The 452660-nt window shown below is 70.8% G+C and carries 437 protein-coding genes, 1 tRNA gene and 1 pseudogene (2 of these 439 running past the window's edge); 210 read left to right on the top strand and 229 right to left on the bottom strand.

Translation table 11 applies throughout. From position 1 onward, the window contains the following. From gyrA to dnaA, 7 genes are all read right to left on the bottom strand, one after another. Positions 1–2318 carry the 5' portion of a DNA gyrase subunit A gene (gene gyrA, locus ACIRSS_RS21705; RefSeq protein ID WP_400897372.1) on the bottom strand. 241 nt of this gene lie to the left of the window's left edge, so 2318 of the gene's 2559 nt are visible here — the first part of the coding sequence; it begins with the start codon at positions 2316–2318; its stop codon lies off the left edge, out of view. A gap of 50 nt (positions 2319–2368) precedes the next feature. Next, complete coding sequence (gene gyrB, locus ACIRSS_RS21700) at positions 2369–4336, bottom strand: DNA topoisomerase (ATP-hydrolyzing) subunit B (RefSeq protein WP_400897370.1); 1968 nt, start codon at positions 4334–4336, stop codon at positions 2369–2371. Between the two features lie 197 nt (positions 4337–4533). Further along, entirely contained in the window at positions 4534–5172 is a 639-nt protein-coding gene (locus ACIRSS_RS21695; protein WP_400897368.1) for a DciA family protein, read from the bottom strand. Between the two features lie 109 nt (positions 5173–5281). Beyond that, on the bottom strand, positions 5282–6436 hold the full coding sequence (gene recF / locus ACIRSS_RS21690) for a DNA replication/repair protein RecF (protein ID WP_400897366.1): 1155 nt from the start codon (positions 6434–6436) through the stop codon (positions 5282–5284). Positions 6437–6446: 10 nt separating this feature from the next. Then, entirely contained in the window at positions 6447–7337 is an 891-nt protein-coding gene (gnd, locus tag ACIRSS_RS21685; RefSeq protein WP_372667564.1) for a phosphogluconate dehydrogenase (NAD(+)-dependent, decarboxylating), read from the bottom strand. A gap of 33 nt (positions 7338–7370) precedes the next feature. Then, on the bottom strand, positions 7371–8504 hold the full coding sequence (gene dnaN / locus ACIRSS_RS21680) for a DNA polymerase III subunit beta (protein ID WP_400897364.1): 1134 nt from the start codon (positions 8502–8504) through the stop codon (positions 7371–7373). A gap of 846 nt (positions 8505–9350) precedes the next feature. After that, a complete protein-coding gene (gene dnaA, locus ACIRSS_RS21675) occupies positions 9351–10961 on the bottom strand; it encodes a chromosomal replication initiator protein DnaA (RefSeq protein ID WP_400897362.1) in 1611 nt (536 codons plus the stop codon). 576 nt (positions 10962–11537) lie between these two features. On the opposite strand from dnaA, the gene rpmH reads away from it, so the two are divergent. From rpmH to ACIRSS_RS21630, 9 genes are all read left to right on the top strand, one after another. After that, complete coding sequence (rpmH, locus tag ACIRSS_RS21670; protein ID WP_003082934.1) at positions 11538–11681, top strand: 50S ribosomal protein L34; 144 nt, start codon at positions 11538–11540, stop codon at positions 11679–11681. 21 nt (positions 11682–11702) lie between these two features. Continuing rightward, positions 11703–12137 (top strand): ribonuclease P protein component, encoded by a 435-nt coding sequence (gene rnpA, locus ACIRSS_RS21665; protein WP_400897360.1) that lies wholly within the window; start codon positions 11703–11705, stop codon positions 12135–12137. A gap of 5 nt (positions 12138–12142) precedes the next feature. Next, positions 12143–12478, top strand: coding sequence for a membrane protein insertion efficiency factor YidD (yidD, locus tag ACIRSS_RS21660; RefSeq protein ID WP_400897358.1), 336 nt, complete (start codon positions 12143–12145; stop codon positions 12476–12478). A gap of 5 nt (positions 12479–12483) precedes the next feature. After that, the gene (gene yidC / locus ACIRSS_RS21655) at positions 12484–13608 is read left to right on the top strand and encodes a membrane protein insertase YidC (RefSeq protein WP_400897356.1); all 1125 of its coding nucleotides are present in this window, start codon (positions 12484–12486) and stop codon (positions 13606–13608) included. 27 nt (positions 13609–13635) lie between these two features. Beyond that, a complete protein-coding gene (locus tag ACIRSS_RS21650; RefSeq protein ID WP_400897354.1) occupies positions 13636–14199 on the top strand; it encodes a protein jag in 564 nt (187 codons plus the stop codon). A gap of 62 nt (positions 14200–14261) precedes the next feature. After that, on the top strand, positions 14262–14798 hold the full coding sequence (locus ACIRSS_RS21645; protein ID WP_400897352.1) for a DUF6886 family protein: 537 nt from the start codon (positions 14262–14264) through the stop codon (positions 14796–14798). 146 nt (positions 14799–14944) lie between these two features. Beyond that, positions 14945–15628 (top strand): 16S rRNA (guanine(527)-N(7))-methyltransferase RsmG, encoded by a 684-nt coding sequence (gene rsmG, locus ACIRSS_RS21640; RefSeq protein ID WP_400897350.1) that lies wholly within the window; start codon positions 14945–14947, stop codon positions 15626–15628. A 77-nt stretch (positions 15629–15705) separates the two neighbouring features. Next, positions 15706–16632 carry a ParA family protein gene (locus ACIRSS_RS21635; protein ID WP_400897348.1) on the top strand — a complete coding sequence of 309 codons (927 nt, stop codon included), beginning with the start codon at positions 15706–15708 and terminating at the stop codon, positions 16630–16632. After that, a complete protein-coding gene (locus ACIRSS_RS21630; RefSeq protein ID WP_400897346.1) occupies positions 16629–17627 on the top strand; it encodes a ParB/RepB/Spo0J family partition protein in 999 nt (332 codons plus the stop codon). Before ACIRSS_RS21635 ends, ACIRSS_RS21630 begins: the two co-directional genes overlap by 4 nt. Positions 17628–17760: 133 nt before the next feature. Here ACIRSS_RS21630 and ACIRSS_RS21625 read toward each other — a convergent pair whose 3' ends face one another. Continuing rightward, on the bottom strand, positions 17761–18705 hold the full coding sequence (locus tag ACIRSS_RS21625) for a D-alanine--D-alanine ligase (protein ID WP_400897344.1): 945 nt from the start codon (positions 18703–18705) through the stop codon (positions 17761–17763). A 26-nt stretch (positions 18706–18731) separates the two neighbouring features. After that, a complete protein-coding gene (locus ACIRSS_RS21620; protein ID WP_400897342.1) occupies positions 18732–20051 on the bottom strand; it encodes a PLP-dependent aminotransferase family protein in 1320 nt (439 codons plus the stop codon). A gap of 210 nt (positions 20052–20261) precedes the next feature. Between ACIRSS_RS21620 and ACIRSS_RS21615 the strand changes: the two genes are divergently transcribed. Next, entirely contained in the window at positions 20262–20906 is a 645-nt protein-coding gene (locus tag ACIRSS_RS21615; RefSeq protein ID WP_284743442.1) for a GNAT family N-acetyltransferase, read from the top strand. Positions 20907–21115: 209 nt separating this feature from the next. Here ACIRSS_RS21615 and ACIRSS_RS21610 read toward each other — a convergent pair whose 3' ends face one another. From ACIRSS_RS21610 to murJ, 7 genes are all read right to left on the bottom strand, one after another. Then, a complete protein-coding gene (locus tag ACIRSS_RS21610) occupies positions 21116–22264 on the bottom strand; it encodes an N-acetylmuramoyl-L-alanine amidase (RefSeq protein WP_400866069.1) in 1149 nt (382 codons plus the stop codon). Positions 22265–22539: 275 nt separating this feature from the next. Continuing rightward, positions 22540–22863 (bottom strand): thioredoxin, encoded by a 324-nt coding sequence (trxA, locus tag ACIRSS_RS21605; RefSeq protein ID WP_378191855.1) that lies wholly within the window; start codon positions 22861–22863, stop codon positions 22540–22542. A 35-nt stretch (positions 22864–22898) separates the two neighbouring features. Further along, a complete protein-coding gene (gene trxB / locus ACIRSS_RS21600; protein WP_400897339.1) occupies positions 22899–23891 on the bottom strand; it encodes a thioredoxin-disulfide reductase in 993 nt (330 codons plus the stop codon). A gap of 77 nt (positions 23892–23968) precedes the next feature. Then, a complete protein-coding gene (locus ACIRSS_RS21595) occupies positions 23969–24763 on the bottom strand; it encodes a hypothetical protein (protein ID WP_400897337.1) in 795 nt (264 codons plus the stop codon). Further along, entirely contained in the window at positions 24760–25383 is a 624-nt protein-coding gene (gene sigM / locus ACIRSS_RS21590; RefSeq protein WP_400897335.1) for an RNA polymerase sigma factor SigM, read from the bottom strand. Before sigM ends, ACIRSS_RS21595 begins: the two co-directional genes overlap by 4 nt. Positions 25384–25414: 31 nt before the next feature. After that, positions 25415–27004, bottom strand: coding sequence for a hypothetical protein (locus ACIRSS_RS21585; RefSeq protein ID WP_400897333.1), 1590 nt, complete (start codon positions 27002–27004; stop codon positions 25415–25417). A gap of 81 nt (positions 27005–27085) precedes the next feature. Continuing rightward, entirely contained in the window at positions 27086–28807 is a 1722-nt protein-coding gene (gene murJ / locus ACIRSS_RS21580) for a murein biosynthesis integral membrane protein MurJ (RefSeq protein WP_400897607.1), read from the bottom strand. Positions 28808–29215: 408 nt separating this feature from the next. On the opposite strand from murJ, the gene ACIRSS_RS21575 reads away from it, so the two are divergent. After that, complete coding sequence (locus ACIRSS_RS21575) at positions 29216–29827, top strand: hypothetical protein (protein ID WP_400897331.1); 612 nt, start codon at positions 29216–29218, stop codon at positions 29825–29827. Positions 29828–29950: 123 nt separating this feature from the next. On the opposite strand, the gene ACIRSS_RS21570 is transcribed toward ACIRSS_RS21575, so the two are convergent. Both ACIRSS_RS21570 and ACIRSS_RS21565 read right to left on the bottom strand, forming a co-directional pair. Then, the gene (locus ACIRSS_RS21570) at positions 29951–32107 is read right to left on the bottom strand and encodes a DUF6049 family protein (RefSeq protein WP_400897329.1); all 2157 of its coding nucleotides are present in this window, start codon (positions 32105–32107) and stop codon (positions 29951–29953) included. Next, positions 32104–32658 carry an NUDIX hydrolase gene (locus ACIRSS_RS21565; RefSeq protein WP_196425812.1) on the bottom strand — a complete coding sequence of 185 codons (555 nt, stop codon included), beginning with the start codon at positions 32656–32658 and terminating at the stop codon, positions 32104–32106. Before ACIRSS_RS21565 ends, ACIRSS_RS21570 begins: the two co-directional genes overlap by 4 nt. Positions 32659–32757: 99 nt before the next feature. Between ACIRSS_RS21565 and ACIRSS_RS21560 the strand changes: the two genes are divergently transcribed. From ACIRSS_RS21560 to ACIRSS_RS21550, 3 genes are all read left to right on the top strand, one after another. Further along, a complete protein-coding gene (locus ACIRSS_RS21560) occupies positions 32758–34200 on the top strand; it encodes a CCA tRNA nucleotidyltransferase (RefSeq protein ID WP_400897327.1) in 1443 nt (480 codons plus the stop codon). Positions 34201–34302: 102 nt separating this feature from the next. Further along, positions 34303–35640 (top strand): sensor histidine kinase, encoded by a 1338-nt coding sequence (locus ACIRSS_RS21555; RefSeq protein WP_400897325.1) that lies wholly within the window; start codon positions 34303–34305, stop codon positions 35638–35640. 12 nt (positions 35641–35652) lie between these two features. Next, entirely contained in the window at positions 35653–36495 is an 843-nt protein-coding gene (locus ACIRSS_RS21550) for a class I SAM-dependent methyltransferase (protein ID WP_400897323.1), read from the top strand. Here ACIRSS_RS21550 and ACIRSS_RS21545 read toward each other — a convergent pair. From ACIRSS_RS21545 to ACIRSS_RS21520, 6 genes are read right to left on the bottom strand one after another with little or no spacing between them, the layout of a single operon-like run. Further along, positions 36482–38389, bottom strand: a complete 1908-nt coding sequence (locus ACIRSS_RS21545; RefSeq protein WP_400897321.1) for a TNT domain-containing protein — start codon at positions 38387–38389, stop codon at positions 36482–36484. The two genes, ACIRSS_RS21550 and ACIRSS_RS21545, sit on opposite strands and share 14 nt — an antisense overlap. A 36-nt stretch (positions 38390–38425) precedes the next feature. Further along, entirely contained in the window at positions 38426–41260 is a 2835-nt protein-coding gene (locus ACIRSS_RS21540) for an ADP-ribosylglycohydrolase family protein (protein ID WP_400897319.1), read from the bottom strand. Between the two features lie 16 nt (positions 41261–41276). Then, on the bottom strand, positions 41277–43520 hold the full coding sequence (locus ACIRSS_RS21535; RefSeq protein WP_400897317.1) for an ADP-ribosylglycohydrolase family protein: 2244 nt from the start codon (positions 43518–43520) through the stop codon (positions 41277–41279). After that, on the bottom strand, positions 43521–44936 hold the full coding sequence (locus ACIRSS_RS21530) for a TNT domain-containing protein (protein WP_400897315.1): 1416 nt from the start codon (positions 44934–44936) through the stop codon (positions 43521–43523). Beyond that, positions 44933–45367, bottom strand: a complete 435-nt coding sequence (locus ACIRSS_RS21525) for a hypothetical protein (RefSeq protein ID WP_400897313.1) — start codon at positions 45365–45367, stop codon at positions 44933–44935. The genes ACIRSS_RS21530 and ACIRSS_RS21525 overlap by 4 nt, the downstream gene beginning before the upstream one ends. Continuing rightward, entirely contained in the window at positions 45367–48828 is a 3462-nt protein-coding gene (locus ACIRSS_RS21520; RefSeq protein WP_400897311.1) for a toxin glutamine deamidase domain-containing protein, read from the bottom strand. Before ACIRSS_RS21520 ends, ACIRSS_RS21525 begins: the two co-directional genes overlap by 1 nt. Positions 48829–48858: 30 nt before the next feature. On the opposite strand from ACIRSS_RS21520, the gene ACIRSS_RS21515 reads away from it, so the two are divergent. Next, positions 48859–49452, top strand: coding sequence for a hypothetical protein (locus ACIRSS_RS21515; protein WP_400897309.1), 594 nt, complete (start codon positions 48859–48861; stop codon positions 49450–49452). Between the two features lie 675 nt (positions 49453–50127). Further along, positions 50128–50715 carry a hypothetical protein gene (locus ACIRSS_RS21510; protein WP_400897307.1) on the top strand — a complete coding sequence of 196 codons (588 nt, stop codon included), beginning with the start codon at positions 50128–50130 and terminating at the stop codon, positions 50713–50715. Positions 50716–52548: 1833 nt separating this feature from the next. Here the strand turns inward: ACIRSS_RS21510 and ACIRSS_RS21505 are convergent. The 3 genes from ACIRSS_RS21505 to ACIRSS_RS21495 form a co-directional block, all read right to left on the bottom strand. Continuing rightward, positions 52549–52872 (bottom strand): WXG100 family type VII secretion target, encoded by a 324-nt coding sequence (locus ACIRSS_RS21505; protein WP_400897305.1) that lies wholly within the window; start codon positions 52870–52872, stop codon positions 52549–52551. Beyond that, positions 52872–53405: a YbaB/EbfC family nucleoid-associated protein gene (locus tag ACIRSS_RS21500; RefSeq protein ID WP_400897303.1), complete on the bottom strand. Its 534-nt coding sequence runs from the start codon at positions 53403–53405 to the stop codon at positions 52872–52874. Before ACIRSS_RS21500 ends, ACIRSS_RS21505 begins: the two co-directional genes overlap by 1 nt. A 142-nt stretch (positions 53406–53547) precedes the next feature. After that, complete coding sequence (locus tag ACIRSS_RS21495; RefSeq protein ID WP_400897301.1) at positions 53548–54840, bottom strand: MFS transporter; 1293 nt, start codon at positions 54838–54840, stop codon at positions 53548–53550. Positions 54841–55043: 203 nt separating this feature from the next. Between ACIRSS_RS21495 and ACIRSS_RS21490 the strand changes: the two genes are divergently transcribed. Beyond that, entirely contained in the window at positions 55044–55625 is a 582-nt protein-coding gene (locus ACIRSS_RS21490) for a YqgE/AlgH family protein (RefSeq protein ID WP_167379639.1), read from the top strand. Here ACIRSS_RS21490 and ACIRSS_RS21485 read toward each other — a convergent pair. Next, positions 55622–56041, bottom strand: coding sequence for an SdpI family protein (locus ACIRSS_RS21485; RefSeq protein WP_400897299.1), 420 nt, complete (start codon positions 56039–56041; stop codon positions 55622–55624). The genes ACIRSS_RS21490 and ACIRSS_RS21485 overlap by 4 nt on opposite strands. Positions 56042–56106: 65 nt before the next feature. Here ACIRSS_RS21485 and ACIRSS_RS21480 point away from each other — a divergent pair, with 65 nt between their 5' ends. From ACIRSS_RS21480 to ACIRSS_RS21465, 4 genes and pseudogenes are all read left to right on the top strand, one after another. Continuing rightward, complete coding sequence (locus tag ACIRSS_RS21480; RefSeq protein ID WP_400897297.1) at positions 56107–57267, top strand: esterase-like activity of phytase family protein; 1161 nt, start codon at positions 56107–56109, stop codon at positions 57265–57267. Positions 57268–57421: 154 nt separating this feature from the next. Beyond that, the gene (gene leuS / locus ACIRSS_RS21475; RefSeq protein WP_400897295.1) at positions 57422–60262 is read left to right on the top strand and encodes a leucine--tRNA ligase; all 2841 of its coding nucleotides are present in this window, start codon (positions 57422–57424) and stop codon (positions 60260–60262) included. Positions 60263–60508: 246 nt separating this feature from the next. Further along, positions 60509–60845: pseudogene (locus ACIRSS_RS21470) on the top strand (integrase core domain-containing protein); the annotation flags it as partial. A gap of 39 nt (positions 60846–60884) precedes the next feature. Continuing rightward, complete coding sequence (locus ACIRSS_RS21465; protein ID WP_400897293.1) at positions 60885–61622, top strand: 3-oxoacyl-ACP reductase family protein; 738 nt, start codon at positions 60885–60887, stop codon at positions 61620–61622. On the opposite strand, the gene ACIRSS_RS21460 is transcribed toward ACIRSS_RS21465, so the two are convergent. The 5 genes from ACIRSS_RS21460 to ACIRSS_RS21440 form a co-directional block, all read right to left on the bottom strand. Further along, positions 61619–62356 carry a TetR/AcrR family transcriptional regulator gene (locus ACIRSS_RS21460; protein ID WP_400897291.1) on the bottom strand — a complete coding sequence of 246 codons (738 nt, stop codon included), beginning with the start codon at positions 62354–62356 and terminating at the stop codon, positions 61619–61621. The two genes, ACIRSS_RS21465 and ACIRSS_RS21460, sit on opposite strands and share 4 nt — an antisense overlap. 72 nt (positions 62357–62428) lie before the next feature. Continuing rightward, positions 62429–63055 (bottom strand): DUF3558 domain-containing protein, encoded by a 627-nt coding sequence (locus tag ACIRSS_RS21455; protein WP_400897289.1) that lies wholly within the window; start codon positions 63053–63055, stop codon positions 62429–62431. Beyond that, positions 63052–63453 (bottom strand): hypothetical protein, encoded by a 402-nt coding sequence (locus ACIRSS_RS21450; protein ID WP_400897288.1) that lies wholly within the window; start codon positions 63451–63453, stop codon positions 63052–63054. Before ACIRSS_RS21450 ends, ACIRSS_RS21455 begins: the two co-directional genes overlap by 4 nt. Then, positions 63450–64193: an ESX secretion-associated protein EspG gene (locus ACIRSS_RS21445; RefSeq protein ID WP_400897287.1), complete on the bottom strand. Its 744-nt coding sequence runs from the start codon at positions 64191–64193 to the stop codon at positions 63450–63452. Before ACIRSS_RS21445 ends, ACIRSS_RS21450 begins: the two co-directional genes overlap by 4 nt. After that, positions 64190–65581: a hypothetical protein gene (locus tag ACIRSS_RS21440; RefSeq protein ID WP_400897286.1), complete on the bottom strand. Its 1392-nt coding sequence runs from the start codon at positions 65579–65581 to the stop codon at positions 64190–64192. The genes ACIRSS_RS21445 and ACIRSS_RS21440 overlap by 4 nt, the downstream gene beginning before the upstream one ends. 178 nt (positions 65582–65759) lie before the next feature. Between ACIRSS_RS21440 and ACIRSS_RS21435 the strand changes: the two genes are divergently transcribed. From ACIRSS_RS21435 to ACIRSS_RS21415, 5 genes are all read left to right on the top strand, one after another. Continuing rightward, complete coding sequence (locus ACIRSS_RS21435; RefSeq protein WP_400897285.1) at positions 65760–66284, top strand: YbaB/EbfC family nucleoid-associated protein; 525 nt, start codon at positions 65760–65762, stop codon at positions 66282–66284. A 23-nt stretch (positions 66285–66307) separates the two neighbouring features. Continuing rightward, complete coding sequence (locus tag ACIRSS_RS21430) at positions 66308–66622, top strand: hypothetical protein (protein WP_400897284.1); 315 nt, start codon at positions 66308–66310, stop codon at positions 66620–66622. A gap of 3 nt (positions 66623–66625) precedes the next feature. Further along, a complete protein-coding gene (locus tag ACIRSS_RS21425; RefSeq protein ID WP_400897283.1) occupies positions 66626–67783 on the top strand; it encodes a WXG100 family type VII secretion target in 1158 nt (385 codons plus the stop codon). Next, entirely contained in the window at positions 67780–68901 is a 1122-nt protein-coding gene (locus ACIRSS_RS21420) for a hypothetical protein (protein ID WP_400897282.1), read from the top strand. The genes ACIRSS_RS21425 and ACIRSS_RS21420 overlap by 4 nt, the downstream gene beginning before the upstream one ends. A 258-nt stretch (positions 68902–69159) precedes the next feature. Continuing rightward, positions 69160–70029 carry a ribokinase gene (locus ACIRSS_RS21415; RefSeq protein ID WP_400897281.1) on the top strand — a complete coding sequence of 290 codons (870 nt, stop codon included), beginning with the start codon at positions 69160–69162 and terminating at the stop codon, positions 70027–70029. Here ACIRSS_RS21415 and ACIRSS_RS21410 read toward each other — a convergent pair. Beyond that, complete coding sequence (locus ACIRSS_RS21410; protein WP_400897280.1) at positions 69974–70393, bottom strand: hypothetical protein; 420 nt, start codon at positions 70391–70393, stop codon at positions 69974–69976. The two genes, ACIRSS_RS21415 and ACIRSS_RS21410, sit on opposite strands and share 56 nt — an antisense overlap. A 395-nt stretch (positions 70394–70788) precedes the next feature. Here ACIRSS_RS21410 and ptsP point away from each other — a divergent pair, with 395 nt between their 5' ends. Then, positions 70789–72417 carry a phosphoenolpyruvate--protein phosphotransferase gene (gene ptsP, locus ACIRSS_RS21405; RefSeq protein ID WP_400897278.1) on the top strand — a complete coding sequence of 543 codons (1629 nt, stop codon included), beginning with the start codon at positions 70789–70791 and terminating at the stop codon, positions 72415–72417. A 266-nt stretch (positions 72418–72683) separates the two neighbouring features. Next, positions 72684–74096 carry an MFS transporter gene (locus ACIRSS_RS21400; RefSeq protein ID WP_400897276.1) on the top strand — a complete coding sequence of 471 codons (1413 nt, stop codon included), beginning with the start codon at positions 72684–72686 and terminating at the stop codon, positions 74094–74096. 73 nt (positions 74097–74169) lie between these two features. Here ACIRSS_RS21400 and ACIRSS_RS21395 read toward each other — a convergent pair whose 3' ends face one another. The 5 genes from ACIRSS_RS21395 to ACIRSS_RS21375 form a co-directional block, all read right to left on the bottom strand. Beyond that, on the bottom strand, positions 74170–74826 hold the full coding sequence (locus tag ACIRSS_RS21395) for a DUF1707 domain-containing protein (RefSeq protein ID WP_400897274.1): 657 nt from the start codon (positions 74824–74826) through the stop codon (positions 74170–74172). Positions 74827–75224: 398 nt separating this feature from the next. Next, a complete protein-coding gene (locus ACIRSS_RS21390) occupies positions 75225–75491 on the bottom strand; it encodes a hypothetical protein (protein WP_400897272.1) in 267 nt (88 codons plus the stop codon). Positions 75492–75949: 458 nt separating this feature from the next. Continuing rightward, positions 75950–76609: a response regulator gene (locus ACIRSS_RS21385; RefSeq protein WP_400897270.1), complete on the bottom strand. Its 660-nt coding sequence runs from the start codon at positions 76607–76609 to the stop codon at positions 75950–75952. Continuing rightward, complete coding sequence (macS, locus tag ACIRSS_RS21380) at positions 76606–77742, bottom strand: MacS family sensor histidine kinase (RefSeq protein WP_400897268.1); 1137 nt, start codon at positions 77740–77742, stop codon at positions 76606–76608. The genes ACIRSS_RS21385 and macS overlap by 4 nt, the downstream gene beginning before the upstream one ends. Further along, positions 77739–78980, bottom strand: a complete 1242-nt coding sequence (locus ACIRSS_RS21375) for an AI-2E family transporter (protein ID WP_400897266.1) — start codon at positions 78978–78980, stop codon at positions 77739–77741. Before ACIRSS_RS21375 ends, macS begins: the two co-directional genes overlap by 4 nt. Positions 78981–79212: 232 nt before the next feature. Between ACIRSS_RS21375 and ACIRSS_RS21370 the strand changes: the two genes are divergently transcribed. Both ACIRSS_RS21370 and ACIRSS_RS21365 read left to right on the top strand, forming a co-directional pair. After that, on the top strand, positions 79213–80139 hold the full coding sequence (locus tag ACIRSS_RS21370) for a hypothetical protein (protein WP_400897264.1): 927 nt from the start codon (positions 79213–79215) through the stop codon (positions 80137–80139). 208 nt (positions 80140–80347) lie between these two features. Then, positions 80348–83563 carry a beta strand repeat-containing protein gene (locus ACIRSS_RS21365; protein WP_400897262.1) on the top strand — a complete coding sequence of 1072 codons (3216 nt, stop codon included), beginning with the start codon at positions 80348–80350 and terminating at the stop codon, positions 83561–83563. A gap of 184 nt (positions 83564–83747) precedes the next feature. Here ACIRSS_RS21365 and ACIRSS_RS21360 read toward each other — a convergent pair whose 3' ends face one another. Together ACIRSS_RS21360 and ACIRSS_RS21355 are read right to left on the bottom strand one after the other, a co-directional pair. After that, positions 83748–84518 carry a dioxygenase gene (locus ACIRSS_RS21360; RefSeq protein ID WP_086675409.1) on the bottom strand — a complete coding sequence of 257 codons (771 nt, stop codon included), beginning with the start codon at positions 84516–84518 and terminating at the stop codon, positions 83748–83750. A gap of 68 nt (positions 84519–84586) precedes the next feature. Further along, entirely contained in the window at positions 84587–84967 is a 381-nt protein-coding gene (locus tag ACIRSS_RS21355) for a MarR family transcriptional regulator (RefSeq protein ID WP_400897260.1), read from the bottom strand. Positions 84968–85034: 67 nt separating this feature from the next. Between ACIRSS_RS21355 and ACIRSS_RS21350 the strand changes: the two genes are divergently transcribed. Then, positions 85035–85487: a MarR family winged helix-turn-helix transcriptional regulator gene (locus ACIRSS_RS21350; RefSeq protein WP_372667503.1), complete on the top strand. Its 453-nt coding sequence runs from the start codon at positions 85035–85037 to the stop codon at positions 85485–85487. Here ACIRSS_RS21350 and dnaB read toward each other — a convergent pair. The 12 genes from dnaB to ACIRSS_RS21290 form a co-directional block, all read right to left on the bottom strand. Then, positions 85484–86899, bottom strand: coding sequence for a replicative DNA helicase (gene dnaB, locus ACIRSS_RS21345; protein WP_400897604.1), 1416 nt, complete (start codon positions 86897–86899; stop codon positions 85484–85486). The two genes, ACIRSS_RS21350 and dnaB, sit on opposite strands and share 4 nt — an antisense overlap. Positions 86900–87401: 502 nt before the next feature. Continuing rightward, complete coding sequence (locus ACIRSS_RS21340) at positions 87402–88193, bottom strand: ESX secretion-associated protein EspG (protein ID WP_400897258.1); 792 nt, start codon at positions 88191–88193, stop codon at positions 87402–87404. Between the two features lie 86 nt (positions 88194–88279). Further along, positions 88280–89632, bottom strand: coding sequence for a hypothetical protein (locus tag ACIRSS_RS21335; protein ID WP_400897256.1), 1353 nt, complete (start codon positions 89630–89632; stop codon positions 88280–88282). Position 89633: 1 nt separating this feature from the next. Beyond that, on the bottom strand, positions 89634–90236 hold the full coding sequence (locus ACIRSS_RS21330; protein ID WP_400897254.1) for a DUF3558 domain-containing protein: 603 nt from the start codon (positions 90234–90236) through the stop codon (positions 89634–89636). Then, the gene (locus ACIRSS_RS21325) at positions 90233–90586 is read right to left on the bottom strand and encodes a hypothetical protein (RefSeq protein ID WP_400897252.1); all 354 of its coding nucleotides are present in this window, start codon (positions 90584–90586) and stop codon (positions 90233–90235) included. Before ACIRSS_RS21325 ends, ACIRSS_RS21330 begins: the two co-directional genes overlap by 4 nt. 128 nt (positions 90587–90714) lie before the next feature. Further along, on the bottom strand, positions 90715–91173 hold the full coding sequence (gene rplI, locus ACIRSS_RS21320; RefSeq protein ID WP_257926071.1) for a 50S ribosomal protein L9: 459 nt from the start codon (positions 91171–91173) through the stop codon (positions 90715–90717). 14 nt (positions 91174–91187) lie between these two features. Continuing rightward, the gene (gene rpsR / locus ACIRSS_RS21315) at positions 91188–91436 is read right to left on the bottom strand and encodes a 30S ribosomal protein S18 (protein ID WP_003098744.1); all 249 of its coding nucleotides are present in this window, start codon (positions 91434–91436) and stop codon (positions 91188–91190) included. 43 nt (positions 91437–91479) lie between these two features. Then, positions 91480–91992, bottom strand: coding sequence for a single-stranded DNA-binding protein (locus ACIRSS_RS21310; RefSeq protein WP_400897250.1), 513 nt, complete (start codon positions 91990–91992; stop codon positions 91480–91482). A 17-nt stretch (positions 91993–92009) separates the two neighbouring features. Then, on the bottom strand, positions 92010–92336 hold the full coding sequence (gene rpsF, locus ACIRSS_RS21305; RefSeq protein WP_176173898.1) for a 30S ribosomal protein S6: 327 nt from the start codon (positions 92334–92336) through the stop codon (positions 92010–92012). 102 nt (positions 92337–92438) lie between these two features. Next, complete coding sequence (locus ACIRSS_RS21300) at positions 92439–93296, bottom strand: hypothetical protein (RefSeq protein WP_400897602.1); 858 nt, start codon at positions 93294–93296, stop codon at positions 92439–92441. 114 nt (positions 93297–93410) lie between these two features. After that, on the bottom strand, positions 93411–94313 hold the full coding sequence (locus ACIRSS_RS21295) for a hypothetical protein (RefSeq protein ID WP_400897248.1): 903 nt from the start codon (positions 94311–94313) through the stop codon (positions 93411–93413). 121 nt (positions 94314–94434) lie between these two features. Then, entirely contained in the window at positions 94435–95235 is an 801-nt protein-coding gene (locus ACIRSS_RS21290; protein ID WP_400897247.1) for a hypothetical protein, read from the bottom strand. A gap of 114 nt (positions 95236–95349) precedes the next feature. On the opposite strand from ACIRSS_RS21290, the gene ACIRSS_RS21285 reads away from it, so the two are divergent. Then, the gene (locus tag ACIRSS_RS21285; RefSeq protein ID WP_400897245.1) at positions 95350–96123 is read left to right on the top strand and encodes a deoxyribonuclease IV; all 774 of its coding nucleotides are present in this window, start codon (positions 95350–95352) and stop codon (positions 96121–96123) included. Here the strand turns inward: ACIRSS_RS21285 and ACIRSS_RS21280 are convergent. Both ACIRSS_RS21280 and ACIRSS_RS21275 read right to left on the bottom strand, forming a co-directional pair. Then, positions 96120–97670: a glycosyltransferase family 87 protein gene (locus ACIRSS_RS21280; protein WP_400897243.1), complete on the bottom strand. Its 1551-nt coding sequence runs from the start codon at positions 97668–97670 to the stop codon at positions 96120–96122. The genes ACIRSS_RS21285 and ACIRSS_RS21280 overlap by 4 nt on opposite strands. A 49-nt stretch (positions 97671–97719) precedes the next feature. Beyond that, on the bottom strand, positions 97720–98778 hold the full coding sequence (locus tag ACIRSS_RS21275; protein WP_400897241.1) for an ROK family protein: 1059 nt from the start codon (positions 98776–98778) through the stop codon (positions 97720–97722). 55 nt (positions 98779–98833) lie between these two features. On the opposite strand from ACIRSS_RS21275, the gene ACIRSS_RS21270 reads away from it, so the two are divergent. Then, positions 98834–99877, top strand: a complete 1044-nt coding sequence (locus tag ACIRSS_RS21270; RefSeq protein WP_400897239.1) for a Gfo/Idh/MocA family oxidoreductase — start codon at positions 98834–98836, stop codon at positions 99875–99877. Between the two features lie 42 nt (positions 99878–99919). Here the strand turns inward: ACIRSS_RS21270 and ACIRSS_RS21265 are convergent, their stop codons facing one another. From ACIRSS_RS21265 to ACIRSS_RS21250, 4 genes are all read right to left on the bottom strand, one after another. Continuing rightward, positions 99920–102277: a transglycosylase domain-containing protein gene (locus tag ACIRSS_RS21265; RefSeq protein WP_400897237.1), complete on the bottom strand. Its 2358-nt coding sequence runs from the start codon at positions 102275–102277 to the stop codon at positions 99920–99922. A 78-nt stretch (positions 102278–102355) separates the two neighbouring features. Continuing rightward, positions 102356–104809, bottom strand: a complete 2454-nt coding sequence (locus ACIRSS_RS21260) for a transglycosylase domain-containing protein (protein WP_400897235.1) — start codon at positions 104807–104809, stop codon at positions 102356–102358. Between the two features lie 149 nt (positions 104810–104958). Next, positions 104959–107418, bottom strand: a complete 2460-nt coding sequence (locus ACIRSS_RS21255; RefSeq protein WP_400897233.1) for a transglycosylase domain-containing protein — start codon at positions 107416–107418, stop codon at positions 104959–104961. A 340-nt stretch (positions 107419–107758) separates the two neighbouring features. Beyond that, positions 107759–108157, bottom strand: a complete 399-nt coding sequence (locus tag ACIRSS_RS21250; RefSeq protein WP_400897231.1) for a DUF5318 domain-containing protein — start codon at positions 108155–108157, stop codon at positions 107759–107761. 245 nt (positions 108158–108402) lie between these two features. Between ACIRSS_RS21250 and ACIRSS_RS21245 the strand changes: the two genes are divergently transcribed. From ACIRSS_RS21245 to ACIRSS_RS21230, 4 genes are all read left to right on the top strand, one after another. Further along, positions 108403–108948: a PadR family transcriptional regulator gene (locus ACIRSS_RS21245; RefSeq protein WP_086679623.1), complete on the top strand. Its 546-nt coding sequence runs from the start codon at positions 108403–108405 to the stop codon at positions 108946–108948. A gap of 72 nt (positions 108949–109020) precedes the next feature. Then, a complete protein-coding gene (locus ACIRSS_RS21240; RefSeq protein WP_400897229.1) occupies positions 109021–110109 on the top strand; it encodes an inositol-3-phosphate synthase in 1089 nt (362 codons plus the stop codon). A gap of 91 nt (positions 110110–110200) precedes the next feature. Continuing rightward, the gene (locus ACIRSS_RS21235; RefSeq protein WP_400897227.1) at positions 110201–110731 is read left to right on the top strand and encodes an RNA polymerase sigma factor; all 531 of its coding nucleotides are present in this window, start codon (positions 110201–110203) and stop codon (positions 110729–110731) included. Then, positions 110728–111426: a hypothetical protein gene (locus ACIRSS_RS21230; RefSeq protein WP_400897225.1), complete on the top strand. Its 699-nt coding sequence runs from the start codon at positions 110728–110730 to the stop codon at positions 111424–111426. Before ACIRSS_RS21235 ends, ACIRSS_RS21230 begins: the two co-directional genes overlap by 4 nt. On the opposite strand, the gene ACIRSS_RS21225 is transcribed toward ACIRSS_RS21230, so the two are convergent. Next, positions 111419–112057: an HAD family hydrolase gene (locus ACIRSS_RS21225; RefSeq protein WP_400897223.1), complete on the bottom strand. Its 639-nt coding sequence runs from the start codon at positions 112055–112057 to the stop codon at positions 111419–111421. The genes ACIRSS_RS21230 and ACIRSS_RS21225 overlap by 8 nt on opposite strands. Positions 112058–112123: 66 nt before the next feature. Between ACIRSS_RS21225 and ACIRSS_RS21220 the strand changes: the two genes are divergently transcribed. From ACIRSS_RS21220 to ACIRSS_RS21200, 5 genes are all read left to right on the top strand, one after another. Continuing rightward, positions 112124–112582 (top strand): MarR family winged helix-turn-helix transcriptional regulator, encoded by a 459-nt coding sequence (locus tag ACIRSS_RS21220; RefSeq protein WP_400897221.1) that lies wholly within the window; start codon positions 112124–112126, stop codon positions 112580–112582. Continuing rightward, the gene (locus ACIRSS_RS21215; RefSeq protein WP_400897219.1) at positions 112572–113789 is read left to right on the top strand and encodes an MFS transporter; all 1218 of its coding nucleotides are present in this window, start codon (positions 112572–112574) and stop codon (positions 113787–113789) included. The genes ACIRSS_RS21220 and ACIRSS_RS21215 overlap by 11 nt, the downstream gene beginning before the upstream one ends. A 100-nt stretch (positions 113790–113889) precedes the next feature. Next, complete coding sequence (locus tag ACIRSS_RS21210; protein ID WP_400897217.1) at positions 113890–115953, top strand: PhoX family protein; 2064 nt, start codon at positions 113890–113892, stop codon at positions 115951–115953. A gap of 87 nt (positions 115954–116040) precedes the next feature. After that, entirely contained in the window at positions 116041–117648 is a 1608-nt protein-coding gene (locus ACIRSS_RS21205) for an SdrD B-like domain-containing protein (RefSeq protein WP_400897215.1), read from the top strand. A gap of 13 nt (positions 117649–117661) precedes the next feature. Beyond that, positions 117662–118339 (top strand): SDR family oxidoreductase, encoded by a 678-nt coding sequence (locus ACIRSS_RS21200; RefSeq protein WP_400897213.1) that lies wholly within the window; start codon positions 117662–117664, stop codon positions 118337–118339. Here ACIRSS_RS21200 and ACIRSS_RS21195 read toward each other — a convergent pair. The 3 genes from ACIRSS_RS21195 to ACIRSS_RS21185 are packed head-to-tail and all read right to left on the bottom strand — an operon-like array spanning position 118336 to position 122110. Beyond that, positions 118336–119643 (bottom strand): amidohydrolase family protein, encoded by a 1308-nt coding sequence (locus ACIRSS_RS21195; protein ID WP_400897211.1) that lies wholly within the window; start codon positions 119641–119643, stop codon positions 118336–118338. The genes ACIRSS_RS21200 and ACIRSS_RS21195 overlap by 4 nt on opposite strands. 23 nt (positions 119644–119666) lie before the next feature. Next, entirely contained in the window at positions 119667–120317 is a 651-nt protein-coding gene (locus ACIRSS_RS21190) for a response regulator (protein WP_400897209.1), read from the bottom strand. Further along, positions 120314–122110 (bottom strand): sensor histidine kinase, encoded by a 1797-nt coding sequence (locus ACIRSS_RS21185; protein WP_400897207.1) that lies wholly within the window; start codon positions 122108–122110, stop codon positions 120314–120316. Before ACIRSS_RS21185 ends, ACIRSS_RS21190 begins: the two co-directional genes overlap by 4 nt. A gap of 174 nt (positions 122111–122284) precedes the next feature. Between ACIRSS_RS21185 and ACIRSS_RS21180 the strand changes: the two genes are divergently transcribed. Both ACIRSS_RS21180 and ACIRSS_RS21175 read left to right on the top strand, forming a co-directional pair. Then, positions 122285–122986 (top strand): ABC transporter ATP-binding protein, encoded by a 702-nt coding sequence (locus tag ACIRSS_RS21180; RefSeq protein ID WP_400897205.1) that lies wholly within the window; start codon positions 122285–122287, stop codon positions 122984–122986. Then, a complete protein-coding gene (locus ACIRSS_RS21175) occupies positions 122983–125232 on the top strand; it encodes an FtsX-like permease family protein (protein ID WP_400897203.1) in 2250 nt (749 codons plus the stop codon). The genes ACIRSS_RS21180 and ACIRSS_RS21175 overlap by 4 nt, the downstream gene beginning before the upstream one ends. A 40-nt stretch (positions 125233–125272) precedes the next feature. Here ACIRSS_RS21175 and trmB read toward each other — a convergent pair whose 3' ends face one another. The 6 genes from trmB to ACIRSS_RS21145 form a co-directional block, all read right to left on the bottom strand. Further along, positions 125273–125968: a tRNA (guanosine(46)-N7)-methyltransferase TrmB gene (trmB, locus tag ACIRSS_RS21170; RefSeq protein ID WP_400897201.1), complete on the bottom strand. Its 696-nt coding sequence runs from the start codon at positions 125966–125968 to the stop codon at positions 125273–125275. Between the two features lie 9 nt (positions 125969–125977). Then, on the bottom strand, positions 125978–126547 hold the full coding sequence (locus ACIRSS_RS21165) for a hypothetical protein (RefSeq protein WP_400897199.1): 570 nt from the start codon (positions 126545–126547) through the stop codon (positions 125978–125980). A 156-nt stretch (positions 126548–126703) separates the two neighbouring features. Next, complete coding sequence (locus tag ACIRSS_RS21160) at positions 126704–127459, bottom strand: hypothetical protein (RefSeq protein ID WP_400897197.1); 756 nt, start codon at positions 127457–127459, stop codon at positions 126704–126706. Beyond that, positions 127456–128364: an ABC transporter ATP-binding protein gene (locus ACIRSS_RS21155; protein ID WP_400897195.1), complete on the bottom strand. Its 909-nt coding sequence runs from the start codon at positions 128362–128364 to the stop codon at positions 127456–127458. The genes ACIRSS_RS21160 and ACIRSS_RS21155 overlap by 4 nt, the downstream gene beginning before the upstream one ends. Positions 128365–128444: 80 nt before the next feature. Continuing rightward, entirely contained in the window at positions 128445–129194 is a 750-nt protein-coding gene (locus ACIRSS_RS21150; RefSeq protein WP_400897193.1) for an ABC transporter permease, read from the bottom strand. A 17-nt stretch (positions 129195–129211) separates the two neighbouring features. Next, the gene (locus ACIRSS_RS21145; protein ID WP_400897191.1) at positions 129212–130150 is read right to left on the bottom strand and encodes an ABC transporter ATP-binding protein; all 939 of its coding nucleotides are present in this window, start codon (positions 130148–130150) and stop codon (positions 129212–129214) included. A 197-nt stretch (positions 130151–130347) separates the two neighbouring features. On the opposite strand from ACIRSS_RS21145, the gene ACIRSS_RS21140 reads away from it, so the two are divergent. Together ACIRSS_RS21140 and ACIRSS_RS21135 are read left to right on the top strand one after the other, a co-directional pair. Continuing rightward, the gene (locus tag ACIRSS_RS21140; protein ID WP_400897189.1) at positions 130348–130935 is read left to right on the top strand and encodes a TetR/AcrR family transcriptional regulator; all 588 of its coding nucleotides are present in this window, start codon (positions 130348–130350) and stop codon (positions 130933–130935) included. Next, positions 130932–131843: an SDR family NAD(P)-dependent oxidoreductase gene (locus ACIRSS_RS21135; protein ID WP_400897187.1), complete on the top strand. Its 912-nt coding sequence runs from the start codon at positions 130932–130934 to the stop codon at positions 131841–131843. Before ACIRSS_RS21140 ends, ACIRSS_RS21135 begins: the two co-directional genes overlap by 4 nt. Here the strand turns inward: ACIRSS_RS21135 and ACIRSS_RS21130 are convergent. Both ACIRSS_RS21130 and ACIRSS_RS21125 read right to left on the bottom strand, forming a co-directional pair. After that, entirely contained in the window at positions 131840–132496 is a 657-nt protein-coding gene (locus ACIRSS_RS21130) for a response regulator (RefSeq protein ID WP_400897185.1), read from the bottom strand. The genes ACIRSS_RS21135 and ACIRSS_RS21130 overlap by 4 nt on opposite strands. Then, on the bottom strand, positions 132493–133647 hold the full coding sequence (locus tag ACIRSS_RS21125; RefSeq protein WP_400897600.1) for a sensor histidine kinase: 1155 nt from the start codon (positions 133645–133647) through the stop codon (positions 132493–132495). Before ACIRSS_RS21125 ends, ACIRSS_RS21130 begins: the two co-directional genes overlap by 4 nt. A gap of 206 nt (positions 133648–133853) precedes the next feature. Here ACIRSS_RS21125 and ACIRSS_RS21120 point away from each other — a divergent pair, with 206 nt between their 5' ends. From ACIRSS_RS21120 to ACIRSS_RS21070, 11 genes are all read left to right on the top strand, one after another. Continuing rightward, positions 133854–135362 (top strand): dynamin family protein, encoded by a 1509-nt coding sequence (locus ACIRSS_RS21120; RefSeq protein ID WP_400897598.1) that lies wholly within the window; start codon positions 133854–133856, stop codon positions 135360–135362. Positions 135363–135421: 59 nt separating this feature from the next. Continuing rightward, the gene (locus ACIRSS_RS21115) at positions 135422–136069 is read left to right on the top strand and encodes a hypothetical protein (RefSeq protein WP_400897183.1); all 648 of its coding nucleotides are present in this window, start codon (positions 135422–135424) and stop codon (positions 136067–136069) included. Between the two features lie 46 nt (positions 136070–136115). Further along, on the top strand, positions 136116–136508 hold the full coding sequence (locus ACIRSS_RS21110; RefSeq protein ID WP_400897181.1) for a nucleotide exchange factor GrpE: 393 nt from the start codon (positions 136116–136118) through the stop codon (positions 136506–136508). Next, entirely contained in the window at positions 136505–138343 is a 1839-nt protein-coding gene (locus ACIRSS_RS21105; RefSeq protein ID WP_400897179.1) for a dynamin family protein, read from the top strand. Before ACIRSS_RS21110 ends, ACIRSS_RS21105 begins: the two co-directional genes overlap by 4 nt. A 104-nt stretch (positions 138344–138447) precedes the next feature. After that, complete coding sequence (locus tag ACIRSS_RS21100; protein WP_400897177.1) at positions 138448–139149, top strand: hypothetical protein; 702 nt, start codon at positions 138448–138450, stop codon at positions 139147–139149. 349 nt (positions 139150–139498) lie between these two features. Continuing rightward, a complete protein-coding gene (locus ACIRSS_RS21095; protein ID WP_400897175.1) occupies positions 139499–141322 on the top strand; it encodes a phosphoenolpyruvate carboxykinase (GTP) in 1824 nt (607 codons plus the stop codon). Between the two features lie 81 nt (positions 141323–141403). Then, positions 141404–142279: a TIGR03621 family F420-dependent LLM class oxidoreductase gene (locus tag ACIRSS_RS21090; protein ID WP_400897173.1), complete on the top strand. Its 876-nt coding sequence runs from the start codon at positions 141404–141406 to the stop codon at positions 142277–142279. Positions 142280–142293: 14 nt separating this feature from the next. Next, on the top strand, positions 142294–143175 hold the full coding sequence (locus ACIRSS_RS21085; RefSeq protein ID WP_400897171.1) for an LLM class F420-dependent oxidoreductase: 882 nt from the start codon (positions 142294–142296) through the stop codon (positions 143173–143175). Beyond that, positions 143172–143777, top strand: a complete 606-nt coding sequence (locus ACIRSS_RS21080) for an ATP-binding cassette domain-containing protein (RefSeq protein WP_400897169.1) — start codon at positions 143172–143174, stop codon at positions 143775–143777. Before ACIRSS_RS21085 ends, ACIRSS_RS21080 begins: the two co-directional genes overlap by 4 nt. Continuing rightward, complete coding sequence (locus tag ACIRSS_RS21075; protein ID WP_400897167.1) at positions 143771–145048, top strand: hypothetical protein; 1278 nt, start codon at positions 143771–143773, stop codon at positions 145046–145048. The genes ACIRSS_RS21080 and ACIRSS_RS21075 overlap by 7 nt, the downstream gene beginning before the upstream one ends. Before the next feature lie 30 nt (positions 145049–145078). Next, the gene (locus ACIRSS_RS21070; protein ID WP_400897165.1) at positions 145079–145657 is read left to right on the top strand and encodes an EndoU domain-containing protein; all 579 of its coding nucleotides are present in this window, start codon (positions 145079–145081) and stop codon (positions 145655–145657) included. Here the strand turns inward: ACIRSS_RS21070 and ACIRSS_RS21065 are convergent. From ACIRSS_RS21065 to ACIRSS_RS21055, 3 genes are all read right to left on the bottom strand, one after another. After that, positions 145654–146469: a GNAT family N-acetyltransferase gene (locus ACIRSS_RS21065; protein ID WP_400897163.1), complete on the bottom strand. Its 816-nt coding sequence runs from the start codon at positions 146467–146469 to the stop codon at positions 145654–145656. The genes ACIRSS_RS21070 and ACIRSS_RS21065 overlap by 4 nt on opposite strands. Before the next feature lie 9 nt (positions 146470–146478). Then, complete coding sequence (locus ACIRSS_RS21060; RefSeq protein WP_400897161.1) at positions 146479–146751, bottom strand: helix-turn-helix domain-containing protein; 273 nt, start codon at positions 146749–146751, stop codon at positions 146479–146481. A 113-nt stretch (positions 146752–146864) separates the two neighbouring features. Continuing rightward, positions 146865–148484, bottom strand: coding sequence for an alpha/beta hydrolase (locus ACIRSS_RS21055; RefSeq protein ID WP_400897159.1), 1620 nt, complete (start codon positions 148482–148484; stop codon positions 146865–146867). 188 nt (positions 148485–148672) lie between these two features. Here ACIRSS_RS21055 and ACIRSS_RS21050 point away from each other — a divergent pair, with 188 nt between their 5' ends. Both ACIRSS_RS21050 and mctP read left to right on the top strand, forming a co-directional pair. Then, complete coding sequence (locus ACIRSS_RS21050) at positions 148673–148951, top strand: DUF3311 domain-containing protein (protein WP_400897157.1); 279 nt, start codon at positions 148673–148675, stop codon at positions 148949–148951. Next, positions 148948–150603, top strand: a complete 1656-nt coding sequence (gene mctP / locus ACIRSS_RS21045) for a monocarboxylate uptake permease MctP (RefSeq protein ID WP_400897156.1) — start codon at positions 148948–148950, stop codon at positions 150601–150603. The genes ACIRSS_RS21050 and mctP overlap by 4 nt, the downstream gene beginning before the upstream one ends. Here mctP and ACIRSS_RS21040 read toward each other — a convergent pair. After that, the gene (locus tag ACIRSS_RS21040; RefSeq protein ID WP_400897154.1) at positions 150600–151193 is read right to left on the bottom strand and encodes a hypothetical protein; all 594 of its coding nucleotides are present in this window, start codon (positions 151191–151193) and stop codon (positions 150600–150602) included. The two genes, mctP and ACIRSS_RS21040, sit on opposite strands and share 4 nt — an antisense overlap. 32 nt (positions 151194–151225) lie before the next feature. On the opposite strand from ACIRSS_RS21040, the gene ACIRSS_RS21035 reads away from it, so the two are divergent. Next, entirely contained in the window at positions 151226–151801 is a 576-nt protein-coding gene (locus ACIRSS_RS21035; RefSeq protein WP_400897152.1) for a peroxidase-related enzyme, read from the top strand. Here the strand turns inward: ACIRSS_RS21035 and ACIRSS_RS21030 are convergent. The 4 genes from ACIRSS_RS21030 to ACIRSS_RS21015 form a co-directional block, all read right to left on the bottom strand. After that, the gene (locus tag ACIRSS_RS21030; RefSeq protein ID WP_400897150.1) at positions 151774–152727 is read right to left on the bottom strand and encodes a GNAT family N-acetyltransferase; all 954 of its coding nucleotides are present in this window, start codon (positions 152725–152727) and stop codon (positions 151774–151776) included. The genes ACIRSS_RS21035 and ACIRSS_RS21030 overlap by 28 nt on opposite strands. 226 nt (positions 152728–152953) lie before the next feature. Then, positions 152954–153115, bottom strand: a complete 162-nt coding sequence (locus ACIRSS_RS21025) for a hypothetical protein (protein WP_400897613.1) — start codon at positions 153113–153115, stop codon at positions 152954–152956. Between the two features lie 223 nt (positions 153116–153338). Then, positions 153339–154529, bottom strand: a complete 1191-nt coding sequence (locus tag ACIRSS_RS21020; RefSeq protein ID WP_400897148.1) for an AAA family ATPase — start codon at positions 154527–154529, stop codon at positions 153339–153341. 154 nt (positions 154530–154683) lie between these two features. After that, a complete protein-coding gene (locus ACIRSS_RS21015; protein WP_400897146.1) occupies positions 154684–155418 on the bottom strand; it encodes a MerR family transcriptional regulator in 735 nt (244 codons plus the stop codon). Between the two features lie 178 nt (positions 155419–155596). On the opposite strand from ACIRSS_RS21015, the gene ACIRSS_RS21010 reads away from it, so the two are divergent. After that, the gene (locus ACIRSS_RS21010; RefSeq protein WP_400897144.1) at positions 155597–156136 is read left to right on the top strand and encodes a DoxX family membrane protein; all 540 of its coding nucleotides are present in this window, start codon (positions 155597–155599) and stop codon (positions 156134–156136) included. A gap of 48 nt (positions 156137–156184) precedes the next feature. Here ACIRSS_RS21010 and ACIRSS_RS21005 read toward each other — a convergent pair whose 3' ends face one another. Next, positions 156185–157474: an acetyl-CoA C-acetyltransferase gene (locus tag ACIRSS_RS21005; RefSeq protein WP_400897142.1), complete on the bottom strand. Its 1290-nt coding sequence runs from the start codon at positions 157472–157474 to the stop codon at positions 156185–156187. A gap of 92 nt (positions 157475–157566) precedes the next feature. On the opposite strand from ACIRSS_RS21005, the gene ACIRSS_RS21000 reads away from it, so the two are divergent. Further along, positions 157567–158901: a 3-oxoacyl-ACP reductase gene (locus ACIRSS_RS21000; RefSeq protein ID WP_400897140.1), complete on the top strand. Its 1335-nt coding sequence runs from the start codon at positions 157567–157569 to the stop codon at positions 158899–158901. Between the two features lies 1 nt (position 158902). Further along, complete coding sequence (locus tag ACIRSS_RS20995) at positions 158903–159736, top strand: MaoC family dehydratase (RefSeq protein WP_400897138.1); 834 nt, start codon at positions 158903–158905, stop codon at positions 159734–159736. Here ACIRSS_RS20995 and ACIRSS_RS20990 read toward each other — a convergent pair. Further along, positions 159728–160384, bottom strand: a complete 657-nt coding sequence (locus ACIRSS_RS20990; protein ID WP_400897136.1) for a TetR/AcrR family transcriptional regulator — start codon at positions 160382–160384, stop codon at positions 159728–159730. The genes ACIRSS_RS20995 and ACIRSS_RS20990 overlap by 9 nt on opposite strands. A 126-nt stretch (positions 160385–160510) precedes the next feature. Between ACIRSS_RS20990 and ACIRSS_RS20985 the strand changes: the two genes are divergently transcribed. Together ACIRSS_RS20985 and ACIRSS_RS20980 are read left to right on the top strand one after the other, a co-directional pair. Then, positions 160511–161173 (top strand): SCP2 sterol-binding domain-containing protein, encoded by a 663-nt coding sequence (locus ACIRSS_RS20985; RefSeq protein ID WP_400897134.1) that lies wholly within the window; start codon positions 160511–160513, stop codon positions 161171–161173. A gap of 9 nt (positions 161174–161182) precedes the next feature. Further along, the gene (locus ACIRSS_RS20980; RefSeq protein ID WP_400897132.1) at positions 161183–161794 is read left to right on the top strand and encodes an SCP2 sterol-binding domain-containing protein; all 612 of its coding nucleotides are present in this window, start codon (positions 161183–161185) and stop codon (positions 161792–161794) included. 90 nt (positions 161795–161884) lie between these two features. Here the strand turns inward: ACIRSS_RS20980 and ACIRSS_RS20975 are convergent, their stop codons facing one another. Next, entirely contained in the window at positions 161885–162352 is a 468-nt protein-coding gene (locus ACIRSS_RS20975; protein WP_400897130.1) for an FxsA family protein, read from the bottom strand. Between the two features lie 68 nt (positions 162353–162420). Here ACIRSS_RS20975 and ACIRSS_RS20970 point away from each other — a divergent pair, with 68 nt between their 5' ends. Beyond that, positions 162421–163596 carry a hypothetical protein gene (locus tag ACIRSS_RS20970; protein WP_400897128.1) on the top strand — a complete coding sequence of 392 codons (1176 nt, stop codon included), beginning with the start codon at positions 162421–162423 and terminating at the stop codon, positions 163594–163596. Here ACIRSS_RS20970 and ACIRSS_RS20965 read toward each other — a convergent pair. The 5 genes from ACIRSS_RS20965 to pdhA all read right to left on the bottom strand — a co-directional run bounded on the left by ACIRSS_RS20965 (position 163593) and on the right by pdhA (position 169819). Beyond that, positions 163593–165539 carry an ABC transporter ATP-binding protein gene (locus ACIRSS_RS20965; protein ID WP_400897127.1) on the bottom strand — a complete coding sequence of 649 codons (1947 nt, stop codon included), beginning with the start codon at positions 165537–165539 and terminating at the stop codon, positions 163593–163595. The two genes, ACIRSS_RS20970 and ACIRSS_RS20965, sit on opposite strands and share 4 nt — an antisense overlap. Before the next feature lie 20 nt (positions 165540–165559). Then, entirely contained in the window at positions 165560–166144 is a 585-nt protein-coding gene (locus ACIRSS_RS20960; RefSeq protein ID WP_400897596.1) for a TetR/AcrR family transcriptional regulator, read from the bottom strand. 123 nt (positions 166145–166267) lie between these two features. Continuing rightward, positions 166268–167605 carry a dihydrolipoamide acetyltransferase family protein gene (locus ACIRSS_RS20955; RefSeq protein WP_400897125.1) on the bottom strand — a complete coding sequence of 446 codons (1338 nt, stop codon included), beginning with the start codon at positions 167603–167605 and terminating at the stop codon, positions 166268–166270. Between the two features lie 16 nt (positions 167606–167621). Beyond that, positions 167622–168614 carry an alpha-ketoacid dehydrogenase subunit beta gene (locus tag ACIRSS_RS20950; RefSeq protein ID WP_400897123.1) on the bottom strand — a complete coding sequence of 331 codons (993 nt, stop codon included), beginning with the start codon at positions 168612–168614 and terminating at the stop codon, positions 167622–167624. After that, positions 168614–169819, bottom strand: coding sequence for a pyruvate dehydrogenase (acetyl-transferring) E1 component subunit alpha (gene pdhA, locus ACIRSS_RS20945; RefSeq protein ID WP_400897121.1), 1206 nt, complete (start codon positions 169817–169819; stop codon positions 168614–168616). The genes ACIRSS_RS20950 and pdhA overlap by 1 nt, the downstream gene beginning before the upstream one ends. A 370-nt stretch (positions 169820–170189) precedes the next feature. On the opposite strand from pdhA, the gene ACIRSS_RS20940 reads away from it, so the two are divergent. Continuing rightward, positions 170190–171611, top strand: a complete 1422-nt coding sequence (locus tag ACIRSS_RS20940; RefSeq protein ID WP_400897119.1) for a M20/M25/M40 family metallo-hydrolase — start codon at positions 170190–170192, stop codon at positions 171609–171611. On the opposite strand, the gene ACIRSS_RS20935 is transcribed toward ACIRSS_RS20940, so the two are convergent. Beyond that, positions 171608–172168 (bottom strand): TetR/AcrR family transcriptional regulator, encoded by a 561-nt coding sequence (locus tag ACIRSS_RS20935; protein WP_400897117.1) that lies wholly within the window; start codon positions 172166–172168, stop codon positions 171608–171610. The two genes, ACIRSS_RS20940 and ACIRSS_RS20935, sit on opposite strands and share 4 nt — an antisense overlap. 84 nt (positions 172169–172252) lie before the next feature. Between ACIRSS_RS20935 and ACIRSS_RS20930 the strand changes: the two genes are divergently transcribed. Then, on the top strand, positions 172253–173257 hold the full coding sequence (locus tag ACIRSS_RS20930) for a hypothetical protein (protein ID WP_400897115.1): 1005 nt from the start codon (positions 172253–172255) through the stop codon (positions 173255–173257). On the opposite strand, the gene ACIRSS_RS20925 is transcribed toward ACIRSS_RS20930, so the two are convergent. The 3 genes from ACIRSS_RS20925 to ACIRSS_RS20915 are packed head-to-tail and all read right to left on the bottom strand — an operon-like array spanning position 173254 to position 176706. Next, positions 173254–174096 (bottom strand): transglutaminase domain-containing protein, encoded by an 843-nt coding sequence (locus tag ACIRSS_RS20925; RefSeq protein WP_400897113.1) that lies wholly within the window; start codon positions 174094–174096, stop codon positions 173254–173256. The two genes, ACIRSS_RS20930 and ACIRSS_RS20925, sit on opposite strands and share 4 nt — an antisense overlap. Further along, complete coding sequence (locus tag ACIRSS_RS20920) at positions 174093–175040, bottom strand: alpha-E domain-containing protein (protein WP_400897111.1); 948 nt, start codon at positions 175038–175040, stop codon at positions 174093–174095. Before ACIRSS_RS20920 ends, ACIRSS_RS20925 begins: the two co-directional genes overlap by 4 nt. A 10-nt stretch (positions 175041–175050) precedes the next feature. Continuing rightward, positions 175051–176706: a circularly permuted type 2 ATP-grasp protein gene (locus ACIRSS_RS20915; RefSeq protein ID WP_400897594.1), complete on the bottom strand. Its 1656-nt coding sequence runs from the start codon at positions 176704–176706 to the stop codon at positions 175051–175053. A 148-nt stretch (positions 176707–176854) separates the two neighbouring features. Here ACIRSS_RS20915 and ACIRSS_RS20910 point away from each other — a divergent pair, with 148 nt between their 5' ends. The 4 genes from ACIRSS_RS20910 to ACIRSS_RS20895 all read left to right on the top strand — a co-directional run bounded on the left by ACIRSS_RS20910 (position 176855) and on the right by ACIRSS_RS20895 (position 181708). Continuing rightward, complete coding sequence (locus ACIRSS_RS20910) at positions 176855–177679, top strand: transporter substrate-binding domain-containing protein (RefSeq protein ID WP_400897109.1); 825 nt, start codon at positions 176855–176857, stop codon at positions 177677–177679. A gap of 93 nt (positions 177680–177772) precedes the next feature. Further along, positions 177773–178576, top strand: coding sequence for an amino acid ABC transporter permease (locus tag ACIRSS_RS20905; RefSeq protein ID WP_400897107.1), 804 nt, complete (start codon positions 177773–177775; stop codon positions 178574–178576). Beyond that, complete coding sequence (locus tag ACIRSS_RS20900; RefSeq protein WP_400897105.1) at positions 178573–179331, top strand: amino acid ABC transporter ATP-binding protein; 759 nt, start codon at positions 178573–178575, stop codon at positions 179329–179331. Before ACIRSS_RS20905 ends, ACIRSS_RS20900 begins: the two co-directional genes overlap by 4 nt. Before the next feature lie 61 nt (positions 179332–179392). Further along, the gene (locus tag ACIRSS_RS20895) at positions 179393–181708 is read left to right on the top strand and encodes an oxidoreductase (protein WP_400897103.1); all 2316 of its coding nucleotides are present in this window, start codon (positions 179393–179395) and stop codon (positions 181706–181708) included. Positions 181709–181755: 47 nt separating this feature from the next. On the opposite strand, the gene ACIRSS_RS20890 is transcribed toward ACIRSS_RS20895, so the two are convergent. Next, on the bottom strand, positions 181756–182331 hold the full coding sequence (locus tag ACIRSS_RS20890; RefSeq protein WP_400897101.1) for a hypothetical protein: 576 nt from the start codon (positions 182329–182331) through the stop codon (positions 181756–181758). A 165-nt stretch (positions 182332–182496) separates the two neighbouring features. Between ACIRSS_RS20890 and ACIRSS_RS20885 the strand changes: the two genes are divergently transcribed. The 3 genes from ACIRSS_RS20885 to ACIRSS_RS20875 all read left to right on the top strand — a co-directional run bounded on the left by ACIRSS_RS20885 (position 182497) and on the right by ACIRSS_RS20875 (position 186931). Continuing rightward, complete coding sequence (locus tag ACIRSS_RS20885; protein ID WP_400897592.1) at positions 182497–184311, top strand: NHL domain-containing thioredoxin family protein; 1815 nt, start codon at positions 182497–182499, stop codon at positions 184309–184311. Between the two features lies 1 nt (position 184312). Next, a complete protein-coding gene (locus ACIRSS_RS20880) occupies positions 184313–184645 on the top strand; it encodes a GroES family chaperonin (RefSeq protein WP_400897099.1) in 333 nt (110 codons plus the stop codon). A 393-nt stretch (positions 184646–185038) separates the two neighbouring features. Beyond that, entirely contained in the window at positions 185039–186931 is a 1893-nt protein-coding gene (locus tag ACIRSS_RS20875) for a VanW family protein (RefSeq protein ID WP_400897590.1), read from the top strand. Between the two features lie 4 nt (positions 186932–186935). Here the strand turns inward: ACIRSS_RS20875 and ACIRSS_RS20870 are convergent, their stop codons facing one another. Together ACIRSS_RS20870 and ACIRSS_RS20865 are read right to left on the bottom strand one after the other, a co-directional pair. Then, positions 186936–187643, bottom strand: coding sequence for a leucine-rich repeat domain-containing protein (locus tag ACIRSS_RS20870; protein ID WP_400897097.1), 708 nt, complete (start codon positions 187641–187643; stop codon positions 186936–186938). Next, complete coding sequence (locus ACIRSS_RS20865) at positions 187640–188479, bottom strand: helix-turn-helix transcriptional regulator (protein WP_400897096.1); 840 nt, start codon at positions 188477–188479, stop codon at positions 187640–187642. Before ACIRSS_RS20865 ends, ACIRSS_RS20870 begins: the two co-directional genes overlap by 4 nt. 110 nt (positions 188480–188589) lie before the next feature. On the opposite strand from ACIRSS_RS20865, the gene ACIRSS_RS20860 reads away from it, so the two are divergent. Further along, positions 188590–189969: an MFS transporter gene (locus tag ACIRSS_RS20860; protein WP_400897094.1), complete on the top strand. Its 1380-nt coding sequence runs from the start codon at positions 188590–188592 to the stop codon at positions 189967–189969. Here the strand turns inward: ACIRSS_RS20860 and ACIRSS_RS20855 are convergent. From ACIRSS_RS20855 to mug, 5 genes are all read right to left on the bottom strand, one after another. After that, positions 189959–190252: a GlsB/YeaQ/YmgE family stress response membrane protein gene (locus ACIRSS_RS20855; protein WP_400897092.1), complete on the bottom strand. Its 294-nt coding sequence runs from the start codon at positions 190250–190252 to the stop codon at positions 189959–189961. The two genes, ACIRSS_RS20860 and ACIRSS_RS20855, sit on opposite strands and share 11 nt — an antisense overlap. Positions 190253–190399: 147 nt before the next feature. Next, on the bottom strand, positions 190400–190675 hold the full coding sequence (locus tag ACIRSS_RS20850) for a GlsB/YeaQ/YmgE family stress response membrane protein (protein ID WP_400897090.1): 276 nt from the start codon (positions 190673–190675) through the stop codon (positions 190400–190402). A 134-nt stretch (positions 190676–190809) separates the two neighbouring features. Further along, the gene (locus tag ACIRSS_RS20845; protein WP_400897088.1) at positions 190810–192645 is read right to left on the bottom strand and encodes an acyl-CoA dehydrogenase; all 1836 of its coding nucleotides are present in this window, start codon (positions 192643–192645) and stop codon (positions 190810–190812) included. Positions 192646–192783: 138 nt separating this feature from the next. Beyond that, positions 192784–193569 (bottom strand): response regulator transcription factor, encoded by a 786-nt coding sequence (locus tag ACIRSS_RS20840; protein ID WP_400897086.1) that lies wholly within the window; start codon positions 193567–193569, stop codon positions 192784–192786. Positions 193570–193832: 263 nt separating this feature from the next. Beyond that, entirely contained in the window at positions 193833–194387 is a 555-nt protein-coding gene (gene mug, locus ACIRSS_RS20835; protein ID WP_400897084.1) for a G/U mismatch-specific DNA glycosylase, read from the bottom strand. Between the two features lie 27 nt (positions 194388–194414). Between mug and ACIRSS_RS20830 the strand changes: the two genes are divergently transcribed. Further along, positions 194415–195089: a class I SAM-dependent methyltransferase gene (locus ACIRSS_RS20830; RefSeq protein ID WP_400897082.1), complete on the top strand. Its 675-nt coding sequence runs from the start codon at positions 194415–194417 to the stop codon at positions 195087–195089. A 378-nt stretch (positions 195090–195467) separates the two neighbouring features. Further along, a complete protein-coding gene (locus ACIRSS_RS20825; protein WP_364448178.1) occupies positions 195468–195644 on the top strand; it encodes a hypothetical protein in 177 nt (58 codons plus the stop codon). Here ACIRSS_RS20825 and ACIRSS_RS20820 read toward each other — a convergent pair. Further along, positions 195585–196211 (bottom strand): VanZ family protein, encoded by a 627-nt coding sequence (locus ACIRSS_RS20820; protein WP_400897080.1) that lies wholly within the window; start codon positions 196209–196211, stop codon positions 195585–195587. The two genes, ACIRSS_RS20825 and ACIRSS_RS20820, sit on opposite strands and share 60 nt — an antisense overlap. Positions 196212–196500: 289 nt before the next feature. Between ACIRSS_RS20820 and ACIRSS_RS20815 the strand changes: the two genes are divergently transcribed. The 5 genes from ACIRSS_RS20815 (at position 196501) to ACIRSS_RS20795 (ending at position 201113) form a co-directional block, all read left to right on the top strand. Then, positions 196501–196977 (top strand): GNAT family N-acetyltransferase, encoded by a 477-nt coding sequence (locus ACIRSS_RS20815; protein WP_400897078.1) that lies wholly within the window; start codon positions 196501–196503, stop codon positions 196975–196977. 53 nt (positions 196978–197030) lie between these two features. Then, positions 197031–198110: a Gfo/Idh/MocA family protein gene (locus tag ACIRSS_RS20810; protein WP_400897076.1), complete on the top strand. Its 1080-nt coding sequence runs from the start codon at positions 197031–197033 to the stop codon at positions 198108–198110. A gap of 51 nt (positions 198111–198161) precedes the next feature. Further along, entirely contained in the window at positions 198162–198941 is a 780-nt protein-coding gene (locus ACIRSS_RS20805) for an alpha/beta fold hydrolase (protein WP_400897074.1), read from the top strand. Positions 198942–199054: 113 nt separating this feature from the next. Then, positions 199055–200749, top strand: a complete 1695-nt coding sequence (locus ACIRSS_RS20800) for a bifunctional metallophosphatase/5'-nucleotidase (RefSeq protein ID WP_400897072.1) — start codon at positions 199055–199057, stop codon at positions 200747–200749. Between the two features lie 37 nt (positions 200750–200786). Next, complete coding sequence (locus tag ACIRSS_RS20795) at positions 200787–201113, top strand: MmcQ/YjbR family DNA-binding protein (RefSeq protein ID WP_400897070.1); 327 nt, start codon at positions 200787–200789, stop codon at positions 201111–201113. Here the strand turns inward: ACIRSS_RS20795 and ACIRSS_RS20790 are convergent. Both ACIRSS_RS20790 and ACIRSS_RS20785 read right to left on the bottom strand, forming a co-directional pair. Continuing rightward, on the bottom strand, positions 201103–201639 hold the full coding sequence (locus ACIRSS_RS20790; RefSeq protein ID WP_400897068.1) for a GNAT family N-acetyltransferase: 537 nt from the start codon (positions 201637–201639) through the stop codon (positions 201103–201105). The genes ACIRSS_RS20795 and ACIRSS_RS20790 overlap by 11 nt on opposite strands. 8 nt (positions 201640–201647) lie before the next feature. Then, positions 201648–202025, bottom strand: a complete 378-nt coding sequence (locus tag ACIRSS_RS20785) for a nitroreductase family deazaflavin-dependent oxidoreductase (RefSeq protein WP_400897066.1) — start codon at positions 202023–202025, stop codon at positions 201648–201650. Between the two features lie 87 nt (positions 202026–202112). On the opposite strand from ACIRSS_RS20785, the gene ACIRSS_RS20780 reads away from it, so the two are divergent. The 4 genes from ACIRSS_RS20780 to ACIRSS_RS20765 all read left to right on the top strand — a co-directional run bounded on the left by ACIRSS_RS20780 (position 202113) and on the right by ACIRSS_RS20765 (position 204899). Continuing rightward, complete coding sequence (locus ACIRSS_RS20780) at positions 202113–202763, top strand: hypothetical protein (protein WP_400897064.1); 651 nt, start codon at positions 202113–202115, stop codon at positions 202761–202763. 97 nt (positions 202764–202860) lie between these two features. Then, positions 202861–203211, top strand: coding sequence for a YciI family protein (locus ACIRSS_RS20775; RefSeq protein WP_400897062.1), 351 nt, complete (start codon positions 202861–202863; stop codon positions 203209–203211). After that, positions 203208–204395: an RNA polymerase sigma factor gene (locus ACIRSS_RS20770; RefSeq protein ID WP_400897060.1), complete on the top strand. Its 1188-nt coding sequence runs from the start codon at positions 203208–203210 to the stop codon at positions 204393–204395. Before ACIRSS_RS20775 ends, ACIRSS_RS20770 begins: the two co-directional genes overlap by 4 nt. A gap of 111 nt (positions 204396–204506) precedes the next feature. Next, a complete protein-coding gene (locus ACIRSS_RS20765; RefSeq protein WP_400897058.1) occupies positions 204507–204899 on the top strand; it encodes a nuclear transport factor 2 family protein in 393 nt (130 codons plus the stop codon). 47 nt (positions 204900–204946) lie between these two features. Here ACIRSS_RS20765 and ACIRSS_RS20760 read toward each other — a convergent pair. Continuing rightward, positions 204947–205017, bottom strand: a tRNA-Gly gene (locus tag ACIRSS_RS20760). 110 nt (positions 205018–205127) lie between these two features. Here ACIRSS_RS20760 and ACIRSS_RS20755 point away from each other — a divergent pair. Continuing rightward, positions 205128–206321, top strand: a complete 1194-nt coding sequence (locus ACIRSS_RS20755; RefSeq protein WP_400897056.1) for an oxygenase MpaB family protein — start codon at positions 205128–205130, stop codon at positions 206319–206321. Between the two features lie 23 nt (positions 206322–206344). Continuing rightward, on the top strand, positions 206345–206926 hold the full coding sequence (gene dcd / locus ACIRSS_RS20750) for a dCTP deaminase (protein WP_086671086.1): 582 nt from the start codon (positions 206345–206347) through the stop codon (positions 206924–206926). On the opposite strand, the gene ACIRSS_RS20745 is transcribed toward dcd, so the two are convergent. Continuing rightward, positions 206923–208119 carry an FAD-dependent oxidoreductase gene (locus tag ACIRSS_RS20745; protein WP_400897054.1) on the bottom strand — a complete coding sequence of 399 codons (1197 nt, stop codon included), beginning with the start codon at positions 208117–208119 and terminating at the stop codon, positions 206923–206925. The genes dcd and ACIRSS_RS20745 overlap by 4 nt on opposite strands. A 73-nt stretch (positions 208120–208192) precedes the next feature. Here ACIRSS_RS20745 and ACIRSS_RS20740 point away from each other — a divergent pair, with 73 nt between their 5' ends. From ACIRSS_RS20740 to ACIRSS_RS20730, 3 genes are all read left to right on the top strand, one after another. Next, the gene (locus ACIRSS_RS20740; RefSeq protein WP_400897052.1) at positions 208193–208663 is read left to right on the top strand and encodes a MarR family winged helix-turn-helix transcriptional regulator; all 471 of its coding nucleotides are present in this window, start codon (positions 208193–208195) and stop codon (positions 208661–208663) included. Between the two features lie 116 nt (positions 208664–208779). Next, on the top strand, positions 208780–213183 hold the full coding sequence (locus ACIRSS_RS20735) for a hypothetical protein (protein ID WP_400897050.1): 4404 nt from the start codon (positions 208780–208782) through the stop codon (positions 213181–213183). Between the two features lie 154 nt (positions 213184–213337). Then, positions 213338–214033 (top strand): CAP domain-containing protein, encoded by a 696-nt coding sequence (locus ACIRSS_RS20730; RefSeq protein WP_400897048.1) that lies wholly within the window; start codon positions 213338–213340, stop codon positions 214031–214033. 4 nt (positions 214034–214037) lie between these two features. Here the strand turns inward: ACIRSS_RS20730 and ACIRSS_RS20725 are convergent, their stop codons facing one another. The 3 genes from ACIRSS_RS20725 to ACIRSS_RS20715 form a co-directional block, all read right to left on the bottom strand. Continuing rightward, positions 214038–215045 (bottom strand): cation diffusion facilitator family transporter, encoded by a 1008-nt coding sequence (locus ACIRSS_RS20725; protein ID WP_400897046.1) that lies wholly within the window; start codon positions 215043–215045, stop codon positions 214038–214040. A 16-nt stretch (positions 215046–215061) separates the two neighbouring features. Further along, positions 215062–215520, bottom strand: coding sequence for a DUF742 domain-containing protein (locus ACIRSS_RS20720; protein ID WP_400897044.1), 459 nt, complete (start codon positions 215518–215520; stop codon positions 215062–215064). Between the two features lie 238 nt (positions 215521–215758). Next, positions 215759–217972, bottom strand: coding sequence for a (Fe-S)-binding protein (locus ACIRSS_RS20715; protein ID WP_400897042.1), 2214 nt, complete (start codon positions 217970–217972; stop codon positions 215759–215761). 165 nt (positions 217973–218137) lie between these two features. Here ACIRSS_RS20715 and ACIRSS_RS20710 point away from each other — a divergent pair, with 165 nt between their 5' ends. Genes ACIRSS_RS20710 through ACIRSS_RS20695 form a run of 4 tightly spaced genes read left to right on the top strand, consistent with a single transcriptional unit; the run spans position 218138 to position 219958 of the window. Further along, a complete protein-coding gene (locus ACIRSS_RS20710) occupies positions 218138–218467 on the top strand; it encodes a DMT family transporter (protein ID WP_400897040.1) in 330 nt (109 codons plus the stop codon). Beyond that, positions 218464–219024, top strand: a complete 561-nt coding sequence (locus ACIRSS_RS20705) for a TetR/AcrR family transcriptional regulator (protein WP_400897038.1) — start codon at positions 218464–218466, stop codon at positions 219022–219024. Before ACIRSS_RS20710 ends, ACIRSS_RS20705 begins: the two co-directional genes overlap by 4 nt. A 25-nt stretch (positions 219025–219049) precedes the next feature. After that, positions 219050–219496 (top strand): cyanase, encoded by a 447-nt coding sequence (cynS, locus tag ACIRSS_RS20700; RefSeq protein WP_155548134.1) that lies wholly within the window; start codon positions 219050–219052, stop codon positions 219494–219496. Between the two features lie 27 nt (positions 219497–219523). Then, complete coding sequence (locus ACIRSS_RS20695; RefSeq protein WP_400897036.1) at positions 219524–219958, top strand: GNAT family N-acetyltransferase; 435 nt, start codon at positions 219524–219526, stop codon at positions 219956–219958. Here the strand turns inward: ACIRSS_RS20695 and ACIRSS_RS20690 are convergent. The 3 genes from ACIRSS_RS20690 to ACIRSS_RS20680 all read right to left on the bottom strand — a co-directional run bounded on the left by ACIRSS_RS20690 (position 219936) and on the right by ACIRSS_RS20680 (position 221567). Then, positions 219936–220106, bottom strand: coding sequence for a DUF397 domain-containing protein (locus ACIRSS_RS20690; protein WP_400897034.1), 171 nt, complete (start codon positions 220104–220106; stop codon positions 219936–219938). The two genes, ACIRSS_RS20695 and ACIRSS_RS20690, sit on opposite strands and share 23 nt — an antisense overlap. A gap of 1 nt (position 220107) precedes the next feature. Next, on the bottom strand, positions 220108–220947 hold the full coding sequence (locus ACIRSS_RS20685; protein ID WP_400897032.1) for a helix-turn-helix transcriptional regulator: 840 nt from the start codon (positions 220945–220947) through the stop codon (positions 220108–220110). An 86-nt stretch (positions 220948–221033) separates the two neighbouring features. After that, positions 221034–221567: a YbhB/YbcL family Raf kinase inhibitor-like protein gene (locus ACIRSS_RS20680; RefSeq protein ID WP_400897030.1), complete on the bottom strand. Its 534-nt coding sequence runs from the start codon at positions 221565–221567 to the stop codon at positions 221034–221036. Between the two features lie 170 nt (positions 221568–221737). Between ACIRSS_RS20680 and ACIRSS_RS20675 the strand changes: the two genes are divergently transcribed. The 7 genes from ACIRSS_RS20675 (at position 221738) to ACIRSS_RS20645 (ending at position 228680) form a co-directional block, all read left to right on the top strand. Then, a complete protein-coding gene (locus tag ACIRSS_RS20675; protein ID WP_400897028.1) occupies positions 221738–222508 on the top strand; it encodes a DUF4097 family beta strand repeat-containing protein in 771 nt (256 codons plus the stop codon). A gap of 30 nt (positions 222509–222538) precedes the next feature. Beyond that, positions 222539–222772 carry a hypothetical protein gene (locus tag ACIRSS_RS20670; protein ID WP_400897026.1) on the top strand — a complete coding sequence of 78 codons (234 nt, stop codon included), beginning with the start codon at positions 222539–222541 and terminating at the stop codon, positions 222770–222772. 67 nt (positions 222773–222839) lie between these two features. Next, the gene (locus tag ACIRSS_RS20665; protein ID WP_400897024.1) at positions 222840–224321 is read left to right on the top strand and encodes an alpha/beta hydrolase; all 1482 of its coding nucleotides are present in this window, start codon (positions 222840–222842) and stop codon (positions 224319–224321) included. 146 nt (positions 224322–224467) lie between these two features. After that, a complete protein-coding gene (gene dnaK, locus ACIRSS_RS20660) occupies positions 224468–226336 on the top strand; it encodes a molecular chaperone DnaK (RefSeq protein ID WP_400897022.1) in 1869 nt (622 codons plus the stop codon). Beyond that, positions 226333–227040 (top strand): nucleotide exchange factor GrpE, encoded by a 708-nt coding sequence (gene grpE / locus ACIRSS_RS20655; RefSeq protein ID WP_400897020.1) that lies wholly within the window; start codon positions 226333–226335, stop codon positions 227038–227040. Before dnaK ends, grpE begins: the two co-directional genes overlap by 4 nt. Positions 227041–227070: 30 nt before the next feature. After that, entirely contained in the window at positions 227071–228249 is a 1179-nt protein-coding gene (dnaJ, locus tag ACIRSS_RS20650; protein ID WP_400897018.1) for a molecular chaperone DnaJ, read from the top strand. Between the two features lie 5 nt (positions 228250–228254). Continuing rightward, positions 228255–228680 carry a heat shock protein transcriptional repressor HspR gene (locus ACIRSS_RS20645; RefSeq protein WP_400897588.1) on the top strand — a complete coding sequence of 142 codons (426 nt, stop codon included), beginning with the start codon at positions 228255–228257 and terminating at the stop codon, positions 228678–228680. A gap of 50 nt (positions 228681–228730) precedes the next feature. On the opposite strand, the gene ACIRSS_RS20640 is transcribed toward ACIRSS_RS20645, so the two are convergent. From ACIRSS_RS20640 to ACIRSS_RS20615, 6 genes are all read right to left on the bottom strand, one after another. Further along, a complete protein-coding gene (locus ACIRSS_RS20640; RefSeq protein ID WP_400897016.1) occupies positions 228731–230284 on the bottom strand; it encodes an ATP-binding cassette domain-containing protein in 1554 nt (517 codons plus the stop codon). 368 nt (positions 230285–230652) lie between these two features. Continuing rightward, on the bottom strand, positions 230653–231183 hold the full coding sequence (locus ACIRSS_RS20635) for a DUF305 domain-containing protein (RefSeq protein ID WP_400897014.1): 531 nt from the start codon (positions 231181–231183) through the stop codon (positions 230653–230655). Then, the gene (locus ACIRSS_RS20630) at positions 231180–231935 is read right to left on the bottom strand and encodes a lytic polysaccharide monooxygenase (protein ID WP_400897012.1); all 756 of its coding nucleotides are present in this window, start codon (positions 231933–231935) and stop codon (positions 231180–231182) included. Before ACIRSS_RS20630 ends, ACIRSS_RS20635 begins: the two co-directional genes overlap by 4 nt. Positions 231936–232080: 145 nt before the next feature. Further along, positions 232081–232797 carry a dienelactone hydrolase family protein gene (locus ACIRSS_RS20625; protein ID WP_400897010.1) on the bottom strand — a complete coding sequence of 239 codons (717 nt, stop codon included), beginning with the start codon at positions 232795–232797 and terminating at the stop codon, positions 232081–232083. A 54-nt stretch (positions 232798–232851) separates the two neighbouring features. Next, a complete protein-coding gene (locus ACIRSS_RS20620) occupies positions 232852–233955 on the bottom strand; it encodes a globin domain-containing protein (RefSeq protein WP_400897587.1) in 1104 nt (367 codons plus the stop codon). Between the two features lie 351 nt (positions 233956–234306). Then, positions 234307–235482 (bottom strand): globin domain-containing protein, encoded by a 1176-nt coding sequence (locus tag ACIRSS_RS20615; RefSeq protein WP_400897008.1) that lies wholly within the window; start codon positions 235480–235482, stop codon positions 234307–234309. Between the two features lie 235 nt (positions 235483–235717). Here ACIRSS_RS20615 and ACIRSS_RS20610 point away from each other — a divergent pair, with 235 nt between their 5' ends. The 4 genes from ACIRSS_RS20610 to ACIRSS_RS20595 all read left to right on the top strand — a co-directional run bounded on the left by ACIRSS_RS20610 (position 235718) and on the right by ACIRSS_RS20595 (position 241362). Beyond that, the gene (locus tag ACIRSS_RS20610; RefSeq protein WP_400897006.1) at positions 235718–236203 is read left to right on the top strand and encodes a MarR family winged helix-turn-helix transcriptional regulator; all 486 of its coding nucleotides are present in this window, start codon (positions 235718–235720) and stop codon (positions 236201–236203) included. Between the two features lie 100 nt (positions 236204–236303). Continuing rightward, on the top strand, positions 236304–237491 hold the full coding sequence (locus tag ACIRSS_RS20605) for an MFS transporter (RefSeq protein ID WP_400897004.1): 1188 nt from the start codon (positions 236304–236306) through the stop codon (positions 237489–237491). A 96-nt stretch (positions 237492–237587) separates the two neighbouring features. Then, on the top strand, positions 237588–240182 hold the full coding sequence (clpB, locus tag ACIRSS_RS20600; RefSeq protein WP_400897002.1) for an ATP-dependent chaperone ClpB: 2595 nt from the start codon (positions 237588–237590) through the stop codon (positions 240180–240182). A 430-nt stretch (positions 240183–240612) separates the two neighbouring features. Further along, positions 240613–241362 (top strand): hypothetical protein, encoded by a 750-nt coding sequence (locus ACIRSS_RS20595; RefSeq protein WP_400897000.1) that lies wholly within the window; start codon positions 240613–240615, stop codon positions 241360–241362. Here the strand turns inward: ACIRSS_RS20595 and ACIRSS_RS20590 are convergent. Next, entirely contained in the window at positions 241359–242018 is a 660-nt protein-coding gene (locus tag ACIRSS_RS20590) for a hypothetical protein (protein WP_400896998.1), read from the bottom strand. The genes ACIRSS_RS20595 and ACIRSS_RS20590 overlap by 4 nt on opposite strands. A gap of 71 nt (positions 242019–242089) precedes the next feature. Between ACIRSS_RS20590 and ACIRSS_RS20585 the strand changes: the two genes are divergently transcribed. From ACIRSS_RS20585 to ACIRSS_RS20535, 11 genes are all read left to right on the top strand, one after another. Further along, positions 242090–242857: an SDR family NAD(P)-dependent oxidoreductase gene (locus ACIRSS_RS20585; protein WP_400896996.1), complete on the top strand. Its 768-nt coding sequence runs from the start codon at positions 242090–242092 to the stop codon at positions 242855–242857. 75 nt (positions 242858–242932) lie between these two features. Continuing rightward, positions 242933–243667 carry an ABC transporter ATP-binding protein gene (locus ACIRSS_RS20580; RefSeq protein ID WP_400896994.1) on the top strand — a complete coding sequence of 245 codons (735 nt, stop codon included), beginning with the start codon at positions 242933–242935 and terminating at the stop codon, positions 243665–243667. Then, entirely contained in the window at positions 243667–246114 is a 2448-nt protein-coding gene (locus ACIRSS_RS20575) for an ABC transporter permease (protein ID WP_400896992.1), read from the top strand. The genes ACIRSS_RS20580 and ACIRSS_RS20575 overlap by 1 nt, the downstream gene beginning before the upstream one ends. 27 nt (positions 246115–246141) lie before the next feature. Further along, positions 246142–246705, top strand: coding sequence for an orotate phosphoribosyltransferase (gene pyrE / locus ACIRSS_RS20570; RefSeq protein ID WP_400896990.1), 564 nt, complete (start codon positions 246142–246144; stop codon positions 246703–246705). Between the two features lie 80 nt (positions 246706–246785). Continuing rightward, the gene (locus ACIRSS_RS20565) at positions 246786–247340 is read left to right on the top strand and encodes an RNA polymerase sigma factor (RefSeq protein ID WP_400896988.1); all 555 of its coding nucleotides are present in this window, start codon (positions 246786–246788) and stop codon (positions 247338–247340) included. Next, complete coding sequence (locus ACIRSS_RS20560; RefSeq protein ID WP_400896986.1) at positions 247331–247897, top strand: Asp23/Gls24 family envelope stress response protein; 567 nt, start codon at positions 247331–247333, stop codon at positions 247895–247897. Before ACIRSS_RS20565 ends, ACIRSS_RS20560 begins: the two co-directional genes overlap by 10 nt. Next, the gene (locus tag ACIRSS_RS20555; protein ID WP_400896984.1) at positions 247894–248250 is read left to right on the top strand and encodes an Asp23/Gls24 family envelope stress response protein; all 357 of its coding nucleotides are present in this window, start codon (positions 247894–247896) and stop codon (positions 248248–248250) included. Before ACIRSS_RS20560 ends, ACIRSS_RS20555 begins: the two co-directional genes overlap by 4 nt. Further along, entirely contained in the window at positions 248247–248558 is a 312-nt protein-coding gene (locus ACIRSS_RS20550) for a hypothetical protein (protein ID WP_400896982.1), read from the top strand. The genes ACIRSS_RS20555 and ACIRSS_RS20550 overlap by 4 nt, the downstream gene beginning before the upstream one ends. 69 nt (positions 248559–248627) lie before the next feature. Beyond that, entirely contained in the window at positions 248628–249053 is a 426-nt protein-coding gene (locus ACIRSS_RS20545; RefSeq protein ID WP_400896980.1) for an Asp23/Gls24 family envelope stress response protein, read from the top strand. A gap of 292 nt (positions 249054–249345) precedes the next feature. After that, positions 249346–249738: a DUF2784 domain-containing protein gene (locus ACIRSS_RS20540; RefSeq protein WP_400896978.1), complete on the top strand. Its 393-nt coding sequence runs from the start codon at positions 249346–249348 to the stop codon at positions 249736–249738. Between the two features lie 14 nt (positions 249739–249752). Beyond that, positions 249753–250409, top strand: a complete 657-nt coding sequence (locus tag ACIRSS_RS20535) for a TrmH family RNA methyltransferase (RefSeq protein WP_400896976.1) — start codon at positions 249753–249755, stop codon at positions 250407–250409. On the opposite strand, the gene ACIRSS_RS20530 is transcribed toward ACIRSS_RS20535, so the two are convergent. Both ACIRSS_RS20530 and ACIRSS_RS20525 read right to left on the bottom strand, forming a co-directional pair. After that, entirely contained in the window at positions 250410–251387 is a 978-nt protein-coding gene (locus ACIRSS_RS20530) for a cellulase family glycosylhydrolase (RefSeq protein WP_400896974.1), read from the bottom strand. An 82-nt stretch (positions 251388–251469) separates the two neighbouring features. After that, on the bottom strand, positions 251470–253605 hold the full coding sequence (locus tag ACIRSS_RS20525; RefSeq protein ID WP_400896972.1) for a molybdopterin-dependent oxidoreductase: 2136 nt from the start codon (positions 253603–253605) through the stop codon (positions 251470–251472). A 51-nt stretch (positions 253606–253656) separates the two neighbouring features. Between ACIRSS_RS20525 and ACIRSS_RS20520 the strand changes: the two genes are divergently transcribed. Then, the gene (locus tag ACIRSS_RS20520; RefSeq protein WP_400896970.1) at positions 253657–254679 is read left to right on the top strand and encodes a glycoside hydrolase family 76 protein; all 1023 of its coding nucleotides are present in this window, start codon (positions 253657–253659) and stop codon (positions 254677–254679) included. On the opposite strand, the gene ACIRSS_RS20515 is transcribed toward ACIRSS_RS20520, so the two are convergent. The 4 genes from ACIRSS_RS20515 to ACIRSS_RS20500 all read right to left on the bottom strand — a co-directional run bounded on the left by ACIRSS_RS20515 (position 254644) and on the right by ACIRSS_RS20500 (position 258785). Further along, on the bottom strand, positions 254644–255165 hold the full coding sequence (locus ACIRSS_RS20515) for a GNAT family N-acetyltransferase (RefSeq protein ID WP_400896968.1): 522 nt from the start codon (positions 255163–255165) through the stop codon (positions 254644–254646). The two genes, ACIRSS_RS20520 and ACIRSS_RS20515, sit on opposite strands and share 36 nt — an antisense overlap. 26 nt (positions 255166–255191) lie before the next feature. Next, positions 255192–256694 carry a hypothetical protein gene (locus ACIRSS_RS20510; RefSeq protein ID WP_400896966.1) on the bottom strand — a complete coding sequence of 501 codons (1503 nt, stop codon included), beginning with the start codon at positions 256692–256694 and terminating at the stop codon, positions 255192–255194. Between the two features lie 120 nt (positions 256695–256814). Next, positions 256815–257678 carry a LacI family DNA-binding transcriptional regulator gene (locus ACIRSS_RS20505; protein WP_400896964.1) on the bottom strand — a complete coding sequence of 288 codons (864 nt, stop codon included), beginning with the start codon at positions 257676–257678 and terminating at the stop codon, positions 256815–256817. 69 nt (positions 257679–257747) lie between these two features. Then, complete coding sequence (locus ACIRSS_RS20500; RefSeq protein ID WP_400896962.1) at positions 257748–258785, bottom strand: LacI family DNA-binding transcriptional regulator; 1038 nt, start codon at positions 258783–258785, stop codon at positions 257748–257750. Between the two features lie 107 nt (positions 258786–258892). Between ACIRSS_RS20500 and ACIRSS_RS20495 the strand changes: the two genes are divergently transcribed. The 8 genes from ACIRSS_RS20495 to ACIRSS_RS20460 all read left to right on the top strand — a co-directional run bounded on the left by ACIRSS_RS20495 (position 258893) and on the right by ACIRSS_RS20460 (position 265650). Further along, the gene (locus ACIRSS_RS20495) at positions 258893–259909 is read left to right on the top strand and encodes a substrate-binding domain-containing protein (protein WP_400896960.1); all 1017 of its coding nucleotides are present in this window, start codon (positions 258893–258895) and stop codon (positions 259907–259909) included. Next, on the top strand, positions 259906–260895 hold the full coding sequence (locus ACIRSS_RS20490; protein WP_400896958.1) for an ABC transporter permease: 990 nt from the start codon (positions 259906–259908) through the stop codon (positions 260893–260895). The genes ACIRSS_RS20495 and ACIRSS_RS20490 overlap by 4 nt, the downstream gene beginning before the upstream one ends. Next, positions 260892–261701 (top strand): ATP-binding cassette domain-containing protein, encoded by an 810-nt coding sequence (locus tag ACIRSS_RS20485; protein WP_400896956.1) that lies wholly within the window; start codon positions 260892–260894, stop codon positions 261699–261701. Before ACIRSS_RS20490 ends, ACIRSS_RS20485 begins: the two co-directional genes overlap by 4 nt. 36 nt (positions 261702–261737) lie before the next feature. Then, positions 261738–262571: a PfkB family carbohydrate kinase gene (locus ACIRSS_RS20480; RefSeq protein ID WP_400896954.1), complete on the top strand. Its 834-nt coding sequence runs from the start codon at positions 261738–261740 to the stop codon at positions 262569–262571. After that, positions 262568–263203, top strand: a complete 636-nt coding sequence (locus ACIRSS_RS20475) for a nucleoside/nucleotide kinase family protein (protein WP_086862402.1) — start codon at positions 262568–262570, stop codon at positions 263201–263203. The genes ACIRSS_RS20480 and ACIRSS_RS20475 overlap by 4 nt, the downstream gene beginning before the upstream one ends. Beyond that, positions 263200–263940 carry an SDR family oxidoreductase gene (locus tag ACIRSS_RS20470; protein WP_400896952.1) on the top strand — a complete coding sequence of 247 codons (741 nt, stop codon included), beginning with the start codon at positions 263200–263202 and terminating at the stop codon, positions 263938–263940. Before ACIRSS_RS20475 ends, ACIRSS_RS20470 begins: the two co-directional genes overlap by 4 nt. A 72-nt stretch (positions 263941–264012) precedes the next feature. Next, positions 264013–265053 carry an isopenicillin N synthase family dioxygenase gene (locus ACIRSS_RS20465; RefSeq protein WP_400896950.1) on the top strand — a complete coding sequence of 347 codons (1041 nt, stop codon included), beginning with the start codon at positions 264013–264015 and terminating at the stop codon, positions 265051–265053. A gap of 183 nt (positions 265054–265236) precedes the next feature. After that, on the top strand, positions 265237–265650 hold the full coding sequence (locus tag ACIRSS_RS20460) for a VOC family protein (RefSeq protein ID WP_400896948.1): 414 nt from the start codon (positions 265237–265239) through the stop codon (positions 265648–265650). Between the two features lie 401 nt (positions 265651–266051). Here ACIRSS_RS20460 and ACIRSS_RS20455 read toward each other — a convergent pair whose 3' ends face one another. The 4 genes from ACIRSS_RS20455 to ACIRSS_RS20440 form a co-directional block, all read right to left on the bottom strand. Next, positions 266052–266720, bottom strand: a complete 669-nt coding sequence (locus tag ACIRSS_RS20455; protein ID WP_400896946.1) for a DedA family protein — start codon at positions 266718–266720, stop codon at positions 266052–266054. Between the two features lie 130 nt (positions 266721–266850). Further along, on the bottom strand, positions 266851–267672 hold the full coding sequence (locus ACIRSS_RS20450) for a YceI family protein (protein ID WP_400896944.1): 822 nt from the start codon (positions 267670–267672) through the stop codon (positions 266851–266853). Then, positions 267669–270260, bottom strand: a complete 2592-nt coding sequence (locus ACIRSS_RS20445; protein WP_400896942.1) for an MFS transporter — start codon at positions 270258–270260, stop codon at positions 267669–267671. The genes ACIRSS_RS20450 and ACIRSS_RS20445 overlap by 4 nt, the downstream gene beginning before the upstream one ends. Further along, on the bottom strand, positions 270257–270787 hold the full coding sequence (locus ACIRSS_RS20440) for a MarR family winged helix-turn-helix transcriptional regulator (RefSeq protein ID WP_400896940.1): 531 nt from the start codon (positions 270785–270787) through the stop codon (positions 270257–270259). Before ACIRSS_RS20440 ends, ACIRSS_RS20445 begins: the two co-directional genes overlap by 4 nt. A 185-nt stretch (positions 270788–270972) precedes the next feature. Between ACIRSS_RS20440 and ACIRSS_RS20435 the strand changes: the two genes are divergently transcribed. Further along, entirely contained in the window at positions 270973–271398 is a 426-nt protein-coding gene (locus ACIRSS_RS20435; protein WP_400896938.1) for a PPOX class F420-dependent oxidoreductase, read from the top strand. A gap of 58 nt (positions 271399–271456) precedes the next feature. Next, the gene (locus ACIRSS_RS20430) at positions 271457–272848 is read left to right on the top strand and encodes an FAD-binding oxidoreductase (RefSeq protein ID WP_400896936.1); all 1392 of its coding nucleotides are present in this window, start codon (positions 271457–271459) and stop codon (positions 272846–272848) included. A 348-nt stretch (positions 272849–273196) separates the two neighbouring features. Here the strand turns inward: ACIRSS_RS20430 and ACIRSS_RS20425 are convergent, their stop codons facing one another. The 4 genes from ACIRSS_RS20425 to ACIRSS_RS20410 all read right to left on the bottom strand — a co-directional run bounded on the left by ACIRSS_RS20425 (position 273197) and on the right by ACIRSS_RS20410 (position 276146). Beyond that, positions 273197–273901, bottom strand: a complete 705-nt coding sequence (locus ACIRSS_RS20425) for a DedA family protein (RefSeq protein ID WP_400896934.1) — start codon at positions 273899–273901, stop codon at positions 273197–273199. 45 nt (positions 273902–273946) lie between these two features. Continuing rightward, positions 273947–274306 carry a hypothetical protein gene (locus ACIRSS_RS20420; RefSeq protein WP_400896932.1) on the bottom strand — a complete coding sequence of 120 codons (360 nt, stop codon included), beginning with the start codon at positions 274304–274306 and terminating at the stop codon, positions 273947–273949. 24 nt (positions 274307–274330) lie between these two features. Continuing rightward, a complete protein-coding gene (gene nagA / locus ACIRSS_RS20415; RefSeq protein ID WP_086671800.1) occupies positions 274331–275482 on the bottom strand; it encodes an N-acetylglucosamine-6-phosphate deacetylase in 1152 nt (383 codons plus the stop codon). Between the two features lie 91 nt (positions 275483–275573). Beyond that, positions 275574–276146: an RNA polymerase sigma factor gene (locus ACIRSS_RS20410; protein ID WP_163046624.1), complete on the bottom strand. Its 573-nt coding sequence runs from the start codon at positions 276144–276146 to the stop codon at positions 275574–275576. Between the two features lie 189 nt (positions 276147–276335). On the opposite strand from ACIRSS_RS20410, the gene ACIRSS_RS20405 reads away from it, so the two are divergent. Beyond that, positions 276336–276620, top strand: coding sequence for a YciI family protein (locus tag ACIRSS_RS20405; RefSeq protein WP_400896930.1), 285 nt, complete (start codon positions 276336–276338; stop codon positions 276618–276620). Here the strand turns inward: ACIRSS_RS20405 and ACIRSS_RS20400 are convergent. The 6 genes from ACIRSS_RS20400 to ACIRSS_RS20375 form a co-directional block, all read right to left on the bottom strand. Then, complete coding sequence (locus ACIRSS_RS20400; protein WP_400897584.1) at positions 276615–277553, bottom strand: PDR/VanB family oxidoreductase; 939 nt, start codon at positions 277551–277553, stop codon at positions 276615–276617. The two genes, ACIRSS_RS20405 and ACIRSS_RS20400, sit on opposite strands and share 6 nt — an antisense overlap. Before the next feature lie 50 nt (positions 277554–277603). Continuing rightward, positions 277604–278461, bottom strand: coding sequence for a metal-dependent hydrolase (locus tag ACIRSS_RS20395; protein WP_400896928.1), 858 nt, complete (start codon positions 278459–278461; stop codon positions 277604–277606). Further along, the gene (locus tag ACIRSS_RS20390) at positions 278458–279930 is read right to left on the bottom strand and encodes a flavin-containing monooxygenase (RefSeq protein WP_400896926.1); all 1473 of its coding nucleotides are present in this window, start codon (positions 279928–279930) and stop codon (positions 278458–278460) included. Before ACIRSS_RS20390 ends, ACIRSS_RS20395 begins: the two co-directional genes overlap by 4 nt. Positions 279931–280011: 81 nt before the next feature. Next, positions 280012–280488, bottom strand: a complete 477-nt coding sequence (locus ACIRSS_RS20385; RefSeq protein ID WP_400896924.1) for a pyridoxamine 5'-phosphate oxidase family protein — start codon at positions 280486–280488, stop codon at positions 280012–280014. 2 nt (positions 280489–280490) lie between these two features. Further along, positions 280491–281402: an SDR family oxidoreductase gene (locus ACIRSS_RS20380; RefSeq protein WP_400896922.1), complete on the bottom strand. Its 912-nt coding sequence runs from the start codon at positions 281400–281402 to the stop codon at positions 280491–280493. Positions 281403–281474: 72 nt separating this feature from the next. Then, positions 281475–282383: an aldo/keto reductase gene (locus ACIRSS_RS20375; RefSeq protein ID WP_400896920.1), complete on the bottom strand. Its 909-nt coding sequence runs from the start codon at positions 282381–282383 to the stop codon at positions 281475–281477. A 63-nt stretch (positions 282384–282446) separates the two neighbouring features. Here ACIRSS_RS20375 and ACIRSS_RS20370 point away from each other — a divergent pair, with 63 nt between their 5' ends. Further along, a complete protein-coding gene (locus ACIRSS_RS20370) occupies positions 282447–283271 on the top strand; it encodes an LLM class F420-dependent oxidoreductase (protein WP_400896918.1) in 825 nt (274 codons plus the stop codon). 153 nt (positions 283272–283424) lie between these two features. Next, on the top strand, positions 283425–284456 hold the full coding sequence (gene fbaA, locus ACIRSS_RS20365) for a class II fructose-bisphosphate aldolase (protein WP_400896916.1): 1032 nt from the start codon (positions 283425–283427) through the stop codon (positions 284454–284456). A 51-nt stretch (positions 284457–284507) separates the two neighbouring features. Here fbaA and ACIRSS_RS20360 read toward each other — a convergent pair whose 3' ends face one another. Genes ACIRSS_RS20360 through ACIRSS_RS20350 form a run of 3 tightly spaced genes read right to left on the bottom strand, consistent with a single transcriptional unit; the run spans position 284508 to position 286378 of the window. After that, the gene (locus ACIRSS_RS20360; RefSeq protein WP_400896914.1) at positions 284508–284912 is read right to left on the bottom strand and encodes a type II toxin-antitoxin system VapC family toxin; all 405 of its coding nucleotides are present in this window, start codon (positions 284910–284912) and stop codon (positions 284508–284510) included. Further along, positions 284905–285183, bottom strand: a complete 279-nt coding sequence (locus tag ACIRSS_RS20355; protein ID WP_400896912.1) for a type II toxin-antitoxin system Phd/YefM family antitoxin — start codon at positions 285181–285183, stop codon at positions 284905–284907. Before ACIRSS_RS20355 ends, ACIRSS_RS20360 begins: the two co-directional genes overlap by 8 nt. A 22-nt stretch (positions 285184–285205) precedes the next feature. Beyond that, positions 285206–286378: a hypothetical protein gene (locus ACIRSS_RS20350; RefSeq protein WP_400896910.1), complete on the bottom strand. Its 1173-nt coding sequence runs from the start codon at positions 286376–286378 to the stop codon at positions 285206–285208. Positions 286379–286614: 236 nt separating this feature from the next. Here ACIRSS_RS20350 and ACIRSS_RS20345 point away from each other — a divergent pair, with 236 nt between their 5' ends. Continuing rightward, positions 286615–287025: a DUF3151 domain-containing protein gene (locus tag ACIRSS_RS20345; RefSeq protein WP_400896908.1), complete on the top strand. Its 411-nt coding sequence runs from the start codon at positions 286615–286617 to the stop codon at positions 287023–287025. 42 nt (positions 287026–287067) lie between these two features. Here the strand turns inward: ACIRSS_RS20345 and ACIRSS_RS20340 are convergent, their stop codons facing one another. Continuing rightward, a complete protein-coding gene (locus ACIRSS_RS20340) occupies positions 287068–288282 on the bottom strand; it encodes a lipase family protein (protein WP_400896906.1) in 1215 nt (404 codons plus the stop codon). 88 nt (positions 288283–288370) lie between these two features. Between ACIRSS_RS20340 and ACIRSS_RS20335 the strand changes: the two genes are divergently transcribed. Then, complete coding sequence (locus ACIRSS_RS20335; RefSeq protein ID WP_372667316.1) at positions 288371–289015, top strand: TetR/AcrR family transcriptional regulator; 645 nt, start codon at positions 288371–288373, stop codon at positions 289013–289015. On the opposite strand, the gene ACIRSS_RS20330 is transcribed toward ACIRSS_RS20335, so the two are convergent. From ACIRSS_RS20330 to ACIRSS_RS20315, 4 genes are all read right to left on the bottom strand, one after another. Next, the gene (locus ACIRSS_RS20330) at positions 289012–290175 is read right to left on the bottom strand and encodes a GGDEF domain-containing protein (protein ID WP_400897582.1); all 1164 of its coding nucleotides are present in this window, start codon (positions 290173–290175) and stop codon (positions 289012–289014) included. The genes ACIRSS_RS20335 and ACIRSS_RS20330 overlap by 4 nt on opposite strands. Before the next feature lie 322 nt (positions 290176–290497). Continuing rightward, on the bottom strand, positions 290498–291760 hold the full coding sequence (locus ACIRSS_RS20325; RefSeq protein ID WP_400896904.1) for an MFS transporter: 1263 nt from the start codon (positions 291758–291760) through the stop codon (positions 290498–290500). A gap of 324 nt (positions 291761–292084) precedes the next feature. Beyond that, positions 292085–293230, bottom strand: coding sequence for an LLM class flavin-dependent oxidoreductase (locus tag ACIRSS_RS20320; RefSeq protein WP_400896902.1), 1146 nt, complete (start codon positions 293228–293230; stop codon positions 292085–292087). An 80-nt stretch (positions 293231–293310) separates the two neighbouring features. Next, on the bottom strand, positions 293311–293601 hold the full coding sequence (locus ACIRSS_RS20315) for a hypothetical protein (protein WP_372667313.1): 291 nt from the start codon (positions 293599–293601) through the stop codon (positions 293311–293313). 185 nt (positions 293602–293786) lie between these two features. Here ACIRSS_RS20315 and ACIRSS_RS20310 point away from each other — a divergent pair, with 185 nt between their 5' ends. Next, the gene (locus ACIRSS_RS20310) at positions 293787–295664 is read left to right on the top strand and encodes an FAD/NAD(P)-binding protein (protein WP_400896900.1); all 1878 of its coding nucleotides are present in this window, start codon (positions 293787–293789) and stop codon (positions 295662–295664) included. On the opposite strand, the gene ACIRSS_RS20305 is transcribed toward ACIRSS_RS20310, so the two are convergent. Continuing rightward, positions 295648–296754 (bottom strand): glycosyltransferase, encoded by a 1107-nt coding sequence (locus ACIRSS_RS20305; RefSeq protein ID WP_400896898.1) that lies wholly within the window; start codon positions 296752–296754, stop codon positions 295648–295650. The genes ACIRSS_RS20310 and ACIRSS_RS20305 overlap by 17 nt on opposite strands. Before the next feature lie 17 nt (positions 296755–296771). Continuing rightward, positions 296772–297665, bottom strand: a complete 894-nt coding sequence (locus tag ACIRSS_RS20300) for a glycosyl hydrolase family 18 protein (RefSeq protein WP_400896896.1) — start codon at positions 297663–297665, stop codon at positions 296772–296774. A gap of 229 nt (positions 297666–297894) precedes the next feature. Here ACIRSS_RS20300 and ACIRSS_RS20295 point away from each other — a divergent pair, with 229 nt between their 5' ends. Then, positions 297895–298614 carry a hypothetical protein gene (locus ACIRSS_RS20295; protein ID WP_400896894.1) on the top strand — a complete coding sequence of 240 codons (720 nt, stop codon included), beginning with the start codon at positions 297895–297897 and terminating at the stop codon, positions 298612–298614. Here ACIRSS_RS20295 and ACIRSS_RS20290 read toward each other — a convergent pair. The 7 genes from ACIRSS_RS20290 to ACIRSS_RS20260 form a co-directional block, all read right to left on the bottom strand. Then, complete coding sequence (locus tag ACIRSS_RS20290) at positions 298608–300164, bottom strand: dipeptide ABC transporter ATP-binding protein (RefSeq protein ID WP_400896892.1); 1557 nt, start codon at positions 300162–300164, stop codon at positions 298608–298610. The two genes, ACIRSS_RS20295 and ACIRSS_RS20290, sit on opposite strands and share 7 nt — an antisense overlap. Continuing rightward, a complete protein-coding gene (locus ACIRSS_RS20285; protein WP_400896890.1) occupies positions 300161–300976 on the bottom strand; it encodes an ABC transporter permease in 816 nt (271 codons plus the stop codon). Before ACIRSS_RS20285 ends, ACIRSS_RS20290 begins: the two co-directional genes overlap by 4 nt. After that, on the bottom strand, positions 300969–301922 hold the full coding sequence (locus ACIRSS_RS20280) for an ABC transporter permease (RefSeq protein WP_400897580.1): 954 nt from the start codon (positions 301920–301922) through the stop codon (positions 300969–300971). Before ACIRSS_RS20280 ends, ACIRSS_RS20285 begins: the two co-directional genes overlap by 8 nt. Next, positions 301919–303526 carry an ABC transporter substrate-binding protein gene (locus tag ACIRSS_RS20275; protein WP_400896888.1) on the bottom strand — a complete coding sequence of 536 codons (1608 nt, stop codon included), beginning with the start codon at positions 303524–303526 and terminating at the stop codon, positions 301919–301921. Before ACIRSS_RS20275 ends, ACIRSS_RS20280 begins: the two co-directional genes overlap by 4 nt. Positions 303527–303653: 127 nt before the next feature. Beyond that, on the bottom strand, positions 303654–304256 hold the full coding sequence (locus ACIRSS_RS20270; RefSeq protein ID WP_400897578.1) for an HNH endonuclease family protein: 603 nt from the start codon (positions 304254–304256) through the stop codon (positions 303654–303656). Positions 304257–304581: 325 nt separating this feature from the next. Next, complete coding sequence (locus ACIRSS_RS20265; RefSeq protein ID WP_400896886.1) at positions 304582–305112, bottom strand: hypothetical protein; 531 nt, start codon at positions 305110–305112, stop codon at positions 304582–304584. A gap of 226 nt (positions 305113–305338) precedes the next feature. After that, positions 305339–306022 (bottom strand): hypothetical protein, encoded by a 684-nt coding sequence (locus ACIRSS_RS20260; RefSeq protein WP_400896884.1) that lies wholly within the window; start codon positions 306020–306022, stop codon positions 305339–305341. 76 nt (positions 306023–306098) lie between these two features. Between ACIRSS_RS20260 and ACIRSS_RS20255 the strand changes: the two genes are divergently transcribed. Then, positions 306099–307385 carry an adenylosuccinate synthase gene (locus ACIRSS_RS20255; RefSeq protein ID WP_400896882.1) on the top strand — a complete coding sequence of 429 codons (1287 nt, stop codon included), beginning with the start codon at positions 306099–306101 and terminating at the stop codon, positions 307383–307385. Here ACIRSS_RS20255 and ACIRSS_RS20250 read toward each other — a convergent pair. Further along, the gene (locus tag ACIRSS_RS20250; RefSeq protein ID WP_400896880.1) at positions 307382–307879 is read right to left on the bottom strand and encodes an OsmC family protein; all 498 of its coding nucleotides are present in this window, start codon (positions 307877–307879) and stop codon (positions 307382–307384) included. The two genes, ACIRSS_RS20255 and ACIRSS_RS20250, sit on opposite strands and share 4 nt — an antisense overlap. Positions 307880–308007: 128 nt before the next feature. On the opposite strand from ACIRSS_RS20250, the gene ACIRSS_RS20245 reads away from it, so the two are divergent. Next, positions 308008–308913, top strand: coding sequence for a TIGR03564 family F420-dependent LLM class oxidoreductase (locus tag ACIRSS_RS20245; protein ID WP_400896878.1), 906 nt, complete (start codon positions 308008–308010; stop codon positions 308911–308913). Here ACIRSS_RS20245 and ACIRSS_RS20240 read toward each other — a convergent pair. Next, complete coding sequence (locus ACIRSS_RS20240; protein ID WP_400896876.1) at positions 308894–310528, bottom strand: Na+/H+ antiporter; 1635 nt, start codon at positions 310526–310528, stop codon at positions 308894–308896. The two genes, ACIRSS_RS20245 and ACIRSS_RS20240, sit on opposite strands and share 20 nt — an antisense overlap. A 147-nt stretch (positions 310529–310675) precedes the next feature. Between ACIRSS_RS20240 and ACIRSS_RS20235 the strand changes: the two genes are divergently transcribed. Next, entirely contained in the window at positions 310676–311941 is a 1266-nt protein-coding gene (locus tag ACIRSS_RS20235; RefSeq protein WP_400896874.1) for an MFS transporter, read from the top strand. Between the two features lie 166 nt (positions 311942–312107). On the opposite strand, the gene ACIRSS_RS20230 is transcribed toward ACIRSS_RS20235, so the two are convergent. From ACIRSS_RS20230 to ACIRSS_RS20220, 3 genes are all read right to left on the bottom strand, one after another. Next, positions 312108–313652 carry an amino acid permease gene (locus ACIRSS_RS20230; protein WP_400896872.1) on the bottom strand — a complete coding sequence of 515 codons (1545 nt, stop codon included), beginning with the start codon at positions 313650–313652 and terminating at the stop codon, positions 312108–312110. Positions 313653–313722: 70 nt separating this feature from the next. After that, positions 313723–314661: a serine hydrolase domain-containing protein gene (locus ACIRSS_RS20225; RefSeq protein WP_400896870.1), complete on the bottom strand. Its 939-nt coding sequence runs from the start codon at positions 314659–314661 to the stop codon at positions 313723–313725. Between the two features lie 42 nt (positions 314662–314703). Next, positions 314704–315843: a glycerophosphodiester phosphodiesterase gene (locus tag ACIRSS_RS20220; protein ID WP_400896868.1), complete on the bottom strand. Its 1140-nt coding sequence runs from the start codon at positions 315841–315843 to the stop codon at positions 314704–314706. Positions 315844–316335: 492 nt separating this feature from the next. Between ACIRSS_RS20220 and purD the strand changes: the two genes are divergently transcribed. The 5 genes from purD to ACIRSS_RS20195 all read left to right on the top strand — a co-directional run bounded on the left by purD (position 316336) and on the right by ACIRSS_RS20195 (position 321052). Then, positions 316336–317610, top strand: a complete 1275-nt coding sequence (gene purD, locus ACIRSS_RS20215; RefSeq protein WP_400896866.1) for a phosphoribosylamine--glycine ligase — start codon at positions 316336–316338, stop codon at positions 317608–317610. 124 nt (positions 317611–317734) lie between these two features. Then, positions 317735–318115: a hypothetical protein gene (locus tag ACIRSS_RS20210; RefSeq protein ID WP_400896864.1), complete on the top strand. Its 381-nt coding sequence runs from the start codon at positions 317735–317737 to the stop codon at positions 318113–318115. Further along, positions 318090–318707: a DUF3558 domain-containing protein gene (locus tag ACIRSS_RS20205; RefSeq protein WP_400896862.1), complete on the top strand. Its 618-nt coding sequence runs from the start codon at positions 318090–318092 to the stop codon at positions 318705–318707. Before ACIRSS_RS20210 ends, ACIRSS_RS20205 begins: the two co-directional genes overlap by 26 nt. A gap of 9 nt (positions 318708–318716) precedes the next feature. Next, entirely contained in the window at positions 318717–320291 is a 1575-nt protein-coding gene (locus ACIRSS_RS20200; RefSeq protein WP_400896860.1) for a hypothetical protein, read from the top strand. 2 nt (positions 320292–320293) lie between these two features. Continuing rightward, positions 320294–321052 carry an ESX secretion-associated protein EspG gene (locus ACIRSS_RS20195; RefSeq protein ID WP_400896858.1) on the top strand — a complete coding sequence of 253 codons (759 nt, stop codon included), beginning with the start codon at positions 320294–320296 and terminating at the stop codon, positions 321050–321052. Between the two features lies 1 nt (position 321053). On the opposite strand, the gene ACIRSS_RS20190 is transcribed toward ACIRSS_RS20195, so the two are convergent. After that, entirely contained in the window at positions 321054–322955 is a 1902-nt protein-coding gene (locus ACIRSS_RS20190; protein ID WP_400896856.1) for a protein kinase, read from the bottom strand. 178 nt (positions 322956–323133) lie between these two features. Between ACIRSS_RS20190 and ACIRSS_RS20185 the strand changes: the two genes are divergently transcribed. The 4 genes from ACIRSS_RS20185 (at position 323134) to ACIRSS_RS20170 (ending at position 326112) form a co-directional block, all read left to right on the top strand. Further along, a complete protein-coding gene (locus ACIRSS_RS20185) occupies positions 323134–323451 on the top strand; it encodes a hypothetical protein (RefSeq protein WP_400896854.1) in 318 nt (105 codons plus the stop codon). Positions 323452–323506: 55 nt separating this feature from the next. Next, entirely contained in the window at positions 323507–324634 is a 1128-nt protein-coding gene (locus ACIRSS_RS20180) for a transglycosylase SLT domain-containing protein (protein WP_400897576.1), read from the top strand. Between the two features lie 9 nt (positions 324635–324643). Next, on the top strand, positions 324644–325816 hold the full coding sequence (locus ACIRSS_RS20175; protein ID WP_400896852.1) for a pyridoxal phosphate-dependent aminotransferase: 1173 nt from the start codon (positions 324644–324646) through the stop codon (positions 325814–325816). 101 nt (positions 325817–325917) lie between these two features. Continuing rightward, on the top strand, positions 325918–326112 hold the full coding sequence (locus ACIRSS_RS20170) for a hypothetical protein (protein ID WP_400896850.1): 195 nt from the start codon (positions 325918–325920) through the stop codon (positions 326110–326112). On the opposite strand, the gene ACIRSS_RS20165 is transcribed toward ACIRSS_RS20170, so the two are convergent. From ACIRSS_RS20165 to ACIRSS_RS20155, 3 genes are all read right to left on the bottom strand, one after another. Continuing rightward, positions 326109–326927, bottom strand: coding sequence for an SAM-dependent methyltransferase (locus ACIRSS_RS20165; protein ID WP_400896848.1), 819 nt, complete (start codon positions 326925–326927; stop codon positions 326109–326111). The two genes, ACIRSS_RS20170 and ACIRSS_RS20165, sit on opposite strands and share 4 nt — an antisense overlap. 86 nt (positions 326928–327013) lie before the next feature. After that, entirely contained in the window at positions 327014–327592 is a 579-nt protein-coding gene (locus tag ACIRSS_RS20160; RefSeq protein ID WP_400896846.1) for an HAD family hydrolase, read from the bottom strand. A 16-nt stretch (positions 327593–327608) separates the two neighbouring features. Next, the gene (locus ACIRSS_RS20155) at positions 327609–328631 is read right to left on the bottom strand and encodes a threonine aldolase family protein (protein ID WP_400896844.1); all 1023 of its coding nucleotides are present in this window, start codon (positions 328629–328631) and stop codon (positions 327609–327611) included. A 135-nt stretch (positions 328632–328766) separates the two neighbouring features. Between ACIRSS_RS20155 and ACIRSS_RS20150 the strand changes: the two genes are divergently transcribed. From ACIRSS_RS20150 to ACIRSS_RS20135, 4 genes are read left to right on the top strand one after another with little or no spacing between them, the layout of a single operon-like run. Continuing rightward, on the top strand, positions 328767–329276 hold the full coding sequence (locus ACIRSS_RS20150) for a SigE family RNA polymerase sigma factor (RefSeq protein WP_086675976.1): 510 nt from the start codon (positions 328767–328769) through the stop codon (positions 329274–329276). After that, on the top strand, positions 329269–329985 hold the full coding sequence (locus ACIRSS_RS20145; RefSeq protein WP_400896842.1) for a hypothetical protein: 717 nt from the start codon (positions 329269–329271) through the stop codon (positions 329983–329985). Before ACIRSS_RS20150 ends, ACIRSS_RS20145 begins: the two co-directional genes overlap by 8 nt. Before the next feature lie 34 nt (positions 329986–330019). Next, positions 330020–330616 (top strand): TetR/AcrR family transcriptional regulator, encoded by a 597-nt coding sequence (locus ACIRSS_RS20140; protein WP_400896840.1) that lies wholly within the window; start codon positions 330020–330022, stop codon positions 330614–330616. Between the two features lie 18 nt (positions 330617–330634). After that, the gene (locus ACIRSS_RS20135) at positions 330635–331525 is read left to right on the top strand and encodes a LysR family transcriptional regulator (RefSeq protein ID WP_400896838.1); all 891 of its coding nucleotides are present in this window, start codon (positions 330635–330637) and stop codon (positions 331523–331525) included. Between the two features lie 6 nt (positions 331526–331531). Here the strand turns inward: ACIRSS_RS20135 and ACIRSS_RS20130 are convergent, their stop codons facing one another. The 3 genes from ACIRSS_RS20130 to ACIRSS_RS20120 are packed head-to-tail and all read right to left on the bottom strand — an operon-like array spanning position 331532 to position 333673. Beyond that, entirely contained in the window at positions 331532–332140 is a 609-nt protein-coding gene (locus tag ACIRSS_RS20130) for an NAD(P)-dependent oxidoreductase (RefSeq protein WP_400896836.1), read from the bottom strand. Beyond that, positions 332137–332904: an inositol monophosphatase family protein gene (locus ACIRSS_RS20125; protein WP_400896834.1), complete on the bottom strand. Its 768-nt coding sequence runs from the start codon at positions 332902–332904 to the stop codon at positions 332137–332139. The genes ACIRSS_RS20130 and ACIRSS_RS20125 overlap by 4 nt, the downstream gene beginning before the upstream one ends. A gap of 58 nt (positions 332905–332962) precedes the next feature. Next, positions 332963–333673, bottom strand: coding sequence for a FadR/GntR family transcriptional regulator (locus ACIRSS_RS20120; protein ID WP_400896832.1), 711 nt, complete (start codon positions 333671–333673; stop codon positions 332963–332965). A gap of 157 nt (positions 333674–333830) precedes the next feature. Between ACIRSS_RS20120 and ACIRSS_RS20115 the strand changes: the two genes are divergently transcribed. From ACIRSS_RS20115 to ACIRSS_RS20100, 4 genes are read left to right on the top strand one after another with little or no spacing between them, the layout of a single operon-like run. Beyond that, positions 333831–335129, top strand: a complete 1299-nt coding sequence (locus tag ACIRSS_RS20115; protein ID WP_400896830.1) for an ABC transporter substrate-binding protein — start codon at positions 333831–333833, stop codon at positions 335127–335129. Between the two features lies 1 nt (position 335130). Further along, positions 335131–336048 carry a carbohydrate ABC transporter permease gene (locus ACIRSS_RS20110; RefSeq protein ID WP_400896828.1) on the top strand — a complete coding sequence of 306 codons (918 nt, stop codon included), beginning with the start codon at positions 335131–335133 and terminating at the stop codon, positions 336046–336048. Next, positions 336045–336866, top strand: a complete 822-nt coding sequence (locus ACIRSS_RS20105) for a carbohydrate ABC transporter permease (protein ID WP_400896826.1) — start codon at positions 336045–336047, stop codon at positions 336864–336866. The genes ACIRSS_RS20110 and ACIRSS_RS20105 overlap by 4 nt, the downstream gene beginning before the upstream one ends. Positions 336867–336880: 14 nt before the next feature. Next, a complete protein-coding gene (locus tag ACIRSS_RS20100) occupies positions 336881–338875 on the top strand; it encodes an alpha-galactosidase (protein ID WP_400896824.1) in 1995 nt (664 codons plus the stop codon). Here the strand turns inward: ACIRSS_RS20100 and ACIRSS_RS20095 are convergent. The 3 genes from ACIRSS_RS20095 to ACIRSS_RS20085 all read right to left on the bottom strand — a co-directional run bounded on the left by ACIRSS_RS20095 (position 338858) and on the right by ACIRSS_RS20085 (position 342190). Beyond that, the gene (locus ACIRSS_RS20095; protein WP_400896822.1) at positions 338858–340054 is read right to left on the bottom strand and encodes a glycosyltransferase; all 1197 of its coding nucleotides are present in this window, start codon (positions 340052–340054) and stop codon (positions 338858–338860) included. The genes ACIRSS_RS20100 and ACIRSS_RS20095 overlap by 18 nt on opposite strands. A gap of 521 nt (positions 340055–340575) precedes the next feature. After that, the gene (locus tag ACIRSS_RS20090; RefSeq protein WP_400896820.1) at positions 340576–341580 is read right to left on the bottom strand and encodes a lactonase family protein; all 1005 of its coding nucleotides are present in this window, start codon (positions 341578–341580) and stop codon (positions 340576–340578) included. After that, entirely contained in the window at positions 341573–342190 is a 618-nt protein-coding gene (locus ACIRSS_RS20085) for a bifunctional 4-hydroxy-2-oxoglutarate aldolase/2-dehydro-3-deoxy-phosphogluconate aldolase (RefSeq protein WP_400896818.1), read from the bottom strand. The genes ACIRSS_RS20090 and ACIRSS_RS20085 overlap by 8 nt, the downstream gene beginning before the upstream one ends. Before the next feature lie 113 nt (positions 342191–342303). On the opposite strand from ACIRSS_RS20085, the gene ACIRSS_RS20080 reads away from it, so the two are divergent. The 12 genes from ACIRSS_RS20080 to ACIRSS_RS20025 all read left to right on the top strand — a co-directional run bounded on the left by ACIRSS_RS20080 (position 342304) and on the right by ACIRSS_RS20025 (position 354727). Continuing rightward, entirely contained in the window at positions 342304–344343 is a 2040-nt protein-coding gene (locus tag ACIRSS_RS20080; protein WP_400896816.1) for a hypothetical protein, read from the top strand. A gap of 15 nt (positions 344344–344358) precedes the next feature. Next, positions 344359–345042 carry an SDR family NAD(P)-dependent oxidoreductase gene (locus tag ACIRSS_RS20075; RefSeq protein WP_400896814.1) on the top strand — a complete coding sequence of 228 codons (684 nt, stop codon included), beginning with the start codon at positions 344359–344361 and terminating at the stop codon, positions 345040–345042. Positions 345043–345055: 13 nt separating this feature from the next. Beyond that, complete coding sequence (dgoD, locus tag ACIRSS_RS20070; protein WP_400896812.1) at positions 345056–346201, top strand: galactonate dehydratase; 1146 nt, start codon at positions 345056–345058, stop codon at positions 346199–346201. After that, a complete protein-coding gene (locus tag ACIRSS_RS20065) occupies positions 346195–347046 on the top strand; it encodes a DUF4380 domain-containing protein (RefSeq protein ID WP_400896810.1) in 852 nt (283 codons plus the stop codon). The genes dgoD and ACIRSS_RS20065 overlap by 7 nt, the downstream gene beginning before the upstream one ends. Further along, positions 347043–348374: an N-acetylmuramoyl-L-alanine amidase gene (locus tag ACIRSS_RS20060; protein ID WP_400896808.1), complete on the top strand. Its 1332-nt coding sequence runs from the start codon at positions 347043–347045 to the stop codon at positions 348372–348374. Before ACIRSS_RS20065 ends, ACIRSS_RS20060 begins: the two co-directional genes overlap by 4 nt. A 22-nt stretch (positions 348375–348396) precedes the next feature. Continuing rightward, the gene (purB, locus tag ACIRSS_RS20055) at positions 348397–349824 is read left to right on the top strand and encodes an adenylosuccinate lyase (RefSeq protein ID WP_400896806.1); all 1428 of its coding nucleotides are present in this window, start codon (positions 348397–348399) and stop codon (positions 349822–349824) included. Between the two features lie 120 nt (positions 349825–349944). Further along, positions 349945–350763: a substrate-binding periplasmic protein gene (locus ACIRSS_RS20050; RefSeq protein WP_400896804.1), complete on the top strand. Its 819-nt coding sequence runs from the start codon at positions 349945–349947 to the stop codon at positions 350761–350763. A gap of 1 nt (position 350764) precedes the next feature. Then, positions 350765–351541 carry an ABC transporter substrate-binding protein gene (locus ACIRSS_RS20045; protein WP_400896802.1) on the top strand — a complete coding sequence of 259 codons (777 nt, stop codon included), beginning with the start codon at positions 350765–350767 and terminating at the stop codon, positions 351539–351541. Beyond that, entirely contained in the window at positions 351538–352299 is a 762-nt protein-coding gene (locus ACIRSS_RS20040) for an ABC transporter substrate-binding protein (protein ID WP_400896800.1), read from the top strand. The genes ACIRSS_RS20045 and ACIRSS_RS20040 overlap by 4 nt, the downstream gene beginning before the upstream one ends. Further along, positions 352300–353052 carry an amino acid ABC transporter permease gene (locus ACIRSS_RS20035; RefSeq protein WP_400896798.1) on the top strand — a complete coding sequence of 251 codons (753 nt, stop codon included), beginning with the start codon at positions 352300–352302 and terminating at the stop codon, positions 353050–353052. After that, positions 353049–353789 carry an amino acid ABC transporter ATP-binding protein gene (locus tag ACIRSS_RS20030; RefSeq protein WP_400896796.1) on the top strand — a complete coding sequence of 247 codons (741 nt, stop codon included), beginning with the start codon at positions 353049–353051 and terminating at the stop codon, positions 353787–353789. The genes ACIRSS_RS20035 and ACIRSS_RS20030 overlap by 4 nt, the downstream gene beginning before the upstream one ends. A gap of 56 nt (positions 353790–353845) precedes the next feature. Then, the gene (locus tag ACIRSS_RS20025) at positions 353846–354727 is read left to right on the top strand and encodes an MOSC domain-containing protein (RefSeq protein ID WP_400896794.1); all 882 of its coding nucleotides are present in this window, start codon (positions 353846–353848) and stop codon (positions 354725–354727) included. On the opposite strand, the gene ACIRSS_RS20020 is transcribed toward ACIRSS_RS20025, so the two are convergent. Beyond that, positions 354610–355416 carry an S-adenosyl-l-methionine hydroxide adenosyltransferase family protein gene (locus ACIRSS_RS20020; protein WP_400897574.1) on the bottom strand — a complete coding sequence of 269 codons (807 nt, stop codon included), beginning with the start codon at positions 355414–355416 and terminating at the stop codon, positions 354610–354612. The two genes, ACIRSS_RS20025 and ACIRSS_RS20020, sit on opposite strands and share 118 nt — an antisense overlap. A gap of 47 nt (positions 355417–355463) precedes the next feature. Here ACIRSS_RS20020 and ACIRSS_RS20015 point away from each other — a divergent pair, with 47 nt between their 5' ends. From ACIRSS_RS20015 to ACIRSS_RS20005, 3 genes are all read left to right on the top strand, one after another. Then, the gene (locus ACIRSS_RS20015) at positions 355464–356468 is read left to right on the top strand and encodes a phosphoribosylaminoimidazolesuccinocarboxamide synthase (protein WP_400896792.1); all 1005 of its coding nucleotides are present in this window, start codon (positions 355464–355466) and stop codon (positions 356466–356468) included. Then, positions 356389–356853: an NADPH-dependent FMN reductase gene (locus tag ACIRSS_RS20010; protein WP_400896790.1), complete on the top strand. Its 465-nt coding sequence runs from the start codon at positions 356389–356391 to the stop codon at positions 356851–356853. The genes ACIRSS_RS20015 and ACIRSS_RS20010 overlap by 80 nt, the downstream gene beginning before the upstream one ends. 74 nt (positions 356854–356927) lie before the next feature. Beyond that, the gene (locus tag ACIRSS_RS20005) at positions 356928–357623 is read left to right on the top strand and encodes a DUF2334 domain-containing protein (RefSeq protein ID WP_400896788.1); all 696 of its coding nucleotides are present in this window, start codon (positions 356928–356930) and stop codon (positions 357621–357623) included. Here ACIRSS_RS20005 and ACIRSS_RS20000 read toward each other — a convergent pair. From ACIRSS_RS20000 to ACIRSS_RS19990, 3 genes are read right to left on the bottom strand one after another with little or no spacing between them, the layout of a single operon-like run. Then, a complete protein-coding gene (locus ACIRSS_RS20000; RefSeq protein WP_400896786.1) occupies positions 357620–358255 on the bottom strand; it encodes an MBL fold metallo-hydrolase in 636 nt (211 codons plus the stop codon). The two genes, ACIRSS_RS20005 and ACIRSS_RS20000, sit on opposite strands and share 4 nt — an antisense overlap. A gap of 35 nt (positions 358256–358290) precedes the next feature. Beyond that, positions 358291–359061 (bottom strand): tyrosine-protein phosphatase, encoded by a 771-nt coding sequence (locus ACIRSS_RS19995; RefSeq protein ID WP_400896784.1) that lies wholly within the window; start codon positions 359059–359061, stop codon positions 358291–358293. Between the two features lie 3 nt (positions 359062–359064). Next, positions 359065–359997 carry a DUF5937 family protein gene (locus ACIRSS_RS19990; RefSeq protein ID WP_400896782.1) on the bottom strand — a complete coding sequence of 311 codons (933 nt, stop codon included), beginning with the start codon at positions 359995–359997 and terminating at the stop codon, positions 359065–359067. A gap of 61 nt (positions 359998–360058) precedes the next feature. Between ACIRSS_RS19990 and ACIRSS_RS19985 the strand changes: the two genes are divergently transcribed. Together ACIRSS_RS19985 and ACIRSS_RS19980 are read left to right on the top strand one after the other, a co-directional pair. Continuing rightward, positions 360059–361198 carry an MFS transporter gene (locus ACIRSS_RS19985; RefSeq protein WP_400896780.1) on the top strand — a complete coding sequence of 380 codons (1140 nt, stop codon included), beginning with the start codon at positions 360059–360061 and terminating at the stop codon, positions 361196–361198. 34 nt (positions 361199–361232) lie between these two features. Continuing rightward, positions 361233–362729 (top strand): aldehyde dehydrogenase family protein, encoded by a 1497-nt coding sequence (locus ACIRSS_RS19980; RefSeq protein WP_400896778.1) that lies wholly within the window; start codon positions 361233–361235, stop codon positions 362727–362729. Between the two features lie 337 nt (positions 362730–363066). Here the strand turns inward: ACIRSS_RS19980 and purQ are convergent, their stop codons facing one another. Next, complete coding sequence (gene purQ, locus ACIRSS_RS19975; RefSeq protein ID WP_400896776.1) at positions 363067–363744, bottom strand: phosphoribosylformylglycinamidine synthase subunit PurQ; 678 nt, start codon at positions 363742–363744, stop codon at positions 363067–363069. Continuing rightward, positions 363741–363980, bottom strand: a complete 240-nt coding sequence (gene purS, locus ACIRSS_RS19970; RefSeq protein WP_086675945.1) for a phosphoribosylformylglycinamidine synthase subunit PurS — start codon at positions 363978–363980, stop codon at positions 363741–363743. Before purS ends, purQ begins: the two co-directional genes overlap by 4 nt. Positions 363981–364129: 149 nt before the next feature. On the opposite strand from purS, the gene ACIRSS_RS19965 reads away from it, so the two are divergent. Next, positions 364130–365704, top strand: coding sequence for a GMC family oxidoreductase (locus ACIRSS_RS19965; RefSeq protein WP_400896774.1), 1575 nt, complete (start codon positions 364130–364132; stop codon positions 365702–365704). 79 nt (positions 365705–365783) lie between these two features. Here ACIRSS_RS19965 and ACIRSS_RS19960 read toward each other — a convergent pair whose 3' ends face one another. Continuing rightward, a complete protein-coding gene (locus tag ACIRSS_RS19960; protein ID WP_400896772.1) occupies positions 365784–367529 on the bottom strand; it encodes an ABC transporter ATP-binding protein in 1746 nt (581 codons plus the stop codon). Beyond that, the gene (locus tag ACIRSS_RS19955) at positions 367526–369160 is read right to left on the bottom strand and encodes an ABC transporter ATP-binding protein (RefSeq protein WP_400896770.1); all 1635 of its coding nucleotides are present in this window, start codon (positions 369158–369160) and stop codon (positions 367526–367528) included. The genes ACIRSS_RS19960 and ACIRSS_RS19955 overlap by 4 nt, the downstream gene beginning before the upstream one ends. Before the next feature lie 95 nt (positions 369161–369255). Here ACIRSS_RS19955 and purL point away from each other — a divergent pair, with 95 nt between their 5' ends. Next, complete coding sequence (gene purL / locus ACIRSS_RS19950) at positions 369256–371562, top strand: phosphoribosylformylglycinamidine synthase subunit PurL (RefSeq protein ID WP_400896768.1); 2307 nt, start codon at positions 369256–369258, stop codon at positions 371560–371562. 71 nt (positions 371563–371633) lie between these two features. On the opposite strand, the gene ACIRSS_RS19945 is transcribed toward purL, so the two are convergent. The 6 genes from ACIRSS_RS19945 to ACIRSS_RS19920 all read right to left on the bottom strand — a co-directional run bounded on the left by ACIRSS_RS19945 (position 371634) and on the right by ACIRSS_RS19920 (position 377329). Further along, positions 371634–372431, bottom strand: a complete 798-nt coding sequence (locus ACIRSS_RS19945; RefSeq protein ID WP_400896766.1) for a hypothetical protein — start codon at positions 372429–372431, stop codon at positions 371634–371636. Beyond that, positions 372428–373495 (bottom strand): pentapeptide repeat-containing protein, encoded by a 1068-nt coding sequence (locus tag ACIRSS_RS19940; RefSeq protein ID WP_400896764.1) that lies wholly within the window; start codon positions 373493–373495, stop codon positions 372428–372430. The genes ACIRSS_RS19945 and ACIRSS_RS19940 overlap by 4 nt, the downstream gene beginning before the upstream one ends. Before the next feature lie 4 nt (positions 373496–373499). Then, on the bottom strand, positions 373500–374429 hold the full coding sequence (locus ACIRSS_RS19935; RefSeq protein ID WP_400896762.1) for a hypothetical protein: 930 nt from the start codon (positions 374427–374429) through the stop codon (positions 373500–373502). 236 nt (positions 374430–374665) lie between these two features. Next, positions 374666–375535 carry a lysozyme gene (locus tag ACIRSS_RS19930; RefSeq protein WP_400896760.1) on the bottom strand — a complete coding sequence of 290 codons (870 nt, stop codon included), beginning with the start codon at positions 375533–375535 and terminating at the stop codon, positions 374666–374668. 192 nt (positions 375536–375727) lie between these two features. After that, on the bottom strand, positions 375728–376525 hold the full coding sequence (locus ACIRSS_RS19925) for a lysozyme (RefSeq protein ID WP_400896758.1): 798 nt from the start codon (positions 376523–376525) through the stop codon (positions 375728–375730). Positions 376526–376624: 99 nt separating this feature from the next. Continuing rightward, positions 376625–377329, bottom strand: coding sequence for a type VII secretion system-associated protein (locus tag ACIRSS_RS19920; RefSeq protein ID WP_400896756.1), 705 nt, complete (start codon positions 377327–377329; stop codon positions 376625–376627). Between the two features lie 56 nt (positions 377330–377385). Here ACIRSS_RS19920 and ACIRSS_RS19915 point away from each other — a divergent pair, with 56 nt between their 5' ends. Further along, positions 377386–377766: a sterol carrier family protein gene (locus tag ACIRSS_RS19915; protein WP_400896754.1), complete on the top strand. Its 381-nt coding sequence runs from the start codon at positions 377386–377388 to the stop codon at positions 377764–377766. A 9-nt stretch (positions 377767–377775) separates the two neighbouring features. Here ACIRSS_RS19915 and ACIRSS_RS19910 read toward each other — a convergent pair whose 3' ends face one another. Next, the gene (locus ACIRSS_RS19910) at positions 377776–378573 is read right to left on the bottom strand and encodes an SAM-dependent methyltransferase (protein WP_400896752.1); all 798 of its coding nucleotides are present in this window, start codon (positions 378571–378573) and stop codon (positions 377776–377778) included. A gap of 200 nt (positions 378574–378773) precedes the next feature. On the opposite strand from ACIRSS_RS19910, the gene ACIRSS_RS19905 reads away from it, so the two are divergent. From ACIRSS_RS19905 to arfB, 6 genes are all read left to right on the top strand, one after another. Next, entirely contained in the window at positions 378774–379652 is an 879-nt protein-coding gene (locus ACIRSS_RS19905) for a helix-turn-helix domain-containing protein (protein WP_372667236.1), read from the top strand. Positions 379653–379922: 270 nt separating this feature from the next. Continuing rightward, on the top strand, positions 379923–380162 hold the full coding sequence (locus ACIRSS_RS19900; RefSeq protein ID WP_400896750.1) for a DUF397 domain-containing protein: 240 nt from the start codon (positions 379923–379925) through the stop codon (positions 380160–380162). Further along, the gene (locus tag ACIRSS_RS19895) at positions 380149–380454 is read left to right on the top strand and encodes a hypothetical protein (protein WP_400896748.1); all 306 of its coding nucleotides are present in this window, start codon (positions 380149–380151) and stop codon (positions 380452–380454) included. The genes ACIRSS_RS19900 and ACIRSS_RS19895 overlap by 14 nt, the downstream gene beginning before the upstream one ends. Before the next feature lie 118 nt (positions 380455–380572). After that, positions 380573–382099 (top strand): amidophosphoribosyltransferase, encoded by a 1527-nt coding sequence (gene purF / locus ACIRSS_RS19890; RefSeq protein WP_400896746.1) that lies wholly within the window; start codon positions 380573–380575, stop codon positions 382097–382099. Between the two features lie 29 nt (positions 382100–382128). Continuing rightward, the gene (gene purM / locus ACIRSS_RS19885) at positions 382129–383199 is read left to right on the top strand and encodes a phosphoribosylformylglycinamidine cyclo-ligase (RefSeq protein ID WP_400896744.1); all 1071 of its coding nucleotides are present in this window, start codon (positions 382129–382131) and stop codon (positions 383197–383199) included. 50 nt (positions 383200–383249) lie between these two features. After that, the gene (gene arfB / locus ACIRSS_RS19880) at positions 383250–383666 is read left to right on the top strand and encodes an alternative ribosome rescue aminoacyl-tRNA hydrolase ArfB (RefSeq protein ID WP_400897572.1); all 417 of its coding nucleotides are present in this window, start codon (positions 383250–383252) and stop codon (positions 383664–383666) included. Here the strand turns inward: arfB and ACIRSS_RS19875 are convergent. The 3 genes from ACIRSS_RS19875 to ACIRSS_RS19865 form a co-directional block, all read right to left on the bottom strand. After that, positions 383663–384397 (bottom strand): GNAT family N-acetyltransferase, encoded by a 735-nt coding sequence (locus ACIRSS_RS19875; protein ID WP_400896742.1) that lies wholly within the window; start codon positions 384395–384397, stop codon positions 383663–383665. The two genes, arfB and ACIRSS_RS19875, sit on opposite strands and share 4 nt — an antisense overlap. 178 nt (positions 384398–384575) lie before the next feature. Continuing rightward, entirely contained in the window at positions 384576–385232 is a 657-nt protein-coding gene (locus ACIRSS_RS19870; protein ID WP_400896740.1) for a VanZ family protein, read from the bottom strand. Between the two features lie 239 nt (positions 385233–385471). Then, positions 385472–386377, bottom strand: a complete 906-nt coding sequence (locus tag ACIRSS_RS19865) for a Gfo/Idh/MocA family protein (RefSeq protein WP_400896738.1) — start codon at positions 386375–386377, stop codon at positions 385472–385474. A gap of 66 nt (positions 386378–386443) precedes the next feature. On the opposite strand from ACIRSS_RS19865, the gene ACIRSS_RS19860 reads away from it, so the two are divergent. The 4 genes from ACIRSS_RS19860 (at position 386444) to ACIRSS_RS19845 (ending at position 390650) form a co-directional block, all read left to right on the top strand. Continuing rightward, positions 386444–387082 (top strand): hypothetical protein, encoded by a 639-nt coding sequence (locus ACIRSS_RS19860; RefSeq protein WP_400896736.1) that lies wholly within the window; start codon positions 386444–386446, stop codon positions 387080–387082. After that, positions 387072–388133: a CbiQ family ECF transporter T component gene (locus ACIRSS_RS19855; protein ID WP_400896734.1), complete on the top strand. Its 1062-nt coding sequence runs from the start codon at positions 387072–387074 to the stop codon at positions 388131–388133. Before ACIRSS_RS19860 ends, ACIRSS_RS19855 begins: the two co-directional genes overlap by 11 nt. Beyond that, entirely contained in the window at positions 388130–389728 is a 1599-nt protein-coding gene (locus tag ACIRSS_RS19850) for an ABC transporter ATP-binding protein (protein WP_400896732.1), read from the top strand. The genes ACIRSS_RS19855 and ACIRSS_RS19850 overlap by 4 nt, the downstream gene beginning before the upstream one ends. Positions 389729–389828: 100 nt before the next feature. Beyond that, positions 389829–390650 (top strand): ECF transporter S component, encoded by an 822-nt coding sequence (locus ACIRSS_RS19845; protein ID WP_400896730.1) that lies wholly within the window; start codon positions 389829–389831, stop codon positions 390648–390650. Here ACIRSS_RS19845 and ACIRSS_RS19840 read toward each other — a convergent pair. Both ACIRSS_RS19840 and ACIRSS_RS19835 read right to left on the bottom strand, forming a co-directional pair. After that, on the bottom strand, positions 390641–391495 hold the full coding sequence (locus ACIRSS_RS19840) for a 3-hydroxybutyryl-CoA dehydrogenase (protein ID WP_400896728.1): 855 nt from the start codon (positions 391493–391495) through the stop codon (positions 390641–390643). The genes ACIRSS_RS19845 and ACIRSS_RS19840 overlap by 10 nt on opposite strands. A gap of 111 nt (positions 391496–391606) precedes the next feature. Beyond that, complete coding sequence (locus ACIRSS_RS19835; protein WP_329053976.1) at positions 391607–391795, bottom strand: DUF3073 domain-containing protein; 189 nt, start codon at positions 391793–391795, stop codon at positions 391607–391609. A gap of 207 nt (positions 391796–392002) precedes the next feature. Here ACIRSS_RS19835 and ACIRSS_RS19830 point away from each other — a divergent pair, with 207 nt between their 5' ends. After that, positions 392003–392899, top strand: coding sequence for a hypothetical protein (locus tag ACIRSS_RS19830; RefSeq protein ID WP_400896726.1), 897 nt, complete (start codon positions 392003–392005; stop codon positions 392897–392899). 49 nt (positions 392900–392948) lie between these two features. Here the strand turns inward: ACIRSS_RS19830 and ACIRSS_RS19825 are convergent, their stop codons facing one another. The 3 genes from ACIRSS_RS19825 to ACIRSS_RS19815 are packed head-to-tail and all read right to left on the bottom strand — an operon-like array spanning position 392949 to position 395630. Then, positions 392949–393881, bottom strand: coding sequence for an asparaginase (locus ACIRSS_RS19825; RefSeq protein WP_400896724.1), 933 nt, complete (start codon positions 393879–393881; stop codon positions 392949–392951). Next, on the bottom strand, positions 393878–394441 hold the full coding sequence (locus tag ACIRSS_RS19820; RefSeq protein WP_364447699.1) for an aerial mycelium formation protein: 564 nt from the start codon (positions 394439–394441) through the stop codon (positions 393878–393880). Before ACIRSS_RS19820 ends, ACIRSS_RS19825 begins: the two co-directional genes overlap by 4 nt. 49 nt (positions 394442–394490) lie before the next feature. Further along, positions 394491–395630 (bottom strand): YgfZ/GcvT domain-containing protein, encoded by a 1140-nt coding sequence (locus ACIRSS_RS19815; RefSeq protein ID WP_400896722.1) that lies wholly within the window; start codon positions 395628–395630, stop codon positions 394491–394493. 31 nt (positions 395631–395661) lie between these two features. Between ACIRSS_RS19815 and ACIRSS_RS19810 the strand changes: the two genes are divergently transcribed. Next, positions 395662–396510, top strand: a complete 849-nt coding sequence (locus tag ACIRSS_RS19810; protein ID WP_400896720.1) for an aminodeoxychorismate lyase — start codon at positions 395662–395664, stop codon at positions 396508–396510. Here the strand turns inward: ACIRSS_RS19810 and ACIRSS_RS19805 are convergent. The 9 genes from ACIRSS_RS19805 to ACIRSS_RS19765 all read right to left on the bottom strand — a co-directional run bounded on the left by ACIRSS_RS19805 (position 396489) and on the right by ACIRSS_RS19765 (position 402513). Beyond that, positions 396489–396914 (bottom strand): hypothetical protein, encoded by a 426-nt coding sequence (locus ACIRSS_RS19805; protein WP_400896718.1) that lies wholly within the window; start codon positions 396912–396914, stop codon positions 396489–396491. The genes ACIRSS_RS19810 and ACIRSS_RS19805 overlap by 22 nt on opposite strands. Positions 396915–397013: 99 nt before the next feature. Beyond that, a complete protein-coding gene (locus tag ACIRSS_RS19800; protein WP_400896716.1) occupies positions 397014–397862 on the bottom strand; it encodes a biotin-dependent carboxyltransferase family protein in 849 nt (282 codons plus the stop codon). After that, entirely contained in the window at positions 397859–398455 is a 597-nt protein-coding gene (locus ACIRSS_RS19795) for an allophanate hydrolase subunit 1 (RefSeq protein ID WP_400896714.1), read from the bottom strand. Before ACIRSS_RS19795 ends, ACIRSS_RS19800 begins: the two co-directional genes overlap by 4 nt. A 4-nt stretch (positions 398456–398459) precedes the next feature. Beyond that, positions 398460–399074: an FABP family protein gene (locus tag ACIRSS_RS19790; RefSeq protein ID WP_400896712.1), complete on the bottom strand. Its 615-nt coding sequence runs from the start codon at positions 399072–399074 to the stop codon at positions 398460–398462. A gap of 234 nt (positions 399075–399308) precedes the next feature. Then, on the bottom strand, positions 399309–399620 hold the full coding sequence (locus ACIRSS_RS19785) for a DUF1416 domain-containing protein (RefSeq protein WP_400896710.1): 312 nt from the start codon (positions 399618–399620) through the stop codon (positions 399309–399311). Further along, positions 399620–400456: a sulfurtransferase gene (locus ACIRSS_RS19780; RefSeq protein WP_400896708.1), complete on the bottom strand. Its 837-nt coding sequence runs from the start codon at positions 400454–400456 to the stop codon at positions 399620–399622. The genes ACIRSS_RS19785 and ACIRSS_RS19780 overlap by 1 nt, the downstream gene beginning before the upstream one ends. Before the next feature lie 30 nt (positions 400457–400486). Further along, a complete protein-coding gene (locus tag ACIRSS_RS19775) occupies positions 400487–400918 on the bottom strand; it encodes a DUF4395 domain-containing protein (RefSeq protein WP_400896706.1) in 432 nt (143 codons plus the stop codon). 262 nt (positions 400919–401180) lie between these two features. After that, positions 401181–401606 carry a TlpA family protein disulfide reductase gene (locus ACIRSS_RS19770; protein ID WP_400896704.1) on the bottom strand — a complete coding sequence of 142 codons (426 nt, stop codon included), beginning with the start codon at positions 401604–401606 and terminating at the stop codon, positions 401181–401183. A 10-nt stretch (positions 401607–401616) separates the two neighbouring features. Next, entirely contained in the window at positions 401617–402513 is an 897-nt protein-coding gene (locus tag ACIRSS_RS19765; protein WP_400896702.1) for a DUF2993 domain-containing protein, read from the bottom strand. Between the two features lie 154 nt (positions 402514–402667). Here ACIRSS_RS19765 and ACIRSS_RS19760 point away from each other — a divergent pair, with 154 nt between their 5' ends. From ACIRSS_RS19760 to pstB, 6 genes are all read left to right on the top strand, one after another. Beyond that, positions 402668–403414, top strand: a complete 747-nt coding sequence (locus ACIRSS_RS19760) for a winged-helix domain-containing protein (RefSeq protein WP_400896700.1) — start codon at positions 402668–402670, stop codon at positions 403412–403414. Between the two features lie 67 nt (positions 403415–403481). Next, positions 403482–404387: a mycothiol synthase gene (mshD, locus tag ACIRSS_RS19755; protein WP_400896698.1), complete on the top strand. Its 906-nt coding sequence runs from the start codon at positions 403482–403484 to the stop codon at positions 404385–404387. A 226-nt stretch (positions 404388–404613) separates the two neighbouring features. After that, a complete protein-coding gene (gene pstS, locus ACIRSS_RS19750) occupies positions 404614–405744 on the top strand; it encodes a phosphate ABC transporter substrate-binding protein PstS (RefSeq protein ID WP_400896696.1) in 1131 nt (376 codons plus the stop codon). Between the two features lie 198 nt (positions 405745–405942). After that, entirely contained in the window at positions 405943–406863 is a 921-nt protein-coding gene (gene pstC / locus ACIRSS_RS19745; protein WP_400897570.1) for a phosphate ABC transporter permease subunit PstC, read from the top strand. A gap of 2 nt (positions 406864–406865) precedes the next feature. Next, complete coding sequence (gene pstA / locus ACIRSS_RS19740) at positions 406866–407783, top strand: phosphate ABC transporter permease PstA (protein ID WP_400896694.1); 918 nt, start codon at positions 406866–406868, stop codon at positions 407781–407783. A 10-nt stretch (positions 407784–407793) separates the two neighbouring features. After that, complete coding sequence (gene pstB / locus ACIRSS_RS19735) at positions 407794–408570, top strand: phosphate ABC transporter ATP-binding protein PstB (RefSeq protein ID WP_020642202.1); 777 nt, start codon at positions 407794–407796, stop codon at positions 408568–408570. A 79-nt stretch (positions 408571–408649) separates the two neighbouring features. On the opposite strand, the gene ACIRSS_RS19730 is transcribed toward pstB, so the two are convergent. The 15 genes from ACIRSS_RS19730 to ACIRSS_RS19660 all read right to left on the bottom strand — a co-directional run bounded on the left by ACIRSS_RS19730 (position 408650) and on the right by ACIRSS_RS19660 (position 422889). Then, on the bottom strand, positions 408650–409204 hold the full coding sequence (locus tag ACIRSS_RS19730) for a dihydrofolate reductase family protein (RefSeq protein WP_400896692.1): 555 nt from the start codon (positions 409202–409204) through the stop codon (positions 408650–408652). Between the two features lie 117 nt (positions 409205–409321). Further along, complete coding sequence (gene phoU / locus ACIRSS_RS19725; protein WP_400896690.1) at positions 409322–409987, bottom strand: phosphate signaling complex protein PhoU; 666 nt, start codon at positions 409985–409987, stop codon at positions 409322–409324. An 83-nt stretch (positions 409988–410070) separates the two neighbouring features. Continuing rightward, the gene (locus ACIRSS_RS19720; RefSeq protein WP_400896688.1) at positions 410071–411468 is read right to left on the bottom strand and encodes an LCP family protein; all 1398 of its coding nucleotides are present in this window, start codon (positions 411466–411468) and stop codon (positions 410071–410073) included. 1292 nt (positions 411469–412760) lie between these two features. After that, positions 412761–413438, bottom strand: a complete 678-nt coding sequence (locus ACIRSS_RS19715) for a GGDEF domain-containing protein (protein ID WP_400896686.1) — start codon at positions 413436–413438, stop codon at positions 412761–412763. A 109-nt stretch (positions 413439–413547) separates the two neighbouring features. After that, a complete protein-coding gene (gene idi / locus ACIRSS_RS19710; protein ID WP_400896684.1) occupies positions 413548–414111 on the bottom strand; it encodes an isopentenyl-diphosphate Delta-isomerase in 564 nt (187 codons plus the stop codon). A gap of 86 nt (positions 414112–414197) precedes the next feature. Then, a complete protein-coding gene (locus tag ACIRSS_RS19705; protein WP_400896682.1) occupies positions 414198–415031 on the bottom strand; it encodes an alpha/beta fold hydrolase in 834 nt (277 codons plus the stop codon). A gap of 37 nt (positions 415032–415068) precedes the next feature. Continuing rightward, the gene (locus tag ACIRSS_RS19700) at positions 415069–415596 is read right to left on the bottom strand and encodes a cysteine hydrolase family protein (RefSeq protein ID WP_400896680.1); all 528 of its coding nucleotides are present in this window, start codon (positions 415594–415596) and stop codon (positions 415069–415071) included. Then, on the bottom strand, positions 415593–417026 hold the full coding sequence (locus ACIRSS_RS19695; protein WP_400896678.1) for a purine-cytosine permease family protein: 1434 nt from the start codon (positions 417024–417026) through the stop codon (positions 415593–415595). Before ACIRSS_RS19695 ends, ACIRSS_RS19700 begins: the two co-directional genes overlap by 4 nt. Further along, positions 417023–417898, bottom strand: a complete 876-nt coding sequence (locus tag ACIRSS_RS19690) for a PfkB family carbohydrate kinase (RefSeq protein ID WP_400896676.1) — start codon at positions 417896–417898, stop codon at positions 417023–417025. Before ACIRSS_RS19690 ends, ACIRSS_RS19695 begins: the two co-directional genes overlap by 4 nt. Then, positions 417895–418890, bottom strand: coding sequence for an ADP-ribosylglycohydrolase family protein (locus tag ACIRSS_RS19685; RefSeq protein ID WP_400896674.1), 996 nt, complete (start codon positions 418888–418890; stop codon positions 417895–417897). Before ACIRSS_RS19685 ends, ACIRSS_RS19690 begins: the two co-directional genes overlap by 4 nt. Further along, the gene (locus tag ACIRSS_RS19680; RefSeq protein ID WP_400896672.1) at positions 418887–419579 is read right to left on the bottom strand and encodes a GntR family transcriptional regulator; all 693 of its coding nucleotides are present in this window, start codon (positions 419577–419579) and stop codon (positions 418887–418889) included. The genes ACIRSS_RS19685 and ACIRSS_RS19680 overlap by 4 nt, the downstream gene beginning before the upstream one ends. Positions 419580–419612: 33 nt before the next feature. Then, positions 419613–420254 (bottom strand): VC0807 family protein, encoded by a 642-nt coding sequence (locus ACIRSS_RS19675; protein WP_400896670.1) that lies wholly within the window; start codon positions 420252–420254, stop codon positions 419613–419615. Between the two features lie 154 nt (positions 420255–420408). Further along, positions 420409–420945: a Shedu anti-phage system protein SduA domain-containing protein gene (locus tag ACIRSS_RS19670; RefSeq protein WP_400897568.1), complete on the bottom strand. Its 537-nt coding sequence runs from the start codon at positions 420943–420945 to the stop codon at positions 420409–420411. A 386-nt stretch (positions 420946–421331) separates the two neighbouring features. Beyond that, complete coding sequence (gene dusB / locus ACIRSS_RS19665; RefSeq protein WP_400896668.1) at positions 421332–422471, bottom strand: tRNA dihydrouridine synthase DusB; 1140 nt, start codon at positions 422469–422471, stop codon at positions 421332–421334. A gap of 37 nt (positions 422472–422508) precedes the next feature. Next, entirely contained in the window at positions 422509–422889 is a 381-nt protein-coding gene (locus ACIRSS_RS19660) for a hypothetical protein (protein ID WP_400896666.1), read from the bottom strand. A gap of 164 nt (positions 422890–423053) precedes the next feature. Here ACIRSS_RS19660 and ACIRSS_RS19655 point away from each other — a divergent pair, with 164 nt between their 5' ends. The 3 genes from ACIRSS_RS19655 (at position 423054) to ACIRSS_RS19645 (ending at position 426381) form a co-directional block, all read left to right on the top strand. Then, entirely contained in the window at positions 423054–424073 is a 1020-nt protein-coding gene (locus ACIRSS_RS19655) for a Gfo/Idh/MocA family protein (RefSeq protein ID WP_400896664.1), read from the top strand. Between the two features lie 45 nt (positions 424074–424118). After that, entirely contained in the window at positions 424119–425921 is a 1803-nt protein-coding gene (locus tag ACIRSS_RS19650; RefSeq protein WP_400896662.1) for a DUF2339 domain-containing protein, read from the top strand. A 67-nt stretch (positions 425922–425988) separates the two neighbouring features. Then, on the top strand, positions 425989–426381 hold the full coding sequence (locus ACIRSS_RS19645) for a TIGR03667 family PPOX class F420-dependent oxidoreductase (RefSeq protein WP_400896660.1): 393 nt from the start codon (positions 425989–425991) through the stop codon (positions 426379–426381). On the opposite strand, the gene ACIRSS_RS19640 is transcribed toward ACIRSS_RS19645, so the two are convergent. Continuing rightward, positions 426264–427007 carry a GNAT family N-acetyltransferase gene (locus ACIRSS_RS19640; RefSeq protein ID WP_400896658.1) on the bottom strand — a complete coding sequence of 248 codons (744 nt, stop codon included), beginning with the start codon at positions 427005–427007 and terminating at the stop codon, positions 426264–426266. The genes ACIRSS_RS19645 and ACIRSS_RS19640 overlap by 118 nt on opposite strands. Positions 427008–427063: 56 nt before the next feature. Here ACIRSS_RS19640 and ACIRSS_RS19635 point away from each other — a divergent pair, with 56 nt between their 5' ends. Together ACIRSS_RS19635 and ACIRSS_RS19630 are read left to right on the top strand one after the other, a co-directional pair. Then, positions 427064–428023, top strand: coding sequence for a helix-turn-helix transcriptional regulator (locus ACIRSS_RS19635; protein WP_400896656.1), 960 nt, complete (start codon positions 427064–427066; stop codon positions 428021–428023). A 29-nt stretch (positions 428024–428052) separates the two neighbouring features. Then, a complete protein-coding gene (locus ACIRSS_RS19630) occupies positions 428053–428541 on the top strand; it encodes a DUF6328 family protein (RefSeq protein ID WP_400896654.1) in 489 nt (162 codons plus the stop codon). Here ACIRSS_RS19630 and ACIRSS_RS19625 read toward each other — a convergent pair. Continuing rightward, on the bottom strand, positions 428517–428900 hold the full coding sequence (locus tag ACIRSS_RS19625) for a VOC family protein (protein ID WP_400896652.1): 384 nt from the start codon (positions 428898–428900) through the stop codon (positions 428517–428519). The genes ACIRSS_RS19630 and ACIRSS_RS19625 overlap by 25 nt on opposite strands. A 79-nt stretch (positions 428901–428979) precedes the next feature. On the opposite strand from ACIRSS_RS19625, the gene ACIRSS_RS19620 reads away from it, so the two are divergent. Together ACIRSS_RS19620 and helR are read left to right on the top strand one after the other, a co-directional pair. Continuing rightward, positions 428980–430797 carry a LamG-like jellyroll fold domain-containing protein gene (locus ACIRSS_RS19620; protein WP_400896650.1) on the top strand — a complete coding sequence of 606 codons (1818 nt, stop codon included), beginning with the start codon at positions 428980–428982 and terminating at the stop codon, positions 430795–430797. 101 nt (positions 430798–430898) lie between these two features. Then, positions 430899–433103: an RNA polymerase recycling motor ATPase HelR gene (gene helR, locus ACIRSS_RS19615; RefSeq protein WP_400896648.1), complete on the top strand. Its 2205-nt coding sequence runs from the start codon at positions 430899–430901 to the stop codon at positions 433101–433103. A gap of 53 nt (positions 433104–433156) precedes the next feature. Here helR and ACIRSS_RS19610 read toward each other — a convergent pair whose 3' ends face one another. Further along, positions 433157–433633 (bottom strand): Lrp/AsnC family transcriptional regulator, encoded by a 477-nt coding sequence (locus tag ACIRSS_RS19610; RefSeq protein ID WP_086677247.1) that lies wholly within the window; start codon positions 433631–433633, stop codon positions 433157–433159. 265 nt (positions 433634–433898) lie between these two features. Between ACIRSS_RS19610 and ACIRSS_RS19605 the strand changes: the two genes are divergently transcribed. Then, positions 433899–435425: an APC family permease gene (locus ACIRSS_RS19605; RefSeq protein ID WP_400896646.1), complete on the top strand. Its 1527-nt coding sequence runs from the start codon at positions 433899–433901 to the stop codon at positions 435423–435425. Here the strand turns inward: ACIRSS_RS19605 and ACIRSS_RS19600 are convergent. Beyond that, positions 435409–435615 (bottom strand): hypothetical protein, encoded by a 207-nt coding sequence (locus tag ACIRSS_RS19600; protein ID WP_400896644.1) that lies wholly within the window; start codon positions 435613–435615, stop codon positions 435409–435411. The two genes, ACIRSS_RS19605 and ACIRSS_RS19600, sit on opposite strands and share 17 nt — an antisense overlap. 160 nt (positions 435616–435775) lie before the next feature. After that, positions 435776–437119 (bottom strand): diaminopimelate decarboxylase, encoded by a 1344-nt coding sequence (lysA, locus tag ACIRSS_RS19595; protein WP_400896642.1) that lies wholly within the window; start codon positions 437117–437119, stop codon positions 435776–435778. 212 nt (positions 437120–437331) lie between these two features. Here lysA and ACIRSS_RS19590 point away from each other — a divergent pair, with 212 nt between their 5' ends. Further along, positions 437332–438294 (top strand): RNA polymerase subunit sigma-70, encoded by a 963-nt coding sequence (locus ACIRSS_RS19590; RefSeq protein ID WP_400896640.1) that lies wholly within the window; start codon positions 437332–437334, stop codon positions 438292–438294. Positions 438295–438558: 264 nt separating this feature from the next. Here ACIRSS_RS19590 and ACIRSS_RS19585 read toward each other — a convergent pair whose 3' ends face one another. The 4 genes from ACIRSS_RS19585 to ACIRSS_RS19570 all read right to left on the bottom strand — a co-directional run bounded on the left by ACIRSS_RS19585 (position 438559) and on the right by ACIRSS_RS19570 (position 441848). Next, positions 438559–438741 carry an RGCVC family protein gene (locus tag ACIRSS_RS19585; protein ID WP_400896638.1) on the bottom strand — a complete coding sequence of 61 codons (183 nt, stop codon included), beginning with the start codon at positions 438739–438741 and terminating at the stop codon, positions 438559–438561. Continuing rightward, a complete protein-coding gene (locus tag ACIRSS_RS19580; RefSeq protein WP_400896636.1) occupies positions 438738–439775 on the bottom strand; it encodes a fatty acid desaturase family protein in 1038 nt (345 codons plus the stop codon). The genes ACIRSS_RS19585 and ACIRSS_RS19580 overlap by 4 nt, the downstream gene beginning before the upstream one ends. A 475-nt stretch (positions 439776–440250) precedes the next feature. Then, positions 440251–441156, bottom strand: coding sequence for a dihydrodipicolinate synthase family protein (locus ACIRSS_RS19575; RefSeq protein ID WP_400896634.1), 906 nt, complete (start codon positions 441154–441156; stop codon positions 440251–440253). Further along, positions 441153–441848 (bottom strand): GntR family transcriptional regulator, encoded by a 696-nt coding sequence (locus ACIRSS_RS19570; protein WP_400897566.1) that lies wholly within the window; start codon positions 441846–441848, stop codon positions 441153–441155. Before ACIRSS_RS19570 ends, ACIRSS_RS19575 begins: the two co-directional genes overlap by 4 nt. A 62-nt stretch (positions 441849–441910) precedes the next feature. Here ACIRSS_RS19570 and ACIRSS_RS19565 point away from each other — a divergent pair, with 62 nt between their 5' ends. The 5 genes from ACIRSS_RS19565 (at position 441911) to ACIRSS_RS19545 (ending at position 446847) form a co-directional block, all read left to right on the top strand. Next, on the top strand, positions 441911–443137 hold the full coding sequence (locus tag ACIRSS_RS19565) for an extracellular solute-binding protein (protein WP_400896632.1): 1227 nt from the start codon (positions 441911–441913) through the stop codon (positions 443135–443137). Beyond that, positions 443134–444177, top strand: a complete 1044-nt coding sequence (locus tag ACIRSS_RS19560; RefSeq protein WP_400896630.1) for an ABC transporter ATP-binding protein — start codon at positions 443134–443136, stop codon at positions 444175–444177. The genes ACIRSS_RS19565 and ACIRSS_RS19560 overlap by 4 nt, the downstream gene beginning before the upstream one ends. Next, positions 444174–445067 (top strand): ABC transporter permease, encoded by an 894-nt coding sequence (locus tag ACIRSS_RS19555; protein ID WP_400896628.1) that lies wholly within the window; start codon positions 444174–444176, stop codon positions 445065–445067. The genes ACIRSS_RS19560 and ACIRSS_RS19555 overlap by 4 nt, the downstream gene beginning before the upstream one ends. Next, positions 445064–445891 (top strand): ABC transporter permease, encoded by an 828-nt coding sequence (locus ACIRSS_RS19550; RefSeq protein WP_400896626.1) that lies wholly within the window; start codon positions 445064–445066, stop codon positions 445889–445891. Before ACIRSS_RS19555 ends, ACIRSS_RS19550 begins: the two co-directional genes overlap by 4 nt. A 113-nt stretch (positions 445892–446004) precedes the next feature. Further along, the gene (locus ACIRSS_RS19545; RefSeq protein ID WP_400896624.1) at positions 446005–446847 is read left to right on the top strand and encodes a MerR family transcriptional regulator; all 843 of its coding nucleotides are present in this window, start codon (positions 446005–446007) and stop codon (positions 446845–446847) included. Here ACIRSS_RS19545 and thrS read toward each other — a convergent pair. From thrS to ACIRSS_RS19530, 3 genes are all read right to left on the bottom strand, one after another. After that, positions 446777–448039 carry a threonine--tRNA ligase gene (gene thrS, locus ACIRSS_RS19540; RefSeq protein ID WP_400896622.1) on the bottom strand — a complete coding sequence of 421 codons (1263 nt, stop codon included), beginning with the start codon at positions 448037–448039 and terminating at the stop codon, positions 446777–446779. The genes ACIRSS_RS19545 and thrS overlap by 71 nt on opposite strands. A gap of 128 nt (positions 448040–448167) precedes the next feature. After that, positions 448168–448641 (bottom strand): heme-degrading domain-containing protein, encoded by a 474-nt coding sequence (locus ACIRSS_RS19535; RefSeq protein ID WP_400896620.1) that lies wholly within the window; start codon positions 448639–448641, stop codon positions 448168–448170. Between the two features lie 25 nt (positions 448642–448666). After that, positions 448667–449044 carry a VOC family protein gene (locus tag ACIRSS_RS19530; RefSeq protein ID WP_400896618.1) on the bottom strand — a complete coding sequence of 126 codons (378 nt, stop codon included), beginning with the start codon at positions 449042–449044 and terminating at the stop codon, positions 448667–448669. 73 nt (positions 449045–449117) lie between these two features. Between ACIRSS_RS19530 and ACIRSS_RS19525 the strand changes: the two genes are divergently transcribed. Beyond that, positions 449118–451064, top strand: coding sequence for a phosphocholine-specific phospholipase C (locus ACIRSS_RS19525; protein ID WP_400896616.1), 1947 nt, complete (start codon positions 449118–449120; stop codon positions 451062–451064). Here the strand turns inward: ACIRSS_RS19525 and ACIRSS_RS19520 are convergent. Next, positions 451061–452290, bottom strand: coding sequence for a M20 family metallopeptidase (locus tag ACIRSS_RS19520; protein ID WP_400896614.1), 1230 nt, complete (start codon positions 452288–452290; stop codon positions 451061–451063). The two genes, ACIRSS_RS19525 and ACIRSS_RS19520, sit on opposite strands and share 4 nt — an antisense overlap. 77 nt (positions 452291–452367) lie before the next feature. Here ACIRSS_RS19520 and ACIRSS_RS19515 point away from each other — a divergent pair, with 77 nt between their 5' ends. Next, positions 452368–452660, top strand: partial view of a tRNA adenosine deaminase-associated protein gene (locus ACIRSS_RS19515; protein WP_372671697.1) — the 5' portion only. It continues 190 nt past the right edge of the window; only the first 293 of its 483 coding nucleotides appear in the window; the start codon lies at positions 452368–452370; its stop codon lies off the right edge, out of view.

Raw genomic sequence — 452660 nt, 5'->3', positions numbered from 1 at the left:
AGCTCGTCCTCGGCGTCGACGATGAGCGCTCCCACCAGCCTGCCACGTTTGCGGTCGTGCTGAATGGTGAGCACGCCCTTGCCGCCGCGGCCCTGGACCGGGTAGTCCTCGATCGGCGTGCGCTTGGAGTACCCGCCGTCGGTCGCGACCAGCAGGAACTTGCCCTCCTTGACGACGCTGATGCCGAGCAGCTCGTCGCCGTCGTTGAAGCGCATCCCCATCACGCCGGACGTCGGGCGGCCCATCGGGCGCAGCGCCTCGTCGGTCGCGTGGAAGCGGATCGACTGGCCCTCGGCCGACACCAGCAGCAGGTCGTCCTCGGCCGCCGCGAGCACCGCGCCGACCAGCTCGTCGCCTTCGCGCAGGTTGATGGCGATGAGACCGCCGGAGCGGTTGGAGTCGAAGTCGGTGAGCTTGGTCTTCTTGACCAGGCCGCGCTTGGTCGCGAGCACCAGGTACGGCGCGACCTCGTAGTTCTTGATCTGGATGACCTGGGCGATCTGCTCGTCCGGCTGGAACGCCATCAGGTTCGCCACGTGCTGACCGCGCGCGTTGCGGTTGGCCTCGGGCAGCTCGTACGTCTTCGTCCGGTAGACGCGGCCCTTGTTCGTGAAGAACAGGATCCAGTCGTGCGTGGAGCAGACGAAGAAGTGCTGGACGATGTCGTCCTGCTTCAGCGTCGCGCCCTGCACGCCCTTGCCGCCGCGCTTCTGCGAGCGGTACAGGTCGGTTTTCGTCCGCTTGGCGTACCCCGTGCGGGTGATGGTGACGACGACGTCCTCGACGGCGATGAGCTCTTCGTCGGTGACGTCGCCGCTGAAGCCGATGATCTTCGTGCGCCGGTCGTCGCCGTACTTCTCGACGATCGCCATCAGTTCGTCGCGGATCAGCGCGCGCTGCCGCTCCGGCTTGTCGAGGATGTCCTTCAGGTCGGCGATCTCGAGCTCGATCTCGGCCAGCTGGTCGATGATCCGCTGGCGCTCCAGGGCGGCCAGGCGCCGCAGCTGCATGTCGAGGATCGCGGTCGCCTGGATCTCGTCGACGTCCAGCAGCTCCATCAGGGCCGGCCGGGCCTCGTCCGCGGACGGCGACCGCCGGATCAGCGCGATGACCTCGTCGAGCATGTCCAGCGCCTTGACGTACCCACGCAGGATGTGGGCCCGCTCTTCGGCCTTCTTCAGGCGGAACTTGGTCCGCCGGACGATGACCTCGACCTGGTGCTTCACGTAGTGCCGGATGATCTGGTCGAGCCGCAGCGTGCGCGGCACGCCGTCGACCAGCGCCAGCATGTTGACGCCGAAGTTCTGCTGCAGCTGGGTGTGCTTGAACAGGTTGTTCAGCACGACCTTCGCGACCGCGTCCCGCTTGATCGTGACGACGATCCGCATGCCGGAGCGGCTGTTGGACTCGTCGGCGATGTCGGCGATGCCGGTGAGCTTGCCGTCGCGGACCAGGTTCGCGATGTTCTCGACCAGGTTGTCCGGGTTGACCTGGTACGGCAGCTCGGACACGACCAGGATCGTGCGGCCCTTCGCGTCCTCTTCGACCTCGACGACCGCGCGCATCCGGATCGAGCCGCGGCCGGTGCGGTAGGCGTCCTCGATGCCGGACGTGCCGAGGATCATCGCCTTGGTCGGGAAGTCCGGGCCCTTGACGCGGACCAGCAGCGCGGCCAGCAGCTCGTCGTCGGTCGCCTCGGGGTTCTCCAGCGCCCAGACGACGCCCTCGGAGACCTCGCGCAGGTTGTGCGGCGGGATGTTGGTCGCCATCCCGACCGCGATCCCGGAACCGCCGTTGACCAGCAGGTTCGGGAACCGCGACGGCAGGACGTCGGGCTCCTGCGTGCGGCCGTCGTAGTTGTCGGAGAAGTCGACGGTGTCTTCTTCGATGTCGGCCAGCATCTGCATGGCCAGCGGCGCGAGCCGGGACTCCGTGTACCGCATGGCGGCCGCGGGGTCGTTGCCCGACGAGCCGAAGTTGCCCTGGCCGTCGATCAGCGGGTAGCGCAGCGACCACGGCTGGGCGAGCCGCACGAGGGCGTCGTAGATCGCCGAGTCGCCGTGCGGGTGGTAGTTGCCCATGACGTCGCCGACGACGCGGGAGCACTTGTTGTACCCGCGGTCCGGCCGGAAGCCGGAGTCGAACATCGAGTACAGGATGCGGCGGGCGACCGGCTTGAGGCCGTCCCGCACGTCCGGCAGCGCCCGCGACACGATGACGCTCATCGCGTAGTCGATGTAGGAGCGCTGCATCTCCTGCTGGATGTCGACCGGTTCGATCCGGTCGTGGTCCGGAGCCGGCGGCAGAGTTTCCGTCATGGAGTCCTTCTCGAGTGGAGAGTCCTAGCGGGGCGAAGAGCGGGGAACGCCTAGACGTCCAGGAAGCGCACGTCCTTGGCGTTGCGCGTGATGAACGACCGGCGGGCCTCGACGTCCTCGCCCATCAGGACCGAGAACAGCTCGTCCGCCTGGGCGGCGTCGTCCATCGTGACCTGGCCCAGCAGCCGGTTGGCCGGGTCCATCGTGGTCTCCCACAGCTCCTCGGCGTTCATCTCGCCGAGACCCTTGTAGCGCTGGATCGCGTCGTCCTTCGGCAGCCGCTTGCCGGCCTCGACGCCCGCCTGGATGACGGCGTCGCGTTCGCGGTCGGAGTACGCGTACTCCGGCTCGGCCCGCGGCCACTTGATCTTGTACAGCGGCGGCCGCGAGAGGAACACGTGACCGTGCTCGATCAGCGGCGCCATGAACCGGAACAGCAGGGTGAGCAGCAGCGTGGTGATGTGCTGGCCGTCGACGTCGGCGTCGGCCATCAGCACGATCTTGTGGTAGCGCAGCTTCTGGAGGTCGAACTCGTCGTGGATGCCGGTGCCCAGCGCGGTGATCAGCGACTGGACCTCGGTGTTCTTGAGGACGCGGTCGATGCGGGCCTTCTCGACGTTGATGATCTTGCCGCGGATCGGCAGGATCGCCTGGTACATCGAGTCCCGGCCCTCCTTGGCCGAGCCGCCGGCCGAGTCACCCTCGACGATGTAGAGCTCGCACTCCGCCGGGTTGGTCGAGCGGCAGTCCTTGAGCTTGCCGGGCAGGCCGCCGATCTCCAGCGCGCCCTTGCGGCGGACGAGGTCACGCGCCTTGCGCGCGGCCATCCGGGCCTGCGCCGAGGAGATCGACTTGTTGATGATCGTCTTCGCCTCGGTGGGGTTGCGCTCGAACCAGTCCGCCAGCCACTCGTTCGACGTCTGCTGCACGAACGTCTTGGCCTCGCTGTTGCCCAGCTTGGTCTTGGTCTGGCCCTCGAACTGCGGCTCGGCCAGCTTGATCGAGACGATCGCGGCGAGGCCCTCGCGCACGTCGTCACCGGTCAGGTTGGCGTCCTTCTCCTTGAGCAGCTTCTTGTCGCGCGCGTAGGAGTTGACGACGCGGGTCAGCGCGGCGCGGAAGCCCTCTTCGTGGGTGCCGCCCTCGTGCGTGTTGATCGTGTTGGCGAACGTGTAGACCGACGGCGTGAAGCCGGTGTTCCACTGCATCGCGACCTCGACCTCGAGGCCGGTGCCCTTCGCGTCGAAGGAGATCACGCTGGAGTGGATCGGGTCCTTGCTGCCGTTGATGTGCTTGACGAAGTCCTCGAGCCCGCCCGGGTAGCAGTAGGTCTTCTCCTTGACCCGCGCGACCTTGCCCTCGGCGTCGGCTTCGGTCTCCTCGTCGGCGACGCGCTCGTCGCGCAGGGACAGCGTCAGCCCCTTGTTGAGGAACGCCATCTCCTGCAGCCGGCGCGAGATGGTCTCGAAGTTGTACGTCGTGGTCTCGAAGATGTTGCTGTCGGCCCAGAAGGTGATCGTGGTGCCGGTCTCCGACGCCGGGCCGAGGTCCTCGAGCGGGCCGGGGATCTGGTCGGTGTACTCCTGGCGCCAGCTGCGGCCGCCGTACTTGACCTCGGCGAGCAGCTTCGTCGACAGCGCGTTCACCACGGAGACGCCGACGCCGTGCAGGCCGCCGGACACCGCGTAGGAGTCGCTGTCGAACTTGCCACCCGCGTGGAGCACGGTCAGCACGACCTCGAGGGTCGGCTTCTTCTCCTTGGGGTGCATGTCGACGGGGATGCCGCGGCCGTCGTCGACGACGCGCACCCCGCCGTCGGCGAGCAGGGTAACCTCGACCTTGGTGGCGTAACCCGCCATCGCCTCGTCGACGGAGTTGTCCACGACCTCCTGGACGAGGTGGTGCAGGCCGCGTTCACCGGTGGAACCGATGTACATGCCAGGGCGCTTGCGGACCGCCTCGAGGCCTTCGAGCACCGTGATCGACGACGCGTTGTACTCGCTCTTGTTCTCGGTCACCGGCGTTGTTTCTCCTCGTCTCGCCCGAGCGGACGCTCGCTCCCTCCCAGTGTACTTGGCCGCGTCCGCTGGCATGCGGCAAGGACACCCCTGAGCGCGTCACAGACGGACGAAATCGGTCCGAGCCGAGTCTTGACGTATTTCGGGAGGTCTGGATGCGTTCTCGGGGCATTCAACCGAGCATCGCGCAACCCGGGTCAGCCGTACGTGTCACGCGGGCCGCGCCCCGGCACGTGCCGGGGCCCTTTCCGCCAGCTCGGAGCGGTCGGACCTTGGATCCGCATGCGCTTGACGACGCCGTTGCCGACCCCCGCGGCGATCTTGTGCAGCAGCTTGCCCTGCAGCAACCGCAGCTGCGTGGCCCACGCCGTGGAGCTGGCGCGGACGGTGAGCTCACCGTCCTTCAGCGCGACCGGCTGGGCGTGTTCGGCCACGTCCTCGCCGACCAGCCGGGCCCACTGCGCGAACACGCGGGCGGTCGTGACGCTCTCGTTCCAGCCGCGGTCGGAGACCAGCCGCGAGACGAGCCGGCCGAGCGGCTGCGGGTCGCGCGGGTCCGCACCCGGCCCCGACCAGCGGCGACGCCGGGGGTTCTGGCCCCCGCCACCGCCGACCGCGCGGCGCCGGTAGCCCGGCGACGTCCCGCGTTCCTTGGCCTTGGCCTTCGCCGCTTCGAGCGCGGCGTGGGCGAGGTCCCGGCCGGTCTGCCCATTCGGAGCAGTGCCGCCTTCACTCTGCGTACCCGAAGTGACTTGCCCACGTGGGTTAACCCCCGCGCGGGGGGCGTCAAGCCGCTGTTCCGGCGTTTTGGTCACGCGCGGCGATAACTCGGGCACGGGTTTATCCACACTGTCCACAGGTTTGTCCCCAGATCGGTGGGTAACTGCTGTGTCGACGGTCACACGGGGTGTGCGAGTCGATCTTGCCGCCCCCGGTTCGCCCTGCTCAGCCACGCGTGATCTCACCATCCGCCACCACGAACCGGCCGCCGGCCAGCTCCCCGGGCACGTCTTCGTCGACCGCAGCGGTCACCAGCACCTGTTCGGCGCTCGCGGCCACCTCGGCCAGCCGGGCCCGGCGCTTGCGGTCCAGCTCGGCGAACACGTCGTCGAGCAGCAGCACCGGCTCGCCCGCCTCCGCGCGCAGCAGCTCGTAGCTGCCGAGCCGGAGAGCGAGCGCGAACGACCACGACTCGCCGTGGCTCGCGTACCCCTTGGCCGGCGCCTCGCCCAGGATCAGCTCCAGCTCGTCCCGGTGCGGGCCGACCAGGCTGATCCCGCGCTCGAGCTCGGCCTTGCGAGCCTCGCCGAGCGCCTTGAGCAAGACGTCCTTGAGGACTTCGGGTTGCGCCCGTTCGCCATCCGGTACGCCGTACGTCTCCGGCAGGGCGTCACCCAGCGACGACTTGTACGAGATCTTCGCCGGCCGCGAGTCCGGCGCGACCCCCATGTACGCCGCGGCCGCGTGCGGCCCGAGGTCCGCGACGAGGTTCAGGCGCGCGGCCAGCAGCTCCGCGCCCGCCACCGAGAGGTGGTCGTCCCAGACTTCCAGCGTCGAGAGCGCGTACGGGTCTTCGCGGCCCGTACGCCGTTTCCCCGCCGTCTTGAGCAGGGCGTTGCGCTGCTTCAGCACCTTCTCGTAGTCGGCCCGAACTCCCGCGTACCGCGGCGCGCGCAGCACCAAGAGCTCGTCGAGGAACCGTCTTCGCTCGCTCGGGTCGCCCCGGACCAGCGCCAGGTCCTCCGGCGAGAACAGCACCGTGCGCAGGATCCCGAGCACGTCGCGCGGCCGGCCGACCACGCCGCGGTTGACCCGGGCGCGGTTCGCGCGGCCGGCGGTGATCTCGAGCTCGACGGTCAGCTCGCGGTCGTCGTTGACCACCGCGACCCGCACGAGCGCGCGCTCGCAGCCGTGCCGGATGAGCGGCGCGTCCGTCGCGACGCGGTGCGAGCCCAGCGTCGCGACGTACCCGATCGCTTCGAGCAGGTTGGTCTTGCCGCGACCGTTCTGGCCGACCAGCACGGTCGGCCCCGGTTCGAGCGCGAGATCGGCCTGGGGCCAGGAGCGGAAGTCGGTGACCTGCAGGTGACGCAGATACACCAGGTGCTCCTTACCCGCCGACCTTCTTCACGGCGTGCCCGCCGAACTGGTTGCGCAGCGCGGCCACCGCGCGCATCGCGGCCGAGTGCTCCTGGCGCGAGGCGAACCGCGCGAACAGCGCGGCCGAGATGACCGGCGCCGGCACCGCGTTGTTGATCGCCTCTTCCAGCGTCCAGCGGCCTTCGCCGGAGTCCTCGACGTACCCCTCGAGGTCGTCGAGCTCGGGGTCCTCGTCGAGCGCGCGCACGAGCAGGTCGAGCAGCCAGGACCGGACGACCGTGCCGCGCTGCCAGCCCTTGATCACCGCGGGCACGTCCTTGACGACCTTCGCGGCTTCGAGCAGCTCGAAGCCCTCCGCGAACGCCTGCATCATGCCGTACTCGATGCCGTTGTGGATCATCTTCGCGTAGTGACCCGCGCCGACGTCGCCGGCGTGCGAGAAGCCTTCTTCGCGCGGCCCTTCCGGGCGCAGCGCGTCGAAGATCGGCATGGCCTTCTCGACGTCGGCCGCGGTACCGCCGACCATCAGGCCGTAGCCGTTCTCCTTGCCCCACACGCCACCGGAGACACCGCAGTCGACGTAGCCGATGTTCTTCGCCGCCAGCAGGTCGGCGTTCAGCTTGTCGTCGGTGTACTTCGAGTTGCCGCCGTCGATCACCATGTCGCCGGCGGAGAGCAGGTTGCTCAGCTCGGTGACGGTCTGGCGCGTCGGGTCGCCGGCCGGGACCATGATCCAGACGATCCGCGGGCCGTCCAGTTTGGACACCAGGTCTTCGAGCGACGTCGTGTCGGAGACGTCCGGGTTGCGGTCGTAGCCGACCACCTCGTGACCGGCCGCGCGCAGCCGCTCACGCATGTTGAAGCCCATCTTGCCCAGGCCGATCAGACCGAGCTGAACCATGAGATCCCCTTACGTGCTAAGGAAAGTTGCGGGTCAGCCCGGGAGGCGGACCGGCATCAGGAGGTAGAGGTAGCCGGGGACGACGTTGCCCTCGGCGTCGGCGGGCTTGATGAGCGCGGGCCGGTTCGGCGTGGTGAACGTGAGCTCCGCCCGGTCGCTGTGGAGCGCCCCGAGGCCGTCGACGAGGTAACCCGGGTTGAACGCGATGGTCACCGGCTCACCTTCGTACTCGACCTGAAGCTCTTCTTCGGCGCTTCCCTCGTCGTCGCCGCCCGCGGACAACCGCAGCGAGTTGTCCCCGAACTCCAGTCGTACCTGAGTCCCCCGCTCCGCCACCAGCGAAACGCGCTTGATGGACTCGGTGAGAGCGGACACGTCGATGACCGCGCGTGAGGTGTGCGACGCGGGCAGCAGCTGGCGGTACGGCGGGAACTCCGCGTCGAGCAGGCGGGTCGTCGTGTAGCGCCCGGAACCGGACAGGCCGAGCAGGCCCTCGCCGCTGGCGAGCGCGAGGCGGATCGTGGCGCCGCTCGCGCCGAGCGTCTTGGCGGCCTCGGCGAGCGTGCGCGCCGGGACGAGCACCGCGGCGTCGGCCAGGCCCTCGGCCGGCTGCCAGGTGAACTCGCGCATGGCGAGCCGGAAGCGGTCGGTCGCGACGAGGGTGAGCGAGCTGCCGGAGATCTCGAGCCGCATGCCGGTCAGCATCGGCAGCGTGTCGTCCTTGCCCGCGGCGACGACGACCTGGGTGACGGCCTGGCCGAACGCGTCGCCCGCGAGCTCGCCCGCGAAGGCGGGCTGGGACGGCAGCTGCGGGTAGTCCTCGACCGGCATGGTCGGCAGGGAGAACCGCGCGCTGCCGCACGTGATGGTGGCGCGCGCGCCGTCGACCGAGATCTCGACCGGCTGCGCGGGCAGCGCCTTGGTGATGTCGGCCAGGAGGCGCCCGGAGACCAGCAGGCGGCCGCCGTCGGCGATCGTCGCCGGGACGCCGACCGTGGCGGAGACCTCGTAGTCGAAGCCCGAGACGGTCAGGGCGTCGGAGTCGCCGTCCGAACCGGCGTCGAGCAGGACACCGCCGAGAACCGGCACGGGAGGCCGGGAGGGGAGGCTTCTGGCCACCCACGCGACGGCGTCGGCGAGCCCGTCACGCTCGACGCGGATCTTCATGCGCGCATCCTTTCGACGACCGAGCGCTCGTGGCTCGGGCCAGGCCTGGTTCTCGCGGGACAGTGACCGGCTGCCCCCTCCGGCCGGTCCGCCCTCCCGCTTGAGCGGCCGGAGCGCGGACCAGGTGCAGGCGTCCACGTTAGGCCGTCGCGGGGCCCGCCGTCACCTCGGCCTCCCCTTGACTTTGTCGACTTGCCGACACGTTCTCGCGGCTGTCCCCAACTTCGTCCATCGCCTGTTTTTGTTTTGTTCTCTCTTAGAAGAGATCTAAAGGCAGTAGCAGTAGTAAGCGGTGTGGATTGTGTGGATTGAGCTCGTTCGCGCAGGTGGGAGGGCTCGCGGGCATGTGGAGAACCGTGGTGGCGGTTCTGTGGGCAACTCGGGGCGTCCGTGGATGGTTTCGGCCGACCCCCGATTCGTCCACAGCGAGGCCCAGTTGTCCCCACGGTTGTCCCCAGGTGTGGGGCGCTCCGTCCCCAGGGTCTGGGGGTGCGCGGCGGGGTCCGAATCGCCCTACCGAGTGACCGGCACGTGCTGTGCACAGAATGTGGGCAACCTGTGGAATCAGCGTGGACAAGGGTGTGGATGGACTGTGGATCACCTGTGGGCGGGGTGTGGGTGGATCCGGCGTCGTCGCTGATGGGAGATCCGTTGGCACTGTGGGCAATCCGCCCACACCATGGGGAAACTTCCTTGTGTACAAACAATTTCGACGAGTTTGGCGAAGCGCGCGTACGCACCTTCGCTGCTTCGCGCGCGTAGGCGCGCTTCGGACACTCCAAAGACGACTAAGGGGCGTCCACATTGAGCGGACGCCCCGAAGTCGTTGGGAGGTAAGGGGATGTGCTACTGGCGGGCGCGCTGCTTGATGCGCGACGTCAGCTCCTGCACCTGGTCGTAGATGCGCCGGCGCTCGGCCATCTCCTTGCGGATCTTCTTGTCCGCGTGCATGACTGTCGTGTGGTCGCGGCCGCCGAACGTCTGCCCGATCTTCGGCAGCGACATGTCGGTCAGCTCGCGGCAGAGGTACATCGCGATCTGGCGGGCCGTGGCGAGCGCCTTCGTCTTGCCGGGGCCGCACAGGTCGTCGAGCGTCACGTCGAAGAACTCGGACGTGACGCCCATGATGGTCGGCGCGGTGATCTCCGGCGCGTGCGAGTCCGGGATCAGGTCGCGGAGCACGATCTCCGCGAGCGCGCTGTCGACCGGCTGCTGGTTCAGGGACGCGAACGCCGTGACGCGGATGAGCGCGCCTTCGAGCTCCCGGATGTTCGCCTCGACGCGCGAGGCGATGAACTCGAGGACCTCGCCCGGCACCGCCAGCCTGTCCTGCGCGGCCTTCTTCCGAAGGATCGCGATGCGCGTCTCCAGTTCGGGCGGCTGGATGTCGGTGATCAGGCCCCACTCGAACCGCGTCCGCAGCCGGTCTTCCAGCGTCTCGAGGCGCTTCGGCGGGCGGTCGGAGCTGACGACGATCTGCTTGTTCGCGTTGTGGAGGGTGTTGAAGGTGTGGAAGAACTCTTCCTGCGTACCTTCTTTGCCTTCCAGGAACTGGATGTCGTCGACGAGCAGGATGTCGATGTCGCGGTAGCGCCGCTGGAAGGCGACCTTGCGGTCGTCGCGCAGCGAGTTGATGAAGTCGTTCGTGAACTCTTCGGTCGAGACGTACCGGACGCGCATGCCGGGGAACAGCCGTTGCGCGTAGTGGCCGACCGCGTGCAGCAGGTGCGTCTTGCCGAGCCCGGACTCACCCCAGATGAAGAGCGGGTTGTAGGCGCGGGCCGGCGCTTCGGCGACGGCGACCGCGGCCGCGTGCGCGAAGCGGTTGGACGCGCCGATGACGAAGGTGTCGAAGGTGTACTTCTCGTTCAGCTTCGTCTTGGACGTCTGCGGCTGCGCCGGCGCGGTGTAGGGCTGGCCGGCGATCGGCTGCCCGGAGAACGTCGGCCAGATCTCGTGGACGGCGGCGAGCGCCTCGCCTTCTTCGTCCACCTCTTCGTCGGTGTCGTCCCCGTCGTCCGGCTTCGCCGCGACGGAGGGGTGCGGCGGCATCGGCGGCGCGGGTTCGGGCCGCGGCGGCGGCATCATCGGCGAGCCGTTGCCCGGCAGCGCGGCGGCGGGCTCGGGGCTCGCACCGTTTTCCACCCGGCCGGGTGACGGCACGTACCGGGGCGCGGGCGACGGCGCGACGGTCTCGGCGCTGTCCACCTTCACCGCGAGGGAGATGGCGCGGCCGAGCCGCCGGGAGAGCGCGTCGGTGATCGCGCCGCGCAAACCGCGTTCGATCGCTTCCTTCGCGAAGTCGCTGGGGGCCGCCAGCAGGGCGGTGCCGTCGAGCAGACCGATCGGGCGGGTCACGCGCATCCAGGCGCGCTGCTGGGGGGACAGGGTCCCGTCGGACAGTTCGCGTACCACCTGTTCCCAGATGACGCCCAGATTGTGCTGGTGCTCCGACACCGGTCTGGCTCCCCTCCCCTCGTCGGCGTGGACGGCCGAACGCCCCTGGTCACGCGGCCCGGTACGCAACAGCGGACCCGCGTGTGCACCGGCACAGCGAATATCCACATAGTTGTCCACAGCTGTGCACTAATGTACGGCGACCCGCGGCGACGCCACCTGCGGGCTCGTCGTACGCCGGTGGGCACTCCACCACCCGGATACTCGTGCACCTCGACCGGTGACCCGAGAGAGGCACGCTAACAAGCCCCGCCCGCTGCCACAAGGCATCCTGGGTCGCAAGCATTTCACGGTGTACGGCGTGTTGCCATTCGGTGCCGCGGCGTCGACGATCGCGGCCTCCGCGGCCGGTCGCGGACCGTGGCCGAGGGGGTGCTTACCGGCCGCCCGACGGGGGTGCGTACCCTCGTAAGGTCTCCCGTATGCGACGGGTGCTATTCGCGTGCCCACGTTGTCGTCGCTCGTCGTGACGAGGCCACACGTTGGTAGGAGACACCAGAGACTGCCGTGCGCCCGCACGACACGCCAGGCGACGGGGAGGAATCCCCGCGTCCGACGCGACACACAGGAGAAGCAGTGAGCAAGGGTAAGCGCACCTTCCAGCCGAACAACCGCCGCCGCGCGAAGACGCACGGCTTCCGCCTGCGCATGCGGACGCGTGCCGGCCGGGCCATCCTGGCGGGCCGCCGTCGCAAGGGCCGCGCCGCGCTGTCCGCCTGATCCGGCACGTCGGGGCGCGCCGTGCTGCCGGCTGCCGCACGCTTGCGGCGGAGTGAGGATTTCCGCGTGGTTCTCCGTCGCGGGTCCCGGGCAGGCAAGCGCCGCCTCGTCGTCCACGCGTTGACCACGGACCCGTCCGGGGCCGCCGACCCACCGTCGGCGGCCCGGGCGGGTTTTGTGGTGAGCAAGGCCGTCGGCAACTCGGTGGTCCGCCACCGCGTCACCCGGCGGCTGCGTCACCTCGTTTCGGCCCGGCTCGGAACCCTGCCGCCGGGCAGTGCGTTGGTAGTGAGGGCATTGCCGCCGTCCGCGACCGCGTCCAGCGCCGAGCTCGGAGCCGATCTCGACGCCGCGCTGCGTCGGCTGGGTCTTTCACCGTCGCGTCGTCCGGCCGGGGATGCCCCCCGCCCGGCGCGTCCCGCCGACGCGGCCCCCGACCACGGATCAGCGGTGTGACCGGCATGCGAGCCACCCCCGAGCACGACCACGAGCACTCCGAGCACGACGCTGTGGAGCCCGCGCCCCCGCGGCCCGGCCCCGTCGCCTGGGTCCTGCTGCTCCCCATCAAGCTCTACCGCAAGGCGATCTCGCCCTTCCTCCCACCGGCTTGCCGGTTCTACCCGAGCTGCAGCGCGTACGCAGTCGAAGCCCTCACCCGGCACGGTGCCGGCCGCGGCTCCTACCTCGCGCTGCGCCGGCTGTTGCGCTGCGGCCCGTGGACCCCACCCGGCCGCGACCCCGTGCCCGAGGAGTTCTCGTGGCGCCACCGACGACCTGATACACCGATCGAGGAGTAGCAGCAGTGCTCGATTTCATCTACTACCCCGTGTCCTTCATCCTCTGGTGTTGGCACAAGGTCTTCGGCTTCGTCTTCGGGGAAGCCACGGCGATCTCCTGGATCCTCGGCATCATCTTCCTGACGTTCACGGTCCGCGGCATCATGTTCAAGCCGTTCGTGAACCAGGTCCGGTCGATGAAGAAGATGCAGGACTTCGCGCCGGAGATGAAGAAGCTCCAGAAGAAGTACGCGAACGACCGGCAGCGCCAGGCCGCGGAGATGCAGAAGCTCCAGAAGGAGCACGGCGTCAACCCGCTCGGCAGCTGCCTGCCGATGCTGCTCCAGATCCCGGTCTTCATCGGTCTGAACTGGGTCCTGCGCGCGTTCACGATCCAGCCCAAGGGCGGCGGCCCGAAGACCGAGAACTACTTCTTCAACCAGCACGACGTCGAGTCGTACGTCAACGCGAAGCTGTTCGGCGTCAACATCGGTGAGGCGATCCACAACGGCGTCACCGCGATCGGCGGCTCCGGTGCGTCCGGCTGGCACTGGAACGTGCTCCCGGTGGCGCTGCCGCTGATGATCGTCGCGTCGATCGCCACGCACCTCACCGCGCGGCACTCGGTGGCCCGGCAGAACGCCGCGTCGGCCACCCCGCAGACCGCGATCATGAACAAGCTGACGATGTACGTGTTCCCGCTCGGTGTGCTCGTCTTCGGTGCGCTGTTCCCGCTCGGCCTCCTCTTCTACTGGCTGGCGAACAACGGCTGGACCCTGATGCAGCAGCGCCTCGTCTACACGAAGATCGACAAGGAAGAAGCGGCCCGCAAGGCGGAGGCCGCGGAGAAGCGCGCGTCGCTCGGCCCGAAGCCGGGGCAGAAGCCGACCGCGCCGAAGGTCGGCCAGAAGCCGGTCCAGCAGAAGAAGAACCAGCCCGCGCAGACCGGCACGGCCAAGAAGGTCACGAAGGCCGGCTCGGCCCACGGCTTCGCCCAGACCACCCCGGCGGAGGCCGCCGCCAAGGCCGCGGAGACCGCTGACCCGGCGCCCGCCGACACGAACGGCCAGAACGGCTCGAAGGACAACGGCACGGGCGTGCCGGGCCTTCTCAAAGACTCGACCAGGAAGTCGGGCCGGAAGCGCCGCTGAGGCGCGACCGGTTCGGAGAGGAGACGAATGATGTCGGAGACGATCGACACGATCGAAGCCGATAAGGACGACGTGACCCCGGAGGCCGCTTCCGCGGACGAGGGGGCCGAGCAGAAGGCGGGCGGTGACGACATCCTCGTCCAGGAGGGCGACATCGCGGGCGACTACCTCGAGCGCCTGCTCGACCTGCTCGACTACGACGGCGACATCGATCTGGACGTGGAGGCCGGCCGCGCGATCGTGAGCATCGACGGCGGCGAGGACCTCGAGAAGCTCGTCGGCCCGCGCGGCACGGTCCTCGAGGCGCTGCAGGAGCTGACCCGCCTGGCGGTCCAGCAGGAGACGGGCTCGCGCAGCCGCCTCATGCTGGACATCGCGGGCTGGCGCGCGGACCGCCGCGAGGAGCTGCGCGAGCTCGGCCGCTCGACGGCGGAGTCGGTCCTCCAGAGCGGCGAGCGGGTGCGCCTGCAGCCGATGAGCCCGTTCGAGCGCAAGGTCGTCCACGACGCGGTGGCGGCGGTCTCCGGCGTCACGAGCGAGAGCGAGGGCGAAGACCCGAAGCGCCGCGTGGTGATCTTCCCGGAGTCCTGAGACTCGGCTCCACTGAAGCGGCCCCACTTGACTCGGTCAGGTGGGGCCGCTTCTTTTGTGGCATGCGCCCGGCACCCGGTGAGGTCGTCCACTTCTCGGAGGACCCGACGATCACCCGCTTCGAGCCGCACGTCGCCGCGACGGCCCTGCAGCCGGAGGCGTACGTGTGGGCGGTCGGTCCGGACCGGGCGCCGGACTACTGGTTCCCCCGCCAGTGCCCGCGCGCGATGGCGTGGGTGACGCCGGCGACGACGTCGTCGGACCGGGGGTGGCTCGGGTCGGATCGGGTGCACGCGATCGAGTACGGGTGGCTCGAGGAGATGCGCACGGTCCGGTTGTACGCGTACCGGTTCGCGGCTGTGTCATTCCGCTCGTTCGGCGAGCACGCGCACGCGATGGTCGCGACGGAGCCGGTCTCCCCGTTGGGGCCGCCGGAGCGGGTCGGCGATCTCCTCGGGTTGCACGCGTCGGCGGGGATCGAGCTCCGGGTGCTGCCGAACCTCTGGCGGTTCGTGGACGCGGCGGCGCCGAGCTCGCTCGGCTTCAGCGGGATCCGGCTGCGGAACGCGCAGCCGCGGCCGAGCGAATTACAGCGGTGATGTTTCACGTGGAACCGCGCCTTCGATGCCGCTGGGCGAGTGGAGTTGTCCACATCTGCGGCTCGTCGGCTCGTTTTCGACTCGACATCGGGGACAATCGACGGAGCGCGGTTTCACGTGAAACCGGCGGACGAGGAGTAGACGGAGTGAGCTTGGAGCAGGCCGCGGTGGCGGTGCGGGCCGCGGCGGAGCGGGTGTTCGGTGCGCGGGTGGACCAAGCCGCTGGGTATGTCGAACTTCTCGAGCGTCACGGGGTCGAGCGTGGGCTGATCGGGCCGCGGGAGGTCGAGCGGCTGTGGGAGCGACACGTCCTCAACTCCGCCGTCATCGGTGAGCAGATGCCCGAGGGTGCCCGCGTCATCGATGTCGGGTCGGGTGCCGGGCTTCCGGGAGTACCGCTCGCGATCGCGCGACCGGACCTCGATATCGTCTTGCTCGAACCGATGGCCCGCCGGGTGGACTGGCTGGCCGAGGTGGCCGAGAAGCTGGAACTCCCGATCACCGTCGTCCGTGGACGCGCGGAGGAGCGGCCTGTGCGTGAGCAGCTCGGTGGCGCCGACATCGTCACCGCTCGCGCGGTCGCCCCGCTCGCCCGGCTCGCGGACTGGTGCTTGCCGCTCGTTCGTCCCGATGGCTTCCTGGTTGCCCTCAAGGGTGCCAGCGCGGCGGACGAGATCGACCGGGACGGCGCCGCCATCCGCAAGGCCGGCGGGGCCGACCCACTGATCATCGAATGCGGTGCCGCAGTACTAGAGGTCCCCAGCACGGTCGTGAAGATCCGTCGCCTCCCAGCAGCCAGCAAGCCGAAGGCACGGAGCAAGAAGCGTTAACGGGCCGCGATGTTCCACGTGAAACGACGCGACTCGACCACCGACCAGACGTCTAGATGGAGGAGGTGTCGAGACCGGTGAATCCCCCGCCGTCCGACTCCACGGAGACCACCCCCGACGTGGGCTGGACCCCGATCGCCGAAGAAGCCGCCCGCGCCGCGCGTCTGCTGCACCCGAAGGAAGGGGAGCTCCCCCGCCCCGGACGCCGTCGCGTGCTGACCGTCGCCAACCAGAAGGGCGGCGTCGGCAAGACCACGAGCACGGTCAACCTCGCCGCCGCGCTCGCCGTCCACGGGCTCAAGACGCTCGTCGTCGACCTCGACCCGCAGGGCAACGCGAGCACCGCGCTCGACGTCGACCACCGGTCCGGGACGCCGTCGATCTACGAGGTACTCATCGGCGAGGTGACGCTCGCGGACGCCGCGCAGCCCACCGAGCAGTCCCCCAACCTCTTCTGCGTCCCCGCGACGATCGACCTCGCCGGCGCTGAGATCGAGCTCGTCTCGATGGCGTCCCGCGAGTCCCGGCTCAAGGAGGCCATCTCCTCGGAGATCCTCAACGAGATCGGCGTCGACTACGTCTTCATCGACTGCCCGCCCTCGCTCGGCCTACTGACGGTCAACGCGATGGTCGCGGCGCAGGAGGTGCTCATCCCGATCCAGTGCGAGTACTACGCACTCGAAGGTCTCGGGCAGCTGCTGAGCAACATCGAGCTCGTGCAGCAGCACCTCAACCGCGAGCTGCGCGTCTCGACGATCCTCCTCACCATGTACGACGGCCGCACCAAGCTGGCCGACCAGGTGACGAACGAGGTGCGCAACCACTTCGGCGACACGGTCCTCAAGACCGTCATCCCCCGCAGCGTGAAGGTCTCGGAGGCGCCCGGGTACGGCCAGACCGTCCTCGCTTACGATCCCGGTTCGCGTGGTGCGATGAGCTACGTCGACGCGGCCAAGGAGATCGCCGAGCGCGGCGCACAGATGGAGAAGGGTAGTTCGACATGACCGAGCGCCGAGGAGGGCTGGGGCGCGGCCTCGCCGCCCTGATCCCCACCGGACCCGCCACCGGCGGTCCCCTGCCCGCGCCCGCGGACGCGGCGGCGGACAAGAAGACGGCCGAAGACAAGGGCTGGTTCGCGGCGAACGGCCAAGCGAAGACGCACGGCGGCGAGGTCGCCGGCGCGGTCTACCGCGAGATCCCGGTCGGCTCGATCAAGCCGAACCCGAAGCAGCCGCGGCAGGTCTTCGACGAGGACGCGCTCGCCGAACTCGAGCACTCGATCCGCGAGTTCGGGCTCATGCAGCCCATCGTCGTCCGCGAGCTCGGGAACGACGAGTACGAGCTCGTCATGGGCGAGCGCCGGCTGCGCGCGTCGCAGCAGGCGGAGCTCGAGGCGATCCCGGCGATCGTCCGGCAGACCGCCGACGAGTCGATGCTGCGCGACGCGCTCCTGGAGAACATCCACCGCGTCCAGCTGAACCCGCTCGAAGAGGCGGCGGCGTACCAGCAGCTGCTGGACGAGTTCGCGGTGACGCACGAAGAGCTGGCGAGCCGGATCGGCCGCAGCCGGCCGGTCATCACCAACACGATCCGGCTCCTCAAGCTCCCCCTGCCGGTGCAGCGCCGGGTGGCCGCGGGCGTCCTGTCCGCCGGCCACGCCCGCGCGCTGCTCTCGCTGGAGGACGCCGACAGCCAGGAAGAGCTCGCCGCGCGCATCATCGCGGAGGGCATGTCGGTCCGGGCGACCGAGGAAGCCGTCACGCTCAAGAAGAGCGAGAAGCCGGCCAAGCCGAAGCCCGCGCCGCGCAAGCCGATCCAGGCGCCGGGGTTGCAGGAGCTCGCGAACCGGCTTTCGGACCGGTTCGACACCCGCGTGAAGGTCGACCTCGGCCGCCGCAAGGGCCGGATCACGCTCGAGTTCGGGTCCGTCGACGACCTCGAGCGGATCGTCGCGATCATCGATGCGAACGGGACGAATCAGACACCGAAAACCGATTAGGGATCACCCTGGGGTGTTTCGTCACGGTGATGATTGCTCGACGCAGTCGCGGTAACCACACCGGGTGATGATCAACCGCGACACGAAAAAGGCCACCGCGGAGCTTCCGCAGTGGCCTTTCGCGTGTCTGGAGTCAGCGGGAAATCGCGCGTCCGATGAGTTCGCCGAACACCGTGCCGAGCGACTTGCCCGCGGCCTCGATCGCCATCGGCACGGTCGACGTCTCGGTGAGACCCGGCGACGGGTTCACTTCGAGGAAGTGCACCGCGCCGTCCGACGCGACGACCGCGTCGGTCCGGGAGATGTCGCGCAGCCCGAGTACGCGGTGCGCGGCGACGGCGAGTTCGGCGACCGCCTTGGCCGCGGCGTCGTCGAGGCGGGCCGGGGTGAAGAAGTCGGTCAGGCCTGCCGTGTAGCGGGCCGTGTAGTCGTACACGCCGCTCTCCGGCACGATCTCGACCGCGGGCAGGGCCTCGGGCCCGTTCTCGCCCTCGATGACCGTCACGGCCACCTCGACGCCGTCCACGAACCGCTCGGCGAGCACCGTGTCGCCGTAGGCGAAGCAGCCGACCATCGCGGCCGGCAGTTCCGCCGCCTCGCGGACCACCTGCGTGCCGAGCGCCGAGCCGCCCTGGTCCGGCTTGAGGATCAGCGGCAGGCCGAGCGTCTCGACCATCGCGTCGAGCACCGCCTGCGCGCCGAGCTCGCGGAAGGTGCTGTGCGGCAGCACCACCCAGCCCGGCGTCGTGAACCCGGCGTTCTCGATGAGCGCCTTCGCCGTCGGCTTGTCCCACGCGCGGCGGCAGCCCTGGGAGCCGGTGCCGACGAACGGCACGTCCAGCATCTCCAGCACCGTCTGCACCGAGCCGTTCTCACCCTCGCCGCCGTGCAGGGCGACGACGACCGCGTCCGGCCGCTGGGCGCGCAGGCGCTCCAGCAGGCCGGCGTCGGTGTCCCACTCCTCGATGCCGAGGCCCTCGGACTTGAGCGCCGCGGAGAGCCGTCGCCCGGACCTCAGCGAAACGTCGCGTTCGTGCGAAAGCCCGCCGGCGAGCACGGCAACGGTACGGTCGACCACCGTAGGAACTCCTTAGCTGGGAAGAACTAGACCGTGTCCGGGGACGGGTTCTGCGGCCCCTGGATCTGGCGCGCGCTCACGTTACCGAAGGTGCGCGCGAGGTCCATTTCGGACTCGAGCACCGCGGCCAGCCGTCGGACGCCCTCGCGGATCCGCTCCGGCGTCGGGTAGCAGTACGAGAGCCGCATCTGCCGGCTGCCGAACCCGTCGGCGTAGAAGCCCGTTCCGGACGCGTACGCCACCCTCGCGGTCACCGCGCGCGGCAGCATCGCCTTCGTGTCGACGCCTTCCGGCACCGTCACCCAGACGTAGAAGCCGCCGTCCGGCTTGGTCCACGAGCAGCCCGGGGGCAGGTACTGGTCGAGCGCGGAGAGGATCGCGTCCCGCCGCTCGCGGTAGTTCTCGCGGAACTTCTTGATCTGGCCCTTCCAGTCGTGCGTGGCCAGGTAGCGCGACACGATCATCTGGTTGAACGTCGGCGGGCACAGCGTCGCCGACTCCGCGGCCAGCACGAGCTTCTCGCGCACGGCGTGCGGTGCGAGCACCCAGCCGACGCGCAGGCCGGAGGCGAACGTCTTGGAGAACGAACCGAGGTACACGACGTTGTCGGGGTCGGTCGAGCGCAGCGCCGGGTACGTCTGGCCGTCGAACCCGAGCAACCCGTACGGGTTGTCTTCGACGACCAGGACGCCGTGCTCGCGGCAGATCTCCAGGATCTCCGCGCGGCGCTCGACGGCCAGCGTAACGCCGGCGGGGTTGTGGAAGTTCGGGATCGTGTAGAGGAACTTGACGCGGCGGCCGGCCTTCTCCGCCTGGGCGAGCGCCTCGCGCAGCAGCTCCGGCACCAGGCCGTTGTCGTCCATCGCGACGTGCACGACCTGCGCCTGGTAGGCGGCGAACGAGCCGAGCGCGCCGACGTACGACGGCCCTTCGGCGATCACGACGTCACCCGGGTCGCAGAACAGCCGCGTGACCATGTCCAGGCCCATCTGGGAGCCGACGGTCACCACGACGTCGTCCGGGTGCGCCTTGATGCCTTCCAGCGCCATGATTTCGCAGATCTGCTCGCGCAGCACCGGGACGCCGTGCGCCGAGCCGTACTGCAGCGCGACGAGGCCGTCCTCGGCGATGATCTCCGCCACCTGCGCCGACAGCGTGTCGAGCGGGAGCGCCGCCAGGTTCGGCATGCCGCCGGCCAGCGAAACCACCTCGGGCCGGCTGGCGACCGCGAACAGCGCCCGGATCTCGGAGGCGGTCATCCCGGCGGTGCGCGCGGCGTACCGCTCGAGGTGCGGGTCGAGGTTCTGGCGGCCGCTGTGCGGCTTGCTGGGGCGGTTCTCGGTCATCGACGATTCACCCGGGGCTCGTGGATGGGCTGCCTGTGCGGAGCGCAGCAGATCCCGTCGAGTGTAACCGGGCACCCATCCGGACCCCCTGGCCTTTCGGCGCTCGTCACATCGGCCTATCCTCGTCCTTGGCTCCCGTGCCGTGCCGCGCTCCCACGCGGCTTGACGACCGGGCAGCCGGTCGGGAGCGCAGGTCAGGGGAGGTCGCGGGTGTCGCGTCGCGTCGTGGGCGTCACACTGGACAACCTGGAGCACCTGCCGAAGAGCTGCCGCAGGTGCGTCTACTGGGAGCTGGCCCCGCACCTCAAGAACCAGGCCGAGGAGTTCGGCGCCACCGAGGTCGAGAAGGAAGCCTGGGTCTCCAGCGTCCTGCTCGAGTGGGGTTCCTGCGGCCGGATCGTCTACAGCGACACGCTGCCGGTCGGGTTCGTGCTGTACGCCCCGCCGAACGCCGTCCCGCGGTCGCTGGCCTTCCCGACGTCCCCGCCGAGCGCGGACGCGGTCCTGCTGACGGCGTTCCAGGTCCTCCCGGAGTTCCGCGGCGGCGGCCTCGGCCGGATGCTGGTCCAAGCGGTCGCCAAGGACCTCACCAAACGCGGTGTCCGCGCGATCGAAGCGTTCGGCGACGCCCGCCCCGAGGAGTCGGACCCGGACGGCGGCCACAGCTGCGTGCTGCCGGCGGCGTTCCTGCAGAGCGTCGGCTTCAAGACGGTCCGCCCGCACCAGAAGTGGCCGCGGCTGCGCCTGGAGCTGCGTTCGGCGATCACCTGGAAGGAAGACGTCGAGGCGGCGCTGGAGCGGCTGCTCGGCCAGGTGACGATCACGACGGCCGAGCCCAGCCTCGGCCGCGCCTGACGCACCCCGCAAACGTTTGCGCCCGTGCTCGAGCAGGGTCGGAACACGCCTGTGCACGACTGTGGAAGAAGTGCCGAGTTATCCACAGAGCGCTGCTAGGCGCGGTGGAAAAGCTGTGGATGACTGCCCGGAAACCTGGGGACGCAGGAGCTGCGTCCCCAGGGGTGGTGGGGCAGGTGAAGGTGAGCCGCTAGGGGTTGTGGTCAGCCCTATTCGGCTTTGGCCAGCTCGTGCGCCAGGACGTCGGCGAACGTGAACGTTCCCGTCGGCTGGTCGCCTTCGCCGAGCAAGTACAGGCGCTTGACGGCGATCAGGATGCCCTCCGCGACGATGTCGCGGAACGCCGGGTCGCCGAGCTTGCGGGCGTCGTCCGGGTTCGTCAGGTAGCCGATTTCGATCCGGACCGCCGGGCAGCGGGTGCGGGTGAAGATGTCCCACGACTTGTAGTGCGTGCGGTTGTCCTGCAGGCCCGTGCGGGCCGCGACCTCGCGCTGGATGAAGCCGGCCAGCAGCTCGCCCACCGTGGACGTCGTGCCGTTGCCGTTGCCGAAGTGGAAGCTCGCGACACCCTGCGCGCGCGGCGACGGGTTCTTGTCGCTGTGCAGCGAGAGGAACAGGTCCGCGCCCGCGTCGTTGGCGAACTTGGCGCGCTCCAGCTCGGTCGGGCTGTGGTTCGGGCCGCGGGAGATCAGCGCCTCCATGCCCGTGGCCTTCATCCGGCCTTCGAGGCGGCGCGCGAGGTCCCAGGCGATGTCGGCTTCGCGCAGGCCGCCGGCGACCACGCCGAGGTCGTCGCCGCCGTGGCCCGGGTCGATCACGATGCGCTTGCCGCGCAGGCGCGGACCGGCCTGGCGCACCTGCTCCTGCTCGCGCAGGAACACGGGGCGCCCGCCCCTGGCCCGCGGCGAGGACAGGCGGTGCAGCTCGCGGATGGTCGCCGGGCCGCACATGCCGTCCGGCGTCAGGCGCATGTCGCGCTGGAACGTCTTGAGCGCGCGCTCGGTCGCCGGGCCGAAGTAGCCGTCGGGGCGGCCGGCGTCGAAGCCCAGCTCGGTCAGCCGCTCCTGGAGCGTGAAGACGTCGTCGCCGTGCACCGGGGACGCGATCATGTACGACAGCGGGCGGCTGCCCAGGTGGTAGCTGGCGCCCTTGAGCGCCTGGAAGGTCGCCGGACCCACGATGCCGTCGGTCATCAGCCCACGGCGCTGCTGGAAGGCACGGACGGCGTGCTCGACGGCGACGTCGAACGTGCCGTAGTCGTCGGTACCGGTGACCGGCGGGAGCAGGTCCATCCCGGCCAGGATGGACCTGATCTCGGCGACGTCCGGACCGGCGTCACCGCGGCGGAGTACCCGCATGCACTCCTCGCTCTTTCCTAGGGCACCGACTCGGGGGCTCGGTGCGTGGCAAGAAAACCTTCGCTGGGACGGGCCCAGGTCCTCTATTGTGCCTTGCCAACTCTCGGTGACAGCGCAGGCCCGGTAGGTGCGTCAAGGGCCCGATCGTGGAGTACCCCCGGTGGCCCTCGTCACGCTCGATTCACCCACACCGGTGGGATTACCCCGAACGGCGAAGGACCCGAGGTCCGCGAGAGGGTTCTCGCAGGCCCCGGGTCCGCCGGGAGTGTTCGGGCTCAGAGGACGTCGGCGAGGTCCGACAGCAGCGCGGCCTTCGGCTTGGCGCCGACGATCTGCTTCACCGGCTTGCCACCCTGGAACAGGATCAGCGTCGGGATCGACATCACCTGGTAGTCACGCGGCGTGTTCGGGTTCTCGTCGATGTCGATCTTGGCGACGGTCAGCTTCTCGCCGTTCTCGGCCGCGATCTCCTCGAGCACCGGGGCGACCATCTTGCACGGGCCGCACCAGGTGGCCCAGAAGTCGACCAGCACGGGCTTCTCGCTGGTCAGGACCTCGTCGACGAACGTCGCGTCGGTCACCTTGACGGTGTTGGCCATGGTTTCTCCTCCAAAGGTGGTTGAACGCCGGAAAGTCAGTTGGTGCCCGCGCCGTAGCCGCCGCCGACGAGCTCGGGCGCCTCGTGCGCGTCCGCTTCGCCGTGCTCCGCCAGCCATCGTTCCGCGTCGATCGCGGCACTGCACCCGGAGCCGGCGGCGGTGATCGCCTGCCGGTAGGTGCGGTCCACCAGGTCGCCGGCCGCGAACACGCCGTCGAGGTTGGTGTAGGACGTCCGGCCCTGGGTGACGACGTAGCCGTCCTCGTCCAGCTCGACCTGCCCGCGCACGAGCTCGCTGCGGGGGTCGTGGCCGATCGCGACGAAGAAGCCCGACACGTCCAGCGTCGACTCCGAGCCGTCCTTGGTGTCCTTGAGCTTCAGGCCTTCGACCTTGCCGTCGCCGACCACGCCGGTGATCTGCGAGTTCAGCTTCCACTTGATCTTCTCGTTCGCGCGGGCGCGCTCGAGCATGATCTTGGACGCGCGGAACTCGTCGCGCCGGTGGACGACCGTGACGGACTTCGCGAACTTCGTCAGGAAGGTCGCCTCCTCCATCGCGGAGTCGCCACCACCGGCGACCACGATGTCGTGGTCGCGGAAGAAGAAGCCGTCACAGGTCGCACAGGCCGAGACACCGCGGCCGAGCAGCTCCTGCTCACCCGGCACGTTGAGGTACCGCGCCGCCGCGCCCATGGCGAGGATGACCGCCCGGGCGGCGTAGCGCTTGCCGTTCGCGACGACGTACTTGACGTCCCCGGTCAGCTCCAGCGACTCGACGTCTTCCGCGCGCAGCTCGGCGCCGAAGCGCTCGGCCTGCTTGCGCATCTCCTCCATCAGGTCCGGACCCATGATGCCGTCGCGGAACCCGGGGAAGTTCTCGACCTCGGTCGTCGTCATCAGCGCGCCGCCGAACTGCGTGCCCTCGAACACCAGCGGTTCCAGCTGGGCTCGTGCCGCGTAAACGGCAGCGGTGTATCCGGCAGGACCCGACCCGACGACGATCAGGTTCCTGATTTCTTCGGCAGCCACCCGTGACCTCCGCTCGTAGTGACCTGTACCAGGCTCAACACGATCGTAGGTGGCGGTGTTCCCGGCGGTGACAGCCGCTACTTCTCCCCGACTACCTTGTCGAACAGCACCGCCGGGTTGCCGGGTCCGCAGTCCGCGCCGAACGCCACGAGCCGGAACTGCGCGAGCTTGCCGGTGGTCAGGATGATCATGACCCCGGCCTTGCCGCCGACGTTCACCGGGCGGATGCCCTCCGGTCGCACCTTCGGGTCGAGCCCGGCGGCCGCGATGCACGCGTCCAGCCGGTCTTCGTTCTGCAGCGGGCCGAAGTCGCGGACGCCGACCGCCTTGCCGACCAGGGCCTGCGCGCCGCTGCCGTCACTGCCGACCGACGGGCCCGTGGGGGCCGGGGCCGCGACGTTCGGGGTGCCGCTCTGCTGCGACGTCGAGGGCAGCGCGACGGTCACGGCGACGACCGCCGCCGCGGCCGCGGTCAGGACGCCGGCGGCCCAGCCGAGCCGCTTGTTCCGCCGCCTCCGCGCCGCCGCGAGGTCGACCACCTGGGCACCCTGCGGTGCCGGAGCTGCCGGCCGGGCACTGGGCTGGGTCTTTTCGGGAAAGCGGGCCGCTGCTTCGGCGGCCAGCGCCGCGTCCAGCCGGGCCGCGAACTCGGCGGGCATCGGCGGGGCGGGCGCGTCGGCGAGCGAGGCCAGGTCGGCCTGCGTCGCGTCGAGGGCGGCCAGGATCTCCCGCGCCTCCGGGTCGGCGGTCACCAACGGCCACAGCGCGGCCGCGCGATCGTCGTCCAGGACACCGGCGTGGAGATCGGCGAGCACGTCGACAGACCAGGGCGGACCGACGGTCCCCCCGATCCCCCGGCTTTCGTCCGTCATCGTCCCTCCCCGCTACCCGGCTGGCGCCCGGCCCGTTTGCTTTCGTGAGTTGGGACGTTCGCAATCGCATCGGGGTTCCGCAGGTGTCCGAGAACCTTCGCGAGTTTTCCGCGGCCCCGCGCGCACCGGCTCTTCACGGTGCCTTCGGCGATACCCAGCATCTTCGCCGTCTCCGCGACGGAGTAGCCCTCGACGTCGACGAGCACGATCGGCGCGCGCTGCTCCTCCGGCAGCTGGTCGAGGGCTTGGCGCACGAGCAGGCTCGTCTCGCGTTCGGCCATCGAGTCGCGCGGGGTGGCCGGCTCGTTGAAGCCGGTTTCCGGCAGTGGGACGGTCGGGCGGGCCTGGCGGCGGCGGATCCGGTCGAGGCAGGCGTTCACCACGATCCGGTGCAGCCACGTCGTGACCTGCGACTCCGCGCGGAACTTGTCGGCGGCCCGGAACGCCGAGATGAACGCGTCCTGCAGCGCGTCGGCGGCCTCTTCCGGGTCGCGGACCGTGCGCAGCGCGACCGCCCACATGCGGTCGCGATGTCGCTGGACGAGTTCGCTGAACGCATGGGGGTCCCCCGCGGCGTGAGCCGCTATCAGATCCGCATCCGTGGGAGCTGCAGCTGTCACCCGGCAGAGCCTACTGACCCTGTCGGGTGCGTCACCCCGCAGGCAGGAAGGTCAGGTCACCGATCTGGGTCAGGTACTGGCCGCTGTCGCCGCCCAGCTGGGTGATCCAGATGATGAAGAACTTGCTCTGGGTCGGCTGCGCCAGCGGGATCGTCGTGTCGCCGTCCTGCAGGTCGCCGTTGCCGACAACCTTCGTGTCGGCCAGGTCGGGGTTCTTCTCGGTCGCCGACCGGATCTCGACCTTGGTGCCCGCGGTACCGCCGCTGACCTTCACCTGGCTGAGGTTGATCGCATCCGGGAACGTCACGACCAGCCCGACACCCGGCTTGATGGTGGGGAACTGCTGCTTGTACTGCTCGGTCTTCCACACCGTGCCGGGGTCGCCGTCGATCGCGTTCTTCGCGCGTCCGGGGTTGTCGCCCTTGCCCTCGGGGTTGTAGACGGCAGCGTTCTGCGCCGCCACCGGCGCTCCCAGGGTGGGCGACGGCGGCGGGGCGGGCGCCGACGACGCCGGTGGCTGCCCGGCGGGCTGGCTCGACGCCGGCGGCGCGGCGACGTTGATCGTCGGCCCGCTCACCTTCGACTCACCCTGGAAGACGTTGATCAGCATCAGCCCGCCCCAGGCGAGGATGACGACCGTCGCGACCACCAGCACGGTGACGCCGAGCGCGAGCTTGCGCCGCCGGGCGACGTCCTTGATCGGCTTCTTCGTGGTCCAGACGGTGCCTTCGCCCTCGGCCGGGTCGCCGCCGACGGCCTTGATCAGCTGGGTCCGCTCTTCTTCCTCGGCCACCTGGTCGAGCATGCGGAGGATGGCCGCGCTGGTGCGGATGCCGCCGTTGCCGCCGTCCTCGATCGTGCGGACGGCCAGCGACGACAGGTCGGCCGGGACCGTCGGCACCAGCTGGCGCGGCGGGACGATCCGCCCCTGCGGCGACAGCGGGGCCGGCTGGATCGCGGGCGGGCCGCCGGGCAGCGCCCAGCGGCCGGTCAGCAGCAGGTACAGGACCGCGCCGAGCGCCTTGACGTCGTCGCGCAGCGTCGCCTCCGGCAGCGGGCCGGGGAACGCGAGCTTCAGCGCGCCGTTCGGCGTCAGCCGCAGCCGCTGGGGGTGGTCGAGCCCGAGGACGAGCCCGTTCTGGTGCGCTTGCTCGACGGCTTCGGCCAGCGCCTGCACCATCCGCGCGGCCGCGGCGGGGGCCACCGGCCGCTGCGCGACGAGGTCGACCAGGTCGCTGCCCTTGGTCCACTCCGCGACGACGACGCCGAGCAGGCCTTCGCTGGAGGTGATGCCGCTGCCGAGCGCGAGCACGTCGAGCACGCGGGCGACGCCGCCGTGACCGAACTTGGACGCGTGCGTGGCGCGTTCGAGGGTCCGCCGGGCCAGCCGGGCGGCTTCGGGGTCGGCCGGGTCACCGACCAGCAGGGTCAGCGCGACGTCCCGCTTCAGCTGCCCGTCCCGGGCGCGCCAGAGGTGCGCGTCGGCCCGCTCGTCCACGCCGAACTGCGCGAGGAGGCGGTAACGGCCGTCGCCGACCACACGCCCGGGGGCCAGCGATCCGACCTGGGCCTTGCCCACGTGGTTCGCACCCCCCGCCTGTTCGCTCCGCCTCGTGTCCACCCTCACTCGCTCCCGCTCGATCCCGTTGTCGAGGGTACCCAGAATACGACGCACGAGTCGTCGCCTTCCGTACCGGAATCGTTACCCCCGCTTGATCAACCGGGTGAACCTCGAAGTGGCCGGCTTCAGCTCCTCCACCTTCAGCGCCATCAGCACGCCGAACGAGACGACGATGCCCACGATGCCCTGCAAGAAGAGTTTGACCCAAGCACCCAGCCGGGGCCCGAACGAGTCCGGCACGATGTGGCCGGCCACCCAGGCCGCCCCGACGCCGAGCGCGCTGGCGACGACCGTGAAGAGGATCACGCCGATCACCCGCTTGCTCCGCAGGTTGCCCAGCGTCACCCAGAGCCAGACCTGGCCGAGGATCGCGCCGACCACGAACGTCAGCGCGTTGACCATCATGACGCCGAGCACGACGTTGTCCGGTGACAGCAGCACCGGGCACAGGTACAGCAGCGGCACCTTGACCAGCGTCATCACGATCATGATCAAGGTCGGCGTGCGGGCGTCCTTCATGGCGTAGAAGACGCGCATCTGGAGCATGACCAGCGCGTACGGCAGCAGCGCGAACGCCGAGATCGCGAGGGCGTCGCCGAGGCGCTCGGCGGTGTCGACCGTGCCCTTGCCGAAGGTGAACAGCGCGATGCCGATCGAGCCGCCGACCACGGTCATCACCGCGGAGATCGGGACGAGCATCACCGTCGACATCCGGGACGCGTAGGAGAGGTCGCCGATCAGCTTCTTGTGGTCGCCGTCGGCGGCCGCGCGGCTCATCCGCGGCATGATCGCGGTCAGCAGCGAGACGCCGATGACGCCGTACGGCAGCTGGAAGAGCAGCCAGGCGTTGCTGTAGGCCGTCACACCACCGGGTGAACCGCTGGTCAGCACGCGCGTGTTGATCGTGTACCCGATCTGGCTGACGGCGACGTAGCCGAGGATCCAGAGCGCGAGGCCGCCGAACTCCTTCATCTGCTTGTCGATGCCCCAGCGCCACTTGAACCGGAAGCCGGACCGCAGCAGCGGCGGCACCAGCAGCAGGGCCTGGGCGACGATGCCGCCGGTGACGCCGATGCCGAGCGTCAGCACCTTCGGGTCGGTGATCGACGGGTGCGCGGTGTCGATGTCGCCCGGCATGATCCAGACGACCAGGATCGTGAAGATGACCACCAGGTTGTTGATCACCGGTGCCCAGGCCGTCGGTCCGAAGATCTGCTTGGCGTTCAGGACGGCCGAGAGCAGCGCGAACACGCCGTAGAAGAAGATCTCCGGCAGCAGGAGGTAGGCGAACGCCGTGGTCAGGCCGGAGCTGGCCTTGCCGGAGCCGTCGACGTAGAGGCCGGTGAACGCCGGCGCCGCGAGCACCGCGACGACCGTGCCGACCAGCAGCAGCGAGAAGGCCACCGTGATCAGCCGCTGGGTGTAGGCCGCGCCGCCGTCGGGATCGTCCTGCGAGCGGACGAGCAGCGGCACCACCACGCTCGCGAGCACGCCACCCATCAGCAGCTCGAAGATGATGTTCGGCATCGTGTTGGCGACGTTGAACGAGTCGTTCGCGATGCCCTGGCCGATCGCGCCGACCAGCAGCAGCTTCCACAGGAAGCCGGTGATCCGGCTGATCAGCGACGCGATCGCCATCCGGCCGGACGCCTTCGCCAGCGACGGCGCCTTGGCCGGCGCTTCGACCTCTTCGCCCGGCCTGGGCTTGACCAGCGGGCCCTTGAGCGCCGGCATGACCTGGGTGGCCAGCGCGTCGTACGGGCGCATGACGTCCGGGTCGGCGACCGGCCAGCGCGAGTTCATCGGGACGCCGGCGGTGCGCGGGATGAACCGCGTCGCCTCCGGGTCGGGCGGGCGCTGGGCCTCCTCCTGCCACGGCCGGACCGGCGCGGGACGCCGGGAGCCGCGGCCGCGCGGGGGCACGGGGATGCCGGGCGGCGGCGTGCCGGGGGCCGGGCTGCCCGGGGGCGGGGTCACCGGCGGGGCGGGCTGCGGCAGCCGTCCTTGGGCCGACGGCGGCCCCTGCGGCGGCGGGGGCCCCGGCGGGTTCGGCAGGGGCGGGACCGGCTGGACGCGAGTGGGTGCCGGGCCGCCGGCCGCCCGAGGTGGCTGGCCGCCGCGGGGCGGGTTGCCGGGCGGCGGCTGCTGCGGAGGGGCACCCGGGGGCGGGACCCGCCGGGGCGGGCGCGGCTCGCGGGGTGGCGCTTCGTCATGGGTGGGCCAGGCGTCGCGCGGGGGCGCGCCGTCGCGGGCGGGCCGCTGCTCGCGGAGCACCCCGTCGTCCCGGATGGGACGGCCGTCGCGGGGAGGCGCGTCGTCCCGGACGGGGCGGCCATCGCGAGGCGGGCCGTCGTCGCGGACGGGACGGCCGTCGCGGGGAGGCACGTCGTCCCGGACGGGACGCCCGTCGCGAGGCGGGCCGTCGTCCCGGATGGGACGGCCGTCGCGGGGAGGCGCGTCGTCGCGGACGGGACGGCCGTCGCGAGGCGGGCCATCGGGGCGGCCGTCGCGCGGGGGCGCGTCGTCCCGGGCCGGACGCCGCGGTGGAGCGGCGTCTTCACGAGCCGGGCGTCGGGGCGGTGCTTCGTCGCGGGCCGGGCGGGGTGGGCCGTCCTCGCGGGGCGGGCGGCGGTCACGGACCGTCGCGTCGTCCGGCGGCGGGGGCACCGGGCGCGGCTGACCGTTGCGGGGCGGCTGCCTGCGGCCGCGCTCCGGCGGTGGCGGAGGCGGCTGCTGGCGGCGGACCGGGCGCGGGGGGCCGTCACCCCGTTGCGGGGGCTGAGCGCCTTCGCGCCGAGGACGACTCGCACGCTCGGGTGGTAAGCCCGGCTCTCTCTCCAACGCGTGCCCAATCCTCGGTGCTCGTCCGGTGCCCGCGGCCCGGTGCCGCGCATGTGCGGACCAAGGGTAATCGGGAACCGCCCGGAACACTCGAAGGCCGAGGCATCAGTCCACGACGTCGCGACCCGCCCGGGCGTCCTTCACCCGCCGGTAGATGCGCCGCGAGGCGAGCAGAAGCAGGGCCACACCTGCGGTGACGGTCGCGATGATGGTGATCGCGCCGTACTCCGTGGACGTCAGTTCGAAGCGCGCGGATGACCCGAGCGGGGTACCGGTCGGCGTGCTCAACGACACATCGACGCTGAACCGGCCGGCCCGCAGCGCCTCCACCGGGAGGAAGTAGTTCCGGCCGCCGCCCGCCGGGAAGGACCGCTCCTTCGTGTCGTCCGCGCGCAGGCCGATGTTGTTGTTCAGGGTGAACCGCGCGTTGATCCCGACCGGCAGGTCGTTCACGACGTACACCGGGAGCGGCGAGTTGCCGGACGCGAGCGCGATCGTCTGCCGCGGCTGCTGGACGCTCACCCGGTCGCTGATGGCCGCGATCTCGGCCTGCGCGTTCGCGGTCGCCGCGTCGGCGGGCAGGCCCCGCCAGGCGGTGGAGGCGCCGCGCAGCTCGGCCAGCCGGACCGGTGCGACGACGTCGTCCGGTTTCACCCGTTTGGTGGGGTCCAGCTGCATCGCCGACGCCATCCCGGTGGCCTGCTCGTCGAGCTTCGACAGCGTCGAGACGAGCGCCGGGTCGGGGACCGAGCCGGGGTTCTGGCCGCCGTCGCCGACCGCGCCGGTGGTCTTCGGATCGGCGTCCAGCAGCGACGGGAGCGAAGAGGCCGTGACGACGCCGGCGTTGAGGAAGTCGCCGACCTGCTGCAGGTACGCCGTGAGCTCGGCGGCCGGGGCGTCCCACCGCCGCGGCGGGGCGACCAGCAGGTGGTCCGGGCGCTCCTGGCCGGCCGGGAGGCCGAGGCCCGCGCGGAAGGCCAGCGCGCCGAGCCCGTTCTGGCTCGAGATCGCGCGCTCGGTGCTCGCGGCCACGGTGACCGAGTCGGGCACGCTGGGCACGCCGGACATCGCCGCGGAGATCAGCGAGTCGGTCGGCTGGGCCCGCACGGCGCCGCCCTGCACGGTGACGCCGCCGCCGGCACCGGCCGGGGCCAGCTTCGCCGCGTCGGTCAGCACGGTCTTGACGCCGGCCTGGGTCAGCGCGGTGAGCACGGCCTCGTTGAGCGTGCCGTCCGGCCAGAGCACGCCGGTCTGCGGGGTGACGCCCGTCAGCTGCTGGATGGCCGCCGCCGACGCGGCCGCCTGCGCGACCAGGATCGGATCGCCGGGGCGGATCCGGGAAAGGGTGTTCAGGTCGGCGTCGGCGTAGGGCAGCGCCACCACGCAGCGGCCGGTCAGCAGGGTGCGCAGGGAGGCGAGCCACGTCTTCGCGGTCTGCGCGCCCTTGCCGTCGACGTTCCCGGCGTCGGTGTGGACCTGGTAGCCGCGGCTCATCAGGTCGACCGTCGTCAGCAGGTCCGGGTCGAGCGCGAAGCACATCGAATTGGCGAGGCGCGTGTCGCTGTGCCCGACCGTCGACGCGGCGGTGACCAGCGCGTTCAGCCGGCCGTCGGGGCCGATCTCGTCGGCCAGCCGGTCGTCGCGGAGCACCAGCGGCTGGCCGTACGCCGCCGTGTAGACCTGCGGGACGGTGCTGGTCAGCGGCCAGAGCAGGGTCATGCTCGGCGCGCCCGCCGACGAGTGGCCCGCCGACTTGCCCGGCCGGGCCAGCACCGGCATCAGCATGCTGACCGCGCCCAGCCGGGCCGGGCCGCCGAACTCCGGGGTGCCGTTGACGTTCACCAGCAGCGGGTAGACGCCGGGGCTGCCGAACTGCGCGGCCTTCGTACCGGTCAGGTTCACCGTGATGTTCAGCGGCGCGCTCTGCCCCGGCTCCAGGACGTCCGCGACGGAGGTGAACTCGGTCAGCGGGGTGTCCTTGATGACGGCGCCGGCCAGGACGTCGTTGATCCCGCGCGAGGTCGTCTGCCGCTCGCCGACCTGCAGCCGGACCTGCGGCCGGGTGACCTTGCGGTCGCCGGTGTTGGTCACCGTGCCGGCGACGGTCAGCGTCGTCGACGAGCTCGTGATCACGCGCGGGTTCAGCTGGGTCAGGTCGACGCGCAGGCGCGCGCCTTCCTCCGCCTGGGCCACCGTGGCTCCGGTGAGAGCGGGAACGGCCAGGAAGAGGACGGAAAGGAAGGCTGCGGCGAACCGCTTCACTCGGGGGCTCCCTCAGGGGCGTGCTCGTCTCGTCCGTGGACGTCCGGGCGCGCGAAAAGTTCCTTGAGCATCTGGCTGGCCTTCCGGACGAGCTTGCGTTCGTCGGAGTAGGCGAGTTTGGTCTCGAGCTCGGCCAGCGGGACCCAGGCCACCTCGGTGACCTCGACGTCCTCGTCGGACAGCTCGCCGCCGAGCGCTTCGAGCAGGAAGTGGTGGACGGTCTTGTGGATGCGCCGCCGCTCCGCCACGAACCAGTAGTCGATGGTGCCGAGTGGCCGCAGCACGCGCGCGGAGATGCCGGTTTCCTCCTTGACCTCGCGCACGGCCGTCTGTTCCACCGTTTCACCGTCCTCGATGTGGCCCTTGGGCAGCGACCACAGCAGTCTGCCGTGCCGGTCGAGCCGGCCGATCAGCACCGCCTGTTCGCGCTCGGCGTCCACCACGAGACCGCCGGCCGACGTCTCGTCGACCGTGGTCAGGCGCCTGCCGCGCTGACGCCTGCGCCGCCTCCGCGGCTTCGAGGCGCCGGGGCGGCCGGCTGATCCAGACATGCTGCGATGCTAGAGCAAACGGTTGCCCCGGTAGGCTGGCTCTCCGTGTCCTGTCCGGTGGTGCCTGTAGTAATCGCACCCGAACCCAGTGGGATTTTCGTGAACGACGTGGTCGCCAAGGAGAACGCGGTGGTGGAGCTGATGCGGCTCTCCCCCCTGGCGGACGAGCTGGCCGAAAGGTTCGCCCGGGCCGGGCACCGCCTGTACCTCGTCGGCGGGAGCGTGCGCGACGCGCTCCTCGGCCGGCGCTCCGGTGACCTCGACTTCACGACGGACGCGCGGCCGGACCGGGTGCTGAAGATCGTCAGCGACTGGGGCGACGCGGTCTGGGACGTCGGGATCGCGTTCGGCACGGTCGGCGTGACCAAGAAGGGCATGCAGCTCGAGATCACGACGTTCCGCGCGGACAGCTACGACCGCGTCGGCCGCAACCCCGAGGTCACCTTCGGCGACAGCATCGAGGGCGACCTGCTCCGGCGCGACTTCACGGTCAACGCGATGGCCGTCGAGCTGGCGTCCAAGACGTTCATCGACCCGCACGACGGGCTGAGCGCGCTGCGGGAGAAGGTGCTCGACACGCCGGCGACGCCGCAGGAGTCGTTCGCCGACGACCCGCTGCGCATGCTGCGGGCCGCCCGGTTCGCCGCCCAGCTCGGCTTCACCGCCGCGCCGCGGGTGGTCGACGCGATGACGTCGATGGCGGGCGAGATCGACCGGATCACCGCCGAGCGCGTCCAGGCCGAGCTGTCGAAGCTGCTGCTCGCGGACGACCCGCGGCCGGGGCTGGAGCTGCTCGTGGACACCGGGCTGGCCGACCGGGTGCTGCCCGAGGTGCCCGGGATGCGGCTGGCGATCGACGAGCACCACCAGCACAAGGACGTCTACCAGCACTCGCTGACCGTGCTCGCCCAGGCGATCGAGCTGGAGAAGACGCACGAGCCGACGTCGGAGCCCGACCTGATCCTGCGGCTCGCGGCGCTGCTGCACGACGCCGGGAAGCCGGCGACGCGGGAGTTCCAGCCCGGCGGCGGGGTGAGCTTCCACCACCACGAGGTGGTCGGGGCGCGGATGGCCCGCAAACGTTTGCGGGCGCTGAAGTTCTCCAAGGAGATCATCGACGACGTCTCCCAGCTCGTGTTCCTCCACCTGCGGTTCCACGGCTACGGCAAGGGCGAGTGGACGGACTCGGCGGTCCGCCGGTACGTCACCGACGCCGGTCCCCTGCTGACCCGGCTGCACAAGCTCGTCCGCGCCGACTGCACCACGCGCAACCGCCGCAAGGCGGCCGCGCTGCAGGCGACCTACGACGACCTCGAGGCCCGGATCGCCGCGCTCAAGGCCAAGGAGGACCTCGACCGCGTGCGGCCGGACCTCAACGGCGAGCAGATCATGGAGCTGCTGGGCATCAAGCCGGGGCCGGACGTCGGCAAGGCGTGGAAGTTCCTCAAGGAGCTGCGCCTGGACCGCGGGCCGCTGGAGCACGACGACGCCGTGGCGGAGCTGAAGAAGTGGGCGGCCGAGCAGGGAATCGGAAATTCCTGACCGGATTTCTGTCAATTCCGTGGATCGCTGGACCACACCCCCGCGGATCGGTGATACTCCCTAACCTCGGTTCACCGACGTGACCAGGGGGTTGTCCGCGCGATGTCCACCGAAGCGCCCGACCCGCCGAAGCCGGCGACCGGGGGCAGCTTCTTCGTGGCGCTCCTGCGGCAGGGCGCGCCCGCGATCGCGACGGCCACCAGCGAGCTCTCGGAAGAGATCGGCGACCCCACCCCGATCCACGCGCTGAAGCGGATCTCGAAGATCGGCGGCCCGATCGACCCGACCCGCCGGGACGGCCTGCTGCTGCGCGCCACCCGGTACGTCGTGCTCATCCCGCTCGCCTTCCGGCTGCTCGCCGTGCCCGGCCAGTTCGGCGTCTACGTCTTCCGCCACGGCGCGACCGGGCTGCTGCCGGTCGGGCTGTTCACCCTGCTCTCGGTCGCGGTGAACGTGATCGGCTTCCGCTGGATGTTCCGCTCGGCGCCCTACCGCGGCCGGGACGCGGGGAAGCTGCTGGCCGTCGACCTCGTCTTCACCGTGCTCTCGCCGCTGGTCCTCGCGCTGGCCGTGCCGCCCGAGGCGTACTTCGACGCGCTGGCGGTCAGCAGCCTCCACCTCTTCGGCGAAGCCGGGCTGCTGACGCTCGCCCTGGGCGTCCCCAGCGGGCTGGTGTTCGGGTTGCTCAGCTTCCCGCTGCGGATGCTGGCCAACTGGCTCAACAGCGGCCAGTTCCACGTCGGCGCCGCGTTGTCGACGTACTCCGCGCTGCTCGCCGAGCTGTTCCTGGCCACCGCCGCGCTGGTGCTGACCGGGCTCGGCACCCGGCTGGCGCTGGCCTACGGCACCCGCAACGGCCGGCTCGCCGAGCGTGCCCAGCAGCACCGGATGCTGCACGACACCGTGCTGCAGACCCTCGAAGCCATGGCGCTGTCCGACACGTCGAACGCCGAAGAGCGGCTGGTCGAGATCCAGCGGCTCGCCCGCGCCCAGGCGATGGAAATCCGGCACATGATCGAGACGGCGAAGTCGGAGCAGGCCGAGGCGGGCGCCCGGCCGCTGGGCGAGAAGCTCGCCGCGCTCGCCGCCGAGATGGCGCGGGACGGCCTGCGCGCCCAGCTCGTGGTGGCCGAACTGGACGACGACACGCTGTCGGAGGTCCGGCAGATCGCCATCCGCGACGCCGTGCGCGAGGCGATGCGGAACACGATGAAGCACTCCGGTACCGACCGGGTCGTGGTGCGCGTCGAGGAGCGCGACGGCGGCATCGCGGTGATCACCCGCGACCACGGCAGCGGCTTCAGCGCGGCCGACCACCCGGCCGGGTTCGGCATCAGCGAGTCGATCACCGCGCGGCTGGCGGAGGTCGGCGGGACCTCGCGCGTCGAGTCGGGACTCGCCGGTGGCGGCACTCGGGTGACGTTGTGGGTCCCGTTCTGATATCCCCGGACCATGACCTCGATCGAGCTGCTCGCCGACGCCCTCGCCGCCTACCGCTCCGGTGACCGCGACCGCGCCGCCGAACTCGCCCGCCGGGCCGGCTCCCCGCTGGCCGACGAGCTGCGGATCCACCTGGCCGGCGAAGGCGCGGCGGCGGTGTACGACCAGCCCGAAGCGTTCACGGCGTTCATCCGCGGCGGCGGCAACGTCGAGCTCTACCGGCGGCTGAGCGAGGAACTGGCCGCGCGTTACGACAGCGCCAAGCCGGAATCGCTGCTCGACCTGGGCTGCGGGGACGGCCTGGCGGTCGTGCCCGCGCTGGAACAGGCCACGCACGTGCCGAGCCGGATCGACCTGGTCGAGCCGTCGGCCGCGCTGCTCGACGGCGTCCGCGAGCGGGTGCCGGCGGCGACCTGCTGGCAGGCCACCGCGCAGGAGTTCCTGGCCCGTGACGACCTCGGCTGGGACTTCACGCAGTCGACGTTCGCCTTGCAGTCCATCGAGCCGGAGCAGCGCGCGGACGTCCTGCGGGCGCTGCAGCCGCGCACCGGGACGCTGGTGCTCGCCGAGTTCGACGTCCCCGAGTACGTCGAAGGGTCGATGGACCACCTTCGCTCGCTCGTCGAACGCTACGAGCGCGGCGTCGCCGAGTACGGCGCGGACGCGTCGCTGGTCGCGCAGGGGTTCCTGCTGCCCGTCCTGCTCGGGATCGTCGCCGGGCACGAGCGGACGAACTGGGAGCACCCGGCCGCGGTCTGGGCCGGGCAGCTGAGGACGGCGGGCTTCGCCGACGTCGACGTCGAGCCGCTCGCCGGCTACTGGTGGTCGCCCGCCGTCCTGATCACTGCCTGCTGAGCGCGCCCGTTTCGAGGTGCTGGGCGAGCGGCCGCGGCAGGAGGTAGGCGACCGCGCCGCCCGGCATCCCGCTCCACGGCGCCGCCACACCGGTCAGCACCCGCAGCGAGCGCTGGACGCGGTAGAGCCGCTTCTCGCGTTCGCGTTCGAACGCCAGCGCCGTCTCGACGAACCGCGAGCCGTCGGCGTGCACCAGGTTGCCGGTCTCGTTGCCGAACCGGACGACCGTCGTGCCCGGCGTGAGCACGATCAGGCGCTTGCCGCGATAGAAGTTCAACGGCGGTTCGCCGCGCATCGGCAGGATCGGCCAGTCGGCGGGCTGGTCGGACTCCTCCGCCGGCCGCGGCGGCTGCATCAGCAGCACGCCGAGCAGGAAGCGGGCCGCGTCGGCGAGCGAGCCGAACGCCACCGGCTCGTCGGCCGGCGGCCGCGAGACCTCCCAGCCGTTCTCCGCCCGCCGCAGCGTCCAGACGTCGTCGGCGGGGACCTCGTTGGCGCCGATCCGGTAGGCCGAGGACGGCACGCCGTGCTCGGCGAGCCGCTGCTGGAGCAGCTCCAGCGTCTCCGCGCCCTTCAGCGTCCGCACCTGCTCGCCGCGCGCGACGCGGGTGAGCGCGCGCTCGTCCGGCAGGTCGGCGGCCGTCTGCGGCGGCCGCGGCTGGCCGAGGACCTCCGCCTCCGCCGTCGCGCGGACGAGCTCGCCGACGAACGGCGGCCGGAAGCTCATCGCGCGAGCGTGCTCGACCAGCTCCGGCTCCGGCGGCACCCCGTACTTGCGCAGGTAGTGCGGCACGGCGGCGGGCCAGATCCAGGTGCCGTCGGTGTGGAAGGCGTTCGGCACGTCCGGCTTCGCGCCCGGCGCCCCGAAGATGTCCGGCAGCGGCGCCGGCCGGTGCAGCGCGACCGGCGCCCGGAACAGGTAGTCGAGCAGGCCGCGGACCTGGTCCGGCGGCACCGGCGGCCGGTTGACCACCGGCCGCTCGCCCTCGGCGTGCGAGTCGGCGGTCCGGGCCAGCCGGAACGTGACGTCCAGCGGCAGCCCGGCCTTCGCCGTCAGCCACGCCGGAACGTGCTTCGGCGACCGTGGGAACGTCGCCAGCTCCAGCTCGTAGGCCGCGGTCGACGGGCGGCCGCCGTCGTTGGGCGGCACCCGCCAGTCCGGCTCGCGGTCGGCGTCGAAGTCGAAGTCGAACTGCGACTCGGCGTCGAGCGTGAAGGTGCCCTGGAACCAGGTGCCCGTCTCGGGCTGGAACATCGCCGCACGCAGCCGCGCGAACAGCCCGCCGAGCTTCGGGGCCGCGGGCAGCGAGACCGACACCGGGCCGTCCTCGTCGCCGACCGCGCGGACCTCGATCTCGGAGTAGTCCCCGACCTGGCGGAACTGCGCGCCGACGCGGGCCCAGCCGCCCGGCACGGTGTGCAGCAGCGTCCGGCCGATGGCGCGCAGCAGCGCGTTCTGGTCGCCGGTGCCCGGCTGCGGCCGCGCCTCCGGCGTCTCGGTGAAGTCCTGCCGCGTCTGCCACAACGCGGTGACCTGCTTGGCCGGCACCGTGACCGAGAAGTCGGTCAGGCCCAGCTGCGCCGCGCGGGCGGCGTCGTCGCGGACCCAGCGCAGGGTCAGCTCCGGCCGCGCGCCCGGCGCGACCTCGAAGACCTCGTCGTCGTACGCGGCGAAGGTGCGCAGCGTGAACGTCGACGGCACCTCGCTCGCCGGGACGACCCTGGCCGGCCGGTCCTCGAACTCCTTGTCGAAGTCCTCCGGCGCCTCTTCGTCCGGCAGCACCGACAGCAGCACGGTGCCGTCGGTCGTCGAACGCTGCGCGCGGAACGTCCCCTCGCCCCACGTCGCGTACAGGCCGTCCGGGCGTTCAGCCACCTCTACCCGGTAACGCACGTTTCGTCCTCCCCTGACCCCAGTTACACCCGAAACTTAGTCGACCGGGTACCGCGCGAACCACCGGTCGTCACCCGGGGCGTCCGGGCCGAACTCGGTGAGCGCGTCGTCCGCCAGGCCGACGATGACGTCGCGGAGTTCCAGCTGCTCCAGCCAGCTGTCCCGCAGGCTTTCCTCGCCGTACATCGCGCCGACGAGGTTGCCGCAGACCGAGCCGGTCGAGTCGCTGTCCCCGCTGTGGTTGACCGCCGCGAGCAACGCCGTGTCGGCGTCCGTGGTGGTCAGCGCGACGTACACGGACATCGACAGCGCGGTCTCGCCGACGTTGCCCTGCCCGAGCGTCTCGAGCTTCTCCGGCGTCGGCGGTCCCTGCTCCGCCAGCGCCAAGGCCGCGTCGAGCGCCTCGCTCTGCTCTTCGTGCCCCGGGTGCTTGACGAGCTCGTCGCGCGCGGCCGCCAGGGCGTCGAGCAGCGGTTTCCCGTGCAGCAGCCCGTGGACGAGCACCGCGAAGCAGCCCGAGGACAAATACCCGCTCGGGTGACCGTGGGTCAGCGCCGCACTCTCGGCGCCGAGCCGGAACACCTCCGCGAGGTCGGCCGACCACAGCGCGACCGGGGCCGCGCGCATCACGCCGCCGCAGCCCTTCGAGTTGTTGACCGGCCGTTCGATGCTGCCCCGCACGCCCGCGCGGCCGTACGCCTCCAGCTCGCCGAAGCAGGTCAGCCCCGGCGCGCGGCGGCTGAACAGCTCCTGGTGGGTGATCAGCCAGCCGTCCGGCGCCTCGACGGCCGACTGCGGCCCGCGCGCCCGGTCCCACGAGACGCCCTGCGTGTGCAGCCAGCGCTGGTAGGCCATCTGCAGCGAGTGGACGACGTCCGCCGACCCGGTCTTCCGCTGCTGGGCGTGGGCACGGATCAGCGCTTCGAGCGTGAAGAGCGTCATCTGCGTGTCGTCGGTGATGCGGCCGACGCCGCCGTACGCGGGGATGAAGTCGGTGATCCCGGCCGGCCCGGCGATCTCGCGGATCCGGTCGATCGAGTCGAACTCCGTCTTGGCGCCCAGCGCGTCGCCGATCGCCCCGGCCAGCAGGCTTCCGCGCAGTCGCGATCGCAAGTCCGGTCCCTTCGGTTTCGGGGTGAACCGGCCGCTCGGGTACCGGCGCTCCCAGCGTGCGTGCTCCGCGGTCTCCGTCTGGAGGCCGTTGCGGTTGAAGTACCAGAAGACGTCACTGGCGACGTCTTCGAGGAGTCCGAGGTCCGGCAGGGCCGCGACCCACGCGGCGGGCAGGCCGGGCACGCCGAGCCGGGCGCCGACGAGCGCGCCCGCGATGGCGCCGGCGACCGGGCCGGACCGCGCGGCGAGCGTGATCGCCGCTTCGGGGTCGTAGCCGCGCTTGGCCGCGGCGAACAGCGCCCGGCCCAGCACCGACCGGACGGTCCGGCCGTCGCCGATGCTCTCCAGCTGCGTGACGTCGTCGGCGTCGCGGTCCTCGCGCAACGCCAGTGTCTGGGCCGCGAGGTCACCGCCGATCTCCCGCAGCCGCAGGTGCATCGGCAGGGCGAACGCGTCCCGGGTGAGCAGGGTCTGGAACAGCGCGATCAGCAGGTCGACGCCTTCGGTGTCTTCACCACCGGCCAGCTCGCGGGCGACGTCCTTCGCGTACTGCTCGCCGTCGACACCGTCGATGGCGACCGCACCGGCCGGGGTCGCGGCCAACGCCGTGGCGAGCAACGCCGAAGCGTCGTCGGGGGCGAATCCGGCGTGCCGCGTCGCGACCGCCAGCCAGCCGACGGGGTCCGGACCGGGCAGCGGCGAAGGCACTTCGCCGGTCGGTACCGGCGGCAGGCCGCGCAGCACGCTGTCGGTGTGGAACAGCAGGTGCCGGGTCAGCCCGCCCATCGGCAGCGGACCGGTGGCGCCGCCGCCCAGCGCGTCTCCGATGGCGAAGCCGGCGTACGCGCCGACGATCCGGTGCCACGCGAAGCGCGCGGCCAACGTGCCGAAGGCGGAGAACTTGCCGTACGTCCACGGCACCGGCCGCGGCCGCGCGTCCTCGCCGACGTGCGCGATCAGGCCGTTCGCGCCCAGGTCGGCGGGCCATTCCGGGTCCTGGCCCGCCCGTCGCCGGACGCCGTTGCGGTACTGCCAGGCGAACCCGCGCAGGTACCGGACGCACTCCTCCGGCGTCAGCTCGAAGTGGTAGTCGCGGGCGTGGTCGACGGCGTAGCGCAGGTGCCGTTCCAGCAGGTCCGGGGGCTCGACGCCGAACTCCGCGACCAGCGCGGGCAGCGCCTCGGCGACCTCCGGGCCGGCTTCCGGCGCGGGCTCGTCGACCTTGGGCCGCCGTTCGGCGGGGCCGGCGTCGGCCAGCTCGGCCGCGGTGAGGCTGCGGACCAGGCCGGTGCCGGGGTCGAGCGTCAGGCCGGTCGAGGGGAGGTCCGCCAGCAGGTCGCGGACGGTCACCCGCCACCGGTGCGGGTAGCGACCCGGCACCTTCGCCGACGAGCTGTAGGCGATGACCTCGCGGCCGTCCGGCACCGGGCGGACCAGCGGCTCGCCGCCGGGCGTGGGCACCAGGACTTCGCAGTCCAGCAGCGCGCGGACGAACTCGGCGCGGCTGATCCAGTTCGCGCCGAGGTAGTTCAGGAGCTTCTCGACGTCGGTCGACGGCACCGGGAAGCCGCGCCAGACCGGGCCGGGCGTGTACTGCTCGTTGGCGCGGCGCGGGCCGGTCGGCTCCCCGAACAGCGTGTACTGCGCCCAGCCCCGGATGGCGCGCACCGGGAGGCCGAGGTCGGGAAACGCCTTTTCGTCGAACTCCGGGTCGACGTCGGGCTTCCACTCGACGAAGCCGTCGCCGCTTTCAGTCATGCTCCCCATCCTCGGGCTAACGCCGCGGGTACCGCTCGATCCACTGGTCGCCGAGCGCGCTCAGTGCCGAGTGGCGGTCGAAGTGCCAGTAGGCGTCCGAAGCGACGTTCTCCACCAGGTACCGCAGCTCCAGCTGGTCGACCCACTTCTGCGGCAGCCCCGGGATCCCGGTGCGCGCACCGAGCAGGGCACCGGCGATCGCGCCGGTGAGCGCGCTGCGGCCGGAGTGGTTGACGGCGCGAAGCAGCGCCTGCTCCGGGTAGTTCTCGAAGCCCGACAACGCGGCGAAGGCGCGGCCGAGGACCGAGAGCGTCGTCTTGCCGTCGCCGATCAGCTCGGGCATCCGCAGGTCGGGCAGCCCGTGCTCGCCGAAGAACGGCACCGACTCGGCGACCATCTCCGCGATCGCCGTCCACTCCGGGCCTTGCTGGTACTGGTTGTCCGGGTTGAGCACCTCGCGGCTGGTGTTCCAGATCGGGAAGCTGAACGCGTCCTTGGTCAGCGCGTGCTCGAACAGCCAGGTCAGGTAGGTCGCGGCGGCCAGGTCCGGCTCGGTCGGGTGCGTGACGCCGGCGAGGTCGCGCACGGCCTGGCGCGCGCCCCCGGAGAGGCCGCTGCCGGGCCCGGCCATGGTCAGCGCGGCGGGCAACGCCGGGATCAGCGCGGCCGGGCCGGTCATCGGCGGCGCGCCGCCGGCTTCGGTCGCGAGCTGGTGGTAGGCGTTGAGCTCGGCGTCGTCGGCGTCGCGGCGGGCGTGCAGGTCGGCGACCTGGACGAGCCAGCCGTCGGCGTTCTCCATCGGCGCGCCCTGCGTGCGCAGCCAGCGCTGCAGCGCCCCGCGGACGACGCCGGGGAAGAGCTGCTCGGCCTCACGCGACTCCGGCCGCTCGCGGTGCGGGCTGCGGATGGCGGCCTCGGTGTAGAAGAGCAGCCGCTGCGTCAGCGAGCCGATCCGGCCCGGCTGGTCGAACGCGGGCACCATGTCGGTGACGCCTTCGATGCCGTACTTCGCGTGGATGTCGTGCAGCATCATCCGGTCGACGGCCGCGCCGAGGGCCTCCCCGAGCGCGAAGCCGACGTACGCGCCCGTGACGCGCTGCCAGCCGTAGCGGAAGCCGTCGAGGTTCCGCTCGAAGTACTTGCCGAACGTGTCCAGCCGCGGGGTCGTGCGGCCGGCGTTGTCGTAGGCCGGGGCCAGGCCGTTCGCGCGCAGGTCGTTCGGTTTGCTGCGCGGCGGCTCCGGCATCTGCAGCCGCTTCAGCCACGACTCGCCGAGCACGGTCTTCGCGCACTCCTCGGCGGTCAGCTCGAAGCCGCGCCGCCGGGCCTTCTCGGCCGCGGCGAGCGGCGGCTTGACCGGGTCCGGCAGCCCCATCCGCGCCGCGGTATCGGCGGCGACGCGGATCAGGTCCTCCTCGGCCTCCGGGCAGCGGCCGTGCACGTCGACGCGCGGCTCGTGCCGCGGGAAGCGCTGGACGATCTCGGCGAGCTCGCCGCTGGAGACGTCCTCGATGGTCGTCGGGCCGCCGTTGATCACCAGGTTCGGCGGGTGCTCGAACTCGGCGAGCGTCGCGACGTCGACCTTCCACCAGCCGTGCTCGCGCGAAGGCAGGTGCCGGGTCGAGCTGAACACCTTGAGCTCGTTGCGCTCTTCGGCGAAGTAGAACCGGTCGGTCTTGCCGGTCTCCAGGTCGAGCGGGACGTACACCTCGCACCGGATCAGCCCGATGAGCAGCAGCTCCCGGGTCAGCCAGCCGACGCTGCCGAACGACAGCAGCGTCTCCAGGGTGTTCTCCGGCTTCGGGTAGCCGCGGCGGATCGGCCCGGCCTTGTACTCGGGGTTCTCGCGCTCTTCGCCGGTCTGGTTGCCCTCGGCGTCGACCTTCACCCAGCCCGCGACCGCCTGCAGCGGCACGCCCAGCTCACCGAGCCCGGCCTTCACGTACTCGGGGTCGACGACCTCGCGCCAGTTCTCCTGGCCGGGGAACGCCACCGGCACCGACAGGCCGCCCGGGTGCGGGTGCGCCTGGCGCAGCTCGCCGTCCGGCTCGCGGACGACGACCGACGGCGGCGGGAAGATCTCCTTCTCCGGCCGGCCCTCGTCGAGGAACGCGATGGTGTTGTAGGGCACCGACCAGCCCTCGGGGATGCGCAGCACCTTCTCGGTGTCCACCCGCAAGCCCGCGGGACCGGAGACGTCCGGGCCGTGCACCGCGCGCAGCCACTGGCCGACCTTGGCAATCGCTTCCGCCGCTTCCACCTACTCGATCCTCTCCAGGCTTCCGTCGGACTCGTGCTCGGCGATCGTCTTCGGCAGCACGAAGGCCACCGCGCCACCCGGCAGGTTCGCCCACGGAACCGTGATGCCGGTGATCACGTGCAGAGGGCGTCTCAGCCGGTAGCTCCGCCGCAGCCGCTCACGTTCGAGTGGCAGCGACGTCGAGGCGAACCGTACCTCCCCGTGGTGGACCAGGTTGCCGGGTTCCTCGCCGAAGCGCAGGACGACCGTACCCGCCACCAGCCGGGTGATGCGCTTGTTGCGGAGCAGGGTGAGGGGAGGCTCACCCGGCGCCGGGTGGACCGGCCAGTCGTCGAGCTCCCGGGCGGTCTCCAGCGGGGTTTCGTGGCCGGCGGTCATCCGGGCTGGGTGCAGCAGCAACGCGCCGAGCAGCTGCTGGGCGGCGTCTTCGAGCCGGTCGAAGTACTTCGGTTCGCGCGGCTTCCCGCCGGCGTACGCGGCGACTTCCCAGCCGTCGGGGGTGAAGTTGAGGCACCACGTCCCGTCGGCCCGGTCGCCGACGCGGTACGCCTCCGGCCAGACGCCGTGCTCGCCCAGCCGCTGCACCAGCACGATCAGCAGCTCTTCGTCGGCGAGCCGCGGATCCGGCGTCGTCTCCAGCTCCGCGGCGACGTCCCCGCTCGTCTTCTTGACGTCGGCGCGGCTCGGCTTCGGCCGCGGCTCGCCGAGCAGGTCGGCGGCGGCGGTCCGGCGCACCAGCGGCTCGACGTACGGCGGCTGGAAGTGGTGGCGCCGGATGTGCGCGACCAGGTCCGGTTCCGGCGGAACGCCTTCTTCGGCCAGCAGGTCGGTCACCGAAGACGGCCAGATCCAGGTGCCGTCGGTGTGGAAGCGCACGTCGCCGTCTTCGTGCACGACGGCTTCGCGCTCGAGGTACTGCAGCACGAGCGGCACCTCGGTGTCGGTCAGCGGCGGGCGCTCGACGTCCGGGCCGCCGACGTCCGCGTGCCGGAACACCACGCCCAGCGGCAGCTGCGCCCGCAGCCGCCACCAGTCCGGGATGTGCTCGTCGGCGCGCGGGAACGCGGCGAGCTCGTCCGGGTAGGCGGCCGCGGGCGGCGGGTCCGTCCACACCGGATCGTCGTCGAGCGCGAAGTCGAAGTCGAAGGTGCCGTCCGGGTTGAGCGTGAAGCGCGCCTGCAGCCAGGTGCCGCGACCCTCGGCGGCCATCCCCTGGCGCAGCTCGGAGAACAGCTCGGCGACGGCGTCGGACGTCGTCGCGTTGTGGCCCTGGAGTTCGCGGTGCGTCCCGACCTGCCGGAAGTCGACGGCGGCCGGTCCCGTGGCGTCGGTCCGGAGGTCGCGGACGAGCTTTCCCAGCTGCACCAAGAGGGTGCGCTGGTCTTCGGGCGAAAGTCGATGTTCCACGTGAATCATCGCTCGAGCACCGAGGTGAAGGTGAAGGTCGGGGCTTCGCCGGCGTCGCGGCGGGCGAACTCGTCCTCCCACATCTTGAAGGTGCGCCGGTACAGCGATTCGATCAAGGCGCGTTCCTCCTTGGTGATCTTGCGGTTCTCCTCTTCCGCGTCGGCCCAGATCGCGTCGATCGTCTGGTAGAGCGCGAAGATCGGGCCGTCACCGCGGAGGTAGCGCTGCCGCGCTTCCTCGGTCCGGCGGATGAACCGCTCGCGGTCGAGGCTCCGGATGTCCGGACCGTGGTCGAACAGCACGTCGGTGACGTGCTCGTTGTCTTCGTCGAACCGGCCGGTCTTCCAGTTGAGGATCCGGCCGGTGAGCCCGCCGTCGGGCGTGCTGTCGACCACGTAGGTGTGGTCGTAGTACTCGAAGTAGGACGGCGTCCGGACCATCAGAGACTCCCCTGCAGCGCGTTCCAGAACAGCTCTCGTTCGCGCTTGATCAGCCCGTCGATCAGGGCTCGTTCGTCGGCGGTGTAGGTCCGGCCCTCGGCCTTGGCGAGCGCCTTGAGATCGCGTCGGACCTCGTAGAGCGAGTGTTCGTACGCCGAAACGTCGTCCAGCGCCTTGAGGTGCAGGCGCAGCTCGGCGACGTGCCCGTCGATGCGCACGCTCATCTGCAGGTCGCGGTAGCCCGCCGGAGCGGGGTTCGCGAAGCGGTCGTCGAAGTCGACGATCTCCAGGTCGGGGTGGTCCGCGATCCGCGCCAACGCGGCGTAGGCGTCCTGCACGCGTTCGAACTGGATCATCGCGCCCGCGAGGTCGACCAGCCGCGACGCGTCGCCGTCGTAGTTGGTGTTGATCTTGTCCATCGCCCGGCCTTCGGACTTCGGCCCGGGCCGGAACCCGGCGTGGCCACCGGTCTCCTCCGCCAGCGGCGGCAGGATCTCCTTCAGCTTCGCGTCGGCACGCGCCGCTTCCGCGTAGCGCTCGGCGAGGTACTCCCGCGTGTAAGCCTCGTCCCCGGCCTTGCCCAAGTCGAACCCGGCCTGGCGGCGGTGCTGCTGGGGGTGCCCCTCCGCCTGGTCGATCACCTCGTGGGACGTCTCGGCCTGGTCCGGCGTGAGCGGGGTCGGCTCCGCGTCCGGGCCCACCGGTTCCGCGTCCGGGTCCGGGTGGTGCACCTCGTGCACCGCGTCGGCCAGGATCGGGACGGCCTCGTCGTGCACCAGCAGGCTCGCGATCGTCTCCGGCTTGCGCAGCAGCGACCGCGTCAGGAACTCGTTGGCCGGGTCGTGGAGGAGTTCGACCAGCTCCGGGTGCTCGGCCAGCCGCGTCCGGACGAACTCGCCGACCGGCCCGAGGTTCTGCGGGTTCCCCTCGTGGTCCTTGACGACGAGGTCGGTGGTGGCACCGGCGAGCGCTTCGGCGACCCGTGGCTGGGCGAGGAGTTCGTCGAGGCGGGACTGCGGCGCGTGGCCGTAGCCGCCGTGTTCGCCTTGGAAGTGCTCGGTCTGGACGTGCTCGGTGCCGGGCGTGCCGACGTGCAGCAGCTTGATGTCCTTCGGCGGCTGCGGCAGGTGCATGAGGTCGCCGGACTGCGGGTCGAGGAACGCGACGCCGTCGCGGGTGTGCACGACCATCGCGACGTGCCCGTACTCGGCGCCGTTCGGGCCGTCGTACTTCACCGCGACCACGGCGTGGTGGTCGAGCGGCCTGTCCCGCATCTCGCGGATGACGTCGTCGTAGCTGCCGCGCGCGGAGAACGTCTCGCCGAACCGGCCCTCGATGTGCTCGAGCGTGCCGCGCGTGCCCATCTCGTGGAACGGGATCGGCTCGGCCGTCGCGCTGCCGCCGTGCAGCCGGTCCCAGTACGCGCCGGGCCCGCGGGTGCAGTTGGACAGGAAGCCGTTCTCGAGCGCGCCCGGCTCGTGGAAACCCGGGTTGACCTCGCGCAGGTGCGGGTGCCGGTCCTGGACGTAGGCCGCGCGCTCGCTCGGCGTCGTCCCGACGGCGTGGATGGCCGGTTCGGCGGGCGGGTTCGTCGAGCGCGCCAGCTGCGAGTAGTCCGGCCCCGGCTCGGGGACGGGCAGCGGTTCGGCCGGGGCCGCGACGGCGTCGTGGACCGTCGGGTGCTCGGGTGGCGCAGCGACGTGGTCGGGCTCGGTCAGGCCACCGAGGCGTTCCATCAGCGCGGCTTGCCGGCGCCGTTCGAACTCGGCCGCGTTGTGGTCGTTCTCGGCGCGGCGCTCGGCCATCTTCCGCTGCGCGGCCTCGGGGTCGAGGTAGCGCGCGTGGCCCGGGCCGATCTCCTCGGCCTCGACGACCCACTTGCGGCGGCCCTCGGGTGTGATCTCGAGCCGTCGTTCGTGCACCAGCAGCTGCGTCCCGGGCGGCGACAGCGCTTCGCGCTCGGACGGGTTCTCAGCGAGCTTCGAGATGTCGCGGAGGTTGTCCGACCGGACGTGCAGCTCGACGTCGTCCCCGAACTTGCTGGTCGAGAACTCGTCGGTCTTGATCGACGCGCTGGAGAACGCCGGCTCGACGACCACGTCACCCGGGTTGTACGGCCCGGCGACGAGCTCGGCCAGCCGCGGGTCACCCCCGACGTCGAAGGCGCGGATGGTCTCGCCGGACGTGCGCGGGACCTGGTTGAGGCCATCGGTGATGGCTCGCGCGTTCTCCTGCGCGAGGTCGAAACCGGGGTGGCCGGGGCCGCGGCGGAGGGCCTCGTTGACGTCGTAGGCGTACTCACCGCGGGTGTAGCCGTGGACCGCGACGGCGGCTTCGTCGGTCAGCGGCAGCCCGGCGGCGTCCCGGCGGGCCAGCGCGCGGTCGTGGATGTCCTGGTAGACGCCCTCGTCGCCGACCGCGCTGCGGATGCTCTCGTGGTCGGCCGGGGTCGCGTGGTGCTCGCCGTCGAAGAGGTAACCCTCGTCGTGCGGCGGCCGCTCGGGCGTCGGGTTGAGACGATCGGTGATCGTCGGCGTTTCGTGGTGGCCGAGGGGCAGTTCGCGGATCGCGGTGGCGTCGTGCGGCAGCTCGGCGAGCCGCCCGGTGACGGGATCGGCGAAGAGGACCCCGTGCTCGGTGTGCACGGCGGCGACCAGCTGTTCGTGCCCACCGTGTTCGAAGGCGACGGCGGCCCGCGCGCCGACGGGACGTCCGCCGAGGTCGCTCGCGACGTCGTCGAAGCTGTTTCGGCTGCTCCACGGCCCGTCGAGCGTCTCACCGCGAGCCGGCCCGGCGACGACGTCCTCACCGTTCATCCGCCGGTCGAAGGCCGTCATCGACTCGGCGGCGTTCGTCCGGAAGCCGTGGTCACCCGGGCTGTAGTGGTTGCGGGTGTTGACGGCGGCGAGTTCGGGAACGGCGTCGCGGATCAGGCGTGCGTGCTGCTGCGGCGTCTCGACGGACCCGGCGTGCAGCACGGGCGTCCCACCGGGCGTGAGCGGTTCGGCGAGCTGGGACCAGCCGCCGTCGGGCGCGTTCGTGGCGGGCGCGGGTCTGACGGCGGGCGGCGGCGCGTCTTCGTCCCCGCCGAGCAGCTTGAACAGGTCGTTGGTCGGCCTGAGATGGGGGTGTTCGGCGTAGAACTGCTCGAGCTCGGCGTCGGCTTCGCGCTGGAACCGTTCCTCGTCGGCGCGTTCCTGGGCTCGCCGCTCCTCGATGGCTTCGTGCGAGTTTTCGCGGTACCGCGGATCACCGGGCGCGACCTCTTCGGCGTGCACGATCCACTGCGGCTGGTCCCGGGCCCCGGGCCGGTTCTCGAAGTTGGGGTGCTCAGGGTGTCCCGGCCCCAGCTCGACGCGGGTGACCTCGAACTGCGACCCGGCCTTGAAGAGGACCTCGCGCTCGCGTCCGATGCTGGCCATGGACTCGACGTCCCGGCCGGTCTTGGACTCGATCCGCATCTCGACCTCACCGGCGAAGGTGCTGCGCGGGTGTTCAGCGTCGACCTTCGAGGAGCTGAGGAAGGAGGGCTCGGTGATGTGCGCGCCTTCGTGAAAGCGCCCGAGGAAGGCCTGAAGCCGCGAGGGATCCTGATGGAAGTCGACGCGCCGCGAGACGGTCCCGACGTGCGGAGGCAGCTCGTTGAGCCCGGAAACGAGCGCGCCGGCCTGAGGAGCGAGGTCGAGGAGTTCAGGGCCACCAAGCCGAAGAGCCCGATTGAGCGGCCCAACCATCTCGTGGCGCGTGTAGGCGTGCACGGCAAAGGCGCCGTCATCGGACATACCGGGATGGAACTCGTCCCGGAGGGCGAGCGCCTCGCGGCGGACCTGTTCGTGCCGCCACTCGCCGGTTTCCGGGCTTTGCCGCCCGGAGTCCATGAAGGTGTCCTCAATCCGCCGGATCCCGGCGGGGGCATCGGTGTGGAAGCCGGGATCGTCGAGGTAGGGCTCGTCGGGGGCTTGTCCAGGCTGTCCGTACTGGTCGTCGACGTGCTCGTGCTCGGCTGCATGTTGCTCGTCGGCGTGGTGCTCAGCGCCCGGTTGCTCAGACGGGCCGCTGTGTTCGCCAGCCTGCTCGGTCGCTAGGTCGGCCGCACCTGTCTGCGGCAGGTGTCCAGCCGCAGGTGCAGCCTGCTCACCCGGTCGCTCAGCGGATGTCTGGCCGGCAGTCGGTTCCGTCGGCCGTTCTTGAGCCGGCCCGGGCCGCGACTGCTCGAAGGGACCCTGCGGCCCACGAGGCTCCACCGGCTGCCCGAACCGCGGCGGCGGAACCTGAGGCGGCCGCGCCAGCCCCAGCCGCGGATCAACCGGCGGCCGCCCACCCGGAGGCGGCGGCACAGGCGGCCGCCCCCCTGGATGCGGACCCGGCCCCTGCGGCCCCCGAGTCTGGTTCGGATACCCACCCGGCCGTTGCCCACCGGACATCCCCGGATGCTGCGCCCCACCGACCGGCGGCCGCTGCGACGGCATCCGCGGCGGAAACCCCCCACCCTGCGCCGGCGGCCCCCCGTGCGCGGAATACCTGCCAGGCACCGGCGGCCCAGCCGACGGCCGCTGACCACCCTGCACCGGCTGCCCACCTGGCGACGGCTGTCCACCCTGCATCGGTTGCCCACCGTGCGACGGCTGTCCGCCATGCGGCAGCGGCCCTCCAGGCGATGGCTGTCCGACGTGCGGCGGCTGCGCACCGTGCGATGGCTCTCCGCCGTGCGGCGGCTGCCCTCCTGGTGATGGTTGCCCGACGTGCGGCGGCTGCCCACCGTGCGATGGTTGTCCGGCGTGCGGCGGCTGGCCACCGTGTGGCTGTCCACCTTGCGGGTGGCCGCCGACCAGTGGGTGGCCGCCCTGGGGGAGCCCACTCTGCGCTTGCCCGCCGTGCGGCAGGCCATTGTTCGGCGGCTGGCCACCCTGCGCCGGACCACCTTGGGAAATCCCGTCGTGTGGTGCTCGGCCGCCCTGCGGCTGCGTGGCGTACGGTGCCGGCCCCCCCTGCGGGAGTCCGCTCTGCGGCTGCCGACCGTGCGGCGCCTGACCGACCTGCGCTTGCCCACCCTGCGGCGCCAGACCGCTGGGCGGCTGCCCGCCGCGGGGCGGTTGCCCGCCCAGGTTTGGCTGGCCGCCTTGTACCTGACCGCCGTGCGGCTGTCCGCCTTGGGGCGGTTGCCCGCTCTGGTGCGCCTGGCCACTTTGCGCCTGACCGCCATGTGGCTGCCCAGCTTGCGGCGGCCCGCTCAGCTGCGGTTGTGCGGCGTGCGAGGGGTGCCGTCCGTTTGGCGGCTGGCCGCCCACCTGCTGGCCCGGCGGCATCCGGCGCGGGTCTTGCATCCGTTGCTGTTGTTCGAACGGTGACTGGCCGCCTCTCGGCGGTGTCGGGCTCGGAGGAGCGGATCCGCCTGCGCGTGGACCCAGGCCGCCGCCGGCGGGCATTCCTGCCTGCGGGGGCGGGGCGAATCCGCCCGGTGGGGCCTGTTGAGCCGACGGTCCTCTCTGGAACGGCGCCGGCCCCCCATCCGCCGCGAACGGCTGGCTCGCGCCCCCGGTGAAGCCTGCCGCTCCGACGTTGTCCGCGGGGCGTCCGAACGTCTGGCGTTCCGGGCCGATGCTCGGTGGGGCCATTCCGTAGCCGCCGTTCGACGACGCCGGCGACGGTCCGCCGCTCATCGGCTGGCTCGGTGCCGGTCCCTGGGCCGGCGCCTGTTGCTGAGGGGCCGGAGCTTCGGCGGTCCTCGCCTCCGCTCGCACCTCAGGCTGCTGCTGGACGTGATCGGAGCTCGGGCGCGGCCCGTCGGACGCCTCCGCAGTGGCCCGCGGCTCGAACGTCTGACGCTCCCGGCTCGGCGACTCCGGTTCCGACGACGGCTCTCGCCTGGGCTCTTCACCACGCGACTCGGGCTCAGCCGACGGCTCCTCGCCCCGCGATTCCGAGGAAGGCTCTCGCCGGGGTTCCTCCCCGCGCGACTCGGGCTCGGAAGAGGACTCCGAGCGCGATTCCGGCTCCGCGGACGACTCCGGCCGCGACTCCGGCTCGGAGGAGGAACGCCCGTCCGACGCGGAGGAACCCTCACTCCGCGACTCCGGCTCAGAAGGCGAACGCCCACCAGACTCGGACGAACCTTCCGGCGCTGGCGAGGGCTCCCTGCGCGACCCCGGCTCCGAAGACGAACCCCCATCAGACCCGGAAGACCCCGACTCCCCAGCGTCCCGGGGAATGTTCGCCTCATGAACCGCGTGCAGTTGCTCCTTGGCACCCCCGACAGCCCCACCCACAGCCCCACTCGAAGCCCCAGTCAGCAACTGCTCCGGCGTCAAAGACCCCAAATCCCCAGTAACCGCCGCCTGCCCGACAGTCTGCGCGACCCCCTCGACCGCCCCCCGACCCCCAGCCCGCAACGCCGCGTCCGCGACCTGACCCCCGGCCGAATGCGAAAGCCCTTCCGTAGCCCCTCGACCAATAGACCCCGACGCCGCCCCGACCACTCCACCGACCGCGCCGGAAATCGCCGCGTCCGACGTCTTCGACCAGTCCCAGCTAGCGCGATCCCCCTTCGCCATCTGCAGACCCTGGATGCCCGCGTCCATCCCCAGGTTGATGGCCTCGTTCTTGAGGACCTCCATACCGATCTTTTTGAGACCCTGCTTGAGCAGCTTCTCCAGCAGCTCCTTCGCGACCTGCTTGAACCCCTGCTGAGCCAGCTTCTCGAGCAGCTGCCGGAACAGCATCTGCACGGTCATCCGCGTCGCGACCTGGGCCGGCGCGATGCCCGCCGTCGAGCCGCCGAACGTCACCGCCGCCGCCGCGATCATCGCCGCTATCTGGGCGGCCAGGACGATCAGGGAAATGATGATCATGTACTTCGTGTACTCGACGTCGAGCGCCGTCTGGTCGCACGAATCGCCCAACGCCTTCGACGCGTCGGCCAGCTGTTTGAAGTACGCCTCGTCGCCCTCGATGAATTTCTTCCACTGCTCGACGAACGCGTCCGCGCCGTCGCCCGTCCAGTTGTCGCGGACGCCCGATGCCGCCTGGTTACCCGTCTCCGAAACCGGCCCGATCGCCGACGACGCCGCGTGCCATGCGTCGCGCAACGCACGAAGCTTGGTCTCGTCGCCCTCTGGCCAGCTCTCGCCGACGACGATGGGCAGCAGCCACTTGACCGCGTCGGGCATCTCCATACCCACGGGTCATTGCCCCTTGCCGAGCTGCGAAGTCACGTCTTCGTCGGCGCCCGACAGCGCCTTCATCGACTTGGCGACATTTTGCTGCACGCCCCGCAACCCCTGCACGAGGTTGGTGAAGCCTTCGACAGCCCCCTGCGCACCTGGCACGTAGTCCTTCGCGAACTCCTTGCCCGAGTCGTCGCCGCCCCAGCACACGCCCTGCGCGTCCAGGGCGCCCTGCAACGTCTTCAGCGCGCTCTCCAGCGCGTCCGCGGCCGTCGTGAAGCCGTTCGACGCGCGCAGGACGGCGTCGGGTTCCGCGGTGAACCCGGAGCCCCCACCGGGCATCAGTCGCCCCTCGTCATCCAGGACGACGGCGGCTCCTCGTCGTCGTCACGCGGCGGGCGGACGCGCTTGGGAGCCGGCTTGGGCGCGGGCACGGGCGGCGGCACGGCCTCGTTGCGCAGGATCGAACCGCCCTCTTCGAAAGGCGCGGGCTGCGGCGCCGGCGCCTCGACGAAGTCGGGGATCGGCGGCACGAGCCCGGCCAGCGACGGTGCGCCTTCGACGAGGTCCGCGAGGTCGGGCAGGCCTTCGGTGATCGGCGCCATCAGGTCGGCGATCTTCTGCTTGACCTGCAGGGTTCCCTGGCGCACCACGGTCTGGACGGTGTTCGCGAGCTGCGCGGGCGTCGTGCGCTCGAACGCGTTCGGCGCGATCTCGAGCTTCGCGAGGTTGCCGCCGGCGTCGATCGTGGCGCGGACCAGGCCGTCGGGGGAACTGACCTGCGCGGTGGTCTGGGCCGCCGCGGACTGGGCGTCCCGCAGCTGCGCCGTCTGCCGCTCGAAGTTCTCCAGGAGGGTGTCCACCTGGTCCTTCATCGCGGCATTGCGTGCTTCGAGCCGTGCACGGTCGTCGCCCGCGGTGGTCACAGGTGCCCCCGGTGTCCCTCGAACCTACTAATGACTTGCCGTCACCCTAATGCCAATGGAGCAGTGACCGTGACCGGTTCGGGTGTTTGCCTCAGCGAATCGCGCGGCGTCGCGCGAGCACGTACCCGGCGCCGCCGACCAGGTAGCAGACGGTCGCCGCGATCAACAGGCCCGGCGAACGGCCGTCGTCCGGCACGACGAGCGCGCCCAGGGATACCGCCGCCACTTGGGTGATGTTGAACAGCGTGTCGTACAGCGCGAAGACGCGGCCGCGGGCTTCGTCGGCGACGTCGAGCTGGATCGACGAATCGACGCAGAGCTTCAGCACCTGACCCGCGCCGGTGATGACGAACGACGCGAGCAGCGCCAGCGGCAGCAGCATCGGCAGGCCCAGCGCGGACTGCGCGATCGCGGCGAGCAGCAGCGAGCCGAGCACCGCGCGCAGCCGGCCGAACTTGCGGATCAGCCGCGCGGTCAGCAGCCCGGCGATCAGGATGCCGGCGCCGGCGAGCGCGGCCATCTGCCCGAGCCCGGGCAGCCCGGCGCGGAAGACGCCGTGGTCGGTGAAGTAGTTCCGCATCATCAGCACGGTGACCAGCAGCGACACCCCGAACGACGCCCGGTGCGCGAACAGCGCCAGGAACCCGGCGGTCACGCTCGGGGCTCGCCACGCGTGCCGAGCGCCGTCGGCCAGCCCGCGCGCGACGGCCAGCACGGGGTTCGTCGGCTCGTCGACCACCGACGGCCCGAGCTCCCCGCGCGCGAAACCGCGGGCGATGAAGGCCGAGACGAGGGTTCCGAGCACCGCGAACACCGTGGCCTCGGCCGATCCGATGTCGTTGCTGCCGAACAGTGCCCGCAGACCGATCGCGCAGCCGCCGCCGATGACCGCCATGAACGAGCCGAGCGTCGTCGCGAACGCGTTCGCCGTCACGACGCTCTCTTCTTCGACGACGTGCGGCAGCGACGCCGAAAGCCCGGAGCCGATGAAGCGCGTGATCCCTTCCGCGGCCAGGGCCAGCGTGAACAGGCCGACCCCGCCCAGCCCGAAGCCGACGGCGGCCGCCGCGGCGACGATCGCCAGCCCGCGCAGGAGGTTCGCGAAGATCAGGACGCGACGGCGGTCCCAGCGGTCCAGCAAAGCACCGGCGAACGGCCCGACGACGGAGTACGGCAGCAGCAGGGCGGCGAACCCACCCGCGATGGCCAGCGGATCGGCGGCGCGTTCGGGGTTGAAGAGCACGGCGCCGGCGAGCCCGGCGCGGAAGACGCCGTCGCCCCAGCTGGCCGCGAAGCGGGTGAAGAGCAGCCGGCGGAAGTCGGGATCCTTGAGCAGCTCGCGCGGCCCTCTTCGCGTTGTCGCCGTCCGAGCGCTGATCGTCACGAAGCCAGAGTAAAGGGTGGCCGACGCACTAAGGTCGCCTCTCGGCGGCTATGCGCAGTGTGGCTCCAGCCGGACGGTATTCCACAAAGGCGGTTCTTCAGTGAGCCCGGGGGACACGCAGTGCGCCGGCCACATGTTTCAAACGAGGCTGCTGAGGCGATTGTTCCCGAGCCGAAGTAATTCGCCGGGTCGGGGGTGGGATCATGGGTCGCGTGCCAGCGGACGCCGAGGTTGAACCGGGAACGCTCCTGGTCGCCGCCCCCACGATGGTCGACCCCAACTTCAAGCGGACCGTCGTGTTCGTCATCGATCACCGCGACGAGGGCACCCTCGGTGTCGTCCTGAACCGCCCGAGCGACGTCGCCGTGCACGACGTCCTGCCCAACTGGGGCGGGCACGTCGCCGAGCCGCAGGCGGTGTTCGTCGGCGGTCCGGTGGAGAAGAAGACGGCGCTGTGCCTGGCCGCGCTGCGCACCGGCGAGACGGCGGCGAGCGTGCCGGGCGTCATCGCGGTCCGCGGGCCGGTCGCGCTGGTCGACCTGGACACCGACCCCGAGGTGCTGGTGCCGAAGGTCCGCGGCGTGCGCGTCTTCGCCGGGTACGCGGGCTGGGACTCCGGTCAGCTGGCCGGCGAGATCGAACGCGACGACTGGGTCATCGTGCCCGCGCTGCCGAGCGACATCCTGGCCTCACCGAGCGGCGACCTGTGGAGCCAGGTGCTGCGCCGCCAGGGCATCCCGCTGGCGCTGCTGGCCACCCACCCGGGCGACCTCCAGCGGAATTAAGCCTCTTCCTTCTTGAAGACACCGCAGCCGCCGGCGCCGCACGCGCAGCCGCTGCAGCCGGCGGGCGCCGCCGGAGCCGGCGCGGGCACGGTCAGCGCGGCCCGGTTGCCGAGCACCCCGCCGCCCATGACCAGCACGAGCATCGCGAGCACGCCCGCGAGCGCGGCCGAGATGAGACCACCGGTCGTCGGCATGGCCAGCCCGGCCAGTCCGGTGAGCACGGAGATCGCGCCCCCGGCCATGGTCGGCAGCCCCGCGACGCGGTTGGCCAGCTTGAACGCCTCTTCACTGCGCAACGCCGCTTGGGTGCGCACCCCGGTGCCGCCCTCGCGCGTCAAGCGCTCGCGGAACCCGAGGAACCCACCAAAACCGACGAGCAGACCCAGCACGACCGGAACCAGCGCGATAGCGAACACGGGTCAAGGATAAGCGTGACGCCCCGGCAACCTGCCGGATACCCTGATCGACTGTGCTACAGGCCATGTCACCGCGTGTACTGCCCACCGTCCTGACCGCTGCCCTGATCGGGGGAATCCTCGCCGCGACACCGGCGAGCGCCACCGAGAGTCACCAGCGGCCGATCCGGCTGCTCGGCGAGCAGATCGTCCCCCTCAACCTGCAGTTCCAGGGCACGACGGTCGGCGGCCTCTCCAGCATCGACTACGACCCGCGGACCGGCGGCTACGCGCTGATCTGCGACGACCGGTCGGCGACCAACCCCGCCCGCTTCTACACGGCGACCTTCCCGGTGTCCGCGAACGGCGTCGGCCCGGTCACCTTCACCGGCACGAAGCCGTTCCTGCGCCCGGACGGCACGCCGTACCCGCCGCTCGCGCAGAACGACCCGGCGAAGCCGCAGAACGAGCAGACGATCGACCCCGAAGAGCTGCGCGTCGACCCGTGGACCGGCGACTACTACTGGTCGCAGGAGGGTGAGCGGACGGCGACGACGTTGATCGATCCGTCGATCCGCGAAGCCCGGCGCGACGGCGAATACGTCCGCGACCTGCCGATCCCCGCCAACGAGAAGATGACGCCGACGGCCGGCCCGCGGCAGAACCTCGTCCTCGAGGGCCTCACGTTCACGGGCTTCGGCGCGCTGGTCGCCAGCGACGTCGAGGGCCCGCTGCTGCAGGACGGCCCCGAGTCGACCCGCACGACCGGCGGCGTCTCCCGGATCACGCTGCAGGGCCGGTACGGGCCGGTGCTGGCGCAGTACGCCTACCCGCAGGAGCCGATTTTCGCGTCACCGGTGCCCGCTGGCGCGTTCGCGACCACCGGCGTCTCCTCGATGCTGGCCGTCGACCAGGCCGACCCGACGAAGTTCCTGATGATGGAGCGCTCGTTCGTCACCGGCGTCGGCAACAAGGTGCGCGTCTACGAGATCGACACGAAGGGCGCGACGAACGTCCTGAACGTCAAGTCCCTGGCCGACGCCAAGAACGTCAAGCCGGTGAAGAAGCGGTTCCTCTTCGACGCGGCCGACCTCGGCTTGTCTACTGTGGACAACCTGGAGGGCATGACGTGGGGGCCGAAGCTGCCCAACGGCGAGCGCAGCTTGATCTTGGTCAGCGACAACAACTTCTCCGCGACCCAGGTCACCCAGTTCGTCGCACTGGCGGTCCCCTCGGAACGGCTTTGACCAGCAAGTTACGATGTGCACATGAACACGGCTCGGCTGCTCCTTAGCCTGCCGCGCTGACCGGGCCCGGCCCGGCCGGTGCGGCGACCCCTCATGCCCTGGTGGCTGAGGGGTCGAGTTGTTTCTGGAGCGGCTCGAAACAAAGGAAGACGTCATGACTGAGGCGACAGGGACCGACGTCCCGGCGCACCGCTACACGGCCGCGCTGGCGGGTCAGATCGAGCAGCGCTGGCAGGACCACTGGGCCGACCAGGGGACCTTCCACGCGCCCAACCCCGTCGGGCCGCTCGCCGTCGAGGGGCAGCCGGTGCCCAGCGACAAGCTGTTCGTCCAGGACATGTTCCCGTACCCGTCGGGCTCCGGCCTGCACGTCGGGCACCCGCTGGGCTTCATCAGCACCGACGTCTTCGCCCGCTACCACCGGATGATCGGGCGCAACGTGCTGCACACGATGGGCTTCGACGCGTTCGGCCTGCCGGCCGAGCAGTACGCGGTCCAGACGGGGCAGCACCCGCGCAAGACGACCGAGGAGAACATCCGGACCTACCTGCGCCAGATCCGGCGCCTGGGCCTGGGCCACGACGAACGCCGGCGCATCTCCACGATCGACCCCGAGTACTACCGCTGGACGCAGTGGATCTTCCTGCGGATCTTCAACTCCTGGTACGACACCGAGGCGGGCAAGGCACGCCCGATCGCCGAGCTGGAGGCCGCGTTCGCCGACGGCTCGCGGCCGACGCCGGACGGCCGTGACTGGGCGTCGCTGAGCGCGTCCGAGCGGAAGAAGGTGATCGACGACCACCGGCTGGTGTACATCTCCGAAGCGCCGGTCAACTGGTGCCCGGGCCTGGGCACGGTGCTGTCGAACGAAGAGGTCACCGCCGACGGCCGCAGCGAGCGCGGCAACTTCCCCGTCTTCCGCCGCAACCTGCGGCAGTGGATGATGCGGATCACCGCGTACGCCGATCGCCTGGTCGACGACCTGGACCTGCTGGACTGGCCGGAGAAGGTCAAGTCCATGCAGCGGAACTGGATCGGCCGCTCGCACGGCGCCCGCGTCACGTTCAAGTCCGGTGACGACGCGATCGAGGTCTTCACGACCCGGCCGGACACGCTGTTCGGCGCCACCTACGTGGTGCTGGCGCCGGAGCACCCGCTGGTCGACGAGCTGGTCACTTCGGCCTGGCCCGAGGACGTCGATTCTCGCTGGACCGGCGGCGCGGCGACGCCCGCCGAGGCCATCAAGGAGTACCGCGTCGCCGCGTCGCGGAAGTCCGAGCTGGACCGGCAGGAGAACAAGGAGAAGACCGGCGTCTTCACCGGGGCGTACGCGACGAACCCGGTCAACGACAAGCAGATCCCGATCTTCGTCGCCGACTACGTGCTGATGGGCTACGGCACCGGCGCGATCATGGCCGTGCCCGGCCAGGACGTCCGCGACTGGGAGTTCGCCGAGAAGTTCGGCCTGGAGATCATCCGGACCGTCCAGCCGTCGGAAGGCTTCGACGGCAAGGCGTTCACCGGGGACGGCCCGGCGATCAACTCCGGCTTCCTGGACGGCATGGACGTCGCCGAAGCCAAGAAGACGATCATCGACTGGCTGACCGAAAAGGGCGCCGGCACCGGGACCGTGCAGTACAAGCTGCGCGACTGGCTGTTCTCGCGCCAGCGCTACTGGGGCGAGCCGTTCCCGGTGGTCTACGACGAGGCCGGCGAAGTCCACGCCGTCCCCGAGTCGATGCTGCCGATCGAGCTGCCCGAGGTCGCCGACTACTCGCCGGTGACGTTCGACCCGGAGGACCGCGACTCGACGCCGTCGTCGCCGCTGGCGCGCGCGACCGACTGGGTCGAGGTCGAGCTGGACCTGGGCGACGGTCCGAAGAAGTACCGCCGCGACATCAACACGATGCCGAACTGGGCGGGTTCCTGCTGGTACCAGCTGCGCTACGTGGACCCGACGAACAGCGAAACGTTCTGCGCGCCCGAAAACGAGCAGTACTGGATGGGCCCGCGGCCCGGCGAGTACGGCGCCGACGACACCGGCGGCGTCGACCTGTACGTCGGCGGCGTCGAGCACGCGGTGCTGCACCTGCTGTACTCGCGGTTCTGGCACAAGGTGCTGTTCGACCTGGGGCACGTCACGTCCAAGGAGCCGTACCGGAAGCTGTTCAACCAGGGCTACATCGAGGCGTACGCGTACACCGACGCGCGCGGTGTCTACGTCCCGGCCGAGCAGGTCGAGGAGCGCGACGGGAAGTACTTCTTCAACGGCGAAGAGGTCACCCAGGAGTACGGCAAGATGGGCAAGAGCCTGAAGAACGTCGTCACGCCGGACGAGATGGCCGAGAACTACGGCGCCGACACGTTCCGGTTCTACGAGATGGCGATGGGCCCGCTGGCCATGTCGCGCCCGTGGGCGACGAAGGACGTCGTGGGCGCGCACCGGTTCCTGCAGCGGCTGTGGCGCCTGGTCGTCGACGAGACGACCGGCGAGCTGCGAGTGTCCACTGAGGACGCTTCGGAGGCGGACCGCAAGGTGCTGCACAAGACCATCGCGGGCGTCCGCGAGGACTACGCGGAGATGCGGTTCAACACGGCCGGCGCGAAGCTGATCGAGCTGAACAACCACGTCACCAAGGTGTACGGCGCGGCCGCGTCGACGCCGCGCGAGCTGGCCGAGCCGCTGGTGCTGATGCTGGCGCCGCTGGCCCCGCACCTGGCGGAGGAGCTGTGGCACCGGCTGGGCCACGTGGATTCGCTGGTCCAGGGCCCGTTCCCGGTGGTGGACGAGAAGTACCTGGTCGAGGACTCCGTCGAGTACCCGATCCAGGTCAACGGCAAGGTCCGGTCCCGGGTGACGGTCGCGGCTTCCGCGTCGCAGGACGAGGTCCAGGCGGCGGCGCTGGCGGACGAGAAGGTCGCGGCGCTGATCGGCGGCGGCTCGCCGCGCAAGGTGATCGTGGTGCCGGGACGGCTGGTCAACATCGTCCTCTAGCTGTGATGCCCAGGGACGTTGTCCCGAGTCGAGGTGACCTGGTGACGGCCTGTCGTGCGGACAGGTGAAGGCCTCCGGATGTGAAGTGGAGCTGTCGAGGAACCGCTTCACTCACCGGAGGCCTTCGCGTCCCACTCGGCTGCAACTGGCGGCTGGGCCCGGTCCAGATCGCCGGCCGGCTCAACCTGCCGGCCTCGACCGGGTCATCGGCGAACCGCTGCGCCGCCGCGAACACGACCACCCAGGCGCCGGGCGGTCGCCTGGCTCACCAGCCACGAGGTCACCGTCGAGCGTGTGCTGTCGGTCAACGGCTCGGCCTACCGGTCCCACGCCTGGCGCGACACCTGCACCGAGCTGGGCATCATCCCTAAACGGACTCGGTCCTACCGGCCGCAGACCAACGGAAAGATCGAACGGTTCCACCGCATCCTCGCCGAGGGCTGCGCCTACACCGCTTTTACCCGTCCGAGAGCCAGCGTCGGGCGGAGCTGCCGGGATGGCTGCACTTCTACAATCACCACCGACCCCACAGCGCGCTGTCGGAAAGCCGCCGGTAGTTCGTGGTCATCCCCGATTTGATTGAACGGTCAAGGAAATCCGTTCGATCGAAGGAGAACCGGGGATGACCCTCGACGGCAAGGTGGCGCTGGTGACGGGCGGCAGCCGCGGCATCGGCGCGGCCACGGCACTGCGGCTCGCCGAGGACGGCGCGGACGTCGCGCTGACGTACGTGAACAACGCCGCGCGGGCGGCCGAAGTGGTCGACAAGATCAAAAACCTCGGCCGTCGCGCGCTGGCGATCCAAGCGGATTCGGCGGACGCCGCCGCGGTGTCGGCCGCGGTTTCCGCGACCGTCGCGGAGTTCGGCCGGCTGGACGTGCTGGTGAACAACGCGGGCGTCGGCTTCGTGGGCGCTTTCGACGAGACGTCTCTGGAAGACGTCGACCGCGTGCTGGCGGTGAACGTCCGCGGAGTGTTCGCGGCGACGCAGGCCGCGGCCGGCGTACTCGGCGACGGCGGCCGCGTGATCACGATCGGCAGCTGCGTCACGGACCGCGTGCCCGGCCCGGGCATGGCGCTGTACGCGACGAGCAAGGCGGCGATGGTGGGCCTGACCAAGGCTTTGGCGCGCGAGCTGGGACCGCGCGGCATCACGGTCAACCTGGTCCACCCGGGCCCGACGGACACGGACATGAACCCGGCCGACGGCCCGTACGCGGCTGACCAGCGCGCTTTGACGGCGTTCGACCGCTACGGGAGGCCGTCGGAGGTGGCCGAGGCGGTCGCTTACCTGGCTTCACCGGGCGCTGAGTACGTGACGGCGGCGGTGTTGTCGGTGGACGGCGGCCACGCGGCCTAGCCGGAGTAGAGCCCGATCTCCCGGGCGAGGTCGATCAGCATCGCCTCGAACAGGACGTCCGGCTTGGACATCGGGATCGGGTAGTTGCCGAAGACCTCGAGCGTGACGTGCCCGTAGAGCCGGGCCCAGAACTGGATCATCAGGTACGTCACGCCGAGGTCGAGCTTCTCGACCGGAACGTCGTGGTCGGACTCGGCGAGCACGGCGCTCAGCGACTCCTGGAACGTCGTGAAGTCGTCCCGCAGCTCGTCGGGCACCCCACTGGCGGACGGCAGCACGATGTCGGTCCGCGCGAGCACCCGCCCCGCGGCGGCGAGGAAGATCCGCCCGAACGGCTCGTCGACCCGGCTCAGCGCGCTCCCGGCCGCCGAACCCACGCCCCCGGTCGGGGACGCGAAGACGAGCGTGAATTCCTTCGTGTGGGTGAGCGCCCAGCGCCGGAAGCCCTTGCAGATGGCGAACAGCTGCAGCATGCCGTCGTCAGGCAGCTCGGCGATCTCCTCAGCGAGCTCGTCGGCCAGGTCGGCGCAGACGTCCAGCCGCAGGTTCTCGACGAGGTCGTCCCGCGATTCGTAGTACCGGTAGAGCGCGGGCGCGGTGATCCCCAGCTCCCGCGCGATGGCGCGCAGCGTGACCGCCTCCGGCCCCTGCTCGACGAGCAGCTTCCGGGCGGTCCGCCGGATGTCCTGTTCGGTAGCCGCACGCGCGCGACCCCTCCGCGTGGGGTGGCTCATCCGAACAGTCTAGGTGCTTACTACGACAAGTCTTGCATTAACGCGATCTCGGCCGTAACGAAAAGGCGCAGCTCAGGCGCGCGCCTTGAGGTTGGTCAGCACGGTGTCCGCGACCCCACGCCCGAGCTGGCAGGCGTCCTTGCCCTCACCGGCGGCCTTGTCACCGAGGGTCAAGGAGACCGAGTACGCGAGTTCGTCCGAGACGCCGACGGTGATGACACAGGTCCGGTTGTCCGCCGTCCCGACGTCGACATAACCCACGGCCGGATAGCCCTGAACCGGCTCCAGGTCGTCGACCCACCGCTTTGCCTTCGGCTTCACGTTCTTGTAGGTGAGGCTGATTCCCTGGCCGGTTTTCGTCTCGTAACCGACCAGGATGCCGGCACCGCTTCCCGAGGTACTGCTCCATTCGCAGTAGGGGCCCAGCTCCGAATCCTTCGGCTGGGGGGCATCCGACTGTCCGAGATAGCCCTTGACCTGTTCGGCGGTGATTGCTGAGTCGCACGGACTGCCGTCCAGCACCTTGGCGGGCAACGGGTTGTCGACCTTCGGCGCGCCGCTGTTCGGCAGTTCCGAGTTGCTCGTGGACGCGGGCGCGGGCGTGGGCGAGCCGGTCAACGCATCCTTGCCCGTACAAGCCGTCAGCAATGTCGCTCCGGCAGCGATCGTCGCCGCGGTCAGGAGAATTCGCTGCCTCATTCGAGCGACCCCTTGATCGTCTTGGTCGAGTCGGCCGCCTGCTGGTCAGCAGCCTCGATGATGCCGAGTGCCTGTCTCATCCGGGTGATCAATTCTGTGTAGTAGTCGTACTGGAATCCGAGGTGACCTCGGTAGTAGCTCGCGGCTTCGTTGATGCCGTTGGGGCCGTTGACCGCGGCTTGGCTCACCGGTTCGTCGGCCGGTGCGGTCGCCTTGGTCATCCATTCGGTGGCCATCAACTGTTCGTTGATCGTCTTTCGCTGGTCCTCGGCCTTCTTGAGCATCGCCCGCATCTCGTCGGAGCTCATCGCGAAGCCCTGCCCGCCGGCGGGCGGCGGCCCCGCGCTCGGCATGTCCGTCGCCCAGAAGCCGATCCCGCTGAAAAACGAGCCCGTCATCGTCCTCCCCCTAACCCGTTCAGGGTCGCGTACAGGGCATCGGTCAGCGCAGCCCGGGTCCCCGGCTGGAAGCTGACCATTCGCTCGCGCCCCGGGTACACGTACGTCAGCACCCGCCCAGTACCGGCCACGTCCACCGCGGTGATCGGCGCGCTGCGGATCCCCCGGTTCACGGCGTAGCACTGGTGCAGCCCCGTCCGCCGGGCCGCCATCAGCCGGCGCGCCCACGGCAGCGGGTCCCGGCCACGATCGAGGGTCGGGTCGTCGAGGTCGTACGACTCCTCGACCGCGCGGCCCGAGAACCGCGCCTCCGGGATCGAGACCGCCGAAATCCGCGCGGGCGGCACCGGCGGCAGCACGTCCACCAGGGACTCCGCGAGCCGCGACGGTTCCACCACGTCGATCCGGACCGTGTCGTCCTTGCGGATCAGCCGGAGCGCGTCCGGGCCGGCGGCGGACACCAGCGCCGCGCCCGACTCGTTCGCTTCGATGTCGCCCAGCCACGCCGTGAACTGGTGCGCCCCCTTCGCCAGGACGCGCAGGACGTCGCGGAACTCCCGCGTCAACGTGCCGCCCGCCGCGAGGCGCAGCGAGGCCAGGACGTCGAGGACGTTCTCTTCGAGCCGCTTGCGGGTCTCGTCGCCGAGCCAGAGGTTGTCGGCGCCGAGGACCGCGGGCGGTGGGCCGTGCCGCTCCCACTCCCACGCGGTGAGCAGGGCCGCTTTGGGCAGGAAGATCACAGCCCGATCACCGGGGGCACGGTCCGCTCGTCGGAGCCGCCGAAGATGCTCTCCGGATCCGCCTCCACCAGGTACGACGCGCGCTGGTGCTCAGCGTCCTCCTCGCCCTTGCCACCCTTGGCGCCGTGGCCCATGCCGCCCATCCCCGGCGAGCCCGGCTTGCCCGCCGCGCCGCCGCGGACCCCGCCGGCCGCGCCGGGACGTCCTTCGCCCGGGGCGCCGGCTCCGGTCGCCGCGCCAGGACCGCGTGCACCCGATCCCGCCCCGGTTCCGCTGCCCGCGCCGGACGACGAGCCCGGCCCGAAGCCGCCACCAGGGCCGAAGCCGGGACCGAACCCGCCGCCTCCGGGACCCGAGCCGGGGCCGAAGCCGCCCGGTCCCGTGCCTGGTGGCTGGTAGCCCGGCGGGAACTGCGTCGACGGCGGCACGTAACTCTGCGCGCGGACGCTGTCGTCCACGCCCGGCGGGTGCGGCGTGACCTGCCCAGGCGGGGTCACTTGCCCCGGCGGGGTCACCTGTCCGGGCGGCGTCACCTGGCCCGGCGGTGGTGGCTGCACGACCGGCGGGTGGACCGCCGGCGGCGGCTGGACCTGGGCGCCGATCGACCGGTCGTCGTCGCCACCGGTCCGCTTCTTGGCCGGCGGCTCGACCGGCTTCTTCGGGTCCTTCACCGTGAAGTCGCCGCCGTCGTACGCGCCGAGCTGGCCGTAGTCGATCGTCCGGGCCGCGGTGTTCGAGCTGGACTGCTGCGAATACGCGTTGTACCGCTCGACGTTCTCCTGGGCCTTCCGGTTGTACTGGTTGATCTTGTCTTCGGTGTCGGTGTCCCACGGTGTCACGACGTCCCAGGCGCTGCGCGTCGGCGGCTGGTCGGTGACGTCCGGGTGCAGCGAGTTCTTCATCTGGTGGAACTGGTCGATCTGCGCCTGGGCCAGCGTCGAGTTGCGGTCCAGCGTCGTGGACGCCGAGGTCGCCGACGCCGTCAGCGGCTGAAGCCGCTCCCGGGCCGCGTCCGACGCGCCGCCCGTCCACGCGGACTCGAGACCGGACGTCAGTTCGCGCGTGCCGTTCTCGAGCTGGCGCTGGTAGGTCGACTGGTCGATGCCCGCCTGGTGCACCTTCTGCAGTGACTCGGTGCCCGGACCGGTCATCACGGCCTGGACCAGCTGACCGGGTGACAGCCCGGAAGCCTGCGGGTTCGCCGCCCCGGTCCCGGTCTGCGAGCCGACGTACGCCCCCGCGACGGCGCCGGGCAGCCCGCCCGCGAGCAGGCCGACGCCCGCGCCGGTCAAGACGTTGCCAAGCCGTTCGCCGCCCGATTCCACGGCGTGCGCGATCTCCGACCCGACGTGCTTGGCAGCGTCGAGCATGTCGCCGAACAACCCCACCGAACCGCGCTCCCCTCGCGTTCGATCTCCCCTCTTGCGTCACGGACGATACCCCACCGGTTACCGGCTGTGCGAAGAATCGCTCGGGGTGGGGAAAACCGGAACTCCGCCGAAACTGTCGGGCCGGTGTGCCACACTCGGTCGCCGTACGGCTACTGACGTGAACGGGGAGGTTCGCGTGTCGAACCCTGAGCAGCTGATCGCGGACTTCGAGACCCGGATGGCGGAGTCCCAGCGGAAAGCTGATCTGATGGTCAGCGAGATCGAAGCGGTCTCGGTTTCCGAGCGCAGCAAGGACGGCCAGATCGGCGTGAAGGTCGACCACGCCGGCAACCTCGTCGGCCTGGAGATCGGCCCGAGCGTGCGGGACAAGCCGGACCTCGCCGAGGAAATCCTCCGCACCGTCAAGGCCGCGCAGAGCAAGCTCGCCGGGGCGATGCGGGCCGGGGTCACCGATCCGGTCGGGCCTGAAGTGATGAACCAGCTGGTCAGCCGCCTCGAGCAGGCTTTCCCGGCACCCGAACCGGAAGGCTTCACCCCGCCGCCGGCCTCGCCTCGCGACGAGGGCGACCGGTTCGTGCCGGAAGAGGAGCGGCAGCTGCCCCCGGCGCCGAAACCACCGGAGCCGCCGCGCGCGCCGCGCCCGTCGTCCGACGACGGCCGCGACGACGACTACTTCAGCGACGGCGACTACCTGCGCTGACGCGCGGGCGAGGGAGGGGAACCATGGCCGGACCAGGCGGCCCGGGCTTCGCGGTCGACCCGCAGGAGCTGCAGAAACACCGCGAGAACATCGAGGCGATCACCGACCGGATCGACAAGTGCAAGGAAGCCGCCCAATCGACCGAGCACCCCGAAGCGTTCGGCCTGCTCGGCATCCCGCTCGCGGCGATCTGCGCGATCGCGCAGCAGGTGGCGGAGATCGCGATCGAATCCGCGTCGACGTCGTCGTACGACCACTCGACCCGCATCCAGCTCTGGCAGCAGATGAAGGAAGCCGACGAGACGGAGTTCAAGGACCTGTTCAAGGTGGAGGACTGAGCCGTGGCTGACAACCCGTTGATCAAAACGGACGCGGCGGACGACCGCAGCGCGCTCGAGGGCGCCGGACTTCTCCAGGACTTCTGGGACGCGGGCACCGCCGTCGCCGACGGCAACTGGACCGAGGGCCTGGTGAACGCCGCATTCGGTGCCGGCGGCATCGCGGAACTCGTCGCAGACCCGATCGGCACCCTCGCCTCGGCCGCGGTCGGGTGGGCGATGGAGTTCTTCCCGTGGCTACGGGAACCGCTCGACTGGCTGACCGGTGACCAGGTCGCCCTGGAGAACATGGTCGGGACCTGGGAGAACGTCGGCAAGGAGCTGGAGAAGATCAGCACCGACCTCCAGGACACCGTCAAAAAGGACAGCGCGGCTTGGGAAGGCGCCTCGGCGGACGCCTATCGCGCCTTCGCCGAAGATCGCGCGGCGACGTACGCGGGGGTCGCGACGGGAGCCAACGCGATTTCGAAACTGGTCGACATCTGCAAGACGATCCTGAGCGTCGTCCGCTCGATCGTCCGCGACCTGATCTCCGAATGCGTCGGCAAACTCATCAGCATCGCCTGCCGGTACGTCGGTCCGGCGCTGCCGGTGGGCATGGCCACCGAGGGCACCGCCGAAGCCGTCAAGACCGGCACCGAGTGCATGGGGTGGATCAAGAAGCTGCTGAGGGCCTTCAAGAGAGCCCAGGAGTTGTTCCACCGCATCGGCGACATCTTCCGGCGGGTCAAGGGCGCGCTGAAGCGGGGCGCGGAAAACCTGCCCGGCCCGCTGAAGAAGGTCGGCGGGCTGATCAAGAACGAACCGCGCGACACCAGGACGTTCCTCGAGAAGGTCCGCGATGAACGTCCTGTTCGGAAGAAGCTGAAGGACACCGTCTCTTCGGACAAGTCGCTCGGCGAGAACCTCAAGGCCGTCGGCACGGAAATCCGGAACGACACCCGGAAGGAGTTCGGCGAGAAGTTCGGGGAGGACTTCCGCAAGGACCTCTGGGACGACGCCAAGAAGGAGTGGCGCAAGGAGTCCCGGAAGAAGAAGGCCGAAGGGGTCGACGACTGGGTGAACGGCGACGACGACGAGTCGACGGAGAAGCAGACGACTGTCCAACCGCCGGTGTTCGAACAGCCGGGTTCGCAGCGGATTTCGGGGTCGATCGAATGACCGCGCCGGACAGCGACCGCGTTGTCGTGTCGCGGACGGACGGACCCCACTGGATCCAGGCGGGGATCTTCCTCGCCATCGGCGCCGGCGCCGTCTGGCTGGGCTGGTCGTCGACCCAGGAGGGCCCGCGACTGATGGGCAGCATCTTCGGCGGAGGGTTCGTGCTGCTCGGGCTGATCCTGGTCTTCCGGTCGCTGCTCGAACCCGTCGTCAACGAACTGGTTTTCGACGCATCGGGCATCTCGCGCATCGTCGGCGGAGTCGTCTGGGCGGCCCGCTGGGACGAACTGGTGGCCGTCGCCCTTCCGGCCGAGCCGCGCCGGGAAGACTTCTTCCAGGTCGTTCTCGAACCGGCCGATGCCGGGTTCGCGGAGCGCCACCGAGGACTCACCCCGGTGTCCGGCGACGCTTTCCTGGTTCCCTGGATCACGCTGTCGGCCACCGAAGCCGGCCGCGTCCGCGAGATCGCCGGGAAGTACGCCAGAGTTTCCGAACGGCCGGTCACCCCGGTGGTGCGCGAACCCGCGCCCCGGTCGGCGCCGGCAGCCGTCTCCGCGCCGGCGACCGTGCCCGAACTGGACCACGTGAGCATCCACGTCGACGGCTGGGACCGCCGCAAGGTGTGGCTCTTCGACTTCGCCATGGCCATGCTCGGCATCGGGGCATTCGTGGCGGCCGAGTTCGGGCCGTCCGGCTTCCTGCACACCGTCTTCCGGATCGTGCTGGGCGCCGTCATCGTGCTCGACTGCGTCGTGCACTCCTTCGAGTTCAACAGCCGCAAGCGCGAGCGCCGAGCCGACTTGCGGCTTTCGAACGTGGGTTTCCGGTGGAAGACCTACTACCGGAAGCTCGAACTGAGCTGGCGCGAGGTAGCCGAACTGCGGCTGCTCACAGACGGTCACCTGGAATTCCGGCAGGCCGACCTCGATTTCCCGCTGCGCCACCGTGACACCGAGGACCTCGCCATGGGCGATGGCTGGTACCGCCTGCCGCGGGCGTTGAGCCCCGCCGCGGCGCGGAAGTTCTGCAAGTGCGCGCCCACGCTGCTGCCCCGCGAAGTCGCGTTGACCATCGGGGGCGGGGCGCCGCCGACGCCGATCACTCGGGGGGCTACGTGATCGGCGCCGGCGACTCGAGGCCCTGCCCGGCTCGCGCCGGTCGGGGCACCGTCACCACGTCTCGCGTGATGACGCACCTGGAGAGCGGGACCGGTCCGGGAAGTGACGGCCGGGGGACGGACATCCCCCGATCGAGTGACGGGCATCCGCTGCTCGCATGATTGTCGCACTCAACGCCGGATAAGTTACAAAAACCTTCACTTTCCTCTTCGGCACCCTTCCCGACCTGGTCGGACGGCTTTCGTGGGACAGTGCGGTATGAACTCGGACGTACTCGTTGTGGGATCCGCCAACGCCGACCTCGTCGTCGCCGTCGAGCGGCGGCCGGCGGGTGGCGAGACCGTGCTGGGCGGCGACACCGTGCTCTCGCCGGGCGGCAAGGGGGCCAACACGGCGGTCGCGGCGGGGCGGCTCGGGGCGGACGTCGCGCTCCTCGGGGCCGTCGGCGACGATCCCTACGGCCGGCTGCTGCTCGACTCGCTGCGGGCCGCGGGCGTCGACACCGGGCTGGTCCGGACCAGTGAGCGGCCGACCGGCATCGCCTACATCACGGTCACCCCGGACGGCGAGAACTCGATCCTCGTCTCGCCCGGCGCCAACTCGAGCCTGGAGCCCGCGGACGTCGACGCCGTCTTCGACGGGGTCGAGATCATGGTCGCGTCGCTCGAGGTGCCGCTGCCGACCGTCGAACACGCCGTCGCGCGGGCCGCCGAAAAGGGCGTCAAAGTCCTGCTGAACCTGTCGCCGGCGGCCGAGCTCTCCCCCGAAACGCTCGCGAAGCTCGACGTCCTGCTCGTCAACGAACACGAAGCCGCCTGGCTGACCGGGCCCGGCGCGGACTTCCGGAAGCTCCTCGGCCTCGGGCCGCGGGCCGCCGTCGTCACGCTCGGGGCGGCCGGCGCGGTCGTCGTCGAGGCCCACGGCACCACCGAGGTCGCGTCGCCGGAAGTCGAGGCCGTCGACACCACCGGCGCCGGGGACGCCTTCGCGGGCGCGCTCGCCGCGTCGCTCGCCGACGGCGCGGACCTCGTCTCCGCGGCGAAGCGCGCGGTGCGCGTCGCGGCCTTCAGCGTCACGCGGGCCGGGGCGCAGCCGTCCTACCCGACCGCCGCCGACCTGGCGGAATGACCTCCCGGCGGCCCGTGTTGTACGACACATGGGCGATTCGTTCGGTTCGGCCTGGTGGCGCGGCTACGCCGCACAGCTGAGGGCGATCGCGGAAGCGCGGCGGCCCGACGACCTCGCGATCATGCCGCTCGGGGAGACCCTGCAGGCGCTCGGCAAGCAGACCGAGGTCGACGAAGGCGTCTACGACGTCCCGTTGGAGGGCATCGTCGGCACGGTCGCCCGCGCCGGCGACTTCGACCGCGAGTTCCGGCCGCGCAACCGCGCGCTGCGCGATCGCTGGGACCGGCTGACGCGCACGACCGCCGACCTCCCGCCGGTCCGGCTCGTGCGCCTCTCCGACATGTTCTTCGTCGACGACGGTCACCACCGCGTCGCCATCGCCCGCGCCCGCGGCGCCACGACCATCCGCGCGCGGGTCCGCTGGATCAGCACGGTCGCCTGCGCGCTGCGGTGCCTGACGCTCGCCGACCTGCCGTCGAAGACCGCCGAGCGGATGTTCCTCGAGCGCGTCCCCCCTGCCGGACGACGTCCGGCTCGGGCTCTGGCTCGACGACCCGGCCGACTGGTTCCGGCTCGCCGACTCGGCCGAGGCCTGGGGTTTCCGCCGTATGCTGGCCGGACGGCCGGTGTCCAGCCGCGACGAACTGGCCGAAGCCTGGTGGCACGAGGAGGTCCGGCCGGTGCTCGAACAGGTGCGTCAGCGAGGCTTGTGCCCGCCACCACGAGATATCCAGACCTACTTGAGCTATGGTCTAGACCATGTCTGAGACTCTGTCCGGGGTCGCCGTCAGCCCCGGCCGTGCCAGTGGTCCCGTCGTCCGCGTCGCGGAGCCGCTCGGCGAGCCCGCCGCCACGCCGGCCCCCGCCGATCCCGCCGCCGAAGCCGCGCGGATCGCGCCCGCGGCCGCCGTCGTCGCCGGGCGGCTGGAAAAGCAGGCCGAGACCGCCACCGGCGAGGCCGCCACGATCCTCATTACTACGGCCGCGATGGCCGCGGACCCGGCGCTGGCGTCGCAGGCGCAGCAGCTGGTCCAGACGCAGGGGCTGCCCGCCGCACGTGCCGTCTACCAGGCCGCGGAAGGCTTCGCCGAAGCGCTGGCCGCCGCGGGCGGGTACATGGCCGAGCGCGTCCGCGACGTGCGCGACGTGCGCGACCGGCTGATCGCCGAGCTGCTCGGCATCGCGCCGCCGGGGGTGCCCGAGCTGGCGTCGCCGAGCGTGCTGGTCGCGCGCGACCTCGCCCCGGCCGACACCGCGGGCCTCGACCCCGCGAAGGTGCTCGCCCTGGTCACCGAAGAGGGCGGCCCGACGAGCCACACCGCCATCCTGGCGCGAGCGCTGGGCATCCCGGCCGTCGTCGCGGTGCGGGGCCTGCTGGCCCTGGACGCGCAAGCGCTTGCGGTCGACGGCGACGCGGGGACGGTCGAGGTCGCCGACCCGTCGGCGCCGGTCGTCACCGCGACGGTCGCGCAGCTCGCCGACTGGAACGGCACGGGCGCGACGTCCGACGGCCACCGCGTGAAGGTCTACGGCAACGTCGGCTCCCCAGCCGATGCGCAGGCCGCGGCCGACGCGGGCGCCGAGGGCGTGGGTCTTTTCCGGACCGAGTTCTGCTACCTGGACGCCTCCGACGAGCCGTCGGTCGCCGAGCAGCGCGCCGCGTACACGGCGGTGCTCTCGCCGTTCCGCGGCAAGCCGGTGATCGTGCGGACCCTGGACGCGGGCGCCGACAAGCCGCTGGCCTTCCTCTCGCCGGAGGCCGAGCCGAACCCGGCGCTCGGCGTGCGCGGGCTGCGCGTGGCGTTCGACCGCCCCGAGGTGCTGGACCGCCAGCTCGAGGCGATCGCCGGCGCGGCGGAGGACTCCGGCGCCGAGGTTTCGGTGATGGCCCCGATGGTCGCGACGGTCGAGGAAGCCGCCTGGTTCGCCGAGCGCGTCCGCGCGGCGGGCATCGCCCGGGCGGGCGTGATGATCGAGATCCCGGCGGCGGCGCTGAGCGCCCGCGAGATCCTCGACGTCGTCGACTTCGTCTCGGTCGGCACGAACGACCTGGCCCAGTACACGTTCGCGGCGGACCGCCAGCTCGGCGCGGTCGCGAAGCTCAACGACCCGTGGCAGCCGGGGCTCCTGCGCCTGCTGAAGCTGATCGGCGACGCGGCCAAGTCGACGGGCAAGCCGGCCGGCGTGTGCGGCGAAGCGGCGGCGGACCCGCGGCTGGCGCTGGTCCTGACGGGCTTGGGTCTGACGAGCCTGTCGATGAACGCCCCGGCGGTCCGTTCGGTGGGCGCGAGCTTGGCGTCGGCGACGCTCGCGGAGTGCGAGTCACTGGCAGAAGCGGCGCTGGCGACGTCGGACCCGGCCGCGGCCCGCGCGGCGGCTCGCCCCTGAGCGAACTTCCTGACCTATCCCCGGGGGCGCCCCCCCACTTTCAGTCTATCGGCTGTGACCGACAGTGCTGGATTGTGCGAACCTGGATGCGCGGAGTTGTCCCCAATGCACGAGGGGTGTGGACAACCTGACACAACCCCGTGAAGGCCGCCTCGACCGCGAGGCGGCCTTCACGGCTTTCCGGGGAAAATCCGGGGCGCTGTCGATTTCGGCCCGGCCCGCTCGACGGAGTGGTGGAAGCACCACCGAGCCGAGAGGACGCAGCCATGACCATCACCGCCGAAACGCCGGCCGGAGCCCCGAGCGGAGCCCCGGCCGGGACGGCGAGGGCCGGGCGCCGGGAGTGGGTCGGGCTGGCCGTGCTGGCCCTGCCCACCCTGCTCGTCTCGCTCGACGTCTTCGTCCTCGTCCTCGCGCTGCCGAAGATCGCCGCCGACCTGCACGCCGACGGGACCCAGCAGCTGTGGATCATGGACACCTACGGCTTCATGGTCGCCGGGTTCATGGTCACCATGGGGACCCTCGGCGACCGGATCGGGCGGCGGAAGCTGCTGCTCATCGGGGCCGCCGCCTTCGGGCTCGCCTCCGTCGGCGCCGCCTTCGCCACCAGCGCCGGGATGCTCATCGCCGCGCGGGCCGTGCTCGGGATCTCCGGCGCCACCCTCGGCCCCTCGACCCTCTCCCTCATCGGGACCCTCTTCAAGAACCCGCAGCAGCGCGCGCAGGCCATCGGGATCTGGGCCGGCTGCTTCACCGTCGGCGCGATCATCGGGCCGATGGTCGGCGGCCTGCTGCTCGAGCACTTCTGGTGGGGCTCCGTCTTCCTGCTCGGCGTCCCCGCGATGGTCGTGCTCCTGGTCATCGGCCCGAAGCTGCTGCCCGAATACCGCGACGCGCAGGCCGGCCGGCTCGACCTCCCCAGCGTCGCCCTCTCGCTCGCCGCCATCCTGCCCGCCGTCTACGGCGTCAAGGAGCTCGCCCGCGACGGCTTCCACCCGGTTCCGGCCGCGGCGCTGATCGCCGGCCTGGCCGTCGGTTACGTCTTCTACCAGCGGCAACGGACTCTGAAGGACCCCCTCGTCGACTTCAGCCTCTTCGCCGCGAAGGCCTTCCGCACCACGCTCGGCGGGATGCTCCTGTTCAGCATGCTCGGCGGCACCACGATGCTGTTCACCGCGCAGTTCCTGCAGATCGCGCAGCACCTCTCGCCGGTCGGGGCCGCGCTCGGGCTGCTGCCCGGGATGGCCGCCTCCACCGTCAGCTTCCTGGCCGCGCCCCACCTCGCCCGGCACGTGAAGCCGAACGTCCTCATCGCCGGCGGGGTCGCCCTCGCCGCGGCCGGCATGACGATCCTCGCGCTCGCCGATGCCGCCGCCGGGCCGGTGTGGCCCGCGCTCGGGTTCGCCGTGACGTCGCTGGGCGTCGGGCCGATGGTCGCGCTCGGGACCGATCTCGTCGTCGGCTCGGTTCCGGAGCGCAAGGCCGGTGCCGCCGCGTCGCTGGCGCAGACCGTCAACGAGTTCGGTTACGCCCTCGGCATCGCGACCGTCGGGACGCTGGGCAACGCCGTCGTCCGCGCGTACGGCTTCCCCGCCGGCCTGCACGTCGTCGCCGGGCTCGCCGCCGTCGCGTTCGCCGCCCTCGTCTGGTTCGTCGCGCGGAACCTGCGGACCGCCTGAACAGCGCGAAGGCCTCCCCACCCGATGCCTGGGTGGGGAGGCCTCCTTGACGCCGGGGGCAGAGGGGCCCCGGCTAGCCGAACAACCCGCGCCGCGGGTGCCGGATGACCAGCGAGCCGCCGTGGACCCGGCCGCTCAGCACGAACCGCGGGTTCCCCATGTGCCCGTTGCTGCGGGTCTTGTCCTCGAGCGAGCCGAACTTGACGTCGGTGATCGAGTTGACGTCGACCGCGGCGTGCTCCGGGATGATCACCTCGACCGACCCCCACTTGGCGTCCAGCTCGATGTGCACCACCGGCGACTGGACCTGGGCCTCGGTGAAGTCGAGCTTCGTCGAGCCGTACTTGTTCCGCACGACCATCTCCGGCGGCACCACCCACGGCCCGCTGCGGACCAGCGACGAGTACTTCGCGTTGAGCTCGAACCGCCGGCCGGGCGCGAAGCTCGGGGGCTGCGCCGCGTACGACGGCGCCGCGGCCATCGCCGCCGCCGGGTGGTAGAGCCCGGCGAGGTCGGCCAGCACGGCGTTCAGCTCGCCGCGGGTCCGGGACGCCAGCGCGCGGTCGGTGCGCTCGGTGAACTCGTCGAGGTCGATCATCCCGCGGCCGATGGCCTTCTGCAGCACCCCGACGACGTGCTCGCGCTCGTCGTCGGACACCCGGAGATCGCGCTCGCTCAACGGCTTGGTTTCGGTCACCGGTTCCGCCGCCCTGGTCTCTTCCTCGCCCATGCCCACGATGGTAGAACCGGATTTCACCAGGGAGATCGGGGGAAAACCCTGAACGGACCCGTATTCCGCGCCGCCGCCCTCGGCGTGGCGCTGATCCTGCTGTCCGGGTGCACCGCCGAAGCGCCGGCACCGCCGCCGCCACCGGCCACGAGCACGACGCCGACCGCCCCGCCGACCCTGCCCGAGGGGCTCGCCGGCGGCCCGGCGACCGGCGGCATCGGCGTCACGGCCCTGCTCCCCACCACCGGCCCGACCCTGTTCGACGCCGACCGCGGACCCGTCGCCACCCCGCCCGGCTATCCCGCGGGCGACGTCGGGATGAGCGTCCTGCGGGTCGGGAAGTCCGCGGTCTTGCTCGCCCATCCGACCGGCACGAACGACCCGCTCGAGGCCTTCGCCTACACCGGTCCGGCGAGCCCGCCGCGCTCGCTCGGCCACGCCTGGTCGGTGGCGCCCGCCGTCGACGGCGAGAGCGTGTGGGTCATCCGGCCGGACGCGCCCGACGCGTGCCGGCTGCAGCGCGTCTCGCTCTCCGGCCCCGAGCTCGGCCACGGCCAGCCCGCCAGCTGCCGCACCGAGGTCCGCGCCGGGACGCCGCACGGCCTGCTGATCACCATCGACTCCGGCAACGCCTCCTCGACGGACGCCCTGATCGACCCCGACACCGGCCGCACGGTCCAGCAGGCGCCGCGCATCCTCGGCGTCGCGGGCGATTGGCTGCTCCTCGACGGCCTGACCGAGCTCACCCTCGTCGACCTGCGGAACAACCGCCACCAGCAGCTCAGCCGGCCGGTGATCGCGCGGACGCCCACCGTCGTCCCGTCACCGGACGGCGGCGTCTGGGCCGTCGACTTCGCCGACCCCGCCTACCGCAGCACCAGCACGCAGACCCGCGACCTCTGGCTGCTGCACCCGGACACGCCCAACTGGGAGCACGTCGCGGCCATGCCGTTCATCACCGAGCACCTCAAGCGCGGCGGCGGGTTCGACTGGTCCGACGCCGGTGACCTCGTGCTGGCCGACGGCGTCCTCGCCGCCTGGCACCCGGGCGAGCCCCAGTGGCGCCTCGGCAAGGCCGCGCTGCCGACGAGCACCTGGTCCGGCTTCGTCGTTCTGCCTTTAGTTACTCCTCGTCGAGGCCGTGCTCGATCGCGTACCGGGCGAGCTCGACGCGGTTGTGCAGCTGCAGCTTCCGCAGCGTCGACTGCACGTGGTTCTCCACCGTCCGGTGCGACAGCACGAGCCGCTCGGCGATCTGCCGCGCGGTCAGCCCCTTCGCGACCAGGCGCAGGACGTCGGTCTCGCGCTCGGTCAGCCGCGGCGGCTCGGCGCCTTCCGCCGGCGCGTCGGCCATCCGCCGGTACTCGCCGAGCACCAGCCCGGCCAGGCCCGCGGTGAACACCGGGTCGCCCGCCGCGGTCCGGTGCACGGCGTCCACCAGCTCCGCCGCCGAAGCCGACTTCACCAGGTAGCCGGACGCGCCGGCCTTCACCGCTTCCAGGACGTCCTTGTGCTCGCCGCTCGCCGACAGCACCAGCACCTTCGTCGACGGCAGCGCCGAGGTGATCTCGCGGGTCGCGTCCACCCCGGACGTGCTGCCCAGGTTCAAGTCCATCAGCACGACGTCCGGCTGGACGGTCCGCGCGATGCGCAGCGCGGCGTCGGCGTCCGGCGCGGTCGCCTTCACGTCGAAGCCGTGCTCGGTGAGGTCGCGGGCCACCCCGTCGCGCCAGATCGGGTGGTCGTCGACCACCATCACGGAGATCCGCGGCTCGTCGCTCATCTCGCACCCCTCGTGCTCGGCACCCTGACCTCCCACTCCGTGCCCCGGCCGGGCCCGGTGTCGAGGGTCGCGCTCCCACCGAGGTCGCGGACCCTCCCCCGGATGGATTCCACCACGCCGAGGTGCCCGTCCGCGGCCGCTCGCTCGAGAACGCCGTCCGGAATGCCCGGTCCGTCGTCGCGGACGCTGACCACGACCTCGCCGCCGAGATCCTCCAGCAACACCCAAGCCCGCGCGTCGGGACCCGCGTGCTTCTCGACGTTCGACAGCGCTTCGCGGGTGATGGCCACCAGTTCGTCGGTGACGTGGGCCGGCAGCTCGACGTCGTCCGCCGGGGTCGAGACCTGCACCGACGACGTCGCGAGCAGCTGCAACGCGGTGCGCAGGCTCGCCGTGCCGCGGTCGTTCGGCGTCAGCGGTTCGGTCGTCACCAGCGACCGCAGCGCGATCTCCTGCTCGCCGGCCAGCTTGGCCAGCTCGGCCGCTTCGCCGCCGACCTCGTTGCCGCGCTTGCGGACGCGGGCCAGCACCTGCAGCACGCTGTCGTGGATCGACCGCGCCAGCCGCTCCCGCTCGGCCGTCGCCGCTTCCTTCCGCAGCGCCTGCTCCAGCCGCGCCGCGGACCGTCGGCCCATCGTCGCGGCCATGCCGACCAGCAGCCCGGCCGCGGCCAGCAGGACACCGTCGCGGGCGACGTCGAGGTCGAACTTGTCCCGGGCCAGCCCGGTCGCCACGCCGACGACCAGCCCGGCCAGCACCCCGCCGCCCGCGCCGAAGCGCGCGCCCGCGGCAACCGGCGGCACGGCCGCCCACACCGTCGTGATGAGCGGGACGTTCAGCGCGAACTGCGCGTCGCTCAGCACCCACGGCGAAGTCAGCAGCAGCGCGGTCGTCAGCACGAGGTCGAAGACGACCAGCGCCGGCGGCCGCGTCCGCTCGCGCAGGTAGAGGAAGCTGCTCACCACCGACCACCCGGCCATCACGCCGAGGATCGTCCAGGCCAGCCACTCGCGTTTGTAGTGCCCGCTCTGGACGATCACGGTGGCGCAGGCGAACGCCCAGGTGAGCACGCGGAACGCGAGCACGCCACGCCACATCGGCGTGATCGGGTCCGGTGACCGCCGGGTGGTCACGGCTTGTCGTTGCGCTTCGGCGGCTCGGCCGTCGACGACCCGGCTTCGGCCTCGCCGACCGTCGCGATTTCGGCTTTCGGCCCCCCGGGTTCGGCGTCGTTCGGCTGCGCGGCCTGGTCCTTCAGGACGTCCACCTCGGCCGGGTCCGGGTTGGTCTCGTGCAGCAGCGACCGGACGCCGGCGTTGAGCACCGCCAGCAGCGGCACGGCCAGCAGCGCGCCGGCGATCCCGCCCGCGACCAGGCCGGCGGTGATGGCCAGCACCACGGCCAGCGGGTGCAGCTTCACCGCCCGCCCGAGCAGCAGCGGCTGCAGGATGTGGCTCTCCAGCTGCATCACGCCGATCACGATGGCCAGCACGATCACCGCGCCGATGAACCCGTTCGTCACCAGCGCGATCAGCACCGCGACGCCGCCGGTGATGACCGCGCCGATGATCGGGATGAACGCGCCGATGAACACCAGCGTCGCCAGCGGGATCACCAGCGGCACGCCGACGATCCACAGGCCGACGCCGATGCCGACCGCGTCGACCACCGCGACCGCGGCCGTCGCCCGCACGTAGCTGACCAGCGACGCGAAGCCGCGGCGCCCGGCGACGTCGACGCGGTTGCGGACCCGCCGGGGCACCGCGCGGACCAGGAACGTCCAGATGCCGTCGCCGCCGCTGAGGAAGAAGATCGTGATGAACAGCGTCAGCAGGAAGCCGGTGAGGATCTCGCCGACGGTGCTCGCCGTCGTCAGCGCGGTCGTCGTGATCGACGCCTGGTTGTTCTGGATGAACCCGATCGCCTGGTTGATGAAGTCCTGGATCTGCTCCTGGCGCAGGTGCGGCGGCCCGTTGAGCAGCCACTCCTTGATCTGGTTGAGGCTGTCGTTGAGCTGCTTCTGCAGCTGCGGCAGGCCGGAGGAGAACTGCGTGATGACGAACGTCAGCAGCCCGCCGAGCACCGCCAGCCCGGCGACCAGCACGATCGCCGTCGCGAGCCCGCGCGGGAACCTCACCGCCACCAGTTTCTGCACCGCGGGCGCGAGCAGCGCGGACAGCAGCAGCGCGATGGACAGCGGGATGATGACGACGGACAGGTAGCCGATCACCCAGACCACCGCGTACAGCGCGGCGATCACGACGATGAACCGCCACGCCAGCGCGGCGCTGATGCGCAGGCCCCGGGGGATCAGCCCGGTGATGTCCTCGTGCTCCGGCAGGAACGGGTCTTCGCGTCGCGCGTGGCTCACCGGATCACCGTACTGGCAACGGCGCCCGATTCGGCCGCTTTCCGCGGGCCGAGTCCGACACGCTCGGCTGCCAGGAACGATCACCCCGTGTCAGACCCGATTGCACGCTGTGTTCTTCACACGATGGGGGCATCAAGTCGTGTCGAGGATGCGAGCGGTGTCGCGGATTTGGTTAGGTCGCTTCCGCAACGGCAATCGCCGTCGAGCACCCGGTTTCGAAGGAGACGCACCAGTGGCCGACCACGCGACGAACGAGGGGCAGGGCGCCAAGCGCGCCGGCCGCTTCGTGTCGCGTGCGCTGCTGGTGCTCGGCGGTGCCGTGGCCGGTACCGCCGCCGCGTGGCTCGTCTCCGGTGCGACCGCCTCCGCGGACACCGTCGAGGTGGGCACCTCCTCCGTCGCCCCGGTCACCGAGGCCGCGACCGGCAGCGTCAACGACGTCAACGACGGCGCCGCGGACGCGACCGGCGACGTCGCCGGCACGAGCTGCCACCAGGGCGTCACGACGTGGAGCGCGCCGTGCGCCCGCGTCCTCGGGCACGAGGTCTCCGACCGCGTCGGCGACTCGGTTTCGGACCTCGCCGACGACGCCGTCGTGAGCCCGGCGCACCGCACCCTCGGCGCGGTCGAGCACATCGTCCGCCAGCCGCAGGACACCCGCCAGGTCCTCGAGCAGACCTTCACCCCCGAGCCGGCCCACGACGTCCTGCAGCTGCTGGACCCGGCCGGCCACGGTGACCTGGTTCCGTCGCTCCCGGGGCTCTCCCCGGTCGAGCAGGCGCCGGTGACCACGGGCATCGGCCAGGCCACGGATCCGGTCGCCGTCTCGACCGTCGAACTCCCCGCCGCGTTGCGAGCCCCGCTCGCGATGCCGACGGGTTTCCAGCACGACAACGGCACCGCTGCCGCGGGCGAGTCCCGTGATTCCCACCGCGACCTGCCGTCGCCGCTGGCCCCGGTGCAGCTTCCGGTCGCACCGTCCGTCCCCACCGCCCCGGGTGGCAGCACTGCCCCCGGTGGTCACCTCGACGGCCTCAACTTCGGCGTCCCCTTCTGGACGACCCAAGCCGTCGACTCCGCCGTCGCGGCCATGAGCCGCGCCGGCCTGCGCACCGCGATGCGCACCCCGGGCGAGCAGCCCGGCGTCACTCCTGACTGAACACCTCCCTTCACGGGTCGCTGACGCGCCCAAGTCCGTCTTCATCTGACGGCTCCTGCGTCCGCGCGATACCCGTGACACGGCGGTGCGCTTTGTTGCGCCCGCAAGAAGTTCCTTCCCCCTCGGTGCAGCTCGGACTCCGTTTCGAATTCGACGAGCGCACCCCCACAAGCCCGCAAGGGAACCCGAAATAAAGGAGAAAAACCCCATGCAGACGTGGGCAAAGCGCGGACTCCAGACCGCACTTGTCACGGGTGGGTTGCTGATGCTGGGTACCGGCATCGCCTCGGCTGACGAGAACGTCAACCCCGACACCCCGGCTTCCCCGCTCGACCTGAACGTCACGGCTCCCATCCAGGAAGCCAACAACGCGGTCGGCACCCCCTTCGGCCAGCTGGACCTGCCCGCCGGGCAGACGGAGCTGAGCACCAAGCCGGTCACCAACGCCGCGAACGAAGCGGCGAAGCAGCTCGACGAAGCGAGCCCGATCAGCCAGAGCACCCTCGGCGGTGTCACCAAGGCCGACGGTGCGGGCGCCTTCACCCCGAGCCACAACAACCTCAAGGGCAACAAGGTCACCGGCGACGTCGTCGTCCCGATCCAGATCGTGGACAACGCGGTCGGTGTGCTCGGCGACGCGAACGTCCAGGGTGGCAACCACACCCAGACCTGGGACCACAACCAGGACATCGCGACGACCGGGCAGGACTCGAGCCTCGCGGGCAACGCGGTCGCCCTCGACTGGGCGCTCCCCGTGCAGATCGCCGGGAACGGCGGCGGCGTCGCCGGCGGCACCGGCCGCGTGACCGGTGGGTCGGCCAGCCAGAGCACCACCGAGACCGGGAACGTCGACACCAACGGCGACGGCTCGGCCCTCTCCGGCAACGTGGTGGCGGGCCAGTTCGCCACCCCGGTGCAGGTGACCGGCAACGCCGCTTCGTACCTGCTCGGCAACGGGCAGAGCCACGGCTACTCGGCCGACACCGTCGCCACCTCCGGCGGCTCGCTGTTCAGCTCCGGTGACAACAGCGCCGGATCGGGCAACGTGGTCGGCGCGCCGATCGCCCTGCCGGTCAAGTTCAACTGCAACTCGGGCGCCGTGTGGGGCTCGCTGTCGAACTCCGACGGCTGCAACACCTCCGCCGACGCCACCGCCGGGGCGACCCGCGACGGCAGCCTCGGGATCCCGACCTACCTCGAGACGAGCGGCAACGACTCGTTCCTGTCCGGCAACGGCGGGGCGGCCTCGCTGTCCCCGATCGCGAACGTCGCGGGTGTCGCGGGCTCGTGGATCGGCAACGCCTCGGCGGGCATCCCCGACGCCGGCAGCTCCTCCAGCACGGTCGACTCGGGCGGCTTCGTCAAGACCGCCGGTGACAACGCGAGCGGCTCGGGCAACGTCCTGAACCCGTCGGTCGCGCTGCCGGTCGAGGCCTTCGGCGTCGGTGGCACGTACATCGGCCAGGCGAACGCGGCGCACGACAACACGACCGACGCCAACGCGGGCAACGGCAGCTACACCAAGGGCAACGACTCCGTCCTCGGCGGCAACATCGTCAACACCCAGACCGCGGGCGCGCCCGAGGTCTTCGGCATCGGCGGCAGCCACATCGGCAACGCGTCCGGCACGGCGACCGAGGACAAGACGGTCACCGCCGGGGCGTACGACGGCACCCAGGGCGACAACTCGTCCGGCTCGGGCAACGTCGTGCAGGTGCCGGTCGGCCTGCCCGCCGAGGTCTTCGGCGTGGGCGGCTCCTTCATCGGCCAGGGCTCCGGCTCGGCCGACGAGACCAAGGTCGTCTCCGGCGGCGGCGGTGGCAGCACCCACGACGACAACGGCTTCCTGAGCTCGAACCTGGGCACCGTGCCGGCCTCGCTGCCGGTGCAGGTCGCCAACATCGGTGGCGCGTTCGTCGGCCAGGGCCACGGCAAGGGCTCGACCGACACGACGTCCAACGCGGGCGGCGACGTCACGGCGAACGGCCCCGCGGGCGCCGGCGCCGGCAACATCGTCGAGGCCCCGGTCTCGCTCCCGGTGCTGGCCGCCGGCAGCGGTGCCGCCCTCGCGGGCATCGGCACCGGTGAGAACGACAACATCACCGACTCCAAGGCGGGCGGCAACGCGCTGACCGACGGCCAGGACGGTGCGCTGACCGGCAACATCGTGAAGGCCCCGGTCGGGGGTGTCGCGCAGCTGTTCAGCGACGGCGTCGCGGGTGCGGCCCTGGGCCACGGCCTGGGCACCAGCGACACCAAGTCGCAGGCGGGCGGCGACGCCACCACCGACGGTGACCGCGGCGCGGTGGCCGGCAACATCATCGGCGCGGACGCGCTGCCGGTCGCGCAGGTCTTCGGCGACGCGGTGAGCGCGGCGGGTGTCGCGAGCGGCACCGGCATCAACACCACGTCCGTGCAGAACGCGGGCGACGACACCACCTCGGGTGTCGAGGGCGCCATCTCCGGCAACATCCTCGACATCCCGGCCACGGCGATCGCGCAGCTGTTCGGCGACGCGGTGACCGTGGGCGGCGTCGCGCACGCCGTCGGCGACAACTCGCTGACCACTCAGAACGGCGGCGAGCCGGTCACCGAGGGTGACGGGTCGAGCCTGTCGGGGTACAACTTCTACCACGACATCGTGGCGCCGGTGCAGATCTTCGGCGTGCCCCTCGAGGTGCTCGGGGTGGCCACCGCGGACGCGACCGACATGACGAGCATCAACGGCGAACCCACGGACGTGGCCGAGACGATCGCGAACCCGGTCGAGGGTTCGGAGCTGGGTGCCGGCGAGCTGCCCTCGCTGACCGGGCTCGCCAGCGGCCTGCCGACGGCGGGGCTGCCCACCCAGGGCCTGCCCGCGCTGCCGACCGCGCTGCCGACCGCCGCGCCGATCGGTGCCCAGCGCGCCGACCTGCCGACCGGGGGCAACCCGCTGGCCGGGCTGACCCAGCTGGCGCACCTGGGCGGCATCCCGGCGATGCCGAAGCCGACCCTGCCCAACACCGCGGCGCTGCCCGCCGTGACCGGGCTGTCGGCGCTGGGTGGTGCCCTGCCGGGCCACACGCAGCGTGCGGACCTGCCGACCGCGGGCCTGCCGATCGCGGCCCCGGCCCTGCCGGCCGTGCCCGCCCTGGGCGCCCTGCCCGGCTCCGAGCGTGCGGACCTGCCGACCGGTGGCCTGCCCGTCGCGCTGCCGGCGCTGCCCGCCCTGGGTGGCGGCGTCCCGACGCTGCCGGTCGCCCTCCCGGTGACCCCGGCCCTGCCCGCGACCCCGGCGCTGCCGGCCGCCCCGGCCCTGCCGGTGAACGCCAAGCTGCCGGTGCTGGACAGCGCCGCCCCGGCCGCGCAGGTTCCGGCCATGTCGGGCCTGGACTCCACCGGCTTTCTCGCGAAGCTGCTGGGCCTGGTGAAGCGCAAGTAGTTCGGTGACGCCGGGCGGGTTCAGCCAGAACCCGCCCGGCCCCCAACCCCCGGCAGGCGCTCCACCGCGCCGCGAGGTCTCCTCGCACGGAGCGCCTGACGATCGCGAGAACGCTCCTTCCCTGGAGACGGCGAGCCCCAGGAACCGATCAGGTTCCTGGGGCTCGTTCGTGTTCGGGGGCCGGTCAGGAGAACTGCAGCGACCGCTTCGCCAGGCCGTGCCAGAAGCCGTCGATCACCGTACGGCCGGACTTCTCCTCCGCGGTCGCGCCGAGGGAGACGAACAGCGGCGCGAAGTGCTCGATCCGCGGGTGCGCGAGGGCCGCCGCCGGCGCCTTGTGCCGGAAGTCGAGCAGTGCGTCGACGTCTCCGCCGCGCACGACCTCGTCACCCCAGTGGTCGAACTCGGCCGACCACGCGGGCGGCGTCCCGTCGGTCGCGCGGGCCATGCCGCTCAGGTTGTGGGTGAAGAAGCCGCTGCCGATGATCAGCACGCCTTCGTCGCGCAGCGGCGCGAGCTTGCGTCCGAGGTCGAACAGTTCCTGCGGGTCGAGCGAGGGCATCGACACCTGCAGCACCGGCACGTCGGCGTCCGGGTACATCTCGACCAGCGGCACGTAGGCGCCGTGGTCGAGGCCGCGCTCCGGCGCGTCGTGCACCGGCGTGTCTGTGGAGCGGAGCAGTTTCCGCACCTTCTCTGCCAGCTCCGGTGCGCCCGGCGCCGCGTACTTCACCTGGTAGTAGCGCTCGGGGAAGCCCCAGAAGTCGTACACGAGCGGCACGGTCGTCGTGGCCGCGATGGTCAGCGGGGCCTCCTCCCAGTGCGCCGACACGACGAGGATCGCGCGGGGCTTGGGCAGGTCGGCCGACCAGGCGGCGAGCTGGCGGGTCCACGTGGTGTCGTCGGCGAGCGGCGGCGCTCCGTGGCTGAGGTAGAGGACCGGGGTGCGGGTCATCGACGGCTCCAGTGCTTGAAAGTTCAACTACTAGGATACCTGACGCCGGCGCCGTCCGGGTTATTCCTTCAGTGGCTCTCGAGGTTCGCCGCGCAGCGCTCCAACGTGCGGATCGTCGTGCGGTAGTCGTCGTCGCTGATGCCGTCGGCCACCGTGGTCCGGAACGTGTGGACGCGCGCCTCGACCCGGGCGTGGGCCGCGCGGCCGGCGTCGGTGAGCTCGCCGCTTTCGGCGACCCACCCGCGGGTCCGGAGGTCGGCCAGCTGGCGGGCTGTCTCGCCGAACGGGGCCAGTGCCGCGCCGACCTCCTCCGGCGTGCGGGCGCCGAGGGCGATCGTGTTGAGTACCTGCCAGTGCCGGCGGCTCAGCGACTCCGCGTCGAGGGCCTGGGCCATGGAGGATTCGAGGAGCTCGTGGACGTGGCGCAGGTGCCATCCCAGGGGTTTCACGGGTACTCCGATGATGTCGGCGAACAACTACATGTAAAAGTACATGCAGTTCGGAGGTGGAGCAACCATGACGGACGCGGTGGCCGAGGTCGAGCGCGCCATGATCGCGATCCGCCGGAGCCAGCAGCGGCGGGCGCTGAGCCGGATCGGCAAGGCCCGTGGCCAGGGCGCGCACGACCCGGTGCACGAACTGCTCGACGTCGTCGAAGAGCTCACCGAACGCGGTGAGGCCGGCACGGTGACCGCGTTGAGCGCGGCGATGGGTGTCGACCAGCCGCGCGCGAGCCGGCTGGTGGCGCGCGCGGTCGAGCAAGGCCTGCTTCGCCGCGAAGCCGATCAGCGCGACGGACGGCGTGCCGTGCTCGTACCGACCGAGGCCGGCCAGGCGCACCTCGACGAGCTGCACGCGTTCCGGCGCTCGGTGTTCGCCGAGGTGATGGCGGACTGGCCGGAGGAGGACCGCGAGAACTTCGGCCGGCTCCTCACGGCGTTCGTCCGCGGGTACAGCGCGCTCGGCTAGTCGTGCGAGAGGTCCACGAACCGGCTGTAGTGCAGCTGGTGGGCGACGGTGATCGTCGCCGTCGGGCCGGCACGGTGCTTCGCGATGATCAGGTCCGCCTCGCCCGCGCGCGGGTCGTCGCGCTCCCACGCGTCCGGGCGGTTGACCAGGATGACGAGGTCGGCGTCCTGCTCCAGCGAGCCGGACTCACGCAGGTCGGACAGCATCGGGCGCTTGTCCGTCCGCTGCTCCGGACCACGGTTCAGCTGGCTGATCGCGATCACCGGGACCTCGATCTCCTTCGCCAGCAGCTTCATCTGCCGCGAGAACTCCGAGACCTCCTGCTGCCGCGATTCGACGCGCTTGCCGGACGTCATCAGCTGGAGGTAGTCGAGGACGACGAGCTTGAGGTCGTTGCGCTGCTTCAGCCGCCGGGCCTTCGCGCGGATCTCCATCATCGTCATGTTCGGCGAGTCGTCGACGAACAGCGGCGCCTCGGAGACCTCGCTCATCCGGCGGGCCAGCCGTGTCCAGTCGTCGTCGGACATCTTGCCGCCGCGCATGTCGGCGAGGCGGATCTTGGCCTCGGCCGAGAGCATGCGCATGACGATCTCGGTCCGGCTCATTTCCAGCGAGAAGATGACGCTGGTCAGGCCGTGCCGGATGGACGCCGAGCGCGCGAAGTCCAGTCCCAATGTCGACTTGCCGACACCGGGACGGGCCGCGACGATGATCATCTGACCCGGGTGCAGCCCGTTGGTCAGCTCGTCGAAGTCGGTGAACCCGGTCGGGATGCCCTGGGACTGGCCGCCGCGCGAGGCGATGGCGTCGATCTCGTCCATCGTCGGCTGCAGCAGCTCTTCCAGCGCGACGTAGTCCTCGCTGGTCCGGCGCTCGGTGACGTCGTAGATCGCGGCCTGCGCGCGGTCGACGACCTCGTCGATGTTCGCGCCGTCGGCCGCGGCCGCGCCGTAGCCGTACTGCACGATCCGGGTGCCCGCCTCGACCAGCCGGCGCAAGACCGCCTTCTCGGCGACGATCTCCGCGTAGTAGCCCGCGTTCGCCGCCGTCGGCACCGTCGCGATCAGCGTGTGCAGGTACGGCGCGCCGCCGACGCGGCCCAGCTCGCCTCGGCGCTCCAGCTCCGCCGAGATGGTGATCGGGTCGGCGGGCTCGCCGCGGCCGTAGAGGTCGAGGATGCAGTCGTAGATCGCCTGGTGCGCGGGCTTGTAGAAGTCGTCGGGGCCGAGCGCCTCGATGACGTCGGCGACCGCGTCCTTGGACAGCAGCATGCCGCCGAGCACGGACTGCTCGGCCGCGATGTCCTGCGGCGGCTGGCGGTCGAACCCGCCACCGCCACCCCCGGGCCCGGGGTCGCTCGGCCCCGGGTCGGACTCCGCGTACATCGGACTGCGGTCGTCGGTCAGCGCCACCGCCCCGGACACCTCCTCATCGTGTCGAACACCCGTTCGAGTATGCCGGATCTTCGCTCTCGAAGCACGCGGCTCGATCCGCGGCACCCGTCTCCAGGCCCCTCCCCGATGATCGGGGACAACGTCCGTCAGTCGTCTTAGACACGCGGAGCGCCACCGTGAGTACAGGCCCGAGCGGGCACGCTAGATCCCCCGGAAGGCGGATGGCAATTCAGGATGGGGACCCTTCTGTGGACAACCTGGGGATGAATGGGGGTAACCAGTCACAGGTGGCGCCAGAGCTGTGGACAAGTTGGGGACAAGGTCGATCGGCTTCGGTGAACCCGCAGGTCAACGCCTGTGAACAAGGTGTGGAGAACTTGCCGAAAACTCGTTCGGCGTGTCGCGTGAAACCCGTTGTTCGGCGTGTCGTGGACCAGCCGGAGACCATTGGGCCACCCGGCCTGTGGATGAATATCACGGAGGGTAGAGCCGTAACCCGGTGGGCTGAACGGCCGACGGGTCAGGCCGCGGTGAGCCTGCCCTGTGCGCTGCGTAACCGGTCAGCGAGAACGCGCTGGTCGGCCGGGGTGAAGGCGATCCGGTTCTCCCCGCGCCCCGGAACCTCTTCGGTCAGCCATCGGCCTTCCGAGGTATCGATGTAGTTCACCGGCCGTTCGATCCGGTGCCGGCCGCCGGTGCGGCTGCGGGCCGCCACGTACAGGCTGCCGCTCCCCATTCGGCGTAGCGACAGGATCCGCCGGAGCTCTTCGACCTCCTGCGAGCCCTCGGCCGGACGGTCGTTGCGGAGCACGGCGTACGCGCCGCCGTCTTCGCCGCGGGCGGTCCCTTCGAGCTGGCTCTTCGGCACCGCGAGCGGCGTCCCGCGCCCGGGCGCCAGCTTCGGGATCTGACCCAGGAAGTCGTCGAGCAGCTCTCCCGGCCGCGAGGACGCCAGCACGACGACGTCCAGCTCTTCGTGCTTGGCCAGCACGAACGCCTCGCCGCTGGCGCTGCCGGCCAGCAGCCGGTAGCTGACCGGCTTGCCCTGGAACCCGCCGTCGATCCAGCCGTAGTACTCCAGCTGCGGCCGGGCGATCGCTTCGATCGTCGCGACGAACCCGGGGTGCATGCCGCGCGGGCCGTACAGCCCGGCCTTGGCGAGCTCGGCGTTGACCCGCTCGTCCTCGGCGCGCTGGGCCTCGTCGCTGTACCAGGTCGGCGTCTCGGACAGCACCGTGTGCGGCTCGCCGCCCCGGCGCCTGATCAGGTTGATCAGGGTGCCGGTCGAAATGGTGACCTGCCTGTCCAGCACGCTTTCCCCCAGTAGGAATCCGAACCCGGTGCAGCGAAAACGCCGGGCGCGCCCATCTTGGCACGCGCCCGGCCGTCCCGCGTGCGCTACTCGCCGATGACCGGCGGGGCCGTCAGCTCGTCGGTCCCGAAGATGTCGTTCGGGTCGTCGCCGAGGAGGTACTTCGACGTGCGTTCCTCGTCGCCGCCGCCCTGGCCCTTGGCGCCGTGGCCCATGCCGCCCATGCCACCCATCCCGGTGGAACCCGCGCGCCCGGCCGCCGCGCCGCCCGCGCCCATCGCGCCGCCGGCCCCCATGCCGCCCCGGCCAGCGCCGGCCGCGCCCGCGCCACCCGGCAGGGCCGCGCCGCTCGAGCCGCCGGGCCCGAAGCCCGCGCCGCCGCCCGGGCCGAAGCCCGCCGTCGGGTCGCCGACCCCGCCCGACCCGCCGGGGCCGAACCCGCTGCCCCCGCCACCGGAGAAGCTCGGCGTGCCACCGCCGGGGCCGAAGCCCGGCATCCCCGGCACGTCCGACGGCGAGAAGCCGGACGAGTGCGTGCCGTCGTTGAAGTTCGGCGGGGTGTAGGTGCCGCCGCCGGGGAGCTTCGACGGGTCGTAGCCACCGCCGGGCACCTTCCCCGGGTCGAAGCTCGGCACCTTGGACGGGTCGTAGCCACCGCCCGGCACCTTCGACGGGTCGAAGCCGCCACCGGGGATGTTCGGCGGCTGGCCGTTGAACGACGGGACCCCGCCAGGCCCCGGGATGTTCACGCCGCCGGGACCGGTGCCCGGAGCACCTCCGCGCTCGCCGTTCCCGTTGCCGTCTTCACCCGGTTTCTTCTTGCCGTCCTTGCCGTTGTCGACGTTGACGTTCTCCTGCTGCCCCTTGAGCGCGGAGTACGTCGGCATCTTCTGGCCGTTGTCGTTGCTCGCCTTGTAGTAGGTGTTGAAGGCGTCGACGTTGGCCTGGCCCTTGGTGTTGTAGTCGCGGATCGCCCGGTCGGTGTCGGTCGTCCACGGCGTCACCGCGTTGAGCAGGTTGTTCTTCGGCGGGTCCTTCGGGACCTCCTGCACCTGCGCGTGCACCGTGGTGAACGCGGTGTTCTGCTCGCCGAGGTACTTGTCGGAGTCGGTGAGCTTGGTCCCCGAGTCCTCCATCCACACCCGCAGCGGGTGCGCGCCGGCGTTCTGCGCCGCGTCCGAGCCGCCGCCGGTCCAGGCCGCGTCCATCTCCTTGGCCAGGGTGTCGATGGTGGTGAGCCGGTCCGCGTACGCGCCCTTCAGCCGGCTCGCCGCCGCCTGCCCGTTCTGGATCGAGCCGGTGCCCGGGCCGGTGGTGATCTGGTGCCAGATGTCGTAGCAGTCGATCTTGCGGTCACCCTGCACCGACGTGTGGTCGTCCGAGTGCGTGGTGGCCATGTTGTACGCGGCGAAGCCGCCGAGCAGGACCAGTTCCAGCATCTCAGCCCCCCATCAAGGTCTGGATCATCGCTTCGCCGAACTTCCCCGCGACCGAGCACGGGTCCGACGCGCCGGCGCCGTGGTCGTACTGGACGAGGATGTTGACCGCCAGCTCGTTGGTCACCCCGACGAACAGGCCGCACTTGCCGTTCTTGCGGTCGTCCAGCGCGGCGGCGTAGACGGCCGGGTACCCGTAGGCCTGCGACTCGCCGAAGTAGGCGTCGTTCGCCTTGGTGTCGTAGACGTCCTGGAGCCCGTTCTTGTTCGCCGTCACCGTGGTCACGTCGATCTGGTTGCCCGGGTCGGCGGCTTCCTGGTACGTGCAGCTCGGGCCGTTGCCCGTGCTGCGCGGGGAGCCGTCGCCGAGGCCCAGCGCGGCGCGGCCGGCCGCGTTGATGGAGTTGCACGCGTCCGACGTGATGTTCGCGGTGTTCAACGGTTCCGGCACGCGCGGCGCGGAGTCAGCGGCGGACCGGGAGGTCTCGCTGCTGCTCGTCTCCGCGGTCGCCGCCGGGTTGGCGGTGCCGCGGGTCTTGCCCGAACAGCCCGCGACGGCGAGCACGGCGAAGACCAGGGCCGGAACGGCGAGGAGTCGTCGGTTCACGTGGCCTGGTTCCCCGTCTTCGAGAGGTCGGCCCGGGTTTCCGACTCCTTGGTGGTGATTTTCTGCTTCGCGGCCGTCAGGGCTTCGATGTAGTTCTTGACGTACTCCTGCATCTTGGAGTTCTGCTCGAGGAACGCCTTGCCGGACGGGTTCGCGAGCTTTTCCCAGTCGCCGCTGGCGAACTCCTTGCCGGGCGCCTTGACGTTCGCCATCAGGTTGGCGTCGTCGTAGTCGCGCTTGAGGTCGGCCTGGAGGTCCTGCCACTTCTTGATCACGCCGTCGATCTTGTCGGCGTCGAACGTGAATCCCCCTCCGCCGGACGGCGCGGACATGTTGACCTCGTTACCCATCCGAGTGCGCTCCCTTCGCGTCCCGCTCCATTGTCCTACGACGGCCGCCGTCTGTCCGGGGTTCCCCCGAAACGCGTGAAGGCGGGCCGCCCACCAGGGAGCGACCCGCCTTCGTCACGCGTACTGCCTTACTGCGAGGCCTTGACCTCGAGGCGCACGTCGACCTTGACGTCCGGGTGCAGCCGGGCGCCGACCGAGTGCTTGCCGACGGTCTTGATGTGGTCGCGCAGCTCGATGACGCGCTTGTCGAGCAGCGGGCCACCGGCCGCCTTGATCGCGTCGACGATCTCGCCGGCGGTGATCGAACCGAAGAGCTTCTTCGAGCCCTCGGCCGCCTTGCCGGTGAGCTGGATGGCGCCGAGGCCCTCCAGCGTCGCCTTGATCTCCTTGGCGTGGTCGAGGTCGCGGATGCGACGGCTCTCCTGCGCGCGCTGGATCGTGCGGACGTTCTTCTCCGCGCCCTTGGAGGCCACGATCGCGTAGCCCCGCGGGAGCAGGTAGTTGCGCGCGTAACCGTCCTTGACCTCGACGATGTCGCCGGGGCCGCCGAGGTTGGCCACGTCCGTGGTGAGGATGATCTTCGCCATGTCAGTGCCCTCCCTTAGCGCGCGGTCGAGGTGTAGGGCAGCAGCGCCATCTCGCGGGAGTTCTTGACCGCGATGGCGATGTCACGCTGGTGCTGGCTGCAGTTGCCGGTGACGCGACGGGCACGGATCTTGCCGCGGTCGGAGATGTACTTCCGCAGCAGGTTGGTGTCCTTGTAGTCGATCAGTTCCGGGCGGCCCTTCTTCTCGGCCTTGCAGAACACGCAGACCTTCTTCTTGGGCTTGCGAATGGGTGGCTTGGCCACTGTCTACTCCTGGTAATTCAAATCTTTGTGGATGTGTGCGAGATCAGAAGGGGGGCTCGTCCGAGAAGCCGCCGCCCCCGCCGCCACCGGCGGGCGGGGCCGAACCCCACGGGTCGTCGGCGGGCGCGCCGCCTCCGCCACCGCGGTTGCCACCGCCACCGCCGCCGCCGAAGTCACCGCCGCCGCCACCGCGGCTGACCTTGTTGACCTTGGCCGTGGCGTAGCGCAGCGAGGGCCCGATCTCGTCGACCTCGAGCTCGACGACGGTGCGCTTCTCGCCTTCCTTCGTCTCGAACGACCGCTGCTTGAGGCGGCCCTGCACGACGACGCGGGCGCCGCGGGTCAGGGACTCGGCGACGTTCTCCGCCGCCTGGCGCCAGATGTTGCAGCGCAGGAACAGCGCCTCGCCGTCCTTCCACTCGCCGGACTGCCGGTCGAGCGTGCGCGGGGTGGACGCGACGGTGAAGTTCGCGACCGCCGCACCGGACGGGGTGAAGCGCAGTTCCGGGTCGGACGTCAGGTTGCCGACCACGGTGATGACGGTGTCTCCGGCCATCGGGGTTCCCCTCGGGCTCAGGCCTTGGCGGCGGCGGGCTTGGCCGCGGCGCGCTTGACCTCGCGGCGCATGACCTTGGTGCGGAGCACGGTCTCCTGCAGCGACAGCTGGCGGTCCAGCTCCTTCACCGCGTCCGAGGACGAGTTCAGGTCGAGGAGCGCGTAGATGCCCTCGGCGTGCTTCTTGATCTCGTACGAGAGGCGACGACGGCCCCAGACGTCGACCTTCTCCACGGAACCGCCCGAAGTGCGGATCACGTTGAGGAAGTTGTCCAGCGTGGGGGCGACCGTGCGCTCGTCGAGCGTGGGGTCCAGGATGACCATTACCTCGTAATGGCGTGACACAACCACTCACCTCCTATGGGCTCGCGGCCACGGACTGTCCGTGGCAGGAGGGTTTGTCCAGGTAAGGCTACCTGGGGGTGCTCCGGGGGCCGGACGCCGGGGTCAGCTCGCGCGGCGCAGGACCCACGTGCGGACGAGCCCCGCCGTGACGCCGGCCAGCACGATCACCGCGAGCAGCATCGGCAGCTGGACGTCGTTCGACCCGCCGTTCGAGGCGAGCGACTGCGCGTTGCCCGCGTCCCGGATGCCGGCGCTCTGGCCGCTCTGGTCGCCCTGACCCGCCTGCGGGGCGGAAGCGTCACCCGGGAGCGTCCCGTTCGCGGGGTACCGCGCACCCGGGGCGACGGCCGTCCCGGCGGTCGCCGTGGGGATGCCGCTGTAGTCGCGCATCGGGGCGCTGCCGCCCGTGCCACCCGCGGTGCCGGGGTTCAGGTTGGAGAGGTTGCCGGTGCTGCCGCCGGGGACGGTCCCGGTGCCGCCCGGCGTGGTGCCGGTGCCGCCGGTGCCCTGCTGGCCCGGGGCGACGTAGTTCGTGGCGACGGTCGTCAGGCCGCAGCCCTGGGCGACGTGCGCGGAGATCGAGCTGAGGACCTCGTTCTTGGTGCTGTCCAGCACGCCGAGGCCGTTGGCGCCCTTGAGCGCGGTCGCGACCACGCCGCCGATCGCCGAGCCGGCGATCGTGCCGCCCGCCGCGTTCGGCACCTCGCCGACCGGCAGCGCGCCCTTGCCGGCGATCGTGTCGGCGAGGGAGTTCGGCCACACCGAGAGCGCGGTCCACAGGTGGGAGTTCACGTAGTCCTGCGCGCCCTTGCGGACCAGCTCCTTCACCGAGGAGCCCTGGATCGCGACCGTGTCGCCCATGCTGCCGTTCACGGCGCCCGAGCAGGTGCCCGCGAGCGTCGTCGCGGCGGAAGCCGTGCCCGTGGAAAGGAATGCGCCGCCGGCCAAGAACGCGGCCATGGCGGTGGCGGTCAGGATCTTCCGCACGTGCGGGTCCTCCAAAGCTTTACGGGGGCGTCGTTCCAGGCAACAGGATCAACGAAGGCGATACGCGAAAGATACTCGGCAGTCGGGTCAATTCGCAGCGGCCATTCGGCGGAGCACCCAGGTCCGCACGAGGCCCGCGCTGACTCCGGAGAGTGCCAGCACCGCGATCAACAGGGGCAGATTCGACCCGTCCGTGAAACCGTTGGACACCGACGGTAGCGCTTCGGCCTGACCCGCCGTCTGGATGCCGGAGTTGCCCGCGGCGTTCTGGTCCGGCCCGTTGAGGCCGTACTGCGGCGCGTAGCCCGGGATCTGGCTGCCGTACCGGAGGGCGGGCGACGGCGTGAACAACCCGGCCGTCGCGAACGGGATGCCGCTGTAGTCCCGCATCGGCGCGTACCCGGTGCCGACGGTGAACGGGAAGCCGCCGAACACCGGCGTGCTCGAGAAGCCGGGCAGGAGCGGGCTGTTGGCGTCGGGGATCGGCGTGGTGCCCTGCGGGGTGCCACCCTGCGGCGCGCCGCCGGTCCCACCGGACTGCGGCGGCTGCTGCGGGTTGCCCCCGGTGCCGGGCTGCGGCGACGCCTGCTTGCCGCCGCCGTTGATCGTGTTGAGGCCGCCGGTCGCGGCCGAGTTGACGCCGTCGACGCCCTGGTTGATCGCGCTCGCCGCGGGCGCGCCGACCACCGGGACCGGCGAGACGACGGTGTTCACGACGTTCACGGTGACCTTGCAGACCGTGTTGAGCAGGCCGCCGACCGTGCTCGTGAGCACGGTGGTCGCCTGCCCGACGATGCCCAGGTCGACGGGCAGCGGCAGCCCGAGCAGGGTCCCCTGGATGTGGTCGCCGGGCTTCGCGGTGACGGTGCTGCCGCAGGGCACGGTCTTGGTGTCGGCGGAAGCGGTGCCGGGCATGCCGAGCACGGCCGAACCCGCGAGCACGAACGCCGTCGCTCCGGCCGCCGTTGCCCTCCGTGTCCGATCCTGCATACTCGCCGCCCCTTGCCTCGTCGTCTCTCCCCAGAACAACGACGTTAAGGCAGCGCGGTGACGCCCGCTCGTTCAGAAATGTCCGGCATTCGAGTGGAAGCGGACGTCACCTTGGGTGAGATCAGGCGGGCTTGCGCCGGATCCAGGCCCGGACGAGGGCCGCGGCGACGACCGCCAGCGCCAGGACCGCGAGCAGCACCGGCAGCTTCGCCGGCGGCGTGACGGCGGGCAGCGCCTCGGCGGTGCCGGACTTCTGCTCGTCGACCGTCGGGACCTGCTGGCCGGGGATGATCTGCGCGATCACCGGGGCCTGCACCAGGCTGCCGGGCAGCAGCGAGGCGTTGCTGAAGATGCCCGAGATCGCGTCACCCGGCAGGCCGGCGTTGCCGGGACCGGTGGTCACCGGGCCGGTGCTGTTCCCGGGCGGGTTCTGCCCCGGCGGCGTCGGGCCGGGCGGGGCCGGCGGTGCGGGCGGAGCCGGCGGGTTCGGGCCCGGCGGGAGCGGCAGCGGGGGCAGCTCCTCGGCCACGCCCTGCGTCACGCCGCCGACGGTGTTCACGACACCCTGCGCGGCCGGGCAGACGGTCTTCCCCGCCGCGTCGCCGACAACCGGCACCTCGCCGATGCCGAGCGCCCGCACGGTGTCGCCCACCGGGAGGGTGAGCAGCGGGGCCGAGCCGTTCGTGTTCTTGGCGCTGGAGTCGAGCCCGACGGTCAGCCGGTCGGGAGCGTTCAGTGGGGCGCCGGCGTCGAGGACCAGGCCGGTCTTCGCGTCGCGGGCCTGGCCGTTCTGGAGGGTGGCCGAGCAGTCGCCGCCGAGGGTGGGACTGGTGTCCGCGCTCGCCACGCCCGGCAGCGCGAGGGCGGCGGAAGCGGCGAAGGTGAATCCCAGTGCGGTGATCCGGGTGAGCTGCTTCCCCATCGATGCCCTCCGGCAGTCGGACCAATCTGGATCACGGAACGCGCTCACGGTACTCCACGAGCGTCACCAGCCGGTCCCACAGGGGAAAGAAGCACCCGGAGTAGCGTGCTCGGCATGCTGATTGGCGCCCATGTCCGTGACGACGACCCGTTGACCGCGGTCGCCGAGCGCAAAGCCGACGTCGTCCAGTTCTTCCTCTCCGACCCGCAGGGCTGGAAGGCCCCGAAGCCGCACCCCCACGGCGAAGCCATCAAGGCCGACCCCGTCGAGGTGTTCATCCACTCTCCGTACCTCATCAACGTGGCTTCGCTGAACAACCGGATCCGGATCCCGTCCCGCAAGAACGTCACGCAGCACGCGGACGGCGCGGCGGCCGTCGGTGCGAAGGGGCTGATCGTGCACGGCGGGCACGTCGGCGACACCGACGACGTCGAGGTCGGCCTGGACAACTGGCGCAAGCTCTTCGAGCGCGAGCAGGAGAAGGGCGGCTTCAAGGTCCCGATCCTGATCGAGAACACCGCGGGCGGCGAGAACGCGATCACCCGCGACCTCGACGTCATCGCCCGGCTCTGGGACAAGGTCGGCGAGTTCGGCGCCGGGTTCTGCCTGGACACCTGCCACGCCTTCGCGGCCGGCTGGGACCTCGCGACCGCCGTCGAAAAGGTCAAGGCCATCACCGGCCGGATCGACCTGGTGCACCTGAACAACTCCCGCGACGAGTTCGGCTCGACCCGCGACCGGCACGCCAACGTCGTCGAGGGCGAGGGCACGATCGACCCCGAGGTGCTGGTCGAGGTGGCCCGGGCCGCCGGCGCGCCGGTCGTCGTCGAGACGCCGCCCGACGGCCAGGCGGCCGACATCGCCTACCTGCGCGAACAGCTGGGCTAAGCGGCCACGGTCTTGCGGCGGCGCCGGACGGCGTTCGGGACGATCACGTCCCGGGCGCCGTCGAGGAAGCCGCCCGCCGGGTCGTCGTCGCCCGCGGCCCGGACCAGGTCGGTACCCGGCTGGTAGATCTCGCGCACGACCAGCACGCACAGCGCGGCGACGGCGAGGTCGCGGACCACGACCGTGCCGAGGAACCAGCCCTCCGGCAGGCCCTTGTGGTCGACGCCGAGGTAGTAGAACATCCGCGGCACCCAGACCAGGGCGTCGATCAGCATCCAGCCGAGCAGCAGCCGCCAGCGCGGGATCGCCAGCACGGCCAGCGGCACCAGCCACAGCGAGTACTGCGGGCTCCACACCTTGTTCGTCAGCAGGAACGCCGCGACGACGAGGAACGCGAGCTGGCCGACGCGCGGGCGGCGCGGGGCGGCGAGCGCGACGTAGGCGATGCCCGCGCAGCAGGCGAGGAACAGCACGGCGACCGTCAGGTTGAGGTAGGCCGGGTTCTGGTTCTTCTGCAGCACGCCGTCGAAGCCGGCCCAGCCCGTCGTGTACGAGAAGACGTTGTACAGCGAGTCCGGGTCCATCGGCCGCAGCGTGTTCATCCGGAAGAACTCCCACCAGCCGCGGGTCGCGGTGAGGATGAACGGCGCGTTCACCGCCAGCCAGGTCGCGATGGTGGCGGCCGCGGTCTTCCAGAACGGCGTGAGCTTGCCCGCGCGCAGGCACAGGAAGAACAGCACGCCGAGCAGGAACAGCGGGTAGAGCTTCGCCGTCGCGCCGAGGCCGAGCAGGAGCCCGGCAAGCAGCGGGCGTTTGCGCGCCCAGGCGAGCAGGCCGGTCGCGGTGAACGCCGTCGCGATCGCGTCGAAGTTCGTGAACGCGTGCACCAGCACCAGCGGCGAGACCGCCACCAGCACCATGTCCCACGGGCGGCGTTTCATCGTCCGCCCGGTCGCCCACACGGTGACCAGCCAGGCCAGCGCCAGGAAGAACGCGGTGAGGTCGAAGTAGACCGCGACCGGCAGCGCGCCGGGCAGCCAGCCGCTCTGGGCGACGTCCAGCCAGCCCGCCGCGAGCTTCGCGTTCGCCCACTGGAAGAGGCCGGTGAACACCGGGTACTCCATGTACCGGGTGTTGTTCTCCGCGGTCTGCGAGCTCTCCTTCCACGACGTGTAGTACGGGAAGGTGCCCGGCCGGTCGAGCCGCTCGGAGCTGTAGAGCGGCACGATGTCCGAGTAGCACATCGCGACGAACGGGCGGCCCGCGCGCCAGTCGAGCTGGGTGGCGCCGCTGGAGTCCTGGTACTGCTGGATGCAGGAGCCCTTGCCGAACCAGCAGAGCATCAGCGCGAGGGTGGCCAGGAGCAGGCCGACGCGCTGCGGCGACCAGAACCAGTGCCGGCCGACCGCCGCGTGCTCGCCGAGCGGGCCGCCGATCGGTCTGGTGACCGCCGCCGCGAGGGGCTCGTTCCAGCTCGGCACGACCCGTTCCGCCCGGGTAAGCGTCACGGGGCCGGGCTCCGGCTCGCGCGTGGTCTCCTCTGGCACGAGTGCGGATGTTAGCGGTCGGCGCCCGTCGCCGAGGTGAAGGCGGTGATCATGCCGGATTCGCGTAGTACGAGGCCAGGACCTCCGCGGCGGCTCCGCGCGTGACGATCTCCTCGCCGCCGTCGTCCTCGACGACCTCGATCCGCTGCCACTGCGGCAATGGCAGCAGCTCCGCCAGCCGGGCCGAAACGGCCTCGCGGTGGACGTCCGGTTCGTCCCGCACGGCGCGTCCGGCCAGCACGATCCGCTCCAGGTCGAGCACCTGGACGAGGTCGGCGAGGCCGATCCCGAGGAAGCCCGCGGCGGTCCGCGTGTCGGGCGCCCGCTTGGCCATGATCTCGACGCAGCCGCGTCGCCCGCAGGCGCAGACGGGCCCGTCGAAGGCGATCGTGGTGTGCCCGAACTCACCCGCGTTGGTCCGCGGGCCGCGGTAGAGGCGCCCGTCGATCAGCAGGCCGACGCCGATGCCGGTGCCGACGAGCACCACCGCGGTCGCCGTCGGCTCGCCGTGCGGCCAGAGCCGGGCGAACGCGGCGGCGTTGGTGTTCTTGTCGAGCGTCACCGGCAGCCCGGTGCGCTTCTCGAGCAGGTCGCGCAGGGGGACGTCGTGCCAGCCGGGCATGTTCGTCGCGTCGCGGACCAGGCCGGCGAGGTGGTCCAGCGGGCCGACCGCGCCGAGGCCAAGGCCCAGCACGTCGAAGCCGTCGGCGAGCTCGAGCGCGGTCGTCCCGATGGCCTCGACGGCCTGTTCGGGCGTGAAGCCGGCCGGGAGCGGGCCGCCGGCCGTCTCCTCGACCTCGCCGATGAGGTTGGTGCGCAGGACGCGGTACTCGTCGCGGTCCAGGCGCGCGCCGAGCGCGTGCCGGGCGCCGGCCCGGATGGTCAGCTGCGTGCGGGGCTTGCCGACCCCCGTCGAAGCCTGGCGTTCCTCGTCCAGCAGGCCGGCGTCGAGGAGTTCGGGCACGATCTTGGAGACGGCCTGCTGGGTGAGCCCGGTGCGTTCGGCGAGCTCCACGCGGCTGAGGCCGCCGGCGCGCAGGATGTGCGTGAGCAGCAGGGCGCGGTTGTGCTCGCGCACGTTGCGCAGGTTCACCCCGGTGTCCGCCATGGACAGGATCTTCCCACGCCTGGCCAATTAAGCAACACTGTTGTTTAATGGGGGCATGAGTGACTTGCGCGTGGGCATCCTCGGGTACGGCATCGGCGGCCGCGTCTTCCACGCGCCGCTGGTGGCGGCGACGCCCGGGCTCACCCCCGCGGTGATCACGACGTCGAGCAACGCCGCCCAGGCGCGCGCCGACCACCCCGGCGCGGAGGTCGTCCCGGACGCCGACGCGCTGTTCGAGCGGGCCGGCGACCTCGACCTCGTCGTGGTCAGCACGCCGAACCGCACGCACGTCCCGCTCGCGCTGCGGGCGATCGAGGCCGGCCTGCCGGTGGTCGTCGACAAGCCGTTCGCGCCCACCGCGCTCGAAGCCGAGCAGGTCGTCGCCGCGGCGAAGGCGGCGGGCGTCGGCCTGACGGTCTTCCAGAACCGGCGGCTCGACTCGGACTTCCTCACCGTCCGGAAGGTGCTCGAGTCCGGCAAGCTCGGCGAGGTCTTCCGCTTCGAGTCCCGCTACGACCGCTGGGTGCCCAAGCCCAAAGACAACTGGCGCGAGTTCGGTGACCCGGCCGAGGCCGGCGGCCTGCTCTACGACCTCGGCGCGCACATCGTCGACCAGGCCCTGCAGCTGTTCGGCCCGGTCACGCAGGTCTACGCGGAGACCGACCGCCGCCGCGCCGGCGTCCAGGTCGACGACGACGTGTTCGTCGCGCTGAAGCACGCCAACGGCGTCCGGTCGCACCTGTGGGCGTCCGCGCTCGCCGGCACGCTGAACCCCCGGTTCCGGGTGCTCGGCGACCAGGCGACGTTCACCAAGTACGGCCTCGACGTGCAGGAACCCCAGATCAAGGCGGGCATGCGCCCCGGCGACGACGGCTGGGCCGTCGAACCCGCGTCGGACGCGGGCCGCATCGGCGTCGGCAACGACGTCAAGACGGTCCCCACCGAGGCGGGCCGCTACGAGCAGTTCTACGCCGACGTGCGCGACGCCCTGCGCGGCGAGGGCGACTTCCCGGTCGACCCGGAGTCGTCGGTCGAAGCCCTGCGCGTGATCGAGGCGGCGCACCGCTCGGGTGTCGAAGGAACGGTCATCAAGCTCTGACCCCCAGTCTGGCCGTGACGCCGGTGTCCCCCAGCGCCGACGTCACGGCCTCCTTCGGCCGCGTTGCTGGTCCTGCAGCTGCTGGAGCCGTTGCTGGAACTGGCGGAACTGCTCGAGCTGATCGGCCTGCTGCCGGTTCCCGTTCCCGGGTTGCTGCCGCTGGTTCTGCTGGTCCTGGTCCTGCTGGTTCTGGTCCTGCTGCTCCGGCTGCTGCAGCTGGACCTGCACCCGGTCCTGCGGCGAGCTGATCGCCGCCACGCGGTCGAAGCGCTCCCCCGGCCGGCCCGACAGGTACAGCTGCATGAACCGGTCCCAGATCGGGCCCGCGAGGGTCGAGCCGAACAGCGGGGCGCCGTTCGGGCCGCGCAACGCCTTGTCGCCGTCGCTGCCCACCCAGACCGCCGCGGACACCGAAGGCGTGTAGCCCACCATCCACGTCTGGGAGTTGGCGTTCGCCGCCGACGCGGGTTCGTCGTTCTGCGGGGTGTGTTGCTGCGTCCCGGTTTTGCCGGCGCACTCGTGGCCGGCCGGGCAGCTGAGCTTGGAGAACTGGATCACCGGGGCGAGCGCCGCCGTCACGTTCCCGGCGATCTGCGCGCTCTTCTGCGGGTCGTTGTCCGCGAACGCGTCGGTCGAGCGATCCTTGGCCTCGTAAGCGGTTTCGCCGTTCGCGTTGGTCACCTTCTGCACGAAGTGCCGGTCGCGCTGGACGCCGCCCGCGGCGAAGGTCGCGTACCCCGACGCCATGTCGGCCGCCGTCACCTGGGTGCCGCCGCCGCCGATGGAGATGTTGTTGTCGCCGGTGAACAGCTTGCTGCGGCCGCCGTTGCCGTCCGTCCGGATCCCGGCTTCCTGCGCCGCTTCCGCCACCCCGGACGGTTTCGTCACGTTCAGGACCATGTCGTAGAAGACGGTGTTCGTGGACCGCTGCATGGCTTCGGCGACCGTGCACTGCTGCGAGCAGCTGCTGCTGTCGCCCGCGTTGCGGATCGGCAGGTCGACGCCGGGGAACGTCCGCGGTGACGTGCCGTCGAAGCGCGCGTCGAGGCCTCGGCCGAGCTTGAGGAACGCGGCCAGGTCGAACGGCTTCATCGACGAACCGGGGTTGTGCGGCTCGTCCGCCCAGTCGCGCCCGGCCAGGTCCTCGCCGTTCGGGCCCTTCACGATCGCGTCGCCGCCGTAGTAGGCGAGCACGCCGCCGGACTTCGGGTCGACCGCGACGAGCGCGTTCAGGATCCGGTTGTCGGTCTGGTCGGCCATCCCCTCGGCGACGGCCTTCTCGGCCGACTGCTGGGCCACCGGGTCGATGGTCGTGAACACCTGGAACCCGCCCGAGTAGTACTGCTTCTCGTCGATGCCCTGCGCGGCCAGCTCGGCCTTGACCTTGGCCTTGATGAACGGGTTCAGCGCGCCCGCTTCCCGGCTCTCCCGCAGCGGGATCGGCGCCGGGAACTTCGCCGAGGCGCGCTGGGCCGGCGTCAGGTAGCCGTTCTTCAGCATCCGGTCCAGCGCGGTGTTCCACCGGCCCGTCGCGACGGCGGTGTTCTCGGACCGGCCCGGCTGCTGGATCAGGCCCGCCAGCAGCGCGGCCTGCGAGTAGTCGAGCTGCCCGACGTCCTTGCCGAAGTAGGCCTGCGCGGCGGCCTGGATCCCGTAGGCGCCGCGGCCGAAGTAGATGATGTTGAGGTAGGCGGTGATGATGTCCGCCTTCTCGTAGGTCTGGTTCATCTTGAACGACTTCGCGAGCTCGACCCACTTGCGGGACAGGGTCGGGTCGTCGTCACCGGACGAGTTCTTGATGTACTGCTGCGAAATCGTCGACCCGCCGCCGGACCCGCCGGTGACCTGGTTGTACGCCGCGCGCAGGATGCCGCCGACGTCGAAGCCGGAGTTGGTCTCGAAGGACGCGTCCTCGGTCGCGATCACGGCCTTCTTCACGACGTCCGGGATCTGGTTGGCCGCCAGGATCTGCCGGTTGCCGCCGGTCGGGACGTCCTTGCCCATCTCGGTGCCGTCGTTGTAGAGGTAGGTCACGGCCTGCCCCTGCGCCTGCGCGACCGTCTCCGGCGAAGGGACGTCGACGGCGAGGTAGGTGATCAGGAACGCGATCGCGGGCACGGCGAACGACAGCCCGGCGACGACGTAGGTGATCCGCCGGACCCGCCGCCAGCGCCGTCGCCGCAGGTCCTGGCCGGTGAGCGGCCGCGGCCGGCGCGGTGGCTGACCGGGGCGCTGGCGCAGGATCGGCACGGTCGGCGGCTCGTCCGGCTCGGTGCCGTTGTGCGCGTGGTGGGTGATCAGCTCGGGCTCGTCGCCCAGCAGGCCGGATCGCGGTGCGGGCCGCCGGGTACGTCGGCGCGGGGCCTGCTGCCGGCCGGGTGACGTGCGGTCGTGGTTCACGGGCCGTCCTCCACGGTGGGCTGCGGACGCAGTCCTCTCGGAAAGGACACGGACCGCGGCCCACCGTGGTTCAGCCGGCTAGTTGCCCGGCGCGCCGGAGTTCGTCGGTGTCTCCTTCGAAGAGGTCGACGACTTCGTGTGCTTCGGCGTGCTCGGCTGCGACGACGACTGGTTGCCGTGGTTGCCGCCCTGGTTGCCGTCGTTGTTGCCGTTGCCGTTGCCGTTGTTGTCGCCGCCGTTGTTCTGGTTCTCGTCCGTCGGGGTCGCGTCGGTGGTCGTGGCCACGTCCGACGACGGCGGCGGCGGGACTTCGCCGCCGATGCGGTCGACCTTGTCGAACCGCTCGCCCGGCTTGCCGGCCAGGTACAGCGAGAGGAACTTCTCCCACATCGGGCCGGCGATGGTCGAGCCGTAGATCGGCGAGTTGTTCTTGCCGTGCAGCGGCTTGTTGCCGTCGCCGCCGACCCAGGCCGCCACCGAGACCGACGGCGTGTACCCCACCATCCACGTCTGCGAGTTCGCGTTCGCCGCCCACGCCGGCTCACCCGCGGTCTTCGTGTGCTGCTGGGTCCCGGTCTTGCCGGCGCACTCGTGGCCGGCCGGGCACTTCAGGTGCGAGAAGTCGATCACCGGCTTCAGCGCCTCGGTGACGTTCCCGGCGATCTGGCGGCTCTTGTCGGAGTCGCTGTCGAACGCGGCCTTGGCGTCGGTCGGCGCCTCGTAGGCGACCTCGTTCTGCCCGTTGCTCACCTTCAGCACGAAGTGGCGGGGGCGCTGCTGGCCGTTGGCCGCGAACGTCGCGTACGCCGCGGCCATGTCCAGCGGCGTGATCTGGGTTTCGCCGCCGCCGAGGGAGATGTTGTTGTCCTTGGTCGAGATGATCGACTGGCCGCCGTCGTCGTTCTTGGTCTTCACGCCGGCTTCGCGCGCCGCGTCCTTGACCGGCTGCTGGTGGGTCTGGTTGAGGACCATGTCGTAGAAGACCGTGTTCGCGGACCGCTTCATCGCCTCGGCGACGGTGCACTCCTGCGAGCAGCTGCTGCCCGGGCCGGCGTTGCGCACGACACGGCCGTCGAAGGTGCGGTTGTTGGAGCCGTCGAACGTCGCGTCGAGGCCCTTGCCCATCTTGAGGAACGCCGTGAGGTCGAACGGCTTCATCGACGAACCCGGGTTCTGCGGTGTGTTCGCCCAGTCGCGCCCGGCCTGGTCCTGCCCGTTGACCTGGATGACCGGCTTGCCGCCGTAGTAGGCGAGCACGCCGCCGGTCTTCGGGTCGACGGCGACGAGCGCGTCGAGCAGGTTGTCGTCGACCTGGTTCTGGAGCGCCTCGGTGGCGGCCTGCTCCGCGGCCTGCTGCGCCTTCGGGTCGATCGTCGTCTGGACGACGAAGCCGCCGGAGTAGTAGCGGTCCTCCGGGATGTCGTGCGCGGCCAGCTCGTCCTTCACCTGCTGGACGACGAACGCGGGTGGCGCGCCGGCCTGCTGCTTGCTGTCTTCGAGCGGGATCGGCGTCGGGAACTTCGCCGCCGCGCGGTCGGCCGCGGTGATGTAGTTGTTCTTCACCATCCGGTCGAGCGCGGTGTTCCAGCGGTCTTGCGCGACCTTGGGGTTCTCCGAGCGGCCCGGCTGCTGGATCAGCCCGGCCAGCAACGCGGCTTCCGAGAAGGTCAGGTCCTTGGCGTCCTTGTGGAAGAAGGCCTGCGACGCCGCGCCGACCCCGTACGCCCCGCGCCCGAAGTAGATGATGTTCAGGTACGCGGTGATGATGTCCTTCTTCTCGTACGTCTGGTTCATCTTGAAGGACTTGGCCAGCTCGGTCCACTTGCGCGTCAGCGTGGGCGCGTCGTTGTCGGTGGCCTTCTTGATGTACTGCTGCGAGATCGTCGAGCCACCGCCCGTGCCGCCGGTGGCCTGGTTGTAGGCCGCGCGCAGCAGGCCGGTGATGTCGAAGCCGGAGTTCGTCTCGAACGACGCGTCCTCGGTCGCGATCGCCGCGTGCTTCATGACGTCGGGGATCTGCTCCGGCGTCAGCAGCACGCGGTTGCCGCCGCGCGGGACGTCCTTGCCCATCGGCGAGCCGTCGGCGAAGAGGTAGGTCACCGCCTGGCTCTGGCTCTGCGCCACCTCGGTCGGCGACGGCACGTCGACCAGGAAGTACGTGATGACGAACGCGATCGCCGGGAGCACGAAGAACACCGCGACGAACGCGTAGGCCACGCGCCGGATGATCTTCCAGCGCCGCTTCTTCCGCTGTTCCGGGGTGAGGACCGGCTTGCCGTCGGCGTCGGACTCGACGTCGGGGGTGTCCGGCTCCTCGTACGCGTGGTGCGTCATCAGCTCGGGGCCGCCGCTCATCGGCGGCGGCTCGGGCCGGTACCCGCGCGGCGGTGTCCGCGGCGGCTGCTGGGGCGGCTGCTGCTGCCACGGCTGCTGCGGGCGGCGCGGACCCTGGCCGGGCGGCGGACCCTGGGGTGCGCGACGGCGCGGATCGGGTCCCTGGCCGGGCCAGGAGCGGGATCGATCGTCGGGCACGGGGCAGTCCTCCAGTGTGCGCGGGCAGCATCGGTCGCCGCCCCCTCTACGAAAGGACGCGCGTACCTCGGCGGGGTTCCCGGAACGAGCGACCTGAAACGCTTCAGGGCCCTCCGCGAACGCGCGGAGGGCCCTGAAGTAGGACGTCGCTAGCCGGGCCCGGAGCCCGGTGGCGAGGCGATCCCGCCACCACCACCGAAGGTGTTGCCGTCGCCGGGATTGGGGGTCGTGATCGGCGGCCCGGGGCGGGTCCGGGTCCGCGTCGGCGTGGACGTGTCGGTGTTCGACGGCTCCGTGCTGGGCGGCGTCTCCGTGGTGCTCGGCGGGGTCGTCGTGGTCGGCGTGTCCGGCGGCTTCGACTGCGTCGTCGTCACGTCGTTGACGTCCTTGCCGATCGGCGCGACCTTGTCGAACTTCTCCCCCTGTTTGCCCTTGAGGTAGAGGTTCATGAAGTTCTGCCACGTCGGACCGGCGATCGTGGCACCGAAGATCGGCTTGTTGTTCGGGTCGTGCAGCGGCTTGTTGCCGTCGCCGCCGACCCAGACCGCGGCCGACACCGACGGGGTGTAGCCCACCATCCACGTCTGCGCGTTGCGGTCGGCGTACGCCTTCGGGTCGCCGTCCTTCGGCGTGTACTGCTGCGTACCGGTCTTGCCGGCGCACTCGTGGCCGCTGGGGCACTTCAGGTGGGAGTGATCGATGACGGGGATCAGCGCCTGGGTGACGTTGCCCGCGATCTGCTGGCTCTTCGACGCGTCGTCGTCGAACGCCGGGTTGGTCTTGATGTTGTTCTGGTCGAACTCCACCTCGTCCTGGGCGTTCGTCAGCTTCGCGACGAAGTGCTGCTCGTGGTAGGTGCCACCGCTGGCGAACGACGCGTACGCGGCCGCCATGTCCTCCGGCGTCACGGCCGTGCCACCACCACCGAGCGAGATGTTGTTGTCGTCGGTGTAGAGGACGCTCTTGCCGTTCGGGGCGACCTTGACCCCGGCTTCCTTGGCCGCTTCCGCGACCCGCGACGGCTTCGTCACGTTCAGGACCATGTCGTAGAACACGGTGTTCGCCGAGATCTCCATCGCCTTGGCGACGGTGCAGTCCTTGCCGCAGCTGGCGCTGTCACCCGCGTTCCGGACCGTGCGGCCGCCGAGCACCCGGTTGTTCGAGCCGTCGAACACCTCGCCGAGGCCCTTGCCCATCTTGAGGAACGCCGTGAGGTCGAACGCCTTCACCGACGAACCGGGGTTTCTCGCCTGGTTGGCGCGGTCCTGGCCGATCTGGTCCTTGCCGTTGGCGTCCTTCACCAGCTCCGGCCCGCCGTAGTAGGCGAGCACCCCGCCGGTCTTCGGGTCGACGGCGACGAGCGCGTTCAGCAGGTTCTCGTCGGTCTGGCCCTTCATGCCGTCGGCCGCGGCCTTCTCCGCGGCGTCCTGGGCCGCCGGGTCGATCGTGGTGAAGATCTTGGCGCCGCTGGAGAACAGCTTGTTCTCGTCGTAACCGCGCGTCGCGAGCTCGTCCTTGATCCGCTGCTGGACCTGGTAGGTGAGCTTGCCCGTGTTCTGGTCCTTGTTGGCGTTCTTCGCGATCGGCGTCGGGTACTGGAAGGTCGCCCGCTCGTCCGCGCGCAGCCACTTGTTGGCGACCATCTGGTCCATCACGTACGCCCAGCGCTTCTGGGCGTACGCCTGGTTCTCCGAGCGGCCGGGGCCCTGGATCAGGCCGGCCAGGAGCGAGGCTTCGGACGCGTTGAGGTCCTTGGCGTCCTTGTTGAAGTACGCCTTCGCGGCCGCCTGGATGCCGTTCGCGCCGCGGCCGAAGTAGACGATGTTCAGGTAGGAAGTGATGATCTCTTCCTTGGACTGCTGGTTGTTCATCTTGAACGACTTGGCCAGCTCGGTCCACTTGCGGGTCAGCGTCGGGGCGTCGTTCTGCGTCGCCTGCTTGATGTACTGCTGGGAGATGGTCGAACCACCGCCCTGGCCGCCGGAGACCTGGTTCCAGACCGCGCGCAGGATGCCGGTGACGTCGAAGCCCGAGTTGGTCTCGAACGTCGCGTCCTCCGCCGAGTACACCGCGTGCTTGACGACCTCGGGCACCTCGCCCGGCTTGAGCAGCTGGCGGTCGCCGCCCGGCGGCAGCTCCCGGCCCATCACCTGGCCGCTGGCGTCGTAGTAGGTGATCGGCTGGTTCTGCAGCGACTTGATGCTCTCCGGCGTCGGCACGTCGACCAGGAAGTACGTGATGACGAACGCGATCGCGGGGACGACGAAGAACAGCCCGACGAAGGCGTACGCCACCCGCCGGATGATCTTCCACCGGCGCTTCTTGCGCTGCGCCGGCGTGAGGACCTTCTTGCCCTTTTCGTCGAGCTCGTCCTGGGGCTCGACGTCGTCGGCGAACTCGTTGAAGGCGGCGTCGTCGTAGCCGTCGTCGTACGGGTCGCGGCCGAGGTCGTCGGTGCCGTTGTGCGCGTGGTGGGTGATCAGGTCCGGCTCGCGCCCCGGAGGCGGCACCGGCCGGTTGCCGGGCTGGCGGAAGCCCTGCGGCGGCGACCCGGGCGGACCCTGCTGCGGGCGCTGCCCGGGCGGCGGGACCGCGCGCCGGGGCGGCATGCCCTGCTGGCCCTGCTGACGCGGGCGCTGCGGCCGCCTCGGCGGCTCGTCGCCGGCGGGCCACTGGGGACCGCCCTCGTCGCCGGCGGGCCACTCGGGCGACCCGCCGCCACGCGGGTTGCCCCGGGGCGGCGTCCCGCGCTGGGGTCGGCGGGGGGCCTCTTCACCGGGCCACGCCGGTCCGGGGTCTTCCCCCGGCCACGGGCCTGACTGGGCACGGCGAGGTGCATCTGGCTCCTGGCCGGGCCAGGAGCGGTTGCGGTCGTCGTTCACGAATGGGCCTCCCAGACCGGCGCCCGGTAGTGCGCCGTTCTGCGCTCTTCAGCGGTTGTGATCCAGCTCACCGGCCTGCGGTCCTTCGTGGACCGTCGGCCGGTTCCCCCGTACCGAGGACGTACGACCGGACCAGGTGGTTCCAGTGGCACGCCCGGCACACTTCGACGTCGTACACGGTGAACTCGGCGAACCGGCCGGCCATTCCGGCCAGCTCTTCGGGGGTCCTCGCCGAGCCCGCGACGTGCTTGAGTTCGTCACCGTAGACCCAGGACACCAGGGTCAACGGTTCCTGGCGGCAGATCGGGCAGGGCTGGTCACCGGCCCGGCCGTGGAACTTCGCCGCCCGCAGCAGGTACGGGCTCGCGTCGCAGGCTTCGTAGCTGCCGACGCGCCCGGAGCGGACTTCGGCCAGCAGCGCACGGCGCTGCAGCGCGTAGTCCACGACCTGCCGCTGGTTAATCACCAGGACAGAGTACGGGCTCTTCCTGTGTCGTCCACGCCCCCTAGCGCGACCTGTGGCGGAGCCGACGGGGACACGCCGGACGTTCGATAACTCTCCGGTCAATTTCGCCCACCGCGCAGTGAGCGGCCTCGTTAGCTTCGCCACTTCGATGTATCGGCGCGATATAGTGGCTGAGTAGGTTGGATCGAGGCGATCGTTCGGAGCAACGCCCGACGTCTCGGTTTGTTCCCGAAAGGGGGTGCGGTGTGCTGGAGTTCGCGATCCTCGGTCTTCTGCACGAAGCGCCCATGCACGGGTACGTGCTGCGCAAGCGGCTGCACGAGACGCTCGGCACGTTCCGGACGTTCTCGTACGGCTCGCTGTACCCGACCCTGCGGAAGCTGCTGCGGGCCGGGTACCTGGTCGAAGAGCTGGACGAGGCCGACGACCGGGCGTGGTCGCGGCGCGGGCGGCGGGTCTACAAGCTCACCGCGGAGGGCAAGGAGCGCTTCGGCGAGCTGCTCGGCGACGCCGGGCCGCAGACCTGGGACGACGAGGGTTTCGGCGTCCACCTGGCCTTCTTCTCGCGGACCCCGGCCGACGTGCGGATGCGGATCCTCGAGGGGCGCCGCCGCCGCGTCGAAGAACGCCGTGAGGGCATGCGGGCGGCACTGGCCAGGGCCGAGGAGAAGATCGATCGCTACACCCGCGAGCTGCACCGGCTGGGGCTGGAGACCAGCGAGCGGGAGGTGCGCTGGCTCAACGAGCTGATCGCGCACGAACAAGCCGAACGGCAGGGTCCGGAGACCTGAGCCGACCGGCGCGGGCCGCAGCGTCGCGGCACCAGACCTACTGAACAGACACGGATTGAAGGAGAAACCCCCATGGGCGAGAACCGCCGCGTACGGGTGGCCATCGTGGGCGTCGGCAACTGCGCGGCGTCGCTGGTCCAGGGAGTCCAGTACTACCGCGACGCGGACCCGGCCACCCGCGTCCCCGGTCTGATGCACGTCGACTTCGGCGGGTACCACGTCCGCGACATCGAGTTCGTCGCCGCGTTCGACGTGGACGCCAAGAAGGTCAGCCGCGACCTGTCCGAGGCGATCTTCGCCTCCGAGAACAACACGATCAAGATCGCCGACGTGCCGCCGCTCGGCGTCACCGTCCAGCGCGGCCACACCCACGACGGGCTCGGCCGCTTCTACCGCGAGACGATCGAGGAGTCCGACGAGACCCCGGTCGACATCGTCGCCGCGCTGCGCGAGGCGCAGGCCGACGTGCTCGTGTCGTACCTGCCGGTGGGCTCCGAGGTGGCCGACAAGTTCTACGCCCAGGCCGCGATCGACGCCGGCGTGGCGTTCGTCAACGCGCTGCCCGTGTTCATCGCCTCCGACCCCGAGTGGGCGCAGAAGTTCACCGACGCGGGCGTCCCGATCGTCGGCGACGACATCAAGTCCCAGGTCGGCGCCACCATCACGCACCGCGTGCTGGCCAAGCTGTTCGAGGACCGCGGCGTCCAGCTCGACCGGACGATGCAGCTCAACGTGGGCGGGAACATGGACTTCCTGAACATGAAGGAGCTCGAGCGGCTCGAGTCGAAGAAGATCTCGAAGACCCAGTCGGTGACGTCGCAGGTCGACCGCGAGCTCGGCAAGGGCAACGTCCACATCGGACCGTCGGACTACGTGCAGTGGCTCGACGACCGCAAGTGGGCCTACGTCCGGCTCGAGGGCCGCGCGTTCGGCGACGTGCCGCTGAACCTGGAGTACAAGCTCGAGGTGTGGGACTCGCCGAACTCGGCGGGCATCATCATCGACGCCGTGCGCGCCGCGAAGATCGCGCTCGACCGCGGCATCGGCGGCCCGATCCTGTCGGCGTCGTCCTACTTCATGAAGTCGCCGCCGGAGCAGTACGACGACGCGACCGCCCGCGACGCCGTCGAGAAGTTCATCCGCGGCGAAGTCGAGCGGTAGAGCAGACCCCCGTCGAAGGCCGTCACCGCTGGTGGCGGCCTTCTTCGCGTGGTGCACTAAACCGGTGGGGCGGGGTGCGCGTTGGCGGGGCGTGAGTGCGAGCGTGGGCGAGAGCGCGCCGGGGGACCTGGGCGCGCCGACGTTCCACGACCTGTTCCGGGAGTACTTCGCCCAGATGACGCGGCTCGCCCACCTGCTCGGCGCGGACGACGCGGAGAACGTCGCCCAGGAGGCCTTCGTCAAGCTCCACCAGCGCTGGGACACCCTGTCCGACCACACGCGGGTGGCCGGCTACCTCCGCACGACCGTGGTGAACATGTCCCGGTCGCGCACGCGGCACCTGCGCGTCGTCCGGCGGACCCCGCAGGACCGGCCGCCGGACGAACTGTCGGCCGAGGTCCGGGCGGTGGCCAACTGGGAGCACGAGCGGTTGCGGACGGTGCTGGGGAAATTGTCCCGTCGCCAACGCGAGGTGCTGGTGCTTCGCTATTGGCTGGACCTCAGTACGGCGGGCATCGCGGAGACCCTGGGTATTTCCCCGGGAACGGTCAAGGCGACGACCCACCACGCGATGGAGAACCTGCGCAAGCACCTGGGGGAAGAGCCGGGAGGTGAGCGATGACCGACCTGGAACGCAAGCTGGCCGAAGCACTGCGCGGGCAGGCGGAGGAGGTCACGCCCAACCTCGACGCGGCGTGGGCGGAGCAGCAGAGGAGGCAGCACCGACCCCGGCGCCGCCGGTTGACGGTGGTGATCGCGCCACTGGCGGCGGTCCTGGTGGTGCTGACCAGCGTGCTCCTGGCCACGCAGCTGAACACGGCTTCGGCTCCGCCGGCGAACCCGGGGCAAGCGCTGAAGCTGGCGACGCCGGTGTACGAACCCATGGCGGAGCTGGTCATGACGGGTACGCCGGTGGCCCTCACGGAGTTCGCCGGCCAGACCGACCGCTGGCGAGCCTGGGCTTTCACGACGATCCGGCGGGGCGAACCCGGCCTGCTGTTCTGCGTGGCCGCGATGCCCGCGGACTTGCCGTTCAGCAGCAGCAGCCCGCAGTTCGGCCCTTCGCCGCGGTGCGTTCCCTTCGTTTCGGCGGACGGGAAGGTCCTCTTGGCCGGGTACATCGGCGAAAACTTCGGGCCGCTGCCGCCGGACAAGGCGGTCTACCTGCTCGGCTCCACGACGGATCTCCTGCGGCTCTACGACGCGAAGGGCGACCTGAGCCAAGGCCGGTGGGTTGGCAGGCTGGGGAACACCTACCAAGTGTTCGTGGCCGATGTGGCCGCCGGCTCGCCGCCGGTGCGCTTCGAGGTCAGCTGAGCCCGAGGGCGCCCGGCAGGTCGGTGATCTTCTCCACCACCGCCGTGGCCTGCTTCAACACCTCGGGATCCGGCGGGAAGTGCGGGTTGGGCACCGCATACACCGCCATCCCGGCCGCCAAAGCCGACCGCAGCCCGTTCGTCGTGTCCTCCACAGCGGCGCAATCGCCCGGCGAAACACCCAGCAGCTCGGCCGCCCGCAGGTACACGTCCGGCGCCGGCTTCCCGGCCCCCACCTGCTCCGACGACACCGCCGCTCCCACCGGCAAACCCGTCACGTCCAAGAAGCCCTTGATCAAGATCACCGGCGACGAACTCGCGATCGCCACCGGCCACCGCGCCGACACCTGCCGCACGACCTCGACCGCTCCGGGGATCAACGGCGGCTCGGCCGCGTATCGCGCCGCCATCCGCTTGACCACCAAGGTCGCGATCTCCGGTGGCGACAGCCGCGCGCCCAGTTCCTCCACCAGGTAGCGGGCCCACTCCGGCGTGCTCATCCCCTGCTGCGCCCGCGTCGCCTCGGGGAGCCACGTGCCGCCGTGCTCGGCCACCACCGCCCGGCGCACCTCGTCCCAGATGCGCTCCGAGTCCACCAAGACGCCGTCGAGGTCGAAGATCACCGCTTCCATCCCCCGAGCCTAGCCTGTGAGCCGACTTACTTAGCCACCCTTACTAATTTTTGTTAGCATAGCTAAGTGACTTCCCCGATCGCCGACCTCGCCCACCGGCTGCGGCCGCTGGTCTTCCGGCTGTACCACCAGGTGCGCCGGCAGACGCCGCAGCTGTCGCTGACCCTCACGCAGGGCTCGGTGCTGAGCGAGCTGGTCAACGGCGGGCCGCGGCGGATGAGCGCGCTGGCCGAGTTCGAGCAGGTCAAGCTGCCGTCGATGACCGACGTCGTCAGCCGCCTCGAGCGCCTCGGCCTCGCCACCCGCACGCCGGACCCCGCCGACCGGCGGGCGGTGCTCGTGGACGTCACCGACGAGGGTCGCCGCTTCTACGCCGAGACGGTGGCCGCCCGGGAGGAGTTCCTCCGCGAGCGGCTCATCGCCATGGACGACACCGACCGCGCCGCGATCGAAGCCGCTCTCCCGGCCCTCGCCAAGTTGCTTGTCGACACCAAGAAGGAGGAACTGATCAGCGATGAGCGCTGAACACCACTCGAGCCTGCTGGACGCCGTCAAGGGCCAGCCCAAGCAGGTGTGGATCACCGCGTTCGCCGCGGTCATCGCCTTCATGGGGATCGGGCTGGTCGACCCGATCCTGCTGTCCATCGCCAAGGGTCTGGACGCGACGCCGTCGCAGGTCACGCTGCTCTTCTCGTCCTACCTCGGCGTCCAGGTCATCGCGATGCTGGTCACCGGCGCGGCGAGCGCCAAGTTCGGCCCGAAGAAGACCGTCCTGGTCGGGCTGACGCTGATCGTCGCGGCCACCGCGCTGTGTTCGGCCGCCGGCTCGATCGAGCAGCTCGTCGGCCTGCGCGCGGTCTGGGGGCTCGGCAACGCGTTCTTCATCGCGACCGCGCTTTCGGTGATCGTCGGCGCCGCGACCGGCGGCCAGTCCGGCGCGATCCTGCTCTACGAGGCCGCCCTCGGGGTCGGCCTGTCGGTCGGTCCGCTGCTCGGCGCGCTGCTCGGCAGCATCTCGTGGCGCGGTCCGTTCCTCGGCACCGCGATCCTGATGGCCGGCGCGCTCGTGCTGTGCGCGGTCTTCCTCAAGAGCGACAAGGGTGAGCAGCGCGCCCCGATCAAGCTGCTCGACCCGCTGCGCGCGCTGAAGCACCCCGGTCTGCTGCGCACCTCGGTCGCGTCGGCGCTGTACACGGCCGCGTTCTTCGCGGTGCTGGCCTGGTCGCCGTTCGTCCTCGGCTGGAGCGCCATCGCCGTCGGGCTGGTCTTCTGCGGCTGGGGCCTGTGCGTCGCCGTCGCCGGGGTCGCCCTCGCGCCGCGGCTGGCCGCCAGGCTCGGTGAGCGGCACGCCGCCGCGGCCGCCGTCTTCGGCTACGCCGTGCTGATGCTGGTGCTCGCCGTGCCGAGCAAGCCGGTCCTGGTCGCCGGGATCATCGTCTCGGGGCTCGTGTCCGGCCTGCTGAACACGCTGTTCACCGGCACCGCGATGTCGATCAGCGACGCGCCGCGCCCTGTCGCCAGCGCGGGCTACAACTTCTGCCGCTGGCTCGGGGGCGCCGTCGCCGCGACGCTCGTCGGGCACGTCGCCGAGTGGTTCGGCTCGCCGCAGGCGCCGTTCATCGCCTCGGCCGTGCTGTGCGTCGTCGCGGGTGCGCTGCTCTCGCTGCGGGAGCGCCAGGCCGACCCGCACGCGGTGCCGCAGGAAGCCGCGCTCGTCGGCGAGGAGTTCTGACCGGAACGCCAGTACACCAGGTGTTCACCTGAATGTCTGGATTGGCTGGTTTTGGGAGCTTAGGTTCGGTTCGTTCCCGAACTCCCACCCTGGAGGCGTTGTGCTCGACCGCCTGCTCCCGCTGTTCCCCGCCCACCCTGGCGGCCGATCCCCGATCACCTGCGAGTACCGCTGCGGCAACGCGTGCGCCCACCCCGAGGCCAACGAATCCGGCAACGAGTACTTCGGCGACGTCGTCAAGGACATCTCGCGCCGCCGGGTGTTCAAGGCCGGTGCCGTGATGGCCGCCGCCGCGGGCGGGTTCGCCGCCCTGTCCGGCACGGCGGCGGCCTCGCCCGCCGGGCCCGCTTCGAAGCCGCCGCGGCCCGTGCCCGGCACCGACTTCGAACCGGTCCCGCCGAACAAGCTCGACCAGGTCAGCATCCCCGCGGCCTACGACCAGCGCGTCGTCGTCCGCTGGGGCGACCCGGTCGTCGCCGGCGCCCCGAAGTTCGACTTCACCAAGCAGACGGCGGCCGCGCAGGCCAAGCAGTTCGGCTACAACAACGACTTCGTCGGCCTGATCCCGCAGGACCCGCTGGGGCTGAGCAACCTGCTCGTGGTCAACCACGAGTACACGACCGAGGTCCACATGTTCCCGGCCGACCAGTACGACCCGGCGAACCCGACCGAGGAGCAGGTCAAGATCGCCTGGGCGGCGCACGGCCTGTCGGTGCTGCTGACCCGCCGCGACCCGGTGCACGGCGGCCTCGCGGTCGTCCCGAGCCGGTACGGCCGCCGGATCACGCTCGACACGGTCTTCGAGGTCCGCGGCCCGGCCGCGGGCTCGAAGTACCTGAAGACGTCGGCCGACCCGAGCGGGCGCAAGGTCCGCGGCACGCAGAACAACTGCTCCGGCGGTGTGACGCCGTGGGGCACGGTGCTGTCCGGCGAGGAGAACTTCGACCAGTACTTCGCCAACTCCGACAAGGTCACCGACCCGGTCGCCGCCGCGCGGCTCAAGCGCTACTCCGTCGGCGCCGGGACGAGCACCCGCAAGTGGGAGCGCTTCGACAAGCGCTGGGACGTCTCGCAGGAGCCGAACGAGCCGAACCGCTTCGGCTGGGTCGTCGAGATCGACCCGAACGACCCGGACTCGACGCCGGTCAAGCACACCGCGCTCGGCCGGTTCAAGCACGAGGCCGCCAACGTCAAGATCACCGCCGACGGCCGGGTCGCCGTCTACTCCGGCGACGACAGCCGGTTCGAGTACATCTACAAGTTCGTTTCGAAGGGCAAGTACAAGCCCGGCAACAGCGCGCACGCGCGGCGGCACAACTCGGCGCTGCTCGACGAGGGCACGCTGTACGTCGCCCGCTTCACCGGCGACAGCCCCGGCGAGATCGACGGCACCGGCAAGCTCCCGGCGGACCACGAGTTCGACGGCACCGGCGAGTGGATCCCGCTCGCCAGCGGCGAAAAGTCCTTTGTGGACGGATTCACCGCCGAGGAGGTCTACGTCTTCACGCGCCAGGCCGCCGACAAGGTCGCCGCGACGAAGATGGACCGGCCGGAGGACATCGAGCCGAACCCGGTCAACGGCCGGATCTACGCGGCGCTGACCAACAACACCGACCGCGGCGCGGCGGGCAAGGCCGGCGTCGACGAGGTGAACCCGCGCAACGGCAACAAGAACGGCCACATCCTGGAGTGGGAGGAGAACCGCGGCGACGCGGCGTCGACGCGCTTCTCCTGGCGGCTGCTGCTCGTCTGCGGTGACCCGGCCGCGGCCGACACGTACTTCGGCGGCTTCGACAAGGGCCAGGTCAGCCCGATCTCGTGCCCGGACAACGTGGCCTTCGACCGGCACGGCAACCTGTGGATCGCCACCGACGGCAACGCCCTCGGCGCGAACGACGGCCTGTTCTCGGTGCCGGTCACCGGCCCGGAGCGCGGGCACGTCAAGCAGTTCCTCTCGGTGCCGGTCGGCGCCGAGACCTGCGGCCCGGTCGTGACGGACCACCTCGTGCTCGTCGCGGTCCAGCACCCGGGCGAAAACGCGGCGAGCTCGGCGAACCCGACGTCGCACTGGCCCGACGGCGGCACCGCCCAGCCGCGGCCGTCGATCGTCTCGGTGTGGAAGAAGGGCCGCTTCGGCCTGCCCGGCCGCATCGGCGAACGCTGACGCGCGGGGCCCGCACCGGCCGAGATTCACTCTTAAGTGGACGGTTCTCGCCCGGTGCGGGCCCCGGCCCCGCGCCATAGTCGAGGCATGGTCCGTTCGGCTCGCGTGGTGGCAGTGGCGGTGGTGGCGCTCTCGGGGACGGTCGTACCCGCGGCCGCCGCGGGCGCGCCGTCGGCGTGCGGCGGGATCGCGGCCAACCCGAGCGTCGAGGAGACCGCCCGCAACGGCGCTCCGGACGCCTACGTCTTCACGCCGGCCGCGCCCGTGCCGCCCGGTACTCCGTCCGCCAAGGTGCCGCGGCTGCTGACCGAGCAGGCGTTCGCCGTCGACGGGCAGCGGTCCGCGGTGATCCAGACGCCGGACGGCAAGGCCAGCACCGCGACTTCGACCGAGAAGTTCGTGCCCGGCGGCGTCTACACGCTGAGCGTGTCGACCGGCTCGTACGTGCCCGCCGCCGGACCGGCGACCGGCCTGCGCTTCTACGACGTGACCGGCGCCCAGGTCCAGGAGACCAAGCTGGTCGCCGACCACGACGCCGCCGACGGCCACCTGGCGAAGCAGGAGTTCCCGCCGGTGACGGCCCCGGCGAAGGCCGCGTCGGTGAAGTTCTTCGCGACGACGAGCGCCGAGCGGCTGCGCTGGGACTGCGTCGGCCTGCAGCTCGCGGCGTACTCCGTGAAGAAGGAAGTGCAGAACCCGGCGACCGGCGCGTGGGGCCCGTTCGCGACGGTCACCGCGGGCGAGACCGCCCACTACCGCGTCACCGTGGCGAACGAGGGCACGCAGGACCTCTCCGGGATCACCGTGCTGGACCCGTGGTGCACCGGGACGTTCGCGCCGTTCGCCCTCGCGGCGGGCGCGAACAAGGCGCTGACCTGCGACCACCCGAACCTGACGGTGGCCGACACCGGGCACGTCAACACGGCGAAGGTGACCGGCGTCCAGTACCCGGGCGGCACGCTGGGCGACAAGACGGCGTCGGCGACGATCACCGTCCTACCGCCGCCGGCGATCGCCAAGATCGGCGACTTCGCCTGGGCGGACCGCAACCGCGACGGGATCCAGGACCCGGACGAGCCCGGCGTCGCGGGCGTGAAGGTGACGCTGAAGGACGGCGCGGGCGGCACGGTCGCCACCACGACGACGGACGACAAGGGCAAGTACGGCTTCGAGAAGCTGAAGGACGGCACGTACCAGGTCTGCTTCGCGGTGCCCTCGGGCTACGCGGTGACCAGCAAGGACGCGGCTCCCGACGACCGCGATTCGGACGCGGGGCCGGACGGCTGCACCGCGCCGCGCACGGTCGGCGCCCCGTCGCACGAGGACTTCGCGGTCGACCTCGGCCTGGTCACGCCGACGAACCGCATCGGCGACTTCGCCTGGTCGGACACCAACGGCAACGGCCTGCAGGACGCGGGCGAGCCGGGCCTGGCCGGCGTGAAGGCCGTGCTGAAGAGCGGCGACAAGGAGATCGCGAGCGTGGTGACGGGCCCGGACGGCGCGTACGGCTTCGACGGTCTCGAGGACGGCAGCTACCAGGTGTGCTTCACGGCGGACGGCAAGCACCCGACGCTGAAGGACGCCGGAGACGACACCAAGGACTCCGACGCGGATCCGGCGACGGGCTGCGCGGATTCCCGGCAGCTCGGCCCGGACAAGCGGGACGACCGGACGGTCGACGTGGGCTTCGCGTAGTTACGGTGGGGACATGACGGATCTTCCCCTCGCCCTCGTGACCGGCGCTTCCCGCGGCATCGGCAAGGCGGTCGCCCACCAGCTGGCCCCGACCCACCGCGTCCTTCTCGGCGGCCGGGACGCGGCCGCCCTCGAGGCGCTGGCGAAGGAGCTTCCCGGCGCGAAGCCGTGGCCCGTCGAGCTGACCAACGCGGACTCGCTCGCCTCGGCGGTCGCGGACATCCCGTCGCTGGACGTCCTGGTCCACTCGGCGGGGGTCGCCCACCTCGGCCGTGTCGAGGAGGCGCCGGCTCAGGCGTGGCGCGACAACTTCGAGGTCAACACCCTGGCCGTGGTCGAGCTGACCCGTCTCCTGCTGCCGGCGTTGCGCGCGGCCCACGGCCACGTGGTGGTGATCAACTCCGGCGCGGGCCGCAACGCGCGTCCGGGCTGGTCGCCGTACGCGGCGAGCAAGTTCGCCGTCCGCGCCTTCGCCGACGCCCTGCGCGAGGAAGAGCCGGAGATTCGCGTGACGTCGGTCTACCCCGGCCGCACGGACACCGAGATGCAGCAGGAGATCTTCAAGGGCGAAGGCCGCGACTACGACACTTCGCACCTGCTGAAGGCGGACTCGGTGGCGACCGCGGTGGTGACGGCGGTGTCCGCCACCCCGGACGCCCACCTGACCGAGCTGATCCTGCGGCCGAACTAGGCCCGCAGCCGGGCGGCGGTCTCGGCCACCCCGGCCTGGACCTTCGCCCGATCGACCTTCAGCGACTCGCCGTCGGCGACGACCTGCTCGCCCGCGACCCACACGTCCCGGACCCGCCGCGACCCCGCCGCCCACACGAGGTTCGACAGCAGCTGCACGTCCGGCACGTCCACGCCGCACGCGAACGCCGGGTCGTCGAGGTCGATGTGCACCAGGTCGGCCCAGCGGCCCGGCTCGAGCGCGCCGATGTCGTCCCGGCCCAGCGCCGCGGCCCCGCCGCGGGTCGCCAGCAGGAAAACGTCGGCCGCGGTCAGCACCGTCGAGTCGCCCGTCGCCAAGCGGGCGAACATCGCCGAGAGCTGGAGCTCTTCCCACAGGTCGATGTCGTCGTTCGACGCCGGGCCGTCCGTGCCCAGACCCACCGCGACCCCGGCCGCGCGCAGGTCCGCGATCCGCGCGATGCCCGAAGCCAGCTTCGCGTTCGAACCCGGGCAGTGCGCCATGCCGACGCCGTGCGCCGCGAACAGCGCGATGTCGGAGTCCGAGAGGTGGATCGCGTGCGCGGCGAGCACCCGGCCGTCGAGCATGCCCAGCTCACGGAGCAGCGCGGGGACCGAACCGTGCGAGGCGCGGACCGCCGTGTCTTCCGCGGCCGCCTCGGCGACGTGGATCTGCACCAGCGCACCGCGCGCGGCCGCCGACTCCGCCGTCGCGCGCAGCCCCTCCGAGGAGAGCATGTACGCCGAGTGCGGGCCGTAGCCCAGCTCGATGCGGTCGCCGTGGCCGAAGCGCAGGCCGTCCGTGTCGATCCAGCGCTCGATCGCCGCCAGCTGCGCGCGCCAGTCGAGGCCCGGCAGCTCCATCACCGGCGGAGCGACCAGCACGCGGCCGCCCGTCGTGAGGACCGCGTCGACCAGCTGCTCGCCTTCGAAGTACATCTCGGCGCTGGTCGTGACGCCGTGGCGCAGCATTTCGACCGAGCCCAGCAGCATGCCGGTGCGGACGTCTTCGGGCCGCAGCTTCGCTTCGGCGGGCCAGATGATCTCGTTGAGCCAGGGCAGCAGCGGCAGGTCGCCGCCCATGCCGCGCAGCAGCGTCATCGGGCTGTGCGCGTGCGTGTTGACCAGGCCGGGGAGCAGGATGCCGGTCAGGGTGGTGACCGGTGCGGCGGACTCGGGGGCGGTGGCCGCCGGTCCGCAGTAGGAGATGCGCCCGTCGGCGTCCACATCGACGACCGCGTCACGCAGGAGCGAACAGGACGCGTCGGCGGGGAGAACGACAGGGGCGTGGAAACGGCGTTGCATCTCTGGATACTACGCACCCTCGATTACGAGACGACTCCACTCCGCCACGCCCACGCCGCGATCTCCACGCGGTTGCGCGCGCCGATCTTGCCCTGCACCGACGCCAGGTGCGTCTTCACCGTGGACAGCGAGAGGAACAGCTCCGCGCCGATCTCGGTGTTCGTCAGCCCGCGCGCCGCCGCCTTGACGACGTCCATCTCCCGCGCGGTCAGCGGCTCCGACGGCGGTGCCGCCTGCGAACGGGCCGAGCCGCCGTCGAAGTGCTTGAGCAGGCGGATGGTGATCTGCGGCGAGACCAGCGCGTCCCCGCGGTCGGCCGCGCGGACCGCTTCGATCAGCAGCGCCGGGCCGGCGTCCTTGAGCAAGAAGCCGTGGGCGCCGTTGCGCAGCGCCGTGTGCACGTACTCGTCGAGGTCGAACGTCGTGACCACGACCACCTTCAGCGGGTCGGCCACGTCCGGGCCGGCCAGCTGCCGGGTGACCTCGAGCCCGTCGAGGCCCGGCATGCGGATGTCGAGCAGGCAGACGTCCGGGCGCAGCTCGCGGGCCTTCGACACCGCCGAGACGCCGTCCGCGACGTCGGCGACGACCTCGATGTCGTCCTGGGCGTCCAGGATCATGCGGAAGCCCATCCGCACCATCTCCTGGTCGTCGGCGATCAGTACCCGGATCACTCGTCCCCTTCCGTGTCTTCTCCGGCGGCCAGCGGCAGCCACGCTTCGACCCGCCAGCCACCGTCCGGGCCGCGCCCGGCCGACAGCCGTCCCTTGAGCAGCGCGACGCGCTCGCGCATGCCGACCAGACCGTATCCGCCCGATCCGCCGGCCGGCCGCCGCGCCGTCTCGTGGCCGTTGTCCGTCACCCGCAAGTGCAGCTCGGCGCCGCTCACCTCGGCGAGGACGAACGCGTCCGTCGCGTCCGAGGCGTGCTTGCCGACGTTCGTCAGCGACTCCTGGACCAGCCGCAGAGCCGAGCGGCCGACCTCGTGCGGCAGGTCCGGCGGCAGGTCGAGGTGCATCGACGTCGGCACGCCGTGGTTGGCGCTCTCGACCAGCTTCCGCAGGTCGGCGCCCAGGTCGGTGGTGGCCTGCTCGCTGAACTCGCTCGACCCGGCGGGCGCGTCGCCGCGCATCGAGCGGACCAGCCGCCGCATCGCCGCGAGGGCCTCGACGCCCGCGTTCTCGATCCGGCCCATCGCCTCGACGGCCACCTGCGGGTCCTTTTCGGCCATCATCCGCGCGGCCTGGGCCTGCACGACGATCCCGGTGACGTGGTGGGCGACGACGTCGTGCAGCTCGCGGGCCAGCGCCATCCGCTCGGCGGTCTGCGCGTCGGCCACCGCCGACTTGACGACCGTGGTGCGCTCGGAGTCCCGCGACCGCAGCATCAGGCCGGTGGCGATCGAGATGCCGAGCAGCAGCGCCGCGGCGAAGGCCAGGACCGACAGGACCTGGGGGTCGCTCTGCAGGCCCCGGGGCTGGTTCGAGTTGAGGATCGCGGCGAGGGCGACGACGGCGGAGAGGAGGCCGATCCGCGGCCACGACTGGCTCAGGCCGCGGGCCCGAGTCAGGTTCACGATCACGCCCATCGCCGCGATGACCTGCACGAACGGCACCCCGCCCGGCATCGGGTAGTCGTAGCGCAGGTGCAGGAACGGCGTGACGACCGCGGACACCAGCAGGATCCCGCCGATGCCGAGCAGCGCGTCCGCGGGCCGCCGCGGCGACAGCACCGCGACGAGGGCCGCGGCGAGCGAGCAGAAGAGGATCGGGAACCCGCGGGCGTTGCTCGAGTACGTGTAGCCGAACTCGAACAGCAGCGCGAACCCGAGCAGCCCGATCAGCGGCCACTGCCCCATGGCCAGCTCGTTCACCCGCTGCAGCTTCCGCGTCCGCGGGGCGGCGTTCGGCCGGCGGTCCCGCAGCGTGATCGCGGGCACGACCGGTCCGACGAGCAGCAGCAGGCCGAACACCAGACCCTGCGACGCCGTGCCGCTGTCGATGTCGTTGATACCCCGGTACCGGCCGAAGAGCGCGACGAGGCCGCCGACGACCAGGAAGCTGACCACGCAGAACGCCACGCCCGCCCGCGCCCGCCGGGTGACGTAGTAGACCATCAATACCCCGGCCACGACCTCGGTGATGGTGATCTTCGGCAGCACGCTGGAGTACGCCGGGAGGCGGAACGCGTAGATCCACAGCGTCGAGAACACCAGCACCGCGCCGCCGGCCACCCCGGCGACCGCCGCGCGCTTCTGCGCCCACACCGCGCAGGCGACCATCGCGAACATGCCGGGCAGCAGCCCGAAGTCGATGAACTTGGGACCGTGATCGTCGAGGGCCGCCTGCGTCGTGAAGACGACGTCGAAGAGCAGCGCGGCGTACAGGACGGCCGAAGGCACGCCGATGCGCCGCACCAGGGCGGCGGCGCGGGCGTACAGCGTTTTCGGCGGGGGCGCGGCGGTCACAACGTGACGTTAGAGGATCGGGCCGCGTCCGCACCTTGGCCGAGTGGCCCGCGCTCCCTCGGCCGATCGGCCGATGCCGCACCGGGACTGACTGGCCGTCTGCCCGAAGTGGACACCGCCCGATCTCCGCGAAGCTCGTCGGCGTCAAGATCCGAACCGACAGGGGAGAACGTGGTGGACCCGAACACTCCACAATCGACGATCGGGCCGGTGCTTTCCGGCCGCGGGCTCGTGAAGCGCTACGGCGCGCAGTACGCCCTCGCCGGCATCGACATCGACATCCAGCCACGGGACGCCGTCGCGATCGTCGGGCCCTCGGGCTCGGGCAAGACGTCGCTCCTGCACGTCCTGGCCGGGATCCTCCGGGCCGACGACGGGCAGATCTTCCTGGCCGGGCAACGGATCGACCACCTCGGCGAGAAGAAGCGCAGCGAGCTGCGCCGCACCGAGTTCGGCTTCGTCTTCCAGTCGGGGATGCTGGTGGCCGAGCTGTCGGCCGAAGAGAACGTCGCGCTGCCGTCGCTGCTGGCCGGGCTCGGCCGCAAGGAGGCCATCGAAGCCGGCCGCCAGTGGCTTTCGCGCCTCGGCCTGGCCGGCAAGGAGAAACGCCGTCCCGGCGAGCTGTCCGGCGGCGAAGCCCAGCGCGTCGCGATCGCCCGCGCCCTGACCCACCGGCCGAAGGTGATCTTCGCCGACGAGCCGACCGGTGCCCTCGACACGCGCACCGGCCGCGACACGATGGACGCCCTGCTCGGCGCCGCCCACGAGACGGGCGCCGCGGTGATCGTGGTGACCCACGACCGCGAGCTGGCCGAGTCGATGCCGAAGACCGTCGCCATCCGCGACGGCCTGATCGCGACGAGGCTGGCGGCGTGAACTCGCTCCAGATCGCCCTGCGGGTGCTGAAGGTCGACCGGCGGACCCGGACGTCGGCGATCCTCACCGCGATCGGGGTGGCCGTCGCGACCGGGCTGGTGCTGCTGCTGGCGACGCTGCCGTTCGCCACGCAGAACCGCGAGCAGCGGGCCCTCTGGCAGGGCCAGGACTTCTTCAGCCGCGGCTCCGACGCCCCGGCCAAGATCCTCTTCAACTCCTCGAAGGACTACTTCGGCGGACAGCAGATCATGCGCGTCGACGTCGCGCTGGCGCCCGGGGCCACCGCCGCCGAAGTCCCGCTGCCGGCCGGGGTGCCGCAGCTGCCGGGGCCGGGCGAGACCGTCGTGTCGCCCGCGCTCGGCCGGCTCCTGCAGGCGCACCCGGCCGACCAGCTCGGCGACCGGTTCGGCAAGCCCGTCGGCGCGCTCGACGAGAACGGCCTCCGCTTCCCGGAGCAGCTCGTCGCGCTCGTCGGGCACACGCCCGACCAGATGCCGGAGAACGCCAACCCGATCGCGGGCTTCCCCGGCGGGAAGGCGCGCCCGGATCCCCTGCTCATGCTGCTGTCCTGGGTCGGGATCATCGTGCTGCTGGTGCCGAGCCTGGTGCTGGTCGCGTCCTCGGCGCGGCTGACCGCGGCCCGGCGGGAGCGGCGGCTGGCCGCGATCCGGCTGGTCGGAGCGACGCCGGGGCAGGTCACGAACATGGTGGCCGCCGAGACGACGTTGTCCGCGGGCATCGGCGCGCTGCTGGGCCTGCTGATCAGCCCGGCGCTGCACGGCCTCGCGTCGTTCGTGCCGTGGGCCGGGGGCACCTGGCTCGCGTCCGACTTCGCGCTGCCGGTCGGCCTGACGGTGTTCATCGTCCTGGCCATCCCGGTGCTCGTGGTGCTGGCCGGCGTCCTCGGCCTGCGCCGCGTGCTCAAGAACCCGCTGTTCGCGACGGGCGGCCACACGAGGAAGCCGTTGCGCTGGTGGCGTCTGCTGGCGCTGCCCGCGGCCGGGCTGTTCTTCCTCGTCGCGGTGACGACGGCGAAGGACTCCGGCGGCATCACGATGGTCATGGCGGGCCTGTTCCTGCTGGTCGGCTCGGCCGCGGTCGTCGGGCCGTGGGTGACGTCGGCGGTGGGCGGCACGTTCGTCCGGATCTGGCGGCGCCCGTCGGCGCTGCTCGCCGGCCGCCGCCTGCGGGACGACCCGAAGGGCGCCTACCGCGCTTCCGCCGGGATCGTGCTCGCGGTGTTCGCCGGGTCGATGGCGCTGACGCTGCTGCCGACGTTCGAGTCGATGGCCGGCGGCGGGCGGTCCTTCCAGGACTCCGTGCTCTACGTCGACACCGACGCCCAGCACGCGGGCAAGGTCGTCGACCAGGCCAACGCGTCGCTGCAGAAGTACGGGCAGGCCGATAAGGCCGTCGCGGTCGGCGAGGTCTACCTCGTCCAGGGCGAGGGCCGGGAGCGCACCGGCAACCGGGCGCTGGTGATGACCTGCGCGGACGCCGTCAAGCTGACCCGGTACGGCCTCACGCCGGCCAACTGCGCCGGCGGTCCGGCCGTCTTCGGCGACACGCAGCTGGACCTGGCGAAGTACAAGATCGCCCCGGAATGGGAGGCCCCCGCGGTGGCCGTGAACTCGGGTACGCGGGCGGAGGCCGTGCCGCCCCGGGACTCGGACCTGTCCAGCACGTCGATCATCGACCCGGCCGCGTTGCCGGCCGGCGTCACGCCGAAGTACGTCACCGTCGTCGCGCCGACGACCGACACCAACCGCGAGATCGTCCGGACGGCGCTGGCCGCGCCGGCCGCCGGCGAGGAGGTCGGCAGCCGCGACCAGTACCTGTTCAACCAGCAGACCGAGCTCGGCGACCTGCGCCGGGTCACGGTGATCGGGCTGATCGCCGCCGGCGTGCTCGCCGGCTGCAGCGCCGCGGTCGCGACCGCGGGCTCGGTGATGGACCGCCGTCGGACGTTCGGGGCGTTGATGGCGGCCGGCACGCCGGTGCGGGTGCTGGCGAGGGCGCTGCGGATGGAGGCCGCGCTGCCCGCGCTGGTCGCCACCATCGGCGCGGGAATCGTCGGGGTACTGGTCGGTGTTGGGCTGTACAGCATGGTCGACCCACGCGGAATCGTGCTCAGCCCGTGGCTGCTGGCGCCGGTCGTGCTCGGGGTCGGGGTGGCCCTGCTCGGCGCGTCGGTCTGCACGCCCGCCCTCAAGCGGGTCCAGGCCGAGCCGCTGGCCGAGGAATAGGGAAGGAAGTTCGCCCCTCTGTCGGGGGAGGGGCGAACTCCTACCGCTTCTCGAAGATCAGGTCGTGCGAGACGCGGCCTTCGACGTCGGCGCGCTGCTCGAACTTGGTCACCGGCCGCCACTCCGGCCGCGGCGCCCAGCCGTCGTACCGGTTGCGCAGCGCGGGCTCGGCGGAGCAGACCTCGAGCATCTGCTCGGCGTAGTTCTCCCAGTCGGTCGCCATGTGGAAGGTCCCGCCGGGCGCGAGCCGCGACGCCACGAGCGCGGCGAACGACGGCGACACGATCCGCCGCTTGTGGTGCTTCTTCTTCGGCCACGGGTCCGGGAAGAACAGCCGGACGCCGTGCAGCGTGTCCGGCTCGACGTGCTCGGTGAGCAGCACGACGGCGTCGCCGTGCAGCAGCCGCAGGTTCTCGACGCCCAGCTTTTCCGCGCGCAGCATCAGCTGGCCGAGGCCCGGGTCGTAGACCTCGGCCGCGACGTAGTTCAGCTCCGGGGCCGCGGCGGCCAGCTGCGAAGTCGTCTCGCCCATGCCGGAACCGATCTCCAGCATGACCGGGGCTTCGCGGCCGAACCACTCGGTGAAGTCCAGCGTTCCGGCGGGCAGCTCACCGACCGTGCGGCCGAGTTTCGGCCACAGTTCGTCCCACGCGCGTTGCTGCCCGACGGTCATCCGGCCACCGCGCTTGACGTAGCTGACCACGCTGCGCAGCCGGGGCTGGTCCTGGTTCTCCACCCACCGAGGTTAACGAACGGCTTCGAGCTCCCCGAGACGAGACCGCAGCCCCGCGAGTCCGGCGATCGGGATCGGGTCCGGCGTCGCCCCCGTGTGCGCGGGGAGCACGTCGATCCAGCCCGGGTGCCGGTCGGTGTTCATCACCGTCGTGGGAATCGCGTGGCCCGATTTCCCGCGTTCGGACGGCATGAACTCCCAGTAGCCGGATTCACCGTCCGCCGCCCACGGGACGAATTCCCAGCCCGGCCGCCGGCCGAGGAGCTGGGCGATGCGGTCTTCGACGCGGAACCCCTGTTCCCGCGAATCCAGCTTCCCGTCCGCGATCGCGCGGAGCCACCACGGTGCCGGGATCGGCCCGACCATCCCGGCCGAGGCGCGGAACAGGGCCAGGACGGTGTCTTCGGGCGCGCGGTGCACCCACGCCCGGCGGAGTTCGGCCGGCGTGGCCGCCGTCATGGCAGCCTGCGGGAGCTCGATCGCCCGCGACCATTCGAGGTCCAGCATCGGTTCGAGCCGGGGAGCATCGTCTTCGACGCGGGCTCGGGGAATCGTGTTGCCCAATTCTTGACCGGTGTTCACCGTCAAGGATCACCTCCAGGGGAGCGCAGACGGTTCCGGTGCTCACTTACGAATATTGCCTGGTCATAGCAGTATGTCCGGTGCCTGTGAGAGAAGCCACAGGCTCTTCATCTTTTGTTAACACGAATTTTTGAGGTATTGAGAGTGCCGTCACGCTCAGGCGTCGCGGCGTGCCGTGGTGATCACGCCGGCCACGAACAGGGCAACGCAGACCGCCGCGAAGTAGCCGAGGTAGCCCCACGGGCCGAGCGGGGCGGGCGGCAGCTGCAGCGTCCCGGCGCCGAGCCCGCCGGCGCCGACGAACTGGTCGGCCGCGTGGAACGGCATCCACTGGTAGATGTGCTTGCCGGCGCCCGGGATCAAGATCACCACGCCTTCGAGCACCTGCGTCCACACGAGCACCACGGTCAACGCGAAGGCGACACTGCGCAGCAGCAGGGCGACACCGACGCCGGCCACCGCGGCGAGCAGGAAGACCAGGCTCTGCCCCAGCACCGAACGCCACTCCGCGCCCGAGCGCAGCGCGAGGTCGGCGTCCGGGTTCACCAGCGTCGCCAGGCCCCACGAGCCGAAGCCGACGAGCAGCCCGAGCCCGGCCCCGACCGCGCCGACGACCACGACCTTGGCCAGCAGCGCGGGGACCCGGCTCGGCACGGCCTGGAACGTCAGCCGGATCGTGCCCCAGTTGAACTCCGACGCCGTCGCGAGGATCGCGAGGACGACCAGCACGGTCCGGCCGTTGCCGCTTGCGAGCTGGGTGTTGCCGACGGTCGGCGGGATCTCCGGTCCGGCCAGCGCGAAGAACAGCGCGGTGAAGCCGAGCGGCGCGGCGAACGCGAGCGCCAGGCACCACCACGGCGCCCGGGTGCTGAAGAGCTTGATGCGCTCGGCGCGGAGCAGGTTCGTGATCATCGGGCGACCTCCGCCGCGGGGAATTCGACGGCCTCACGGGTGAGGTCGAGGTAGGCCTGCTCCAGGGAGCCGGTGATCGGGCTCAGTTCGTGCAGCGTCGCCCCCGCGTCGAAGGCGAGCCGGCCGATCCGGTCACTGTCCAAACCGGACACGACGAACGCGCCGCCGGCCTCGGTGAACTCGGCCTGCCCGGTCAGCGCGGTCCGCAGCTGGTCGGCGTGCGGGGTGCGCACGCGCACGCCGTGCTGGCTCGTCCGCGCGACGAAGTCGTCCATGGTGCCCTGGTAGATCAGCCGGCCCCGCCCGATCACGACCAGGTCCTGGGCGGTCTGCGCCATCTCGGGCAGCAGGTGGCTGGAGACGAAGACGGTCCGGCCGTCGGCGGCCAGCGCGTGCAGCAGCTGGCGGATCCAGGCCATGCCCTCGGGGTCGAGGCCGTTGACCGGCTCGTCGAAGAGCAGGACACGCGGGTCACCGAGCAGCGTGCAGGCGATGCCGAGCCGCTGCAGCATGCCGAGGGAGTACTGCCCGGCGCGGCGGTCGGCGGCGCTCGTCAGCCCGACCAGGTCCAGCACCTCGTCGACGCGCTTCTCGGGGAGGCCGTTGGTCGCGGCCAGCCAGCGCAGGTGGTCGCGCCCGCTGCGGCCGGGGTGGCGCCAGGTGGCGTCGAGCATCGCGCCGACCGTCCGGAGTGGATCTTTCAGCTCCCGGTACGGGACGCCGTCGACGAGGACCGTGCCCGCGTCCGGGGTGTCGAGGCCGAGGACCAGCCGCATGGTCGTGGACTTGCCGGCGCCGTTCGGGCCGAGGAAGCCGGTGACGCGCCCCGACCGCGCGGTGAACGTCAGCTCGTTGACCGCGGTGGTGGCGCCGTACCGCTTGGTCAGTGCGTTCGCTTCGATCACCCGACGAGCCTATCGGGAACGGGAATCCGGGTCGCCCCCCGACAGCGCGACCCGGATTCCCGTTTTTCCCCTGTTTCCCCTCAGGCGTCCCGCTTCTTCGCAACCCCGAGTGCGACGAGCAGGAACACGATCGCGATGCCGGCGAAGTACGCCAGCGCCCACCCCGGGCTGAGCGGCGAGTCCGACGGCGCGGGGCCGTCGACGACCGCCGAGCCGCGCAGGAACTTGTTCGCCACGTTGAACGGCAGCCACTCGTGGATGGTGTGCCCGATCTTCGGGATCAGCTGCACCAGCTCCTCTACGGCCAAGTAGTAGATGAGCAGCAGTGCGATGGCACCGGCGCTGTGCCGGATGAGGATCCCGAGCGCGACCGCGAGCACCGCGCTGAGGGCGAACACCGGGCCGAGGCCCGCGACGTTCAGCCAGTCCTGCGACGTGTGCAGGCCCAGGCCGTCGTGCGGCCGCATGAGCATGCCGAGGCCCAGCGCCCCGAACGCGGCGATCTCCCCGATCACCAGCGCCACGAGCGCGACGACGACCGCCTTGGCGACCAGCGCCGGCGAGCGGTGCGGCACGGCCTGGAACGTCGTGCGGATGGTGTTGAACCGGTATTCGGTGGTCACCGCGAGCGCGGCGAGCACCATGACGACGGCGATGCCGAACTGCGAGCCGCCGAACTGGGTGGCCGACAGCGTGAGCTGCGCGTCGGACGGCGTCGCGCCGGCGATGATGGCGGCGAAGCCGATGGTCAGGGCCAGGGTGATGAGCGCGCACCACCACGGCGATCGGGTGGAGAACAGCTTGATGCGTTCTACCGCGAGCAGGTTCATGATCTTGGTTTCCCCGTTTACTTGGCGGACTCGAGCACGTGCTGCGCCTCGGCGTCGAGACCGGTGTGGTACTCGACGGAGTCGCCGGTGATCTGCATGAAGGCCTGCTCGAGCGAGCCGGTCTGCGGGCTCAGCTCGTGCAGCACGATCCGGTTCGCGGCGGCGATTTCGCCGATCTTGTCGCTGTCCATCCCGGACACCACGAGCGCGTTGCCCTCTTCGGCGACCCCGGCGCTGGCGCGCTGCAACGCGTCGCGCAGCTCGGTCAGCTGCGGCGAGCGCACCTTGACGGTGTTCTCCGCGGCGCGGGAGACGAAGTCCTCGGTCGAGGACTGCGAGATCAGCTGCCCGCGGCCGATCACCACGAGGTTGCTGGCGGTCAGCGCCATCTCCGAAAGCAGGTGGCTCGACACGAACACCGTGCGGCCTTCCTCGGCCAAGCGGTGCATGAACTTCCGGATCCAGAGGATGCCCTCCGGGTCCAGGCCGTTCACCGGCTCGTCGAACAGCAGTACTTCCGGGTCGCCCAGGAGGGCGGCCGCGATGCCGAGCCGCTGCGACATGCCGAGCGAGAACCCGCCGGCGCGCTTGGTCGCGACGCTGGTCAGGCCGACCGTGTCGAGCACCTCGTCGACACGGCTCGCCGGGATGCGGTTGGACTTCGCCATCCACAGCAGGTGCGCCCGCGCCGAGCGGTTCGGGTGCACCCACTTCGCGTCGAGCAGCGCGCCGACCGTGCGCAGCGGTTCCTTGAGCTGGTGGTACTTCTTGCCCCCGATGGTGACCTGACCACCCGTGGGGTTGTCCAGGCCCAGGATCATGCGCATGGTGGTGGACTTGCCCGCCCCGTTCGGGCCGAGGAAGCCGGTGACCTGACCCGCGGCCACGGAGAACGACAGGTTGTTCACCGCCAGTGTCTTTCCGTACCGCTTGGTGAGGCCGGTTGCCTCGATCATGACTGCTCCTCTTCCGCCCCTCGCTTACGACGCGTTCATCGTCGCGGGTCGGAGCCGGTTCGCGCGTCACCCTGGAGACCGAACCGGGCCCCCTACCTGAGTAGTACCTTGCTGGCTCTTCGGCCGATGCGCGATCCGTGATGACCCTGAGAGGACCCTGATTCGACGTCATTAATGAACTGTGGTTCAATAATGACGTGGCCCGGCCGAGGAGCATCACCGACGAGCGGCTGCTGGGCGCGGCGGAGACCGTGATCGGCAGGTGTGGCCCCGGTTTCACGCTCGCGCAGGTGGCCGCGGAGGCGACCGTCTCGGTCGGCACGGTCGCGCAGCGGTTCGGCTCGAAGAGCGGCCTGCTGCAGGAGATGAGCCGGCGGGCCACGCGGCGGGCGGTCGAGCACATGCGGGCGTGCGCCGAGGAGGCGGACGACCCGGTCGACGGCCTGCGCGCCGCGGCGGTGTCGGTCTACGCGGTGCTGGGTGACGCCGAAGAAGCGGCGAACCACCTGGGCCAGCTCGGCGTGGACATCGGCGACCCGGTGCTGCGGTCGCTGCTGGGCGAGCACTTCACGGCGGTCGAGGAAGAACTGCGGCGGCTCGTGCGGGCGGCGGCTCCCTCGCTGCCGCACGCCCCGAGCGTGCCGCGGGCGGCCCGGGTCGTGCTGGACGTGATCAACGGGGTGTCGATCGACTGGTCGATCCGGCCGCACGGGCAGCTGGCCGACCGGCTGGCGGAGGACGTCGACGCGGTGCTGACCGCGTGGCGGGGACGGGAGGGTTCATGAGCTTGCAGGGCAAGGTAGCCGTGGTCACCGGGGCGACCCGGGGCTGCGGACGCGCGATCGCGGTGGAACTCGGCCGCGCAGGCGCGACGGTGTACGTCACCGGCCGCACGACGCGCGAAACGGCGTCACCGCTGAAGCGCCCGGAGACGATCGAAGAGACGGGTGAGCTGGTGGAGGCGGCCGGCGGCAAGGCCGTCGTGGTCCGCTGCGACTTCACGTCGGTGTCCGATGTGGACGCCCTGAAGGCGCGCATCGAGTCCGAAGTGGACGGAATCGACATCCTGGTCGACGACGTCTGGGGCGGCGACATGTACTTCCACTTCGACGCGCCGTTCTGGGAGACGCCGCTCGAAGACGCGCTCAACCTGACGCACAACGCGCTCGACACCCACCTCATCGCGCTGCACAAGCTGCTGCCGCTGGTGGTCGCGCGGCGCGGCCTGGTCCTCGAGGTGACCGACGGCGACAACGACGACTACGTCGGCGCGGGTCTCCCCTACTACCTGGCCAAGTGCGGCATCCGCGCGCTCGGCCGGGCGCTGGGCGTGGAGCTGAAGAAGAACGACTGCGTCGGCCTCTCGGTGACGCCAGGCTTCCTGCGGTCGGAGTCGATGCTGGACCACTTCGAGGTCACCGAGGACAACTGGCGCGACGCGGTCGGCAAGCTCGCCCCGGTCGACTTCAAGATCTCCGAGACGCCGTACCTGCTCGCGCGCGGCGTCGCGGCCCTGGCGCAGGATCCGGAGGTCGCGCGGTTCGCGGGTCGGACGCTGGCGTCCTGGACGCTGATGAAGGAGTACGGCTACACGGACATCGACGGCGACCGCCCGGACTTCGGCCGCTGGCTCACCGAGGTCCGCAACGCGGGCAAGGACCCGGCGACCACCCCGCCGGACGACTACCGCTAGGCCAAGCCGGGGCGCGCGAGACCGGTTTCGTAGGCCAGCACCACGGCCTGCACCCGGTCCCGCAGCTCCAGCTTCGCCAGGATCCGCCCGACGTGCGTCTTCACCGTCGCCTCCGAGAGGAACAGCGCCTCCGCGATCTCCAGGTTCGACATGCCCTTGGCGATCAGCACGAGCACCTCGCGCTCGCGGTCGGTCAGCACGTCCAGCTCCGCGGTGTCGCGCATCGGCGCGCCGCCCGAGCCGACGAAGCGGTCGAGCAACCGGCGGGTCACCGACGGCGACACCACCGCGTCGCCCGAGGCGACCGCCCGCAGCGCCGACACCAGGTGGCCGGGCTGGGTGTCCTTGAGCAGGAACCCGCTCGCGCCACCCTGCAGCGCCGCGTAGACGTACTCGTCGAGGTCGAACGTCGTCATCACGAGCACGCGCGCGGTACCGGCCGCGACGATCCGCTTGGTCGCCTCGACGCCGTCGAGCACCGGCATCCGGACGTCCATCAGCACGACGTCGGGCCGCAGCTCCTCGGCCATCTTGATGGCCTGCGCGCCGTCGCCCGCCTCGCCGACGACGTCGATGTCGGCCTGCGCACCCAGCACCATGCGGAACCCGACGCGCATCAGTTCCTGGTCGTCGACGACCACCACCCGGATCACTTGTCCAACCTAACCGGCAGGGCCGCGCGGACCTGCCACCCACCGCCCGGAGCGGGGCCCACGTCGAGCGTTCCGCCGTACACGTGCGCGCGTTCGCGCATGCCGATCAAGCCGTTCCCACCGGGCAGCCGCTGGGACGCGCCGGCCGCGGCCAGCTGCGGGACGCGCCCGGCGCCGTCGTCGGACACCAGCACCTCCACCAGGTCGCCGGTCCGGTGCACCCGCACCGACGCGGTCGCGCCGCGGCCCGCGTGCTTGAGCGTGTTGGTCAGCGACTCCTGCACAATCCGGTAGATCCCGAGCGAGACCCCGGCGGGCAGGTCGCCGAGCTCGTCGGTCTCCAGCTCGACCGGCACGCCGGCGGTGCGCATCCGGTCGGCCAGCTCGGCGAGGGCGTGCGCGTCCGGCTGCGGCACGCGGGGTTCGCCCTCGGCGTCGTCGCTGCGGAGCACGTCGAGCAGGCGCCGCAGCTCGCCGAGCGCGCCGCGGCCGGTCTCGGAAATCGTTTGCAGGGCCCGCTGGGCGAGCTCGGGGTTGCTCTCGATCGCGTAGGACGCGCCGTCGGCCTGCACCACCATCACGCTCACCGCGTGCGCGACGACGTCGTGCAGCTCGCGCGCGATCCGGCCGCGCTCCTCCGCCACCGCGATCCGGGTGGCCTGGTCCCGTTCGGTCTCGAGCAGGTGCAACCTGGCCTCCACTTCCACGTCGTAGGCGCGCCGGGCGCCGACGAACTCGCCGAGCGTCCAGCACAGCGCGATGCCGAACGCCAGGAACAGCGCCGAGACGACGAGTTCGTCCGCCGGGCCCAGCGCCAGCTGCACGGCCGACCCGGCGACGACGGCGCCGACGTACACCAGCCCCTGCCGCCGCCCTGCGTAGACGACGACCGAATAGATGCTCATCGCCAGTGCGGCGACGCTGGAGACGCCGAGCTGCAGCGTCCCGTGCACGACACCGATCACCAGCACGACGTACGCCGACCACAGCGGCGACTTCCGCCGGAACACCAGCGGCGCCACCATGGCGACGTTCACCGGCACGGCGATGTACCACGGCGGCATTTCGGCGATTTCAGCGAAGCCGTCGGCGACGAACAGCAGCATGTCGATCAAGCCGAGCAGGACGGCGAGCACCGTGTCGCCCGCCATGGGGTGGGCACGCATCCAGAGGCTCAGCCGTCGCACCACACAACACTAGGTCGCGGGCCGGGGGAAGCGCGTCGGTCGCCGGTACCACCTTCGGTGCGACCTCCGGATGAGGTGCATGGCACGATTCACGGGGTTGTCCGTACGACCGGGGAGGGCTGGGGGCCGTGACGTCACCGGAGCAGGGCCGGCTCGCGGGACCGCTGTCGATGTCGGTGGCCAACCTGTGCCACCGCCTGCAGTCACAGGTCTCCGCGCGCACCGCGGCCGGCTTCGCCGAAGTGCTGCGCCGGCTCGGCGCGCCGCTGCAGGTGGCCGTCGCCGGGCGGATCAAGTCGGGCAAGTCGACGCTGGTCAACGCGCTGATCGGGCGCCGGGTCGCGCCGACGGACATCGGCGAGTGCACGCGGCTGGTGACCCGGTTCCAGTACGGCACGGTCGACCGCGTCGAGATCGTCTTCACCGACGGCCGCAAGCAGGTGCTCCCCTTCGCCGCCGACGGCATGATCCCGGCCGAGCTGGGCGTCGACATCGAGCAGGTGTCGCACATCGAGGCGTACCTGACCAACGCCGTCCTGCAGGGCATGACGGTGATCGACACCCCCGGCCTCGGCTCCCTCGACGCCGCTTCGGTGTCGCGGACCGAGCAGCTGCTGGGCGCCGCGAAGCACGCCAAGGACGACGAAGGCTCTGACGAGCTGGACGACACCTCTCGCAACGCCGTCGCCGGCGCCGAAGCCGTGCTCTACGTCGTGACCCAGGGCGTCCGCGCCGACGACCAGCAGGCCCTCGCCGCGTTCACCGCGGCCACCGCGAGCCGCGAGGCCGGCCCGGTCAACGCCATCGCCGTGCTGAACAAGGCCGACACGATCGCGCCGGAGTCGGTCGAGGGCTCCGGCGGCGACATCTGGAAGGCCGCGACGATCCTGTCGGAGAAGCAGGCGTCGACGCTGAAGCCGCGCGTGGCCGACGTGCTGCCGGTGATCGGGCTGATCGCCGAGTCCGCCGAGTCCGGCGGGTTCACCTCCGCCGACGCCGAGGCGCTGCGGCAGCTCGCCGACCTCGACGACGACGTCCTGCAGACCATGCTGATCTCGGCCGACATCTTCACGACCTGGGAGTGCGACGTCCCGTCGGGCACCCGGCTTCGGCTGCTGGAGAAGCTCGACCTGTTCGGCGTCTCCCACGCCGTCGAGGCCATCCGCAAGGAACCGGAGATCACGGCGGGCGCGCTGCGGCGCTCGCTGCTCGACGCGTCCGGCCTGGAAGCGGTGCGGCAGCGGCTGTCGATCGTCTTCGCCGCCCGTGCCGACGGCATCAAGGCGGCCGCGGCGCTCGCGTCGGTCACCGCGCTGGCGCACGCCTCCGGCGACCCCGGCGAACGCCAGCGCGTCCACGACGCCATCGAGGTCCTGCTCGCCAAGCCCGAGGCCCACCAGCTGCGGCTGCTCGAAGCGCTGACGCTGGTCGCCTCCGGCGCGGTCGACATGCCGGAGGACCTGTCCGAGGAGGTCCTGCGCGTCGGCAGCAACGCCGACATCGGCGCCCAGCTCGGCAAGCCCGGCGCACCCCGGCCGGAGCTCGCCGCTCACGCCCTCGAACGCGCGGGGTGGTGGCGCTCCTTCGCGTCCTTCGGCGCGACGCCGGCGCAGAGCCGCGTCGCGCACGTCGTGCACCGGGCGTACTTCTTGATCTGGCAACAAGTCCGCGAAGCCTGAGTTTGTTTCTGCTTGCCGACTTCGCCGGTCAGCGCCCGTTTCCCGCGTACTGTTGAGGCGTGCGCCTAGAAAACACGACATCGTGGCGAGCGGGCTGGAGCAGCGAGAACGAGATCGACGTCGCGCTGTACATCCGTGACGCCCTCGCGCTGTCCGTTTCCGAAGGACAGGTGCTGCCGCCCGTGGAGCCGCAGGTCCCGGTGCACGTCCCACGCGAGATCGACCGCGCGGCCGTCCAGGCGCAGTGGGCCGACTGGTGGGTCGACCTGCTCGCCTTCCTGCGCAACCGCGAAGACCCGGACCCGCGCAGCCCCCGCTCCCGCTACGGCCGGCCCGCGCTCGCGCAGGGCTCGGCGATGCGCCAGGCGCTCGAGTTCTTCGGCCCGGCCGCGGCCCGCCACTTCGCCAACGCGCGCGGGCCCGCCCTGCGCGGCGCGGGCGAGCCGTCCGGCAGCACGCCGTGGGCGCCCGGCTTCTACCGCCGCCAGATCGTGGCCGGCGAGCGGCTCGGCCAGCTCGTGCGCGAGGCCGAGGTCCGGCTGGGCCGGCGCGCGTACCCGTTCCGGCTGAACGTCATCGAGATCTCCGTCGCCGGCTCGATCTGGCTGCGCACGGCCGAGGACCAGCTGCTCGTCTCGTCCCGGCTCGCCGAGGACGGCCCCGGCCTCGAAGCCGTGCTCCGCGACGTGATCGACCAGCTCGTCTGACGGCGGCTTCCGCCCACGGTGGGGCCGCATCCGCCAAACTGTCCGCATGGCGTGGTTTCGCAAGGACGGAACCGGCGGCGGGTCCACCGCGTCGGACACCGATGTGCACCCCTTGCAGCAGCAGGTCGGGACCGACCTCGAGCGTGCGCTCGCCGATCGCCAGGCGCTGATCCAGATGTGCCTGTACGCCCTGGACCGCGCCCGCAGCGGCGGCGTCGTCGAACGCCTGGAAGAAGGCCTCGCCGCGATCGGGGTGCAAGCCCTGCGGCCCGACGGCGAGCGGTTCGATCCGGCCCGCCACGAGGCCGGTGGCGCGGTCCCGACCGACGACCCCGCGCTCGACGGCGTCGTCGCGGAAACCGAGGTCACCGGCTTCGCCGACCACGACCGGCTGCTGCGCGCCCCGATCGTCACCGTCTACGCGAAGAAGAACCCGTGAGCGCACCGACCGCGCCGAGCCTGCCCGCGCAGGTCCAGGCCGCCCGCGACCAGCTGCTGACCGTCGTCCGCGACGCCGACCCGGAGGCCGCCAAGTGGGTCGACCAGGTCCGGAGGGCCCGGCCGAAGAAGCCGTCCGTGGTGGTCGTCGGCGAGACGAACCGCGGGAAGAGCTCGCTGGTCAACGCGCTGCTCGCGATGCCGGGACTGTCCCCTGTGGACGCCGACGTCGCCACCGCCACCTACCTCGTGTTCGACCACGCCGACACGTGGGGCGCGCAGGCCTGCTACCCCGGCCAGCTGGCGTCGGTGCCGATCGACCTCGGCCAGCTGATCAACTGGGTGTCGGCCGCGCACGAGCTGCCGCCCGGCCAGATCCCGCCACGGTACGTCGAGGTCACCGGGCCGGTCCCGCTGCTGGAGCGGCTTTCGCTGGTCGACACGCCGGGGGTCGGCGGGCTCGACTCGCTGCACGGCGAGCTGGCCAAGGAAGCCGCCGCGGGCGCGACCGCGCTGCTGTTCGTCGTCGACGCCTCGGCGCCGTTCACCTCGACCGAGCTGCAGTTCCTGCGCGACGTCGGCGAGCGCGTCGAGACCGTGGTGTTCGCGCTGACCAAGGTGGACATGTTCCGCGGCTGGCGCGAGGTCATGGAGGCCGATCGGCAGCTGCTGCGCGAGCACGCGCCCCGCTTCGCCGACGCCGTCTTCCACCCGGTGTCGGCGCGGATGTTCGAGACGGCCTCGAAGGCGCCGAACGAGCAGATGGCCGCGATGCTGCGGGAGAAGTCCGGCGTCGCCGCGGTGCAGACGGCGCTGCAGGAGCTCCTCGTCGGCCGCTCGGCCATGCTCGGCGAGGCGAACACGCTGCGTGCGCTGTCCAGCGCGCTCGGCGAGCTGAAGGCGAAGCTGCAGGCCGAAAGCCGGGCGCTGTCCGCGGGCGAGGCCGAGGCCGAGCAGCTGCGCGAACGCCGGGACCAGCTGCAGGCCGAGCGCCGGACGTCGACCCGCGGCTGGCAGCTGAAGCTGCGCGGGGAGGTGCAGCGCACCCGCGTCGAGATCGGGCACGAGAGCGCCCGGCAGATGCGGGACGCGCAGACCCACTTCCGCCAGCTGATCGACGCGGCCAAGCGCGACGAGCTGGCCGCGCTGCCGCAGCAGGTCGACATCGCGTTGCAGACGACGTCGCAGCGCATTTCGATGTTGCTCTCGCAGCGCCTGAACCAGGTCACCAACGTCTCGCTGTCGGAGCTGTTCTCGCCCGAAGAGCTCGACGTCATCCGCGCGCAGTTCGCCCGGGCCGGCGGGCCGCCGGTGGTGCTGCGGCCGCCGGACAAGAAGCCGCCGACGGCCGAGGACAAGCTGCTCGTCTTCATGGGCATCTCGGGCGGCGTCGGCGCGGGCAAGGTGGCCGCGCTGCCGCTGGCCGGCGTCGCGATCCTCAACCCCGTCGTGCTGCCCGCGACGATCATCATCGGCCTCGGCGCCGGCTGGTGGATGGCCCGCACCCGCAAGCACGCGGCCGACAAGCAGCACATGAAGCAGTGGCTGGTCGAGGCCATCGCGGACGCCCGCTCGACGCTCGACCAGCTCGTCGCCGAGCAGCTCATCGAGGCCGAGCAGCAGCTGTCGATGGCCCTGGACGAGGCACTGGGCCGGCGCATCGACGCCATCGAGGCCGAGCTGAAGGAAGTCGACAAGACGATAAAGATGGGTGCGCAGGAGCGCGCCAAGAAGATCGCCATCGTGTCGAAGCGGCTCAAAGAGGTCTCCGAAGGCCGTGACCGCGCCGAAGCGTTCCTCACCCGGATCCGGGCACTGCGGGACAAGACGGCCTGACCACGCGCCCGGTTGTGGAGCGGAACCGAACGGGCCTACGGTGAGTCATACCCTCCGACAGCAGGTCAGAGACGGCGTTATCCGGTTCAAAGGGGGCAGTTCCCATGTGGGTCGACGAGAGCGGCGGCAGCGACACCGACGCGAGCGGTACGAACGCGATGACCGTCCACGTCGACGGCCAGGAGTACCAGGCCGAGGTCAACTACGACGCGAACGGCGACGGCGTCGACGACACCGCGATCATCGAGCACGACGACGGCACCGCCCAGGCCTTCATCGACACGAACCACGACGGTCAGGCCGACCAGTACGCCGTGCTGGACGACCACGGCAAGGTCGTCGAGCAGGCCGTCTACGACGAGGCCAGCGGCCAGTGGGTCGAGTCCTCCGGGGGCGGCCACGACGACTCCGGCACGAGTGGTCACGACGACAGCTCCGGCGGCCACATCCACGCGGACATGCCGGACGGCGAGGTCGACGCGGGGGCCGCGACCATCGACACCGACCACGACGGGCACAACGACACCGCCATCGTCGAGACGAAGAGCGGCGGCACGATCGCCTTCACCGACAAGGACGGCGACGGCGAAGCGGACATCGCCGTGCAGACCGAAGCGGACGGCACGACCACGACGTTCGAGCACACCGGCCACGGCCAGTGGACCGAGGTCTCCAGTGGACTGATGGACTCCGGCAGCGACGGCGACCCGGCGGGCGACGCCGAATGGGGCGGCGCCGGCACGCAGACGCTCGAGGGCGTCGCGCGCATCGACTCCGGTACGGGACAGTGGATTTCGCCGAACTGAACGTGACTCAGGTCATAGTTTGAAAGCCCGGGGCTCCGGCCTCGGGCTTTCTTCATGTCACAAATGAAAACGGCCAGGTCACGGGTGTGATCGCGCCCACCGGAAGATTTACGCCGAATACACCGATCAAGTGACTTCTGAATCGATTCCCTTATCGTTCTTGTGAGAGAACCTACACGCCAGCTCTCGGTTACCTGCCGGTCATGCGGCTACTCTCAGGGAATCCCAAATCACGCACACCGGTTCGCCAGCCGGTGCGCGAAGCCATTCGGTCGTCGGCAATGTGGCCCGCGCCGGAACAGCGTCGTTCCGGTGTGGGCTCTTTTGTCGTCGGAAGTCAGGAGTAGAGATGACCGCAGTCGCCATCCCCGGACTGGACACCGCGCCGACGACGCACACTGGCGTGCTGTCCTTCGTCCGGGAGGTCGCCGAGCTGACCACCCCGGACCGCGTGGTGTGGGTCGACGGGTCCGACGAAGAAGCCGCCCGGATCAACCAGGAGCTGGTCGAGGCCGGGACGTTCGTGCAGCTCAAGTCCAAGCCCAACTCCTTCTGGGCCACTTCCGACCCCAACGACGTCGCCCGCGTCGAGGACCGCACCTTCATCTGTTCGGAGCGCCCCGAGGACGCCGGCCCGACGAACAACTGGATGGACCCGGCCGAGATGAAGGCCACCATGACCGAGCTCTTCCGGGGCTCGATGCGCGGCCGCACGATGTACGTCATCCCCTTCTGCATGGGCCCGCTCGCTGACGAGAACCCCAAGCTGGGTATCGAAATCACCGATTTCGCCTACGTTGTCGCCTCGATGCGCGTGATGACGCGCGCCGGCAAGGCGGCCCTCGACAAGTTCGTCGCGCCGGATGGCACCGAGCGTGAATTCGTGCCCGCCCTCCACTCCGTGGGTGCGCCGCTCGAGCCGGGACAGCAGGACGTTTCCTGGCCCTGCAACGAAACGAAGTACATTTCGCACTTCCCCGAGGAGCGCGCGATCTGGAGCTACGGCTCGGGTTACGGCGGCAACTCCCTGCTGGGCAAGAAGTGCTACTCGCTGCGCATCGCTTCGGTGATGGCCCGCGACGAGGGCTGGCTCGCCGAGCACATGCTGATCCTCAAGCTGATCTCGCCCGAGGACAAGGTCCACTACGTCGCGGCCGCGTTCCCGAGCGCCTGCGGCAAGACCAACCTCGCCATGCTGCAGCCGACCATCCCGGGCTGGCGCGCCGAGACCCTGGGCGACGACATCGCCTGGATGCGCTTCGGCGAGGACGGCCGCCTGTACGCGGTCAACCCCGAGTTCGGCTTCTTCGGCGTCGCGCCGGGCACCGACTGGCACACCAACCCGAACGCCATGCGCACGATCGAGAAGGGCAACACGGTCTTCACGAACGTCGCCCTGACCGACGACGGCGACATCTGGTGGGAGGGTATGGAGAACAAGCCCGAGCACGCCACCTCGTGGAAGCACCAGGACTGGACGCCGGACTCCGGCGAGAAGGCCGCCCACCCGAACTCGCGCTACTGCACGCCGATGTCGCAGTGCCCGATCCTCGCGCCGGAGTGGGACGACCCGAAGGGCGTGCCGATCTCGGCGATCCTGTTCGGCGGCCGCCGCAAGACGACCGTCCCGCTGGTGAACGAGGCCCGCGACTGGCAGCACGGCGTCTTCATGGGCGCCACGATGTCGTCGGAGACCACCGCCGCGGCGGCCGGCGCGGTCGGCAACGTGCGCCGCGACCCGATGGCGATGCTGCCGTTCCTCGGCTACCACGCCGGTGACTACTTCAAGCACTGGCTGACGCTGGGCAAGAACGCCGACGCGAACAAGCTGCCGAAGATCTTCTACGTCAACTGGTTCCGCCGCGGCGACGACGGCCGCTTCCTGTGGCCGGGCTTCGGCGAGAACTCGCGGATCCTCAAGTGGGTCATCGAGCGCGTCGAGGGCAAGGGCAACGCCGTCGAGACGCCGGTCGGCTTCGTGCCGCGCGCCGAGGACCTCGACACCGAGGGCCTGACCGAGCCGATCGAGGACATCCAGGCCGCCCTGGACGTCAAGCCCGAGGAGTGGCGCGAGGAGCTGCCGCTGATCGAGGAGTGGTTCGAGAAGATCGGCGACCGGGTCCCGACGTCGCTGCGTGACGAGCTCGACGCGCTGGCCCAGCGCCTGAGCTGAGCTCTCTGAGACAGAAGGGGACGCCTCCCGGCCGCATCCGGGAGGCGTCCCCTTCTACCTTTCCGAGGTAGTTTCGCGACCATGAGACCGTTCCGGTTCGGCGTGGACTTGGTGGTGCCCGGCTCGCGGGCCGAGTGGGTGGAGAAGTGCCGGAAGGCCGAAGACCTCGGCTACGACGTCGTCGGCGCGGCCGACCACGTCGGGATGGCGCCGCCGTTCCCGGCGCTCGTGCTGGCCGGCGAGGCGACCGAGCGGGTCCGGCTCAACACGTTCGTCATCAACGCCTGCTTCCACAACCCGGTGCTGCTCGCCCGGGACGTCACGGGTACCGACCAGTTCACCGACGGCCGCCTGGAGCTGGGCATCGGCGCGGGGTACGTCGAGGACGAGTTCCACGCGGCGGGCATCGAATGGGGCACGCCCGGGCAGCGGTTCGCCCGGCTCGAACGCGCGGTTCTGGAACTCAAACGGCTCTACGCGGACCCGTCGCACAAGCCGGAACCGGTGCAGAAGCCCGGGCCGCCGCTGCTGCTCGGCGGGCGCGGCGATCGCGTGCTCAAGCTGGCCGCCGAGCACGCCGACATCGTCGGGTTCACCGGCACCGCCGCGACCAAGACCGAAGGCCGGATGGCGCTGGCCGGCGCCGCCGAGCTCACCGAACGCGTCGAGTTCGCGCGCAAGGCGCTCGACGGCCGGGACGTCGAGCTGAACCTGCTGGTGCACGTCACGCGGATCACCGCCGACCGGCGCGGCACGCTCGAAGCCGTGCACCGGCGGGTGCCGGACCTCGAAGTCGATGAGCTGGGCGAACTCCCGACCGTCCTCGTGGGATCCGCCGAAGCCGTCGCCGACCAGCTGCTGCGCACCCGCGAGACCCTCGGGATCAGCTACTTCACGGTGATCGAAGACGACTTGCCCCGCCTGGCCCCGGTGGTCGAACGCCTCCGCGACCGGTGAGTATTTTGGGGATCATGACTGGGGAATTCCGCTTCGGTGTCAACATGGTCGTTCCGGACAGCCGCGCCGCGTGGGTCGAGAAGTGCCGCAAGGCCGAGGACCTCGGCTACGACGTGCTGTCCGTCGCCGACCACCTCGGCATGGCCACGCCGTTCCCGTCGCTGGTGCTCGCCGGCGAGGCCACTTCCCGCGTCAAGCTGAACACCTTCGTGCTCAACGCGCCCTTCTACAACCCCGTGCTGCTGGCGCGGGACGTCACGGGCACCGACCAGTTCACCGACGGCCGGCTGGAGCTGGGGCTCGGCGCCGGGTACGTCAAGGCGGAGTTCGAAGCGGCCGGGATGCCGTTCCCGTCCGCCGGCGAGCGCGTCGACCACCTCGAACGCACGATCCTCGAGCTGAAGCGGCTGTACGCCGACCCCGAGCACAAGCCGTCGCCCGTCCGTCCCGAAGGGCCGCCGCTGCTGCTCGGCGGACGCGGCGACCGGGTGCTCGGCCTGGCCGTCGAGCACGCCGACATCATCGGCTTCACCGGCACGGCGAAGACCCAGGACGGCGCGCCCATCGCCGCGGCCCCGCCCGAGGACGTCGACGAGCGGGTGGCGTTCGTCCGGGCGAAGCTCGGCGAGCGAGCGTCCGAAGTGGAGTTCAACCTGCTCTGCCAGTTCGTGAAGGTGACGAACGACCGCGCGGCCGGCTTGGCCGAGATCGAGCGGCTCGTCCCGGGCGGGATGACCGCCGAGCAGATCGGGGAGCTGCCGATCGCGCTCGTCGGCACGCCGGCCCAGATCGCCGACCAGATCCGCGGGCACCGGGAGCGGTGGGGGTTCACCTACTTCACCATCCTCGAGATGTTCCTCGACGAGTTCGCCCCGGTACTCGAGCACCTCCGATGATCGACGCGCGGGGCATCGGGGTCCGGGCCGGGGAACTGTGGCTGTTCGACGACCTGGACTTCTCCGTCGACCCCGGCGAGTGCGCCGCGATCGTCGGGCCGAACGGAGTCGGCAAGTCGACTTTGATGCGCTGCTTCTACGGCATGCAGAAGCCGCAGCGGGGCCGCGTGCTCATCGACGGCAAGGCGCCGGACGAGCGGGACGTCGAGTTCCGCCGCAAGGTGTCCGTCCTGTTCGACGACTCCGACTTCTTCGCCGAACTGACGCCGGTGCAGCACCTCGAACTGCTGTCCGGCTCGTTCGGCGCCGACCTCGGCGACCACGAGGAACTGCTGCGCGATGCGGGCCTGGGCGACCGCATGCGCGTCACGTCCGGGCACTTCTCGGCGGGGCAGCGGCGGCGCTTGCTCCTGCTCGGCGTCACCGCGCGGCCGCACAAGCTCCTGCTGCTCGACGAGCCGGAACGCGCGTTGGACGTCGAGGGCAAGGAATGGCTGGTCGAGCTGATCGCCCGGTCGACGGCGGCCGGCGCGGCGGTGGTGGTGGCCACGCACCACCCGCCGCTGCTCGAAGCCGCGGACAGCACGCTCGAACTGTGGTGACCCTGACGCCTCGCCGGATGCGGATCCCGGGCCGCAAGCGGTTCGGCGGGATCTTCAGCGGCGACACGGCCTCCTTCGTCTTCCTGTTCGGCTTCGGGTTCCTGTTCACGGCGTTCTTCCACGTCGACGGCTGGCGCCAGGCCGTCTACGGCTCGGCCCACGTCGACTTCCCGGCCGTGCTCGGCCTGCTCACGCTCTGCTGCGCGGTGGGCTGGCGCGGCCTGCTGCGTCGCGGCTTCGCGTGGGTCGAACCGGCCGAGCTGACCTGGCTCGACTTCGCGCCGGTGGACCGCGGCCGCGTCGTCACGCTGCGGCTGCTCGGCGCCTGGACCGGCGTCGTGGCGGTGACCGGCTACCTGGCCGCGCTGATGCTCGCCGTCGGCGGCGCGGGGCTGGACGAGTGGCGCGCGGGCATCGCCGTCGTGGCCGCGACCGCCGTCGTCGCGTTCGCTTCCGCGCGGCGGACGTCCTTGCGGTTCGACGCGTTCGGCCCGCTGGTGCTGGCCGTCCTCGGCCTGGCGATCGCCGCTTTCGGCCTCGGCCCGCTGACCGTCGAGCTCATCGCCGCGGGCGTGCTGGTCGCCGCCCTGCCGCTGGCCTTCGGCGGCGAACCGGTCTCGCGCGCGGGCCGGTCCGCGCTGCTCGCCGGCTGGGACGGCCGGGTGCTGCGCTCGGTCGCCGTCACCTTCCTCGACCCGATGATGCTGCTCCCGCCGTCGGCGCCGATCGGGCTTTCGGTCCGGCCGCCGACCCCGCTGCGGCTGGCGGTGGCGGGCACGCTCGGCCGGTCCCGGTACGCGGGGGCTGCGGTGCTGGTCGGCTTCGCGGTCGTCGTCGCGCACATCGCGTTGCCGACCCTGCCGGGCGCGGTCCTGGCCGGCCTCGGCGCGTACGTCGCGCTGACGCCGTTCGGCGCCGGGCTCGGCGAGCTGTGGCGCAACCCGGGCCGCCGCCGCTGGCTCGGTTCGCCGAACCGCGACCTGGTCGTCGCGCACGGCGTGGTGCTCGCCGGCACCGGTTTGCTCTGGACGGGCGTGCTCGCCGTGGTCACCCTCGCGGGTGGGACGTCGTTCGGCCTGGGCACCTGGCTCGCGGTGCCGCTGGCGGTGCTCTCGATCCTGCGCACGGTCACGCGGACCGCCGTTGACTACGCGAATCCGGGTTTCGTGGACACCCCGGTCGGGCCGATGCCCGCCAACCTGACCCGGCAGCTGTTCCGCGGTCCCGACCTGCTCGTCCTCGGCATCGTGGTGCTGTCTGCCGCCGTTTGACCTACGCTCGTTGCGTCGAAGGGAGCAGCGGTGGGCGGCGGACACGCACCGGGCGTCGGGCGGCGGGCGACCAGCGAGTTCCCGCCCGGCTGGAGCGACGAGCACATCATCTCGGTGGTCAAGGACGTCGCGAACGACCCCAGCGAGGCCCGGCGGCGGCAGCCGAACGGCCGCTGGCGCTGCGCGGGCGAGCGGTACAACGTGCACCTGATCGTGCTGGTCGAGGAGAACGGCCACGTCCACACGGCGTACCCGGTGGCGGGCCCCGGCGTGGTTCGCAACCCGGACGCGGCCCGCGACCCGGCGAACCCGACGGTCGCCGACCTCAAGGAGAACCGGATCAGCTTCTTCGGCGACAGCGTCCTGACGCACCTGGCCGACCGCCTGTCCCCCGAGGACTACACCCACTACCGGACGCTGCTGTGGTCCGGCGAGTGGGAAGAACTGGCCGACGTCCTGGCCGCGCACGCGGTCAAAGTCGGCTTCGGCTTCTCGACCGACGAGTTCTCCGACTTCGAGCGGCTGCTGAACAGCTACGACCTGCCGGTCCCGGCGTGCGCGTTCCTCAACGACCGCGAGCACATCCTGAACCAGCTCCGCCCGGTCTAGCGGAAGTCGTACCCGGTGAACGCGGCGATCGGGACGTACCCGAGGCGCCGGTACAGGGCGTTGCTGGTGACGTTGGCGGGATCGGTGTAGAGGACGACGTCCGTCGCGCCCGCCGCCAACGCGGCCCGGCTCACGGCGAACGTCACGGCGCCCGCGTAGCCCCGCTCGCGGAACCGGGCCGGGGTGTAGACGGGGTCGACCCGGACCATGCCGGCCACCATCGACGTCGAACCCGCCATGGCGACGAGTGAGCCGGCCTCCCAGAACGTGAACCGCTTGTCGGCGAAGTTCGAGGCGGCCCAGGACGACTCGTCGGCGAAGGGCGCCTGCCCGACCGCCGTGGCGAACTCGCTGCACCAGCGGATGACTTCGGCGCGGTCCGGCGCGTCCACCGCGTGGCCGTCGGGCATCGGCTCCGGCGGAACGAGCGTGCCGAGCCGGTGGAGCCGGACCCGCACGCCGGGCACCGCCTCCGCGTCGGTGTGCCGTCGCCACGCCTCGGCGAACGCGGCGGCGCAGTCGTCTTCCGCGGTCACGCCGCACAACGGGTGGCCGGCCAGTTTCGCGGCAAGGGCGTCGGCCTGCTCGGGTTCGACCGCGGTGAGGAGCAGGCGTTGCGACGGGCGGACGTAAAAGATCGCCTCGACCTCGCCGCCCTGCTCCAGCCGGCCGAAGAGCGTCCCCTTTTCCTGCTGCTTGCGCAGCTTCTCGAGCCGGGTCAGCTGCGAGGTGTGCAGCGCGGGCCGCGAGCGCAGGAAGTCGTCGGTCCGGGCGAGGAAGTCGTCGATGTCCTCGGTGAGGTGCCAGGTCATATCCGGGGATCAGCTCGCCTGGGAAAGCGGTGGTGACGCCGTGGCCGCGACCGCCGCGCGCAGCTCGTCCAGCGGCAGGCCCACGGCGTCCGCGATGGCCGTGACCGTGAAGAACGCCGGGGTCGGGATCCGCCCGGTCTCGATCTTGCGGAGCGTCTCGACCGAAATCCCGGCCTCCGCGGCGACGTCGACCATGCTCCGGCCGGCCCGCGCCGCTCGCAGCGCTTGGCCGAGGCGTTCGCCCCGTTCGCGCTCTTCGTCCGTTAGCGGTACCCGCACCATGGCGCCAATACTAATACCAGAGTTGTCCACAGGTGGTGGACAACTCTGTGCACAGGTGTGGAAAAGGCCCCGCCGAACCGGAGTTCGGCGGGGCCCCACCACATCTAGTGCCTTCAGGCGCCCGCGGGCACCGGAAGTGGCATGCCGGGCAGGCTCTGGTCGTTCGGCACGACGCCGTCGACCAGGTAGGCCTCCACGACCTTGTCCACACCCGCGTTGCCGCCGGCGTAGATGCCGTGGTCACCCTCACCGGTGATCGTCAGCATCCGCGAGTTGTCGAACGCCTTGTGCGCGCGCCGCGCGCCCTCGATCGGCGTCGCCGGGTCGTGCTCCGACTCGACGATCAGCACCGGCGGGACGCCCTTGCCGTCGAGCACCGGCAGCGGGGCCGGCGGCTTCTTCCAGAACAGGCACGGCTGGATGAACCAGCCCGCGCCGAGCAGGGGCAGCTGCTGGTCGATCAGCTTCTGCGACTGCTTGATGGCGCTCTGGGTCGAGCCGGTCCACGGACCCTCGTTGCACGGGATCGTCCAGAACGAGGCGTCGTAGGCGTCGCCGTCGGTCGGGACCATCAGCGGCTGCGCGCCGGAGGTCTCGGTGCTCTTGTCGGCGGCCTTGACCTTCTGCGCGGCCGACGTCTTGGCCTGCGCGGACGCGGTGCCCTGGGTCAGCGTGCGGACGCTGACCAGGTAGTCGGCCAGGCCCGGGAACGAACGCTTCGAGTAGATGCTCGACGCGATGAAGGAGTCCAGGCCGTTGGCCGAGACGGTCGAGCCGTCGGGCAGGGTGACCGCGCCCTGGGTCAGGGCGTAGCGAACCTGCTCGTAGGTCTGGCGGGCGGCCTCGCCGGTGGTGCCGAAGTGGTAGAGCTTGTCGTACTTCGCCATCCACGGGAGGAAGTCCTGCCGCCAGCGGCGCTCGAAGCCGAGCGGCTGCCAGTCGAACGACTTCTGCCAGGTCGTCGTGAACTCCGTCGAGGAGTCGAGGACGAACCGGCCGGTGCGCGTCGGGTAGGCCTGCGCGTAGTGCGCGCCCATCCACGTGCCCGCCGAGTAGCCGACCCAGTTGATCTTGTCGCGGCCGAGCAGCACGCGCAGCAGGTCGATGTCCTTGACCGTCTGGTCGGTGTTGATCAGCGGGCCCAGCTCGCCGGACTTCTGCTGGCAGGACAGCGCCGCGTACTTCGTCGCCTGGAGGATCAGGTTCAGGTTCTGCTTGCTGCGGTCACGCGGGTCGAGGTCCGAGCCGGTGCCGATGGCGCCACCGCACGTGATGTTCGTGCTCTTGCCGGTGCCGCGCGGGTCGAACCCGACGATCTCCTGGTGCTCGCGCAGCTTGGGCTGGTTGCGCAGGCGGGCCGGGAAGTTGCGCCCGGGCGCCCCCGGGCCGCCCGGGTTGGTGACGACGCTGGCCGTCGCGTCCTTGGTCGCCTTCAGCCGGCTGACCGCGATGGTCAGGTCGATCTGGGCGTTCGCCTGGTACCAGTTGCGCGGCGTCTTGTAGGTCGCGCACTCCATGTCCTCGGCGCCCGCGGGCGGGGCCGTCGGCAGCTCGGCGGGGACGGCGCACTTGTGCCAGTCCAGCTTCTGGTTCGCGTACTGCGGCGGGATGTTCGTGGAGTTCAGCGGCTGCTTGCCGGCCGCGGCATCCTGGCCTGCGAACGCAGGGGTGAACCCGGCCAGCAGGGTGCCGGCGATGGCCGGGATCACCACCGCGTAGCGGAGTCGTGTCATACGGTTGCCCCTTATCGGGTTTTCGCGTGCGAGTCCGGCTATTCCTATAGGCCGGGTGGGGGCGGGGCAACCGACGTTGGTCGGCATCGCCGATCGCGGCGATCAAATCGATATCGGACAGACGTGACTCCCTGTCACCCAGGTTCTAAGGTCAGGCGGTCGGTTACGGGAGTGTTAGGTGAGGTCCGATGTCGACTGTGAAGCACGACGGGAAGGTGCGCGGGCTGCGGTTCAACCCGTGGAACCTGCTCCTGATCGTCCCGCTGCTGGTCCTGGTCACGCCACTGTTCAACATGGACGGTCCGCGGTTGTTCGGGATGCCGTTCTTCTACTGGTTCCAGTTCCTCATGGTGGCGGTCGGGGTGCTCAGCACTTGGATCGTCTACCTGATGACGCGGGAGAAGCCGACCGTTGACGCGCCGGACCGGCTGAGCGTCGAGGACCTGGATGAGGGGGAAGCTCGATGAGCAACCTGCAGTGGCCCGAGCTGATCATCTTCACGATCCTGTTCGCGCTGGTGACGGTCCTCGGCTTCATGGCGTCGCGCTGGCAGCGCGGCAGCACGCTGGACCACCTGGACGAATGGGGCCTCGGCGGCCGCAAGTTCGGCTCGTGGATCACCTGGTTCCTGCTCGGCGGTGACCTCTACACGGCGTACACGTTCGTCGCGGTGCCCGCGCTGGTGTTCAGCGCCGGCGCGCTCGGCCTCTACGCGCTGCCGTACACGATCGTCGTCTACCCGATCGTGTTGCTCCCGGCGCTGCGGATGTGGTCGGTCTCGCGGGTCCGCGGCTACGTGACTCCGGCCGACTTCGTGCGCGGCCGCTTCGGCTCGCCGATCCTCGCGCTGCTGGTGGCGATCACCGGCATCGTCGCGACCATGCCGTACATCGCGCTGCAGCTGGTCGGCCTCGAAGCCGTGCTGCGGACGATGGGCATCAACGGCTCCGGCATCGTCGGCCACCTGCCGCTGCTGGTCGCCTTCGTCATCCTGGCCTTCTACACCTACCAGTCCGGCCTGCGGGCGCCCGCGCTGATCGCGTTCGTCAAGGACATCCTGATCTACATCGTGATCCTGGTGGCGATCATCTACCTGCCCTCGAAGCTGGGCGGCTGGTCGCACATCTTCGACGCGGCGGCGAAGAAGCTCGGCACGCCGACCCCGGCCACCGGCAAGCCGGCCGGCTCGATCCTGCTGACCGCCAACAACCAGCTGCAGTACGCGACGCTGGCCTTGGGTTCGGCGCTCGCGCTGTTCCTGTACCCGCACTCGCTGACCAGCGTGCTGGCCTCGCGCGGCCGCAACGTGATCAAGCGGAACATGGTCGCGCTGCCGGCGTACTCGCTGGTGCTGGGCCTGCTGGCGCTGCTCGGGTACGTGGCGATCACCGCCGGCGTCAAGCCGCTGACGAACGCGGCGACCGGCAAGGCGGACGGAAACACGATCGTCCCGGTGCTGTTCGACAGCCAGTTCTCGTCGTGGTTCGCCGGCATCGCGTTTGCCGCGATCGGCATCGGCGCCCTGGTGCCCGCCGCGATCATGTCGATCGCCGCGGCCAACCTGTGGACCCGCAACATCTACAAGGAGTACATCCGCAAGAACGCGACACCGCAGGAAGAAGCGAAGCAGGCGAAGCTCGCTTCGCTGGTCGTGAAGCTCGGCGCGGTGGCCGTGATCATCCTGATCGATCCGCAGTTCTCGATCGACCTCCAGCTCATCGGCGGCGTCCTGATCCTCCAGACGCTGCCGGCGGTCGCGCTGGCGCTGTACACGCGCTGGTTCCACCGCTGGGGCCTGATCGCGGGCTGGGTCGTCGGCATCGGCTGGGGCCTGATCATGCTGTACGGCATCCCCAACCCGGCCAACGGCAAGCAGCACTTCGGCGGTTCGGCCCTGGCGCTGGGCAACATGTCGATCTTCGGCTGGCACCCGTTCGCGGGCTCGGCGGTCCAGATCTACGTCGGCTTCGTGGCGCTGGTCGCCAACCTGGTGGTCACGGTGATCGTCACGGTGATCGCCCGCCAGATGAAGGTGTTCAACGGCACGGACGACACCAACGCCGAGGACTACCACGCCGACGAGAACGACAAGGACCTCCGCCCGATCGGCGTCCACTAAGGACGGATGGCCGCTCGGGAGACGAGGTAGAGCACCAGGCCGTTGAGCAGGTGCCAGAGGAAGTGCGTGCCGACCGGGACGTAGTCGCACACGTCCCGGTCGAGCGTGCGCAGGGACAGGGAAAGCGCGAACACCGCGCCGGCGACGGCGAAGCGCGTCCAGGCGGTGTCACGCTGGATGGCGAACACCGCGGCGAAGGCGAACAGCCCGATCAGCGGCGCGAGGTAAAGCCCGCCGCCCAGCAACGCGGTGACCACGGTGAGCGCGAGAAACCCCGGCACGGCAACCCAAGCCCACCGCCGGCTCCAGTACCTCCGTACGAACACCACGGCGTACACCAGCACGAAGACGAGGATGGCCAGCGAGTCCGCGGCGCCCGCCCAGCGCGTCGCCAGCAGGTGGAAGACGCTGCTGGCGACGAAAACCAGCCCGATCAGCACGGCGAGCAGCCGGCCGGTCCGGTTCCCCGCGGCCAGCCGCCACACGAGAACGGCGGCCACGAGGAAGGCGAGGTTGCTGAGATCGTTGAGCGGCTCACCCCAGAGCCCGGGCCCGACGCGTTCGCAGTACCCGTCGACGTAGTCCGTCACGAACACAGCCAACCACGGCTAGCGTGAAGCCCATGAGCGACGCGGTGAGCCGGTTCCCGGTGACGGAACTCGAAGACCTGCCCTACGACCTGCGCGAGCGCGTCGGCGCGATCGCCGAGAAGTCCGGGTTCGTCCCGAACATCTTCCGCGCCCTCGGCCACCGGCCCGCCGAGCTGCGCGCCTTCCTCGACTACCACGACGCCCTGATGGAACGCCCCGACGGACTGACCAAGGCCGAGCGCGAGCTGGTCGTCGTCGCCACGTCCGGCGCGAACCACTGCACCTACTGCGTCGTCGCGCACGGGGCCATCCTGCGCATCCGCGCCAAGGACCCCGAGCTGGCCGACCGCGTGTCGAGCAACCCGTGGCAGGTGGAGCTCGACGAGCGCGGCCGCGCGATCGTCGACCTCGCGCTCGCCCTGGCCCAGGACTCGGCGTTGTTCGGCGAAGGCGACCTCGAAGCCGCGCGCGACGCCGGCCTCACCGACGACGAGATCTGGGACGTCGGCGCGATCACGGCGTTGTTCGCGATGTCGAACCGCCTCGCCCACCTGACCGCGCTGCGCCCGAACCCGGAGTTCTACCTGCTCGGCCGCGTGCCGCGGTAGAACTCCAAGCGCCAGGTCTCGTCGGTCAGCTTCGGGCCCCAGTCGTCGAAGTCCTCTTCGCGGACGAGCTCGAAGCCGGCCGCGCGGTAGATCGAGCGCGCGGCGGTCAAGATCGAGACCGTCGACAGCTCCATCGCCCGGTAGCCGTGCGCGCGGGCGAACTCGACGCATTCGGTGACCAGCCGCTTGCCGACACCGTGGCCCCGGGCCGACGGCTCGAGCAGCAGCAGCCGCAGCTTCGCGGTGTCCTCGTCCGGGCCGCGGGTGCACGCGATGCTGCCGACGCGTTCTTCGTCGAGCTCGGCGATCCAGAACGCCTGCCGCGGATCTTCGTGGCTCTCGGTGAAGTCGGCGACGATCCGGGCGACCAGTCCCTCGAACCGGGCGCCGAAGCCGTACTCGCGGCCGTAGAGCGCGCCGTGGCGTTCCACCACCCAGCCGAGGTCACCCGGTCGTGGCGGCCGCAGCACGAGCGCCGGGTCGCGACGGCGGTCGCCGACCAGGTCGCCGATCGTGCGCATCGCCGTCAGCAGCCGCTGCTGGTCTTCGTCGGCGAACCGGCGCAGCAGCCCGCCGATCTGTTCGGTGGACCGGGCGTTCAGGACGGCGAACGCGTCCCGGCCCGCGGCCGTCGGGCGCACGAGCTGGCGCCGGGCATCTTCCTCGGACCGTTCGCGCGCGATCAGCCCGCGCGATTCGAGCCGGGCGAGCAGCCTGCTGGCGTACCCGGCGTCGAGGTCGAGGCGTTTGCGCAGCTCGGTGACCGGCAGCGGGTCCTGGTGCGCGAGCTCGAAGAGCACGCGGGCTTCCGGCAGCGAGTACTCGGCGTCGGCCGGTCCTTCGTCGAGCACCCCGATGACCCCGGTGTAGAGCCGGTTGAAAGCCCGGACCGCGGCCACGCGGCCGGCCAGCTGCACGTCGTTCATTGACCACCTCAACAAGTTCGTTGACGAAGTCAAAGATTACTCGACAGGTCGGCCCGTGCAAGGGATTTACCGGGGACATGGGAAACCCCGCGATGCTGCCAGGTCGGGGGTCCGCCAGCATCACGGGGTCGTAGGGGGTATCGACAGCACTTTGGGTGTCGTTACACGTTCAGCACTTTGTGGCATAGGTCACTCGAATGGGTGACTGCCACGGGTGAAACAGGGGTCAGCGCATGTAGCCCGAGCGAGCCTGCGCGATCGCGATGAGTTCCTGACGGACCGTCGCGGTCGCGGCGGTGTCGATCGCCCGGTTCAGCGCCCGGCGAGTGCGAACCTCGGCGCGACGGGCACGGAGCTTGGCGGCGATGTTGTTCATCGTGTTCTGCATCCCCTTCGAGGGTCTTGGTGGCTTGTGCCTCTAGTATGCACCTTTTTTCACAAGGAATCCAACGAATGTCCGGTGACTTGGCGCACTCGCCGATGAATCATCGGCAAACTTGGGTATGGGCCGGAGAGATCGGGGGTGGCGGCGGTCACGGCGACGCAACCCGCTACATGCTTCTAAGGCTCTCTAGCGCAGGAGCTAGAAAGCCTTAGGAACGTGGATAGGGTCAGTCGCGGCCGAGCAGGTAGTGGCCGAAGTGCGGCACGGTGAAGGCGATCTGGCCCCGCTCGGCGGAGTAGACCAGGCCCTTCTTCATCAGGCTGTCGCGCGCCGGCGACAGCGAAGACGGCTTCCGCCCGAGGAACACGGCGACGTCGGCGGTGCCGGCCGGCTCGTCGCGGCCCTGGGTCAGCGACGCCATCGCCTGCAGGTACTCGCGCTCGGCCGGCGTCGCGCGGTCGTAGCGCGAGCCGAAGAAGCCGACGGCCAGCTCGGACTCGGCTTCGGGCGCGGCGACCTGGACGTCCTTGACGGTGATCGGGTCGGACGGCGCCGCGTCCCAGGCCGCCTTGCCGTAGGCCTGGATGAAGTACGGGTAGCCGCCGGACGCGTCGAAGAGCGCGTCGAGGGCTTCCGGCTCGATGCCGGCGTCCTCGCGCTCGATCGGCGCCATCACGGCGTAGTCGGCGTCCGCGCGGTCGAGCCGGTCGATCCGCGCGTACCGGAAGAGCCGTTCGGAATACGACTTCGACGCCGAGAGCACGGCGGGCACGTGCGGCAGCCCGGCCCCGACGACGACGAGCGGCGCCCCGGACTGCGAGAGCTCGTGACAGGCGGCGCACAGCGCGGAGACGTCGTCGGGCTGCAGGTCCTGGATCTCGTCGATGAGCAGCGCGACGCCGGTCCCGACGTCCGCGGCCAGCTCGGCGACGTCGGTGAAGAGCTCGACGAGGTCGATCTCGATGTCCCCGGAGTCGGCCCGCCCCTGCGCGGCGGGCACGTCGATGCCCGGCTGCCAGCGGTCACGCAGCTTGGCGTCGGCCTTGTTGGCCCGCAAGGCGAAGGCTTTGAGCACGCCGAGCACCTCTTCGACGCGGTCCGGAGCGCGGTGCCGCACGGCGAGGTCCCGGATGGCCCGGTGCAGCGCGGCCGACAGCGGCCGCCGCAGCTCGGCGTCCGGCCGGGCTTCGATCTTCCCGGCCCCCCACTTGTGCCGCACGGCCATCGCCCGCAGCTCCCCGAGGAGGACGGTCTTCCCGACGCCCCGCAGCCCGGTGAGGACGAGACTGCGTTCGGGTCTCCCCCGCGCAACCCGTTCGAGCACGACCTCGAAGGCCTTGAGCTCACGCTCGCGCCCGGCCAGCTCAGGCGGCCGCTGCCCGGCGCCCGGCGCGAAGGGGTTGCGGATGGGGTCCACTCTGCCAAGTTATCGACGTATCTAGCGCGAGCCCGATATTCCGCCATAGACAGCTAGGGCGTGTCGCCGGAGTTCGACCGGATGGCCGTACATAGAGACGAACAGGTCTGCAGCCCTGCTCGTCCCTACCCCCAGCGCGCACTACGACGTAGCACTACTCGCCGAGGTTCCGTTCCGCGTAGATCTTCATCGCGTCGCGGACGAATTCCGCTCCGCCGCCTTCGAACCCGTAACGCGGGTCGTCGACGTACAGCTGCCCGAGCCCCGCGAAGTACCCCGCGGACACCGACGAAACCGCCGGCCGGAGCCACTCGTGCAGCCGCCGCGCGATCGCCTGGACCTCGTCCGAATCCGGCGTCGCGCCCGAAGCGTGAGCCGCGCCGAACGCCGCCGCGATGTCCACCTGCTCCTGCTGGTGGGCCTTCTTCTCGTCGGCCGACAACGAACTCCACCACTGGTCACCGCGCCGGTACGCGTCCGCGCCCCAGCGGCGCGTGACCTCTTCCTCGTACTGCGTGTGGTCGAAGCCGTCGAAAACTTCTTCTGCCATCAGTCGTTCACCTCCCTTCAGTTTCCGCAAAGTGGTCCGGACCGACTCGATCTGCCGGCCGATCCGCCGCCGCTCCTGTTCGAGCAGCTCCAGGTGCGTCTCGAGCGCCGCGGCGCTGTCGCGGTGCCCGTCGAGGACCTCCGCGATCGCCGGGAGCCCGAGGCCCAGTTCGCGCAGCAGCAGGATCCGCTGCAGCCGGACGAGCGCCTGCTCGTCGTAGTAGCGGTAGCCGTTGCCACCGACGCGGCTGGGCTCGAGCAAGCCGACCGCGCCGTAGTGGCGCAGCGTCCGGCTCGTCGTCCCCGCCGAGCGGGCGAGGTCCTGGATCGACCACTCCATGCCGACGACGATAGAAGTTGACGCAGCGTCAAGGTCAACCGCTAAAGCTTTATAGCCCAATCTAGTAATGACACGATATTTCCGCAGAAACCCCGATGAGGATTCGACGGCGGGACGAGCGGGCACCCACGGAGTAGGTTCGACCAGGCAGTGGCCCGTACGAGGAAGGCAAACGACCGTGATACTCCGTCGAGTGGCACGTCCCCTGCTCGCCACGATCTTCGTGACGGGCGGAATCAATGCGCTGAGGCACGCCGAAGGGCACGCGAAGGCGGCGGAACCCTTCCTCAACAGCGCGTTCGAGAAGGTCGGCGACGTCGTGCCGGCGCAGGTCCCGCGCGATCCGGTGACGCTCGTCCGCATCGACGCCGCCGTGAAGATCGGCGCCGGTCTCGCGCTCGCGGCCGGCAAGGCCCCGCGGCTCGCGGCCGGGCTGCTGCTCGGCAGTCTCGTGCCGACGACGCTCTCGACGCACAGCTTCTGGACCATCAAGGATCCGGGCGAGCGCCAGCAGCAGCAGATCCAGTTCTTCAAGAACGCGAGCTTGGCCGGTGGCCTCCTGCTCGCGGTCAGCGACACGCACGGCAAGCCGTCGGCGGCTTGGCGCGCGCGTCACGCCGCGAAGGACGTCAGCGCCGCGGCCGGGAAGCTGAGCCGCAAGGCCGAGAAGCGCGCGAACAAGCTCGCCAAGCGGGCTCAGAAGGCGCTCCCCAACTAGAACGCGAAAAGGGCCGCCCCCAGCGAGGGGCGGCCCTTTTTCGTCCGGTTACTTCTCCAGGATCGCGGTGACGCCCTGGCCGCCGGCCGCGCAGATCGAGATCAGGCCGCGGCCGGACCCCTTCTCGTGCAGCAGCTTCGCCAGCGTCGCGACGATCCGGCCGCCGGTCGCGGCGAACGGGTGCCCGGCCGCCAGCGACGAGCCGTTGACGTTCAGCTTCGCCCGGTCGATCGCGCCGAGCGGCTCGTCCAGGTCCAGCTTCTCCTTGGCGAACGCCGGGTCCTCCCACGCCTTGAGCGTGGCCAGCACCTGCGACGCGAACGCCTCGTGGATCTCGTAGAAGTCGAAGTCCTGCAGCGAGAGCCCGGCGCGGGCGAGCATCCGCGGCACGGCGTACGCGGGCGCCATCAGCAAGCCCTCTTCGCCGTGGACGTAGTCGACGGCCGCGGTCTGCGAGAACGTCAGGTACGCCAGCACCGGCAGCTTGTGCGCCTTCGCCCACTCGTCGGTGGCGAGCAGGACGGTCGACGCGCCGTCGGTCAGCGGCGTCGAGTTGCCCGCCGTCATCGTGCCGTCCGGGCCGCCGAACGCCGGCTTGAGCTTGGCGAGCTTCTCCGCGGTCGAGTCCGCGCGCAGGTTCTGGTCGCGCGCCAGCTTGAGGAACGGTGTCACGAGGTCGTCGAAGAACCCGCGGTCGTACGCGGCGGCGAGCTTCTGGTGGCTGCTCGCGGCCAGCTCGTCCTGCGCCTCGCGCGTGATCTCCCAGATCTTCGCGGTCAGCGCCGCGTGCTCGCCCATCGAGAGGCCGGTGCGCGGCTCCTCGTTGCGCGGGATCGCCGGGACGATGTGGCCCGGCCGGATCTTCGCGACGAGCATCAGGCGGTCGCCGAGCGTCTTCGCGGCGTTGAGCTGGATGAGGATCTGGCGCAGGTCTTCGTTGACGGCCAGCGGCGCGTCGCTCGTCGTGTCGACGCCGCCGGCGATGGCCGAGTCGATCTGGCCGAGCGCGATCTTGTTGGCGACGTTGACGATGGCCTGCAGGCCGGTGCCGCACGCCATCTGGACGTCGGCCGCGGGCGTCGCGGGCGAGAGCTTGCTGCCCAGCACGCTCTCGCGGGCCAGGTTGAAGTCCTTCGAGTGCTTGAGCACGGCGCCGGCCGCGACCTCGCCGATCACCTCGCCCTGCAGGGAGAAGCGGCTGACCAGACCGTCGAGCGCGGCGGTGAACATGTCCTGGTTCGACGCCTTCGCGTACGGCCCGTTGGACCGCGCGAAGGGGATCCGGTTGCCGCCGATGATCGCGACCTTGCGCACGGCGGGCGTTTTCCTGGGCGGCATGACTCCACCTCTCTGGTCGGCTCTCTCACACTGTAACCTACTCGGGAGTAGGTTAGACTGCGACGTGACGCAGACTGCACGGGAGGCAACCGATGGCTGACAGGTACCAGCAGTTCACGAAAACCCCGGTGGGGAAGTTCGTGGTGCCGAAGCTCGGCCTGCCCAACCCCGCCACGCTCCGCCGGTACAAGCCCGGGCAACCCGCCCTCGAGGGTCCCGCACTTCTCGGCGCCGCGCCTGGTGGCCGGCTCGAGAAGACCGTTCGCGACCAGCTCGCCGACGCGGGCATCGAGGTCGTCACCTCGGCGGTCGACCGGCACGCGGCGCTCGTCTTCGACGCCACCGGCGTCACCGACCCTGCGCGCCTGCGTGAGGTCTACGACTTCTTCCACCCGGTGATCCGCAGCGTCGGGCCGTCCGGCCGGGTCGTCATCCTGGGTACGCCGCCGGAGCAGGTCGAAGGCCGCGAGCGGATCGCGCAGCGCGCTCTCGAGGGCTTCGTGCGCTCCGTCGGCAAGGAGCTGAAGCGCGGCGCGACGGCTCAGCTCGTGTACGTCGCCGAAGGCGCCGAAGAGGCGACGGAGTCGACGCTGCGCTTCCTGCTCTCGGCGAAGTCGGCGTTCGTCGACGCGCAGGTCATCCGGATCGGCGCCGAGGGCAAGACGGCTTCGGCGCCGGCGAACTGGGAGAAGCCCCTCGACGGCAAGGTCGCGCTGGTCACGGGCGCGTCCCGCGGCATCGGCGCGGCGATCGCCGAGGTGCTGGCCCGCGACGGCGCGCACGTCGTCGCGCTCGACATCCCCGCCCAGGGCGGCGACCTGTCGAAGGTGGCCAACAAGATCGGCGGGTCGTCGCTGCAGCTCGACATCACTTCGCCGAGCGCGCCCGCGAAGCTCGCGGAGTACCTGAAGGAGCGTCACGGCGGCGTCGACGTCGTTGTCCACAACGCGGGCATTACCCGCGACAAGACGCTGGGCAACATGAGCGAGAGCGCGTGGGACTCGGTGATCGCCGTCAACCTCGCGTCGCAGCTCGCGGTGAACGACAAGCTGCTCGGCGACCACGTGCTGAACGAGAACGGCCGGATCATCGGTGTCTCGTCGATCGCGGGCATCGCCGGCAACGTCGGCCAGACGAACTACGCGACGTCCAAGGCGGGCGTGATCGGCATGGTGAACGTCGGCGCGCCGCAGCTCGCGGCGTACGGCGGCACGATCAACGCCGTCGCGCCAGGCTTCATCGAGACCAAGATGACGGCGGCGGTCCCGCTGTTCATCCGCGAGGCTGGCCGGCGGCTGTCGAGCCTCGGCCAGGGCGGGCTGCCGGTCGACGTCGCCGAGACGATCGCCTGGTACGCGAACCCGGCGTCGGCCGCGGTGAACGGCAACGTGGTCCGCGTCTGCGGCCAGGCCCTGCTGGGGGCCTGACGTGGTGATCCGCGAACTCGACAGCACGCCGAGCCTGGCGACGCTGTACCCGAAGGCACTGCTCGGTTTTCGCAAAACGGGCTCGTCGCTGCCCGACACCGAGCTGGTGCGCACGGGTGTCGTCGTCGACCCGGCGCACCTCGCCGCGTACAACACGGTCTGCGGGTTCCGGCTGAGCGACGAGCTGCCGGCGACGTACCCGCACATGCTGGCGTTCCCGCTGCAGATGGCGCTGATGACCGAGCCGGGGTTCCCGTTCCCGCTGCTCGGCATGGTGCACGTGGCGAACCGGATCACCCAGCACCGCGCGCTGCGGCTGGGTGAAGCGTTGACGATCCGGGTGCGCGCGGAGAACCTGCGCCCGCACGAGAAGGGCCGTCAGTTCGACGTCGTCAGCGAGGCTTGGGCCGGGGACGACCTGGTGTGGGTCGACGTCAGCACGTACCTGCGCCGCGGTTCTTCTTCTGGCTCGTCGGGGCGTCGCGAGCAGCTGGCCCCGCCGACACCGGATGCGCTCTGGCGCGTCCCGGGCGACATCGGCCGCCGCTACGCGGAGGTCTCGGGCGACCGCAACCCGATCCACCTGCACCCGCTGACGGCCCGCCTGTTCGGCTTCCCGCGCGCGATCGCCCACGGCATGTGGACGAAGGCCCACGCACTGGCCGCGTTCGAAGGACGGCTGTCCGCGGCGTTCACGATCGACGTCAAGTTCAAGCAGCCGGTGCTGCTGCCGGCCAAGGCGGGTTTCACGTCGTGGGCCACCCCGGAGGGCTGGGCGTTCGAGCTGTGGAGCAAGTCGAAGCCCCACCTGGAAGGCACGATCACCTCACTCTGACGGCTTCCAGACCTCGCCCTCGATGAGGTCGTTGAAGCCCAGCCAGACGAGGTTCATCAGCCAGGACGCCAGGACGCCGTCGGAGATGTCGGGGTGGTCGAGGGCCCAGTCGGCCAGCGACTCGGCCGCCCCGACCAAGGCCGCGGACAGGCCTTCGCCGGAGAACTCGGCCTGCTCGCCGACGCCCTTGCGGGTGCCCGCCGACACGACCAGGGCCGCGACCAGCTGGATCGCGCGCGCCCGCATGTCGGTGACCTCCGCGGCGAACGCCCCGCCGACGGTGAGGGCCTGGCGGTGCAGCACCGTCCACGACTCGCGGTACTCCGCGACGAAGCGGTAGAACGACCGCAGGCCGTGCCAGAGCTGCATGTCCGGCGGCAGGTCGGGCTGGACGCCGGCCTGGATGGCCTCGAGCAGCCGCGTCGCCTCGCGGCGGATGCACGCACCGAACAGGTCCTCTTTGGACCCGAGGTAGGTGTAGATCATCGGCTTCGAGACGCCGGCGACGTCGGAGATCTCGTCCATCGAGGCCGCGTGGTAGCCGTGGCGCGAGAAAACCTGGACGGCGGCGTCCAGGATCTGCCGCTCGCGCACCGCGCGCGGCAGCCGCCTGGCCCGTTCGGGCGGACGCTGATCATCCTCTGACACGCTGGACCTCCCTGTTGCTGCCGAGAGACGGTACCGGGCGCTGCCCCGGCAGGGTGATTTCGGCACGCTTGCCCGCCTACCTACTGGCGGGTAGCCTTACGCGTGAGTAACAGCAGAGGAGTGACCATGGCCGACAACGCCGGGATGACCAGCGCCGATCAGGTCGCGGGACTCCGTGGGGCGGCGCTGCTGGACGCCCTGGAGCGGCTCGACCCGCTGAGCCCCGAGGCGCACACCCTCGACGTCAACGCCCTCGCCGACGCGGTCAACCCACGCGACCTCGGCAAGGACGACTTCCGAAGACTCTTGAACGCGCTCCTGAGGCTGGCCGCCCGCGCACCGGCGTTCGACTTGAGCAAGGTCGACCCGGCGCGTTTCGCCTCTCTGGTGGCTTCGGCGTCGCGCGCGCAGCTGGAGAGCGTCGTCGCGGAGCGCCCCCTGCGTGAGCGTGTGCTGGAGGAGATCTTCGCCCGCATGGGCGCGCACATCCGCCCGGACCGGGCCCGTGACCTGCACGCGGTGGTCCACTGGCGCCTGTCGGGCGGCATCGGCGAAGGCGGCTACGACCGCTACGAGACGGTGATTTCCCACGGCTCGTGCACGGTGAGCAGGGACATGCACTCCGCCCCGCGAGTCACGATCACCATCGCCCCGGCGGACTTCTTCCGCCTCATCACCCACCAGGCGACGCCGGCGGTGTTGTTCGTCACGGGAAGAATCAAGGTCAAGGGCGATTTGGCGTTCGCGGCGGGCCTGATCGGATACTTCGACCTCCCGCACCCCGTATAGTCCGTCGCTGTGCCCCGAAAAGCGAAGTGGCGCCTTTCCCGGCCCCGCGGAGTGCGCGCCGGCCACGCGGTCAACGCGTTCGCGGACAAGCTGGTCATCGCCAATCTGACTCCCGCGCAGTTCATCCAGGTCCTGGAAACCCTGCACATGCTGGGCTCCGCCGGCGCGGGCATCGAGCTGAGTTCGCTGTCAACGGACGTCCTGGTGGACGTGGTCCGCCGAGCGTCCCGCGACCAGCTGAAGGCGATCGCAGACCACCCAGAGCTGCGAGCGGTGTTCCTCGACGAGATTTTCCGCCGAATGTCCGAACATTTCGCCCCCGAGCGCGCGCGTCACGTGGATTTCGTGGTTTCTTGGCGCTTTTCCGAGGGAACGGGCGAGGATGGTTACGACCGTTTCCAGACGGTGATCGAGGACGGGGTGTGCGTTTCCTCAACGGACCTGTCCCGAACCCCGGACACGACGATCACGCTGTCGGTGGACGACTTCATCAGGATGGCAACGGGCAACGCAGCGGTGGCGGCGATGTTCGTAACGGGCCGGGTGAAGGTGAAGGGCGAGTACGCCCCGGCGGTGAGGTTCTCGAGCTACTTCGACATCCCCAAACCGACCACGGCCTAGCTGTTCAGGCTCAGTGACAGCAAACTGTCGGTGTCCGCCGTTAGGGTCGATGATGAGTTCATCGACTACCACCGATCAGTGCATTCGTGACTAGCCCTCGATGACCCGGCCTTCGATGACCGTCGGCTGGTCGCGGCGCGGCTCTCCCGGCGGCACGACCTCGCTGTCCACCACCATCACCGGTCCACGGCGCTGGTTGGCGAACCGGACCGCCCGCTTCTCCATCCGCCGCAACCACCACCGGCGCGCCACCGCGCGTGACGGCGGGAGCATCAACAGCAGCCCCAGGACGTCGCTCACGAAGCCCGGGACCAGGATCAACACCCCGCCGAGGGCGACCAGCATCCCGTCGGTCAGTTCCTTCTCCGCCGGTTGCCCGGCGCGGGCCGCGGACATGAACGCCCGCATCGCCTTGCCGCCCTCGCGGCGGGCCAGCCACGAGCCCAGGAACGCGCCGGCCAGGAGGAGGCCCAGCGTGCCGAGGACGCCGACGGCCGAGCCGACCGCCCAGATCGCGGCGATCTCGGCGATGACGTAGAGCAGGAACGCGACAGCCATACCGGGTCAACGAACGACCTGTCCGATTTGCTCCCGGGCCCCCGGAGCAGCGGCTAGTCTCACCCCTCGTGTCCGACTGGCTCCGCTGGCTCTTGATCGCGCTGTGCCTGGTCGCGGGCTTGCTCGTGGTCTGGCGCGGGCGTCGTCAGCGGCGGGCGTTCTTCCCCGGGCTCACCTGGACGCGGCGGAAGCGGGAACGCCGCCGGCGCGGGATGGTCGTCTCCGTTCTCGGCTGGTTGGCTGTGGCCCTGGTCGTCGCCGGTGCCACCGGCGGCGGCCTGCTCTGGTTCCTCGGCTGGCCGAGGCTGCCGGCCGCCGGCCAGTTCGACGTCGCCCAGGTGCTCGACCTGCTGAAGATCGCCCTCTCGGTCGTCGCCGGGTTCGGTGGGGTGGTGCTGCTCGCCGTCAACTACCGGAAGCAGCGCGTCGCCGAAGACGAGCACGACCTGGCCATCCAGCGGGCGGATCGCGAGGTCGTCCAGAAGTTCAACGAACGGTTCGGCAGTGCGGCCGAGCAGCTCGCGCACGACAGCCCGGCCGTCCGGCTGGCCGGGGTCTACGCCATGGCCGGTCTCGCCGACGACTGGGCCGACAAGCGTCAGGTCTGCGTCGATGTCCTGTGCGGCTACCTCCGGATCACCCGCGAAGAAGCCGGCGGCGAGGTCGAGGTGCGGGAGGCGATCCTGCGCGTGATCCGCGATCGCACCCGCCTGAGCGGGGAACTGTCCTGGTCCGCGCTCGCGTTCGACTTCACCGGCATCACCATCGAGAACGCCGATTTCGCGCGCCGCAAGTTCAGCGGCGAAGTCCTGTTCGACGGCGCTGAATTCGTCGGTGCGGAGTTCGCCGGCGAAAAGGTCGATTTCGCCGATGGGTACCTGCGGTCCTCGTCAGTCGCCTTCTTCCGCTGCCGCTTCCGGGCGCCCGTCGTCGACTTCTCGAAGCTGGACTTCACCTTCGGCCGGGTGGTGTTCGACCGGTGCGACTTCGCGGACCTCGAACTCGACCTCTCACTCGGCCTCGAGGCCCAGCCGCCCTTCGTGGTGCCGCTGCTCGCCGAGAACTGCCGGTTCGAACGGTGCCGGATCGAGCTGGGCCGGAGTGGCCACGGGGTCAAGCTCGCGGACTGCGTGCTCGACACCGTGACCATCGCCGACGCCGAGGAACATCGGCGGACGCACCCGTGGCCGGGCAACGAGCTGCGCGGTGGCACCTCGCTGCCCAGCCATTACGTGACGCCCTAGCTCGGCACCTCGTCCAGGTACGCGCGCGCCTGGAGGGTGAATAGCTCTGCATACCCCGCCTTTGCCGCCATCAGCTCCTCGTGCGTCCCGTACTCCGCCACCTTTCCGTGGTCCAGCAGGAGGATTCGCTCCGCCTGGCGCACCGTCGAGAACCGGTGCGAGATGTACAGCGTCGTCCGGCCCTCGGACAGCTCGCGCAGCCTCGAGAACAAGTCGTGCTCGGCCTGCGCGTCCAATGCCGACGTCGGCTCGTCCAGGATCAGCAGCGGCGCCTCCCGCTGGAACGCCCGGGCGAGCGCGATCTTCTGCCACTCACCGCCGGAAAGCGAAACGCCCTGGTCGAACCAGCGGCCCAACGGGCTGTCGTAACCGCTGGGCAGGCGCTCGATGCGCTCGTCCGCGCCCGCTCGGCGGGCCGAGTCCTCGATGTGCGGCCGATCTTCCAACCGCGAAAGATCGCCCAAGCCGATGTTCTCCGCCGCCGTTCCCTGGTACGTCACGTAGTCCTGGAACATCGCGCTGATCCGCGTTCGCAGCTCCACCGGGTCGTACTCGCGGATGTCGACGCCGTCCAGCAGGATCCGGCCGCCGGTCGGGTCGTACAGCCGGCAGAGCAGCTTGAACAGCGTCGACTTGCCCGCGCCGTTGCGGCCCACCACCGCCACCGTCTCGCCCGGGTGGATCTCGAAGCTGACGTTGTCCAGCGCCGGCTCCTCCGCGCCCGGGTACGCGAAGGTCACCGACTCGAACTCGATGTGACCCTCCACAGTGGACGGGAAAGGACGGGGCGTGGGAGGCGCCGTGATCTCCGGCTTCGTGTCCAGGAAGCGGTACAGCGTGTCCAGGTACAGGTTGTTCTCGTACATCCCCGAAAACGCCGTGAACAGCCCGGACACCGACGTCTGCACCGAAGTGGCCGCAGCTGTGTACAGCGCCAGGTCGCCGAGCGTGAGCCGCCCGCCGACCGCCTCCAGCGCGATGTACAGCGCGATCGCCGAGCCCGCGAACGTGCTCAGCAGCCCCCAGGACGTCGAACTGATGTTGCGGTTGATCGTCAGCTTCCGCTGCCGCTCGTACGACACGAGCCCGAGCCGGCGGAACCGGTCGACGAAGTACGGGCCGAGCCCGAACAGCTTCGTCTCCTTGGCGTACGTGTCCGTCGTGACCAAAGAGGACAGATAATCCATCCGGCGCTTGATCGGCGACATCAGGAACGTCAGCCAGAACGCGCGCGAGCCGTACTTCGACTGCGAGATGAACGCCGGGATCGGCGCCAGCAGCGCGACCAGCGCGAGCAGCGGGCTGATCGCGACGAGCAGCGCGACCATGCTGCCGAACGTGATGAGCGTCCGGACGAGCCCCAGCGCGGAGTTCATCATCGACAGCGGCCGCGTCGGCGCTTCTTGCGCGGCTTGGCGCAGCATGTCGTACGACGTCGAGCCCTCGAAGTACGCGAGGTGCAGCTCGCTGGCGTGCGCCATCACCTGGTGGCGGATGGTCAGCGTCATGCGTTCCTGCAGCAGCGACTGCGCGATCGACGTCATCGCGCTGCTGATCGCGGTCGCGGCGAGCACGCCGAACTGGAACAACGCGACGTTCACGATGTCGGCCGTCGTGCCGCGGTGCTGGATCGCCGCGACGACCGAGTCGAGCAGCAGCTTCGCGACGTACGCGGTCACGGTCGGCAGAAGGCCGGACAACAGCGTGATCAGCGCCAGGAGGATCGTCAGGATCGGGCTGGCCTGCCACGTCAGCTTGACGACCTTCGGGAGGCCGCGAACCGTCCCTGCCACGGACGTCCTCGCCCGCTTGAGCCGCGAACGCAGGTCCTTCGGCTGGTCCTCCGGCTTCGGTTCGGGAATGTCGACGGGCCCGGTGAGCCCGCTCTCCGGCACCGTCGTCGCGTGCCGCCGGCGACCGCGCCGCGCCAGCATGAACTCCATGCCGCCCCCACCGCCCGGGATCACGGGGCCTCCACGGCGCCGTGCAGGAAGACGTCGACCACCTGGCGCGTGGTGGGGGCGTCGTCGATCGGCGCCATCCGGCGGCCGCCGAACAGCAGGGTCAGGAACAGGGCGGCGAGCTGCTCGGGGGTCAGCCGCAGGTGGTCCTTGTCGGGTTCGAACAGTTCGGTGATCGCGCCGCGCATGGCGGTCATGGACTCGCTGCGGCCGCCCTTCATCGTGCGGCTCTTCGCGCGCTGCTCCGGGTCGCGGTGCCGGACGCGGCCGGACGCGTGCAGGGCGCCCATCAGCGCGCCCATCCGCTCGAAGTGGGCGCCGAGCGCGTCGGCGGCCTCGACGAGCCGGTCCGCCAGGGGCTGCTCGACGGGGATCTCGGCGATCGCGTCGAGGACGTGGTCGGGGCGCAGCACCTCGGCGGTGCAGGCGTCGAACAGCTCGTCCTTGTCCTTGAACGCGCGGAAGATGGTGCCCTCACCGATGCCGGCGGCGCGGGCGATCTGGCTGGTCGTGACCGCGGTGCCGTGCTCCATGAGGAGCGGCAGCACCGCGTGCACGATCATGGCGCGCCGGTCTTCGGCGCTCATGCTCGGCGCTCTGCGCCGGGTTTCGGGTGCTGGGGTCATGCTGCCATTGTGCGGAGTGAGTGCTCACTCAGTCAAATGAGTAAAAGTGAGGGCCGCCCGAAGACGGCCCTCACCTGCGGAAACTCAGTACGTCATCGCCATGGCCGGGTCGGCCAGCAGGGCGCCGACGTCGGCCAGGAACTCCGAGCCCTGCTGGCCGTCGACCACGCGGTGGTCGAAACTCAGCGACAGCTGCAGCACCTTGCGGACCTTGATCTCGCCGTCCACCACCCACGGCTGGTCCTTGATCGCGCCGAGGCACAGGATCGCGGACTCGCCCGGGTTGATGATCGGCGTTCCGGTGTCGACGCCGAACACGCCCACGTTGGTGATCGTGATCGTGCCGTTCGCCATGTCCGCCGGCGACGTCTTGCCCTGACGAGCGACCTCCGTCAGCTCGGTCAGCGCGATCGCCAGCTCCTTCAGCGACATCGAGTCGGCGTCGCGGACCTTGGGCACGATCAGGCCGCGCGGGGTCGCCGCCGCGATGCCGAGGTGCACGTAGTCCTTGTAGACGATCTCCTGCGCCGCCTCGTCCCAGACCGCGTTAACGTCCGGGGTGCGCTTCGCCGCCAGGCACACGGCCTTCGCCGCGAACGTCAGCGGCGTCACCTTCACGCCCGCGAACTCCCGCGACTTCTTCAGCTTCTCGCGGAACTCCATCATCGGCGTGACGTCGATGGTCAGGAACTCCGTGACGTGCGGAGCGGTGTACGCGCTCTGCACCATCGCGGCCGCGGTCATCTTGCGGACGCCCTTGATCGGCACGCGCCGCTCGCGGGAGCCGCTGTCCACAACGGACTCGACGACCGGTGTCCCGTTGGCCGCCCGCTCGACGTCCTCGCGGGTGATCACGCCGCCCGACGCGGTGCCGGTCAGCGCGTGCAGGTCGACGCCGAGGTCCTTCGCCAGCTTCCGCACCGGCGGCTTCGCCAGCGGGACGTACCCGCCGCGCGGAGCAGCAGGGGCAACCGGAGCAGCCGGAGCAACCGGGGCAGCGGGAGCGGGAGCCGGAGGAGCGGCGACGGCAACGGCCGGAGCGGGTTCCGAACCCTTGCGGGCCCGCCGCTGCGTGACGACGGCCTTGGAGCCGTAGCCGACCAGCGGCTTCATCTCCTCTTCCTCGGCCGGAGCCGGGGCGGCGGGAGCAGCCGCGGCCGGAGCCGAAGCGCCACCCGGGTCGACGTCGATGGTGAGGATCGGCGTGCCGACCTCCACCGTCTGCCCCGGCTCGACGAGCAGCTCCGTGACGACCCCGGCCCACGGGATCGGCAGCTCGACGGCGGCCTTCGCGGTCTCGATCTCGACGACGATCTGGTTGACCGTCACCGTGTCGCCCGGCTTCACGTGCCAGTTCAGGATGTCGGCTTCGGTCAGCCCCTCGGCGGTGTCGGCCAGGGGGAACTGTTTGTACGTAGGCATTGCGCGGAGATCCCCCTTACCAGGCCAGCGAGCGGTCGACGGCGTGCAGCACCCGGTCCAGGTCGGGGAGGTAGTGCTCCTCGAGCTTGGCGGGCGGGTACGGCGTGTCGAACCCGGTCACCCGGAGGACGGGCGCTTCCAGCGAGTAGAAGCACTCCTGCTGGACGCGCGCGGCGATCTCCGACGTCAGCGACGACTCGGACGGCGCCTCCGAGAGCGCGATCAGGCGGCCGGTCTTGCGCACCGACTCGAACACCGGGCCGAGGTCGAGCGGCGAGAGCGTGCGCAGGTCGATGACCTCGAGCGACTTGCCCTCGTCCTCCGCCGCGGCGGCCGCGTCGAGCGCGACCTTCACCGACGGGCCGTACGCGACGACCGTCGCCGTCGTGCCTTCGCGCACGACCTGCGAGGAGAACATCTTCTGCGGCGTGCCCGCGACGTCGATCTCCGCGCGCAGCGCACCCGAGTGGTACAGGCGCTTGGGCTCGAAGAACAGGATCGGGTCGTCCGACTTGATCGCTTCCTGGATGCCCCAGTAGGCGTCGACGGCGTTCGAAATGGACACGACCTTGAGGCCCGGGATGTGCGCGAACAGCGACTCCGGCGACTCCGAGTGGTGCTCGACCGCGCCGATCCCGCCGCCGAACGGCACCCGGATCACGACGGGCATCTTGACCTTGCCCTGCGTCCGGTAGTGCAGCTTCGCCAGCTGCGAGGAGATCTGGTCGAAGCCCGGGAAGATGAAGCCCTCGAACTGGATCTCGCAGACCGGCCGGAAGCCGCGCACGGCCAGGCCGACCGCGGTGCCGATGATGCCGGACTCCGCGAGCGGCGTGTCCAGCACGCGCTGCTCGCCGAAGTCCTTCTGCAGGCCGTCGGTGATCCGGAAGACGCCGCCGAGCTTGCCGACGTCCTCGCCCATGATCAGGACCTTGGGGTCTTCTTCCATCGCGCGGCGCAGGCCGAGGTTGAGCGCCTTGCCGATGGTGAGTTTCTGGAGGTCGGTCATCAGTGCTCACCCGCCGATACGAAGCCGTCGAGGTAGGACAGGAACTCTTCGCGCTGCGCGTCCAGCACCGGGTTGCCCTCGGCGTAGACGTTGCTGAAGATCCGCTCCGGCGGGGGCTCCGGCATGTTGAACGTGTACTCGCGCAGGTCGGCGGCGAAGGCGTCCGCGTCGGCCTGGACGCTGTCGAAGTAGGCCTGGTCGGCGTAGCCACCGCGGGCCAGGAACGCCCGGACGCGCTCGATCGGGTCCTTGAGCTTCCACTCCTCCAGCTCGTCGGAGAGGCGGTAGCGGGTCGGGTCGTCGGTCGTCGTGTGCGCGTCCATCCGGTAGGTGAACGCCTCGATCAGGACGGGTCCGTTGCCGTGGCGGCACTCGTCGAGCGCCCAGCGGGACACCGCCAGGCAGGCCAGGACGTCGTTGCCGTCGACGCGGATGCCGGGGAAGCCGTAGCCGCGGGCGCGCTGGTACAGCGGCAGGCGCGACTGGCGCTCGGTCGGCTCGGAGATCGCCCACTGGTTGTTCTGGCAGAAGAACACCAGCGGCGCGTCGTAGACGGCGGCCCAGACGAATCCTTCGTGGACATCACCCTGCGAAGTGGCGCCGTCGCCGAAGTAGCAGATGGTCGCTTCGCCGTCGTCGTCCCCGACCTTGCCCTCGAACTTCTGGCCCATCGCGTAGCCGGCGGCGTTGAGCACCTGGTTGCCGATCACGATGGTGTACGGGTGGAACCCGGTGCCCTGGTAGTCCCAGCCACTGTGGTCGGTGCACCGGAAGATGCCCAGCAGGTCCTTCATGTCGACCCCGCGCGCGTACGCGACGCCGTGCTCGCGGTAGCTGGGGAACGCCATGTCGTTCTTCTTCAGCGCCCGGCCGGAGCCGATCTGCGCGGCTTCCTGCCCGAGCAGCGGGACCCAGATGCCGAGCTGGCCCTGGCGCTGCATGGCGTTGGCTTCGCGGTCGGCGCGGCGCACCAGCACCATGTCGCGGTAGAGGCCGCGCAGCGCTTCGGCGTCGATGTCCTCGACGTACTTGTCGAACTGGGGCGAGGGGACCCGTTCGCCTTCGGGGGTGAGCAGCTGAGTCAGCTCAGCGCCACCTTCGCTGGTTGCCCGCAATCCGGCGATCACCTGCTCGGGGGATGGCTGGGCCGCTACGGCGGCCGGCCCGTCTCCTGGCTCCGGGTGCGTCCACTGTTCGGACGGCATGCGCAGTACTCCTCGGTGTCGGTGCCTCTGGCGGCCGCTTGTGGCGACCACAGCGACTGCACCGGCGGGGACCAGCGCATCGGGTCCGAAGCGCTCGGTCACCGTCGGCGTTGACGGTTCTCGCCGCCATCCTGGCACGAAGGTCGTGGTTTTGGTCAGTGACGGATGCTGATTTGTTGCTGAGAAAGGGGCTCTGAACAGGGAAAACGCTTGGAAGCCCGAGCATCGGACCTACGAGAGTAGGGAATCGACTCGCGCGCTCACCAGGCGTGGCCGCGTCACCACGCGCACCGGACGCGCCGCGTTCACCCACTCCGGGGACGACCTTGTGACGTGCCGCACTGTCGGAGCCCCGTGGCACGATGGCGGCGTGGAGCAGAAATCCGTTCGTGAATCCGTCGTGACGTCGTGGACCGACGACGTCATCCCGAGCCTGTCCGGGCTGGTGGCCATCCCCGCCCTGTCCCCGGCCTTCGACGCCGACTGGGCGAACACCGGGCACCTGGCCGCCGCCGTCGACCACGTCCGCGAGTGGATCGCCGCGCGCGACCTGCCGGGCGCGACCCTCGACGTCGTCCAGCTCGAAGGCCGCACGCCCCTGCTGCTCGTCGACGTCCCGGCGACCCCGGGCGCGGCGGGCAAGGGCACCGTCCTGATGTACGGCCACCTCGACAAGCAGCCGCCCGTCGGTGGCTGGTCCGAGGGCCTCGGCCCGTGGACGCCGGTGATCCGCGACGGCCGGCTGTACGGCCGCGGGTCCGTCGACGACGGCTACTCCGGCTACGCGGCGACGTCGGCGATCCAGGCCGTGCACGCGGCCGGCGGCGAGCACGCCCGCATCGTCGTGCTGCTGGAGACCGGCGAGGAGTCGGGCAGCCCCGACCTCCCCGCGTACGTCGAGCACCTGGCCGACCGGATCGGCGAGGTCTCGCTGGTGGTCTGCCTGGACGCCGGCGGCAGCGACTACGAGCGGTTGTGGCTGGTCACGAGCCTGCGCGGGATGCTGCACCTGGACGTCACCGTGCAGCTGCTGGGCTCGGCGCAGCACTCCGGCGTCGCTTCCGGCGTCGTCGCCAGCTCGTTCCGCGTGCTGCGGAAGCTGCTCGAACGGCTCGAAGACAGCACCACCGGTGAGCTGCTGCTCGACGAGCTGAAGGTGGACGTCCCGGCGAACCGGCTGGCCGAGCTGAAGGCCGTCTCGCAGAACTTCCCCGACGCGCTCAAGACGGCGTTCCCGCTGGTCGAAGGCGGCCGTGTGATCACCGAAGACGCGCTGGAGCTGGCCCTCAACAACACCTGGCGGCCGACGCTCTCGGTGATCGGCGCCGACGGCTTCCCGAAGCCCGCCGACGCCGGCAACGTCCTGCGCGAGAGCACCACGCTGACCCTGAGCTTCCGGCTCCCGCCGACGGCCGACGCCGAGAAGGGCCTCGAAGCCGTCAAGAAGGCCCTGACCACCGACGTCCCGTACGGCGCGAAGGTCACCTTCGGCCACAACCCGCAGGCGGAGGACGGCTGGAACGCGCCGACCGAGGCGCCGTGGCTGACGAATGCCCTGCGCACGGTCAGCGACGAGGTCTTCGGGCAGCCGCACCGGGCGGCCGGCATGGGCGGGTCGATCCCGTTCATGGGCCTGCTCTCGCGCAAGTACCCGGAGGCGCAGTTCCTGGTCACCGGCGCGTGCGGGTCCGACTCGAACATCCACGTGCCGGACGAGTGGCTGCACCTGGACTACGCGCAGCGGGTCACCGAGGCCGTCGCGCACATCCTGGACGCGCACGCCCGCGGCTAGCGGCAGGCATCGCGCAAGGTCGCGGCGGCCGTCTCCAGGCACGCCGGGAACTCCTGGTCGCCGCCCGAGTCGATCCAGCGGTCGAAGGCGTCGCCGAGGATGATCGCCGCGACCTCCGCCGCCGGTTTCGCCAGCTCGGGCGATGTTCCGCGCCGCTGCAGGGCGTCCCGGATCGCGGCCGTGATCGCCGCGCCCTTGCTCCGCTCGCGTTCGCGGAGCTCGGCGCTCGAAGCGATCACGGCCCGGCGTTCCGGCGACGGGTCGACGAGCCGCGTGACCTGCGTGCCCACCTCGACCAGCGCGCCGAGGGCCGTGCGAAGCGGCGACTCCGCCTCTTCGGCGGCGAGGACGGCTTCGGCGACCGCGGGCGGTAGCTGCTCCGCGCCGGCGAAGAGGACTTCGCGCTTGTCGGGGAAGTAGCGGAAGTACGAGCGGCGGGTGATCCCGGCGCGCTCGGCGATCTGCGTCACGGTCACGGCGTCGTAGCCGTGCTCGGCGAACAGCTCGAGCGCGGCTTTCCGCAGCCGGTCCGCGGTCCCGGGATCCCATCTGGCCACGCCTTCAGCCTACAAGTGACGTCTCACTGTGTCGTCACGTGCTAGCCTCAGTGATGACACACTGAGACGTCACTGGAGGTCGACATGGAGATCTGGGTACTCGGGGCGCTGGGCCGGACCGGCCGGGGCATCACCGCCGAGCTCGAGCGGCGGGGCGTGCCGGTCGTGCTGGTCGGGCGCGACCGGGAACGGCTGGAGACGAGCGGCTCGAAGTACGTCGTCGCCGACGGCGTCGAGGCCATCGCGGCGGAGATCCGGCGGCAGCGGCCGGCGGTCGTCGTGAACACGATCGGCGAGTACGCCGCCACGGCCGCGACGATCGCGCGGGCGTGCCTGCCCGGCGGGCACTACGTCGACCTGGCCGCGGACCTCGCCGCCGTCTCGCGGCTTCTTGACCTGCACGAGGAGGCCTTGGCCGGTGGCAGCACCTTCGTGACCGGCGCCGGCTTCGGCGTCCTGGCCACGGAAGCCGTCGTGGCGAAGCTGTGCGAGGGACGTGACACGCCGAGCCGCGTGCAGGTCGACGCGCTGGCGTCCGTCGCCGTCGAAGCGGGTGCCGTGGGGGTCGCGCTGGCCGCCAGCATCGTCGACGCCCTCACCACGGCCAAGCCCGGCGCGGCCCCGAGAACCATCGCCCTGCCGGACGGCGAGTCGGTGCGGGCGGCGGGCATCCCCTCGGGCGAGCTGATCGCCGCCCAGCGCGCGAGCGGCGCGCCGGACGTCACGGTCGTCTCCGCGATCGCGCCGGCCGCTCCGGTGGTCCGGGCGCTATTGCCCCTGCTCGCCCGGGTGGTGGCGATCCCGGTCGTGCGCCGGTTCGCGGTCCGGCGGCTGGCGCGCGTGACGACGAAGGCGGCGCCGCGTCCCCGCACGCACTCGTGGGGCCACGCCGTCGTCACCTGGCCCGACGGCACCACGCGCGACGGCTGGCTCCGCGCCGGCGAGGGCATGGACTTCACCAACGCGGTCGTGGCCGAGGTCGCGGCGCGCCTGGCCCGCGGCGAAGGCAAGCCCGGCGCGCACACGCCGGCGTCCGCCCTCGGCGCGGACGTGGCCGAAGCGGCGGGCGGAACCTTCGTGGGCGTCTAGGCGAGCCGGGTCAGGTGGACCGAGACGTCCAAAGTGGACTGACCGCCGCCGGTGAAGATGCCCTTCAACGGCGCCACGTCCGCGTAGTCCCGGCCCATCGCCACCCACACGTGCCGGGGGCCGACCGGGATCGCGTTCGTCGGGTCGTACGCCCACCAGCCGCCGGTCCAGACGTCGACCCAGGCGTGCGACTCGCCCTCGACCACCTCGCCGAGCTTGGCGTCCGGCTTCGTGTGGAGGTAGCCCGAGACGTACCGCGCCGGGACGCCGATCGCCCGCAGCATCACCAGCGTGACGTGCGCGAAGTCCTGGCAGACGCCTTCCCGCGCCTGCCAGGCGTCCGTCGCCGTCGAGTGGACGCCGGTCGTGCCCGGCTGGTACTTGAGCTGCTTGTTCACCCACTCGCACACCGCCAGGACCGCGTCCGCCGGGTCGAGGCCGGTCCGCAGCTCGCGGGCCTCGCGCGCCAGCGTGGCGTCGCGCGGGGTGTAGTCGGTCGGCGTCAGGTACTCCGTGCGGTGGTCGACGACGGTCTCGGACCGCAGGTCCTTCCAGGTCGCGGTGCGGATCGGCTCGGCCTCGTCCGCCGTCTCGACCACCGACGTCGCCAGCACCGTGAACTCGGTGTGCGGCGCGTGGAGGTCGAACGACGTCACGACCGTGCCCCAGTAGTCGGTGTACCGGTAGGCGCGGGTCGCCGGGGTCGTCTCGATGCGCGTCGCGACGGTCGTCTGGCGGCGGTCCGAGCGCGGGGTCAGCCGCGCCTCGTTGTAGGACTGCGTCGCCGGCGTCGCGTACCGGTACCCCGTCCGGTGCGCCACCCGCAGCTGCCACGTCACAGCGAAACCTCCGCGCCGCTCCACGCCACCCACGGGGACGTGCTGAAGTACTGCAAGGACACCGCTTCCCCGATCTCCTTGATCGACGTCTGCAACGCCGCGAGCCGCCGCGGCAGGTCGGTGAGCAGCTCCGACGGGCGGAGGAACTCCAGCTCGCTGCGGGCCCGGCCGAGCTCGCGCAGGGCCTCGGACTTCTCGTTGGTGCGCGCGCCGCCACCCGGGTCGAGCCGCTGCAGGCACTCCTCGGCCTGGCGCAGCGCGTGGAACACCGAGCGCGGGAACAGCGTGTCGCGCAACAGGAACTGCACGACGCGGCCGGCGTCCAGCGCGCCGCGGTAGGTGCGCAGGTAGGTGTCCTGCGCGCCGGCCGAGCGCAGCACGGTGATCCAGCCCGGGGAGGACGCGCGGTCCGCGACCCGGGACAGCAGCAGCCGCACCACCATGTCGGCGCGTTCGATCGAGCGGCCCAGCACCATGAACAGCCAGCCGTCGTCCCGGCTCATCGTCGAGTCGGCCAGCCCGGCGAACATCGCCGCGCGCTCCTCGACGAACGACAGGAACGCGTGCGGCCCGGCGCGCCGGGCGTAGCGCTGCCGGTCGGGCACCGCGTTCCACGTCGCGTTCAGGCATTCCCACAACTCGGTCGAGACGACCTCGCGGGCGCCGCGGGTGTTCTCGCGCGCCGAGTTGATCGAGCCGACGATCGACGCGGGGTTGTCCTTCCCGTACGCCACCAGCTCGGTCAGCTTCCACACGTCCAGGGACTCCGCGCCCGCCGGGTCGATGCCCAGGACCGCCAGGAGCTGGCGGCTCGCGTGGTCCGGGTCGACGGTCGCGTCCTCCAGCAGCTGGTGGACCGAGACGTTGAGGATCCGGGAGGTGTCGTCGGCGCGTTCGACGTACCGGCCGATCCAGTACAGCGACTCCGCGTTGCGTGCCAGCATCCGAACCTCCCTAGCTCTGCTGTTGCTGTTGCTGCTGGGACGACGTCAGCTCGGGTCCCTGCTCGGCGACCAGCCCGTCCACAGTGGGCATCGCGCCGAGCGCGGGCTGTTCCAGCTCCCGTTCGACACTGGACGCGCGCGAAGCCAGCACCCACGTGTCCTTCGAGCCGCCGCCCTGCGAGGAGTTGACGACCAGGCTGCCCTCCGGCAGCGCCACCCGCGTCAGGCCGCCGGGCAGGACGAAGATGTCCTTGCCGTCGTTGACCGCGAACGGCCGCAGGTCGACGTGCCGCGGCGCGAGCCGGTCGTCCACCTTGGCCGGCACGGTCGAGAGCTGGACCACCGGCTGCGCGATCCAGCCGCGCCGGTTCGCGCGCACCTTCCGCCGCAGCGTCGCCAGTTCCGCCGGGGTCGCCTCCGGGCCGAAGACGATCCCGTAGCCGCCCGACCCCTCGACCGGCTTGACGACCAGCTCGTCCAGGTGGGCCATGACGTGGTCGAACTCGTCCGGCAGCCAGCACCGGAACGTGTCCACGTTGGGCAGCAGCGGCTTCTCGTTCAGGTAGTACCGCACCATCTCGGGCACGTAGGTGTAGACGAGCTTGTCGTCGCCGACGCCGTTGCCGATGGCGTTCGCGACCACGACGTTGCCCGCGCGCGCCGCGTTGAGGACGCCGGCGATGCCGAGCACCGAGTCCGGCCGGTAGTGCACCGGATCGAGGAACTCGTCGTCGATGCGCCGGTAGATGACGTCGACCTGGCGCTCGCCCTCGGTCGTGCGCAGGTAGACGACGTTGTCGCGGCAGAACATGTCCCGGCCTTCGACCAGCTCGACGCCCATCAGCCGCGCGAGCAGCGAGTGCTCGAAGTAGGCCGAGTTGTAGACGCCCGGGGTCAGCACGACGACCATCGGGTCGGCCACGTTCGCCGCGGCCGCCGCCCGCAGCGCCCGCAGCAGGTGTGACGCGTAGTCACCGACCGGGCGGACCCGGTGCTGGGCGAACAGGTCCGGGAAGACCCGCGCCATCGTCCGCCGGTTCTCCATCACGTACGACACCCCGGACGGGTTGCGGAGGTTGTCCTCCAGCACCCGGAACGTGCCCTCTTCGTCGCGCACCAGGTCCACTCCGGACACGTGGAGGCGCACGCCGTTCGGCGGGTTGATGCCGAACGCCTCCCGCTGGAAGTGCTCGCACGAGGTGATCAGCCGCCGCGGCAGCACGCCGTCGCGCAGGATCTGCCGGTCGCCGTAGATGTCGGCGAGGAACGCCTCGAGCGCGCGGACGCGCTGGGCGACCCCGCGCTCGAGCTTCGTCCACTCCGCCGCCTGGATCACCCGCGGCACCAGGTCCAGCGGGAACGGCCGCTCCTGCCCGGACAGCGAGAACGTGATGCCCTGGTCGACCATCGCCCGGTCCAGCGCCTGCGACCGCGAGTTCAGGTCGTGCGCGTCGAGCGCGGCGATCGACTCGTACAGCGCGCGGTACGGGCCGCGGACCGTGCCGTCCGGGGCGAACATCTCGTCGTAGGCGCCGGCGTGCGGGCGTTCCGGGGAGAGGTACCCCTCGAACCGCGCCCCCGGCCGGGTGATCCGGCGGGTCGTCGCCCTCCTCGCGCGTCGACCGGACGGGGGCAGCCGGGGCGGGGTCGCGTTCATGAACGACATCCTCACCCACGTGCCCCTTCGTGCGCGACACTCTCGTTCAGGTGGGCGCGGTGCGAAACGTCGCCGTAACTCGACAGTGCTGTGCTTTGGTATGGATGAGTGGCAATATGCGTGCTCTCAGAACCTGAGAACTACAAGGAGTGACGACGTGGCCCGAGTACCCCAACTCAAGGCGCTCGCCCTGATCCCGGCTCTCGCCCTGGCGGCCGGTGCCCTGGCCGCGTGCGGGGGCGACAGCGGCGGCACCGCAGCCGGTGGTGTCCAGCTCATCGCCGCGGGCAAGCTCACGACCTGCACGCACCTGCCCTACCAGCCGTTCCAGGTCAAGCAGGGCGACAAGATCGTCGGCTTCGACGTCGACCTCGTGGACCTGGTCGCGAAGAAGCTCTCCGTCACGCAGAACATCGTGGACATCGCGTTCGAGAACATCGAATCGGGCGAGGCCATGAACTCCGGCCAGTGCGACCTGGCCGCGGCGGGCATGACGATCACCGACAAGCGCAAGCAGAAGTTCGACTTCTCGCAGCCCTACTTCGAGGCCACGCAGGCACTGCTGGTCAAGTCGGGCTCGCCGATCAAGGACTTCAGCAACGTCGCCGGCAAGAAGATCGGCGTCCAGTCGGCCACGACCGGCGCCGACTACGCCAAGGAGCACGCGAAGGGCGCCGAGATCGTCACGTTCGACGACCTCGCCCTCGAGGAGCAGGCGGTCAAGAACGGTACGGTCGACGCGGGCGTCAACGACAACGGCGTGCTGTACGACTTCGTGAAGACGAACCCGGACACCGCCGTCGCGACCGAGTTCAAGACGAACGAGTTCTACGGAATCGGCGTCAAGCAGGGCAACTCCGCCCTGGTCACGGCGATCAACGACACGTTGAAGGCCTCGGTGTCGGACGGCACCTACGCGCAGATCTACCAGAAGTGGTTCGGCAAGGCGCCGACCTGGCTGCCCGGTAGCCCCACCCAGTAAGACCTCCGCCTGTGGCCGGTGCTTCGGCACCGGCCACAGCGGCGTTTCCAGTGGTGTCTTGAACGCCCTTTCCGGGCCTGCTCGAGGAGTGAAATGGCACTGAGCCGACGCCAGCGACGATCGGCGTTCCGGGGTGCGCAGTACGTCCTGTTGCTCGTGATCGTCGTCGTGCTCGCCTTCCTGGCCAACTGGGGCCAGATCGGCCGGGCGTTCTTCGACCTCGACGTCGCGGCGAAGCAGTTCCCCGACGTCATCACCGTGGCGCTGAAGAACACCATCATCTTCACCGCGCTCGGCTTCGCGCTGGGCCTGGGCCTCGGCCTGGTGCTCGCCCTGATGCGGCTCTCCTCGGTGGGGCCGTACCGGTGGTTCGCACGCGGCTACATCGAGTTCTTCCGCGGCCTGCCCGCGCTGCTCATCTTCCTGGCGGTCGGCGTCGGTGTCCCGATCGCCTTCCCGGACACCCACCTGCCGCGCAACATCTCCATCATGATCGCGCTCGGCATCGTGTCGTCGGCCTACATGGCCGAGACGATCCGGGCCGGCATCCAGGCCGTCCCGCGCGGGCAGGTCGAGGCCGCCCGCTCGCTCGGCATGTCGCCGACGAGGTCGATGATCACCATCGTCATCCCGCAGGCGTTCCGGATCGTGCTGCCGCCGCTGGCGAACGAGCTGATCATGCTGACCAAGGACTCGTCGCTGGCGTTCCTGCTCGGCACGACGCCGGCGCAGCAGGAGCTCGCGCAGTTCAGCCGGCAGGCGCTGCTGGAGGCGAAGGGCCTGACCCCGATCGTCGTCGCGGGCCTCTGCTATCTGGTCATCACCATCCCGCTGTCGATCCTGCAGCAGCGGCTGGAGAAGAAATACGGGGCCGGAGTGGCCGGGGGTACCAAGTGAGCGACGTGATCGTCGAAATTACCGGCCTGCACAAGGCGTTCGGCCCGCTCGAGGTGCTCAAGGGCATCGACCTGCAGGTCGAGCGCGGCCAGGTCGTCTGCATCATCGGGCCGTCCGGCTCCGGCAAGTCCACCTTGCTGCGCTGCGTGAACCTCCTCGAAGAGCCGCAGCAGGGCAAGATCGTGGTGAACGGCAACGAGATCACCCACGAGGACGTCGACATCGACGGCGCCCGGCGCAAGATCGGCATGGTCTTCCAGGGCTTCAACCTCTTCGCGCACCTGACGGTCCTGGACAACCTGACCGTCGCGCAGCGCAAGGTCCTCAAGCGCGGCAAGGAAGAGGCCGAGCGCGTCGCGCGCGAGAACCTCGAGAAGGTCGGGCTGAGCGAGAAGGAGACCTCGCTGCCCGGCCAGCTCTCCGGCGGGCAGCAGCAGCGCGTCGCGATCGCGCGGGCGCTGTCGATGAACCCGGACGTCATGCTGTTCGACGAGCCGACGTCCGCGCTGGACCCCGAGCTGGTCGGCGACGTGCTGGCCGTCATGCGGAAGCTGGCCGAAGAGGGCATGACGATGCTGGTCGTGACGCACGAAATGCAGTTCGCCCGCGAGGTGGCCGACAGCGTGCTGTTCATGGACGGCGGCGTCGTGGTCGAGCAGGGCCCGCCGAGCCAGGTGATCGGCGATCCTCAGCACGAGCGCACGAAGTCGTTCCTGAAGCGGGTCCTCGATCCGACGCACAGCCTCGAAGACTGAAACACCTGCGAATTCCGTTCGCGTTCGCTACTTTGAAAGTGGGTGAGGGAGGGGGCAGTCCGTGACGACCGAAAACGCGCTGCCACCCCTCGACCCCTTCGCGGGCATCCCCGACCGCCGGTACGAAGTCAAGGCGTCCGACCTGCTGAAACCCGGCAACGGCGGCCTGCTGCGCTGGCGCCGGACGGCCACCAACGCGCCGATCGTCTACGTCGAGGACGCCTACATCACCGGCACGCTCGACCTGCGCGCCGCGGACCTGAAGTACCTGTTCCGGTTCGAGCGCTGCCGGTTCGAGCAGCCGCCGGACGTGCGTGAGGCGAACCTGCTGGGGCTGGTGTTCCGCAAGTGCTGGCTGCCCGGCCTCAAGGCCCGCAACATGCGCAGCCGCAACGACGTCCGGCTGATCCGCAGCGTCGTGCAGGTCGACGGCGCCGACCGCGAGATCGAGGAGACGACCGTCCAGCGCGGCGACGACCGCGAACGCGGGATGCCGAACGCCGCGGTCAACCTGACCGACGCCGTCATCGAGGGGTCGATGGTGCTGACCCGCACGGTGATCTCGCACCCCCACGGCAAGGCGATCCAGGCCGACCGGCTCGTGCTGACCGGCGCGTTGCTGGCCTACCGGATGGTCGCGAACGGCGAAGTCCGCCTCCCCGGCCTGCGGACCGGCGGTAACGTCAACTTTTCGGGCGCCACGCTGAACAACCCGGACGGCTTCGCGCTCAACGGCAACGGCCTGCACATCGGCGGCAGCCTCCTGTGCGAGGTCGACAACTACGGGCCGGCCAGCCAGCGGAAACGCTTCTCCGCCACCGGGATCATGTACCTGCCGAGCGCCACGGTGGACAGCGACATCTCGCTGCGCGAGGCCAAGCTGACGGTGTCCCAGCAGGGCCCGATCGCCGTCGACGCGTGGAAGTCCAACGACCCGTACCTCGACCCGCGGCCCGCGCTGGTGGCCGACCGGATGCGCGTCGACGGCAACGTCGAGCTGTCCGACGGCCTGCAGGCGCTCGGCACGCTGCGCATGGTCAACGCCCGGATCGGCGGCTCGCTGCGGCTGGCCGGCGCCGAGGTCAGCGTGGTGCGCGGCAAGTCCCAGCCGTACTACGACCGCGCGCTGCACCTGGACGGCACCGATATCGGCGGCGACATCGAGGCGACGAGCCTGCGCGTCCCCGCCGGTCAGCTGCGCCTGGCCGACGTCACGGTCGGCGGCAACTTCCTGGCCTGGAACTCGATGTTCCGCCATCCGGGCCGTGACGTGTTCTCGGCGCGCCGGTCCCGGATCGCGGGCAACTTCCAGCTCACGGACGCGACGATCCACGGCACGCTGCGCCTGCAGGGCGTCGAGGTCGGCGGCTCGATCAACCTGGCGGGCACGCGGTTGACCGAGCCGGGACTGCGCGCGACCAGCAGTTTTTCGCTGGACATCCGAACGGGCCGGATCGGCCGCGACCTGACGCTGCGGGACAACAACAGCCGCCCGTTCGTCGCGGAGGGTGGCGTCAACCTCGACGGCGCGCAGGTCGCCCGGCGCGTGGACCTGCGGGGTTCGGAGCTGAGGTCGCTGCCGCCGTTCAGCGTGGCCCTCGACGCGGGCGACGTCGCGGCGGACGAGTTCACGCTGACGCCGAACGTGCCCCCGGCCGGCCGCGTGGTCCTGCGCCGCGCGCACTGCGGAACGTTGACGGACAACGACGAGTTCTGGGCGGCATCGGGCGGGATCGAGCTGGAGGACTTCCGCTACGACGCCTTGGGCCGAGGAATCCCGCTCGACGACGACAAGGCCCTCGACCGCCGCATCGAGCTGCTCCGCCGAGCCATGCGCGGCTACCGCCCGGGCCCGTACGACCAGCTGGCCCACATGCTCCGCGCGGCGGGCAACGAAGAGCACGCGTCGACGGTGGCGTTGCGCAAACAGCAGTTCAGGTACGAGGCGCTGGCGCGCGGCTTCAAGTTCTTCGGCCCGGGGGTCCGGCTGTGGAGCTGGCTGCAGAGGTCGATGGTGGGCTACGGCTACCGCCCCGTGCGCGCCCTGGGCTGGCTGTTCACGCTGCTGGTGCTGGGCAGCCTGTGGTTCGGCCTGGGCACGGACGACTGCGCCGACCGGCCCGCATCGAACCCGGCACACGAGATCATCTCGAACGGCCCGCGGTGTGTGGTGAACCAGCAGGACACGGGGCTGCAGTGGAACCCGGTGATCTACACGGCGGACCTGCTGGTGCCGATCGTGGACTTCGGCAACAAGTCGCGCTGGTACATGCACGGAACGGACAACTGGGTGGCGGCCGGGTTCACGGCGTCGGGCTGGATCCTGGCGACGACCGTCGCGGCCGGTGTGAGCCGGATGCTGCGCCGGGAGAATTGATCTCTCTTCGGCTTTCTAACGTTGGTGCTAGAAAGCGCCAGAGTCCGTTAGTCGATGAAGCGGGACCAGAACTCTATGTACCTCGGGCCGTCCGGTGGGGCCGTGCTGATGCCGCCCGTCGCGAACTCGCGGTGCAGGTAATCCCGCAGGTCACAGCCGTACACGATGATGTCCGTCTGGTACACCGACAGCACCGGGTAGCCCGTCGCACCCGGGATTCCCGGCAGGTACCGGTGCCCGCAGACCGGCACCAGCTGCGGCACGTCCGCCAGGCGCCGGCGGGCTTCGCGGACCGCGTCCTCCGGGCCGACCGGGCGGGTGCCCCAGTCGGGGAGCCAGAAGCCGTTGTGCTCGACGTCGTAGAGGACGCCGTCGACCGGCCAGGCCAACCGTTTGCGCAGCTGCTCCGGGTTGCCGCAGCGCCAGTCCGGCCAGCGGTCGCCGATCGGGACGCCGGCGGACAGGAACGTGCGGTGGTCCGCGGCGAAGCGAAAACCGAAGCGGCGCTCGACGTCGTCGAGCTCGGGTCCGGTCAGCCCGGGACGCACCGGTTCCCGGAGGTTCTCCTGCAGGTGCCGTGCCTCCTCGAAGGTGAGGGCGCCGGCCGGCTGGACGGGGGTCATGTGCCGAGCCTAAGCGGCGGCTCACCCCGCCGCGCGTTCTTTTCCGCCGTCTTCACGGGGCACCCCCATGGGGTGAGTTTGTTCTCTCATCGGCTGGACTTCGGAACAGAGCGTGAACGCGTGTAGTTCACTCTTGCCGTGACTTCACCCCGACCGCAGGCCCGCGTGCGCGCCCCCGAGCTGCGCGGCGACCTCTGGCTGAACACCGGCGGCCGCCCGCTGACCCTCGCCGGGCTGCGCGGCCGCATCGTCCTGCTGGACTTCTGGACCAGCGGCTGCATCAACTGCCTCCACGTCCTCGACGAGCTGCGTCCCCTCGAGGCCGAGTTCGCGGACGTGCTCGTGACGATCGGCGTCCACTCGCCGAAGTTCCTGCACGAGGGCGAGCCCGCGTCGATCGAAGCCGCCGTCCGGCGCTACGACGTGCACCACCCCGTGGTCAACGACCCGAAGATGGAGCTGTGGTCGCAGTACGCGGTCCGCGCGTGGCCGACGCTCGCGGTCGTCGACCCCGAGGGGTACGTCGTGCACGTCGCCGCGGGCGAAGGGCACGAAGAGGCGCTTCGCCGCGTCATCGCGGAGCTCGTGACCAAGCACGAAGCGAAGGGGACGCTTCGCCGCGGCGGCAGCCCATACGTCCCGGTCGAAGAGCAGGCCAGCGAGCTGCGGTTCCCGAGCAAGGCCGTCGCGACGGCCGAGGGGCGCGTCCTCGTCGCCGACACCGGGCACCACGCGATCGTCGAGTTCGCGTCGGACGGCGAGACCGTCATCCGGCGCTTCGGCAGCGGCGAACGCGGCGGCCAGGACGGCCCGTTCGACGTCGCGACCTTCGCCGAGCCGTCGGGCATCGCGCTGCTGCCGTACGACGTCGCCGAGCGCGCCGGCTACCACGCCGTCGTCGCCGACACGGCCGGTCACCGGCTGCGCGGCCTGGACCTGATCACCGGCGAGGTGACGACGGTCGCCGGCACCGGCGCGCAGTGGCGCAGCGGGCCGGACTCGGGCAAGGGCGTCGAGGTCGACCTGACGAGCCCGTGGGACGTCGCCTGGTACGGCGCGGCCGGCGGGGTCGTCGTCGCGATGGCGGGCAACCACACGTTGAGCGTGTTCGACCCGGTCGCCGGCACCATCCGCCGCTTCGCGGGGACGACCGTCGAAGGCCTGCGAGACGGCGACGTCAGCGAAGCGTTCTTCGCGCAGACGTCGGGTCTCGCGCCGGACGGCGACAAGCTGTGGCTCGCCGACGCCGAGACGTCGGCGCTGCGCTGGATCGAGCCCGACGGCGAGTCCTTCACCGTGCACACGGCGATCGGCGTCGACCTCTTTTCGTTCGGCCACACCGACGGCCCGGCCGACCAGGCGCTGCTGCAGCACCCGCTCGGCCTGGCGGTGCTGCCCGGCGACAAGGTCGCGATCGCGGACACCTACAACGGCGCCGTACGCCGCTTCGACGTCTTCACGCGCCAAGTGACCACGATCGCCACCGGGCTTTCGGAGCCGCAGGGGCTGCTGCTGCACGAGGGCGAGCTGCTGGTCGTCGAGTCGGCGGGCAACCGCATCGGCCCGCTGGACTCGTCCTCGGCGCCGACGGTCGTCGCGGGTGACGCGCACGCCGTCCGCCGGCCACCGACCGTGCTCGCGCCGGGCGAAATCGACTTTTCGGTCGTCTTCGCGGCGCCGCCGGGCGAGAAGCTCGACGACCGCTTCGGCCCGTCGACCCGGCTGGAGATCAGCGCGTCACCGCCTTCGCTGCTGGCCGAGGGCGGCGGCACCGGCACGGATCTCAAGCGCACGATCCGGCTCGCCGACGGGGTGACCGAGGGCGTGCTGCAGGTCGTCGCGCAGGCCGCGAGCTGCGACGACGGCGGCGAGCACCCGGCGTGCCGGATCACCCGGCAGGACTGGGGCGTGCCGGTGCGCCTGGCGGCGGACGGGGCCAGCGAGCTGAGCCTGGTCATGGCGGGCGCGCCCGCCGAGTAGCATGCCAACCGTGTCTGACGGGCCGAAACTCGAGATCCAGATGCTGCACGACCGCGTCCTCGTGCGGCTGTCGCCGGAAGAGGGCGAGCGCCGCAGCAGCGGCGGCATCGTGATCCCCGCGACGGCGCAGGTCGCGCGGCGGCTCGCGTGGGGTGATGTACTGGGCGTCGGCAACAGTGTGCGGAACGTCAAGACCGGCGACCGCGTGCTCTTCAACCCGGACGACCAGCTCGAGGTCGAGATCCAGGGCGAAGGGCACCTGGTGATGCGCGAACGCGACATCCACGCGGTGGCGATGGAGCGGACCGAGCACGGCACGGGGCTCTACCTGTAGGCCGACTCCCGCAGAGGGGCAGGGGGCGTGGCAGACGACAACCAGCGCGAGCGCGCCGAGCCGGGGGGTTCGGAAGCTCTCGTCGGCGAGCCCGGGGTGGACGCCTCGCCGGGCTCGGCTGTGCTCGCTGGGGAGCTGCCCGCCGCGCCGGAAGCCGGGACCACGGGTCTACCCGCAGCGGGAACGCCCGCTGAGCCGCCCGCTGCTGAGCCGCCCGCGGCCGAGGCACATGCCGAGGGCACCGAGACCGCGGAATCGCCCGCCGCCGAGGCCCCCTCGCCGCCCGCCGCTGCGCTCGAACCCGCTTTCGCGGCGCCCGCGGAGCCCTCCGCCGCGGCCGAGACAGCTGCGGCCCCGGAGCCCGCGGAATCGCCTGCCGCCGAGCCGCCTGCTGTGGTCTGGCCCGCGGAGCCGGCTGCCGAAGCCCCGCCCGCGGCCGAGGTCGCCGAGTCGCCTTCGCCGCCCGCCGCGGTCCCCGCCGTTGATGAAGCCGCTGTCACCACCGATCTCTTCTCCGATGATCTTCTCGGCGAGCTCCTCGAAACCCCCGCCCCACCTCCCGCGCCCGAGAGTCCGGCTCGGAAGCTTCGCAAGGGCCTGGCCCGGACCATGATGTCCATCGGGATCGCGCTCGGGCTCTTCGTCATCCTCTACGCCATCGACCTGATCGCCAGCGCCGGGGATGTGCCGCGCGGCGTCACCGTTGCCGGGATCGAGGTCGGAGGGCTCACCCACGCCGAAGCCGAAGCCAAGCTGCGCAAGGAACTCGAGCCCCGGCTGACCAAGCCCGTCGTCATCCATGCCGGGGATGTCCAGGCCGAGCTCGTGCCCTCGAAGTCGGGGCTCGGGCTCGACTGGCCGAACACCCTCGGGCTCGCCGGGCACCAGCCGCTCAGCCCGATCACGCGGATCATGTCCTTCTTCAGCAGCCGCGAGGTCGGGGTCGCCACGCAGACCGATCCGAACCAGGTCGCCCAGGCCGTGCGGGAACTGGCCGACGGCAAGCTGAACCACCCCGCCACCGAAGGCTCGGTCGGGTTCATGGCCGTCGACGGCAGCGGCGGCGGCGTCACGCCCTACCCCATCCTGCCGCGCCAGGGACAGCAGCTGGCCGACCTCGGCGGCGCCGTGCGGACCGTCACCGACCACTGGCTCGACCCCGGTGGGGTCAAGCTCGGCATGGCGATCACGCCCGTGAAGGCGACCGCCGCCGGGGTGCAGGCGGCCTTCCAGCAGATCGTCGTGCCCGCCGTCGCCAAGCCCGTCGTCGTGCACGGGCAGGGCAAGGACGTGCCGCTCACGCCCGCCACCATCGCGTCGTCGTTCCAGTTCGCCGCCGTTGAGGGCGGGGCCGTCGAGGTCCGGATCGACCAGGGCAAGCTGCAGGCCGCGCTCAAGGACGCCCTCGCGAGCACCGAGACCGACGGCAAGGACGCCCAGATCGTCTTCACCGGCGACCAGCCCGCCGTCGAGCCGTCCGAGGACGCCCGGAAGGTCAACTGGGACAAGACCTTCCTGCCGCTCATCGACGTGCTCAAGAAGACCGACGGCCGCGACCTCCCCGTCGTCTACAGCGCGTCGAGCCCCAGCGTGACCACCGACGCCGCCAGCGCACTCGGCATCAAGGAGGTCATCGGCCAGTTCACCACCGGGGGCCTGGCCGGCCCCGCCGCGACGAACAACCGGACGCTCGCCGACCGCGTGTCCGGCACGATCGTCAAGCCCGGCGAGACCTTCAGCCTTGGCGCTCGCTCCGGCGCCCGCACCGCTGACGCCGGCTACGTACCCGCCCCGGTCGACGAAGACGGCACCGGCGCCGAAGTCGTCGGCGGTGGCGTCTCGCAGCTCGCGTCCACTTTGTACAACGCCGGCTACCTCGCGGGCCTGACCGACGGCGGTCACCTCGAGCACGACCACTACCTCGACCGCTACCCCGCCGGCCGCGACGCCAAGGCCGTCAACGCCGACGGCAGCCCCGTCGAGCTCAAGCTGACCAACGACTCGCCGACCGGGTTCGCCATCCAGGCCACGGTTTCCGGCGACTCCGTGACCGTCCGGATCTGGGGCACCCGCCACTACCGCGTCGAGAGCCAGACCGGCGCGCAAACCCCCGGGGATCCCCCGCCGGTCCAGTTCGGCGGCACCACCCCGTGCCAGCCGTCGATCGGCACGTCCGGCTTCAGCGTCACCGACACGCGCGTGCTCTACGACGTCGCGAGCGGCGCCGAGGTCCGCCGGACGTCGCACACGGCGACCTACGGTCCGCGTCCGACCATCCTCTGTTGAGTTGTCAGCGAAGGACCATGCACCCCGCCTCCTCGAAGTCGCGTAGCCACGCCGGCTCCCGGAAGCGCTTGTTCCACCGCAGATCCAGCTTGTCCAATTTGGACAGCTGAGCGACCGACGCGGGCAGGGTCTCCAGGAGGTTCTCCCGCAGGTCGAGCTGACGCAGCTCGCCGAGGGACCCGATCGACGAAGGCAACGCCGTCAAGCGGTTGCCCCGCAAGTGCAGCTCCCGCAACGCGCCGAGCGCACCGATCGACTCCGGCAGCGCGGCCAGCTCGTTGCGGTACAGCCGGAGTTCGCGCAGCGCGGCGAAACCCGAGAGATCCGCGGGAAGCGAACTCAACCGGTTGTCCGTGCAGCCCAGGTACCGCAGCCGGCTCAACCGGCACCAAGCCACCGGGAACGACGTAAGCCGGTTGTCGCTGACGTACAGGTACTCGGTGAGCCCGGCCAGGTCGCCCAGCTCGTCCGGCAGCGCGTCGAACTCGTTGTGCGCCAAGTCGAGCGTGTGCAACGACGTCAGCGCCGAAATGCCCGGTGGCAGCGACGAAAGCCGGTTCGCCGCCAGGTTGAGCACCTCCAGGCCGGTGTGCGTCCACAGCGACGAAGGCACCGCCGTAAGCGAGTTCTTGTACAGATCCAGCCGCGTCACCCCAGGGGGCAGCGAAGGCACCGACGTCAGCCCCTGGCCGCTCAGCTCCACTGACGTCATGACGGCCGCCTGGTCCGGGGCAGCGACGCCCAGCTGCGCGCGTCGTCCGGAGTGGACACCTGGATCCGCAGTCCCGGCGCCTCGGACACCGCCAGCTCGGTCAGCCGGAGGTCCATCCGGCCGGCTTGCGGGTGGTTGATCCGCCGCAGCCGGGCCTGGGGTTCGGCGACCTCGTGCCGGGCCCACAGCTCCCCGAACTCCGGGCTCAGCGCCGACAACCGGCGGATGTCCTCTTCCCACGACGGGTCGCCGACGTGCCTGCCGTACTCGGCCCGCATCCGCGCGACCATGTAGGGAACCTCCTCGTCGTAGTTCACGAGGAACCGCCGCGCGTTCGGCTCGGTCACGCAGCACCACAGCAGGTTCTTGTGCAGGCACGGCAAGCTGTGCCACTCCCAGAACAGCTCCTCTTGGGCCGCGTTCGACTCCAGGATGTCGAACCGGCCGTTGACCACCGTGGCGGGCAGCGGGTCGAGCGCGCGCAGCACCTCGCGCACGGTGTCCGGCACCGTTTCCACCGTCGACGGCAGCCGCGACGGCGTCAGCTCCGCCAGCCGGTACAGGTGCTCCCGCTCCGGGGCTTCCATCCGCAGCGTGCGCGCCACGGCGTCGAGCACCTGCGAGCTCGCGTTGATCGGCCGCCCCTGCTCCAGCCACGTGTACCAAGTGACGCCGACGCCGGCGAGCAGCGCCACCTCCTCGCGGCGCAACCCGCTGAGCCGACGGCGTGGGCCGGGCGCGAGCCCGACCTCCTCCGGGCCGATCCGCGCCCGGCACGCCTTGAGGAACTGGCCGAGTTCCTCTCGGCGGCTGGTGTGGACCTGCGTCTGGGTCATGCGGACATCGTGCCCGAGGGGTACGACAATTTTCGGGGAAGCGGGTGCTGGCAGTACCAGCATCCGCAGGCTCTCTCCGAAGACAACCGAAGAACCCCAAGGTCGGAGCCATGACTCTGACCACCCCTGCCCCGGCCACGGACCGGGAAGCCCGGCCGGACCGGCGGCCGTGGTTCATGCTGGCCGTCCTGCTGCTCGGCCAGTTCATGGCGCTGCTCGACGTCACCGTCGTGAACGTCGCCATGACCGACATCCGCACCGACCTGCACGCGTCCGGCGCCGCGCTGCAGCTCGTCGTTTCCGGCTACACCGTGGGCTACGCGATGCTGCTCATCACCGGCGCCCGCCTCGGCGAGCTGTACGGCCGGCGCCGGCTGTTCGTCAGCGGCACGATCGCCTTCACCGTCTGCTCCGCGCTCTGCGGCCTGGCGCCGGACGAAAAGATCCTCATCGCCGCCCGGATCGCCCAGGGCGCCGGCGCCGCGCTGATGATGCCGCAGGTCATCAGCCTCATCCAGGCGCAGTTCACCGGCGCCGCGCGGGCCAAAGCGCTCAGCGCGTACACCGCGGTCATCTCGGTCGCGTTCGTGGCCGGCCAGGTGCTCGGCGGCGTGCTCGTCGGCGCGGACCTGTTCGGGACGGGCTGGCGGCCGATCTTCCTGGTGAACGTCCCGCTCGGCGTGCTCGTGGCCGTCCTCGCCGCCAGGCTGGTGCCCGGCGGCATCGCGAAGGCGGGCCGTCGCCTCGACCTCGCCGGGCTCGCGATCGCGGTGCCGTCGGTGGTGCTCGTCGTGCTGCCGCTGGTGCTCGGGCACGAGACGGGCTGGCCGGCCTGGACGTTCGTTTCGGTCGCGGTGGGCGCGCTGCTGGCCGTGCTGTTCGTGGTCGTCGAACGCCGGGTGGCCGACCCGCTCGTCGACCTCGCCGTCCTCAAGATCCGCGGGGTGGCCCCGGGCTTGGCGACGCTCGCGGCGGGAGTCGCGTCCTACGGCGGGTTCCTCTTCTGCGTGTCGCTGCACCTGCAGTCGGGCCTCGGCAAGACGGCGATGGCCGCCGGGCTGGCGATGGCGCCGGGTGGCGTCGTCTTCGGCCTCTGCGGGTTCTTCTGGAACCGGCTGCCGCGGCGGGTGCACGCCTGGCTGACCCCGTGCGGCTACGTGGGATCCGCGGTCGCCTACGCGCTGCTCGGGCTGGGCCGGGACGGCGGGACGCTGTTCTTCGTGGCGCTCCTGCTGTTCGGGCTGTCGATGGGACCCGCGTTCGGCTCGCTGATGGTGAACGCGCTGACCCACGTACCGCTCGAGCGCGCGGCGGACGTCAGCGGCCTGCTGACCACCACGCTGCAGCTGGGCCAGGTGGTCGGCGTGGCCACCTTCGGCAGCCTGTTCCTGACCCTGGCCGTGACGTCGTCCGCGACCGCCCTCACCACCGCGATGACCTGCGCCGCCGCGCTGCTGCTCGTCGGCGCAGGCCTGTCGCTCAGGCGGTAGTGCGGTGACCGCCCTTGACCCGGGCGTAGATCGCCGAAGCCGCGATGACGCCGACGACGGCCGCGACGACCTGGAAGATGTGCCGGATCCAGTCGATGCCGGACGTGTCGCGCACGCCGAACACCCCGGCGAGCCAGTTGCCGATGAACGCGGCCACGATGCCGACGACGATCGTCAGCCAGATCGGGATCTTCTGGTCGCCCGGGGCGAACAAGCGGCCGAGCACGCCCAGGATCAGGCCCACGATGATCGTCGAGATGATGCCCCAAAGTCCGCCGAGCACGGTTGCCTCCTCGGATAGCGCGATAAGCGCCACGGTGGCACCGATCCCGGCGCGTCGCCCGCGCAGACCCCCGAAGGAGTGAGACACGGAAAAGCCCGGTCAGGTTCGCCCCCGACGGCGAACCGGACCGGGCCGGGGTCCGAGGTGTTACCTGGTCACGCCACGGCGTCCATACGCGCCGGCGGCGATGCTGACACCGATCGCGGCGAGGACGACCTGAGTCAGGATTTCCAGCCAGTCGATGCCGGGGGTGTCGGCGTAGCCGAGACCGCGGGCGATGGCCGTGCCGATGAAGGCGGCGACGATACCGATCACGATGGTCAGCCAGATCGGGATGCTCTGCTTGCCGGGAGCGACCAGGCGGCCCAGAACACCGATGATCAGCCCGACGATGAGTGCGCTGACGATGCCGGCGACAGTCATCACTTTCTCCTCTCAAGGATCCGCGAACCCGGCCACTCGGGTCCGTCGGACTCGGTGAGCGGAATGCCCGCGCTGTCCGGTCCTGAAACACGAAACGGGCCCTCCTCACGCGAGGAGAGCCCGTTTCGTGACCATCAGAATGCGGCTTCGTCCAGCTCCATCAGCGCGTTGTCGGCGGCCTCCACGATGGCGCGGCGGGAGGTCAGCTCCGGCAGCACCTGCTTCGCGAAGAACGACGCCACGGCGATCTTGCCCTCGTAGAACGGGACGTCCTTGGCGGACGCGCCCGCGTCGAGCTTGCCGATCGCGACCTCGGCGTGCTTGAGCAGCTGCCAGCCGATGAGCAGGTCGCCGACCGACATCAGCAGCCGGACCGTGTGCTGGCCGACCTTGTTGATGCTCTGCGGGTCCTCCTGCGACGCGGTCAGGTAGCCGATCAGCGAGCCCAGCATGCCCTGGGTGTCCTCGAGGGCCTGCTTGAGCAGCCCGCGCTCGTTCTTGAGCCGGCCGTTGCCCGCCTCGGACTCGATGAACTTCGTGATCTCGCCGGCGACGAAGGCCAGGGACGCGCCCTTGTCGCGGACGATCTTGCGGAAGAAGAAGTCCAGCGACTGGATCGCGGTGGTGCCCTCGTACAGCGAGTCGATCTTGGCGTCGCGGATGTACTGCTCGATCGGGTAGTCCTGCAGGAAGCCGGAACCGCCCAGGGTCTGCAGCGACTGCACGAGCTGCTCGGTGGCGCGCTCGGAGCCGACGCCCTTGACGATCGGCAGCAGCAGGTCGTTCACGCCGTGCGCGACCTTCTGGTCACCCTCGCCGGTCCACAGCTGGTCCTGGAAGGACGCGGTGTACAGGTAGACCGCGCGGAGGCCCTCGGCGTACGCCTTCTGGAGCATCAGCGAGCGGCGGACGTCCGGGTGGTGCGTGATGGTGACGCGCGGGGCGGCCTTGTTCAGCATGTTCGGCAGGTCGGCGCCCTGGACGCGCTCCTTGGCGTACTCGAGCGCGTTGAGGTAACCCGTCGACAGCGTCGCGATGGCCTTGGTGCCGACCATCATCCGGGCGTACTCGATGACCTGGAACATCTGCGCGATGCCGTCGTGCACCTCGCCGAGCAGCCAGCCCTTGGCCGGGGTGCCGTGCTGGCCGAAGGTCAGCTCGCACGTCGTCGAGGCCTTGATGCCCATCTTGTGCTCGACGTTCGTGACGTAGGCGCCGTTGCGCTCGCCCAGCTCACCGGTCTTCGAGTCGAAGTGGAACTTCGGCACGAGGAACAGCGACAGGCCCTTGGTGCCCGGCTTGGTCTCGATGCCGGGACCCTCCGGGCGCGCCAGCACGAGGTGCATGATGTTTTCGCTCATGTCGTGCTCGGCCGAGGTGATGAACCGCTTCACGCCGTCGATGTGCCAGGAGCCGTCCTCCTGCTTGGTGGCCTTGGTGCGGCCCGCGCCGACGTCGGAGCCGGCGTCCGGCTCGGTCAGCACCATCGTGGCGCCCCAGGCCCGGTCGATCATGATCTGGGCCCAGTGCTTCTGCTCTTCGGTGCCGTTCTTGTTCACGATCATCGCGAAGTTCGGGCCCGCCATGTACATGAACAGCGGGGCGTTGGCGCCGAGGATCAGCTCGGACGCGGCCCACTGGACCGTGGGGGGCAGGCCGAAGCCGCCGAGGTCGTTGGTCAGGCCCAGGCGCCACCACTCGCCGTCGAGGAGCTGCTGGTAGCTCTTCTTGAACGACTCGGGGATCTTGACGCTGAAGGTCTTCGGGTCGTACACGGGCGGGTTGCGGTCGGCGTCGGCGAAGGACTCGGCGAGCGGGCCGGTCGCGAGCTTGTTCAGCTCGGACAGCACCCCGCGGGCGGTCTCCTCGTCGGACTCGGCGAGCACACCCTTGCCCAGGCGCTCCTGCACGCCCAGGACCTCGAAGAGGTTGAACTCCAGGTCTCGGACGTTGCTCTTGTAGTGGCCCATGTCGTCACTCCAATGTGTTCGGCTCCCCGGCCGGGCACATGTTCGCCTTACTCGCCGGTAACTTCAGGATATTACCTGCGGGTAACCAGAGCAAGCAGATCCGCACTTCCGAGTGCGGAAATCCGGGTGTTCGAGGGGTCAGCGCTGGCCCGGGAGGGCCGTTGTGTCGGCAGTCACCGGCACGTGGCCGTCCTCCGCCCGGGCGACGAGGATCCCGCCGCGGAAGGCGATGGTGACGGCGTGCGTGCGGTCCCGCGCGGACAGTTTCCGCAAGATGCTCTTGACGTGGGTCCGGACCGTTTCGACGGACAGGAACAGCAGCTTCGCGATCGCCGAGTTCTCGAGACCCTCGGCGACCAGTTGGAGCACTTGGTACTCGCGCCGGGACAGCGGCATCCCGCCGCGCGGCGCCGGTGGGCTGTCGTGGGCGAGGTCGCCCTTGGGGACGGTCGCCCGCTTCGGCCGGGCGGTGAGTGCGGCCAGCGCCGGATCGATGTACCGGCGCTCGGTGTGGGCGCGGCGGATCGCTTCGGCGAGCCGTCGCGAATCGATCGACCGCGGCACGATCGCGTGCGTGCCCGCGGCGATCGCGGCCGCGAGGTACTGCTGCGTGCGGTTCGTGTCCCGGATGAGCGTGACCAGGATCAGCGCCGGGTCGCCGGCGTTGAGCAGCTTCGTCAGGTGGCAGTTCGGGTCGAGCGCCGAGTCGAGCACGACGACGTCCGGCTTGACCTGCTCGCACAGCTGCAGCGCGGCGTGGTGGCTGGCCGCCTGGCCCGCCCAGTGCAGCCCCTGGCTGCGGTGGACGAGCGCGGCGAGGCCGTCGCGGAAGATCGGGACCGGATCGACGACCGCCACGCCGAGACTGCGCCCGCCGGGTCCGGCCGGCCCGATGGGCCTGCGGGTGGGCTCGATGCCGTGCATCGTGGGCCTCCGTCTCTGCGCCGTCGCTCCTGGGGGCGCCTCCCGGCGCCGTCCGGTCCCCCCTGCCGGGACCGGCCAAAAGTGACTCCTCCTGCTTGGTACGAGTCGCGATTGCGCAGCTCATGACGCCAATTACCCCTCATGGCCCAATCCGCCGGTCACAGCAAACTTTGAGTAGAAGACGATCTTGAAGGGACGGTTCGACCGGGCTGGGGAGGACCCGATGGAGCGGTTGGGGCTACTGAGGGTGGCTCACCCCGTATTCAACGATTTCGACAGTCATCGGATGCGGCCCGCAGCTCCGCGAACTCGGCCGCGAGCCCGGCCGGCGTCCAGTGCGCGTTGAGCCCGCTCGGGTTCGGCAGCACCCACACGTGGGTGTCCCCGATCCGGTGCTCTTGCCGCCCGACGCGCGCCTTCGGGAAGCCGAACGCGGTCCGGTAGGCGGTGATCCCGACGACGGCGAGCCACCGCGGGCGGTACTTCTCGACCTTGGCTCGGAGGAGCTTGCCACCTTCCCGGAACTCGTCGGCGGTGAGCTCGTCGGCGCGGGCGGTCGTTCTCGCGACGACGTTCGTGATGCCGAGCTTGAGGTCGAGCAGCTGGTCTTGTTCCGCGGGTTTGTACAGGCGGGGCGTGAAGCCGCCGTTGTGGAGGGCGGGCCAGAACCGGTTGCCGGGACGGGCGAAGTGCTGTTTCAGCGCGCCGGAGTAGAGGCCGGGGTTGATGCCGCAGAAGAGGACGTCGAGACCGGGCGCGATGACGTCCGGGATGGTCGTGTCCCGCGCGGCGGCCAGCTGGTCCTTGGTGGGTCTCACGTGCCCAGTTTCCGGCATGCTCGTCTGGTGGAAGTCACCGCGGACGGGTGTCCCGTCGAGGTCTACCTGCTGCTGCCGGCGGCCGGTGAGCCGGAGATCGTGCACGGGGCTGTGCCGCCCGGGGCGTCGATCCTGGAGCTGGGGTGCGGGGCGGGGCGGGTGACGCATCCGTTGCTTTCGCTGGGGCATCCGGTGGTCGCGGTGGACGATTCGCCGGCGATGCTGGCGCACGTCCGGGCTCCGACGGTGTGCGCGCGGATCGGAGACCTGGACCTCGGGCGGACGTTCGACGCGGTGCTGCTGGGGAGCCATCTGATCAACACGGCGGTGGACGCGGACCGCCGAGCGATGCTCGCCGCCGCGAGGCGGCACCTCGCGCCCTCGGGGCGGCCGATCGTCGAGTGGCACCCGCCTTCTTGGTTCGATTCGGTCGCGTCCGGGCAAGGTGGGCGGCTCGGGGAGGTCGCGATCTCGCTGGCCGACGTGGTCCTGGACGGCGATCTGCTGTCGGCGACCGTCCGGTATTCGGCGCGGGGACGGCGGTGGAGCCAAGAGTTCACCTGCCGCCGTCTTGCGCTCGAGACCGTCCTGACCTCGGCTGACCTGGTCTTCGAGCGGTGGCTCACCGCTGAACGGACCTGGTTCACCGCTCGGGTTTCGGACGGGCCCTATCGCGAGGAGCGTGCCAACCGAGCCGGCTGAGTTCACGATCCCGTCCACAGGCTTCCGCGGTTGTGGACAGCTCGGCCGCCATCGCGCTTTTTCGAGGGTTTTGTCGGGGGCCGCCGATACGCTGGAGCGGGGACGCCCCCCAGGGACGGGCGGGGGCTGTCCGGTGAGGGGCTGGAGGGGGCAGCAGCTCCTCGGGCCGGGTTCGATCGGCCGGTCCGCGCCGCGAACTCGAGAGTTCACCTGCTGCCGACCCGACCGGCGAACACTCCCTGACCTCGGTGAATCCGGCCCGCGCAACCTGGTCGGACCTGGTTCACCGCCCGCCTTCGTCGCGGGGGGTAGCGAATTCACCACTGACCTGCGTACCCTGTGTGATCTCCCGCACAGCGCCGTACCGAGGAGGATTTCGTGCAGCTTCCGCTCATCCTCGGGCTCGTCGCGCTGGTCATCGCCGTCGCCGCTCTTGTCGTCGTCCTCGAAGACCGGCGCGCTGCCAAGCGGGCCGCTCTGCAGCGGAAAGCGCGGCTAGCGCGTCTCGGCGAAGTGGACCCGCTCGCTCCGGGCCGGCTGCACGCCGACCGGTGAACGCAGGACCGCCAGCAGCAGCGCCCCGAACACCCAGCCGACCCCCGCGCCGGACGTGTTGTTCATGAGGTCGTCCACGTCGAAGATGCGGTAAACGTACGGTGCCGTCCCGAAGTTGGCCGTCAGCTGCGTGAGCTCGATCAGCAGTGACGCCGTGAAGCCGATCAGGAGCGTTCCGATCAGGCCGCGACGCCACAGCACCCGCGCGAACACCCCCAGCGGGACGAACAGCAGCACGTTGAGGCACGCCTGCTGGAACGTCTGCGTCATGAACCACTGCGACCCGTGTTTGAGCATCTCCGTGTGGATGTCGGTGATCCACTGGAACGGGTGCAGCTGCACGGTCTGGCTCAGCCGGCGCGTGCCCGGCCCGGGCAGCGGCAGGAAGACGACCGCCAGGGTCATGCACCCGTACAACAGCACCGCGGCGGTCGTCAGCAGGCCACGGACGCGCAGGCCGCCGTAGCGCGCGAGCTGCGTGATCAGCTGCGGCACCAGCACCACGGTCCACAGCGCGAGGAAGCCGATGAACCCGTACTGCAGGGCGGTGACCTGTGCGTTCGTCATGCCACCGACGCTATGGATCTTGCCCCGCGGGTACTTCGGTCGAAGAGCCCGACCGCATCGGCCAGTCGGCCGACCAACGCCGGGCCGATCGGTCAGTCGTCTTCGCTGTCCTCGGAGCGCTCGGATCGCCACGCGCTGAACACCGTGCCGCCGATCAGCAGCACGACGACGGCCAGCACCACGAGTACGACCTCGATGCCCATACGTCCCCCACACGTCGTAGTGCCCGGCTCATCGCGTCCGAGTTAATGGCTGTTACCGAACCCGGCGTGCGTGCGAACCTGCGCGCATGGTCCACGTGCGACGGCTGACGCCCGACGATGTCCCCGTACTGCGCGAAATCCGGCTTCGCGCGCTCGCGGACACCCCCGAGAACTTCGGCTCGCTCGTCGCCGTCGAACGCGCCAAGCCGGACGGCGAGTGGCGTGACTGGCTGCGCGACCGCGCCTGGTTCGCCGCTTTCGACGAGGACGAAGACGCCGTCGCGCTCGTCTGCGGCTGGCCCGCCGAGCCGGAATGGCTCGTCTTCTCGATGTGGGTTGCGCCACAGGCGCGTGGCCGCGGAGTCGCCGTCCGGCTCATGGACGCCGTTCGCGAAGCGGCCGAAGAAGCCGGCGCGGACGCGATCGGCCTGCACGTCTTCGAGGGGAACGACCGCGCTCGGCGCGTCTACGAACGACTCGGGTTCGTCCACACCGGCGAGTCGGAGGTCATAACCGGAAAAGGCAGACGTAACCGGATGCGGCTTGCGCTCACCCGGGAATGACCACGACGCTCGGCACGTCGAAGTCTTGTGCAGGGCAACGAAAGGGAACGCTCATGGCACCGGTCCGGGTCGGCATCGTCGGGCTCAGCGCGAACGGCGGCTGGGCCGCCACCGCGCACGTGCCCGCGCTGGCCGCGGTGGACGGCTACGAGCTCCGCGCGCTCAGCGGGAGCAGCGCCGAGACGGCGCGGGTGGCCGGGGAGAAGTACGGCGTGCCGCTGACCTTCGGCGACGCCGGGGAGCTGGCGCGGCACCCGGAGGTCGACCTGGTCGTCGTCGCGGTGAAGGTGTCCGAGCACCGCGCGCTGATCGAGCCCGCGCTGGCCGCGGGCAAGCAGGTGCTCAGCGAGTGGCCGCTCGGCGCGAGCCTGGCCGAGACCGAGGCGCTGGTCGAAGCCGCTCGCGGAAAGCAGACCGCGGTCGGCCTGCAGGGCCGGTCCGCGCCCGCGTTGCGCTACCTGCGCGACCTCATCAAGGACGGTTACGTCGGCCGCGTGCTCTCGACGTCGCTGATCGGTTCGGGCGGCAACTGGGGGCCGTCGGTCCGGGCCGGGCGCGACTACCAGCTGCACCCCGAAGGCGGGGCGACCATGCTGACCATCCCGTTCGCGCACACCGTCGACGCCTTCGACATGGTGCTCGGCCGGTTCGCCGAGCTGTCGGCGACGATGGCGACCGTCCGGCCGCGGGTGCGTGACGAGGTCACCGGCGACTCGGTCCCGATGACCGCGCCGGACCAGATCGCCGTCAACGGCGTGCTGAACGGCGGCGCCGTCGCGTCGCTGCACCTGCGCGGCGGGTCGTCGCCGGCGACGGACTTCCACTGGGAGATCAACGGCACCGAGGGCACCCTGGTCGTCACCGCCGCGGACCCCCTGTTCTGGATCGCGAAGCTGACGTTGCGCGGCAGCCGGACCGGGACGCTGGAGAAGCTCACCGTGCCCGCCCGCTACGAGCTCCCGCAGCTGGCCGGGCGCAGCGCCGAGCCGTCGTACAACGTCGCGCACGCCTACGCGCGGCACCTGAAGGGCGACCTGCCGGACTTCGCGCACGCGCTGGGCGTGCACCGCGTGCTCGACGCCGTCCAGCGGTCGGCCGACACCGGGACGCGGATTCACTCGGACGCAGAGTAACTGTTACCGGCGGTTGTAGCTTTCTGTTCGCCTCGGACTTACTCTCGGGTGATGGACGACGTTGTCTACGACCGCGCGGGCCGGGGCGAGCCGCTGGTGCTGATCCACGGCATCGGGCACCGCCGTCAGGCCTGGGCACCGGTGTTCCCGCTGCTCACGCCGCATCGCGACGTCATCGCCGTGGACCTTCCGGGCTTCGGGGAGTCGCCCGAGCCGTCCGGCGGGTACGGCGTCGAGCCGGCGCTGGTGATGTTCAAGGAGCTGTTCACCGAGCTGGGCCTCGACCGGCCGCACGTCGCGGGCAACTCGCTCGGCGGCCTGCTGTCGCTCGCGCTCGGGCATGCCGGGCTCGTCCGCAGCGTCACGGCGTTGTCGCCGGCCGGGCTGTGGAACCGCACGCAGAAGATGTACGCGATCGCCACGCTCAAGGCCCACCGCGCGCTCGCTCAGCGCACACCACCGCACGTCGTGCGCCGCATCGCCGCGACGCCGGCCGGGCGCAAGGCGCTGACCGGGATGATCGTCGGGAAGCCGGCGCTGCTGACCCCGGACGACGTCGTCGAGGACGCCCACGCGCTCGCGACCGCGCCGGGCTTCGAGCCCACCGCCGCGCAGTCGCGCGGGGACTTCCGCTTCACCGGGCCGGTCACCGGCGTCCCGGTGACGATCGCCTGGGCCGAGCACGACCGGATCCTGGCCCGCCCCCGCGTCGCCGACCTGCGGAAGGTCGCTCCAAACGGGACGTTCCGGCTGCTGCCGGGTTGCGGGCACGTGCCGATGAACGACGACCCCGGACTCGTCGCGCGGGTGTTGCTCGATGGAAGCCGTTAGGTGACATTCGCTTTACGTCCGTCTTTTGACCCTGGTAGGTGACTGCTTCACGAGGCAGAATCCTCCGCCGTGCGCCCGTTGGGGACGTTGGGCGCGAATCGGAGGAAACACGCATGAGGCTTTCAACCCGGCTCGCGGTGCTCGCCGCGGCCGCGCTGGCGACGACCGCGGTCACCGCCGCGCCCGCGTCCGCGGGCCAGCGCCCGGACCCCACCACCGACGTCCGGATCATCGGGTTCAACGACCTGCACGGCAACCTCGAGCCGCCGGCCGGATCCAGCGGCCGCGTCCGGCAGTCCGACGGGACCACTGTGGACGCCGGCGGCGCCGCTTACCTGGCGACGCACGTGAAGCAGCTTCGCTCGCAGGTGACCAACTCGTTCGTCGTGTCCGCCGGAGACAACATCGGCGCGTCGCCGCTGACCTCGGCGCTGTTCCACGACGAGCCGACGATCGACTTCCTGAACATGCTGGGCGTCAACGGCTCCGTGGTCGGGAACCACGAGTTCGACGAGGGCTACAAGGAGCTGCAGCGCATGCAGTTCGGCGGCTGCCACCCGACCGACGGGTGCCAGTTCCAGAAGACGTTCAGCGGTGCGAAGTTCCCGTTCCTCGGGTCCAATGTGTACTTCACCAACGGCCTGCCCGCGTTGTTGCCGTTCACCGTCAAGTTCGAGGGCGGCGTGCCGATCGGCGTCATCGGCGCCACGCTGAAGGACCTGCCGTCGGTCGTCACGCCGGAGGCGATCAAGGGCCTGAAGTTCGGCGACGAGGTCGAAGCGATCAACCGCACCGCGGACCTGCTCGACTTCTTCGGGGTCAAGGCGCAGATCGTGCTGCTGCACCAGGGTGACAGCACCGAGCTCGAGGGCCCGAACGACTGCAAGGTCCTGCCGGGCCCGGCCAGCGCCATCGCGAAGGCGGTGACCCCGAAGGTCGACGCGATCTTCACCGGCCACAGCCACCAGCAGTACAACTGCGTGATCAACGACCCGGCCGGCCAGCCGCGCACGGTCATCCAGGGCGCGTCCTTCGGCCGGCTGCTGTCGGTCGTCGACTTCAAGATCAACCTGAAGACGCGTGACGTCGTGCGGTCGCAGACCAAGGCGTTCAACGAGATCGTCACGCGGACGGTCACGCCGGACCCGGCCGTGGCGGCGCTCGTCGCCGACGCCGTGGCGAAGTCCGGCCCGATCGCGAACAGGCAGATCGGCACCATCACCCAGGACCTGAAGGCGGCGGGCAACGCGGCCGGCGAGTCGGCGCTCGGCGACGTCATCGCCGACGCGCAGCTCGCGGGCACGCAGTCGAACAGCGCGGTCATCGCGATGACCAACCCGGGCGGCATCCGCGCCGACCTGAACTACGCGTCGTCGCCGGCCGGCGAAGGCGACGGCGTGGTGACCTACGGCGAGGCGTTCACCGTCCAGCCGTTCTCGAACATCATGCAGACGATCACGCTGACCGGCGCGAACCTCAAGAACGTGCTCGAGCAGCAGTGGGCGCCGGGCGTGAACCCGAAGTTCCTGCAGATCTCGAGCTCGCTGCACTACAGCTGGTCGGCGTCCGCGGCGCAGGGCTCGCGGGTCTCGAACATCACGGTCAACGGCACGCCGGTCGACCCGGCGGCGACGTACCGCGTGTCGGTGAACAACTTCCTCGCCGCCGGCGGGGACGGCTTCACCGAGTTCACCAAGGGCACCAACCTGGCCGGCGGACCGGTGGACCTGGACGCGCTGGTCGCGTACCTGGGCGCCCACCCGAACCTGGCCCCGCCCGCGGCGGACCGGGTCACCCAGCTGCCGTGATCCGGTTTTTCCAAGACGGCGGGCCGACAATGGACCCATGCCGACTTGGGAAGACGTCGTACGCCTGGCCTCGGGACTCCCCGAGGCCGAGGCGTCGACCTGGTACCGCACGCCCGCGCTGAAGGTGGCGGGCAAGGGGTTCGCGCGGCTGCGCACCGAGGCCGAGGGCGGCCTGGTCGTGATGTGCGGGCTCGACGAGAAGGCCGCGTTGCTGGAGTCCGGCGACGCGGCCTTCTTCACGACCCCGCACTACGACGGCCACGGCTCGATCATCGTCGACCTGGAGAAGGTCGACGTCGATCAGCTGCGCGAGCTGCTCGAAGAGGCGTGGCGGATGAAGGCGCCGCCCCGGCTCACCAGGTGAGTTCGCCCTTGAGCATGCTCATGAGGATCATGTCGTGGCGTTCGCCGTTCAGGCCGACGAAGGACTCGCGGTGCCGGCCCTCCTCGACGAACCCGACCTTCCGGTAGACGTGCCGGGCGACGTCGTTCTCGGCGACGACCCAGAGCGTGATCTGGTGCAGGCGCATGTTGTCGAAGCCGTAGCGGCACATCAGGCGCAGTGCTTCGGTGCCGTAGCCGCCGCCCTGGCGGTATTCGGCGTCGCCGATGTAGATGTCCAGGTAGGCCTCGCCGACCTCGGGCTCGGCGTCACGCAGGTCGACGACGCCGATGAGCTTCCGCTCGGCCTTGGCCTCGATGCCGAGGACGACCTTGTCGTACGTGTTGACCGCGCGCTCTTCGCAGCGCTTGCGCACCTGGGCGAGGGAAAGCGGGTGACCGTTCTCCATCCAGCGGCCGACCTCGGGGTCGGTCACGAACCCGTGGATCCGCTCGGCGTCCTCCGGTTCGAGCGCGCGCAGCCGGACGAGCTCCCCCTCGAGCAGCATTTCTCCCCCTAGTCCCGCTTCAGCAGCAGGAAGTCGTGGACGTTCAGCAGGCCGAGGAACTGGCGCACGGGCGTCGGCATCGCTCGGCGCGACTCATCATGCACGAGCTGGGGCGAGTGCACGCGGTAATTTTTCCGCTGGGTGATGATGGTGCAACTCTCCGCGGCCAGCACGTTCTTCACCCAGTCGGTGTCGGGACCGTAGGTGAGCGCGACGACGAATCCGTCGTCACTGCGGAAGACGTTCAGCGGCGTGCGGTACTCCTTGCCGGATTTCCGTCCTTTGTGGACGAGCAGGCCGAAACCCGGCGCCCAGTTCACGAAGTACTTGTTGATCCGGTTGGTCACCACGCGGTTGAAGCGGGCGAGTCCCTTGGGCAGCACCATGACCCCCACAATATCAACGCACGATGAATTAATCGAGCGGTGACCCCGGCTCCGGCCGCCGGATCGCCCGATGGTGGGATATGGCGCATGTCGACCGAATGGCCGCTGCGCCAGGACCCGGAAGGGCCGGTCATCATCGCGCTGGCCCTGGTGAACGACCCGGACGCGCTGGGCTTCGTCGTGCTGGACGACGAGGACGACTGGTTCATCAGCGACGGCACCGAGCTGTCCGACGACGTGCTGGTCAACCGCGAGAGCTTCCGGAAGATGTCGCTGCGCGAAGCCGTCGAACTGCTGCCGCAGCTGACCGCTCTCGCCGGTATGCCGACGGGCATGGCCGCGGACTGGGACCCCGAGCGCCGCACGTGGCTGCTGTCGTCGGTGACCGGTTCCGACGACGAGGACGAGGACATCCGCCTGCTGACCCAGCGTCGCGAGGCTTGGGAGTTCGAGGGCTCGCCGGACGACGAGGCCCAGATCAGCAGCGGCCTGACGGAGATCCCGACGGGCCCGCAGCAGCCGGTCCGCGCGGTCCGCCAGGTGGTCCGCGAGCAGGACGGCACGTGGCTGTTCGTCGGCTTCGAGGTCCCCGAGGCGGAGGACTTCGAGGTCGAGGGCCTGGAGCTGGAGCACGTCGCGGGCCTGTACCCGGACATCCGCACGGTGCTGAAGGCCGCGCCCGGCCAGGTGTACGACCGCGCGACCCCGGACTCCGAGTGGGAGCTCGTCGAGGGCTGAAGTTTTTCCGGCGCGGTTGTCCCGGAGACGTCCGCGCCGTTCGTCCTTACAGTGAGAGCCGGCGATCGGCGCCGGTCAGGACCTGTGAGGAGCAGTCATGCCCCAGTACGCCGCCATCATCTACGCCTCCGACATCGACCCGACCAAGCCCGAGGCCGCGGACATGATGAAGGACTACAACGAGTTCCACGACGGCGCCCAGGCCGTCATCCGCGGCGGCGCGGCGCTGTACCCGACGGCGACCGCCACGACGGTGCGCGTCACCGGCGGCAAGGGCGGCGACCTCGTCACCAGCGACGGCCCGTACGCCGAGACGAAGGAAGCCCTGACCGGCTTCTACCTGATCGAGTGCGCCGACCTCGACGAAGCCGTCAAGGTCGCCTCGCGCATCCCGGGTGCCTGGGACGGCGCGATCGAGGTCCGGCCGGTCGTCGACTTCGGCCAGTGACCCACGCCGGGGACGCGGTCGCGCGGCTGGTCCGGGACGAGGGCACCCGGGTACTGGCCACGCTGGTCCGCGTCACCGGCAGCGTCGACCGGGCCGAGGACGCGGTCCAGGACGCCGTCGTGCGCGCGCTCGAGACGTGGCCGCGCGACGGCGTCCCGGACAACCCGCGCGGCTGGCTCCTGGTGGCGGCCCGCCGCCGCGCGGTCGACGTCGTCCGCCGCGAAGCGAAGCGGCTCGGGAAGGAGGCGGACGCGATGCCGGCCGTCGACCCGCACCCGGACCCGGTCTCCGTCCGCGACGACCTGCTCCGGCTGGTCTTCACGTGCTGCCACCCGGCGTTGTCGCTGGACGCGCAGGTGGCTTTGGCGCTTCGCACGTTGGGCGGCTTGTCGACCGCGGAGGTGGCGCGCGCCCTGCTCCTCCCCGAGGCGACGATGGCGAAGCGCTTGACGCGGGCGAAGCAGAAGATCGCCCAGGCGCGGATCCCGTACCGGGTGCCGCCCGCCGAAGAGCTGCCTTCGCGGCTGGCCGGCGTCGCGTCGACGGTGTACTTGATCTTCAACGAGGGCTACACGGGTCGCGAGTCGCTCCTGGTCGAGGGAGTCCGCTTGGCCCGGTTGCTGGTGTCGCTGATGCCGGACGAGCCGACGGCGCTGGGGTTGCTGGCGCTGGTGCTGCTGCAGGACGCCCGCCGCGCGGCCAGGTTTTCCGGCGGGGTGCCGGTGCTGCTGGCCGACCAGGACCGTTCGGCGTGGGACTTCGCGCTGATCAAGGAGGGCGTCGAGCTGGTGGGGACGGGGTTGCGCCGGACGCCGTCGACGCCGAATCCGTACGTCGTCCAGGCGGCGATCGCGGCGTGCCACGACCTGGCGCCGTCGTATTCGGAAACGAACTGGGACGCGGTGATCTCCTGGTACGACGTGCTGTTGTCGATCCAGGACATGGCGGTGGTGCGCCTGAACCGCGCGGCGGCGGTGGCGGAAAGGGACGGACCGGCGGCGGGGCTGGCTTTGGTGGACGCGCTGCCGGGTCTGGACGACTACCCGTGGTGGCACGCGTCCCGGGCGGAGTTGTTGCACCGCTTGGGTTCGCCGGCGGCTTCCGAGGCTTTGGAGCGCGCGGAGGAAACCGGTCTGCCCGCCGCCCACGCGGCGCACCTGCGCCGTCGGTTGAGTCCACAGTAGACTCACTGGCCGGTGGGTGTTTTCCTTACCGGCCGGTGAAAAACCGGGGTCTTGACCGTGGTCCGGACGGGCGCGTTCGATGAACGGACGTCCTACCCGAGGAGGTCAACCATGGCCGAACACCAGAACGCCACACTCATCCGCCGGGGCTACGAGGCGTTTTCCGCGGGCGATGTCGCCGCGCTGTCGGAGCTCCTCGCCCCGGACGCCGTGCAGCACATGCCCGGCCACAACAAGTTCTCCGGCGACCACAAAGGCCGCGACGCGATCCTCGCGATGTACGGGCAGCTCGCCGAGAGAAGCGGCGGAACGCTGCGAGTGGAACTGGAAGAGGTCTACGCGAACGACGAGGAAGTAATCACGGTCTACCACTCGACCGGCACCCGCGACGGCAAACAGCTGGACACCCGCCACGCACTGGTCTTCCGCATGCGCGACGGCAAGGCCACGGAACTGACGGACGTTTCGAGCGACGAGGCCGCCGACGACAATTTCTGGGCCTGAAAGAAATGCGAAAAGCCCCGGATTCGCATCCGGGGCTTTTCGGTGAGAGCGGATGACGGGAATCGAACCCGCGTATTCAGCTTGGGAAGCTGATGTTCTACCATTGAACTACATCCGCAGTGCGTCGCCAGCATACACGGCGCCGTGATCCCCATGTCCAGACCCCTCCCTCCTTGACTCCTCCGCCTCAAGTGACAACACTTGTTGTCGACCTCGGAGGTGAGCGCCATGGATGAGCCCGAGCTCTTTCGGCAAGGTGGGTTCCGGCTGGCTCAGCGGCTGTTCATCGACGGGGACATCCGGGGCGACGAGCGGCAGGTCGCGCGCATCCGGGAGTTCGCGCAGGTTCAGGACCAGCGGGCCGACGACGTCGTCGCGTGGATGGCGCGGCAGCCCAAAGGGGAAGGGCGGCGGCTCTTCGAAGAGGCGCTGCGCGACCGCGCCGCCGCGGAAGGGCCGCTCAAGGACTTCTTCGACGAGGTTGACGCCAAGCCCTACTGGGTCGACGATGACCGGCTCGACCGCGGTGCCAAAGCCATCACCCGGGCCGGGCTGCTCGGGCTCTTCCCACTTGGCGACATGTCGCTGATGGGTGGTTACCTCGCCTCGCGCGCCACGAAATCCCTGGTCGGGACCGGGGAGATCGAATACCAGGCCACGCGGCGGCTCGTCGAGACCGCCGCCTGGTGGATCGACGTCACCACCCCCGGCGCCCTCAAGCACGGCGAAAAGGGCTACGCCTCCGCTCTTCGGATCCGGCTCGTGCACGCCCACGTGCGCGCCGCGATGAACCGGCGGGACGACTGGGACTACGAAGCCTGGGACCGGCCCGTCAACCAGGTGCAGACCGCCGGCACCCTGCTGCTCTTCTCCCTCGTCTACGTCTTCGGCACGCAGCTGCTCGGCCTGCGCTACTCCGCGCGCGAACGCGGCGACATCCTGCACCTCTGGCGGTACATCGGCTGGCTCATGGGCGTCGACGACGAGCTGCTCCCCACCTCCGAAGAGGACGCCTGGCGCCTGCTCTGGCTGCTCGCCGCCACCGAGTTCATCCCGGACGCCGACTCGAAGCGGCTCGCGAAGGCGCTCATCGAGGCCAACGCCGCCGTCGGTGAGGGGCGCGGCGCCGTCGGGAAGGTGCTGTCGCACGTCTCCGTCGCCGTGCATTCGTCGATCAGCCGGCTCGTGCTCGGGAAGACCAACGCCGACTTCCTTGGGCTGCCGAACGATCCCGTCGCGCAGGCCGCGATCGTCGCCGTCGCCGGGGTGAACTTCGCCGCCGAGACCGTGCGGCGGTTCATCCCCGGCGCCACCGCGCTGCAGGAGCGGATCGGCGAGGCCGGGCGCCGCGGGTACGCGAAGCGGCTCGAGAAGATCTTCGCGCCCGACACGTCCTACGCGCAGCACATGCGGGTCGCCTGACTCCACCGGATAGGCTGCCGGGCGTGCTGCTCAGTGACCGTGACCTCCGCAAAGAGCTCGACGCCGGCCGGCTCGGCATCGACCCCTTCGATGCCGGCATGGTCCAGCCGTCGAGCATCGACGTCCGGCTCGACCGGTTCTTCCGGGTTTTCGACAACAGCAAGTACACCCACATCGACCCGCAGCTGCAGCAGGACGAGCTGACCTCGCTCGTCGAGAAGGAGGGCGACGAGCCCTTCGTGCTGCACCCGGGCGAGTTCGTCCTCGGCTCGACGTTCGAGCTCGTCACCCTGGCCGACGACCTCGCCGGCCGCCTCGAGGGCAAGTCGTCGCTCGGCCGCCTCGGGCTGCTGACGCACTCGACCGCCGGCTTCATCGACCCGGGCTTCTCCGGGCACATCACGCTCGAGCTGTCGAACGTCGCCAACCTGCCGATCACGCTCTGGCCGGGCATGAAGATCGGCCAGCTCTGCATCTTCCGGCTCTCCAGCTCGGCCGAGTTCCCGTACGGCTCGAGCGAGGCCGGGTCCCGCTACCAGGGGCAGCGCGGCCCGACCCCGAGCCGGGCGTACAAGAACTTCCACCGCGTCGACACCTGGCGCTAAGCGGCCGCGATCTTCTCGTCCCAGTCGATGTGGTGGTCCCACATGAAGGCGTTCGGGTCCTCGTCGAACGGCTTCGCGAACGCTCGCTTGATGAAGAAGTCGCGGACGACGCGTCCGACCGGGCCGATCACCTTCTGCTCGCCGTTGCGCTTCCCGGTCGCGACCACGGCCTCGACGCGCTCGCGCCGCAGACGCTCGTAGGTGGCGAGCGCCTGCTCGACGTCCGGCACGTCACGCAGGCACTTGCCCAGCGTGACGGCGTCTTCGATGGCCATCGACGCGCCCTGGCCCGCCGCCGGTGACGTCGCGTGCGCCGCGTCGCCGATGATCACCATGCGGCCGCGGTGCCAGACCGGGACCGACGGGAAGTCGTACGTCGGCCACGCCGGGTAGACCTCGCGGGTCGCGCGGATGATCTCCGTCGCCGGCGTCCGGTCGGGTGCTACCAGGTGCAGCAGTTCGGCGCGCAGCTTCTCGCCGGCCAGCGTCGCCAGCTCGGACGCGGTCGGCTCGGACTTGCGCGCCGGGTTCGCGAACCACCAGACGCGGCCGTCCGGGCTGACGACGTGGCAGAAGAACACCCGCTTGCCGAACACCATGTTCAGCACGCCGGGCTCGTCCGGCAGGGAAAGGCCTTCGGCGAACCCGCCGGTGTTGAGCAGCGGCACGTACCGCGGCGCCGGCGCGTCCGGGTCGATGATCGTGCGGACGCGCGACCGGAGCCCGTCGGCGCCGATCAGCAGGTCGCCGGTTTCGTGGGAGCCGTCCGCGAACTCGGCTCTGACCTGGCCGGACGTCTGGCTCGCGCCGATCAGGCGTTTGCCGTATTCGGCGTGGATCCCGCGGCGGGCGGCCTCGTCGCGCAGGGCGACGTAGAGGTCCGAGCGCAGGACGGTCTGGCTCACCGTGCCGTCCGGCAGCGTGCCGCCCAGGGAGAACTCGGCCAGCCGCGTGCCGTTGCCGAGCCCGATCGACATGCGCGGCGAGTCGAAGCCCGCACCCTTGACGACGTCCTTGAGGCCCAGCGGCAGCAGGGCGTCCAGGCCGTTCACCGCCAGCGTGAGGAACGCGCCGACGCCCTCGGCGCCGCGGTCGTACGCCTCGAACAGCACCGGTTCGTGCCCGGCTTCGTGCAGGGCGATGGCCGTGATCGTGCCCGCGATGCCGCCCCCGATGATCAGCGCCTTGGTCATGTCGTTCGTCCCCTCGAATCTCTTAGAAACTAATTCGTTCTGTCGAACTAAAGAGTGGGCTAGGCTGGCGGCTGTGTCAAGCGAACGTGCGCAGCTGGTCGAAGAAGTCCTGTTCAGGTCGCGGGAGCTGTCGACCGAGACGGTCATGTTCCACACCGCGATCGCCGAGACGCGCGGGCTCTCCGCGGTCGACACCAAGGTCCTCGACTACCTCGCGCGGTTCGGGCCACAGACGCCGAAGGACCTCGTGCGGCTGTCCGGGCTGGCGCCCGCGTCGGTGACCGCGATGATCGACCGGCTGGAGCGCAAGGGCATCGTCGGCCGCCGCCCGCACCCCGACGACCGCCGCCGCGTCCTCATCGCGCTCGACGAGCAGGCCATCGCCAGCGGCGTGCACCTGTGGGACCACCTGGTCAAGCGCATGTACGAGCTGTGCGACCGCTACACCGACGACGAACTCCGCACGGTGATCGGCTTCGTCGAGGCGGCCACGGAGATCACCCACGAGTCCACGGCGAAGCTCACCGGCGCCACGGACGGGTGAGAACCGGCGCGTAAACCCCTCTTCCGTGCCAGGCTCCGAAAGGTCGTCCCGGCCCCCGGAGGTAGCGAGGAATGCGGTTGCCCGATAGGCCGCTTCGCTTGGTTCTCGTTCTGGCAATGATCATTTCGGTCTCGGCGCTGACGCCGTCGGCCGGCGCGGCGGGCGGTCCACCGTTCGCGGTGGGCTACGACGACGTCGTCTACGGCGACTTCCTGTACGCGGGCAACGGCGTCCTCCGCTGCCCGCTCGCCGCCGACCACGCGCCGACCGCCGGCCCGGTCGACACGCCCGCGGCCTGCGCCAACACCGCGGACCGCAAGGACACACTGGTCAACGACGACTTCTTCATGCAGTGGGCGGACGTCGACGCCGACCCCGGCACGTTCGACTCGGCGAGCGCGTCCGTCCGCATCCCGCCCGGCGCCCGGATCGTCTTCGCCCGGCTGAACTGGGCGGGCAACACGACCGGCAAGACGTGCGGGTTTCGCGAGGGCATCCCCGCGATCCCGCCGCCCGGGAACCCCGCCACGCAGAACGTCCGGCTTTCGGTGGGCAGCGCGAAACCCGTCGACGTCGCCCCGGCCGCGTTCGCCGAAGACGGCCCGTACTACTCCGCGCACGCCGACGTGACCAGCCGGTTCGCGGGCGCGCCGACCGGCGCCCCGCTCGACGTGACCGTCGGCAACGTCTGGGCCCCCAAGGGTTTCGACTGCGTCGGCGGCTGGTCGATCGCCCTGGTCTACGCCTACCCGGAACGCAACCCGGACTTCGCGCCGAACAAGCGCAAGGTCGTCGTCGACGACGGGCACGTCCGCCAGGACGTCGGCGCCCCGACCGAAACGACGATCACCGGCTTCCGTGCGGCGGCCGCCGACGCGCACATCGGCGTCACCGCCTACGACGGCGACTGGGGCGGCTCCGGCGACCAGTTCCTGATCGACGGCACCCCGGCCGCCGAGCCCGCGACCGGCGGGACGTCGAACTTCTTCATCTCCAACGCGGACAACGCCGCCGCGCCGGGCGTGAAGAACAACTTCAGCGTGGACGCCAAGTCGTTCAACGTCGACACCGTCCCCGCCGGCGCGACGAGCACGAAGCTCGGTTTCGTCACCAGCGGCGACACCTACCTCGCGCAGAACCTCGCGTTCTCCGTGCCGGTGCCCGAACTCCAGGTCGCCCTCCGTTCCGCGCGGCCGAAGGCGCACGCCAGCGAGCCGCTGACGTTCGCCGTCGCCGTGACCAACCCGGGCAGCGTCCCGGCGACCGGGGTGCAAGCCACCGACGAGGCCGTTCCCGCCTGCGCCAAGGCACTCGGCACGCTCGCCCCGCACCAGACCGTCACCTACGACTGCACCGGCCCGGCGCCGGGCGACGACTTCACCAACACCGTGAAGGCGACCGGCACGAGCACGCTCGGCGACGCGCTCGACGGCACCGCGTCCGCGGCCGTCGACGTCGTGCACCCGGCTTTGGGCATGACGAAGACAGCCGACAAGCTCGCCTACCGCGCCGGCGACACCGCGACCTTCACGATCAAGGTCACGAACACCGGCGACACCGGGCTTTCCGGCCTGCGGGTCACCGACCCGAAGGCGCCGGCGTGCGCCCTCGCCGGGGCGCTCGCTCCCGGCGAGAGCCGGACGACGACGTGCGCGGTCAAGGCCCCGATCGCCGACGGCGTCAACACCGCGACCGCGACCGCCACCGACGAGCTCGGCAAGCAGGTCACGGCCACCGCGGACGCACCCGCTCCGACGATCTCCCCTGCCCTCCAGGTCACCAAGACCGCGGACCCGCCGGTGATCCACGCGGGCGACGCCGTCACGTTCTCCATCGCGGTCAAGAACACCGGCGACAGCCCGCTCGCGCCGGTGCGGGTCACCGACGACACGACGACGTCGTGCTCGCGCACGTTCGACCGCCTGGCCCCGGGCGCGACGCAGACGTACACGTGCACGGCGAACCCGTCCACGACGAAGACGTCGCAGGTCACCGCCACCGGCACCGACTCGTCGGGGCAGCCGGTGGCCGCCACCGCGTCGGCGACCGTCACGGTGATCACGCCGGCCCTGACGCTCACGAAGGACGCGTCACCGGCCGTCGTGCGCGCCGGCGACCCGGTCACGTTCACGATCACGGTCGCCAACGCCGGCGACGCGCCGCTGACCGACGTCGCCGTCACCGACGACCGCACCCCGGCGTGCACCAAGGTGATCGGCGCGCTGCCGCCGCAGGGCAGGCAGACGTACACCTGCACGGCGCCGGCCCCGCCGGACGACTTCACCAACACGGCCGCCGCGTCGGGGAAGGACCAGCTCGGCCGCACGGTGAAGGTCACCGGCGACGCCGTCGTCGACGTGATCCACCCGGCGGTGGCGCTCACCGCGCAGGCTTCGCCCGCCGCCGTCCGCGAAGGCGACCTGGTGACGTGGACGATCACCACGTCGAACACCGGCGACGTGCCGCTGACCGGCGTGGCGGTCACGGACGACCAGGTCGCGGCCTGCGCGAAGCCGCTCGGAACGATGCCGCCGCAGGGCAAGCAGACGTACACGTGCACGACACGCGCGGGCGCCACCGGCCTCACGAACAAGCCGACGGTGACAGGTGTCGACCCGACCGCCCGTCCGGTGACGGCGACCGCGGAAGCCGCGTTCGTGGTGCAGCACCCGTCCGTGGCGATCACCGCGCAGGTGACGGGCGGGCCGTTCCGCGAAGGCGACGCGGTGCCGCTGCGCATCACGGTGCACAACACGGGCGACGCGCCGCTGACCGGCTTGCGCGTCACGGACTCGGCGACACCGGCCCCGGTCGCCCCACGAGCCACCGGACCGCAGGCCCGAGCCACGGGGTGCGCCCAGGTCTTCGACGGCGCCCTCGAGCCCGGCGCCACCAAGTCCTTCGGCTGCACGTTGACCGCGCCGGCCGACGACGTCACCGCCAAGATCCAGGTCACCGCCACCGCACCGGTCGGCCCGCCGCTCACGGCGGAAGGCACCGCCGCGGTCGACGTGATCCACCCGGCCGTCGCGATCACCCGGTCCGTCGATCCGAAGACCGTCCGCCCCGGCGACCCCGTCACCTCGGCGATCACCGTCACCAACACCGGCGACAGCGTGCTGCACGACGTCTCCGTGGCCGACCCGGGCGCACCGGCATGCGCCAAATCCCTGGGTTCACTCGAACCGCGAGCCACGCAGAACTACAGCTGCACTCAAGCCGCCGGCGAAGCCGACTTCACCGCCGTCGCGGAAGTCACCGGTACCGACGCCACGAACCGTCCCGTGACCGCCACCGCCGGGGAACCGGTCCATGTCATCCACCCGGCGATCACCATCACGAACGACGCGACGCCCGCGCGGGTCCGGCAAGGCGACACCGTCACGTTCACCCTCGTCGTCACGAACACCGGCGACGTCCCCCTGACCGCAGTGTCCATTGCGGACAGTCGCACTCCGGCGTGCGCTCAGACCATCGGCACCCTCCCTCCCGGCGCTCTCCAGCACCACTCCTGCACGGTAAACGCCGGCACCGACAATTTCGTGAGCTCCGCCACCGCGAACGGCACCGATCCGACGAACCGCCAGGTCAGCGCCACGGACGACGCGGCCTACACCGTCATCCACCCCGCGCTGAACGTCACGCAGGAGATCCACGGCGGCCCCTTCCGCCCCGGCGACACCGTGCCCCGCACGATCACCGTCGCGAACACCGGCGACGTCCCGCTGACCGACGTCAAGGCCGACCCGTGTGCGAAGACCTTCGACCGCCTCGAAGCCAAGCAAGTCCAGAAGTACGACTGCGCCACGACCGCACCGCAGGAAGACGCCGTGAGCACCGCGAAAGCCACGGCCGTCGCTCCGATCGGCCCGCCCGTCGAAGCCGAGGACAGCGACGAGCTCGACGTCATCCACCCGGCCGTGAAGATCACCGAAGAAGCGAAGCCCGGCACGGTCCGCGCAGGCGACGACGTCACCTTCACGGTCACCGTCGCGAACACCGGCGACGTCCCGCTGACCAGCGTGTCCGTGGCCGGCAAGGAGCCGTGCGCGAAGAAGTTCGCCACTTTGGCGGCCGGGGAAAAGCAGATCTACACCTGCACCCGAAAAGCGCCGGACGACGACTTCGCGGAAACCGCCGAAGTGACCGGAATGGACCCGACCAATCGCTCGGTGCAATCGACGGCGGAGGCGAAAGTCGACGTCGTCCACCCCGAGATCGCCTTGATGAAGGACGCGACGCCGTACGAAGTCCGCGAAGGCGCGACGGTCACGTTCTCGATCCTGGTCAAGAACACCGGCGATGTCCCGCTCACCGCCGTGTCCGTCGTGGACGACCACACGACGTCGTGTGCGCATACCGCGGCGAACCTGGCGGTGGACGCCGAAATCACCTACACCTGTACGACGATCGCGGGGAAACAGGGCTTCACGAGCACGGCGACCGTCGCCGGCCAGGACCCGACGCGCCGCCCGGTGACGGCGTCCGGCGACGCGACCTTCGTCGTGCGAAGCGGCTGAACGGAGTAACGCCTGAGCGTCCGATTGCCGCGAAATTCGTGTCGGTCGTCGAATGCCGGGCCGGGGAATGTGACCAGTGCGTTCGTAGGGTTCTCGCTGTAATCGTTCCGTGATACGTTCTCGCGCCGTGTCCCCCATTGGTGAACGTGGTCGCGTGGTGATGGTGTCACTCAGTGTGCTGCTCGGCGTTTTCTCCGCCGCGACAGGCACCTGGATGGCCACCGCGGAAGGAAACACGGCCGAACTCGGCGCCGCGGCGCTGGTGCTGCCCGACGCGCCGGCCGGCTCCGGCGGTGGCAGCGGCACCGATCTCGCGGGTGGCAAGGCCCCGGCGCCGAAGCAGGCCACGACCGAAGCGCCCGCGCCGACGACGACGACGTCCAGCGAAGCCCCGGCGCCGACCACGTCCGAAGCGCCGCCGCCGCCGACCACGTCGGAAGCCGCCCCGCCGCCGACCACCAAGGCCGCGGCCCGCGTCGCGCAGTCGACCACCGCGCAGGTCATCTCCCTGGTCAACGACCAGCGTGCGCAGGCCGGCTGCAAGCCGCTGACCGAGGAGTCGCACCTCACCACGGCGGCCCAGGACTACAGCGACGACATGTCGGCCCGGAACTTCTTCTCCCACACCAACCCCGAGGGCGTGACGTTCGACCAGCGCATCAAGATCGCCGGCTACTCGCAGCCGGGCGCGGAGAACATCGCGAAAGGACAGACGTCCGCGGCTCAGGTCATGGACGCCTGGATGAACTCCGAGGGCCACCGCGCGAACATCCTGAACTGCTCGCTGACGAAGATCGGCGTCGGGTTCACCAAGGCGGGCAACTACTGGGTCCAGGACTTCGGGTACTGAGCCGCTACTGGCCCGGGTTGTTCCACCGCTCCGCGATCTCGCCGTAGCGGGCCAGCACCGTCGCGCGCAGGTCCGGGTCCGTCCGCGGCACGGGTTCGATGAACACCTCGGTGACGTCGTTGAACGCCGAGATCAGCTCGCCCGCGAGCCGGACGCACGTGCGCTCGAGGTCACCGGCGCTGAGGGAGTCGTCGAAGTCGACGCGGGTGCAGACGAGGACCTGGTCGGTGCCCATCAGCATCGTCTGCAGGTCCACGACGGCCTCGATCTCCGGCGCGGCGGACAGGTGGTCGCGGACGCCGCGGACGATCTCCGGGTTGGCCTGGCGGCCGATGAGCAGGCCGCGGTTCGTCCGCCCGAGCAGGTAGGCGACGCAGGCGAGCAGCACGCCGATGACGATCGACGCGACGCCGTCCCACACCTCCGAGCCGGTGAGCTGGTGCAGCCCGATGCCCGCGAACGCCACCAGCAGGCCGATCAGGGCGGCGGAGTCCTCGAACAGGACGGTCTTCGGGGCCGGGTCGTCGATCAGCCGCAGGTAGGCCCAGAACGACCGGTTTTCGGCCTTCGACTCACGCAGCGTCTGGCGCACCGCCTGCACCCACGACGTGCCTTCGAGCAGGAAGGCCCCCGCCAGCACGAGGTAGCTGAGGATCGACGTGCTCTGCGCCTCGCCGTGGCCGAACAGCGTCGCGACGCCTTCGTAGAGCGCGAACATCGAGCCCGACGCGAAGATCGACACGGCGGCCAGCAGCGACCAGAAGTAGCGCTCCTTGCCGTAGCCGAAGGGGTGCACGCGGTCGGCGGGCCGGTCGGACCGCTTCAACGCCGTCAGCAGCAGGGCCTCGGTGAACGTGTCGGCGACCGAGTGCGCCGCTTCGGACAGCATCGCGCCGGAGCCGGTGATGATGCCCGCGATCAGCTTCATGATGGCGATCGCCAGGTTGACGCCGCCGGCCAGCAGGACGGTCAGCGTGCTTTCCCCACCGGAGTTCCCGTTTTCCTCGGTCACCTGGTGAGCGTAATGCTCAGAGGCGGCGCAGGCCGTGCAGCACGCGTTCCATGAGCGCCACCGCCGGGCGGCCTTCGGTGTTCACGCGCGTGTCGTGGATGGTGACCAGACCCTGCTCGGCCATGTCGTCGAGCAGCACCCGGGCGACGCCGAGGGGGACGCTGAGCCGGGCCGCGACCTCGGCGACCGAGCGCGGGTGGTGGCACAGCGAACGCACCGAACGGAACTCGCCGGTCAGCCGGGCGCCGTTCCAGTGCGCGCCGGCGCGGGTCGAGACGAGGGCCTCGATCGCCAGGTGCCGCCGCGACTGCGTGCGGCCGCGCGTCAGGACGTACGGACGGACGAGCGTCCGCTGGGTGGGAAGCTGGCCGACCGGCTCCATGCGGTACTCACTGACGGGCGGAATATCGCGGAGGGCGTGCCGGCCGGTGGTTTCCCCGAACCCGGTTGCCGTGGTCCGCAGGTCCTCGCCCATCCGCGCTGCCCCCTGATTCCGTGATCGTCGAAGTGGCCTCGCTGGCAGCGGTGGCGGCGAGGAAAGCCCAGCTTACGCCGGGTGGAGGGGCTTTTGGCCAAGGTTTGTTTCTGCCCTGATGGGCCATTGCGGTGAATATTGTGAACGTTATTCGTGTAATCGATTTCCGTGTTTCACGTAATGAGAACGGCCCCGGTCAGGAACTCCTGACCGGGGCCGTGCGTTTTTACGGCTTCTGTCACTCCTCCGCGAGCGACGGCGCTCCGAGGGCGATCGGCTTCGGTTCCGGCTTGCGCTTGACCGACTCGAGCAGCATCTGCGCGACGTCGACGATCTCGACCTTTTCACTCGCGGTGCCGTCGGCCTGACGTGCGGTGAGGCCGTCGTTCAGCATCACCTTGCAGAACGGGCAGCCGGTCGCGATCTTCGACGGCGCGGTGCCGAGCGCCTCGTCGACGCGCTCGACGTTGATCCGCTTGCCGATCTTCTCTTCCATCCACATCCGCGCGCCACCGGCACCGCAGCACATCGACTTGTCGCCGTGCCGCGGCATCTCGCGCAGCTGCGCGCCAGTCGCGCCGACGAGCTCGCGTGGCGCCTCGTAGACCTTGTTGTGGCGGCCGAGGTAGCACGGGTCGTGGTAGGTGACGTCCTCGGCGACCGGCGCCACCGGCACCAGCTGCTTCTCGCGAACCAGGCGGTTCAGCAGCTGCGTGTGGTGCACGACGTCGAACTGGCCGCCCAGCTCCGGGTACTCGTTGGCGAGGGTGTTGAAGCAGTGCGCGCAGGTCACGACGACCTTGCGGGCCTTGCGCTCGCGGCCCTCGAACACCGAGTTCAGCACCTCGACGTTCTGCTGCGCCAGCATCTGGAACAGGAACTCGTTGCCCGCACGGCGCGCCGGGTCACCGGTGCAGGACTCCTCCGAGCCCAGCACCTTGTACTTGACGTCGGCCATGTGCAGCAGCTCCGCGACCGCCCGAGTCGTCTTCTTCGCGCGGTCCTCGAACGCGCCGGCGCAGCCGACCCAGAACAGGTACTCGGCGTCGCCCATGTCGCCGTCGAACACCGGGACCTCGAAGTCCAGGTCCTCGGTCCAGGCCAGCCGGTCCTTGGCGTTCTGGCCCCACGGGTTGCCCTTGTTCTCCAGGTTCTTGAACATGCCGTTCAGCTCGCTGGGGAACGACGACTCGATCATCACCTGGTAGCGGCGCATGTCCACGATGTGGTCGACGTGCTCGATGTCGACCGGGCACTGCTCGACGCACGCGCCGCAGCTGGTGCACGACCAGAGGACGTCGGGGTCGATGACGCCGCCGTCGTCCCCGATCAGGGCCTTCTGCGACTCGGCGATCGCGAGGACGTCGATCCCGGCGTACATGTTGTCGCCGGACAGACCCACCTCGTCGCCCGCCATGTCGCGCTTGCCGCCGGCCATCAGGTACGGCGCCTTCGCGTAGGCGTGGTCACGCAGCTGCGTGATGACCAGCTTCGGCGAGAGCGGCTTGCCCGTGTTCCACGCGGGGCACTGCTCCTGGCAGCGGCCGCACTCGGTGCACGTCGAGAAGTCCAGCCAGCCCTTCCAGCTGAAGTCCTCGATCTTGCCGACGCCGAAGGTGTCCTCGTCCGGGTCGGCTTCCTCGAGGTCGAGGACCTTGCCGCCGCTCATCATCGGCTTGAGCGCGCCCAGGGCGACGCCGCCGTCGGCCTCGCGCTTGAAGTAGATGTTGAAGAACGCGCTGAAGCGGTGCCAGGCGATGCCCATGGTCATCGTGCGCGCGACGACGATCAGCCAGACCGTCGCGCTCATCAGCTTGACGAACGCGAACACCGTGACCAGGTTCGGGCTGGCCGGCAGCAGCTCGCCGATCGGGTTGGAGACGAAGGCAGCCCAGGTCGGCGTCTCGTGCGCGCCGAGGGCGGCCTTCGCGGCGCGGACGCCGATGATGCCGATGCCCTCGATCAGGACGACGGCCTCGATGAAGTACGCCCACTTGAAGTTGGAGCCCTGGAAGCGGCTCTGGCGGTCGGCGCGGCGCGGGTGGTTGCGCTGGCGGATCGCCATCAGCACCAGGATGCCGACGATCGTGCCGAGCCCGAGCAGCTCCATGAGCAGCTGGAACGGCGGGAAGTCGTCGAGGATCGGCCAGCCCCACGTCGGGACGAAGACCTCGCCGTAGGCCTCGAACAGGGCCAGCGAGCCGAGCAGGAAGCCCCACATCACGAGCCAGTGCGCCGGCCCGACGCTGCGCTTGCGGTTCATCCGCGTGTGCGCGGCGAACTCCTTGATCAGCGTCTTCATGCGCGGCATGAAGGGGCCGTTGCGCGTCGAGTCGGGCTGCCCGAGGCGGATCACCCGCACGAAACGGGCGATCGTCGCGGCGAACATGCCCCAGGCGACGAGGCCGAGCACGACGGAGATCCCGCCGAGCGTCAGTTGCAGAGCGCCCATCGTTCGGGTGCCTTTCGTCCGGATGCTTCAGTGATCGAAGCAGTGGTGGTGCCGGGAGACTAACCTTCCTTACTGATGAGTAACCCGTTGAGTGGCCCTAAGTCCCACCGATGTGGTGTACGTCGCTCTTTGTTTCGGGACGATCGTTCAGGTAGTTTTCACCCTATGGGTGCGTACCTCGTCCTCGCGTTGGCGATCGCCGCCGAGGTCTCCGCGACGGTCTCGCTGAAGCTCTCCGAGGGCTTCTCCAAGGTCGGGCCGTCGATCGTGGTGGTGGCGGGGTACGCCGTCGCGTTCGTGGCGCTGTCGTACGTGCTGAAGATGGGCTTGCCGATCGGTGTCGCGTACGCGATCTGGGCCGCGGCGGGCGTCGCCCTGGTGGCGATCATCGGGGTGGTGTTCCTGAAGGAGCCGGTCAACGCGGCGATGATCGCCGGGCTGGCGCTGGTCATCGGCGGCGTTGTGCTGATCGAAATCGGGAGTGCTTCGACGTGAAACTGCAGGTCGACGGCCGCAAGGCCCGCGGCGACAAGCGGCGCGCGGAGATCATCGAGGCGACGCTGCGGGTGATCGAGCGCGACGGCGTCGCGGGCGTCACCCACCGGACGGTCGCGACCGAGGCCGGCGTGCCGACGACGTCCACGACGTACCACTTCTCCTCGCTGGACGACCTGCTGGTCGCGACGCTCATCTCGTGCGCCCGCGACATGGCGACCGAGGTCTACTGGATGATCGACCGGGCCCGGTCACGCGGTTCGCGCGGAGCCGAGGAGGTCGCGGGCCTGCTGGCGGAGGCGCTGGGGCCGCGGCGCGGGCGGACGATGGCCGAGTACGAGCTGTACCTCCTGGCGGCGCGCAAGCCCGAGCTGCGCCCGGCCGCACGTCGCTGGCTGGACGTCCTGACGTCGATGGTCCGCCACGACGACGAAGTGGCGTTCCGGGTGTTCCTCGCGGGCATCGACGGCCTGCTCATCCAGGGCCTGATCGACGACGAGCCGCCGTCCGCGGACGAGCTGCGTCCGGTGGTGGACTACCTGCTGAAACCGCGTTGAAACACGCCGGCTCTAGCGTCGGCGCATGACGACGAAGCAGGAAGCCGCCGAAGCCGTTCTCGCCGCCAAGACTCGCCTCGGGCTCAGCTGGGCCCAGCTCGCCGAGACCCTCGACGCCCCGCTCGCGTGGACGACGTCCGCGCTGCTCGGCCAGCACCCCGTGCCGGCCGAATTGGCCGCGAAGGCCGCGCAGGTCCTGGAGCTGAACACCGACGCCGAAGCCGCTTTGCGGCTGCAGCCCACGCGCGGCGCCCTCGACGACGTGGTCCCCACCGATCCGACGATCTACCGCTTCTACGAGGTCCTGCAGGTCTACGGGCCGACGATCAAGGAGCTCATCCACGAGCAGTTCGGCGACGGGATCATGAGCGCGATCAACTTCAAGCTCGACGTCTCGCGGCGCGAAGACCCGGGAGGCGAGCGCGTCGTCGTCACCATGGACGGGAAGTTCCTCAAATATCAGTGGGGCTGATCGAGCAGCCTGGGTTAGCTTCCGGGCATGCGGACTTTCGGTGAGTACGAGCTGGACGACGATCGCGCGCGGCTGGACCTCGACGTGGTGTGGAAGTTCTTGTCGACCGAGGCCTACTGGGGTCGTTGGCGGACGCGCGCGCAGGTCGAGGCCGCGATCGACGGGTCGTGGCGGGTCATCGGCGCCTACCGCGGTGACGAGCAGGTCGGCTTCGCCCGTGCGTTCTCCGACGGGGTGTCTTCGGCGTACCTGGCCGACGTGTTCGTCGTCGACTCCGCGCGCGGTACCGGTCTCGGCAAGGAGATCGTGCGGGAGATGATCGACAACGGTCCCGGCGCCGGCTTCCGCTGGATGCTCCACACCGCCGACGCGCACGGGCTGTACCGGCAGTTCGGCTTCGGCGAGCACACCAAGGGCCGCTACCTGGAACGCGAGGGCGTCAACGCGGAGTCGCTGCGCTGAGCTTCAGGAAGGCGTCCCACGATCGGGTGGAGATTTCGAGCGTTCCGCCCGGGCGGTCCTTGGTGTCACGGATCCGCACCACCTGAGCGAGCGCCACTTCCACGCATTCGGCTTCCGGCCCGCTGTAGCTCGACTTCCGCCAGGTCACGTCAGGCCTCCAAGTCAGCGATCACCCCCTCGACGAACGCGCGCGATTCGGCCGCGCTCAAGGCGAGGGATGCCATGGTCTTCGCAGCGGACTTGTAAGCCGCCACCTGATCGTCATCGTAGAGGTACGCGCTGCCGCGGTACTGATCCAGAAAGACGATGGCGGGCAGGTCGAAGTACTCGAAAACGCTGAAGGAGCCGTTGAGCCCGGGGTGGTAGTCGCCGCCGGACGGGACCACGCGCACCTCGATCCGCCGCGGGAGGTCGAGCAGGTGGCGAAGCTGTTCGAGCAGGGTCTCCCGGCCGCCGACCTCCTGGCGGAGCGCGACTTCTCCGAGCACGATGGAACATTGCGGCGCGCGGTGCTCGCGCAGCGCGGCCTGGCGGATCATCCGCACCCGCAGGCGTTGGTCGATCAGCTGCGCCGGAGTGCCGCCGCGGGCCAGGATCGCCCGCGCGTAGTCGGGCGTCTGCAGCAGCCCGTGCACGACCATCGGCTGCCAACTGAAGATCGAGGCCGCGGTGCGCTCGTACTCGGCCAGCGTCGTCAGGATCGCCGGGGCGTCCGGCATCTCCTTCTCCAGCCAGTTCGGCTCCCGGGCGTGCTCGGCCAGCTCGAACAGCCGCTCCCGCTCCTCGACCGAAACCCGCAGCTGCCCGAGCAGGAGCGCGACCTCCTCGACCTTGGGCACCCGCAACCCCAGCTCCCAATTGGACAGTTCCGCCGGGTGCACGCCGGTGGCCCGGGCCAGCTGGCGCAGCCCGAACCCGCGCTCTTGGCGCGTCTTCCGCGACCCGAACCCCAGCGCTCTCGACCGGGGCGTCGCTATCGGTGGTGGCATGACCGCAGTGTGTCATCGACCACCGACAAAAACGGGCCCGGCGCCGTTGCCGATCCGCAACAGCGCCGGGCCCGTCCCGAAAGAACTCAGCCCTTGTTCTCGTACACCGCCGTGAGCACCGCGCGGGCGAGCGTGTGCCCGAACATGTTGAAGCCGAGGAACGCCGGGGTCGCGTCCTCCGGGACGTCCAGCTTGTCGACGTCCAGCGCGTGCACCGCGAAGTAGTAGCGGTGCGGGCCGTGCCCGGGCGGGGGCGCCGCGCCGAGGAACTGCTTGACGCCGCCGTCGCCCTTCAACGTGACCGCGCCTTCCGGCAGACCCGAGCCGTCGCCGGCACCGGAGGCCAGCTCCGTCACCGATGCCGGGATGTTGAACACGGCCCAGTGCCAGAAGCCGCTGCCGGTCGGGGCGTCCGGGTCGTAGCACGTCACCGCGAAGCTCTTCGTCTCCGCCGGGAAGCCTTCCCAGGCCAGCTGGGGCGAACGGTCTTCGCCGCCGGCGCCGAAGATGCCGGAGAGGTGGGGCATGGCGAGGGTTTCGCCGTCGGCGACATCGTTGCTGCGGAGGGTGAAGGACGGCACGTCGGGAAGGGATTCGTACGGGCCGGGTGCTTGCGGCATGGATCCTCCTGATCACGGAACTTCGAGCCTGGCGCCAGGTTAGGCCCCCCGAGCCACCCCCGCGTGTCAGGGACGGATCTCAGGGTCTTTCGGGGGGTTACCCCCATGTGCGCGCCCCTCACCCGGCCATAACGTTTCTCACGCAGAGGAAACAACTGAGGGGAACGACCATGGCGCGCCCGCTTCTGGCTCTGGGTGGCATCGTCCTGATCGGCGTCGGCCTGGCGACCGCGTTCGGCTGGGGCTGGGGATCGGACTTCGAGAACAGCAACACCCTCTCGGAGACCATCCGCAGCGTGAAGCTGGAAGGCGACTCGGGCTCGGTGAAGATCCGCACCGGGACGGGACCGTCGACGGTGCACGAAAAAATCAACTACCACTGGCGCAGCAAGCCGGGCGACACCTTCTACCGCGTCGACGGCGACCAGCTCGTGCTCACCGACTGCGGGAGCAACTGCTCGGTCGACTTCGAGGTGGTCGTGCCCGCGGGCGTGCCGGTGACCGGCCGGCTGGACTCGGGCGGCCTGGACGTCGCCGGGGTGGCGAGCGTGGACGTCCAGTCGGACTCCGGCCACGCGCGCGTCGAAGACGTGCCGGGCCTGGTGAAACTGCGGCTGGAGAGCGGCGGGATCGACCTGTCGGACGTCGGCGAGGTCCAGGTGCACGCCGACTCGGGCAGCGTCAAGGGCACCGGGGTGCGCGGGCCGGTCGACGTGACTGCGTCGAGCGGACGCGTCGACTTCACGTTGGCGCAGGCGAACAACGTCAAGATCAAGGCCGACAGCGGCAGCGTCGACGTCGAGGTGCCGGGCGGGCCGTACCGGGTCGTCGGGAACAGCGACAGCGGGCACCGCAGCATCGACGTCCCGACCGACGGCTCCGCGTCCAACACGCTCGACCTCACGACCGAAAGCGGCAGCGTCACGGTCCGCGCGGCCTGACCTTTTCCTTACTACGGGGGAACTTCCACCATGGGCAAGATCGAACGACGCGTGCTGGCGGCCGCGTTGCTGGGGGCCTTCGCGATGCTCGGCGTCGTCGGGTTCACGCGGGGGGAGGAATCCGCGGCGCCGGCGCAGGGGGTGCCGGTCGCCGCGGATTCCCACTATCGAGTGACTTCCTGGGTCGGCACTCCGGCGGAAGTCGTTGTGCAGCAAGGAAACCACGATTTCTTCCTCACTTCCTGGACCGGCCGCCGCTCCTGAACTGTCGGGGGTCGCTGTTAGGAAGGAAGCACGCCGAAGGACGGCGTGCAGGGGGAGGAACCACATCATGGACGTGCGCCGGGTCGTCGCGGTCATCGCGGCGGTCGTGGTCATGGGGGTCGTACCGGCTGTCGCTTCGGCGTCTCCGTCTTCGCTGACCTGGCGGCCGTGCGCGACGCAGCAAGAACCGACGGCCGAGTGCGCGACGGTCGACGTGCCGATCGACCGTGCGCGGCCGGAGCTGGGCTCGGCGCGGCTCGCACTGGCGCGGTTGCCGGCGCTCGATGCGTCCCGGCGGATCGGCTCATTGCTGGTGAACCCCGGCGGGCCGGGTGGCTCCGGCGTCGGGTTCGTGCAGTTCGGCGGCCTGGCGTCGCCGGACCTCGCGCGGCTGCGGCAGCGGTTCGACGTCGTGGGCTTCGACCCGCGCGGTGACTGGTTCAGCACGCCGCGCATCACCTGCGATCCCGGGACGTTGTTCGACCCGGCGCTCGACCGGTTCCCCGCTTCCCGGCCGGGCTTCGACGCGTTGGTCGCGCACAACCGCGCGGCGGGCGAGGACTGCCTGGCCCGGACCGGGCCGCTGCTGGCGAACGCGGACACGCAGAGTGCGGCGGAGGACATCGAGACGATCCGCGCGGCGCTCGGTGAGCCGAAGATCTCGTGGCTGGGCCTGTCGTACGGCACCGAACTGGGCGCGGTCTACGCGTCGAAGCACCCCGACCGGGTGCGGACGATGGTGCTCGACGGCGCCGTCGACCACGCCCGCCCGCTGCGTCAGGCGATCCTCGAGGAGGCCGCGGCGACCGAGGACGCGCTGGTCCGGTTCGCGGATTGGTGCGGTGGCTCGGCCGAGTGCGCCCTGCATGGCCGGGACGTCCTCCGCTTCTACGACGACGTCGTGAGCCGGGCGTCGCGCGGCGCGGTGTGGGCGAGCGACCTGGGCCGCCCGGCGACGGCCGACGAGGTCTCGGCGGGCGTCTACAACCACCTCTACATCCGGGCGGAGTGGCCGGCGCTGGGCGGGGCCCTGGCCGCGGCCGGCGGCGAGTTCCCGGACGCCCGCGGGCTGACCGAGCGGAACCAGTTCCTCTCGCCGATCTACGGGGCGTACCGCGCGATCGGCTGCCACGACTTCCCGTCGCCGTTCACCGGGCCGGCGGACATGGGCGTGACGGCCGGGCTGCTCCGCGCGGTGGCGCCGCACAGCTGGCGGTACTCGGAGTTCTGGGACTTCACCAGCGGCTGCACGGGCTGGCCGGTCCCGCCGAAGAACCCACCCCAGCCCCACCCCGTCCACGGCGCCCCGCCGATCCTGGTGGTGGGCGGCGCCCACGACCCGGCGACGCCGCTGTCCTGGGCCCGGGGCCTGGCGGCGAGCATCGACGGCGCGGCCCTGCTGACGCGCACCGACGACGGCCACACGGGCCTGTTCAACTCGGCGTGCGCACGCGAGGCCGAGGTGAACTACCTGGTGAGCGGGCTCACACCCGGTTCCCGCCAACTCTGCCGGGGATCCCGGGAACAAGAACCCGGATCGCCTCGTTAGGCTGGGTACAAAGGTTGAGCGCAGTCGACTCAAGTCCAGCTTGACGAGGTGTGCGAAAGCCGGATAGAACTTGCCAGAGCCCCGCTCAAGGTGGGGATGAACGTGCAGGTCACGAACATAGCAGGCTTACACAGGAGGAAAGCACCATGGCGCGAGCGGTCGGCATCGACCTCGGCACGACCAACTCGGTCGTCGCCGTCCTTGAGGGCGGCGAGCCGACGGTCATCGCCAACTCGGAAGGCTCCCGGACCACCCCTTCGATCGTCGCCTTCGCCAAGAACGGCGAAGTGCTGACCGGTCAGCCGGCGAAGAACCAGGCCGTGACGAACGTCGACCGGACGATCCGGTCCGTGAAGCGGCACATCGGCACCGACTGGAAGACCGAGATCGACGGCAAGAACTACACGTCGCAGGAGATCAGCGCCCGGGTGCTGATGAAGCTCAAGCGTGACGCCGAGGCGTACCTGGGCGAGACCATCACCGACGCGGTGATCACCGTCCCGGCGTACTTCGAGGACGCGCAGCGGCAGGCCACCAAGGAGGCCGGGCAGATCGCCGGCCTGAACGTGCTCCGCATCGTCAACGAGCCGACCGCCGCCGCGCTGGCGTACGGCCTGGACAAGGGCGAGAAGGAGCAGACCATCCTGGTCTTCGACCTCGGTGGTGGCACGTTCGACGTCTCGCTGCTGGAGATCGGCGAGGGCGTCGTCGAGGTCCGCGCGACCTCCGGTGACAACCACCTCGGTGGTGACGACTGGGACGAGCGCATCGTCAAGTGGCTGGTCGACAAGTTCAAGGCTGCGAACGGCATCGACCTGACCAAGGACAAGATGGCGCTGCAGCGCATCCGCGAGGCGGCGGAGAAGGCGAAGATCGAGCTGTCCAGCTCGAACTCGGCCGGCATCAACCTGCCGTACATCACCGTGGACGCGGACAAGAACCCGCTGTTCCTCGACGAGCAGCTCTCGCGCGCCGAGTTCCAGAAGATCACCTCGGACCTGCTGGACCGCACCAAGGCGCCGTTCAACAACGTCATCCGTGACGCGGGCATCTCCGTCGGCGACATCGACCACGTCGTGCTCGTCGGTGGTTCCACCCGCATGCCGGCCGTCGCCGAGCTGGTCAAGGAGCTGACCGGCGGCCGCGAGCCGAACAAGGGCGTGAACCCGGACGAGGTCGTCGCGGTCGGCGCGGCGCTGCAGGCCGGTGTCCTGAAGGGTGAGGTCAAGGACGTCCTGCTGCTGGACGTGACCCCGCTGTCGCTGGGCATCGAGACCAAGGGTGGCGTCTTCACCAAGCTCATCGAGCGCAACACCACGATCCCGACCAAGCGTTCGGAGATCTTCTCCACCGCGGACGACAACCAGCCGTCGGTGCAGATCCAGGTGTTCCAGGGTGAGCGCGAGATCGCCGCGCACAACAAGAAGCTCGGCATGTTCGAGCTGACCGGTCTCCCGCCCGCCCCGCGTGGCGTGCCGCAGATCGAGGTCACCTTCGACATCGACGCCAACGGCATCGTGCACGTGACCGCGAAGGACCTGGGCACGAACAAGGAGCAGTCGATGACGATCACCGGTGGCTCCGCGCTGCCGAAGGACGACATCGAGCGCATGGTCAAGGACGCCGAGGCGCACGCCGAGGAGGACAAGACCCGGCGCGAAGAGGCCGAGACCCGCAACCAGGCCGAGACGCTGGTCTACCAGACCGAGAAGTTCCTCAAGGACAACGACGACAAGCTGCCCGAGGACCTCAAGGGCAAGGTCAAGTCCGCGATCGACGAGTCGAACGAGGCGCTCAAGGGCACCGACTCGGCGAAGATCCGCGAGTCGATCGAGAAGCTGAACACCGCTTCGCAGGAGCTGGGCACGGCCCTGTACGCCAACGCGAACGCCGACGCGGCGGCCGGTGCGGCCGGTGCCTCGGGCGCTGCCGGTGACGCCGGTGCGGCCGGCGGCCAGGCCAAGGCCGATGACGTGGTGGACGCCGAGATCGTCGAAGAGGACGAGAAGAAGTGACCCACAGCTACGACGAATCCGAGAACCAGGGCCGAGGCCCCGAGGAGCCGGTGGTCGTGCGGGATCGGCGGCGGGTGGACCCCCAGACCGGGCAGGTCCGCCCGCCCGGTCCGGCCCACGCGGCACCGGAGCCGGAGGACGCGCCCGTGGAGCACGCGGGCCCGTCGCTCGGCGAGTCCATTGTGGACGAGTCGGTGTCGGTCGTCTCCGACGTCGAGAAGGAGCTGGCCGAGCGCACCGCCGACCTCCAGCGCCTGCAGGCGGAGTACGCCAACTACCGCAAGCGGGTCGAGCGCGACCGCGAGGCGGTCGTCCTCGGCGCGAAGGCGACCGTGGTGAACGACCTGCTGCCGCTGCTCGACGACCTCGAGCGGGCCGAGCAGCACGGTGACCTCACCGGCGCGTTCAAGGCGGTCGGCGACAAGCTGATCAGCGGCCTGCAGCGCGCGGGGCTCGAGTCGTTCGGCACCGAGGGCGAGACCTTCGACCCGAGCGTGCACGAGGCCGTGCAGCACAACACCTCGCCGGACGTGGCGGGCCCGACGGTCACCGTGGTCATGCGCCGCGGCTACCGCTTCGGGGACCGCGTTCTGCGGGCGGCGCTGGTCGGCGTGACCGACCACGAGCCCGGCGCGGCCCCGGTGGACCCGTCCGTCGGTGGCGAGCTGCCACTCGACGGCGGACTCGATGACCAGCAGCAGTAAGAAAAACCCAGTGGGAGGAGGAGACGCCCGATGAGCGCACGGGAATGGATCGGTAAGGACTTCTACCGTGAGCTGGGCGTCTCCTCCGACGCCACGGCGGACGAGATCAAGAAGGCCTACCGCAAGCTGGCCAAGGAGAACCACCCGGACGCGAACGCCGGCAACGCGCAGGCGGAGCAGAAGTTCAAGGCGGTCTCCGAGGCCTACGGCGTGCTCTCCGACGCGAGCAAGCGCAAGGAGTACGACGAGGCGCGGCGCCTGTTCGGCGGCGGGGGCGGGTTCAACTTCCCCGGCGGTGGCGGCGGAGCCGGCGGCTTCGACATGGGCGACATCTTCGGCCAGGCCGGAGGCAGCCAGCAGGCCGGCTTCGGCGGGCTCGGCGACATCCTCGGCGGGCTGTTCGGCCGCGGCCGGACGACGGCGGGTGCGACGGCCAACCGGCCGCAGCGCGGCGCCGACGTCGAGACGGACGTGCGGATCGACTTCGTCGAGGCGGTCAAGGGCGCGACCCTGCCGCTGCGGCTGTCGAGCCCGGCGACCTGTTCGACGTGCGGCGGCAACGGCGCGAAGCCGGGGACGTCGCCGCGGACCTGCCCGACCTGTTCCGGGTCGGGGCTGGTCAGCCGCAGCCAGGGCGCGTTCGCCTTCTCCGAGCCGTGCCGCGACTGCCGTGGCCGCGGGACGATCATCGACGACCCGTGCCCGGAGTGCGGTGGCGAGGGCGTCAGCACGCGGACTCGCACGCTGACCGTCCGGATCCCGCCGGGCGTCGAAGACGACCAGCGGATCCGGCTGGCGGGCCAGGGCGAGCCGGGCCGGGGTGGCGCGCAAGCGGGCGATCTGTACGTCCGGGTGCACGTGGCCCCGCACGCGTTGTTCGGCCGCAAGCCGAAGTCGCTCGACCTGACGCTCACCGTGCCGGTGGACTTCACCGAGCTGACGCTCGGCACCACCATCACGGTGCCGACGCTGGACGCCAAGGTCTCGCTCAAGGTGCCGCCGGGCACCGCGAGCGGGCGGGTGTTGCGCGTGCGCGGCAAGGGCATCGCCAAGCGCGACGGTTCGCAAGGTGACCTGCTCGTCACCCTCCAGGCGGCGATTCCCGCCAAACTGGACGACAAGGCGCGCGAGGCACTGCAGGCGTACGCCGAGGCGATGGCCGGGCACGACCCCCGGCCCGAGATCACTGAGCTGCTCGAAGGCAGGTGAGTGCGGTGTTCGGCGGGATTCCGCAGGAGGGCGACGAAGAGACCCCGGTGTTCGTCATCTCGGTGGCGGCCCAGCTCGCCGGGATGCACGCGCAGACGTTGCGCACGTACGACCGGCAGGGCCTGGTGTCGCCGGGCCGCACCGCCGGCGGCGGGCGGCGCTACTCGATGCGGGACATCGCGTTGCTGCGCGAGGTGCAACGTCTGTCGCAAGAGGACGGTGTGAACCTGGCCGGCATCAAGCGCATCATCGAGCTGGAGAACCAGGTCGACGCGCTGAGGGCCCGGCTTTCGGAGATCACCGAGGAACTGGCGGCGGCGTACGCGGCGGCGGAACAGGCCGCGGCGGCGGCGCACGCGTCCTACCGGCGGGACCTGGTCCCGCTCAACCAGCAGACGGCGATGGTGGTCTGGCGGCCGAAGCGCCGCTGACCGCTGAAGCGAAGAGGGCCTCCCCGGGCAACCGGAGAGGCCCTCTTGCGTTAGAGCTCCAATCGGGGCCAGGCGGCCAAATCCGCCAGCATCCGGCGGTCGTGTGTCGCCACCACCACCGCGGCCGGCGTCTTCAGCAACGCCTCCGTCAGCTCGTCGACCAGCGTGGCCGACAGGTGGTTGGTCGGCTCGTCGAACACCAGCAAGTCCGGGCGTCCTGCCAGGCGCAAGGCCAGGTCGAGCCGGCGCTGCTGGCCCTGGGACATCCGGCCCACCGGGGTCCGCAACGCTTCCGCGTCGAGCAAGCCCACGGCCGAGAACGGAACCCCCTCCCGCTCGAACAGCCGGCGAGCCGTGAGCTCCTCCGGCCACGACGGGACTTCCTGGCCCACCAACGCGATCCGGGCGTCGGGAGCTCGCCGGACCGTCCCGCTCGTCGGGGCCAGCTCGCCGGTCAGGGCCGACAGGAGCGTCGACTTGCCCGTTCCGTTTCCGCCCGTGACGAGCAGCCGGTCGCCGCGGGCGATCGTCAACGTGACCGGCCCGCGGAGGCGGCCGGCCACCGCGACCTCGTGCACGTCGATCAGCGAACGGCGAGACTCCGTGCCGAAATCGGGCCAGCGCAACGACAACGGTGGCTCCGGCACCGTCACGCGGTGCGCCTCCAGCGCGGCCCGCTCGCGGTTCAGCGCCTGGACCACACCGGGCGCGTGCGACTGGCGCTTGTGCCGTCCGGTGCCCTTGTCCGGCCGCCAGCTCGTGCTGAGCCGGTCGCGGGCCTGCGTCACCGCGAGTGTCAGCTGCCGGTGGGTGTCCTGCTGCTCCTCGAACTCCTGGAGCCAGCGCTCGCGGTCGCGGCGGCGACCGTCCTGCCAGGCCTGGTACCCGCCTGCGTACGTCCGCGGGCGGCCGTCCTGGCTGGGGTCGAGGTCGAGGAACTCCGAAGCGACGTCGGCGAGCAGCGCGCGGTCGTGGCTGACCAGGGCGACGCCGCCGTCGTGCCCGCGCAGGCGGGTGGTGAGGAACGCGAGGCCGTCAGCGTCGAGGTGGTTGCCGGGCTCGTCGAGCAGCAGGAAGTCGTGCCGCGCGCCGAGCAGGCAGGCCAGGCGCACGCGGTAGCGCTGCCCGACCGAGAGCGTGCTCAGTTCGCGGCTTCGGTCGGTGCACGCGGCGAGCGCTTCGAGGGCGACGTCGACGCGGCGTTCGGCGTCCCACGCGTCGAGGCGCGTGGCCGCTTCGAGCGCGACGGCGTAGCGGTCTTCCTCGAAGTCCGACGCCGCCGCGTCGAGTGCTCGCAACGCGTCGTGGGATTCGCGCAGGGATTCGGTGGTCAGCGTGCCGACGGTTTCGCCGGACCGGAACGGCAGCGCCTGCCGGGCGACGCCGACCGTGCCCGTCCGGTGGACGGTGCCGTGGTCGGGCGCCCGGAGCCCGGCGAGGACGTGCAGCAAGGTGGTCTTGCCGCGCCCGTTCTCACCGACGATGGCCAGCCGGGACCGGGCCGACACCGTGACGCTCACGTCGTGCAGGACCCGGCGGGAGCCGAGGGTGACGCCGACGCCTTCCGCGCGCAGGTGGGCGTGTTCGGTCGCAAGGGGGTTCAAGGGATGCTCCGCAGCTCTGGAGGGAGCCGGGCAGCACAAGAGGGGCCGCCCGGCGATGGCCGGAACGGCGGGCAGGGAAGTTCGGTGCACCGCCGCTAGCGGCGGTTGCGCAACCTCGCGAAGACGGCGAAGGAGAAGGTCATGATCGCGAGGCTAGTGCGGCGCGGGAAGCCGGCCAAGCGAATTTCGGCGCAGGGCGGCGGCAGCGGCGGCGCCGGCGCAGGGAGGGGTGCGGGGGCGACCGCGGCGGGGCGAGTTGGGCGACCGCGGCGGAGCGGCGCGCTCGGGTAAGGCCGCAATCGCAACCGACCGCGACCGACCGCGAGCAGCCGGGCAGGTGGCTGCTCGCGGTCCGCGCCGCGGGGACGTCACACCTTGAAGTTCAGCAGCTGCTTGACCTCCGCCGTCCGCGACTCGATCACCCTCCGGGCCAGGTCGCGGGCCTGGGCGTTGACTCCGCCGCTTGCCGAGTTCTCCGTCTGGGCCAGCTCGACCGCTCCTTGCTGCTGGCCCGACAGCACGTCGAGGAACTTGCGCGGGAACTCGGCGGCCGGGGCCGTGCGGAGCGCGCCCACCACGTCCGGCGACGTCATCTTCATGCCGCCGTGGCCCGCGTGAGCCTGCGGGTTCATGTCCATCGACTCCGGCTGGGACCAGGCGCGGAGCCAGTTCCGCATGTCGGTGATCTCGGTCCGCTGGGTCGACTCGATCGCCGCCGCCAGCTCCTTCAGCGCCGGTGGCAACGGGTCCGCGGCCAGGCGGACGAGGTCGATCCCCTGCTGGTTCTGCGGGATCAGCATCTGCAGGAACATCACATCGGCCGCGTTGTACGCGGGTGGGGCCGCCGTCGCGCTGCAACTCGTCAGCAGCAACGCGACGACGGCGAGCCACACCCTCACTGGCGCTGCCAGAGCGCCGGGGTGTTCGGCGGCTCCCAGCCCGCGATCGCCGTGTGCGGCTGGATGCAGCGGTAGCTCACGCCGTTGTAGGTGACCACGTCACCGACCTTGTACGCCGTCCCGGCCGCCCACGTACCGCTCGACGGCGGGGTCGTCGGGGTGGTGGTCGGCGGGCGGGTCGTCGTCGGGGGCGGGGTCGTCGTGGTCGGCGGCGGGGTCGTCGTGCCGCCGCCTCCGATCTGCAGGTCGACGCAGCTGTAGAACGCGTTGGCCGTGTCGGAGATGTTCCAGATCGCCAGCACCTTGACCCGGCCCGAGTAGCCGGACAGGTTCACCGTGTGCTGCACCGTCGCCGGTGGCTGCTGGCCGTTGCCGTTGAACGACGCCACGAGCGTGTTGCCGACGTAGTACTCGTAGCTCTTGGTGGCGTGGCGGGCGGTGAACACCCAGTTGAACGTCACCGACGTGCCGACCGACTTGGCCGGCCAGGGCTTGGACTCGTCGGCCAGCTCGGCGAACTGCGCCAGCCCGGCGTTGCAGCTGCGCAGGCCCTTCGGCCCTTCGACGCTCTGGGGTTCGTAGACGATCTGGCCGCAGTCCGGGACCTTCCCCGCCGCGCAGTTGGCCTGCCGGCTGGGCGGGTCAGAGATGTAGCCGTGCGCGCTCGCGGTGGTGGCGGGGAGGACGACGACCAGCACCGGGGCGAGCAGGACACCGGCGGCGGCCGCGAAAAGCTTTCTGTTCCAGGTCATTTCGGCTCCTCGAAGGGGAACAGCTTTGTTCCAAGGGGAGGGCGAACGAGCACATCCGGGGAAGATGTGGTCTAGACCATAAGTCGATTCGGGCACAACGGTCAACGAACTACAGCCGTTCGGCGAAAAGGCTAGCCCGCTCGGCTCAGTGCGAAGGTCGCGCCGGTTGCTGCAGGTGTTCGCCGAAGAACGCCGTCACCCGGCGCCACGCGTCTTCGGACGCCTCGTGGTGGTAGGTGAACCCGACGACCTTGAGCAGCAGGTTCAGCGGGGCCGCGACCTCGATCTTGTTGGCGAACCCGTGACTCGCGCCGTCGTACTCCTTGACGTCGTGCGGGATCTCACGCTCGGTGAGCGCCGTCTCGAGCTTCGCCGCCGCGCCGCGCAGCGAGAAGTCCTTCTTGCCGAAGCTCGCGACGATCGGGCACGCGTCGTCGAGGACCGACAGGTTCTTCGGCAACTGCCCGTAGTACGGCGCCGACGCCTCGAAGCCGCGCGACGCCGCGACGAGCGCGAAGCCGCCGCCCATGCAGAACCCGGCGATGCCGATCCGGCCCGACGAGTCCGGGCGGGCGGCCAGGAGAGCGCGCGACGCCTCGATGTCGTCGAACGTCCGGCCCTGGTTCGCGAACATGTCCGAGAACACGCGGCGCACGCAGCGGCGCATCCCGCCGCGCGAGTACAGGTCCGGGCTGAGCGCGAGGTAACCCTCGGCGGCGAAGCGGTCGGTGATGTTCTTCGTGTCCTGGCTCAGCCCGAACGCGTCGTGGATGAGCACCACGCCCGGGTGCGGTCCCTCGCCGGCCGGCTCCGCCAGGTAGCCGCCGATCGTGCCGTCCGAAACCGGAATAGTCGTCTCCATATCGGCGAAGATAGCGAGAATCGACGCCGCCCGCGCGCGTGGCTGAGAGCCGGCTCAGTCCAGCGTGAACGGGTCGAACCGGATGCGCTCGAGCTCGACGCCGGCGGCCAGCAGCTTCGCGATCGTCGCCCGGATCATCGGGGGCGAGCCGGAGACGAGGACGTCGTGGTCCTGCCACTCGCCGCGCTGGGTCACCGCGTGGGCGAGCGTGCCGCGGTCGCCGCCCAGGACCGCGCCCTCCTCGGTCACCGGGGTCACCGTCAGCCACTTCGACACCGCGGTCAGCCGCCGGAGGTCGTCCAGCGCGTAGAGGTCCTCCGGTCTTCGGCCGCCGAAGAACAGGTGCACCGGCGGGTTGCGCTTCCAGTGCGCGAGGTCGTCGAGGATCGAGACGAACGGGGTGACGCCGGTCCCGCCGGCGATCATCAGCAGCCGCTTCCGCGTCGCGGTCGGGCGCACGTTGAGCGTGCCCATCGCCGGCCCGAGCCGCCAGACGTCCCCCGGCTTGGTGTGGTTGACGATGGTGCCGCTGACCCAGCCGCCGGGCACCGCGCGCACGTGGAACGTCATCTGGCCGTCGCCGCGCGGCGCACTCGCCGGGGAGAGGTAGCGCCACATCCGCGGCCGCTGCGGCACCTCCACGCTCACGTAGCTGCCGGCCCGGTAGGGCAACAGCCCCTCGGTCTGCACGCGCACCATCGCGACGTCGCGGGACAGCCGGCGGTGGTCGAGCACCCGCGCCGCCCACGACGCCGGCCCGGTCTCGGCCTGCGCGGCCTCGCGCATGGTCTTGGCGATGAGCCCGTACGCCGTCGTCCACGCGGCCTCCACCTCGTGCGTCCACTTCTGCTTGAGGAACCGTTTCAACGCGGCGAGCAACGCGGTCCCGACGGCGTCGTAGTGGCGGGAGATGACGGCGAACTTGCGGTGGTCGCGGCCCAGCTGGCCGAGGAACGTGACCAGGTCGTCGGGCCGGTCGACCATCTGCACGACGTACACCAGCGCGCGCAGCAGCCTGCTGCGCTGGCTGGTCATGGTGACCGGGAACATGTCGCGGCAATCCGGGGCGATGACGAACAAAGCACCGTAGAAGTACTGCGCGAGTTCGTCGGCTTTCGGTTCGATCTCCGCAAAACTTTCACGAATAAGCCGGGCCAGCTCGCGGCCTTCCACGGCCGAAACGGGAACGGTCTGGGGCAGCGGGGAAACCCTCAGTGATTCAGCGTTCATCGGGAACGGTAATCTCCAGTCGTACAAAGGCTTTTTCGTGCCGTGTGTGCGGCGTCGCCGTGCGGTGCCGCCCCCGAGGGTTCCCGACTGTAGGCGAATTCCCGTGCAGATGCGCGTGATTCCGCGCGGTCCCGCTCGAACGGAGCAATTTCGCCACACGCGGTCAACCTCGTCTGGCGCTGCGTAAAAACGATCACCCGGACGGTTTACGCGAAGTGCGTAACAATTCTCGTCGCTCGTTCGATTTGTGCACCGGACGAGTGCGTCCGCAATTGGCAGCTAGTCGATCGTGAACGGGTCGTACTGGATCTGGTCCAGCGCGCTGCCCGCGACCAGCATGCGCGACACCGTCGCGCGGATCATCGCCGGCGAGCCGGACACGAGGACGTCGTGGTCCGGCCAGGAGCCGTACCGCGTGACCGCCTCGGCCAGCGTGCCCTGCTCGAACCCCGGCACGTCGCCGCCGCGCTCCACCACCGGCGTCACGGTCAGCCAGGGGTTGACCGACGCGAGCGCGCGCAGCTCCTCGAGGTCGTAGAGGTCCTCGCGGGCCGGGCCGCCGTAGAAGAGGTGCGTCTTCGGGTTCTCGCCCCACAGCGCGAGGTGGTCGAGGATCGACCGCAGCGGCGCGACGCCGGTGCCGCCCGCGATCATCAGCACGCCTCGTGACGTTTCGCGGTCGACCGTCATCCGGCCGAGTGGCGGGCCGAGCCGCCAGACGTCGCCGGGCTGGGTGTGGCTGACGATGGCCCTGGACACCCAGCCGCCGTCGATCGCGCGGACGTGGAACTCGATGCCGCCGTCCTCGCGCGGCGCGTTCGCCGGCGAGAGGTAGCGCCACAGCCGCGGCCGCTGCGGGACTTCGACGCTCACGTACTGGCCCGGGTGGTAGGGCACGGGCTGGTCGGGCACCAGCCGCACCAGGGCGAGGTCCCAGGTCAGCCGCCGGTGCTCGACGACGGTGGCCGACCACGACGGCGGGTTCGTGTCGGCCGCCGCTGCGTCCTGCATGGCCCGTGCGGCGATGGTGAACGCCTCGGCCCACGCGCGCTCGACCTCGGGCGTCCACTCACGGCCGAGGTGGTTCTTCAGCGACGCGAGCAGCGCCGTGCCGACGGCTTCGTAGTGCCGCGGGACCACGCCGAACTTGCGGTGGTCGCGCCCCAGCTGCCGCAGGAACGGCGCGAGGTCGTCGGGCCGGTCCACCATCTGCACGATGTGCACCAGCGCGCGCACCAGCCGGCCGCGCTGGATCTCCATGTTGATCGGGAAGAAGTCGCGCGTGGTCGGCGCGAGGGTGAAGAGCATCCCGTAGAAGAACTGGGAGATTTCGGCGATGTAGGGCTCCGACTTGGCCCAGCTGTCGCGGATGAGCCGGACCATCGCCGTGACGGCCGCGGGGGCTTCACGCGGGGCCGAAGACCTGGGGAACGGGCTGACCGAGTCGGCGGTCATGGGTTGCTGCCGCCTCCTGGATCCATCGCCACTGCTTGCACCTGATCAGTCGGCCGCGCCGCGCGCGCGGTCCGTCCGCAGGGTAGCCGCCGGGCGCCCTTTTGCCCGCATTGTTGCTCCGACCGGGTGTATCGCGGCCGGTGACGGCGTGGGCGACCTCACCGGTCCGATCCTTGCTCGCGCAAGCGATGAGCAATAAACTTGTATTGCACAAGTAATGGCGGGAGGGGTCCCGATGGGCTTCGACGACAGCGACGACGATGTCCGGGTCGAGCTCATGCGCGAGCTGAAGACGGCGTCGCAGCTCCAGCACGCCTGGGTCATGCAGGCCTGGCAGGACCAGCCCGGGTTGCACCCCGCGGCCGCGATGCTGCTGTCGGACCTGGCGAAGAACGGCGAGGCCAGGCCGTCCGAGCTGGCCAAGCGCCGGTTCGTCGACCTGTCGGTGGTCAGCAGGCAGATCACGCAGCTGTCCGCCGCCGGGCTGGTGGACCGCCGGCCCGCGCCCGAGGACGGTCGCGCGTCCCTGGTGAGCGTGTCCGAGAAGGGCCGCGCCGAGCTCGCCCGCTGGCGGGGCAACTACCTCGAGTTCATGGAGAAGGCCCTCGGCGGCTGGGACGACGAGCGCGTCACCGACCTCACCGGCCGGCTCGCCGAGATGAACGCCGACCTCCGCCGGGCCCTCGGCAGCGCCGCCTGCCTGGCCGACACGAACAAGTGACGTAGTGCCCGCGCAGGCGCACCGGCAGTTGCATTCCGCAAGCCGGAAAGTCTCCGTTCGGGCCTGACTTGGCGGTGCGCCACAGGGTTAACGTCGGAAGGTGACGCGTAGCCGGGTCGCACTGCTGTGCGCGCTGGGGATCGACAACTTCGGCTCAGGTCTGTTCCTCCCGTTGGCGCTGGTCTACGTGACGCAGGTGGTCGGCATGCCGCTCGCGGTGGCGGGCACGGCCGTCACGCTCGGCACGATCGGCGGCCTGGTCGTGCCGCCGCTGGCCGGCCGGCTCGTCGACCGCGTCGGGCCGCGGACCGTGGTCATCGGCGCCCAGTTGCTGCAGGCCGCCGGCGCGGGCGCGTACCTGCTCGCCGACTCCGCCGGCCCGGTCGTGGCCGCCGCGATCCTGCTCGCCACCGGGCAACAGCTGTTCTACAGCTCCCTGTTCGTGCTCATCGCCGACGTCGCGGGCGACGTCCCGAAGGATCGGCCGTTCGCCGAGGTGGGGATGGTGCGGGCCGGCTGCTTCGGCCTCGGTGGACTCGTCGCGGGGGCGCTGCTGACCTGGCTCGGGCAGGGCGGGTACCGCATCGCCCTCGTCCTCGACGCCTTGACGTTCTTCGTGGCCGCGTCGATCCTCGCCCTGTTCGTCCGGCTCGCGCGGCCGCACAAGCCGCAGTGCGAACGGTCGGTCAAGGTGCTGCGCGACCGGCCCTACCTCGCGCTGATCCTCTTCAGCGGGCTCTTCGGGCTTTCGCTCGACTTCTTCCTGATCGGCACGCCGGTGTTCGTGCTCGACCGGCTGCACGGCCCCGCCTGGCTGCCCGGCGCGATCCTCGCCCTGCTGACCGTGCTGACCAGCGTCGGCGGCACGCTCGCGCTGCGGCTCACCGCCGGGCTGACCCGGATCGCGGCGATGCGCGCGGGCTCGGCGCTGTTCGCCGCGTGGTGCCTGGTCACCCTCGGCGTGCTGCTCGTGCCGGCCGGCTGGCGGGTGGTGTACCTGCTCGGTTCGACGCTCGTCTTCGCCGCCGGCGACCTGGTCTTCGGCCCGCGTTCGGGTGCGCTCGCCGAGGCCGCGGCACCTCCGGTCGCCCGCGGCCGTTACCTGGCTGCGTACCAGTACGCGTTCACCGTGGCGCAGGTCCTCACGCCCGCCGTGGTGGCGTTGTTCTCGGTCGCCGACTGGTTACCCTGGGTGCTGGTCGGGGCGTGCGCCGGTCTCGCCGTCGCCGGGCTCGGGATGCTCGGTTCGCGGTTGCCGGCGAGTGCCGTCGCACCCGGTCAGAGTTGAGCGGAACAGACTCAAGTTTTCGTGCGTTAAGGATAGTGTCAGGTCTGGGTCAGGCCTGTCACCAGGACTTTTGAAGTACCGAGCATGAGGTGAGGGATGGACGCTTTCAACCCGACCACGAAAACCCAGCAGGCGATCTCGTCCGCGGCGCAGGCGGCCACCATGGCCGGCAACCCGCACGTGTCGGCCGCCCACCTGCTGGGCGCCCTGCTGGCGCAGGGTGAGGGGCTGACCGCACCGCTGCTGACCGCGGTCGGGGCCGACCCGGGGGTGGTGCACAAGGAGCTCGAGCCGCTGATCGCGGCGCTGCCGTCGGCGACCGGCGCGACGGTGTCGAGCCCGCAGTTCGACACGTTCGCCGTCAAGTCGCTGACGCGCGCGCAGAAGCTCGCCACCGAACTGGGCGACGAGTACGTCTCGACCGAGCACCTGCTCGTCGGGCTCGCGACCGAAGGCGGCCAGGTGGCCGACCTGCTCAAGCGCCACGGCGCGACGCCGGACGCGCTGCAGGAGGCGTTCGTCAAGGTCCGCGGTTCCGCCCGGATCACCAGCGAAGACCCGGAGAGCACGTTCAAGGCGCTGGAGAAGTACGGCGTCGACCTGACCGAGCGCGCCCGGGGCGGCGAGCTCGACCCGGTCATCGGGCGCGACACCGAGATCCGCCGCGTCGTGCAGGTGCTGTCGCGGCGCACGAAGAACAACCCGGTCCTGATCGGTGAGCCGGGCGTCGGCAAGACGGCCATCGTCGAGGGCCTGGCCCAGCGCATCGTCGCCGGGGACGTGCCCGAGTCGCTGCGCGGCAAGCGCGTCGTCGCCCTCGACCTCGGGTCGATGGTGGCCGGCGCGAAGTTCCGCGGCGAGTTCGAGGAGCGGCTGAAGGCCGTGCTCAAGGAGATCACCGACTCCGCGGGCGAGGTCATCACCTTCATCGACGAGCTGCACACGATCGTCGGCGCCGGCGCGACCGGCGAGGGCGCGATGGACGCGGGCAACATGATCAAGCCGATGCTCGCCCGCGGCGAGCTGCGGATGGTCGGCGCGACCACCCTCGACGAGTACCGCCAGCACATCGAGAAGGACGCCGCCCTGGAGCGGCGTTTCCAGCAGGTGCTCGTCGGCGAGCCGTCGCCGGAGGACACCATCGCGATCCTGCGCGGGCTCAAGGAGCGCTACGAGGTGCACCACGGTGTCCGGATCACGGACGCCGCGCTGGTCGCCGCCGCGACGCTGTCCGACCGCTACATCACCGCGCGCTTCCTGCCGGACAAGGCCATCGACCTGGTCGACGAGGCCGCGTCCAAGCTGCGCATGGAGATCGACTCGCGGCCGGTTGAGATCGACGAGGTCGAGCGCGCCGTCCGCCGGCTGGAGATCGAGGAGATGGCGCTCGCGAAGGAGAGCGACGCCGCCTCGAAGGACCGGCTCAACGCGTTGCGCGCGGAGCTGGCCGAGAAGCGCGAGACGCTGACCGCGTTGACCGCGCGCTGGCAGAACGAGAAGGGCTCGATCGAGAAGGTTCGCGAGCTCAAGGAGCAGCTGGAGCAGCTGCGCGGCGAGTCCGAACGCGCCGAGCGCGACGGTGACCTGGGCAAGGCGGCCGAGCTGCGCTACGGCCGGATCCCGGCGCTGGAGAAGGAGTTCGAAGCGGCCACCGCGGCGAGCGAGGTCAGCCAGCAGAACGTGATGCTCAAGGAAGAGGTCGGCGCGGACGACGTCGCCGACGTCGTGAGCGCGTGGACCGGCATCCCGGCGGGCCGGCTGCTCGAGGGCGAGACCGGCAAGCTGCTCCGGATGGAGGAGGAGCTCGGCCGGCGGGTCATCGGGCAGGCCGAGGCCGTGCAGGTCGTCGCGGACGCGGTGCGCCGCAGCCGGGCCGGCGTCGCCGACCCCGACCGCCCGACCGGCTCGTTCCTGTTCCTCGGCCCGACCGGCGTCGGCAAGACCGAGCTGGCCAAGGCGCTGGCGGAGTTCCTGTTCGACGACGAGCGCGCGATGCAGCGCATCGACATGAGCGAGTACGCCGAGAAGCACTCGGTGGCGCGCCTGGTCGGTGCCCCGCCGGGGTACGTCGGCTACGACCAGGGCGGCCAGCTGACCGAGGCCGTCCGGCGGCGCCCGTACTCGGTGGTGCTGCTCGACGAGGTGGAGAAGGCCCACCCGGACGTCTTCGACGTGCTGCTGCAGGTCCTCGACGACGGGCGGCTGACCGACGGTCAGGGCCGGACGGTGGACTTCCGCAACACCATCCTGATCCTGACCTCGAACCTCGGTTCGCAGGCCATCGCCGACCCTTCGCTGGACGAACGCCAGAGGCGGGACGCGGTGCTCAACGTGGTGCAGCGGCAGTTCAAGCCGGAGTTCCTCAACCGGCTCGACGACATCGTCGTGTTCCACTCGCTCGGCACCGAGCAGCTGACGTCCATTGTGGACATCCAGGTGGCCCGGCTGGCGTCGCGGCTGGCCCAGCGCCGGCTGAACCTGGACGTCACCGACGGCGCCCGCGAGTGGCTGGCGCTGAACGGCTTCGACCCGATCTACGGCGCCCGCCCGCTCCGGCGGCTGGTCCAGTCGGCGATCGGCGACAAGCTGGCCAAGGCGCTGCTGTCGGGCGACATCCGGGACGGTGACACGGTCCGGGTCGACATCCCGGAGCTGGAAGCCGGCGACTCGCTGACGGTCCAGCGCGTCTGAGGTTTCACCGGGCCAACCGGCGCTCGTCCTGTGGACGGCGCCGGTTGGCCCGTTTTCGTCCACAGTGGCCAGGAGGATGGCCACCTCGGCGCCTTCTTCGGGGATGCGCGTGCCGCGGAAGCCACCGTGCGGGCTCGCGTCGCCGAAGACGTCGCCGCCGCGACCGGACTGTCCGATCCGGACTTCGGTGTGCTCACCCTCCTGACCCGAGGACGGGCGCGGCCGGTGCCCGTCCGCGCCGTGCGGGCGCACCTGGTCGAACCGCTCGGAAAGGCCGACCGGGCCACGTTCTTCGCTTGCCTGAAGCTCTGGCCGAATCCCGGGATTAGGCGACTTGTCGACAGGGTGGCGGGGAATTGGTCCGAACGGGCCCGGCGACACGGGTACCGGCGATCATCTCTTCGGCGTAGCAGGCGATACCCTGCACGTCGTGGGTATTCCGGCGTGGATCTGGTTCGTCATCGCGGCCGTCGCCCTGGTGGCGGGCCTCGGGCTGCTCGCTGCCGACCGGGCGAAGGAGGGCTCGCGCAACCGTGAGCGCATGCGCTGGGCTCAGTTGCGCGGCTGGCAGTTCGTCGAAGAGGACGAACGGCTGCCGCAGCAGTGGTCCAACGGTGCCATCGGCTACTTCGGCGCGGACGCCGCCGTGAACGTCGTCGCGGGGTCGACCTTCACCTCCGACGGCCGCCGTCCGGTGTTCATCTTCGACATCGAGTCCGAGGGGCAGATCCCCGCGGTCGTCGTCGCCGTGCGCTGCAACAAGAAGCACCGGATCCCCATCGAGATGTGGCTGTCGAGCGTGCCGTTCCAGCGCGCCGACATGCCCGAAATGCTCGGCCCGATCGGCTCGCGCTACGCCTTCGCGGACGACGCGGACGGCGCCCGGGCCGTCATCACCCAGGAGCTCGTCGACGCCGCGGACCAGCTCGGCGGCGACGTCGGCGTGGCGTGGCTCGAGAACGAGTGGGTGCTGGCCAGCGTCGCCCCGACCGCCGGCCCGTCGCGGCTCGAGCGGCTGCTGCGCGACCTCGGCGAGATCGCGGACATCGTCGACCCGTTCGACGAGGACTACGACGCCGGCCGCCACCAGGCGAGCGCGCCGATCCCGTCCATCGGCGGCAACCCGCCGACCCCCGCCGCCGGGACGCCGATCCCGCCGCCCGCCGAGCCGCAGGACTAGAGCACCGGCTGGTCGAGCACGCTGGCCGTCAGCGTGCCGCGCAACGACGTCACGCCGCCCTGGACGTGGACCACGTGGTCCACGCCGAGGTCGCCGCTGAAGGAGCCCGACGTGGTCTTGACCAGGCCGGACGCCGGTCCGAGCTGACCGCCGAGTTCGTGCGTCTGCCCCACGTCCAGGTCGCCGGCGAAGCTGCCGATGGCGTGCACTTCGGACGTCGCCCCGACCGCGCCCAGCTGACCGAGGTCCACGGCCTGCCCGGACGAACGCCGCAGGGCGGCCCCGCCCGTCAGGTCGCCGGTGAAGAGCCCGGCGTCGAGCTGGTCGGCGTTCTCGCTCAGGACGTCGACGCCGTGGCCCAGCCAGACGCCGTGGCGAGCCCGCTCGAGCGCCCCCGCGCGGTCGCCCCTCGTGGCGGCCGCCTCCGTCAGGTCGGACGCGATCCGGGCGTCGCCGAGCTGCTTGCCGACGAAGTCGCGGCGGCTCGCGGACAGCGTGTCGCCGTCGTTGTCGAGCGTCGTGGTGTGGCGGTGGTCCACGGGCAGGGGGAGGTCGGCCGGGGCGGCGAACGCCGTCGCGGGAGATGCGAACAGGAGGGCCACGGGCGCGGCGACCTTGGGCAGGTAGCCGCTCTTGCGCCTGCTGTGCTTACCCATGGCCGGGACGATAACCCGACCCCGAAACGGCTGCACCCGGAGGCTCTGACCTGTGGGTATCGTTCACCCACATGACCACCACCGCTCTCATAACCGGTGCCACCGCGGGCATCGGCGCGCAGTTCGCGCGCACGCTCGCCGCCGAGAAGTACGACCTTGTGCTCGTCGCGCGCGACACCGCGCGGCTGGAGGCCTACGCCGCTGAGCTGCGGGAACAGCACGGCGTCGCCGTCGAGGTGCTGCCCGCCGATCTGTCCGAAGTGGACGGTCGGACGGCCGTCGAGGAGCGGCTCGCCGCCGGGCCGGTCGACCTGCTGGTGAACAACGCCGGGTTCGGGCTGAACGGCGACTTCTGGACCATCCCGCCGGACGCGCTGCAGCGCCAGCTCGACGTCAACGTGACGGCCGTGCTGCGGCTGACCCGGGCCGTGCTCCCCGGCATGATCCAGCGCGGCCACGGCGACATCATCCAGGTCAGCAGCGTCGCGGGGTTCTTCAGCGGCCGCGGTTCGACGTACACCGCGAGCAAGAACTGGGTCACGTCGTTCACCGAAGGCATCGCCGCGTCGCTGCCCGAGGGCGTCCGGATGATGGCGCTCTGCCCCGGTTTCACCGCGACGGAGTTCCACCAGCGGGCCGGCATCGGGAAACCCGGCCCGAAAATCGCCTGGCTGGGTGTCGAACAGGTGGTCGGCGAGGCGCTCGCGGACCTGCGCCGCGGCAAGGTGATCTCGGTACCGAGCCTGCAGTACAAGGCCGTCGTTGCGATCGGCGGGCTGCTGCCGCGCGCGGTGCTGCGCCGGATCAGCGGCGGCTTCGGCGGCAAGGGCCGCACCTGAGTAGGGCTGCCCCTACCCGCAAGACGCACGCGCGCACCAGGGTGATCGAAGGGCTGTCTCCCTAGCGTTCTACCCATGACGACAGAGGCGGTTCGGCTCGAGGCCGTGCGCAAGGAATACGGCGGCGTGGTCGCGCTGGACGGGGTCTCGATCTCGTTCCCGCGCGGCGGGTTCACGGCGGTGATGGGCCCGTCCGGGTCGGGCAAGAGCACCTTCCTGCACTGCGCGGCCGGGCTCGACCGGCCGACGTCGGGCCGGGTCGTGCTCGACGGCCAGGACCTCGACGGCAAGAACGAGACCTACCTGACGAAGCTGCGGCGCGACCGCGTCGGCTTCGTCTTCCAGGCGTTCAACCTGCTCCCGGCGCTGACGGTCGAGCAGAACGTCGTGCTGCCGCTGCAGCTGGCCGGCAAGCGCCCGGACAAGCGGCTCGTCGCGCGGATCCTCGCGCACGTCGGGCTGGACGGGCGCCGCAAGCACCTGCCCGGGCAGCTCTCGGGCGGGCAGGCGCAGCGCGTCGCGATCGCCCGCGCCCTGGTCACCGACCCCGCCGTGCTGTTCGCCGACGAGCCGACCGGCGCGCTCGACACCCGCACGGCCGCCGACGTGCTCGGCCTGCTGCGCGACTCCGTCTCCTCGTCCGGCCAGACGGTGATCATGGTGACGCACGACCCGGTCGCCGCGTCCTACGCCGACCAAGTCGTGTTCCTGGCCGACGGCCGGATCGCCGGGCGCCTGGACCGGCCGACCGCGGAAGCCGTCGCCGAGCGGATGACCCACCTGGGCGCGTGGGGCCGGGTGGCGGCCTGATGTTCACGCTCGCGCTCCGGACGCTGCGCCTGCGCAAGGGCGGCTTCCTGGCGACGTTCGTCGCCGTGTTCTTCGGCGCGCTGATCGTTTCGGCGTGCGGTGGCCTGATGGAAACGGGCATCCGGTCGGAGACGCCGGTGCAGCGGCTGGCCGCGGCGCCGATCGTCGTCGGCGGGCAGCAAACGCTTGCGGTGCCCGAAGAGGACCCGGCGACCCTTGGCCCCGAGGACAAGCACAAGTACAAGAACGCGACCCTGCCCGAGCGCGTCCGGGTCGAGGCCGCCCTGGCCGACCGCCTGCGCGCGGTCCCCGGCGTCACGAACGTGGTCGGCGAGGTCAGCTTCCCGGTGCAGCTCGGCACGTCGAGCGCGCTCGGGCACGCGTGGGATTCCGCCGCCTTGACGCCGTACGCGTTGACGGGCGAAGCGCCGAAGCCGGGTGAAGTGGTCGTTGACGCCGACATGGGGATCGCCGCCGGGACCACTCTGCCCGTCGCGGCGCACGGCACCATCGGTCAGTACCGCGTGTCCGGCGTCGCGAAGGCGCCCCAGTCCATGCGGGACCCGGCGTTGTTCTTCGCGGCTTCGGACGCGGAAAGGCTCTCGGGACACCCCGGGCAGTTCGACGCGATCGGCGTCTTCGGCGGGGACGCCGCCGCGGTGTCGTCGGTCGTCGGCGACGCCGGAGTCGTGACGACCGGCGCCGACCGCGGGGCCCTGGAGTTCCCCGAGGTGGGCAAGAGCGGCGAGAACCTGATCGTGCTCGCCGCCGTCTCGGGCGGGTTGTCGGCGCTGGTCATGGTGTTCGTCGTCGCGGGGACGCTCACGCTGTCGACCCAGCAGCGCCAGCGCGAACTCGCCTTGCTGCGCGCGATCGGCACGACCCCGCGGCAGCTGCGGCGGATGGTGCTGGGTGAGGCGCTCGTCGTCGGGCTGCTCGCGGTCGCCGTCGCGGTCGTGCTCGGGCCCGTGCTCGGGAACTGGCTGTTCGACCAGCTCGCGGCGAACCACGTCGTGCCGGACGTGCTGCGGTTCGAGCAGGGCTGGCTCCCGGCGACGGTCGCCGCGGGCGCGTCGCTGCTGGCCGTCTTCGCGGCGTCCTTCGTGGCCGGGCGGCGGGCTTCGAAGGTCCGCCCGACCGAGGCGCTCGCCGAGGCGGCCGTCGAACGGCGCTGGCTGACGCCGATCCGGGTGATCACCGCGATCCTGTGCTTCGCGGGGGGAACGGCGCTGGCCATCGTCACGGTCGCGGTGATGACCGGCCCGGTCGCGGCCAGCACGGCCGGCCCGGCGGTGATGCTGTGGGCGTTCGGCCTGGCGGCGCTCAGCCCGGGCGTCACCAAGGTCACGGCGATGCTGCTGCGCTGGCCGGTCCAGGCCCTCAGCGGCGTCACCGGCCGGATCGCGCTGCGCAACACCCGCGTCGGCGCCGTGCGGACGGCGGGCGCGGTCACCCCGATCATGCTCGCGGTCGGCATCGCGACCGCCAACATCTACCTGCAGACGACCCAGGAAGCCGTCTCGAACCAGGCGTACACCGAGGACCTGAGGGCGGACGCCGTCGTGGCCGGCCCGGGCGGCCTGGACCCGTCGGTGCTGGGCCGCGTGCGCGCGACCCCGGGGGTCGCGAGTGCCTCGGAGTACGTCACGAGCTCGGTGTTCATCGAGAAGCCGTTCGACTCCCACGTGGACAAGGACGGCTGGCCCGCGCTGGGCGTCAGCGAGCTGAGCGGGAACGCCGTCGAGGTGCCGGACACGCTCGGCCACCACGTCGGCGACACGCTGTCGCTGCGGCTCGGCGACGGCTCGCCGGTGGACGTGCGGGTGGCCGCCGTCGTGAAGCAGCGCGCCGGGTTCGAGAAGCTCGTGCTGCCCGCCGGGCTGCTCGCGCCGCACACGACGACCGGGCTCGCGCCGCAGCTGCTGGTGCGCGCGGCCGACGGCGTCGACACGGCGACGCTGACTTCACGGCTTCGCGAGGCGACAGCGGGATTGCCGGTCTCCATCGGTGACCGGGACGCGCTGATCGCGGCGCACGCGAAGGGCAACGAGGTCGGCGCGTGGGTCAACTACCTGCTCGTCGGGATGATCATCGCCTACACGGTGATCTCGGTGGTGAACACGCTGGTGATGGCGACCTCGCGGCGGCGGCGCGAGTTCGGGCTGCAGCGGCTGAGCGGGTTCACCCGCGGCCAGGTGCTGCGGATGGCCGGCGTCGAAGGCGGCCTGATCGCGACCATCGCGGTGCTGCTCGGGACGCTCGTCGCGGCGGGCTCGATCGTGCCGTTCTGCCTGGTGGTCAGCGGATCGCCGCTGCCGTCCGGCCCGCTCGCGGTCTACCTGGTGGTGCTCGCGATCGCCGTGGTGCTCTCGCTCGTCGCGATCCTGGTCCCGGCCTGGGCGGCGACGCGCGGGCGTGCGGTCGACGCCACATCCATCGGGGAGTGAGAACGGTCGTGTGTAAGACTCTCGGCCGTGGCGAACCCCGGGTTGGATCAAGCGGCGAAACTCGAACTGGCCAGGCTGGTCACCGATCTTTCCGTGGTGCACGGAAAAGTGACCTTGGCGTCGGGCAAGGAAGCCGACTACTACATCGACCTCCGGCGCGCGACGCTGCACCACGCGGCCGCGCCGCTGATCGGCAAGCTGCTGCGCCAGCTGACGGCGGACTGGGACTACGTGGCGGCCGGCGGCCTGACGCTCGGCGCCGACCCGGTCGCGCTGGCGATGCTGCACTCGGCGGCGAACGACGGTGTGGTGCTGGACGCGTTCGTCGTCCGGAAGTCCGTCAAGGAACACGGCATGCAGCGCCGCATCGAGGGCATGGAGGTCCGCGGCCAGCGCGTCCTGGCGGTCGAGGACACCTCGACGACCGGCGGCAGCGTCCTCGAGGCGGTCGCGGCCCTGCGTGAAGCGGGCGCGAACGTGATCGGCGTGGTGACGGTGGTCGACCGCGACACCGGGGCGCGGGAGGCCATCGAGAAGGAAGGCCTGGAGTACCGGTACGTCCTCGGCAAGGACGACCTCGGCCTGGACTGAGTCGCCGCGGTGACCCAGGTCACCGACAATCACCCCGTGACGTTTCCCGCCCGCCGGTGTCCTCCTCCCGAGGAGGTGCCGTGACGACAACCGCTACGCCGCTGGACGACGCGACCCTCGTCGGGCGCGCCAAAGACGGCGATGTCCGGGCCTACGAGCAGCTCGTGCTGCGCTACCAGGGGCCGATGTTCCGGCTCGCCGTGAAGATGCTCTCGCACCGCGGCGACGCCGAGGACGTCGTGCAGGAGGTGTTCCTCAACGCCTGGCGCAAGCTCGGCCAGCTCGGGGACGACGCCGCGTTCGTCGGCTGGCTCTACCGGGCGACCACGAACCGCTGCCTCAACGCGATCCGCGCGCGCAAGCCGCAGGCGGACGTCGACCTGGACACCGCCGAGTCGCCGCGGGCGGACCTGCAGCCGGAGCGGGCCGCCCAGGTGAGCGGCCAGCTGGCGGCGTTGAACGCGGCGCTGGACCAGCTGACGCCCGAGCAACGGGCGTGCTGGCTGCTCCGGGAAGTGCACGGCCGGTCCTACGAAGAGATCGGCGAAGTCGTCGGCGCGAACGCGACCGCGGTCCGCGGCCGCATCGCGCGGGCCAGAGCCCAGCTGGCGGAGGTGATGAAGCCATGGCGATGACGGACTACGAACTGCCCTGCGAACGCGACGTCGAGCAGGTGTGGGAGCGGCTCGACGCGGTCGGCGCCGGGCTGGCCGACGAGCACGAGCTGACCTGCCCGCACTGCCGGGCCGCGCGCGAAAGCCTGCTGGCGCTGCGGGAAGCGACGTCGGAACTGGTGGCCGAGGACGACGTGCCACCTGCCTTGTTCAGCCGGATCATGTCCGCTGTGCGGGCCGAGGTGCGGCGCGGCTCGATGGTGGCGCTGCCGACCCCGGAACCGGGGTTCGTCGAGATCAGCGAGCAGGCCGTCGCGGCCGTGCTGCGGTACGCGGCGGACACGGTCGACGGCGTCCGGGCGCGGCGCTGCCGGGTCCGCCCGCTCGCCGCGGGGGGCGTCGAAGTCGAACTCACCCTCGCGGTGAGTCTGCGGAACGCTACCGGCGGTGAGGCGTTGGCGCTGGTGCGGGAGCGGGTGAGCGCCGCGGCGGCGGCCCGGGTCGGGCTGACGCTGGCGAAGCTCGACCTGCTGGTGGACGACATCTTCGAGGACACGGTCGGGGGGCCAGGGGAATGAGCGTGGAGTACGTCATCGCCGATCCGGTGATCGCCAGCGTGGCGGCGAAGGCGGCGGTCACGACGCCCGGCGTCGTGCGGCTTGAACCGGGCCTGCGCGGCTTGGTGACGGCGTGGACGCGCGCCGCCCGTCAGCGCTGGAAGGGGCTCGACCCGGCGCCGGCGGACGGCGTCCGGGTCCGCACGGCGGACGGCCGGGTGAGCGTCGAGGTCGACCTGGTCACGTCGGCGGCCGACCAGGCCGCGGCGGTCGGCCGGGCGGTGCAGCGTTCGGTGGGCCGGTTCGTGACCGAGCAGACCGGGCTGGCCGTCGACGGGGTTTCGGTGTCCATCCTGGACATCGAGCCGCGGTGACCGGCGCCGAAGCCGTCGAGAAGATCGTCGGCGCTCTCGAAACCGTGGCCGGCCTCCGCCCGGCGACCCCGATCTCGCCCGAGACGACGTGGCTGCCGGTGGACTGGGCCGGCCAAGCCGTCGACCTCTCGGCCGAAGTCGTCCAGATCCGGCTCATCGCCACGCGGCTGCCGCTCCCGCCGCTGCTGGAGCAGGCCGCGGCGGCGGTGCGCCCGGTGCTGGCCGGGACGGAGTGGGAAGGCGCGCGGCTCCGGCTGGTCGTCACCGACCTCGACGGCGCGGCCTTCGGGAGACCCACGTCACAGTGATCCTCTCCTTCCCCCGGGGTCCTCACCTACGAAAAGCCTTGGGGCTCAGCACATTCAGGGAGGACCACGATGACCGCGACGGCCGAGAAGACCGAGACCACCGCCCTCGTCACCAAGCAGGGCACCACCACGATCGCCGACACCGTCGTGCAGAAGATCGCCGGGCTCGCCGCGCGCGAGGTCAGCGGCGTGCACGACCTCGGGGGCGGCGCCGCGCGGGCATTCGGCGCCCTGCGTGACCGCATCCCGGGTGCGTCGGCCAGCGCCGGGCAGGGCGTCTCGGTCGAGGTCGGCGAGAAGCAGGCCGCTGTCGACCTGCAGATCCTCGTCGAATACGGCGTCGCCATCGCCGACCTCGCGCGGTCGGTGCGCCGCAACGTCGTCACCTCGATCGAGCGGATGACCGGGCTGCAGGTCGTCGAGGTGAACATCAACGTCAGCGACGTCCACCTGCCCGGCGACGAGGCACCCGCGCCGTCCGACCGGGTCAGCTGATCCGGCGTACCGTCGAAGTGTGGAAGAGCCGTCGAAGCCCGACGAGCCGCCGGACCGGCCCGGGCACCAGCCGCCGTGGAAGAAGCCGCACCCCTATCCGCGCGAGGAGCCGACGCAGTACCCCGCGAAGCGCCCGCCGGAGTTCCCACCGGGTGTGACGCCTCCGTCACCGCCAGGGTGAACGGGTTGCTCCGCTGGGTTAAACATCACACAGCCGGGCACTCTAGGGGGCGGCCGAATCCGATCAGCGGAGTAAAGTCGCTGGTAGGGGGTTCGGTGAAGGGGGCGTGTGGTGGCGAAGTTCCTGGCGGACGTGACTGTCGCGGTACACATCCTGGCCCTGCTGCTCATCGGTTTCGGCGGTTTCCTCGCCTGGCGCTGGCCCAAGCTGATCTTCGTGCACCTGCTCGGCGTGACCTGGGGTGTCCTGGTCAACGTGGCGCCGGTGCCGTGCCCGTTCACCGCGCTGGAGAACTACTTCCGGCACCAGCAGGGCCTCGGTGACCTGCCCGGCGGGTTCAACGCCTACTACCTCTACGACACCGTGTTCCCGCGGGCGTGGCTGCCGGCGATCGGCGTCGTCGCGATCGCGGTGGTCGTGTACTCCTACATCGGCGTCTACTACCGCTGGCGCCACCGCGACCACAGCGAGGACGCCCGGACGCACCGGGTCCGCCTGGGCTAGGCGACAATCGGGGGGTGAGCACCTCCCCGGACGCCGGACCCACCGAGTGGGTGAGCCGCGAAGAGGTCGGCGTCGGCCCGTGGCCGGGTGAGTGGCCGTCGGACGAGCGGTACGACCCGGACCTGCTGCGCGACGGCGACCGCCGCAACGTCGTGGACGCGTACCGCTACTGGCGCCGTGAGGCGATTGTGTCCGATGTGGACCGCCGGCGGCACCCGTTCCACGTCGCGATCGAGAACTTCCAGCACGACCACAACATCGGCACGGTGGTCCGCACGGCGAACGCCTTCGCGGCGGCGGAGGTGCACATCGTCGGCCGCCGCCGCTGGAACCGCCGCGGCGCGATGGTGACCGACCGCTACCAGCACCTGCGTCACCACGACGACGTCTCCGGGCTGGTGTCGTTCGCCTCGGAAAACGGCCTCGCCGTCGTGGCGGTGGACAACACCCCGGGATCCGAGCCGGTCGAGACGGCGGACATCCCGCGCGAGTGCGTGCTGGTGTTCGGCCAGGAGGGGCCGGGGCTGTCCGCGGGTACGCGGGAAGCGGCGGCGCTGACGGTGTCGATCGCCCAGTTCGGGACGACCCGGTCGATCAACGCGGGCGTCGCGGCGGGGATCGTCATGCACGCCTGGGTCCGGCAGCACGCCGACCTGTCGGCGGCCTGGTAGTCAGAGCCCCCAGCCCCAGCGCAGCTGCACGACGCCGGACGCGTTGTTCGTGGCCAGGCCGCTGCCGCTCTGCCGCGTGATCGAGTACGTGTCGCCGGAGCGCAGGCCGGGCCAGTAGACGACACCCATCTGCCGGGACCGCGCGAGATCGGTGGTGGCGGCGAAGTACGCCGTGAAGTTGTTGCCGTCCTGGTGGCCCGCGGAGTAGTCCAGCCCGGTCGTCATCGGGGCGCCGGCCTCGTCGATGATCGTGCGGGAGGAGTACGACCCGAGCCGGTTGCTGAGGTTCGTGGTCCACGCCGAGCGGGTCGTGTCCGAGGCCCAGAAGCCGTAGAAGTGCAGCGACAGCAGCGTTCCGCTCAACGCGCTCGCCGCGCCGACGCCGGTGACGTTGTCGTTGTAGCCGGTGCCGCTGACCAGCACCCGGCCGCGCGGGATGGCCGAGTGCCGGGACAGCCAGGTCGAGCAGAGCGACACCCAGGAGCTCAGGCTGTAGCCGAACGGCTCGTTCATCGGCTCGAAGTAGACGTTCCCGTTGCCGCCGTAGTCGCCGGTGACCTTGTCCCACATGGTGTTCCACGCGGTGACGTCGTCGACGAACCCGTCCTTGTTCGCTTCCCAGTACCCGAAGATGACCTTCATGCCGTGCGCCAGCGCGGAGTCGGCGGCGCCCTTGTACCGCGCCCACCAGTCCGAATTCACGCTCTGCGGGTTGATCGGCAGCCGCACGGTGTTCGCGCCGAGCTGCTGCTGGAAGCCGGTGATGATGCCGTCCGCCTTGGTGCGGACGACGTCGTAGCTGTCACCCGCGGTGAGCCCGGTCGGGATGACCCAGCCGTCGACGTAGTTGTCGCGGGCGTCGGCCCAGTTCACGCCCCGGAAGGCGTTCGTCGCGGCGGACGCCGGCGGGGCGGTGAGCAGGGGCGCGGCGAGGACGGCGAGCAGGAGGACACGCAGGCAGCGACGAAGGCGGGTCATGCGAACTCCGATGTCCGATGATCGATGTTGACGTCAACATGCCTGGCCGAGAATCCTCTCGGACCGGGGCCGGTGTCAAGCGTCAGGCGGGGGCGACCTCGACCGGGATGCCGTTCAGCACCGAGGTCCCCGACGGCACGTCGAGCAGGGTTTCGTCCGCGACCAGGTTCGAGTTGACGCCCGGGTTCGCGCTCGCCACGCGGGTCCGCGCACCTTCGACGTCGTGGCCCCAGCCGTGCGGGATGCTGACGACACCCTGCCTGACCTCGTCCGTCACCTCCACCGGGACCTCCAGCTTGCCCGCGCGCGAGGTCACCGACGCCAGCGCGCCGTCCGTTAGGCCCAGGCGCGTCGCGTCGGCCGGGTGGACCAGGACCGTGCAGCGGTTCCCGCCGCGGATCAGCGGCTCGAGGTTGTGCATCCAGGAGTTGTTCGAGCTCAGGTGGCGCCGGCCGATCAGCACCAGACCCTCGTCGGCTGGCTTCGCCAGCTCGTCACGCAGCCGCGGGACGTCGGCGACGACCTCCGGGGGCGCCAGCTCGATCCGGCCGGACGCCGTGCACAGCACCTCGGGGATCCGCGGCTTCAGCGGCCCGAAGTCCACCCCGTGCGGCGCGGCTTCGAGGTCGGCGAGCGTGACGTCGTACGGCCCGGCGCGCAGCAGCAGGTCGACCAGCCGCGCGGGCCCGGTGCGCTCACCGGTGACGTCGAGCTCGTTCCGGCGCGCGGTTTCGGCGGCGACGAAGTCGTCCAGCGCCGCGACGTCGGCTTCGGGCCCCTGACCGGTGACGATGCCGGTGAGCCGCAGCATCGTCTCCCACTCCTGGGGCAGCTCCGACGGCAGCGTCGCCGGCGTCCAGTTCGCGACGTTGCGCACCGAGAGCTGGTAGAACGCCAGGTCGAAGTGCGGCCGCTCGAGCGGCGACGGGCCGGGCAGGATGACGTCGGCCCGGCGGGACGTCTCGTTGAGGTAGACGTCGACCGAGATCATGAAGTCGAGGTTCTCGAGGGCCGCGGCCAGCCGGCCGGCGTTCGGCGTGCTCAGGCACGGGTTGCCGCTGACCGTGATCAGCGCGCGGACCTGGCCGTCGCCCGGGGTTTCGATCTCGTCGGCCAGCGTCGCGACCGGCAGTTCGCCGACAACCTCGGGGTAGCCGCGCACGCGGCTGTGCCACCGCCCGACGGCGAACGGGCGCCGGTTCCCGGTCGGCTGGCACGCGGCCAGCGGGAACATCGCGCCGCCGGGCGCGTCGAGGTTGCCGGTGAGCACGTTCAGGACGTCGACGAGCCAGCTCGCGACCGTGCCGAACGTCTGCGTCGTGGTGCCGATCCGGCCGTAGACGACGGCGTTCTCGGTGGCCAGCTCGAGCGCCATCCGGCGGATCTCGGCCGCGTCGATGCCGGTGCGCGGCGCGACGGCTTCGGGGGTGAACGGCCGGGCCAGCTCGCGGACGTCGTCGAGGCCGTTGAGGTGCTCTCCCAGCCGTCCCGGTGCGACGCGGTTCTCCGCGAACAGGACGTTGACCAGCGCGAACAGCAGCAGCGCGTCGGTACCGGGCCGGATGGCGTGGTGCTCGTCGGCGAACGCGGCGGTGCGCGTGCGGCGCGGGTCGACGACGACGATCTTGCCGCCGCGCTCGCGGATCCCGCGCAGCCGGCCGCGGATGTCCGGCGCGGTCATCAGGCTGCCATTGGAGACGAGCGGGTTGGCGCCGAGGATCAGCAGGTGCCGCGTGCGGTCGAGGTCGGGGACCGGAATGGCGAGCGGGTCGCCGAACATCGTGCCGGACGAGTAGTGCTTCGGCATCTGGTCGACCGACGTCGCGCTGTAGAAGTTCTTGGTGCCCAACGCTTTGTAGAGCACGCGGCCGTAGAGCGTCAGCGCGATGTTGTGCACGCCGGGGTTGCCCGCGTACACGGCGACGGCGTCCCGGCCGTGCTCCTCGAGGATCGGCGGGAGGCGGCGGTCGATCTCGTCGTAGGCCTCCTGCCAGCTGACCTCGACGAACTCGCCGTCGCGCTTGAGCAGCGGCGCGGTCAGCCGGTCGGGGTCGTGGTGCAACGCTCCCAGCGACGCGCCCTTCGGGCAGATGTAGCCCTTCGAGAAGACGTCGTTCTCGTCCCCCCGCACCCGGGTGACCCGCTGGTTCGCATCCAGCGTCACCTCGAGTCCGCAGGTGGCTTCGCACAGCGGGCAGGTCACGTGGGCCGTCGTCATGACAGCCCAACATACCGAGCGGTATGTCGATGGGCAAGGCACGATTGCGACATGGACGTCTCGGCCGCCGAACGCGCGGTGACTTCGCGGCACCTGCGCCGGGTGTGGGGGCTGCCCGGCACGGTCCTCGGCCGCAGCGGCTGGCCCCCGTCGCCCGGCCAGCGGCTGCACTGGCATTGGAACTACTGGTGGCAGGCGCACCTGCTGGACACGCTCGTCGACGCGCAGCTGCGGGCCGCTTCACCCGAACGGCTGGCGTTGATCCGGTCGTTCGCGCGTTCGGTGCGGCTGCGCAACTTCGGCCGCTGGACGAACGAGTACTACGACGACATCGCGTGGCTCGGCCTTGCGCTGCAACGGGTTTCTTCGCTCGGGATCGACACCGGCCCAGCGGTGGCGGCGATCGACACGCGGCTGCTGTCGGGCTGGACGGCCGCGGCGGGCGGCGGCATCTGGTGGCGCGTCGGCGACGAGTTCAAGAACGCCCCGGCCAACGGCCCGGCGGCGATCTTCCACGCGCGGTCGGGCAACCTGACTCGGGCGCGCGAGATGCTGGACTGGATGACGTCCACTTTGGTCGACCCGGCTACCGGCTTGGTGTGGGACGGGATCCGCACGGACACGGGCGAGCTGGTCAAGCACATCTACACGTACTGCCAAGGGGTCTACCTCGGGGCGTGCCTCGAACTGTCCTCAATGGACGCCGCCGCGCGCACGGTCCGCGCGGTGGCTTCGCATTGCGCTCCAGGAGGGGTGATCCGCGGCCAGGGCGGCGGCGACGGCGGCCTGTTCGCGGCGATCCTGGCGCGCTACCTGGCGTTGGCGGCGCAGGCGTTGCCCGGCCCGGAAGCCGCGATCGCCCGTTCGCTGGTGCTCGACTCCGCGGAGGCGTGCTGGTCGGGCGCGGCGCCGGGCCCGGTGTTCAGCGCGTACTGGGACCGCCCGGCACCGCCGTTGCCCCTGCCGGAGGACGCCCCCGAGCGGGACATGTCGGTCCAGGTGGGCGGCTGGATGCTCCTGGAAGCCGCGGCGACGCTGTCACCAGACGTCGCCGGCCCGCCAGTCGGCGGTTAGCTCCCCGTCGAGGTCGAGCGGGGCCCGGCCGGGGACGACGTAGACACCGCCGTCGTCGTCCCCGGTGCGCTGGACCCCGGACGGCGTCAAGGCGAAAGTCGGCCCGCGCCACAGCTGCCAGCCGCGGCCCGCGTACAGCGGCGCCCCGGCCCTGGTCGCACTCAGGGCGCCCACCTCGTACCCGGGCAGCAGCTCCTCCATCGCCGCCATCAACGCGCTCGCGACCCCGCGCCGCCGGTGGTCCGGGTGCACCGCGACGCCCTCGACGTAGCCCGTGTTCAGCACGCGGTCGCCGTGCAGCAGCCGGCGTTGCACGAGCGAGGCGTGGCCGATCAGCTCGTCGCCGTCGAAGGTGAGGGCGTGCATGCCGCCGAGGGTGTTCTCCCAGCCCGGTGGGTCGAAGTCGGTGAACGCACCTTCGAGCAGAGCCCGGACGGCGAGCAGGTCGGCGGCCGGCAGCTGGGCGGTGTGCGCGAGTCTGACCACCCCGCCATTCTCCCGCCGCGGGCGAATCAGTTCTGGACGCCTTCCTTGCGCGGGTCGAGGTCGATCCCGGCGCGCTTGCGGTCCTCCCCGGCGTCGTGCCAATCCTTGATCGCGTTCTCGAGCCGGGCTTTCTGCTCCGCATCGCTCGCCGCGTACTTCTCCGCGGCTTTCCTGATGCGATCGGCCGCCATGAGGTACCGCGCGGTCGTGTTCCGGAAGAACGACTCGACGTCTTCCCGCAACGCGATGAGCGCCGTGTCCGCCGCGGTGGGCGCGACGCCGCGGCCGACGAGCTGCCCGTCGGCGTAGGACGCCTCGGCGACCTTGCCCAGCACGGAGCGGGAGTAGATGTCGGCGGCGTCGACGCAGAGCTGGGCGATTTCCATGACCACCGCGACGTCGACGGCGAACCGGCTTGACGCGGACGGGTCGCTGTCGTCGCCGTCGGGGCTGCTCTTCGTGAAGTCGTAGAGCTCCAGCACCGTGCGGTCGGCTCCGGCGATCCGCTGCCGGATGCCCGTGATGGCCTTCTGGTAGTCGGCTTCGGCCGCGGTCAGGTCCTCGTGGAGGCCGCGGACGGCGGCATCCAAGTGCGCGAAGAAGCCGCTCAGCTGCGGGAACTTCAGCTCTTCGTTCGGCTTTCCCTCGCGGAGGTTCAGCGCGAAGTCGATCAGGGTCAGCGCGGTGCCGATGCTGCCCGGCGCCTCTTCGCCCAACGCCGTGGCGACCGTCGAGACGATCCCCCACACCTGGCTGGCGGCGTTCACCGCGACTTTGTCCTTCGACGCGTCCTCCGATGGCGGCGCGGCTTCGAAGAGGTCGCGGGTGGCTTGCCCGATGAGCTGCAGGGTGTTGTTGCGGGTGGCGTGGATCGTCGTGGCGCGCAAGGAGTAGCAATTCGCCAGCCACCGCACGAGCACGCTCTGGTTCTTCAGCGTCGGCCCGACCGTCGAGAGGAAGCCGCCTTTGATGCTGTTCGCCGCGAGCCCGGTCCACCCGGCCAGCCAGGCCCGGTTGTTGTTGCCGTCGTCCCTGATGGAGAGCTTGTCGACCATGCCGGGCAAGGAGTAGGCGTCGATCGAGCCCTCCGGGCGCATCGTCCCGTCGGCGGTCAGGAGGCTCTGCCGGGCGTCCTCGAGGGACGACAGTTCCGGCCCGCCCGCGAGATCCGGGATCGCGGCCGCGAGCTGTTCCCGTTTCGCCCACGCCCAGTCCCCGACCTGGGAAAAGACGTCGGCCGCCCGGCATTCGACGTACTTCGCGTCCGGCACGCTCCACCCGTCGCAAGGGGTGGACGGCCGGTTGGCCTGCGTGCTGTCGTCGACCGCCCACGCGACGATCGGACAGGTCGTCAGGTGACCTCGTGACTCGGGCGGGACCTGCCACCGGGCGGGCTCGGGCGCGGCGTCGATCTGGCTCGTCCCGCCTCGCAGGGTCTGGCCGGCGTCCCGGGTCCAGCGGCGTTCCAGCGCCTGCCAGTAATCGTTGAGCGCCGCCGAAAGGGAAGCCGAGTAAACGCTTCCACTCATGTACTGCCCGCTCATCGCTCCATCTCCCGGTTCGCCTCCATCGAGCGCCGACAGTAGCAACGAAGTGACGCATTTAGGCCAATCGTCACTCCACGGCGTCCGGAACCGGCCAGTGTCCGGTCAGCAGCCGCAGGAGGCTCCGTGCAGGAAACGCGGGGTCAGCGACACCGACTCCGGCGGCCGGTCCGGGTCCGCCATCCGCGACAGCAGCAGCTGCACCGCCCGGCGCCCGAGGTCCGCGACCGGCTGGGCCAGCGTCGTCACCGCCGGGCTCACCCGGCGGGCCCACTCCATGTCGCCGTAGCCGACCACCGCCAGCTCCGCCCCGATGCGGATGCCGCGGCGGTGGGCCTCGTACTGGACGCCCACCAGCATCGACTCGTCCGCCACCACCAGCGCCGTCGGGGACGGCCAGCCGTCCAGGAGCTTCGCCGTCGCGCGGGCCGCCCCGCCCGACGTCGACAACCCGCACTCCACCAGCTCGCGGTTGAACCGCAGCCCCGCCTGCTCCAGCCCCAGCCGGTAGCCGCGGACGCGCTCGCGGCTGATCTCCAAGCTCTCTTCGCCCGAGATGAACCCGATCTTCCGGTGCCGCCGCTCGGTGAGGTGGCGGACCAGCGACGCCACCGCGTGCACGTTCTCCGTGCCCACCTGGTCGACGTCGTTGCGCGCCGCGACCCGGTCGACCAGGACCGTCGGGACGCCCATCCGGACCAAGCCGTTGATCACCGCTTCGGCGCCCGCCGACGGCACCAGCAGCACGCCGTCCACGAGGTCGGCCCGGAGTGCGCGGACCACCGCCGCTTCGCTGTCCGGTTCGCCGGTGTCGGCCAGGGTGACGTCGCAGCCGGCCTGGGCCGCGGCCGCTCTGATCGAGCGCAGCAGCTCACCAGAGTAGGGGTTCGCGTGCACACCCATCGCGACGCCGATCCGGTAGGTGACCGGGGGGTCCCACAACCGGAGCTCCGGCGAAAGTGCGGTCATAAGCCCTCGCAGACGCTCAGCCGAAACGTATCCGCTGAACCTCCACGCCGTGCCGGTAAGACCGCAGAATCACTGATGTGAGTGAACCGAAGGGCAGCCGCAGGACTCACGATGACGCAGAGTGGGTGCGAGCCGGACCGTCTCGGCCTTGCGCGCGGGGTCGTTGATCCGGGCCAGCAGCAGCCGCACCGCCTGCCGGCCGATCTCCTCGATCGGCTGCGCCATCGTCGTGAGCGGCGGGTCGACCAGGTCGGCCCACTCGACGTCGTCGTAGACCACCACCGGCAGGTCGCGGCCGATGCGCAGGCCGCGCCGCCGGGCTTCGTGCAGGACCCCGACCATCATGCTGTCGTTCCCGACGACCAGCGCCGTCGGCGGCTCGGGCAGCGCCAGCAGCGTGGTCAACGCCAGCGAGCCACCCTCGTGCGACGAGTTCCCGCAGGCCACGAGCTCCGACGACCACGTCAGCCCGGACCGGCCGAGCCCCAGCCGGTAGCCCAGCACGCGCTCCTCGCTCGTCGACAGCCCGGGCGCGCCGCTGATCATCCCGATCCGCCGGTGCCCGAGCGTCCCGAGGTGCGCGGTCAGCGCCGAGGTCGCCTGGATGTTCTCCGTGCCCACCTGGTCGACGTCGGTCCGGGTGGTCAGCCGGTCGATCAGCACGGTCGGCACGTCCAGCGACACCAGCTCGCCGATCACCGGTCCGTCGCCGGGCGCCGGGGTGATCAGCAGGCCGTCGACGCGCCGGGAGCGCAGCGCCCGCACGGTGTCACGCTCCGTGTCCGCGGTGTCGTGCGTGTCGGCCAGCAGGACGGTGTACCCGTGCGCCGAGGCCTCCCGCTCGATCGCCTGCATCAGCGTCGCGAAGTACGGGTTGGCCACGAGCGAGATCGCCATCCCGATCGACCGCGTCCCGCCGGTCACCAGGGAACGCGCGATCGCGTCGCCGGTGTAGCCGGTCGTCTCGATCGCCCGCAGGACGGCCGCCTTGGTGTCCTCGGCGACCGCCCGCGTCCCGTTGACGACGTGCGAGACGGTCGTGATCGAGACGCCGGCGAGCTCGGCGATGTCCCGCTGGGTCGGCCGCGATGATCTCGGCTGGGGCATGCCAATCCTTTCCGGCAAGCGTTTGCGCAAACGCTTGCGTCCAGGGTGCAGTCTGTCTACCTTCCCGACCATCGGCAAGCTTCGACACGAACAAAGGGTGGGAACCCATGAGACAGCGAAGTCTCACCGCAGTCGTGCTGGCCGCCGTCCTCGCCGCTTCGACCGGCTGCACGGTCGAACGCCACTGGGGCGGCAACACCAACACCGGCGGGAGCGGCAAGGCCAAGGTCGGCCTCGTCACCAAGACCGATACGAACCCGTACTTCGTCGAGCTGCGCAACGCCGCGAGAGCGGCCGCGCAGGCCAACGGCGCCGACTTCAGCGCCCTCGCCGGCCAGTTCGACGGCGACAACGACGGCCAGGTCCGCGCCATCGAGAACCTCCGGCAGCAGGGCGCCAACACCATCCTCATCACGCCCAGCTCGTCGACCGGCGTGCTCAAGGCGATCAAGGACGCCCGCGACGCCGGCGTCCTGGTCATCGCCCTCGACACGGCCACCGAACCGGCCGACGCCGTCGACGCCACGTTCGCCACCGACAACTTCGCGGCCGGCCAGCAGCAGGGCGCCTACGTCAAGGCCGCGCTCAAGGGCGTCCCGCCGAAGCTGCTGATGGTCGACGGCACCGCCGGCAGCTCGGTCGACACCCAGCGCCACGGCGGCTTCCTCAAGGGCATCGGGCTGACCGACGGCTCGCCGGAGATCAAGGGCCACACCGCGGCCAACGGCGACCAGAGCCTCGCCCAGCAGGGCATGGAGAACCTGCTCCAGCGCAGCACCGACATCAACGCCGTCTACTCGATGAACGAGCCGATGGGCCGCGGCGCGTACGCGGCGCTCAAGGCGCGTGGGCTGACCGGCCAGATCGTGATGGGCTCGATCGACGGCGGATGCGAAGGCGTCCAGAACGTCAAGGACGGCCAGTTCGCCGCCACCGTCATGCAGTTCCCGAAGAAGATGGCCGAGCAGGGTGTGCTCGCCGCCGTCGAGTACGCCAAGACCGGCAAAAAGCCGTCCGGCTTCGTGAACACCGGCTCCGCCGTGATCACCGACAAGCCCCTGCCCGGCATCGAGAGCCACGACTCCGCCTGGGGCCTGCAGAACTGCTGGGGAGGCTCGAAATGACGACGGCAGTGGCTACGAAGGAACGTGAATCCCTCGGCGACTTCCTCCTCCGCGCCCCCGCGGTCGGCCCGGCGCTCGCGCTGGTCGTCGCGATCGTGGTGTTCTCGGTGGCCACGGACACGTTCTTCGACCTCGACAACCTGTCCACGGTGGTCCAGCAGTCGCTGGTCGTCGGGACGCTCGCTTTGGGACAGACGCTCGTCATCCTCATCGCGGGCATCGACCTGTCCAACGCGTCCTCGATGGTCGTCGCGACGCTGATCATGGCGAAGCTCGCCGCGGCCGGGACGAACGGCTTCGTCGCGCTGCTCGCCGGCGTCGTCCTGACGATCATCGTCGGCATCTTCATCGGCGGGCTCGCGACGCGGATCAAGCTGCCGGCGTTCATCATCACGCTCGGCACGTTCACGATGCTGACCGCGGTGTCGAAGCTGATCGCCGGCGGCCAGGCCGTGCCGGTGACCGACGGGCTGCTGCAGTGGCTCGGCACCAAGCGCTACCTGTTCGGCGGCATCCCGATCACCTACGGCATGACGCTGGCGCTGCTGATGTACCTCGGCGTCTGGTACGCGCTGACGAAAACGGCGTGGGGCAAGCACGTCTACGCGGTCGGCAACGCGCCGGAGTCCGCGCGGCTGTCCGGGATCAAGGTCAACCGCACGGTGCTGTCGGTGTACATCGTGGCCGGCCTGACGTTCGGCATCGCGGCCTGGCAGGCGCTCGGCCGGACGCCGAACGCCGACCCGAACCAGTTCCAGCTCGGCAACCTCGACTCGATCACCGCCGTCGTCCTCGGCGGGACGAGCCTCTTCGGCGGCCGCGGTTCGGTGCTCGGGACGCTGATGGGGGCGCTGGTCGTGGCCGTGCTGCGGTCGGGCCTCACGCAGATGAACGTCGACGGCAACTACCAGGACCTCGCCACCGGGGCCCTGCTCATCGCCGCCGTCGTGGTCGACCGGATCGCGAGGAGGCAGCAGCAGTCATGACCGAACCGATCCTGCAGGCACGTGGCCTGGTGAAACGCTACGGCCGGGTGACCGCCATCGACGGCGCGGACTTCGACCTGCTCCCCGGCGAGGTGCTCGCCGTGGTCGGGGACAACGGCGCCGGGAAGTCGTCGCTCATCAAAGCGTTGTCCGGCGCGGTGATCCCGGACGAGGGTGAGATCAAAGTGGACGGCAAGACCGTCCACTTCAAGTCCCCTTTGGACGCCCGCCACTACGGGATCGAGACGGTGTACCAGGACCTCGCCGTCGCGCCCGCGCTGGACATCGCGTCGAACATGTTCCTGGGCCGGGAAAAGCGGCTCAAGGGACCGTTCGGGCTGTTCCGCAAGCTCGACACCGCGACCATGCGGTCGGAGGCGCAGCGGATCCTCGACGAGCTGGGCATCAACATCAAGTCGATCAGCCAGCCCGTCGAGACGCTGTCCGGTGGTCAGCGCCAGGGTGTCGCCGTGGCCCGCGCGGCCGCGTTCGGCACCAAGGCCGTGATCATGGACGAGCCCACCGCCGCCCTCGGCGTCGCCGAGTCCGGCAAGGTGCTCGACCTCATCGGCCGGATCCGCGACCGCGGCCTGCCGGTGGTGCTGATCAGCCACAACATGCCGCACGTCTTCGACATCGCCGACCGCATCCACGTGCACCGCCTCGGCAAGCGCGTCGCGGTCGTCTCGCCGAAGACGCACTCGATGAACCAGGTCGTCGGCCTGCTCACGGGTGCGTTGCGGCTCAACGAAAACGGCGAAGTGGAAGAGGCCGCCGCCGCGACCCACGTGGCCGGGCTCAGCTGAATGGGCCCTCGGCGGGAAAGAGTGCCTCGGGCCGGAGTGAAGGTGCTGCTGGCGGGTTTGTGCACCGTGGACGTCGTGCAGCGGGTCGAGGAGCTTCCGGCGCCGGGCGAGAAGGTCCAGTCGCTGCGGGTGGACGTCGCGGCCGGGGGGCCCGCGACGAACGCCGCGGTGACGGCGGCCGCGCTCGGCGCCGAGGCGACCCTGCTGACCGTCCTCGGTGCACACCCGCTGGCCGCGCTCGCCCGCGCCGACCTCGAGGCCTGTGGTGTCCGGCTGATCGACCTGGCTCCCGGCCTGCCCGACCCGCCGCCGCTCAGCGCGGTGGCGGTCCGCGAGCGCGACGGCGAGCGCACGGTCGTCGCCCGCAACGCCGCCGAACGCCGGTTCCCCGTGAAGGTGACGCTCCCGGAAGCCGACGTGGTCCTGGTCGACGGGCACTACCCGGAGCTGGCGCTGGCCGTCGCCCGGGGAACCGAAGCGCCGGTCGTGCTCGACGCCGGGAGCTGGAAGCCCGTGCTCGACGAACTCCTGCCGCTGGTCGACGTCGCCGCCTGCTCCGCGCACTTCACCGCGCCGGAACCGGGGCTGCACGCGCGCGGCGTCCCCACCGTCATCACCACCGCGGGCCCCGGGCCGGTGCGGTGGTCCACTGCGGACGGCGGCTCGGGTGAGGTGCCTGTCGCCGACGTGGAAGCGCGGGACACACTGGGTGCGGGCGACGTCTGGCACGGCGCCTTCGCCGTCGCCGTGGCTCGCGAACCGACGGTGACGGCCCGGATCCGCTTCGCCAACGAGGTGGCCGCCGAACGGGTGCGGCATGTGGGACCGCGGTCGTGGACGACCGCGATCGCAGGAAGGAACAGGACATGACGGCGTTCGACGACCTGCTGGCCCGGGCCGAGGGCCTGACCGTGCGCGGGCAGCGCAACGTGCTGGGCATCATCGGCGCGCCCGCGTCGGGCAAGACCACGCTCGCGTGGGCGCTGGCCAACGCGCTCGGCTCGCGCGCCGCGGTGGTCGGCATGGACGGCTTCCACCTCGCGCAGGTCGAGCTGCGCCGGCTGGAGCGCACCGAGCGCAAGGGCGCGCCCGACACGTTCGACGCGGCCGGCTACTTCCACATGATCAAGCGGCTCGCCGAAGGCCGCGAGACGGTGTACGCGCCGGAGTTCCGCCGCGAGATCGAGGAGCCGATCGCCGGGGCCGTCGCGGTGCCGCCGGAGGTCCAGCTGGTGATCACCGAGGGCAACTACCTGCTGCTGCCGGACGACCCGTGGAGCGGCATCCGGCCGCTGCTCACCGAGGCGTGGTTCCTCGCGCCGGACGAGCCCGAGCGGATCGAGCGCCTGGTGTCGCGCCACCGCCGGTACGGCCGTTCCCTGGTCGAGGCCCGCCGCCGCGCGCTCGGCTCGGACCAGCGCAACGCCGACCTCATCTCGCAGACGCGCGACCGCGCGGACCTGGTGCTGGAGAACCTGCCGCTGGCGAACTTCGCGATTTGACCCTCATCGTCACGGGCGGCAGCCGGGGCATCGGCGCCGCCATCTGCACGCTGGCGGCCGCGCGCGGCTACGACGTCGTCGTGAACTACTCGGGTGACCCGGTGCCCGCGCGGGAGGTCGCTTCGCGGGTGCGTGCGGCCGGCCGTCAGGCGGTGGCGGTCCGCGCGGACGTCTCCGTCGAGGACGACGTCCGCGCGCTGTTCGACGCCGCCGCGGAGCTGGGGCCGGTGACCGCGCTGGTCAACAACGCGGCGATCGTCGGCAACACGCCCGGGCGGCTCGACTCCTACGCCGTCGAGGTCGTCCGGCGCACGCTCGACGTCAACGTGACCGGGGTGTTCCTGTGCTGCCGCGAGGCGGTCCGCCGCATGTCGACGCGCTACGGCGGCGAGGGCGGCGCGATCGTCAACATCTCCTCGACGGCCGCGCGCACCGGCTCGGCCGGGGAGTGGGTGCACTACGCGGCGTCGAAGGCCGCCGTCGACACGCTGACGTTCGGGCTGGCCCAGGAGGTCGCGGGCGAGGGCGTGCGGGTCAACGCGGTCGCGCCCGGGATGGTCCACACCGGCCTGCACGAGGCCGCCGGCCTGCCGGACCGGATGGCGAAGTACGCGCCCCAGATCCCGATGGGACGCGCCGGCCAGCCGGCCGAGATCGCCGAAGCGGTGCTGTTCCTGCTGTCGCCGGCGTCGTCGTTCACGACGGGAGCGGTGCTCGACGTCGGTGGCGGCCGCTGATCCCTTTGAACCGGCAATTCCTGCTATTCGTGTGGTGAACGTTCCCGAAACCGCGCGAAAGGTGAACAGGAAATGACCGCGTTGCACACGTTCGAACTCCCTGATTCGGTGAGCGGGACGACCGTTGATCGAATTCTGGGCCGTCAGCTGATCCGCACCTGGGAGACCGACGGGATATTCCAGGTCGCCGCCACGGCCGAGCAGGACCGGATCACCGGGGAAGCGCTTGCTGCGAGCCGCCGGTTCTTCGCCAGACCCTTGCCGGAAAAGGCGAAGTTCGTCAGCGACCTGACCTACAGCGGCTACATCGCGTCCGGGGAAGAAGTGACCGCGGGCGAAGCCGACTACTCCGAAATCTTCACCGTCTGCCCGGATGTCCCGCTCACCGACACGCGGGTCGCCGAAGCGTGGCCGTGCCACGGTCCGGTGCCCTGGCCGGACGAGGACTACCGGACGGCGATGAAAAACTATCTCCACGAGGTCGGGGAAATCGGGGAGAAATTGCTGAAGCTCGTCGCACTCGGTCTCGAGGTCGACATCGACCGGCTGACGGGGCTCACCCGCGACGGCTGGCACCACATGCGCGTGCTGCGGTTTCCCGCCCGGTCCGCGACGACCGAACGCGGGATCGGCGCGCACACCGACTACGGCCTGCTCGTGATCGCCGCGCAGGACGACGTCGGCGGCCTCTCGATCCGGCCGCCGGTGCCCGGGGAGGCCCGCAACCGCAACTGGCTGCCGGAGGAGAGCACGGCCGGGATGTACCAGGACGAGGAGCCGTGGCACTTCGTCGAACCCGAGCCGGGGGTGTTCACCGTCTTCCCCGGCGACATCCTCCAGTTCCTCACCGGCGGCCGGCTGCTGTCGACCCCGCACAAGGTCCGCCTCGCGACGCGCGAGCGGTACACGATGGCGTACTTCCACGAGCCGTCGTTCGGCGCCGCCGTCCGCCCGCTGGCCGGGGGCGACGAGTGCATCCACTACGGCACGCACTTCACGAACATGTTCACCCGCTGCTACCCCGACCGGGTGACCACCCGGCGCATCAACCGTGAAGGGCGCCTGACCACGCTCGACCGGATCCGGGCGAGGAGCCTGGCCGAGCAGAGGTGATCGACGTCACCGCCGGTCACCATCCGTAAGACGGGGGTGACCGGCGGTAGGTTGTTTCCGAAGGATGAGACGCCCGGAGACGACGAGATCACGATCGGACGCGGACTTGGTCACCTCGGTTTCGACCGTCGAACGCTGTGCAACTCTGGGGAGCCGCCACTCGAAAGGACGGCTTCGGAAGCCATGGCAAAACTCATGTCCGTGCACCACCTCGCGCTCACCGTGACCGACGTGGACCGCAGCGTGCCGTGGTACGTGCGCGTCCTCGACCTCGAGGAGGTCACCCGGCGCGAAGAGCCGGACACGGGGCTGCGGAAGGTCGTGCTCCGGTCCGCCGGGGACGAGTTCTCCGTGGTGCTGGTCCAGCACGCGGACACCGGCAGACGCGGGTTCGACGAACGCAGAACCGGGCTCGAGCACGTCGCCTTCCGGGTGCAGTCGACCGCAGAGCTGGCCGAATGGGAGTGTCGCCTCGCGGAGTTCGGGGTGTCGTACCTGCCGGCCGCGCCGTCGCGGACGTTCGAGGGGTCGCAGGTCGTGGTGTTCCGCGATCCGGACGGCATCCAGCTCGAGATCTGGACCGACCCGGAGCTCTGACCGCTCACCGGATCGCGGTGCACAACCGGCTGCCGGCTGTGCTGCAGCACCACTTCCCCGGCGCTATCGGTCTGTTCAGCCAGCGCGACCTGCCGATCAGCCCGACCTTCCTGCGCCGCTTCCCCGACCTGCAAGCAGTGGCCGCCGCCGGGTTGCGCCCTCGACCCGCCAATCCGGCAAACACCGCACCGTCGGCTACCGCCGCGGCTGTGACAAGCAGCTCCGCGCCGCACTCATCGACCGGGCACAAGACACCTATTACCGAGCCCGCCCACGCGGTTGCCGCCACCGGCACGCAGCACGGATCCTGGCCCAGGATCCTCTGGCGGTGCCGGCACGACCACCAGCCCTACACGGCCAACTCAACGCCCTCCACCAACAGGCCGCTTGACGTAGGGCTCTCAGGCGCGGGCGTCGTCGCGTTCGTCGACCGGGCGGCGCATCTCCTGGCGGTAGCGCAGCACGCCGTACCCCGTGCCGAACACGAAGAACGCGATGCTGATCCACAGCGCCGCCGTCTTCACCCACGGCAGGGCGTCCAGCAGTCCGGCGCCGTAGTAGCCGAGGAGCACCAGCGTCGGCACCCACAGCAGCCCGCCCAGGGCCGTCGCCGCCATGAAGCGGCGCGGGTCCATCCGGGCCGCTCCGGCGATCAGCGGCGCCAGCGTGCGGATCCACGGGATCCACCGGGCCGCCACGATCGCGAAGAAGCCCTTCCGGTCCAGGAACCGCTGCGCGCGTTCCAGGTTGTGCCGGTTCAGGACCTTGCCGTCGCGGCGCGCGATGAGCTTCGTCCCGCTGCCGCGGCCGATGTAGTAGCCGATCTGGTTGCCGAGGACGGCGACGATCAGCGCGGCTCCCGACAGGAACCACGCGTTCGCGTCCGAACCGTGCTGGGCCAGCACCACGCCGGCCCCGAACAGCAGCGAATCACCGGGCAGGAAGAGCCCGATGATCAGCGCGCATTCGACCAGCACGAAGCTCAGCACGATCACCCACACGAGCAGCGGCCCGGCGGTGTCCAGCCAGCTCACGCCGACGCCCGCGGCCTCGATGCTCACGACGTTCACACCCGGAGCCTACGTGGCCCAGGTGAACACCCCACGGCGAACGGTCGAATCGGGCTGTCCGGAACGTTCAGGTTCTACGAACGGTGAAGGCCCCCTCACCAGCGGTGAGAGGGCCTTCCCGAACGCGGGCTCAGAACTGCGGCAGCGACTCGCCCTGCACCGCTTCGACGTCCAGCTCGACCTTCACGGTCGTGCCGACCGCCGCGACACCCGCCCGGACCATCGCGCTGTAGTTGATCGCGAAGTCGTTCCGGTGCAGCGTCGTCTCGGCGTGGAACGCCACGCGCACGCCGCCCCACGGGTCCGGGCCCCAGCCGCCGTACGTCAGCTCGAGCTCGATCTCGCGGCGCTCGCCGTGCAGCGTGAGGTCGCCGACCAGCGTCCACGAGTCGACGCCGCGCTGGCGCATGCCGGTGCTCGTGAACGTGATCACCGGGTGGACGTCGACGTCGAGGAAGTCCGGCGAGCGCAGGTGGTCGTCGCGCATCTTGATGTTCGTGTCGATGCTCGCCGCCTTGATCTCGGCGTGCACCGACGACCGCTCGGCCGGGCGGCCGATCTCGATCCGGCCGGACACGTCCGGGAACCGCGCCTTGATGCTCGCGATGCCCAGGTGCCGCGCGGTCGCGACCACCGACGAGTGCATCGGGTCGATCACCCACGGCCCGGCGGGCGGCAGGTCGATCGCCTCGGCGACCGGGGCCAGCACGACGTCGCCGAGCGAGCCGGAGCCGTCCGAGGCGATCTGCGTCATCCGGGCGACCGGGGTGTACCCGGCCGCCGTGACGACGGCGGTGTACGTGCCCGCCGGGAGGGCGTCGGTGACGACCTCCCCGCGGACGTCGGCCGCCTGGCGGGCGACCTGCCGCCCGGCCGGGTCGGTCACGGTGAGCACCGCGTGCTCCACCGCCCACCCCTCGGCCGTGCGGAAGGTCGCGCGCAGGCCGGTCATGACCGGTCGACCAGCTCGTCGAGGGCCTGGTCGTAGCTCAGCCGGACGTCGTGGTCCGCTTCGCCGCCCGCGAGCTCCACCTGGCTGGTCGCCGGCGGGTAGCCGCTCGCGACCACGGTGTACGCGCCCGCGGGCAGGTCGCTGACCAGGTACCGGCCCTCGGCGTCGGTCCGCGCCACGGCGGCGACGTTGCCCTCGGCGTCGAGCACGGTGATCCGCGCGTCCGGGACGACCCGGTCGCCCTCGGTCCGCGCGACGCCGGTCAGCTGCACCGAGCTGGACAGCTCGACGTCGTGGCGCAGCACGCCGCTGTCGGGCACGGTCAGCATCACCGCGACGGGCCGGTAGCCCGGGCCGCTGGCGACCAGGGTGTAGGCCCCGGCGCCGACCCCGACGAAGGCGTAGGTGCCGTCCGTGGTCGTGATGAACGCGCCGTTCACCTCGCCGCGGCCGTCGGTCAGCGTCACCGTGACGTTCGCCAGCGGCGAGCCGGTCGCCGCGGCCTTCACGGTGCCGGTCAGCTCGCCGGACCCGGTGAGCGTGACGTCGACCGTCGCCGGTCCGTTGCTGATCACGACGCTGGAGGCCTGCGGCTGGTGGCCGTGGGCCGACACGATGAGGACGTACGCGCCCGGGCCCTGGCTGGGCACCGAGTAGCTGCCGTCCGCGGCGCCGGTGGCCCGCGCGACCTGGCGGCCGCGCTGGTCGATCAGGGTCAGCGCCGCACCCGAAACGTGGCTGCCGTCCTGACGGCGGACGTGGCCGGTCACCGGCACGCCACCCGCGCCGACGGGGACGTCGAGCTCGGCGTCCGCGACGGAGTTCGTGATCGGCAGCGCACCCGACACGGCCTGGTAGTCGCCGTGCCCGTTGCTCAGCGCGTGCTTGCCGCCGCCCACGAGGGCGGGCTCACGGTCGACCGGGCGCACCGGCTCGACGATCTCGGTCGGCTCGTCCGCGTGGTCGTCCGCCTCGAGCAGCGCCTCGCCGCCCTCCATGGCCGCCGCGGCCGGGGCCGCGTTGGTCAGCGGGATCTCCTTCATGAACAGGAGCACGATCGTGGCCAGCAGGGCCACCGCGCCGGCGATGTAGAACACCGTGGTGATCGAGTCGGTGAAGCCGATCAGGATCGGCGTCTTGATCGCCTCCGGCAGCGACTGGATCACGCTGGTGTTCTCGGACAGGTTGCCGATGCTCCCGCCGGCGCCGGCCGGCAGCTGCCCGCCGAACGCCTTGGTGATGTTGGGCAGCAGCGTGTTGAACAGGACCGTCAGGAAGATCGCGACACCGGCGGTACCACCGATCTGGCGGAAGAACGTCGCCGACGCGGTCGAGACACCCATGTCGCTGCGCGGGCCGGCGTTCTGCACCGCGATGATCAGCGTCTGCATGCACTGGCCGAGGCCGAGCCCGATGATGGCGGCCGCGACCAGCGGGTGCCACAGCGGCGAGTCGTACTTGACCTGCGCGAAGAAGAACGCACCGGCGGCGATCATGAGGGTGCCCACGATCGGGAAGATCTTGTAGCGGCCGGTCTTGCCGGTGAGCCGGCCGGACACGATCGAGCTGGTCATGATGCCCGCCATCAGCGGCAGCATCAGCAACCCGGACTCGGTCGGCGTGTAGCCCTGCACGACCTGCATGAACTGCGGGATCATCGTGATCGCGCCGAACATCGCGACACCGACGATGACACCGCCGATGATCGCCACGGTGAACGTCGAGTTCTTGAACAGCCGCAGCGGGATCAGCGCGGCGTCCTTCATCCACCGTTCGATCGCGATGAACGCGATCACGCCGACGCCGCCGACGACGTAGCAGAGGATCGACTTCCCGTCGCCCCAGCCCCACTTCTGGCCCTGCTCGGCGACGATCAGGAACGGCACGACCGCGACGACCAGAGCGAGGGCGCCCCACCAGTCGATCTTGTGCTTCTGTGGGACGTGCGGCACGTTCAGCACGCGGGCGACGACGAACAGCGCGATGATGCCGATCGGGACGTTGATCAGGAAGACCCAGCGCCAGCCGTGGATGTCGTAGCCGAAGATGCTGCCGGCGTGCTCGATGCCGGCGAAGAAGCCGCCCAGCACCGGGCCCAACACCGTGGACAGGCCGAACACCGCGAGGATGTAGCCCTGGTACTTGGCCCGTTCCCGGGGCGGCACGATGTCGCCGAGGATCGTCATGGCCAGCGACATCAGGCCGCCGGCGCCGAGGCCCTGCACCGCGCGGAACGCGGCCAGCTGGTACATCGACTGCGCGAAGGCCGAGGCCAGCGAACCGGCGACGAAGATCGTGATCGCGGCCAGGTAGAACGGCTTGCGGCCGTAGATGTCGGAGAGCTTGCCGTAGATCGGCGTGACGATCGTCGAGGTGATCAGGTACGCCGTGGTCGCCCACGCCTGCAGGTCGAACCCGTGCAGGTCGTTGGCGATCTTGACGATCGACGTACCGACGATCGTCTGGTCGAGCGCGGCGAGGAACATGCCGCACATCAGGCCGCTCAGGATCGTGACGATCTGGCGGTGGCTCAGCCGGGGTGGTTGGCCCACCTCGGGCAGGGCCGGAGCTTCGGTGGTGGAACTCATGCGTTGGCCCCCTTGGCCGGAGCAGCGGCGGACGCCTGGGCGTCGGCCAGCTGTGGAGAGTGGTTCTCGATACCTGTGTTGAGCCGGCCGAACAGCGTGTTCAGGGTCTGGATCTCCCCTTCGGTCCAGTCCCCGAGCACGTCGGCCAGCCACTGGTTGCGCTGCTTGCGGTTCTCTTCGAACACCCGCATGCCCTCGGTCGTCGGCGCGAGCAGGCACGCCCGGCCGTCCTCGGGATCGGCCTGGCGTTCGACCAGGCCGTGCTGGACGAGTGAGCTCGACTGCCGGCTGATCGTGGAGATCTCCGAGTGGAGTGACTCGGCGAGCCTGCTGGTCCGCTGCGGGCCCTCGTGGATGAGGGTGAAGAGGATCGCGTAGGCCGCCCGCTCGATGCCGTCGGGACCCTGCTTGGACACCTGGGACTTCGCCTTGTTGATCAAGCGGACCAGGCGCACGAGCTCGTGCCCGAGCTGGTCGGCGAGGTCCAGCTCGGCTTTGGGCCGGGTGGCGGAGCTGTTCGGTGCCATGGATGGAGTCCTTCACGGCGTTGGTTGGCGGCTGCAACTAGTTGCCTCAGGCAAGGATGTGCCTTCACCACCGGTTATGCAAGCGGAGGCCGGGTCGATGTGTCGGAACACACTTTAGTTGTCATACGCAAGCAGTTTCCCGCGGGCTCCCGGAACAAACGCGGCGGCACCCGGTTGGTACAGCTATGACGGACGACACAGCGTTGAAGGACTTCCTCGCCACGCGCCGCCACGGCGTGCTGGCCACGATCCGCCGCGACGGGCGGCCCCAGCTGTCCACGATCACGCACCTCTACGACGCCGGGACGAACACGATCACCGCGTCGATCACCGAGACCCGCGCGAAGACGAAGAACATGCGCCGCGACCCGCGGGTGACCTACCACGTGGGCAGCGAAGACGGCTGGAGCTACGTCGTCGCGGAGGGCCGCGCGTCGCTGACGGCGCCGGCGGCTTCGCCGGACGACGAGACCGTCGAAGCGCTCGTGGACTACTACCGCCGGGCGGCGGGCGAGCACCCCGACTGGGACGAGTACCGCGCCGCGATGGTCAGCGACCAGCGCGTCCTGCTCCGGGTGCACGTGGACAAGCTGCTGGGACTGGTCCGGTAGGGGCGATTTTGAAATAGAAGTTCCGCAGTGCGGAGTATTCGGGCTTACCATGAAAGCCATGAGCGACGAAGCTTTGGTCACCCGGCTGCGCGACCTGCTCGGCAAGAGCGCCGTGCTCACCGACACCGACGTCACGGCGTCGTACGCGCGCGACATGATGCCGCTGGCGCCCTCGGGGCAGCCGTTGGCGGTGGTCCTGCCCGCGAACGTCGAGGAGGTGCAGGCGGTCGTCAAGGCCTGCGCCGAAGCCGGGGTGCCGATCGTGCCGCGCGGGGCGGGCAGCGGCCTGTCCGGCGCGGCGAACGCGATCGACGGCTGCGTGACGCTGTCGCTGACCAAGCTGAACGAGATCGTCGAGATCGACCCGGGCAACCGGCTGGCGGTCGTCCAGCCGGGCGTGGTCAACCTGGACTTCCGCAACGCGGTGGAGAAGCACGGGCTCTTCTACCCGCCGGACCCGTCGAGCTACGACTGGTGCACGATCGGCGGCAACCTGTCGACCAACGCCGGCGGCCTGTGCTGCGTGAAGTACGGCGTCACGACGGACTCGGTGCTGGGCTTGGAGGTCGTCCTGGCGGACGGGTCCCTGCTGAAGACGGGCCGCCGGACGGTGAAGGGCGTGGCGGGCTACGACCTGGCCCGGCTGTTCGTCGGCAGCGAGGGCACGCTGGGCGTGATCACCCAGGCGACGGTCCAGCTCAAGCCGCTGCCCCAGGCCCCGGCGACGCTGGTCGCGGGCTTTTCGACGACCGAGGCCGCGGGCGAGGCCGTGGCGCGGGTCGTGCGGGAGGGGCTCGTGCCGTCGCTGCTGGAGATCATGGACGCGTCGTCGATCAAGGCGTCCGAGACGTACTTGAAGACGGACCTCGGCGCGGGTTCGGACTGCCAGGCGCTGCTGCTGGGGCAGTCGGACGCGGGCGGCGAGGTCGCGCGCCGGGAGCTGGCGGCGCTGGAGCAGATCTGCGTCGACTGCGGGGCGGATCTGGCCTACACGACGGAGGACCTCGAAGAGGGGCGGATGCTGCTGCAGGCCCGCCGGGTGGTGCTGACGGCCTTGGAGACGTACGGCCTGTGGCTGACCGACGACGTTTGCGTGCCGCGCACGCGGATCGCGGAGCTGATCCGCGGCTGCGAGAAGATCAGTTCCGAGGTGGGGCTGCGCATCGCGGTGGTCGGCCACGCGGGCGACGGCAACATGCACCCGACGATCGTCTACCAGCCCGACGACCCGGACGAGTTCGCGCGGGCGCAGCGGGCGTTCGACGAGATCCTCGAGGTCGGGCTGTCGCTGGGCGGGACGGTGACCGGGGAGCACGGGGTCGGGAAGATCAAGCGGGAATGGCTGGAGCGGGAGATCGGCCCGGTGGGCATGCGGGTCCACCGCCAGATCAAGGCGGCTCTGGACCCGGGGAACCTGTTCAACCCGGGGTCGATGTTCTCGATGACCTGAGGAGTTCGCGGGGTTCGGGCCTGGTTCGAGAGCCGGTCTCGGATGGGCCGGCGGCCTCGCCTCGCCGAGCGACCGCGCCGGCGTGAGTTGGCTGCTGCCGCTTGAGTCGCCGGTCTAGCGGCCCCCTCGGCTTTGGGCTGTCCGCCACGCCTGAGTCCCCGGTCTCGCCGCGGCGAAGCAGGACCTCGCCGTACGAAAGCCCGCCGCTGACCAAGTCGGGCCCTCCGAAACCGAGCGATCCTCAGTCGGGTTGGCGAGAGCGGTCCGCCCCGCCTGAGCCAGTGGTACTCCGCCCGGGAAACGAAAAGGGCCCCACCGCCGACCGGTGGGGCCCTCCGAGTCCGAGCTTCAGTCCTTGATCCGCGGAATCCGCTGCGTGACCTCCGGGTCGGTCTCCGTGGCCGCCGCCTTCTTCTCGCGCCGCGACTTCAGGTACTCCAGCCCGATCGGGACCACCGAGATCAGCACGATCAGCACGAAGATCGCGTCGACGTTGTTCGCGATGAACGACACCCCGCCCAGCAGCGAACCCAGCACCGTGATGCCCGCCGCCCAGAGGATGCCGCCGATCACCGTGTACGTGAAGTAGCGCTTCGGGTCCATGCGGCCGATGCCCGCGATCCACGTGATGAACGTCCGGACGAACGGCACGAACCGGGCCAGGACGACCGCCTTCGGGCCGTGCTTGTCCAGGAACTCGTGCGTCTTGTCCACGTACTCGCGCTTGAAGAACTTCGAGTCCGGCCGGTTGAACAGCTTCGGCCCGACGAAGTAGCCGATGTAGTAGCCGACCACGTTGCCGAGCAGCGCCGCGGCTGTCACCAGCACGCAGACCAGCCACAACGGCGCGTCGAGGGTGCCGTTCGCGATGAACAGGCCCGCCGTGAACAGCAGGGAGTCACCGGGCAGCACCGGAAAGACGCTGCTCTCGATGAAGATGATCAGGCACAGGACCGCGATGACCGGCGTCGTCAGGCCGCTCAGCAAGTGCTGCGGGTCCAGCCATGACGGCAGCAGCGACATCGTGTTGACCGTGCTCTGGGCGAGAATCACCCCAAAAACGGTACAGGGTCACCCTGAGTCGTTACTGAGACCCGGTCAGACCAGCGTCAGCAGGCCCACCACGGACCCCGCGGCGAGGCCCAGCAGCACCGCCAGCAGCAAGATCCAGTACGCGGGCAGCTGCGCCGACTGCCGCGCCGGGGGCGGGGGTGGCGGCGCCGGTGAGTACGCCGTGGGCGCTTCGGACGCCGCGTCCAGGGCCGCCCGCTCGCGCTCCAGGGAGTCCGCGCTCGCGCCCGACAGCAGCCCGTACGCCGACGGCAGCTCGTTGATCGCGCTGGTCGGCACGGCGTCGGTGCCCGGCTCGGTTTCCCGGGGCGACGCCGACGGGGCGAAGACGGCTTGCGCGCGAAGGGCGTCCGCCAGCAGCTGCTCGGGGTCCTTCGGCTCGCTCATCTCCGCCCGTCCGCTCGTCGAGAATCAAGTACTCAAGGTAGCCGTACCCACCTCGGCGACCCACTCACCCCGGCGCAGCACCTTCGCGGGCCGCAGGTCCTGGTCGAGGACGACGATGTCGGCCACGTACCCGGGGCACAGCATCCCCGTGCGGTCGGCGATGCCGAGCAGCTCGGCGGGCCGTTGCGACGTCGCGTGCACCGCGTCGAGGATGCCGAGTTTCGCACCCCCGACCAGATTGCGGAAGGCGGTGTCCATCGTCAGGGTGCTGCCGGCCAGCGAGCCGTTGTCGGCGAGGGTGGCGACGCCGTCGTGGACGTCGACCTCCAGCCGGCCCAGCGTGTAGCGGCCGTCGGCGGCGTCGGTCGCGGACATCGCGTCCGTGATGAGCACCGTCCGGTTGCGGCCCGCGTGCTTCGCGGCCAGCCGCACCACCGTCGGGTGCAGGTGGACGAGGTCGCAGATGAGCTCGATCGTGATGCGCTCGTCATCGAGCAGTGCCCCGACCGGGCCCGGCTCGCGGTGGTGCAGCGGCCGCATGCCGTTGAACAGGTGGGTCGCGACGGTCGCCCCCGCGTCGATGGCGGGCAGCAGCTGCTCCTCGACGCCGTCGGTGTGCCCGATGGCGGCGATCACGCCCGACTCGGCCAGCTGCCGGACGGCCTTGATCCCGCCGTGCAGCTCCGGGGCGATGGTGACCATCCGGATCGCGCCCTGGCCGGCGCGCAGCAGCTTGTCGACCGTGCCGGTGTCCGGCTCCAGGAGCGTCTCGGGGTCGTGCGCCCCGCAACGGGCCTTCGAGATGAACGGCCCCTCCAGGTGGATGCCCGCGACCTCGCCGTCCTGGACGAGCTCACGCAGCGCCGCGACCTGGTCACGCAGGATGTCCACCGGGTCGGACACCAGGCTGGCGAGCATGGTCGTGGTGCCGTGACGGCGGTGCGCTCGCACCGCCGTCAGGAGCTCCTCGGGATCGAGGGAGGTGAACGAAGCACCTCCCCCGCCGTGGCAGTGGGTGTCGATGAACCCGGGCACGACCAGTGCCCCACCGACGTCGACGTGCTCGCCCGACGGCGGGGTCCCGGAACCCACGCCGGCGATCCGCCCGTCGGAGACGGCTACCCAGCCGTCGTCGAGTACACGGTCCGGGGCAGCGACCCGGCCGCCCATGATCACGAAATCTCCGGCGCCTCTCACGCACCCCAGCATATATTGGTCTGGACCAAGCATGGTGATACGACTCAGTGATCGGAGTGGTCCACCCGGGTCACTGTGGGGCCTGCATGGCCTTCTGGAGTGCCTCGAGCGCCCGGCTGGCGGTCGACTTAACGGTACCCTTGGAAATGCCTGCGGCCTCAGAGATTTCGGCTTCGCTCAGCCCACCGTAGTAACGCAGCACCAGCACTTCGCGCTGGCGGGGCGGCAGTTTGGACAATGCGGACACGACGGCCTGGTGCTCGCTGGACAGCATCGCGAGGCTCTCCGCGGACCGCGCGTTGACCGCGTGCGGGGGCACGTACTCGCGGGCGGTCTTGCGCCGGCGCAGCACGCTGCGCGACCCGTTGACCACGGCGGTGCGCAGGTAGCCGACGGCGGCCGCGGCGTCGCGGAGCCGGCCCCAGTTGCGATGCAGGCCGGTGAAGGCCTCCTGGACGACGTCTTCCGCGGTCGCGGGCTCGTCCACCAGCAGAATCGCCAGCCGGACCAGCCGCATGCGGTGCTGGCGGTAGAGGTCTTCGAGGGTCAGCGGCGCGGCTGTCTGCGCCGGGGCCGGACCGTCCATGACCCGCAGGTGACCGAGGGTCGCCTCGACACTGCGTTCCGCATTGCCCTCGAGCATGAACCCCTGCCTGTCCTCGACCCCGGTTTGCACGGTGCGTCGCGTCAGCAGGCTCCCGGTATTCACAGCGTTCACACAGCTACTGACGCACGCCCAGCCTATCGGGTTGGCTTGCCGTCGCCACAGATCGGTTGCCGTGACACGGGTAGGTTCGGACGCGTACCGCCCGCGCGACCCCGGAGAGCCCCCATGGCCTGGTTCCTCGTCGAAATCACCTACGTCCAGGAAAAGATGCCGGAGGTCCGGCCGCGGCACCGCGAGTTCCTGAGCAAGCTGGCCGAGCAGGGCCGCGTCGCGGTCGCCGGCCCGCTGGGCGACGGCACCGGCGGCCTCACGCTCTACCAGGCCGACGACGAGGCGCACCTCAAGGAGACGATCGACCAGGACCCGTACTTCCTGGAGGGGGCCATCGCCGAGCGGAGCGTCCGCGAGTTCAAGCCGGTGATCGGCGCCTGGCTGCCCGCGGAGTCATAGGTCGAGCACGGCGGGGCCGCGGTCGACGCAGATCCGCACGGACGAGCCGTCGGCCGCCGGCACCGCGCAGGTCCCGCAGAAGCCCTGGCGGCACGAGTACGGCGTCGCGGGCCGCGCCTCGAGGAGGACGTCGAGCGCGGTCCGGTCGCCCGGAACCTGCAGCACTCGCCCTGACCTGCGCAAAGTCAGCTCGAACGGCTCGCCGTCGACGATCGGCGGCGGCGCGAACCGTTCGAAGTGGACGGCTTTGGCGCCGGTCAGCGCCAGGTCGACGCGGACGCCGGTGATCATCGGCACCGGGCCGCAGCAGTACACCGCTGCCCCTTCGGGCAGATCTTCCAGCAGCTCCGCGCCCGACGCCGGGACGCCGTATTCGGTGTCCGGGCGGATCCGGACGCGGTCGTCGTCCGGCAGTTCGTCCAGGAACGGCATCGACTCGCGGCTGCGGCCGGTGTAGACCAGTCGCCAGTCGGTGCCCTTCGCGGCGGCTTGCCGGACCATCGGCAGGATCGGCGTGATCCCGATGCCGCCCGCGATGAACAGGAACGGGCCCTCGCCGACGAGGGGGAACGCCGTCCGCGGGCCCCGGGCGGTCACCCGCGTCCCCGGCTCGAGCGCGTGGACCTCGGCCGACGCGGCGCCGATCTTCCGCACGGCGATGCGGTAATGATCCTTTTCGGACGGATCGCCGCAGAGCGAGTACTGCCGCACGAGACCCGAGGGCAGCACCAGGTCGATGTGCGCGCCCGGCCGCCAGCCCGGTAGCGGCCCGCCGTTCCCGAGACGCAGGCTCACGACCCCGTCGGCTTCCGGGCGGACGGCCTTGACCAGCAGCGGAAGGTTCCGGTCCACCACGCGCACCGGCGGCCGCCGTCGGCCGCTGAATTGCGACATCCGGCGGTAGACGCCCACGACACCGACCAAAGTGGACATCAGGTGGTCGGTCCGGCCGCTGCCGTCCAGCCGGGCGGGCCGGCCGAGCGTCACTCCGCCGCCCGGGCGGCCGGGGAACTCGCCAGGTAGGCCACCGCCTGCTCGGTGCTCCCCGTCTCCGTCGGGTGGTACGTCTTCCGGAAGTACGGCCGGATCTCCCGCAGCAGCTGACGTCCGCTCGGCAGCAACCCGCGCTTCGCCGCACGGCGATACGCCCTCAGCGAAGCGCGGCCCGGGCGCGTCGGATCGTTATGCATCAGATATCGCGTGCCGCGGGCGAAGACCCACGCCAGCACCGGTGTCACCGCCGCCATGCTGCGCACGCGGCGCGTGTAGCGGCCGTCCAAGTGCGTGAAGAGGTCGAACGCGACCGACCGGTGCTCGACCTCCTCGGCGCCGTGCCAGCGCAGCAGGTCGAGCATCACCGGGTCGGCGCCGGCGTCCTCCAGCGGCGCGTCGAGCACCCACTGGCCGAGGAACGCCGTGTAGTGCTCGATCGCGGCGACGATCCCGAGCCGTTCGACCAGCCACTCCTCGGCCGCGCGCCCGGTCAGGCCGCGGTCGCCGAGCAGCTTCCGGAACAGCCACTCCATCTGCGCGATGAACGGCCGCACCGGGACGCCGGCGGCCTCGAGGTGCGCCGCCGCGCCGTCGTGGGCCTCGGCGTGCACCGCCTCCTGGCCGATGAACCCGAGGACGTCCGCCTTGAGCCGCTCGTCGCGGATCAGCGGCACGGCCTGCTTGAACACCTCGACGAACCAGCGCTCGCCTTCCGGCAGCGCCAGGTGCAGGACGTTGATGGTGTGCGTGGCCTGCGGTTCGCCGGGGATCCAGTGCATCGGCAGCGCCGCCCAGTCGAACTCGACGTTGCGCGCGTGGAGGACGAGCTGCTCGTCCCCCGCGGTCATGACGCCCGGCCGGACAGCTCGTAGTCGGCCGGGTCCACCTTCCGCGTCTCCAGCCAGTAGCGCCAGGTGAAGCCGGGCCAGATCGTCCGGTTGACGCCCTTGGCGTCGAGGTACCAGCTCTTGCAGCCGCCCTGCGTCCAGACACCCTTGACCAGCTTGTCCTGGATCTCCTGCTGGAACTTGTCCTGCACGCCCGGCCGGACGTCGAGCGCGGCGGCGTCGCGGGAGTCGGCGAGCTTGATCGCGTCGACGACGTACCGCGACTGCGACTCGATCATGAAGACGACGGAGTTGTGGCCCAGCGCGGTGTTCGGCCCGAGCAGGAAGAACAGGTTCGGGAAGCCGGAGACGGTGATGCCCTTGTGCGTCTGCATCCCCTCGGCGGCCCACTCCTTCGCGAGGTTGCGGCCGTCGACGCCGGTGATGTCGAGGTACTCCAGCGCGTCGGTGACCTTGAACCCGGTGCCGTAGATGATCGCGTCGACCTCGTGCTCGACACCCGCGGCGTCGACGATCGAGTGCGCCTTGACCTCCTTGACGCCGGCGGTGTTCACGTCGACGTTCGGCCGGTTCAGTGCCGGGTAGTAGTCGTTGGAGATCAGGACGCGCTTGCAGCCCATCGTGTAGTCGGGCGTGACCTTCTTGCGCAGCGCGCGATCCTGGATGCCCTTCGCGATGTTGCGCTTGGCGATCAGCTCGCCGGCCTTCATGATCGCCGGGTGGCCGTTGAAGCCGATGGCCCGCGCTTCGAGCAGCCAGTACAGCGCGTTGCGGTACAAGCGCTGGGTGCCCGGGACGCGCTTGAAGAGCGTCTGCGCCCACGACGGCATCGCGTGGTCGGGCTTCGGCATGATCCACGGCGGAGTGCGCTGGAAGAGCGTCAGCTCGGCGACGTCCGGGGCGATCTTCGGGACGAACTGGACGGCGCTGGCGCCGGTCCCGACCACGGCGACCTTCTTGCCGCGCAGGTCGTACTCGTGGTTCCACCGCGCGGAGTGCCAGGTCTGGCCCTTGAAGTTCGCGATCCCGGGCAGCTCGGGGACCTGCGGGATGTGCAGGCCGCCGACGCCGGAGACGAGGAACTGCGCGACGAACTCGCGGCCGTCCTTGGTCGTCGCCGTCCAGCGGCGCTCGCGCTCGTCCCAGTGCGCGCCGGTGAGCTCGACGCCGAACCGGATCTTCTCGCGCAGCCGGTACTTGTCCGCGACACCCTTGAGGTACTCGAAGATCTCCGGCTGCGGCGAGAACGACCGCGACCAGCCGGGGTTCTGCTCGTACGAGAACGAGTACATGTGCGACTGCACGTCGCACGCGCACCCGGGGTAGGAGTTGTCGCGCCAGGTGCCTCCCACCTCGTCGGCCTTCTCCAGGATCACGTAGTCCCGGATGCCGGCCTTTTCGAGCTGGATCGCCTGGCCGAGCCCGGAGAACCCGGTGCCCACGATCACGACCTTGAACCGCTCGGTCATCTGTCGGCCTCCGCTGCTTCGAGGATGCTGCCGAGATGACGTTACCTCAGGTAACAGTTACTTGGAAGTACTACCTACTGGTTAGTACGTCCCGCCGAGCTTCGTGTGGTCCCAGCTGACGACCTTCGTCGGCCGGAAGATCAGGCCGACGCGTTTCGGGGCCTGACCTGCGATGAAGGCCCTCAGCTCGTCGGGAACCGGGTCGCCGGGCTTGGCGCCGGCGTAGCGCTGCATGAGCGTGATCCCCATCCGGGTGACTTCTTCGGTGTCCTCGACGATCTCGACGTCGGCCTCGAGCGAGACGCCGCGCAGCTTCTCGTAGCTGTCGCCGTCCTCGATGAGCACCGTCGCCTCCGGCAGGCGCCGGAGGTTCTTCGCCTTCTGCGAGGTGCCGTACGTCCAGGTCGCGACGCCGCCGTCCTCGTGCGGGAAGTACCAGAGCGGCGCGAGGTGCGGGCGGCCGTTCGGGCCGACGCTGGCGACGTTGATGACCTTCTGCTCGGCGAAGTACGCGCGCACTTCGTCCTCGGTCATCCGGATCTGGTCACGACGGGACATCTTCACCCCTTGGTGGCGGCCCGGCCGCCGTGGCCGGTGACCGCCGACTCGAACGCGCCGCGCGCCTCGATGTCGGCCAGCGCGGCCTTGTCCGCCGAAGGTACCCGGCTGCGGGACCCGATTTCGATGATCGGCGGGAGGAACGCGCGCAGCAGCTTGAGCCCGCCGACCCAGCGCGGCACGTGGATGGTCCGGGCGCGCTTGAGGATGCCGGCTTCGAGGTCGTCGAGGGCGACGTCGAGCGGGTAGGTCTTGCCGATCAGGCCCGGCATCGACGCGCGGAGCTTGCCGAACACGGGGTGCGCGTCGGCGCTCTCGACGAGGTCGGTGCGGATCCACGTCGGGTGCGCGACGCCGACCTTGACGCCCAGGTGGGCGACCTCGGCGCGGAGGCTGTTGGAGAAGGCTTCGACGCCGGCCTTGGCGGCGGAGTAGTTCGCCATGCCCGGCGCGTGCGTGATCGCGGCGAGGCTGGAGATGGCCAGCAGGTAACCCTTGCGCTCGATGACGTGCGGGAGCGTGACGCGGAACGTGCGCCAGACGCCGAGCAGGTCGACCTCGATGACCTTCTCGAACGCGGCGCGGTCGACCGAGCGGACGAAGCCCGCGGTCGCGATGCCGGCGTTGGCGATGACGATGTCGATGCCGCCGAAGTGCTCGACGACGCCCTTCGTTGCCTTCTCCAGGTCGTCCCAGCTGGTGACGTCGGCTTCCCAGGCGTGCGCGTTGGGCCCGATGCGGTCGGCGACCTTCTTCTGCTCGTCGGCTTCGAGGCCGACGAGGGCGACCTTCGCGCCGCGCGCGGCGAGCCGTTCGGCCAGTCCGGCGCCGATGCCGCGGGCGGCGCCGGTGATCAGCACGACCTTGCCGTCGACCTTCTTGGTGCCGCTCAGCAGCGAAAACGGGTTGGCCACGGTGCCCTCCTAGACGTCACTTGAGGGCACCGTACCTCACCTTACTGGCAGTAAGCTACCCAGAAGTAGGTTTCAGGCTTCGCTCAACGCGGTGATTTCGGCGTCGGTCAGTTCGAGGCTCACCGAGGCGATCAGGTCGGTGAGCTGCTCGGGCGTCCGGGCGCTGGCGATCGGCGCGGCGACCGTCGGCTGCCGCCGCAGCCAGGCGAGCGACACCGTGGCGACCGAGACACCGTGCGCCGCGGCGACCTCGTCGAGCCTGGCCAGCACGCGCTCGCCGTTTCCGTCCAAATAGGACGAAGCACGGGCGGCGCGCGGGCTGTCGACCACGTCGTCCTTCGTGCGGTACTTGCCGGTCAGGAAGCCCTTCGCGAGGGAAAAGTACGGCAGCGTGGCGAGGCCTTCGCGCGCGACGAGCGGGGCGAGATCACGCTCGTAGTCGCGCTCGACGAGGTTGTAGTGCGGCTGCAGCACGGCGTACCGCGCGAGGCCGTTCTTGTCCGAAATGGACAGTGCCTCGGCGAGCCGTTCGGCGCTGTAGTTGGACGCGCCGAGGTGGCGGACCTTGCCCGCGCGGACCAGGGCGTCGAACGCGCTCAGCGTCTCTTCGAGCGGGGTGTCCGGGTCGTCGACGTGCGCGTAGTAGAGGTCGATGTGGTCGGTCTTGAGGCGGCGCAGCGAGTCCTCCGCCGCGGCTTGGATGTTCTTCGCGGACAGGCCGGGCCGGCCCTCCCACATGCCGACCTTGGTCGCGACGACGACGTCGTCCCGGTTGCCGCGCGCGGCCAGCCAGTTGCCGAGGATCTCCTCGGAGCCGCCCCCGCCGCCGTAGAGGTCGGCGGTGTCGACGAAGTCGCCGCCGGCGGCGGTGTAGGCGTCGAGCACGGCGAAGGACTGCGGCTCGTCCGCCGTCCAGCCGAAGACGTTGCCGCCGAGGTTGAGCCCGTAGACGTCGAGGTCGGTGTTTCCCAGCTTGGTCATGTCTTCGACAGTAATTCGCCGGACCCGGGAGGAAAATCGCCGTCCCACGCGTTGGAGTGTTCCATGGCTATCGAACTGGGCAAGCTCGGGATCTGGCGGTACCACGCAAACGTCGACGCGAAGTTCGCGGCGGAAGCGGAGAAGCTCGGCTACGGGGCGATCTGGCTGGGCGGCTCGCCCAGCGGGGACGACCTCGCGTCGGTGGACGGCCTCCTGGAAGCGACGGACTCGCTGGTCATCGCGACCGGCATCGTCAACATCTGGCAGGACGAGCCGGCGGACATCGCCCGCGTCTACGAGCGCATCGCGGCGAAGTACCCCGATCGCTTCCTGCTGGGCGTCGGTGCGGGCCACCGCGAAGCGACGAAGGAGTACAAGAAGCCGTACGCGGCCTTGGTCGACTACTTGGACGGCTTGGACGCGGCGGGCGTCCCGGTTTCCGGACGCGCTTTGGCGGCGCTGGGACCGAAGGTGGTGGAACTGGCGGGCAAGCGCACGGCGGGTGCGCACCCCTACCTGACGACGCCGGAGCACACCCGCTCGACGCGCGAGATCCTGGGCGAGGGCCCGCTGCTGGCGCCGGAGCACAAGGTCGTTTTGTCGACCGACGCGGCCGAGGCGCGCGCGATCGGCCGTCAGACGGTGAAGTACTACCTCGGGCTGTCGAACTACGTGGCCAACCTGCGGAAACTGGGCTTCACGGACGACGACCTCTCGGGCGAGGGCAGCGACCGGCTGGTGGACGCCCTGGCCCTGCACGGCGACGCGGCGACGATCGCGCAGGGGTTGTCGGCGCACCTGGAGGCGGGGGCGGACCAGGTCGTGGTCCAGGTGCTGAACGAGGACCCGTGGCCGGGCTACCGCGCGCTGGCCGCCGAGCTGCTGTGATCCCCGTCCGGCCGCCGGTTCGCCCGGCGGCCGGACACACCCCTTCTGAACCGATTCCACGTGCGCAAAAGTTTCTGCCCGGGGACCGGTGTGCGGCGGCGGTCCACCTCGTACGATGCGGTCGGGACCCATCCCTGCCAAGGAGGAATACCGATGCCCATCGCGACCCCCGAGGTCTACGCGGAGATGCTCGACCGGGCCAAGGCGAACGAGTTCGCCTACCCGGCCATCAACGTGACCTCGTCCGAGACCGTGAACGCCGCCATCCGCGGGTTCGCCGAGGCGGAGAGCGACGGAATCATCCAGGTCTCCACCGGCGGTGCGGAGTTCGCGTCGGGCCAGAAGGTCAAGGACATGGTGACCGGCGCGACCGCGCTCGCGGAGTTCGCCCAGGTCGTGGCGGCCAAGTACGACATCAACGTCGCGCTGCACACCGACCACTGCCCGAAGGACAAGCTGGACGGCTTCGTCCGCCCGCTGCTCGAGATCTCGGCCGAGCGCGTCAAGAACGGCCAGAACCCGCTGTTCCAGTCCCACATGTGGGACGGCTCGGCGATCGACCTCGACGAGAACCTCGAGATCGCCGCGGAGCTGCTCGCCAAGGCGGCCGCCGCGAAGATCATCCTCGAGGTCGAGATCGGCGTCGTCGGCGGCGAAGAGGACGGCGTCGAGGCGGAGATCAACGAGAAGCTGTACACCGCCGAAGGCGACTTCCTGAAGACGATCGACGTCCTGGGCGCCGGCGAGAAGGGCCGCTACCTGCTGGCGGCGACGTTCGGCAACGTCCACGGCGTGTACAAGCCGGGCAACGTGAAGCTGCGCCCCGACGTGCTGAAGGGCGGCCAGGAGGCGGCGGCGAAGAAGCTTGGCCTGGACAGCGGCGCGAAGCCGTTCGAGCTGGTCTTCCACGGCGGCTCGGGCTCGCTCCCGGAGGAGATCCGCGAGGCGGTGTCCTACGGCGTGGTGAAGATGAACGTCGACACGGACACGCAGTACGCGTTCACGCGCCCGATCGTGGACCACTTCTTCAAGAACTACGACGGCGTCCTGAAGATCGACGGTGAGGTCGGCAACAAGAAGGTCTACGACCCGCGCTCGTACCTGAAGGCCGCTGAGGCCGGGATGGCCCAGCGGGTCGTCGAAGCCTGCCAGGCCCTCGGCTCGGCGGGCACGAAGGTCAAGTAGCTCGGACACGCGAAGGGGCCGCCACGGGTCGTGGCGGCCCCTTCGTCGTGCTCAGACCTCCACGACTTCCAGCAGGCTCTCGAGACCGCGGAAGTCCTTCGCATTGCGGGTGTACAGCGGCAGGTCGTGCACGGAGGCGATCGCGGCGATCATCAAGTCCATCCGGCGCGGTCTGGGTGACCGGCCCGCGGCCACGGTCAGCGCGACCAGCGTGCCGTATCGCGCGGCGGCCTCGCCGTCGAAGGGCAACGGGGTGAATTCGACGATGGCCGCGCCCAGCTGCTCGTTCCGCAGCGCCTTCGTGGCCGGGTCCGCCGTCATGACGACGCCCTGGTGGAGCTCGGCCATGGTCACCGCGGTGATCTCCGGAAACTCCGGGAGCGAATTCGGGTCCAAACTGCCGAGCTCGATGTAGGTGCAGGTGTCGAGCACACCTACGGGGTGCCGGTCAGCCACGCTTGCGTTCCCACGGGTTGTCGTCGTCGCTGAGGCGATCGTCGCCGAAGAACTCGTCGGCATCCCGTCGCAGCTCGGCCGCGTCCACCCTGGGAAGTCGCTTGTGTCGCGCCACCAGTTCCGCCGCGGAGAACCGCTTCCGGCGGGATACCGGCCGCAGTTCGGCGATCTCCACGCCGTTGCGGGTGACGTGGTACGTCTCGCCGGCTTCGACCGCGTCCATGATCGCGGCCGAATTGTTCCGGAACTCCCGTTGGCTGATGATGTTCACCGAACGAGTGTAGCACCGTGTGCTACACCGTTACCCGCCTCGCTGACCAGCGACGGGAAGCCGGGCCGGCCGCGGCCCACAGCGCGAACACCCCGGCCAGGACCACCAACGCCGTCCAGTACGCCACCGGTGGCGCCGACTCCGTGTGCGCGTCGCCCAGAACCCATGGCCGGAACTGCGACTGCACCCACAGCGCCCCGAACCCGAACGCCGTCACCAGCAACGCACCTGCGGCCGCGCGCACGACGCCGTTGCTCATCGCGAACGCCAAGTCCACCGCCAGGCCCACGAAGAGCAGGTAGAACGGGACCGTCGACACCGGGAACCCGAGCCCCAGCAGCAGCGGCCACATCACCGACCGGTACGCGACGTACGCCAACGCCACCGCGGAAGCCGCCCAACGGAAACCCAACGTTCGCCGCGCCAGGGCCAAGATCAGCGCCATCACGCCGATGCCCCACAGCGGATACACCCACTCGGGGATCGGCATCGTGAAGTGCAGGATCGCCGCGCGGTCGACCGGGTGGCCGATCTGGTTCGCCGCGAACGTCAGCAGTGACGGCTCCGCCTCCGGCGCCCCGCGCTCCCACGCGCGCAGGCCCAGGATGCCGTACTCCTGCTGGCCGTTCGGGAAGAACGTGTTCTCCAGGAAGAACGCCCACAGCGCGAGCAGCACGCCCGTCCGGAAGCGGCCCGGCGGGGACAGCCGGAGCCAGCCCAGCAGGACGCCCGCCTGCATGATGCCCGTGCCCAGGTACAACATCATGTGGGACGGGCTCCACGCGGTCAGGTCCAGGCCGTTGACGCGGTGGTTGATCACGTCCAGCGGGGCCGCCACCAGGAACGTCAGCAGGCCGATCTGCATCAGCCGCAGGGACGTCTTGTCGGCCCCGAGGCCCGTGTAGCTGTGGATCGCCACCAGCACGACGATGATCACCGTGCCGACGGTGTTGATCAGGTGCGGGGGCGCCAGGTCGTCGCGCAGCCACATGAAGTGCCACGACATGTCCCACGACGAGCCCAGCAGCTTGAACGCGAACGCCGCCAGCCACATCCCGTAGCAGAACCGGAGCACCCAGTCCGGCGTCGGCTGCCCGGGGGCGCCGCGGTGCCAGTGCCGCGTGAAGAACAGCCGCGTCTTGCCGATGGGGCTGCGCGGGATCACGTCCACGGGGACGTCGACTGCCTTGGCCATGCCGGACATCATGGCCGGTCATGGTCACGAGTGGGTCAGGACAGTGGCAAAGACCGCCAAAATCGGGATTCACCCCTAAGGGTGGCGGATTTGCCTCCGGCGCGCGTGGCTTGGCATGGTGTGCCGCCATGATGCCGAAACGAGTTGTGGCCGCCGTCCTGGTCGGCGCTCTGGTCCTGGCCGGCGGTGGGGTTCTCGCGAGCCTGTTCTTCTGACCCGCGTGCAGAATGGGCGGCATGACGCACAACCTGCTCGGCCCCGAGCCGACGCTGCTGCCCGAGCACACCGCCGCCCAGGCCGCGCTCGACGCCGGGACCGACCCGGCCGCCGTCGCGGCCGAACACCCCGACTACAGCGAGGCCTGGGCTTCGCTGGCCGAGAAGGCCCTGGACGCGGGCGAGACCGTCGCCGCGTACGCGTACGCCCGCACCGGCTACCACCGGGGTCTCGACCAGCTGCGCCGCGCCGGCTGGAAGGGCTTCGGCCCGGTGCCGTGGTCGCACCGCCCGAACCAGGGGTTCCTGCGCGCCCTCGCCGTCCTCGGCAAGGCCGCCGGGAAGATCGGCGAGACCGAGGAGTACGACCGCTGCCGGACCTTCCTCGCCGACTCCGACCCCGCCGCCGCGGAAGCCACCGGCCTGAAGTGACGCCGCGGGCCCGGGACCGCGCGGTCCCGGGCCCTTCCGGCCTCAGAACCAGCCGCAGTTGACCGGCGCCGGCAGGCCGGCGAAGCGGCCCTCCAGCCACGCGAACGCCTCCGGGAACGCGCGCACCGCGGTGAGCACGTGCGTGGGCACCAGCGACGTGCTGAACTGCACCCGCACACCCTTGCCGCACCACGTCCGGCCCAGGTCGCGGTCCTGCGCGTAGGGCACGATGTCGTCGAGCGCGCTGTGGACGATCAGCACCGGCACCGACGGCTTCAGCGTCCCGATCTTCTGCTCGGCCACCCGTGACGCGTACGGCTCTTCGCCGAGGTACGCGGTGAGCGAGCGGCCGTCGGTGGTCAGCGTCGACGACTGCGTGAACGCGTGCGCCGCGATCGCCTCCACCGTGCACTCGGTGCGGACCTGCTCGAACAGCTGCTTGCCGCGCGCGTTGAGCAGCGCCGGGATGTTCAGCTCCGGGTACGCGTAGTTCATGCTCACCAGCGCGAAGCCGAGGAACCCGACCGCGTAGTGGCCGTCGAGGTTCTTCGCCACCGAAGCCAGGTCGGCCGGCACCGCGCCCGCGTACGCGCCCTTCAGCTTCAGCTCGGGTGCGTAGCTCGGCTGCAGCTCTGCCGCGGCGGCCGACGCGCCGCCGCCCTGGGAGTAGCCCGCGATCGCGACCGGGCCGTCGTCCGGCAGGCCCGCTTCCGGCAGCCGCTGGGCCGCGCGGATCGCGTCGAGCACCGCGTGCCCCTCGGACGCCCGGTTGACGTACGTGTGGTCGCCCGGCGTGCCGAGCCCTTCGTAGTCGGTCACGACGACGCCGTAGCCCCGCGTCAACAGCCCGGCGATGAACGGGCCTTCGTACTCGAACCCGGCGGCAAGCGCTTTCGACGGTGCGCAGTCGTCGCCCTCGCCCTGCGTGCCGACGGCGTAGGAGACGATCGGGCGCACGCCGGCGCCGTGCCACGCCGAACGCGGGGTCAGCACGGTGCCGGTGACCGCGATCGGCGAACCGTGCGTGTCGGTGCTGCGGTACATGATCCGCTGCACGTCCGCGTCGGCCTTGATCAGCTTGACCGGGTCGATGTAGAACGTCGACGCCTCGTGCCGGATGACGTCGCCGTCGCTCCCGGCCGGCAGTGGTGAAGGGGGATCGTAGAAGGACGCGGCGGAGGCGCCGGGTGCCACGAGAGCCAGGACGGAAACCGTGGCGACCGCCGCGGACAGGGCGCGGCGAGGGAAGATACGCATGCTTGCTCCTCGTTGAGCAGGGACAGTGCGCGGGGAACACCTTTTTGGACAGAGGTGTCGGAAAAAGAATCACGTGAGGTGGACCACCATGTCAAGCCCGGCTCCGCGCGGGCGGCCGCGCAAGCTCCCGGTCGGGGAGCAGCGCGCCCGCGTCCTGCACGCGACGGCGAAGGTCGTCGCGCAGCACGGGATGCAGGGCGCGACGATCGAGCAGATCGCGCGGGAAGCCGGCGTCTCCCGCCAGGCCGTCTACGAGCAGTTCGGTGACCGCGCGACGCTGTTTTCCGAGGTCGTGGCCGTCACGGAGGAGCAGGCGTTCGCCGCCATCGCGGGCCCGTCGGTGACCGACCCGCAGCCCGGTCTGCGGGCCTGGGCGCGGGCCAACTACGCCAACATGGTCACCTTCGTCGCGGACAGCCCGGAGGCCTACGGCGTGCTCCGCGCGGCCGAGCGCGCGGGCGACCCCGCTCTCACCCGGTTGAGGGAGAGGCTGGCCGTCGTCTACGCCGGCGCCGCCCGCAAGCGGTGGGCCGCGCACGGCATCGACTCCGGCCGCGCCGACCGCGCGCTCGTCACGCTCTTCTTCGCGATGACGGAGTCATTGGTGCAGGCGACGTGGGACGGCGAGCCGCCGGACCAGGAAGCCCTGATCGACCTGCTCACCGAATTCACGGTCGGCGGCGTCGCCCGCCTCCAGACGAAGGCGAGCGACGTCATCGACCGGCTGCGCTAAGCCGCGGCGAGGGCCACTTCCGCGGACCCCACCACCCGGTTCCGCCCGCCGTGCTTGGCCGCGTACACGGCCGCGTCGGCGGACGCCATCACTTCCTCGATCGACGACCCGTCGAGCGGGTAGGCGGCGACGCCGATCGACGCCGTCTGCCGTTCGATGTCGACGAAGGCGCCTTCGTTGGTCTTCGTGCTGATGATCAGCTCGCTGACCCGTTGCCGGATGCGTTCCGCCGTCACGATGGCGTCCTCTTTGGACGTCGACGGCAGCAGGGCCACGAACTCCTCGCCGCCGAACCGGCCGACCAGGTCGTGCGCCCGCGTCTCCTGCTTGACCACGGCCGCGACCGCCTTGAGCACGTCGTCCCCCGCGAGGTGCCCGTAGGTGTCGTTGATCCGCTTGAAGTGGTCGAGGTCGATCATCATGGCGCCGAAGCTGCCCTTGTCGCGCTCGGCGCGCGAGATCTCGCGCTGCGCGCCGTCCTGCCAGGTGGTGGCGTTGAGCAGCTGCGTCTTCTGGTCGGTGGTCGCCAGCTCCTCGAGCCGCTTGACCAGCACCGACCGCTGCAGCACGTACAGCGGCAGGATGACCAGCACCGAGAGCAGCGGCTCCTGGCCGAGCACCATCACCAGCAGCCCGCCGACGCACAGGGTCGACAGTTCGAGGAGGTTGTCGTCCATGCCCCCCAGGCAGCTCTCGACGGTCGCCTCCTCCGGGTTGGCGAGGTACAGGCCGAGGCCGGTGAGAGCCGCGTTGACCAGGAAGTACACCGCCACCGCGAGCGTGACGGCCGCGACGCTCAGCCCCGTCGAGAAGTGCGTGACGAGGCCGGCCGAGCACGCCGACAGCGTCGCGCTGGTGGCGTTCGCGGCGACCCGGTGCGGCTGGCCGGGACGGGTGCCCGACCAGCTGCGCAGCGCCAGGCCGACGTACAGGGTCACCCCGAGCAAGGTGACCAGCTGCGTCGGCAGCAGGAGCGCGGCGGGCAGCAGCCACACCGACGTCATGTTCATGTGCGGGCCGTCGCTCAAGATGCGCCGCTGGCGCTCGATCCGACGGCTGACCTCGGTCTGGGCCAGGGCGAGCGCCCCCAGCAGGCCGAGGATGCCCAGGTGCTTCAGCGTGATCGTGGTGGTGACCGTGGCGACGGCCGTCCAGCCCACCAGCACTGCGATCGCCACGAGCGTGACGGCGATCCAGCGAGGCGGCCGCCGCCACAGCGCCCAGCCCGCAACACCAGAAATCACGCCTTGTCCAGACCGTTCCCCCAATGTGACCATTTTTCCCCCAAACCCTTGCGCTCGGTGGTGGTGATGAACCACTCACGGACAGTTTCAGCCCGTTTGCCGTCTGTCCACAAGGGCCTTAGGTGTGTACATTTTCCGGGACGCCGGATCGAAGGGTGGCCAGCGATGCGTTCCAGAGATCAGTGAGCCGGAGCCGCGCCGCAAGGTCGCGATGACGAAGCCAGCGTGTCGAGCGTGCTCAGGCGTGTTCGGCGCGCTGGGTCTCAAAGTCATGCCCGCCTTCGCCCGCCCCTGAAAGCCGCGAGCGCCGCCACGCGAGCGCCAGCGGAGCCGTAAGTATCAATCCGGCAACGCCGAAGATGCCGACGGTCGTCTGCGCTCCGACGAGGTCCGTCAGCACACCGCCGATGAGCGGGCTCACGCCGAGCATCGTCGTCAGTCCCGTGTTCGACAGGCCCATCGTCTGGGCGCGGTTCTCGTCCGGCACCGAGAGCGTCAGCGACGCCGTCGCCTGCAGCAGCGCGACCGAGCCGAACGCGCCGGACAGGATGAACAGGCCGATCGACACCCACGGGTTCGGCTGCGCGAAGCCGGCCAGCATGGGCACCGCGCACAGCGCGGACAACGGCCCGATCAGCTTCGGCCGCACCTCGGCCGGCACCCAGCGCGTGAAGACGAAGGTGCCGATGACGCTGCCCACCGGGTCGGCCGCGAGCAGGAGCCCGACGAGCTCGGGCCCGCCGCCCGCCGACGAGACGTACGGCGCGGCGATGCCCTCGTAGACCGGCAGCAGGCCCATCAGCCAGGTGAACAGGACGAGCGCCCGCAGCGCGGGGCTGGCGAACGCCACCCGGCCGCCGGTGCCGATCATGGCGAAGAACGGCTTCCGCTTCTCGGCGTTCGCGGCCGGCGGCCGCGAACGCACGCCGAACCGGATGAAGGCGGCGGACAGCAGGAACGTGGCGGCGTCGAGCACCAGGGCGAGGTGCGGGTCGAGCGCCAGCAGCAGCGCACCGCCGCCGGCGAACCCGAGCAGCTGCGCCGTCTGCACGGTCATGCTCCGCACGCCCATGCCGACGACGAACCGGTCACCCTCGAGGATCTGCGGCAGCAACGCGAGCTGCGCGGCCTTGAACGGCGGGTTCAGCAGCGAGACGCCGGCGACGAGGACGCAGACCACCCAGAACGGCAGCGACGGGATGGCGACGAGCAGGATCAGCCCGGCTCGGATGAGGTCGACGGTGACCATGACGGTCCGGCGCGAGAACCGGTCGGCGAGGCCGGTCAGGAAGATGCCGCCGAGCAGCGAAGGGGCGAAGGTCAGGGCGTAGGTGAGGCCGGTCAGCGTGGCCGAGCCGGTGGCGGTGAAGACGAGGATGGACAGCGCGACCCTGGCCAGCTGGTCCCCGGCGATCGACAGCAGTTCCCCGAACCACAGCGCGCGGAACTCGGCGATCCCGAACACCTCGCGGAACGTGACGCGATCCCGCGGAGCTGCCATGCGCTTTCTCCCGACCTCTTGTGCAGACCGTGCCCTACGCATGACCGACGGTGACGAAAGGGCCGGTCGGTCATGGGGCAGTCACGGTACGTGAGTTACCTCAGTCAGTGTCCCGTGACTGTTGGTAAATCTCTAGGTTCTTTCGCCGGTATCCAAGGTGTCACGGAGCTTTCCTGAACGGGTCAGACGATAGCCCGCAGTGTCTGGCTGGTCGCCCAGGAGTCACCAATGGATCATTCCGTACCCGATGGGCGAAGGGCCAGAGGCAAAAGTAGCCACCTCGCGTTCGCGAGGTGGCTACTTGGTTCGAGCAGGTGGCCGGTGTCAGCCGTCGACGGCCAGGGCGTCCTCCGCCGGTGTCCGGTTCACCGCCGACGCGCGCTCGGCGTCCCTTTTGGCGACTTCCTCCCGGACGATCGGGATCACGTACCGGCCGAAGTCGATCGTGTCGCCGAGCATGTCGTAGCCCCGCGCCGACAGGATCTCGACGCCCAGGTCGTAGTAGTCCAGCAACGCCTGCGCCACCGTCTCCGGCGTCCCCACCAGCGCGTTCGAGTTGCCCGCGCCACCCGTGGCCGCCGCCGTCGGGGTCCACAGGGCGCGGTCGAACCGCTCGCCCTGCGCCGCCACCGCCAGGAGCCGCTGGGAGCCCGTGTTCTCCGGCTCGGTCAGCTTGTGCCGCCGGGTCAGCGGCTGCCCGCCCTTCGTGCGGTCCTTGATGGCCCCCACCGTCGCGTACGCCTTCTCCCAGGCCAGCTCCTCGGTCGGCGCGATGATCGGGCGGAAGGCGACCTGGATCCGCGGCACGTCCGTGCGGCCCGCCGCCTTGGCGGCGGCGTTGACCGCCTCGATCTGCTCCGCCGTCTGCGCGAGCGGCTCGCCCCACAGGCAGTAGATGTCCGCTTCGGCGCCCCCGGCGGCGTACGCGGCCGGCGACGAGCCGCCGAACGACACGCCCGGACGCGGCTTCTGCACCGGCCGCACGTCGGAGACGTAGTCGGCGAAGCGGTAGTACTCGCCCTCGAAGTCGAACGGCTCGTCCGACGTCCACGCCTGCTTGATGATCTGGATGGCTTCGCGCGTCCGGGCGTAGCGCTGGTCCTTCGTCAGGTAGTCGCCTTCGCGCTGCTGCTCGTGGTCGTTGCCGCCGGTGATGAAGTGGACCGTGAGGCGGCCGTCGGAGATCTGGTCGAGCGTCGCGAACGTCTTCGCCGCGAACGTCGGGTACGAGACGTTCGGGCGGTGCGCGAGCAGGATCTGCAGCTTGTCGAGCTTCGTGGCGACGTACGCGGCCGCCTGCGCGGGGTCCGGCGAGCCGGAGCCGTAGGCGAACAGCACGCGGTCCCAGCCGAAGTCCTCGTGCGCGCGGGCCAGGCGCAGCGTGTACTCCTTGTCGAACACCCCGCCCGACCGGGCGTGCGTCTCCGACCCGTCGTGCGTGCCCCCGATGCCCAGGAACTCCACCGGCATTCCGTCCACCTTCTCTCACGTCGGTACCGCCAGAGCTACGCCTGGCGTGCGAGAGCGGCAACGGAGTCCGCAGGGTGGAACTAGCGCCGGTGCGCCTCGATCACCTCGATCGACGCGCGGACCTGCTCGAAGGTGGGCGGGGCCGCCCGGTTGAACACGACGGTCAGGGACCGGCGCGGGATGACCACGAACTCGACGTCGACCCCGGCCGCCTCCGAAGCGGCCTCGACGACGTCTCGCCAGTGCTTCGGGTCGATCCCGTCCGGATCGGCCCATTCGTGCGCGAAGATCGCCCAGTTGCCCCTGAGCAGGGTGCCGACCACGTCCTGCGCGGTGTGGACGCGGTGCGGCGGACCTATCTCAGCGGCCAAGTCTTCGTCGTCGCGGCACAGCTGCCGAGGCCCGGGCGCCTGGGTGGACTACGGACAAATCCGCTCCTCTCGCCGTCGTGCCCCGGGGATTCGGCGCCGCCCGGCGGAGTGTTTGGTTTTATTCCCGGAATTCCGGAGTATGGGAAGGACGCCCGGCGCCGGACCCCGCGCGTAGCTTCGATGTCGTGGCCGATCGTGCGCCGTTCACCCTCGCTGTCGTGGGCGCCGGACCCCGGGGGGTCGGCGTCCTCGAGCGGCTCGGCGCGAACGCGGACCTGCTGCGCGACCGGCGGCTCGAGGTGCACCTGATCGACCCGTTCCCGCCCGGGCCCGGCCGCGTGTGGCGCTACGACCAGTCGCCGCTGCTGCGGATGAACTCCATGCCCGAAGACGTCACGATGTTCACCGACGAGTCGGTGAAGATGGCGGGCCCGGTCCGGCCGGGGCCGACGCTGCTGGAGTGGGCGCGGCAGGTGCGGGACGGCGCGCTCGACGCCGAGGTCCCACCCGACGTCGTCGCCGAACTGACCGCCCTCGACAGCTTCGACTTCCCGACCCGGCGGCTGCAGAGCGCCTACCTGACCTGGGTCTACCGCAAGATCCTCGCCGACCTGCCCGACGGCATCGACGTCGTCGAACACGCGGCGCGCGCGGCCGGCGTGGACGGCGACACCGTCACCCTGTCCGACGGCACGACCGTGCGCGCGGACGCCCTCGTGTTCACCGTCGGGCACCTCGACGCCGAACCGGACCACCGCGAACGCGAACTCGTCACGTTCGCCGCGCGGCACGGGCTCGCCTATTACCCGGCCGGCTACACCGCCGACGTCGACTACTCCGGCATCGCGCCGGGCGAAACCGTGCTGGTGCGCGGGTTCGGGCTCGCGTTCGTCGACCTGATGCTGCTGCTCACCGAGGGCCGCGGCGGCCGGTTCGAGGACCTCGAGGGCGGCGGCCTGCGCTACCACCCGAGCGGCGCCGAGCCGGTGCTGCACGTCGGCTCCCGGCGCGGCGTGCCCTACCACGCGAAGATCGGCTACCGGCTGCGTGGGAAACCGTTGCGGCTCCCCAGGTTCTTCGACGCCTACGCCATGGACGGGCTCGCCGGCCAGGCCCTCGACTTCCGCGCGGACGTCTGGCCGCTGATCGCGAAGGAACTGGCCTGGGGCTACTACAGCGAGCTGTTCACCGGGCACCCGGAGCGCGTGCGCCTGGACTTCGCGGTGTTCGCCGACGCCTTCGCCGACCTGCCGTGGGATTCACCGGGCATGCGCGACCTCGTGGCGCGGGCGGTGCCCGCCGAGGCCGACCGCCTCGACCTCGACCGCCTGGACCGGCCCCTGGCCGGCCGCGAGTTCGGCACCGCCGAAGAGTTCGGCAAGGAGCTGCGCGAGTACATCGAAGCCGACCTCGCGCGCCGGGCCGACCCGGAGTTCAGCGCCGACCTCGGCGCGTTCATGGCGTTGCTGTCGGTGTACGGCCAGCTGCCGGTGCTGGTCCAAAAAGGACGACTCGACGCGTCTTCGCAAGTGTCCGATATGGACGGCTGGTTCCACGGCTTCTTCTCGTACTACGCCAGCGGGCCGCCGCCCCGCCGGCTGGAGGAGCTGCTGGCGCTGCACGAAGCCGGCGTGGTTTCGTTCGCCGGCGCGGAAATGCAGGTGACGACGGACGGCGGCGCGTTCGTCGCGACCAGCGCCAGCTACCCGGGCGCGGTCCGGGCGCGGACGCTCGTCGAAGCGCGGCTCCCGGGTCCGAGCGTGACCCGCGCGGCCGACGGCCTGCTCCGGCAGCTGCGGGACGCGGGCGAGCTGGCCGAGGAGACCGTGGCGGACCCGGTGACGGGCGCGTTGCTGCCGTCGGGCCGGATCCACACGCGGGTGGCGGACTCCCGCCTGCTCGACGGCACGGGCCGGCCGCACCTGCACCGGTTCGCGGTGGGCCCGCACACGAGCGCCCGCTCGGCGGCGGCGTTCACGCGGCCCCGGACGAACGCGGCGAGCTTCCGCCAGAACGACGCCGTGGCGCGCGAGATCCTGGCGCTGGTCAGCCCGCCCAGCTGACGATTTCGGCCAGGACCCGCTCCGGCGGCGGCATTTCCGCGATCTCGGCCGCGATGCCCCGGGCGAGGCCACGCGGCTTCGGGTCGGTGAGCAGCTCGCGGGCCGCCGTCTCGATCGCGGGGATCCGGACTTCGTCGCCCACCAGTGCGCGGGCGAGCCCGAGGGCGGAGAGCGTCTCGGCGTTGGCGAACTGGTCGGCGCCCTGGGGCAGGACCAGCTGCGGCAGTCCCGCCGCGAGCGAGGCGAGCACCGTGCCGGTGCCGCCGTGGTGCACCACCAGGCCCGCGTGCTTCAGGACTTCGGCCTGCGGCACGAACCCGGTCGCGTGCACCCGCTCCGGGAGGTCTCCGAGCAGCGCGGGATCGCCGGGGCCGAGCGCCACGAGGACGTCGACGTCGAACTTCGACAGCGCGCGGATCGCCCCGCGCAGGACGTCCGTCGCGCCGTAGACCACGGTGCCGAACGTCAGGTAGACGAAGCCGTCTGCCGGGAGCGGCGGCAGCGGGACGTCGGGGTCGTACGGCGTCGGGCGCATCCGGAAAACCTTCGGGACGGCCGCCGTGCCGGGGTCGCGGACGCTGTCCGGCCAGAAGTCGACGCAGGCGTCGCCGAAGACGGCGTCCGAGGGGAGCGTGCCCCAGAGCGGGCGCAGCCGTTCGGCGGCGACGGACAGGAGCTCCGGCGGCATCGAGCGGCCGATCACGACCGCGACGGCGGGGAGGCCCGCCCGGCGCGCCGCGATCCCGGCGCCGACGTCGCTCATCTCGTAGATGACCAGGTCAGGACGCAGTTCGGGGAGCAGCGGCGTCAGGTCGTCGAGCAGTGACCGCGGCAGCAGCTCGGCGAACATCGTGATGCCGACGTCCATGAACCCGGCGTCTTCGCCGTGCCGCTTCTTGGCTTCGGCCTCCGCCTCGCCGATGCCGATCCCGGCGCGGTGGACCGCGAAACCGAGCTCACGCACCTTGGGCACGAAGGCTTCGCCGGTGCCGAAGACGACGTCGTGCCCGGCTGCCGCGGCCGCGTTCGCCAAGGGCAGCAAGGGAAACAGGTGGCCGTACGCCGGGCGGCACGTGAAGAGGATCCGCACCGCCCTGAGCGTACTCGTCAGCCCTTCACGACCGGAGCGACTTGCTGAGCCCACTGCTGCGGCGCCGACGTCCCGCCGGGCAGGGAGTTGAAGTACTCCCAGCCGTCGATGCCGCCGAAGTCCGCGTACTTGCTCTTGAGGCTCCGCACGGTCGACTGGAGGGTCGACATGTCCACGTACCCACTGCAGTTGGCGGGGTTGGTCACGGTCCCGGCGACGACCTTGCTCGCGGGCACGATCCCGCGGCGGACGATGTTGTCGTAGCCGGAGGTGCTGGAGAGGGAGCCCCAGCCGCAGTAGAACTGCGCGTTGAACCAGGAGATCTGCGCGCCGCGGTCGCGGTAGAGGGTGTCGTAGTTGAGGCCGGAGAGCCCACCGCCGCCGCTGAGTTCGGTGGCGACCGGGGCGAGGGTGATCAGGAACGAGCTGCCGAAGTCCGCGCGCAGGGCGTCGATCACCTTGTTGAGGGCGGCGTTCGACATGTGTTCTTCGATGTCCAGGTCGATGCCGGACAGCGAGTAGGTGCGGATGAGGTTCCGCAGCAACGGGTAGTAGGTGTCGAACTGCGTTTCGAGCCGCTGGAAGCTGCCGGCGGCGGCCCCGCCGACGAAGGCGAGGACGTGCACGCCCTGGTTGCGCAGCGTCGCGAGGTCCTGCCACATCCGCGTGAACTTGCTCGCGTTCGGCGGATCGTCGTTGAGGTGGACGACGCTGTTCGCATCGAGGTGGATGGCCCCGACGATCACGTCAGTGGCCCCGGCGCTCTGGAGCGCGAGCGGCGAGACGTAGGCGGAGCCGTTGTAGATGGTCTGGTAGTAGACGACAACCCTGCGCCCGGCGGCGGCCGAAGCCGGCACCGCACCCGAAATCATCAGCACCAAGGCCACGAAGGCCACGCCGATCCTCCGCATGGTCCAGACCATACGTCGCGGTGGGTGGTTGGGGAAACACCCACCGTCGATCCTGTCTTGTTTTGTCGACTTTGGCGACATCTGTCCCCGGTAGGCGGCAAATGATGCTTCATTGGAGGGCCGGGAGGACCGTGACCAGGGATTTCAGGCTTAGACCAAGAAACCCGCACTATGTGGTACATTTTTGCTGATTTACTGTGTCCTCCTGGCTATCTCCAGGAGTGTGGCAGTGAACAGAGTTCGTTCAGCTCATTTTCGATTCGGCGATAAAGTTCTGCTTCAGCGGCTTGGCCATGACGACTGGGTGCCGGGACGAGTGGTGCGAGTGGAAGAGTCCGATTCCCACCCCGGCGACCGTTACCTGCGGGTCAAGGTCGCGACCAGTGTGTCGTCGCGCGGGTACCTGCAGGGCGCGCGGCTCGTCCCGCCGGGCACGCCGATCTACCGGTCCGTCGGGTTCGGCGAGATTCATCTCGTCCGGCGCGACTCTCGGTGGGAACCGTTCAGTGTGAAGCCGTTCATGGTGCCGGATGACTACCGGGTCATGGGCGGAGCGCCGCAGTTCCAGATGACTGGAATGCCTGGAGCTACGCATGTCGGGGCGTACCAGTCGGCGACCTCGTATGATCCCGGCGATCCTGTGTGGGCTTGGGAGTGCGGGTGGCGGAAGGCCGAGGTGCAAGAAGCCAAACCACGGTGGGTGACTGTGCGCTACCTCGAAGGGTTCCGTCGACAAAACGGGTGGCCGTCCAAGAGCTGCCCGCCGGCCGAGATCTGGCCGGTGATCTGCGACTACCCTGAGCCGGTCCGGAAGATCGAGATCGAACCGGAGTGGCTGCGGAAGTTGGATCCACGAAACGCGCACGCCATGTCTCTGCAACTCGGCTACCACAATGCAGGCCGCTACCTGAAGGATTGCCAGCAGCTCGGTGGCTGCGGCATTCATTGAGCCTCAGCCCACTCCTGGACCGACCGCCCGGGAATCGCCGCCAGGAGTTCCTTCGTGTACTCCGCCCGCGGGTTCTCCAGTACCTGCGCCGCCGGGCCCAGTTCCACCAACACCCCCTCCCGCATCACGCCCACCTGGTCCGCCAGCTGCCGCACCACTGCCAAGTCGTGGGAGATGAACAAGTACGACAACCCCAGCGATGACTGCAGTTCCGCCAGCAACGCCAGGATCTGGGCCTGCACCGAAACGTCCAGCGCCGACACCGGTTCGTCGCACACCACCAGGTCCGGCCGCAGCGCCAGCGCGCGGGCGATCGCCACTCGCTGGCGCTGGCCTCCCGACAGCTCCGCCGGTTTCCGGCGCGCCACCGACGCCGGCAGTGCCACCTGGTCGAGCAGCGAGGGGACCCGCGTGCGCGGCAACCCGAACGCTCGCAACGGCTCCGCCACCACGTCCTCGATCGAGAACTTCGGGTTCAGCGACGCGTACGGGTTCTGGTACACGATCTGCATCCGCCGCCGCAGCCGGCGCAGTTCCTCGCCGCCCAGGGAAGTGATGTCCTGGCCGTCGAACGACACCGAGCCCGACGACGGCGTTTCCAACCGCAGCAGCAGGCGGGCCGTCGTCGACTTGCCCGAGCCGGACTCGCCCACCAACGCCAGCGTCTGGCCGCGCGGGATGTCGAACGAAACGCCGTCCACCGCGCGGATGCCGTCGAACGACTTCGCGAGGTCCCGCACCGACACCAGCGGCTCAGCCAAAGGTGCGGGCGGACGCAGGGCGCTCGACAGGCTCGGCGCCGCCGCGATCAGCTGCCGCGTGTACGGGTGCGTCGGCGCGCTGACCACCGACGACCCCTCTTCCACGACCGAACCCTGCGACAGCACCACGATCCGCGACGCGCGGTCGGCCGCGACACCGAGGTCGTGCGTGATCAGCAGGATCGCGGTGCCCGTTTCAAGAGCCAGTGAAGTCAGGTGGTCGAGGATCCGCCGCTGGACCGTGACGTCCAGCGCCGACGTCGGCTCGTCCGCGATGATCAGCTTCGGCCGCCCGGCCAGCGCCGACGCGATCAGCACCCGCTGTCGCAGCCCGCCCGACAACTGGTGCGGGTATTGCCGGGCCCGCAAGGACGGCTGGGGCACGCCCGCGCGCTCCAGCAAGGAGATCGCCTCCAGCGACGCCGAGCGGCGGTCGGCGAGGCCGTGGATCTTCAGCACCTCCGCGACCTGGTCGCCGATCCGGTGCACCGGGTTCAGCGACACCGCCGGGTCCTGCGGCACCAGCGCGATCTCGCGCCCGCGCACCGAGCGCCACTGCCGGGACGACAGCGAAAGCAGGTCGCGGCCGTCGAAGGTGATCGAGCCGCCGTCGACGCGGCCGCCGCGCGGGAGCAGGCCGATCGCCGCGTGCGCGGTCGTCGACTTGCCCGAACCCGACTCGCCGACGACGGCGACCACTTCTCCCTCGCCGACGTCGAACCCGACGTCACGCACGGCCGGCACCCCTTTGTACGACACGGCCAGGTCCGAAATCCGCAGCAGGGTCATCGGTCTCCTCCGTCCAGCGCGCGGGACAGCCGGTTCGCGGCGAGGACCACCGCCGCGACCGTCAGCCCCGGGAACGTCGTCATCCACCACGCCGTGGCCAGGAAGCTGCGCCCGCCCGCGACGAGCGAGCCCCACTCCGGCGTCGGCGGCGTCGCGCCGAACCCCAGGAAGCTCAGCGCCGACACCTCGAGCACGGCCGTGCCGAGAGTGAGCGTCGCCAGGGCGAGCACCGGGCCCGCCGCGTTCGGCAGGACGTGCCGCAGCAGCACGCCGGACCAGCGCACCCCGGAGGCGCGCGCCGCTTCGACGAACACGCCGTTGCGCACGCGAAGCACCTCCGCGCGCATGACCCGCGCGAAGGACGCCAGGTTCGCGATGCCGACGGCGATCGCGACGTTCGTCGTGCCGAAGCCCAGCGCCGTGACCAGGGCCAGCGACAGCAGGATCGGCGGGATGGCCAGGAAGACGTCGACGACCCGCATGATCACCGTGTCCGCCCAGCCGCCGCGGAACCCGGCGAGCAGCCCGAGCGCCGAGCCCGCGACGAGCGCCACCAGCACGGCGATCGCGGTCGCCCGCAGCGAGAGCGACGCGCCGTGGATCACGCGCGCGTAGACGTCCCGGCCGGTCTCGTCGGTGCCGAACAGGTGGTGCGGCGACGGCCCTTGCAGCCGTTCGACCGGGACGCCGGTGATCGGGTCGTACCCGGTCAGCAACCCCGGCACGAACGCCGCGAGCAGCACGAACGCCAGCACGGCGACGGCGACCACGAGCCCGGGGCGGCGGACGACGGGGGTGGCGAGGTCAACCACGGGCCACCTCCGGCGTCCGGGCGATGCGTGGGTCGAGCAGCGGGTACAGCAGGTCGACGACCAGGTTGAGCACCACGAACACCAGCGCGGCCAGCACGATCACCGCCTGCACCACCGGGACGTCCTGCGCGGTGACGGCGGCCGCGGTGATCCGGCCGACGCCGTCGCGCGAGAACACCGTCTCGGTGATCACCGAGCCCGCGACCAGGTTGCCCGCGACGACGCCGGCGATGGTCAGCGTCGGCACGGCGGCGTTGCGCAGCAAGTGTCCGAAGTGGACGCGCCAGCGGCTGGCGCCCTTGGCCGCCGCGATCTCCGCGTACGGCTGCTCCTGCTGGGTGGCGAGGCTCTTCGCCAGCACCTGCCCGATGATCGCGCCGGTCGGCAGGGCCAGCGTGATCGCGGGCAGGATGACCGCGGCGAAGCCCTGCGTGCCGAGCGCCGGTAGCAGCCGCAGGCGGAACGAGAAGAACTGGATCAGCAGCAGCCCGACCCAGAACGGCGGCAGCGAGATCGCCAGCGACGGCAGGGACAACAGCGCCTGCCGCAGCCAGCGGAACCGTGTGAACGTGCCGAGGAACGCCGAGCCGCCGCCGAACAGCACCGCGAACACCAGCGCCAGGCTCGTCACGGCGAGCGTCGGCGGTAGCGCCGTGACGACCATGTGCGTCGCGTCGTCGCCGGTCGCGACGCTGCGCCCGAAGTCGCCGCGCAGCGCCGAGACCAGCCGTTTCAGGTACTGCACCGGCAGCGTTGAGTCGAGGCCGTACTCCGCGCGGGCGGCGGCGAGCTGCTCGGGCGTCGCCGCCGAACCCGCCTCCCCGCTGGCGAGCTTCGCCGAAACGGCGTCCCCCGGCAGCAGGTAGAGGATCAGGAACGACAGCGTGAACGCCGCCCACAGCACGAACACCGCCTGCCCGGCGCGGCGGAGGAGGTAGCGCCTCACGACAGCCACGCGTCGAACAGCTGCAGCCGTGACGACGCCTCGAAGTCGACGGCGTGCGCCTGGGAGCCGAGCGCGACGACCTGGGTCAGCTCGAACACCGGGACCGCGTACGCGTGGTCGATGATCAGCTTCTGGACCTCGTCGGCGGACGGCTTGCGCTTGGCTGTGTCCACAGTGGACGACTGGGCGTCCAGCGCGACGTCCAGGGGGTTGCCCGGCGTGAGCTTGCTGCGGTTGCCGGCCTTGGTGGAGAACTGGCTACGCAGGATGTCCGGGTCGGCGCGGGTCACGTTGTACCAGAGGAAGTCGTAGCCGCCGGACAGCTGGATCTGCGTGGTCTCGGCCGTCGTGTGCTGCTCGATCCGCAGGTCGAAGCCGATCTTGCGGAGCTGCTGCTGGATGAGTTCCAGCACGCTGCGGTTCTGGTTGAACACCGGGGAGAACACGACGGACGCGCTCAGCCGCTGCCCGTTCTTGACGCGGATCCCGTCGGGACCGGGCACCCAGCCGGCGCCGTCCAGCAGTGCCGCCGCGGCCTTCTGGTCGTACGCGAGCTGCTGCGAGAGGTCGCTGACCAGCGGCGTCGCCGAGCCGAGGATGCTCGTGGCGGCCTTGTAGCTCGGCGTCAGCACGGTGTTCACGACCTCGGCGCGGTCGACGCCCTTGAGCACGGCCTGGCGCACCTTTTCGTCGGTGAGCACGCCGCGGGTGGTGTTGGCGTGCAGGTTGAACACGACGCCGGGGTTGGGCCGGATGTTCTCGGTGAAGCCGTTGCCCTTGAACTGCGGCTCGTCGACCGGCTGGATGTCCGTCGCCGCGTCGAGCTGGCCGGAGGCGAGGCTGCCGGTGCGGACGCCGGGCTCGGGCACGATCTTGTAGTCGATCTTGTCGAGGTAGGCCTCACCCTGGTGCTTGAACAGCGACGAGCCCCAGGTGTAGCCCTTGCGCTTGGCGAGGACGATTTCCTGGTTCTGCTTCAGGCTTTCGAAGACGAACGGCCCGGAGCCGATCAGGCCGTTGCCCTGGCAGCGCTGCTCCGGCGTCTTCTGGAACGCGGCCGGCGCGAGGAGGCCGAGCGACATCGTCGAGCTGGCCTGCAGGAACTGCGCGCTGGGCGCGGAGAAGTCGAGGCGGACGGTCCGCGGGTCGACGACCGTCGACGCCTTGTACGCGGCCAGGTAGCCGTAGCCGAGCTGGGCTTTCGTGCCGAGGGCCTTGATGGCGTCGAAGCTGGTCTTCACGGCCGCGGCGTCGACCGGGCTGCCGTCGGAGAAGGTCGCGCCGGCGCGCAGGTGGAAGGTGAACGCCGTCGAATCGGCGTTGATCTCCCACTTTTCGGCCAGCCACGGCTTGATCTCGCCGGTCTTCGGGTCCTGGTCGGTGAGCGAGTCGACGAGCTGGCGGCCGACGTTGATGGACGCGTTGGTGGCGGCCTGCTGCGGGTCGATGCAGTCGGGCGCGGACGAGATGCCCAGGCGCAGCGTGCCACCGGGTTTCGGCGGCCCGGACGCGGCTTGTTCGGTGCCCGCGGCGGCGCAGGCGGTCAACAGCACGGGCAGGGCGAGCAGGGCCGCGGCGTTGCGGGCACGGGGAAGCAGGGACACCGGACGGCCTCCAGCGGGGAGCGGTTGCGTCTTCAACCAGCGACGCTAACCACGCGCTGAAGGCCGTCCCACCAGGCGAACCGCGGTCCCAAACCCTGGCACCGCGCGGATTCGCTCTTGACAGCGGTCAGCAGCGGCCGAGCATGTCCGTCAGAGCCGACTTCTCCGCGGTGTTGATCGTCAGCTTGAACTTGTACTTCACCGCGACCCACATCTTCGCGTAGGTGCACCAGTAGCTCGTGAGCGGCGGCTTCCACTGGTCGGGCGACTTGTCGCCCTTCTCCTGGTTGACGTTGTCCGTCACGGCGATCAGCTGCGGGTCGGTGAGGTCGTTCGCGTACGCCTGGCGCTGCGCGGTCGTCCAGGACGACGCGCCGGTGCGCCACGCGTCGGCCAGCGGCACCACGTGGTCGATGTCCACATCGGACGCGGCGGTCCAGGTCGCGCCGTCGTACGGGCTGAACCACCTGCCGGAGGTCGCCGCGCAGCTGGAGTCGGTGACCACGTTCGTGCCGTCGCGCTTGAGCACCACTTCACGGGTGTTGCAGCTGTTGCCCTGGTCGATCCAGTGCGGGAACTTGTCCCGGCTGTAGCCGGTCTGCGAACCGTCGGCCTTGACGGTCAGGGACGCGAGCTCGCTCTTCGCCGTGGTCGCCGACGGGATGCCCGGCGGGGTGGCCTCGGCGACGCTGACCAGCGTCCCGGAGAGCACGGCGGTGGCCGCGAGAATGGTGAACGAATGACGAACAGAACGCCTGGTTGGCACTTTGCTGCCTCCGGTTCAGGTGTGGGGACAGCTAACCCTGATACACCGGAGTGGCGTGTGCAACACGTATAGGTGACATGATGCCGCGACTGGGTTAACTCCTAGTGACTTCGTTGTCGCGACTGGTCGCAGGAATACCCAAGTTTTCGGGCGTGAGCTGGGAATTCGGAGCTGAACCCCGCCCGTTTCGCGGCGACGACCGCTGAAGGTCTTTCACGTTAAAGTAGGTGTTTCCCTTGAGCCGCGGGCCGGGCGGGTCGCTCACCCGCCCGGCCCGCGTCTGCCCAGGTCAGCCGATCCCCAGCACCGACTCGGCCGTCGTCCAGTCGGTGAGCATGGCGTGCTGCGCGGCCGCCAGGGTGGCCCGGTTCGCGCACACGGCCTTCTTCACCGCGTTTTCCACGCTGTCCTTGGAATAGGAGTTCTCGCTCCCCGAGTGTGGTTCCGGCCAAAGGTTCTTCGGGTCCTTCGGCGCGCCACCCAGTTCGAGCGGAAGGAAATGGTCTTCTTCGTAGTCGGAAAGGCTCGTGTCCGAATACCCGTAGTCCGCGATTCCCTGGGTCTTCAATTTGTTGGTGTAGGAAGTCGACGGCCGGATGGTCGCGGTCCAGCCCGAAACGCAAATGGTCGAGCCGATCGTCGACTGCGTGACGTCCGGGTTCAGCGCGCCGGGCGTGCAGGCCGGGTCCGGCAGCGGCAAGTCGGCCTGTGAGCAGGTCGCTTGCGTCGTCGCGGGGGTCGCGTCGGCCACGCCGGCGAGGCCGCCGGACAAGACCGCGACCAGGGTAAAAGAACAATAAAGAGCACGAATTGTGGGCATTCGACCGCCTCCGTGTCATTGATGGGGACCGAATAACCATCAAGCACGGAAGTGGCACTAAGCAACACTTGTGGGTGACGCTCGGTTAACGCCGAGTGACACCCGCGCGGCAGCGCGCTGCCGCCATCGCGAAAAACAGCGTGAAAAAGGGCAATTCGCCGTCGAATTGCCCTGGGCTGCGCTGTATGGGGCTTATCGGCCGGACCTCAGCCCGGCCGGCGAACTTTCATCCGAAAGTTCCGCGGACCAGGCGGAGGTCCTCGGTGTGCCGGTACCACGTCCACTTGTTCACGGCCCGCTCGTGGACGACGTCGTCGCTGACGGGCCGCGTCGGGATGCAGCCGATCTGGAACGCGCGCGCGTAGAACGTCGTCGGCCGCTTGAAGAGCGTCCCCTTGACGACGCGGATCGACAGGCCGGGACCGCCCGGGTCCGGCGCCACCTCGACCGAGGAGGCGGGCCCGCGCAGCGCCACCTGCTCGTCGGCGTAGGCCACCCCGCGGACCAGCCGCAGCTCGCCGCGCCCGACGAGCACGCCGCCGACGTCGTCGCGGATCAGCGGCACCGGGTCGACTTCGCCGCGTAGCGCGAGCGCCACGGCCTGCAGCGGCGTCTTCGGCAGCCCCCAGAGCGCGGCGACCGACGAATCCGGCGACGACGGCACGTACCCGACCGACACGCCGGAGAGCGCGTCCTTGCGCAGGAGGCGCAGGACGACCGCGCCGAGGTCCGCGTCCGTGCCCGACACGACCAGGTGATCGTGTTCGCCCAGCAAGGGGTCGATTTCCGCCTTGCCGGGACGGCTGGGCACGCGGATGGATTCGACGTCGTCGACTTCTTCGAAGCCGGCCGCGCCGTCGCCACAGGCCACCACGATTCCGCGCACCCGCAGGTCCTCCGTTACAGTCATGCACCGGCATTTCGTCAGCGCCACCGGTGTCCGTCCGGGACACTAAACCTCAGTCGTCGAACACCTGGAGTGTCACATGCCGGCCATCGTGCTCATCGGTGCCCAATGGGGAGACGAAGGCAAGGGCAAGGCCACCGACCTGATGGGTGACCGCGTCCAGTGGGTCGTCCGCTACCAGGGCGGCAACAACGCCGGTCACACGGTCGTCCTGCCGAACGGTGAGAACTTCGCCCTGCACCTCATCCCTTCGGGCATCCTCACGCCGGGCGTGACGAACGTCATCGGCAACGGCGTGGTGGTCGATCCGGGTGTGCTGCTGGAAGAGCTGTCCGGACTGGAAGCGCGGGACGTCGACACGTCCAAGCTGCTGATCTCCGCCGACGCTCACTTGATCATGCCGTACCACGTGGCCATCGACAAAGTCACCGAGCGGTACCTCGGCAGCCGCAAGATCGGCACCACCGGCCGCGGCATCGGGCCGTGCTACCAGGACAAGATCGCCCGCGTCGGCGTCCGCGTGCAGGACCTGCTCGACGAGAAGATCTTCCGCCAGAAGGTCGAAGCCGCGCTGGAGTTCAAGAACCAGGTGCTGGTGAAGGTCTACAACCGCAAGGCGCTCGACGCGAACGAGGTCGCCGACGAGGTGCTGGCCGCGGGCGAGAAGTTCGCGCACCGCATCGCCGACACGCGCCTGCAGCTCAACCAGGCCCTCGAGCGCGGCGAAACCGTGCTGCTGGAGGGATCGCAGGGCACGCTGCTCGACGTCGACCACGGCACGTACCCGTTCGTGACGTCGTCGAACCCGACGTCCGGCGGCGCGAGCGCGGGCTCGGGCATCGGCCCGGGCCGGATCGGCACGGTCCTCGGCATCCTCAAGGCGTACACGACCCGCGTCGGCTCGGGCCCGTTCCCGACCGAGCTGCACGACGAGTCCGGCGAGTACCTGCGCAAGCAGGGCGGCGAGTTCGGCGTCACAACGGGCCGATCGCGGCGCACAGGCTGGTTCGACGCGGTGATCGCGCGGTACGCGGTGCGCGTCAACGGCATCACCGACTACTTCCTCACCAAGCTGGACGTGCTGTCCGGGCTGGAGAAGGTGCCGGTGTGCGTCGGCTACGAGGTCGACGGCTTCCGCACGCCGGACATGCCGATGACCCAGACCGACGTGCACCACGCGATCCCGATCTACGAGGAGCACCCGGGCTGGTTCGAGGACATCTCGGCGTGCCGCACGTTCGAGGAGCTCCCGGCGAACGCGCGCGCGTACGTCGAGCGCCTGGAAGAGCTGTCGGGCGCGCGCATTTCGGCGATCGGCGTGGGCCCGGGCCGCGACCAGACGATCGTCCGGCACCAGTTCGTTTAAGTCAGCTTGGTGCTGACCGGCGTCTCGTTGCGGAAGAGGTCGAGCACCGGGCAGTGCTCGTCGACCTCGCGCTTGAGGTCTTCGTAGCGCTCCCGGCTCGCCGGCCCTTCGAGCTCGACGGACACGCGCACGTCCCCGAAGCCGGGGCGCGTGTTGAAGGAGAAGCCGAAGAAGCCGTGCAGGTCGAGATCGCCGTCGACGGTGACCTTGACGGAGTCGAGCGGAATGCCGCGCTTCGCCGCCCAGAACTGGTAGGTGATGACCTGGCAGGAGCCGAGGGCGGCGAGCGCGAGCTCGACGGGGTTGGCGGCCTGGTCGGTGCCCCCGAGCGCGGGCGGCTCGTCGACGGTGAAGCTGTGGTCCCGGACGTTCACGTGGACCTCGGTCTTGGTCCCGGGCTTGAGGGCGTTGGCGACGGAGAAGGAAACGGCGGCGTTGTGCGGGTCGGCGTCGACGGCCTTGCGGGTGCCTTCGATGACGTCGGTCAGCGACATGGGCTCTCCTGAAGATCGTGAGCGGGATGCAGGACAGGGTGGGCGAATCCGGCGAGTCGTGCTCGGGTTCTCAATTCCTGGGAAGCCGGAAGCCGGAAACCGGTGGCGGGCCTCGCTAGCGTGGAGTCATGACCATCGGAGTCACGCTCCCCTCCGGCGACACCGACGCCTCCCCCAACCTCGTCGATGAGCTGCTCGCCCAAACCCGGCAAGCCGCCGAGGCCGGGCTCAAATCGGTCTGGTTCTCGCAACTACCCCTCAGCCAAGACGCCATCACCGTCGCCGCGCTGGCCGGGCGCGAAAACCCCGGACTCGAAGTCGGTACCTCCGTCGTGCCGATCTATCCGCGGCACCCCCTGCTCGTCGCCAGTGCCGCGCAGACCGCGCAAGCCGCCGCGCACGGGAACTTCACCCTCGGCATCGGGCTCGGCTCGAAGGGCTTCCTCGGTTCCGTCTACGGCGTCGAGTACCCGCCGCCCATCCGGCACCTGCGCGAATACCTCACCGTCCTCAAGCGGGTCTTCGCCGGGGAAGCCGTCGACTTCGAGGGCGAGACCGTCCAGGCGAAACCACTCGGACCGTCCACTGTGGCCGGCGGCACGGACATCCCGATCATCGTCGCCGCCATGGGGCCGCAAGCGCTCAAGGTCACCGCCGAGCTCGCCGACGGCACCCTGCCCTACCTCGCCGGCCCGAGAGCGCTTTCCGAGCAGATCGTGCCGGCCATGGCCGGCAAGCGGGTCATCGCCGCCGTGCCCGCCGTCGTCACCGACGAACCGGACGAAGTCCGCGCGAAAGCCGTCGAACAGATGGGTTTCTACGGCCAGATCCCGTCCTACCGGCGGATCCTCGACGTCGAAGGCGTCGACCACGCGGCCGACCTCGCCATCATCGGCGACGAGAAGACCGTGATCGAAGGCCTGCGGCGCTACTACGACGCCGGCGCCACCGATGTCGTCGTCTCCCAGACCGGGATGCGGTCGAGCGCGGAACGCCGACGGACCTGGGAGGTCATCAGCTCATTCGGTTCGTGAGGGTCGCCGTCACCGACATCTCCTCGAGGTCCAGTTCGCGCAGCACCTTCTGCAGGACGTCGTCGTCGAGGCGGCCGGCGCGGTTCTCGTCGATCATCGCCTTGCGCTGGGTGATCAGCAGCTCCTTGCGCGCCTTGGCGAACTGGGCCTGCGGGGTGCCGGGGCGGTCCTCGCCGGACAGCTTGATCGTGGCTTCGGCGAACCGGTAGCGCGTGTCGACGAGCCGTTTCAACCGCTCCTTCAGCTGTTCGACCTTCTCGGGCGGCAGGTCCAGCGACGCCAGCCGCTCGCGGCTGATCTCGCGCAGCCGCTCGTGCGCCGCCTTCTTGGCGACCTCCCGCGCGGCCAGCTCCTCGGCTTCGTCGCGCGACGCCTCCGACGGGTCCTGCACCTTCAAGACCCGGATCAGCGGCGGCAGCGTCAGCCCCTGGATCAGCACCGTCCCGATCGCCACGGTGAACGCGAACAGCTGGATCTCCTCGCGGCCCGGCGTGCCGGCCGGGACACCGGCCGCCGCGGCCAGCGTCACGACGCCGCGCATGCCCGTCCACGACAGCACCGCCAGCGACCGCCACGACGGGGCCGCGCGCCCGCGGCCGAACAGCCGCATCGCCCGCGGCAGGTACGCGAAGACGAACACCGCCGGGATCCGCACGGCCATCGTCACCAGCAGCACGACCACCGCGACCAGCACGAGCGTCCCGTTGTCGCGGGCCGCGTGCTGGGCGCCGTCGAGCACGAACGGCAGCTGCAGCCCCATCAGGGCGAACACCAGCGCCTCCAGCAGGAGGTCGATCGACGCCCACACCGATCTGTCCTGCATGCGCGTCGCGGGGGACGCGTACAGCGAGCGCGCCCCCAGGTAGAGGCCGGCCGCGACGACCGCCAGGACGCCGGAGCCGCTGAACTCCGGACCGAACGGGTGCAGGTGCTCCGCGGTGACGTACGCGCCGAAGGGCACGATGATCCCGAACGCCGACTCCACCAGCGGGTCGTCGAGCTGCCGCCGGATCAGCGCGACGGCGGCCCCGATCGCCAGCCCGACGGCGATGCCGAGCACGGTCGCCACGCCGAACACCGCGAACCCGTGCCCGGCCGAGCCCGCCGTGCCCGCGACCGCGGCGAGCGCGACCTTGTACAGCGTCAGCGCGGCGGCGTCGTTGACCAGGCTTTCCCCGGTCAGCACGGTCATCAGCCGCCGCGGCAGGCCGAGCTTGCGCCCGATCGCCACCGCCGTCACCGCGTCCGGCGGCGCCACCACCGCGCCGAGCACCAGCGCCGACGCGAACGGCACGTCCGGCAGCAGCAGGTGCACGACGAAGGCGACGACCACCGCGGTCACCGCGACCAGCACCACGCCGAGCGCGACGATCGGTCGCAGGCTGTTCTTGAAGTGCGTCAGCGAGCTTTCCAGCGACGTCGAATAGAGCAGCGGCGGCAGCACGACGGTGAGCACCAGCTCGGGTTCCAGCTCGAACCGCGGGACGCCGGGGATCAGCGCGACCCCGAGCGCGACGACCACCACGAGCAGCGGCGCCGACAGGTTGTACCGCCGGGCGAGCGCGGTCAGGGCCAGCGAGCCCGCGAGCACGCCCATCAGCGTCAGGATCTCCACGCGCGTGATCTTCCCGCAGGTAGAGGCCCTGCGCTCGGCTTCCGCTCAGTGGAAGTGACCTGGTTTGTGTCGTACCCCCTGTGCATACTCGTGCGCAATCCGCACACCTGTGCGGATCACGTGCACCGACGCACTCCGGAGGTTTTCATGTCCCCTGGCACTCGCTCCTGGGTCGTGCCCCTGGCCTGGACCGCCGTCCTGCTCGACGGGTTCGACCTGGTCGTGCTCGGCACCGTGCTGCCCGTGCTGCTGCGCGACCACGTCTGGGGCCTGACGCCCGGCACGGCGTCGGTCGTGTCGACGGTCGGGCTGGCCGGGATGATGCTGGGCGGGCTGGCGATCGGCACCATCACCGACGTCATCGGCCGCCGGAAGTCGCTGATCATCTCCGTGGCGCTGTTCTCGCTGTGCACGCTGCTGTGCGCGTTCGCGCCCTCGACGTTCGTCTTCGCGCTGCTGCGGTTCGTCGCCGGCCTGGGCCTCGGCGGCTGCCTGCCGACGGCGATCACGCTCGTCACGGAGTACGCGCGCCAAGGCAAGTCCGGTAGCGCGACGACCACGGTGATGACCGGCTACCACGTCGGGGCGGTGCTGACGGCGCTGCTGGGCATCGCGCTGATCTCGCCGCTGGGCTGGCGCGCGATGTTCGTCGCCGGAGCCGTTCCCGCGGTTTTCCTGATCCCGCTGATGCTGAAGTTCCTGCCGGAGTCCGAGTCGTTCCAGCGGGTCCGCGAGACCGAGCGGTCGGCCGGGCACGCCGTCGCCGGGCTGTTCCGCGGCGGCCTGCTGCGCGCGACGATCGCGTTCTGGGTGACGTCGTTCATGGGGCTGCTGCTGGTGTACGGGCTGAACACCTGGCTGCCGGAGATCATGCGCCAGGCCGGCTACCCGCTCGGCGCGGCGCTGAGCCTGCTGCTGACGCTGAACGTCGGCGGCATCGCCGGGCTGCTCGTCGCCGGGCGCGTGGCCGACCGCGTCGGCATCCGCCCGTCGGCGGTGGTGTGGTTCTGCGCGGGCGCGGTGTTCCTGGCCCTGCTGAGCGTCAAGCTGCCCGCGGTGGGGCTGTACGCGGCGGTGTTCCTGACCGGCTGCTTCGTGTTCAGCGCCCAAGTTTTGGTGTACGCGTACATCGGCCGCATCTACCCGGACGCGATCCGCGCGACCGGCCTCGGCTGGTCGGCCGGCATCGGCCGCATCGGCGCGATCTCCGGCCCGCTCCTCGGCGGCGCGCTGCTGACGGCCGGGATCGCGTACCCGTGGGGCTTCTACGCGTTCGCGGGTGTCGGCGCCCTGGGCGCGGCGGCCGTGACGGTGGTCCGCCCCGGCCGCCGCACCCCGGTGGCGGAAAGCGCGCCGGACGTCGAACCCGCTCCGGCCGCGGAATCCCGCCTCCGCGATCCCCTGAGGCCGTGAAGGTCTCCTCTCACGACGCCGCAGCTCACGCCGCCGCACCGAGGACGGATGCAGTGCCTCATCGCTTTTCGTCTTTCCGTGCGGCCAGACCCGGTCTCGCTGTTGCGTCCGAAGGCCGGTAGCCGCGTCCATCAGGTCGGGCGGGCTACCGGCTCCAAACCGGACGTCAGCCGAGTTCCTTGAGCTCCTGTTCCACCGCGGCGAGCTCGGCGGCCGAGCCCTGGACCTTCGGGCCCGTGAACCACTTGCGGGCCGAAAGCACCCACCACAGGGCCGCGCCGCCGAGCACGACCAGGAACGCGATCGGCGTGTAGTTGAACGAGTCCACCGTCACCGGCGACACCTGCGGCAGCATGAACAGGAAGAAGATCAGCACCACCCAGATCGTCGCGATGATGCCGACCGGCTTGCCCCACTTGCCGAGCGTCCACGGTCCCGGCTCGAACGCGTCGCCGCGGCGGACGCGCAGGAACACCGGGATCACGTACGCCACGTACAGCCCCACGACCGCGATCGACGTCACCGCCGCGTAGGCCGTCGCGCTCCAGAGGTACGGCAGGGCGAGGATCAGCGCGCCGCCGGCCGCGAGCCACACGGCGTTGGTCGGCGTCTGCGTGCGCTTGTTGATCTTGTGCCAGAACTTCGACCCCGGGATCGCGCCGTCGCGGGCGAACGCGTAGATCATCCGCGAGTTCGCCGTCACCGACGCCATGCCGCAGAACAGCTGTGCGCCGATGCAGATCAGCAGCAGGAACTTGCCGGTGACCGCGCCGGTCGCGTCGATGAAGATCTGCGCGGGCGGGACGCCGGTCGCCGAGTTGACCGCGCCGTCGTAGTCCTGGATCGCGAACGTCAGGCCGATCAGCAGGATCCAGCCCGCGACGAGCGAGACGACGATCGACATGACGATGCCGCGCGGCCCGGCCGTCGCCGCGCTCTTCGTCTCCTCGGTCATGTGCGCCGAAGCGTCGTACCCGGTCAGCGTGTACTGCGCGACCAGCAGGCCGAGCGCGAAGACGTAGAACGTCGAGCCCCAGCCCGTCTGGTTGACGAAGCTGCCGAAGACGAACGACGCGTCCTGGTGCTTGGCCGGCACGAAGATCAGCACGCCGACGATCACCAGCACGCCGATGAGGTGCCACCACACGCTGACGTTGTTGAGGATCGCGACGATCCGGACGCCGAAGGTGTTCAGCAGGCCGTGCACCACGAGGATGATCGCGAGCAGCAGGATCGTGTGCCCCGGCGTCGCGGTGAAGCCCCACTGCAGGTCGAGGAACGCGTTGAGGAACAGGGCCGCGCCGAAGTCGATGCCCGCCGTGACCGCGATCTGCCCGATGAGGTTGAACCAGCCGGTGAACCACGACCACACCGGGCCGGACTTGTCCGGCGCGAGCTTCGCCGCCCAGTAGTAGAGCCCGCCCGCGGTCGGGTAGCTGGAGCAGACCTCGGCCATGCCCAGGCCGACCAGGATGACGAACACCCCGACCAGTGGCCAGCCCCAGATCATCGCGGCCGGCCCGCCGGTCTTCATACCGAAGCCGTAGAGCGTCAGGCAGCCGGAGAGGATCGAGATGATCGTGAACGAGACGGCGAAGTTGGAGAACGCGGACATCGTCCGTTTGAGCTCTTGTGCGTACCCCAGCTGGTGCAGGCGCGCGCTGTCTTCGTCGGCGTTGTCGGGGGTGGTCTGCTGGTCGGAAACGTCCATCGGGCACCTCTTGAAAGGTATGCGGCCAGACCATTGAATTCGCCGAAGGTAGCCCTGGTCCCGGAGGGTGTCAAGCCTTCGTCAAATACTCGTCCAGCTGCTTGAGCAGGGGCCCGCCACCTCGGTGGTTGTTCGAGATCAAGGTGGCCGTGAGCCCGGCCGCCGGCTCGTGCGAACTCCAGAACGTGACGCCGTGGTCGCCGCCGTCCAGGTGTGCCACACCCGGGCGCGGCAGCCAGAAGCCGAGCCCGTAACCGTCCGCGTGCGGGGTGACCATCCGGTCGACCCACGCGCGCGGCGCGATCCGGCCGTCGAACAGAGCGGGCCAGAACTTCCGGAAGTCCGGCGCGGTCGAGTAGATCCCGCCGTCGCCGAAGCCCACCACCGGCAGGCTGAACACGTTGGTGCGGCCGTCTTCCAGGTAGCCGGTGGCCGTCCGGGCGGGCAGCGCGTCCGAACGGAGGAACGCCGTGTCGGCCATCCCGGCGGGCTCGGTGACGCGCGTGCGGACGAGGTCGGCGAAAGGTATGCCCGCGATCCGTTCGGCGACCAAGGCGAGGACGGCGAAGGCGCCGTTGTTGTAGTGGAACCGTTCGCCGGGCGGGAATCGCTGCGGGTACCCCTCGAGTGCGGCGAGGTAGTCGGCCGACGTGGCGAGCAGGGGCGTGGGCGGCGGGTCTTCGTCTTCGTCGCAGTAGTCGCCGATGCCGGAGGTGTGCGTCAGCAGGTGCTCGACCGTCACGCGGTCGTCGATCAGCGGCAGGTCGTCGCCGAGGACGTCACGCGCTCTCGTCGAGAGTTCGAGGCGCCCCTCGGCGACCAGCCCGACGACGACCAGCGCCGTGAACCCCTTGGTACCGCTGGCGATCGCGAACCGCGTCTCGACGGTGTTCTCGACGCCGTAGCCGCTGTGCGCGTGCCCGTGGGCCTGCGCGACGAGGGTCTCTTCGCCGCGGGTCACCAGGATCACGCCGGAAAAGCCGTCGAACGCCGTGAAGGGCACCCTCATGGACACAGCGTCCAGGAGGGTGCCCTTCCCGGCAAAGCGGTTTTACCGGCCCAAGAACGCGTGTAGCGACTCGAGGGCGGTGTCGGGCTGGTCGGCGAAGAAGCCGTCGACGCCGGCCTTGAGGAACGCGGCCTCCTCGGTGAAGACGTCGCCGTAGGCGTCCGGCTCGGCCGACGAGCGCAGGTTCGCCGGCAGGAACGGGTTTTCGTTCCGGAACGTGTACGGCTGGACCTGAAGGCCCGCCTTGTGCGCGTCGGCGACGAGCGCGGTCGGCGTGCCCAGGTTGTCGTTCTTGTCCCGCGGGATGACCTGCGCCTTGTCCGGCCCGAGGTACTTCGCGTACTTCGCGACTTCGCGCAGCCCCTGCGGCGTGACGAGGTCCGCGTACGTCCGCTTGTCGCCCTTCGCGACGAAGTCCGCCGGGGCGCCGGTGGCCGACGTCAGCTGCAGCAGCGGCGTCCGGACCTGCTTGTGCAGGTCGATCAGGTTCGAGACCTCGAACGACTGGATGATCGCCGGCGCGTCCGGCCGGTCGAGGCCGTTGCGCTTGAGGAGCGCGACCAGCTTCGGCTCGGTCGGGTTGCCGATCGAGGAGAAGAACGTCGAGTGCTTGACCTCGGGGTACGTGCCGAGCGTCCGGTGCAGCTCCCTGCCGAGCCGCTTGATCAGGTCGAGCACCTCCTGGAAGGTGGCGATCTGGTACCGGCCGTTGTACAGCGTGTTGTGCGGGCGGTTCGCCGGGATCCGCTCGACCGCGCGCAGGGTCTTCAGCTCGGCGAGCGTGAAGTCCTGGGTGAACCAGCCGGTGGTCGAGACGCCGTCGATGACGAGCGTCTTCTTGCGGTTCGCGAACTCGGGGTGCTTGGCGACGTCGGTGGTGCCGCCGATCTCCGGCTCGTGCCGGGCGACGAGCTGGCCGTCCTTGGTGGGCACGAGGTCGACGTCCACGTAGCCGACGCCCATCCGGAAGGCCAGCTCGTAGGAGGCGAGGGTGTGCTCCGGCCGGTAGCCGGGGGCACCGCGGTGTCCGACGATCACGGGGTCATCGTGGCCCCGACCGTACGCGGCCGCATCGGCGGACCCCCCGCTTTCCGACGCGCTCGCCGACCCGACGGCCAGTCCGGTGACGCTCAGCAACGCCAGTCCGGCGAGTGCCAGGACGCCGACACGTTTGCGCTTCATCTGGTGACCTCTTTTCACACAGGGTTGACCCTGACTACCCGCGCCACCCTCGATGTCGCAAGCGTCCGAAGTGCGTATCCGGGCGAACCGGACGGTGAACGCCGCGTGGACTCCTGTTCACGCAGGTGTGGCCCGACGCACGGCGGGACCGGACCGGCTCGGCGGCGCACCTGCGGGCGGGGTGCCCGGCGGTTCGCGGTGGCGTGGGCCGGAGTCGGCGGGGCGGACCGCTCGGGCCATCGCGCTTCGGCCGACCGGCCCGCGGGTACTGCTGCCCCGGCCCCCGCACACCTGCCCGCCGGCCACCGAGGCAGTCCAGCCACCCCGCTCGGCGGCCCGCCAAGACCCGTGAACTCCGGTTCCCCTTGCGACGTTGCGTCGATTCAGCACGACCCACCCGGGACCCGTCACCCTCGGCGGGACGGCCCTCACCCGCCGTGCCGACCGACGGCGAAATGTCCGGCGCGAACCCGGCCGGATACGCTGTGCTGCGTGCGCGTACTGGTAATCGGCTCCGGCGCTCGTGAGCATGCCCTCGTCCTCGCGGCCTCTGGTGACCCCGCGGTCACCGCCCTGGCCTGCGCGCCCGGCAACGCCGGGACCGCCGCCGTGGCCGAGCAGCTCGGCGTCGAAGCGGCCGATCCCGAGGCGGTCGCCGCGCTCGCGAAGAGCTGGCAGGCCGACCTCGTCGTCGTCGGGCCGGAGGTGCCGCTCGTCGCCGGGGTCGCCGACGCCGTCCGCAAGGCGGGCATCGCCTGCTTCGGGCCCTCGGCCGCCGCCGCCCGCATCGAAGGCTCGAAGGCGTTCGCGAAGGACGTCATGGCCGCCGCGAACGTGCCGACCGCGCGCAGCGAGGTGGTCGACAACCCGGCCCGCCTCGACGCCGCGCTCGCCCGCTTCGGCCCGACCTGGGTGGTCAAGGACGACGGCCTCGCCGCCGGCAAGGGCGTCGTCGTCACGACCGACTACGACGTCGCGCGCAAGCACGCCATCATGCTGCTCGACGGCGGCCACCCGGTCCTCCTGGAGTCCTTTTTGGACGGTCCGGAGGCCTCGCTGTTCTGCTTCGTCGACGGCAACACCGTCGTTCCGCTCCTGCCCGCGCAGGACTTCAAGCGCGTCGGCGACGACGACGCCGGCCCGAACACCGGCGGCATGGGCGCGTACGCGCCGCTGCCCTGGGCGCCCGAAAACCTGGTCGACGAGCTGGTCGAGCGGGTCGTCCAGCCGGTCGCCGACGAGCTCGTCGAGCGCGGGGCGCCGTTCTCCGGCCTGCTCTACGCCGGGCTCGCGCTGACGTCGGAAGGCCCGCAGGTCATCGAGTTCAACTGCCGCTTCGGCGACCCGGAGACGCAGGTCGTGCTGGCCCTCCTGCGGTCCCCGATCGCCGGGCTGATGCACGCCACCGCCACCGGCAAGCTCGCCGAGCACCCACCCCTGGAGTGGGCGAACGGCGCCGCGGTCACCGTCGTGATCGCCGCCGACGGCTACCCGGGCAAGCCCCGCACCGGCGACGTCATCGGCGGCGCCGAGCTGGAGGGCGTGCTGCACGCCGGCACCCGCCGTCGCGACGACGGCGCCGTCGTCTCCTCCGGCGGCCGCGTGCTGTCGGTCGTCGGCACCGGCAAGACGCTCAAGTCGGCGCGCAAGCACGCGTACGAGACCGTCGAGAAGATCCACCTCGCGGGCTCGCACCACCGCACGGACATCGCCCTCAAGGCGGCGAACGGCGAGGTCGGCGCCCCGACGGCGAAGCAGCGCGCCTGATTTCCCGGACCGGGGGAACCGGCGGGGCTTGATCTTCGTCCGACTTCAGGCTGCTGCTACACCTGGGTTGGTAGCCTCGACGAGGAGTCGGCCGGTCACTGTCCGCATGACGTCAGGGGAGAGCATGTCAGGACCCTCGTACGACCTCAGCCCGGCCGTCCCCGTGGCCCCGGCCGCCGCGGACGTCCTGGTCCACCCGGACAAGCTGCTCGACGTCGCCCGGATCGTCGAAGAGCAGGCCAACGCCCTCGAAGACCAGCTGCTGACCAAGCTCGGCCTGCTGCGGATCGACGCGCCGTCGGCCGATGTGATCAGCACCCAGTCCATCGAGGCCTGGAACGCCCTCATCGCCGACGGCGACCGTTCCTACGCGGGCCAGGTCCGCGAGTACGTCGCCGGTCTGAAGCGCCTGGTCTCGCAGCTGCGTGACGCCGCGAAGGACTACAAGGTCAGCGACGAGGAGAAGGCGGCGGTGTTCGGTGACCGCGCGAAGCACGGTGCGTAGCCGGACGCTGAAGATCACCGGGGGCGTGCTCGCGACGGCGGCGCTCGCCGGCTGCTCGGCGGGCACCGAAGGCACCCCGTACCCGGTCGAGACGGCCGCGACCGCGGCGTCGCAGAGCGCCAAGGCGGCCCAGCTGCCGCAGCGCCCGGCCGACCTGCCGCTGCAGGGCGTCAACCTGTGCGAGGTCTTCCCGCAGGTGCAGCTCGACGCGCTGAAGATCACCAGCACTCCCCGCGAGGGCCCGTCGGCGGACGGGCCGACGTGCGTGTTCGACGCCGACGGCGCCGAGCCGGTGCACGCCTACCACGTCCGGGCCGTGACGGCGGACCTCGGCGAGTGGATCACCGGGGCCCGCAAGAAGAACAGCATGACCACCGAGCCGAAGACGATCGCCGGCTACCCGGCGCTGACGAACTACCGCGCGGCGGGCGACCCCGCCGACTGCGAGGCGCTCGTCGGCGTCGCGCGGGGCCAGACGTTGGCCGTCCAGACCTTCGCCATCACCCGCGGCAAGCTCACGCAGCCGCAACTGTGCGAGATGGCGGTGCACGCCGCCGACATCGCGGTGCAGACCTTGAAAGCACGCAACTAGGGAGAGCGCGTGGAATTCTCCGAGCTCGCGGCCGGCATCCAGAACCACCGGTTCGACGGCTGGACCAACACCGCGATCGCCGACCAGATCACGCGGATGGTCAACGGCGACGGCACCGGCAGCATCGGCACGGCCGTCGACGCGCTGAAGGCCGTCGCGACCGCGCTCGCCCACACCGACCAGACGCTGCGCGCGCAGCTGCTGAAGCTCGGCGTCGAGTGGCAGAGCCAGGCGGGCGGCGCGGCGAGCCAGGTGCTCACCGAGCAGGCCGGGTTCTCCCAGGACGCCACGACGAAGGTCGCGCACGCCGCCGAAATGGTGTTCGAGCAGGGCGAGTCCTTCAACCGCACCAAGTACAAGCTGCCGGACGCCGAAACCGTCCGGAAGGGCGCGGGCGGCTACACGCTCACCGACGGCTTGCTGCTGTCCCTGATCGGCTTCGAGACCGACCACGCGCGTCAGGTCGAGGCCGCGAACAACGCCAAGGAGCAGGCGAAGCAGGCGCTCAACGAATACGCGCAGGAAAGCGGCACGAACCTGCTCTCGACGCAGTCGCTGTCCGACCCCGAGTCGCTGAAGCTGGCCGCCCCCGGGATCGCGCCGGGCGTGCTGGACGTCGCGGGTGCCGCCGTCGCGGTGACGCCGGACGGCGGCGTGAAGCCCGCTTCGGACAAGGTCCGCTCGGTGCACGTCGACCCGCCGGTGGTGCAGCCGGTGTCGCACACGGTCCACGCCGACCCGCCGACCCCGGTTTACGGCGTCGCGGCGCAGCAGCCGGCCCGGCCCGCCCCGCAGCCGCCGCGCCAGACCGGGTCGGTGACCGCGCCGGCCGCCGCCCAGCACACGACGCCCTCGTCGGCGACGACCCCGGCGGGCGTCAGGCCGCCGGCGTCGACGCCCGCGCCCGGCTGGGTCAACGCCCCGGGCCGCGGCACGGCGTCCGGCGACGCCACCCACTTCTCGCCCGGCCTCTCGGTCGGAGCCGGCGGCGAGCAGTTCGTCCCGCCGGGCGCGCCCGGCGCGCTGCCGCCCGGCTCGTCGCCGGCGACGGCGCCCATCAAGTCGCTCGGCGGCGGGGGCGCGTCCGGCGGCGGAGGCGGCCTCGACAGCTCGGCGGGCCGCGGCCCGGACGGGCTGCTGGCCAAGGGCCGCACGGTCGGTTCGATGCCGCAGGCGCCGTTGCAGCCCGGCCAGTTCACCGCCGAACGCGGGTTCGTGGTCAAGCCCGGCGCGACCCCCGGCGAGATCGGCGCGGGCGCGGCGGCGATCGGCGCGGGTGCCGCGGGCGGCGCGCTGAGCGGCGACAAGGAGCGCCAGCGGCGCGAGAAGGGCCCGGCGAAGGGTCCGGTGCGGCCGCTGCCGGTCGGCGAGCTGCCCGAGGAGGAGGCCGCCGCGCTGCGGAAGTCGGAGCAGATCAGCCCGAAGCAGAAGCCCGGCGAGGCGAAGTTCCTCGCCGAGGCGGCCCCGCACGAGGACGACGCCGAGCACGTCCGCCGCTACGGCGTCGACGACCAGGACCTGTTCGCCGACCAGCGGATGGTCTCGCCCGACGTGCTCGGCGACCACGGCGAGGACGGGCGCTGACCGTGTCGCTGGTGCTGTCCGCGCACGAGTTCGACGTGCTCTGGGAGTCGCTCGGACTGCCCCGCCGCCACGTCGCGCTGGACGTGCCGAGCGAGGGAACCACCCACGCCGAACGGCGGGAGCTGGTGGACGCGGCGTGGGCGTCGCTGAGCGAGCGGCGCCTGGCCCGCAACCGCCGGGTGACCGGCGAGGTGGCCGACCAGCTGCACCTGCTGGCCCGCCCGCAGTACGGCATCGACGTCTGGGTGTGGGCCGAGCGCGAGATCCGCGGCCGCGCGGTGAGCGCCCGCGGCCAGGCGGTCCTCGCGGTGGTGGACCACGGCGAGGTCTGGCTGATCCCGGCGACCGAGGACGGCCTCGCGGAGACGGCGGTCTCGGTGGCGGGCGACCTCGGCCCGGGCGTCGGCCAGACGGTGAGCATCCCGTACGACGTCCTCCGATCGGCCGACTCGGCCGCGAAGGGCGACGCGAAAGCGCTGGTCACGGCGTTGGAGGACCGGGGTGTGGAGCTGTTCCACGCCCAGGAGCTGTCGGGGATGCTGCTGGGCCAGGAGGCCCGCGGCCAGTTCGGCGCGGAACGGGTAGGCCGCGACGGCGTGGTCCACCGCGCGGGCCGCGTGGTGGCGTTCTTCGACACGGACGCGGGCCGGTACTTGTTCCAGGTGGTGTCCGACCGCGAAGGCCGCGAGTGGGCAACCGTGACCCCGGCCGACAACGCCCTGCTGGCGACCCGGATCCGCGAGCTGGTGGCGGAGGCCTGAGCTAGTTGCCGGCCGGCAACTTGGCGAGGACCTGCTCCGCGTACCGCTCGGCGTTGGCGCACAGTTCTTGGTCGCTCAGCTTCTTGTCGAAGTTGTCGTAGGTGATTTGCACGTTTTCGGTGTTCGACTCGTCGATCCGGCGGTGCGTCCAGGTGATCCGGCAGGATGGTGGGTAGTACTGATTGGGTACGACTTCCTCCGAAACTGTCGTCCCGTTCAGTTCGCGTTCTTCGGCTTTCCCCGGGTCGCTCGGCGCGGACAGGAGGTCGACGGAATACACGCCGAGATCCTTCTGACCGGACCACAAGCACCGGTGCAGGCCTTCGAGGGAAAAGCTGAATTCGTTCGGAGTGCCCCGCGGGACCGGGGGCGATTCGGTTGCGGCGCACAGGTCCAGGGACAGGGCTGAGCCCGGGGTCACCGGGTACCGCGCGTCGGTGCCGTACCGGATCTGGCTGATGATCACACCCATGGCTTCGGTGGGGGTCGCGCACGGGTCCCCGGCCGCCCGGCCTGACGCGGCCGTTATCGCGAAGCCCTGGCTGTAGGGGCTCTCGATCGCCACTACGCACTGGGTGCCGTCGACCTTCTTGAAGCCGCTGAGACCGCCGATGGTGATCGGGGTGTTCGTCCGCGCCCAGGCCTTGTCGTACAGGTTGATGAGCAGGTTCGTGCTGGCTGTCTCGTCCGGACCGCCTGAGGTGTCCAGGTCGCACCGCTCGAAGTAGACGCGTTTCCCGCCGGTCGGCTTGACCGGTCCGGTAGCGGGGAGCGAGTCGCGGGCGAGGAGCTTGCAGGGGTCGATCTCGCGGAGGTCCTCCGCGGTGAACGGGGCCGGCCGTTGATGACTGACACCGGGCGCCGGCGTCGCGCCGGGTTCGCTGTTCCCGCCGTTGAGCTGCGTAACCACGATCGTCGCCGCGACGACCGCGACCACGGCCGCGAGCGCCGCGGCGATCCAGGCCGTTCGCCGGCGCTTCACGGGCGGGGACGGCGTCGCGGTCGAAGGCTCGGGCGGCAGCGACAGAGCCTGGCTGACCTGCGCCTTCTGGGCACTGATCAGAGCGTGGACCGCCAGGGGCCACGGTGTCACCCCCGGCGGGACCGGCCCGAGGAAGTCGAGGATCCGCGCCGGCGTCGGCCGCGCCGCCGGGTCCTTCGCCAGGCACGGTTCCACCAGGCGACGCAGTTCCGGCGAGAGCGGTCCGAGGTCCGGCCGGCCGTGGACGACGTTGTAGAGCACCTGCGGGGTCGACCCGCCACCGAACGGGGCCCGTCCTGTGGCGGCGATGACGAGGAGCGCGCCCAGCGAAAAGACGTCGCTCGCCGGGGTGACGGCTCGCCCGTCGGCCTGTTCGGGGGACATGAAGCCGGGCGATCCGATGATCGAACCGGTGTGGGTCAGGTCCGAGCCGCCCTCGGCCGCGCGGGCGATGCCGAAGTCGATCACCCGGGCGCCGTCGTCGGTGAGCAGGACGTTGCTCGGCTTGAGGTCGCGGTGGATCAGCCCGGCCCGGTGGATGTCGGTGAGCGCCGACGCCAACCCGGCCGCGAGGATCCGCACGGACGCCGGCGGCAGCGGGCCCGCCGCTTCGACGGCCTCCTTCAGCGACGGGCCCGCGACGAACACCGAGGCCAGCCACGGCGTCGCCGCGTCCGGGTCGGCGTCCATCACCGCCGCGGTGTAGGCGCCGGAGACCATCCGCGAGATCTGCACCTCCCGGCGGAACCGGGACCGGAACCCGTAGTCGTGCGCGAAGCCCGGGTGCACCCGCTTGACCGCCACGAGGCGGCCGTCCGGTGACACTCCGAGCAGGACCCGGCCCATTCCGCCTTCGCCGAGTGCCGCCACCAGGCGATAGCGTCCGACATGTCGCGGTTCGTCCGGGTTCAGTGGTTTCATGATCGGTTTTCCTCCCCGCCGGCCATGCTACAAAGCGGGTCCGGCGCCCGCTGGGGTGGAAGTTGGCGGAGATCCGCACGCGCCGCCGGGGCGAAGTCATAAAGTAAGCGCGGGAACCGTCCGGGTCATGACGACGTCAGATCGGGCGGAGACAAGTTTCCGAAGGGGATGACGAACCGTGCCTGTCTACGACCCGGACTCGATGGCCATCGCGGCCCGTCACGTCGAGAAGCTCAAAGACGAGTTCGAGAAGTCGAAGAAGCACCTGACCGGGGTCGACGACGAGAAGGAAAGCCCGTTCGGGACGATGGGCGGCTCCCAGGACGTCCACGGCGCGGTCGGTCATTTCAAGCAGGGCGTGCACTCCGAATTCGACGCGGCCGGGAAGCTGATGGAGGCGACCAGTTTCGTGTTGAAGAAGGCCGCCGGGCTGATCGCGGAAACCGACCAGGTCGGGGCGAGCGACCTCAAGCTGCACGAGCACGGGAACCAGTGAGCGCACGGACGGCCCCGGCGGGCCGGGATGACAAGGGGGCGGCAACGTGGGTGGACTGATCGACTTTCCGCCGGACTGGCCGGACATCGAGGCCAAGAAGAAGCAGGTCGAAGGCATCAAGCCGGAGTCGATCGACAAGGCGGCCCAGCAGTTCAAGACCGCCGCCACGCAGGCCGGTGACCACGGCGCGGCGCTCAAGTCGGCCACGGACTCGCTGTCCGCCGGTGTCTGGAAGGGCCCGGCCGCGGACGCGTTCGTCGGCTACGTCAAGCAGATCACCACCGCGGGCGACAAGGTGCAGACGCACCTCACCGACGTCGGGAACGACCTCAGCGCGCTCTCGACGCAACTGAGCGACATCAAGGGCAAGGTCAACGACGCCTACGAAACCGCGAAGACGGCGATCCAGAACCGCATCAACTCGGAAACCCCGAAAGCCCAGGCGGCGATGAACGCCGAGGCGGAACACGCCCGGGACGAGAACAAGCCCGCCCCGAGCCCGTCGTCGAAGGAAATCATCGACAACGCCAACAAAGCGAACCAGAACGACGCCACCACCGCGGCCGGGAAGATCGATCCGCTCCTCGCCACCGCGGACGATCTGGTGAAGAAGTCCCAGGCGCTGATGAAGACCCAGATCGAGGGCGGCTACTCGAAGGTCCCGTTGCCCGCCAGCGACGGCACGGTCCCGCAGAGCACCGGCGGCATCCACAGCAACGGCTCCTCCCACCACGGCGGCGGTGGCGGCGGAGGAGGCGGCGGCGGTGGAGGTGGCGGAGGCGGCGGCCTCGGCCCGAGCGGCGGCCCGCCGTCGTCCCCGCCGCCGGGGAACGTCCAGCAGTGGATCCAGGAAGCGATCAAGGCGCTGCAGGCCGCCGGCGTGCCGGTGACCGACGCCGACATCCCCAACATCTGGGCGATCATCCAGCACGAGTCGGGCGGGAATCCCAACGCCATCAACAACTGGGATTCAAATGCTGCTGCCGGGCACCCGTCCAAGGGGCTCATGCAGTGCATCGACTCGACGTTCAACGCCCACAAGCTGCCCGGCCACGACAACATCTACAACCCGGTCGACAACATCATCGCGGGCGTCCGGTACTCCTTCGACCGCTACGGCGGCCTCGACAACGTGCCCGGCATCAAGGCCATGGCCCACGGGGGTGCCTACCGGGGCTACTAGCCTGGCCCCATGGCCGACCTCCAGGCGGGGCCCGCGCTGCGGGCCGGCGTGCCGCCCTTCCACGTCATGGACGTCCTCTCCGCGGCGGGGGCCCGGCAGCGCAGTCACGGCGATCTCGTGTCGCTCGCCGCCGGGCAGCCCTCCGCTCCCGCACCCGCGCCCGTGCTCGAAGCCGCGCAGAAAGCTCTGCAAGACAGCACCCTCGGCTACACCGAACAGCTCGGCATCCCGGAGCTGCGTGAGGCCGTCGCCGGGCACTACCAGCGGAAGTACCGGCTGGACGTCGCCGCGCAGGACGTCGTCATGACGACCGGGTCGTCCGGGGGCTTCCTGCTCGCCTTCCTCAGCGCCTTCGACCCCGGTGCCAAGGTCGCGATGGCCCGTCCCGGCTACCCCGCCTACCGCAACCTGCTGTCGGTCCTCGGCTGCGAGGTCGTCGAGTTCGCGACCACCGCCGAGACGAACTTCCAGCCGACCGTCGCATTGCTTGACGAGCTCGGCCCGATCGACGGGCTGATCGTCGCCAGTCCGAGCAACCCCACCGGCACCGTCCTGCCGCCCGGCGAGCTGGCCGCCATCACCGGCTGGTGCTCGTCGCACGGCGTCCAGCTGATCAGCGACGAGATCTACCACGGCATCTCCTACGGTGCCGAGCTCGACTGCGCGTGGCAGTACGGGCGCGAGCCGCTCGTGCTCGGCAGCTTCTCGAAGTACTTCGCGATGACCGGCTGGCGGCTCGGCTGGATGCTCGTGCCGCAGCGGCTGCACCGCGCCGTCGACGTCCTGACCGGGAACTTCACCATCTGCCCGCCCGCGGTGTCGCAATACGCCGCCCTCGCTGCCTTCACGCCGGAGGCGTACGCCGAGGCCGACGCGCACGTCGAGCACTACCGCGCCAACCGCGACCGGCTCTTCGCGGGCCTGCGGGGCATCGGCCTCGACAAGCTCGCTCCCGCCGACGGCGCCTTCTACGCGTACGCCGACGTCAGCGCGTACACCGAGGACAGCCTGAGCTGGTGCCAGCGGCTGCTCGCCGACACGGGCCTCGCCATCACGCCCGGCGTCGACTTCGACCCGGTCGACGGCGGCAAGTACGTCCGGTTCTCCTTCGCCGGCAGTGCCGAGGACATCGACGAGGGCGTCCGGCGGCTCGGGGGGTGGCTGCGCCAGGGGGAACCCTGATTCATCCCTGAACGTTGGCTCGCTGAGGGGAGTTTCTCCGGCCGAGGTGCCACAGTGGAGGCATCGGGCCGGAGGGGCCACGGGAGCAATCGGAGGAAGCCATGTTCTGGAAGATCGTCGGCGGCCTGATCGTCGCCTGGGTGGCGTTCATGGTGCTGGGCGCCGTGATCGGCTTCGTGTTCAAGGCCGTCCTGTGGATCGCCATCATCGGCGGCATCGCGTTCCTCGGCGCGGCGGGCTACCGCGCGATCACCGGCGGCGGACGCAAGGACCCGCGGCGGATCAACCGCTACTAGGGGATCCGCGCCACGCCGCCCAGTGACGTCCAGTTGACCGGCGTCAGCGGGGCCAGGCGCGGCCCGTCCGGCCACCAGAGGTGCGGCGCGGTCAACCCGGGCTCGAGCAGGTCGAGGCCGTCGAAGAACGACGCGATCTCGGCCCGCGTGCGGTAGCGCGTGTCGAGCCCGGTGCCGCTGAAGTGATTTTGCAGTTGTTCCGCCACGCCGGCGGCTTCGGAGCCGTCGTCCGGGTTGTGCTGGTGCAGCAGGACCAGGTACGACCCCGGCGCCATCGCGCCGACGTAGGACTTGACCACCTGCCGCGCCTGCTCCAGATCCGCGATGTGGTGGATGACCGCGCACAGCACCAGCCCGACCGGGCGGTCGAAGTCGAGGAACTGCTTGACCGTCGGGTCGGCGAGCGTCTCGGCGGGGTGCAGCAGGTCGTTGCCCGAGATGTGCGTGAAGTCGTTGTCGACGAGCAAGGCCCGGCCGTGCGCCTGCACGACCGGGTCGTTGTCGACGTAGACGACGTGCGCCTCCGGGTTGTACTTCTGCGCCACCTGGTGGGTGTTCTCCACCGTCGGGAAGCCGGAGCCGAGGTCGAGGAACTGGTCGACGCCGAGCCGTTCGGTCAGGTACCGCACGGCGCGCACGAGCCACTGCCGCACTTCCTGCGCCATCGCCGGGGATTCCGGCGCGATCGCCAGGATCTCCCGCAGCACCGCCCGATCGGCTTCGTAGTTGTCCTTGCCGCCCATCAGCGCGTCGAAGACGCGGGCGATGCTCGGCCGGTCGAAGTCGACGCGGGCCGACGGTCGTTCGCTCGTCATAGCGGCCTACCGGGGAAGTCGGGGTCGCGTGCAGCCTAGGCCACGAACGATCACCACCGGTAGGCGGACGTGCGGTGCGGGTGAGGTCAGTCCAGCCAGGCCCGGGCCGCGTCGGCGCCGTTCCACACCTCGGCCTTCAGGCCCACCGCCCGCGCTCCGTCCACATTGGACGGACGGTCGTCGAAGAACAGGCAGTCGGCCGGCTCCGCGCCCAGCTCGTCGAGCAGGAGGCGGAAGATCTTCGCGTCCGGCTTCACGCAGCGGACGTCGCCCGAGAAGAGCGTGACGCGGAAGTGGCGGGCCCAGTCCTGCGCGCGGACCCACTCGCCGAACACCACCGGGGCGTTCGACAGCAGCGCCAGCGACGCGCCCGCCTCGGAAAGCGCTTCGAGCAGCGCCTGCGACGACGGTTCCAGGTGGCCCCAGCCCTCGACGTCGACGCGGGTCAGCTCGTCCGACAGCTCTTCGTCGACGGACACGCCCACCGCCTTGCCGACCGCCTGCCAGTACTCGAGCGGCGTGCTGCCCGCGTCGTACGGGATCCGGTAGTCCCAGTACGCCTTTTCGAACTCCGGCAGCGGCACGCCCATCGCCTCGGCCATGGCCGGGCGGGCCAGGCTCGGCTTGCTCAGCACGTCGCCGTAGTCGAACACGATCCAGTTCACGATTCCCCCAGGGAGTTCACGCGCCGGTCTTGATCCGGCGCAAGGCTTCTTCGACGTCGGCCGCGCTCAGGTCCCGGTGCGTCACGAACCGGACCCGGCCCGCCATGGGCACCGCGCGGACGCCGAGCGAGTCGAGCCAGGCGAGCGCGGTCGGGATGTCCGGGACGTCGGCGAGGACGATGTTGGTGTCCGGCTCGTTCGTCGGCCAGCCGTGCTCGCGCAGGCCCTCGGCCAGGCGCCGCGCGTTCTCGTGCGACTCGGCCAGCTCGGGGATCCGGTCCAGCGCGACCAGGCACGCCGCGGCCAGGACGCCGCCCTGCCGGACGCCGCCGCCGAGCATCTGCCGCATCCGGCGCGCCCGCTCGACGAACGCGACGCTGCCCGCGACGACCGAGCCGACCGGCGCGCCGAGGCCCTTGCTGAAGCAGGCCGACACGGTGTCGACGCCGACGGTCAGCGCGGCGGGCGGTACCTCCAGCGCGACCGCGGCCTGCCAGAGCCGGGCGCCGTCGAGGTGCACGGTCAAGCCGGCTTCCTTCGCGACGGACAGCAGCTGGGCGTGCTCGTCGGGCGGGGTCACCGCGCCGCCGGCCGCGTTGTGCGTGTTCTCGAGGCAGAGCAGCGACGTCCGCAATGTGAAGTACGGCCCGGGTTGTCCGATCGCGGCCGCGAGGGCGTCGGGCGATGGGCGGCCCGGGCCGCCGTCGTGCTCGAGGATGTCCGGCATCCCACCGGCCAGCCACGCCGCCGAGCCGAGTTCGTTGGAGAGCACGTGGGCGCCGCGCGTGGCGAGGAACCGGTCGCCGCGCTGCAGGTGGAGGCTCAGCGCGACGAGGTTGGCCATGGTCCCGCTCGGCACCCAGAGCGCGGCCGGCATGCCCAGGACGTGCGCGGCGCGTTCCTCCAGCGCCTGGACCGTCGGGTCGCGTTCGAGGACGTTGTCCCCGACCTCCGCGGACGCCATCGCCGCGCGCATCGTGTCATCCGGACGGGTGACGGTGTCGGAGCGGAAGTCCAGCGGCGGCAGCGTGAAGGTCACAGAGTGATCACATCACATCCACCCGACGGGGATCAATGAGCCCCGGAGTGGTGGGACCTGCTCGGTCCGTGCAACCGTGGACGCCCCTGATTCCGTCCTACCCACCGACGACAACAGAGCGGAGCACGACTGCGCGTGGACCAGCGCGACGAGGAGGAGTTCGCGGAGTACTTCGCCGCCAGGCGGGACGCCGTGCGCCGGACCGCGTACATGCTCTGCGGCGACTGGCACCGGGCGGACGACCTCGCGCAGACGGCGTTCGTCGCGCTGCACCGGAGGTGGAAGAAGATCAGGGATCCCGCGGCGACCGACGCGTACGTCCGCAAGACGCTCGTCCGGGCGTCGATCGACGAATCGCGGCGCCCGTGGCGGCGTGAGTGGCAGACCGAGACGCTGCCCGAGCCGGCCGACGACACGCCGGGCCTCGACGAGCTCGTCGCGACCAGGGAAGACCTGCTCGCGGCGTTGAAGGAAGTGCCGCCCAAGCAGCGGGCGGTGCTGGTCATGCGGTTCTTCGAAGGACTCGACGTGACCGGCGCGGCGAAGGCGCTGGGCTGCAGCGAAGGCAACGTGAAGAGCCAGACCGCGCGCGGGCTGGCGAACCTCAGGCAGGTCCTGGAACGGGAGGTGGAGACCAATGGATGAGCAGGAGCTGCGCTCGTTGTTCTCCGCCGCGCCGCCGGACGCCCCCGAACCGGCGTTCAGCCAGGACGACGTCGTCCGCGAGTCCCACCGCCAGACCGTGCGGCGCCGCAACCGGATCACCGCCGGGGTGAGCGCCGCGGCGCTGGTGGTCGTCGGCTTCGGCGCATACGGACTGCTGTCCGGGGGTACCCCCGAGTCGATGACGGCCGCGGGCGACGGCGCCGTGTCGTCGCAGTCCGCGCCGGGCTCGGGGCAACCCGGCCTCAGCCCGGCACGTCCTGAGATCGGTGGGGAGTCACCGAACTTCTCGTCCGAACCACCTCGGCAGGGAGGTGACCAGGGCGGGAAGACCGGCCAGCTGGCCGAAGGCGCCTCCGGGTGCGAACAGGTGGACGGGGAGCTCGCCACAGCCCTCGCTGGCGAGCTCCCCGGCCACGTCGCCGGTACCCCGGCCGTGCCGGGCGGCGCCTGTTCGACGGTGTCGCGCTCCGCGGGGTTCCCGGTCGCGGGCGGCGAGGTGTCCGCCGCGGTGTACCCGAAGGGCATCCCCGTCGTCTTCAAGTCCCAGCCCGCCGGCGCGGTCCAGGCCGAGGTGGCGACCGCGTCCGGGGGGAAGCTGGTGCTGGTCAGCGTGCCGTCCTCGGGCGGGACGGCGCCGTACGCGGGGCAGGTGGACGCGTTCGCGCACGCTCTCGCGCCCCGCTTCTGAGCCCGGGTCCGCCCGGTTGGCAGAATGACCGGTCATGACCGCTGCGACCACCCCGAAGGGGGAACGACGGCGCGCCGCGCTCGTCGAGGCCGCCGCGAAACTGCTCGTCGAGGGCGGGTTCGACGCCGTCCGGCACCGGGCGGTCGCCGAGCGCGCGGGGCTGCCGCTCGCCTCGACGACGTACTACTTCGACTCGTTGGAAGACCTGGTCACGGCGGCCGTCGAGCACCACGCGTACGGGGAGCTCGAGACGGGCCGCCGCCGGCTGGAGGAGCTGGCGACGCGCAACCGCGGCGTCCAGGCGACCGTCGACCTGGTGCTGGAGATGCTGCTGGGCCCGGAGACCGACGACCCGGAGGCGGACGCGGAGGCGGTGCTGCTGCGGTACGAGCGGCTGGTCGCGACCGGCCGCCGTCCGTACCTGCGGCCGTTGATGCGGACGCTGTCGGCGCAGCTCAACGAGCTGCTGACGGAGATCTTCGCCCGCTCCGGCACGCCGGTTTCCGCCGATGAGCTCGAACGGCTGGTCGCCCTGGTCGACGGCGCGGTCGTCAACGCCCTGATCGCGATCGACCCGGCCCCGCGCGCGGCGGCGTCACGCATGCTTCAGAACGCACTCGACGGCACCTGATTCGTTACTGTCGTGCAGGTGGACTTGAACCTGCTGACGGCGTTGGACGCGTTGCTGGAGGAGAACTCCGTGCAGGCGGCGGCCGACCGGCTGCACCTGACGCCCCCGGCGATGAGCCGCACGCTGGCCCGGATCCGGGCGACGACCGGCGACGACATCCTGGTGCGCACCGGCCGCACGATGACCCCGACCCCGCGCGCGCTGGCGATGCGCGACGAGGTCCGGACGCTGGTGGCCCGCGCGAACCGGGTGCTCGCGCCCGCCCGCACGGTGGACCCGGCCACGCTGCGGCGCACGTTCACCATCCAGGGCCACGACGCCCTGCTGGCGGCGCTGTTCCCGGCGTTGCTGCGCACGGCTTCGGCCGAGGCACCCGGGATGGGGCTGCGGCTGCTGGCGGAGGCCCCGGTGGACACGCCGGACCTGGCCCGCGGGCACGTCGACCTGGAGGTCGGCGCGGCGGTGCCGGTGTCGCCGGAGATCAGCCACGAGGTCGTCGGCGAGGACCGGCTGGCGGTGGTTTCGCGCGCCGGTGTGCGGCTGGACGTCGAGGAGTTCGCGGCGGCCGAGCACGTGATCGTGTCGCGGCGCGGGCGGTTGCGGGACGGCGTGGACAAGGCGCTGGCCGAGCTGGGGTTGCGCCGCCGGGTGGTGGCGGCGCTCCCGACGGCGGCGCTGGCGCTGCAGGCGATCGCGCACAGCGACGTCGTCGGGGTGCTGGCGGTCCGGGCGACGGCGTTGGCGCGGGCGGACGCGGGGTTGACCGCGACGGAGCCCCCGATCGAGTTGACGGGGGCACCGGTGGTGGTGAGCTGGCACAGCCGCTACGACTCCGACCCGGCGCACGAGTGGTTGCGCGGCCACTGCCGCACAGCGCTCGCGGAGGTCTTCGACGCGACTGGCGACTGACATTGCTCACTTGGGCAGGGCCACCAGGACCTCCCCGCGCGGGCCGTTCTCGGCCGCGTCGAGCATCGCCGCCGCCACGGTCGCGTGGGTGACCGAGGCCGGGAACAGCTTCCGCGGCACCTCCGCGAGCCCCACCGCGCGCCGCGTCGGGCTCACCGGGCCGGTTTTCATCGGCCCCACGTGCACCACCGTTCCGCCCACGCCGAGGATCGCCGCGTCCGCCGTGACCTTGTCCGGCAGCTCCTCCTTCATGAACCGCTCCAGCAACGTCCGGGTCAGCCAGCCTGCCGCCGAAGCCGACGGACCGGTCCCGAACGCCCCCACCGACACTGCCCGCGACGGCCCCGCGGCCACCACCGCACGAGCCCCCGCCGTCAGCACCCCCGGCGGATCACCCTTTCTCAGACCCAAGGCGTCGAGCACGATCTCGTTGCCCCGCAACGCTTCCGCGATCCCGGCGGCGTCGAAGACGTCGGCCGCGACCGACGTCAGCCGCTCGCCGGAAGCCGACGCGCGACGGCTGATGGCCACCACCTCGTGCCCGCGCGTCAGCGCCTGCTTCACCAGTTCACTGCCCACCGCGCCCGACGCGCCGAGCACCGCCACCCGGCTCACGCGAGCACCTCCAGCGCCGCGGCGTGCAAACCCGGTGCCGCGACGAGGATGTCGGCCGAGTTGACGTCCCAGGCCCCACCCGACAGGTCCGAAACGACCGCGCCCGCCTCGAGAGCCAGCAGCGAACCGGAAGCGGCGCCTGGAAGATCCGGCTGGTACTGCCAGAAGACGTCGTACTGCCCGGCGGCCAGCCCCAGCAACGGGAACACCGTCGGAATCGTGTTGCGCACCAGCAACGCCTTCGACGCCATCGCCGCGAAAGCGCCCGCGAACCGCTCGTAGACCTCCGGGGAGCTGCCCGCCTGGCTCGCCGTCACCGCGGCGGCCGACAAGTCCGTCTTGGCCGACACGTGCAACGGCGAACCGTTGAGGTACGCGCCCTGGCCCCGCGAAGCCGTGTACGTCAGGTCGCCGATCGGCTGGTGGATGACCGCCAGCTCCGGCTGCCCGTCCGTGACCAGCGTGATCGTCACGCCCCACTCCGGCAGGCCGTGCACGTGGTTGACCGCGCCCTCGGCGCCGTCGACCACCCACCACCGCCCCGGCGGCACCTCCCGGCCGCTCTCGTCCTCGTCCCACCAGCCCACGCCGTCGACGCCGTCGAGGGCCGACCGCACCACCGAAGTCGAGGTCGCCTCGAGCTTCGTGCCGAGCGCGTACATCGCCTCCCGGTCCGGCGGACGGCTCGCCGGGTCGTACAAAGCCAGCAAAGCCTGTGCGGCTTCCGAAGCCGCTTGCACCATCGTGTTCAGAACATCGGTCATGAACCCATTACGGCACGACCGGTGGCCTGATTCAAATGCAACTTTGGTACTCGACGAGTTACCCTCGTGCAGGTTTGCGCTGAGCCTTCGCCAGGTCGTCGCGGGACTTCGTGACGAGCGCGAGCATCGCCTGCTCGGCCGCCGTCGGGTCGCCCGCGACGATCGCGTCGAACACCTTGCGGTGGCTCGGCACCGGGTCCTCCGCCGCCGACGCCCCGTGCACGAGCTTGTCGCGCTCGGCCAGCCCGATCGCGATGACCCGTTCCATCCGCATCAGGAAGTTGTTGTGGGTGGCCGTCATCAGCCGCCGGTGGAAGGCCAGGTCGGCTTGGACGCTCGCCTCGGCGTCGTCACCCGCCGCGGCCATGTCGGCCAGCGCCTCCCGCAACGACTCGAGGTCTTCCTCCGACGCGCGTTCGGCGGCGATCCGCGCCGCGGCGGGCTCGACGACCGTGCGGACCTCGGTCAGCTCGTCGAGCAGGCCGGGGTCGTCGGCGGCCGCGGTCTGCCAGCGCATGACGTCGGCGTCGAGCATGTTCCACTTCTCGCGCGGCTGGACGAACGTGCCGCGCTTCTGCCGCGCGTCGATCATCCCCTTCGCGGCCAGCACCTTCAGCGCCTCGCGCAGCGCGGTCAGGCTGATGTCGAGCTCTTCGCGCAGCGCCGGCAGGTCCAGGACGGTGCCCTCGCCCCACTCGTCGGAGAGGATCCGGCTGGCCAGTGCCTCCACGGTCTGGCCGTGCAGCCCGCGTGGCCGGTGTTCGGTCAATGGAGGGCCCTCTCGACTGGTGGTTCGTGGTCGGGCCATCCTACGCTGCGACCGAAGTCGTCATAAATTATGAATACATCTTGACACCGGCGGCGCCCGGTTGCACTCTTTGGCAGCAGTCAAGCCCGAGCGGGCACCAAGACAAAGGGGTCACGACATGACGAGTGCAGGCCTGTCCCGCCGTCGTTTCCTGCGCAACGCCAGCCTGGCCGGCCTGGGCGCGATCGGGTCGTCCAGCTTCCTCGCCGCGTGCGCCACCTCCGCGAACTCCGGCCCGGTCAAGCAGGCCGCCGGCGCGGTCACCGTCCAGTCGAACCTGTCCTCGCCCGAGGCGAAGAAGGCGATCGAAGCGCTGGCCCAGGCGTTCGGCGCGAAGGGCGGCGCGACGGCGACCGTCAACACCGTCGCGTCGGAGACCTTCCGCACCCAGCTGCCCAGCTACCTGACCGCGGCCACCCCGCCGGACACCTACACGTGGTACCCGGGTTCGCTGCTGTCCGGTTACGCGCGCAAGGGCCTGCTCCTCGACGTCGGCGACGTCTGGCAGACCATGGGCGACTACAGCTCCGCGTTCCGCGCGCTCTCCGGCGACGGCGCCGGCCACCAGGTCTTCATCCCGACGTCCTACTACTGGTGGGGCTTCTTCTACCGGAAGTCCAACTTCGCGAAGTGGGGCGTCCAGCCGCCGACCAACTGGACCGAGTTCCTCGCGCTCTGCGAAACGTTGAAGGGCAAGGGGATCGCGCCGATCGGGCTCGGCGCGGGCGGCAACACGCCGTGGACCGCGTCGGCCTGGTTCGACTACCTGAACATCCGGATCAACGGCGCGCCCTTCCACCGCGAGCTGCTGGCCGGCAAGCAGCGCTTCGACGACCCGCGCGTCAAGAAGATCTTCGACCCGTGGCGCCAGGCCCTGCCGTACTTCGACCCGAACGGCACCGCGATCGCGTTCCAGGACGCGACCACCGTGTTGCTGCAGGGCCGCACCGGCATGGTCCTGACCGGCACGTTCTTCGCCGACGCCGCCCCGAAGGACGCGCTGGACGACCTCGACTTCTTCCAGTTCCCGATCCTCGACCCGGCCGTCCCGGTGGCCGAGGAGGGCCCGACAGACGGCTTCTTCGCGAGTGCGCGCACTCCGCACGTCGCCGAGGTCAAGGAGTGGTTCAAGTACGTCGCGACGGCCGAGGCGCAGGAGCTCTACATCAAGAACTCCTCCGGCACGGTCCTGCCGACCAACCCGAAGGCCAAGGACAACGGCACGCCGCTGGTCCAAAAGGGACGCAAGATGCTCGCCGACGCCAAGGAGATCACGCAGTTCTTCAACCGCGACTCCTCCGACGCGCTGCAGCCGACCGCCGACGCCGCGTTGATCCGGTTCATCCAGAAGCCGAACGAGCTCGACTCGATCCTGAGCGACTGGCAGACCGCCGCGCAGAAGGTCTGGCAGTCCTGACATGGCGGTGCTGACCGCCGACCGGCCGAAGACCGCGGCGCGGGCCCGCAAGCACCGTCGCCGGATCTCGCCGGTGCTGCTGGCGTTCGTCCTGGTGCCCCTCGTCGTCGAGGGGTTCTGGGTGTTCTGGCCGGCGCTGCAGGGCTTCTACCTGGCGCTGACGAACTGGGACGGCGTCTCCGCTCCCGCGTTCGTCGGCTTGGGGAACTTCGCCGAGATGTTCTCCGACGACATCTTCAAGACCGCCGCGCTCGACACGGTGATCTGGCTCGTGCTCTTCGGCGGCCTCTCGGCCGCCGGCGGGCTCGCGCTGGCGACGTTGCTGCAACGCGAACGAAAAGGCGTCGGGTTCTACCGGGCCGCGCTGTTCACGCCGGTGGTGTTCTCGCTGGTCGCGACGTCGCTGATCTGGCAGGTGATCTACCAGCCGGACGGCGTCTTCAACGAGGTGCTCGGCGCGATCGGGCTGGGCAGCTGGCAGCACGCCTGGCTGGCCGACCCGAAGACGGCGCTGTACGCGGTGCTCGTCCCCGCGCTGTGGCGCCAGCTCGGCTACGTGATGGTGCTGTACCTGGCCGGGCTCAAGGGGATCGACCCGGCGCTGTATGAAGCGGCCAAACTGGACGGTGCCACGGCGTGGCAGCAGTTCCGCAACGTGACGTGGCCGCAGCTGCGCAGCGTCAACTCCGTTGTCCTCTCGGTGATCATCATCGACTCGCTGCGGTCGTTCGACGTCGTGTGGTCGATGACGAAGGGCGGGCCGTACCACTCGTCCGAGCTGCTCAGCACGTACATGTACGCGACGGCGTTCCAGTCGCTGCGGCTCGGCTACGCGTCCGCACTGGCCGTGGTGATCTTCGTGCTGGCGTTCGGCGTGATCGTGACCTACCTCGTGCGTGCGTTCCGGGAGGACTCGTGAGGAGTACGCGGACCTTCGGGTTCCACCTGCTCGCCGGCGGGCTGTCCGTGCTGTGGCTGCTGCCGATCCTGCTGGTGCTGACGACGAGCGTCCGGTCCTTTTCGGACATCGCGTCGAACGGCCTCGGCGCGCTGCCCGCGTCGTTCAGCCTGGACGGCTTCGGGCAGGCGTGGGGCGAGGGCGGCGGCGGGCACGCGATGCTGAACAGCCTGCTCGTGACGATCCCGACCGTCCTGCTCGCGCTGCTGCTCAGCTCGGCGGCGGCGTTCGCGCTGAGCCGGTACGAGCTCCCGTTCCGCCGCACGATCATCCTGGTGATGCTGGCCGGGAACCTGCTGCCGCCGCAGATCCTGCTCGTGCCGGTCGCGAAGCTGGCCGAGCTGCTGGGCATCTACGACACGCTGACCGCGCTGATCGTCGTGCAGGTCGGGTTCGGGCTCGGCTTCTACACGTTCGTGCTGCAGGGGTTCATGCGGTCGATCCCGGGCGAGATCCAGCAGGCGGCGCTGATCGACGGCGCCGGCGTCGCGCAGATCTTCTGGCGGATCATCCTGCCGATGACCCGCCCGGCGCTGGCGGCGCTCGGCGCGCTGGCGTTCACCTGGACGTTCAACGACCTGCTGTGGTCGATCACCGTGCTGCGCACCGGGACCGTGATGCCGGTGACGCCGGCGCTGCTCGGACTGCAGGGGCAGTACGTGTCCAACTGGAACGTGATCGCGGCGGGGTCGGTCATCGCGGCCGTGCCGACCGTGGCCGTGTTCCTGCGGTTCCAGAAGCACTTCATCTCGGGCTTGGCGATCGGGGCGATCAAGTGACGTGGACCGTGTCCATGAAGTCCACTTCGTACACCGTGGCCCTGGACCCCACCGAGCGCTGGCTCGAGCTGGTGGCCTGGGGTCCACACGGGATCGAAGACGGGCCGTCGGTGTTCGCGAACGCGGGTGCGGTGCACTTCATCACCGACGCCGACGCGGCCCCGGTCGAGTACGCCCCGCTGGGCCTGCGCCCGTTCTCCGGCGCGGACGTCTCGGTGCGCGGTGGTTCGTGGTGGCGGTTCGACTCCGCGTCGTCGGGCGATGACCTGCGAGTGACCTTTGTGGACGAAGTCGCGGGGCTGTGCGCGGTGGTGTGCTACCGGCCGGTGCCCGAGACGGACGTCCTGACGCGGTGGGTCGAGTTCGAGAACACGGGCTCGGCGACGCTGGAGTTCGACCGGCTGGGCTCGGCGGGCGTGTGCGTGCCGACGGTTTCCGGCGCCCGGCTGACGTACCTGACCGGCCAGTGGTCGCAGGAGTTCACGCGGCGCACGGTGGACCTGCCCGCGGGCGGGTTCCGGATGGAGAGCCGGTTCGGCGTCCCGGGGCACGCGCATGTCCCGTGGCTGGCGGTGCAGGACTCCGCCGGTGGGCCCGCTTGGGGCGTTTCGCTGGAATGGCCGGGTTCGTGGTCGATCGAGGCGGACGTCGAGCCTTCCGGGCTGACGCGCGTGCGGGCCGGGCGGCTGCCGTCGCCGGGTCTGGTGCTGCTGGAACCGGGTGCTTCGCTGGTTGCTCCGGCGGTCGCCCTGGCGTCCAGTGTGGAGGGACTCGCCGGACTGGCTTCGGTGTGGCACGAATACGACCGCGTGCTGGCGGGGCCGCGGTGGCGGCGCCCGCGTCCGGTGCTCTACAACTCGTGGGAAGCGACCGGCTTCGACGTCCGGAGCGAGCACCAGCTGGAGCTGGCGAAGCGCGCCGCCGACCTCGGTGTCGAGCTGTTCGTGGTCGATGACGGCTGGTTCACCGGGCGCGACGACGACACCGGCGGCCTCGGCGACTGGGCGCCGGCGGATCCGAGATTCGGCGAATTCGTCGACGCGGTGCGGGAACTGGGACTGGAGTTCGGCCTGTGGGTCGAGCCGGAAGCCGTCAGCCCGAAGTCGCGGCTGTACGCCGAGCACCCGGACTGGGTGTACCGGATCGACGGCCGCCCGTCGACGCTGATCCGCAACCAGCTCCTGCTGGACCTGGGCCTCCCCGAGGTCGTCTCGTTCGTAAAATCCACTTTGGACTTTCTGCTGACCGCGTACCCGATCTCGTACCTCAAGTGGGACATGAACCGGCCGCCCACCGAACGCGGTCGCCCGGGTTCGCCGGACGCGGACCTGGACGCCGAGCACGTCGCCGGGTACCTGTCGGTGCTGGACCACCTGCGCGCCGCCCACCCGCACGTCACGATCGAGGCGTGCGCGGGTGGCGGCGGCCGGACCGACCTGGCGACGGTCGCGCGCACCGACGTCGTCTGGCCCAGCGACAACACGGGCCCGCTGGACCGGTTGGCCATTCAGGACGGGTTCCTGCTGATGCACGCGCCGCACCTGATGAGTTCGTGGGTGACGGACTCCCCGGGCGTCTTCGACCCGCGGCCGCGCTCGCTGCGGTTCCGGTTCGTCACGGCGATGGCCGGGGTGCTGGGCATCGGCGCGGACCTTTCGAAGTGGACGCCCGAGCAGCACGCGGAGGCGGCTTCGCTGGTGGCCGTGTACAAGTCGATCCGGGACGTCGTCCACCACGGCGTCGCCCGGGTGTTGGCGGACGCGACCCAGTACACCTCGGAAGACGGCGACACCGTGGTGGTGCTGGCGTGGAACACCGGGGAGCTGACGGGCGCGCCGCTCGTGCCGGGACGCTCGTCGCGCGTGCGTCTGGACGTGTGCCCAAACTCGTCCTATGTGGACGAACAGGGGACCCGGTATTCAGGCGCTCACCTGAAGTACGCGGGTCTCCCCTTCGACTGGACCGCGACCCACGACGCGGACGTCGTCGTCCTACGCCGGATCGAGTAACAGCTTCGCGGCCGCCACGGTGCCGTCGGTGCTGACGAGCGCCGCCACTTCGGCGGCGCGAGCCTTCACGGCCAGGGCCGCATCGAGGGCCGCCGTCAGGGATTCGACCGTCGGCGCCGGACCGTCGTGGGCCACGCCGGCGCCCAGTGCCGCGACCCGGGCCGCCCAGTACGGCTGGTCGGTGGCCTGCGGGACGACCACCTGCGGGACGCCGGAGCGCGCGGCCGTCGTCGTGGTCCCGGCGCCGCCGTGGTGCACGACCGCCGCCGTCCGCGGGAACAGCGCCTGGTGGTTGACCTCGTCGACGAGGAAGACGTCGTCGCCGCCGACGGTCAGGTCCGCCCAGCCGCGCTTGAGCACCAGACGGCGGCCGTGCGCCCGCACCGCCGCCACGGCCACCTCGGCGACGTCCGCCGCCGCGTGCATCGGCATGCTCCCGAACCCGACGTAGACCGGCGGTTCGCCGTCGGCCAGGAACGCCGCCAGGTCGTCCGGCAGCGGCCGCTCGTCCGGCACGATCCACGCGCCGGTCTGGACGACGTCGAGGCCGTCGCTCGGTTCCCACGGGTCCAGGACCGGGTCGGTCGCCAGCCACGGCCGCTTGCCGACGACCAGCTCGCGGACGTCGTCGACCGCGGGCAGGCCGTGCGCGGCCCGGCTCGCGTTCAGGCCCGGCCCGAACAGCACGTTCATGCTTTCGCGGTCGAGCTCCCAGAGCGCCCGGTTGCCGGTGACGCCCGGCGGGTGCGGCCGGCCCGGGTAGGCGAGCGGCGCGTGGTGCGGCGACGGCAGCGACAGCTTCTGCATCGCCACGTAGTGCGAGGGGATCCCGACCAGCTCGGCCACCGATCGCGCCCCGGCCGCGGTCGGCATCATCCCGGTGGCCACCAGCACGTCGCAGTCCGCGGCGGCCGCCGGCATGACGTCGAACTGGGCCGCGATCAGCTCCGCGGCCCGCGCGGGCAGGCCTTTCGGGGCCGGCGCGGCCTTCGTCAGCTCGCGCGCCGACGGCCCGATCGGCACGAGCGGCACATCGACGGCGGCCAGCCGCCGCACGAAGTCCTCGTCCGGCGGAGCGCACACCTTCACCTCGGCGCCCAGCTCCCGCAGCCGCACCGCGAACGCCGCCAGCGGCTCGACGTCGCCGCGGGAGCCGTAGGTGGACAGCAGAACACGCATCGCGCAAACCCCCAGGTCGTTGATCAGTGCGCCGATTCTGCGGGACGCAGGGGGTCTTGCCGCAAGCCCGGGGGTGCGCTATACGTTGAGTACGAGGGAGGCCGGGTGTCCGCAGTGGACTGGCACGCAGTTCCCGGCCCGGCGGGCTGGTACGAGCCGGACGGCGTCGGACCCGCGTTGCGTGAGCTGGCCGCGGCCACCTCGGTGCTCCACAACACCGGACTTCTCCACGACCACAGCGGCACGGTCTACCCCGCGGCGGCCGCCGTGCTGGACATCCTCGAACACGGGCACCCGATGATCCGGGTGATCGCCGCAGACCTGCTCACCAGCGCCATGGAGCTCGCCCGGCCGCCGGCTACCGGCGGGTGGCCGCGGTTCCCATCTGCTGCGCGGTCCACGTCCACGCCCGCCGGGCCGCGCTCACCGCAAGGCCGACGGCGTCGACACGGTCGCGTTCGGCACCCTGCGGGGCAAGCTCCCACCCGGCGATCGACTTCCTGCTTCCCGCCGAGTGCGGCTCAGGGCAGTGACACCGGCAGCACGAAGGTCGGCGAGCCCGTCGGGTAGTGCTTCAGCTCCGCCCCTCCGGACGCCGTCAACGTGAACGCCGTGATCGCGTCCTCCGACTGCGCCGCGACGTAACAGGTTCCGTCCACCAGCGCGAAGTGGCGCGGGTTCGCCCCACACGGCTGGTCGGCCACCGCGGCCGCCTCGTCCAGGGCGAACTCCGTCACGCAGTCCGGGCCGCGGTTCGACACGTACATGCGCGTGCCGGTCAGCTCCAGGTGCGCCACCAGGTTCGGCGTCACCGAAGACAGTGTCGACGGCGTGGAAGCGACCACCTCGAACGCGCCCGGCGAAGTCTCCCGGACCGTCACGACGGTTCCGGCCAGCTCGCCGACCACGTACGCGAGGTCCGTGCCCGGGCGGCGGACCAGCTGGCGCGGGCCCGTACCCGGCGGGAGCGCCGAGACGGCCAGCAGTTCGACAGAACCGTCGGAAGACAGTGTGTAGCTGCGGATCTCGTCCGTGCCGAGGTCGACGGCGCTCACCACGGTCCCGTCGGCCGAAGGGACGGCCATGTGGACGTGCGCCGCTTCCTGGCGGTCGGTGCGGGGGCCGCTGCCTTCGTGCTGGACCAACGCCGTCCGAGCCTCGATGGCGCCCGACGGTGACAGCGAGAAAACGGCCAGGCTGCCGCCGGTGTAGTTGGCGCACAGCAGGAACCGCCCGTCCGGCGTCACCGCGAGGTGGCACGGGTGCGCGCCGCCCGTCTCGGCCGTGCCCAGCACCGACAACTTGCCCGAGCCGTCGATGGAGAGCGCCGTGACCTCGCCGGTGGCGGTCTCGTTCACCGCGTACAGCACCGGCAACGACGGGTGCCGGGTCAGCCACGACGGCGACTCCAGCGCCAGCGACGCCACTTCCGTCAACGAGCCGGTCGCGGAGCGGGAGAACGTCGTGATCCCCGTGCCGTTCCCCGCTTCCCCGGTGTAGCACCCGACGAAGACCAGCTCAGCCATGCGCGCTCCTCAACAGCTTCTCGACCCGGGCGGAGATGTCCGCGGTGGTGCCGCGGGTCAGCGCCGAGCCGACCCCGCACGCCACCGCGCCCGCTGCCAGCCAGCCTGGCACGTCCGCGGGCCCGATGCCGCCGGTGGGCACGAGCGGCGCCTGCGGGAGCGCGGCCCGGACGTCCTTGACCCAGGACGGGCTGAGCGCGGAGGCGGGGAAAACCTTGACGGCGTCGGCACCTTCCTCGAGCGCGCGCACGATTTCGGTGACGGAGCCGGCCCCGGGCAGGGCGGCAGCTCCGTACCGGTGAGCGGTGCGGATGACGGCGGCGTCCACTGACGGCGACACGAGGAACCGCGCGCCGGCGCGGAGGGCGAGCACGGCGGAGGCCTCGTCGAGCACCGTGCCGGCGCCGATGGTCGCGTCCGGGTAGGCGGCGGCCAGGCCGGAGATGGCGTCGAGCGCGCCGGGGTTGGTGAGCGGCAGTTCGACCGACCGCAGCCCGGCTTCGAGGGCGGCGCGGGCGGCGGAGACCGCCGACTCGGCGTCGTGGGTGCGCACGATGCCGATGACGCCTTGGCGCAGGACGTTCGCTGTGATCTCCCACCGGTAGCTCATCGGCCGAGCATACCTCGTGAAATCTTAATTTAGGATTTATTCTTGACGGGTGCCGACGCTCCCCGGCATGCTGCTCCCCGGCTCGCAGTTCACCGGAGAAAGGCGTCCGGCACATGCTCCTCAAGAGAACTCTGGCGGTGGTCGCCGCGCTGGCGGCCGCGGTCACCGCGGCCCCCGCCCAGGCGGCACCGGCCGTGGACCAAGGCGCTCCCGACTACTACGACAGCGGGGTCGCGAAGACCCCCTACATGGGCTGGAACACCTACTACGGCCTCGGCGCCCCGAGCGAGGCGTCGGTCAAGTCCGTCGCGGACTTCCTCGTCTCCAGCGGCCTGCGCGACGCCGGCTACCGCTACGTCTGGATCGACGGCGGCTGGACCGCGCCCGATCCGCGCGACGCACAGGGAAACCTCCACGAGGACAGCGCGAAGTTCCCGAGTGGACTGTCCACTTTGGTCACCTATCTGCACGGCAAGGGGCTCAAGGCCGGCATCTACACCGACGCGGGCGCCTCCGACGGCAAGAACTGCGCGGCCGGCTCCGGCGGCCACTACGAGCAGGACACCAAGCGGTTCGCGAGCTGGAAGTTCGACGCCGTCAAGGTCGACTTCCTCTGCGGCATCGCCCAGAACCTCAAGCCCGCCGAGGCGTTCACGCAGTTCAGCCAGGCCCTCGCCAAGGCGGGCCGCCCGATGGTGCTCAACATCTGCAACCCGGTCACCGACGAGTGGGGCGTCCCGCACGGGCCGGACCAGGTCGCCGGCATCGCCTACACCTACGGCCCGCTCGTCGCCGACTCCTGGCGCACCAGCACCGACATCGCGTTCGGCACGCCGTACGAGGGCATCTGGACCGACGTCCTGCGCAACATGGACGCCAACGCCGCGCACCCCGAGGCCAACGGGCCGGGGCACTACAACGACCCCGACTACCTCATCCCGATGCGCAAGACCGAGCAGGGCACCTACGAGCTGAACGAGGAGGAGTCGACCACCCAGTTCGTCATGTGGGCAGAGATGGCCTCCCCGCTCATCCTCGGCTCCGACCCGCGCACGCTCCCCGCGTCGATGCTCGACACGCTGAAGAACCCGGAGATCGTGGGCGTCAACCAGGACCGCCTCGGCACCCAGGGCGTCCGCGTCGCGACGAACGGCAGCACCGACACCTACAGCAAGGTCCTCTCCCAGCGGGGCGACCGGGCTGTCGTGCTGCTCAACCGCGGGGAAGCGCCGACGCAGATGACGGTGAAGTTCGCCGACGCCGGACTCACCGGCCGGGTGTCCATTCGCGACCTCCGCGCGCGGGCCGACCGCGGCAGCGCCGTCGGCGAGTACACGGTCACCGTGCCCGCGCACGGCACCGCGTTCCTCCGCCTGCACGGCACCGACCTCGTCCCCGGCGACGACGTCGGCGGCCCCGCGTCCGCCAGCCCGGCGGTCGTCCGCACCGGCGGCAAGACCGTGACGTTCTTCCGCGACCCCGCCGGGAACCTCCAGCAGAACGGTCTCGACGGGTCCCGTCAGGTCGGCGGCAAGTTCCTCGGCCAGCCCGCCGCGGTCGCCTCCGAGGGCAAGATCGACGTCTACGTCCGCGGCCTCGACAATGCCCTCTACCAGCGCACTTACTCGAGGCAGTGGGGCGACTGGAAGAGGCTCGGCGGCACACTCACCGACTCGCCGTCCGTGACCACCGACGGAACGGTCTTCGTCCGGGGTGGCGACGGCCAGGTCTGGCAGCGGACCAGCGCCGGTCAGTGGTCCGGTCTCGGCGCACCCGGCGGCAAGCCGATCTACGGCCGGCCCGGCGCGGCGACGTCCACCAGCGGCACGGTCGTCGCGGTCCGCACCGCCGACGACAGCGTCTGGGGCCGCACGAAGACCGGCGACGCGTGGTCGGACTGGACGTCCATCGGCGGCACCGTCAGCAGCAGCCCGACACTCGTCGCGGTCGGGGCGAAGGTCGCGCTCACCGCGTCCGCGAGCGACTACACGCTGTGGGCCAACGACTGGTCGGGCACCTGGGCGGGCTGGTTCAAACGGCCGGAGTACCCGAGCGGGAGCATCGTGGGAACCCTCGGCGCCGCGTCCGACGGCGCGTCGCTGTGGTTCGCCGCTCGCGGGCCGGACGACCATGTCCACGTAGCTAAGTTCTAGGAACGGGAGAAGGCGATGTCCACGCGCACGGCGGTGGTGACCGGAGCGGCGTCCGGGATCGGGCTGGCGACGGCCCGGAAGCTGCTCGACGACGGCTACCGCGTGCTGGGCGTGGACATCGCCGAACTCCCCGACGGCGTCGTCCCGATCCGGGGCAGCGTCAGCGAAGAGACCACTTGGGCGGGCATCGGTGAGGTGGACGCCCTGGTCAGCAACGCCTACGTGCCCAGTACCGGCCCGCTGCACGAGATCGACCGCGCCGAGTGGCAGCGCCAGCTCGACGTCAACCTGACCGGCACCTACCTCGCCCTGAAGGCGTGCCTGCCGTCGCTCCGGAAAAAGGGCGGCGCGGTCGTGCTGGTCTCCTCGGTGCACGCGCACTTCGGCCTTCCGGGTCACCCGGCGTACGCCGCCAGCAAGGGCGCGCTGGTCGCGCTGGCCCGGCAGCTGGCCGTCGAATACGCCCCGGACGTGCGGGTCAACTCCGTCCTGCCGGGACCGGTGCGCACCGAAGCCTGGAACCGCATCTCGCCGGAAGACCGCGAACGCAGCGCCCGCGCGACGCCGGCGGGGCGCCTCGGCGACCCCGCGGAGGTGGCGAACGTGATCGCCTTCCTGCTCTCGGACGCGGCCTCGTTCGTCACCGGGGCCGAGCTGACCGTCGACGGCGGCTGGTCCGCCGCCAAGGATTCCGCGTAGATGGGGGACACGGGTGAAGATCACCGGGGTTGAAACGTTTCTGGTCGCGCCGCGCTGGCTGTTCCTCAAGGTCAGCACGGACGAGGGCGTCTGCGGCTGGGGCGAGCCCGTGGTCGAAGGCCGCGCGGAGACCGTGCGCGCGGCCGTGCACGAGCTGTCCGAGCTGCTGATCGGCCAGGACCCGCTGCGCATCGAGGACCACTGGCAGGTGCTGCGCCGCGGCGGCTTCTACCGCGGCGGACCGGTGCTCTCCAGCGCGCTCGCCGGCTACGACCACGCGCTGTGGGACATCGCCGGCAAGGTCCGCGACGCGCCGGTGCACGAGCTGCTCGGCGGCCCGGTCCGCGACCGCGTCCGCGTCTACAGCTGGGTCGGCGGCGACCGCCCGGCCGGGATCCGCGAAGCCGTGTCCGCGCAGGTCGAGGCCGGGTTCACGGCGGTGAAGATGAACGTCGCCGGCCCGCTGGCGGCGATCGCGTCGCCCGCGGAGGCCGACGCCGCGGTGGCGCGCGCGTGGGAGGCGCGGGAGGTCCTGGGCCCGCACCGCGACCTCGCGATCGACTTCCACGGCCGCGTCTCGCCCGCGATGGCGCGGCGGCTGGTCCGGTTGCTGGAGGACGTCCAGCCGATGTTCGTCGAGGAGCCGATCCTGCCGGAAACCCAAGGCGACGCGCTGCGGTCGATCGTCGAGGCGTCGACCGTGCCGATCGCGCTCGGCGAGCGGCTCTACTCCCGCTGGGAGTTCAAGCCGGTGCTCGACGCGGGTGTCGCGGTCGTCCAGCCGGACCCGTCGCACGCCGGTGGCATCTCCGAACTGCGGCGGATCGGCGCGCTCGCCGAGGTGTACGGCGCTTCGCTCGCCCCGCACTGCCCGCTCGGCCCGATCTCGCTCGCCGCGTCGCTGCAGGTCGCGTTCGCGACGCCGAACTTCCTGATCCAGGAACAAAGCGTCGGCATGCACTACCACGAGGGCCGCGAGCACGCGTACCTCGCGGACCCGTCGATCTTCGCGTTCCGGGACGGCTACGCGGCCCGTCCGCTCGGACCCGGGCTCGGCATCGAGGTCGACGAAGAGGCCGTCCGGCGCGCCGACGAGGTCGGGCACACTTGGCGGTCGCCGGTCTGGCGGCACGACGACGGCGGCCTCGCCGAATGGTGACCTGGCTCGACCGCGGCGACCTGCGGCTCGGGCTCGTGCCGGAGCTCGGCGGCCGGCTGCTGTCGGTGCGGTACCGCGGCGCAGAACTGTTGTGGCGCAACGCCGAACTGCTCGACGACGACCTTCGCGGCGAGTACGCGCCGAACTCCGGGCGGATGGGCGACTGGGTCAACTACGGCGGCGACAAGACGTGGCCCGCGCCGCAGGGCTGGGCCGGACCGGACCAGTGGCCCGGGCCGCCCGACCCGGTCCTCGACTCGGGGCCGTACACCGCGGTCGTCGACGGCGACACGGTCACCATGACCAGCGCGCCGGACCCGCGCACCGGCCTGCGCTTCACGCGCGCGATCACGATCCTCGACGACGGCTACGAACTGCGGCTGACCGCGGAGAACACCTCGGCACGGCCGGTGCGGTGGGCCCTGTGGAACGTCACGCAGTTCCCCGGCGGGGGCTCGATCACGGCGGGGCTGCGGCGGCCGGACGTCGTCGCACTGGTCGCGGGCACCGGCACCCCCGAGTACACAGTGGACGATGACCGGCTGGTCGTGCCGACGCAGGACGTCGTCGGCAAGCTGGGCGTGCCGGGCACGGCGGGCTGGGTGACGTACGGCCCGCTGACGCTGAACTTCGACGTCGACCCGGCCGGCGAGTACCCCGACGAGGGCTCGCCGCTGGAAATCTGGCTGGAGCACCCGCTTCCCGAACCCCTGGCGGCGCTCGGAGACCTGGACCCGCCCGCGCGGATCGTCGAGCTGGAGGTCCTCGGGCCACTGACGACTCTCGAACCCGGTGCCGAGACCCGGTTGTTGATCCGTGCCGAGGTCCGGGAAGATGGTGTGTGACCTTCACCGTCCGAAGCCTGACCGCCGCGGTGTTCGCGCTGGCCGTCACCGCCGCCGTCCCCGTCACCGCCCACGCGCAGGAAGCGCCGGAATGCCCGGCGAACCTCGACTGCCGGTTCGTGCCGGCCGCCTACGACTGGTCGAGCACCGACCACGGCGACCCGAACGGCTACGGGAACTACGACCCGGCGAACCGGCCGGCCGACGGCCAGCGGATCGAGTACATCGTCATCCACGACACCGAAAGCCTGCCGAGCAGCACGGTCAGCCCGTACGACCAGGCCATTGCCACGTTCCAGAAGCCGTCGAGCGGGTCGAGCGCGCACTACGTGATCCGCTCCTCCGACGGCCAGGTGACGCAGATGGTGCCGACGAAGGACGTCGCCTGGCACGCCGGCAACTGGACGCTGAACGAGCACTCGATCGGCATCGAGCACGAGGGCATCGCCAAGCAGGGCGGCACCTGGTACACCGAGCAGATGTACCAGGCCTCGGCGAACCTGGTGAAGTACCTGGCGGCGAAGTACCACATCCCGCTGGACCGGCAGCACATCCTCGGCCACGAGGACATCTCCCGCGAGCGCACGGCGAACTTCGCCGCCGCGCACTGGGACCCGGGCCCGTACTGGGACTGGAACCACTACATGGACCTGCTCGGCGCGCCGACCAAGGCGACCGGCCCCGCGGACAGCCCGGTCGTCACGATCCACCCGGACTTCGCGACCAACCAGCCGGAGCTGACCGACTGCGCGAGCACTCCCTGCACGACGCTGCCGGCGCACGGCGCGAACTTCGTCTACCTGCACACCGCGCCGGACGCCGCGTCCCCGCTGATCACCGACCCCGTCGTGCACCCGGACGGCTCGGCGGGCACGACGGCGATCGACGACTGGAGCGACAAGGCGGTCGCGGGCCGGTCGTACGCGCTCGCCGGCGAACAAGGCGACTGGACGGCGATCTGGTACGGCGGGCAGAAGGCGTGGTTCGAGAACCCCGGCCACCGCGCGACCGTGCCGGCTCGCGCCGAGCGCGTGACGGCGGCCACTTCGGTGCCGCTGTACGGGCGCGCGTTCCCCGAACAGTCCGAGTACCCGGCCGAGATCCCGTTCGACCCGATCTGGACGGTCGGCGCCATCCCGTGGACGCTGCCCGCGGGCCAGAGCTACGTCGTGACCGGCGAGTTCCGGGCGGAGAACTACTACGCGCGCTTCGACCCGGCGGGCGTGCCGGCCAACCACACGCTGGTCACCGGCGCGACGAAGTACCTCCAGCTCTCCTACAACCACCGGCTGGTCTACGTGAAGGCGTCCGACGTGCAACCCTGCTGACCTGCGCAGGTATCGTGAGGGCGTGACGGACAAGCCCCGTATTCCGAACGTGCTCGCCGCCCGCTACGCCTCGGCGGAGCTGGTCTCGCTCTGGTCGCCGGAGCGGAAGGTCGTCCTCGAGCGGCAGCTCTGGATCGCCGTCCTCCAGGCGCAGAAGGACCTCGGCGTCGACGTCCCCGACGGCGTCGTCGAGGACTACCAGCGCGTCCTGGAGGACGTGCGGCTGGAGTCGATCGCCGCCCGCGAGCGGGTCACCCGCCACGACGTCAAGGCGCGGATCGAGGAGTTCAGCGACCTCGCCGGCCAGGAGCACATCCACAAGGGCATGACCTCGCGCGACCTCACCGAGAACGTCGAGCAGCTGCAGCTGCTCCGCTCGCTGGAGCTGATGCGCACCCGCGTCGCCGCCGTGCTCGCGCGGCTGGCCGCCCTCGCCGTCGAGCACGCCGACACCGTCATGGCCGGCCGCTCGCACAACGTCGCCGCGCAGGCCACCACCCTCGGCAAGCGGTTCGCCACCGCGGCCGACGAGCTGCTCGTCGCCTTCGAGCGGCTCGACAACCTGATCGAGCGCTACCCGCTGCGCGGCATCAAGGGCCCGGTCGGCACCGCGCAGGACATGCTCGACCTGCTCGGTGACGAGTCCACTTTGGATCAGCTCGAAGACCGCGTGATGCAGCACCTGGGCTTCAACCGGCGGTTCGTCAGCGTCGGCCAGGTGTACCCGCGCTCGCTCGACTTCGACGTGCTGTCCACTGTGGTCCAGCTCGCGGCGGCGCCGTCGAGCCTGGCCAAGACGATCCGGCTGATGGCCGGCCACGAGCTGGTCACCGAGGGCTTCAAGCCCGGCCAGGTCGGCTCGTCCGCCATGCCGCACAAGATGAACACCCGCTCGTGCGAGCGCGTGAACGGCCTCGCCGTCGTGCTGCGCGGCTACCTGTCGATGATCGGCGAGCTGGCCGGCGACCAGTGGAACGAGGGCGACGTCTCGGACTCCGTCGTCCGCCGGGTCGCGCTGCCGGACGCGTTCTTCGCGCTCGACGGCCTGCTGGAGACGTTCCTCACGGTCCTTTCGGAATTCGGCGCCTTCCCGGCGGTGATCGAGCGTGAGCTGGATCGCTATCTGCCGTTCCTCACCACGACGAAGGTGCTGATGGCTTCGGTCCGCGCCGGCGTCGGACGTGAGACGGCCCACGAAGCCATCAAGGAGAACGCCGTCGCCGTCGCGCTCGAAATGCGCGAAGGCCGCGCGGAGAACGACCTCCTCGACCGCTTCGCCGCCGACGAGCGCATTCCGCTCGACCGCGGTGAGCTGGACAAACTCCTCGCCGACCGGATTTCCTTCACCGGCACGGCGGGCCGTCAGGTCGAGCAGGTGGCCGAGCGCGTGGCGCGGGTGCTGGAACGCTTCCCGGAAGCCGCGGGCTACGCGCCGCAGCCGATCCTGTGAGCTGACGCACCCGTCCACGGATTGGAACGAATCCCCACGAACGGGCCAAATCCCTAATCTCCATCGCTGACCCCGTGTTCTTCGCGCGCCACCCGCGCGCGCTCACCCATGGAAGAAGCGATGAGATCCACGCTGTCGAAGATCGCCGCGTTCGTCACCTCGGGCGCGCTGGCGCTGACCCTCGCCGCGTGCGGCTCGGACAGTGGTTCGACCACCACCCTGCGCGTCGGGACCCTGAGCGACGCCCCGCCGTCGATCTACCTGGAGAACGGCCGGTTCACCGGCTACGACAACGAGCTGCTGCGCGACATCGCCAAGCGTGAGGGCTTCGAGGTCGAGTTCGTCGGCACGGAGTTCGCCGGCCTGCTGGCGGGTGTGGCGAACGGCAAGTTCGACATCGGCAGCTCGACGATCTCGAGCACCGAGGCGCGCAAGAAGACGGTCGCGTTCTCCAACGGCTACAACACGGGCTTCACCACGGTCGTGACCGCCAAGGGCGCGAACCTGAAGGACCCGGCGGCGTTCGCGGGCAAGCGGCTCGGCGTCGTCCAGGGTTCGGTGCAGGACGAGTTCGCGGGCAAGACCGCGGGTGCGCAGGTCGTCCGGTTCCCGGACTACAACGCGGGTTTCGCGCAGCTGAAGAACGGCACGCTCGACGGCTGGGTCGTCCCGCAGGACATCGGCCAGAAGTACCTGGACCAGAACCCCGCGGTCCCGCTGGAGCTCGGCTACACCATCGAAGACAAGGACACCCCGTCGGCGTTCGCGGTGGCGAAGAAGAACGCGGACCTGCTGAACAAGCTGAACGACGGGCTCGCGAAGGCCGTCGCCGACGGCACGGTCGCCCGCATCTACGCGCAGTTCTACCGGACGACGCCGCTGTCCAAGGAACTCCAGCAGGGCGGCCCGGGTCTGCCCGTCAAGAACGTGGGTGTCTGAGATGAAGAAGCTGATCATCACCGCGCTGGCCGCCGCGCTCACGCTGACCGCGTGCGGCGGCGGATCGGACAGCGCTTCCTCGACGTTGCGCGTCGGCACCCTGAGCGACGCCCCGCCGAACATCTTCCTCAAGGACGGCAACTACACCGGCTTCGACAACGAGCTGCTCAAGGACATCGCGGCCAAGCAGAACCTCGAGCTGGAGTTCGCCGCGACCGACTTTTCCGCGCTGCTCGGGCAGGTCGCGTCGGGTCGCTACGACATCGCCAGCTCGGCGATCGCGCAGACCGACGAGCGCAAGAAGACCGTCGACTTCTCCGCGGCCTACGACTTCGAGACGATGAGCATCCAGGCCAAGCAGGGCACGTCCGTCACCGACGAGAAGGGCTTGGCGGGCAAGCGGGTCGCCGTCATCCAGGCGACCGTCGGCGACCACTGGCTGGGCACCACGGTCCCGGACGCGCAGGCCGTCCGGTTCCCGGACTACGCCGCTGCGCTGACCGCGTTGAAGACCGGCGCCGTCGACGCGTACATCCTGGACCAGAGCATCGCCGAGAAGAACGTCACCGACAACCCGGACGCCAAGCTCGTCGTGGTGAAGAGCTTCGTCACCGACGTGCCGCACGGCTTCGCGGTGAAGAAGGGCAACACCGAGCTGCTCGGCAAGATCAACGACGGCCTCAGGAAGGCCATCGCCGACGGCACGTGGCTGAAGCTGCACCAGCGGTTCCTGCCGAACGCGCCGGTGCCGGCCGGGTTCTCCGGGAGTGGCTCGTGAAGAAGGCACTGATCACCGCGGTGGTCGCACTGTTGCTGACCGCGTGCGGCAGCTCCGACAGCGGGTCGGACACCCTGCGCGTCGGCACGCTCAGCGACTCGAAACCCAACGCCTACCAGGAAAACGGCACCTTCACCGGGTTCGACAACGAGCTGCTCGAGGCCATCGCGCAGAAGGAGGGCCTGAAGCTGGAGTTCGTCGCGACCGACTTCTCCGCCCTGCTCGGCCAGGTCGCCAACGGCACCTTCGCCATCGGCAGCTCGGCGATCGCGCAGACCGAGGCACGCAAGAAGACCGTCGGCTTCTCGGCGCCGTACAACTACCAGGCACTCGGCATCGCGGCGCGGGACGCGGCCGGGATCACCGACGAGAACTCGTTGTCCGGTAAGCGCATCGGCGTCGTCCAGGGCACGGTCTCGGACAACTGGCTGGCCTCCAACGCACCCGCCGCGCAGGCCGTCCGGTTCCCGAACGACGCCGCCGCGTTGAGCGCGCTCAAGACCGGCGCGGTCGACGGCGCGGTGTTCGACCAGGCCACCGCCGAGGACTACGCGAAGAACAACGCGGGGCTCGAAGTGGCCAAGTCGATCGTCACGACCATCCCGCACGGCTTCGCCGTCAAGAAGGGCGACGACGAACTCACGAAGAAGCTCAACGACGGCATCAAGAAGGTCGTCGCCGATGGGACGTGGCTCAAGGTCCACGACCAGTTCGAGCCGACCGCGCCCGTGCCCGCCGAGTTCAAGCCGGGGCAGTAGATGGAGCAGTTCCTCGACACCTTCCTCAACTGGGAGTACATCTGGCAGGTCTTCCCCGACCTGCTCAAAACGGGCTTGCTCAACACGCTCATCCTGGCGCTCACGTCCGGGCTGATCGGCATCGTGTTCGGCATGGTGCTGGCGGTCATGGGCCTGTCCACCAAGGTCTGGCTGCGCTGGCCGGCGCGGATCTACACCGACATCTTCCGCGGCCTGCCGGCGATCCTGACGATCCTCGTGATCGGCCAGGGCCTCGGCACGCTCGCGCGGGACGTCGTCGGCACCAACCCGTACCCGCTCGGCATCCTGGCGCTCAGCCTGATCGCGGCCGCCTACATCGGCGAGATCTTCCGGTCCGGCATCCAGAGCGTCGACAACGGACAGCTGGAGGCCAGCCGCGCGCTCGGGATGAGCTACGGCAAGGCCATGCTGCTGGTGGTCATCCCGCAGGGTGTCCGGCGCGTGCTGCCCGCGCTGGTGAACCAGTTCATCGCGCTGGTCAAGGACTCCAGCCTGGTGTACTTCCTCGGCCTGCTGTCCCAGCAGCGCGAGCTGTTCCGCATCGGGCAGGACCTCGCGGCCAACACCGGCAACCTGTCGCCGCTGGTCGCCGCCGGGTTCGTCTACCTGGTCATCACCGTGCCGCTGACGCACTTGGTGAACTACATCGACAAGAAGCTCCGGACCGGCCGCAAGGTGCGCGCCGACGAACCAGAGCTGGACCTCGTGTCCAGTGGAAAGGTCGTGTCGTGACGACGGCCGTGCGATCGTCCAGTGTGGAACTGCGGGACGTCCACGTCCGGTTCGGGACGCTGGAAGTCCTGCGCGGGGTGGACCTGCGCGTCGAACGCGGCAAGACGACGTGCGTGATCGGGCCGTCCGGGTCCGGCAAGTCGACGCTGCTGCGGTGCGTGAACCGGTTGCAGGAGCCCGATTCCGGCGACCTGCTGCTCGACGGCGAGTCCGTGGTCCGCGCCGACCCGGACGCGCTGCGCCAGCGCGTCGGCATGGTGTTCCAGCACTTCAACCTCTTCGGCCACCGGAGCGTGCTGGACAACATCGTGCTGCCGCTGCGCAGCGTCAAGAAGCTGGGCAAGGAGGAGGCGGCGGAGATCGCGCGGGCCCGGCTCGCCGACGTCGGCCTCGCGGACAAGGCGCCGTACCGCCCGAGCGCGTTGTCCGGCGGGCAGCAGCAGCGCGTCGCGATCGCGCGGGCGCTGGCGATGGACCCCGAGGTGATGCTCTTCGACGAGGCCACCAGCGCCCTCGACCCCGAACTGGTCAAGGGCGTGCTGGACCTCATGGCCGGGCTCGCCTCGCGGGGTCTGACGCTGATCGTGGTCACGCACGAGATGGGCTTCGCCCGGAGCGTGGCCGACGAGGTCGCGTTCATGGACGCGGGCCGCATCGTCGAGCAGGGTCCGCCGGCGCAGCTCTTCGACGACCCGCAGAGCCCGCGCCTGCGGCGATTCCTGTCACAGGTCCTCTGACTGTGCTTCCACAAAACCGCAGGCTTCGACGCCGAGGCCCCGGGTAGCCTGCGGGCATGGCGAGGATCGCGCGGTTGACGTACTACCCGGTCAAGGGCTGCGCCGGCACCGACGTGCCGACGGCCGAGGTCGGGCCGGCCGGGCTGGCGCACGACCGCGTCTTCCAGGTCGTCGCGCCCGACGGCGACTTCCGCAGCCAGCGCCGCTACCCGGCGCTGGCCGCGGTCCGGCCGCGGGTCGTCGGTGACCGGCTCGCGCTGTCCGCGCCCGGCCGCGACGACCTCGAAATCGACATCCGGCGCGACGGCCCGCGGCACCCGGGGTCGACGTTCTCCTGGCACGGCGAAGGCATCCACCAAGGCGAGGAAGCCGCGGAGTGGTTCTCGGACCTGCTCGGCCTGCCGTCGGTGCTGATCGGCGTCGCGCCGGACCACGAGCGCGTGACCGGCGGCGAGACGCCCGGCACCGCCGCGTTCGCCGACGGGCACGCGCTGCTCGTCGCCAGTGAGTCCTCTTTGGACGGCCTGAACGCCCGCATCCTCGAACGCGGCGGCGAACCGGTGCCGATGGACCGCTTCCGCCCCAACGTGGTCATCTCCGGCTGGCTCGAGCCGCACACCGAGGACGAGGTCCGCGCGATGACCGCGGGCACCGCGGAGTTCGGCTACGCCAAGCAGTGCGTGCGCTGCACGGTCCCGATGGTCGACCAGGAGACGGGCGAGAAGGCCGGTCCGGAGCCGATCCGGACGCTCGCCGGCTACCGCCGCCACGCGGATGGCGGCGTGATCTTCGGGATGAAGGCGGCCGTCGTCCGGCCGGGTCAGCTCGCGGTCGGCGACGAGGTGATCGTGCACTCTTGGGCCGGCCCGAGCCCGAGCACCGCCGCGGCCGAACCGCCGTTGACGGCGACGGCGAGCCGGCCCGCCGAGTCGGTGTAGAGCACGCTCGCGCCGGCGGGCACGTCGGCGAAGGTCCGCCCGATCTCGGTGGTCACCGCGACCCGCTCGCTGTGCACGGAGACCGCGCCCGACAACCCCGACAGCTCCAGGTCCGCCGGGGTCGCCGCGAGCTGGACGTTGCCGAAGTGGTCGACCGTCAGCACCTCCGACACCAGCTTCCCGGGGAACGCGGCGACGAACGGCTCGGGCAGCTCGACCAGGTCGTCGACGCGGGCGCCGAACTCGCTCGGCGAGACCCCCAGTGCCAGGTGGGCGGCCGCGGGCGCGAAGACGTCCCGGCCGTGGAACGTCGCCGACGTGACCGGCAGCCGCAGCGACGGCTCGGTCAGCTCGTAGGCCTCCCGGACCCCGCCCAGCGCGTGCGCGGCCGGCAGCAGCAGGCCGTTGTCCGGCCCGACCAGCAGCCCGCCCCCGGCGACGACGACCACGCCGAGCCGGGCCGTGCCGACGCCCGGGTCGACGACGGCGACGTGCACCGCTTCCGGGAGGAACGGCACGGTCTGGGCCAGCGCCATCGCGCCGTGCCGGATGTCCTGGGGCGGCACCTCGTGCGTCACGTCGATCACCCGCACGGCGGGCGCGAGCCGCGCGATCACGCCGTGGCAGGCCGCCACGAAGCCGTCGCGCAGGCCGTAGTCGGTCGTCACCGAGATCCAGTCGTACGCCATGTGAGCATCATCCATGGTGGCGGAGGGTGCCCGTTAGGGTTCAGCGCGTGACACCCCTCCCCACCCCCGAGCGGCTCGCGTCCGGCAAGGTCCGCGACCTCTACGCCGCGGGCGACGACCACCTGCTGGTCGTCGCCTCCGACCGCATCTCGGCCTTCGAGCGCGTGTTCCCGACCCCCGTCCCGGACAAGGGCCGGGTGCTCACCGCGATGAGCGTGTTCTGGTTCGGCGAGCTGGCCGACGTCGTCCCGAACCACCTGGTCGCCTGCGACGGCCCCCGGGTCCCGAAGGCCTTCCGCGGCCGGGCGCTGCTGGTCGAGCGCCTGAAGATGCTGCCGGTGGAAGCCGTCGTCCGGGGCCATCTGGCCGGGCGCGGGTACGCGGAGTACCGCAAGTCCGGTTCGGTGTGCGGGGTCGCGCTGCCGCCGGGGCTCGCCGAGTCCGAGCGGCTGCCGGAGCCGATCTTCACCCCGTCCACGAAGGCGCACCCCGGCGAGGTCGACGAGCACCTCGACTTCGGCACGTTCGCCTCGATCCTCGGCCGCCGGCTCGCCGAGAAGGTCCGGGAGGCCTCGCTCGAGCTGTACCGCCGCGGTGCCGCGCGGGCCGCGGAACAGGGCCTGCTGCTGGCCGACACCAAGTTCGAGTTCGGCGTCCGGCGCAACGGCGAGCTCGTGCTCGCCGACGAGCTGCTGACCCCGGACTCGGCGCGCTACTGGCTGGCCGACGGCCACCGCCCCGGCCGCCCGCGCCCGTCGTTCGACAAGCAGCACGTGCGCGACTGGCTGGTCGGCCCGGCGTCGGGCTGGGACTGCGTGTCCCCGCTGCCGCCGCTGCCGCCCGAGGTGGTGACGGCCACGCGCGACCGGTACATCGAGGCGTACCACCGCGTCACCGGGCTTTCGCTGGCAGACTGGCCCCGTGATCCTGCTGATCTGCGGCAGCCTGCGAGCAGGCTCGGGCAATGCGGCGGTGCTGGGGACCGCCGCGACCCTCACCGCGAGCAAGACGTACACCGGCCTCGGCGACCTGCCGCACTTCAACCCCGATGACGACCGCGACCCGCTGCACCCGGCCGTCGCGCAGCTGCGCGCGGCGATCGAGGAGGCGGACGCGATCCTGTTCTGCACGCCGGAGTACGCGGGCGGCCTGCCGGGCTCGTTCAAGAACCTCCTGGACTGGACGGTCGGCGGCGGCGAGATCTACGGCAAGCCGGTCTCGTGGATCAACGCGTCGTCGGTGGCGGCCCCGACGGGTGGCCGCGACGCCCACGACTCGCTGCGCAAGGTCCTGACGTACGCGGGCGCGAAGATCGTCGACGAGGCGTGCGCGCGGATCCCGGTTTCGCGCGCGGACGTCGCCGACGGTCAGGTCGCCGACCCGGACCTGCGGGGCCGGATCGCCGTGGCGGTGTCGCGGCTGCGTGAGGGCGTCTGACCCTTCCGGCAACGGACGCTCGCCCGTTCTGCGCAGTTCACGGCGACGTCAGACGCGTGCGTCCCAATGGTGGCGTGGAAGCTCGCTTGCTGGTTTCGCTGTCGGGAATCACCCCGCGCACGCTGCACCGGTGCGCCGACCTCGCGGCCGAGCTCGACCGCCGCCGGGTCCCGCTGTCTCTGCTGTACGCCGCACGCACCGGCGAAGGCCCGGTGACGGAGTGGGTGCGCACCCGCGCCCGCGCTGGCGATTCCGTGCTGCTGCACGGCTACGACCACACCGTCACGCCCACGCACCGCACGGTGTACCTGGGCAAGAAGGCGGAGTTCGCGACGCTGCCGGCGCACGAGGCACGGCTGCGGCTGATCGCGGCGAAGGCGGCGCTGGACAGCGCGGGTCTGTCGGTCGACGGCTTCGCGCCGCCGCGCTGGATCGCGTCCCAGGGCACGCTGCAGGCGCTGGCCGAGCACGGCTTCCGCCTGTGCGCGGACCTCGGCGCGGTCCGCGACCTGGTGACCGGCGAGGTGCGCCGGGCGCGCGTGAGCGAGTTCACGAGCCAGTCGCACCGCACGGAGACGGTGCGCTGCTTCGCGCTGGTGCTGGCGGCGGCGCGGTCGGCCCGCCGGGGCGGGCTGGTCCGGCTGGGGGTGGAAGCCACGGACCTGACCCGCCCCGGCCTCCGCCAGGCGCTGCTGGACGCGGTGGACGTGGCGTTGGAGAACCGCGCGTTCGGCGCGACTTACGGGTCGCTGCGCGCGGTCGCCGCTTAGAACTTCGCGGGTTCGGCCCGTTCGAGGACCTTGACCTCGGTGCCTTCCGGCGCGAGGTTCCCGAAGAGGCCGTAGTGCATGGCCGGGTTGGCGAGCACGGCTTCGTGGATCGGCACGGCCACCCGAGGCGCGACGGCCCGCAGGTAGTCGACGGCTTCGCCGGCCTTGAGCCACGGCGCCCCGGTCGGCAGCCCCAGCACGTCGATCTTCTGCTCGGGCACGAAGAACGAGTCACCGGGGTGGAAGAAGGCGCCGTCGTCGAAGACGTACCCGATGTTCGGGATCACGGGGATGTCCGAGTGGATGACGGCGTGCTGACCGCCGACGGCCTTGATCGAGGTGTCCCCGACGGCGAACGCGTCACCCACATTGGCGACATCGAACTCGACGCCCAGCTTTTCGACCTCGGGCGCGGACCCGGGGTCGACGATCAGCTTGGCGTCCGGGTTGGCTTCGAGGACCTTCGGCAGCCGTTCGACGTCGAGGTGGTCGAAGTGCTGGTGCGTGACCAGCACGGCGGACAGCTCCCGCTCGCCTTCGAACCCGGTGGAGAACGCCCCGGGGTCGATCAGGATCCGCTCGGAACCGGTCTCCAGCAACAGGCAGGCGTGTCCGAAATGGACGATACGCATCGTTGGTTCTCCTTCACGGGGGGTCGTTTTCCAGCCTAGTCCCGGTTCACCAGCCGGTGGCCGACATCGTCGAGGTCCCGCCGCGAGACGCCGGCGTCGAGGAGGTACAGCTCGACGTCGAACCCGTCGAGCGTGGCCCGGACGGCGGCCGCGGTCGTGGTGCCTCGCGCCGCGAGGAGCGCCGCGATGCCCGGCCCCTGATCTTCGGCGCCCATCGCGGCGTACAGCGGTTTCAGGGCTTCGGCGGACAGGTCGTAGTCCGCGGCGATGACGTCGGGTTCGACGTCGGCCAGCGCCAGCAGCAGGAGCGCGACGAGACCGGTCCGGTCCCGCCCGCCGCCGCAGTGGAACAGGACGCCGCCGGGGGCGGACCGCGCGATCGCTTCGACGACGGCGGCGCAGCGCTCGGCCTTCCGTTCGAGGAAGACCGGGTAGTAGAGCGGGCTGCCGTTCAGCCGCTCGCCGTTGACGTACCGCCAGAACTCGAGGTCGCCGATGTCGTCGAGGGGAACTTCGACGCGGTCGATGCCCGGCGGCGCGGTCACGCCGGTCGCGGCGGCGAACTGCGCCGAACCCGCCAGCGCCGTGGGAGCGTCCGCCATCGGCCGGATCTCGTCGGCGTTGCGCAGGTCGAGGACGGTCCGGACGCCGGACTCCCGCGCCTGGGCCCACCCGGCGTCGGTCACGAACCGGAGGTCCGCGGCTCTGAAGAACGCGCCGCGCCGAGTCGTGCGTCCCGATCGCGTCGGCAGGCCACCGAGGTCTCTCGTGTTGTGGAAGCCTTCCCAGGCCACGGTTCTGTCCATGCGTCACAGTTTGCCGGTCAACAGCGCATCCCCCAGCTCCGTGCGCCGGTACAGCACTCGATGACCCCGGCGTTCCGACGCCAGCAGTCCCGCCCCGCGCAACGCCGTGAGGTGCGCGGAAACCGTCGCCGGGGCCAAGCCGTGGCGCTGGGCCAGTTCCGTCGTCGCCGCCGGGCGGTCCAGGCTCGTCATGAGCAGCGCCCGCGTCCGGCCGAGGACCTCGGCCAGCGCCTCCGGCGGCTCGGTCGGGGACGTCCACAGCGAAGCCACGCCCCGCGCCGGGTACAGCAGCGAAACCTGCCACGGCGGCACCGTCACGACCCCGACGTTCGGCCACGCGAACACCGCCGGGATCAGCAGCAGCCCGCGCGCGTCGAGCTCCAGCCGCTCGCGCGACCGGACGTCGACCAGGACCGACGTCTCCGACAGCCGCACGCGCGGGTGCAGCCCGGCCAGCATCGCCGCGATCCCACCGGACCCCAGCTGCCGCGTCCGGTACGCGATGTCCGCCGCCAGCAGTTCACGCAGCCGCGGCCACTCCGGCGCGAGCAGCGCGTGCCAGACCGTCTCAAGCTGTGAGGCCAGCAGGTCGCGCGCGGCCGCCGGGTCGGCCGGCAGCAGCGACAGGTCGGCGTCGACCATCCCCAGCTCCAACGCCACCTGTGCCGGCGGCGTCTCCCGCACGGCCTGGAGCTGCGCCGAAGCCGTCGTCTCCGGGCCGTCCGGCGGCGGGCTCAGGAACTCGGTGATGTAGTGCCGCGCGCTCAGGACCGCGGCCAGCTCGGGCACGTCGGGCATGGCCGACAGCCACGGCAGGTGCGCCGGGTGCCGCCGGAGGCCCAGCAGCGTCTGGACGGCGCCCAGCACCTCCTCCAACGGCGAGATCGCGAAGCGGACGCGTTGCGCGCCGGCGGCCGTCAGCACCAGCTCGATCATCGGCGATTCGCCCTCACCCGAATCAGTGTGCGCCGAGAAGGCGGCCAACGACGCTACGGACATGTCGTTGTTCACCCATCGCGCCTACTGGCGCTGGTCGGCGGGCGTCCAGTTCGCCCGGTCGCCCGCGACCATGGCGCCGCTCGCGTTCACCCTCTTGACCACCGCGACGACCGGCTCGTACCGGCTCGGCGGCGTGCTGATGTCGGTCTTCGTCGCCGCCGAGATGCTGTGCGCGGTGCCGGTCGGGCGGCTGCTCGACCGCGTCGGCCCTTCGCGGGGCCTGCCCGCGCTGCTCCTGCTGACCGCGGCCGGGTACGTCGTGCTGGCGTTGGCCGCCGACGCGCCCGCGCCGGTCCTGGTCGCGCTCGTCCTGCTGCCCGGCATCGCGGGCGGCGCGCTGTCGGGCGGCTTCCGGACGCTGCTCGCGGACACCGTCGACGACGAACTGCTGCCGCGCGCGATCTCCGTCGACTCGATGCTCCTCGAAGGGGTGCTCATCGGCGGTCCGGCGCTGGTCGCGGTGCTCGACCTGGCAGGCACGTTCGTCCCGCTGGCGGCGATGGCGGTCGCCTGCGTGGCGGCGGCGCTGCTCGTTCCGCGTGGCGCGAGTGTCCACGAACGGGTGGAATCCGACGCCGACGTCCCGCCTGCGCGGCTCGGCACCTACCTGCCGTGGCTGGGCTGCGCGTTTACCGTCGGGCTGCTGCTCTCGACGATCGAGGTGGCACCGCTGCCGCTGGTCCAGCGGCTCGGCGCGCCCGAGACGGCCGCGCCGGTCGTGATCGCCGTGCTGAGCGGGGCCAGCATCGCGGGCAGCGCGCTCTACGCGTGGCGCGGGAAGATCGGCGACCCGCGGCTGTTCCTCGCCGGGTTCGTCGTCGGCGGCCTCACCCTGGCGGGCGGCCTCGGCTGGCCCGGGCTCGTGGGGTCGGTGGCCCTGATCGGCGCCTGCACGGGTCCGCTGGTGGCCGCCACCTCGGTCAACCTGCAGCGCCTGCTGCCGAAGAACCGCAGGTCGGCGGGGTTCTCGCTGAGTTTCACCGTCCAGGCCGCGGGCTTCGGGCTGGGGTCGCTGGCGGTGGGCGTGCTGCCGCTGTGGGTCACGCCGTTGTTCGGTGTCTTTGCCGCGGCGATCGCCGGTGGAATGCTGGTGGCGAAGCCCGTGCGAGCTATTGGCACAATGTCAGTAACGTCGTAGCCTGGGCTGACCCGCGACCTCCAGGGAGACGCCGATGACTGCCGTCCAGCCGAAGCCGACGTCGGTCGGCGAGACCTTCGACTCGCTCAGCCCGGCGACCGACGAGGTGGTCGGAACCTACCCCGTCCATAGCGCCGAGGACGTCCAGGCGGCCGTCGAGCGTGCGCGCGTCGCGGCGAAGTGGTGGGAAGAGCTGGGCTTCGCGGGGCGCGCCGAGCGGCTGAGGAGCTGGAAGGGCGTGCTGACGCGGCGGCTGCCGCAGCTGTGCCAGGTGGTCCGCGACGAGACCGGCAAGCCGATCGCGGACGCGCAGCTCGAGAGCGTCCTGGCCATCGAGCACATCGCGTGGGCGGGCAAGCACGCGAAGAAGATCCTCGGCAAGCAGAAGCGCTCGGCCGGCCTGCTGATGTCGAACCAGGCGGCGACCGTCGAGTACCAGCCGCTGGGCGTGGTCGGCGTGATCGGCCCGTGGAACTACCCGGTGTTCACGCCGCTGGGCTCGATCGCGTACGCGCTGGCGGCGGGCAACGCCGTGGTGTTCAAGCCGAGCGAGTACACGCCGGGCGTCGGGAAGTGGCTGGTGGACGCGTTCGCCGAGATCGTCCCGGAGCAGCCGGTGCTGCAGCTGATCACGGGCTTCGGCGAGACGGGCGCGGCGCTGGTCGGGGCCGGCGTCGACAAGATCGCGTTCACCGGTTCGACGGCGACGGGCAAGCGCATCATGGCCGCGGCGGCCGAGACGCTGACCCCGGTGGTCATCGAGGCGGGCGGCAAGGACCCCGTCCTGGTCGACGCGGACGCGGACCTGGACGCGGCGGCCGACGCGACGGTCTGGGGCGCGTTCTCCAACTCGGGCCAGACCTGCATCGGCGTCGAGCGCGTGTACGTCCACGAGAAGGTCCACGACGAGTTCGTCGCGAAGGTGGTCGAGAAGTCGAAGGACGTGCGAGCGGGCTCGGACGAGGCGGCCCAGTACGGCCCGGTGACGATGCCGTCCCAGCTGGGCGTGATCAAGAGGCACATCCAGGACGCCCTGGCCCGCGGCGGCAAGGCGGTCCTGGGCGGCGAAGACGCGGTCGGCGACCGGTACGCGCAGCCGACGGTCCTGATCGACGTCCCCGAGGATTCGGAAGCGGTCACGGAGGAGACGTTCGGCCCGACGGTGACGATCGCGAAGGTCGCCTCGATGGACGAAGCGGTCGAACTCGCGAACAACACGAAGTACGGCTTGGGTTCGACGGTGTTTTCGAAGTCCCGCGGAGTGGAGCTGGCGGAGAAGCTGCGCACGGGCATGACGGCGATCAACGCACCGCTGTCGTTCGCCGGAATCGCATCCCTGCCGTTCGGCGGCGTGGGTGATTCGGGCTTCGGCCGCATCCACGGCCCGGAGGGGCTGAGGGAGTTCGCCCGCACGAAGGCGATCGCCCGCCAGCGGTTCACGGCCCCGCTGACGTTGACCTCGTTCACCCGCAAGGAATCGACGGACGCGTTGGTGGCCAAGCTGGTGACCATCCTGCACGGCAAGCGCTGACGCAGTTCCGGGGCTGTGGACAACTAGCGTCCACAGCCCCGGAACCGCGCCGGTTCTGTCGGTGGCCGCCGGTAAAATGGTTACCGGGGGCCGAGGCCCGCCCTCGCCACCTGCCGCTCATTTGCCTCGCCGAGCGGGCGACGCTTCGCGCACCGGCGCCGGCAATGTCCGCGATCCAACCCGGCGCAAGTCCGGCGGGCGCAGTCTGCGACAGCAGGCGGCCCGAAGGCGAGCCAGCAGCAGCCCGACCGAGGTTCTCTCTCACTGGCGAGCGGCAGCCCGGTCAGCCTGCCCGCCCACCGGCGAACCCCAAAGCAAGACCCGGCCGAGGCCCGCCCTAAGCCTTGACCAGCGCGTCCACCGCGCTGAAGAACATGCCAAGCCCATCGTCCGACGGCCCGGTCAACGCGTCGATCGCGTGCTCCGGGTGCGGCATCAGCCCGACGACCCGGCCGTTCTCCGACCGGATCCCGGCGATGTCGTTGCGCGACCCGTTCGGGTTGCCGCCGACGTACCGGAACACCACGCGCCCCTCGGCCTCCAGCTCGTCCAAAGTGGACTGCTCGGCCATGTAGCACCCGTCGATGTTCTTCATGGGGATGAGGATCTCGGCGCCGTCGTCGTAGCGCGTGGTCCACGCGGTGGACGTGTTCTCCACCCGCAGCCACTGGTCGCGGCAGATGAAGTGGAGGCCCTGGTTGCGGATCATCGCGCCCGGCAGCAGCCCGGCCTCGCACAGGATCTGGAACCCGTTGCAGATGCCGAGCACCGGCATCCCGCCGCGCGCCGCCTCGATCACCGGCGTCATCACCGGCGCGAACCGGGCGATCACGCCCGCGCGCAGGTAGTCACCGTAGGAAAAGCCGCCCGGGACGATGACCGCGTCGACGTCGTGCAGGTTCTCGTCCGCGTGCCACAGCGGGACGGCCTCGGCGCCGGCGTACGTGACCGCGCGGGCCGCGTCGCCGTCGTCGAGCGTGCCCGGGAAGGTGATGACCCCGATGCGCGCGCTCACGCGTCCACCCGCGTGATCGTCCACTGCTCGATGACGGGGTTCGCGAGGAAGCCCTCGGCGATCTTCTCGAGCGTCGCGTCGTCGACCGTGTCGTCGACCTCGATCTCGAAGTGCTTGCCCTGGCGGATCTCCTTGATCCCGGTGAAGCCGAGGCGACCGGCGGCGCCGAGCGCGGCCTGCCCCTGCGGGTCGAGGATTTCGGGCTTCGGCATGACGTCGACAACGACTCGGGCCACGGCAGGCTGCTCCTTATTCACGCAGGTCGTGGGTACCCCGCGAGCATAGTTCACTCAGTTCGGCAGGCCGCGAGGACCTAGACTGGCCGTACGCGCCGACCTGCGCCATGATGAGTCGTTGACATCGCGCCAACAGCTGTGGAGGCACCGTGGACTCCTACGACTACGTGATCGTCGGCGCCGGGAGCGCCGGGTGCGTGCTGGCGAACCGGCTCACCGAAGATCCGTCCGCCCAGGTCCTGCTGCTCGAAGCGGGCGCGGAGGACACCGCCGACGAAATCCACATCCCGGCCGCGTTCCCCTCGCTGTTCAAGACCAAGTGGGACTGGAACTACGAGACCGTCGAGCAGAAGCACACCGGCAAGACGGCCTACTGGCCGCGCGGCAAGGTGCTCGGCGGCTGCTCGTCGATCAACGCGATGATCTACATCCGCGGCAACCGCGCCGACTACGACGGCTGGCGCGATTCTCACGGCGCCGAAGGCTGGGGCTGGGACGACGTCCTGCCGTACTTCAAGCGCGCCGAGGGCAACCAGCGGTTCGACGGGCCCCTGCACGGCACCGACGGCCCGCTCCACGTCGAGGACCGCCGCTTCACCCACGAGCTGTCGACCGCCTGGGTCGACTCCGCCGTCGCGTGGGGCCTCAAGCGCACCGACGACTTCAACGGCGAGAGCCAGGAGGGCGCCGGCGTCTACCAGGTGACCTGCAAGAAGGGCCGCCGCTGGTCGACCGCCGACGCGTACCTGCGGCCGGCTCTGGAGCGGCCGAACCTGACCGTGAAGACGAACGCGCCCGCCACCCGCGTCGTCTTCGAGGGGACGCGCGCGGTCGGCGTGTCCTATTTGGACAACGGCGTCGAGACCACCGCGCGGGCGTCGGCCGAAGTCATTTTGAGTGGTGGCGCGGTGAACTCGCCGCAGCTGCTGATGGTCTCGGGCGTCGGCCCGGCCGAGCACCTGCGCGAGCACGGCATCGACGTCGTCGCCGCGCTGCCCGGCGTCGGCGAGAACCTGCACGACCACCCGGCGTGCGGGATCATCTGGTCGACGCGCGGCACCACCGACCTCGTCGACGCGGCCACCCCGCGCGGCCTGATCCGCTACCAGCTGACGAAGCGCGGCCCGCTGGCGTCGAACATCGGCGAGGCGGGCGCGTTCTTCCCGACCACCGGCGGGCTGCCGGCGCCGGACATGCAGATCCACGTCGCGCCGACGCTGTTCTACGACAACGGCATGCGCGAGCCGACGGTCCCGGGGTTCACGTCGGCGGCGACGCTGGTGGACGTCGCGAGCCGCGGCCGGCTGCGGCTGAAGTCGGCGAACCCGTTGTGGAAGCCGGAAATCGACCCGGCGTACTACGCGGAGTCGGTGGACATGGACAAGATGATCGCCGGGTTGCGGGCGTTGATCGAGATCGGCCGCAGCGGTCCGCTGAAGCGGTTCCTCGACCAGCCGTTCCTGCCGGCGCGGCACGACCTGAGCGATTCCGAGCTGGCCGAGCACATCCGCGAGAACACGCAGACGCTTTACCACCCGGTCGGGACGTGCTCGATCGGGTCGGTGATCGATCCGCAGCTGCGGGTGCAGGGAGTCGAGGGGCTGCGGGTCGTGGACGCGTCGGTGATGCCCGTGGTGCCGCGCGGGAACACGAACGCGCCGACGATCATGGTGGCGGAGAAGGCCGCGGATTTGATCCGTGGGCGGGCCTCGGCCCCCCGGTAACCAGTTTACCGGCGACCACCGACAGAACCGGCGCGGTTCCGGGGCCGTGGACGCTAGTTGTCCACAACCCCGGACCGGCTCAGCTCGCCGCCGCCACCAGGCGGGCGTACGAGCCGCCCGCCGCCAGCAGGGTCGCGTGCGGGCCCAGCTCCGTGATGCGGCCGCCCTCGACGACCGCCACCCGGTCGGCCGCCGCCGCCGTGTGCAGGCGGTGGGCGATCGCGATCACCGTCCGGCCCGACAACACGCTGTTCAACGACCGCTCCAGGTCGCGGGCCGAGCCCGTGTCCAGCAGCGACGTCGCCTCGTCCAGCACCAGCGTGTGCGGGTCCGCCAGCACCACCCGGGCCAGCGCCAGCTGCTGCGCGATCGCCGCCGGGACCGGGTGCTCGCCCGACCCCAGCTTCGTGTCGAGCCCGTCCGGCAAGGAAGAAACCCAGTCGGACGCGCCCGCCGAGGCCAGCGCCGCCAGCAGCTCGTCGTCCGTCCAATCGCCGTCCGCGCGGCGCGCCGGCAGCGCCAGGTTCTGCCGCAGCGTTCCCGAGAACACGTGGTGCTCCTGGGTCAGCAGCAGGACCTCGCCGCGCAGGACGTCGTCGGCCAGCGCCGAGACGTCCTGGCCGCCGATGCGCACCGAGCCCGCCGACGGCGCCGCGATGCCCGCCAGCAGCCGGCCGAGCGTCGACTTGCCCGCGCCGGACGGGCCGACGATCGCCAGCCGCTCGCCGCGCGGCACCCGCAGGTCGATGCCGTGCAGCACCTCGCGGTCGGCCGTGTACGCGAACCGGACGCCGTGGACGTCGATGTCACGCCCGCGCGGCACCTCGGTCACCTTCTGCGACTCCTCGACGGCCACCTCGCGGACGCCCAGGATCCGGCGTGCCGCGGCCGCCGCGACCTGCAGGTCCTCCAGCCAGAACAGCGCCTCGTTCAGCGGCGCCGACATCGCCTGGACGTACAGCAGCATCGTGGTGATCTCGCCGAGCCCGGCCCAGCCGCGCGTGTACGCGAGCAGCCCGAGCGGCAGCATGACCGCCAGCGGCAGCACGTAGCTGATCTCCAGCGACGGCAGCCACCGCAGCTGCAGCGCCCGCATCCGCCGCTCGCCGAGGATGCTCTGGTCCAGCGCGTCGTACGCCGCGTCGACGCGGCGCTCGGTCAGCCCGAGCGCCTCGACCGTGCGCGCGCCCTCCGCCGTCTCGTGGACGCTGGTGGTCAGGTCTGCCCAGCGGTCGAGCATCCACTGCATCAGCGCCGGGATCCGCCGCTGGTACCAGACGTTCACGCACAGCAGCAGCGGCACCGCGACCAGCAGGCTCAGCGAGAGCAGCGGTGACGTCACCACCATCGCGACGACCGTGAACACCACGGTCACCGCCGCGATCAGGATCTCCGGCGCCGCGAACCGCGCCGCGTGGTCGATCCGGCCGAGGTCGGTCGTGGCGCGGCTGAGCAGGTCGCCGGTGCCGGCCGCCTCGACCGTGCCGAGCGGCAGCTGCAGCGCCGTCCCGACGAACTCCTCGCGCGTCTCGGCCAGCACCAGCTCGCCGAACACCGCGCCGCGCATCCGCGCGATCTTCCGCGCGACCGCCTGCAGCACCAGGATCCCGACGAACACCGCCGCCAGCACGTCGACGCGGCCCGTCGTCGTGCCGGCCGCGACGTCGTCGACCAGCGTGCCGAGCAGCTGCGGCCCGGCCAGCCCGATCAGCGTCGACACGCACAGCGCGCCGAGCAGGAGCCCGAACTCGCGTTTGTGGGTCGCCGCCGTCTTCAGCGCCCAGCGCCGGACGTCCCGCCGGGACGCCGTGGGGAGCCGTTTCACACCGTCACCACCTTCGCCGTGAAGACCTCGTCGGCCACATGTGTCCACAGTGGACTCTGGCTGAACACCACCGTCGTCTTGCCGCGGCGCAGGGCCGCGACGCGCTCGGTGATGCGCGCCTCCGTGTGCGCGTCGACCGCCGACGTCGGCTCGTCCAGCACCAGCACGTCGGCGTCCGCCGCCAGCGCGCGGGCCAGGTTGAGCCGTTGCCGCTGGCCGCCGGACACCTCGCGCCCGCGCTCGCCGATCACCTCGTCGACGCCGTTCGGCAGCGCCTCGACGATGTCGTCGGCGTCGGCCGCGTACAGCGCTTCGGTGATGCTGACGCCGCCAGGTCGCGCCGGCGCCAGCTGCTCGCGCAGCACGCCGGAGAACCAGATGTCCTGGTTGTGCGCGTAGACGACCCGCCGCCGCAGCTCCGCGAGCGCGACGTGGTCCGCCCGGACCCCGTTGACCAGCACCTCTTCGCCTTCGGCCGGGTCGGCGAACCGGGCCAGCCGGTCGGCCACCGCCTCGCCGTCGGCGCCGAAGTCGACGACCGTCAGCCGCCCGGCCGCGACCCGCACGCCGGACTCGGAGTCGGCCAGCTCCAGCGGCCCCTCGGGCAGCCGGACCGGGTCCTCCGGGTCCGCCAGCTTCGGGTGGATCGCCAGCAGCGCCACCACCTTCCGCGCCGCGACCAGGCCCGACGTGATCGAGCCGACCGCCTCGGTGGCGGCGGTGACCGGCCAGATGAGGAACGCCGAAACGCCGTAGAACGCCACGAGCTGCCCGACGCCGATCTCCCCGGCCACGGCCAGCCGCGCGCCCAGCCAGGTGATCACCACGGTGACCAGGCCCGGCAGCGCGATCTCCGCCGCGGCCAGCCACGCCTCGGCCCTGCCGACCTCGATACCGGCTCGCCGCACCCGCTGGCTCGTCTCGCGGAAGCGGGCGAAGAACCGCCGCTCGCCGCCGATGCCGCGCAGGATCCGCAGGCCGGACACGATGTCCGCGCCGAGCGCGTTGACGTCGCCGCGCTTCTCGCGCTGCTTCGCCTTGCGCTTCTGCAGCGGTGCCAGCAGCGGCCCGATGCCCAGCACCGCGACCGGCACGCCGACCAGCGCGACCACGCCGAGCAGCGGCGACGTCGAGATCAGCCACACGGCGACCACGACGAACGCCAGCAGCGAGCCGAACGCCCGGCCGGTCATCTCGACGGTGTTGCCGATGTGGTTGATGTCGGTCGTGGCGATCGCGACGAGGTTGCCGGTGGTCGTCTTCTCGCGCAGGCCGGCGCCGACGCGCGTGGTGTGCGCCGACACCGCCCGCTGGGTCGAGCCCGCGCCGTGCAGCCACAGGCCGTAGTTGAGGAAGTGCAGCCAGGTCCCGGTCAGCGTCTGCACCACCCCGAGCAGGGCCGCGGCCAGCGCCCAGCGCCAGACGGCGGCGCCGTCGTGCGCGCTGACGGCGCCGATGCCCTGGCCGATCACCAGCGGCACCAGCGCACCGGGCAGCGCCCACACGACACCGAGCGCGGCGGCGCCCAGCACCGTGCCGAGCCGGGCCCGGAACACGGCGAGCAGGAAGCGGCTCGCGCTGGGCCGCGCGGGCAGCCGCAGCGGCGGAAAGGGATATGTGGCGGAAAGCACGATTCCCGACGGTAAGCCGCCGACCAGCGGAAGGCGACCGATTTTCGGCGGCCCACCGTCCGGGGCACCCGGGTGCGCCCCGTATCCTGGCGGCCGTGGCGAACCCTGACACGGACACCGTGACCAGCACCGTTGACACCACCGAGCGCGCCGGGGCGACCCCGGACCACACCCAGCCGTATCGGGAACTGGGCCTCGCCGACGACGAGTACGCCCGCATCCGGGAAATCCTCGGCCGCCGGCCCACCGACGCCGAGCTGGCCATGTACTCGGTGATGTGGAGCGAGCACTGCTCCTACAAGTCGTCGAAGAAGCACCTGCGCTACTTCGGGGAGACCGCCACCGACGAGATGAAGGCCAAGATGCTGGCCGGCATCGGCGAGAACGCGGGCGTCGTCGACATCGGCGAGGGCTGGGCGGTCACCTTCAAGGTGGAGAGCCACAACCACCCGTCCTATGTGGAGCCGTACCAGGGCGCCGCGACCGGCGTCGGCGGCATCGTCCGCGACATCATGGCCATGGGCGCGCGGCCCCTCGCGGTCTCGGACGCACTGCGCTTCGGCCCGGCCGACGCCCCCGACACCAAGCGCGTGCTGCCCGGCGTCGTGGCCGGCGTCGGCGGCTACGGCAACTGCCTCGGCCTGCCGAACATCGGCGGTGAGCTGGTGTTCGACCCGTCCTACTCGGGCAACCCGCTGGTCAACGCGCTGTGCGTCGGCGCGATGCGCGTCGAGGACCTGCACCTGGCGTTCGCGTCCGGCACCGGCAACAAGATCATCCTGTTCGGCGCGCGCACCGGCCTCGACGGCATCGGCGGCGTTTCCGTCCTGGCGAGTGACACCTTTTCGGGTGACGAGTCGGCGTCCGGCCGCAAGAAGCTCCCGAGCGTCCAGGTCGGCGACCCGTTCACCGAGAAGGTGCTCATCGAGTGCTGCCTCGAGCTGTTCGCGCAGAAGCTGGTCGTCGGCATCCAGGACCTCGGCGGCGCCGGGCTGTCCTGCGCGACGTCCGAGCTGGCCGCGGCCGGCGACGGCGGCATGCACATCTACCTCGACCGCGTTCCGTTGCGCGCCACCGGGATGACCCCCGCCGAGGTGCTCTCCAGCGAGTCGCAGGAGCGCATGTGCGCGGTCGTCTCGCCGGAGAACGTCGAGGCGTTCATGGCGGTCTGCCGCAAGTGGGACGTCATCGCCACCGACATCGGCGAGGTCACCGACGGCGAGCACCTGGTCATCACCTGGAACGACGAGGTCGTCGTCGACGTCCCGGCGCACACGGTCGCCCACCAGGGCCCGGTGTACGACCGGCCGATCGAGCGTCCGTCCTTTCAGGACGCGCTGATCGCGGACACGTCGGCGTCGCTGCCGCGTCCGTCCACTCCGGACGAACTGCGCGCGGACGTGCTGCGCCTGATTTCTTCGCCCAACCAGGCGTCGAAGGAATGGGTGACGTCGCAGTACGACCGGTACGTGCGCGGCAACAGCGTCCTTTCGCAGCCGTCGGACTCGGGCATGATCCGGATCGACGAGTCGTCCGGCCGCGGCGTCTCGGTCGCGACGGACTGCAACAGCAAGTTCGTCTACCTGGACCCCTACCGCGGTGCGCAGCTGGCGCTGGCGGAGGCGTACCGCAACGTGGCGACGGGCGGCGCGACCCCGGTCGCGGTGTCGGACTGCCTGAACTTCGGCGCGCCGACGGACCCGGGCGTGATGTGGCAGTTCGAGCAGGCAGTGCACGGCCTCGCGGACGGCTGCGTCGAGCTCGGCATCCCGGTCACGGGCGGCAACGTGAGCTTCTTCAACCAGACGGGCTCGACGGCGATCCTGCCGACGCCGGTGATCGGCGTCCTCGGCGTGATCGACGACGTGACCCGCCGCATCCCGACCGGCATCGGCGCGGAGGCGGGCGAAACCCTGCTGCTGCTGGGTGAGACGCACGACGAGCTGGACGGTTCGGCGTGGGCCCGCGAGCTCCACGGCCACCTCGGCGGCGTGCCCCCGCGTGTGGACCTGGCCCGCGAGAAGCTCCTGGGCGAGATCCTCGTGGCGGGTTCCCGCGACGGCATGATCTCGGCGGCCCACGACCTTTCCGACGGCGGCCTGATCCAGACCCTGGTCGAGACCGTCCTCATCGGACAGTGCGGCGCCCGGGTGTTCCTCGACGCCGATCAGGACCCGTTCGTCCAGCTGTTCTCGGAGTCGGCGGGCCGCGTGCTGGTGGCGGTCCCGCGCACGGAGGAGCTGCGCTTCACCGAGATGTGCACGGCCCGCGGACTGCCCTGGCGCAAGACGGGCGTGGTGGACCCGGAGTCGGGAACGCTGGAGCTGCAGGGCATCACGGAGTTCACGCTCGACGAGCTCCGCACGGCGTGGGAGTCCACGCTTCCCGCCCTGTTCGACTGACCTGTGGACACGTGACCGGAGGGCACCGCGAACTGTCGGTGCCCTCCGCTAGCGTGGAAAACGGGGGCTGCTCAGGGCAGTTCGGTCCCGGCCGGGAACCTCGCTTCGCCGAAATCCGGCGGCTGCGCGAAGAAGACACCCTCGAACCGCACCTCGTCGTGCGCGGTGAAGTCCCGGAACCCCGTCCCCGCGCCGAACCGCGTCCGCGTCAGGTCGACCGGTCCGTCCGCACTCGCCCCGGTCAGGAACACCGATCCCGTGAACGCCGTGTCCACCAGGAAAACGCCGTTGACGATCGTCGCACCCTGCGCCCCCAGCAAGCCGACGTGCTTGCCCGAAAGGTTGAACCGATCGAGCCGCGCGCCCGAGAGGTCGAGGGTGTACGCCGGACCGGTCCCGGCGTCCGGCAGCGACGCGCGGATCACCCGCTGCGCCGTGCGCCGGACCTGCGACTCCCGTGCGTCCTCAGCCGAATCGTCGTCCTTGAACGGCCGCCGCAGGTACGCGCACAACACGTCGAGCACGGTCTGCGCGTAGATCTCCGGTCGCGTCCGCGCGAGGCCGCCCAGCGCGTGGATCGCCCCGACGCGCACCTGGTCGGCCTCGTGCCCGAGCAGCTCGACCGACTTCGCGAACCGCTCGTCGGAGATCCGCGTCCGCTCGAGCTCGTGCCGATCCTCCTCGACGCGCCGGCGGCGGTCGTTCAGCCACAGCCCGTACAACGCCGCGACCGCGCCGCCGGCCAGGCCCGCGGTCTTGAGCGCGTCGCCGCGGCTGGTCGCGCGGTCCGCGAGCAGCCAGACCAGCGTCCCGGCGAACACGACCACGCTCAACGCGAACGCCAGCAGCAGCGGCGAGACGCGCTTCACCCGCTCACCGCGGTGATCCGGGACTCGCCGTCGCGCAGTTGCTCGAGCTTCCACTCCGCCGGCACTTGCACGTCCTTCTCGTCGCGCACCAGCGTGTTGTAGAGCGAAACGGACTTCGGCAGCGAGGCGAACCTCAGGTCGGTCTGCCCCTCGAAGCGGGTGCGCCGCAGGTCCAGCTCGCAAGACGCGACCACCCCGGAGAACACCGCGTCCTTCGCGAACTTCGCGTCCTTGAAGGTGGTTTTCCCGGCGAACTCCGTCTCGGTGAAGTCGGCGTCCTCGTCGAACTCCGTGCCGCTGAACCACGCGTGGCTCTCGAACACCGCGCCGCGGCAGCGGAAGTAGCCGATCAAGCGTCCCTTCGCCGTGCCCGCGGCGGTGAGGTAGACGCGGCCCGTGAACCGGCAGCCGCTGAAGTTGGTGCTGCTGTGCAGCGACGCGTACCGCAGCAGCAGGCCGCCGACCAGCTTGCCCGAAAGGTCGAAGTACTCGAGCGTCGCGCCGGTCAGGTCCAGGTCGTACGCCGGGCCTTCGGCGTCGCTCGCGGGCAGCAAATCCGTTACCAAGCGCTGCGCCGTGAGCCGGACCGTCAGCTCGCGCTCCGGTTCCGGGTTCTCGGAATCCGGCTCGGGCCGCTTGAACGGCCGCCGGAGGTACGAACACAGCACGTCCAGCACGGTCTGCGTGTACTCCGGCCGGCTTCGCGCCAACCCCGCCAACGCGTGCAGCGCCCCGACCCGCACCTGGTCCGCGTCATGACCCAGCAGCTCGACGGCCTTCGCGAACCGCTCGTCGGCCACCCGCTCGCGGTCCTGCTCCGCGCGCTGCGACTCCAGCTCGTGGCGGCGGCGCTCGATGTCCTGACGCCGTTCTTCGACGCGGCGGCGCCGGTCGTTCAGCCACAGCGCGTACAGCGCCACGATCGCGCCGCCGGCGAGGCCGCCCGTCTTCAGCGCCTCGCTGCGGCTGGTGGCGGGGTCGGTCAGCAACCAGCCGCCGACGCCCGCCAGCAGGACCACCGACGCGAGGAACGTCCACGCCAGCGGCGATCGCCACAGCTTCACCGGGTCAGGAAACCAGCATCGTGCTGACGCAGAAACCCTTGTCGTCGAAGTTCGTCGCGCTCAGCGTGCCCTTGACGTTCTTGCCCGCGGACGTCCCGGTCACCTGGCCCTCGACGAGGAACTGGTCGTCCGGCACGTCGCCGAGCGTCAGCTGCAGCGGCGGCTTGAGGAACGTCTTGAGCCACGAGTCGAGCAGGTCCTTCGAGTCCGAGCAGCCCAGCGCGAGCGCGCCCGCGTTGTCGCCCGCGTTCAGCTTGTCGATGAAGCCCTGCAGCACGACCTTGGCGTCCGCGCCACCGCCGGACGACGGCGCCTTGCTGGTCGTCGGGGCCTTCTTCGTGGTGGACTTCGGCGTCGAGGGCTTGGCCGACGTGCTCGACGACGGCGGGGCCGCGACGGTGTTGTCGTCCTTCGACAGGAAGAAGCCGGGCGCGACGAAGCCGGTGACGCCGAGGGCCGCCAGCACGACCACCACGGTGGCGCCGATGGCGATCCACATCCCGGTCTTGCTCTTCTTCGGCGGCGCCGGCGGCCCGCCGAAGCCCTGGCCGTAGCCGCCGGACTGCTCCCAGCCCGACATCTGGCCGCCCTGGTTCGGGTCCCAGGCCTGCTGGCCGTACTGCTGCGCGTTGGGGTCCGCCCACGCCGACTGCTGCTGCGCGTTCGGGTCGGCCCACCCTTGCTGCTGCTGGGCGTTGGGGTCACCCCACTGCGGCTGCGGGCTCTGCGGGAACCCGCCCGACGGGTAACCCTGCTGCTGCTGGTGGCTCGGGTCGAAGCCCTGCGGGTACTGCTGCGTCGGGTACGGCTGTTGCTGCTGGTTGGGGTCCCACCCACCCTGCTGCGGGTACGGCTGCTGGAAGCCACCGGACTGGGGCTGCTGGCCGTACGGGTCGGGCTGGCCGGGCTGGCCCGGCTGAGGCGGGTACGTCATCTTTCATGCCTTCCGGGCGCTGGGTGTTCGTGCGCTTCCGACGTCCGCAAGGCCTCTGCGGTTCCCCCAGGACGTGGTGAGCAGCATTCTGCAAGCTCGGACGGTACGGCATGAAACCGGCTCCCGGACCGTGATGACGCAAAACTGCGTTTCGGGGGTTCCGGGTGGCGGAGCCCCCGGCCCGGGGCGGAGCCCCGGTTGTCACAGTCGTCACGATCCGGGAGCCGGGATGCGGGTCAGCCGTTGGCGAGGGCCTGGAGCCGGTCGTAGGCACCGTTGAAGGTGTCCTGGTCGAGCGGGCTCGAGGTGTACTGCCAAACGGTGTAGAAGCCCCAGTTGTAGGGCAGCGTGCCGACCGACGACGCGTACCGCGCGACCCACAGCGGGGCCGTGCTGGAGAAGTCACCGCTCACGCAGCTGCTCCACCAGCTCGTCGACGTGTAGATCACCGGGTAGCGGCCGGTCAGGGAGTGGTAGGTGTCGTGGAAGTCGAGGATCCACGACGTCATCCCGGCTTTGCTCAGCCCGTAGCAGGTATCGCCGTACGGGTTGTACTCCATGTCCAGCGCGCCGGGCAGCGTCTTGCCGTCCTTCGACCAGCCGCCGCCGTGGGCGACGAAGTACCGGGCTTGCGCCGCGCCGCTCGCGGTGTTCGGCGTGGCGAAGTGGTAGGCGCCCCGGATGAAGCCCTGGTTGTAGGAGCCGTTGTACTGCTGCGCGAAGTACGGGTTGGTGTAGCTGGTGCTCTCCGTGGCTTTGGTCCAGACGAACCGCTTGCCCTGGTTCCACCAGCTCGCCCAGTCGACGTTGCCCTGGTAGCCGGCGACGTCCATGCCGGCCACCGTGGCCAGCACCTGGCCGGGGATGGCCTGGCCGGGTTGCGGCTGCTGCGCCGCCTTCTGCGTGTCCGGGGTCGACTTGTCGCCTTCGACGCGCCGGATCTGCGACCCCAGTTCGTGGTCGTGCTGCGCGATGTCCGCGTTGATCGCGGCCACCGGGTCGACTTCGGGGGAAAAGGTCGTCGCCTGGGCCGTGCTGCCGAGCAGGAGCAGCGTGGCCGGGACGACCAGGGCAGCGAACAGCCGCCCTCTTCGGGAAGTGGACATCGTTGAATCCCTTCACAGATACCCTCGCTGAGGACGGCTTACTGCAGGTAGCCGCCCGTGCACGATTGTTGAGGACGAGATGGCGTCTTGTCACTCAGTTCCGTGAAATTGGGTATACGTGTGGGTGATTTTCCCGGGAAGATGATCGTCAATCGGTGACCAGTTAACACCTATAATTCGTGAGCCGGCGGGTCAGCCCAGCGCGAGGGCGCGCAGCCGGTCCGCCGAGCCGTTGAACCAGTTCTGGTCGCCGGGGAGGCTGCCGCTGTCCGCGAACTGCCAGATCGTGTGGACGCTCCAGCCGGCCGGCAGCTCGCCGATGAACGTGTTGTAGCGGGCGATCCACAGCGGATTGGCGCCGAAGCCGCCGTTGTTCGCGGTGCACCGCTTCCACCAGCTCGTCGACGTGTAGATCGTCGGGTAGCGCCCGGTGGCCGCGCGGTAGGTCTCGGAGAAGTCGCTGATCCAGCGGACCATCCCGGCCGCGTCCTTGCCGTAGCAGGTTTCGCCGTACGGGTTGTACTCCGCGTCGAGCGCGCCGGGCAGCGTTTTCCCGTCGGCCGACCAGCCGCCGCCGTGGGCGAGGAAGTAGCGCGCCTGCGACGCGCCGTCGGAGATGTCCGGCCGGGCGAAGTGGTAGGCGCCGCGGATCAGGCCGGCGTCGTAGGAACCGTTGTACTGCTGGGCGAACTGCGGGTTGGTGAAGCCGGTGCCCTCGGTCGCCTTGACGTAGACGAACTTCGCGCCGGTGCGCGCCGCGCCGGGCCAGTCGACCGGGCCCTGGTGCCCGCTGACGTCGTGACCGAGCTGCTGGTCGTTGCCGTCGTAGAGCACGCCGGGCGCCGCGTCGACGCCTTCGACCTTGGCGATCTGCGAACCGGCGTAGTGGTCCTCGGCGCCGGCGTACATGTCATCGGCCGTCGCCGGCGCCTGCCCGGCGACGAGCAGAGCGGCGACGGCGAAGGGCAGCAGCGTACGTTTCACCCTCATGCTCCCCACCGGTCTCGTGAGACTTATCCAGCCTCACGATGCACCCGAGTCGCCGGATCGGCGACTCGGGTGGTCACTCGATGGGGTTAAACCCGCAGGTCAGCGCTGTTCGTCGGCCAGCGCCTTCAGCAGGTGCTCGGCCGGCACGACGGCGGTGATCAGGTCGTGCGGGTTGATCGCGACGGGGTGCCCGCCGAGCAGGCCGACGATGTCGCGGCCGAGCACCGCGCGCGCGTGCGGCCACTCGCGCGGCACCAGCGCCTTGCGCGTGTACGCGGGCACCATGACCCGGCCGTCGGTGTTGTGGAAGCCGATCACCGTGCGCTGCACCGGCGACATCGCGTAGACGAACAGCGTCGCGTCGAGCACGACCTTCGGCAGGTCCGACGCCGGCCGGTGCTCGGTGCGGACGAGCTGCAGCAGCTGCTCGAGGTCGGTCGTCGGGTCCGGGAAGCCGAGCGCCTTGGGCGAGGGCCGGTAGCGGTCGTTCGGGTGGAAGTCCGCGACGACGTCGCCGGCGCCGTTCACCGGGTACGCGCCGACGACCGCCCACGACGGCACCGGGCCGTTCGGGTCGAAGGCCTCGTCGATGACGTAGAGCCAGCTGTTCGGGTTGGCGCGGGCGTTCGCGCGCATCTCCGCGGTGATCTCGGGCGTGCCGTGCTTGCCGGAGCGCCGGGCCTGCTGCCCGCCGCGGCGCGCGGCGCGGTTGGGCTTGCTGTGCTTGCCGGGGCGATCGGCCCCGCTTCCGGTGGGCTGCTGCGAAACCATCCGATCTGCCTCGTCCCGCTGCGCCATCGTCATCCCCACGTTCTCGGGTGTGCCTGAAAAGTCTTGGTGCGCCACTCTACTGTTTGCCCATGGCCTCTTCGCGTTCGGTCGACCCCGGACAGTTACGTGCGGCGGTGCTGGCGATTTCCCCGTGGCTGCAGGGCGACGTCCCCGATCCCGCGCGGCCGGAGCTGGCCGCGGCGGTCCGGCTCAGCCTGCGCGCGCTCGCGGCCGACGCGCCGGGCCGCACGGTCGAAGTCCGCGTGCCACCCTTCGCGGCGGTGCAGTGCGTGGAGGGTCCGCGGCACACCCGCGGCACCCCGCCGAACGTGATCGAGACCGACCCGCGCACGTGGCTCGAGCTGGCCACCGGCCGGCTGGACTGGACCACCGCGGTGGCGGACGGCCGGGTGTCCGCGTCGGGCACCCGGGCCGACCTTTCCCACTGGCTGCCGGTCGTCCGGCTCTGACGGGCGTCGCTACGGCTTGCGGCCGACGCCGCCGGCGATCGTCCGCTGCGCCACGTTGAGCTCCTTGAGCCGCGGGCCGTCCGGCCACCAGTCGGCGCACAGCGTCACGCCGGGGTCGACGAGCTCGAGGCCGGGGAACAGTTCCTCGATCTCCTTCTGCGTCCGGAAGGTGCCGGAGCCCATCGGGCTGTGCACGAAGAAGTCCTCCATGCGGCGCGCGGTCGCGGAGTCCTCGTTCTCGGGGTCGAAGAAGTGGCTGAGCCCGACGAAGGAGCCGGACGGCAGCGCGTCGACGTACTCCTTCATGATCTCCTTCGGCCGGTCGGGATCGCCCTTGAAGTGGTGCAGCGTGCCCATCTGCAGCAGCACGAGCGGCTGCGTGAAGTCGATGTGCTCGCGGATGACCTCGTTCTCGAGGATGCGCTGCGGCTCGAAGATGTCTTCGGCGACGAAGTGCGTGTGCTCGTTCTCCTCGAGCAGCGCCCGGCCGTGCGCGAGGACCACGGGGTCGTTGTCGACGTAGACGACCGTGGCCTCGGGGTGGATCCGCTGCACGACCTGGTGGGTGTTCTCCGCCGTCGGCAGGCCGGAGCCGAGGTCGAGGTACTGGGTGATGCCGGTCTGGCTCGCGAGGAAGCGGCACACGCGGATGAGGAAGCCGCGGTTCTCGAACGCGAGGTCCTGCGCCTCGGGGGCGGCCTGCTGCACCTTGTGCAGGACCTCCCGGTCGATTTCGTAGTTGTCCTTCCCGAGCAGGAAGGCGTCGTACACGCGCGCGATGCTCGCTCGGGTCGGGTCGACCCCCACGGGAACTCGTTCGGTCCGGGTCGCGGCGTCGGGCATCTTGAACCTCGCAAGTTCTGTGTCGAAAGTCTCGTACTCTACGTAGAGTAGGACTACACACGCATGCGGTAAACCGGGTCACCTCTTTGCGCAGGACGGCCCAACGTGTACTTTCGGTAGTCGGGCTAGAACCCCCTGGTGACGTGAGCGCGGAAGGTCCGGGAATGAACGCGGTGAACGCGTCCGCAGGTGAACAGAACATCGGCCCCACGGCGCGCCGCATGATCCTGGGCTCGCAGCTCCGGCGACTCCGCGAAGAGGCCGGCATCACCCGTCAGCAGGCCGGTTACAACATCCGGGGCTCCGAGTCCAAGATCAGCCGCCTCGAACTGGGCCGCGTCGGCTTCAAGGAACGCGACGTCACCGACCTGCTCACGATGTACGGCGTCGAGGACGCGACCGAGCGCCAGACGTTCCTCGACATGGTCAAGCAGTCGAACGAGCCCGGCTGGTGGCGCCGCTTCGGCGACACGATGCCGAACTGGTTCACCGACCTCGTCGGCCTCGAAGAAGCCGCGGCGCGAATCCAGATCTGGGAGCCGCTGTACGTGTCGGGCCTGCTCCAGATCGAGCCGTACGCTCGAGCGATCTTCAGCCACGGCCGCCCGGAGATGGCCGACGAGCGCGTCGACCAGCTGGTCGCGCTGCGGATGCGGCGCCAGAAGATGTTCAGCAGGCCGGACGCGCCCCGCGTGTGGATGGTGCTCGACGAGTCGGTGCTGCACCGCCCGATCGGCGGGATGAAGGTGCTCAAGCAGCAGATCGAATACCTGCTGGAGATGAGCGCGCTGCCGCACGTGTCCGTGCAGGTCCTGCCGTATTCGCGAAGCGGGCTGTCGGCCGAGCACGCGTTTTCGCTGCTGCGGTTCGGCGAACCGGAACTGCCGAACATCGCGTACGTCGAGTACCTGACCGGCGCGCACTACATCGAAAAGCGCGAAGAGATCGAGAAGTACAGCCGGGCGCTCGACATGCTGGCGGTCGACGCGGAGACGCCGGAGCGGAGCCGCGCTCTGCTCGCGAAGCGGCGTGCGGAGATCTGAGTCCCGGAACCGGTCCCGGTGAACCACCCCGCGAGTGCGGACGTGTCCCCACTGAGCGGTAACCCCCAGTAGCAGCTCAGCCATTCGAGGTGCCACCTATCACCCGATAGGTTAACCGTGGCCTGGTGATTCTTTACCGTCCGAGAACTTTGCAAGAAATTCTGCACGTGCATTTACCGCTGCAGGCACACGTGCTAGCCTCCGATACGCGGGCAAATGCACATGCAGATGCAACGCCCTGGAAGCTTTTCCACATCGAGAGGTGGGACCATGGCTGAGCGATTCGAGAACGGCATCCCGGCCGACCGGCTGTCCGGTGCCGAGTGGCGCAAGGCGAGCTACAGCGGGGCCGTCGGCAACTGCGTCGAGGTCGCGCCGCTGACCAGCGGTGAGATCGCGATGCGCAACTCGCGCTTCCCGACCGGCCCGGCGCTCGTCTACACGCGCGCCGAGATGGCGGCCTTCCTGGCCGGGGCCAAGGACGGTGAGTTCGACGATGTCCTCGGCTGAGGCCGTCGCCCCCGTCTTCGACATCGAGACCGGTCTGCAGGAGCTGGTGGCCCGTGGCTACCAGTTCGTCCACCCCGCCGACGAGAGCGGAGAGGTTCTCGCCGTCGTCGGCGTGCGGGTGCACGATGACGTGGTGGACGTGGTCCGGCTCAACGCCGAAGACGACGTCGTGGCGACCCGGATGCCCGGCACCGAAGAGAACATCTTCGAGCCGGAGCGCTGGTTGTGGCGCCGCCGCGGGGAAGGCGCGCAGGTGCTCTCGGAGATGCTCTCCCTCCCGGACGCCTGCTAGGGATGAAGACTTCAGGCCCTGTCCGAAGTGGTCAGAACCACGTCGGGCGGGGCCTGACTCATGTCCGCACCGTCTACACTGAAATCGGCCTGACCACGTCTTCCTGGGAGCACCTTCGGTGGTTTCCGACCCGCAGCTCGTGTCCGACCAGCCCGAACCGGAACCCCGCGAGGAGTGTGGCGTCTTCGGCGTCTGGGCTCCCGGGGAAGAAGTCGCGAAGCTGACCTACTACGGCCTCTACGCCCTGCAGCACCGGGGCCAGGAGGCCGCCGGCATCTCCGTCTCCGACGGCTCGCAGATCGTGGTCTTCAAGGACCTCGGCCTGGTCAGCCAGGTGTTCGACGAGCAGATCCTGCAGTCGCTGCAGGGCCACATCGCCGTCGGGCACTGCCGGTACTCGACCACCGGCGCGACCATCTGGGAGAACGCCCAGCCGATCTTCCGCACCACCGAGACCGGCAGTGGCCTTTCCTTCGCGCACAACGGCAACCTCGTCAACACGGCGGAGCTGCGCGAACGCACCATCGAGGCCGGGCTCAAGCCGCACGCGGGCCTGACCGGCTCGTCCAGCGACTCCGACCTGATCTGCGGGCTGCTCGCCGCGAACGCCGCCGACAAGGGCATCGAAGCCGCCGCGATGGACCTGCTGCCCACCCTGAAGGGCGCCTTCTGCCTGGTGTTCTCCGACGAGAACACGCTCTACGCGGCGCGCGACCCGCACGGGGTACACCCGTTGGTGCTCGGCCGGCTCGAGCGCGGCTGGGTCGTCTCCAGCGAGACGGCGGGCCTCGACATCGTCGGCGCGTCCTTCGTCCGCGAGGTCGAGCCCGGCGAGCTCATCGCGATCGACGCCGCGGGCCTGCGCTCCTCGCGGTTCGCGAACCCGGACCCCAAGGGCTGCGTCTTCGAGTACGTCTACCTCGCCCGCCCCGACACCACGATCGCCGGCCGCGGCGTGCACGCCACCCGCGTCGAGATCGGCCGCCGGCTGGCCACCGAGCAGCCGGTCGAAGCCGACCTCGTGATGCCGGTGCCGGAGTCCGGGACACCGGCCGCCATCGGCTACGCGCAGGGCTCGGGCATCCCCTACGGCACCGGCCTGGTGAAGAACGCCTACGTCGGGCGCACGTTCATCCAGCCGTCGCAGACCATCCGCCAGCTCGGCATCCGGCTCAAGCTGAACCCGCTGCGGGACGTCATCCGCGGCAAGCGCCTGGTCGTCGTGGACGACTCGATCGTCCGCGGCAACACCCAGCGCGCGCTCGTCCGGATGCTGCGCGAGGCCGGCGCGCTCGAGGTGCACGTCCGGATCGCGTCACCGCCCGTGCGCTGGCCGTGCTTCTACGGCATCGACTTCGCGTCGCGAGCCGAGCTCGTCGCGAACGGCGTCGACCTCGACGGCATCCGGCGCTCGATCGGAGCCGACTCCCTGGGCTACATTTCCCTGGACGGCCTGGTCGCGGCGGCGGAACAGCCGAAGTCGCGGCTGTGCACGGCGTGCTTCTCCGGCGAGTACCCGATCCCGCTGCCGGAGGACGCGCTGATCGGGAAGCACCTGCTCGAAAGCCTCGACTCGGTCAATGGCGCGGCGACCCCGGTCAGCCCCGCCGGGTACGGTGCCGAAGACGCCGTCCGGCGTCCCTAGCAGTTCCTTCCAGAGGGAGTCCTTCCACCGTGAGCGAGTCCACGAGCGCCACGTACGCCGCCGCCGGGGTCAGCATCGACGCCGGTGACCAAGCCGTCGAGCTGCTCAAGCCGCACGCCGCGCGGGCCACGCGCCCCGAGGTCCTGGGTGGCGTCGGCGGCTTCGCCGGGCTCTTCTCCCTGAAGCTCGACAAGTGGAAGGAGCCGGTGCTCGCGTCGTCGACCGACGGCGTCGGCACCAAGATCGCGATCGCGCAGGCGCTGGACAAGCACGACACGGTCGGCATCGACCTGGTCGCCATGGTGGTCGACGACCTGGTCGTGACCGGCGCCGAACCGCTGTTCCTGCAGGACTACATCGCCGTCGGCAAGGTGCACCCGGAGAAGATCGCCGCGCTGGTCGGCGGCATCGCCGAGGGCTGCGTCCAGGCCGGCTGCGCGCTGCTGGGCGGCGAGACCGCCGAGCACCCGGGCCTGATGGGCGAGCACGACTACGACATGTCGGCCACCGGCGTCGGTGTCGTCGAGGCGTCCCAGCTGCTCTCGCCGGAGAAGGTCCGCCCGGGGGACGTCGTGCTCGCGCTCGGCTCGTCCGGCCTGCACTCGAACGGCTACTCGCTGGCCCGGCACGTGCTGCTGGACATCGCGCGGATGCCGCTCGACGGCCACGTCGAGGAGTTCGGCCGCACCCTCGGCGAGGAGATGCTGGAGCCGACGCGGATCTACGCGAAGGACTGCCTGGCGCTCGCGGCCGAAACCGAGGTCCGGACGTTCGCGCACATCACCGGCGGTGGCCTGGAGGCCAACCTGGCCCGCGTCATGCCGCGCGGCCTGGTCGCCCGGCTCGAGCGCGGCACGTGGACGCCGGCGCCGGTGTTCGCGCTGATCGGCCAGCGCGGCAAGGTCGAGCGGGCCGAGCTGGAGAAGACGTTCAACATGGGCGTCGGCATGGTCGCGATCGTCGGCGCCGAGGACGTCGACCGCGCGCTGGCCATGCTGACCGCGCGGCACGTCCCCGCCTGGATCCTGGGTGACGTCCAGCCCGCCGGCGACGTCGACGGCCCGCGCGCGGTGCTTTCGGGCGACCACCCGCGCTTCTAGAAACGTGGTTGATCGCGGCTGTCACACTGGTTGACGTGGCAGCCGAGGACGTGGTGATCGGCTCCCGGTTCACGATCCCGGGAGTCGAGTTGAGCGAGCGCTTTTCGCGCTCGTCCGGGCCCGGCGGCCAGGGCGTCAACACCACGGACTCGCGCGTCGAGCTGTCGTTCGACGTCGCCGCCTCGCCGTCGATCCCGGAGCACCTGCGCGACCGGGTCCTGTCCGCGCTCGAACCCCGCCTGGTCGACGGCGTCCTGACGATCGCGGCCAGCGAACACCGCTCGCAGCTGCAGAACCGCGAGGCGGCGCGCGGCCGGCTCGCGAACCTCCTGCTCGACGCGTCGGCGCCGCCGCCGGCCAAGCGGCGCCCCACGAAACCGTCCCGCGGTTCGAAGGAGCGCCGCCTGGCGTCGAAGAAGCGCCGGAGCGACGTGAAGCGTGGCCGCTCCGGCCGGTTCGACGACTAGGCCAGCGAGAGGTGCACGCACTCGCCCGCCGGCCGGTAGCCGACGCGGGCGTAGACGTTCCCGATCCCCAGGTCACCGGGGGTGAGGAATGCCGTGTGCGCGCCGGCCTCGTGGACTTCGCGGGTCAGCCGCGCGGTGAGCGCCGCGGCGATCCCGCGCCCGCGGTACGGCTCGAGCACGGCGATCCCGGCGACCTCGGTGGTGCCGTCGACGATTTCGAGCGCGAGCCCGCCGCCGACGACCACGCCGTCGGCTTCCGCGAGGAGGTGCCGTCCGCTGGTCTTCAGCTGCTCGACCTCTTCGTCGCCGATCTCCGCGGGTTGGCCGAAGGCCGTGTTCTGCACCGCCCGCATGCGCCGGAAGTCCTCGCTGGATTCCGGCGCGCGCAGCCGGATCCCCGCCGGAGCCGGCTTGTCGACCCGCTCGACCGGCGTGCAGGTCATCAGCGGCACCCGGCGTTCCAGCTCGTACCCCGCGTCGACCAGCAGTTTCTCCAGGTCGGGGGCGACGTCGGTGAAGTACTCCAGCCGCGGGAGCAGGTCCCGCCGCCGGTACGCCCCGGTCAGGGCGCCGATCTCGGCCGGCGTCGGCCGCGCGCCGTCGTCCGGGATCGCGTAGTTGAGCATCGGGTGCGGGGTGCCCGGCGAGTAGGTGGCCAGGAAGGGGCCGACCCGCTCGGTGTCCCGGCCGCGTGGTGCCGTCTTGCGGACATACGCCTGAATGGCGGACATGTGAGCCTTTCGAAGAGCACGTCGAGGAACCGCGGCCCTCCGAACGGGCTCGCGGGCGGATCGCTGGGCGTCGGGCCTAGCGGGGGCCGACGCCGGTGGCGGCGCCAGGCATAGGCGGTCATTCCTCGACTCGAAGGGAACAGTCCTCAGGGCCATCGTGGCACGGCCGGCAACCGGATTACTGGCGTTCCGGGTGCGCGACGGCCGCGTAGCGCTTGTCCCAGACCGAACGCGGGACGCGAAGCCGGAGCGTCGGCGCCTCGCAGATCGTCCGGCGCTGCGCCGGGATCGCCACCGGCACCGGCGGCGGGACGTCGAGCGAGCGCCAGCCGCGCCGGCTCAGCGCGGCGCCGAGCGTCGCGCCCGCGGTGTTGAGCAGGACGTCGTCGGCGGAGGTGACCCGGCCGCAGTGGATGAGATATTGCGTACCTTCCACCAGCACCGACACGAGCAACGCGGCCAGCGCCACCCGCGAGAGCGTGCGCAGCCGGCGCATCCGCAGGGGCAGCAGCGCGCCGAGCGGACAGAGCAGCAGGACGTTGCCGATCACCTGCCAGAGTGAACCGTCGTCGGCGAAAGCGGCGGTGATGTCGGAGCCCGGAACGAGATCGAGAGTGCTGTCGGAAGAGTCGCCGACCGGCATGATGACCAGGCAAAACACGAGAAAGGCCAGGAGTGCGGCGGCGCAGTCGACGCCGGCCGTCGCGATCGCGAAGCGGGCCGGGAGTCTCCGCCGCCGCCGGGCCGCGAGCAGTGGCCAGCCCAGCATCGCGTACGGCAGCGCGATCGCCGAGATCGGAATCATCCCCCAGAAGGCGCGAAGCAGCGCTTCCATGCGCGTCCTCTCTTGGAACCCCTCCACTCGACTTCACCTTCGCACCGCAAGATCAACTCGGCAGTCCGAGGGCGCCGCACTATTCGGTGATCTTTCCGGTGGCGGCGTTTCTCTGTCCGTGGTTCGGTCAGGAGGCGCACTGTCCACAGTGGAGACTGTGGACAACCCTGTGGATGGATTCGGGGAGTTTGTGAGGAAGCCTTACTTCACAACGCAAATCCGCGGGCCGGGCCTGTGTACTACTCGGCGAGCGTGCGGGCCTGTTCGAGCAGGGCCTGCAGGTGCAGGCCGCGCCGGACGTCGCACGGGTGCGTGGTCGTGCCACTCGCGATCATCGCGGCGAAGTCGTCCAGCAGCGCGGTGTAGGACTCCTGCGCCGAGCCCGGTTTGCGCCCGAGCGTCCGGTAGCCGTGCTCGCCCCAGACGGCTACCTCGACGACGGTCGGCTGCACCGGCAGCCGCAGCGAGAGCGTCGCGGTGCTGATCACGCCGGCTTCGTGGGCGAGCATCAGGTGCCAGAGGTCGCCGGGGCTCCGCCGCGCGGCGACGACCTCGGTGATCGGGCCGAGCGCGGCGTCCAGCATGTCGAGCGCGTGCGGGCCGATGTCGAACAGCGCGCCGCCGTCATCCTGGCGCCACTCCGAAGCGGCGTACTGGCCGCCGAGCAAGGCGCCGGACAGCCACCGGGCGCCCCCGCCCGCCCAGCCGCCCGCCTGGGCGAGGCCGGCGAGCCAGTCCTGGGTCTGCGTCGAGTACCGCAGGGTCAGCACGACGAGCGCGGCGACGTCGGCGGCCGCGACGGCATCGGCCAGCCGCTGCGCCCCGGCGAGATCGGCGGCGATCGGCTTCTCGAGGATCAGGTGCTTCCCGGCCTCGGCCGCGCGCACGGCCAGCTCGGCCTGGATCGACGGCGGAACGGCGAACGCGACCGCGTCCACCTGCTCGAACAGCTCCTCGACGCTCTCGGCGGCCGCCGCGCAGTGCGTCTCCGCAAGCGCTTGCGCGGCCTCGGGCCGCCGGGCCCAGACTGCGGTCAGCGCCGTGCCGGGGTGATCCGCCAGGCCGGGCGCGTGGATCGTCGTCGCCCACGGGCCGGCGCCGATCAGGCCGACGCGCAGCTGTCCGTCCGCGATGAGCTGTCCCACGGCCCGCAGTCTAGGTGTGTCCCTCGTCGCGCCGGAACCGCATCCATGGCTCGTTATGGTTCTTGCATGATCGCCGCACGCTTCGCCCGTTTGTCCGCCGTCTGCGCCCTCCTGCTGGGCGCCGCCTTCGCGGGCGCCGCGCCCGCCTCGGCGACGGGCACCGCGGGGTCCTGCCCCGAGGGCGGCGGCGTGACGGTGGTCGTCGACTTCGGCGACCTGGGCCCGCAGCCGCTCGTCCGCTGCGCGCCCGGCACGCCCGCGAACGGCATCGCCGCCCTGCAGGAGGCCGGGATCGACGTCGCCGGCTCGCAGAAGTACGGCCTGGCCGTGGCCTGCCGGATCGACGGCAAGCCGGGGCCCGACGTCGAGTCGTGCGCGGGGATGCCGTCGGCGACGGCGTACTGGAGCTACTGGCACGCGTCGGCGGGTGGGACGTGGGAGTCGAGCCAGGAAGGCGCGCAGACGTCCAAGCCGGCCGCTGGTGGCTTCGAGGGCTGGGCGTTCGCGCGGCCGAAGTCGGCCAACGACCTGCCGACGCCCCCCAAGGTGGCGCCCGTGCGGCAGGCCGCGACGGCCGCCCCGGATGTTTCCCAGGCTGGTGACATCACCTTCCCCTGGGGTTTCGTGATCGGCGGTGTCGTGATCCTGCTGCTCGCCGGCGCGGGTGTGTTCGTCGCGTCGCGCCGGCGTCGCCGTGGTCAGTAGGGCGCTGCACCCCGGCGCCTGGTGGGTGTGGGCGCTCGCGCTGGCCGTCGCCGCCAGCCGGACGACGAACCCGCTGCTGCTCGGCCTGATCATCGCGGTCGCGGGGTTCGTCGTCGCGAACCGGCGCAGTGACGCGCCCTGGGCGCTGGCGTTCCGGCTCTACGCCTACGTCGGCGCGCTGATCGTCGCGTCGCGGGTGCTGTTCCGGATCCTGGTCGGCGGCGAAGACGGCGGGCACGTCCTGCTGGCGCTCCCGCGGATCCCCCTGACGGCCGGGTTGTCCCTGCTCGGGCCGACGTCGGCGGAGGCGCTGCTCGGCGGGTTCTACGACGGCTTGCGGCTGGCCACGATGGTGGTCTGCGTCGGCGCGGCGAACGCGTTGGCGAACCCGAAACGCCTGCTCAAGGCGGTCCCCGGGGCCCTGTACGAGGTGGGCACGGCGGTCACGGTGGCCCTGACGGTCGCGCCGCAGCTCGTCGAGAGCGTCCAGCGCGTGCGGCGGGCGCGGCGGCTGCGGGCGGGCCGGACTCGCGGGCTGCGGGCGGTCAAGGGCATCGTGGTGCCGGTGCTGGAGGACGCGATGGACCGGGCGCTGCGGCTGGCGGCCGCGATGGACTCCCGGGGCTACGGGCGGCGGGCGTACCTGAGTCCCGGGGTGCGGGTGCTGATCGCCGCCTGCGTGCTGTCCGGGCTGGTCGGCGTGTGCGTCGGCGTCTACGGCGTGCTTGATGGGACGTCGTCGTGGCCCGGCGTGCCGTTGCTGGTCGTGGGGCTGGCGGTGGCTGTCGTCGGGTTCGTCGTCGGCGGCCGGCGCGTGCGGCGGACGGCGTACCGGCCGGACCCGTGGCGGTGGCCGGAGACGCTGGTCGTGCTCGCCGGCGTCGGGTCGTGCGTGCTGCTGTTCGTGTCCGCGCGGGTCGACCCGGCGAACCTGTTCCCGTCGTTGAGCCCGTTGCGGTGGCCGGAGGTTTCCCTGGTGCACGTGGTTTCCCTGCTCGTCGCGGTGCTGCCGGCGTGGGTCGCGCCGCCTCCCCCGGAGGTCGTCCGGTGATCGAGTTTTCGCGGGTTACGGTGACCTACCCGGACGCGGCGCGACCGGTGCTTTCGGACGTCTCGCTGCAGGTCGAGGAGGGTGAGCTGTGCCTGGTCGCGGGCCCGACCGGGGCCGGCAAGTCGACGTTCCTCGGCGCGATCAACGGGCTCGTCCCGCACTTCACCGGCGGCCGGTTGGCCGGTCGCGTGCTGGTCGGCGGGCTGGACACGGCTTCGCACCCGCCGCGTGAGCTGGCTTCGGTCGTCGGGGTGGTCGGGCAGGACCCGCTCGCCGGGTTCGTCACGGACACCGTCGAGGAGGAACTGGCGTACGCGATGGAGCAGCTCGCGGTGGCGCCCGACGTCATGCGCAAGCGCGTCGAGGAAACCCTCGACCTGCTGGGGATCGCGGACCTGCGGAACCGTCCACTTCGGACTTTGTCGGGCGGGCAGCAGCAGCGCGTCGCGATCGGCTCGGTGCTGACGGCGCACCCGTCGGTCGTGGTGCTGGACGAGCCGACGTCGGCCCTGGACCCGACGGCGGCCGAGGACGTGCTGGCGGCGATCACGCGGCTGGTGCACGACCTCGGGACGACGGTGGTCGTCGCGGAGCACCGGATGGAGCGGGTGGCGCAGTACGCGGACCGGCTGCTGTACCTGCCGGGCGACGGTTCGGTCCGGTCGGGACCGCCCGCGGAGATCTTGGCGACGTCCTCGATCGCCCCGCCGATCGCCGAGCTGGGGCGGCTCGCGGGCTGGTCACCGCTGCCTTTGTCGGTCCGGGACGCCCGGCGGGTCGCGGGGCCGCTGCGGTCGCGGCTTCAGAAATTGTCGGTGGTGGGTCGTACTCTCTCGGTGACCGGTCAAGCACTGGATGTGAGAGAGGTGGTGGTCCGCTACGGGGATGTCCTCGCGGTGCGTGGGGTGGACCTGCGCGTCGGGCAGGGGGAAGTAGTCGCGCTGATGGGACGCAACGGCTCCGGCAAGTCGTCGCTTCTCTGGGCGGTGCAGGGCAGCGGGCCGAGGTCGGCGGGGAAGGTCGACGTCGGCGGAGCGGACCCGGCATCGCTCAAGCCACGAGCGGCCCGTCAGCGCGTGGGGCTGGTCCCGCAGTCCCCGGCCGACCTGCTGTACCTCGATTCGGTCGACGCCGAGTGCGCACAGGCCGACACGGAGTCCGAGGTACCGGCGGGAACGGCCCGGGCCCTGCTGGACCGGCTCGCCCCCGGGATAGCCGGTGAAGCGCACCCCGGCGATCTCTCCGAAGGGCAGCGACTGGCGCTGGTGCTGGCGGTCCAGCTGGCGGCGGCCCCGCCGGTCGTGCTCTTGGACGAGCCCACGCGCGGTCTGGACTACCACGCGAAAAGGCGCTTCGCGTCGACCCTGCGAGAGCTGGCCTCGCAGGGTCACGCGGTAGTGCTGGCCACGCACGACGTCGAGTTCGTGGCCACGGTGGCGAGCCGCGTGGTGGTGCTGGCCGAGGGAGAGGTGGTAGCGGACGGCCCGACAAAGGAAGTGATCGTCGCCTCGCCGGCGTTCGCCCCGCAGGTGGCGAAGATCTTGGCGCCGGAGAAGTGGTTGACGGTGGACGAAGTCGCGGAAGCGCTGGCATGAGAACGGAGGAGGCGGAGGGGCGGGCGGCTGATCCTCGGCTCGGCGCGGAGTTGGCCGGCAGCGCCGTCCGGCGCGGAGTTGCGTCGTCGGAGGTTGCGCCATGACTGACTTCCTCGGCCCGCGGACCCGCGCCGTCCGCGTCACCCTCCAGCCAGCGCTGGTTCTCGGGGTCGCGACCGTCCTCGGGCTGGCCATGTTCTGCTGGCCCCTCTTCGCCCACCCGGCACCGACCGCGGCCGCGCACAGCACCGACGCCCCGTTCGTCTTCATGGCGACCCTGCCGGTGCTGATCCTGGTCGTCCTCGCAGAACTGTCCCGCGGTGGCATCGATGCCAAAGCGCTCGCCCTGCTCGGTGTGCTCTCGGCCGTCAATGCCGGGCTACGACCCCTCGGCGCGGGCACCGGGGGGATCGAGCTGGTCTTCTTCCTGCTCGTCCTCGCCGGGCGCGTGTTCGGCCCCGGCTTCGGGTTCGTGCTCGGCTCGACCTCGCTGTTCACCAGCGCGCTGCTCACCGCCGGCGTCGGGCCGTGGCTGCCGTTCCAGATGCTCGCGTCTTCGCTCATCGGGCTCGGCGCCGGCCTGCTGCCACGCAAACCGCGTGGCAAAGCCGAGATCGCCATGCTCGTCGCGTACGGCGTCTTCGCGGCCTACTTCTTCGGGCTGCTGATGAGCCTGTGGTCGTGGCCGTTCCTCGCCGGCACCACCACCCAGCTCGGGTTCGTGCCCGGCGCACCGCTACCGGACAACCTGCACCGGTTCGCCGCGTTCACGATCCTCACCTCGACGCTCGGCTGGGACACCGGCCGGGCGATCACGAACGCCGTCGCGATCGTGGTGCTCGGACCGGCCGTCCTCGCCGTACTGCGGCGCGCCGCCCGGCGGGCCGCCTTCGATGCGCCCGTGGAGTTCGGTCAGCCGTAGGAGTAGAAGCCGCGGCCGGTCTTCTTGCCCAGCAGGCCCGCGTCCACCATGCGCAGCAGCAGCGGCGGCGACGAGTACAGCGGCTCCTTGAACTCCGCGTACATCGAGTCCGCGATGGCCTTGATCGTGTCCAGTCCGATCAGGTCGGACAGACGCAGCGGGCCCATCGGGTGCGCCGTGCCCAGCTCCATGCCGCGGTCGATGTCCTCCGCCGACGCGAAACCCGACTCGATCATGCGGATCGCCGAGAGCAAGTACGGCACCAGCAGCGAGTTCACGATGAAGCCGGCGCGGTCCTGGGAGCGGATGACCGTCTTGCCCAGCGCCGTCGTCGCGTGCTCTTCCGCGCGGCGGGCCGTCTCCTCGCTGGTCAGCAGCGAGGGCACCAGCTCCACCAGCGGCAGCACCGGCACCGGGTTGAAGAAGTGGATGCCGACCACCTGCTGCGGACGGCTCGTCGCCATGCCCAGCTTCATGATCGGAATGGACGAGGTGTTGGACGCGAACAGCGCGTCCTCCGCCTCGACGATCTTGTCCAGCTGGCGGAAGACGTCGACCTTTGCCTGCTCCTGCTCGAGGATCGCCTCGATGACCAGGTCGCGGTCGGCGAACTCGGCGATGTCCGTCGTGAAGCGGAGCCTGCCCAGCGCCGCGTCGGCGTCCTCCGGGGAGAGCTTGCCGCTCTTGACGCCGCGCTGCAGCGACTTCTCGATGCGGGCCTTGCCCGCGTCGAGCGCCGGCTGGTTCACCTCGGTGACCACGACGTCCAACCCGGACCGGGCGTGCACCTCGGCGATGCCGGACCCCATGAGGCCCGCCCCGACGACTCCAACCCGACTTACCACCGGCTCACTCCTTCGTCCGCCTCGCGAACCCGCACGTTCATGGGCAGCATGCAGCGCGCGAGGGCGGTCGCCGGATGTGTTCCGGCTACGCCCTCGCGCGGTTACGCGTGCTCAACGACGGTACTCGTCGTACCCGTCGTCGTACGGGTCTTGATCATCGCTGTCGGACTCCTCGTGGTGGACACTGGAGGAGTTACTCGACAGCTCGCGCTGCAAAGCATCGAAGTCGGTCTCGTGCGAGCTGTACTTGAGCTCGCGCGCCACCTTCGTCTGCTTGGCCTTAGCCCGGCCGCGCCCCATGGCTCGACCCCCTCGCACAGGGGCGGGGCGGCCGGGGGAATCGGCGGCCCCGCATCGTCTCGACAATTCTTTCCTGCTCACACCGTACCGTGTCCGGGGGGTTGGATGCGACGTGGCACGGTGTGCCGGTGGTGACAGTGTCGGCCGGACACCGGTTACCGGCCGGTCGGTGACGATCGGCGCAGGTAGGCGTGCCACGATCTACTCGTGCTCCGTCCCTTCGCGGCCTACTTGCGGGTGTACGAACCCCTGCTCGCCCTGGGCGAGCCGCCGGACGAACGGCTGCGTGCGGCCGTCGCGGCGGCCAAGCTGCGGCGGACGGACGCGGGGGCGCGCGAGCAGGCCATGTGGCTCAAGTCACAGGTCGCCGCGCCGCGGCGGCTGCTGCCCGCCGAGCTCGCCGACGGGCGTCCCGCACCGAGCCTGCTGACCGACGTCCTGGTGCTCGCGCCCGAGGACGTGCCGGACGGCCGGGCCGGGCAGGGACCGTTCGTCTGCCCGCTGGAACTGCGGGCCCGCTCGGCCGCGGCACTGGTCACGTTCATCGGGGACGCGCACCCCGCGCTGAAGAACGTCGTCCTCGACGAAGGCGGCTTCACGCAGGAGACGATCCGCGCGCGGACGAAGTCGGCGATGGCGGACCTGAGCACGTCGGCGGCGCACACGCTGTCGACGACGTGGACCGTCCCGCTGCCGTGGTTCGTGCTGGTCGACCCGGACGAGCGCCGGCTGGTGCTCGGCAGCGGCCGCGACGACCCGAAGCGCGAACTGTCCTGGCGGACGACCCTCGCTGACGCGCAGCACCGGGCGCGCGAGGCGGGCGAGCTGTTGGAGCAGACGTTCGGCGACTCCGGACCCGGGCGCGTGCTGTTCGAGACGCGGCGGTGGCTGGACAACTTCCACGCGGACTCGGTGGTCGAGCTCGACTACGGCGGCCTGGTGCAGCTGTTCGCCGACCCGATCCTGGAGTCGGACAACACCGCGGACGAGGTCCACGACATCCTGGACGCGCTGCGCTCGGGCAACGTCGAGGAGCTGGCCGAGCTGTTCTCCGACCTGCGCGAGTTCTGGGGCGACCTCGCGGCGAAGGAACGCTCGAACTAGCGGCCCGAAACCGTCGGTGCCCACCGGTAGCGTGGAAAACGGGGGCTGCTCAGCGCAGCTCGGGCACCCGGACCTCGCCGACCGGGCGCCCACCGCCGAGCACCGAGCCGCGGGCCAGCTCGTCGAGCCCCGAGACGTCCGCACCCAAGTACCGCAGGGCCTCGACCGCCAAGGGCGCGCACGCCCGCTTGTTGCCGTCGTCGATCTTCATCGCCACCGCGAACCCGTCCGGGAGCGCGAACGCGTGGACGCCCTCCGCGCCGCCCTTGGCCATCAGACCGTCCACGGCGGACATCAGGTCGGTGTCCTCGCGGCCCGTTCCCGCCACCAGCCACGGGTGCGCGCGCATGGCCGAGGCGACCTCGAAAGCGGGACCCGAGGTCGCGGACGCCACCCGGCCGAACGCGCGGGCCAGCCCCGTCAAGGAGAACGCGAAGAGCGGCGCGCCGCAGCCGTCGACGCCCGTGTGGGCGATCGGCTCGCCCGTCAGCTCCGCGACGACCGCGGCGAGCGCCTGCTGCAGCGGGTGGTCCGGGGACTCGTACCCCGAGGTCGGCCAGCCGGCGCGGACGCAGGTCGTCAGCATCGCCGTGTGCTTGCCCGAGCAGTTCATCATCACGCGCCGCGGCTCGGCGGCGTCGCGCATGCTCGGGACGTGCAGCGGGAAGTCCGGCGGGCACGCCAGGTCGTCTTCGCTCAGCCCGGCCGCGCCGAGCAGTTCGAGCACCCGCTTCACGTGCCCCGGCTCGCCGGAGTGCGACGCGCAGGCCAGCGCCAGCTCTTCGCCGGTGAAGTCCAGTCCGGACCGCAGCATGCCGACCGCCTGCAGCGGCTTGTTCGACGAACGCGGGAAGACCGGCGACGTCACGTCACCGAGGGCCAGGCGCGCGTCGCCTTCGGGGCCGGTGATCACGAGAGCGCCGCGGTGGACGCTTTCCACGAAACCGGATCGGACGACTTCGGCGAGGACGGGGTTCGTCACTCGCCGTGCCCGCCTTCGCTTTCCAGCAGCTCGTCCACAGTGGCCGAACCCTGCTGGTAGCGCTTCGCGATCTCCGCGTTGAGCGCGTCCATCACGCCTTGGACCTCGCGGCGGAAGGACGAGACCGACAGCTCTTCGCTGGCGTAGGTGTCCAAAGCGGAGGCGAGCTTCTCGTCCGTCAGGGACTCGACGTCGGTCAGGTCGGTGTCGCCGATCAGCGCCTCGGCGTGCCGCCGGTGCTCGCCGGCGCGGGACGGCTCCAGCTGCTGGTGCCGCCCTGAGCCCGCGGCCGGCCCCAGCGCGTTGTCGGCGAGGATCGTGGCCAGCTGGTCGACGATGCTCGACTCGCCGCCGGAGCTGCGCCGGGCCTGCTCGGCGCGGACGATGTCGATCCGGGCGTGCAGGAGCCGGCGCAGGTAGGACAGGTCCGTCTCTTCCTGCGCGGCTTCGTCGCGCCGCTCGCGCAGCACCTTCAGCGGCAGTTCACCCAGGCCGCTGAGGTACCCCGGGCCGAGCACGCGGTCGATCCGCCGCCTGCCGCCGGGCCGCACTTCGATCACAGCGCAGTTTATCCCGGTTGAACGTGATCTCGCTGTCAGGGGCTTTGGTTCAACCACGAAGTTGGGCCGCCGCCGTGCGGCCGGGCGCGGGCTGCTCCGACGGGACGGAATCGGGGTCGATCGCCGCCTGGACGAGGTTGTCCTCCGAGCCGGTCAGCAGCTCGGCGTTCACCGGAGTAGACCGCTTGACCAGCGCCAACGCGATCGGGCCGAGCTCGTGGTGCTGGATCACCGTGCCGATCCGGCCGACGGTCCGGCCGTCGAGCAGCACCGGGTCGCCGGTCTCCGGCGTGACCTCGGGCGAACCGTCGAGGTGCAGCAGGAGGAGGTTGCGCGGCGGGCGTCCCACGTTGTGGACCTTCGACACGGTCTCCTGGCCGCGGTAGCAGCCCTTCGCGACGTGCGCGGCCGAGCCGACCCAGCCCACCTCGTGCGGGATCGTGCGCTCGTCGGTGTCGACGCCCAGCCGCGGCCGCAGCGACTCGACGCGCAGGGCGTCGAACACCCAGCTGCCCGCCGCCCGCGCGCCCGCGTCGGTGAGCCGCTTCCACCAGTCCACCAGCGAGGCGCGCGGCACCGCCAAGTCGACGCTCCACCGGCCTGGCCACGGCATCCGCCGCGCGAAGCCGCCACCCGGCAGCGCCGCGACCGCGTACGGTTCCGGGCCGACCTCGGCGCCGACCGCGCTCAGCACGCGCTCGGCGTCCGGGCCGAGCACGGTGAGCAGCGCGAGCTCGTCCGTCGCGTCGCGGATGTCCACCTTGGACCAGAACTTCATCGCCTCGAGGTACTCGCGCAGCGTCTGGGGGCCGCCCTTGGGCAGCGCGCTGGTGACGCTCGTGCCGGGGTCGGTGTCGAGGTAGACGGTGCCGTCGAGGTGCGCCACGACCATGTGCGTCTCGACGCGGCCCTGGCTGTCCAGCACCAGCGCCTCGGTGCCCGAGCCTTCGGCCAGCTCGGTCACGTGCTGCGAGATGACCAGGTGCAGCCACGACAACCGTTCTTCGCCGGTGACGGCGAGGAATTCGCGGTGCGAGCGGTCGATCACGACCACGCCGCGTGACGCGGTGCGCTGCTCCGCGAAGGGGTCTCCCCAGTGCCAGGGCACTCCGGCCTCGGGGTGCACAGTGTCTGACTCGGGCGAAGGGATCGATCCGGGCACGTCCAGCAGCGGCGAGCGGTACGGCATACCGCCCAGCCTAGGTGAGTACCGTGTCGGCATGCGCGTGCTCGTCTTCCTCGACGGAACCCCGGCCGACCCCGACACCGCCCAGATCAAGGTCGACGACCTCGGTCTGCTGCGCGGCGACGGCGTCTTCGAGACGATCCTGGTCGTCGACGGCAAGCCCCGTGAACTGCGCCCGCACCTCGAGCGGCTGGCCCGCTCGGCGGCCATGCTGGACCTGCCCGAGCCCGACCTCGGCGCGTGGGAACGCGTCGTCGCCCAGGTGCTCGAGCGGTGGACCGGCGGCCGCGAGATGACGCTGAAACTGGTGTACACCAGGGGATCCGACGGCGATCCCGCCGCCGTCCCGACAGGGTTCGCGCTCGGGTCCGAGGTCCCGCCGTCGATCTTGAAGGCGCGCGCCGAGGGCGTCGCCGCGATCTCCCTCGAACGCGGCTTCCCGCCGGACCTCGCCGAGCGCGCGCCCTGGCTGCTGCTCGGCGCGAAGCCGCTGTCGTACGCGATGAACATGGCCGCGGTGCGCGAGGCGGGTCGCCGGGGCGCCGACGATGTGATTTTCACCGCCGCCGACGGCTCGGTCTTCGAAGGCCCGACGTCGACCGTGGTGCTCGCCAAGGGGCGGACGCTCTACACGCCGCCGTCGAGCATCGGCATCCTGCCGGGCACGACCCAGGCCGCGCTGTTCCGCGGCGCGGAGAAGGCCGGCTGGGTGGTCAAGGTGGAGCCGCTGACCGTGCGCGACCTGGTCGAGGGCGACGGCGTTTTCATGGCGTCGAGCGTGCGCAAGCTGACCCGCGTGCACACGCTGGACGGCGAGCGGCTGCCCGACTCGTCGGCGGTGTACGCCGAGCTCGTGGCGGCCTACGAGGCCGAGTACGCCTGACCGAAGCGGATCCGGACGACGGCGGGGGCGACGGCTTCGGCGCGGTAGGCGGCGATCTTGTGGTGGCCGTCGATGATCAGCTCGCGGTCGCCGTCGGCCAGCACGACCGCGACCGGGCGGTGGCCGGTGCGGATCGCGGTCCGGTAGTAGCCGACGCGGGCCTCGTCGGACGGCGGCCAGGTGTCGGTCGGCGTGAGCAGCTGGTCTTCGGGCAGCCGTTCCGGGCCGCTGACGCGGTAGTCGCCGTCGACGAGCAGGTCGAGGACCGGGCCGAGCGTCGTGGCGAGCGGGCGGCGGAGCTGACCGGTGGCCAGCGCGATCCGCAGCGACTGGGGCAGCTCCGCCCGCACCCGCGTGTTCACGTCGAGGAAACCCGTGCCACCGCTGATCGTCACCTGTTCCACGCCTATCAGGACGGGTGGCGGCGCGACATGGTTCCAGCACTCACGCGGACGGGTGCACCGCGTGACCCGGGTCTCACCCGCGTAGCGGTACCGGACTTTTCAGGACACCCGGAAGCGCACCCGGGTGCCCGGGCGGGCCTGGGCGAGCGCGCTCAGCGCGGCGGGCCGCACGACGGCCGCGACGGGGTAGCCGCCGGTCGTCGGGTGGTCGGCGAGGAACACGACCGGCAGCCCGCTCGGCGGCACCTGGATCGCGCCCGTGACGACGCCTTCGCTGGGCAGCTCGCCGTCGACCGCGCGGCGCAGCGGCGTCCCGTCGAGGCGCAGGCCGACGCGGTTGGACTCCGCCGTGACGGTCCACCACGCGGAGAGCCCGCGGGCTGGGTCGTCGAGCCAGTCGTCGCGCGGGCCGAGCGCCACGGGTACCACCAGCTCGCCCGGCGCCGGCGCCGGGACGACGACGTCCGCGCCCGCCGGGATCCCGGCCGCGTCGCCGAGCGGCAGCACGTCACCGGCTGCCAGCGGCTCGGGCCCGATGCCGGACAGGATGTCGCGCGAGCGGCTGCCCAGCACCTCCTCGACGGCGATCCCGCCGGACACCGCCAGGTAGCAGCGGAGCCCGGCCGACGGCGTGCCGACGGCCAGCGTCTGGCCGGCTCGCACGGGCACCGGCACGTGGGACCCGAACGGACGGCCGTCGACGGAGACCGGGACCGCCGGGCCGGTCACCGCGACCGTCGCCGAGGCCGTGAGCCGCACTTCGAGGCCGCCGAGCAGCGCTTCGATGCCCGCGGCCGTCGAAGGGTTGCCGACCAGCCGGTTCGCCAGCCGCAGCGACGCCGTGTCCAGCGCGCCGGACGGGGCGACCCCGAGGTGCGCGTAGCCGGGCCGGCCCAGGTCCTCGACCAGCGCGTACCGCCCGGGGTCGAGCACTTCGAGGGACCTCACCGGACGGTCCGGAAGCGGACGCGGTCACCCGGCGCGAACAGCGCGGGCGGGTCGGCGCGGGGGTCGAACAGCGTCGCGGACGTGTGGCCGAGCAGCCGCCAGCCACCCGGCGATTCTCGCGGGTAGACGCCGGTGAACTCACCCGCGAGGCCCACCGACCCGGCGGGGACGCGGGTGCGCGGCGACTCCAGCCGCGGCTGCCGAAGCTGTGGCGGAAGCCCGGTCAGGTAGCCGAAGCCGGGCGCGAAGCCGGTGAACGCGACCGTGTAGACGGCTTCGGTGTGCAGCTCGACGACGGCGTCCGTGGAGATCCCGGCGTCTTCGGCGACGAGGGAAAGGTCGTCGCCGTCGTAGTGGACGTCGAGGGTCACCTCGCGCGGCTCGCCGGCTGGTGGGTGCGTCAGATCGGCGTCGTCGAGCAGGGCTTTCACGGCGGCGACCCCGCCGACGACGAGCAGGCTACGGGCGCCGGGCACGAGCTCGACGACTTCGGCGGGGCGGGCGGCGAGCACGGTCGCGTGTGCCGCCCGCATCTCATCGAGCGAGTCGCAGTCCAGCAGGGCGGCGTCCTCGCCACACCGCCGCCAGCGCACGGCGTCAGCCGACGACGCGGTGCAGCAGCGCCGAGGTGTGCGGCTGCATCTCCTGGCCCATCATCGCGCGTTCCTCGACGTAGCCGAGGGAACCCTCGATCAGGCCGTACAGCCGTTGGGCCGCGGTGACGTCCTTGGCCGTGGCCGTGCGGATCACCGCGTCGGTGCCGAGCTCCCAGGACGTCTGGTTGCGCGGCTTGCCGTAGTACAGCTCGACGATGCCGGTGTTGTGGGTGAGCAGCAGCTCGATCGTGTCGTCCTCCTGCGGCCGCCAGAACCCGGACTCGCGGGCGGCGGGGCGGATGACGTTGCCGTCGTCGTCCAGCAGCCACGCGCGGGCCTCGTGGATCAGGAAGGGGCGGCCGTCGTGGGAGATCGTCAGCTGCTGCGCGAACTTGCGGGGGCCCTCGATGGTCGGGTAGTCGACCTCGCCCTCCCCGCGCCAGACGCCGACGAGCGGCAGCAGGGCGAGGCAGGCGTCGTTGAGGTTCGGGCCCTCACGCAGGTTCGCGGTGTCGTTCGGGATGGGCAGGTCGTCCCACAGCGGGAGGTTGCGCGCGCGGGTGCTCTCCGCGCGGGCCTCGGCTGCCGCGATGGCTTCGTCGCCGCTAGCGGTCATGGGTCAGCGCTGGTCCGCGTACAGCCGGTAAACGACGTAGACGGCGAACCAGGTGATCGCGACGCCCGCCAGCACCAGGAGGGTCGTAAACAAGGCTTCCACGGCTGGCAGCTTAGTCCGCCGCCTCGCCCCCGGCGCTGCCCAGGGTCGTCACGGTGAGCACAGTCACCCGGCCGGAAACGCCAGGAAGGGCACCTCCGCCGAGGTGGAGGTGCCCTTCCCGAAGAACGAACGTCAGCCGACGGAGATGGCCAGCTGGTGCAGGCCCGGGCCTTCCGCCTTGACCGTCGCCTCGCCGTTGCCCGTGCGGTGCAACGCGCGCACCGTCCAGTCACCGGGCGCCGCGTAGAAGCGGAAGTCGCCCTCGGCCGAGGAGACCACCTCGCCGGTGAAGTCGCCGCCGCCGTCCAGCAGCCGGACGAACGCGCCGCCGACCGGGCCGTCCGCGCCCGTCACCTTGCCGGCCAGGACCACCTGGCCGCGCGTGTCGAAGTCCGCCGGCGTGGCCTCCTGGGCCGGTGCGCCGCAGCTGTCGTCTACCGCCATCACTTGGCTCCCAACTCGACCGGCACGCCGACCAGCGAGCCGTATTCCGTCCACGAACCGTCGTAGTTCTTGACGTCCTCGTAGCCCAGCAGCTCGTGGAGCGCGAACCAGGCGATGGAGGAGCGCTCACCGATGCGGCAGTAGGCGATGGTGCCCTTGCCCTCGTCGATGCCCTCGTCCTTGTAGAGCTCCTTGATCTCTTCCTCGGTCTTGAAGGTGCCGTCCTCGTTGGCGACCTTCGCCCACGGCACGTTCAGCGCGCCGGGGATGTGCCCGGGAACCTGGGACTGCTCCTGCGGCAGGTGCGCCGGGGCGAGCAGCTTGCCGGAGAACTCGTCCGGGGAGCGCACGTCGACGAAGTTCTTCGACCCGATCGACTGGACGACCTCGTCGCGGAACGCGCGCAGCGAGAGGTCCTGGTCCTGCGCCTTGTAGTCCGTCGTGTCGCGCTTGACCTCGTCGGAGTTCAGCTCGCGGCCGTCGAGCTCCCACTTCTTGCGGCCGCCGTCGAGCAGCTTGACCTTGTCGTGGCCGTAGAGCTTGAAGTACCAGTACGCGTACGCGGCGAACCAGTTGTTGTTGCCGCCGTAGAGGACGACGAGGTCGTCGTTGGCGATCCCCTTCTCCGAGAGGAGCTTCTCGAAGCCCTCCTTGGAGACGAAGTCGCGGCGCACCCCGTCCTGCAGGTCCTTCCGCCAGTCGAACTTCACCGCGCCCCGGATGTGGCCGGCGTCGTAGGCGGTGGTGTCCTCGTCGACCTCGGCGAACACGACGCCGGGGGTGTCCAGGTTCTCCTCGGCCCACTGGGTGGTGACCAGGACGTCTTCACGGCTCATGGGAACAGAACTCTCTTCCTTGGTTGAAATTCAGGACGCGCGGGCTGGGGTGAAGCGTTTGATCAGCAAGTACATTTCGCAGCCGAGGCAGAAGTCGAAGGCCGCGTTGAGGAAGGCGGCGAACAGCGCGAACGCCGTCGCGACGATGCCGAGCGGGGTGATGTCGAGCGCGAATCCGATCGTGCCGACCAGGGCGAAGACGAACCCGACGGCCTGGGCGAACCGCAGCGGCGCCGCGTCCTCGCGCTCGTCGGTCGGGCCGAGGCGCGGGGCCACGAGCGTGCGGTACACGATCGAGTAGGGCGCGGGCTTGAGCCCGACGAAGGCGCCGATGGCGAACACGACGGTCTGGATCGCCAGCAACGGCCACCACTGGGTGACCAGGACGACCGCGAGCACGATCGTGGTCAGGATGGCGGCGAACCGCGGGCCTCGCGGGTCGACGGCCGGTCCGGCGGACATGGTTCCTCCAGCTGGAGCAGGCGGGGTGCGTGCGAACGGCACGCGGCAGCGGCATCAGGGCTGGTGCGGACCGGACGTGCTTCAGCGCCGGTCGGAGGAAAGGCGACACAGGCTGCTGCGGACGCGGCAGAGGTCGACTGCGCGTCGCTGCGTCAAGAAGGTGGTCAGCCCGGTCACGGGTGCGAGGGTACCCAGAGCTCCCTCAGAGTGGGAACCACGTTCATACCTTGGGACGATTCCCAGCAACCGGAACAATCCCTGGTCAGGACGTCCGGGTCGTGAGATGCGGCCGCAGCGCGTCCAGCAGTTCGGGGCCCTTGGGGACGCCGCCGACGCGCAGCAGCTCCCGGCCGTCCGGGGTCAGCGCGATCGTGGTCGGCGTCCGCAGCACGGACAGCGACTGCGCGACCTCCGGCTGGTTCGTCACGTCGAGTTCGACGTGGTGCAGGCCGTCGGTGCGCGCGGCCAGCGGCTCGAGCACGGCCTTCGCGTGCCGGCAGGGCGCGCAGAAGGTGGTGGAGATCTGGACCAGCGTCACGGCGGACGCCGGGTCGAGCACGTCGGCGACGGGGCCGGGCAGCGCGCGGGCGGGCTTCGCGTCCCGGACCCGGCCGTTGCGCGCCCGCAGCAGCAGTCCGACGGCCGCGGCGGCCACCAGCGTCGCCACGAGCACCCACAGCCCCGTCACCAGCCGCTCCTTACCTGCTCAGGTCCGCGAAGGACACGTTCGTCGCTTCGCCCTTCACTGTCACCGATCCGCTCTGCACCCGCACGCCCGTCGGCGTGACCGACAGCGGCAGGTCCTTCGTGTTGATCGAGGCGCTGAAGTTCGGCATCAGCACCTTCTGCACCGCCGCCGGCACGACCGTCGTCTCCTGGTCGTTCCCGAACTGCAGCCGCTTCGGGACGAAGTTGATCGCCCCGCCCTTCGCGTCGGCCTCGATCATCGCGAAACAGAAGATTTCCAGATCCTTGCCCGCGAACTGAAGGTGTCCCGAAATGCGGACACCCGTGCTCGACTCGTCCTGCTCGGCCTGGCCCTCGGTGGTCGTCGTGGTCGGCGTCGGCTCGCTCTGCCCGCTGTCGCCGTTCTGGACGTACTGGCTGGTCGACGGCTCGATCCGCAGGTCCTTGATCTTGTCCAGCGGCGACAGGCGCGCGAGGTCGGCGGCCTTGATGGTCACCGAGCCGGTCAGCTTGCCGATCGTGATCGCCTTCGTGTTGCCGTTCGTGAGGTCGGACAGCGGCGCGTTGACGTCTTCGAGCTCGGCGTTCACCGCGACGTCCTGGAGCTTGCCCGCGACCGGCACGCCGGCGGCGGACACGCTGATGTGACTGTAGTCACCGCCGAGGGCCTGCGTGAGGAACGGGAAGCCGTGGATCGTCACCGACGGGTCGTCGGTCAGCTGCAGCTGCGTGCGGGCCTTCTGCGAGATCATGTGCTCGGCGTACGCCGCGGCCCCGAAATCGGCGCCGACCAGCAGCAAGACCAGGACGACGAGCGCGATCACCCAGCGGCGGGCCCGGCGCCCGCGGCGCCGCGCGTCCGGCCTCGGTGCGGGTCGGTCGTCCCGGGTCACGGGCCTGCTCACCATCGCGTCCGTACTCCTGTTCGTCGGGGACACCGGGGATTTCTCCAGGTGTGATCGATCCAGCAAGGGTTAGGTGCCCGGCCGTTGAGCCGCTATTCTCACTTAGCACCGGCAGACGCCACCTGTGAGGCGACGACTTGTGAAGGCGGTGCGGCTGATGAGCCTGGACCTTCTGGTACTGACTGCGGAAGCCGACGCCACTTCGGTGCTCCCCGCGCTGGATCTGCTGCCGCACACCGTACGCGTCCGCGCTCCCGAGGTGACCGCCCTGCTCGACGCGGGCCACCGGGACGTCATCCTCCTCGACGCCCGCAGCGACCTGGCCTCGGCGAAGAGCCTCTGCCGGCTGCTCAAGGGCACCGGCGAGGACGAGGCCGCGACCCCGATCATCGCCGTCGTCGGCGAGGGCGGGCTCGTCGCCGTCAGCGCCGAGTGGCGCACCGACGACATCCTGCTGCCCACCGCGGGCCCGGCCGAGGTCGACGCGCGGCTGCGGCTGGTCACCACCCGCGACGGCGGTTCCCAGCAGGTCGACGCCGAGCTGCGCGTCGGCGAGCTGGTCATCGACGAGGCGACCTACACCGCCCGCCTGCGCAAGCGCACCCTCGAACTGACCTACAAGGAGTTCGAGCTGCTCAAGTACCTCGCCCAGCACGCCGGCCGGGTGTTCACCCGCGCCCAGCTGCTGCAGGAGGTCTGGGGCTACGACTTCTTCGGCGGCACGCGCACGGTCGACGTGCACGTCCGGCGGCTGCGGGCCAAGCTCGGCCCGGAGCACGAGCAGATGATCGGGACCGTGCGCAACGTCGGCTACAAGTTCGAACGGCCCGCCAAGGGCGGCGTCCCCCGCCAGCCCGCGCCCCCGGCCGAGGCACCGGCGGAGACCCCCGAACTCGCGCACTGACGCCGTCACACTTTCCAGGACGCGGTGAGAGCCGTCGCGTTGCCTCCGGCGCGGGTACGGTCGCAGGGTGACTGGAGACGGCGAGTGGCGCCAGGAACTGGACGACAAGCAGCTCGACGACGTCCGCGGGCTGCTGCTGGCCGTGCGCGACGCCGACGGGCGGCCGGAGGTCGAACCCGAGGGGCCGCTGCCCGGTGAGTTCGACGGCGGTGAGCACCTCGTCGCCTGCATCGACGGTGACGTCGTCGGCTACGCCCACCTCGACACCACCGGCGACTCCTTCGGGCACCAGGTCGCCGAGCTGTTCGTGCACCCCGCCCACCGCGACCGCGGCTACGGCGCGAAGCTCCTGCAGGCGGTCGACGAGCGCGCCGCGGTCGGGTTCCGCATCTGGGCGCACGGCGACCACCCGGCGGCGCGCAAGCTGGCGCTGAAGACCGGCTTCGAGCGCAAGCGCGAGCTGCTCATCCTGCACACGGACGTCGAGGGCGCGGACTGGCCGGAGCCGCGGCTGCGCGACGGCGTCTCGCTGCGCACGTTCGTCCCGGGGCAGGACGAGGACGCCGTCGTCCAGGTCAACGCGCGCGCCTTCGACTGGCACCCCGAGCAGGGCGCGCTGACCGCCGACGACATCCGCGCGGACGAAGCGCGCTCCTGGTTCGACGCCGACGGCTTCTTCCTCGCCGAACAAGACGGCCAGGTCATCGGCTTCCACTGGACGAAGGTCCACGAGCCCACGCCGGGCCGGTTCGGCGGCGAGCGCGTCGGCGAGGTCTACGTCGTCGGCGTCGACCCCGCCGCGCAGGGCGGCGGCCTCGGGCGGGCGCTGACGCTCGCCGGCCTGCGGTACCTGGCGAGCCGGGGGCTGGGGCAGATCATCCTGTACGTCGAGGGCGACAACGCCCCAGCGCTCGCGGTCTACACCAAGCTCGGGTTCACGCGTCACGAAACCGACGTCCAGTACGGCCGGTGACCACGGTGGACGCGGCGCAAACGCCTCGTCACGGTGCGCGAACACGCAGGTCACGGCCCGGACACGGCACCCTATCGGGCTAGTAGCACTCCTCACATCCGGAGCCTTGTTCACTTTTCGTTCACCTGGACAGGGCCACCCGTCCACCGGCGCTGCCTAATGTCCGGATCCGGCGCGGCAGCACAGCCGCGACGACCCGGTCAAGCTCCTGATGGAGGAAACAGCAGTGAAGATCATGCGGCCCCTGAGCGCGGTGGGCATCGTCGCGAGCGCCGCCCTCGTGCTCGCCGCCTGTGGTTCCGACCCCGCGGCGTCCAACAGCAGCAGCTCGAACTCGGCTTCGGCGCCCGCTGCTACCGGCACGGCCGACGTGGAGTGCGGTGGCAAGAGCCCGCTCTCCGCGGAAGGTTCGTCGGCGCAGAAGAACGCCATCGACATCTTCACGCAGCAGTTCAGCAAGAAGTGCGCCGGCCAGCAGGTCAACTACAACCCGAGCGGTTCGGGCGCGGGCGTCAAGCAGTTCAACGCCAACCAGATCGACTTCGGCGGCTCGGACTCGCCGATCAAGGACGCCGACGCCGCGGCCGCCAAGGCCCGCTGCGCCAGCGACGCCTGGAACATCCCGCTGGTCGTCGGCCCGATCGCGGTCGCCTACAAGCTGTCCGGCGTCGACAAGCTGACGCTGACCCCGTCGGTGACCGCCAAGATCTTCAGCGGTGGCATCACCAAGTGGAACGACCCGGCCATCAAGGCGGTCAAGGGCAACGAGAGCCTGAACCTGCCGGACAAGCCGATCCAGGTCGTCTCCCGCGCCGACGAGTCGGGCACCACCGACAACTTCCAGAAGTACCTGGGCGCGGCGGCGAAGGCCGACTGGACCAAGGGTGCCGGCAAGAAGTTCAACGGTGGCGTCGGCAACGGTGCGCAGGGCTCCAACGGTGTCGCGACCGCGGTGAAGGCCTCCGACGGTGGCATCACCTACGTCGAGGGCGCGTTCGCCAAGGACGGCCTGACCCCGGCCCTCATCGACAGCGGCTCCGGCGGCGTCGAGCTCAACGCGGCGAACGTGGCGAAGTCCCTCGACGCGGCGAAGTTCCTCAAGGACGGCTCGAACGACCTCGCGCTCGACCTCAACGGCATCTACGCCAGCAACACCCCGGGTGCCTACCCGCTGCTGCTGACGACCTACGAGATCGTCTGCTCGAAGTATGCGAACCCGGACGTCGCGAAGGCCGTCAAGGCGTTCCTGACGGTGGCCGCCACCGACGGTCAGCAGCCGCTGTCCGCCAAGGGCTACGTGCCGATCCCGCAGTCGCTGCAGACCAAGGTCCTGGCCGCCGTCAAGGCGATCTCCTGAACCGGCATTGCGACTGACATCCGAGTGATAGAGGCTGGTCAGAAGTAGCTGATGAGCGAGTCATCCTCGACGCGAACGCCCACCGGCGACCCCGGTGGGCGTTCGTCGTCCGCCACGACGCCCCCGGAGGTCCCGATTTCGGAGCAACCAGCCCCGCCGGCGGCGCCGCAGCCGCCCGCGGGCGAGAAAGCGAAGAAGGTGCGGCCCGGTGACCGCATCTTCCAGAACCTGACCACCGGGGCCGGGATCTTCGTCGTCGCCTTGATCGGCCTGATCGGGCTCTTCCTGCTGATCCAGGCGATCCCGGCGCTGCAGGCCGACAAGGCCAACTTCCTGTTCAACCACGGCTGGTCGACCAGCGACCCCGGCAACATGTCGTTCGGCATCCTCGACCTGCTCGAGGTGACCGTGGCGACGTCGGTCGTGGCGCTGATCATCGCGATGCCGGTTTCGCTGGGCATCGCGCTGTTCCTGACCCAGTACGCGCCGAAGCGGCTCGCGCGGCCGTTCGCGTACGTCATCGACCTGCTCGCCGCGGTGCCGTCGATCATCTTCGGCCTCTGGGGCATCCTGGTCTTCGCGCCGGCGATCGAGCCGTTCTCGCAGTGGATCAACACCACGTTCTCGTGGTTCCCGCTGCTGGCGCCCGGCAACGTCGCGCCGAGCGTGCGCGGCACGATCTTCACCGCCGGCATCGTGCTGGCCGTGATGATCCTGCCGATCATCACGTCGCTCTCGCGCGAGGTCTTCGAGCGCACGCCCACCCCGCACATGGAGGGCGCGCTGGCTCTCGGTGCCACCCGGTGGGAAGTCATCCGCACCACGGTGCTGCCGTTCGGCAAGGCCGGGTACATCGGCGCGTCCATGCTCGGCCTCGGCCGCGCGCTCGGTGAGACGATCGCCCTGGCCGTCATCCTGCTGATCCCGCAGGGCAAGAACTTCGACTGGAGCCTCTTCGACGGCGGTGCCACCTTCGCTTCGAAGATCGCCGCGAACTACAGCGAGTTCAACAACGAGATCTCGGCCGGCGCGTACATCGCGGCCGGCCTGGTGCTGTTCGTGCTCACCTTCCTCGTCAACTTCGCCGCGCGCTCCGTCATCGGCAAGAAGGGGGACTGAGCATGTCCACCACCACGCTCGAAGCCCCGGCGACCACGCCCGCGTTCCAGCAGGTCAGCATGGCCCGCAAGGTCAAGAACGGCATCGCCACGGCGCTGGTCTGGCTGTCGTTCCTGATCGCCGTCGTCCCGCTGGTGTGGGTGCTCTACACGGTGATCGCGAACGGCATCAAGCGCATCCCGTACTCCAACTGGTGGTCGCAGGACCTGGGCAACTACTTGTCCGACGAGGTCGGCGGCGGGGTGCTGCACGCGATCATCGGCAGCCTGCTGCAGGGCCTGGTGTGCGCGGTCATCGCGGTGCCGATCGGCATGCTCGTGGCGATCTACCTCGTCGAGTACGGCCGGGGCAAGCTCGCGAAGGCCACGACGTTCATGGTGGACATCCTCTCCGGTGTCCCCTCGATCGTCGCCGCGCTGTTCATCTACGCGCTCTGGATCACCACGTTCGGCCTGCCGCGCAGCGGTTTCGCGGTTTCGCTTGCCTTGGTGCTGCTGATGATCCCGGTGGTCGTCCGCTCGTCGGAGGAGATGCTGCGGATCGTCCCGGACGACCTGCGCGAGGCTTCCTACGCGCTGGGCGTGCCGAAGTGGAAGACGATCATGAAGATCGTGCTCCCGACGGCGATGTCCGGCATCGTCGGCGGCGTCATGATGGCGCTGGCCCGCGTGATGGGCGAGACCGCGCCGCTGCTGGTCCTGGTCGGCTACTCCGCCTACACGAACTGGGACATCTTCAGCGGCGAACAGGCCGCGCTCCCGCTGTTGATGAACAACGAGCGCGTCACCAACTCGATGGATCCCGGCTCGGTCGGCTTCGACCGGATCTGGGGCGCGGCACTGACCCTGGTGCTCATCATCGCGATCATCAACCTCCTCGCCACCGTGTTCGCGCGCCTCGTCGCGCCGAAGAAGAAGTGAGCTGTTCCTGATGGCCAAACGACTCGATGTCAAGGACGTCGACATCTACTACGGCAAGTTCCACGCCGTGGACGGTGTCACCCTCTCCGTGCCGCCGCGCAACGTCACCGCGTTCATCGGCCCGTCCGGCTGCGGCAAGTCGACGGTGCTGCGCACGCTCAACCGCATGCACGAGGTCATCCCCGGCGCCCGCGTCGAGGGCGACGTCCTGCTGGACGGCGAGAACATCTACGCGTCGTCGGTCGACCCGGTGCAGGTGCGCCGCACGATCGGCATGGTGTTCCAGCGCCCCAACCCGTTCCCGACGATGTCCATCAAGGACAACGTCGTCGCGGGCCTGAAGCTGGGTGGCACCAAGGGCAAGAAGACCCTCGACGACATCGCCGAGCGCGCCCTGCGCGGCGCGAACCTGTGGAACGAGGTCAAGGACCGCCTCAACAAGCCGGGTGGCGGCCTGTCGGGTGGTCAGCAGCAGCGTCTGTGCATCGCCCGCGCGATCGCGGTCCAGCCGGACGTCCTGCTGATGGACGAGCCGTGCTCGGCCCTCGACCCGATCTCGACGCTCGCGATCGAGGACCTGATCGGGGAGCTGAAGAAGGACTACACGATCGTCATCGTGACGCACAACATGCAGCAGGCGGCGCGGGTTTCCGACCAGACGGCGTTCTTCAACCTGGCCGGGGTGGGCCAGCCGGGGCGTCTGGTGGAGCTCAACGACACGGAGAAGATCTTCTCCAACCCGGACGAAAAGGCCACGGAAGACTACATTTCCGGCCGCTTCGGCTGAGTCGTCGTTGGGGGACAAGGCCTTTCTCGCCGGTGCTCGGGGTCGGCGAGAAAGGCCTTTTTCTTTTGTCCTTTGTGGATCACGCGGGAACGTGGCGCAGCGTCAGGATTCCCGATTCCCACGCTTTGCTTTCGACCAGTTTCAATTCCCGGCGCTCGGTGAACATCGGCTGCCCGGCGCCGATCGCCGTCGGGTAGAGCTTGGTCCAGTACTCGTCCACCAGTCCCTCCCGGACGAACTGCTGCACGGTGGACACCCCGCCGAAGAGCACCATGTCCTTGCCCGGCAACGCCTTCAGTTCGGCGACCGTGCCGGCGAGGTCGGCCGCCAAGCGGTGCGGAGCGGCCACCTCGGTCATCGTCCGCGAGAAGACCACCTGCGGCGTCGAAATCATCCACGTGGCGAAGTCGACCAGCTCGGCCGGGCTCGCCGGGTCCGTCGCCTGCGCGCGGAAGTTCTGCTCGATCCCGTGGTAGAAGTTGCGTCCGGTCAGGATCGTGTCGACGCGGGACCGCAACTCGTCCGACAGGGTGATGTTCATCGCCGGGTCGGGCGTCATCCAGTCCAGTTCGCCCGCCGGGCCGGCCAGGTGGCCGTCGAGGGTGAGGTTGACGTAGGCGATGACCTTGCGCATGTCCGGCTCCTTCGTGGGTGTGCTGTCACCCGTTGAGAGACACCGTCCGCGCGAAACTCATCGGTCCCCACGAAAAAGGCCCCTGACCTGCGTCAGGGGCCCTTTTCGAAGGGTGGCTCAGATGTCGTCGTCGGAACCGTAGCCCGGCATCTTGCCGGTCACCACGAAGATCATCCGCTTCGCGACCGACACCGCGTGGTCGGCGTAGCGCTCGTAGAAGCGGCCCAGCAGGGTCACGTCGACCGCCGCGGCCACGCCGTGCGGCCACTCGCGGTCCATCAGGACGGTGAAGAGGTGGCGGTGGATGTCGTCCACCTGGTCGTCGTCGGACTCGATGGTCTTCGCCGCTTCGATGTCCTTCGAGTGGATGACCTGCTCGACCTGGCGGGCCAGCTTGACCGCCACTTCGCCCATCTCGGCGAAGTACGGCTTCACGGCCTCGGGCAGCACCGGGTCCGGGTGGCGGCGCCGCGCGGCCTTCGCCACGTGCAGCGCCAGGTCGCCCATCCGCTCCAGGCTTTCGGCGGCGTGGATCGCCGCCAGCACCGTGCGCAGATCGGTGGCCACGGGCGCCTGCAGGGCCAGCAGGGCGTACGCCTGCTCCTCGCACTGGGCGCGGGCGTCGTCGACCTTCGCGTCGTCGCTGATCACCTGCTCGGCGAGACTGAGGTCGACCTCCAGAAGTGCCCGTGTGGCGCGCTCCATGGCGTCGGCGACCTGGACCGACATCGCGGCCAGGTTGTCGGCGAGCTGATCGAGTTCGACATGGTAAGCCTCACGCATGGCCCAACCCTACGGCCAAGCGTGACCAAACACCGCATCGCCGGGTGAACCGCACGTGAACCCGGTCTAACGATCCTCGCGGATCAGCCCGAGGTGCCGCTCTTCTTGCTCGTCGTCGTCTTGGACGTGCTGGTCTTCGACTTCGACGTGCTGGTCGGCGGGGGCTGTTCGCTGTTCGGGACCGGCGCGTTCGGGTCCGGCAGCGGGGTGTTGTTGCGCAGCGCGTCGAAGAGGGTCTTCATCTTGCTGCGGACGAGCACCTCGTTGCCGCGGCTGTTGGCCATCCCGGTCGTCGGCACGGTCAGGAACGAGATCTTCGAGGGGTCGAGGCCCTTCATCGACTGCGCCAGCGTCATCATCTGCTTGACGCCGAGGTTGTCGCCGAAAGTGGCCTTCGCGAACGCCGTGATGAAGTCGCTCAGCTTGCCGGGGTCGAGCACGACGTCCGACGACATGACCTTCTTCAGCAGTGCGCCGATGAACTCCTGCTGCCGCTTGATGCGGCCGTAGTCCGACGTCGGGTCGCCCTTGACGTGGCGCGCGCGGACGAAGTTCAGGGCCTGGTCGCCCGAGATCGTCACGTCGCCGGTCTGCAGCAGCACCTTGCCGAGGACGGTGTCGTCGATCGGGATCTCGTTGTGGATGGTGACGCCGTGCACCGCGTCGACCATCTCCTTGAAGCCGTTGAAGTCGATGCCGACGAAGTGGTTGATCCGCAGCCCGGTGAGCTGCTGGATCACCTTCGTGACGCACGACGGGCCGCCGACCGCGTAGGCGGTGTTGAGCTTCGCGATCTTCTGCTCGGGGACCTTCTCGTCGGTGTTCTTGCTCTGCGCGGGGTCCCAGCGCTGGCACTCGGGCCGGTCGATCTCGAGGTCGCGGGGGAAGGACGTGACGACGACCCGCTTCCGGTCGGCCGGGATGTGCGCGACCATCACGGTGTCGCTCCGGGCGCCCGGAGTGCTGTCGGCGGTACCGACGCCTTCCTCGGAGGAAGCGCCGTCACGGGTGTCGGAGCCGACCATCAGGAAGTTCTCGTCGTTGGCCTGGGCGTCGGCGTCCTGGATGTCGGACGAGTTCTCGTCGAGCGCGGAGACCTGCGTGAACTTGGCGTCGAAGTAGGTCTGCGCGCCCCAGGCGCCCCCGATGCCGAGGAAGACGAGCCCGGCGACGACGGCCGCGGCGATCCGGCCGAACCGGACCGAGCGCTCGATCTTCCGCGCTTTCTTCTCCTGGAGCCGGGTCTGCTCGGCCTTCTCGGCGTCCTCTTCTTCGGGTGCCGGTGTGGGCGTGACGACGCGCTGAAGAGCTGTACGCGTGCTCTCGATGAGCGAAGCGGGCGAGAGCCGCTCACGGCGTTCGCGACGCTTCGCTTCTTCGGCGTTCATCTCGTCGTGGGCGGCCGAGAAGCGGGCGAGGGTGTGGTCGATCTTGCGCCGGTACTGGGTGGCCTCGTCGATCGCTTCCATCTCATCGGTCATGGTGAGCGGATCGAGCTCGGCCCGGGCGGGCACGGCACCCGGCCGCCGCTTGGGGGCATCGGGAACCGGCGGCCGCTTCTGGGTGGGCGCATCAACGGCGGCTTCGGCACCGCTCTGCGCCACGGCGCCCTCGGCGGCGGCGCGACGCGGGCCGGGGCTGTCGGGCGTGGCGCCAGGGCGCCGGGGTCCGTCGGGGTTCGTACGGCGCGGGGCAGGCCCTTCGGCCGCGGGACGGCGGGCGGGCCGCTGCGCAGCGGCTGCCTCGGCGGCCGGGCCTTCGGGGGCGGGGCGCCGGGCGGCGGGTGCATCAGGCGCTCCGGCCCGGCGAGCCGCGGGACCACCGGCGGCGGCCGGACGCTGCGGTGCGGCCGCGTCGGGAGAGCTTTCGGTGCGCCAAGCGGCGGCGGGGCCATCGGCCGCACCGCGCCGGGCGGTGCCTTCGGCGGCACGGCGGGCTGGGCCCGCTGAGCGCGGAGCGGCGGCTTCCGGGGAAGCCTCCGGACCGGGGCGGCCCTCGGCAGTGCGGCGGGCCGGGCGCGGCGAAGCTACCTCAGCAGAACCTTCGGGAGCCGGGCGTCCTTCGCCCGCGGCACGGCGACCACCGGGCGCGGCCGGGCGCTGCGGTGCGGCTCCCTCCGCCTCCGGGGCCGGCCGCCTCGAGCGGCGCGGGGGCTGGGGTGCCGCTGTCGTCTGCTGGGGGCCCGGGTTCGCCGCCGGGGGGCGGCGCTGCAGCGGGGCCTCCGGGGCCGGGGCCGCCGCCGTCGTGCGGCGGGGCTGGCGCGGCCTCGGGGGGCGGGGTTGACGAGTGGCGTCCGCGGGTACTGGGTCCTCGCTGGGTTCTGTCGGCCGCGAACGCGGCGGGACGGGCGGCTCGGCCGCGCGGGCTCGGCGTCCCGGCTGTTCGGGACGGTCTTCGCGCGGCGGAAGCGGGCGAACGCCGGTGGACTTGGCTACGACGTCCGAGACGCTGATCCCGCCCTGGTCCTCCATCGACCGGCGTCTGCCGGTGCGGGGCCGCGCGGGACCGTCCGAACGGCGACCGGTTCCCGGGCTGTCGTGCTCGTCCGGCACTCGGTCTCCTTTCGCGCGATCAAAGGCGGGGTCGTGACTTGGCCGTCTTCCCCCGCGAGAGGTGATCGTTCTCCCGGAGGTTTTCGTTATCGTACGGATACCCCCCGTTCGTGACGACACCCTCCCGGAATTTTCTTCACCTTGAGTCGACGAACGGCCGCTGGCCGTCGACAAACGGGTGACGGATGCCCGCAGCTTTCCGGGGTAATGGGGTGTTTACGTTACTCAGAGTGGGTTATTAACTGCGTACTTTGCGCGTCGTGATAGGCGACTTTGTTCCGTCCGGCCCGTTTCGCGGCATACAGCAGGTCATCGGCGCTGCGCAGCTGGCGCTCGGGCGGCGCGGGGGCGTCCAGGCCCTCGTGGGCGAGGCCGGCGCTGATGGTCACGCGTAGTCCCGGCTGCAGTTCTGACCAGGGGTGACGGGCGACGCGCACGCGGGCGGCGTCGACGATCCGGACCGCGTGCGCGGCGTCGACACCGGGCAGCCACAGTACGAACTCCTCGCCGCCGTAGCGGGCGCAGAAGCCGTCCGGCGGCAGCTCCTCCTGGAGGAGGTCGGCGACCCGGCGGAGGACGCGGTCGCCAACGAGGTGACCGTACGTGTCGTTCACGCGCTTGAAGCGGTCCAGATCGACGAGCGCGATGCCGAGCGGACCGGTCTGCCGATCGGCGAACGGTCCGTACAAGCGCTCATCGAGGTACCGCCGGTTGTAGCTCGACGTCAGCGCGTCGCGCAGGCTGCCGTCGCGAGCGATGTCCAGCGCGGAGCGGAGGTGCTGGTAGGCGCGCCGCCAGTCGCCCTGGGTGGCGAAGAGCGTCGCGACGGCCTCGTGGAGGCGCAGCAGGTCGGGCGCCTGCGGGCTTCGGCGCAGCACGCCTTCGTCCCCGGCGACCATGCCCACCTCCACCACGCATTGGTTGTCGTCGTAGCGGAGGCCGTGCTTGAGGACGAAGGTGAATTTCGCTCAAACGGGAGTGCGACGGTGACGCTCCGAAGTCGTACCGTCAGAGTCCGGAGAACGGCTCAATGCCCTTGAGCTGTGCAAACTGGTCTTTGGCCCAGTAACTCACATTAGCCGTTTCGTCGTTCAGTAGCTCTTGGTAATCGGTCCACGGAACCCAGCGCCACTCGCCGACCTCGGCCGGGTTGGGTTCGGGCTCGGCGTCGGCCCAAGCGGCGAAGACCGGGCAGAACTCGTTCTCGACGATCCCCTGGAACGGCGGCGTCCGGTAGCGGTACTTCGGCAGCACGCAGTGCAGGCCGGACAGCGACGGCAGCCCGAGCTCGTAGCCGGCCCGCCGGCGGACGGCGTTCTCGAGGGACTCGCCCGGCGCCGGGTGGCCGCACACGCTGTTGGTCCAGACCCCTGGCCAGACCTTCTTGTGCAGCGCGCGCTGGGTGATCAACAGGGCGTTGTCGGCGCGTCGCAGGACATAGCACGAGAAGGCCAGGTGCAACCGGGTGTGCTCGTGGTGGCTGGCCAGCTTCGGGCCGGTTTCGCCGGTGGGCACGCCGTCTTCGGTGACGAAGACGACCTGCTCGGTCTCGGGTTCGGTCGCGGTGTCCACAGCCCCAGTGAACACGACGGGCGGCCGGCTCCCGTACCGCGATGCGGGTGGGTTACCGGCGGTCCGCCCGGCCGGGTGACGCGCCGTTACCGCGCGTCGAGGTGCTCGACGATGAGCGTCGTGACGGCCTCGGGCGCCTCTTCCGGCGCCCAGTGCGTGACGTCTTCGAGCATCTCGAACCGGTAGGGCCCGGTGACCCAGTTCGCGGTGTCGAGCGCGGCGGTCGAGCCGAACGAGACGTCCTCGGTGCTCCAGACGTACAGCGTCGGCACGGAGATCTTGCCGATCTTCCCGCCCGGCCGGCCGGCGCGGTACCAGTTGAGGGCCGCGGTGAGCGCGCCCGGCTCGGACAGCCGCTGCACGTAGTCGTCGACCTTCGACGGCGGCAGCCGCCGCTCGAACATCTCCCGCAGCGCGCGGCCGTCGTTCTCCAGCATCCGCCGCTCGGTGACCCGGGTCTGGCGCCACTCGGTCATGTACCGCGTCCGCAGGTGCTGGTCTTCGTCGGTCTTCATGGCGTTGGCGAGCGCGGCGGGGTGCGGCGTGGAGACGACGGTGAGGCTGCGCAGCCGTTCGGGGTGCGCGTCGGCGGTCCACCAGGCGACGGCCCCGCCCCAGTCGTGCCCGACGAGGTCGAACTGCTTCCAGCCGAGCTGTTCGGTGATCGTGACGACGTCCCCGACGAGGTGGTCGATGGAGTAGTCGGTGGCGGCTTCCGGGCGCACATCGGGCGAGTAACCCCGCTGATCGGGCGCGACGGCCCGGTAGCCGAGCACCCCGAGAGTGGCAACTTGGTGCTCCCACTCGACGGCGGCTTCGGGGAAGCCGTGCAGCAGCAGCACAGGCCGGCCGTCTTCGGGACCGGCGGCGATGGCGTCGAAGGAACCGGCTTCCGTGGGGATGCTGATGTGGTCGATCACAGAGCCGAATCTACTTCGCCCGGTTGAACGTCGGGTGTCAGCCCAGCACCTCCTCCGTCGTGGCCACCTTCACCAGCGGGGCGTACAGCCTCATGATGTCCAAGGCCTTTGCGTGGCTCTCGTCGTCCACACCCGCGCACGCGTCCGATACCACCGTTACCGATACCCCCGCGTCCGCTGCTGCCAACGCTGTCGACAGCACGCAGCAGTCCGTTGACACGCCCGCCAGCAGCAAGCGCGCGCCTCCTACTCGGGTGGCCATTCGGGGTGTCCACTTGCCGAAGGTCGTAGCGTCTATTGTGGACTGTGGCTGGAACGCGTCGATCACCTGGTACAGCGGGGAATCCGGGGGCTGCAACGCGAACGGCCATTGCTCGTAGTACTGCTTCCACGCCCCCTCCGGCCGCTCTGGCGCGATGAACCGCGTGAACACCACGTCGTCGCCGAAGGCCGTCACCAAGCGTTGGATCCGGGGCACCACCTCGGCGAAGCGCGGCGTGAACCACTCGCTCGCCGGGTCCGCGAACACGTTCTGCAGGTCGATGACCGCCAGGACCGATCTCACGCCGCCTCCTGCGTGCGGATGCGCTGCCTGTTCGACAACGTCACCACGAAACCGAGCGCCAATGCCAGCAGCACGCCGAGGTTCGCGTACGCCCACGAGCCGTCGCGGCCGCCCAAGCCGAGCGGTTCCAAGAGATAGCCCTGCCACTTCAGCCAGGCCGCCGACGTGTTCGTCACCAGGCCCCAGCCCAGTGCCGTCGCCACCAGGACCAGCGCTATCGGCCCGAGCCGGACGTCGCCGTAGCGGCCGGCCGGGTCGAACAGGTCGCGCTCCGCGTAGTCGCGCCGGCGCAGCAGGACGTCCGCGAGCATCACGCCGCACCACGCCGCGACCGGGACGCCGAGCGTCACCAGGAAACCCTGGAACTGGCCGAGGAACTCGCCGCCGAAGAAGACGATGTAGACCGTGCCCGCCACCATGAGCACGCCGTCGACGAACGCCGCCACCGGGCGCGGCACGCGCAGCCCCGCCGAGAGCAGCGCCAGGCCCGACGAATAGATGTCCAGCACCGCGCCGCCGACCAGGCCGAGCACCGCGACGATCGCGAACGGCACCAGGAACCACAGCGGCAGCAACGTCGTCAGCGCGCCGATCGGGTCGGCCGCGATCGCCTTGTTCAGGTCCGGCGACGAGCCCGCGAGCAGCAGCCCGAACACCAGCAGCACCAGCGGTGCCACCGACGCGCCGAACGTCGTCCAGCCGACGACGCCCCGGCTCGACGCCGACCGCGGCAGGTAGCGCGAGTAGTCCGCGGCCGCGTTGACCCAGCCGAGGCCGAAGCCGGTCATCAGGAACACCAGCGCGCCCACCCACTGCTGCGCCGAGCCGGACGGCAGCGCGCTGACCGCGTCCCAGTGCACGTCGCCGGCGACCAGGACCACGTAGACCACCGTGAGCACGCCGGTGATCCAGGTGATCCACGTCTGCAGCTTCATGATCGCGTCGAAGCCGAGCACGCCGGCGGCGACCGTCAGCGCGGCGACCACGATCAGCGCGACCACCTTCGTCGCGGTCCCGCCGCCCCAGCCGAGGCGCTCGAAGACCGTCGATGTCGCCAGCGTCGCCAACGCCGTCAGCACGGTTTCCCAGCCGACGGTCAGCAGCCACGAGATCGCCGACGGCAGCCGGTTGCCGCGGACGCCGAACGCCGCCCGCGAGAGCAGCATCGTCGGCGCCGAGCCGCGCTTGCCGGCGATCGCGATGAACCCGCACAGCAGGAACGAGAACAGGATGCCGACGACGCCGGCGACCAGCGCCTGCCAGAACGAGATGCCGAAGCCGAGCGTGAACGAGCCGTAGCTCAGCCCCAGCACCGACACGTTCGCGCCGAACCAGGGCCAGAACAGCTGCCGCGGGCGCCCGCGGCGCTCGGCGTCGTCGATCACGTCGAGGCCGTTGGTCTCCACCTCGAGCCTGCGGGTACCGCTCATGTCGTGGCCTCCAGCAGCTTGTCGATCTCCGCCCGGCTCGGTGCCGTCGCCGGGCCGCGGCGGGTCACCGAAAGCGCTGCTGCCGCGTTGGCGCGCACGGCGGCGTCGAGGAGGGTACTGCCGCGCAGCAGTTCAGCGGCCAGTACGCCGCAGTGCGTGTCGCCGGCGCCGTTCGTGTCGACGGCGTCGACCTTGAAGCCCGGGACGTCGGTGACGCGCCCGTGCTCGTGGATGCGGCAGCCCTTCGCACCCTCGCGGACGACGGCGACCGGCGGCAGCTCGCCGAGCACGTCGGCTTCGCGGGCGTTGCAGCTCAATATGTCTACATAGGACAGTAAATCGTGTAGGTCTCCAGGGGTGAGGTCACCGGCCAACGGGCCGGGATCGAAGAGGGTTCTCGAGCCGGAGATGTGGGGAAGCCACTCGGCGAGAGCCCTGCGATTGCTTCTATGCAACCAACTGTAGCCGGACACGTACACGACGTCGTCACTCTTTGGGAGGACGTTGGCGAGCGCTTCGGGCGTCAGCCGCCCTTCGGCTCCGGTGCCGGTCGCGAAGGTGCGCTCGCCGGTCGCGTCGACCAGCGCGACGACGATGCCGGTGTCCAGTTCCGGCGTCGGTTCGTGGGCCAGTTCGACGCCTTCGGCCGTCAGTGCGGCACGCACGAGATCGCCGAAGGCGCCGGTGCCGTGGCTGCCCGCGTAGAGCACGCGGGCGCCGGAGCGCGCGGCCGCCGCCATGACGTTGAAACCGCCGCCGGGCAACAGATCCGTCGAAGATGCCATGACGTCGCCGCCCGGCGGGGGCAGGGCCGGCACCGCCATGACGAGGTCGAGGACGACCTGCCCGGTGTGCACCAGCCGCCCGGTCATCGGCGGCGCAGCTTGAGGAGCTCGTCGACCAGCGGGCCGAATTCGAGGCGGTTGACGGCCAAGACCGTCTCGACGACGTCGGGGCGGAAGACGCCGACCCCGTGCGCGGCGCCGAGCATCGCCCCGCAGATCGCGGCGACCGTGTCGGTGTCGCCACCCAGTCCGGCGGCCAGGCGCAACGCCGCCGGCGGGTCGTCGCCCATGGCCTCGGCCAGCGCGAACGCGGCCACGACGGACTCCTGCGACGCGACGGACGTCCCGATCACCCGGGCGACCGCGTCGGCGACGGCGTCCGGCGCCATACCCCGCACCCAGCCGCGCGCCCAGTGGATGCGCGCGGCGATTTCCCCGCCGGGTGCCCAATGCCCGCGTTCCCCGCCGACGACGGCCGCGCGCTCACCCGCGTCGAGCGCTTCGGTCAGGCTGGCACCGTCGACTCCGGCCGACACAGCGGCGGCGACCGCGGCGGCGGCCGCGATGCCGAGGCTGGTGTTGTGCGTGACGCGCGCGGTCGCGACGACGGCGTCGACCAGCCGGTGCAGGTCCTCGGACGGCGTCGCGATGCCGACCGGCGTGACGCGCATGGCGGCGCCGTTGGTCGTGCCGGTGCGGCCGGCCTCGTCGGCCGGAACTCCGTCCTGCAACCGGGAAAGCGCGCGTTTGGTCGACGGGCCGAGCAGGTCGGCGGAGCCGCGGCGGACCATGTCCGCCTCCCAGATGAGCAGGGCGTCGGCGAAGACGTGCGGCTCGACGGTGCCGCGGCCGTCGATGAGCAGCCGGGCCAGCAGCAGGGCCTGTTCGGTGTCGTCGGTGACCGACCCGGCGGGCATCGACGGCGCGACCGGCTGCTCGGCGACGGCGGTCAACAGGCCGGTGACGGGCCCGTAGGCGGCGGCGATCGCGGCGCGGGACATGGACTGCGTCGGCATGCCGAGGGCGTCGCCGACGGCCAGGCCGGTGAACGCGCCGAGCGCCCGGTCCCGCGCGTTCACCGGTGTCCGAAGGTGAGGTGGAACTGGAACCGGTCGGGGTCCAGCAGGCTGACGACGCGTTCGACGAGCCGGCCTTCGACGTCCACCGAGGTGCGCTCGGCGCGGAGGAAGAGTTCGCCGATGCTGCGGCCGAGGAGTCCGGCGGCGCAGGCGTCGAGGCGTTCGGTGCTGATCCACTGGTCGCCGCCGACGGAGATCCGCCCGGCGGCTTCGAGGGTCTTGGTGAGGGAGCCGTCGCGGAGGCCGGTCTCGGGGAGGTCGGCGAGCAGGCCGTCGGCGGGGACGGTGGCGGTTTCGAGTGAGACGCCCCGGTCACGCTCCCGCCGCAGCCGCCGGACGGCGACGTAGGCCGTCTCGCCGAATTCCTCTTCGAGGGCTTGGTCTTCGACGGCCTCGATGCCGAGGAGCTCGGTGGTGACGGGGGAACCGGCGTCGGCGAGGGCACGGGCCCAGCCGATCCGCTGGTCGAGCTGGACGCCGTCGAAGGTGACGAACGAGCCGACGCCGGCCTGGGTGGAGATGAGCTCGAGCTGCTGGAGCTCGGAGAGGGCGCTGCGGACGGTGCCGCGGCTGACCTGGTACTGCAGGGCGAGCTGGTTCTCGCCGGGGAGGCGTTCGCCGTGGGCGAGGCGGCCCGAGCGGATCAGGTCGGAGAGGTCACCGACGAGCTGCTGCCGCTTGCTGTACATGTACACACCTGTACACCCTCGCGTTGTCGCAGGTCAAGCGGCGACGAGCTCCCGTTGCGCGTCGGCCGCGATCAGCTTGCCCGCCTGTTCGGCGACCTTCCCGCCGGCGACCATCATCAGCGCGAAGGCGCTCACGAAGATGACGGTGCTCAGCCACACCATGGTTTCGACCGGCAGCGTGAAGGCGCCGACGACGCGGGCCGCGGACTCGAGCACGAACCCGATGCCCCAGATGACGCTGGTGTGGCGCAAGATCGAGTCGAAGCGCGCGGTGCCGCTCAGACGTTCCCAGGCGGCTTCGTTTTCGGCCTTGCCGCGGGTGAGGAACGGGCGCATCGCCTTGGTCATGATCGGCGCCGCGGTGAACGCGGAGACGAGGATGACGAGCCCGGTGATGCCGCTGCCGATCGAGTCCTTCGCGATCATCATCCGGGCGTCGCCGGAGACGAACGTCAGCAGCATGCCGACCACGTTCGTGACCAGGACGACCAGCGCGAGGCCGTTGAGGGTGCGGTGCTTGGCCAGCTGCTGGAGGGTCCTCGCGAGCGGGACGACGCCGCTGAGGGCGAGCGAGAGGAAGACGCTCACACCGAGCGCGTGGAGCCCGTAGTAGACGCCGATCGGAACGGCGATCTCGATCACGAGGGACTTGAGCGGGGAACCGTTGTTCGTCATGGGAAAAGCTTGTCGCGGCGGGGAGTCCGGGACGGATGCCGTCCGCCACGACTTCGGCCTGACAGATGTCACGGCCGGCTGGTCGGGTCGGCAGCCGGACTTCCCGAGCTCGCGGCGCAAGGGCCGTGAGCAGCCGTGAAGCCCGGCGACGGCCTCACCTCCGGCGCGGGGCAGGTTCGGACGGTGTCAGCTCGAGGGCCTTCTGGGCTCCCTGGATGAGGTCGGCGTAGGTGATCACCTCGACGCGCGAGAGGTGCGCGTTGTAAGTCCGGAGCGTGTCCGCGACCTGGGCGCGCGCCGCGGCGTCCGGCACGTGCTCGGGATGGCCGATGACGACCGTGGCGAACGCGCGTCGGCATTCGATGCCCAGCCGGCTCTTGATGACGTCACGCTGCTCGTCGAATTCGCGGAGGTAGTTGAGGGTCTGGCCGACCGCTTTGTTCACTTCGGGGCCGACGACGAAGAACTCGCGGTGCTTCACGACGAGATCCGGGATGCAGGCGCGTTTCAGCTCGACCACGTGCAGCACGCCGTCGGCCCGGATGAGCGGGACGTCCAGCTGCGTCAGGACGGTCAGCGATCGTCGTTTCGTCTTCTCGACGTACTTGCCGCCGAATATCCACCAGCTCTCGTCGAGAATTCGCTGGAATTCTTTCTCTTTGGCGTCAGGGTTCCGGACGACCTCGGACAGCGTCGTGCTCGGTCTGCGGCTCGGGTGTCCCGAACCGCGCCGCCAGGAACCGGTGGAGTTCGCCGATGGCGTCGTTCTCGCACGCCCATTGGCTCGCGCCGGGACGCAGGTCGAAACCGGAACCGTCCGGTCGTGGTGTCCAGGAATTGACTATGAGAATCGTTTTTCGCTGTCATCCGGCTCGAGTGCTAGCCAGATCGTCGCGGAGTGTTCGATCCGCTTCCGGAGTTCTTCGGCGGAATCCGGTTCACTGGCGGAGGAGGTCACGCGGGGCGAGTCGCGCCGGGAATCGGCATTGTTACGACGATCTTGCGTGAACGGCCGAGACTCGGCGGGCGGCTGGGCAGCTGTGGCAGTGCCGGCGACCTGGGATATCGAGCGTGGGCTCAGCCGCCGGAGTGCATGTCTTCCGCCTCGGGGACGCAGTCGTCGTCCGGGTCGTCCAACCAGCCGTGCGGCAGGGTGACCTTGCCCGGGGAGCCCTGGCGGCCGCGCGGGCCCGTTGCCGCCTCGGGGAACGGTGCGTCGTGGTCGAGCTGAGCGATGAGGTCGTCGAGCTGGGTCATCGAAGACAGCATCGCGAAGCCGCGGCGCAGCTCCGAGCCGACCGGGAAGCCCATCAGGTACCAGGCCATGTGCTTGCGGATGTCGCGCATCGCCTTGTCGTGGCCGTCGTGCTCGACGAGCAGTTCGGTATGGCGGCGGAGTACAGCAGCGACTTCGCCGAGGTTCGGCGGGGTCGGCAGCGGGCGCCCGGCGAAGGCGGCTTCCAGCTCGCCGAACAGCCACGGCCGCCCCAGGCAGCCGCGGCCGACGACCACGCCGTCGCAACCCGTCTCGGCGACCATGCGCAGGGCGTCGTCGGCGGAGAAGATGTCGCCGTTGCCCAGCACCGGGATGCTCGTGACGGCTTCCTTCAAGGCGGCGATCTTCGTCCAGTCGGCCTGGCCGGAGTAGCGCTGCGCGGCCGTGCGCGAGTGGAGGCTGACCGCCGCCGCGCCCTCGGCTTCGGCGATGCGGCCGGCGTCGAGGAACGTGTGGTGGTCGTCGTCGATGCCGATGCGGAACTTCACCGTGAACGGCACGTCGCCGGCCGCCTTCGCGGACTCCCGGACGATCGCCTCGAACAGCTTCCGCTTGAACGGCAGCGCCGCGCCGCCGCCCTTGCGCGTCACCTTCGCGACCGGGCAGCCGAAGTTGGAGTCGACGTGGTCGGCGAGCCCCTCGCCGACGATGATCCGGACGGCTTCGGCCATCGTCTTCGGGTCGACGCCGTAGAGCTGCATGGACCGGGGCTTTTCGTTCGCTCCGAAGGTCATCATGTGCATGGTGCCGGGGTGCCGTTCGACGACGGCGCGGGCGGTGATCATCTCGCACACGTAGATGCCGGCGCCGTACTCGGCGCACAGCTGGCGGAAGGCGACGTTGGTGATGCCGGCCATCGGAGCGAGCACGACTGGGGGATCGACCTGGTAGGGGCCGATCTTCAGGGCGGGCTTGCTCAGGGTGGCGGTCACGTCCTCCATTGTCGCTTGTGGTGTCGATCACGTCGACCAGGGGCGGTCAAGCGACGAGGTCGTCCCAGCGGACCAGGACCGCCGTGGCCAGGAGGCCGGCCGCGATGATCTTGATCAGGATCGCCCCGGTGCTCAGCCCGGTCACCGACGCGAAGTCCAGCAGCGCGCTCGCCACGAACGCCGCCGCGAACACCTTCGCGCCCCACCGCCGCTTGAAGGCGAGCGCGACGACCGCGACCAGCTGGATCGCCGTCGCGAACACCGACAGCACCGACCACGGAGAGGGATCGGCGGCGCTCACCAGGACCCTGACCTCGGCGACCAGGAGCACCAGCGTGCCCAGGCCGAAGACGGCCAGCATCACGGGCAGGAAGACCCGGCCCGCGCCGACGGGCGTGGCGCGGTCGGGCACACGGCGACGGGGCACGGCGAGCCTCCGCTCGACTCGGGAACCTCCACCGTGCCCGACCGCGCGTCGGGCACCCACCGTGCTTTTGCCGACACGGCCCGCGGCTACTTGTCGCAGACCGGGACGTCGCCCGCGCGCTTCGGCGGGTTCAGGTCGACGTTGAAGCGGCCGAACTCCAAGTGGTGCCGCGCAGCGATCGCACGAACATTCCAGAGCTTCGCCGGACCTATGGTGTGCGTATGACCGACAAGCCCCTGCGCTGGGGAATCATGGGGACCGGCGGCATCGCCGGGGCCTTCGCGAAAGACCTCGAACTGACCGGCTCCGGCGTCGTCGCGGCTGTCGGCTCACGCACAGCCGAAAGCGCCGAGCGGTTCGCGGACGCGCACGGCGTTCCGACCCGCCACAGCAGCTACGAAGCCCTCGCGAACGACCCCGACGTCGACGTCGTTTACGTCGCCACCCCACACCCCCTGCACCACGGCAACGCTCGGCTCGCCCTCGAAGCAGGTAAGCCCGTGCTCGTCGAAAAGCCGTTCACCATGAACGCCGGAGAGGCGCGAGACCTCGTTGCGCTGGCGAAGGAACGCAACCTGTTTCTCATGGAAGCGATGTGGACGCGCTTCCTGCCGCACATCCGGCACATCCGCGAGCTGCTGCCCAGCCTCGGGGACGTCGTCACCGTCGCCGCCGACCACGGGCAATGGTTTGCCGAAGACCCCGCCTTCCGGCTCTTCGCGCCCGAACTCGGCGGTGGCGCCCTGCTCGACCTGGGGATCTACCCCGTCTCGTTCGCGTCCATGGTCCTCGGCTCGCCCGATCGCGTCGCCGCCATGGCGACCCCCGCCTTCACCGGCGTCGACGCTCAGATGTCGATGCTGTTCGGCTACCCGAGCGGCGCGCAGGCCGTGCTGAACTGCACCTTGAGCGCCGTTTCGCCGACCACCGCGGTCATCGTCGGCACGGACGCGCGCATCGAGGTCGACGGGCCGTTCTACGCTCCCGCGTCCTTCAGGCTCGTCCCGCGCGAAGGCGAGCGAGTCCGCTACGAGTACGTCGACGAGGGCCGTGGCCTGCGGCACCAGGCCGACGAGGTCGCGCGGCGGCTGGCGGCCGGCGAGACCGAGAGCCCGCTCATGCCGCTCGCCGAAACCGTCTCGATCATGACGACCATGGATCAGGTACTCAACGCGGTTGAGTAGTGCTACGGATCCGCCGGCGGGCCGCTGTGGGCGACTCTGTCCGGTATGACCACCGACGCAGATGTGCTCCTCCGGCTCGCCGGCGAGATCGACGACCTGGGGCGTCGTCTCGCCGTGGTGGGCTCCGAACTCCGGTCCGTCCAGGCCGACCGGCCGAAGCCGGCTGAACAGCCGCGGCAGGCCGTGCCTCCGCAGCCGCAGCCGCAGCCGCAGCCGCAGCCGCAACCCCAGCCGCGGATGCCGCCGCCGTGGCCGCAGAACCCCTGGCAGCCGCCCCGGCAGCAGTACGTCCCGCCGCCGTCGCCCTACCTGCCGCCTCCGCCGCGTCCGACGCTGGGCGAGAAGCTCGGCAAGGAAGGCGCCGGTAGCCGCGTCCTGGCCTGGGTCGGCGGCGCCGTCACGCTGCTCGGCGTCGTCCTGCTGCTCGTGCTGGCCGTCCAGCGGGGCTGGCTCGGGCCGCTGCCGCGCGTGCTCGTCGGGGCCGCCTTCGGGCTCGCGCTGACCGGGGCCGGCGTCTGGCTGCACCGCAAGCCCGCCGGCCGCACCGGGGCGTTCGCCCTCGCCTGGACCGGCATCGCGACGCTCTACCTCGACGCCGTCGCCGCGACGACGCTCTACGACTTCCTGCCGGTCCTCGCCGGGCTCGCCGCGGGCCTCGCGGTCGCCGTCGGCGGGCTGCTCGTGGCCGTGCAGTGGGAGTCGCCGCTGCTGGCTTCCGTCGTCGTCCTCGGCTGTGCGGTCTGCGCGCCGATGATCACCCGCGGGTTCACGCCCGAGCTCGTCGCCTTCCTGCTGATGGTCCAGCTCGCGACGGTGCCGGCGCAGCTGCGCCGCGACTGGTCGTCGCTGACGCTCGCCGCCGGGGTGCCGCCGCTGTTCGCCTCCGTCGTCAGCACCGCGGTGGTGCACAGCGGCTGGGCGAACACCGCCGCGGCGCTCGGCGCGGGACTCGTCGGCGCCGCGCTCGCGCTGATCGTCCTGCGCCGCCGGGAAAACGACCCCGCCGCGCTTTCCGTGCTGGCGACGGCGATCCTGCCGACGCTGGTCGCGGCCGTGCTGCTGCCCAAGGCCCAGGCCGTGCCCGTCGCGGCCGGTGCCGGGGTCGTCCTGCTCGCCGTGTGGGCGGCGCGCCGCTGGTGGCCGGGGCTCGCCGGGCAGCTGGCCGGCCTCGCCGGGCTGCTGGCGATCCTGCAGGCGACCGTCACGCAGTTCGACGGCCCGGCGCGCGCCGCCGTGCTGCTCGGCGAGGCGCTGCTGCTGGTCGTGGCCGCGATCGGCGGGCGCAACAAGGTCGCCCTGGGCGCCGCGCTCGGGTTCGCGACGATCGGCGGCCTGATCGGTGTCTTCTTCGACGTCACGCCGGTGCTGCTGCTGGTCTACCGGGCGCGGCCGGTCGCCGACGTCGCCGGCGCGCTCGCGGTCGCCGCGCTGCTCCTCGCGGTTTCGGTCGCGCTGCCGTGGGCGGCCCTGCGCTTGGCGATCTTCCGCGGGCCGGCCGACGACCTGCCGATCTGGCTCGTCGCCGGGGTTTCCGCGCTCTACGGCGCCGGCGGCGTCGTGCTGTGCGGGTCGCTGCTGGCCGTCCCCGGCCGCACCGGTTTCCTGCTCGGCCACGCGCTGATCACGGTGTCCTGGACGCTCGCGGCGCTCCTGCTGCTCCTGCGCGGCATCGACGTCGTCGCGCTGCGCGTGATCGGGCTGGTCCTGGTCGGCGCGGCCGTGCTCAAGCTGGTGCTGTTCGACCTGGCGACGCTGGACGGCCTCGCGCGCGTCGGCGCGTTCCTCGGTGCGGGACTCGTCCTGCTCGCGGCCGGGACGCGGTACGCGCGGCGGGTCGCCTCGCGCTGACGCGGGAAGAATTGTCGGTGCCCTGTGGTTACCTGGGTCACAGCCCGACGACCAGGGGGAACGACCGATGACCCAACCGACCATCGCCGACCGGTCCGCGGAGCGGATCGGCTGGCTGACCACCGTCACGCCGAAGGGGCGGCCCGCACCGCGACCGGTGTGGTTCGTCCTGGACGGCGACGACATCGTGGTGTTCAGCAAGCCGGACACCGCGAAGCTGCGCCACATCGAAGCGAACCCCGAGGTGAGCTTTCACCTCAACAGCAACGAAAGTGGCGGCGCGGTCCTCGTCGTGAACGGCAAGGCGCACCTCGAAGCCGGGAAGGCTTCGGAGGCACCCGGCTACCTCGACAAGTACGGCCCGGCGTACGCCGCCATCGGGTTCCAGACGCCCGATGCCTTCGACGCCGAGTACTCCGTCCGCATCCGCGTGGTGCCCGACCGTACGTGGGGGTGGTGAGTATCAGTCCACAGTGGACAACTCAATACGCATGACCACGCGGCGCGGTGTCGGGTGGCTGACTTCGGTGAACCCGGCGTCGGCGAACACCTGACGGGCACCGACGTGCAGCTCGCCCCAGGTGATTCCTTACCTGGCCGGGTGATCATCGGGTACGCCTCGAGCGCGCGCGCACCGCGTTCGCGGGCGAAGCCGATCGTCGCCTCGGCCAACGGGTAGGTGAGGCCGCGGCCGCGGTAGCCCTTGCGGACGGCGAAGCACGTCACGGCCCAGACGCCGGTGTCGTCCTTGTCCTCGGAGCGGCCGGTCCACGGGACGCGCGAGCCGCGCAGCTTGGGGTAGGCGGTCCGCGGCTCGACGGCGACCCAGCCGGCCGGTTCGCCGTCGACGTACGCGACGAGCCCGCTGGTGGCGGCGTCCCGGTCACCGCACGCCGTCTGGCCGCGCAGCATCGCGGTCCGCTGCTCCTGCGTGGAGTCGCGCCAGATCCAGCCGGCGACCTTGAACCGCTGGCACTGGCAGCGGCCGGGGTAGTCGGCGGTGCCGAAGATCGCGACGAGGTCGTCCCAGGACGCCTCGTTGGCGGGGACGACGGTGACGTCGGCGGTCGAGCGGGTGTCGGTCATGGCCGGGCAGCCTAGGATCGGTTCCGGACGATCCACTTCCGGAACCGGGAACTCCCATGGCGGACGACACCAGCCCGACCGCGCGGGCGCTGCGCACCCTCGAGCTCCTGCAGGCCGGTCCCGGCATCACCGCCGACCGGCTGGCCGGCAAGCTCGGCGTGTCCGAACGCGCCGCCCGGCGGTACGTCGGCATCCTGCGCGAGGCCGGCATCCCGGTCGTCGCCACCCGCGGGCCGTACGGCGGCTACCGGGTCGGGCGCGGCCTGCGGCTGCCGCCGTTGACGTTCAGCCCGGCCGAGGCGCTCGGCCTGGTCATGGCCGTGCTCGACGGCCATCACGACGCCGGGGACGCCGCCACCCTCGTCGGCGGCGCGCTCGGCAAGATCGTGCAGGCCCTGCCGGAGCCCGTCGCCGCGCAGGCCGAGGCCGTCCGGCGGACCGCCGCGCCCGCGCCGGACGCCGCCGCCGCGCGGCCGGATCCCGACACCACGGCGGCCCTCGTGCACGCCTGCGCCGACCACCGGCGCGTCCGGCTCGGCTACCGCTCCGAGGCGGGCCGGGAGTGGGACGGCGTGGTCGACCCGTGGGCGGTCGTCGTCCGCCACGGCCGGTGGTACCTGCTCTGCCGCACCCACCCCGAGGGCGCGCAACGGGCGTACCGGATCGACCGCGTCCGCAGCGTCGAGCCCGGCGACGACACCTTCGAGCCGCCCCCGGACCTCGATCCCGTCGCGGCGGTCGAAGACCACCTCGCCGTCGGCTGGGAGCACGACGTCGAAGTCGTCATCGACGCGCCCCTCGACCGGGTGGGCCGGTGCCTGCCGCGCGCGGTGGGGAAGCTCGAGCGCGTCGACGCCGGGACGACCCGGCTGACCGGCAGCACCAGCAACCCCGCGTGGTACGCCGAGCAGCTCGCCCGGCTCCCGGCGCCGTTCCGGATCGTCCGCTGCCCCGAACTCCGGCAGGCCGTGAGCGTCCTCGGGCAGCGCCTGCTGGCCGCCGCCGGCAACCGGTGAGCCGCCCGGAACCCGCGTATCTTCCTCCTGTGGCGGAACAGACCGGCGAGACCCGCAACGAGCAGCTGCAGCGCAACATCGGCGAGCTGCTGCAGGAGCTGCGCGTCGCGCAGGCCGGGGTGCAGATCCTCTTCGGCTTCCTGCTGTCGGTCGTGTTCACCGACCGCTTCCACGACGCCAGCGGGTTCGAGAAAGCGCTGCACCTGTCCGCGGTGGCGCTCGCGGTGGCCGCGACGGCGTTGCTGACCGCGCCCGCCGCGTGGCACCGCCTGTTGTTCCGCACCGGGAGCCGGGAACGGATCCTGACGGTCGGCAACCGCCTGGTGCTGGTCGGCTTGGTCTGCCTCGCCCTGGCGATCACGTCGACGGTCGCGCTGATCGCCAAGGTGGTCTACGGCGGGGTCGCGATGTTCGTGATGGCCGTGCTGTGCGTGCTGCTCTTCGGGAGCCTGTGGTTCGTCATGGCGCTGCGACTGAACCCGTCCGACGCCGATCAGCCGACGGGACCGCCCAAGTAGAGCGTGTCCTCCTGGACGAAGCAGAGCGGGTTGCCGAAGGGGTCGTCGGCGTAGAAGGACCGTTCGCCCCAGAACTGCGTCTCGATCGCGTCGTCGATCCAGCGCGGACCGGCGCCGCGCACGCGCTCGAACGTCGCCTCGACGTCGTCGACCGCGAGGTAGACGATCCGCGGGTCCTTGCGCGGCCGCGGTTCGCGGTGTTCGAGCGGCGCCTCGACGCAGGCGAGCACCACGCCGCCGCAGGTGAAGTAGTGCCGGTTGACCGAGATCCGCTCGCCGGGGTCGCCGAGGACGGCGGCGTAGAAGGCGACCGCGACCTCGATGTCGTCGACGGGCTGGATCAGCCGGAAGACCCGCATGCGCGCACAGTACCGCTGTTCATCCCGTGTTCGGCAGCAGTTGCCGGGGCGGTCGGGCGGCGCCCGTAGCTTCCCGCCCGTGACTGACACTTCTCGCCGGACCTTCCTCCTCGGCGCGCCGGCCGTCGCCGCCGCGGCGACCCTGCCGGGCGTCCTCGGCGCGCCGGCCGCCGAAGCTCAGGGCCAGCACCGCCCCGACGCCGAAGATCCGCGCTTCACGCTCGTGGTCATGCCGGACACGCAGTACCTGTTCGACGAGGACCGCGGCGACGCGGCCCCGCTGGACGCTTCGCTGCGCTATGTCCTCGACGAGTCGGATGACAACGTTGTCTTCCTCGCTCACCTCGGAGATCTCACGCAGAACGGCCGCGCGGACGAGTTCGCCCGCATCAGCCGGTCGTTCCAGGCCCTCGACCGCCGCCGGTTCCCGTACAGCACCCTCGCGGGCAACCACGACATCGACGGCTCAAAGGACGACCAGCGCGGCCCGTCGCCGTACCTCGACGCGTTCGGCCCGCAGCGCCAGCGCAACTCGCCGACGTTCCGCGGTGCCACGAAGGACGGCTACAACACCTTCCACATCTTCCGCGGCGGCGGCCGCGAGTGGCTCCTGCTGGCGCTCGACTGGCGGCCCTCGGCCGGCGGCCTGAACTGGGCGAAGCAGGTCCTCGCGCAGCACCCGACGCTGCCCGCGATCCTCACCATCCACGAGCTGGTCTGGGCCGACGACGACCACCAGGCGCAGTTCTCCACCTTCGGCGAACTGGTCTGGAAGGAGCTCGTCGACGGCAACGACCAGATCTTCCTGACGCTCAACGGGCACTACTGGCCGACCGGGCGCACGGTCCGCAAGAACGCCGCCGGGCACGACGTCCACGTCCACATCGCCAACTACCAGGACCGCTACTACGGCGGCAGCGCGATGGTCCGGCTCTACCAGTTCGACCTCGCGCGCGGCGTCGTCGACGTCCGGACGTTCTCGCCGTGGCTCGCCGCGCAGGACCACCTGTCGGAGATGCAGCGGATCGAGGTCGAACGCAGCGGCGTCGCCGACTACTTCAGCCTGGAGATCGACTTCGCCGAGCGCTTCAAGGGCTTCGCGCCGGTGCCGGTCCCGCCCGGACGTCCGGCGAAGCAGCAGCTGGTGTCGGGCACGGTCGCCTACTGGCGCTTCGAGGGCGGTCAGGACGGCAAGCCCGTGCCGGACGACGTCGTCGTACGCGACCAGACCGGGCGCGGCAACGACCTCACCCGCGTCACCGCGCCCGGCAGCGGCCCGGACGCGCTGAAGTTCTCCAGCGAGTTCTCGCCGCGGCAGCCGTCGCGGGCTAGCCTGCGGTTCGACGGCGGCCGCGACCCGAGCCGCGGCGCGTACCTGCGCACGGTCGACGCGGCGCCGATGAACAAGCTGACGTTCGAACGCGGCTACACCGTCGAGGCGTTCTTCTGGCTGCCGGCGAACTTCAAGGACGGCCACCACGGCTGGTGCGGCCTGTTCGCTCGGCAGGGCAGCGGCGCGGCCGCGGGCAAGACCGGCGACGACCCGAAGGAGTCGGCGGCCACACTGTCCCTTTCGGACGGTGGCGAGCTGCAGTGGGCGGTGTTCCCGCTCAACCAGGACCGGATCTCGACGAACTGGGGCCACGAGCTGGCGGTTGAGAAGTGGTGGCACGTCGCCGTGGTCAACGACGGGCGGCGCACGGTCGTCTACGTCGACGGCTGCCCGGTGGTGCGGAACCCCGCCACACCGGCGGTCGGCCTCGCGAACCCGGGCGGGTCGTGGCTGGTCGGGGCCTCTTCCTACGAGGGCAAGGTCGACCGGAGCTTCGCCGGGTTGCTGGGTGACGTGCGGGTGGTGGACCGGCCGCTGAACCCGCGCGAATTCATGCTGGGCTGAGGCCCTTGACAGCGGGTGGACAATAAAAAATCGACGTGCCTTCCGAGTAAAACAGGAAGATTCGTCGAATGTTCCGTCAGTCTAACCGCTGTGAGGGGAATTTGTCAAACCAGGGGTACGACGAGGAATTGCGGGCGGAGCGCGCGTACGTCGACGGGCTGTACGCGCGCCTCGACCGCGAACGCGACGAAGCGCGCGTCCGCTACGACCGCGCGCTCGGGGAACCGGGGACCACACTGGTGGAGCGGGACGCGGACGTGCGCGTCCGGGCGCGCGAGACGGTCCGGCTGAACGTCGCCGACAACGGGCTCTGCTTCGGCCGGCTGGACGCCCTTTCGGGCGAAACCAGCTACATCGGCCGGATCGGACTCTTCGACGGCGAAAACGACTACGAACCGCTTCTGCTGGATTGGCGGGCGCCGGCGGCGCGCCCGTTCTACGTCGCCACCGCGGCGACGCCGGAAAACATGCGCCGCCGTCGGCAGTTCCACACAATGGGGCGGAAAGTCGTCGATTTCACCGATGAGGTGTTCGGCCGGCCGGGTGACCACGAGCGCGGGGACGCGGCGTTGCTGGCGGCCGTCAACGCTCCGCGCGGCGAGGGCATGCGGGACATCGTCGCGACGATCCAAGCCGAGCAGGACGAGATCATCCGGCTCGGGCACCCGGGTGTGCTCGTCGTGGAGGGCGGGCCGGGCACCGGCAAGACGGCCGTCGCGCTGCACCGCGTCGCGTACCTGCTCTACACGCGGCGCGAACGGATGTCGCGCAGCGGCGTGCTGGTGGTCGGGCCGAGCCCGCTGTTCCTCGACCACATCGGCCGGGTGCTGCCCTCGCTCGGCGAGTCCGACGTCGTCTTCATGACCACCGGCGACCTCGTCCCGGGGCTGCGCGTGACCGCCGAGGACGCGCCGGAAGTGGCGCGGCTCAAGGGTTCCCTGAAGATCCTCGACGTGCTGAAGGCGGCGGTCGCCGACCGGCAGAAGGTGCCCGACGAACCGGTGCCGGTCGAGCTGGCCGACGTCACCGTCGACCTCGACGCCGCCGTCGCGGACGAAGCCCGGCTCGAAGCACGCCGGTCCGGGCTGCCGCACAACGAAGCCCGCGCGGTCTTCCGCGAGCACGTCGTGACGACGCTCGCCGCGCGGGCCGTCGCGCGGATCGGCGAAGGCTGGCTGACCAGCGAAGACCGTGGGGCGTGGGCTGGTCTGCGCGCCGACGTCCTCGACGAGCTGGCCGGGCACCAAGGCCTCGACGCCGCGCTCGCCGCGTTGTGGCCGGAGCTGACGCCGGAGACGTTGCTGGCGCCGCTGTACATGTCGCCGCGCCGGCTCGTGGCCGCCGGGGCCGATCCCGCGCTGTTCCGCGCGGACGGCGCGGCGTGGACGGTCTCGGACGTCCCGTTGCTCGACGAGCTGGTCGACCTGCTCGGCCGGGACGACTCGGCCGAACGCACCGCGGCCCGCCGGCAGGCGGAGGAGGACGCCGAGTACGCGGAAGGCGTCATGGATCTCATCAAGCTGGACCGCGAGGAGCTGGACGAAGACCTCGGTCTGGTCGCCACCGACCTGCTGTACGCCGAAGACCTCGCCGGCCGGTTCGTCGAGCGTGACGCGCGTGACCTCGCCGAACGCGCGGCGGCCGACCGCGACTGGACGTACGGGCACGTCGTCGTCGACGAGGCGCAGGAACTGTCCGAAATGGACTGGCGGGTGCTGATGCGGCGGTGCCCGAGCCGGTCGTTCACGATCGTCGGCGACCTGGCGCAGCGCCGGAGCGCGGCCGGGGCGACGGCGTGGGGGCCGGTGCTGGCGCCGTACGTCGCCGACCGGTGGGTGTACCGGGAGCTGACCGTCAACTACCGGACCCCGGCGGAGATCATGAGCGTCGCCGGCGCGCTGCTCGCGGAGTTCGCGCCGGCCGCGCGGCCGCCGGAATCGGTGCGCGCGTGCGGGATCCGGCCGTGGTCACGGCGAATCGCCGACGGCGAACTGCACGACGCGATCGACGAGTTCGCCCACGACGAAGCCGGTCGCGAAGGCACCAGCGTCGTCATCGGGCCGCCGGGCGTACCCGGTGCGGTTCCGCCGTCGGCGACCAAGGGCCTGGAGTTCGACGCCGTGCTCGTCGTCGAACCGGAGCGGATCCTGGCCGGCGGCGCGCGTGGCGCGGCCGAGCTGTACGTCGCGCTCACCCGCGCCACGCAGCGCCTCGGTGTGCTGCACCGGGAACCGCTGCCGGCGGTGTTGTCGGGGCTGGCCGAAGCGGGCGCGACCGCGCGCGCCGGCTACCGGCGGTTCCTGTAGCGGCCTCGTGAGTGAGAAACAGTGTTCAAACCCTGTTTCTCACTCACGAGCGGCTACGCCGTGAGCCGGCCCCAGGCGTAGTTCTGCTTGGCCAGCTTGAGGTAGACGAACAGCTCGGTCCCGGACACGCCGTCGATCTTGCGGATCTCCTCGCCCAGCACTTCGAGCATGTGGTCGTCGTCCCGGCAGACGAGTTCGGCCAGCAGGTCGTAGCGCCCGGCGCAGAGCACGACGTAGTGCACGTGCGCGAGCTCGGACAGCTTGTCCGCCACCTCGCGCGGATCAGCGCCGTCGACGCTGATCCCGACCATCGCCTGGCGCGTCAGATCGACGTTGACCGGGTCGGTCACCGCGACGATCTGCATGAGGTCGTCGCGCAGCAGCCGCTGCACGCGCTGGCGGACGGCTCCCTCCGAAAGCCCCACCGCCTTCGCGAGCGCGGTGAACGACGCGCGGCCATCCTGCTGCAGCAGGGCGATGAGCGATCTGTCCGTGTTGTCCAGTCCGCGCGCACGTGAATCGTCACCCATGCCGTCCCTCCCTGTGTTTCGGCATGTGATTTGTCAAGTGCGCAGCGTATCGAGACCTGACCAGAAAGCGAGACCCCTGCGGCAGCTTCACGTGATCCGGCGCCAGGATCGTGATTTGCCGAGGATTCGGTGGCGGAGAGGGAAACGCACGAGTCATTCCGAGGCGGTTTTGTGCGCCCGCGCACAGCCGGGCCCCCTCGCGGGGCCGCGCCGGGTAGCGTCTGGCGGCTCTGTCGTCTTTCGCAACCCCAGGAGGACCAACGCAATGACCGTGGCACTCGCCCCCGCCGTCCCGGAGAAGGGGCTGCGCGGTGGGGCGCTGGGCATGGTGTCGTCGATGGTCATCGGGATGTCGTCGACCGCGCCGGCGTACTCGATCGCGGCCACGCTCGGGCTGATCGTGCTGGCCGGCACCGGTTTCAAGGCGGCGGCGTTCGTGCTGCTCTCGTTCATCCCGGTGCTGTTCGTGGCGCTGGCCTTCCGGGAGCTGAACAGCGCGGAACCCGACTGCGGCACCAACTTCACGTGGGCGGCCCGCGCGTTCGGCGCGCACGCGGGGTGGTTCACCGGCTGGGTCGTCACGGTCGCCCAGCTGCTGGTGATGAGCAGCCAGTCCGCGCTGACCGGCCGGTACACGCTGCTGCTGTTCGGCGCGTCCGGCGCGGCGGACAACCGCTGGCTCACGACGGCGATCGGTGCCGCGTGGCTGCTGGTGCTGTGCTGGCTCTGCTACCGCGGCATCGAAGTGTCGGCGCGGGCGCAGTGGATCCTGCTCGGCGTGGAGCTCGTGGTCTTGGCGCTCTTCTCGGTCGTCGCGCTCGTCCGCGTCTTCGACGGCACGGCCGGCCCGCAGGCGTCGGTGCCGCGCCCGGACTGGCTGTGGCCCGGCGGGGTCGGCGCGGGGACGGCGGTCTCGGCGGTGCTGCTGGCCGTGTTCATCTACTGGGGCTGGGAAAGCTCGCTGTCGGTCAACGAGGAGTCGGCCGACCCGCGGCACGCGCCGGGCCGTGCCGCGGTGCTCTCGACCGTGCTGCTGGTGCTGAACTACCTGCTCGTCACGGTCGCCGCGCTGGCCTTCGCCGGCGTAGGCACTGAAGGGATCGGCCTGGGCAACGAGGCCAACTCCGACGACGTCCTCGCCGGGCTCGGCGGCGCGGTCTTCGGCGACGGCGCGGGCGGCAAGGTGCTGGGCGTGCTGCTGATCGTCTCGGTGCTCACGAGCGGCGCGGCCACCAGCCAGGCGACGATCATGCCCGCCGCGCGCACGACGTTGTCGATGGCCAGCCACGGCGCGCTGCCTCGCGTTTTCGGCCGGGTGCACCCGAAGTACCGGACGCCGTCGGTGGCCACCTGGACGTTCGGGCTCGTGTCCCTGGCGGCGTACGTGCTCCTGGCGCTGGTCAGCGACAACGTGCTGTCGGACTCGGTCGACGCGGTCGGGCTGACCATCGCGATCGAGTACACGATGACGGCGCTGGCCTGCGTCTGGGTGTTCCGCCGCACGCTGCTGGCGAGCGTGCGCAATTTCGTGCTGCGCGGGCTGCTGCCGTTCACCGGCGGGGTGTTCTTCCTGGCCGTGCTGGTGTTCGCGCTGGTGGAGTACGCGAAGCCGGACGCGGGCGAGACGACGGTGTTCGGCATCGGCGGGGTCGCGGTGATCGGCGTGGTGTCGATCGTGCTGGGGGTGCCGCTGATGTTCGCGGTGCACCGCGCGTGCCGCGAATTCTTCGCCGGCCGCCGGCTGCCGCGCGGGGTCGTGCGACGCGGCGGCGACGTCATCGAGCCGGTCTAAACCAGGTGGTCAACGCGATGACGCCGTCGGCTCGCAACAGCAGCGGACCGGCGTTCGTCACGCGGACGACGTCGACCCCGTACAGGAGATCCGCGAAGTACCTGTTCGCCCCGGGCAGGGCCGTCGCCGGGCTGCCTTCGTCGGGGCCGTGGCTCGAGTGGCTCGAAGGCGCGGGATTCGCGCTGCACACGGCGTTGCTCGCGCACCGCGACGGCGCCCGCGTCGCGCCGGCCGAGCGCGCGGTCGGGGTGCTGCACGACGCGGGCTTCCCAGACTCGGCCGTCGCCGTCCGACGGTCGAGGACGACTTCCGGTACGCGCTGGGTGTGCTGCTCGCGGGGCTCGCCGCGGTCAGCCCAAGTCGCGGCGGCTGAGGTCCTCCTCGGTTTCGCGGCGCACGAGCAGCGTTGCGACGCCGTCCTTCACCCCGACCAGCGGCGGGCGGCCGACCTGGTTGTAGTTCGACGCCAGCGAGTGGTGGTACGCGCCGGTGCACGGCACGGCCAGGAGGTCGCCGGCGCGCAGGTCGGCGGGCAGGCTGAGGCCGTCGGCCAGGACGTCGCCGGATTCGCAGTGCCTCCCGACGACCGTCATCGGGACGCGCTTTTCCTTGGAGCGCCGCCCGATCAGGCGCGTCGTGTACCGGGCGCCGTAGAGCGACGGGCGCGCGTTGTCGCTCATGCCGCCGTCGACCGCGACGAACGTGCGGCTGCCGCGCTTGACCGCGCACACCCGGTACACCGTGATCCCGGCCGGCCCGACGATCGCCCGGCCCGGCTCGATCGTCAAGCGGGGCATGGGGAAACCGTGCGCCGCGCATTCGTAGGCGAGGGCCACGCGCAGCCGTCGCGAGTAGCCGCCGAGGTCGAACGCGGGCTCGCCACCGACGTACGGCACCGCGTGCCCGCCGCCGAGGTCGAGCTCCCGCAGCGTGACGCCGTGGGTGTCGCGGAGCCGGACGAGCACTTCGGCCATCCGTCGCGCGGCGGCCTCGTACCGGTCGATCCTGGTCACCTGGGAGCCGATGTGGCAGTGCAGGCCCTGAAGTCGCAACCCGGGTTGCCTTTTCACTGCCTCGACGGCGGAGTCGACGTTGTCGGGTACGCCGTCGAGGAGCGAGAAGCCGAACTTCTGGCCTTCGGTGCCGGTGCTGATCGACGCGTGCGCCCCGGCCGCGACACCGGGCGTCACGCGGATCATCACCTGCTGCGCGCCGTGCGCGAGCGCGCCGAGCTGCTCGATCTCGTCGAGCGAGTCGACGACGATCCGCCGGACGCCGTACCCGAGAGCGGCCTTCAGATCTTCGGGCGTCTTCGCGTTGCCGTGCAGCAGCATCCGCTCCGCGGGGAAGCCGACAGCGCGCGCGACGGCGATCTCGCCCGCGGAGCAGGTGTCGAGCGACAACCCCTCTTCGGCGACCCAACGCAGTACGGACCGCGTACACAGCGCCTTGCTCGCGTACGCGACTTCGACGTCCGGCAGCGCTTCGCGGTACTCGCGGGCGGTGTCGCGGACCTGCTGCTCGTCGAGGAGGTAGGACGGCGTCCCGAAGCGGGCGGCGAGGTGGCTGACCTTCGCGCCGGCGAAGAGGAGTTCGCCGTCTTCGCCGATTCGGGTGCTTCGCGGCCAGACTCCTGGCTCGAGGTGATCGGCGGCTTCGCAGCCGAGGCTGGGAAGAAGCTCGCTGAGCGTCACGGGGTGCCTCCGGGCATCACGGCGGATCGGACTCGGTCAGGACACCGCTCTTCGGGCTGCCGGTGCTCACCCGTGAATGCGGTCCTGACGGGTTTCCCTCGGCCGCTGACGTGTTGTTAACGCGCGAGTAACTTCGGCCACACCCCGGTTGACCTGCGAAGAGCTGAATCTTCGCGCCGGATGGCGTCACACCGGGCATGGTTACCGACACGATGGACGAGACGGAGTTCGCCGAGCTGACCGAGCAGCACCGGCGGGAGCTGCGGGTGCACTGCTACCGGTTCCTGGGCTCGCTCGACGAGGCCGAGGACCTGGTGCAGGAGACGTTCCTGCGCGCTTGGCGCGGGCGTGCGGGGTACGCCGGACGGGCGAGCGTGCGGGCTTGGCTGTACAAGATCGCGACCAACGCGTGCCTGGACTTCCTGGAGCGGTCGCCGCGAGTGGTCCCCATTGTCGACTTGCCGACCGCGTCGGGTTCGCACCTGGCGCCCCGTCCCGCGGCGGCCGTGCCATGGCTGCAGCCGGCGCCGGACGATCTCCTCGAAGCCGCTATCTCGCGGGAGACGGTGGAGCTGGCGTTCCTCGCGGCCGTCCAGTACCTCTCGCCGCGGCAACGCGCGGTGCTCATCCTTCGCGACGTCGTCGGCTGGTCGGCGAAGGAGACAGCGACGGCGTTGTCGACAACCCCGGCTTCGGTGAGTAGCTCGCTTCAGCGGGCGCGGGCGGAGTTGAAGGAGCAGCTGCCTTCGCGGCGTACGGAGTGGCGTGCGTCTTCGAGCAGCGAAGAGCGCGAAGTGGTCGCGCGGTACATCTCCGCGTTGACGACGGCGGACGACGCGGCGATCGCGGCGGTGCTCAGCGAGGACATCCGGTGCAGCCACCAGCCGGGAGCGGGCGGCCACGACGGCCCCGAGCCGACTTGGTACAGCGGCCTGAACACGGTTCTCGAAGGCTGGGCGCCGGTCCTGCACGGGCCGCGGTCGATGGAGCTGCGGATGGTGCCGGTCCAGGCGAACGGCGGCCCGGCGGTAGCGACATACCTGCGCTTCGACGGCGAGTTCCGGGCGTTCGGGCTCAACGCGCTGCGGATCGCCGACGGGCGGGTGGCCGAGGTGACGACGTTCGTGCCGGCGGTGTTCGGGGCGTTCGGCCTGCCGGCGGTGCTGCAGGTGTAGCGGGAACGGTCAGGCGTCGCGGCCTGCCGAGGAGGCGGGCGCGTGCCCACCCGCCGTGCTGCCGGCAGCGCCGCGGCCTGCCGAGGAGACAGGACCGGTGCCCGCCCGCCGTGCTGCCGGCGGCGGCGCGGCTTGCCGAGGAGGCACACCGGTGGGCGCGCCTACTGACCGTGCTGCCGGCGGCGCCGCGGCTTGCCGCGTGCGGCCGGGAGTGCTTCTGCCGTCCCAAGCCGCACGCGCAGCCACGTCCCCTGAGCAGCGCGGTCAGTCCGTCTTGTGGTCCGCCACCGTGCCGCAGACGCAGCCGCGGTCGGTTCCGTGGCCGGCCTCGGTTGCCGCGCAGTAGCGGCGGGCGATCGCGTCGTGCGTGCCGAGCGGGTGGGGGCAGCTCGGGCAGCGCGTGCCGGATCGCGACGTCTCAGGCGCGTCGGGCACCGGGGCCGTCATGCCGCCACCCGCGGCTTCCGCAGCGGTTCGCTCGCGTCGTGGAGGTGCTGGAGCACGTACCCGTACGAGCGCGCCCAGCCGCACTGGGCGTACGAAATCCCGTGCCGCTCGCAGAACTCGCGGACGATCACCTGTGCGTGCTTGAGGTTCGGCCGGGCCATGCTCGGGAACAGGTGGTGCTCGATCTGGTAGTTCAGCCCGCCGAGCGCGAAGTCGACGACCCGGCCGCCGCGGATGTTGCGCGAAGTCAGGACCTGCTTGCGCAAGAAGTCGAGCTTGTGCCCGGTCGCGAGCATCTCCATGCCCTTGTGGTTGGGCGCGAACGAGCAGCCCATGTACAGGCCCCACAGGAACTGGTGCACCAGGATGAAGATGATCCCGGTCAGCGGCGACAGCACGATGAACACCGCGGCGAGGTACGCCACGAGGTGCGCGATCAGCAGCGCCGACTCCAGCTTGCGGCGCCGGATGTCCTTGCGCAGCAACGCTTTCACGCTCGATACGTGCAGGTTCAGGCCTTCGAGCAGCAGCAGCGGGAAGAACAGGAACGCCTGGTACTTCGCCACCCAGCGCAGGAAACCGCGCTTCTGCGCGCTCTGCGCCTTGCTGAACGCGAGCGCGGCGATGTCGACGTCCGGGTCCTCGTCCTCGTGGTTGGGGTTGGCGTGGTGGCGCGCGTGCGTGCCGATCCACCAGCCGTAGCTCAGCCCGGTCAGTCCACCGTGGACGAAGCCGGTGGCGTCGTTCGCCCGACGGCTGCGGAAGATCTGCTTGTGCCCGGCGTCGTGGCCGATGAACGACAGCTGCGCGAACATCATCGCGAAGAAGGCCGCGAGGAACAGCTGCCACCACGAGTCGCCGAGGTAGGCGAACGCGACCCAGCCGCCGCCGAACGCGGCGAGGTTGAGCCCGATGCGCACCGCGTAGTACCGCCGGCGCCGGCGGAGGAGTCCCGCGTCCTTGATCAGCCGGGACAGCTCGGCGAAGTCGCTGCCGGCCGTGGCGGGGGTGTCCGGAACCTGGGTGGAAGTCATCGGCGTCACCGCTCTGGCTAAGTCTCAAAGGCTTGTCCAGCAACGGTTTCCGGCCCCGACGGGGTCCGGGTCCGGTCCGGGAAAAGGGCACTGGGGCCTGGTCGCGGTGGGCACCGCGTCCTGTGCTCAGCCTCCCATCCCGCCGCCTCCATGGCAATTCCCCACGGCCTGCCGAAGAGGTGTACAGTCAGCCACATCGGGATGAAAGGTGACTTACCACACACCCGAAACTTTCCGGCCGGGCAGCTCCGGCCGGAGGACAGGAGCCGAGTCCGGGTCCGAACCCGCTCGTACGCAACCGTGTCGGCCGATCGGCCGGCGAGCAGCCGCCCGTAGTCGCGCAGAGCGACGCCCGAGGCGCCCAATTGGGTTGCTACAGCTCGTTTTTTCCGGCACGACTCCGGTCATCAGGTGGCTCGTCGGCGAGCCGGACTTCGGCGTCACCGCGCTCCGGCGTGCCGACGAGCCGCCACCTTCACGAAAGCCCCCAGGACGAAAGCAGTCCGAAGAGCCGTTCGCGTTCGGCCCCCGTCAGCAGCCGGCTCGGCGGCCGGACGTCGGGGCGGCAGAGGCCGAGCTGGCCGAGCGCGTCCTTGACCACGCTGACGTTGTTCGCGTTCCCGTTCGCGGCGCGCAGCTCCTCGAACGGCCGGATCCGCTCCCACACCGCCATCGCCGCCGGATAGTCCCCTGTGGACAGTGCGCGGAACATCTCCAGCGAGATCGCCGGGTCGACGTTCACCAGGCCCGACGTGAACCCGGTCGCCCCGACGGCGAAGTAGCCGGGCGCCGAGAGCTCGGCCAGTCCCGCGATCCACACGAACCGCTCGAAGCCGGCGTCCCGCGCGACCGAACCGAACCGCACCGGGTCGGGCACGGCGTACTTGACGCCGATGACGTTCGGCGCGGCCTCGCCCAGCGCCCGCAGCTGGTCGCCGGCGATCGCCGGGTTGCGGACGTAGAGCACCACACCGAGTTCGGGCACCGCGGACGCGATCGCGGCGTGGTAGTCGACCCAGCCGTCGCCGGAGACGTACGGGTGCACGGGCTGGTGGATCATGATCATGTCGGCGCCGGCGTCCCGCGCGTGCGCGGCGGCCCGCGTCGCCGAGGTGACGTCGTGACCGATGCCGGCGAGCACACTGGCCCGGCCCGCCACGGCTTCGACGGTGACCTCCAGGCACTGCCGGGCTTCCGCCGCGTCCAGCGCGTAGAACTCGCCGGTGTTCCCGTTCGGCGTCACGACCTCGATGCCGCCGGTGACCAGCCGGTCGACGAGTTTCGCGTACGTCTGCCCGTCGACGGCGCCCTCGGCGTCGAACGGCGTGACCGGGATGGCCACGACCCCGGACAGCCGCCGCCTCTGCTGCTCGAACGTCATCGGGTTCCCTTCGTCTCGGTGCTGTGCTCACCCGGCAGCCCGAGGGCGACCCGGTCGAGGAAATCCGTGATGTGCCGGCGCAGCAGGTGTTCGGCCTGCCGGGCGTTCCCGCTCTCGGCGGCGGCCAGGATCGACCGGTGCTCGGCCGCCTCGCCCTGCCACGTCGGGCTGAAGCCCCAGCCGGTGACGGTGATCAGCGCGGCCTGGTCGCGCAGGCTGTCGAGGACGTCGACCAGCAGCGGGTTCCCGCACCCGGCGTAGAGCGCGCGGTGGAACAACCGGTTGGTCAGGCTCGCTTTCGCGCGGTCGGCGGCGTCCGCGCCGGTCTCGACGGCGGCCAGCACCTGCCGCGCGTCGGCGAAGTCCGCCCCGCGCTCGACAGCGCGTCGGACGGCTTCGGGCTCGAGAAGCGCGCGCAAGTCGTACACCGCGTACGCGCTCTCGGCGTCCATGACCCGGACCGAGGCCCCCTTGTACGTGCTCATCGTGACCAAACCGGAACCGGCGAGGATCCGCAGCGCTTCGCGCACCGGCGTCTTCGACACCCCGAGCAGGGCGCCCACCTCGGCCTCGACGAGCGTTTCGCCCGGCCCGAACTCGCCGCTCAAGATCGCTTCTTTGATCGCGTCGCGCACGAAATCCGTCCGCGAGACGGGCGGCGGCGGCCTCCTGGCCGAAGAAGTGCTCGCCACTGGCATGTCCGATCTGATATACGATGCGACATACAACATTATCATGGACCCAGGGAGCAGCCATGCAGCGTCGCACCGGCTTCCGATTCCGACGAGTGCTGCTGGCGGCGAGCCTCGCCGCCAGCCTGGCGGCCTGTGGCGCGCCCGGCGGGGGCGGCGGCCAGGCGGCGGATCCCTCGGCCGTGCCGGACAAACCGAGCAAGCCCGTCGACCTGAACATCCTCGACGTCGCGGGCAACCTGCAGCTCACCAAGCAGATGATCGAGAACTTCAAGGCCGCGCACCCGGAAGTGCTCTCGAAAGTCACGTACTCGACGGCGCCCGCGCCGAGCATGGCGGGCAAGCTGAAGGCCGAGCAGGACGGCGGCGTCGCCCAGACGCACCTGGTTCTCAGCGGCACGGACGGCCTGTCCGCCGGCATCGCGAACGGCACCCTGGCAAAGGTCCTCCCGGACTTCTCGAGCCGGTTCCCGAACCTCATGCAGAACTACCTCGAGCCCGCGGCGAAGATGCAGGAGCTGGCCAACGGCTACGGCGTCGAGGTCGTCTACTACCCGTCCGGCCCGCTGCTGGAGTTCAACCCCGGCGCGGTGCCTGCCGCGCCCGCGTCCCCGCAGGAGCTGCTCGACTGGGCCAAGGCGCACCCGGAGAAGTTCCAGTACGCGCAGCCGTCGAACTCCGGCCCGGGCCGGACGTTCCTGATGGGCCTGCCGTACCTGCTCGGTGACAAGGACCCGAAGGACCCGGACAAGGGCTGGGACAAGACCTGGGCGTTCCTGCAGGAGCTGGGCAAGTACGTGAAGTACTACCCCTCCGGGACCACGGAGACCATGAAGAACCTGGCGTCCGGCTCGGTGGACATGATCATGTCGACGACCGGCTGGGACATCAACCCGCGCAAGCTCGGCACGGTGCCCAACACGGTCAAGACCGCGATCATGCAGCCGATGCACTGGGTCACCGACGCCCAGTACGCCCTGATCCCCAAGGGTCTCTCGCCCGACCAGGAGTCGGCGATCCTGCAGCTGATCGCGTGGATGCTCAAGCCCGACCAGCAGGCGATCGCTTACGACGACGGCTACTTCTACCCCGGCCCGGCGGTCAAGGACGTCACCCTGCAGATGGCGCCGCAGAAGAGCCAGGACACGATCAAGCAGTTCGGGCGCCCGGAGTACGAGCAGTGGATCGCGCAGTACCCCAAGGAGACCTCGCTGCCGGCCGAGCAGCAGGTGAAGGCGTTCGACAAGTGGAACCAGCTGGTCGGCGGCTCGAAGGTCGGCAAGAAGTGACGTTCGCGCAGCTGCGGCTGGACGGCGTCTCGCGCAGCTTCGGCACCGCGAACGCCCTGAGCGGCCTCGACCTCGCCATCGCCCGCGGCGAGTTCGTGGCCCTGCTCGGGCCGTCCGGCTGCGGCAAGTCGACCGCGCTGAACTGCCTGGCCGGCCTGCTGCCCCTGACGGGCGGCAGCATCTGGCTCGACGACACCCGCATCGACGGGCAGCCCCCGGAGCAGCGCGGGTTCGGGATGGTGTTCCAGAACTACGCGCTGTTCCCGCACATGTCGGTCCGCGCCAACGTCGGCTTCGGCCTCAAGATGCGCAAGGTAGGCCGGGCCGACGCCCGCCGGCGCGTGGATGAGGCCTTGCGCCTGGTCCAGCTTGCCGACCACGCGGCGAAGTTCCCCGCGCAGCTGTCCGGCGGACAGCAGCAGCGCGTCGCCATCGCCCGGGCCGTGGTGCTCGAGCCACCGGTGGTCCTGATGGACGAGCCACTGTCCAACCTGGACGCCAAGCTCCGCCTCGAGATGCGGATGGAGATCCGCCGCCTCCACCAGACGCTCGGCCTGACCACGGTGTACGTCACCCACGACCAGGAGGAGGCCCTCTCGCTGGCCGACCGCCTGGTGGTGCTGCGCGAAGGCGCGGTGCAGCAGATCGGCACCCCCGAGGAGGTGTACGCCCAACCGGTCAACAGCTACGTCGCGTCCTTCATGGGCTACCGCAACCTCCTGGACGTGACGGTCACCGGAACCGCCGGCGCTTCGGTCACTGTGGAAGGCGCGGGAGTCCGCCTGACCGGCCGCGGCTCGCTCACCGAGGGTCCGGCCGAGGTGGCGATCCGCCCGGAGGACTTCATCGTCGGCGACGGCGCGGAGAACGCCCTCGACGTCACCGTCGAGATCGTCGAGTACCACGGCCGCGAGCTGTCGGTCTCGGCCCGCCTCGAGAGCGGCGTGCCGGTGTACTTCCGGACCGACAAGCGCCTCGCCCCCGGCGACACCACGCGGATCGGCGTCCCGGCCGAACGCGTCCTGGTGTTCGAGCCATGACGGCCGTCGCGAGTGCCCGCCCGGCACTGCGCCACCGCCTGGCCGAACGCGGCATCGACCGCACCCTGCTCCTCCTGGTGCCCGGCCTGCTGGTCACCGCCTGCCTGTTCCTGTACCCCTTCCTCTACGGCCTCCAGTTGTCCTTCGCCCCGCGCCAGGGTGGCGTCTTCGCCAACTACGCGCGCTTCTTCGGCGACCCCTACCTTCGCGACACCATCTGGACGACGCTCGGCATCGCGCTGCCCGCGACGTTCATCAACGTGCTCGCCAGCATCCCGATCGCGTACGTGATGCGCGGCCGCGTCCGCGGCAAGCGCCTCCTGACCACGATCCTCGTCGTGCCGATCACGCTCGGCACGGTGCTCACCGCGCAGGGCCTGATCATGTACGGCGGTCCGGCGGGCTGGCTGAACAAGGTGCTCACCGTTCTCGGCATCACCGACGAGCCGCTCCCGCTGATCCACAACTACACCGGCGTGCTGCTGTCCCTGGTGATCACCGGCTTCCCGTTCTCCTTCCTGCTGACGTTGTCCTACCTCTCGGGCATCGACCCCTCGCTGGAGAAGGCGGCCGCGACGCTCGGCGCCAACGGAGTCCAGCGCTTCCGTCGGATCACGCTGCCCCTGCTGGCTCCCGGCCTGGCGATCACCTTCTGCCTTTCGTTCGTCATGGCGTTTTCGGTCTTCCCGAGCGCGCAGCTCGTCGGCGACCCCGCGAACGAGACCCGCGTCATCTCGATCGCCGCCTACCACGCCGCCTTCGAGGAGTACGACTACTCGATGGGCTCGGCCGTCGCGATGCTCATGGCGGTGGTCATGCTGATCGTGATCGGCCTGGTCATGGCGTGGCGCGGCACGCTGTTCCGCGGAGCGACCGGAGGCAAGGGATGACCGGTTGGGTCGCGCGTCCCGGACGTTGGGTCGTCTGGACCATCGTCGCGTTCTTCTTCGTCAACCTCGCCGGCGTCGTGCTCTCGGTCGTCGTCGACTCGTTCGGCAAGCAGTGGTTCGGCACCCGGCTCCCGGACGGCTTCACCACCCACTGGTACGCCGACGCCTGGCGCGAGTTCGGCCTGTCCGACGTCCTCCTCACCACGGCGATCGTCGCCTTGGTGGTGATCGCCGTGTCGGTGGCGGTCGGCGTCCCGGCCGCCTACGCGCTGGCCCGCCGCTCGTTCCCCGGCAAGCGCCTGGTGATGCTGCTGTTCGTGCTGCCGATCCTGATCCCTCCCATCACCTACGGCATCCCGCTGGCCACCGTGCTCTACAAGTTCCACCTCGCCGGCACGATCACCGGCGTCATCCTCGCCAACCTGGTGCCGTCGGTGCCGTTCGTCGTGCTGACCATGACGCCGTTCATCGAGCAGATCGACCCGAAGATCGAAGCCGCCGCGCGCATGTCCGGCGCGCGCACGGTCTCGGTGTTCACCCGGATCCTCGGCCCGCTGCTGCTGCCGGGGATCCTGGCCGCCTCGATCCTCGTGCTGGTCCGGACGGTCGGCATGTTCGAGCTGACGTTCCTCACCGCCGGCCCGGACTCGACGACCCTCGTCGTGGCGCTCTACAACTCCGTGTTCGCCGCGGGCATCCGGGCCAACCAGTCGGTCGACGCCATGGCGACCATCTACACCGCCTCCATGCTCGTGCTCCTCCTCGTCGCGTTGCGGTTCGTGAACCCGACCCAGCTCGTCACCCGGATCCGGGAGGAGACCTAGCTCGTTCGCTCATGCGTTCGACTCTATCGCGGAAAATCGAACGCATGATCGACACGATCGAGCGAACTCGCAGGTCTTGCGCCTCCCCCGAGGGGAGCTGCCACGCTTGCGGCATGCGGTATTCGATCGGCGAACTCGCCCACCGGACCGGGCTGACCGTCAAGGCTGTCCGGTTCTACTCGGATCGCGGCCTCGTGCCGCCGTCCGGGCGCAACACCGCGGGCCAGCGCCGTTACGACGACGCCGCGCTCGCCCGGCTCGACGTCATCCGGGTCCTCCGCGACCTCGGTGTCGACCTCGCCACGATCCGGCGGGTGATCGACGGCGAGACCACCGTCGCGGAGGTGGCGGCGGAGCACGCCGCCGCGGTGGAGGTGCAGATCGGCGTGCTGCGCCGGCGAAGGGACGTGCTGAACGCGGTGGCGGACCGTGGCTCGTGCCCCGGGGAAGCGGGTCTCTCGCACCAACGGGCCCTGCTGTCCGAAGTGGAGCGGCAGTGCCTGATCGGCGACTTCCTCGCCGACGCGTTGGGTGATCGTCCCGAGCTGGCGGGGATCGCCCGGACCCTGACCCCGGACCTGCCCGAGGACCCCACCCCCGAGCAGGCCGAGGCGTGGCTCGAGCTGGCTGTGCTGATGCGGGACACGGAGTTCCGCGCGAACCTGCGCCGGTTCGCGGACCGTCATGAAGCCGGGTTGCGTCGTGACCTGGCGGCCGAGGTGCGGGCCGCCGTCACCCCGGCCGTCGTGACCGGGATCGTGCCGAAGTCCCCGGCGGCGAAGGCGATCGTCGACGGGTTGGGACGCGATCCCGATGAGCTCCGGGAATGGCTCGGCGTCGCCAACGATCCGCGCCGCGAGCGCTATATGCAGCTATTGGGGGTGATCAACGGCTGGGCGGCACCGGAAAGCCTGGCTCCCGCCTTCGACTGGCTGGCCGAGGCCATGGCGGCCTGACCGCCTCCAGGATCGATGCCAGCGCGTCCTCGACCGGTTGGGCGTCCACTCGGCGTCCGTCGCGCAACCGCAGGGAAAGCTGCCCGGCGGCGGCCTCCCGCGGTCCGATCACGGCCTGGAAAGGCACCAGCCGGCCGTCCCGGATCCGCGCGCCGAGGCTGCCTTCGGAGGCGACCTCGACTCGCAGGTCGTCGCAACTGTCCAAAAGCGACTGCGCGTAGGGGAGTTCGTCGGCGGACAGCGGCAGCAACCGCAGCTGCACCGGCGACAGCCAGGCCGGGAAGGCGCCGCCGTGCACTTCGAGGAGCTGCGCCACCGCGCGTTCGACGCTGCCGATGATGCTGCGGTGCACCATGACCGGCCGGTGCTTCGCGGCGTCCGCGCCCACGTACTCGAGGCCGAACTGCTCGGGCATGTGGAAGTCGATCTGCACGGTGGACAGGGTCGACTCGCGTCCCGCGCTGTCGATGACCTGGACGTCGATCTTGGGGCCGTAGAAGGCCGCTTCGCCCTCGACCGCGTCGTACGGGAGGCCGTCGAGGACCGAACGCAGGATGCCCACGGCGTGCTCCCAGTTCCCGGGGACGTACTTCCCGCCGGCGCCGGGCAGGGAAAGCCGGTAGCGGGCCGGGCTGATGCCGAGGGCTTCGTACGCCTGCCGGATCAGGGCCAGCGCGGCGGCCGCCTCGGCTTCGACCTGGTCGGGGGTGCAGAAGATGTGCGCGTCGTTGAGCTGGATCGCGCGCACGCGGCTCAACCCGCCGAGCACACCGGAAAGCTCGCTGCGGTACATCCCGCCGATTTCGGCGATGCGCAGCGGCAGCTCGCGGTAGCTGCGGCCGCGGGAACGGTAGATCAGCGCGTGGTGCGGGCAGAGGCTCGGCCGCAGCACGAGCTGCTCGCCGCCGACGTCCATCGGCGGGTACATGTCGTCGCGGTAGAGCGACCAGTGGCCGGAGATCTCGTACAGCTCCCGTTTGCCGAGGACGGGGGAATTGACGTGCCGGTACCCCGCGCGGCGTTCGAGACCGCGGACGTACTCCTCCAGGCTGTGGCGGACGATGGCGCCGTCGGGCAGCCAGTAGGGCAGGCCGGCGCCGATGAGCGGGTCGGTGCCGAACAGGCCGAGCTCGCGGCCGAGCTTGCGGTGGTCGTGCATTGTGGACTCCTCGTGGACGGCGAGGCGGAGCACCACAAGACGAAAGCCCGGGGCGACCGCCCCGGGCTTTTCGCGAACATGGATCAGCGCGCCGGGACACTCTCCGGCGTCGTCGTGTTCGCTGCGCGCTTCATGTTTTCAACAGTAGCCGCGCTCGCCAGTCATTTTCGCGGAGCCAGGAACAGCTCCAGCTGCTCGACGACGAACGCGTGGTCGTCGGCCTGCGGGAGCCCGGAGACGCCGACCGTCCCGACCGGTCCGACGCCGCGGACGAGCACCGGGAACACCCCGCCGTGGGCCGCGTACTCGTCCGGGTCCAGCCGGGAGTCCGCCTCGAACGAGCTGCCCTTCGCGCGGAACTGCGTACCCACGTAGAACGAGCTGTGGCCGTAGCGGTCGACCACGCGGCTCTTGCGGTCGATCCACGCGTCGTTGTCCGCGGACGTTCCGGGCAGGGCCGCGTGGAAGAGGCGCTGGCCGCCGCGGCGGACCGAGACCGTCACCGGCAGCCCGCGCTCCCGCGCCGCGGTCAGCAGCTGGGCGCCGAGAGCGAGCGCCGTCTCGTTGTCGAACTGGGTGAACTGGAGACGTTCTTCCTGGTCAGCGAGCTGGGCGAGGCGATCGGCTTCGGTCATCCACCCATTAAATCAACAGTGTTGTTTAATTGCCAGTGAACTCGGTCAGGGACAGCACGTTGCCGTCCGGGTCGTGGAACCACGCGATCCGCCCGCCGGGCGTGGTCCAGATTTTGTCGGTGTCCTGTGGCAGCGTGTCGAACGTGAGGAACTCCACGCCCCGGTCGCGCAGGCCGGCCACCGCGCCGCGGATGTCGGCGACCGCCCAGCCGAGCACCGTGAACGGCTGGGGCGTGAACTCGGCCACGGCGGTGACGCGCAGCATGGTCGCGCCACTGCGGAACACGCACGCAAAGGGGGTCTGCTCGATGAACTCGAGCCCGGCGACATCCGTGTAGAAGGCACGCGAACGTTCCAGGTCGGTCGACGGTGCGAAGGCGACCAGTTCCGCTGAAGCGAGCATGGCTCCACCTCTCTCTCGGCGGCGACCGTACCCGGTCCGCTGACGTGGGAAAACCTCGTGCGAGGAGGCAGGCATGAGCCGCATCCGGCGGCGCACGGTGCTCGGCGGCGCGGCCGCGGCCACCGTCGCCGGGTCGCTGACGGCCTCGTGCGCCGCCCCGGCGCGGAAGGGGACGATCGAGGACGTCCGCCACGTCGTGGTGCTGATGCAGGAGAACCGGTCGTTCGACCACTACTACGGCACCATGGCCGGCGTACGCGGCTTCGGCGACCGCGCGGCCCTGCGGGACGTCTTCCGCCAGCGCGGCAAGGGTGCGCCGGTGCTGCCGTTCCGGGTCGACACGTCCGTTGTGGACGGCCAGGACCTCGGCGAGCTGCCGCACGACTGGAACAGCACGCACCGCGCGTGGAACGGCGGCGCGTACGACGCCTGGGTCGCCGCGAAGAGCCCCATGACGATGGGGTACTTCACGCGCGAAGACATCCCGTTCCAGCGCGCGCTGGCGAGCGCGTTCACGCTGTGCGACCACTACTTCTGCTCGATCCAGGGCCCGACGCAGCCGAACCGGCTGTTCCACTGGACCGGCACGATCGACCCGGACGGCGTCGCCGGCGGCCCGGTCACGCACAACTTCCCGGACTACGAGCCGTCGTTCCGCTGGACGACCTACCCCGAACGGCTCGAGTCCGCCGGGGTCACGTGGCGGATCTACGCGAACGACGAGGAGCGCGGCGTCCCCGAGCACTTCGTCGGCGACTTCGGCGACAACCCGCTGTGGCTGTTCCAGAACTTCCACGACTCGCTGTACTCGATGGACCCGGTGAAGCAGCGGCTGGCCGAGCGCGCGAACCTGCGCACGAAGCTGCTGCCCGACTCGGGGAAGGGCAAGGAGCTCGACCACGTGCTGGCCGAGTTCCTCGCCGACTGCGCCGCGGGGACGCTGCCCGCGGTGTCGTGGGTCGTCGCGCCGTACGGCTACTGCGAGCACCCCGCCGCCCGCCCGGTCGACGGCGCCGCGTACGTCCAGCGGATGCTGAAAGCGTTGTGGGACAACCCTTCGCTGTGGGAGTCGACGGTCGTCTTCATCAACTACGACGAGAACGACGGCTTCTTCGACCACGTCGTCCCGCCGACGCCGCCACCCGGGACCCCGGGCGAGTACCTGCCGGGCCACCGGCCCGAGAGGGGCGGGGCGTCCGGCGCGCCGCTGCCGATCGGGCTGGGGCCGCGCGTGCCGATGACCGTCGTCTCGCCGTGGAGCCGCGGCGGCTGGGTGAACTCGCAGGTCTTCGACCACACGTCGGTGCTGCGCTTCCTCGAGACGTGGACCGGGGTGCGCGAGCCGAACATCTCGGCCTGGCGCCGGGCCATCTGCGGCGACCTGACCAGCTGTTTCGACTTCCGCACGCACGACACGACCATCCCGCTGCTGCCGGACGCGGACGCGTTGCGCGCCACCGCCGATCGGACGCAGCCCCGGCTCCCGAAGCCCGGGCTGGGGCCGGGCGCGCTGGTGCAAGACCCCGGCACGGCGAAGGCGCGCCCGCTGCCGTACCAGCCGGTCGCCTGGGTCACGGCCGGGCCGGGCGCACTGAGCCTGCACCTGGCCAACCACGGGACGCAGACGCTGCAGCTGGCTGCGTACGCCTACCACGCGGGCGGAGCGTCACAACGCTTCGACGTCGGCCCGAAGACCGAGCTGACCGGCGAAGTCGCGTACGCCGAGTCGTACGACATCGCCATCCACGGCCCGAACGGCTTCGTCGTCGAGGCCTCCGGCCAAGCGGGCCTCGACGCCTCCGTCGCCTTCACACCGGCGCCCGCGCTGCGCGTCACGGTGACCAACAGCGGTCCGGCGCCGGTCGCGCTGAACGACGTCACGATCGCGCCGGGGGCTTCGCACGACTACCCGGTGCCGACGCGGAACGGCTGGTACGACCTCACGCTGGAGGCGCCGGGGTGGCGCCGCCGCTTCGCCGGCCACCTGGAGGATGGGCGCCCTTCGCGAACCGGTCCCTAGCGCAGGGCGTCCAGCGCGAACGCGGCGAGCATCGCGACGCCGCTCGGCATCGCGTCCTCGTCGAAGAGCACGCGGTTGGAGTGGTTCGCGGCCGCTTCGGCGGGGTCGACGCCGGGCGGGCAGGCGCCGAGGAACGCGTACGCGCCTTGGACGCGTTGCAGGACATAGGAAAAGTCCTCGGCGCCCATGAGCGGGTCGGCGAGCAGCTCGACGTTGTCCCGGCCCAGCACCTCCGCGCCGAGCCGCAGGACCTCGGCGGCGACGCGGTCGTCGTTCACCGTCACTGGATAGCCCGGCTCGACGTCGGCGACCACGCGGCAGCCGTACGCCGCGCCGACCTGCTCGCACACCTTGGGCAGCTCGGCGCGGACCAGCGCGCGCGTCTGCTCGGACAGCGTGCGGATCGTGCCTTCGAGCTCGGCGGTCTCCGGGATGATGTTGGTCGTCGTGCCGGCCTGGATCCGGGTCACCGAGAGCACGGCGGGGTCGAACACGCTGACCCGGCGCGTGATCATCGTGTGCAGCGCCCCGACCATCGCGGCGGCGGCGGGCACCGGGTCGATCGTGTGCTGCGGCGCCGAGCCGTGGCCGCCCTTGCCGGTGACGCGCACGTGGAACGAGTCCGCCGACGCCATCAGCGGGCCCGGCCGCACCTGCAGCAGCCCGCTGCGCGCGTTGGCGAGGATGTGCACGCCGAACGCGCGCTCGACCCGCGTCCCGGCGGCGTCGAGCACGCCTTCGTGGATCATGAAGCGGGCGCCGTGGTGGCCCTCCTCGCCCGGCTGGAACATGAACACGACCGAGCCGGCCAGCTGATCCTTGCGCTCGGCGAGCAGCCGGGCCGCCGACGCCAGCATCGCCACGTGCGTGTCGTGCCCGCACGCGTGCATCGACTCTTCGTCCTCGGACGCGAAGTCGAGCCCGGTCTCCTCGGTCAGCGGCAGCGCGTCCATGTCGCCGCGCAGCAGCACCGCCGGGCCGGGCTTCCCGCCGCGCAGGACGGCTGTCAGCGACGTCGTGGCCTTGCCTTCGGTGATCTCCAGCGGCAGGCCGTCGAGGGCCTCCCGGATCGCCGCCTGGGTACGCGGCAGGCGGAGTCCCTGCTCCGGGTGGCGGTGCACGACGCGCCGGAGCGCGACCGTGCGGTCCTGCAGCGCCCGCGCGTCGTCGAGGAGGCCGGCGAACGGCGTGCCGGGCAGGGTGGGCAGGTCAGTGGGGCCGGTCATGGTCCCGATAGTGCCCCATGCGGCGCTTCGGGCGCACCGTGCGTGCGTTCGGTCGAGCGGCGGAATACGGTGTGCGCATGGCGGTGGATGAGCCGGTCACGGGCTTCGCGGTAGCCGTGGTCCGGGAAGACGGTCGATGGCGGTGCAGCGCGCTCGACCCGGGGGCGTTGACCGAGCTCGACGCGGCGATCACAGAACTGGGCAAACTACGTTCCACCGGCGCGTCCTTCGGGCTGCTGGCGGTCGACGACGAGTTCTTCGTCATCGTCCGCCCGAGTCCACGGGGGCCCTCGCTGCTGCTCTCGGACGCGGCGGCGGCGCTGGACTACGACATCGCGGCGGACGTCCTCGACGTCCTGCGCGTCGATCC

Origin of the sequence: Amycolatopsis sp. NPDC101161 (assembly GCF_044768185.1) — a bacterium.
Classification (GTDB): Bacteria; Actinomycetota; Actinomycetes; order Mycobacteriales; family Pseudonocardiaceae; genus Amycolatopsis.
This window is presented reverse-complemented; position numbering and strand designations above follow the sequence as displayed.

Coding starts and splice junctions, on each gene's coding strand:
- clpB (WP_400897002.1), top strand. CDS start 237,588: ATGGACGCTTTCAACCCGACCACGAAAACCCAGCAGGCGATCTCGTCC.
- ACIRSS_RS20630 (WP_400897012.1), bottom strand. CDS start 231,935: ATGACCTGGAACAGAAAGCTTTTCGCGGCCGCCGCCGGTGTCCTGCTC.
- ACIRSS_RS21620 (WP_400897342.1), bottom strand. CDS start 20,051: ATGACCGAGAACCGCCCCAGCAAGCCGCACAGCGGCCGCCAGAACCTC.
- ACIRSS_RS20685 (WP_400897032.1), bottom strand. CDS start 220,947: ATGCCACCACCGATAGCGACGCCCCGGTCGAGAGCGCTGGGGTTCGGG.
- ACIRSS_RS19675 (WP_400896670.1), bottom strand. CDS start 420,254: ATGACGAACAACGGTTCCCCGCTCAAGTCCCTCGTGATCGAGATCGCC.
- ACIRSS_RS21005 (WP_400897142.1), bottom strand. CDS start 157,474: ATGCCGCCCAGGAAAACGCCCGCCGTGCGCAAGGTCGCGATCATCGGC.
- ACIRSS_RS21290 (WP_400897247.1), bottom strand. CDS start 95,235: ATGGGGAAGCAGCTCACCCGGATCACCGCACTGGGATTCACCTTCGCC.
- ACIRSS_RS20615 (WP_400897008.1), bottom strand. CDS start 235,482: ATGACCGCCGACTCGGTCAGCCCGTTCCCCAGGTCTTCGGCCCCGCGT.
- ACIRSS_RS19625 (WP_400896652.1), bottom strand. CDS start 428,900: ATGCGGGTCTTCCGGCTGATCCAGCCCGTCGACGACATCGAGGTCGCG.
- ACIRSS_RS20820 (WP_400897080.1), bottom strand. CDS start 196,211: ATGACGAACGCACAGGTCACCGCCCTGCAGTACGGGTTCATCGGCTTC.
- ACIRSS_RS20395 (WP_400896928.1), bottom strand. CDS start 278,461: ATGACCGCGGGGGACGAGCAGCTCGTCCTCCACGCGCGCAACGTCGAG.
- ACIRSS_RS21145 (WP_400897191.1), bottom strand. CDS start 130,150: ATGATCGAGGCAACCGGCCTCACCAAGCGGTACGGAAAGACACTGGCG.
- ACIRSS_RS20675 (WP_400897028.1), top strand. CDS start 221,738: ATGGCGCGCCCGCTTCTGGCTCTGGGTGGCATCGTCCTGATCGGCGTC.
- ACIRSS_RS21090 (WP_400897173.1), top strand. CDS start 141,404: ATGAGACCGTTCCGGTTCGGCGTGGACTTGGTGGTGCCCGGCTCGCGG.
- ACIRSS_RS21095 (WP_400897175.1), top strand. CDS start 139,499: ATGACCGCAGTCGCCATCCCCGGACTGGACACCGCGCCGACGACGCAC.
- ACIRSS_RS20000 (WP_400896786.1), bottom strand. CDS start 358,255: ATGCGTATCGTCCATTTCGGACACGCCTGCCTGTTGCTGGAGACCGGT.
- gnd (WP_372667564.1), bottom strand. CDS start 7,337: ATGGTTCAGCTCGGTCTGATCGGCCTGGGCAAGATGGGCTTCAACATG.
- ACIRSS_RS21000 (WP_400897140.1), top strand. CDS start 157,567: ATGGCTGACAGGTACCAGCAGTTCACGAAAACCCCGGTGGGGAAGTTC.
- ACIRSS_RS19845 (WP_400896730.1), top strand. CDS start 389,829: ATGACTGACTTCCTCGGCCCGCGGACCCGCGCCGTCCGCGTCACCCTC.
- ACIRSS_RS20090 (WP_400896820.1), bottom strand. CDS start 341,580: ATGGCTGAGCTGGTCTTCGTCGGGTGCTACACCGGGGAAGCGGGGAAC.
- ACIRSS_RS20260 (WP_400896884.1), bottom strand. CDS start 306,022: ATGACTGTAACGGAGGACCTGCGGGTGCGCGGAATCGTGGTGGCCTGT.
- ACIRSS_RS21325 (WP_400897252.1), bottom strand. CDS start 90,586: ATGGGTAACGAGGTCAACATGTCCGCGCCGTCCGGCGGAGGGGGATTC.
- ACIRSS_RS20870 (WP_400897097.1), bottom strand. CDS start 187,643: ATGACGTCAGTGGAGCTGAGCGGCCAGGGGCTGACGTCGGTGCCTTCG.
- ACIRSS_RS19870 (WP_400896740.1), bottom strand. CDS start 385,232: ATGGAAGCGCTGCTTCGCGCCTTCTGGGGGATGATTCCGATCTCGGCG.
- ACIRSS_RS20420 (WP_400896932.1), bottom strand. CDS start 274,306: ATGAGCGAGCCGAAGGACCCCGAGCAGCTGCTGGCGGACGCCCTTCGC.
- ACIRSS_RS19860 (WP_400896736.1), top strand. CDS start 386,444: ATGATCGCCGCACGCTTCGCCCGTTTGTCCGCCGTCTGCGCCCTCCTG.
- ACIRSS_RS21360 (WP_086675409.1), bottom strand. CDS start 84,518: ATGACCCGCACCCCGGTCCTCTACCTCAGCCACGGAGCGCCGCCGCTC.
- ACIRSS_RS19900 (WP_400896750.1), top strand. CDS start 379,923: ATGGCTGAGCGATTCGAGAACGGCATCCCGGCCGACCGGCTGTCCGGT.
- ACIRSS_RS20915 (WP_400897594.1), bottom strand. CDS start 176,706: ATGTCGTTCATGAACGCGACCCCGCCCCGGCTGCCCCCGTCCGGTCGA.
- ACIRSS_RS19760 (WP_400896700.1), top strand. CDS start 402,668: ATGAGCCTGGACCTTCTGGTACTGACTGCGGAAGCCGACGCCACTTCG.
- ACIRSS_RS20715 (WP_400897042.1), bottom strand. CDS start 217,972: ATGGGCGCTCTGCAACTGACGCTCGGCGGGATCTCCGTCGTGCTCGGC.
- trxA (WP_378191855.1), bottom strand. CDS start 22,863: ATGGCCAACACCGTCAAGGTGACCGACGCGACGTTCGTCGACGAGGTC.
- ACIRSS_RS20245 (WP_400896878.1), top strand. CDS start 308,008: ATGACCATCGGAGTCACGCTCCCCTCCGGCGACACCGACGCCTCCCCC.
- ACIRSS_RS20345 (WP_400896908.1), top strand. CDS start 286,615: ATGACGCACAACCTGCTCGGCCCCGAGCCGACGCTGCTGCCCGAGCAC.
- ACIRSS_RS20350 (WP_400896910.1), bottom strand. CDS start 286,378: ATGGCCAAGGCAGTCGACGTCCCCGTGGACGTGATCCCGCGCAGCCCC.
- ACIRSS_RS19935 (WP_400896762.1), bottom strand. CDS start 374,429: ATGACGTACCCGCCTCAGCCGGGCCAGCCCGGCCAGCCCGACCCGTAC.
- ACIRSS_RS21335 (WP_400897256.1), bottom strand. CDS start 89,632: ATGCTGGAACTGGTCCTGCTCGGCGGCTTCGCCGCGTACAACATGGCC.
- ACIRSS_RS19555 (WP_400896628.1), top strand. CDS start 444,174: ATGACGGCCGTCGCGAGTGCCCGCCCGGCACTGCGCCACCGCCTGGCC.
- ACIRSS_RS21060 (WP_400897161.1), bottom strand. CDS start 146,751: ATGGTGCGGGTACCGCTAACGGACGAAGAGCGCGAACGGGGCGAACGC.
- ACIRSS_RS21110 (WP_400897181.1), top strand. CDS start 136,116: ATGGCGTGGTTTCGCAAGGACGGAACCGGCGGCGGGTCCACCGCGTCG.
- ACIRSS_RS19610 (WP_086677247.1), bottom strand. CDS start 433,633: ATGGGTGACGATTCACGTGCGCGCGGACTGGACAACACGGACAGATCG.
- ACIRSS_RS19715 (WP_400896686.1), bottom strand. CDS start 413,438: ATGGTCGCCGGGGACGAAGGCGTGCTGCGCCGAAGCCCGCAGGCGCCC.
- ACIRSS_RS19580 (WP_400896636.1), bottom strand. CDS start 439,775: ATGACTTCCACCCAGGTTCCGGACACCCCCGCCACGGCCGGCAGCGAC.
- ACIRSS_RS20625 (WP_400897010.1), bottom strand. CDS start 232,797: ATGGAGACGACTATTCCGGTTTCGGACGGCACGATCGGCGGCTACCTG.
- ACIRSS_RS20450 (WP_400896944.1), bottom strand. CDS start 267,672: ATGACCGGCCTGCGCGCGACCTTCCGCACGGCCGAGGGGTGGGCGGTG.
- ACIRSS_RS19925 (WP_400896758.1), bottom strand. CDS start 376,525: ATGAGGGTGAAACGTACGCTGCTGCCCTTCGCCGTCGCCGCTCTGCTC.
- ACIRSS_RS20440 (WP_400896940.1), bottom strand. CDS start 270,787: ATGGCACCGAACAGCTCCGCCACCCGGCCCAAAGCCGAGCTGGACCTC.
- ACIRSS_RS20985 (WP_400897134.1), top strand. CDS start 160,511: ATGGCCGACAACGCCGGGATGACCAGCGCCGATCAGGTCGCGGGACTC.
- ACIRSS_RS20505 (WP_400896964.1), bottom strand. CDS start 257,678: ATGACCGCACTTTCGCCGGAGCTCCGGTTGTGGGACCCCCCGGTCACC.
- ACIRSS_RS20140 (WP_400896840.1), top strand. CDS start 330,020: ATGACCGCTGCGACCACCCCGAAGGGGGAACGACGGCGCGCCGCGCTC.
- ACIRSS_RS20165 (WP_400896848.1), bottom strand. CDS start 326,927: ATGACGAGCGAACGACCGTCGGCCCGCGTCGACTTCGACCGGCCGAGC.
- ACIRSS_RS20235 (WP_400896874.1), top strand. CDS start 310,676: ATGTCCCCTGGCACTCGCTCCTGGGTCGTGCCCCTGGCCTGGACCGCC.
- ACIRSS_RS21240 (WP_400897229.1), top strand. CDS start 109,021: ATGGGCGAGAACCGCCGCGTACGGGTGGCCATCGTGGGCGTCGGCAAC.
- ACIRSS_RS21595 (WP_400897337.1), bottom strand. CDS start 24,763: ATGACGGACGAAAGCCGGGGGATCGGGGGGACCGTCGGTCCGCCCTGG.
- ACIRSS_RS21085 (WP_400897171.1), top strand. CDS start 142,294: ATGACTGGGGAATTCCGCTTCGGTGTCAACATGGTCGTTCCGGACAGC.
- ACIRSS_RS19775 (WP_400896706.1), bottom strand. CDS start 400,918: ATGTCCGCCGGACCGGCCGTCGACCCGCGAGGCCCGCGGTTCGCCGCC.
- ACIRSS_RS21565 (WP_196425812.1), bottom strand. CDS start 32,658: ATGTCTGGATCAGCCGGCCGCCCCGGCGCCTCGAAGCCGCGGAGGCGG.
- ACIRSS_RS21100 (WP_400897177.1), top strand. CDS start 138,448: ATGTGGGTCGACGAGAGCGGCGGCAGCGACACCGACGCGAGCGGTACG.
- ACIRSS_RS19575 (WP_400896634.1), bottom strand. CDS start 441,156: ATGACGTTCGAGCAGCAGAGGCGGCGGCTGTCCGGGGTCGTGGCCATC.
- ACIRSS_RS21230 (WP_400897225.1), top strand. CDS start 110,728: ATGACCGACCTGGAACGCAAGCTGGCCGAAGCACTGCGCGGGCAGGCG.
- ACIRSS_RS20780 (WP_400897064.1), top strand. CDS start 202,113: ATGTCGACCGAATGGCCGCTGCGCCAGGACCCGGAAGGGCCGGTCATC.
- ACIRSS_RS21480 (WP_400897297.1), top strand. CDS start 56,107: ATGTCACCGCGTGTACTGCCCACCGTCCTGACCGCTGCCCTGATCGGG.
- yidD (WP_400897358.1), top strand. CDS start 12,143: ATGCGAGCCACCCCCGAGCACGACCACGAGCACTCCGAGCACGACGCT.
- ACIRSS_RS19635 (WP_400896656.1), top strand. CDS start 427,064: ATGGCGGACGACACCAGCCCGACCGCGCGGGCGCTGCGCACCCTCGAG.
- ACIRSS_RS20145 (WP_400896842.1), top strand. CDS start 329,269: ATGGATGAGCAGGAGCTGCGCTCGTTGTTCTCCGCCGCGCCGCCGGAC.
- ACIRSS_RS21255 (WP_400897233.1), bottom strand. CDS start 107,418: ATGCCGCCCCGGCGCGCGGTCCCGCCGCCCGGGCAGCGCCCGCAGCAG.
- ACIRSS_RS20050 (WP_400896804.1), top strand. CDS start 349,945: ATGAGATCCACGCTGTCGAAGATCGCCGCGTTCGTCACCTCGGGCGCG.
- ACIRSS_RS20680 (WP_400897030.1), bottom strand. CDS start 221,567: ATGCCGCAAGCACCCGGCCCGTACGAATCCCTTCCCGACGTGCCGTCC.
- ACIRSS_RS20755 (WP_400897056.1), top strand. CDS start 205,128: ATGGATGAGCCCGAGCTCTTTCGGCAAGGTGGGTTCCGGCTGGCTCAG.
- ACIRSS_RS20545 (WP_400896980.1), top strand. CDS start 248,628: ATGACCGCGACGGCCGAGAAGACCGAGACCACCGCCCTCGTCACCAAG.
- ACIRSS_RS20720 (WP_400897044.1), bottom strand. CDS start 215,520: ATGGGCGAGGACCTGCGGACCACGGCAACCGGGTTCGGGGAAACCACC.
- dnaN (WP_400897364.1), bottom strand. CDS start 8,504: ATGAAGATCCGCGTCGAGCGTGACGGGCTCGCCGACGCCGTCGCGTGG.
- ACIRSS_RS21550 (WP_400897323.1), top strand. CDS start 35,653: ATGACCTCGATCGAGCTGCTCGCCGACGCCCTCGCCGCCTACCGCTCC.
- ACIRSS_RS21275 (WP_400897241.1), bottom strand. CDS start 98,778: ATGGCGGACACCGGGGTGAACCTGCGCAACGTGCGCGAGCACAACCGC.
- mctP (WP_400897156.1), top strand. CDS start 148,948: ATGAGCAACCTGCAGTGGCCCGAGCTGATCATCTTCACGATCCTGTTC.
- ACIRSS_RS20775 (WP_400897062.1), top strand. CDS start 202,861: ATGCCCCAGTACGCCGCCATCATCTACGCCTCCGACATCGACCCGACC.
- ACIRSS_RS20695 (WP_400897036.1), top strand. CDS start 219,524: ATGCGGACTTTCGGTGAGTACGAGCTGGACGACGATCGCGCGCGGCTG.
- ACIRSS_RS21270 (WP_400897239.1), top strand. CDS start 98,834: ATGAGTGACTTGCGCGTGGGCATCCTCGGGTACGGCATCGGCGGCCGC.
- ACIRSS_RS19765 (WP_400896702.1), bottom strand. CDS start 402,513: ATGGTGAGCAGGCCCGTGACCCGGGACGACCGACCCGCACCGAGGCCG.
- ACIRSS_RS19720 (WP_400896688.1), bottom strand. CDS start 411,468: ATGACCGATGAGATGGAAGCGATCGACGAGGCCACCCAGTACCGGCGC.
- ACIRSS_RS21490 (WP_167379639.1), top strand. CDS start 55,044: ATGGGTCGCGTGCCAGCGGACGCCGAGGTTGAACCGGGAACGCTCCTG.
- ACIRSS_RS20045 (WP_400896802.1), top strand. CDS start 350,765: ATGAAGAAGCTGATCATCACCGCGCTGGCCGCCGCGCTCACGCTGACC.
- ACIRSS_RS19530 (WP_400896618.1), bottom strand. CDS start 449,044: ATGCTCGCTTCAGCGGAACTGGTCGCCTTCGCACCGTCGACCGACCTG.
- ACIRSS_RS21465 (WP_400897293.1), top strand. CDS start 60,885: ATGACCCTCGACGGCAAGGTGGCGCTGGTGACGGGCGGCAGCCGCGGC.
- ACIRSS_RS21120 (WP_400897598.1), top strand. CDS start 133,854: ATGTCGGTGGCCAACCTGTGCCACCGCCTGCAGTCACAGGTCTCCGCG.
- ACIRSS_RS20475 (WP_086862402.1), top strand. CDS start 262,568: ATGACGGCGTTCGACGACCTGCTGGCCCGGGCCGAGGGCCTGACCGTG.
- ACIRSS_RS21365 (WP_400897262.1), top strand. CDS start 80,348: ATGCAGACGTGGGCAAAGCGCGGACTCCAGACCGCACTTGTCACGGGT.
- ACIRSS_RS21575 (WP_400897331.1), top strand. CDS start 29,216: ATGGGTGGGCCAGGCGTCGCGCGGGGGCGCGCCGTCGCGGGCGGGCCG.
- ACIRSS_RS21525 (WP_400897313.1), bottom strand. CDS start 45,367: ATGGTCCGGACGCCGTCCTACTTCGAGTACTACGACCACACCTACGTG.
- ACIRSS_RS21055 (WP_400897159.1), bottom strand. CDS start 148,484: ATGACACGACTCCGCTACGCGGTGGTGATCCCGGCCATCGCCGGCACC.
- ACIRSS_RS21200 (WP_400897213.1), top strand. CDS start 117,662: ATGACGGATCTTCCCCTCGCCCTCGTGACCGGCGCTTCCCGCGGCATC.
- ACIRSS_RS19550 (WP_400896626.1), top strand. CDS start 445,064: ATGACCGGTTGGGTCGCGCGTCCCGGACGTTGGGTCGTCTGGACCATC.
- ACIRSS_RS21460 (WP_400897291.1), bottom strand. CDS start 62,356: ATGAGCCACCCCACGCGGAGGGGTCGCGCGCGTGCGGCTACCGAACAG.
- ACIRSS_RS20850 (WP_400897090.1), bottom strand. CDS start 190,675: ATGACTGTCGCCGGCATCGTCAGCGCACTCATCGTCGGGCTGATCATC.
- ACIRSS_RS20220 (WP_400896868.1), bottom strand. CDS start 315,843: ATGAAGCGCAAACGTGTCGGCGTCCTGGCACTCGCCGGACTGGCGTTG.
- ACIRSS_RS20815 (WP_400897078.1), top strand. CDS start 196,501: ATGGTCCACGTGCGACGGCTGACGCCCGACGATGTCCCCGTACTGCGC.
- ACIRSS_RS21300 (WP_400897602.1), bottom strand. CDS start 93,296: ATGGCCGCGTTCTTGGCCGGCGGCGCATTCCTTTCCACGGGCACGGCT.
- ACIRSS_RS20880 (WP_400897099.1), top strand. CDS start 184,313: ATGCCAACCGTGTCTGACGGGCCGAAACTCGAGATCCAGATGCTGCAC.
- ACIRSS_RS20525 (WP_400896972.1), bottom strand. CDS start 253,605: ATGACGACGGCCCACGTGACCTGCCCGCTGTGCGAAGCCACCTGCGGA.
- ACIRSS_RS21530 (WP_400897315.1), bottom strand. CDS start 44,936: ATGATTCACGTGGAACATCGACTTTCGCCCGAAGACCAGCGCACCCTC.
- ACIRSS_RS20955 (WP_400897125.1), bottom strand. CDS start 167,605: ATGCCTACGTACAAACAGTTCCCCCTGGCCGACACCGCCGAGGGGCTG.
- ACIRSS_RS21125 (WP_400897600.1), bottom strand. CDS start 133,647: ATGGCGGGCGACACGGTGCTCGCCGTCCTGCTCGGCTTGATCGACATG.
- pstA (WP_400896694.1), top strand. CDS start 406,866: ATGTCCACCACCACGCTCGAAGCCCCGGCGACCACGCCCGCGTTCCAG.
- cynS (WP_155548134.1), top strand. CDS start 219,050: ATGACGACGAAGCAGGAAGCCGCCGAAGCCGTTCTCGCCGCCAAGACT.
- ACIRSS_RS20175 (WP_400896852.1), top strand. CDS start 324,644: ATGGCCGACCTCCAGGCGGGGCCCGCGCTGCGGGCCGGCGTGCCGCCC.
- ACIRSS_RS19810 (WP_400896720.1), top strand. CDS start 395,662: ATGCGCGTGCTCGTCTTCCTCGACGGAACCCCGGCCGACCCCGACACC.
- ACIRSS_RS21295 (WP_400897248.1), bottom strand. CDS start 94,313: ATGCAGGATCGGACACGGAGGGCAACGGCGGCCGGAGCGACGGCGTTC.
- ACIRSS_RS20590 (WP_400896998.1), bottom strand. CDS start 242,018: ATGGGTAAGCACAGCAGGCGCAAGAGCGGCTACCTGCCCAAGGTCGCC.
- ACIRSS_RS21025 (WP_400897613.1), bottom strand. CDS start 153,115: ATGCAGAACACGATGAACAACATCGCCGCCAAGCTCCGTGCCCGTCGC.
- ACIRSS_RS21450 (WP_400897288.1), bottom strand. CDS start 63,453: ATGACGGGCTCGTTTTTCAGCGGGATCGGCTTCTGGGCGACGGACATG.
- ACIRSS_RS19815 (WP_400896722.1), bottom strand. CDS start 395,630: ATGCCGTACCGCTCGCCGCTGCTGGACGTGCCCGGATCGATCCCTTCG.
- ACIRSS_RS21350 (WP_372667503.1), top strand. CDS start 85,035: ATGACGGACGCGGTGGCCGAGGTCGAGCGCGCCATGATCGCGATCCGC.
- ACIRSS_RS20300 (WP_400896896.1), bottom strand. CDS start 297,665: ATGCGGAGGATCGGCGTGGCCTTCGTGGCCTTGGTGCTGATGATTTCG.
- ACIRSS_RS21135 (WP_400897187.1), top strand. CDS start 130,932: ATGAGCTTGCAGGGCAAGGTAGCCGTGGTCACCGGGGCGACCCGGGGC.
- ACIRSS_RS21500 (WP_400897303.1), bottom strand. CDS start 53,405: ATGAAGGACCAGGTGGACACCCTCCTGGAGAACTTCGAGCGGCAGACG.
- ACIRSS_RS19690 (WP_400896676.1), bottom strand. CDS start 417,898: ATGACCGGGCGGCTGGTGCACACCGGGCAGGTCGTCCTCGACCTCGTC.
- ACIRSS_RS21160 (WP_400897197.1), bottom strand. CDS start 127,459: ATGATCACGAACCTGCTCCGCGCCGAGCGCATCAAGCTCTTCAGCACC.
- ACIRSS_RS20495 (WP_400896960.1), top strand. CDS start 258,893: ATGAGACAGCGAAGTCTCACCGCAGTCGTGCTGGCCGCCGTCCTCGCC.
- ACIRSS_RS21015 (WP_400897146.1), bottom strand. CDS start 155,418: ATGGAGTGGTCGATCCAGGACCTCGCCCGCTCGGCGGGGACGACGAGC.
- ACIRSS_RS21215 (WP_400897219.1), top strand. CDS start 112,572: ATGAGCGCTGAACACCACTCGAGCCTGCTGGACGCCGTCAAGGGCCAG.
- ACIRSS_RS20085 (WP_400896818.1), bottom strand. CDS start 342,190: ATGAGCTACCGGTGGGAGATCACAGCGAACGTCCTGCGCCAAGGCGTC.
- ACIRSS_RS21420 (WP_400897282.1), top strand. CDS start 67,780: ATGACCGCGCCGGACAGCGACCGCGTTGTCGTGTCGCGGACGGACGGA.
- ACIRSS_RS19695 (WP_400896678.1), bottom strand. CDS start 417,026: ATGAGCGGTACCCGCAGGCTCGAGGTGGAGACCAACGGCCTCGACGTG.
- ACIRSS_RS20100 (WP_400896824.1), top strand. CDS start 336,881: ATGAAGTCCACTTCGTACACCGTGGCCCTGGACCCCACCGAGCGCTGG.
- ACIRSS_RS20785 (WP_400897066.1), bottom strand. CDS start 202,025: ATGGTGCTGCCCAAGGGACTCGCCCGCTTCAACCGCGTGGTGACCAAC.
- ACIRSS_RS20095 (WP_400896822.1), bottom strand. CDS start 340,054: ATGCGTGTTCTGCTGTCCACCTACGGCTCCCGCGGCGACGTCGAGCCG.
- ACIRSS_RS20665 (WP_400897024.1), top strand. CDS start 222,840: ATGGACGTGCGCCGGGTCGTCGCGGTCATCGCGGCGGTCGTGGTCATG.
- ACIRSS_RS21430 (WP_400897284.1), top strand. CDS start 66,308: ATGGCCGGACCAGGCGGCCCGGGCTTCGCGGTCGACCCGCAGGAGCTG.
- ACIRSS_RS21065 (WP_400897163.1), bottom strand. CDS start 146,469: ATGACCTGGCACCTCACCGAGGACATCGACGACTTCCTCGCCCGGACC.
- dusB (WP_400896668.1), bottom strand. CDS start 422,471: ATGGAGGACGTGACCGCCACCCTGAGCAAGCCCGCCCTGAAGATCGGC.
- ACIRSS_RS20960 (WP_400897596.1), bottom strand. CDS start 166,144: ATGAGCGCCGAAGACCGGCGCGCCATGATCGTGCACGCGGTGCTGCCG.
- ACIRSS_RS20385 (WP_400896924.1), bottom strand. CDS start 280,488: ATGTCCCGTCGTGACCAGATCCGGATGACCGAGGACGAAGTGCGCGCG.
- ACIRSS_RS19590 (WP_400896640.1), top strand. CDS start 437,332: ATGGACGAGACGGAGTTCGCCGAGCTGACCGAGCAGCACCGGCGGGAG.
- ACIRSS_RS20025 (WP_400896794.1), top strand. CDS start 353,846: ATGGCGAGGATCGCGCGGTTGACGTACTACCCGGTCAAGGGCTGCGCC.
- ACIRSS_RS20400 (WP_400897584.1), bottom strand. CDS start 277,553: ATGTCCACTTTGGTCGGTGTCGTGGGCGTCTACCGCCGGATGTCGCAA.
- ACIRSS_RS21035 (WP_400897152.1), top strand. CDS start 151,226: ATGAGCGACGCGGTGAGCCGGTTCCCGGTGACGGAACTCGAAGACCTG.
- ACIRSS_RS20020 (WP_400897574.1), bottom strand. CDS start 355,416: ATGGCGTACGACTGGATCTCGGTGACGACCGACTACGGCCTGCGCGAC.
- ACIRSS_RS20555 (WP_400896984.1), top strand. CDS start 247,894: ATGAGCGTGGAGTACGTCATCGCCGATCCGGTGATCGCCAGCGTGGCG.
- ACIRSS_RS21205 (WP_400897215.1), top strand. CDS start 116,041: ATGGTCCGTTCGGCTCGCGTGGTGGCAGTGGCGGTGGTGGCGCTCTCG.
- ACIRSS_RS19780 (WP_400896708.1), bottom strand. CDS start 400,456: ATGAGCCGTGAAGACGTCCTGGTCACCACCCAGTGGGCCGAGGAGAAC.
- ACIRSS_RS20460 (WP_400896948.1), top strand. CDS start 265,237: ATGGCAAAACTCATGTCCGTGCACCACCTCGCGCTCACCGTGACCGAC.
- ACIRSS_RS21080 (WP_400897169.1), top strand. CDS start 143,172: ATGATCGACGCGCGGGGCATCGGGGTCCGGGCCGGGGAACTGTGGCTG.
- ACIRSS_RS19650 (WP_400896662.1), top strand. CDS start 424,119: ATGACCACCGACGCAGATGTGCTCCTCCGGCTCGCCGGCGAGATCGAC.
- ACIRSS_RS20035 (WP_400896798.1), top strand. CDS start 352,300: ATGGAGCAGTTCCTCGACACCTTCCTCAACTGGGAGTACATCTGGCAG.
- ACIRSS_RS20610 (WP_400897006.1), top strand. CDS start 235,718: ATGGGCTTCGACGACAGCGACGACGATGTCCGGGTCGAGCTCATGCGC.
- ACIRSS_RS20500 (WP_400896962.1), bottom strand. CDS start 258,785: ATGCCCCAGCCGAGATCATCGCGGCCGACCCAGCGGGACATCGCCGAG.
- ACIRSS_RS20170 (WP_400896850.1), top strand. CDS start 325,918: ATGTTCTGGAAGATCGTCGGCGGCCTGATCGTCGCCTGGGTGGCGTTC.
- ACIRSS_RS20210 (WP_400896864.1), top strand. CDS start 317,735: ATGTCAGGACCCTCGTACGACCTCAGCCCGGCCGTCCCCGTGGCCCCG.
- ACIRSS_RS19525 (WP_400896616.1), top strand. CDS start 449,118: ATGAGCCGCATCCGGCGGCGCACGGTGCTCGGCGGCGCGGCCGCGGCC.
- ACIRSS_RS21385 (WP_400897270.1), bottom strand. CDS start 76,609: ATGAGCGACGAGCCGCGGATCTCCGTGATGGTGGTCGACGACCACCCG.
- ACIRSS_RS19535 (WP_400896620.1), bottom strand. CDS start 448,641: ATGACCGAAGCCGATCGCCTCGCCCAGCTCGCTGACCAGGAAGAACGT.
- ACIRSS_RS20265 (WP_400896886.1), bottom strand. CDS start 305,112: ATGCCCACAATTCGTGCTCTTTATTGTTCTTTTACCCTGGTCGCGGTC.
- ACIRSS_RS20465 (WP_400896950.1), top strand. CDS start 264,013: ATGACCGCGTTGCACACGTTCGAACTCCCTGATTCGGTGAGCGGGACG.
- ACIRSS_RS20485 (WP_400896956.1), top strand. CDS start 260,892: ATGACCGAACCGATCCTGCAGGCACGTGGCCTGGTGAAACGCTACGGC.
- ACIRSS_RS20065 (WP_400896810.1), top strand. CDS start 346,195: ATGGTGACCTGGCTCGACCGCGGCGACCTGCGGCTCGGGCTCGTGCCG.
- ACIRSS_RS20335 (WP_372667316.1), top strand. CDS start 288,371: ATGTCAAGCCCGGCTCCGCGCGGGCGGCCGCGCAAGCTCCCGGTCGGG.
- ACIRSS_RS19790 (WP_400896712.1), bottom strand. CDS start 399,074: ATGACCGCTAGCGGCGACGAAGCCATCGCGGCAGCCGAGGCCCGCGCG.
- fbaA (WP_400896916.1), top strand. CDS start 283,425: ATGCCCATCGCGACCCCCGAGGTCTACGCGGAGATGCTCGACCGGGCC.
- ACIRSS_RS20745 (WP_400897054.1), bottom strand. CDS start 208,119: ATGACCAAGGCGCTGATCATCGGGGGCGGCATCGCGGGCACGATCACG.
- ACIRSS_RS21225 (WP_400897223.1), bottom strand. CDS start 112,057: ATGGAAGCGGTGATCTTCGACCTCGACGGCGTCTTGGTGGACTCGGAG.
- pdhA (WP_400897121.1), bottom strand. CDS start 169,819: ATGCCGTCCGAACAGTGGACGCACCCGGAGCCAGGAGACGGGCCGGCC.
- ACIRSS_RS20325 (WP_400896904.1), bottom strand. CDS start 291,760: ATGGCAGCTCCGCGGGATCGCGTCACGTTCCGCGAGGTGTTCGGGATC.
- ACIRSS_RS20920 (WP_400897111.1), bottom strand. CDS start 175,040: ATGCTGGCACGCAACGCGGAGTCGCTGTACTGGATCGGCCGGTACGTC.
- ACIRSS_RS20250 (WP_400896880.1), bottom strand. CDS start 307,879: ATGTCGCTGACCGACGTCATCGAAGGCACCCGCAAGGCCGTCGACGCC.
- ACIRSS_RS20370 (WP_400896918.1), top strand. CDS start 282,447: ATGGCTATCGAACTGGGCAAGCTCGGGATCTGGCGGTACCACGCAAAC.
- ACIRSS_RS20410 (WP_163046624.1), bottom strand. CDS start 276,146: ATGCTCGAGGGCAATGCGGAACGCAGTGTCGAGGCGACCCTCGGTCAC.
- ACIRSS_RS20930 (WP_400897115.1), top strand. CDS start 172,253: ATGGAGATCTGGGTACTCGGGGCGCTGGGCCGGACCGGCCGGGGCATC.
- ACIRSS_RS20965 (WP_400897127.1), bottom strand. CDS start 165,539: ATGGAGTTCATGCTGGCGCGGCGCGGTCGCCGGCGGCACGCGACGACG.
- ACIRSS_RS19905 (WP_372667236.1), top strand. CDS start 378,774: ATGAACGCGGTGAACGCGTCCGCAGGTGAACAGAACATCGGCCCCACG.
- ACIRSS_RS21505 (WP_400897305.1), bottom strand. CDS start 52,872: ATGCCCGGTGGGGGCTCCGGGTTCACCGCGGAACCCGACGCCGTCCTG.
- ACIRSS_RS20390 (WP_400896926.1), bottom strand. CDS start 279,930: ATGACCGAGCGGTTCAAGGTCGTGATCGTGGGCACCGGGTTCTCCGGG.
- ACIRSS_RS21630 (WP_400897346.1), top strand. CDS start 16,629: ATGACCGAGCGCCGAGGAGGGCTGGGGCGCGGCCTCGCCGCCCTGATC.
- ACIRSS_RS21395 (WP_400897274.1), bottom strand. CDS start 74,826: ATGGGCGAGGAAGAGACCAGGGCGGCGGAACCGGTGACCGAAACCAAG.
- ACIRSS_RS20800 (WP_400897072.1), top strand. CDS start 199,055: ATGAGGCTTTCAACCCGGCTCGCGGTGCTCGCCGCGGCCGCGCTGGCG.
- ACIRSS_RS19565 (WP_400896632.1), top strand. CDS start 441,911: ATGCAGCGTCGCACCGGCTTCCGATTCCGACGAGTGCTGCTGGCGGCG.
- ACIRSS_RS20805 (WP_400897074.1), top strand. CDS start 198,162: ATGGACGACGTTGTCTACGACCGCGCGGGCCGGGGCGAGCCGCTGGTG.
- ACIRSS_RS20670 (WP_400897026.1), top strand. CDS start 222,539: ATGGGCAAGATCGAACGACGCGTGCTGGCGGCCGCGTTGCTGGGGGCC.
- ACIRSS_RS19640 (WP_400896658.1), bottom strand. CDS start 427,007: ATGACCGACACCCGCTCGACCGCCGACGTCACCGTCGTCCCCGCCAAC.
- ACIRSS_RS20510 (WP_400896966.1), bottom strand. CDS start 256,694: ATGAGTGGAAGCGTTTACTCGGCTTCCCTTTCGGCGGCGCTCAACGAT.
- ACIRSS_RS21400 (WP_400897276.1), top strand. CDS start 72,684: ATGACCATCACCGCCGAAACGCCGGCCGGAGCCCCGAGCGGAGCCCCG.
- ACIRSS_RS20075 (WP_400896814.1), top strand. CDS start 344,359: ATGTCCACGCGCACGGCGGTGGTGACCGGAGCGGCGTCCGGGATCGGG.
- ACIRSS_RS20430 (WP_400896936.1), top strand. CDS start 271,457: ATGAGCGACGAAGCTTTGGTCACCCGGCTGCGCGACCTGCTCGGCAAG.
- ACIRSS_RS21555 (WP_400897325.1), top strand. CDS start 34,303: ATGTCCACCGAAGCGCCCGACCCGCCGAAGCCGGCGACCGGGGGCAGC.
- murJ (WP_400897607.1), bottom strand. CDS start 28,807: ATGAACTCGCGCTGGCCGGTCGCCGACCCGGACGTCATGCGCCCGTAC.
- phoU (WP_400896690.1), bottom strand. CDS start 409,987: ATGCGTGAGGCTTACCATGTCGAACTCGATCAGCTCGCCGACAACCTG.
- ACIRSS_RS19645 (WP_400896660.1), top strand. CDS start 425,989: ATGACCCAACCGACCATCGCCGACCGGTCCGCGGAGCGGATCGGCTGG.
- ACIRSS_RS19980 (WP_400896778.1), top strand. CDS start 361,233: ATGACTGCCGTCCAGCCGAAGCCGACGTCGGTCGGCGAGACCTTCGAC.
- ACIRSS_RS21150 (WP_400897193.1), bottom strand. CDS start 129,194: ATGAACCTGCTCGCGGTAGAACGCATCAAGCTGTTCTCCACCCGATCG.
- ACIRSS_RS20840 (WP_400897086.1), bottom strand. CDS start 193,569: ATGCACGGCATCGAGCCCACCCGCAGGCCCATCGGGCCGGCCGGACCC.
- ACIRSS_RS21050 (WP_400897157.1), top strand. CDS start 148,673: ATGTCGACTGTGAAGCACGACGGGAAGGTGCGCGGGCTGCGGTTCAAC.
- ACIRSS_RS20790 (WP_400897068.1), bottom strand. CDS start 201,639: ATGCTGCTCGAGGGGGAGCTCGTCCGGCTGCGCGCGCTCGAACCGGAG.
- ACIRSS_RS19895 (WP_400896748.1), top strand. CDS start 380,149: ATGTCCTCGGCTGAGGCCGTCGCCCCCGTCTTCGACATCGAGACCGGT.
- ACIRSS_RS19985 (WP_400896780.1), top strand. CDS start 360,059: ATGTCGTTGTTCACCCATCGCGCCTACTGGCGCTGGTCGGCGGGCGTC.
- ACIRSS_RS19930 (WP_400896760.1), bottom strand. CDS start 375,535: ATGTCCACTTCCCGAAGAGGGCGGCTGTTCGCTGCCCTGGTCGTCCCG.
- ACIRSS_RS20110 (WP_400896828.1), top strand. CDS start 335,131: ATGGCGGTGCTGACCGCCGACCGGCCGAAGACCGCGGCGCGGGCCCGC.
- ACIRSS_RS19585 (WP_400896638.1), bottom strand. CDS start 438,741: ATGACGGCCCCGGTGCCCGACGCGCCTGAGACGTCGCGATCCGGCACG.
- ACIRSS_RS19730 (WP_400896692.1), bottom strand. CDS start 409,204: ATGCGCAAGGTCATCGCCTACGTCAACCTCACCCTCGACGGCCACCTG.
- pstB (WP_020642202.1), top strand. CDS start 407,794: ATGGCCAAACGACTCGATGTCAAGGACGTCGACATCTACTACGGCAAG.
- ACIRSS_RS20225 (WP_400896870.1), bottom strand. CDS start 314,661: ATGAGGGTGCCCTTCACGGCGTTCGACGGCTTTTCCGGCGTGATCCTG.
- ACIRSS_RS20340 (WP_400896906.1), bottom strand. CDS start 288,282: ATGCGTATCTTCCCTCGCCGCGCCCTGTCCGCGGCGGTCGCCACGGTT.
- ACIRSS_RS20080 (WP_400896816.1), top strand. CDS start 342,304: ATGCTCCTCAAGAGAACTCTGGCGGTGGTCGCCGCGCTGGCGGCCGCG.
- ACIRSS_RS20405 (WP_400896930.1), top strand. CDS start 276,336: ATGGCCTGGTTCCTCGTCGAAATCACCTACGTCCAGGAAAAGATGCCG.
- ACIRSS_RS19875 (WP_400896742.1), bottom strand. CDS start 384,397: ATGTCCGCCATTCAGGCGTATGTCCGCAAGACGGCACCACGCGGCCGG.
- ACIRSS_RS21415 (WP_400897281.1), top strand. CDS start 69,160: ATGAACTCGGACGTACTCGTTGTGGGATCCGCCAACGCCGACCTCGTC.
- ACIRSS_RS19920 (WP_400896756.1), bottom strand. CDS start 377,329: ATGACGATGGCGCAGCGGGACGAGGCAGATCGGATGGTTTCGCAGCAG.
- ACIRSS_RS21520 (WP_400897311.1), bottom strand. CDS start 48,828: ATGCGGATCGAGTCCAAGACCGGCCGGGACGTCGAGTCCATGGCCAGC.
- ACIRSS_RS20560 (WP_400896986.1), top strand. CDS start 247,331: ATGGCGATGACGGACTACGAACTGCCCTGCGAACGCGACGTCGAGCAG.
- ACIRSS_RS19995 (WP_400896784.1), bottom strand. CDS start 359,061: ATGGACAGAACCGTGGCCTGGGAAGGCTTCCACAACACGAGAGACCTC.
- ACIRSS_RS20905 (WP_400897107.1), top strand. CDS start 177,773: ATGGCACTGAGCCGACGCCAGCGACGATCGGCGTTCCGGGGTGCGCAG.
- ACIRSS_RS20845 (WP_400897088.1), bottom strand. CDS start 192,645: ATGGGCCACTACAAGAGCAACGTCCGAGACCTGGAGTTCAACCTCTTC.
- ACIRSS_RS19605 (WP_400896646.1), top strand. CDS start 433,899: ATGACCGTGGCACTCGCCCCCGCCGTCCCGGAGAAGGGGCTGCGCGGT.
- ACIRSS_RS19915 (WP_400896754.1), top strand. CDS start 377,386: ATGGCCTCTTCGCGTTCGGTCGACCCCGGACAGTTACGTGCGGCGGTG.
- ACIRSS_RS21650 (WP_400897354.1), top strand. CDS start 13,636: ATGATGTCGGAGACGATCGACACGATCGAAGCCGATAAGGACGACGTG.
- ACIRSS_RS19520 (WP_400896614.1), bottom strand. CDS start 452,290: ATGACCGGCCCCACTGACCTGCCCACCCTGCCCGGCACGCCGTTCGCC.
- ACIRSS_RS20575 (WP_400896992.1), top strand. CDS start 243,667: ATGTTCACGCTCGCGCTCCGGACGCTGCGCCTGCGCAAGGGCGGCTTC.
- ACIRSS_RS19545 (WP_400896624.1), top strand. CDS start 446,005: ATGCGGTATTCGATCGGCGAACTCGCCCACCGGACCGGGCTGACCGTC.
- ptsP (WP_400897278.1), top strand. CDS start 70,789: ATGTCTGAGACTCTGTCCGGGGTCGCCGTCAGCCCCGGCCGTGCCAGT.
- rplI (WP_257926071.1), bottom strand. CDS start 91,173: ATGGCGAAGATCATCCTCACCACGGACGTGGCCAACCTCGGCGGCCCC.
- ACIRSS_RS20735 (WP_400897050.1), top strand. CDS start 208,780: ATGATCATTTCGGTCTCGGCGCTGACGCCGTCGGCCGGCGCGGCGGGC.
- ACIRSS_RS19990 (WP_400896782.1), bottom strand. CDS start 359,997: ATGATCGAGCTGGTGCTGACGGCCGCCGGCGCGCAACGCGTCCGCTTC.
- ACIRSS_RS21645 (WP_400897352.1), top strand. CDS start 14,262: ATGCGCCCGGCACCCGGTGAGGTCGTCCACTTCTCGGAGGACCCGACG.
- ACIRSS_RS21610 (WP_400866069.1), bottom strand. CDS start 22,264: ATGCGGGTACTCCGCCGCGGTGACGCCGGTCCGGACGTCGCCGAGATC.
- dnaJ (WP_400897018.1), top strand. CDS start 227,071: ATGAGCGCACGGGAATGGATCGGTAAGGACTTCTACCGTGAGCTGGGC.
- ACIRSS_RS19785 (WP_400896710.1), bottom strand. CDS start 399,620: ATGGCGGTAGACGACAGCTGCGGCGCACCGGCCCAGGAGGCCACGCCG.
- ACIRSS_RS20860 (WP_400897094.1), top strand. CDS start 188,590: ATGACTCTGACCACCCCTGCCCCGGCCACGGACCGGGAAGCCCGGCCG.
- ACIRSS_RS20190 (WP_400896856.1), bottom strand. CDS start 322,955: ATGAAACCACTGAACCCGGACGAACCGCGACATGTCGGACGCTATCGC.
- ACIRSS_RS20520 (WP_400896970.1), top strand. CDS start 253,657: ATGGACGTCTCGGCCGCCGAACGCGCGGTGACTTCGCGGCACCTGCGC.
- ACIRSS_RS20530 (WP_400896974.1), bottom strand. CDS start 251,387: ATGACCCGCCTTCGTCGCTGCCTGCGTGTCCTCCTGCTCGCCGTCCTC.
- ACIRSS_RS20890 (WP_400897101.1), bottom strand. CDS start 182,331: ATGACCCCCGTCCAGCCGGCCGGCGCCCTCACCTTCGAGGAGGCACGG.
- ACIRSS_RS20585 (WP_400896996.1), top strand. CDS start 242,090: ATGACCACCACCGCTCTCATAACCGGTGCCACCGCGGGCATCGGCGCG.
- ACIRSS_RS20115 (WP_400896830.1), top strand. CDS start 333,831: ATGACGAGTGCAGGCCTGTCCCGCCGTCGTTTCCTGCGCAACGCCAGC.
- ACIRSS_RS19680 (WP_400896672.1), bottom strand. CDS start 419,579: ATGTACAGCAAGCGGCAGCAGCTCGTCGGTGACCTCTCCGACCTGATC.
- ACIRSS_RS20230 (WP_400896872.1), bottom strand. CDS start 313,652: ATGGACGTTTCCGACCAGCAGACCACCCCCGACAACGCCGACGAAGAC.
- ACIRSS_RS20125 (WP_400896834.1), bottom strand. CDS start 332,904: ATGACCGATGTTCTGAACACGATGGTGCAAGCGGCTTCGGAAGCCGCA.
- ACIRSS_RS19835 (WP_329053976.1), bottom strand. CDS start 391,795: ATGGGGCGCGGCCGGGCTAAGGCCAAGCAGACGAAGGTGGCGCGCGAG.
- ACIRSS_RS20445 (WP_400896942.1), bottom strand. CDS start 270,260: ATGAGTTCCACCACCGAAGCTCCGGCCCTGCCCGAGGTGGGCCAACCA.
- ACIRSS_RS20375 (WP_400896920.1), bottom strand. CDS start 282,383: ATGACCAAGCTGGGAAACACCGACCTCGACGTCTACGGGCTCAACCTC.
- dnaK (WP_400897022.1), top strand. CDS start 224,468: ATGGCGCGAGCGGTCGGCATCGACCTCGGCACGACCAACTCGGTCGTC.
- ACIRSS_RS20795 (WP_400897070.1), top strand. CDS start 200,787: ATGCCGACTTGGGAAGACGTCGTACGCCTGGCCTCGGGACTCCCCGAG.
- ACIRSS_RS21455 (WP_400897289.1), bottom strand. CDS start 63,055: ATGAGGCAGCGAATTCTCCTGACCGCGGCGACGATCGCTGCCGGAGCG.
- ACIRSS_RS20765 (WP_400897058.1), top strand. CDS start 204,507: ATGGCCGAACACCAGAACGCCACACTCATCCGCCGGGGCTACGAGGCG.
- ACIRSS_RS20975 (WP_400897130.1), bottom strand. CDS start 162,352: ATGGCTGTCGCGTTCCTGCTCTACGTCATCGCCGAGATCGCCGCGATC.
- ACIRSS_RS20710 (WP_400897040.1), top strand. CDS start 218,138: ATGGGTGCGTACCTCGTCCTCGCGTTGGCGATCGCCGCCGAGGTCTCC.
- ACIRSS_RS20255 (WP_400896882.1), top strand. CDS start 306,099: ATGCCGGCCATCGTGCTCATCGGTGCCCAATGGGGAGACGAAGGCAAG.
- ACIRSS_RS20950 (WP_400897123.1), bottom strand. CDS start 168,614: ATGACCGACCTCCAGAAACTCACCATCGGCAAGGCGCTCAACCTCGGC.
- ACIRSS_RS20435 (WP_400896938.1), top strand. CDS start 270,973: ATGACGGACGACACAGCGTTGAAGGACTTCCTCGCCACGCGCCGCCAC.
- ACIRSS_RS20810 (WP_400897076.1), top strand. CDS start 197,031: ATGGCACCGGTCCGGGTCGGCATCGTCGGGCTCAGCGCGAACGGCGGC.
- ACIRSS_RS21310 (WP_400897250.1), bottom strand. CDS start 91,992: ATGGCCGGAGACACCGTCATCACCGTGGTCGGCAACCTGACGTCCGAC.
- ACIRSS_RS21540 (WP_400897319.1), bottom strand. CDS start 41,260: ATGACTGAAAGCGGCGACGGCTTCGTCGAGTGGAAGCCCGACGTCGAC.
- ACIRSS_RS20290 (WP_400896892.1), bottom strand. CDS start 300,164: ATGACCCTGCTGCGGATTTCGGACCTGGCCGTGTCGTACAAAGGGGTG.
- leuS (WP_400897295.1), top strand. CDS start 57,422: ATGACTGAGGCGACAGGGACCGACGTCCCGGCGCACCGCTACACGGCC.
- ACIRSS_RS20320 (WP_400896902.1), bottom strand. CDS start 293,230: ATGCCGGTGGAGTTCCTGGGCATCGGGGGCACGCACGACGGGTCGGAG.
- ACIRSS_RS21030 (WP_400897150.1), bottom strand. CDS start 152,727: ATGAACGACGTGCAGCTGGCCGGCCGCGTGGCCGCGGTCCGGGCTTTC.
- ACIRSS_RS20865 (WP_400897096.1), bottom strand. CDS start 188,479: ATGACCCAGACGCAGGTCCACACCAGCCGCCGAGAGGAACTCGGCCAG.
- ACIRSS_RS21285 (WP_400897245.1), top strand. CDS start 95,350: ATGCTGATTGGCGCCCATGTCCGTGACGACGACCCGTTGACCGCGGTC.
- ACIRSS_RS20490 (WP_400896958.1), top strand. CDS start 259,906: ATGACGACGGCAGTGGCTACGAAGGAACGTGAATCCCTCGGCGACTTC.
- ACIRSS_RS20580 (WP_400896994.1), top strand. CDS start 242,933: ATGACGACAGAGGCGGTTCGGCTCGAGGCCGTGCGCAAGGAATACGGC.
- ACIRSS_RS21195 (WP_400897211.1), bottom strand. CDS start 119,643: ATGCAACGCCGTTTCCACGCCCCTGTCGTTCTCCCCGCCGACGCGTCC.